Annotated in this window: 448 protein-coding genes, 3 tRNA genes, 2 pseudogenes and 1 riboswitch (2 of these 454 running past the window's edge); of the genes and pseudogenes, 241 read left to right on the top strand and 212 right to left on the bottom strand. The window is 70.9% G+C overall.

What is annotated here, in order from left to right; genetic code table 11:
• The 3 genes from FHR82_RS19425 to FHR82_RS19435 form a co-directional block, all read left to right on the top strand.
• Positions 1-125, top strand: partial view of a sugar ABC transporter substrate-binding protein gene (locus FHR82_RS19425; RefSeq protein ID WP_184811876.1) — the final stretch only. 913 nt of this gene lie to the left of the window's left edge; the window shows 125 of its 1,038 coding nt (coding positions 914-1,038); its start codon lies beyond the left edge, outside the window; its stop codon occupies positions 123-125.
• A complete protein-coding gene (locus FHR82_RS19430) occupies positions 122-1,630 on the top strand; it encodes a sugar ABC transporter ATP-binding protein (protein ID WP_184811877.1) in 1,509 nt (502 codons plus the stop codon). Before FHR82_RS19425 ends, FHR82_RS19430 begins: the two co-directional genes overlap by 4 nt.
• A 61-nt stretch (positions 1,631-1,691) precedes the next feature.
• Positions 1,692-2,645, top strand: coding sequence for an ABC transporter permease (locus tag FHR82_RS19435; protein WP_221464084.1), 954 nt, complete (start codon positions 1,692-1,694; stop codon positions 2,643-2,645).
• Here the strand turns inward: FHR82_RS19435 and FHR82_RS19440 are convergent.
• Positions 2,642-3,334, bottom strand: a complete 693-nt coding sequence (locus tag FHR82_RS19440) for a FadR/GntR family transcriptional regulator (protein WP_184811879.1) — start codon at positions 3,332-3,334, stop codon at positions 2,642-2,644. The genes FHR82_RS19435 and FHR82_RS19440 overlap by 4 nt on opposite strands.
• Positions 3,335-3,422: 88 nt before the next feature.
• Here FHR82_RS19440 and FHR82_RS19445 point away from each other — a divergent pair, with 88 nt between their 5' ends.
• From FHR82_RS19445 to FHR82_RS19475, 7 genes are all read left to right on the top strand, one after another.
• A complete protein-coding gene (locus FHR82_RS19445; protein ID WP_184811880.1) occupies positions 3,423-3,731 on the top strand; it encodes an L-rhamnose mutarotase in 309 nt (102 codons plus the stop codon).
• Entirely contained in the window at positions 3,728-4,657 is a 930-nt protein-coding gene (locus tag FHR82_RS19450; RefSeq protein ID WP_184811881.1) for an aldo/keto reductase, read from the top strand. The genes FHR82_RS19445 and FHR82_RS19450 overlap by 4 nt, the downstream gene beginning before the upstream one ends.
• The gene (locus FHR82_RS19455) at positions 4,657-5,496 is read left to right on the top strand and encodes an amidohydrolase family protein (protein WP_311771219.1); all 840 of its coding nucleotides are present in this window, start codon (positions 4,657-4,659) and stop codon (positions 5,494-5,496) included. The genes FHR82_RS19450 and FHR82_RS19455 overlap by 1 nt, the downstream gene beginning before the upstream one ends.
• Before the next feature lie 75 nt (positions 5,497-5,571).
• Positions 5,572-6,954 (top strand): NAD(P)/FAD-dependent oxidoreductase, encoded by a 1,383-nt coding sequence (locus tag FHR82_RS19460; protein ID WP_184811883.1) that lies wholly within the window; start codon positions 5,572-5,574, stop codon positions 6,952-6,954.
• Positions 6,914-8,023 (top strand): serine hydrolase domain-containing protein, encoded by a 1,110-nt coding sequence (locus tag FHR82_RS19465; protein ID WP_184811884.1) that lies wholly within the window; start codon positions 6,914-6,916, stop codon positions 8,021-8,023. The genes FHR82_RS19460 and FHR82_RS19465 overlap by 41 nt, the downstream gene beginning before the upstream one ends.
• Positions 8,024-8,038: 15 nt before the next feature.
• A complete protein-coding gene (locus FHR82_RS19470) occupies positions 8,039-8,335 on the top strand; it encodes an ArsR/SmtB family transcription factor (protein ID WP_184812460.1) in 297 nt (98 codons plus the stop codon).
• 11 nt (positions 8,336-8,346) lie between these two features.
• Positions 8,347-8,826 (top strand): YbaK/EbsC family protein, encoded by a 480-nt coding sequence (locus tag FHR82_RS19475; RefSeq protein ID WP_184811885.1) that lies wholly within the window; start codon positions 8,347-8,349, stop codon positions 8,824-8,826.
• A 3-nt stretch (positions 8,827-8,829) separates the two neighbouring features.
• Here FHR82_RS19475 and FHR82_RS19480 read toward each other — a convergent pair whose 3' ends face one another.
• The 4 genes from FHR82_RS19480 to FHR82_RS47515 all read right to left on the bottom strand — a co-directional run bounded on the left by FHR82_RS19480 (position 8,830) and on the right by FHR82_RS47515 (position 12,254).
• Complete coding sequence (locus FHR82_RS19480; protein WP_184811886.1) at positions 8,830-9,810, bottom strand: NAD(P)-dependent alcohol dehydrogenase; 981 nt, start codon at positions 9,808-9,810, stop codon at positions 8,830-8,832.
• Complete coding sequence (locus FHR82_RS19485; RefSeq protein ID WP_184811887.1) at positions 9,807-10,418, bottom strand: DUF2306 domain-containing protein; 612 nt, start codon at positions 10,416-10,418, stop codon at positions 9,807-9,809. Before FHR82_RS19485 ends, FHR82_RS19480 begins: the two co-directional genes overlap by 4 nt.
• A gap of 70 nt (positions 10,419-10,488) precedes the next feature.
• Positions 10,489-11,145 (bottom strand): response regulator, encoded by a 657-nt coding sequence (locus tag FHR82_RS19490; RefSeq protein ID WP_184811888.1) that lies wholly within the window; start codon positions 11,143-11,145, stop codon positions 10,489-10,491.
• The gene (locus tag FHR82_RS47515) at positions 11,142-12,254 is read right to left on the bottom strand and encodes a sensor histidine kinase (protein WP_184811889.1); all 1,113 of its coding nucleotides are present in this window, start codon (positions 12,252-12,254) and stop codon (positions 11,142-11,144) included. The genes FHR82_RS19490 and FHR82_RS47515 overlap by 4 nt, the downstream gene beginning before the upstream one ends.
• Positions 12,255-12,348: 94 nt before the next feature.
• Between FHR82_RS47515 and FHR82_RS19500 the strand changes: the two genes are divergently transcribed.
• Positions 12,349-12,684 (top strand): PadR family transcriptional regulator, encoded by a 336-nt coding sequence (locus FHR82_RS19500; protein ID WP_184811890.1) that lies wholly within the window; start codon positions 12,349-12,351, stop codon positions 12,682-12,684.
• Complete coding sequence (locus tag FHR82_RS19505; RefSeq protein WP_184811891.1) at positions 12,681-13,604, top strand: hypothetical protein; 924 nt, start codon at positions 12,681-12,683, stop codon at positions 13,602-13,604. Before FHR82_RS19500 ends, FHR82_RS19505 begins: the two co-directional genes overlap by 4 nt.
• Here FHR82_RS19505 and FHR82_RS19510 read toward each other — a convergent pair.
• The gene (locus tag FHR82_RS19510; protein WP_184811892.1) at positions 13,597-15,174 is read right to left on the bottom strand and encodes a monocarboxylic acid transporter; all 1,578 of its coding nucleotides are present in this window, start codon (positions 15,172-15,174) and stop codon (positions 13,597-13,599) included. The two genes, FHR82_RS19505 and FHR82_RS19510, sit on opposite strands and share 8 nt — an antisense overlap.
• A complete protein-coding gene (locus tag FHR82_RS19515; protein ID WP_184811893.1) occupies positions 15,171-15,590 on the bottom strand; it encodes a DUF485 domain-containing protein in 420 nt (139 codons plus the stop codon). Before FHR82_RS19515 ends, FHR82_RS19510 begins: the two co-directional genes overlap by 4 nt.
• Positions 15,591-15,832: 242 nt before the next feature.
• Here FHR82_RS19515 and FHR82_RS19520 point away from each other — a divergent pair, with 242 nt between their 5' ends.
• From FHR82_RS19520 to FHR82_RS19535, 4 genes are read left to right on the top strand one after another with little or no spacing between them, the layout of a single operon-like run.
• On the top strand, positions 15,833-18,166 hold the full coding sequence (locus FHR82_RS19520) for a sensor histidine kinase (protein ID WP_184811894.1): 2,334 nt from the start codon (positions 15,833-15,835) through the stop codon (positions 18,164-18,166).
• The gene (locus FHR82_RS19525; RefSeq protein WP_184811895.1) at positions 18,163-18,591 is read left to right on the top strand and encodes a roadblock/LC7 domain-containing protein; all 429 of its coding nucleotides are present in this window, start codon (positions 18,163-18,165) and stop codon (positions 18,589-18,591) included. Before FHR82_RS19520 ends, FHR82_RS19525 begins: the two co-directional genes overlap by 4 nt.
• A 21-nt stretch (positions 18,592-18,612) precedes the next feature.
• Entirely contained in the window at positions 18,613-19,116 is a 504-nt protein-coding gene (locus FHR82_RS19530) for a DUF742 domain-containing protein (RefSeq protein ID WP_184811896.1), read from the top strand.
• A 20-nt stretch (positions 19,117-19,136) separates the two neighbouring features.
• Positions 19,137-19,550 (top strand): YunG family protein, encoded by a 414-nt coding sequence (locus tag FHR82_RS19535; protein WP_225944083.1) that lies wholly within the window; start codon positions 19,137-19,139, stop codon positions 19,548-19,550.
• On the opposite strand, the gene FHR82_RS19540 is transcribed toward FHR82_RS19535, so the two are convergent.
• The 10 genes from FHR82_RS19540 to FHR82_RS19585 all read right to left on the bottom strand — a co-directional run bounded on the left by FHR82_RS19540 (position 19,504) and on the right by FHR82_RS19585 (position 30,763).
• Positions 19,504-20,748 (bottom strand): lanthionine synthetase LanC family protein, encoded by a 1,245-nt coding sequence (locus tag FHR82_RS19540; protein WP_221464006.1) that lies wholly within the window; start codon positions 20,746-20,748, stop codon positions 19,504-19,506. The two genes, FHR82_RS19535 and FHR82_RS19540, sit on opposite strands and share 47 nt — an antisense overlap.
• Entirely contained in the window at positions 20,748-21,683 is a 936-nt protein-coding gene (locus tag FHR82_RS19545; protein WP_184811898.1) for a nucleoside hydrolase, read from the bottom strand. Before FHR82_RS19545 ends, FHR82_RS19540 begins: the two co-directional genes overlap by 1 nt.
• A gap of 4 nt (positions 21,684-21,687) precedes the next feature.
• Positions 21,688-23,094, bottom strand: a complete 1,407-nt coding sequence (locus tag FHR82_RS19550) for an L-fucose/L-arabinose isomerase family protein (RefSeq protein WP_184811899.1) — start codon at positions 23,092-23,094, stop codon at positions 21,688-21,690.
• Positions 23,095-23,106: 12 nt separating this feature from the next.
• Positions 23,107-24,471, bottom strand: a complete 1,365-nt coding sequence (locus FHR82_RS19555) for a BNR repeat-containing protein (protein ID WP_184811900.1) — start codon at positions 24,469-24,471, stop codon at positions 23,107-23,109.
• 1 nt (position 24,472) lies between these two features.
• On the bottom strand, positions 24,473-25,639 hold the full coding sequence (rhaI, locus tag FHR82_RS19560) for an L-rhamnose isomerase (RefSeq protein ID WP_184811901.1): 1,167 nt from the start codon (positions 25,637-25,639) through the stop codon (positions 24,473-24,475).
• An 8-nt stretch (positions 25,640-25,647) separates the two neighbouring features.
• On the bottom strand, positions 25,648-25,968 hold the full coding sequence (locus FHR82_RS19565) for an L-rhamnose mutarotase (RefSeq protein ID WP_184811902.1): 321 nt from the start codon (positions 25,966-25,968) through the stop codon (positions 25,648-25,650).
• A 112-nt stretch (positions 25,969-26,080) separates the two neighbouring features.
• Entirely contained in the window at positions 26,081-27,154 is a 1,074-nt protein-coding gene (gene rhaS, locus FHR82_RS19570; protein WP_184811903.1) for a rhamnose ABC transporter substrate-binding protein, read from the bottom strand.
• Entirely contained in the window at positions 27,063-28,064 is a 1,002-nt protein-coding gene (locus FHR82_RS19575) for an ABC transporter permease (protein ID WP_311771171.1), read from the bottom strand. Before FHR82_RS19575 ends, rhaS begins: the two co-directional genes overlap by 92 nt.
• 22 nt (positions 28,065-28,086) lie before the next feature.
• A complete protein-coding gene (locus tag FHR82_RS19580) occupies positions 28,087-29,097 on the bottom strand; it encodes an ABC transporter permease (protein ID WP_311771172.1) in 1,011 nt (336 codons plus the stop codon).
• A gap of 154 nt (positions 29,098-29,251) precedes the next feature.
• Positions 29,252-30,763, bottom strand: coding sequence for a sugar ABC transporter ATP-binding protein (locus FHR82_RS19585; protein ID WP_184811905.1), 1,512 nt, complete (start codon positions 30,761-30,763; stop codon positions 29,252-29,254).
• A 118-nt stretch (positions 30,764-30,881) separates the two neighbouring features.
• Here FHR82_RS19585 and FHR82_RS19590 point away from each other — a divergent pair, with 118 nt between their 5' ends.
• Positions 30,882-32,003 carry a cytochrome P450 gene (locus tag FHR82_RS19590; RefSeq protein ID WP_184811906.1) on the top strand — a complete coding sequence of 374 codons (1,122 nt, stop codon included), beginning with the start codon at positions 30,882-30,884 and terminating at the stop codon, positions 32,001-32,003.
• A gap of 1 nt (position 32,004) precedes the next feature.
• On the opposite strand, the gene FHR82_RS19595 is transcribed toward FHR82_RS19590, so the two are convergent.
• The 3 genes from FHR82_RS19595 to FHR82_RS19605 form a co-directional block, all read right to left on the bottom strand.
• Complete coding sequence (locus FHR82_RS19595; protein WP_184811907.1) at positions 32,005-32,481, bottom strand: SgcJ/EcaC family oxidoreductase; 477 nt, start codon at positions 32,479-32,481, stop codon at positions 32,005-32,007.
• 67 nt (positions 32,482-32,548) lie between these two features.
• Positions 32,549-33,031, bottom strand: a complete 483-nt coding sequence (locus FHR82_RS19600) for an anthrone oxygenase family protein (protein ID WP_184811908.1) — start codon at positions 33,029-33,031, stop codon at positions 32,549-32,551.
• 266 nt (positions 33,032-33,297) lie between these two features.
• Positions 33,298-34,008, bottom strand: coding sequence for a FadR/GntR family transcriptional regulator (locus FHR82_RS19605; protein ID WP_184811909.1), 711 nt, complete (start codon positions 34,006-34,008; stop codon positions 33,298-33,300).
• A gap of 159 nt (positions 34,009-34,167) precedes the next feature.
• Here FHR82_RS19605 and FHR82_RS19610 point away from each other — a divergent pair, with 159 nt between their 5' ends.
• The 4 genes from FHR82_RS19610 (at position 34,168) to FHR82_RS19625 (ending at position 39,512) form a co-directional block, all read left to right on the top strand.
• Positions 34,168-35,628 carry an SLC13 family permease gene (locus FHR82_RS19610; protein WP_184811910.1) on the top strand — a complete coding sequence of 487 codons (1,461 nt, stop codon included), beginning with the start codon at positions 34,168-34,170 and terminating at the stop codon, positions 35,626-35,628.
• Positions 35,629-35,635: 7 nt separating this feature from the next.
• Positions 35,636-37,063 (top strand): acyl-CoA synthetase, encoded by a 1,428-nt coding sequence (locus FHR82_RS19615; RefSeq protein ID WP_184811911.1) that lies wholly within the window; start codon positions 35,636-35,638, stop codon positions 37,061-37,063.
• 521 nt (positions 37,064-37,584) lie between these two features.
• A complete protein-coding gene (locus tag FHR82_RS19620; RefSeq protein ID WP_311771173.1) occupies positions 37,585-38,901 on the top strand; it encodes a carboxyl transferase domain-containing protein in 1,317 nt (438 codons plus the stop codon).
• Between the two features lie 44 nt (positions 38,902-38,945).
• Entirely contained in the window at positions 38,946-39,512 is a 567-nt protein-coding gene (locus FHR82_RS19625) for a DoxX family protein (RefSeq protein ID WP_192772880.1), read from the top strand.
• Between the two features lie 42 nt (positions 39,513-39,554).
• Here the strand turns inward: FHR82_RS19625 and FHR82_RS19630 are convergent, their stop codons facing one another.
• The gene (locus tag FHR82_RS19630; protein WP_184811914.1) at positions 39,555-40,088 is read right to left on the bottom strand and encodes a GNAT family N-acetyltransferase; all 534 of its coding nucleotides are present in this window, start codon (positions 40,086-40,088) and stop codon (positions 39,555-39,557) included.
• Positions 40,089-40,119: 31 nt separating this feature from the next.
• Between FHR82_RS19630 and FHR82_RS19635 the strand changes: the two genes are divergently transcribed.
• The gene (locus FHR82_RS19635) at positions 40,120-41,217 is read left to right on the top strand and encodes an MBL fold metallo-hydrolase (protein ID WP_311771174.1); all 1,098 of its coding nucleotides are present in this window, start codon (positions 40,120-40,122) and stop codon (positions 41,215-41,217) included.
• Here the strand turns inward: FHR82_RS19635 and FHR82_RS19640 are convergent.
• The 3 genes from FHR82_RS19640 to FHR82_RS19650 are packed head-to-tail and all read right to left on the bottom strand — an operon-like array spanning position 41,157 to position 42,759.
• Entirely contained in the window at positions 41,157-41,741 is a 585-nt protein-coding gene (locus tag FHR82_RS19640; protein ID WP_184811915.1) for a hypothetical protein, read from the bottom strand. The two genes, FHR82_RS19635 and FHR82_RS19640, sit on opposite strands and share 61 nt — an antisense overlap.
• Positions 41,738-41,893 (bottom strand): DUF397 domain-containing protein, encoded by a 156-nt coding sequence (locus FHR82_RS19645; RefSeq protein ID WP_184811916.1) that lies wholly within the window; start codon positions 41,891-41,893, stop codon positions 41,738-41,740. The genes FHR82_RS19640 and FHR82_RS19645 overlap by 4 nt, the downstream gene beginning before the upstream one ends.
• Positions 41,890-42,759, bottom strand: a complete 870-nt coding sequence (locus FHR82_RS19650) for a helix-turn-helix domain-containing protein (protein ID WP_184811917.1) — start codon at positions 42,757-42,759, stop codon at positions 41,890-41,892. The genes FHR82_RS19645 and FHR82_RS19650 overlap by 4 nt, the downstream gene beginning before the upstream one ends.
• A gap of 156 nt (positions 42,760-42,915) precedes the next feature.
• Here FHR82_RS19650 and FHR82_RS19655 point away from each other — a divergent pair, with 156 nt between their 5' ends.
• Positions 42,916-43,173: a hypothetical protein gene (locus tag FHR82_RS19655; protein ID WP_221464007.1), complete on the top strand. Its 258-nt coding sequence runs from the start codon at positions 42,916-42,918 to the stop codon at positions 43,171-43,173.
• A 256-nt stretch (positions 43,174-43,429) separates the two neighbouring features.
• On the opposite strand, the gene FHR82_RS19660 is transcribed toward FHR82_RS19655, so the two are convergent.
• The 5 genes from FHR82_RS19660 to FHR82_RS19680 all read right to left on the bottom strand — a co-directional run bounded on the left by FHR82_RS19660 (position 43,430) and on the right by FHR82_RS19680 (position 47,746).
• Positions 43,430-44,143 (bottom strand): ABC transporter permease, encoded by a 714-nt coding sequence (locus FHR82_RS19660; RefSeq protein ID WP_184811919.1) that lies wholly within the window; start codon positions 44,141-44,143, stop codon positions 43,430-43,432.
• The gene (locus FHR82_RS19665) at positions 44,140-45,051 is read right to left on the bottom strand and encodes an ABC transporter ATP-binding protein (protein ID WP_184811920.1); all 912 of its coding nucleotides are present in this window, start codon (positions 45,049-45,051) and stop codon (positions 44,140-44,142) included. The genes FHR82_RS19660 and FHR82_RS19665 overlap by 4 nt, the downstream gene beginning before the upstream one ends.
• Positions 45,048-45,908, bottom strand: a complete 861-nt coding sequence (locus FHR82_RS19670) for an ABC transporter permease (protein WP_184811921.1) — start codon at positions 45,906-45,908, stop codon at positions 45,048-45,050. The genes FHR82_RS19665 and FHR82_RS19670 overlap by 4 nt, the downstream gene beginning before the upstream one ends.
• Positions 45,901-46,821, bottom strand: a complete 921-nt coding sequence (locus FHR82_RS19675; protein WP_184811922.1) for an ABC transporter ATP-binding protein — start codon at positions 46,819-46,821, stop codon at positions 45,901-45,903. Before FHR82_RS19675 ends, FHR82_RS19670 begins: the two co-directional genes overlap by 8 nt.
• Positions 46,822-46,888: 67 nt before the next feature.
• The gene (locus tag FHR82_RS19680) at positions 46,889-47,746 is read right to left on the bottom strand and encodes an LLM class F420-dependent oxidoreductase (protein ID WP_184811923.1); all 858 of its coding nucleotides are present in this window, start codon (positions 47,744-47,746) and stop codon (positions 46,889-46,891) included.
• A 63-nt stretch (positions 47,747-47,809) separates the two neighbouring features.
• On the opposite strand from FHR82_RS19680, the gene FHR82_RS19685 reads away from it, so the two are divergent.
• On the top strand, positions 47,810-48,328 hold the full coding sequence (locus FHR82_RS19685) for a PadR family transcriptional regulator (protein ID WP_184811924.1): 519 nt from the start codon (positions 47,810-47,812) through the stop codon (positions 48,326-48,328).
• A gap of 44 nt (positions 48,329-48,372) precedes the next feature.
• Positions 48,373-48,759 (top strand): hypothetical protein, encoded by a 387-nt coding sequence (locus FHR82_RS19690; protein ID WP_184811925.1) that lies wholly within the window; start codon positions 48,373-48,375, stop codon positions 48,757-48,759.
• 107 nt (positions 48,760-48,866) lie between these two features.
• Here FHR82_RS19690 and FHR82_RS19695 read toward each other — a convergent pair whose 3' ends face one another.
• The 3 genes from FHR82_RS19695 to FHR82_RS19705 are packed head-to-tail and all read right to left on the bottom strand — an operon-like array spanning position 48,867 to position 50,992.
• Positions 48,867-49,520, bottom strand: coding sequence for a DUF4241 domain-containing protein (locus tag FHR82_RS19695; RefSeq protein WP_184811926.1), 654 nt, complete (start codon positions 49,518-49,520; stop codon positions 48,867-48,869).
• A 27-nt stretch (positions 49,521-49,547) separates the two neighbouring features.
• Positions 49,548-50,216 (bottom strand): SDR family NAD(P)-dependent oxidoreductase, encoded by a 669-nt coding sequence (locus FHR82_RS19700; RefSeq protein WP_184811927.1) that lies wholly within the window; start codon positions 50,214-50,216, stop codon positions 49,548-49,550.
• A gap of 2 nt (positions 50,217-50,218) precedes the next feature.
• Positions 50,219-50,992 (bottom strand): tyrosine-protein phosphatase, encoded by a 774-nt coding sequence (locus tag FHR82_RS19705; RefSeq protein ID WP_184811928.1) that lies wholly within the window; start codon positions 50,990-50,992, stop codon positions 50,219-50,221.
• A 61-nt stretch (positions 50,993-51,053) separates the two neighbouring features.
• Between FHR82_RS19705 and FHR82_RS19710 the strand changes: the two genes are divergently transcribed.
• The 6 genes from FHR82_RS19710 (at position 51,054) to FHR82_RS19735 (ending at position 57,123) form a co-directional block, all read left to right on the top strand.
• Positions 51,054-52,232, top strand: coding sequence for a CynX/NimT family MFS transporter (locus FHR82_RS19710; protein WP_221464008.1), 1,179 nt, complete (start codon positions 51,054-51,056; stop codon positions 52,230-52,232).
• A gap of 10 nt (positions 52,233-52,242) precedes the next feature.
• Positions 52,243-52,965: an NAD-dependent epimerase/dehydratase family protein gene (locus tag FHR82_RS19715; RefSeq protein WP_184811929.1), complete on the top strand. Its 723-nt coding sequence runs from the start codon at positions 52,243-52,245 to the stop codon at positions 52,963-52,965.
• A complete protein-coding gene (locus tag FHR82_RS19720) occupies positions 52,962-53,696 on the top strand; it encodes a sugar phosphate isomerase/epimerase family protein (protein ID WP_184811930.1) in 735 nt (244 codons plus the stop codon). Before FHR82_RS19715 ends, FHR82_RS19720 begins: the two co-directional genes overlap by 4 nt.
• Positions 53,686-54,972, top strand: coding sequence for a type I glutamate--ammonia ligase (locus FHR82_RS19725; RefSeq protein WP_184811931.1), 1,287 nt, complete (start codon positions 53,686-53,688; stop codon positions 54,970-54,972). The genes FHR82_RS19720 and FHR82_RS19725 overlap by 11 nt, the downstream gene beginning before the upstream one ends.
• 21 nt (positions 54,973-54,993) lie before the next feature.
• Entirely contained in the window at positions 54,994-56,079 is a 1,086-nt protein-coding gene (locus FHR82_RS19730) for an amidohydrolase family protein (RefSeq protein ID WP_184811932.1), read from the top strand.
• 81 nt (positions 56,080-56,160) lie between these two features.
• Positions 56,161-57,123, top strand: a complete 963-nt coding sequence (locus FHR82_RS19735; protein ID WP_184811933.1) for a hypothetical protein — start codon at positions 56,161-56,163, stop codon at positions 57,121-57,123.
• On the opposite strand, the gene FHR82_RS19740 is transcribed toward FHR82_RS19735, so the two are convergent.
• The 9 genes from FHR82_RS19740 to FHR82_RS19780 all read right to left on the bottom strand — a co-directional run bounded on the left by FHR82_RS19740 (position 57,096) and on the right by FHR82_RS19780 (position 67,130).
• Complete coding sequence (locus tag FHR82_RS19740; protein WP_184811934.1) at positions 57,096-57,956, bottom strand: alpha/beta hydrolase; 861 nt, start codon at positions 57,954-57,956, stop codon at positions 57,096-57,098. The two genes, FHR82_RS19735 and FHR82_RS19740, sit on opposite strands and share 28 nt — an antisense overlap.
• A 62-nt stretch (positions 57,957-58,018) precedes the next feature.
• Entirely contained in the window at positions 58,019-58,600 is a 582-nt protein-coding gene (locus FHR82_RS19745; RefSeq protein ID WP_184811935.1) for a TetR/AcrR family transcriptional regulator, read from the bottom strand.
• 99 nt (positions 58,601-58,699) lie between these two features.
• A complete protein-coding gene (locus FHR82_RS19750; RefSeq protein WP_184811936.1) occupies positions 58,700-60,937 on the bottom strand; it encodes a rhamnogalacturonan lyase family protein in 2,238 nt (745 codons plus the stop codon).
• 347 nt (positions 60,938-61,284) lie between these two features.
• Entirely contained in the window at positions 61,285-62,406 is a 1,122-nt protein-coding gene (locus FHR82_RS19755) for a 5-methyltetrahydropteroyltriglutamate--homocysteine S-methyltransferase (protein ID WP_184811937.1), read from the bottom strand.
• Between the two features lie 12 nt (positions 62,407-62,418).
• Positions 62,419-63,867, bottom strand: a complete 1,449-nt coding sequence (locus tag FHR82_RS19760; RefSeq protein WP_184811938.1) for a benzaldehyde dehydrogenase — start codon at positions 63,865-63,867, stop codon at positions 62,419-62,421.
• The gene (locus FHR82_RS19765) at positions 63,864-64,637 is read right to left on the bottom strand and encodes an ABC transporter ATP-binding protein (RefSeq protein ID WP_184811939.1); all 774 of its coding nucleotides are present in this window, start codon (positions 64,635-64,637) and stop codon (positions 63,864-63,866) included. Before FHR82_RS19765 ends, FHR82_RS19760 begins: the two co-directional genes overlap by 4 nt.
• The gene (locus tag FHR82_RS19770; protein WP_311771175.1) at positions 64,637-65,404 is read right to left on the bottom strand and encodes an ABC transporter permease; all 768 of its coding nucleotides are present in this window, start codon (positions 65,402-65,404) and stop codon (positions 64,637-64,639) included. Before FHR82_RS19770 ends, FHR82_RS19765 begins: the two co-directional genes overlap by 1 nt.
• Positions 65,401-66,171, bottom strand: a complete 771-nt coding sequence (locus FHR82_RS19775) for an ABC transporter permease (protein WP_184811940.1) — start codon at positions 66,169-66,171, stop codon at positions 65,401-65,403. The genes FHR82_RS19770 and FHR82_RS19775 overlap by 4 nt, the downstream gene beginning before the upstream one ends.
• Positions 66,168-67,130 carry an ABC transporter substrate-binding protein gene (locus FHR82_RS19780; protein WP_184811941.1) on the bottom strand — a complete coding sequence of 321 codons (963 nt, stop codon included), beginning with the start codon at positions 67,128-67,130 and terminating at the stop codon, positions 66,168-66,170. Before FHR82_RS19780 ends, FHR82_RS19775 begins: the two co-directional genes overlap by 4 nt.
• 163 nt (positions 67,131-67,293) lie before the next feature.
• Here FHR82_RS19780 and FHR82_RS19785 point away from each other — a divergent pair, with 163 nt between their 5' ends.
• Complete coding sequence (locus tag FHR82_RS19785; RefSeq protein ID WP_311771176.1) at positions 67,294-68,046, top strand: IclR family transcriptional regulator domain-containing protein; 753 nt, start codon at positions 67,294-67,296, stop codon at positions 68,044-68,046.
• A gap of 40 nt (positions 68,047-68,086) precedes the next feature.
• Entirely contained in the window at positions 68,087-68,611 is a 525-nt protein-coding gene (locus FHR82_RS19790) for a hypothetical protein (RefSeq protein ID WP_184811943.1), read from the top strand.
• Positions 68,612-69,010: 399 nt separating this feature from the next.
• Here FHR82_RS19790 and FHR82_RS19795 read toward each other — a convergent pair whose 3' ends face one another.
• The 3 genes from FHR82_RS19795 to FHR82_RS19805 all read right to left on the bottom strand — a co-directional run bounded on the left by FHR82_RS19795 (position 69,011) and on the right by FHR82_RS19805 (position 74,443).
• A complete protein-coding gene (locus tag FHR82_RS19795) occupies positions 69,011-69,313 on the bottom strand; it encodes a hypothetical protein (RefSeq protein WP_184811944.1) in 303 nt (100 codons plus the stop codon).
• A 74-nt stretch (positions 69,314-69,387) separates the two neighbouring features.
• Positions 69,388-73,731: an AAA domain-containing protein gene (locus tag FHR82_RS19800; protein WP_184811945.1), complete on the bottom strand. Its 4,344-nt coding sequence runs from the start codon at positions 73,729-73,731 to the stop codon at positions 69,388-69,390.
• A gap of 28 nt (positions 73,732-73,759) precedes the next feature.
• The gene (locus FHR82_RS19805; RefSeq protein ID WP_184811946.1) at positions 73,760-74,443 is read right to left on the bottom strand and encodes a hypothetical protein; all 684 of its coding nucleotides are present in this window, start codon (positions 74,441-74,443) and stop codon (positions 73,760-73,762) included.
• Between the two features lie 377 nt (positions 74,444-74,820).
• Between FHR82_RS19805 and FHR82_RS19810 the strand changes: the two genes are divergently transcribed.
• The 3 genes from FHR82_RS19810 (at position 74,821) to FHR82_RS19820 (ending at position 76,687) form a co-directional block, all read left to right on the top strand.
• Positions 74,821-75,726 carry a Sco1979 family transcriptional regulator gene (locus FHR82_RS19810; RefSeq protein WP_184811947.1) on the top strand — a complete coding sequence of 302 codons (906 nt, stop codon included), beginning with the start codon at positions 74,821-74,823 and terminating at the stop codon, positions 75,724-75,726.
• A gap of 407 nt (positions 75,727-76,133) precedes the next feature.
• Positions 76,134-76,352: a DUF397 domain-containing protein gene (locus FHR82_RS19815; RefSeq protein WP_184811948.1), complete on the top strand. Its 219-nt coding sequence runs from the start codon at positions 76,134-76,136 to the stop codon at positions 76,350-76,352.
• Positions 76,352-76,687, top strand: a complete 336-nt coding sequence (locus FHR82_RS19820) for a hypothetical protein (protein WP_184811949.1) — start codon at positions 76,352-76,354, stop codon at positions 76,685-76,687. Before FHR82_RS19815 ends, FHR82_RS19820 begins: the two co-directional genes overlap by 1 nt.
• A 97-nt stretch (positions 76,688-76,784) precedes the next feature.
• Here the strand turns inward: FHR82_RS19820 and FHR82_RS19825 are convergent, their stop codons facing one another.
• The 3 genes from FHR82_RS19825 to FHR82_RS19835 are packed head-to-tail and all read right to left on the bottom strand — an operon-like array spanning position 76,785 to position 78,453.
• The gene (locus FHR82_RS19825) at positions 76,785-77,459 is read right to left on the bottom strand and encodes an SDR family NAD(P)-dependent oxidoreductase (protein WP_184811950.1); all 675 of its coding nucleotides are present in this window, start codon (positions 77,457-77,459) and stop codon (positions 76,785-76,787) included.
• Positions 77,460-77,497: 38 nt separating this feature from the next.
• Positions 77,498-77,932, bottom strand: a complete 435-nt coding sequence (locus tag FHR82_RS19830; RefSeq protein ID WP_184811951.1) for a rhodanese-like domain-containing protein — start codon at positions 77,930-77,932, stop codon at positions 77,498-77,500.
• On the bottom strand, positions 77,929-78,453 hold the full coding sequence (locus FHR82_RS19835) for a cysteine dioxygenase (protein ID WP_184811952.1): 525 nt from the start codon (positions 78,451-78,453) through the stop codon (positions 77,929-77,931). Before FHR82_RS19835 ends, FHR82_RS19830 begins: the two co-directional genes overlap by 4 nt.
• Before the next feature lie 216 nt (positions 78,454-78,669).
• Between FHR82_RS19835 and FHR82_RS19840 the strand changes: the two genes are divergently transcribed.
• Both FHR82_RS19840 and FHR82_RS19845 read left to right on the top strand, forming a co-directional pair.
• Complete coding sequence (locus tag FHR82_RS19840) at positions 78,670-79,038, top strand: Na-translocating system protein MpsC family protein (protein ID WP_184811953.1); 369 nt, start codon at positions 78,670-78,672, stop codon at positions 79,036-79,038.
• A 35-nt stretch (positions 79,039-79,073) separates the two neighbouring features.
• Positions 79,074-82,169 carry an ATP-binding protein gene (locus FHR82_RS19845; RefSeq protein WP_184811954.1) on the top strand — a complete coding sequence of 1,032 codons (3,096 nt, stop codon included), beginning with the start codon at positions 79,074-79,076 and terminating at the stop codon, positions 82,167-82,169.
• Positions 82,170-82,171: 2 nt separating this feature from the next.
• Here the strand turns inward: FHR82_RS19845 and FHR82_RS19850 are convergent, their stop codons facing one another.
• Entirely contained in the window at positions 82,172-82,882 is a 711-nt protein-coding gene (locus tag FHR82_RS19850; protein ID WP_184811955.1) for a hypothetical protein, read from the bottom strand.
• A 28-nt stretch (positions 82,883-82,910) separates the two neighbouring features.
• Positions 82,911-83,120, bottom strand: a complete 210-nt coding sequence (locus FHR82_RS19855; RefSeq protein ID WP_184811956.1) for a hypothetical protein — start codon at positions 83,118-83,120, stop codon at positions 82,911-82,913.
• 512 nt (positions 83,121-83,632) lie between these two features.
• On the opposite strand from FHR82_RS19855, the gene FHR82_RS19860 reads away from it, so the two are divergent.
• From FHR82_RS19860 to FHR82_RS19870, 4 genes are all read left to right on the top strand, one after another.
• Positions 83,633-83,706: transfer RNA gene (locus FHR82_RS19860), tRNA-OTHER, on the top strand.
• A 1-nt stretch (position 83,707) separates the two neighbouring features.
• Positions 83,708-83,778: transfer RNA gene (locus FHR82_RS19865), tRNA-OTHER, on the top strand.
• 1 nt (position 83,779) lies between these two features.
• Complete coding sequence (locus tag FHR82_RS46260; RefSeq protein ID WP_225944084.1) at positions 83,780-84,166, top strand: hypothetical protein; 387 nt, start codon at positions 83,780-83,782, stop codon at positions 84,164-84,166.
• 71 nt (positions 84,167-84,237) lie between these two features.
• On the top strand, positions 84,238-85,959 hold the full coding sequence (locus FHR82_RS19870; RefSeq protein ID WP_225944085.1) for a hypothetical protein: 1,722 nt from the start codon (positions 84,238-84,240) through the stop codon (positions 85,957-85,959).
• Between the two features lie 3 nt (positions 85,960-85,962).
• Here FHR82_RS19870 and FHR82_RS19875 read toward each other — a convergent pair whose 3' ends face one another.
• The 4 genes from FHR82_RS19875 to FHR82_RS19890 form a co-directional block, all read right to left on the bottom strand.
• The gene (locus FHR82_RS19875; protein WP_184811957.1) at positions 85,963-86,811 is read right to left on the bottom strand and encodes an ABC transporter permease; all 849 of its coding nucleotides are present in this window, start codon (positions 86,809-86,811) and stop codon (positions 85,963-85,965) included.
• Complete coding sequence (locus tag FHR82_RS19880) at positions 86,808-87,788, bottom strand: ATP-binding cassette domain-containing protein (protein WP_184811958.1); 981 nt, start codon at positions 87,786-87,788, stop codon at positions 86,808-86,810. Before FHR82_RS19880 ends, FHR82_RS19875 begins: the two co-directional genes overlap by 4 nt.
• An 11-nt stretch (positions 87,789-87,799) precedes the next feature.
• Entirely contained in the window at positions 87,800-88,339 is a 540-nt protein-coding gene (locus FHR82_RS19885) for an NADPH-dependent FMN reductase (protein WP_184811959.1), read from the bottom strand.
• Between the two features lie 198 nt (positions 88,340-88,537).
• Positions 88,538-89,518, bottom strand: a complete 981-nt coding sequence (locus FHR82_RS19890; protein WP_184811960.1) for a 2-dehydropantoate 2-reductase — start codon at positions 89,516-89,518, stop codon at positions 88,538-88,540.
• A 76-nt stretch (positions 89,519-89,594) separates the two neighbouring features.
• Between FHR82_RS19890 and FHR82_RS19895 the strand changes: the two genes are divergently transcribed.
• The 7 genes from FHR82_RS19895 to FHR82_RS19925 all read left to right on the top strand — a co-directional run bounded on the left by FHR82_RS19895 (position 89,595) and on the right by FHR82_RS19925 (position 98,470).
• Positions 89,595-89,858, top strand: a complete 264-nt coding sequence (locus tag FHR82_RS19895) for a DUF6457 domain-containing protein (protein ID WP_184811961.1) — start codon at positions 89,595-89,597, stop codon at positions 89,856-89,858.
• 123 nt (positions 89,859-89,981) lie between these two features.
• Positions 89,982-91,697 carry a thiamine pyrophosphate-binding protein gene (locus tag FHR82_RS19900; protein ID WP_184811962.1) on the top strand — a complete coding sequence of 572 codons (1,716 nt, stop codon included), beginning with the start codon at positions 89,982-89,984 and terminating at the stop codon, positions 91,695-91,697.
• Between the two features lie 12 nt (positions 91,698-91,709).
• A complete protein-coding gene (gene frc, locus FHR82_RS19905) occupies positions 91,710-92,939 on the top strand; it encodes a formyl-CoA transferase (RefSeq protein WP_184811963.1) in 1,230 nt (409 codons plus the stop codon).
• Between the two features lie 41 nt (positions 92,940-92,980).
• Complete coding sequence (locus FHR82_RS19910) at positions 92,981-95,131, top strand: acetate--CoA ligase family protein (protein WP_184812466.1); 2,151 nt, start codon at positions 92,981-92,983, stop codon at positions 95,129-95,131.
• Positions 95,132-95,417: 286 nt separating this feature from the next.
• Positions 95,418-96,824: an Nramp family divalent metal transporter gene (locus FHR82_RS19915; protein ID WP_225944086.1), complete on the top strand. Its 1,407-nt coding sequence runs from the start codon at positions 95,418-95,420 to the stop codon at positions 96,822-96,824.
• Positions 96,825-96,836: 12 nt separating this feature from the next.
• Positions 96,837-97,385: a hypothetical protein gene (locus FHR82_RS19920; protein ID WP_184811965.1), complete on the top strand. Its 549-nt coding sequence runs from the start codon at positions 96,837-96,839 to the stop codon at positions 97,383-97,385.
• An 83-nt stretch (positions 97,386-97,468) separates the two neighbouring features.
• Positions 97,469-98,470: a TerC family protein gene (locus FHR82_RS19925; RefSeq protein WP_184811966.1), complete on the top strand. Its 1,002-nt coding sequence runs from the start codon at positions 97,469-97,471 to the stop codon at positions 98,468-98,470.
• 432 nt (positions 98,471-98,902) lie between these two features.
• On the opposite strand, the gene FHR82_RS19930 is transcribed toward FHR82_RS19925, so the two are convergent.
• The 5 genes from FHR82_RS19930 to FHR82_RS19950 form a co-directional block, all read right to left on the bottom strand.
• Entirely contained in the window at positions 98,903-99,073 is a 171-nt protein-coding gene (locus tag FHR82_RS19930) for a hypothetical protein (protein ID WP_184811967.1), read from the bottom strand.
• A 114-nt stretch (positions 99,074-99,187) separates the two neighbouring features.
• A complete protein-coding gene (locus FHR82_RS19935) occupies positions 99,188-99,349 on the bottom strand; it encodes a hypothetical protein (protein WP_184811968.1) in 162 nt (53 codons plus the stop codon).
• Between the two features lie 101 nt (positions 99,350-99,450).
• Positions 99,451-100,203 carry a GntR family transcriptional regulator gene (locus FHR82_RS19940; protein WP_184811969.1) on the bottom strand — a complete coding sequence of 251 codons (753 nt, stop codon included), beginning with the start codon at positions 100,201-100,203 and terminating at the stop codon, positions 99,451-99,453.
• 178 nt (positions 100,204-100,381) lie between these two features.
• Entirely contained in the window at positions 100,382-101,128 is a 747-nt protein-coding gene (locus tag FHR82_RS19945) for an IclR family transcriptional regulator (protein WP_184811970.1), read from the bottom strand.
• A 43-nt stretch (positions 101,129-101,171) separates the two neighbouring features.
• A complete protein-coding gene (locus FHR82_RS19950) occupies positions 101,172-102,746 on the bottom strand; it encodes a thiamine pyrophosphate-binding protein (RefSeq protein WP_184811971.1) in 1,575 nt (524 codons plus the stop codon).
• A 267-nt stretch (positions 102,747-103,013) separates the two neighbouring features.
• On the opposite strand from FHR82_RS19950, the gene FHR82_RS19955 reads away from it, so the two are divergent.
• Positions 103,014-103,958, top strand: a complete 945-nt coding sequence (locus FHR82_RS19955) for an ABC transporter substrate-binding protein (protein ID WP_184811972.1) — start codon at positions 103,014-103,016, stop codon at positions 103,956-103,958.
• On the opposite strand, the gene FHR82_RS19960 is transcribed toward FHR82_RS19955, so the two are convergent.
• Positions 103,955-104,284, bottom strand: coding sequence for a DoxX family protein (locus FHR82_RS19960; protein WP_311771177.1), 330 nt, complete (start codon positions 104,282-104,284; stop codon positions 103,955-103,957). The two genes, FHR82_RS19955 and FHR82_RS19960, sit on opposite strands and share 4 nt — an antisense overlap.
• Before the next feature lie 62 nt (positions 104,285-104,346).
• Between FHR82_RS19960 and FHR82_RS19965 the strand changes: the two genes are divergently transcribed.
• Positions 104,347-105,222 (top strand): LysR family transcriptional regulator, encoded by an 876-nt coding sequence (locus tag FHR82_RS19965; RefSeq protein WP_184811974.1) that lies wholly within the window; start codon positions 104,347-104,349, stop codon positions 105,220-105,222.
• Positions 105,219-105,698: an HAD domain-containing protein gene (locus tag FHR82_RS19970; protein ID WP_311771178.1), complete on the top strand. Its 480-nt coding sequence runs from the start codon at positions 105,219-105,221 to the stop codon at positions 105,696-105,698. The genes FHR82_RS19965 and FHR82_RS19970 overlap by 4 nt, the downstream gene beginning before the upstream one ends.
• 43 nt (positions 105,699-105,741) lie before the next feature.
• Here the strand turns inward: FHR82_RS19970 and FHR82_RS19975 are convergent, their stop codons facing one another.
• On the bottom strand, positions 105,742-107,052 hold the full coding sequence (locus tag FHR82_RS19975; protein WP_184811975.1) for an MFS transporter: 1,311 nt from the start codon (positions 107,050-107,052) through the stop codon (positions 105,742-105,744).
• Between the two features lie 98 nt (positions 107,053-107,150).
• Here FHR82_RS19975 and sucC point away from each other — a divergent pair, with 98 nt between their 5' ends.
• The 6 genes from sucC to FHR82_RS20005 all read left to right on the top strand — a co-directional run bounded on the left by sucC (position 107,151) and on the right by FHR82_RS20005 (position 113,678).
• Complete coding sequence (gene sucC / locus FHR82_RS19980) at positions 107,151-108,311, top strand: ADP-forming succinate--CoA ligase subunit beta (RefSeq protein WP_184811976.1); 1,161 nt, start codon at positions 107,151-107,153, stop codon at positions 108,309-108,311.
• Between the two features lie 2 nt (positions 108,312-108,313).
• Positions 108,314-109,207 carry a succinate--CoA ligase subunit alpha gene (gene sucD / locus FHR82_RS19985; protein ID WP_184811977.1) on the top strand — a complete coding sequence of 298 codons (894 nt, stop codon included), beginning with the start codon at positions 108,314-108,316 and terminating at the stop codon, positions 109,205-109,207.
• An 8-nt stretch (positions 109,208-109,215) separates the two neighbouring features.
• Entirely contained in the window at positions 109,216-109,989 is a 774-nt protein-coding gene (locus FHR82_RS19990) for a hydroxypyruvate isomerase family protein (RefSeq protein ID WP_311771179.1), read from the top strand.
• Positions 109,986-110,870, top strand: coding sequence for a 2-hydroxy-3-oxopropionate reductase (locus FHR82_RS19995; protein WP_184811978.1), 885 nt, complete (start codon positions 109,986-109,988; stop codon positions 110,868-110,870). The genes FHR82_RS19990 and FHR82_RS19995 overlap by 4 nt, the downstream gene beginning before the upstream one ends.
• Positions 110,871-110,878: 8 nt before the next feature.
• Entirely contained in the window at positions 110,879-112,585 is a 1,707-nt protein-coding gene (gene gcl / locus FHR82_RS20000; protein ID WP_260418071.1) for a glyoxylate carboligase, read from the top strand.
• 142 nt (positions 112,586-112,727) lie between these two features.
• A complete protein-coding gene (locus tag FHR82_RS20005) occupies positions 112,728-113,678 on the top strand; it encodes a chitinase (RefSeq protein WP_184811980.1) in 951 nt (316 codons plus the stop codon).
• 72 nt (positions 113,679-113,750) lie between these two features.
• Here the strand turns inward: FHR82_RS20005 and FHR82_RS20010 are convergent, their stop codons facing one another.
• Complete coding sequence (locus tag FHR82_RS20010) at positions 113,751-114,569, bottom strand: LysR family transcriptional regulator (RefSeq protein WP_184811981.1); 819 nt, start codon at positions 114,567-114,569, stop codon at positions 113,751-113,753.
• 69 nt (positions 114,570-114,638) lie between these two features.
• Here FHR82_RS20010 and FHR82_RS20015 point away from each other — a divergent pair, with 69 nt between their 5' ends.
• The gene (locus FHR82_RS20015) at positions 114,639-115,313 is read left to right on the top strand and encodes an SDR family oxidoreductase (RefSeq protein ID WP_184811982.1); all 675 of its coding nucleotides are present in this window, start codon (positions 114,639-114,641) and stop codon (positions 115,311-115,313) included.
• A gap of 1 nt (position 115,314) precedes the next feature.
• On the opposite strand, the gene FHR82_RS20020 is transcribed toward FHR82_RS20015, so the two are convergent.
• The 6 genes from FHR82_RS20020 to FHR82_RS20045 form a co-directional block, all read right to left on the bottom strand.
• A complete protein-coding gene (locus tag FHR82_RS20020; protein ID WP_184812518.1) occupies positions 115,315-115,641 on the bottom strand; it encodes a hypothetical protein in 327 nt (108 codons plus the stop codon).
• A gap of 124 nt (positions 115,642-115,765) precedes the next feature.
• Positions 115,766-117,352: a glycoside hydrolase family 13 protein gene (locus FHR82_RS20025; protein ID WP_184811983.1), complete on the bottom strand. Its 1,587-nt coding sequence runs from the start codon at positions 117,350-117,352 to the stop codon at positions 115,766-115,768.
• Positions 117,353-117,433: 81 nt separating this feature from the next.
• Positions 117,434-118,315, bottom strand: a complete 882-nt coding sequence (locus tag FHR82_RS20030) for a carbohydrate ABC transporter permease (RefSeq protein ID WP_311771180.1) — start codon at positions 118,313-118,315, stop codon at positions 117,434-117,436.
• A complete protein-coding gene (locus FHR82_RS20035; RefSeq protein ID WP_221464103.1) occupies positions 118,312-119,136 on the bottom strand; it encodes a carbohydrate ABC transporter permease in 825 nt (274 codons plus the stop codon). The genes FHR82_RS20030 and FHR82_RS20035 overlap by 4 nt, the downstream gene beginning before the upstream one ends.
• Before the next feature lie 119 nt (positions 119,137-119,255).
• On the bottom strand, positions 119,256-120,623 hold the full coding sequence (locus FHR82_RS20040; RefSeq protein ID WP_184811985.1) for an ABC transporter substrate-binding protein: 1,368 nt from the start codon (positions 120,621-120,623) through the stop codon (positions 119,256-119,258).
• Between the two features lie 938 nt (positions 120,624-121,561).
• Positions 121,562-122,581, bottom strand: coding sequence for a LacI family DNA-binding transcriptional regulator (locus tag FHR82_RS20045; RefSeq protein WP_184811986.1), 1,020 nt, complete (start codon positions 122,579-122,581; stop codon positions 121,562-121,564).
• 228 nt (positions 122,582-122,809) lie between these two features.
• On the opposite strand from FHR82_RS20045, the gene FHR82_RS20055 reads away from it, so the two are divergent.
• Positions 122,810-123,163, top strand: coding sequence for a hypothetical protein (locus tag FHR82_RS20055; protein WP_184811987.1), 354 nt, complete (start codon positions 122,810-122,812; stop codon positions 123,161-123,163).
• A gap of 60 nt (positions 123,164-123,223) precedes the next feature.
• On the top strand, positions 123,224-124,099 hold the full coding sequence (gene ku, locus FHR82_RS20060; RefSeq protein ID WP_184811988.1) for a non-homologous end joining protein Ku: 876 nt from the start codon (positions 123,224-123,226) through the stop codon (positions 124,097-124,099).
• Positions 124,100-124,293: 194 nt separating this feature from the next.
• On the opposite strand, the gene FHR82_RS20065 is transcribed toward ku, so the two are convergent.
• Complete coding sequence (locus tag FHR82_RS20065; RefSeq protein ID WP_184812470.1) at positions 124,294-125,034, bottom strand: RNA polymerase sigma factor SigF; 741 nt, start codon at positions 125,032-125,034, stop codon at positions 124,294-124,296.
• 71 nt (positions 125,035-125,105) lie between these two features.
• Positions 125,106-125,540, bottom strand: a complete 435-nt coding sequence (locus FHR82_RS20070; protein WP_184811989.1) for an ATP-binding protein — start codon at positions 125,538-125,540, stop codon at positions 125,106-125,108.
• A gap of 187 nt (positions 125,541-125,727) precedes the next feature.
• Here FHR82_RS20070 and FHR82_RS20075 point away from each other — a divergent pair, with 187 nt between their 5' ends.
• Positions 125,728-126,018 carry an iron-sulfur cluster biosynthesis family protein gene (locus tag FHR82_RS20075; protein ID WP_184811990.1) on the top strand — a complete coding sequence of 97 codons (291 nt, stop codon included), beginning with the start codon at positions 125,728-125,730 and terminating at the stop codon, positions 126,016-126,018.
• 23 nt (positions 126,019-126,041) lie between these two features.
• Here the strand turns inward: FHR82_RS20075 and FHR82_RS20080 are convergent, their stop codons facing one another.
• A complete protein-coding gene (locus tag FHR82_RS20080) occupies positions 126,042-126,371 on the bottom strand; it encodes a plasmid stabilization protein (protein ID WP_184811991.1) in 330 nt (109 codons plus the stop codon).
• An 80-nt stretch (positions 126,372-126,451) separates the two neighbouring features.
• Between FHR82_RS20080 and FHR82_RS20085 the strand changes: the two genes are divergently transcribed.
• Positions 126,452-127,207, top strand: coding sequence for an isocitrate lyase/PEP mutase family protein (locus FHR82_RS20085; protein ID WP_184811992.1), 756 nt, complete (start codon positions 126,452-126,454; stop codon positions 127,205-127,207).
• Between the two features lie 178 nt (positions 127,208-127,385).
• On the opposite strand, the gene FHR82_RS20090 is transcribed toward FHR82_RS20085, so the two are convergent.
• Positions 127,386-128,753: a dicarboxylate/amino acid:cation symporter gene (locus FHR82_RS20090; protein WP_184811993.1), complete on the bottom strand. Its 1,368-nt coding sequence runs from the start codon at positions 128,751-128,753 to the stop codon at positions 127,386-127,388.
• Between the two features lie 145 nt (positions 128,754-128,898).
• Between FHR82_RS20090 and FHR82_RS20095 the strand changes: the two genes are divergently transcribed.
• Positions 128,899-129,708 carry an SDR family oxidoreductase gene (locus FHR82_RS20095; protein WP_184811994.1) on the top strand — a complete coding sequence of 270 codons (810 nt, stop codon included), beginning with the start codon at positions 128,899-128,901 and terminating at the stop codon, positions 129,706-129,708.
• A gap of 434 nt (positions 129,709-130,142) precedes the next feature.
• On the opposite strand, the gene FHR82_RS20100 is transcribed toward FHR82_RS20095, so the two are convergent.
• Positions 130,143-130,874 carry a peptidylprolyl isomerase gene (locus FHR82_RS20100; RefSeq protein ID WP_376706425.1) on the bottom strand — a complete coding sequence of 244 codons (732 nt, stop codon included), beginning with the start codon at positions 130,872-130,874 and terminating at the stop codon, positions 130,143-130,145.
• Between the two features lie 145 nt (positions 130,875-131,019).
• Here FHR82_RS20100 and FHR82_RS20105 point away from each other — a divergent pair, with 145 nt between their 5' ends.
• Positions 131,020-131,472, top strand: coding sequence for a pyridoxamine 5'-phosphate oxidase family protein (locus FHR82_RS20105; RefSeq protein ID WP_184811995.1), 453 nt, complete (start codon positions 131,020-131,022; stop codon positions 131,470-131,472).
• 56 nt (positions 131,473-131,528) lie between these two features.
• Here the strand turns inward: FHR82_RS20105 and FHR82_RS20110 are convergent, their stop codons facing one another.
• Complete coding sequence (locus FHR82_RS20110; protein ID WP_376706426.1) at positions 131,529-131,735, bottom strand: antitoxin; 207 nt, start codon at positions 131,733-131,735, stop codon at positions 131,529-131,531.
• 124 nt (positions 131,736-131,859) lie between these two features.
• Here FHR82_RS20110 and FHR82_RS20115 point away from each other — a divergent pair, with 124 nt between their 5' ends.
• The 4 genes from FHR82_RS20115 (at position 131,860) to FHR82_RS20130 (ending at position 134,433) form a co-directional block, all read left to right on the top strand.
• The gene (locus FHR82_RS20115; protein WP_184811997.1) at positions 131,860-132,180 is read left to right on the top strand and encodes an ArsR/SmtB family transcription factor; all 321 of its coding nucleotides are present in this window, start codon (positions 131,860-131,862) and stop codon (positions 132,178-132,180) included.
• Positions 132,170-132,646, top strand: coding sequence for an SRPBCC family protein (locus FHR82_RS20120; RefSeq protein ID WP_184811998.1), 477 nt, complete (start codon positions 132,170-132,172; stop codon positions 132,644-132,646). Before FHR82_RS20115 ends, FHR82_RS20120 begins: the two co-directional genes overlap by 11 nt.
• A 315-nt stretch (positions 132,647-132,961) precedes the next feature.
• Positions 132,962-133,354 carry a GntR family transcriptional regulator gene (locus FHR82_RS20125; protein ID WP_184811999.1) on the top strand — a complete coding sequence of 131 codons (393 nt, stop codon included), beginning with the start codon at positions 132,962-132,964 and terminating at the stop codon, positions 133,352-133,354.
• A complete protein-coding gene (locus FHR82_RS20130; RefSeq protein WP_184812000.1) occupies positions 133,351-134,433 on the top strand; it encodes a DUF1648 domain-containing protein in 1,083 nt (360 codons plus the stop codon). Before FHR82_RS20125 ends, FHR82_RS20130 begins: the two co-directional genes overlap by 4 nt.
• On the opposite strand, the gene FHR82_RS20135 is transcribed toward FHR82_RS20130, so the two are convergent.
• Positions 134,430-135,596: a sensor histidine kinase gene (locus FHR82_RS20135; RefSeq protein ID WP_184812001.1), complete on the bottom strand. Its 1,167-nt coding sequence runs from the start codon at positions 135,594-135,596 to the stop codon at positions 134,430-134,432. The genes FHR82_RS20130 and FHR82_RS20135 overlap by 4 nt on opposite strands.
• A 101-nt stretch (positions 135,597-135,697) precedes the next feature.
• Between FHR82_RS20135 and FHR82_RS20140 the strand changes: the two genes are divergently transcribed.
• From FHR82_RS20140 to FHR82_RS20185, 10 genes are all read left to right on the top strand, one after another.
• A complete protein-coding gene (locus FHR82_RS20140; RefSeq protein WP_184812472.1) occupies positions 135,698-136,435 on the top strand; it encodes an ABC transporter ATP-binding protein in 738 nt (245 codons plus the stop codon).
• Positions 136,436-136,452: 17 nt separating this feature from the next.
• Complete coding sequence (locus FHR82_RS20145) at positions 136,453-138,924, top strand: ABC transporter permease (protein WP_221464010.1); 2,472 nt, start codon at positions 136,453-136,455, stop codon at positions 138,922-138,924.
• A gap of 84 nt (positions 138,925-139,008) precedes the next feature.
• On the top strand, positions 139,009-139,221 hold the full coding sequence (locus FHR82_RS20150) for a hypothetical protein (protein WP_184812003.1): 213 nt from the start codon (positions 139,009-139,011) through the stop codon (positions 139,219-139,221).
• The gene (locus FHR82_RS20155; RefSeq protein WP_184812004.1) at positions 139,218-140,234 is read left to right on the top strand and encodes an AAA family ATPase; all 1,017 of its coding nucleotides are present in this window, start codon (positions 139,218-139,220) and stop codon (positions 140,232-140,234) included. Before FHR82_RS20150 ends, FHR82_RS20155 begins: the two co-directional genes overlap by 4 nt.
• The gene (locus tag FHR82_RS20160) at positions 140,231-141,127 is read left to right on the top strand and encodes a DUF58 domain-containing protein (protein ID WP_184812005.1); all 897 of its coding nucleotides are present in this window, start codon (positions 140,231-140,233) and stop codon (positions 141,125-141,127) included. Before FHR82_RS20155 ends, FHR82_RS20160 begins: the two co-directional genes overlap by 4 nt.
• Positions 141,124-142,083, top strand: coding sequence for a VWA domain-containing protein (locus FHR82_RS20165; RefSeq protein ID WP_184812006.1), 960 nt, complete (start codon positions 141,124-141,126; stop codon positions 142,081-142,083). Before FHR82_RS20160 ends, FHR82_RS20165 begins: the two co-directional genes overlap by 4 nt.
• Positions 142,084-142,092: 9 nt before the next feature.
• Positions 142,093-142,950, top strand: coding sequence for a S1C family serine protease (locus tag FHR82_RS20170; RefSeq protein WP_184812007.1), 858 nt, complete (start codon positions 142,093-142,095; stop codon positions 142,948-142,950).
• Positions 142,947-143,621, top strand: a complete 675-nt coding sequence (locus FHR82_RS20175) for a winged helix-turn-helix domain-containing protein (RefSeq protein WP_184812008.1) — start codon at positions 142,947-142,949, stop codon at positions 143,619-143,621. Before FHR82_RS20170 ends, FHR82_RS20175 begins: the two co-directional genes overlap by 4 nt.
• Positions 143,618-144,844: a sensor histidine kinase gene (locus tag FHR82_RS20180; RefSeq protein ID WP_221464011.1), complete on the top strand. Its 1,227-nt coding sequence runs from the start codon at positions 143,618-143,620 to the stop codon at positions 144,842-144,844. The genes FHR82_RS20175 and FHR82_RS20180 overlap by 4 nt, the downstream gene beginning before the upstream one ends.
• A gap of 76 nt (positions 144,845-144,920) precedes the next feature.
• Positions 144,921-146,099 carry an MFS transporter gene (locus tag FHR82_RS20185; protein WP_184812009.1) on the top strand — a complete coding sequence of 393 codons (1,179 nt, stop codon included), beginning with the start codon at positions 144,921-144,923 and terminating at the stop codon, positions 146,097-146,099.
• On the opposite strand, the gene FHR82_RS20190 is transcribed toward FHR82_RS20185, so the two are convergent.
• The 5 genes from FHR82_RS20190 to FHR82_RS20210 are packed head-to-tail and all read right to left on the bottom strand — an operon-like array spanning position 145,983 to position 149,132.
• The gene (locus FHR82_RS20190) at positions 145,983-147,227 is read right to left on the bottom strand and encodes an MFS transporter (RefSeq protein ID WP_184812010.1); all 1,245 of its coding nucleotides are present in this window, start codon (positions 147,225-147,227) and stop codon (positions 145,983-145,985) included. The two genes, FHR82_RS20185 and FHR82_RS20190, sit on opposite strands and share 117 nt — an antisense overlap.
• Positions 147,228-147,257: 30 nt before the next feature.
• Positions 147,258-147,494 carry an anti-sigma factor family protein gene (locus FHR82_RS20195; protein ID WP_184812011.1) on the bottom strand — a complete coding sequence of 79 codons (237 nt, stop codon included), beginning with the start codon at positions 147,492-147,494 and terminating at the stop codon, positions 147,258-147,260.
• Complete coding sequence (locus FHR82_RS20200; protein WP_184812012.1) at positions 147,491-148,126, bottom strand: RNA polymerase sigma factor; 636 nt, start codon at positions 148,124-148,126, stop codon at positions 147,491-147,493. The genes FHR82_RS20195 and FHR82_RS20200 overlap by 4 nt, the downstream gene beginning before the upstream one ends.
• Positions 148,119-148,370: a hypothetical protein gene (locus FHR82_RS20205; protein ID WP_184812013.1), complete on the bottom strand. Its 252-nt coding sequence runs from the start codon at positions 148,368-148,370 to the stop codon at positions 148,119-148,121. Before FHR82_RS20205 ends, FHR82_RS20200 begins: the two co-directional genes overlap by 8 nt.
• Positions 148,371-148,385: 15 nt before the next feature.
• Entirely contained in the window at positions 148,386-149,132 is a 747-nt protein-coding gene (locus FHR82_RS20210) for an SDR family NAD(P)-dependent oxidoreductase (protein WP_184812014.1), read from the bottom strand.
• Between the two features lie 17 nt (positions 149,133-149,149).
• Here FHR82_RS20210 and FHR82_RS20215 point away from each other — a divergent pair, with 17 nt between their 5' ends.
• Complete coding sequence (locus FHR82_RS20215) at positions 149,150-149,794, top strand: TetR/AcrR family transcriptional regulator (RefSeq protein WP_184812015.1); 645 nt, start codon at positions 149,150-149,152, stop codon at positions 149,792-149,794.
• 98 nt (positions 149,795-149,892) lie between these two features.
• Positions 149,893-150,438, top strand: coding sequence for a hypothetical protein (locus FHR82_RS20220; RefSeq protein WP_184812016.1), 546 nt, complete (start codon positions 149,893-149,895; stop codon positions 150,436-150,438).
• A 161-nt stretch (positions 150,439-150,599) separates the two neighbouring features.
• Here FHR82_RS20220 and FHR82_RS20225 read toward each other — a convergent pair whose 3' ends face one another.
• The 4 genes from FHR82_RS20225 to FHR82_RS20240 all read right to left on the bottom strand — a co-directional run bounded on the left by FHR82_RS20225 (position 150,600) and on the right by FHR82_RS20240 (position 153,608).
• Positions 150,600-151,028, bottom strand: a complete 429-nt coding sequence (locus tag FHR82_RS20225; RefSeq protein ID WP_184812017.1) for a DUF8820 family protein — start codon at positions 151,026-151,028, stop codon at positions 150,600-150,602.
• Between the two features lie 12 nt (positions 151,029-151,040).
• Complete coding sequence (locus FHR82_RS20230; RefSeq protein ID WP_184812018.1) at positions 151,041-151,976, bottom strand: DUF6745 domain-containing protein; 936 nt, start codon at positions 151,974-151,976, stop codon at positions 151,041-151,043.
• 133 nt (positions 151,977-152,109) lie between these two features.
• Entirely contained in the window at positions 152,110-153,078 is a 969-nt protein-coding gene (locus tag FHR82_RS47520) for an amidohydrolase family protein (protein WP_311771181.1), read from the bottom strand.
• The gene (locus FHR82_RS20240; RefSeq protein ID WP_184812019.1) at positions 153,075-153,608 is read right to left on the bottom strand and encodes a GNAT family N-acetyltransferase; all 534 of its coding nucleotides are present in this window, start codon (positions 153,606-153,608) and stop codon (positions 153,075-153,077) included. Before FHR82_RS20240 ends, FHR82_RS47520 begins: the two co-directional genes overlap by 4 nt.
• 73 nt (positions 153,609-153,681) lie before the next feature.
• On the opposite strand from FHR82_RS20240, the gene FHR82_RS20245 reads away from it, so the two are divergent.
• Positions 153,682-154,671, top strand: a complete 990-nt coding sequence (locus tag FHR82_RS20245) for an aldo/keto reductase (RefSeq protein ID WP_184812020.1) — start codon at positions 153,682-153,684, stop codon at positions 154,669-154,671.
• A gap of 174 nt (positions 154,672-154,845) precedes the next feature.
• Here the strand turns inward: FHR82_RS20245 and FHR82_RS20250 are convergent, their stop codons facing one another.
• Positions 154,846-155,727 carry a GlxA family transcriptional regulator gene (locus tag FHR82_RS20250; protein WP_311771182.1) on the bottom strand — a complete coding sequence of 294 codons (882 nt, stop codon included), beginning with the start codon at positions 155,725-155,727 and terminating at the stop codon, positions 154,846-154,848.
• Between the two features lie 47 nt (positions 155,728-155,774).
• Positions 155,775-156,356 carry a cysteine hydrolase family protein gene (locus tag FHR82_RS20255; protein WP_184812021.1) on the bottom strand — a complete coding sequence of 194 codons (582 nt, stop codon included), beginning with the start codon at positions 156,354-156,356 and terminating at the stop codon, positions 155,775-155,777.
• Between the two features lie 85 nt (positions 156,357-156,441).
• Here FHR82_RS20255 and FHR82_RS20260 point away from each other — a divergent pair, with 85 nt between their 5' ends.
• Complete coding sequence (locus FHR82_RS20260) at positions 156,442-157,401, top strand: D-2-hydroxyacid dehydrogenase family protein (RefSeq protein ID WP_184812022.1); 960 nt, start codon at positions 156,442-156,444, stop codon at positions 157,399-157,401.
• Here the strand turns inward: FHR82_RS20260 and FHR82_RS20265 are convergent.
• Positions 157,398-158,336, bottom strand: coding sequence for an esterase/lipase family protein (locus FHR82_RS20265; protein ID WP_184812023.1), 939 nt, complete (start codon positions 158,334-158,336; stop codon positions 157,398-157,400). The two genes, FHR82_RS20260 and FHR82_RS20265, sit on opposite strands and share 4 nt — an antisense overlap.
• A 154-nt stretch (positions 158,337-158,490) precedes the next feature.
• The gene (locus FHR82_RS20270) at positions 158,491-158,808 is read right to left on the bottom strand and encodes an antibiotic biosynthesis monooxygenase (RefSeq protein WP_184812024.1); all 318 of its coding nucleotides are present in this window, start codon (positions 158,806-158,808) and stop codon (positions 158,491-158,493) included.
• A 48-nt stretch (positions 158,809-158,856) separates the two neighbouring features.
• Between FHR82_RS20270 and FHR82_RS20275 the strand changes: the two genes are divergently transcribed.
• On the top strand, positions 158,857-159,291 hold the full coding sequence (locus tag FHR82_RS20275) for a MarR family winged helix-turn-helix transcriptional regulator (RefSeq protein WP_184812025.1): 435 nt from the start codon (positions 158,857-158,859) through the stop codon (positions 159,289-159,291).
• A 1-nt stretch (position 159,292) separates the two neighbouring features.
• Here FHR82_RS20275 and FHR82_RS20280 read toward each other — a convergent pair whose 3' ends face one another.
• The 4 genes from FHR82_RS20280 to FHR82_RS20295 all read right to left on the bottom strand — a co-directional run bounded on the left by FHR82_RS20280 (position 159,293) and on the right by FHR82_RS20295 (position 163,802).
• On the bottom strand, positions 159,293-159,964 hold the full coding sequence (locus FHR82_RS20280) for a TetR/AcrR family transcriptional regulator (protein WP_184812026.1): 672 nt from the start codon (positions 159,962-159,964) through the stop codon (positions 159,293-159,295).
• 44 nt (positions 159,965-160,008) lie between these two features.
• Positions 160,009-162,231: a xanthine dehydrogenase family protein molybdopterin-binding subunit gene (locus FHR82_RS20285; protein WP_184812027.1), complete on the bottom strand. Its 2,223-nt coding sequence runs from the start codon at positions 162,229-162,231 to the stop codon at positions 160,009-160,011.
• A gap of 105 nt (positions 162,232-162,336) precedes the next feature.
• The gene (locus tag FHR82_RS20290; protein ID WP_184812028.1) at positions 162,337-163,317 is read right to left on the bottom strand and encodes an FAD binding domain-containing protein; all 981 of its coding nucleotides are present in this window, start codon (positions 163,315-163,317) and stop codon (positions 162,337-162,339) included.
• Positions 163,314-163,802 (bottom strand): (2Fe-2S)-binding protein, encoded by a 489-nt coding sequence (locus FHR82_RS20295; protein ID WP_184812029.1) that lies wholly within the window; start codon positions 163,800-163,802, stop codon positions 163,314-163,316. Before FHR82_RS20295 ends, FHR82_RS20290 begins: the two co-directional genes overlap by 4 nt.
• Positions 163,803-163,921: 119 nt before the next feature.
• Here FHR82_RS20295 and FHR82_RS20300 point away from each other — a divergent pair, with 119 nt between their 5' ends.
• From FHR82_RS20300 to FHR82_RS20315, 4 genes are all read left to right on the top strand, one after another.
• The gene (locus FHR82_RS20300; protein ID WP_184812030.1) at positions 163,922-164,245 is read left to right on the top strand and encodes a putative quinol monooxygenase; all 324 of its coding nucleotides are present in this window, start codon (positions 163,922-163,924) and stop codon (positions 164,243-164,245) included.
• Positions 164,246-164,417: 172 nt separating this feature from the next.
• Positions 164,418-165,071 (top strand): LPXTG cell wall anchor domain-containing protein, encoded by a 654-nt coding sequence (locus FHR82_RS20305; protein WP_184812031.1) that lies wholly within the window; start codon positions 164,418-164,420, stop codon positions 165,069-165,071.
• Between the two features lie 118 nt (positions 165,072-165,189).
• The gene (locus FHR82_RS20310) at positions 165,190-166,269 is read left to right on the top strand and encodes a carboxylate-amine ligase (RefSeq protein WP_311771183.1); all 1,080 of its coding nucleotides are present in this window, start codon (positions 165,190-165,192) and stop codon (positions 166,267-166,269) included.
• 49 nt (positions 166,270-166,318) lie between these two features.
• The gene (locus tag FHR82_RS20315) at positions 166,319-167,428 is read left to right on the top strand and encodes an MFS transporter (RefSeq protein WP_184812032.1); all 1,110 of its coding nucleotides are present in this window, start codon (positions 166,319-166,321) and stop codon (positions 167,426-167,428) included.
• Here FHR82_RS20315 and FHR82_RS20320 read toward each other — a convergent pair.
• From FHR82_RS20320 to FHR82_RS20330, 3 genes are read right to left on the bottom strand one after another with little or no spacing between them, the layout of a single operon-like run.
• On the bottom strand, positions 167,413-169,563 hold the full coding sequence (locus tag FHR82_RS20320) for a hypothetical protein (protein ID WP_184812033.1): 2,151 nt from the start codon (positions 169,561-169,563) through the stop codon (positions 167,413-167,415). The genes FHR82_RS20315 and FHR82_RS20320 overlap by 16 nt on opposite strands.
• A gap of 23 nt (positions 169,564-169,586) precedes the next feature.
• Complete coding sequence (locus FHR82_RS20325) at positions 169,587-170,543, bottom strand: alpha/beta fold hydrolase (protein ID WP_311771184.1); 957 nt, start codon at positions 170,541-170,543, stop codon at positions 169,587-169,589.
• Between the two features lie 12 nt (positions 170,544-170,555).
• Positions 170,556-171,668: a sialidase family protein gene (locus FHR82_RS20330; RefSeq protein ID WP_184812034.1), complete on the bottom strand. Its 1,113-nt coding sequence runs from the start codon at positions 171,666-171,668 to the stop codon at positions 170,556-170,558.
• 158 nt (positions 171,669-171,826) lie between these two features.
• Between FHR82_RS20330 and FHR82_RS20335 the strand changes: the two genes are divergently transcribed.
• The 5 genes from FHR82_RS20335 (at position 171,827) to FHR82_RS20355 (ending at position 177,359) form a co-directional block, all read left to right on the top strand.
• The gene (locus FHR82_RS20335; protein ID WP_184812035.1) at positions 171,827-173,425 is read left to right on the top strand and encodes an ABC transporter substrate-binding protein; all 1,599 of its coding nucleotides are present in this window, start codon (positions 171,827-171,829) and stop codon (positions 173,423-173,425) included.
• Positions 173,426-173,497: 72 nt separating this feature from the next.
• The gene (locus FHR82_RS20340; protein WP_184812036.1) at positions 173,498-174,457 is read left to right on the top strand and encodes an ABC transporter permease; all 960 of its coding nucleotides are present in this window, start codon (positions 173,498-173,500) and stop codon (positions 174,455-174,457) included.
• Positions 174,454-175,329, top strand: a complete 876-nt coding sequence (gene opp4C / locus FHR82_RS20345) for an oligopeptide ABC transporter permease (protein ID WP_184812037.1) — start codon at positions 174,454-174,456, stop codon at positions 175,327-175,329. Before FHR82_RS20340 ends, opp4C begins: the two co-directional genes overlap by 4 nt.
• Entirely contained in the window at positions 175,326-176,303 is a 978-nt protein-coding gene (locus FHR82_RS20350) for an ABC transporter ATP-binding protein (RefSeq protein WP_184812038.1), read from the top strand. Before opp4C ends, FHR82_RS20350 begins: the two co-directional genes overlap by 4 nt.
• Positions 176,304-176,333: 30 nt before the next feature.
• Complete coding sequence (locus tag FHR82_RS20355; RefSeq protein WP_184812039.1) at positions 176,334-177,359, top strand: ABC transporter ATP-binding protein; 1,026 nt, start codon at positions 176,334-176,336, stop codon at positions 177,357-177,359.
• Here FHR82_RS20355 and FHR82_RS20360 read toward each other — a convergent pair.
• Positions 177,351-178,325: a helix-turn-helix transcriptional regulator gene (locus tag FHR82_RS20360; RefSeq protein WP_184812040.1), complete on the bottom strand. Its 975-nt coding sequence runs from the start codon at positions 178,323-178,325 to the stop codon at positions 177,351-177,353. The two genes, FHR82_RS20355 and FHR82_RS20360, sit on opposite strands and share 9 nt — an antisense overlap.
• A gap of 94 nt (positions 178,326-178,419) precedes the next feature.
• Between FHR82_RS20360 and FHR82_RS20365 the strand changes: the two genes are divergently transcribed.
• Both FHR82_RS20365 and FHR82_RS20370 read left to right on the top strand, forming a co-directional pair.
• Positions 178,420-178,815, top strand: coding sequence for a RidA family protein (locus tag FHR82_RS20365; RefSeq protein WP_184812477.1), 396 nt, complete (start codon positions 178,420-178,422; stop codon positions 178,813-178,815).
• A gap of 165 nt (positions 178,816-178,980) precedes the next feature.
• The gene (locus FHR82_RS20370; RefSeq protein WP_184812041.1) at positions 178,981-181,257 is read left to right on the top strand and encodes an RCC1 domain-containing protein; all 2,277 of its coding nucleotides are present in this window, start codon (positions 178,981-178,983) and stop codon (positions 181,255-181,257) included.
• On the opposite strand, the gene FHR82_RS20375 is transcribed toward FHR82_RS20370, so the two are convergent.
• The 7 genes from FHR82_RS20375 to FHR82_RS20405 form a co-directional block, all read right to left on the bottom strand.
• On the bottom strand, positions 181,250-181,642 hold the full coding sequence (locus tag FHR82_RS20375) for a VOC family protein (protein ID WP_184812042.1): 393 nt from the start codon (positions 181,640-181,642) through the stop codon (positions 181,250-181,252). The two genes, FHR82_RS20370 and FHR82_RS20375, sit on opposite strands and share 8 nt — an antisense overlap.
• Before the next feature lie 50 nt (positions 181,643-181,692).
• On the bottom strand, positions 181,693-182,847 hold the full coding sequence (locus tag FHR82_RS20380) for a VWA domain-containing protein (RefSeq protein WP_184812043.1): 1,155 nt from the start codon (positions 182,845-182,847) through the stop codon (positions 181,693-181,695).
• A complete protein-coding gene (locus FHR82_RS20385) occupies positions 182,844-185,063 on the bottom strand; it encodes a DUF5682 family protein (RefSeq protein ID WP_184812044.1) in 2,220 nt (739 codons plus the stop codon). The genes FHR82_RS20380 and FHR82_RS20385 overlap by 4 nt, the downstream gene beginning before the upstream one ends.
• Before the next feature lie 54 nt (positions 185,064-185,117).
• Positions 185,118-186,197: an ATP-binding protein gene (locus FHR82_RS20390; protein ID WP_184812045.1), complete on the bottom strand. Its 1,080-nt coding sequence runs from the start codon at positions 186,195-186,197 to the stop codon at positions 185,118-185,120.
• Positions 186,194-187,612 (bottom strand): DUF5691 domain-containing protein, encoded by a 1,419-nt coding sequence (locus tag FHR82_RS20395; RefSeq protein WP_184812046.1) that lies wholly within the window; start codon positions 187,610-187,612, stop codon positions 186,194-186,196. Before FHR82_RS20395 ends, FHR82_RS20390 begins: the two co-directional genes overlap by 4 nt.
• Before the next feature lie 115 nt (positions 187,613-187,727).
• The gene (locus FHR82_RS20400) at positions 187,728-189,038 is read right to left on the bottom strand and encodes an SWIM zinc finger family protein (protein ID WP_184812047.1); all 1,311 of its coding nucleotides are present in this window, start codon (positions 189,036-189,038) and stop codon (positions 187,728-187,730) included.
• Positions 189,039-189,086: 48 nt separating this feature from the next.
• Positions 189,087-189,692: a TetR/AcrR family transcriptional regulator gene (locus tag FHR82_RS20405; protein WP_184812048.1), complete on the bottom strand. Its 606-nt coding sequence runs from the start codon at positions 189,690-189,692 to the stop codon at positions 189,087-189,089.
• 67 nt (positions 189,693-189,759) lie between these two features.
• Between FHR82_RS20405 and FHR82_RS20410 the strand changes: the two genes are divergently transcribed.
• Both FHR82_RS20410 and FHR82_RS20415 read left to right on the top strand, forming a co-directional pair.
• Complete coding sequence (locus tag FHR82_RS20410; RefSeq protein ID WP_184812049.1) at positions 189,760-190,791, top strand: aldo/keto reductase; 1,032 nt, start codon at positions 189,760-189,762, stop codon at positions 190,789-190,791.
• Positions 190,792-190,796: 5 nt separating this feature from the next.
• A complete protein-coding gene (locus FHR82_RS20415) occupies positions 190,797-191,483 on the top strand; it encodes a haloacid dehalogenase type II (protein ID WP_184812050.1) in 687 nt (228 codons plus the stop codon).
• A 7-nt stretch (positions 191,484-191,490) separates the two neighbouring features.
• Here the strand turns inward: FHR82_RS20415 and FHR82_RS20420 are convergent, their stop codons facing one another.
• Together FHR82_RS20420 and FHR82_RS20425 are read right to left on the bottom strand one after the other, a co-directional pair.
• Positions 191,491-191,943: a hypothetical protein gene (locus tag FHR82_RS20420; RefSeq protein WP_184812051.1), complete on the bottom strand. Its 453-nt coding sequence runs from the start codon at positions 191,941-191,943 to the stop codon at positions 191,491-191,493.
• Positions 191,944-192,017: 74 nt separating this feature from the next.
• Positions 192,018-192,590 (bottom strand): snapalysin family zinc-dependent metalloprotease, encoded by a 573-nt coding sequence (locus FHR82_RS20425; RefSeq protein ID WP_184812052.1) that lies wholly within the window; start codon positions 192,588-192,590, stop codon positions 192,018-192,020.
• Between the two features lie 279 nt (positions 192,591-192,869).
• Here FHR82_RS20425 and FHR82_RS20430 point away from each other — a divergent pair, with 279 nt between their 5' ends.
• The gene (locus FHR82_RS20430; protein WP_184812053.1) at positions 192,870-193,424 is read left to right on the top strand and encodes an EF-hand domain-containing protein; all 555 of its coding nucleotides are present in this window, start codon (positions 192,870-192,872) and stop codon (positions 193,422-193,424) included.
• A 206-nt stretch (positions 193,425-193,630) separates the two neighbouring features.
• Here FHR82_RS20430 and FHR82_RS20435 read toward each other — a convergent pair whose 3' ends face one another.
• Entirely contained in the window at positions 193,631-197,023 is a 3,393-nt protein-coding gene (locus tag FHR82_RS20435; RefSeq protein ID WP_221464013.1) for a phosphodiester glycosidase family protein, read from the bottom strand.
• 204 nt (positions 197,024-197,227) lie between these two features.
• On the opposite strand from FHR82_RS20435, the gene FHR82_RS20440 reads away from it, so the two are divergent.
• Complete coding sequence (locus FHR82_RS20440) at positions 197,228-197,899, top strand: GntR family transcriptional regulator (protein ID WP_311771185.1); 672 nt, start codon at positions 197,228-197,230, stop codon at positions 197,897-197,899.
• Here FHR82_RS20440 and FHR82_RS45245 read toward each other — a convergent pair.
• From FHR82_RS45245 to FHR82_RS20455, 4 genes and pseudogenes are all read right to left on the bottom strand, one after another.
• Positions 197,844-198,809 (bottom strand): 5-oxoprolinase subunit C family protein, encoded by a 966-nt coding sequence (locus tag FHR82_RS45245; RefSeq protein WP_376706431.1) that lies wholly within the window; start codon positions 198,807-198,809, stop codon positions 197,844-197,846. The two genes, FHR82_RS20440 and FHR82_RS45245, sit on opposite strands and share 56 nt — an antisense overlap.
• A pseudogene (gene pxpB, locus FHR82_RS46270) lies at positions 198,792-199,385 on the bottom strand (5-oxoprolinase subunit PxpB); the annotation flags it as partial. The pseudogene pxpB and the gene FHR82_RS45245, both read right to left, overlap by 18 nt.
• Positions 199,382-200,140 (bottom strand): LamB/YcsF family protein, encoded by a 759-nt coding sequence (locus FHR82_RS20450; protein WP_184812056.1) that lies wholly within the window; start codon positions 200,138-200,140, stop codon positions 199,382-199,384. The gene FHR82_RS20450 and the pseudogene pxpB, both read right to left, overlap by 4 nt.
• Positions 200,137-201,456, bottom strand: coding sequence for an MFS transporter (locus tag FHR82_RS20455; RefSeq protein ID WP_184812057.1), 1,320 nt, complete (start codon positions 201,454-201,456; stop codon positions 200,137-200,139). The genes FHR82_RS20450 and FHR82_RS20455 overlap by 4 nt, the downstream gene beginning before the upstream one ends.
• Positions 201,457-201,561: 105 nt before the next feature.
• On the opposite strand from FHR82_RS20455, the gene FHR82_RS20460 reads away from it, so the two are divergent.
• Positions 201,562-201,954, top strand: coding sequence for a helix-turn-helix domain-containing protein (locus FHR82_RS20460; protein ID WP_184812058.1), 393 nt, complete (start codon positions 201,562-201,564; stop codon positions 201,952-201,954).
• 144 nt (positions 201,955-202,098) lie between these two features.
• On the opposite strand, the gene FHR82_RS20465 is transcribed toward FHR82_RS20460, so the two are convergent.
• Positions 202,099-203,520, bottom strand: a complete 1,422-nt coding sequence (locus FHR82_RS20465; RefSeq protein ID WP_184812059.1) for a pyridoxal phosphate-dependent decarboxylase family protein — start codon at positions 203,518-203,520, stop codon at positions 202,099-202,101.
• Between the two features lie 20 nt (positions 203,521-203,540).
• Here FHR82_RS20465 and FHR82_RS20470 point away from each other — a divergent pair, with 20 nt between their 5' ends.
• The 3 genes from FHR82_RS20470 (at position 203,541) to FHR82_RS20480 (ending at position 207,532) form a co-directional block, all read left to right on the top strand.
• Positions 203,541-204,125, top strand: coding sequence for a DUF4291 domain-containing protein (locus FHR82_RS20470; protein WP_225944088.1), 585 nt, complete (start codon positions 203,541-203,543; stop codon positions 204,123-204,125).
• 99 nt (positions 204,126-204,224) lie between these two features.
• On the top strand, positions 204,225-205,799 hold the full coding sequence (locus FHR82_RS20475) for a chitinase (RefSeq protein WP_184812061.1): 1,575 nt from the start codon (positions 204,225-204,227) through the stop codon (positions 205,797-205,799).
• Positions 205,796-207,532 carry a chitinase gene (locus FHR82_RS20480; RefSeq protein WP_184812062.1) on the top strand — a complete coding sequence of 579 codons (1,737 nt, stop codon included), beginning with the start codon at positions 205,796-205,798 and terminating at the stop codon, positions 207,530-207,532. The genes FHR82_RS20475 and FHR82_RS20480 overlap by 4 nt, the downstream gene beginning before the upstream one ends.
• Here the strand turns inward: FHR82_RS20480 and FHR82_RS20485 are convergent.
• Positions 207,516-208,289 carry an SDR family NAD(P)-dependent oxidoreductase gene (locus tag FHR82_RS20485; protein ID WP_184812063.1) on the bottom strand — a complete coding sequence of 258 codons (774 nt, stop codon included), beginning with the start codon at positions 208,287-208,289 and terminating at the stop codon, positions 207,516-207,518. The genes FHR82_RS20480 and FHR82_RS20485 overlap by 17 nt on opposite strands.
• 47 nt (positions 208,290-208,336) lie before the next feature.
• Here FHR82_RS20485 and FHR82_RS47525 point away from each other — a divergent pair, with 47 nt between their 5' ends.
• Positions 208,337-208,720, top strand: a complete 384-nt coding sequence (locus FHR82_RS47525; RefSeq protein WP_184812064.1) for a winged helix-turn-helix transcriptional regulator — start codon at positions 208,337-208,339, stop codon at positions 208,718-208,720.
• Here the strand turns inward: FHR82_RS47525 and FHR82_RS20495 are convergent.
• Together FHR82_RS20495 and FHR82_RS20500 are read right to left on the bottom strand one after the other, a co-directional pair.
• On the bottom strand, positions 208,690-209,667 hold the full coding sequence (locus FHR82_RS20495; protein WP_184812065.1) for an aldo/keto reductase: 978 nt from the start codon (positions 209,665-209,667) through the stop codon (positions 208,690-208,692). The two genes, FHR82_RS47525 and FHR82_RS20495, sit on opposite strands and share 31 nt — an antisense overlap.
• 9 nt (positions 209,668-209,676) lie before the next feature.
• Positions 209,677-210,222 (bottom strand): TetR/AcrR family transcriptional regulator, encoded by a 546-nt coding sequence (locus FHR82_RS20500; protein WP_184812066.1) that lies wholly within the window; start codon positions 210,220-210,222, stop codon positions 209,677-209,679.
• Positions 210,223-210,311: 89 nt separating this feature from the next.
• On the opposite strand from FHR82_RS20500, the gene FHR82_RS20505 reads away from it, so the two are divergent.
• Complete coding sequence (locus tag FHR82_RS20505; RefSeq protein ID WP_184812067.1) at positions 210,312-210,776, top strand: nuclear transport factor 2 family protein; 465 nt, start codon at positions 210,312-210,314, stop codon at positions 210,774-210,776.
• A 103-nt stretch (positions 210,777-210,879) separates the two neighbouring features.
• On the opposite strand, the gene FHR82_RS20510 is transcribed toward FHR82_RS20505, so the two are convergent.
• Genes FHR82_RS20510 through FHR82_RS20520 form a run of 3 tightly spaced genes read right to left on the bottom strand, consistent with a single transcriptional unit; the run spans position 210,880 to position 214,822 of the window.
• A complete protein-coding gene (locus FHR82_RS20510) occupies positions 210,880-212,970 on the bottom strand; it encodes an iron ABC transporter permease (protein WP_311771186.1) in 2,091 nt (696 codons plus the stop codon).
• 9 nt (positions 212,971-212,979) lie between these two features.
• On the bottom strand, positions 212,980-213,957 hold the full coding sequence (locus FHR82_RS20515) for an ABC transporter substrate-binding protein (RefSeq protein ID WP_184812068.1): 978 nt from the start codon (positions 213,955-213,957) through the stop codon (positions 212,980-212,982).
• A gap of 25 nt (positions 213,958-213,982) precedes the next feature.
• Complete coding sequence (locus FHR82_RS20520; RefSeq protein WP_376706427.1) at positions 213,983-214,822, bottom strand: ABC transporter ATP-binding protein; 840 nt, start codon at positions 214,820-214,822, stop codon at positions 213,983-213,985.
• A 98-nt stretch (positions 214,823-214,920) separates the two neighbouring features.
• On the opposite strand from FHR82_RS20520, the gene FHR82_RS20525 reads away from it, so the two are divergent.
• From FHR82_RS20525 to FHR82_RS20540, 4 genes are all read left to right on the top strand, one after another.
• Positions 214,921-215,298, top strand: a complete 378-nt coding sequence (locus tag FHR82_RS20525) for a VOC family protein (protein ID WP_184812070.1) — start codon at positions 214,921-214,923, stop codon at positions 215,296-215,298.
• 206 nt (positions 215,299-215,504) lie between these two features.
• A complete protein-coding gene (locus tag FHR82_RS20530; protein ID WP_184812071.1) occupies positions 215,505-215,864 on the top strand; it encodes a hypothetical protein in 360 nt (119 codons plus the stop codon).
• 243 nt (positions 215,865-216,107) lie between these two features.
• Complete coding sequence (locus FHR82_RS20535) at positions 216,108-216,662, top strand: hypothetical protein (RefSeq protein ID WP_184812072.1); 555 nt, start codon at positions 216,108-216,110, stop codon at positions 216,660-216,662.
• A 38-nt stretch (positions 216,663-216,700) separates the two neighbouring features.
• On the top strand, positions 216,701-217,444 hold the full coding sequence (locus tag FHR82_RS20540) for an SCO6745 family protein (RefSeq protein ID WP_184812073.1): 744 nt from the start codon (positions 216,701-216,703) through the stop codon (positions 217,442-217,444).
• Positions 217,445-217,479: 35 nt separating this feature from the next.
• On the opposite strand, the gene FHR82_RS20545 is transcribed toward FHR82_RS20540, so the two are convergent.
• The 4 genes from FHR82_RS20545 to FHR82_RS20560 all read right to left on the bottom strand — a co-directional run bounded on the left by FHR82_RS20545 (position 217,480) and on the right by FHR82_RS20560 (position 223,414).
• Positions 217,480-218,616 (bottom strand): FAD-dependent monooxygenase, encoded by a 1,137-nt coding sequence (locus tag FHR82_RS20545; protein WP_184812074.1) that lies wholly within the window; start codon positions 218,614-218,616, stop codon positions 217,480-217,482.
• A 26-nt stretch (positions 218,617-218,642) separates the two neighbouring features.
• Positions 218,643-221,513, bottom strand: coding sequence for an ATP-binding protein (locus tag FHR82_RS20550; protein WP_184812075.1), 2,871 nt, complete (start codon positions 221,511-221,513; stop codon positions 218,643-218,645).
• 27 nt (positions 221,514-221,540) lie between these two features.
• Positions 221,541-222,620 (bottom strand): cytochrome P450, encoded by a 1,080-nt coding sequence (locus FHR82_RS20555; protein ID WP_184812076.1) that lies wholly within the window; start codon positions 222,618-222,620, stop codon positions 221,541-221,543.
• Positions 222,621-223,168: 548 nt separating this feature from the next.
• Positions 223,169-223,414 carry a hypothetical protein gene (locus tag FHR82_RS20560; protein ID WP_184812077.1) on the bottom strand — a complete coding sequence of 82 codons (246 nt, stop codon included), beginning with the start codon at positions 223,412-223,414 and terminating at the stop codon, positions 223,169-223,171.
• 113 nt (positions 223,415-223,527) lie between these two features.
• Between FHR82_RS20560 and FHR82_RS20565 the strand changes: the two genes are divergently transcribed.
• Positions 223,528-224,598 carry a hypothetical protein gene (locus FHR82_RS20565; protein ID WP_184812078.1) on the top strand — a complete coding sequence of 357 codons (1,071 nt, stop codon included), beginning with the start codon at positions 223,528-223,530 and terminating at the stop codon, positions 224,596-224,598.
• Positions 224,599-224,701: 103 nt separating this feature from the next.
• Positions 224,702-224,779, top strand: a riboswitch (S-adenosyl-L-homocysteine riboswitch).
• A gap of 14 nt (positions 224,780-224,793) precedes the next feature.
• Positions 224,794-228,399 carry a methionine synthase gene (metH, locus tag FHR82_RS20570; RefSeq protein ID WP_184812079.1) on the top strand — a complete coding sequence of 1,202 codons (3,606 nt, stop codon included), beginning with the start codon at positions 224,794-224,796 and terminating at the stop codon, positions 228,397-228,399.
• Positions 228,400-228,733: 334 nt separating this feature from the next.
• Here metH and FHR82_RS20575 read toward each other — a convergent pair whose 3' ends face one another.
• The gene (locus tag FHR82_RS20575; protein ID WP_184812080.1) at positions 228,734-229,567 is read right to left on the bottom strand and encodes a helix-turn-helix transcriptional regulator; all 834 of its coding nucleotides are present in this window, start codon (positions 229,565-229,567) and stop codon (positions 228,734-228,736) included.
• Between the two features lie 100 nt (positions 229,568-229,667).
• Here FHR82_RS20575 and FHR82_RS20580 point away from each other — a divergent pair, with 100 nt between their 5' ends.
• Positions 229,668-231,077 carry an MFS transporter gene (locus FHR82_RS20580; RefSeq protein ID WP_184812081.1) on the top strand — a complete coding sequence of 470 codons (1,410 nt, stop codon included), beginning with the start codon at positions 229,668-229,670 and terminating at the stop codon, positions 231,075-231,077.
• A gap of 122 nt (positions 231,078-231,199) precedes the next feature.
• Positions 231,200-231,694, top strand: a complete 495-nt coding sequence (locus FHR82_RS20585; RefSeq protein WP_184812082.1) for a cupin domain-containing protein — start codon at positions 231,200-231,202, stop codon at positions 231,692-231,694.
• On the opposite strand, the gene FHR82_RS20590 is transcribed toward FHR82_RS20585, so the two are convergent.
• Positions 231,666-233,336: an SDR family oxidoreductase gene (locus FHR82_RS20590; RefSeq protein WP_184812083.1), complete on the bottom strand. Its 1,671-nt coding sequence runs from the start codon at positions 233,334-233,336 to the stop codon at positions 231,666-231,668. The two genes, FHR82_RS20585 and FHR82_RS20590, sit on opposite strands and share 29 nt — an antisense overlap.
• 63 nt (positions 233,337-233,399) lie before the next feature.
• Between FHR82_RS20590 and FHR82_RS20595 the strand changes: the two genes are divergently transcribed.
• Positions 233,400-233,472, top strand: a tRNA-Arg gene (locus FHR82_RS20595).
• A 606-nt stretch (positions 233,473-234,078) separates the two neighbouring features.
• Positions 234,079-234,390 (top strand): permease-like cell division protein FtsX, encoded by a 312-nt coding sequence (locus FHR82_RS47530; RefSeq protein ID WP_184812084.1) that lies wholly within the window; start codon positions 234,079-234,081, stop codon positions 234,388-234,390.
• 7 nt (positions 234,391-234,397) lie between these two features.
• On the opposite strand, the gene FHR82_RS20605 is transcribed toward FHR82_RS47530, so the two are convergent.
• The gene (locus FHR82_RS20605; protein ID WP_311771187.1) at positions 234,398-234,979 is read right to left on the bottom strand and encodes a phosphatase PAP2 family protein; all 582 of its coding nucleotides are present in this window, start codon (positions 234,977-234,979) and stop codon (positions 234,398-234,400) included.
• A gap of 62 nt (positions 234,980-235,041) precedes the next feature.
• Here FHR82_RS20605 and FHR82_RS20610 point away from each other — a divergent pair, with 62 nt between their 5' ends.
• Entirely contained in the window at positions 235,042-236,109 is a 1,068-nt protein-coding gene (locus FHR82_RS20610) for a DUF6042 family protein (protein ID WP_184812085.1), read from the top strand.
• Here the strand turns inward: FHR82_RS20610 and FHR82_RS20615 are convergent.
• The gene (locus FHR82_RS20615; RefSeq protein WP_221464014.1) at positions 236,081-237,142 is read right to left on the bottom strand and encodes a DUF3103 family protein; all 1,062 of its coding nucleotides are present in this window, start codon (positions 237,140-237,142) and stop codon (positions 236,081-236,083) included. The two genes, FHR82_RS20610 and FHR82_RS20615, sit on opposite strands and share 29 nt — an antisense overlap.
• 234 nt (positions 237,143-237,376) lie before the next feature.
• On the opposite strand from FHR82_RS20615, the gene FHR82_RS20620 reads away from it, so the two are divergent.
• A complete protein-coding gene (locus FHR82_RS20620; protein WP_221464015.1) occupies positions 237,377-238,519 on the top strand; it encodes a peptidoglycan DD-metalloendopeptidase family protein in 1,143 nt (380 codons plus the stop codon).
• A gap of 52 nt (positions 238,520-238,571) precedes the next feature.
• Here the strand turns inward: FHR82_RS20620 and FHR82_RS20625 are convergent, their stop codons facing one another.
• The 6 genes from FHR82_RS20625 to FHR82_RS20650 all read right to left on the bottom strand — a co-directional run bounded on the left by FHR82_RS20625 (position 238,572) and on the right by FHR82_RS20650 (position 246,953).
• Positions 238,572-240,863 carry an RCC1 domain-containing protein gene (locus FHR82_RS20625; protein WP_184812086.1) on the bottom strand — a complete coding sequence of 764 codons (2,292 nt, stop codon included), beginning with the start codon at positions 240,861-240,863 and terminating at the stop codon, positions 238,572-238,574.
• A gap of 139 nt (positions 240,864-241,002) precedes the next feature.
• Positions 241,003-241,977 carry an FG-GAP repeat domain-containing protein gene (locus FHR82_RS20630; protein ID WP_184812087.1) on the bottom strand — a complete coding sequence of 325 codons (975 nt, stop codon included), beginning with the start codon at positions 241,975-241,977 and terminating at the stop codon, positions 241,003-241,005.
• A gap of 128 nt (positions 241,978-242,105) precedes the next feature.
• Positions 242,106-243,248: a CHAT domain-containing protein gene (locus FHR82_RS20635; protein ID WP_184812088.1), complete on the bottom strand. Its 1,143-nt coding sequence runs from the start codon at positions 243,246-243,248 to the stop codon at positions 242,106-242,108.
• Positions 243,242-244,813 carry a tetratricopeptide repeat protein gene (locus FHR82_RS20640; protein WP_184812089.1) on the bottom strand — a complete coding sequence of 524 codons (1,572 nt, stop codon included), beginning with the start codon at positions 244,811-244,813 and terminating at the stop codon, positions 243,242-243,244. Before FHR82_RS20640 ends, FHR82_RS20635 begins: the two co-directional genes overlap by 7 nt.
• On the bottom strand, positions 244,810-245,736 hold the full coding sequence (locus FHR82_RS20645) for a hypothetical protein (RefSeq protein WP_184812090.1): 927 nt from the start codon (positions 245,734-245,736) through the stop codon (positions 244,810-244,812). Before FHR82_RS20645 ends, FHR82_RS20640 begins: the two co-directional genes overlap by 4 nt.
• The gene (locus FHR82_RS20650; RefSeq protein ID WP_184812091.1) at positions 245,733-246,953 is read right to left on the bottom strand and encodes a hypothetical protein; all 1,221 of its coding nucleotides are present in this window, start codon (positions 246,951-246,953) and stop codon (positions 245,733-245,735) included. The genes FHR82_RS20645 and FHR82_RS20650 overlap by 4 nt, the downstream gene beginning before the upstream one ends.
• 66 nt (positions 246,954-247,019) lie before the next feature.
• Here FHR82_RS20650 and FHR82_RS20655 point away from each other — a divergent pair, with 66 nt between their 5' ends.
• Entirely contained in the window at positions 247,020-247,754 is a 735-nt protein-coding gene (locus FHR82_RS20655; protein ID WP_184812092.1) for a hypothetical protein, read from the top strand.
• Positions 247,755-247,890: 136 nt separating this feature from the next.
• Here FHR82_RS20655 and FHR82_RS20660 read toward each other — a convergent pair whose 3' ends face one another.
• The gene (locus tag FHR82_RS20660; RefSeq protein WP_184812093.1) at positions 247,891-248,829 is read right to left on the bottom strand and encodes a pectate lyase family protein; all 939 of its coding nucleotides are present in this window, start codon (positions 248,827-248,829) and stop codon (positions 247,891-247,893) included.
• 402 nt (positions 248,830-249,231) lie between these two features.
• On the opposite strand from FHR82_RS20660, the gene FHR82_RS20665 reads away from it, so the two are divergent.
• Positions 249,232-249,978, top strand: a complete 747-nt coding sequence (locus tag FHR82_RS20665; RefSeq protein ID WP_311771188.1) for a glycoside hydrolase family 16 protein — start codon at positions 249,232-249,234, stop codon at positions 249,976-249,978.
• Positions 249,979-249,991: 13 nt separating this feature from the next.
• Here the strand turns inward: FHR82_RS20665 and FHR82_RS20670 are convergent, their stop codons facing one another.
• The 3 genes from FHR82_RS20670 to FHR82_RS47535 form a co-directional block, all read right to left on the bottom strand.
• Positions 249,992-250,840, bottom strand: coding sequence for an aldo/keto reductase (locus FHR82_RS20670; RefSeq protein WP_184812095.1), 849 nt, complete (start codon positions 250,838-250,840; stop codon positions 249,992-249,994).
• Positions 250,841-250,988: 148 nt separating this feature from the next.
• Complete coding sequence (locus FHR82_RS20675; RefSeq protein WP_184812483.1) at positions 250,989-251,783, bottom strand: NAD-dependent epimerase/dehydratase family protein; 795 nt, start codon at positions 251,781-251,783, stop codon at positions 250,989-250,991.
• Between the two features lie 7 nt (positions 251,784-251,790).
• Positions 251,791-252,837, bottom strand: coding sequence for an FCD domain-containing protein (locus FHR82_RS47535; protein ID WP_184812096.1), 1,047 nt, complete (start codon positions 252,835-252,837; stop codon positions 251,791-251,793).
• Between the two features lie 189 nt (positions 252,838-253,026).
• Between FHR82_RS47535 and FHR82_RS20685 the strand changes: the two genes are divergently transcribed.
• From FHR82_RS20685 to FHR82_RS20710, 6 genes are read left to right on the top strand one after another with little or no spacing between them, the layout of a single operon-like run.
• Entirely contained in the window at positions 253,027-254,259 is a 1,233-nt protein-coding gene (locus tag FHR82_RS20685) for an ABC transporter substrate-binding protein (protein ID WP_184812097.1), read from the top strand.
• A complete protein-coding gene (locus FHR82_RS20690; protein ID WP_221464016.1) occupies positions 254,256-255,131 on the top strand; it encodes a carbohydrate ABC transporter permease in 876 nt (291 codons plus the stop codon). Before FHR82_RS20685 ends, FHR82_RS20690 begins: the two co-directional genes overlap by 4 nt.
• Positions 255,128-256,069 (top strand): carbohydrate ABC transporter permease, encoded by a 942-nt coding sequence (locus FHR82_RS20695; protein ID WP_184812098.1) that lies wholly within the window; start codon positions 255,128-255,130, stop codon positions 256,067-256,069. The genes FHR82_RS20690 and FHR82_RS20695 overlap by 4 nt, the downstream gene beginning before the upstream one ends.
• A 3-nt stretch (positions 256,070-256,072) precedes the next feature.
• A complete protein-coding gene (locus tag FHR82_RS20700; RefSeq protein ID WP_184812099.1) occupies positions 256,073-257,986 on the top strand; it encodes a DUF8034 domain-containing protein in 1,914 nt (637 codons plus the stop codon).
• Positions 257,987-257,997: 11 nt separating this feature from the next.
• Positions 257,998-258,780: an RraA family protein gene (locus tag FHR82_RS20705; protein WP_184812100.1), complete on the top strand. Its 783-nt coding sequence runs from the start codon at positions 257,998-258,000 to the stop codon at positions 258,778-258,780.
• A gap of 15 nt (positions 258,781-258,795) precedes the next feature.
• Positions 258,796-260,661, top strand: coding sequence for a right-handed parallel beta-helix repeat-containing protein (locus FHR82_RS20710; RefSeq protein ID WP_184812101.1), 1,866 nt, complete (start codon positions 258,796-258,798; stop codon positions 260,659-260,661).
• Between the two features lie 38 nt (positions 260,662-260,699).
• Here the strand turns inward: FHR82_RS20710 and FHR82_RS20715 are convergent, their stop codons facing one another.
• Positions 260,700-261,578, bottom strand: coding sequence for a fumarylacetoacetate hydrolase family protein (locus FHR82_RS20715; protein ID WP_184812102.1), 879 nt, complete (start codon positions 261,576-261,578; stop codon positions 260,700-260,702).
• Here FHR82_RS20715 and FHR82_RS20720 point away from each other — a divergent pair.
• From FHR82_RS20720 to FHR82_RS20740, 5 genes are read left to right on the top strand one after another with little or no spacing between them, the layout of a single operon-like run.
• Complete coding sequence (locus tag FHR82_RS20720) at positions 261,571-262,416, top strand: enoyl-CoA hydratase/isomerase family protein (RefSeq protein WP_184812103.1); 846 nt, start codon at positions 261,571-261,573, stop codon at positions 262,414-262,416. The genes FHR82_RS20715 and FHR82_RS20720 overlap by 8 nt on opposite strands.
• A 2-nt stretch (positions 262,417-262,418) precedes the next feature.
• Entirely contained in the window at positions 262,419-263,615 is a 1,197-nt protein-coding gene (locus tag FHR82_RS20725; protein WP_184812104.1) for a CaiB/BaiF CoA transferase family protein, read from the top strand.
• Entirely contained in the window at positions 263,603-264,589 is a 987-nt protein-coding gene (locus FHR82_RS20730; protein ID WP_184812105.1) for a type 2 periplasmic-binding domain-containing protein, read from the top strand. Before FHR82_RS20725 ends, FHR82_RS20730 begins: the two co-directional genes overlap by 13 nt.
• The gene (locus FHR82_RS20735) at positions 264,586-265,302 is read left to right on the top strand and encodes an SDR family NAD(P)-dependent oxidoreductase (protein ID WP_221464017.1); all 717 of its coding nucleotides are present in this window, start codon (positions 264,586-264,588) and stop codon (positions 265,300-265,302) included. Before FHR82_RS20730 ends, FHR82_RS20735 begins: the two co-directional genes overlap by 4 nt.
• Positions 265,299-266,339, top strand: coding sequence for an aldose 1-epimerase family protein (locus tag FHR82_RS20740; RefSeq protein ID WP_184812107.1), 1,041 nt, complete (start codon positions 265,299-265,301; stop codon positions 266,337-266,339). The genes FHR82_RS20735 and FHR82_RS20740 overlap by 4 nt, the downstream gene beginning before the upstream one ends.
• A gap of 109 nt (positions 266,340-266,448) precedes the next feature.
• Here FHR82_RS20740 and FHR82_RS20745 read toward each other — a convergent pair whose 3' ends face one another.
• The 3 genes from FHR82_RS20745 to FHR82_RS20755 form a co-directional block, all read right to left on the bottom strand.
• On the bottom strand, positions 266,449-267,261 hold the full coding sequence (locus FHR82_RS20745) for a PhzF family protein (protein ID WP_184812108.1): 813 nt from the start codon (positions 267,259-267,261) through the stop codon (positions 266,449-266,451).
• A gap of 14 nt (positions 267,262-267,275) precedes the next feature.
• A complete protein-coding gene (locus tag FHR82_RS20750) occupies positions 267,276-268,730 on the bottom strand; it encodes an aldehyde dehydrogenase family protein (protein ID WP_225944092.1) in 1,455 nt (484 codons plus the stop codon).
• Between the two features lie 155 nt (positions 268,731-268,885).
• A complete protein-coding gene (locus tag FHR82_RS20755; RefSeq protein WP_184812110.1) occupies positions 268,886-269,626 on the bottom strand; it encodes a hypothetical protein in 741 nt (246 codons plus the stop codon).
• 118 nt (positions 269,627-269,744) lie between these two features.
• Here FHR82_RS20755 and FHR82_RS20760 point away from each other — a divergent pair, with 118 nt between their 5' ends.
• A complete protein-coding gene (locus FHR82_RS20760; protein ID WP_184812111.1) occupies positions 269,745-270,386 on the top strand; it encodes a TNT domain-containing protein in 642 nt (213 codons plus the stop codon).
• On the opposite strand, the gene FHR82_RS20765 is transcribed toward FHR82_RS20760, so the two are convergent.
• Together FHR82_RS20765 and FHR82_RS20770 are read right to left on the bottom strand one after the other, a co-directional pair.
• Positions 270,353-270,685: a YchJ family protein gene (locus tag FHR82_RS20765; protein ID WP_376706428.1), complete on the bottom strand. Its 333-nt coding sequence runs from the start codon at positions 270,683-270,685 to the stop codon at positions 270,353-270,355. The two genes, FHR82_RS20760 and FHR82_RS20765, sit on opposite strands and share 34 nt — an antisense overlap.
• 121 nt (positions 270,686-270,806) lie before the next feature.
• Complete coding sequence (locus FHR82_RS20770) at positions 270,807-271,847, bottom strand: flavin-containing monooxygenase (RefSeq protein WP_184812112.1); 1,041 nt, start codon at positions 271,845-271,847, stop codon at positions 270,807-270,809.
• A 272-nt stretch (positions 271,848-272,119) separates the two neighbouring features.
• Here FHR82_RS20770 and FHR82_RS20775 point away from each other — a divergent pair, with 272 nt between their 5' ends.
• The 3 genes from FHR82_RS20775 to FHR82_RS20785 are packed head-to-tail and all read left to right on the top strand — an operon-like array spanning position 272,120 to position 274,847.
• Positions 272,120-272,257, top strand: a complete 138-nt coding sequence (locus FHR82_RS20775) for a hypothetical protein (protein WP_184812113.1) — start codon at positions 272,120-272,122, stop codon at positions 272,255-272,257.
• Between the two features lie 35 nt (positions 272,258-272,292).
• Entirely contained in the window at positions 272,293-273,723 is a 1,431-nt protein-coding gene (gene gnd / locus FHR82_RS20780; RefSeq protein WP_184812114.1) for an NADP-dependent phosphogluconate dehydrogenase, read from the top strand.
• Entirely contained in the window at positions 273,720-274,847 is a 1,128-nt protein-coding gene (locus tag FHR82_RS20785) for an AAA family ATPase (protein WP_184812115.1), read from the top strand. The genes gnd and FHR82_RS20785 overlap by 4 nt, the downstream gene beginning before the upstream one ends.
• A 25-nt stretch (positions 274,848-274,872) precedes the next feature.
• Here FHR82_RS20785 and FHR82_RS20790 read toward each other — a convergent pair whose 3' ends face one another.
• Positions 274,873-275,400, bottom strand: coding sequence for a hypothetical protein (locus FHR82_RS20790; protein WP_184812116.1), 528 nt, complete (start codon positions 275,398-275,400; stop codon positions 274,873-274,875).
• A gap of 84 nt (positions 275,401-275,484) precedes the next feature.
• On the opposite strand from FHR82_RS20790, the gene FHR82_RS20795 reads away from it, so the two are divergent.
• Positions 275,485-275,793 carry a hypothetical protein gene (locus FHR82_RS20795; RefSeq protein WP_184812117.1) on the top strand — a complete coding sequence of 103 codons (309 nt, stop codon included), beginning with the start codon at positions 275,485-275,487 and terminating at the stop codon, positions 275,791-275,793.
• 100 nt (positions 275,794-275,893) lie between these two features.
• Positions 275,894-276,802 carry a cation diffusion facilitator family transporter gene (locus FHR82_RS20800; RefSeq protein WP_184812118.1) on the top strand — a complete coding sequence of 303 codons (909 nt, stop codon included), beginning with the start codon at positions 275,894-275,896 and terminating at the stop codon, positions 276,800-276,802.
• Between the two features lie 37 nt (positions 276,803-276,839).
• Here FHR82_RS20800 and FHR82_RS20805 read toward each other — a convergent pair whose 3' ends face one another.
• From FHR82_RS20805 to FHR82_RS20815, 3 genes are all read right to left on the bottom strand, one after another.
• Positions 276,840-277,502, bottom strand: coding sequence for a DUF305 domain-containing protein (locus FHR82_RS20805; protein ID WP_311771190.1), 663 nt, complete (start codon positions 277,500-277,502; stop codon positions 276,840-276,842).
• Positions 277,499-278,371 carry a thioredoxin-like domain-containing protein gene (locus FHR82_RS20810; protein ID WP_184812119.1) on the bottom strand — a complete coding sequence of 291 codons (873 nt, stop codon included), beginning with the start codon at positions 278,369-278,371 and terminating at the stop codon, positions 277,499-277,501. The genes FHR82_RS20805 and FHR82_RS20810 overlap by 4 nt, the downstream gene beginning before the upstream one ends.
• A 109-nt stretch (positions 278,372-278,480) precedes the next feature.
• Positions 278,481-279,212 carry a thioredoxin-like domain-containing protein gene (locus FHR82_RS20815; RefSeq protein WP_311771191.1) on the bottom strand — a complete coding sequence of 244 codons (732 nt, stop codon included), beginning with the start codon at positions 279,210-279,212 and terminating at the stop codon, positions 278,481-278,483.
• An 80-nt stretch (positions 279,213-279,292) separates the two neighbouring features.
• Here FHR82_RS20815 and argS point away from each other — a divergent pair, with 80 nt between their 5' ends.
• From argS to prmC, 9 genes are all read left to right on the top strand, one after another.
• Complete coding sequence (argS, locus tag FHR82_RS20820) at positions 279,293-280,960, top strand: arginine--tRNA ligase (protein WP_184812120.1); 1,668 nt, start codon at positions 279,293-279,295, stop codon at positions 280,958-280,960.
• 3 nt (positions 280,961-280,963) lie between these two features.
• Positions 280,964-282,400 carry a diaminopimelate decarboxylase gene (gene lysA / locus FHR82_RS20825; RefSeq protein WP_184812121.1) on the top strand — a complete coding sequence of 479 codons (1,437 nt, stop codon included), beginning with the start codon at positions 280,964-280,966 and terminating at the stop codon, positions 282,398-282,400.
• Complete coding sequence (locus FHR82_RS20830; RefSeq protein WP_184812122.1) at positions 282,397-283,686, top strand: homoserine dehydrogenase; 1,290 nt, start codon at positions 282,397-282,399, stop codon at positions 283,684-283,686. Before lysA ends, FHR82_RS20830 begins: the two co-directional genes overlap by 4 nt.
• Positions 283,683-284,768, top strand: coding sequence for a threonine synthase (gene thrC / locus FHR82_RS20835; protein WP_184812123.1), 1,086 nt, complete (start codon positions 283,683-283,685; stop codon positions 284,766-284,768). The genes FHR82_RS20830 and thrC overlap by 4 nt, the downstream gene beginning before the upstream one ends.
• Positions 284,769-284,894: 126 nt before the next feature.
• Positions 284,895-285,803, top strand: a complete 909-nt coding sequence (thrB, locus tag FHR82_RS20840; protein ID WP_184812124.1) for a homoserine kinase — start codon at positions 284,895-284,897, stop codon at positions 285,801-285,803.
• A 329-nt stretch (positions 285,804-286,132) separates the two neighbouring features.
• A complete protein-coding gene (gene rho, locus FHR82_RS20845; RefSeq protein ID WP_184812125.1) occupies positions 286,133-288,175 on the top strand; it encodes a transcription termination factor Rho in 2,043 nt (680 codons plus the stop codon).
• 135 nt (positions 288,176-288,310) lie between these two features.
• The gene (gene rpmE, locus FHR82_RS20850) at positions 288,311-288,532 is read left to right on the top strand and encodes a 50S ribosomal protein L31 (RefSeq protein ID WP_184812126.1); all 222 of its coding nucleotides are present in this window, start codon (positions 288,311-288,313) and stop codon (positions 288,530-288,532) included.
• Positions 288,533-288,612: 80 nt separating this feature from the next.
• Positions 288,613-289,689 (top strand): peptide chain release factor 1, encoded by a 1,077-nt coding sequence (prfA, locus tag FHR82_RS20855; protein ID WP_184812127.1) that lies wholly within the window; start codon positions 288,613-288,615, stop codon positions 289,687-289,689.
• A 13-nt stretch (positions 289,690-289,702) separates the two neighbouring features.
• A complete protein-coding gene (gene prmC, locus FHR82_RS20860) occupies positions 289,703-290,551 on the top strand; it encodes a peptide chain release factor N(5)-glutamine methyltransferase (protein WP_184812128.1) in 849 nt (282 codons plus the stop codon).
• On the opposite strand, the gene FHR82_RS20865 is transcribed toward prmC, so the two are convergent.
• Positions 290,538-291,185: an L-threonylcarbamoyladenylate synthase gene (locus FHR82_RS20865; protein ID WP_184812129.1), complete on the bottom strand. Its 648-nt coding sequence runs from the start codon at positions 291,183-291,185 to the stop codon at positions 290,538-290,540. The genes prmC and FHR82_RS20865 overlap by 14 nt on opposite strands.
• A 212-nt stretch (positions 291,186-291,397) precedes the next feature.
• Complete coding sequence (locus tag FHR82_RS20870; protein WP_184812130.1) at positions 291,398-292,219, bottom strand: tetratricopeptide repeat protein; 822 nt, start codon at positions 292,217-292,219, stop codon at positions 291,398-291,400.
• Between the two features lie 66 nt (positions 292,220-292,285).
• Here FHR82_RS20870 and FHR82_RS20875 point away from each other — a divergent pair, with 66 nt between their 5' ends.
• Positions 292,286-292,912 carry a serine/threonine kinase C-terminal domain-containing protein gene (locus FHR82_RS20875; protein ID WP_184812131.1) on the top strand — a complete coding sequence of 209 codons (627 nt, stop codon included), beginning with the start codon at positions 292,286-292,288 and terminating at the stop codon, positions 292,910-292,912.
• A 105-nt stretch (positions 292,913-293,017) separates the two neighbouring features.
• Here the strand turns inward: FHR82_RS20875 and ppk2 are convergent, their stop codons facing one another.
• Positions 293,018-293,791 carry a polyphosphate kinase 2 gene (gene ppk2 / locus FHR82_RS20880; RefSeq protein WP_311771192.1) on the bottom strand — a complete coding sequence of 258 codons (774 nt, stop codon included), beginning with the start codon at positions 293,789-293,791 and terminating at the stop codon, positions 293,018-293,020.
• 67 nt (positions 293,792-293,858) lie between these two features.
• Here ppk2 and glyA point away from each other — a divergent pair, with 67 nt between their 5' ends.
• The 10 genes from glyA to atpD all read left to right on the top strand — a co-directional run bounded on the left by glyA (position 293,859) and on the right by atpD (position 303,680).
• Complete coding sequence (glyA, locus tag FHR82_RS20885) at positions 293,859-295,139, top strand: serine hydroxymethyltransferase (RefSeq protein WP_184812133.1); 1,281 nt, start codon at positions 293,859-293,861, stop codon at positions 295,137-295,139.
• Between the two features lie 4 nt (positions 295,140-295,143).
• The gene (locus tag FHR82_RS20890) at positions 295,144-296,289 is read left to right on the top strand and encodes a glycosyltransferase family 4 protein (protein WP_184812134.1); all 1,146 of its coding nucleotides are present in this window, start codon (positions 295,144-295,146) and stop codon (positions 296,287-296,289) included.
• Positions 296,290-296,409: 120 nt separating this feature from the next.
• Positions 296,410-296,817, top strand: a complete 408-nt coding sequence (locus tag FHR82_RS20895) for a Cg1360 family ATP-synthase-associated protein (protein WP_311771193.1) — start codon at positions 296,410-296,412, stop codon at positions 296,815-296,817.
• Positions 296,818-297,026: 209 nt separating this feature from the next.
• Positions 297,027-297,809, top strand: a complete 783-nt coding sequence (gene atpB, locus FHR82_RS20900) for a F0F1 ATP synthase subunit A (protein ID WP_184812135.1) — start codon at positions 297,027-297,029, stop codon at positions 297,807-297,809.
• Positions 297,810-297,885: 76 nt separating this feature from the next.
• A complete protein-coding gene (locus FHR82_RS20905; RefSeq protein ID WP_184812136.1) occupies positions 297,886-298,146 on the top strand; it encodes an ATP synthase subunit C-like protein in 261 nt (86 codons plus the stop codon).
• A 30-nt stretch (positions 298,147-298,176) separates the two neighbouring features.
• On the top strand, positions 298,177-298,719 hold the full coding sequence (locus FHR82_RS20910; RefSeq protein ID WP_184812137.1) for a F0F1 ATP synthase subunit B: 543 nt from the start codon (positions 298,177-298,179) through the stop codon (positions 298,717-298,719).
• A gap of 21 nt (positions 298,720-298,740) precedes the next feature.
• Positions 298,741-299,583 (top strand): F0F1 ATP synthase subunit delta, encoded by an 843-nt coding sequence (locus tag FHR82_RS20915; RefSeq protein WP_184812138.1) that lies wholly within the window; start codon positions 298,741-298,743, stop codon positions 299,581-299,583.
• A gap of 64 nt (positions 299,584-299,647) precedes the next feature.
• Positions 299,648-301,288, top strand: a complete 1,641-nt coding sequence (gene atpA, locus FHR82_RS20920) for a F0F1 ATP synthase subunit alpha (protein ID WP_184812139.1) — start codon at positions 299,648-299,650, stop codon at positions 301,286-301,288.
• Between the two features lie 14 nt (positions 301,289-301,302).
• Positions 301,303-302,256 (top strand): F0F1 ATP synthase subunit gamma, encoded by a 954-nt coding sequence (locus tag FHR82_RS20925; protein ID WP_184812140.1) that lies wholly within the window; start codon positions 301,303-301,305, stop codon positions 302,254-302,256.
• The gene (gene atpD, locus FHR82_RS20930; RefSeq protein WP_184812141.1) at positions 302,256-303,680 is read left to right on the top strand and encodes a F0F1 ATP synthase subunit beta; all 1,425 of its coding nucleotides are present in this window, start codon (positions 302,256-302,258) and stop codon (positions 303,678-303,680) included. The genes FHR82_RS20925 and atpD overlap by 1 nt, the downstream gene beginning before the upstream one ends.
• Positions 303,681-303,742: 62 nt before the next feature.
• Here atpD and FHR82_RS20935 read toward each other — a convergent pair whose 3' ends face one another.
• Complete coding sequence (locus tag FHR82_RS20935) at positions 303,743-305,110, bottom strand: hypothetical protein (protein ID WP_184812142.1); 1,368 nt, start codon at positions 305,108-305,110, stop codon at positions 303,743-303,745.
• A complete protein-coding gene (locus FHR82_RS20940) occupies positions 305,107-305,622 on the bottom strand; it encodes a SigE family RNA polymerase sigma factor (protein WP_184812143.1) in 516 nt (171 codons plus the stop codon). Before FHR82_RS20940 ends, FHR82_RS20935 begins: the two co-directional genes overlap by 4 nt.
• A 124-nt stretch (positions 305,623-305,746) precedes the next feature.
• On the opposite strand from FHR82_RS20940, the gene FHR82_RS20945 reads away from it, so the two are divergent.
• Together FHR82_RS20945 and FHR82_RS20950 are read left to right on the top strand one after the other, a co-directional pair.
• Entirely contained in the window at positions 305,747-306,103 is a 357-nt protein-coding gene (locus tag FHR82_RS20945; RefSeq protein WP_184812489.1) for a F0F1 ATP synthase subunit epsilon, read from the top strand.
• A 24-nt stretch (positions 306,104-306,127) separates the two neighbouring features.
• Entirely contained in the window at positions 306,128-306,562 is a 435-nt protein-coding gene (locus tag FHR82_RS20950) for a DUF2550 domain-containing protein (RefSeq protein WP_184812144.1), read from the top strand.
• On the opposite strand, the gene FHR82_RS20955 is transcribed toward FHR82_RS20950, so the two are convergent.
• The 5 genes from FHR82_RS20955 to FHR82_RS20975 form a co-directional block, all read right to left on the bottom strand.
• Positions 306,559-307,374, bottom strand: coding sequence for a DUF1206 domain-containing protein (locus tag FHR82_RS20955; protein ID WP_184812145.1), 816 nt, complete (start codon positions 307,372-307,374; stop codon positions 306,559-306,561). The two genes, FHR82_RS20950 and FHR82_RS20955, sit on opposite strands and share 4 nt — an antisense overlap.
• A gap of 51 nt (positions 307,375-307,425) precedes the next feature.
• Positions 307,426-307,998, bottom strand: a complete 573-nt coding sequence (locus FHR82_RS20960; RefSeq protein WP_184812146.1) for a cob(I)yrinic acid a,c-diamide adenosyltransferase — start codon at positions 307,996-307,998, stop codon at positions 307,426-307,428.
• Between the two features lie 10 nt (positions 307,999-308,008).
• Positions 308,009-308,500 (bottom strand): LLM class oxidoreductase, encoded by a 492-nt coding sequence (locus FHR82_RS20965; RefSeq protein WP_184812147.1) that lies wholly within the window; start codon positions 308,498-308,500, stop codon positions 308,009-308,011.
• A gap of 72 nt (positions 308,501-308,572) precedes the next feature.
• Positions 308,573-309,520, bottom strand: coding sequence for a zinc-binding dehydrogenase (locus FHR82_RS20970; protein WP_184812148.1), 948 nt, complete (start codon positions 309,518-309,520; stop codon positions 308,573-308,575).
• A 58-nt stretch (positions 309,521-309,578) separates the two neighbouring features.
• Positions 309,579-310,235, bottom strand: coding sequence for a hypothetical protein (locus FHR82_RS20975; RefSeq protein WP_184812149.1), 657 nt, complete (start codon positions 310,233-310,235; stop codon positions 309,579-309,581).
• Positions 310,236-310,335: 100 nt separating this feature from the next.
• On the opposite strand from FHR82_RS20975, the gene murA reads away from it, so the two are divergent.
• Positions 310,336-311,610: a UDP-N-acetylglucosamine 1-carboxyvinyltransferase gene (gene murA / locus FHR82_RS20980; RefSeq protein ID WP_184812150.1), complete on the top strand. Its 1,275-nt coding sequence runs from the start codon at positions 310,336-310,338 to the stop codon at positions 311,608-311,610.
• 34 nt (positions 311,611-311,644) lie between these two features.
• Here murA and FHR82_RS20985 read toward each other — a convergent pair whose 3' ends face one another.
• Positions 311,645-312,292, bottom strand: coding sequence for a DedA family protein (locus FHR82_RS20985; RefSeq protein WP_184812151.1), 648 nt, complete (start codon positions 312,290-312,292; stop codon positions 311,645-311,647).
• 160 nt (positions 312,293-312,452) lie between these two features.
• Between FHR82_RS20985 and FHR82_RS20990 the strand changes: the two genes are divergently transcribed.
• The 3 genes from FHR82_RS20990 to ggt all read left to right on the top strand — a co-directional run bounded on the left by FHR82_RS20990 (position 312,453) and on the right by ggt (position 317,045).
• A complete protein-coding gene (locus FHR82_RS20990; RefSeq protein ID WP_184812152.1) occupies positions 312,453-313,613 on the top strand; it encodes a sensor histidine kinase in 1,161 nt (386 codons plus the stop codon).
• Between the two features lie 895 nt (positions 313,614-314,508).
• Positions 314,509-315,153, top strand: coding sequence for a response regulator transcription factor (locus tag FHR82_RS20995; RefSeq protein ID WP_184812153.1), 645 nt, complete (start codon positions 314,509-314,511; stop codon positions 315,151-315,153).
• Between the two features lie 71 nt (positions 315,154-315,224).
• A complete protein-coding gene (gene ggt, locus FHR82_RS21000) occupies positions 315,225-317,045 on the top strand; it encodes a gamma-glutamyltransferase (protein ID WP_184812154.1) in 1,821 nt (606 codons plus the stop codon).
• 86 nt (positions 317,046-317,131) lie between these two features.
• Here the strand turns inward: ggt and FHR82_RS21005 are convergent, their stop codons facing one another.
• Entirely contained in the window at positions 317,132-317,431 is a 300-nt protein-coding gene (locus tag FHR82_RS21005) for a hypothetical protein (RefSeq protein ID WP_184812155.1), read from the bottom strand.
• Between the two features lie 125 nt (positions 317,432-317,556).
• Here FHR82_RS21005 and FHR82_RS21010 point away from each other — a divergent pair, with 125 nt between their 5' ends.
• The 7 genes from FHR82_RS21010 to FHR82_RS21040 all read left to right on the top strand — a co-directional run bounded on the left by FHR82_RS21010 (position 317,557) and on the right by FHR82_RS21040 (position 324,503).
• Positions 317,557-319,587, top strand: a complete 2,031-nt coding sequence (locus FHR82_RS21010) for an ethylmalonyl-CoA mutase (protein WP_184812156.1) — start codon at positions 317,557-317,559, stop codon at positions 319,585-319,587.
• 36 nt (positions 319,588-319,623) lie between these two features.
• Entirely contained in the window at positions 319,624-320,487 is an 864-nt protein-coding gene (locus tag FHR82_RS21015) for a transporter substrate-binding domain-containing protein (protein ID WP_184812157.1), read from the top strand.
• A 148-nt stretch (positions 320,488-320,635) separates the two neighbouring features.
• The gene (gene ehuB, locus FHR82_RS21020) at positions 320,636-321,544 is read left to right on the top strand and encodes an ectoine/hydroxyectoine ABC transporter substrate-binding protein EhuB (protein WP_184812490.1); all 909 of its coding nucleotides are present in this window, start codon (positions 320,636-320,638) and stop codon (positions 321,542-321,544) included.
• 13 nt (positions 321,545-321,557) lie between these two features.
• Complete coding sequence (gene ehuC, locus FHR82_RS21025) at positions 321,558-322,301, top strand: ectoine/hydroxyectoine ABC transporter permease subunit EhuC (protein ID WP_184812158.1); 744 nt, start codon at positions 321,558-321,560, stop codon at positions 322,299-322,301.
• Complete coding sequence (gene ehuD, locus FHR82_RS21030; protein ID WP_184812159.1) at positions 322,298-322,957, top strand: ectoine/hydroxyectoine ABC transporter permease subunit EhuD; 660 nt, start codon at positions 322,298-322,300, stop codon at positions 322,955-322,957. Before ehuC ends, ehuD begins: the two co-directional genes overlap by 4 nt.
• 7 nt (positions 322,958-322,964) lie before the next feature.
• A complete protein-coding gene (ehuA, locus tag FHR82_RS21035; RefSeq protein ID WP_184812491.1) occupies positions 322,965-323,729 on the top strand; it encodes an ectoine/hydroxyectoine ABC transporter ATP-binding protein EhuA in 765 nt (254 codons plus the stop codon).
• Between the two features lie 9 nt (positions 323,730-323,738).
• Positions 323,739-324,503, top strand: a complete 765-nt coding sequence (locus tag FHR82_RS21040) for an enoyl-CoA hydratase-related protein (RefSeq protein WP_184812160.1) — start codon at positions 323,739-323,741, stop codon at positions 324,501-324,503.
• On the opposite strand, the gene FHR82_RS21045 is transcribed toward FHR82_RS21040, so the two are convergent.
• A complete protein-coding gene (locus FHR82_RS21045) occupies positions 324,418-325,617 on the bottom strand; it encodes an MFS transporter (RefSeq protein WP_376706433.1) in 1,200 nt (399 codons plus the stop codon). The genes FHR82_RS21040 and FHR82_RS21045 overlap by 86 nt on opposite strands.
• A 57-nt stretch (positions 325,618-325,674) precedes the next feature.
• Here FHR82_RS21045 and FHR82_RS21050 point away from each other — a divergent pair, with 57 nt between their 5' ends.
• Positions 325,675-326,430, top strand: a complete 756-nt coding sequence (locus FHR82_RS21050) for a DeoR/GlpR family DNA-binding transcription regulator (RefSeq protein ID WP_184812162.1) — start codon at positions 325,675-325,677, stop codon at positions 326,428-326,430.
• Between the two features lie 13 nt (positions 326,431-326,443).
• Here the strand turns inward: FHR82_RS21050 and FHR82_RS21055 are convergent, their stop codons facing one another.
• Positions 326,444-327,016 (bottom strand): hypothetical protein, encoded by a 573-nt coding sequence (locus tag FHR82_RS21055; protein WP_184812163.1) that lies wholly within the window; start codon positions 327,014-327,016, stop codon positions 326,444-326,446.
• Positions 327,017-327,149: 133 nt separating this feature from the next.
• On the opposite strand from FHR82_RS21055, the gene FHR82_RS21060 reads away from it, so the two are divergent.
• The 9 genes from FHR82_RS21060 to FHR82_RS21100 all read left to right on the top strand — a co-directional run bounded on the left by FHR82_RS21060 (position 327,150) and on the right by FHR82_RS21100 (position 334,591).
• Complete coding sequence (locus FHR82_RS21060; protein ID WP_311771194.1) at positions 327,150-328,358, top strand: sensor histidine kinase; 1,209 nt, start codon at positions 327,150-327,152, stop codon at positions 328,356-328,358.
• 73 nt (positions 328,359-328,431) lie between these two features.
• Complete coding sequence (locus tag FHR82_RS21065; RefSeq protein WP_311771195.1) at positions 328,432-329,100, top strand: response regulator; 669 nt, start codon at positions 328,432-328,434, stop codon at positions 329,098-329,100.
• Between the two features lie 9 nt (positions 329,101-329,109).
• The gene (nucS, locus tag FHR82_RS21070; RefSeq protein ID WP_184812164.1) at positions 329,110-329,769 is read left to right on the top strand and encodes an endonuclease NucS; all 660 of its coding nucleotides are present in this window, start codon (positions 329,110-329,112) and stop codon (positions 329,767-329,769) included.
• Between the two features lie 88 nt (positions 329,770-329,857).
• The gene (locus tag FHR82_RS21075) at positions 329,858-330,010 is read left to right on the top strand and encodes a tail fiber domain-containing protein (protein WP_184812165.1); all 153 of its coding nucleotides are present in this window, start codon (positions 329,858-329,860) and stop codon (positions 330,008-330,010) included.
• Positions 330,007-330,255, top strand: coding sequence for a tail fiber domain-containing protein (locus tag FHR82_RS21080; RefSeq protein WP_184812166.1), 249 nt, complete (start codon positions 330,007-330,009; stop codon positions 330,253-330,255). The genes FHR82_RS21075 and FHR82_RS21080 overlap by 4 nt, the downstream gene beginning before the upstream one ends.
• Positions 330,233-330,631 (top strand): hypothetical protein, encoded by a 399-nt coding sequence (locus FHR82_RS21085; protein ID WP_184812167.1) that lies wholly within the window; start codon positions 330,233-330,235, stop codon positions 330,629-330,631. Before FHR82_RS21080 ends, FHR82_RS21085 begins: the two co-directional genes overlap by 23 nt.
• 50 nt (positions 330,632-330,681) lie before the next feature.
• The gene (locus tag FHR82_RS21090; RefSeq protein ID WP_184812168.1) at positions 330,682-331,662 is read left to right on the top strand and encodes a DUF3558 family protein; all 981 of its coding nucleotides are present in this window, start codon (positions 330,682-330,684) and stop codon (positions 331,660-331,662) included.
• Positions 331,663-331,713: 51 nt separating this feature from the next.
• On the top strand, positions 331,714-332,700 hold the full coding sequence (locus FHR82_RS21095; RefSeq protein ID WP_184812169.1) for a hypothetical protein: 987 nt from the start codon (positions 331,714-331,716) through the stop codon (positions 332,698-332,700).
• Between the two features lie 115 nt (positions 332,701-332,815).
• The gene (locus tag FHR82_RS21100; protein WP_184812170.1) at positions 332,816-334,591 is read left to right on the top strand and encodes a 3-hydroxyacyl-CoA dehydrogenase family protein; all 1,776 of its coding nucleotides are present in this window, start codon (positions 332,816-332,818) and stop codon (positions 334,589-334,591) included.
• A gap of 236 nt (positions 334,592-334,827) precedes the next feature.
• Here the strand turns inward: FHR82_RS21100 and FHR82_RS21105 are convergent, their stop codons facing one another.
• Complete coding sequence (locus FHR82_RS21105; RefSeq protein WP_184812171.1) at positions 334,828-335,046, bottom strand: FmdB family zinc ribbon protein; 219 nt, start codon at positions 335,044-335,046, stop codon at positions 334,828-334,830.
• Between the two features lie 35 nt (positions 335,047-335,081).
• Between FHR82_RS21105 and FHR82_RS21110 the strand changes: the two genes are divergently transcribed.
• A complete protein-coding gene (locus FHR82_RS21110) occupies positions 335,082-335,381 on the top strand; it encodes an Rv1322 family protein (protein WP_184812172.1) in 300 nt (99 codons plus the stop codon).
• A gap of 81 nt (positions 335,382-335,462) precedes the next feature.
• Positions 335,463-335,729 carry a hypothetical protein gene (locus FHR82_RS21115; protein ID WP_184812173.1) on the top strand — a complete coding sequence of 89 codons (267 nt, stop codon included), beginning with the start codon at positions 335,463-335,465 and terminating at the stop codon, positions 335,727-335,729.
• 92 nt (positions 335,730-335,821) lie between these two features.
• On the opposite strand, the gene FHR82_RS21120 is transcribed toward FHR82_RS21115, so the two are convergent.
• The 5 genes from FHR82_RS21120 to FHR82_RS21140 form a co-directional block, all read right to left on the bottom strand.
• Positions 335,822-336,880: a histidinol-phosphate transaminase gene (locus FHR82_RS21120; RefSeq protein ID WP_184812174.1), complete on the bottom strand. Its 1,059-nt coding sequence runs from the start codon at positions 336,878-336,880 to the stop codon at positions 335,822-335,824.
• Positions 336,880-337,413 carry a GNAT family N-acetyltransferase gene (locus FHR82_RS21125; protein ID WP_184812175.1) on the bottom strand — a complete coding sequence of 178 codons (534 nt, stop codon included), beginning with the start codon at positions 337,411-337,413 and terminating at the stop codon, positions 336,880-336,882. The genes FHR82_RS21120 and FHR82_RS21125 overlap by 1 nt, the downstream gene beginning before the upstream one ends.
• A gap of 82 nt (positions 337,414-337,495) precedes the next feature.
• Positions 337,496-338,230, bottom strand: a complete 735-nt coding sequence (locus tag FHR82_RS21130) for an alpha/beta fold hydrolase (protein WP_184812176.1) — start codon at positions 338,228-338,230, stop codon at positions 337,496-337,498.
• Positions 338,231-338,247: 17 nt separating this feature from the next.
• Complete coding sequence (locus FHR82_RS21135; protein WP_184812177.1) at positions 338,248-339,369, bottom strand: adenylate/guanylate cyclase domain-containing protein; 1,122 nt, start codon at positions 339,367-339,369, stop codon at positions 338,248-338,250.
• A 28-nt stretch (positions 339,370-339,397) separates the two neighbouring features.
• Entirely contained in the window at positions 339,398-339,850 is a 453-nt protein-coding gene (locus FHR82_RS21140) for a universal stress protein (RefSeq protein WP_184812178.1), read from the bottom strand.
• Positions 339,851-340,059: 209 nt separating this feature from the next.
• Between FHR82_RS21140 and FHR82_RS21145 the strand changes: the two genes are divergently transcribed.
• On the top strand, positions 340,060-340,473 hold the full coding sequence (locus FHR82_RS21145; RefSeq protein WP_184812179.1) for a DUF1203 domain-containing protein: 414 nt from the start codon (positions 340,060-340,062) through the stop codon (positions 340,471-340,473).
• 173 nt (positions 340,474-340,646) lie between these two features.
• Here FHR82_RS21145 and FHR82_RS21150 read toward each other — a convergent pair whose 3' ends face one another.
• From FHR82_RS21150 to ccrA, 3 genes are read right to left on the bottom strand one after another with little or no spacing between them, the layout of a single operon-like run.
• Positions 340,647-341,081: a nucleoside deaminase gene (locus tag FHR82_RS21150; RefSeq protein ID WP_311771196.1), complete on the bottom strand. Its 435-nt coding sequence runs from the start codon at positions 341,079-341,081 to the stop codon at positions 340,647-340,649.
• Positions 341,078-342,175 (bottom strand): coiled-coil domain-containing protein, encoded by a 1,098-nt coding sequence (locus tag FHR82_RS21155; RefSeq protein ID WP_184812180.1) that lies wholly within the window; start codon positions 342,173-342,175, stop codon positions 341,078-341,080. Before FHR82_RS21155 ends, FHR82_RS21150 begins: the two co-directional genes overlap by 4 nt.
• A gap of 36 nt (positions 342,176-342,211) precedes the next feature.
• The gene (gene ccrA, locus FHR82_RS21160) at positions 342,212-343,543 is read right to left on the bottom strand and encodes a crotonyl-CoA carboxylase/reductase (RefSeq protein ID WP_184812181.1); all 1,332 of its coding nucleotides are present in this window, start codon (positions 343,541-343,543) and stop codon (positions 342,212-342,214) included.
• A 190-nt stretch (positions 343,544-343,733) separates the two neighbouring features.
• On the opposite strand from ccrA, the gene FHR82_RS21165 reads away from it, so the two are divergent.
• A complete protein-coding gene (locus tag FHR82_RS21165) occupies positions 343,734-344,108 on the top strand; it encodes an SPW repeat protein (RefSeq protein ID WP_184812182.1) in 375 nt (124 codons plus the stop codon).
• Positions 344,109-344,193: 85 nt separating this feature from the next.
• Complete coding sequence (locus tag FHR82_RS21170) at positions 344,194-344,772, top strand: TetR/AcrR family transcriptional regulator (RefSeq protein ID WP_184812183.1); 579 nt, start codon at positions 344,194-344,196, stop codon at positions 344,770-344,772.
• A gap of 7 nt (positions 344,773-344,779) precedes the next feature.
• Here the strand turns inward: FHR82_RS21170 and mce are convergent, their stop codons facing one another.
• A complete protein-coding gene (mce, locus tag FHR82_RS21175; RefSeq protein WP_184812184.1) occupies positions 344,780-345,232 on the bottom strand; it encodes a methylmalonyl-CoA epimerase in 453 nt (150 codons plus the stop codon).
• Positions 345,233-345,358: 126 nt separating this feature from the next.
• Between mce and FHR82_RS21180 the strand changes: the two genes are divergently transcribed.
• The 4 genes from FHR82_RS21180 (at position 345,359) to FHR82_RS21195 (ending at position 350,762) form a co-directional block, all read left to right on the top strand.
• Positions 345,359-346,537 (top strand): acetyl-CoA C-acetyltransferase, encoded by a 1,179-nt coding sequence (locus FHR82_RS21180; RefSeq protein ID WP_184812185.1) that lies wholly within the window; start codon positions 345,359-345,361, stop codon positions 346,535-346,537.
• 142 nt (positions 346,538-346,679) lie between these two features.
• On the top strand, positions 346,680-347,633 hold the full coding sequence (gene meaB, locus FHR82_RS21185) for a methylmalonyl Co-A mutase-associated GTPase MeaB (RefSeq protein ID WP_376706434.1): 954 nt from the start codon (positions 346,680-346,682) through the stop codon (positions 347,631-347,633).
• A gap of 179 nt (positions 347,634-347,812) precedes the next feature.
• A complete protein-coding gene (locus FHR82_RS21190; RefSeq protein ID WP_184812186.1) occupies positions 347,813-348,622 on the top strand; it encodes a hypothetical protein in 810 nt (269 codons plus the stop codon).
• Between the two features lie 91 nt (positions 348,623-348,713).
• A complete protein-coding gene (locus FHR82_RS21195; RefSeq protein ID WP_184812187.1) occupies positions 348,714-350,762 on the top strand; it encodes an acyltransferase family protein in 2,049 nt (682 codons plus the stop codon).
• 70 nt (positions 350,763-350,832) lie between these two features.
• Here the strand turns inward: FHR82_RS21195 and FHR82_RS21200 are convergent, their stop codons facing one another.
• The 7 genes from FHR82_RS21200 to FHR82_RS21230 all read right to left on the bottom strand — a co-directional run bounded on the left by FHR82_RS21200 (position 350,833) and on the right by FHR82_RS21230 (position 357,248).
• A complete protein-coding gene (locus FHR82_RS21200; protein WP_184812188.1) occupies positions 350,833-351,816 on the bottom strand; it encodes an ABC transporter substrate-binding protein in 984 nt (327 codons plus the stop codon).
• Positions 351,817-351,850: 34 nt separating this feature from the next.
• Complete coding sequence (locus tag FHR82_RS21205; protein ID WP_184812496.1) at positions 351,851-352,888, bottom strand: ABC transporter permease; 1,038 nt, start codon at positions 352,886-352,888, stop codon at positions 351,851-351,853.
• A 25-nt stretch (positions 352,889-352,913) separates the two neighbouring features.
• Positions 352,914-353,675, bottom strand: coding sequence for an ATP-binding cassette domain-containing protein (locus FHR82_RS21210; RefSeq protein WP_184812189.1), 762 nt, complete (start codon positions 353,673-353,675; stop codon positions 352,914-352,916).
• Complete coding sequence (locus FHR82_RS21215; RefSeq protein ID WP_184812190.1) at positions 353,672-354,679, bottom strand: class I mannose-6-phosphate isomerase; 1,008 nt, start codon at positions 354,677-354,679, stop codon at positions 353,672-353,674. Before FHR82_RS21215 ends, FHR82_RS21210 begins: the two co-directional genes overlap by 4 nt.
• Positions 354,676-355,644, bottom strand: a complete 969-nt coding sequence (locus FHR82_RS21220; protein ID WP_184812191.1) for a LacI family DNA-binding transcriptional regulator — start codon at positions 355,642-355,644, stop codon at positions 354,676-354,678. The genes FHR82_RS21215 and FHR82_RS21220 overlap by 4 nt, the downstream gene beginning before the upstream one ends.
• Positions 355,645-356,373: 729 nt before the next feature.
• Complete coding sequence (locus FHR82_RS21225) at positions 356,374-356,697, bottom strand: hypothetical protein (protein ID WP_225945197.1); 324 nt, start codon at positions 356,695-356,697, stop codon at positions 356,374-356,376.
• Positions 356,598-357,248, bottom strand: a complete 651-nt coding sequence (locus tag FHR82_RS21230) for a COG4315 family predicted lipoprotein (RefSeq protein WP_184812192.1) — start codon at positions 357,246-357,248, stop codon at positions 356,598-356,600. The genes FHR82_RS21225 and FHR82_RS21230 overlap by 100 nt, the downstream gene beginning before the upstream one ends.
• A 130-nt stretch (positions 357,249-357,378) precedes the next feature.
• On the opposite strand from FHR82_RS21230, the gene FHR82_RS21235 reads away from it, so the two are divergent.
• Together FHR82_RS21235 and FHR82_RS21240 are read left to right on the top strand one after the other, a co-directional pair.
• Positions 357,379-358,296, top strand: coding sequence for an ABC transporter ATP-binding protein (locus FHR82_RS21235; RefSeq protein WP_184812193.1), 918 nt, complete (start codon positions 357,379-357,381; stop codon positions 358,294-358,296).
• The gene (locus tag FHR82_RS21240) at positions 358,293-359,339 is read left to right on the top strand and encodes an ABC transporter permease (protein ID WP_184812194.1); all 1,047 of its coding nucleotides are present in this window, start codon (positions 358,293-358,295) and stop codon (positions 359,337-359,339) included. The genes FHR82_RS21235 and FHR82_RS21240 overlap by 4 nt, the downstream gene beginning before the upstream one ends.
• Here the strand turns inward: FHR82_RS21240 and FHR82_RS21245 are convergent.
• Complete coding sequence (locus FHR82_RS21245) at positions 359,336-359,839, bottom strand: MarR family winged helix-turn-helix transcriptional regulator (RefSeq protein ID WP_184812195.1); 504 nt, start codon at positions 359,837-359,839, stop codon at positions 359,336-359,338. The genes FHR82_RS21240 and FHR82_RS21245 overlap by 4 nt on opposite strands.
• 70 nt (positions 359,840-359,909) lie before the next feature.
• Between FHR82_RS21245 and FHR82_RS46295 the strand changes: the two are divergent.
• Both FHR82_RS46295 and FHR82_RS21255 read left to right on the top strand, forming a co-directional pair.
• A pseudogene (locus FHR82_RS46295) lies at positions 359,910-360,197 on the top strand (MTH1187 family thiamine-binding protein); the annotation flags it as partial.
• 190 nt (positions 360,198-360,387) lie between these two features.
• Positions 360,388-361,323: a tetratricopeptide repeat protein gene (locus FHR82_RS21255; RefSeq protein WP_184812197.1), complete on the top strand. Its 936-nt coding sequence runs from the start codon at positions 360,388-360,390 to the stop codon at positions 361,321-361,323.
• Positions 361,324-362,045: 722 nt separating this feature from the next.
• Here the strand turns inward: FHR82_RS21255 and FHR82_RS21260 are convergent.
• From FHR82_RS21260 to FHR82_RS21305, 10 genes are all read right to left on the bottom strand, one after another.
• On the bottom strand, positions 362,046-363,536 hold the full coding sequence (locus FHR82_RS21260) for a neutral zinc metallopeptidase (RefSeq protein WP_184812198.1): 1,491 nt from the start codon (positions 363,534-363,536) through the stop codon (positions 362,046-362,048).
• Between the two features lie 100 nt (positions 363,537-363,636).
• Positions 363,637-365,025 carry a neutral zinc metallopeptidase gene (locus FHR82_RS21265; protein WP_311771197.1) on the bottom strand — a complete coding sequence of 463 codons (1,389 nt, stop codon included), beginning with the start codon at positions 365,023-365,025 and terminating at the stop codon, positions 363,637-363,639.
• 19 nt (positions 365,026-365,044) lie between these two features.
• Positions 365,045-366,223, bottom strand: a complete 1,179-nt coding sequence (locus tag FHR82_RS21270; RefSeq protein ID WP_184812199.1) for an MFS transporter — start codon at positions 366,221-366,223, stop codon at positions 365,045-365,047.
• A gap of 8 nt (positions 366,224-366,231) precedes the next feature.
• Entirely contained in the window at positions 366,232-367,359 is a 1,128-nt protein-coding gene (locus FHR82_RS21275; protein WP_184812200.1) for an MFS transporter, read from the bottom strand.
• Positions 367,360-367,391: 32 nt separating this feature from the next.
• On the bottom strand, positions 367,392-369,587 hold the full coding sequence (gene glgB / locus FHR82_RS21280; RefSeq protein ID WP_184812201.1) for a 1,4-alpha-glucan branching protein GlgB: 2,196 nt from the start codon (positions 369,585-369,587) through the stop codon (positions 367,392-367,394).
• Between the two features lie 64 nt (positions 369,588-369,651).
• Entirely contained in the window at positions 369,652-370,083 is a 432-nt protein-coding gene (locus FHR82_RS21285; protein WP_184812202.1) for a CBS domain-containing protein, read from the bottom strand.
• A 166-nt stretch (positions 370,084-370,249) separates the two neighbouring features.
• The gene (locus tag FHR82_RS21290) at positions 370,250-371,599 is read right to left on the bottom strand and encodes a maltokinase N-terminal cap-like domain-containing protein (RefSeq protein WP_311771198.1); all 1,350 of its coding nucleotides are present in this window, start codon (positions 371,597-371,599) and stop codon (positions 370,250-370,252) included.
• Entirely contained in the window at positions 371,596-373,431 is a 1,836-nt protein-coding gene (gene treS, locus FHR82_RS21295) for a maltose alpha-D-glucosyltransferase (protein ID WP_184812203.1), read from the bottom strand. The genes FHR82_RS21290 and treS overlap by 4 nt, the downstream gene beginning before the upstream one ends.
• Before the next feature lie 180 nt (positions 373,432-373,611).
• Positions 373,612-374,562, bottom strand: a complete 951-nt coding sequence (locus FHR82_RS21300; RefSeq protein WP_184812204.1) for a zinc metalloprotease — start codon at positions 374,560-374,562, stop codon at positions 373,612-373,614.
• 112 nt (positions 374,563-374,674) lie between these two features.
• Positions 374,675-376,642, bottom strand: a complete 1,968-nt coding sequence (locus FHR82_RS21305) for an alpha-1,4-glucan--maltose-1-phosphate maltosyltransferase (protein WP_184812205.1) — start codon at positions 376,640-376,642, stop codon at positions 374,675-374,677.
• A 123-nt stretch (positions 376,643-376,765) separates the two neighbouring features.
• Between FHR82_RS21305 and glgP the strand changes: the two genes are divergently transcribed.
• Positions 376,766-379,270: an alpha-glucan family phosphorylase gene (gene glgP / locus FHR82_RS21310; RefSeq protein WP_184812206.1), complete on the top strand. Its 2,505-nt coding sequence runs from the start codon at positions 376,766-376,768 to the stop codon at positions 379,268-379,270.
• Positions 379,271-379,680: 410 nt separating this feature from the next.
• On the opposite strand, the gene FHR82_RS21315 is transcribed toward glgP, so the two are convergent.
• The gene (locus FHR82_RS21315) at positions 379,681-380,781 is read right to left on the bottom strand and encodes a tetratricopeptide repeat protein (protein WP_184812207.1); all 1,101 of its coding nucleotides are present in this window, start codon (positions 380,779-380,781) and stop codon (positions 379,681-379,683) included.
• A 122-nt stretch (positions 380,782-380,903) separates the two neighbouring features.
• On the opposite strand from FHR82_RS21315, the gene FHR82_RS21320 reads away from it, so the two are divergent.
• Together FHR82_RS21320 and FHR82_RS21325 are read left to right on the top strand one after the other, a co-directional pair.
• Complete coding sequence (locus FHR82_RS21320; RefSeq protein WP_184812208.1) at positions 380,904-381,446, top strand: dihydrofolate reductase family protein; 543 nt, start codon at positions 380,904-380,906, stop codon at positions 381,444-381,446.
• Between the two features lie 30 nt (positions 381,447-381,476).
• Positions 381,477-381,776 carry a hypothetical protein gene (locus FHR82_RS21325; RefSeq protein WP_184812209.1) on the top strand — a complete coding sequence of 100 codons (300 nt, stop codon included), beginning with the start codon at positions 381,477-381,479 and terminating at the stop codon, positions 381,774-381,776.
• Here FHR82_RS21325 and FHR82_RS21330 read toward each other — a convergent pair.
• The 6 genes from FHR82_RS21330 to FHR82_RS21355 all read right to left on the bottom strand — a co-directional run bounded on the left by FHR82_RS21330 (position 381,769) and on the right by FHR82_RS21355 (position 387,341).
• The gene (locus tag FHR82_RS21330; RefSeq protein ID WP_311771199.1) at positions 381,769-382,143 is read right to left on the bottom strand and encodes a rhodanese-like domain-containing protein; all 375 of its coding nucleotides are present in this window, start codon (positions 382,141-382,143) and stop codon (positions 381,769-381,771) included. The genes FHR82_RS21325 and FHR82_RS21330 overlap by 8 nt on opposite strands.
• A gap of 113 nt (positions 382,144-382,256) precedes the next feature.
• Positions 382,257-382,802, bottom strand: a complete 546-nt coding sequence (locus tag FHR82_RS21335; protein ID WP_184812211.1) for a cysteine dioxygenase — start codon at positions 382,800-382,802, stop codon at positions 382,257-382,259.
• Positions 382,803-382,965: 163 nt separating this feature from the next.
• Positions 382,966-385,080, bottom strand: coding sequence for a glycogen debranching protein GlgX (gene glgX, locus FHR82_RS21340; RefSeq protein WP_184812212.1), 2,115 nt, complete (start codon positions 385,078-385,080; stop codon positions 382,966-382,968).
• A gap of 32 nt (positions 385,081-385,112) precedes the next feature.
• Positions 385,113-385,727: a hypothetical protein gene (locus tag FHR82_RS21345; RefSeq protein ID WP_184812213.1), complete on the bottom strand. Its 615-nt coding sequence runs from the start codon at positions 385,725-385,727 to the stop codon at positions 385,113-385,115.
• Between the two features lie 40 nt (positions 385,728-385,767).
• Positions 385,768-387,000 carry a hypothetical protein gene (locus tag FHR82_RS21350; RefSeq protein WP_184812214.1) on the bottom strand — a complete coding sequence of 411 codons (1,233 nt, stop codon included), beginning with the start codon at positions 386,998-387,000 and terminating at the stop codon, positions 385,768-385,770.
• The gene (locus FHR82_RS21355) at positions 386,997-387,341 is read right to left on the bottom strand and encodes a WXG100 family type VII secretion target (protein ID WP_184812215.1); all 345 of its coding nucleotides are present in this window, start codon (positions 387,339-387,341) and stop codon (positions 386,997-386,999) included. Before FHR82_RS21355 ends, FHR82_RS21350 begins: the two co-directional genes overlap by 4 nt.
• A 139-nt stretch (positions 387,342-387,480) precedes the next feature.
• Here FHR82_RS21355 and FHR82_RS21360 point away from each other — a divergent pair, with 139 nt between their 5' ends.
• From FHR82_RS21360 to FHR82_RS21380, 5 genes are read left to right on the top strand one after another with little or no spacing between them, the layout of a single operon-like run.
• Positions 387,481-388,248: an ABC transporter ATP-binding protein gene (locus tag FHR82_RS21360; RefSeq protein WP_184812499.1), complete on the top strand. Its 768-nt coding sequence runs from the start codon at positions 387,481-387,483 to the stop codon at positions 388,246-388,248.
• A 48-nt stretch (positions 388,249-388,296) separates the two neighbouring features.
• On the top strand, positions 388,297-389,076 hold the full coding sequence (locus tag FHR82_RS21365) for an enoyl-CoA hydratase/isomerase family protein (protein ID WP_184812216.1): 780 nt from the start codon (positions 388,297-388,299) through the stop codon (positions 389,074-389,076).
• On the top strand, positions 389,066-390,028 hold the full coding sequence (locus FHR82_RS21370; protein ID WP_184812217.1) for a class I SAM-dependent methyltransferase: 963 nt from the start codon (positions 389,066-389,068) through the stop codon (positions 390,026-390,028). The genes FHR82_RS21365 and FHR82_RS21370 overlap by 11 nt, the downstream gene beginning before the upstream one ends.
• A gap of 27 nt (positions 390,029-390,055) precedes the next feature.
• Positions 390,056-391,204 (top strand): THUMP-like domain-containing protein, encoded by a 1,149-nt coding sequence (locus tag FHR82_RS21375; protein ID WP_184812218.1) that lies wholly within the window; start codon positions 390,056-390,058, stop codon positions 391,202-391,204.
• Complete coding sequence (locus FHR82_RS21380) at positions 391,189-391,698, top strand: AAA family ATPase (protein ID WP_184812219.1); 510 nt, start codon at positions 391,189-391,191, stop codon at positions 391,696-391,698. Before FHR82_RS21375 ends, FHR82_RS21380 begins: the two co-directional genes overlap by 16 nt.
• Here the strand turns inward: FHR82_RS21380 and FHR82_RS21385 are convergent.
• Both FHR82_RS21385 and FHR82_RS21390 read right to left on the bottom strand, forming a co-directional pair.
• On the bottom strand, positions 391,693-394,092 hold the full coding sequence (locus tag FHR82_RS21385; RefSeq protein WP_184812220.1) for a hypothetical protein: 2,400 nt from the start codon (positions 394,090-394,092) through the stop codon (positions 391,693-391,695). The genes FHR82_RS21380 and FHR82_RS21385 overlap by 6 nt on opposite strands.
• A gap of 93 nt (positions 394,093-394,185) precedes the next feature.
• Entirely contained in the window at positions 394,186-395,124 is a 939-nt protein-coding gene (locus FHR82_RS21390; protein ID WP_184812221.1) for a nucleoside hydrolase, read from the bottom strand.
• A gap of 118 nt (positions 395,125-395,242) precedes the next feature.
• Here FHR82_RS21390 and FHR82_RS21395 point away from each other — a divergent pair, with 118 nt between their 5' ends.
• Genes FHR82_RS21395 through FHR82_RS21405 form a run of 3 tightly spaced genes read left to right on the top strand, consistent with a single transcriptional unit; the run spans position 395,243 to position 397,119 of the window.
• Positions 395,243-396,001 carry an acyltransferase gene (locus tag FHR82_RS21395; protein ID WP_184812222.1) on the top strand — a complete coding sequence of 253 codons (759 nt, stop codon included), beginning with the start codon at positions 395,243-395,245 and terminating at the stop codon, positions 395,999-396,001.
• On the top strand, positions 396,001-396,384 hold the full coding sequence (locus FHR82_RS21400) for a hypothetical protein (RefSeq protein ID WP_184812223.1): 384 nt from the start codon (positions 396,001-396,003) through the stop codon (positions 396,382-396,384). Before FHR82_RS21395 ends, FHR82_RS21400 begins: the two co-directional genes overlap by 1 nt.
• 54 nt (positions 396,385-396,438) lie before the next feature.
• On the top strand, positions 396,439-397,119 hold the full coding sequence (locus FHR82_RS21405) for a hypothetical protein (protein ID WP_184812224.1): 681 nt from the start codon (positions 396,439-396,441) through the stop codon (positions 397,117-397,119).
• Positions 397,120-397,171: 52 nt separating this feature from the next.
• Here the strand turns inward: FHR82_RS21405 and FHR82_RS21410 are convergent, their stop codons facing one another.
• The 4 genes from FHR82_RS21410 to FHR82_RS21425 form a co-directional block, all read right to left on the bottom strand.
• Positions 397,172-398,419 (bottom strand): glycosyltransferase family 4 protein, encoded by a 1,248-nt coding sequence (locus tag FHR82_RS21410; protein ID WP_184812225.1) that lies wholly within the window; start codon positions 398,417-398,419, stop codon positions 397,172-397,174.
• Positions 398,419-399,909 (bottom strand): 1,4-alpha-glucan branching protein domain-containing protein, encoded by a 1,491-nt coding sequence (locus tag FHR82_RS21415; RefSeq protein WP_184812226.1) that lies wholly within the window; start codon positions 399,907-399,909, stop codon positions 398,419-398,421. Before FHR82_RS21415 ends, FHR82_RS21410 begins: the two co-directional genes overlap by 1 nt.
• Positions 399,910-400,029: 120 nt before the next feature.
• Entirely contained in the window at positions 400,030-400,788 is a 759-nt protein-coding gene (locus FHR82_RS21420) for a class I SAM-dependent methyltransferase (RefSeq protein ID WP_184812227.1), read from the bottom strand.
• A gap of 29 nt (positions 400,789-400,817) precedes the next feature.
• Entirely contained in the window at positions 400,818-401,660 is an 843-nt protein-coding gene (locus tag FHR82_RS21425; protein ID WP_184812228.1) for a DegV family protein, read from the bottom strand.
• A 174-nt stretch (positions 401,661-401,834) separates the two neighbouring features.
• Between FHR82_RS21425 and FHR82_RS21430 the strand changes: the two genes are divergently transcribed.
• The 15 genes from FHR82_RS21430 to FHR82_RS21500 all read left to right on the top strand — a co-directional run bounded on the left by FHR82_RS21430 (position 401,835) and on the right by FHR82_RS21500 (position 418,425).
• Positions 401,835-402,614, top strand: coding sequence for an electron transfer flavoprotein subunit beta/FixA family protein (locus FHR82_RS21430; protein ID WP_184812229.1), 780 nt, complete (start codon positions 401,835-401,837; stop codon positions 402,612-402,614).
• Between the two features lie 13 nt (positions 402,615-402,627).
• Positions 402,628-403,584 carry an electron transfer flavoprotein subunit alpha/FixB family protein gene (locus FHR82_RS21435; protein WP_184812230.1) on the top strand — a complete coding sequence of 319 codons (957 nt, stop codon included), beginning with the start codon at positions 402,628-402,630 and terminating at the stop codon, positions 403,582-403,584.
• 310 nt (positions 403,585-403,894) lie between these two features.
• Positions 403,895-404,665, top strand: coding sequence for a GNAT family N-acetyltransferase (locus FHR82_RS21440; protein ID WP_184812231.1), 771 nt, complete (start codon positions 403,895-403,897; stop codon positions 404,663-404,665).
• Positions 404,662-405,519 carry a lysophospholipid acyltransferase family protein gene (locus FHR82_RS21445; protein ID WP_184812232.1) on the top strand — a complete coding sequence of 286 codons (858 nt, stop codon included), beginning with the start codon at positions 404,662-404,664 and terminating at the stop codon, positions 405,517-405,519. The genes FHR82_RS21440 and FHR82_RS21445 overlap by 4 nt, the downstream gene beginning before the upstream one ends.
• 4 nt (positions 405,520-405,523) lie before the next feature.
• Complete coding sequence (locus tag FHR82_RS21450; protein WP_311771200.1) at positions 405,524-406,903, top strand: MFS transporter; 1,380 nt, start codon at positions 405,524-405,526, stop codon at positions 406,901-406,903.
• 40 nt (positions 406,904-406,943) lie between these two features.
• Positions 406,944-408,179: a cysteine desulfurase family protein gene (locus FHR82_RS21455; protein WP_184812233.1), complete on the top strand. Its 1,236-nt coding sequence runs from the start codon at positions 406,944-406,946 to the stop codon at positions 408,177-408,179.
• Complete coding sequence (gene mnmA, locus FHR82_RS21460) at positions 408,176-409,264, top strand: tRNA 2-thiouridine(34) synthase MnmA (protein WP_184812234.1); 1,089 nt, start codon at positions 408,176-408,178, stop codon at positions 409,262-409,264. Before FHR82_RS21455 ends, mnmA begins: the two co-directional genes overlap by 4 nt.
• A gap of 134 nt (positions 409,265-409,398) precedes the next feature.
• Positions 409,399-411,036, top strand: a complete 1,638-nt coding sequence (locus tag FHR82_RS21465) for a S8 family peptidase (RefSeq protein ID WP_184812235.1) — start codon at positions 409,399-409,401, stop codon at positions 411,034-411,036.
• Between the two features lie 62 nt (positions 411,037-411,098).
• A complete protein-coding gene (locus FHR82_RS21470) occupies positions 411,099-413,726 on the top strand; it encodes a CHAT domain-containing protein (RefSeq protein ID WP_184812236.1) in 2,628 nt (875 codons plus the stop codon).
• Positions 413,727-413,792: 66 nt separating this feature from the next.
• Positions 413,793-414,398, top strand: coding sequence for a DUF4178 domain-containing protein (locus tag FHR82_RS21475; protein ID WP_184812237.1), 606 nt, complete (start codon positions 413,793-413,795; stop codon positions 414,396-414,398).
• Entirely contained in the window at positions 414,395-414,880 is a 486-nt protein-coding gene (locus FHR82_RS21480; RefSeq protein ID WP_184812238.1) for a DUF2617 family protein, read from the top strand. The genes FHR82_RS21475 and FHR82_RS21480 overlap by 4 nt, the downstream gene beginning before the upstream one ends.
• A complete protein-coding gene (locus FHR82_RS21485) occupies positions 414,877-415,293 on the top strand; it encodes a DUF4247 domain-containing protein (protein ID WP_221464023.1) in 417 nt (138 codons plus the stop codon). Before FHR82_RS21480 ends, FHR82_RS21485 begins: the two co-directional genes overlap by 4 nt.
• A 73-nt stretch (positions 415,294-415,366) precedes the next feature.
• Positions 415,367-416,440 carry a hypothetical protein gene (locus FHR82_RS21490; RefSeq protein ID WP_184812239.1) on the top strand — a complete coding sequence of 358 codons (1,074 nt, stop codon included), beginning with the start codon at positions 415,367-415,369 and terminating at the stop codon, positions 416,438-416,440.
• A gap of 8 nt (positions 416,441-416,448) precedes the next feature.
• Positions 416,449-416,874, top strand: coding sequence for a DUF350 domain-containing protein (locus tag FHR82_RS21495; protein WP_184812240.1), 426 nt, complete (start codon positions 416,449-416,451; stop codon positions 416,872-416,874).
• Positions 416,875-418,425 (top strand): polyamine aminopropyltransferase, encoded by a 1,551-nt coding sequence (locus FHR82_RS21500; protein WP_184812241.1) that lies wholly within the window; start codon positions 416,875-416,877, stop codon positions 418,423-418,425.
• 1 nt (position 418,426) lies between these two features.
• Here the strand turns inward: FHR82_RS21500 and FHR82_RS21505 are convergent, their stop codons facing one another.
• The 3 genes from FHR82_RS21505 to FHR82_RS21515 are packed head-to-tail and all read right to left on the bottom strand — an operon-like array spanning position 418,427 to position 420,404.
• Complete coding sequence (locus FHR82_RS21505; RefSeq protein ID WP_184812242.1) at positions 418,427-419,410, bottom strand: S-adenosylmethionine:tRNA ribosyltransferase-isomerase; 984 nt, start codon at positions 419,408-419,410, stop codon at positions 418,427-418,429.
• Positions 419,407-419,754 carry a VOC family protein gene (locus FHR82_RS21510; RefSeq protein ID WP_184812243.1) on the bottom strand — a complete coding sequence of 116 codons (348 nt, stop codon included), beginning with the start codon at positions 419,752-419,754 and terminating at the stop codon, positions 419,407-419,409. The genes FHR82_RS21505 and FHR82_RS21510 overlap by 4 nt, the downstream gene beginning before the upstream one ends.
• Positions 419,751-420,404 (bottom strand): SDR family NAD(P)-dependent oxidoreductase, encoded by a 654-nt coding sequence (locus FHR82_RS21515; protein ID WP_184812244.1) that lies wholly within the window; start codon positions 420,402-420,404, stop codon positions 419,751-419,753. Before FHR82_RS21515 ends, FHR82_RS21510 begins: the two co-directional genes overlap by 4 nt.
• A gap of 107 nt (positions 420,405-420,511) precedes the next feature.
• On the opposite strand from FHR82_RS21515, the gene FHR82_RS21520 reads away from it, so the two are divergent.
• From FHR82_RS21520 to FHR82_RS21530, 3 genes are all read left to right on the top strand, one after another.
• On the top strand, positions 420,512-421,636 hold the full coding sequence (locus FHR82_RS21520; protein ID WP_184812245.1) for a GAF domain-containing sensor histidine kinase: 1,125 nt from the start codon (positions 420,512-420,514) through the stop codon (positions 421,634-421,636).
• A complete protein-coding gene (locus tag FHR82_RS21525; RefSeq protein WP_184812246.1) occupies positions 421,633-422,250 on the top strand; it encodes a response regulator in 618 nt (205 codons plus the stop codon). Before FHR82_RS21520 ends, FHR82_RS21525 begins: the two co-directional genes overlap by 4 nt.
• Before the next feature lie 110 nt (positions 422,251-422,360).
• Positions 422,361-423,230 (top strand): glycerophosphodiester phosphodiesterase, encoded by an 870-nt coding sequence (locus FHR82_RS21530; RefSeq protein ID WP_184812247.1) that lies wholly within the window; start codon positions 422,361-422,363, stop codon positions 423,228-423,230.
• Here FHR82_RS21530 and FHR82_RS21535 read toward each other — a convergent pair.
• Positions 423,176-424,063 carry an EamA family transporter gene (locus FHR82_RS21535; RefSeq protein WP_184812248.1) on the bottom strand — a complete coding sequence of 296 codons (888 nt, stop codon included), beginning with the start codon at positions 424,061-424,063 and terminating at the stop codon, positions 423,176-423,178. The genes FHR82_RS21530 and FHR82_RS21535 overlap by 55 nt on opposite strands.
• A 73-nt stretch (positions 424,064-424,136) precedes the next feature.
• Between FHR82_RS21535 and FHR82_RS21540 the strand changes: the two genes are divergently transcribed.
• Together FHR82_RS21540 and FHR82_RS21545 are read left to right on the top strand one after the other, a co-directional pair.
• A complete protein-coding gene (locus FHR82_RS21540; protein WP_184812249.1) occupies positions 424,137-425,060 on the top strand; it encodes a LysR family transcriptional regulator in 924 nt (307 codons plus the stop codon).
• 58 nt (positions 425,061-425,118) lie between these two features.
• Positions 425,119-425,265 (top strand): hypothetical protein, encoded by a 147-nt coding sequence (locus FHR82_RS21545; protein WP_184812250.1) that lies wholly within the window; start codon positions 425,119-425,121, stop codon positions 425,263-425,265.
• A gap of 30 nt (positions 425,266-425,295) precedes the next feature.
• Here FHR82_RS21545 and FHR82_RS21550 read toward each other — a convergent pair whose 3' ends face one another.
• Together FHR82_RS21550 and FHR82_RS21555 are read right to left on the bottom strand one after the other, a co-directional pair.
• Entirely contained in the window at positions 425,296-425,883 is a 588-nt protein-coding gene (locus tag FHR82_RS21550; protein WP_184812251.1) for a hypothetical protein, read from the bottom strand.
• Positions 425,884-425,914: 31 nt separating this feature from the next.
• Positions 425,915-426,805, bottom strand: coding sequence for a serine/threonine dehydratase (locus tag FHR82_RS21555; protein ID WP_184812252.1), 891 nt, complete (start codon positions 426,803-426,805; stop codon positions 425,915-425,917).
• A gap of 33 nt (positions 426,806-426,838) precedes the next feature.
• On the opposite strand from FHR82_RS21555, the gene FHR82_RS21560 reads away from it, so the two are divergent.
• Together FHR82_RS21560 and FHR82_RS21565 are read left to right on the top strand one after the other, a co-directional pair.
• Positions 426,839-428,116 (top strand): hypothetical protein, encoded by a 1,278-nt coding sequence (locus FHR82_RS21560; RefSeq protein ID WP_184812253.1) that lies wholly within the window; start codon positions 426,839-426,841, stop codon positions 428,114-428,116.
• A 99-nt stretch (positions 428,117-428,215) separates the two neighbouring features.
• Positions 428,216-428,635, top strand: coding sequence for a hypothetical protein (locus FHR82_RS21565; RefSeq protein ID WP_184812254.1), 420 nt, complete (start codon positions 428,216-428,218; stop codon positions 428,633-428,635).
• Here FHR82_RS21565 and FHR82_RS21570 read toward each other — a convergent pair.
• The gene (locus tag FHR82_RS21570; protein WP_184812255.1) at positions 428,613-429,563 is read right to left on the bottom strand and encodes a chitinase; all 951 of its coding nucleotides are present in this window, start codon (positions 429,561-429,563) and stop codon (positions 428,613-428,615) included. The genes FHR82_RS21565 and FHR82_RS21570 overlap by 23 nt on opposite strands.
• 94 nt (positions 429,564-429,657) lie before the next feature.
• Between FHR82_RS21570 and FHR82_RS21575 the strand changes: the two genes are divergently transcribed.
• Positions 429,658-430,698 (top strand): methionine synthase, encoded by a 1,041-nt coding sequence (locus FHR82_RS21575; RefSeq protein ID WP_184812256.1) that lies wholly within the window; start codon positions 429,658-429,660, stop codon positions 430,696-430,698.
• Here the strand turns inward: FHR82_RS21575 and FHR82_RS21580 are convergent, their stop codons facing one another.
• Together FHR82_RS21580 and FHR82_RS21585 are read right to left on the bottom strand one after the other, a co-directional pair.
• Positions 430,699-431,361 (bottom strand): hypothetical protein, encoded by a 663-nt coding sequence (locus tag FHR82_RS21580; RefSeq protein WP_184812257.1) that lies wholly within the window; start codon positions 431,359-431,361, stop codon positions 430,699-430,701.
• A gap of 116 nt (positions 431,362-431,477) precedes the next feature.
• Positions 431,478-432,875 (bottom strand): MFS transporter, encoded by a 1,398-nt coding sequence (locus FHR82_RS21585; RefSeq protein WP_311771201.1) that lies wholly within the window; start codon positions 432,873-432,875, stop codon positions 431,478-431,480.
• A 107-nt stretch (positions 432,876-432,982) separates the two neighbouring features.
• Between FHR82_RS21585 and FHR82_RS21590 the strand changes: the two genes are divergently transcribed.
• The 5 genes from FHR82_RS21590 to FHR82_RS21610 all read left to right on the top strand — a co-directional run bounded on the left by FHR82_RS21590 (position 432,983) and on the right by FHR82_RS21610 (position 437,967).
• Positions 432,983-433,522: a TetR/AcrR family transcriptional regulator gene (locus FHR82_RS21590; RefSeq protein ID WP_184812258.1), complete on the top strand. Its 540-nt coding sequence runs from the start codon at positions 432,983-432,985 to the stop codon at positions 433,520-433,522.
• Complete coding sequence (locus tag FHR82_RS21595; RefSeq protein WP_184812259.1) at positions 433,519-434,175, top strand: hypothetical protein; 657 nt, start codon at positions 433,519-433,521, stop codon at positions 434,173-434,175. Before FHR82_RS21590 ends, FHR82_RS21595 begins: the two co-directional genes overlap by 4 nt.
• 9 nt (positions 434,176-434,184) lie before the next feature.
• On the top strand, positions 434,185-436,308 hold the full coding sequence (ligA, locus tag FHR82_RS21600; protein ID WP_184812260.1) for an NAD-dependent DNA ligase LigA: 2,124 nt from the start codon (positions 434,185-434,187) through the stop codon (positions 436,306-436,308).
• The gene (locus FHR82_RS21605) at positions 436,301-436,792 is read left to right on the top strand and encodes a GNAT family N-acetyltransferase (protein WP_184812261.1); all 492 of its coding nucleotides are present in this window, start codon (positions 436,301-436,303) and stop codon (positions 436,790-436,792) included. Before ligA ends, FHR82_RS21605 begins: the two co-directional genes overlap by 8 nt.
• Positions 436,793-436,899: 107 nt before the next feature.
• Entirely contained in the window at positions 436,900-437,967 is a 1,068-nt protein-coding gene (locus FHR82_RS21610) for a hypothetical protein (protein ID WP_184812262.1), read from the top strand.
• Positions 437,968-438,030: 63 nt separating this feature from the next.
• On the opposite strand, the gene FHR82_RS21615 is transcribed toward FHR82_RS21610, so the two are convergent.
• Entirely contained in the window at positions 438,031-438,591 is a 561-nt protein-coding gene (locus FHR82_RS21615; protein ID WP_184812263.1) for a class I SAM-dependent methyltransferase, read from the bottom strand.
• Positions 438,592-438,801: 210 nt separating this feature from the next.
• Between FHR82_RS21615 and FHR82_RS21620 the strand changes: the two genes are divergently transcribed.
• On the top strand, positions 438,802-439,395 hold the full coding sequence (locus tag FHR82_RS21620) for an AraC family transcriptional regulator (RefSeq protein WP_311771202.1): 594 nt from the start codon (positions 438,802-438,804) through the stop codon (positions 439,393-439,395).
• A 38-nt stretch (positions 439,396-439,433) separates the two neighbouring features.
• Positions 439,434-439,580, top strand: coding sequence for a hypothetical protein (locus FHR82_RS21625; RefSeq protein WP_184812264.1), 147 nt, complete (start codon positions 439,434-439,436; stop codon positions 439,578-439,580).
• Between the two features lie 7 nt (positions 439,581-439,587).
• On the opposite strand, the gene FHR82_RS21630 is transcribed toward FHR82_RS21625, so the two are convergent.
• Entirely contained in the window at positions 439,588-440,241 is a 654-nt protein-coding gene (locus FHR82_RS21630; RefSeq protein ID WP_184812265.1) for an ACT domain-containing protein, read from the bottom strand.
• Between the two features lie 228 nt (positions 440,242-440,469).
• Here FHR82_RS21630 and gatC point away from each other — a divergent pair, with 228 nt between their 5' ends.
• Genes gatC through FHR82_RS21650 form a run of 4 tightly spaced genes read left to right on the top strand, consistent with a single transcriptional unit; the run spans position 440,470 to position 446,795 of the window.
• On the top strand, positions 440,470-440,769 hold the full coding sequence (gatC, locus tag FHR82_RS21635; protein WP_184812266.1) for an Asp-tRNA(Asn)/Glu-tRNA(Gln) amidotransferase subunit GatC: 300 nt from the start codon (positions 440,470-440,472) through the stop codon (positions 440,767-440,769).
• The gene (gatA, locus tag FHR82_RS21640) at positions 440,766-442,277 is read left to right on the top strand and encodes an Asp-tRNA(Asn)/Glu-tRNA(Gln) amidotransferase subunit GatA (RefSeq protein WP_184812267.1); all 1,512 of its coding nucleotides are present in this window, start codon (positions 440,766-440,768) and stop codon (positions 442,275-442,277) included. Before gatC ends, gatA begins: the two co-directional genes overlap by 4 nt.
• Positions 442,277-443,776, top strand: coding sequence for an Asp-tRNA(Asn)/Glu-tRNA(Gln) amidotransferase subunit GatB (gatB, locus tag FHR82_RS21645; protein WP_184812268.1), 1,500 nt, complete (start codon positions 442,277-442,279; stop codon positions 443,774-443,776). Before gatA ends, gatB begins: the two co-directional genes overlap by 1 nt.
• Before the next feature lie 16 nt (positions 443,777-443,792).
• Positions 443,793-446,795 (top strand): AfsR/SARP family transcriptional regulator, encoded by a 3,003-nt coding sequence (locus FHR82_RS21650; protein WP_184812269.1) that lies wholly within the window; start codon positions 443,793-443,795, stop codon positions 446,793-446,795.
• Between the two features lie 4 nt (positions 446,796-446,799).
• On the opposite strand, the gene FHR82_RS21655 is transcribed toward FHR82_RS21650, so the two are convergent.
• Positions 446,800-447,318, bottom strand: coding sequence for a hypothetical protein (locus FHR82_RS21655; protein ID WP_184812270.1), 519 nt, complete (start codon positions 447,316-447,318; stop codon positions 446,800-446,802).
• Positions 447,319-447,583: 265 nt separating this feature from the next.
• On the opposite strand from FHR82_RS21655, the gene FHR82_RS21660 reads away from it, so the two are divergent.
• Complete coding sequence (locus FHR82_RS21660) at positions 447,584-447,874, top strand: hypothetical protein (protein WP_184812271.1); 291 nt, start codon at positions 447,584-447,586, stop codon at positions 447,872-447,874.
• Here FHR82_RS21660 and FHR82_RS21665 read toward each other — a convergent pair.
• Positions 447,831-449,012, bottom strand: a complete 1,182-nt coding sequence (locus FHR82_RS21665) for a PQQ-dependent sugar dehydrogenase (RefSeq protein ID WP_184812272.1) — start codon at positions 449,010-449,012, stop codon at positions 447,831-447,833. The genes FHR82_RS21660 and FHR82_RS21665 overlap by 44 nt on opposite strands.
• A gap of 53 nt (positions 449,013-449,065) precedes the next feature.
• Between FHR82_RS21665 and FHR82_RS21670 the strand changes: the two genes are divergently transcribed.
• The 3 genes in view from FHR82_RS21670 to hemW are tightly spaced (at most 50 nt apart) and all read left to right on the top strand, a layout consistent with a single transcriptional unit that may run on beyond the window.
• Positions 449,066-449,971, top strand: coding sequence for a 2-hydroxyacid dehydrogenase (locus FHR82_RS21670; protein WP_184812273.1), 906 nt, complete (start codon positions 449,066-449,068; stop codon positions 449,969-449,971).
• A 50-nt stretch (positions 449,972-450,021) separates the two neighbouring features.
• A complete protein-coding gene (locus FHR82_RS21675; protein WP_184812274.1) occupies positions 450,022-450,705 on the top strand; it encodes a DoxX family protein in 684 nt (227 codons plus the stop codon).
• Between the two features lie 12 nt (positions 450,706-450,717).
• Positions 450,718-451,499, top strand: partial view of a radical SAM family heme chaperone HemW gene (hemW, locus tag FHR82_RS21680; protein ID WP_184812275.1) — the 5' portion only. It continues 451 nt past the right edge of the window; 782 of the gene's 1,233 nt are visible here — the first part of the coding sequence; it begins with the start codon at positions 450,718-450,720; its stop codon lies off the right edge, out of view.

Consider the following 451,499-nt stretch of genomic DNA (forward strand, 5'->3'; position numbering starts at 1 on the left):
GCCCGACCGACCACGGCAGCACGGTCGTCGAGACCATGCCGGGCATCCTGGAGGACCAGCTGCCCGCGCCGGTCGTCACCAAGGAGAACGTGGACGACGAAGCCCTGTGGGGTAACAGCTTGTGAGCGGTGGCGTCGAGACAGTCGTCGAGGCACTGGGTGTCGGCAAGCGCTACGGGCCCACCGTGGCGCTCGCCGATGTCAGTCTCACCGTCGAGGCAGGCGAGTCGCACGCGCTCGTCGGCCGCAACGGGGCGGGCAAGTCGACGCTGGTGTCCCTCCTCACCGGACTGTCCAAACCGGACACGGGGACGGTCACGTTCGGTGGGGAACCGGCGCCGCCGATCGGCGACCGGGAGGCGTGGCGCACCAAGGTCGCGTGCGTCTACCAGCACTCGACGGTCATCCCGCACCTGACGGTCGCGGAGAACCTGTTCATCAACCGGCAGCCGACCCGGCGCGGCGTGATCTCGTGGTCGCGCCTGCGGAAGGACTCCCGCGAGCTGCTGGACTCGTGGCACGTCGACGTGGACGTGGACCTGCCTGCCGGTGAGCTGTCGGTCGAGGACCGGCAGCTCGTGGAGATCGCGCGCGCCCTGTCCTACGGCGCGCGGTTCATCGTGCTCGACGAGCCGACCGCGCAGCTCGACTCCGACGCGATCGGGCGGCTGTTCGTGCGGATGCGGGAGCTGCAGGACGCGGGTGTCACCTTCCTGTTCATCTCGCACCACCTGCAGGAGGTGCACGAGGTCTGCCAGGCGGTGACGGTGCTGCGCGACGCGCGGCACGTGGTCACCGCGCCGGTCGCGGACCTCACCCGCGCCCAGCTGATCGACGCGATGACCGGCGAGACCGGTGGTCTGACGGTGACCGACGCGGCCGAGCGGGACGCGGTCGCGGCCGACGCCGAGGACGTGCTGACGGTCGCAGGCCTGTCCGGTGACGCGTTCACCGACATATCGTTCGGGCTGCGGCGCGGTGAGGTGCTCGGCATCGCCGGGTCGAACGCGAGCGGCAAGCACCAGATCGCGGAGACGATCTACGGGCTGCGCGCACCGGTCCGCGGGGTGGTGACGATGAACGGCCGCCCGCTGCCGCACGGCGACGTGAAGGCCGCGCTGCGGGCCGGGATCGGTTGCGTGCCACGGGATCGGCACCACCAGGGGCTGGTGCTGGGCATGTCCATCGCCGACAACGCCGCCATGTCCGTCCTGGACCGGATGGGCCCTGGCGGCCTCGCCGCACCCGGCGCGCGGACCGCGGTGGCGACGAAGGCGATCGCCGACTACGACATCGTGGCGGCAGGCCCGCTGCAGCAGGCGGACGCGCTGTCCGGCGGCAACCAGCAGAAGATCGTGCTGGCGCGGGCGCTCGGGAGCGACCCGGACGTGCTGGTGCTGATCAACCCGACGGCGGGTGTCGACGTGAAGTCCAAGGAAGCGCTGCTCGGCCAGGTCGAGCGGGTGCGCGCGGAAGGCAAGGCGGTCCTGATCGTCAGCGACGAGCTGGACGACCTGCGGCCGTGTGACCGGGTACTGGTGCTGCGCGCCGGCGACCTGGTCGCGGAGCACGAGGCCGGCTGGTCGGTGGGCGATCTGGTGGCCGACATCGAAGGGGTCACGCATGACTGAGGTGCAAAGCCGGGAAAGGCGCGTGCACGGCACCGATCGCCCTGAGCGCGCCTTCCGCGGCATGGGACGGCTGCCGCGGTTGCGGGAGCTGGCACTCGTGCCCGCGCTCGTGGTGCTGCTGATCATCGGCGCGATCGTCAACGACAGCTTCCTCACCACCGGCAACCTGATCAGCATCCTCGGCGCGTCCGCCGCGCTCGCGCTGGTCGTGCTGGGTGAGTCGCTCGTGCTGATCTCCGGCAAGTTCGACCTGTCGCTCGAGTCCACCGTGGGCATCGCACCCGCGATCGGCGCGCTGCTGGTGATCCCGTCCGGCTTCGGCACCGAATGGCACGCCGCGGCCGGGATCGCCACGATCCTGCTCGTCGGCGCGGTGATCGGCGCGTTCAACGGCTTCCTCATCGTGAAACTCAAGCTGAACGCCTTCATCGTCACCCTGGCCATGCTGATCGTCCTGCGCGGACTGCTCGTCGGCGCCACCGAGGGCAAGACGCTGTTCGACATGCCGGAGGCGTTCTTCACGCTCGCCACCGCCACGTTCATCGGCCTGCCGATCTCGGTGTGGCTCGCGTTGGTCCTGTTCGCGGTCACGGGGTTCGTGCTGCGCTACCACCGGGTCGGCCGCTCGCTGTACGCGATCGGCGGCAACCGGGAGGCCGCGCGCGCCGCGGGCATCAACGTGGACCGCATCTCGGGGCTGGTGTTCGTGGTCGCCGGGGTGCTCGCCGCGATCGGCGGGCTCGTGCTCACCGGCTACGTCGGCGCGATCAACGCCAACCAGGGCGACGGCATGATCTTCACGGTCTTCGCGGCGGCGGTCATCGGCGGCATCTCACTCGACGGCGGCCGCGGCACGATGTTCGGCGCGCTCACCGGTGTGCTGCTGCTCGCGGTCGTGGAGAACCTGCTGACACTTGCCCAGGTCCCGTCGTTCTGGATCCAGGCCGTGTACGGCGCGATCATCCTGGTCTCGCTCATGCTGGCCCGGTTCACCGGCGGGAAGCCGCAGACCTAGGAGTTCTCGCCGTGCTCCCCGAGGGCGTTGCGCAGCCACTGCTCGACGCCGGAGATGTGGACGGTCGCCCACGAGCGGGCCAGCTCCGGCTCGCGGGCGGCGATGGCGTCGTAGATCGCGCGGTGCTGCTCGCGGGTCTTCGCGACCGCGCCTTCCTGGGTGAGGCCGCGCCAGATCCGCGCGCGGGTCGTCGGGCCCGACAGCGAGTCGATCAGCGAGCACAGCACGGGGTTGCCGGTGCCGAGCGCGATGCGGCGGTGGAACTCCAGGTCGTTCGCGACGAGCGACTCGACGGTCGGCGACTCCTCGAGCCCTTCGAGGAGCTTCGCCAGTTCGGCGATGTCCTCCTCGGTCATGTTGGTGGCGGCCATCGCGGTCGCCGCCGGTTCGAGGATGCGCCGCACGGCGAGGAAGTCGAGCACGGTGTCGTCGCGGTGGAAGTCCACGACGAACGTCATCGCGTCGAGCAGCAGCTTCGGTTCGAGGCTGGTGACGTACGTGCCGTCGCCCTGCCGGACGTCGAGCACGCGGATCAGGCACAGTGCCTTCACGGCCTCCCGCAGCGAGCTGCGCGACAGGCCCAGGTGCTGGGCCAGGTCGGCTTCCTTGGGGAGCCGGTCGCCGGGCGCGAGCTCACCCGAGATGATCATGCCCTTGATCTTGTCGATCGCTTCGTCGGTAACGGGCATACGAACCTCTCTTGCGGAGCTTGCGGAGCGAACGTCGGACACTGCAAACCTCGGATGTTTCCTCTAGAGTGCCACGAAAGGTGAACGGATGCGGGTAGCACTGCACACCCGGCTCAAGCCGGGCAGGGAGGCGGAGTACGAGAAGGTGCACGCCGTCATCCCGCGTGACCTGGAAGTCGCGCTGCGCGACGCGGGCGTGTCGTCCTGGGCCATCTACCGCGACGGCCTCGACCTGTTCCACGTGCTCGAGGTGGCGGACTACCAGGCCATGCGGCACGCGCTGCGCGACCACCCGGCGAACGTGCCGTGGCAGCGGCGGATGGCAGAGCTGCTGGAGGTCGAGGACGACTACTCGGGCACCGACACCGGCCTGAAACTCGTGTGGGAGCTGTCGTGACCGTGCCTGTCGGGCTGGGCTGCGCCCAGCTGGGCAACCTGTACCGCCCGATGACCGACGAGACCGCTGCCGCGATCGTCGACGCGGCGTGGGACGCGGGCATCCGGTACTACGACACCGCGCCGCACTACGGGCTCGGGCTGTCGGAGCGGCGGCTGGGTTCCTCCCTGCGCGGGCGGCCACGGGACGAGTACGTGCTGTCCACGAAGGTCGGCAGGCTCCTGGAGGTGAACCCGGCGTACGCGGGGGAACGGGACACCGACGGCTTCGACGTGCCCGCCACGCTGGTGCGGCGCCGCGACTACTCCCGCGACGGGGTGCTGCGGTCGCTGGAGTCCAGCATGGCGCGCCTCGGTGTCGACCGGATCGACATCGCGTTCGTGCACGACGCCGAGGACCACGTCGAGGAGGCCCTGGCAGGCGCGATCCCGGCGTTGATCGAGCTGCGGGACCAGGGGGTGCTGCGCGGCGTCGGGCTCGGCATGAACTTCGACCGCGTGCTGGCCGAGTTCGTCCGCCGCTCCGATGTGGACACCATCATGGTCGCGGGCCGGTACACGCTGCTGGAACAGCCCGCACTGGACGAGCTGCTGCCACTGTGCGAGGAACGTGGCGTGCGGGTGATGGCGGCAGGCGTGTTCAACAGCGGCATCCTGGCGTCCCCGACCCCGGGGACGACGTACAACTACAAGGAGGCCCCGGCTCCGCTGGTGGAGCGGGCGCGGCGGATCGCGGACGTGTGCGCGCGGTACGGCGTTGAGCTGCCCGCGGCGGCGATCGCCATGCCCGCGCGGCACCCCGCGGTCGAGGCGGTCGTGCTGGGCGCCAGCTCGGTCCGCCAGGTCGAGTCGAACGTGGCTCGCGCGGCGGCGGAGATCCCACCGGGCCTGTGGCAGGCCCTGACCGAGGAAGGACTGCTGCGGTGATCATCGACGCCCACCACCACCTGTGGGAGGACCTGACCCGCCGCGACTACGGCTGGCTGGCCGGCCTCGGCGCGATCCGCCGTCCGTACACAGTGGACGATCTCGCCGAGGTCACCCCGGCAGACCGCACGATCCTGGTGCAGACGGTCCCCACGGTCGAGGAGACCGAGGAGTTCCTGGCCACGGCCGCGGCCACACCGTTGATCGCGGGGGTGGTCGGCTGGCTCGACCTGACGACCCCGGACGTCGCGGACCGCATCGCCGCCCTGCGCGAAGCCCCGGGCGGCGACACGCTGGTCGGCATCCGCCACCCGGCGCAGGGCGAGGCGGACCCGGACTGGCTGAGGCGGCCCGACGTGGTGCGCGGCGTCCGGGCGGTGGCCGAGGCAGGCCTGACCTTCGACGTCCTCGTCCTGCCGCCACAACACCAGGCCGCGATCGCACTGGCGGACGCGGTCCCGGGCGCGCGGCTGGTACTGGACCACGCGGGCAAACCCGCCATCGCCGCCGGTGGTTATGCACCGTGGGCGGGGTTCCTCACGGAGCTGGCCGCCAGGCCGAACGTGTTCTGCAAACTGTCGGGCCTGGTCACGGAAGCCGACTGGACCAAGTGGACAGTCGAGGACCTGCGCCCGTACGCGGCGCACGTCCTGACCTCCTTCGGCCCGGACCGGGTCATGTTCGGCTCCGACTGGCCGGTCTGCGAACTGGCCGCCACCTACGCCCAGGTCTACGGGTCGGCCCGCACCGTCACGAGCGACCTGTCGCCGTCGGAACAGGACGAGGTCTTCGGCGGAACGGCAACGCGCGCGTACCCGATTTCCGGCCACGTGGCGTGACGCGCGGCACGCGCCAGGACCGTCACGTTCGGGCGGGCTGAGCCGTCCACCAGGTGACCCCGAAAGAAGGGCACCATGCGCAAGATCCTGATAGTCGGCGGCGGCTACGCCGGCTTCTACACCGCCTGGAAACTGGAGAAGAAGCTCCGTCGTGGCGAGGCCGAGGTCACGGTCGTCGACCCCAAGCCGTACCTGACCTACCAGCCGTTCCTGCCGGAGGTCGTGGCCGGTTCGGTCGAGGCCCGGCACGCGGCCGTGTCGTTGCGGCGGCACCTGCGGCGCACCCGCGTCATCGCCGCGACCGTGACCGCCATCGACCACCGGCACCGCGTGGTCATCGCGAAGCCCGCCGACGGTGCCGCCGTCGAGCTGGGCTACGACCTCATCGTCGTCACCGCCGGTGCGGTCACGCGGAAGTTCCCCGTCCCCGGCATCGGTGCGACGGCGATCGGCCTCAAGCACGTCGAGGAGGCCGTCGCGATCCGGGACCGGCTGCTGACCGCGTTCGACCGGGCCGCCGCGCTCCCGCCGGGGCCCCGGCGGCAGAAGCTGCTCACGGTCACGTTCGTTGGCGGCGGGTTCTCCGGCGTCGAGGGTTTCGGCGAGCTGTTGTCGCTCGCGACCGGGCTGCTCAAGCGCTACCCGGAGATCGCGGGCGACGAGCTGCGGTTCCACCTCGTCGAGGCGAGCGGCCGCATCCTGCCCGAGGTCACCGAGCGCCCCGGGCGCTGGGTGGTGCGTGAGCTGGAGCGGCGCGGCGGCCACGTCCACCTGGCCACGCAGGTCACCTCGGCCGTCGACGGGCGCGTCGTGCTCTCGACCGGCGAGGAGTTCGACTCGGACCTGATCGTCTGGACCGCGGGCAACGGCGCCAACCCGGTCGTCGGCAACCACACCGACCTCCCCGTCGACGAGCGCGGCTTCGTCGTCGTGCGGCCCGACCTGCGGGTCGGCACCGACGACGCGCCCGTGCCCGACGCGTGGGCCGCGGGTGACGCCGCCGCCGTGCCGGACCTCGCCGTGCCCGGCCACCGCACCGTGCCGAACGCGCAGCACGCGTACCGCCAGGGCAAGCACCTCGCCCGCAACATCATCGCCACGCTGCGCGGCAGGACGCCGAAGGAGTACGTCCACCACAGCCTCGGCACCATCGCGACGCTCGGTCTGGGCCGCGGCATCTTCCAGTACCGCCGCCTCGTGATCACCGGGCTGCTCGCGTGGCTCATGCACCGCGGCTACCACGTGCTGGCCGTGCCCAGCTGGGAACGCAAGGCCCGGGTACTCGCGATCTGGCTGACCCAGGGGCTGTTCGGGCGGGACATCCTGTCGCTCGCCTCGGTGCAGCACCCGCGCGACGCGTTCGTCGCGGGTGGCGAGCCACCGATGAGTTCCGCGCTCCCGGCAGGTCTACCCGACCATGACCGAACTGCGGGAACTGCTGGCCCGGTACGTCGGTGACGGCTCGCTGCCGGGCGCGGTGGCCGTCGTGGCGCGGGGCGCCGAGGTCGAGGTCGCGGTAGCCGGGTCCGTCGCCCTCGACGGCACCGCGCCGATGACCAGGGAGTCGATCTTCCGCATCGCGTCGGTCACCAAGCCGATCACGGCGGCCGGGCTGCTCGTGCTCGTCGACGACGGGGTGGTCGGGCTCGACGACCCGATCAGCCGGTGGCTGCCGGAGCTGGCCGAGCCGGTGGTGGTCCGCACCCCGGCGAGCCCGGTCGACGACGTGGTGCCGGTCAACCGCCCGATCACCGTCTTCGACGTGCTGACCGGGCAGGCAGGCTGGGGTTTCGCGTCCGACTTCGGCTCGCCCGCGGTGCGGGCGCTGTTCCCGGTGCAGCAGGACGGCCGCGAGGTGCGGCGTTTCCCGCCCGCCGACGAGTGGGTGGCGGCGCTGGCGACGGTGCCGCTGCTGTACCAGCCGGGTGAGTCGTGGCTGTACGACACGTGTTCGGCGATCCAGGGCGTGCTCGTCGCCCGCGCCGCGGGCACCTCGCTGCCGGACTTCCTCACCGAGCGCGTCTTCACCCCGCTGGGCATGACCGACAGCGGCTTCTCGGTACCCGCCGCGAAACGCGACCGCTTCACCGGCTTCTACAAGAAGACCCCGGCCGGGCTGACCCTGGCGGACGCCCAGGACGGCCAGTGGGCCACCGAACCCGCGTTCCCGCTGGGGTCCGGTGGTCTCGTGGGCACCGTCGACGACTGGCTCGCGTTCGGCCGCATGCTGCTCGCCGGCGGCGCACCGGTCCTGTCCCGCGCCGCGGTGCGGCTGATGACCACCGACCACACCACCCCCGCCCACCGCGAGATCGGCGCCCTGTTCCTCGAGGGTGACGGCTGGGGCATGGGCGGCTCGGTCAACGGCACCCGGTACGGCTGGGTCGGCGGCACCGGCACGTCCGCACACGTCGACTTCGCCACCGGCACGGCCGCGATCCTGTTCACGCAGGTGGGTGAGGACTCCCCGGTGGCACCCGAGTGGATGAGGGAGTTCTGGCACTTGACAAGGGACTTAGCTAATTAGCAAAATGCCTGAGTGATGCGGGTGGACGTGCTCAAGGCGCTGGCCAGCGAACGACGGCTCCAGATCCTGGAATGGCTGAAGGAGCCGGCACGGCACTTCCCTCCGCAGGTGGACGGCGATCTCGAGCGGGACGGCGTGTGTGCGCTGTTCATCGCGGAGAAGCTGGGGATGAGCCAGCCCAGTGCGGGCGAGCACCTCAAGGTGCTCGCCGCGGCGGGACTCGTCGAGGGCACGCGCATCAAGCAGTGGGTGTTCTACCGCAGGAACGAGCGGCGCATCGCCGAGGCCGTCCAAGACCTCGCCGACCTGTAGGAGACGAACGCATGGCCGACGCGTACGAACGGCTCGTGGCGCTGCTCGACACCAAGAACGCGACCTACCGCCTCATCGACCACGCACCGGAAGGCCGCACGGAGTTGGTCAGCGCCATGCGCGGCCACCCGGTGGCGCAGGCGGCGAAGTGCGTGATCATCATGGTCAAGCTGGGCAAGAAGGTCACCCGGCACGTGCTGGCCGTGGTGCCCGGCGACCGGCGGGTCGACCTCGCCGGGCTCAAGGCCCTGCTCGGCGGGACCTACGCGGGCTTCGCGTCCCTGGAGGTGGCCGAGCGCCTCGCCGGTTCGGTCAGCGGCACGATCCTGCCGTTCGCCTGGCACCCCGACCTCGAGCTGATCGTCGACCCGGAGCTCACCGCGCACCAGGAGCTGTACTTCAACGCGGCCCGGCTCGACCGTTCCGTCGCGCTCGCCACCAGCGACTACCTCGCGCTGGCCGAGCCCAGGGTCGAACGGATCGCCGGGTGACGCTCACCTCGTGAGGACGACCTTCGCGCGGGCGTGTTCCTCCTCCAGGTACCGGATCGCGGCCGCCGCCTCGGGCAGCGGGTAGGTCCGGTCGATCACCGGGGTGACCGAACCCGCCTCGATCAGCTCGCGGAGCGTGTCGAGGTTGCGTGTGCTGGGCTTCTCGCCCAGCACCACCAGCCGCTGCCGCACGAACGGGCGCAGCAGCTGCCCCCGCATGATCAGCCCGACCGGCCCGAGGACGCTGCCGCCCCGGTACACGCCGCCGCCGGACAGGACCACCACGCCGCGCGGGCCCGCCGCGCGCCGCAGCTCGGTCAGCGACCGGTTGCCGACGAGGTCGAGCACCACGTCGTACCGCCGCGTGGTGAAGTCGTCGCGGGTGTAGTCGACCACCTCGTCCGCGCCCAGCTCCCGTACCAGGCCGGCGTTGCGGGTGCGGCACACGCCGGTCACGTGCGCGCCGAACGACTTCGCGAGCTGCACGGCGAACGTGCCGACGCCGCCGGACGCGCCGTTGACCAGAACCCGTTGCCCTGCCTGAACTCCTGCCGCGTCCCGCAGGCCCATGAGCGCGGTGTTCGCGGCCAGCGGCACCGCGGCCGCCTGCTCGAACGTCAGGTTCGCCGGCTTGCGCGCCAGCTGTCCACCCGGGACGGACGCGTACTCGGCGAACGCGCCCTCCTCGGCCCCGAGGTCGCCGTACACCTCGTCGCCCGGCCGGAACTCGGTGACGTTCCCGCCGACGGCGGCCACCACGCCGGCGAGGTCGCGACCGCGGACCGTCCTCTTCGGCCGTCTCGGCGCGCCCGTCATCAGCCGCGCGAAGTACGGGTCGCCGCGCATCATGTGCCAGTCCCACGCGTTCAGCGCCGCGGCGCGCACCTCGACGAGCACCTCGTCGTCACCCGCCACCGGGGTGGGGACGTCCCGGAACTCCAGTGCCTCCGGGCCGCCGTAGCTGTCCTGCGCGATCGCCTTCATCGGTAGTCCTTCCTGCGAATGAGCCATTCCGCGACGACGAGGTTGAGCACCCAGCCGGCACCCAGGAGCAGCGCCCTGGTCGTCACGTCCGGGTCACCCTCGGCCGCCGTCCAGAACCCGAAGAGCACGGCCTGCGTGCCGCCGCCCTGGCCGATCGCGTAGCCGCGGATCATCCAGCCGCGGTGGGTGCCGAAGTCGCGCCTGCGCACGGCCGCGACACCGAGTACCAGCGCGGCGGCCATCGCGGAGCCGAACACGAGCCGCAGCACCATGAGCAGGTCGCCGTCGTGCGCGGGGAGCGGGTAGACCACCGCCATCCACATGCCGGACAGCGCCGCGACCAGTCCACACGGGACGATCAGCCGCCCCAGCACGCGGTGGCGTGGGCCCCGGGGGAACTGGAACGCGCCGAGCACGCAGAACAGGCTCGCGCCGACGATGTGCAGCACCACCGGCACCGGGTCGGCGAAGAACCGGGCGTTCTCCGGCGTGACCGCCGCGCCCGTGCTCAGCTGGGTGACCCGGAACGCGCCGGCCAGGACCGGGACCGCGCTGAGTGCCAGCAACGCGGCCGGTACCCGCCACCGCGTCCGGGTGAGTGTCGTCATGCCACGATCGTCGCGCGTGGCGGGCCCGGACTCATCGGGCGTTGGTTCCGTTGTGGCGTCGTACTTTCGGCTACCTGCGGACGCGGCCCGTCTCGTACGCCCACATCGCGATCTCGACGCGGTTGCGGGCGCCGAGCTTGGTCATGAGGCTCGTGAGGTGCGACTTGACCGTGGACAGGGTGATGTAGAACTCGTCGGCGATCTCGTTGTTGGTGCGGCCGCGCGCGACGGCGGCGAGGATCTGCTCCTCGCGGTCGGTGAGCGGGTCGATCGGCTGGGCCGGTTTCGCCGACGGCCCGGTCTCGGCGAAGGCCGCGAGCAGCCGCGCGGTGACACTGGGCGCGATGAGCGCGTCGCCGTTCGCGGCGGCGTGGACCGCCTGCGACAGCATCTCGGCGCCCGCGTTCTTCAGCAGGAAACCGCGCGCGCCCGCCCGCAGCGCGGCGTAGACGTACTCGTCGAGGTCGAACGTGGTGATCACGACGACGGCCATGGGGTCGGTGACGTCCGGGCCCGCGAGGCGCCGGGTGGCCTCGATGCCGTCCAGCTCCGGCATCCGGATGTCGAACAGGCACACGTCCGGCCGCAGCCGCCGCGCCATCTCCACCGCTCGTGCCCCGTCGCCCGCCTCGCCGACGACCTCGATGTCCGGCTGCGCGTCGAGGATCATGCCGAGCCCGGTGCGGACGATCTCCTGGTCGTCGGCGACCACGACCCTGATGCTCACGGCGCCACTCTAGGCAGGACGGCCGTCACCGCCCAGCCCCGGTCCGGCGCCGGGCCCGCCTCGCAGGTGCCGCCGAGGAGTTCGGCCCGTTCTGCCATGCCGACGAGTCCGAACCCGGTGGACCCGTCCGGCCGCCCTGGTGGGTCGCCGTCGTCGCGGACGGACAGGCGCACGGCGTGGTCGTCCGCCTCGACCCGCACCTCGATGCGGGTCGCGTGCCGGGCGTGGCGCTGCGCGTTGGTGACCGCTTCCTGCGCGAGGCGGTAGATCGCGGCGCTCACCGGGGACGGGAGGCTGTCGACGTCACCGGTGAGCGTCACGTCGACCGGTGGCTTGAGGCGGGTGAGGTCGGTGACGCGGGGGCCGGGGGAGAGGTCGGCGGGTTCCTGGGTGCGCAGGAGGCGGACCATGCCACGCATCTCGTCGAGCGCGCGGGCCGCCTCGGCGTCGATGACCCGCAGCGCGTCGACCGCCGCGGCCGGGTTCGTCGCCGCGGTCGCGATGCCCGCCTGCGCGCGGATCGCCATCGCCGACACGTGGTGGGCGACGGTGTCGTGCAGGTCGCGGGCGAGCCGGGCACGTTCGAGGAGCTTCACCTGGTCCAGCTCGCGGCCGCGGGCGCGGGACCGGTAGCGCAGCGCCGCGCCGAGCGCCATCGCCGCGGTCACGATGAAGACGCCCGCGAACGCGTCCCCGAGCGGGAGGAACCCGAGCGCCGCGTCGAGGCCGAGCTTGGCGAAGATGATCGCCGCCCCGGTCGCGGCCTCGCGCCCGGATCCCCAGCGGAACAGGGAGAACGGCAGCAACACCAGGTAGACCAGCACGTTCTGGTTCGGGAACGGCCCACCGACGAGCAGCGGCGACACCCCGCACACCCCGAACGCGATCGTGACGACCAGCAACGGCCGGGAACGCCGCCACGGCAGGGTGAACACGAGCCCGGCACAGATGACGACGGACAGCACCCGCCACTCGAGTCCCGGCCGGAGCACCCCTTCGAGCACCGCGACGGTCGCCAGCACAGCCACCAGCGCCCAGTCCCACCGGACACGCGGCGGTGGGGGAGCGGGCCGCGGCTCCCGCCACACCGAGCGAAGGAGCTCGTGCACCGGCTCATCGTACGAGCAGAACGCCGCTGAGGAGATCGACCGAAAGTACGACGCCGGCTTGCATATATGTCGATCATCGGTATATACCGTTCGTGTGACGGACACTCTACGAGAACCGACCTTCCTGATACTCACGGCGCTCGCCGCCCGGCCGCAGCACGGTTACGGGATCCTGCGCGACGTCGAGGAGATCTCCAGCGGCCGCGTCAGGCTGCGGGCGGGCACCCTCTACACGGCACTGGACCGGATGTCGTCCGACGGGTGGGTGGCGATCGACCGGGAAGAGGTCGTGGACGGCAGGCTCCGTCGCTACTACCGCCTGACCGACCTGGGGGCGGCCAGGCTCGCGACCGAAGTGGAACGAATGCGGGCGAACACCCGCGCGGCGGAACAACGTCTGCGCGCGCGGCCTATCGGAGGGACAGCGTGAGCGAACTCGAGCGGCGGTACCGGCGGCTTCTCGCCCTCTACCCCCGTGACCACCGGGAACAGCACGGCGAGGAGATGATCGACGTGCTGGTGGCCGCCGGCGGGGACCGGACCCGCCCCGGCTGGAAGGACGTCGCCGACCTGGTGTGGGGCGCGTTCCGGCTGCACCTGCGCCGCATGGTGGCCGGCGGCGTCGAGCCGCGTGACGTGCTGGCGATCGTGAGCCTGCTCGGCCCGATCGCGGTCCTGGCCGGTGCCACGGAAAGCCTGCACGAGCTGGCGTGGTGGGTGCAGGCAGGCGCGTTGGGCGGCATGCCCGTGTGGCAGCAGACCCCGGACGCGCCGATGTGGGTCGTCTGGCTGGCGGTGGCCGTGCTCGTCGTGTGCCGGCAGCGGGTCGCCGCCGCGGTCGGCGCGTGGGCAGGCACGATCGGCCTCGTCCTGGTCGCCACGGTGTCCGAACGGTCGTGGTCGTGGGCCTACGCGGACTCCGGGTGGGTGCTGCTGGGCGCACTGACGGCCGTCGCGCTGACCCTGTCGCCGGGGCCCGTGCGCGGACGTGAACTGGCGGGACGGGCGCCGGTCCTGGTGCTGGGCGCGGCGGTCGTGGTGGCCGTGGCGATCGGGGTCCTCGGCTACCGCGAGACCGTCGCCGAGGCGGCGTGCTTGGTCGTGCTGGTCGTCGGCGCGGTGGTGGCGGCCGGGGCCGGGTCGCGGGCCGGTCGCCGGGCCGCGCTGGTGCTGCTGGTGCCGGTCATGACGACGATGATCGAGGCGCTGTTGGCGACGATCGACGCGTTCCGGCCCAATGACACGGTGACGGCGTTGCTCTTCTACGGCCCGCCGCTGGTGGTCCTGCTCGCCCTGGGCGGCTTGCTGCCGCGCGGCGTCGCGCGCCGCCCGGACGAGCCTCTCACCTGACCGTGCCCGCGCCGATGCCGGTGACCGAGCGGACCTCGAGTTCGTCGGAGCGCTCGGCATCGGCGCGGTCGCGGCTCAGCACCGTCCCGAGGTAGCCCAGCAGGAACGACAGCGGGATCGACACGAGACCCGGGTTGCTCAGCGGGAACAGGTGGAAGTCCACGCCCTTGATGATCGAGTTCGGGCCGCCGGAGAACACCGGCGAGAACACGATCAGCAGCAGGCACGACCCCAGTCCGCCGTAGATCGAGAACAGCGAGCCGGTCGTGTTGAACCGCCGCCAGAACAACGTGTACAGGATCGTCGGCAGGTTCGCGGACGCGGCGATCGCGAACGCCAGCGCCACCAGCGCCGCCACGTTCTGCCCGATCGCGAGGTAGCCGCCCACGATCGACAGGCAGCCGATGACGACCGCGGTGATCCGCGCGACCCGCACCTCGGCGCCCGGCTCCGGGCGACCGTGCTTGATCACGTTGGCGTACACGTCGTGCGCGAACGACGCGGACGCGGTCAGCGTCAGCCCGGCCACGACCGCGAGGATCGTGGTGAACGCGACCGCGGCGACGACCGCGAGCAGCACCGGCCCGCCGACCTCGAACGCCAGCAGCGGCACCGCCGCGTTCTCCTTGCCCGGCGCGGCGAGGATCTCCCGCGACCCGACGATCGCGCTCGCGCCGTAGCCGATGACCAGCGTGCACAGGTAGAACAGCACCATCGCCCACGTCGCCGACAGCACGGACCTGCGGGCCTGGTAGGCGTTCGGCACGGTGTAGAACCGCATCAGCACGTGCGGCAGCGCACCCGCGCCGAGCACCAGCGCGATCGACAGGGACACGAAGTCGAGCTTGCTCGTCCCCGACTCCCCGTACAGCGCACCGGGTCGCGTCACGGCGTCGCCGAGCGCGTTGTTGGCCGCGGCCCGGTCGAGCAGGTTCGTGAGGCTGTACCCGAACTTGCCGAGCAGGAACACGGACAGCATCAGCACGCAGAACAGCAGCAGGCCGGCCTTGATGATCTGCACCCACGTGGTGCCCTTCATGCCGCCGACCAGCACGTAGAAGATCATGATCGCGCCGACACCGGTGATGACCAGCGCCTGGCCGCCGCTGGAGTGCACGTCCAGCAGCAGCGCCACCAGCACGCCCGCACCCGCCATCTGCGCGAGCAGGTAGAACGCGGAGATCACGAGCGTCGCGTTGGCGGCGGCCGCCCGCACGGGCCGCTGCCGCATGCGGAAGCTGACCACGTCGCCCATGGTGAACCGGCCGACGTTGCGGAACCGCTCCGCGATCAACAGCAGCGGGATCAGCCACGCGACGAGAAATCCGATCGAATACAGGAATCCGTCATAACCATGCACCGCGATGGCGCCCGCGATGCCGAGAAATGACGCGGCGGAAAGGTAGTCGCCGGACAGCGCGATCCCGTTCTGGAGGCCGGTGAACCCGCCGCCCGCGGCGTAGTAGTCGGCCGTCGAGGTGTTCCTGCTGCTGACGCGGTACACCACGAACAGGGTCACCGCGACGATGATCAGGAATATCGTGATGTTGAGCGTTGACTCGCCGGTCATGATCGGTTTTCCCCCGCCGCGGCACGCAGTTCCGCGATCTTCGGATCGATGTTCTTCCTGGTGAAACGCGCGTACCAGAGCATGATCGCGACGGTGGTGACGAACTGGGAAAGTCCCAGCAGCAGTCCGATCGTGACAGACCCGGTGACCCGGTGCGCCATGAAACCGGGCGCGTACGCGGCCAGCAGCACGTAGGTCAGGTACCACGCCAGGAACAACCCGCTCACCGGGAACACGAACCGGGTGAGCCGGCGGCGGACGAGGACGAAGTCCGGGTGCTCGCGAATGGCGGCGAAGTCCGGCGGTCCGGGTGGTGCCGCGGGGTGCGCGGTGGCCGGGAAATCGTTGTCCACCGGTTCGAACGCGACATAATCTCCCGGTTCCGGCGCACGCGTGAACGACGATGCGTGGGTCATGGGATTCCCTTTCGCGGCATGGCGAGGCGCCCGGGGAGGCGGCGATCGAAAGCGTAACCACCGGGTCAAGGCCCTGTGGTTTGAAAGTTTCCGAAAATTTCGCTGGACCGAAAATGGTCGCCTGGCAGCGCTTACACAACAGAGTGTGCTCGGTTGGTGGCGTAATCGGTGCTTGAACAATGCGTCACGGTTTCCCTAAGTTGACCCGGATACCCGAATTTCCCTGGGGGAGAGGTGCACCCGTGAGCTCGCCCCACGCGACGCCTCCTGCGCCGAGCGGCACCACGTGGTGGACCGCCGCTGTGCAGTGGCGGAACTGGCCGTTGCTGGTCAAGCTCGGCGTGGTGCTCGTCGTGCCGGTCGTCGGCGCCCTCGTGCTCGGTGTCCTGCGGGTACGCGCCGACGTGGAGCTGGCCGACTCCTACTCGAGCATCGAACGCGTCGCCGAGGTGCGCGAACAGGTGGTGCGCGTGCTGTCGGCCCTCCAGCACGAACGGAACGAGGCCGTCGGCGCGGGCACCGATCTGCAGAAGGCGATGGCCGCGACCGACACGGCGATCGCCGACATCACCGGGATCATCGGCGACACCTCCGGAGACCAGGCCAGGATCGCGGGCAACTCGGACTACAACGAGCTGTTCCGCGGGATGGGCGCACTGCTGGCGGCACGCGGGCAGCGCGCGGCGGGCGGCGACGGCCTGGTCATCCTCAGCGGCTACAACGCGGTCACCGGCGCCGTGCTCGAGTTCGACCGCTCGCTCGTCGGCAGCTTCCCCGACCGGAACCTGACCAACACGTCGCTCGCGCTCGGCGAGCTGCAGGCCGTGCGCGAGCAGGTCGCGCTGCAGCAGGCGATCGGCAGCCTCGCGTTGCGCGACAGCGGGTTCTCGGACGCCGGGCGGCAGCTGATGATCGAGGCGGGGGTGCGGCTCGAGGACCAGCTCGGCGACTTCCGTTCCGTGGCGCCGCCCGCGCTGCGCGAGCGCTACGACACGACCGTGACCGGCCAGGACGCGACCGCGCGGCAGCAGATGGTGGATGCCGCCCGCTCGATGGGCCCGGCGCAGGCCCGGTTCACGGCCGACCAGTGGAACTCCGTCTCCGACACCACGACCAGCCAGCTGAGCGAGGTCACGCAGCTGGCCGCGGCCGACCTGCGGGCGGGCTCGAACGACCTGTCCGAGACCGTCAGCGACCGCGCGGGGCTGGAGTCGGTGCTGCTGCTGTTGATGGTGCTGCTCGCCGCGGGCATCGGCGGCGGTCTCGGCCGCTACCTGCTGCGTTCGCTCGGGCTGCTGCGCCGCGCCGCACTCGACGTCGCGCACGACCGGCTGCCCGCCGCGGTGGCGAGCATCCGCGCCGGGGAGACGGCGAAGGTCGCGATCGACCCGGTGCCGGTGCGCACCACCGAGGAGTTCGGCCAGCTCGCGCGTGCGTTCGACGCGGTGCAGGAACAGGCGATCCGGTCGGCGGCCGAGGAAGCGGGCCTGCGCAGCAACCTCGCCAACATCTTCACCAACCTGTCCCGCCGCAGCCAGGGCCTGGTCGAGCGGCAGCTGCGGCTGATGGAACAGCTGGAGCAGAAGACCGACGACCCGGACCAGCTGGCGAACCTGTTCAAGATCGACCACCTGGCGACCCGGATGCGCCGCAACAACGAGAACCTGATGGTGCTGTCGGGCACCGGCCTGCTGCGGCGGTTCACCGAGCCGGTGCCACTGCCGGACGTGCTGCGCGCGGCGATCTCCGAGGTGGAGCACTACGAGCGGGCGATCGTGCGGTCCGCGCCGGACCTGCGCGTCACCGGCTACGCGGCCGGTGACCTGATCCGGTCGGTGTCCGAGCTGATCGAGAACGCGACCGCGTTCTCCCCGCCGGACTCGGTGGTCGCGGTGGAGAGCAGGCGGCGCGGCGACGGCTCGGTGATGATCGACGTGCTCGACGACGGCGTCGGCATGGGCGAGGCGGAACTGCGCGAGGCCAACCACCGCGTGGCGGGCGGGGGCGGGGTGGACGTGCCGGTCTCGCGGCAGATGGGCCTGTTCGTGGTCGGCAGTCTGACCGCGCGGCACGACATCCGGGTGCGGCTGTCCGTGCGGGCCGAAGGTGGTCTGTGCGCGTCGGTGCTGGTCCCGGCGGGGCTGGTCGGTGCGGGCGACCCGCCCGGCGAGCCGGCGCTGGTGTCGGTCGGGGCGGCGAGCGCGGTCGTGTCGACCGGAGACGTGGCGGGCAGGCTCGAGTCGGCGGGGATCTCGGTGACGCTGCCGGACCTGCCGTCGGCGAGCACGCCGGCGTCGATCCTGTTCACCGCGAGCGACCCGCGGCCGGAGCCAGGGTTCACCTGGCTGGACAGCGAAGGCCGGGTGCGGGCGGCCGCGTCGCCCGCGGTCGCGCCGGTCACCGAGGCCGGGCCGAACGGCTTGCCGAAACGGGTGCCGAAGGGGCAGCTGCTCGTGCCGCCCGCACGGCAGCAGCCACCACAGCCGACCGGGAGCGCGAAGCGCGACGCCGCACGGGCACGCGGGTTCCTGAACGGTTTCCAGTCGGGTGTCCGCAGAGGGGAGACGGAGTCATGACCGCCACGCACGAGTCGGCCGACCGGCAGCAGGTGGGGCAGTTCGGGTGGCTGGTCAACAACTTCGTCGACAACACCCCCGGGGTGGCGCACGCCGTGGTGGTGTCGGTCGACGGGCTGCTGCTGACCGCGTCCGTGCGCCTGCCCGGCGAACGCGCGGACCAGCTGGCGGCGATCACGGCAGGCATCGTGAGCCTCAACCTGGGCGCCGCCAAGCTGCTCGGCGCGCAGTCGGTGGTGCGCGCGGTCGTGGAGATGGACGGTGGCGCCCTGCTGCTGACCTCGATCCGCGACGGCTCGTGCCTCGCGGTGCTCGCGGCACGGGACTGCGACATCGCACAGGTCGCCTACGAGATGACGGTGCTCGTGGACCAGGTCGGCCAGATCCTCACCCCGCAGTTGCGGGCCGCTTTGGCCGCGGGCTGAGTCCCGCGCGAGGAGCTGTCAATGAGCGGTGCTGACAGACCCGAGTCGACCTTCGCCGACGTGCTCAACGGCCTCACCATGGGCCGTCACCGCAAGCGCGCCAACGAGACCCGCCCGGCCCCGGAACCGGTGGCCGCGCAACCCGACGCACCCGCCGACGAGCCGGACCCGGTCGAGGAGAACGCCGCGAGCGTCCGGGCCTACGCGTGGACCGCGGGCCGCACGAGGTCGAGCGGCAGGCTGGAGATCGAGACGCTCATCGTGACCGCCCCGCGCGCGGAGGAACTGTTCACCAGCATGCGCGTCGAACACCAGTCGGTGGCCCGGCTGTGCAGGCAGACGAGGTCGGTCGCGGAGATCGGCGCCCTGCTCCACCTGCCGATCGGCGTGGTCCGGGTCCTCCTCGACGACATGGCCGGACTGGGCCTGGTCACCGTCCACCACAACGAGTCCACGCCCGACGCGCGCCCCGACATCGACCTGATGCGACGCGTGTTGCGCGGGCTGGCCAACCTGCGCACCTGAGCCCCGGCACAATGATCGGCATGTGGACCCTCGTCGACGTGGAGCAGGCCGTGCGGGCGAGCTGGGGCGCCGACACGTGCGACCCCGCCGACCGGGCCGACTGGCATCCCGGCAACCCCGCGCGGGGCCAGTGCGGGGTGACCGCGCTGGTGCTGCACGACATGTTCGGCGGCGAGCTGGTGCTCGGCGAGGTCCGGGTCGCGGGGGAGCGGACCGGAAGCCACTACTGGAACCGGTTCGGCACCGGGCTCGAGGTCGACCTCACCCGCGGCCAGTTCCGCCAGGACGAGGACGTCGTCGGCGCCCAGGTGGTCCAGCGGCCATCCGGGCCGCCGAAGCGCTGTCGCGAGGAGTACGACCTGCTGCGGGCCCGCGTGTCCGCCCACCTCACGGCAGCGCCCACCACGAGTCCAGCCGCGGCACCGGCTCCGTAGACCCCCGCAGCGCACGCTCCACCCGGAACAGGAACGCCGCGATCCCGGCCGCCCCCTGCATCCAGCCGATGCCCGGCGGCAGCAGCGGCTCGTCGTTCCGGTGCTCCACGAACCGCCAGTACGCGTGCGGCCCGTCTGTGCCGGCCCGCGCCACCAGCGCGTCCGCCAGCCGTACCGCGAACTCCAGGTCCGATGGGTCACCGCCGCGGCACCACGAGTCGAGGAAGATGTCCCCGACACCCGCGGTCCCGCAGCACCGCCCGTCGTTGTCCCAGAACCCGGGCCGCAGCCGCGCCGGCAGACCCGAGTTCCGCACACCCTCCAGCGCACGCCGGTGCCACTCCAGCGGCGCCTCGCCCGCGACCGACGCCACCCCGGCCCGGTCCAGCGCCAGGTACAGCAGCGACGTGCCCGACCCGCCGTGGCACCAGCCGTGCGCGACCGCCTGCTCGTCGGCCGGGATCCGTTGCGGCACCACGTATCCGTCACCGAGTGACAGCAGGTGCGCCGCGCCGCGCGTGGCCGCCCGCACCAGGTCGGGCCGGGAGAACCGCAGACCGGCCACCGCGAGCGCCGACGCGATCCCCGCGACGCCGTGCGAGAAGTTCGGCATCCGCACCACCTCGTCGGTGCGGAAGCGCGAGGGCACGAACGCCCAGTCGAGTCCGGTCGGCACCTCTTCCGCCTCGGCGAGCAGCAGGTCCGCCGCCGCCGTACCCAGTTCCCGCGCGTCGGTCCACACGGCGGCCAGCAGGATCCCCGCCGTGCCCAGCACGACATCGGTCACCCGCGTGCCCGGCACGAACCGCGGCGGCTCGAACGCCGTCTGCGGCCACCCGTCCGGCTCCGCGATGGCGAGCAGCCGGGCCACCGCCGGTGCCGGGTCCGCGCCCAACGCGGTCAGCACGCCGATCGCACTGGCCAGGCCGTCGAAGAAGTTGTAGTCGGTGGCGGCCGGTATCCCGGCGCTCACCTGCGCCGCGATGCCCGCCGCCAGCTGTTCCTCCTCGCCGGTCCACGGCCGCGACAGCCGGATCTCGGCCAGCACGTACGCCAGCCCGCCGACACCGGAGTGCATGCCGTCGCGGTAGTCCGGGTTCACCGCCACGCCCGGCGACTCGGGGATCGACAGCTCGCCATCCCACCGCACCTGCGACAGCACCCACCGCCACGCGGCGTCCGCGACCTGCTGGTACATCAGGAAAGCCGTGCGGTCAGCAGGTCGAGCACCCCCGGCGCGTCCACGCCGACGCACACGTTCACGGACGGTCGGCCCTGCCACGCCGCGGGTGCCGCGTCGTCGGTGCCGCCGATGCTGGGCCACGTCTTGCCGCGGCTGATGCCCTGCGTCTCCACGCGGACCGGCCACCGCTCGGTGCGGAAGAGCGAAGGGTCGAGCAGGTACGCGACCGCGCTCGGGTCGTGCAGGTAGATGCCCGCCAGCCCGCTGACCTTCTCCAGGAACGCGCGGTACAGCGGGATCGCCCGCCCGAGCAGCCGCGCGGTCGGCGTGTCGGCGGCGGTCACCGCGTCGATGCCCGCGCCGGGCAGCACCACCTGGTGCGTCACGTCCAGGCCGACCATCGTCACCGGCCACCGCGCGCCGAACACGACGTCCGCCGCCTCCGGGTCGTTCATCATGTTGGCCTCGGCGGCCGGGGTCGCGTTGCCGGGGCCGAGGGCGTTGCCGCCCATGACAACGACGTGCTCGACTTCCGTGTCGAGATCGGGCCGCAGCCGCAGCGCCAGCGCGAGGTTGGTCAGCGGCCCGATCGCGAGGATCGTCGCGCCCGGCGCCGCCCGGCACAGGAACTCCGCCGCGCTCACGTCCAGCGCCGAACGTGACGGCGTCGCCGGCTCACCGCCGTCGCCCAGCCCGTCCTCGCCGTGGATGTGCGGGATCGCGCCCAGGTAGTCCATCGCGAGCGGTGCGGCGGCACCTCGCGCGACCGGGATGTCGCCGCGGCCCGCGATGTCCAGCAGCGCCAGCGCGTTGCGGGTCGCCGTCTCGACCGTCACGTTGCCGAACACGGTCGTCAGCCCGGTCACGTCGAACTCGGGGGAGGCCAGTGCGGCGAACAACGCGATCGCGTCGTCGATGCCGGGGTCGGTGTCGATGATGAGGCGCGTCACGGCCTCACGTTACCGTGATCAGCTCCACGCCGAGGAGGCTCGCGACGGCCTTCAGCTCCGCCACCCGGTGCCCGGTGCCGAGCGCCCAGTGGTGGCCGACACCGCTCGCGGACCAGTCGTCGGTCCACTCGCCGGGGTCGCGCCCGAAGTCGACGCGGCTCGTCGTGTTGCCGATCCTCATGTGCGGCCCGTCGGCGACCACGCCCTCGGCCGCGACCAGCGTGTACCGGCCGTCGCGGGTCTGGCCGACCCCCAGCAGCGTCACCGGCCCGGTGGCCACGTCGAACTCGACCGACACACCCCAGCCGCGCTTGCCGTGGAACACGCCGAGCCCGCGCAGCAGCGGCTTCTTCGCCGAGATCGCCAGGTGGGCTGGTCCGTCGTGGCCCATCTCCACGTGCCCTCGGGTGAAGTCGAGCGCCTGGAACTCGGTGAACGACCCGCCCGCGCCGAGCACGTCCATGATCAGCATGGCGAGGCTCGTGCGCAGCTCGTACTCACCGGCCGCGGGCACGCCACGCGCGGTCAGCATGCTCGCGCCGAGGATCATGCCCGCGCCGAGCCGTTCGTGCTGCTCGCCGTTCAGGCCGCGGTGGTAGTAGGCGATGCTGTCGAGGTCGAAGTCGGCCACGAGCCGGTCCAGGCCGACGGACACCTTGGCGCCCCAGGCGAAGTCCTCCTGGTCGACCGACTCGGTCACCTCGAAGATCTCACTCGCCTCGGCGACCCGATCGTCCACTTCGGACTCGGTGACACCTTCGACGCGCACCCGGAGGTCGTCGAACTCCAGCACCTCGACGTGCCCGCCGAAGTGCGCGTTGACCATCGCGAGGTCGGTCGACACGTCGTACATGCCGGGGTAGAGGTGGCCCATGAGCCCGTGCCTGCCGTGCCGCAGCGCCTTCCGCACGCCGGCGGCGCGGATCCACGCGCCGATCCTCGCCCAGGCCCGCTCGTCGCGCAGGTAGCCGGACACGCTGCGGAAGTCGATGCCCGCGCGGGTGAACGCGTTGGCCATCTCCGGCAGCGGGCAGGCGCCGCAGTAGGCGAGCCACTGCCCGGTGTCGAAGGTGGCGTGGTCCATGGACTCGGTTGGCTGCAGGTTGATCAGCAGCACCGGCGCGCCACTGCGCTGCGCCACCGGCATCAGCATGGTCGCGGTCAGGTAGGTGGTGAGGAACCCGACGATCAGGTCGCAGCCCGACTCCCGCAGCTTCTCGGCCGCCTTGGCGCCTTCCCGCTCGTCGGAGATGAACCCGACGTCGACGATCTCGGCGTCGTAGCCCTTGATGCGCTCACTGACGTACCGCGACGACTCCCGCAGCGTCGGCAGGAGATCAGGGAACTGCGGCCAGTACGCGCCGAGCCCGCCCGCGATGAGGCCGATCCTCGGCCGCCTCTTCTCGGTCATTCCTGTCCCTCCTCAGCCGATCCGGAAGTCCGCGACACGGATCGGCGACGGCGTGGTGCCGGTCGAACGTTGCTGGTACAGCACGGAAAGCACACCGCCGGCGAGGTCGACGTTCACCTCGCCGAACACGTTCATGCCCGGCCGGTCGAACAGCACGGTCCAGTCCGTCCAGCCACTCGCCCTGGACGCGGCCACGATCCGACCGTACGGCATCACCAGGTACAGGTTGTCGTCTCCGTCGAACACGATCCGGGTACGACCCGTGGCGTTCGGCGGGATCGGCACCTCGTGCTTGGTCCACGTGCCGTTCGCGTTCTTGGTCAGGTGGAACGTGCGGGCCCACCGCGTCCGGTCGGCGGCGTAGCTGGTGACGCACTGGGTGAACCGGCCGGGCACGTAGCTGATGACCACGTGCGGGGTGCCGGCCGAGTCGACGGCCTGGCTCTCCTGGTTCATCAGGCCGTGGTTGGGGTCGAGGGGGTCGACGACGAGGCTCTGGTCGACGGCCACCGGGGTGGTGACGCTCGTGCCGTTGTCGCGGCGCCAGGTCCGGCCCTGGTCGTCGCTGTAGACGTACCCCGTGTCGTGGTTGGTGAGGCCGCCGGGGTTGCACAGCACGCCCGCGTTGCCCTCGCGCCAGGTGAACGCCGCGTGCAGGCGCCCGCCGGGGCCGTACGTGAGGCCGTGCAGGTACATGTTGCGGGTGGTGCTGACGACGCCGTTCGGGCCGGTCCACGACCCGGTCGCCGAGGTCCACCTGCCGAGCTTGCGCCAGGTCCCGTCGTACTCGGCCAGCTCGAGGGTGCCGTTGCCGGAGCCGCCGGTGCGGAAGCTCAGCTGGAGCTTGCGGTCGGGCGTGACCACGAACCGGGGGTAGCTGATGCCACCGAGGTCGACGCCGTCGAGGGTGCGCTGGACCGGGCCGAAGTCGTTGATCGACCACTGTGGACGGTCGATGAGCCCCGCGGCCGACTTCACGTAGAACACCGGCGTGTTGTGGGTGTCCATCGCGACGTGCAGGCGGCCGTCGCGGGGCGAGACGCCCAGCGAGATCACGTTGTGCGAGTCGTTCGCCGACAGCTTGTGGGGGAGCACGACCTTCTGCCACGTCGTGCTTCCGGTGCGGCGGCGGGCCACGACCGCGCTCCGGTCGGCGGTGTACCAGGCCGCGTACTGGAAGGCGCCGTGCGTGAGGATCGGGTCCTGTGCGAACGACTCGTTGTTGACCAGGCCGTCGTAGGACACGAAGTACAGCGCGGCCGGGTCGAGCTGGGTGTCCCGCAGGAAGCGCACCGCGGGATCCGCGACCGGTTCAGCAGCTACCACAGTGGACCCGGCCATCAGCAGGGTCGCGAGCAGGACACCCAGTCGCTTCATCTCATGCTCCCCATCCCGCCGCGGCGCCGCCCTTGCGCGCGTCGCGGATCGTCTCGAAGTGCCCGGACCGCCGGTACGCGGCGATCGGGTCCGGGTCGATGCCCATGTCCTCGCGCAGCTCGGCGAGCAGCGGCCGCACGTCGGTGGCGAACGCGTCGGTCAGCGCGGCGTTCGCCGTCAGCACGTCCCCGGTCTGCTGCGCCGCGCGGAGCGCGTCCTGGTCGACGAGCAGCGCCTTGGCCGTCGCCTCCTGGACGTTCAGGACCGACCGGATCAGCGCCGGGATCTTCGGTTCGATGTTGTGGCACTGGTCGAGCATGAACGCGACACCCGCGCTCGCGTCGAGCCCGCCGCCCAGCACGATCTCCACCATGATCCGGAACAGCTGGTACGGGTCCGCCGCGCCGACCATCAGGTCGTCGTCGGCGTAGAACCGCGAGTTGAAGTGGAACCCGCCGAGCTTGTCGCGGTGCAACAGGAAGGAGACGATGAACTCGATGTTCGTGCCCGGCGCGTGGTGCCCGGTGTCGACGAGCACCTTCGCGCGTTCGCCGAGGTCGACGCAGTGCGCGTAGCTGGTGCCCCAGTCCGGCACGTCCATCGTGTAGAACGCGGGCTCGAACAGCTTGTACTCCAGCAACATCCGCTGGTCGCCGGTGAGCCGGTCGTTCACAGTGGACAGTGCGTCGGACAGGCGCTCCTGCCGGGCGCGGATCGAGTCCTGGCCGGGGTAGTTGGTCCCGTCGGCGAACCACAGCGACAGGTCCCGCGACCCGGTCACGTTCATGATCTCGACGCACTCGAGGAGGTGGTCGAGCGCCTTGCGCCGCACCGCCTCGTCCGGGTTGCAGACGCTGCCGAGCCGGTAGTCGTCCTCCTGGAACACGTTCGGGTTGATCGCCCCCAGCCCGACGCCTCGCTCCTTCGCGTGCTTGGCGAGGTCGCCGTAGTCGTCGACCCGGTCCCAGGGGATGTGCAACGCGACGGTCGGCGCGACGCCGGTGAACCGGTGCACGGTGGCCGCGTCGTCGACCTTCTCGTACGCGTCGCGCGGCACCCCCTCCTGCGCGAACACCTTGAAGCGGGTACCGGAGTTGCCGTACGCCCACGAGGGCGTCTCGATGTGCTGGGCACGGAGCGCCGCCTTGACGGCTGACTGGTCGATCATCGGTTCTCCTAGTCGAGGTGGAAGACCTCGGTGAGCGGCGTGATGCCTTCGTCGGGCGCAGAGTCGTCGAGCCCTTCGAAGAACGGCGCCATCTCGGTCTGCCACCGGGTGTTCACATCGCGCGCCGCCATCCCGGCGAGCGCCGCGTCGAGGTCGTCGGTCTCGAAGTACCCGACGAGCAACCCGTCCGGCCGGAGGAACAACGAGTAGTTCCGCCAGCCGGTCTCCCGCAGCGCCGCCAGCATGTCCGGCCACACCTCGGCATGCCGTCTGCGGTACTCATCGGCCCGGTCGGCCTTCACCTTGAGCAGAAAGCACACACGCCGCATCAGCTCACCCCGCCCCTGGCCGCGATGAAGGACCCCTTCGTCACGCCCAGCGTGACGAAGGACCCCTTCATCGCAACGGCACCGTTCGACGTGCCCAGGGCACCTGCCGCCATCAGAAGTCGAAGTCGTCGATGTTGTCGGCGTTGAAGTTGGTCGGCGGGCCGAGGATGATCTCACCGTCCTTGCCGATCTCGTACTCGCCGAGCTTGCCTGCCTCGAACTTCTCGCCTTCCTTGCCGCTGATCTTCCCCGACGCGAGCGACGCGGCCGCGTACCCGGCCAGGTAGCCCAGCTCGATCGGGTTCCACAGCGCGAACTCGGTCACGGTGCCGTCCTTGACGAACTGCCGCATCTGGTTCGGGGTGCCGAGGCCGGTCAGCTTGACCTTGCCCTTGTACGGCGAGGAGGAGATGTACCGCGCGGCCGCGGAGATGCCCACGGTGGTCGGCGAGATGATGCCCTTCAGGTCCGGGATGGACTGGAGCAGACCCTGCGCCTCCTGGAACGACTTCTGGTCGTCGTCGTCCCCGTAGGCGATCTTGACCAGCTCGATCTTCGAGTACTCCGGCTTGGTCAGCTCGTCCTTCATGAACTTGATCCAGGTGTTCTGGTTCGTCGCGTTCGGGGTGGCCGACAGGATCGCGATCTTGCCTTCGCCGCCGATCTGGTCGGACATCAGCTTCACCTGCGACCGGCCGATCTCCTCGGAGTCGGCCTGGTTGACGAAGATCTGCCGCGCGTCGGGGGCGGCGTCCGAGTCGTAGGTGACGACCGCGATGCCCTTGCTCATCGCGTCCTTCAGCGCGGGCGCGACCGCGTTCGGGTCGTTCGCCGCGATGACGATCGCGTCCTGGCGCTGCTGGATCAGCGTGTTGATGTAGGACACCTGCGAGGACGCGGACGCGTCGGACGGGCCGACCTCCTTGCCCTCGCCCTTCAACTCCTCGACCGCGTCGATGCCGCCCTCGTCGACGAGCACCTCGTACGGGTTGTCGATCTCCTTGGGCAGGAAGGCGATCTGCAGGCCTTCCTTGATCTCGGCGTTCGGGTCCGCCTCGCGTGCGGTACCGCCGCCGCCGTCCCCCTGGGCCTCCTCAGACCCCTTGGTGGTCCCGCCGCAGCTCGCCACCAGGGTCAGCGCCAGTCCGGCGCTCAGCGTCTGCAACAGACGGTTCGAGCGGAGCATCTTTGGTCCTCCTCGGTTTGAACACGACCGGGACGAGCACGGAGAGGATCAGTAGCAGTCCCGTGATGACGTTCTGGATCTCGTTGCTGACATCGTCGAGGAACAACACGTTGCGCAGGCCCGCCATGGCCAGGAGCGCGGTCGCGACCCCGAGCACGGTGCCGCGGCCACCGAAGATCGACACCCCGCCGAGCAGTACCGCGGCGACCGCGACCAGCTCCATGCCGTTGGCGTTGTCGGCGCGGGCGCTGTTGTAGCGGAGCGTGTAGATCAGCGACGCGACCGCCGCCAGCCCGCCGGACAGCAGGAAGAGCGAGAACTTGATACGGTCGACGCGGATGCCGGAGAACCGCGTGGTCTGCGCACCGAGACCGATCGCGTACAGCGACCGCCCGGTGGTGGTCTTGTGCACGAGCACCGCGACCGCCGCGCCGACGAACAACACCAGCACGGTCGCGTACGGCACGAAGGTGCCCGCGATCGAGTCCGTCGCGAGTGGACGGTAGTTCTCCGGGAACCCGGTCACCGCGCGGTCACCGAGCAGCACGTACGCCAGGCCGCGGTACAGGCCGAGCGTGCCGATCGTGACCGCGAGCGAGGGCAGCCCGAACCGCACCACCAGCACCGCGTTGACCGACCCGAGCGCCACCCCGGCGAGGATCACGAGCGGCACGATCGTCTCGAACCCGATCCCCGCGTCCCACAGCGTGCCGGTCAGCGCGGAGCAGAACCCGAGCGTGGACGCGACGGACAGGTCGATCTCGCCGGTCAGCACGATCGGCAGCAGCGCGAACGCGAGCAGCGCGACCTCGCTGTAGTCCAGCAGCAGGAAGGCGATGTTGCTCTGCTCGCCGAACCCGTCGCTCGCCGACCCGACCGCGAACACCCCGACACAGAGGACGAGGAGCACGGTCTCCCACCGTAGGAACCTGTCAAGCACGGCGCACCGCCCTCTCGGCCCGTAGTCGTTCCGCGAGTCGCACCATGAACGCCCGGTCGAGCGAGATGGCCACCAGCAGCGCCGCACCGTCGACCGCCCGCTGCCAGAACGCCGGCACGCCGAGGATCGGCAGCGCGCTGGTGATCGTGGTCAGCAGCAGCGCGCCGAGCACCGCGCCGAGCACGGTCCCGCTGCCGCCGAAGATCGCGACGCCGCCGACCACGACCGCCGCGACCACGGCCAGCTCCCGGCCGGTGCCGACGGAGGCGTTGATGGTGCCGAAGTACGCGGCGTGCATGACCCCGCCGAGCCCGACCAGCCCGCCGGAGATGACGAACGCGGAGAACACCCGCCGCCCGGTCGGGATGCCGGCGAGGCGCGCGGCGTCCGGGTTGGACCCGATGGCGTACAGCTCGCGGCCCGCGCGGAAGTTGTGCAGTGCGTACGCGGTGAGGCCGAGGACGACCAGCGTGATCAGCGTGAGGTTCGGGATGCCGAGCAGTGAGCCGCTGCCGAGGTCCAGGAAGCCCTGCGGCATCTGGTAGGCGTTGATCTGGGTGGTGTCCGTGGCCGACGCCCACGCGTAGTCGATGCCGCGGAACACGTACAGCGTGCCGAGCGTGACCACGAGCGCGGGCACCTTGGCGATCGCGACGAGTGCGCCGTTGATCGCCCCGCACACCGCGCCGAGCCCGATCCCGGCCAGCACGACCACGATGACCGGCAGGTCCTTGTCCACGAGGAACAGCTGCCCGGACAGGTAGGCCGTGAGGCCCATGACGGAGCCGACGGACAGGTCGATGTTGCGCGTGATGACGAGCAGCGCCTGCCCGATCGCCAGCAGCCCGATGATCGACGCGTTGAGGAACAGGTCGTGGATGCCCTGCCCGGACAGGAAACTGGGCCGCGCGATGGTGGCGGCGACGACCACGGCGACGAGCGCGACGACGATGCCCAGCTCACGCCCGGCAAAGGCGGACTCCCGCGACGACGGCTTGATCACGCCCCACCTCCGGCGACGCCGTGCCGTGAAAGGCGCGCTGACGGCACAGCGGGTGCCGGGAAAGGCGCTTTCACGGCACTCGACGACTGCAACGCGCCATTCACGGCACTGGACCTGCCGTCAACGCGCCTTTCACGGCAACGCCGCCGTCCGGTCATGAGGCGCCTCCCGTCGCGGCCTGCAGCACCGACTCCTCCGTGGCGTCTTCTTTGGACAGCTCCTCGGTCAGCCTGCCCTCGTGCATCACCAGCACCCGGTCGGCCATGCCCAGTACCTCCGGCAGCTCGGAGGAGATCATCAGCACCGCGATCCCGGACGCCGCCAGCTCCGCCAGCAGCGCGTGCACCTCGACCTTCGCGCCGATGTCGATCCCGCGCGTCGGCTCGTCCACGATGAGCACGCCCGGCTCGGTCGCGAGCCACTTGCCCAGCACGACCTTCTGCTGGTTCCCGCCGGACAGCGTGGCGACGGGGTCGGTCAGCCGCCGTCGCTTCACCCCGAGCCGGTCGGCCCACTTCGCGGCGAGTGACCGCTCCTTCGCCCGGCTGACCAGGCCCCACCGGGACACCGCGCCCAGCCGGGGCAGCGTCGCGTTCCGCTCGATCGACAGGTCCAGGATCAGCCCCTGCTCACGCCGGTCCTCCGGCACCATCGCGACCCCGGCGCGGATCGCGGCCCTCGGGTCACCGAGCGGCAGGCGTTCGCCGTCCACGAGGACCTGCCCGGCGTCGAGCGGGTCGACCCCGAAGATCGCGCGGGCGACCTCGGAGCGACCCGACCCGACCAGCCCGGCGAGCCCCACGATCTCGCCGCGCCGCACCGAGAACGAGACGTCCGCGAACACCCCGGCCCGCGTCAGCCCGGCCACGACCAGTGCCTCGGCACCCGCTTCCCCGGTCTGTTCCGGGTAGAGCTGCTCGACCGACCGGCCGACCATGCTGCGCACCAGCGTGTCCCGGTCGATGTCGGCCATGGGGGAGCTGGTCACGAGCGCCCCGTCCCGCAGGACGGTCACCCGATGGCAGATCTCGTACATCTCCTCGAGGCGGTGGGAGATGAACAGCAGCGCCGCGCCGTTCTCGGCCAGCCGCTTCGCCACCCGGAACAGCCGCTCGGTCTCCACAGTGGACAGCGCGGCCGTCGGCTCGTCCATCACGATGATCCGCGCCTCCGCCGACAGCGCCTTGCCGATCTCGATGATCTGCTGGTCCGCGATCGACAGCCCGCGCGTGACCCGCCACGGGTCGATCGGCACGCCGAGCGACTCGAACAGCTCGGCGGCCTTCGCGTTCATGCTCGCCCGGTCGATCCGCCGGAACGACCGCACCGGCTGGCGGCCCATGAACACGTTCTCCGCGACCGTGAGGTCCGGGAACTGGGTCGGTTCCTGGTGGATCACCGCGATGCCGTGCCGCTGCGCGTCGCGCGGGCCGGAGAACCCCACGGGTGCGTCGTCGACCAGCACCACGCCGGAGTCGGGCCGGTGCTCACCGCCGATCACCCGCACCACCGTGGACTTGCCGGCTCCGTTCTCGCCCGCGAGTCCGTGGACCTCCCCAGGGTGCAGTGCCAGGGAAACTCCCCGCAACGCGTGCACCGCGGCGAATGACTTGTGGACATCGCGCAGCTCAAGCAGCGGGGGCACCTTCGCCGTCAACGCGCTCACCGCCTGCACGGGTCATGAAACGTTTCAGGCAACGTAGCCGAGTGCCGGTGAACGGGTCAAGACCCCGGAATCGCCACGTTCCAGACCGTGCCCCACAGGTGTGCTTAGACTCGGCCGGGTGACCACCCTCGACGAGCTGACCGCCGACCCGCACCCGGTGCTCGCGCGGCTGCGCGCCGCGACGCCGGTGGCGTGGGTGCCGGTGCTCGACGGCTGGCTCGTGACCGGGTACGGCCTGGCGCAGCAGGTGATGCGCGACGCCGCGACGTTCACTGTGGACGACCCGCGGTTCTCGACCGCGACGGTCGTCGGCCCGAGCATGCTCTCCCTCGACGGCGCCGTGCACGCCCGCCACCGCGACCCGTTCGTGCCGCCGTTCCGCCCGGCGCCGGTGCGGGATCGTTACGCGGCGTTCGTCGCCAAGTCGACGGCGGGCCTGATCGACGCGCTCCTGCCTCGTGGCGCGGCCGAGCTGCGCGCGGACTTCGCGGGTCCGCTCGCGCTGTCGGTCGTCGCGGACGCCCTCGGCCTGACCGGCGTCGACGCTTCCGCGGTCCGCACGTGGTACGCGGCGCTGGTGGCCTCGGTGTCGGCCGTGACCGCGGGATCGCCGCCGACGCCGGAAGGCGCTGCCGCGTTCCGCGAGCTGGGGGAGCACGTGCACCGCACGATCGCCGACCCGTCGTCGGACTCGCTGCTGACGGGCATCGACCTGGAGCAGGACGAGATCGTGGCGAACGCGGCCGTGCTGATGTTCGGCGGCATCGACACGACCGAGAGCATGATCGCGAACCTGGTGCTGCACCTGCTGTCGCACCCGGACGCGCTCGCCGCCGTGCGCGCCGACCGCACCCTGCTGCCCAACGCGATCGAGGAGTCGCTGCGGTTCGAGCCCGCCGCGTCGGTGGTGGACCGCTACGCGACCCGCGACGTGACCATCGCCGGCGCCGACATCGCGCGCGGCGACCTGGTCCGCGTGTCGATCGCGGGCGCCAACCGCGACCCGGCGGTGTTCGCGGCACCGGACACGTTCGACGTCCACCGCCCCAACGCCCGGGTGAACCTGGCCTTCGCGCTGGGCCCGCACTTCTGCCTCGGCGCCCGGCTCGCCCGCGTGGAGGCGGAGATCGCGATGACGGCGCTGCTGGACCGCATGCCGCGGCTGCGGCTGGCGGAGCCGGTCACCCCGTCCGGTCTGGTGTTCCGCAAACCGCCGACGTTGCCGGTCCGCTGGGACTGAGTCACCAGGGCAGGGCCACGACCCTGGTGTTCTGGAACGACTCCTGCAGCCACCGGCCGTGGCGCTTCACCATCACGTTGGTGTTCCTGGACAGCGAGTCCGGCCTGCACTCCGTCGACGGCGGCACGAGCTGGCACCCGGTGCGCACGATGACCGCGAGGTTCGGCCCGGCGAAGCGGACGTGCTCGTCGATGGTGTGCAGCCGGGTGTGGTCGATGTAGGTGTCGAAGTAGTACTGCATGCCCTCGGCGATCCCCTCCCGGGTCCGCAGGTGGTCGCCGTTGAAGGTGACCACGTCCGCGTCGGCGGTGAACGTCGCGGCGAACGCGGCACCGTCCTCCCGGTACCACGCGTCGGCCTGCTGGTCGCGGATCCGCGCGAACGCGTCGTGGGCGTTCTCGGACCGGGCCTGCGTGGGCAGGGACGCGGTCGTGGTGGCGGCGACGGCGGCGGCGAGAGCGATCAGGATCGTGCGCATGACGGCACGGTATGGCGACGGCTACCGCGTGGTCGTCGTCCTGGGGTTGCGTTCCGGGGCGGGCTCCCTACCACTCCGGGAGGTACATGCCGATGCCGCACAGCACCAGCGCGACCATGCTCGACACCGTGCGCACGGTGTTCCACCGCCGCCAGCGCGGGGAGAAGTCGGCCCACCGCTGCGCGAAGTCAGGCGTCGTGCTGTCCTCCAGCGCGTTGTTCATCGGCACGTTGATCCTGCCGGTGATGACCAGGCACCCGAGGAGGTAGACGACCGCGGCGGCGAAGAACAGCAGCGCGGGCGTCGTCTCGTCCAGGCCGAGCAACAGGAATCCCGTCGCGGCGGACGTGACCACCGGCCCGATGAACGTCGCGAGGAACCGCGGGTTGATGATCGCGACGTTCATGCTCCGCATCGCCGCGACGGCTCGCTCGGGGTCGATCCGGTCCAGCCCGGGCACGATCGAGTTGGAGTACGTGAAGAAGACGCCGTACACCGCGCCGAGCAGGACGAGGTTCACGGACGCGACGACGAGGGTCAGGACCACCATGGCCCGTCACGCTAGCGGTCCGGAACGTCCCGGGACACGGCTTTTGGACGCCAGGGCTGGTTCCGTGGACGACCGGTGCCCATGCGGCCGGCATGGCGGCGCGGAACAGCACCTGCTGGTCGCCGTCGACCCAGGTGATGCCCTGCGTGATCGCCCGGATCCGCCGGCGGCAGGCACCGCGTTCGAACCGGAGGCCCTACGTCTCCGCCGGCCGTCCACAGTGGAGAAACATGCGGGTTGGTGAGCCGGTGCACGCCGGTCAAGGCTCAGGCGTCGTCCTCGCTCGGGTTCCAGTTGAGGAGCCGGACCTTGCTGACGGTCTGGACGTGCCGTCGCATGGCCGCGGCCGCCGCCTTCTGGTCGCTCTGCCGGATGGCCTCGGCGATCTTGTGGTGCTGGGTGAGGGAACGCGGCGGCCTGCCCGGCTGCCGCAGCGACTCGACCCGGCTCTCGGCGATCTGCGTGGCGATCGACCGCATGAACTCGGCGAGCAGCCCGCTGCGTGCCGCCGCGGTGACGGCCTCGTGGAACCGCCGGTCGCCTTCCACGCCGTCCTCGCCGCGCTTGATCTCGGCGCTCATGTAGGCGAGCGCGTCGTCGATCGCGTCGAGGTCGGCCTTGGTCCGGCGCTGGGCGGCCAGTTCGGCGAGCTTGGTCTCGAGTGCCTCACGGGCCTCGAGCACCTCGGGCAGCCTGCGCCGCCGCTCGACCAGCTCCTCGACGGGCTCGGCCTCGAGCTTGCCGGACGTCAGGTACGCGCCGCCGCCGTGCCGGATGTCGAGCAGCCCCTGGGCCTCCAGGACCACGAGCGCCTGCTTGACGGACGCGCGGCTCACCCCGAGCCGCTCGGCGAGGTCCCGTTCGGAGGGCAGCCGGTCACCCGCGCCGAGTCCCTGCTCGGCGACGTGCGCGCGGATGCGCTCGAGCACCTGCTCGTAGAGCTTGGACCGGGTCATCCGGCCGAGGGCGTCGGTCACGTGACAACGGTACCGGCCGCAAAGTGGCTGAGCCACTAGCCCACTTTCCTCTTGACATCCCGCCGGACCGCGCCGCAAAGTGGCTCATCCACTAGTCCACTCATCCACTGAGCCACTAGTCCACTAGTCCACTCCGCTCCGACGTCAAGGAGGACGCTCGTGTCCGCGGAACTGATCTCGATCATCGCCCTGGTGGCGATCTTCGTACTGGCCACGACGTTGTCGGTGAACATGGGCGCGCTGGCGTTCGCGGGTGCGTTCCTCGTCGGCACGCTGGCGGGCGGCCTGGACGCGGACGGCATCTTCGCCGGCTTCCCGGGCGACATCTTCGTGGTGCTGGTAGGCGTGACCTACCTGTTCGCGATAGCCAGGGCCAACGGCACGACGGACTGGCTGGTCGCGGCGGCGGTCAGACTGGTCGGCGGCCGCATCGCACTGATCCCGTGGGTGATGTTCGTGGTGACGGGCACGCTGACGGCCATCGGCGCGGTGAGCCCGGCGGCGTGCGCCATCGTCGCCCCGATAGCCCTGGGCTTCGCCGCGAAGTACAACATCAGCCCACTGCTGATGGGCGCCATGGTCGTACACGGCGCCCAGGGTGGCGGCTTCTCCCCGATCAGCGTCTACGGCACGATCGTCAACGGCATCGTCGAACGCAACGACCTGCCCGGCAGCCCGGTGGTCCTGTTCCTGGCCAGCCTGGCGATGAACACGGCCGTGGCGGCCATCCTGTTCGTCCTGCTGGGCGGCACAAAGCTGAGCAGAACCCGAGAACTGGCGGTCTCCGGCCCACCCGCCACCGAACCCGGCGCCCCGGACTCGCCTGCCGCCGCCTCTGGTTCGCCCGTCGCCCCGGCCGCCGTCGACTCGGCGAGTGCGCAGGCCGCCGATTCCGGCTCGTCCGCTCCGGCAGCCGGCTCCGGCTCGTCCGCTCCGGTCGCCGCGGCCTCGTCCACCGCCGGTGCTTCCTCCTCCGCGCCGGTCGCGACGACCACCATGACCCTCGACCCCGAGGCCGTCCGCCTCGACGTGCCCAAGGCCGCCACCCTGCTCGGCCTCGTCGTGCTCGTGGTGTCCACCCTCGTCTTCGACCTCGACGCCGGGCTGAGCGCGATCACGGTCGCCGTCGTGCTGTCCGTGCTCTGGCCTGCCAGCAGCCGCAAGGCGGTCGGCGAGATCACGTGGCCGACCGTGCTGCTGATCTGCGGCGTGCTCACGTACGTGGCGGTGCTCCAGGAGATCGGCACCATCACCTACGTCGGCAACGTCGTCGGCGACGTCGGCATCCCACTCCTCGCGGCCCTCCTGCTCTGCTACATCGGCGGCATCGTGTCCGCGTTCGCGTCGTCGGTCGGGCTCATGGGTGCGCTGATCCCACTGGCCGTGCCGTTCCTGTCGCAGGGCACCATCGGTGCCGTGGGCATGATCGCGGCACTGGCGGTGGCGGCGACGATGGTGGACGTGAGTCCGTTCTCGACCAACGGCGCGTTGGTACTGGCCAACGCCAAGGACGTGGACCGCGACCGGTTCTTCAAGCAGTTGCTCACGTACGGCGCGATAGTGGTGGCGGTGGCGCCACTCGTGGCGTGGCTCGTGTTCGTCGTTCCCGGGTGGGGCTAGGAGAGACATGTTTCCGGACTTGGTGACCAGCAACGACCGCGTGGCGTTGCGATTCGGCGTGGATGCGCTTACCTACCGTGAGCTGGCGCAGCTGGCGGCCGAGCTGGCGGACGACCTCCGCGGCAGGACCCGGGTCGCGGTGTGGGCGACGAACACGATGGACACGTGCGTCGCGGTCGTCGGCGCGCTGGTGGCGGGTGTCCCGGTGGTGCCGATCAACCCGAAGGTCGGCGAACGCGAGCTGACCCACATCGTCACCGACAGCACCCCGGACCTGCTCCTGGCCGCGGCGGGCGCCGACCTCCCCGACGGCCTGAAAGCGTTGCCACAGCTGACGATCCCGACCCGGCCCGGCGACCGGACCGTGGCACCGGCAGCGGACCTGTCCCCGGAAACCCCGGCGTTCGTCGTCTACACGTCCGGCACCACCGGTCCGCCGAAGGGCGTCGTCCTGCCTCGCCGGGCGGTGACGTCGAACCTGGACGCACTGGCCGAGGTCTGGGAGTGGACCGGCGACGACGTGCTGGTGCACGGGTTGCCGCTCTTCCACGTGCACGGCCTGATCGTCGGCGTCGTCGGCCCGCTGCGCCGCGGCGGCACCCTGCACCACCTGGGCCGCTTCGACTCCAGGAAAGCGGGAGAGGAGCTGGCGGGCGAGGCGACGATGATGTTCGGCGTCCCGACGATGTACCACCGCCTGGCGCAGGACTGCGCGACCGACCCGGCGCTGGCGAAGGCGATCGGTGGCGCCCGCCTGCTGGTGTCGGGCTCGGCGGCCCTCCCGGCCACCGACCACGAACGCCTCGCGGCGACGACCGGCCAGCGCGTCGTCGAGCGCTACGGCATGACCGAGACACTCATGAACTGCAGCGTCCGCGCGTCGGGCGACCGCAGGCCGGGCGCGGTGGGCCTGCCGCTGCCGGGAGTGGAGTTACGCCTGGTGGACGACCAGGGCGACGAGCTGTCCGCACGGGACGGCGAGACGGTCGGCGAGATCGAGGTCAAGGGCGACAACCTGTTCCTCGGCTACCTGAACCGCCCGGAAGCCACGGCCGCGGTACTGCACGACGGCTGGTTCCGCACCGGCGACATGGCGGTCCGCGACGCGGACGGCTACGTGCGGATCGTCGGCCGCCGCGCGACGGACCTCATCAAGAGCGGCGGTTACAAGATCGGCGCGGGCGAGATCGAGAACGCGCTGCTGGACCACCCCGCGGTGGCCGAGGTGGCGGTGACCGGCGAACCGGACGACGACCTGGGTGAACGGATCGTCGCGTGGGTGGTGCCGAACGGCGCGCCCCCGGACCCGGCGGAACTGGCCGACCACGTGGCCCGCCTGCTGGCCCCGCACAAACGCCCGAGGGTGGTCCGCTACCGGGAAAGCCTGCCGCGCAACGACATGGGCAAGATCGTGAAACGAGCCCTGAATGACTGACGGCCCTGGCCTCCGGCCCCCGATCACCAGCCTACGGCAGGCCACCGACATTTCCCGGGCGCTCGACACCGGCCTGTGGACAGGCACCTCAAGATCAACAGGTGGCCGTCGGCCCCCCAACATCCAGCCTAGCGAGCGGCACCGACAGAAACGGGGCTCACCACCGCCCCAATGGACCACTCGTACGAACCCGGAGCACAGACTCCGGAGCGGGCGGCCTGCGGGGAGCGGTTCCGTTCGGCCGGAGGTTCATGGTGATTGACGGGTGCGTGGGTCTCGTCCGTGTGCGGCAGGGGCCGAGGCCGTGCCGTGGTTGCTGTGAAAGGCGCGTTGGCGGCTTCGTTCGTGCCGTGAAAAGGCGCGTTGAGGGCGTCCAGCGCCGGTAACGCGCCTTTTCACGGCACCCGTCGTGCCGGTGACGCGCCTTTCACAGCATCAGGGTCAGACGGATGCGGGGCTGGAGTCCCGGTCGTGCGGGTTGCCGGTCGCGGTTGTTGGCCGGTTGTTCGGTTGGAGGGCTTGTGGTTGACGGTGCGCGGGACGTCCTCGCCAAGGTGGTCGTGGACTTCGTCGAGTTCGGGGGCGATCTTGGTGGCGCGGTGGGGGACGGGCCGCTCGGCTGGGACGGGTACGGCGCCTCCCGCGTGCGAGCCGCCGAACGCACCGGGAGTGACGAGTCCGTCGTCTGTGGCCGGGGGACGGTCGGTGGGCGACCGGTCGTGTGCGTGGCGTTCGAGTTCGGGTTTCTCGGGGGATCGGTGGGTACCGGGGCCGGTGCCAGGGTCGTCGACGCCTTCGCCCGTGCGCGGCGTGCGCGGCTGCCCGTTGTCTCCCTCATCGCCACCGGTGGGACGCGGATGCAGGAAGGGGTGCCCGCCCTCCGGCAGCTCCAGCTCATCGCCCGCGAAGCCGTCCTCCTGCGCGAAAGCGGGCTGCCGCACCTCGCCGTCCTCCGCGATCCCACCACCGGCGGCGTCTGGGCCTCGCTCGGTGCCATGGCCGACGTGGTCGTCGCCGTTCGCGGGGCCCAGGTCGGGTTCGCCGGGCGGCGGGTTCGGGCGCCCGCGGTCGCCCATGACTCCGCCTACACGGCGGAAAGTCAGTACCGCCACGGGTTTGTCGACGAGCTGGTCGACGAGGGTGCGTTGAGTGGACTGGTGGATGAGTGGATGAGCCACTTGGCCACTTCGGATCTTGAGCCCGCGGAGGTGCCCCGGGCACTGGGGGACCTCGAGCCCGCCCCCGACGGGTGGGCCGCCGTTCTGCTCGCTCGCCGGGAGGGGCGGCCCCGTGCTCTCCGCTATCTCGACGACCACTTCGACTCCCGGCGGCCGTTGCGGGGCGGACGCGAACGGGACGGGATGTCGTGCGGGTTCGGGATCAGGAACGGGCGGGCCATCGCGTACGCCGCCCAGGACGGGACCGCCACCACGCCCGCCGGGTTCCGGGCCGCCACGCGGCTGGTGCGGACCGCCGACCGGCTGCGGATTCCCGTGCTGACCCTTGTGGACACACCAGGCGCCGCCGCGGGCCCCGATGCCGAGCGGGACGGGATCGGCCCCGCCATCGCCGAGCTCTTCGGCGCGATCGCCGCCGCTCGGGTACCGGTCACCACCCTCGTGATCGGCGAAGGCGGGTCGGGTGGCGCGCTCGCGCTCTGTTCCCTCGATCGGGTCTGGATCGCTCCCGACGCGTACTTCTCCGTGATCGCGCCCGAGTTGGCCGCCGGGATTCTCAAGCGAGCACCCGAGGACGTGCCGGGGCTCGCGGGCCAGCTCCGCCTGCGGCCCGCCGAACTGCTGGAACTCGGTGTGGTCCACGGGATCGCCCAGGGTTGACGTCACCCCGGGGGAGTACCCGGGGGTGTCGCGCTACCTCCGCGGTGGCTGTTCAGGAGCCGCTCGCCGGGGGACGCGGACAACCAGGCGAACCAGACAACATTTGTGGCGTAACCGAGATTAGGGGGAAGCCACAAATGACCACCACGCAACACGTTCTCGTCGAACCCAAAGAACGTTCCGGCACGCGGGCCGAGGAATTCCTCAACCGGGTTGCCCGGCGATACGGGGCCACCGCGTTACGCGTCACCCTCGCGATCACGTTTCTCTGGTTCGGTGCGCTGAAGGTCACCAACGACACGCCCGTCGGGGATTTCGTCGCGCGCACCGTCGACTGGATTCCCGGTGTTTCCGGCGGCTGGTTCGTGCCGTTCCTCGGGCTGGTCGAGATAGCGCTCGGGGTTGCGCTGCTGTTCGGGCGGGGGCTACGGGTCGTCCTTCCGCTGCTCTTCGCGCACCTTGCCGGGACGTTCCTCGCGCTGGTCACGCAGCCGGATGTCACCTTTCAGGGTGGCAACCCGCTGATGCTGACCACCGAGGGTGAGTTCGTCATCAAGAACCTGATCCTGCTCAGCGCCGTGCTCGTGCTCTACGGGCGGCGGCGTGCCTGACCCGCTGTCGACGGACTGAGCCGGGCGCCGAGCGCGCCCGGCTCAGTCCGTCGAGAGGACCGCCATCGTGCACGCGTTGTGCCACTCGCCGTCCCACCACAGTGCGTCGCGGTGCTCGCCCTCCACCCGGAAGCCGCACTTCTCGTACACGCGGCGGGCGCGTGGGTTGTGCCCGAACACCTCCAGGTGTACGCGGTGCAGGCCCGCGTCCTCGAACGCGTACCGCACCGCCAGGCGCGTCGCCTCCGTGCCGTAGCCCTTCCCGAACGCGTGGGCCGCCAGGACGATCCGGAAGTTCACCGAGCGGTTGTCCTCGTCCAGGTCGTTCAGCACCACCTCGCCGATGAAAGCGCTGTCATCCAGGATCGCCCAGTCGGCGCGGTCGTCCGCCTGCCGCACCGTCGCGAGCCACGTCCGGACCTGCGCCTGCGTGAACGTCTCGTGCGTCCCGGTCAACCGCCGCGACTCCTCGTCCTGCAACATCGCCCACTCGCCGTCGAAGTGCTCCGGCCCCAGCGGGACCAGCCGCACCCGCTCGCCGACGAGCGTCCGCTGTTCCTGAAATGCCTCGATCACACTCTCAGCAAAACACGGGCACTATGAGGATGTGATCAGAGACCTCGTGCGCCGATCGGCGCTGTTGGTGCCGGTCGGCGCGCTCGTGGGCGCCGGCTGGCAGGTGCCGACCGCGATCGGCGGCCGTCCCGCCGGTGAGCGGCTCGCCCGCATGCGGCGCTCGCCGCACTTCCACGACGGCAAGTTCCACAACGACGTCGCCACCATCGTCGCCGGGCAGCCGGGCTCCGGGGCCGTGCGCGACCTCGTCCTCGGCAAGGAGGTGCGCAAGCCGAGGCAGCCGGTGCCGCTCGAGACCGCGCCCGACTTCGCAGGCTTCGACGGCCTGCGCACGTCCTGGCTCGGCCACGCCACCGTGCTGGTCGAGATCGAAGGTAAGCGCATACTCTTCGACCCCGTCTGGAGCGACCGGGTCTCGCCGTCGACGCTGCTGGGGCCCAAGCGCCTGCACCCGGTGCCGTGGGCGCTCGGCGACCTGCCGGACCTGGACGCCGTCGTGATCTCCCACGACCACTACGACCACCTCGACATGATGACGATCCGGCGCCTCGCGGCCCGGCAGCCGTCGCTGCGGTTCATCGTCCCGCTCGGCGTCGGCGCGCACCTCGAACGCTGGCGCGTGTCGCAGGCGAACATCGTCGAGCTGGACTGGGACGAGCGGACCTCCGTCGACCACGTCGAGGTCGTCGCCACCGCGGCGCAGCACTTCTCCGGGCGCCTGCGCCCCGGCGGCAACGGCACGCTGTGGGCGTCCTGGGTGCTCAAGGGCCGCGACCGCCGCGTGTTCTACACCGGCGACTCCGGCTACTTCGACGGCTATCGCCGGATCGGGGACGAATACGGTCCGTTCGATGTCACGTTCATCCAGGTCGGCGCCTACTCCCCGTACTGGCCGGACATCCACATGACACCGGAAGAGGGAGTCGAGACCCACCGGGCCGTGCGCGGGGAGTTGCTCGTGCCGGTGCACTGGGCCACGTTCAACCTCGCCATGCACTCGTGGTCCGAGCCCGTCGAGCGGCTCCTGACCGCGGCGGACGGCCTGCGCGTCGCGGTGCCGAAGCCGGGTCAGGCGCTGGACGTCGACGACGTGCCGTCGCCGGACGGCTGGTGGCGTGCCGTGGCGTGACGCCGCGCGAACAGGATCGTCCCGACGACGAGCAGCGGTGACACGAGCGCCACACCGCTGCTCGCCACGACGAGCACGGTGAGCCCGCCCTCGCGCACGGCCTCGTCGTCGAGCACCCGGACGGGGACCGTGTCGCCGGGCTCGACGTCGAAGGCGAGGTCCACCTCACCCGTCCGGCCGTCCCACCTCGACTCGCACTCGCCGTCGTCCTCGCAGCTCACGACCTGGGCCGCGGTGGGCGTGCCGCGGACGTAGGTCCACGACTCCTCGAGGTAGGCGAACCCGAACACGGCGGCCGTCAGCAACGCGCCGACCCCTGCGTACGCGGCCGAGACCAGGACGAGGCCAGGCTGGTGCTCGACGATGGCGCTCGCCACCGCCACGACGACGAGCACCACCCCGGCCGCCACGGTCGCGAGGATGAACACCCGCCAGCCGGTGACCGCCCACCCGGCCACCGCGACGACGAGCAGCAGTCCGAAGAGGACGGTCAACCAGCCGCGCGCACCGCGAGGTTCACTCACAGCCGACCCTCTTTGATCGCCTGCGCCAGACGGCGGACGTCCCCGCGCAGGGTCGCGGACGTGCTCTTGGAGTCCCGCAACTCGGTGAGCGTGTTCCGCACCTCGACACAACTACCACTGTTGTCGCTGCGGCTCGACTTTCGCCACATCATTGTTTCTCCATTCGTTTGCGCACTTCGGAGATGAACTTCGCGGACGGCTCCGGCGCCAGCGACACGTCCAATACTTGGTCCAGCGCTCGCCGATAGGCGGCGACATCTTGCTCCTCGTGGAGCATGAGATCCGATCGGCGCGTGGCGACGAACACGATGGAGGCGGACATGACCGCCGCCCGCCGGGCGGAGGCGGGCCGGGCAGCGTCGATGAGGACGAAACGGCCGTCCAGCCCTGGGTGCCAGCCGCGGTGGTCGGGCACGATGCGCAGCTCGATGTTCGGGCGGGCGGCCATCTCCAGGAGGTGGTCGAGCTGCCCGAGCATCGTGGCCCGGCCGCCGATGTCCTGGTTCAGCGCGGCATGTCCGAGGAGCACGAGAAGATCGGCGGGCTTCCGCCTGGTGATGGCGTCGGCCCGGCCGAGGCGGGACGCGACTCGCAGGGCGATCTCGTCTTCGGGGACGCCCGCCGCCGTCATGATCCCCCGGATGTAGTCACTCGTCTGGAGGATGCCCGGAATCAGGAGCGGGGCCACCTCCACGATTCGGGACGCTCGGTGTTCCCAGTCGACCAGGGCAGCCAGTTGCTGTCGTTGTTCGGGGAGGCTGATCGCCACCCATTGGGACTCGTTGGTGCCGTAGGCGAGGGTCATGATCTCGTCGTAGCGCTCGCCGTCGACCTCCAGCTTGGTGAGGATCTGGGCGACCTGTTCGGGCTTGGGGGCCCGGTCGCCGGTCTCCCAGCGGGACACCACCCCGATATCCCTCTTGATCATCGCCGCCAGTTCGCGCAGGAGCAGCTCCCTGTCCTCGCGTGCCTGCCGGAGTGCCGCACCGAGGGCTTGGGCCTTCGGAGTCCGGGCCATCGTGAATCTCCGTGGTTGTCGGCCGGTAACAGCATAGCGTCACCGGGCACCGGCAAAAGTCACCCGTTGCGCGTACGCAACCAGGTAGGACCTTTGCCGACTTGTCCATAGCCTGCCAATGCGACAAGGCAAAACTACCAGCGGAAGGACAAGACAATGGCGGGCGACATGGCCATGAGTACGTGGCTGGACCTTAGCGGAGGCACCCCGCTGAGCTACAGCGTGAGCGGCAGCGACCTCGCGCACGTGATGATCGGCAGCCGGCACACCACGTGCGAACTCGTCTTCGACGCCACCGGAATGCGGGCGATGGCCGAACTGTCCGCCGCGGCCATGGGCGAGATGGACGCCCGCTACGCACAGGAGATGGCAGCCGAACCCGGCCGCCACCACCTACACGCCCCGGTGTCCTGAAAGACGCTTTCAGGACACCGAACGCCCTGAAAGCGCCTTTCAGGACACTACCAGAACCCGAAGGCGCGAAAGCCCGGAGGAAGGTCGACGGGATGGCAGGCAGACCGACCCTTGCCAACGAACAACGTTGCCAAGCTGGAAGCCATCCCGGAGACCTGCCCCTCCGGCGAGGAGGCCGTCCGGCGAGGACAAACCCCGTCGAAACGAGCAACCCCGTCGGACAAAGCGAGGAGAACCCCCGTCAAGCAAACGAGAACTAGTTCGCGTCACCAGTCAGTGCGAAGGAACGCAGCCGCTGAGTGGCGCCGACGGTCCCGACCACGATGAAGATCACCGCCATGACCAGCGCGGTCGTCACCGACACCGAGGCGTCGATGAGCTGGGTGTTCCCGATGGAGTCGGCGATCGCCGTCGCGTGCTGGCGGACGCTGAAGATCCGGGTGCCGCTGACGTAGCTGACCAGGATGTTCTCCCACAGCACGATGTACACGAGACCGACCGCGACCGGTCGCTTCGTCATCACCGACAGTGCGAGGAACAGCGCGCTGTAGGCGAGCCCGCCGATCGCGGCGCCGATCACCAGGCCGACCGCCAGCGTGCCGGAGCCGGCGATCAGCGCGGCCGCGGCCAGCGGCACACCGGTGGCCACCGCCGTCACCAGCCACGCGACGGCCAGCTTGGACAGCACGATCTCGCTGCGCGGCAACGGTTTGGTGAGCAGGTGGGTGATCGTGCCGTCGTCGATCTCCAACCCGAGTGCGCTGGAGCCGATGATCAGCGCGGTCAGCGGCAGGATGACGCTGATGCCCAGCGACGAGAACACCACCGGTCCCCACTGGGCGTCGCTGGCGCCGGACGTCACGCCGATGAGCGTGAGGCCGATGAGGATGATCGGCATCGGGAGGAGCATCAGCACGCGTTTGCGGCCAAGCATGGCCCGCGCGGTGAGGCTCATGATCGTCAGGTTCATGTCGCCACCAGGTAGGAGAAGACTTTTTCGAGTGACTCGTCCGAGGGGATGAGCTGCGTGATGCGGATCTTGTGCTCGCGGGCGAGCTTGGCGAGCGCACGCGTGAACGTGCCGTAGTCGTTGGCCTGCACCAGCACCCCGACCGGCTCCAGGCTCACCCCGGACACCGACGCATGTCCCATGAGAACCGTCGCGAGTAGACGGTTGTCGGACGACGTGACCGTGAACTGGTGCGGGCGGTTGGTCATCAGGCGGCGGATGTGCCGGTAGTCGCCGGACGCGGCGAGCCTGCCCGCGACGATGACCTGCACGGTGCCCGACAGCTGCTCGACCTCTTCGAGGATGTGCGAGCTGAACAGGATGGTGCGGCCCTCGCCCGCCATGCCGTTCAGCAGCTCCATCATGTGGAGGCGCTGGCGCGGGTCCATGCCGTTGAACGGCTCGTCCAGCAGCAGGACCGTCGGGTCGTGCACCAGCGCGGCCGCGACCCGGCTGCGCTGCCGCATGCCCTTGGAGTACGTGGAGATCCGCCGGTCCTGCGCGTCCTCCAGCTCGACGATCGCGAGCGCCTTGCGCGCCGCCTCCGCCGGGTCCGGCAGCTTGTGCAGCTTCGCGCTCGAGAGCACGAACTCCCACGCCGTCAGGTTTCCCGGCACGCTCTCGCGTTCGGTGACGAGGCCGAGCGAGCGGTACATCTCGGGGTTGCGCCACGCGGACTGGCCGCCGACCGAGACCTCACCCTGCGACGGGGCCATCAGCCCGGCCATCAGGTGCAGGACCGTGGTCTTGCCGGCACCGTTCGGGCCGAGCAGCCCGGTCAGGCCGGGGCCGATGGTGAGGGTGACGTCGTTGACCGCGACGACGTTGCCGTACCAGCGGGAGACGCCGTTGAGTTCGATGTCGGTCACGACTTCACCTTCTTGTAGCGCAGCACCAGCAGGTACGTGCCGAGTGCGATCAGGGCGACGGTGACCAGGCCGTACACGGCACCGAAGTCGCCGGTCCGGACGATGCCGATGCCAGGGCCGAACAACCACTGGTCAACACCGTTGAGCAGGCTCGACGGATCCATCAGCCCACCGAGGTCGGCCAGTGCGCCGTTGCCGAACGCCTGCAGCGCACCGGAGATCGGCGTGGTCAGCAGGAACAGGGCGATGATCATGCCGGACGCGAACACGCGGCGGCCGGACAGCGACGCCAGCGGCAGGCCGAGCGCGGACAGCAGCGCGGCGTGGATCGCGGCGGCGACGAGGCCCTGGGCGAATCCGCCCACCTCGTCGAGGACACCGCCGATGCCGGAGTCGGTGTTGAACGCCATGCCCAGGAACATGATCAGCATCGGGATGGCGAACAGCAGGAACGTCGCCGTGGCCAGCGAGGCGAGCTTCGTCAGCGCGTAGTCGCTCTTGCGCAGCGGCCGGGACAGGTAGAGCTGCAACAGGTTGCTGCGCAGGTCGACCGACACCAGCTCCGGCGCGACGACCGCGACGAACACCGTGGCCGCGTAGGTGAACGTGGACGCGATGCCGACGTAGTCGATCACCTGGGTCGGCAGCTGGGTGTTGATCACGACCAGGATCAGCGACGCCATGCTGGCGAACGCCAGCACACCCATCGGCAGGACCTTCGCCCACGCGCTGCGGCCGAGGCCGTAGGCGGAGCGGATGCCGTGGACGTACAGCGAGCGCGCCGCGTAGCCGCGGCCCAGCCGCGGGCCTTCGTAGCGCTGGTAGCCGATGTCGTGGATGACGCCGGTGTCAGGCATTGGCCACCTCCCGGAACAGGTCGGCCACCTGGTGGCGCTGACGTTCGATGCGGTGCAGGGGCAGGTCGAGGTCGGCGACCGCGTCGCGGATCTTGTCGTAGACGTCGCCGTCAGTGGAGCTGTCCTCGATCCGGACGTACAGCACGCGGTTGTCGGTGCGGACCTCCAGGCCCTGGCTCACCAGCGCCGCGGCCAGTGCTTCCGCGTCCTCGTCGACCTCGACCATCAGCAGGTCACGAGCTTGGGTCATCGAGTCGAGGGTGGCCGACCGCAGCAGGCGCCCCGCGTCGATGGCGACGAGCGAGGTGCAGATCCGCTCGATCTCGCCGAGCAGGTGCGAGCAGACGACCACGGAGATGCCGAAGTCGGTGCCGATGCGGTGGACCAGGTCCAGCATCGCGCGGCGGCCGGCGGGGTCGAGGCCGTTGGTCGGTTCGTCGAGCAGCAGCAGCTCCGGGTCGTGCACGAGGGCCTGCGCGAGCTTGACGCGCTGCTTCATGCCGGTGGAGTAGCCGCCGATGCGGCGGTAGCGCTCCTCGTACAGGCCGACGTGGCGCAGCGTTTCGGAGGCTCTTTCGCGGGCCATCGCCTTGGGCAGGCCGCTGACCCGCGCCATGTGCGTGACGAACTCGGCGGCGATCATGTCGGGTGGCAGGCAGTCGTGTTCGGGCATGTAGCCGACACGGGCGCGGACCCGGTCACCGTCGGCGACCGGGTCCAGGCCGAGCACGCGGATCCGGCCGCCGGTCGGTTCGAGTAGCCCCAGGGCGAGCTTGATGAGGGTGCTCTTGCCGGCGCCGTTCACCCCGACCAGGCCCACCACCCCGGGCTCGATCGCGACGGTGAGATCCGCGAGCGCGGTCACCTTGTTGTCGTAGCGCTTCTGCAGCGCGGTGGTCTCGATGAGTGGCACGCACTCAAGGTATTGGCTGGGTGCCGCTCAGGGCATCCGGTTCATACCCTGAGGCGACCCTGAGGTTTCAGAGGTCCGCGACCTTGGGCACCAGCGGCGCCACGACCTCCTCGACGTACTTGGCCGGGGCGTCGCCGGGCGGCATGACGATCATGGTCTCGATGCCGAGCTTGGCGTACGCGGCCACGTCGTCGACGAAGGAGTCCGTGATCGGGCCGTTGTGGTTGGCCGTCTTCTGGATGGTGTCGTAGTCGCGGCCGACCTCGTCGCAGTGGCGCCGCAGGACGTCGAGCTTGCGGGCGACCTCCTCCGGGGACGGCGTGAAGAGGTTGCACGCGTCCGCGTACTTCGCCACGAAACGCAGCGTCTTCTTCTCGCCGCCACCGCCGATCAGGATCGGCGGCCCGGAGATCGGCGCCGGGTGGCACAGGGTCTCCGCCAGCTGGTAGTGCTTGCCCTCGTAGGGGCCGTCGTCGTCCTGGTCCCACATCTGGCGGCAGATCCGCAGCGTCTCCTCCAGGCGCTCGAACCGCTCCGCCGTCGGCGGGAACGGGACGCCGAGGCCGCGGTGCTCACGCTCGTACCACGCGGCACCGATGCCCAGCTCGGCCCGGCCGCCGGACAGGACGTCCACTGTGGACACGATCTTCGCGAGCAGGCCGGGATGCCGGTAGGACACACCGGTGACCAGCAACCCGAGGCGCACGGTCGAGGTGTGTGCCGCCAGGAACCCGAGGGTCGTGTAGCCCTCCAGCATGGGGTCGGTGGCCGGGAGGATCTGTTCCATCTGGAAGTAGTGGTCCATCACCGACAGGTGCGTGACCCCCGCCTCCTCGACGGCGTTGGCGAGGCGGACCAGCTCCGGCGCGATGCCGGCGGTGCCGTCGGGAACGGTGAACGCGATCTGGTGCACTCCGAGCTTCACGACGCCACGCTATGACCTGGAGCGCGCTCCAGCGCAAGTCGGGCGGGCAGACAGAATGGCCGCATGCCAGCCGCCTTGAACGCCACCGCCGCCGCGTTGCTCGGTCTGCTCCACGACGGCCCGATGACGGGCTGGGAGCTGATGGCCAGGGCCGCCGAGCGGATCGGCAATTTCTGGACGCTCACGCAGAGCCAGGTCTACCGCGAGCTCACCAGGATGACCGAGCAGGAGCTGGTGACCGTGGGGGAGCCGGGACCCCGGGACCGCAAGCCGTACACGATCACGACAGCGGGCCGGGCCGCGTTCGCGGAGTGGGTGGCCGCCGACCCGGCAGGGGACCAGGTCCGGGCGCCGTTGCTGCTGACCATCAACTTCGCCGACCACCTGCCGCCCGAGCGGCTGGCCGAGATCATCGCGGCCCAGCGGTCGTGGCACGCGGAGCGGCTGGCCGAGTACCGCAGGCACGAGGCAAAGATCGAGGACCCGCGCAGGCTCGCCACCCTGCGCTTCGGCATCCGGCACGAGCAGGCCGCGCTGGACTGGTTCGACGAGCTGCCCGCCCTCCTTGACATTCCACTGTGACAGGTCGACACTGGGACCTCCCACAGTGGAAGGTCGACGTACGAATGCACTCCCTTCTGATCGCCCTGCACGCCGGGACGGGAGTGGCCGCCCTGCTGGCCGGTGCCGTCGCCCTGTTCCGCCGGGGCAGGCTCTTCGACGTCTACCTCGGCTCGCTGACCGCCACCACGGTGTTCCTCGCGCTCGCGGTGGCTGTCGAGTGGGCCGTGCTGGACGTGGGCAGCCGGGTGCTGTTCACCGCGTTCACGGTGCTGGCGGCGGTGCTGGTGGCAAGGGGTGTGCTGGCCCGGCGGCTGCTGCCCGGCGGACGGTCGCCCGTGTACCTGGAGCACGTCGGTTTCACGCTGGTCGCCCTGTTCGACGCGTTCGTGGTGATCGCCGTGCTGAACGCGGGCGCGCCGGTCTGGCTGGTCGTGGTGAGCGGGGTCTGATCGCGGTCGTCGGCCACTTCGCGCTCCGCGCGACGAAGCGGGCTCTCGCGGACGAGCAGCCCGGCACCGGTCTAGTGCTACCGGGCCTACTTGGTGGCCCTGTAGTACTAGACGTCGTCCACCGCGACCGGATCATGGGCGGACGCGTCGAGGTGGACGGCGAGCAGCACACCGTCCTCGGCATGGGTGGTCACGACCAGGTGGTCACCCTGGCCGGTCCACGAGCGGGCAAGGATCACGTTCTCCTCCTCGGTGGCCAGCGGCAACCGGATGTCCGCGCTGTCTTCGCGGACGTGGTCCGGGGCCTCGAGCAGGTCCAGCCACGACGGCGTGTGCGGCGGGTCCCCGTCGAGGATCAGCTCTTCCCTCTCGTCGTGCGGCGGCATGCACCGGTCGACGGCCTCGTGATCGACGAACCCGATGGCCGTGGAGTCGGTGATCACCAACGCCGGCTCCACCTGGTCGCCAGGACTGGCGACGGTGCGGACCTGGGAGACCGGTAGGTCGTCGCGCAGGACCACCGACAGGTAGGCGGCGCCTTGTGTGTCGTCCTCGGCGTCGACGACGTGCGTGAGCCGCACCGGGTAGGCACCGGGCGGAACGTCGACGACCACACCCGCACCGAGCATGATGATGGGGTCACATGCCTCCAGGCGGCCCGACGGCACTCGCAGCACACCGAGGTCATGCACGGTCTGCACGTGTCGTGCCCCGTCGGGCTTCCCGTCCTGGAGCGCGAGGAAAGGCCGTGCGTCGTTCATGGCCTGGACCATAGTGGCGCCAGCACCCTAGGCGCGGTCCACCGGGAGGTGGGCGCCGCTGATCGTGCTCGACTCCTCGCTCGACAGGAACAGGATCGTCTTCGCGATGTCGGCCGGGTCCACCCAGTTCGACCGGCTGCCGGGCATCGACTCGCGGTTGGCCGGGGTGTCGATCACCCCCGGCAGGACGGCGTTCACGCGGATGCCGTCGTCGCGGTACTCGGTGTCCAGGGCGTCCACCAGGGCGAGCACGGCCGCCTTCGACGTCACGTAGCCCGCCGCGCCCGCGAACGGGTTCACCGCCGCCCGCGACGACACGCACACGATCGAGCCGCCGCCCGCCGCGATGAGGTGCGGGATCGCCGCCGCGCACACGAGGTAGGTCGGGCGCAGGTTCGTCCGGAACTGCGCCTCGAAGTCCTCGACCGGGGTCTCGTGCACGCGGCCGCCCATGGCGAAGCCGCCCGCCAGGTGGACCACCGCGCGCAGCGGGCCCTCCGCCGCGGCCACGGCCACCGCCGCCGCGACCTGCGCCGGGTCCGTCAGGTCCGCCTGGACCCCGACGACGTCCGGGACGCCCGAGGGTGGCCGCGACCGGTACGGCACCACCACCCGCCAGCCCGCTGCCGCGAACGCCGTGGTCACCGCCGTGCCCAGGCCGCCGGTACCGCCAGTGACCAGCACCGATCCGGTCATGCTCACTCCTCGACCAGTTTGTTCCGCAACCGCTCCGCGTCCACCCTGTCGAACCCGTGCTGGCCGAGCCACCCGAGGGGGCCGCCGTACTCCGAGTCCAGGCGGTCGAGGAACCGGCGCATGATGTCCGGGCGCGGGTCGTGCTCGTGGGCGGGCACGTTGTCGATGTCCGCGGCGTAGGTGGGGGAGGACCGCAGCCGGTCGAGGATCCGCACGATGCGCTCGCCGGTCGCCTCGTAGTCCGCCACGATCTCCGCGCGCGGCACCCCGGCCACCGACAGCGCCATCGCGACCACGACACCGGTCCGGTCCTTGCCCGCCGCGCAGTGCACCAGCGCCGCGCCGGGTGCGCTCGCGATCGCCCGCAGCGCGCCGACGACGCTGTCCGGCCGGTCCTCCAGGTAACCGAAGTAGAACGCGTCGGCCACGTTCTCCGGGTCGCGCTGGAGCGCGCGTTCCCGGTTCAGCGCGAGCGCGTCCTTCGCCACGTCGGTCATCTCACCGAACTCCGGCAGGAGCGACAGGTGCACGTGCGCCACCGAGGCAAGCGCCTTCAGCGGGCCGGGCCCCTCCGACGTCACCTCCCCGGTGCTGCGCAGGTCCACCACCGTGGTGACGCCGACCTCGTCGACGAGACGGGTCACGTCCGACGGAGAGAGGTCCTGCAGGTTGTCCGACCGGACGAGTTGCCCGGTGCGGATGCGGTTTCCGTCCCCGGCGGGCAGCCCACCGAGGTCACGGACGTTGACGGCGTTCTCGAGTTCGATCCATGCCACCCCGCCATCTCATCATTGCCGGTGCACTCTGCCGTGTGAGAGGTTGGCCACCGTGACGGTCGTGAGGACTGCTAACGAGAGCACTGCTCGCCGGGTCCTGATGATCGCCGGATTCCTGCTGCTCGCTGCCAACCTGCGGGCGGCGCTGACCTCGGTCGGGCCGCTGCTGGAGACCATCCGCGCGGACATCGGGCTCACCGCGGGCGAGGCCGGGTTCATCGGCACGCTGCCACTGCTCACGTTCGCGGCCGTGTCGCCGCAGGTGCCCCGGCTCGCGCGGCGCGTGGGCACCGACCGGCTGCTGTGGCTGGCGCTCGCCCTGCTCGCGACGGGCATCGTGCTGCGCTCGCTGCCGGTCACCGGGCTGCTCTGGGTGGGCACCGTCCTGCTCGGCGCCGCGATCGCGGCGGGCAACGTGCTGATGCCGAGCCTGATCAAACGGGACTTCCCGGACCGCGTCAGTGCCGCCACCGGCGTGTACACGGCGGTCATCGGGATCATCGCGTCGACGGCGGCCGGGGTCGCGGTCCCACTGGCGGGGGCGCTGCCCGGCGGGTGGCGCTCGGCGCTCGGGGTCTGGGCCGGGTTCGTGCTCATCGCGCTCGCCGTGTGGTCACCGCGGTTGTCGCGGCGTACCCGGCAGTCGGTGCCGGAGGTGAGCCGAGGCAGGACCCCGTGGCGGTCGCTGCTCGCGTGGGAGTGCGCGATCTTCATGGCGCTGTCCGCGACCGGTTTCTACACCGTCCTGTCCTGGTATCCGTCCATTTTGGTCAGTTACGGCACCACGGAGACGGCCGCGGGCTGGCTGTTGTTCGCCTACCAGCTCATCGGTGTGCTCATGAGCCTCGTGGTGCCGCTGCTGTTGACCCGGCTGGCCGACCAGCGCGCGGTCGCGGCCTGCTCCTCGCTGCTCGCGATGACCGGCTACCTCGGTCTGCTGCTCGTGCCGGACCTCGCGGTGCTGTGGGTGCTGATCACCGGTGTCGGCGCGGGTGCGTTGTTCTTCCTCGCGCTCGCGTTCTTCAGCCTGCGGGCGGCGGACCCGCGTTCGTCCGCGGCGCTGTCCGGTATGGGACAGTCGATCGGCTACCTCCTCGCGGCGGTGGGGCCGACGCTGTTCGGTGCCCTGCACGACGTGACCGGTGGCTGGCGGGTGCCGCTTGGGGTGCTCGTCGGCGTCGCGGCCGCGCACACCCTGATCGGGCTGCGTGCGGGCCGGGACGCGCACGTGACGGTGTGAGAGGAGCACGATGCGCCTGCTGGTGATCGGCGGCTGCGGTCTCGTCGGGTCGATGGTGGTGCCGGTGCTGGCCCGCGCGCACGAGGTCCGCGTGCTGGACCTGAAGGGCCCCCGCGACGCCGTGCCCGGGGTGGAGTACCACACGGGCAGCCTGCACGACGTGGACCTGGTCGCGTCGCTCGCGTCCGAAGTGGACTCACTGGTGTTCATGGCCATGGGGCCGATGGCGGGCTGGGGGGAACCGGAGAACGCGCGGCAGCACTTCGACGTCGCCGTGGCCGGGCTGTACCTGGCGCTCACCGGCGCGGCCAGGGCCGGGGTGCGGCACCTGGTCTACACCAGCAGCATGTCGGTGTACCCGTACGAGGACCTGACCGGCATGATCACGTTCCCCGACGAGTCCGTGCCGCCGGCCGCCACCGACTTCTACGGCCTCGCGAAGCGCCTCGGCGAGGAGGTGTGCCGCACGGCGACCGACCGGTGGGACATGGACGCGGTGTGCCTGCGCCTGTGCTTCCCCGCCGCGGACGACGAGTGGCCGCGCGGCGACACCCCGATGCGGCGGGCGATCAGCACGTCCGCACGGGACGTGGCCGCCGCGATCGAGGCCGCGCTGCACCGGCGCGGTCACGGCTTCGACGCGTACGCGATCAGCGGCGACGCCACCGGCAGGACGATGAGCATCGAGAAGGCGCGCCGCGAACTCGGCTGGACACCGAAGGACGTCACGTGATCCCCGGGCTCGTGTCGGTGACGTTCCGGCAGCTGTCGCCCGCCGAGATCGTGGCGCTCGTGGTCGGCGCCGGGCTCGAGGCCATCGAGTGGGGCGGCGACGTCCACGTCCCGCTCGGCGAGTTCCGCACCGCGCGGGAGGTGGGCACGCGCTGCGCGGACAACGGGATCGCGATCGAGGCGTACGGCTCGTACTACCGCGCGGACGGGGACTTCGGCCCGGTCCTCGCGACCGCGCTCGCCCTTGGCGCGCCGCGGATCCGCGTGTGGGCGGGGTCGAAAGGCTCGGCGGAGGAACCCGATCGCGCGGCCGTGGTCGAGGACCTGCGCGTGGCCGCCACGCTCGCGGGTGGTGAGGGCGTGGAGATCGCGGCCGAGTACCACGCGAACACCCTCACCGACACCCTCGAATCCGCGCTGGAGCTGTTCTCGGACGTGCCTGCCCTGAAGCCGTACTGGCAGCCACCCGTCGGTTCCACGACCGGCGACGCCCTGGCGGCCATCCCCGCGCTGGCACCGGTCGCGGCGCACGTGTTCAGCTGGGCCGACGACGGGACACGGCTCCCGCTCGCCGCACGCGAGGACCTGTGGCGCCCGGCGTTCGCCGCGTTGCCAGCCGACTGCCACGTACTGCTGGAGTTCGTGCGTGACGACTCGCCGGAGGCGTTCCGGCAGGACGCCGCCACCTTGCGCGCCTGGCTCGCCACGCCAGGATGGGGGCATGACTCCTGAGGAGCTGCGGGCCGCCGGGGTGACGCTCGTCGAGCTGTCGTTCGTGGACAACGCCGGGATCACGCGGGTGAAGGCCGTGCCGCTCGACCGGTTGCCGACCGCGGTGGGCGCGTCGCCGTGCTTCGAGGCGTTCGGTTCGGACGACGTGATGGTCGCCGGCCGGTACCTCGGCGGCCCCGACGGCGACCTGCGGCTCACGCCCGACATGAGCAGGCTCGTCGCGCTGTCCGCCCAGCCCGGCTGGGGCTGGGTGCCCGCGGACAAGTACGACCAGGACGGCACCCGGTTCGTGGCGTGCCAGCGCGCGTTCGCCGCGCGGCAGACCGAGGCTCTGGCCGCACACGGGTTGCGCGCGCTCGCCGCGTACGAGCACGAGTGGATCCTCGGCCGCGGCGACGCCGACGGGTTCGCCCCCGCGTTCGACGGTCCCGCGTACGGGCAGATCCGCCTCGAGCAGGTGGCGGGGTACGCCTCTGAGCTGGTCGCGGACCTGACCGCGCAGGGGCTCGTGGTGGAGCAGTTCCACCCCGAGTACGCGGTCGCGCAGCTGGAGGTGTCGGTCGCGCCGAACGACCCCGTCGCCGCCGCGGACGACGCCGTGCTGGTGCGGCACACGATCCGGTCCCGCAGCCTCGCGCACGGGTGGCGCGCGTCGTTCTCGCCGTCCGTCGACCCCGACGGCGCCGGGTCGGGTGCCCACCTGCACCTGTCCGTGCACGACGCGGGCGGGTCGCTCATGGCGGGCGGGGACGGGCCGTGCGGTCTGCGCACCGAAGGGGAGGCGTTCCTGGCGGGGGTGTTGCGGGAGCTGCCCGCGCTGGTCGCGATCGGATGCGGGCACCCGGTGTCGTTCCTGCGGTTGCAGCCGTCGCGGTGGGCCGGGATCTGGCAGGCGTGGGGCCACGAGACGCGCGAGACGGCGCTGCGGCTGGTGACCGGGCCGTCGGCGAACGCCGAGCTGAAGTGCTTCGACGCGACCGCGAACCCGTACCTGCTGATCGGGTCGGTGCTGGCGGCCGGGCTCGCCGGTGTGACAGCGCGACTGCGGCTGCCAGAACCGGTCACGGGCGACCCGGCGACCGGCGACGGGTCGGTGCCGAGGTTGCCGTCGTCGGCGTCGGAGGCGGCCACCGCGCTCGAGTCGTCGGCCGTGCTCGCGGCCGCGCTGGGACCGGCACTGCACGACGCGATCGTCACCGTTCGGCGCGCGGAGGCGGAGCGCTGTTCGGGCCTCGAGGCGCGGGCGCTAACCTCAGCCGTTCTCTGGCGCTGGTAAGCGGTTCCGCGGAGGTGTTCCTTGGGCGTCGCTGATGTCGTGCCCCTCGTCGACCAGCACTGCCACGGTGTGGCGACCGGGGAGGTCGACCCCCGGGAATGGTTGTCCGAGGCCAAGAACGCGCGGCGGCACCCGTTCCGGTCGTTGCTCGGCCTCTCGGTGCGGCGCTGGTGCGCGCCGGTGCTCGGGATGCCGGCGCTCGCGCCCGCGGAGGAGTACCTGTGGCGGCGGGCCGAGCTGGGCTGGCACGAGGTGTCCAAGCGGCTGCTCACCGCGGCCGGGGTGCGGCACTGGTTCGTCGACACCGGGTACGTGCCGGGACCGGTGACCTCGCCGGCTGGACTCGCCGAGCTGGGTGGCGGCACCGGGCACGAGGTGGTGCGGATCGAGGCGGTCGCCGAGGCGGTGCAGAAGTCCGCACCGACCCCGGAGGCCTTGCTGGACAAGATCACCGCGGCACTGCACGTGGCGCCCGCGATCGCGTTCAAGTCGATCGTCGCCTACCGGTACGGGCTCGCGCTGCCCGCCGAGCAACCCGACCGCGCCGAGGCGTTGCGTGCCGCCGCGCCCTGGTTGCGTGCCAAGGACACCATCCTCACCGACCCGGTGCTGCTCGCGTGGCTGGTGCACGAGGCGGCGCGGGTCGGCGCCGAGCGGGGCCTGCCGCTGCAGTTCCACACCGGGTTCGGCGACGCCGACCTGCGGCTGTCGTCCACGGACCCGGTGCTGCTGACCGACTTCCTGCGGGTCGCGCGGTGCCAGGTCGTGCTGCTGCACTGCTATCCCTTCCACCGCAACGCCGCCTACCTGTCGCACGTGTTCGACAACGTGCACGTCGACCTCGGGCTCACCATCCCGTTCGTCGGCGTGCGGTCGGCCGCGGTGCTCGCGGAGGTGCTGGAGCTCGCGCCGTTCGACTCGGTCCTGTACTCCTCGGACGGCAACGTGCTGCCGGAGCTGCACTACCTGGGCGCGGCCCTGTGGCGCCGCGCGGTGAACACCCTCACCGACTCGTGGCTCGCCGAGGAGGCCCTGACCACCGCCGACGCGGAACGACTGGCGTACGGCATCCTCGGCGGCAACGCAGCGCGACTGCACCGTCTCTGATCCCGCACTCCCGCAACCTGCCCCGTGTCCGTACGTCCTCCTCTGCACCGGACCACCTGGTCCGCCATGGGGAGGGACACTATGGAAACTCGGTACAGACGCAGATCGATACTGCTGGCGGGGGTCGCGGCGGCTGGGCTGCTCGCGGCACCGGCCTCCGCGCAGGCCGCACCGGGGTGCGGCCCGGTCGCACTCCCGGCGCCCGCCGGGGTGCTCACGTCGGTCGTGGGCGGCGACCCGACCGGCACCTACCTCGTCGGGAGCGTGAGCGACGGGTCGGGTACCGCGGGGGCGTTGTGGCGCCACGGCCGGTTCTCCGAGATCGACGCGAGTTCGGTCACGGGCGTGCAGGTGGACTACCACGACGTCAACCGGCACGGCGTGGTCGTCGGCGAGCGCATGACGGACTACAGCTCGTTCCACACCGACGCGTTCACCTACCGCGCGGGGGAGTTCACGTTCCTGCCGCCGCTGCGGGCGGGTGACTACACCGAGGCGCTCGGCATCAACGGCCGCGGCGACGTCGTCGGCAACAGCGCGGGCGCACCTGTCGTGTGGCCCGCGGGCGGCGGCGTGCGTGCGCTGCCCGGGGACGGCCGGGCCATGGGCATCGACGAGGACGGCACCGTCGTCGGGTACCTGGCGCCCTACCCGCCGGGCACCCCGTACGTGTGGCCTGCCAACGGAAAGCCGCACGCGTTGCCGGTGCCCGACGGGAGCATCGGCGGTGACGCGGTCGCCATCCAGCGCGGCATGGTCGCAGGCAACGTGTACGACCCCGTGACCGGTTCGACGGTGCCGACGCTGTGGAACCTGCGCACCGGCAGCGTCACGTTGCACTCGGACGCGCCGGGCGGCGCGCTGTCGGTGAACCACCGGGGCACCATCGGCACGATCGGCACGATCGTGCACCGCGACGGCCGCGTGTCGGCCGTCGGCTACCTCGACCGCGTGTCGGTGGTGACCGCTTCGGGCACCGCGGCGGGCACGCGCACCGACAGCCCGTTCGGTCCTGGTCAGGCGGTGCGCTGGTTCGGCTGCTGACGTTCCCGTGAGCTGACGAAGTCCACGGCCCGGGTGATCGTGTCCTGGTCGCGGAGCACGCGCCAGTGGCCGAGGTCCTTGACGGTCACCAGTTCCGACTCCGGCCAGACCTTCGCCACGGCGACGCTGTCGTCGTAGCGGGTCTCGCGGTCGGCCGGGTCGTGGACGGTCAGCAGCGGTGGCGGCGCGATGCGGGTGACCTGCGTGGGCATGTCGAAGTCGTCCCACGGGGTGCCCACTCGCGCCGCCACGCGGTCCATCAGGCGGGTGCGGATGCGTTCCCCGAAGCCGAGGGTGGCCGCGAAGACCGCGGTGTACGGCGTCGGCTGCGTCATCGGTGCGAGGAACACCAGCCGGGACGGGTGTACGCCGCCGCGCAGTGCGAAGAACACCGCCGCGCAGCCGAGCGAGTGCGCGATCACCGCGTGCGGCCTGCCGTGTTCCTTCACCACGGCGGTGAACGCGCTCGCCATCTCCGGGATCGTGAAGTGGTGCGGGCCCAGGAAGCCGGGATCCGAGGCGCCGTGCGACAGCGCGTCGAACGTGACGACCCGGTGCCCGGCCGCCAGGAGCGGCGCCACGAACGGGTGCAGCTGCGCGGAGATCCCGCCCCGGCCGTGGACCAGGTACACCACCGGGCCAGAGCCCCACGCCGTGCCGACGACCTTGCGGTCCTTCACCCGGACCGTGAACTCCTCGCCGCGGGGGAGCACCCCTGGTCTCGACTTGCCACGGTACGGCGGGATCCGCAGCCACAGGCTCTCGGCCCAGCGGGCACCCAGGTCGGGGGCGACACGTTCCAGGGTGCCGAACGCGGTCCGGACAGCCGTCATTTTAAGACGAACGATCGTGCTTTTTTGCGATGACACGTGTGCGACCTTTCGTGATGGTGGAGTCAGGCCCTGGCCCGGTCCAGGAGAGCCTCGAACGCGGTGCGGGCCCGGGAGACCGCGTTCGGGTCGTCGAGCAGCCTGCCCGACAGGTGGCGCGACAGCATCACGCCGTCGACCTCGAACGCGAACTGCTCCGGGTCCGCGTCGGCCAGGAAGTGGCCCTCGGACAGGCCGGTGCGGAAGACCTCCGCGAGCGAGTCCAGCCAGTCCTGCTGGTAGCGGACGAGCCGGTCGCGGACCGGCCCGGGCTGGTCGTCCAGCTCGGACGACGCGGCGACGAACAGGCAGCCGCCCGGCTGGGAATCCCAGGTCAGCCAGTTCTCGAACAGTGCGCGCACGCGTGGCTCGCCGCGCGGCTCGGTCAGCGCGGGCGCGACCACCTCGGCCACGAACCGGGCCCGCGTGTGCTCCAGGATCGAGACCTGCAGCGACTCCTTGGACCGGAAGTGCGCGTACAGGCCGCTCTTCGACAGCTCGGCGCGGGACGCGAGCGTGCCGATGGTGATGCCGCCCAGCCCGACGGACCGGGCCAGGCGGCTCGCCGTGTCCAGGATCGCCTCGCGGGTGGCCTCACCCTTGCTCATGCCCGCGACAATAGCACGATCGGTCGGTCAGTCGCTCCGGACTCTCGGTCGGTGCGGGTGGGCCTGCCAGGTGTTGACCGGCCCACCCGCGGATCGGGTTCAGCGGACGTGGATGTTCGGCTGGGACGGGGTGCTCATGCCGTTGCCGAGGAAGAAGCTCGGGTGCGGCGGCTGGTTGTAGGCGGTGTTCTGCCATGCGATGGCCACGCGGTACTGGGCGTCGTGCATGAGGGTGTGGATCCGCCGGTCGGTCTGTGTCGTCGTGGCGTAGATGCGCAGCGCGGCGTTGTCGTCGCGCGGCAGGACGACCTCCTCGCGCCAGTCGCCGAACAGGTCGCCGGAGAGCGAGGGGGTTGCCTTGGTGCCGTTGACGGAGTGCGCTCCGGAGCCGGTGAGCAGTCGGGTGTCACCGCTGGTGCCGTACTTGTCGACGTGGTTGCCGTCCAGCAGTTCCCGCACCGGGTCGGCGTCCCACCAGGCGAGGAAGTTCGCGCTGCCCGGTGTCCGCCCGACGTTGCCGCCGGAGCCGTTGAACAGGTTGGCCAGCCCGGTTCCCCTGCCCCAGAACTCGGCGCCCGCGTTCCCGGCGTACACGTCGCCTGCCGCGCCGCGAGCGGGGCCCTCGCAGCTACAGGTGTTGTTCTTCTGCATGATGACCGCGCCGCTGTTGGCGTCGCGCAGGGTCGCGGCGGCGCCGGAGCTCTGCTCGTGGATCTGCCAGATCTCCTGGCCGGCACGGCTGGGGATGAAGTCGCCGACGTGCAGGGCGTCGCCGTGGGCGTAGAAGCCGGTGGTGTACCGCCCGGTGCCGCCCGCGTTGATGGTCATGCCGCCGTAGATGATCTCGTCGGTGCCGTTGCCGTCGACGTCGGCGATGGACAGCGAGTGGGCGCCGCGGCCGCCCCACTGGCTGCCGGCGGAGCTGGAGTCGAACTTCCAGCGCCGGGTGAGCTGCCCGTCGCGGAAGTCCCACGCCGCGATCGCGCTCTTCGCGTAGTAGCCGCGGCCCATGATGATGCTGGGCCGCTGTCCGTCCAGGTACGCGGTGCCGGCCAGGAACCGGTCTCCCCGGTTGCCGTAGCAGTCGCCCCAGTCGCAGATGTTGCCGCGGGCTGGGTCGAAGGGCACCGTGGACATGGCGGCGCCGGTGAGCCCGTTGAACACGGTCAGGAACTCGGGTCCGGTGATGATGTAGCCGTCGGAGTTGCGGTGGTCGGCGCCTGCGTTGCCGATCACCTGACCCGTGCCGGACACCGTGCCGTCGGCGGTCTTGACCGCCAGCTCGGCCCGGCCGTCGCCGTCGTAGTCGTACACCTGGAACTGGGTGTAGTGCGCGCCGGCGCGGATGTTGCGGCCCAGGTTGACGCGCCACAGCCGCTGTCCGTTCAGCTTGTAGGCGTCGATGTAGACGTTGCTGGTGTTACCGGACTGGGAGTTGTCCTTCTGGTCACTGGGATCCCACTTGAGGAAGATCTCGTACTGGCCGTCGCCGTCCGCGTCACCGACGCTCGCGTCACCGGCGGTGTAGTTGCTCCCCGGCCGGGAGATCGGCACGTCGAGGTAGTTGCCGCCGACGAAGCGCAGTGAGGGCTCGGACGGTGCTTGCTCCACCCCGCCCACGACCGCGCGGACCGTGTACGAGGCGTCCCCCGGTGCCCCGGAGTCCAGGTGATTGGTGGAGTTGGTGATCGGGGAGGCGTTCAGCTTCGTCCCGCCCCGGTAGACGTTGAACCCGGTCGAGGCCGACTCGGTCCCGAGCAGCCGCCACGAGACCAGGTTGCCGGACCCGGAGCGCACGCTGACCAGGCCCCGGTCGAGGTCCTCCAGCTGCTTGCCGGTGGGCGGCGGGGTGTCCGTGACGTCGAAGTCGAGGTAGTCGACGTTCGCCAGGCCGTTCGCGGTGGTCGGGCTCAACTGGATCGTGTTCGTGCCGGTGTTCACCGGGACGGTGAGCGTCTTCGTGGCCCACGTGGTCCAGGCGCCGGTTGGGTCGAACGCGGTGCCAGGGTGGGCGACCGCACCGTTGACCAGCACGTCCGCGGGGCGGTTGGCAGTGGTGCCGTTGGCGTACCGGACGGCGATGGTCACCGAGCCCGTCTCGGACGCCGAGACGGTGAACCGCGCTGCCGCGCCGATCGCGTTGTCCGCGTTGCAGAACCCGCTGCCGGAATAACCGGTGTGGTTGGACTCGATGACACCGGCGCAGGTGGCCGGTGCGTTTTCCGTCTCGTACCTGGTCGCGGCCGCCGAAGCCGTGGTGATGACGACTCCGCTCCCGGCGACGGTCAGGGCGACGCCGACAGCGAGCTGCGCTGCGCGCCGTCTGTTTGTGAACATGACGAACCTCCAACGTGTACTACGGATGAGATCGAGCGGCTACAAGACCGTGCTCCTCCTTCGCGTATTTTGGGAGCGCTCCCAATCAGGCCCAGGCGTATCCCGCAGCAGCGTGGCTGCGGGATGACACCACATATGAAACGATTCAATTTACCCGAACACCGCAGGAAAGCGCTATCCAGGTAGTGGTGGCCGCGGCCGCGGGATCATTCCGGGGCTTTGGTCATCGTCCGATCCGTTGGCTCCTTTGAGGTTCGAGCGCCAACGGGTGCTGAGGTAGACCGTACGAACGTCGCCGTCCCGATGTCAACAGGCACGGCGAAAGTTTCGGATCGATCCAGGTCGTCTCAGTCGCCCCAGACTTCCGCCGCGGTCTCGACGATGAGCGCCAGCTTCGCGACCTGCTCGTCGTAGGTCAGCGCGTTGCCGTCGACGGTCGAGGAGAACCCGCACTGCGGCGAGAGGCACAGCTGGTCGAGCGGCACGTACTTCGACGCCTCCTCGATCCGCCGCTTCAGGTCGTCCTTCGACTCGAGCGCGCCGCGCTTGGTGGTCACGAGCCCCAGCACCACGTTCTTGCCCGGCGGCACGAACCGCAGCGGCGCGAAGCTCCCGGACCGCTCGTCGTCGTACTCCAGGAAGAACCCGTCCACGGCCAGCTCGGAGAACAGCGCCTCGGCCACGAAGTCGTAGCCGCCGGACGCCGCCCACGACGAGCGGAAGTTGCCCCGGCACATGTGGGTGGTGATCCGCAGGTCCGACGGCCGGTCCGCGATCGCCGCGTTGATCTGCCTGATGTAGCGCAGGTGCTGGTGCTCGGCGTCGTCGCCGCGGGCGGTCAGCTCGGCCCGCTGGTTCGGGTCGTTGAGGTAGGCCAGCGAGGTGTCGTCGAGCTGCAGGTACCGGCAGCCCAGCTCGTACACGCCCGCGACCTGCGCCTTGTACGCGGCGGAGAGGTCCGTCCAGAACTGCTCCTCGTCCGGGTACACCGCCGGGTCGAGCGCGGCGGGGCCGCCGCGGTAGTGGACCATGCTCGGCGACGGGATGGTGAGCTTCGGTGTCACCACGCCACCCGCGACGTCCGCGAGGAACGCGAAGTCGTCCGCGAAGATGGTCTCCCGCAACCGGACCGGACCGTCCACGTGCAGCGCGGCGGTGGTGAACTCGATGACGCCGCCCGGGTTCTCGAACCGCACCTTGATCGCGTCGTCCGGCGCGGAGGAGATGCCGCCGAGCCGGTAGATGAAGTCCATGTGCCACGACGTGCGGCGGAACTCGCCGTCGGTGGCCGAGTTCAGGCCCACCTCGGCCTGCATGGCGACCACCTGGCGGATCGCCTCGTCCTCGGCCGTGCGCAGCTCCTCGGCCGACAGCCGCCCGTTGGCGTGGTCGTCGCGGGCGGTCAGCAGCGCGGCCGGGCGCAGCAGGCTGCCGACGTGGTCGGCTCGGAACGGAGGCAGTTTCGCCATGGTGGTTCCTCCTCAGAACGGGTAGGCGGGGATCTGACCGCGCACGGTGATCCACCGCGACTCGGTGAACGCGTCCAGGTTCGCGAGACCGCCGAACCGGGCGCCGGTGCCCGACGCGGCGACGCCACCGAACGGCGCGACCGCCTCGTCGTTCACCGTCTGGTCGTTGATGTGCACGATGCCGGTGGGGATGCGCTCGGCGAGCGCGAGACCGCGCATGGCGTCGCCGGTGAGGATCGACAGCGCGAGGCCGTACTCGCTGTCTGCCGCGAGTGCCACGGCCTCGTCCTCGTCGGCGAACCGGACGACCGGCGCGACCGGCCCGAACACCTCGTTGGCGTAGGCGGGCATGTCGGTGCGCACGCCGTCGAGCACGGTCGGGCGGTAGAACAGGCCTTCGTGCGTGCCGCCGGACGCCAGCCGCGCTCCCGCGTCCACAGTGGACGTGACGAGCCCGTGGACCTTGCCGAGCTGGCCCTCGTCGATCAACGGCCCCAGCGCGACCTTCCCGGACGCCGGGTCGCCGACCGGCAGCGCGGTCGCGTGCGCCGCCAACGCCTCCACATAGGACTCCGCGATCCGCTCGTGCACGAGGTGGCGACCGGTGGTCATGCAGATCTGGCCCTGGTGCAGGAACGAGCCCCACGAACCGGCCGACACCGCGCGTTCGACGTCCGCGTCGTCGAGCACGATCAGCGCCGAGTTGCCGCCCAGCTCCAGGTGTGCCCGTTTCAGGTGCTTCGCGGCCAGCTCACCGACCTTGCGGCCGACCGCAGTGGAGCCGGTGAACGAGATGACCGGCACACGCGGGTTCTCGACCAGCGCGGTGCCGGCGTCCGCGCCACCGGGCAGCACGTGCAGCACGCCGTCGGGCAGCCCGGCCTCGGCGAACACCCGCGCGATCGCGAACCCGCCGCTGACCGGGGTGCGCAGGTCCGGCTTGAGCACCACCGCGTTGCCCAGCGCGAGCGCCGGCGCGACCGACCGGATCGACAGGATCAGCGGCACGTTGAACGGCGAGATCACACCGACCACGCCGACCGGCACGCGGCGCAGCATCGACAGCCGCGGCTCGGCGGTGGGCAGCAGCTCGCCGGGCGGCATCGACGCGAGGGCCGCGGCCTCGTAGCACTCCTGCGCGGCCACCCCGACCGCGAACGCGGCCATGTCCGGCACGGCGCCGGTCTCGCGGACCACCCAGTCCCGCAGCTCCGCGAACCTCGCCTCGATGGCCGCGCCCGCCTTGCGCAGGACGGCGGCCCGGTCGGAGTAGGTCGCGGCCGCCCAGTCCTTCTGCGCGGCGGCGGCCCGCGCGCACGCGGCGTCCACATCGGACGCGTCGGCGACACCGGTGCGGCCCAGCTCCTCGCCGGTGGCGGGCTCGACGATCGCGGTGTCGCCACCGCTGGCGGCCACCCACCCGCCGCTGTAGAGGGAACCGGGCTCGAACAGCGCTGTCATGTCCGCTCCTGCTTGGCTTTCTGGATCTGGGCGTACACCTGACCGCGCAGCTCGGTGAACCGGGGATCGCTCCGGGTGGCGAGCTGGTCGCGTGCCGCGGGCAGGTCGATCGCGAGGTCCTCCGCGACCGTGGTCGGCGACGAGGACAGCATCACGACGCGCTGTCCCAGGTAGACCGACTCGTCGATGTCGTGGGTGACGAACAGCAGCGTCACGCCGAGCCGCTGCCACACCGACCGGATCAGGTCCTCGAGGTCCGCGCGGGTCTGCGCGTCGACGGCCGCGAACGGCTCGTCCATCAGCAGCACCCGTGGCTGGTAGGCGATCGCGCGGGCGATGGCGACGCGCTGCTGCATGCCGCCGGACAGCTGCCACGGGTACGCGGCGTGCGCGTCGGCCAGCCCCACCGCGTCGAGCGCCTCGGTCACCAGCTCCCGCCGCTTCGCCTTGCCCATGCCGGCGGCGCGCAGCGGCAGGTCCACGTTGTCCCGCACCCGCAACCAGGGGAACAGGCTGCGGCCGTACTCCTGGAACACCACCGCGAGCCCGTCCGGCGGCCCGTCGACCTTCCTGCCCTCCACGACGATCTCGCCGGAGGTCGGTGGGAGCAGCCCGGCGATGCAGCGCAGCAGCGTGGTCTTGCCGCAGCCGGACGGCCCGACCACGCACACGAACTCGCCGTCCGCCACGTCGAACGACACGTCGCCGATCGCCTCGACCCGGCGCCCCTTGGCGTCGTAGGTCTTCGACAGGCCCTTGACGGTGAGCATCAACGCTCCTTCTGTACGGCACGGATGCCGTGGTACCAGCCGAGCACGCGCCGCTCGACGAGCCGGAACAGCAGCGCCAGGAGCACACCCAGCAGCCCGAGCAGGAGCACGCCGCTCCACATCTGCGGGATCCGGAAGCCGTCCTTGAACTGGATGACCGTGAACCCGATGCCGCTCGACGCCGCGAACATCTCGCTGATGACCATCAGGATGATCCCGATCGACAGCGCCTGCCGGGCGCCCGCGACGATCTGCGGGCTCGCCGACCGGACCATCAGGTGCCACACCCGCAGGCGCCCGCGGATCCGGTAGCTGCGGCACGTGTCGGTGAGCACCTCGTCGACCGCGCGCACACCCTCGACCGTGTTCAGCAGGATCGGCCACAGGCATCCGCTGACGATCACCAGCACCTTCATCAGGTCGCCGATACCGGCCATCAGCATCAGGATCGGCACCAGCACCGGCGGCGGCACCGCGCGCAGGAACTCCAGGAGCGGCTCGACGACCGCGCGCAGCGTGCGGTTCGCGCCGATGAGCATGCCCAACGCGATGCCCACGCACAGTGCCGCGGCGTAGCCGATCGCGAGGCGGGCGAGGCTCGGCAGGACGTCGTCGACCATGCGCGGCCCGAACCACGTCTCCGGGAACGTCTCGAGGATCCGGCGCAGCGGCGGGAAGTAGAAGTCGGTGCTGCCCGCGCTCGCGAACCACCACACCGCCAGCAGCACGACCGGCATGGTGACGGCGAGCAGGATGCGCTTGATCACGCGGGCACCTGCACTTCCAGGCGCACCGACGGGTGCCAGGCCAGTGCCCTGCGTTCCGCCGCCCGCGTCAGCACGTTCGCGGCGACGCCGAACAGGCCGGTCACCACGATCAGCGCGTACATCATCGGCACCGCGCCGGACGTGCGTGCGCCTGCGATCTCCTGCCCGAGCCCCGGCGAGCCGATGACCAGCTCACCGGTGATGGTCAGGATCAGCGCGACGGTCGCCGCGAGCCGGATGCCGGTCACGACGTAGGGGAGCGCGGTCGGCCAGATCAGCCAGCGGATCCGCGCCCACCGGTTCAGGTGGTACGACCGCGCCGTGTCGGCGGCGACCGGGTCGATGTCCGCGACCCCGGCGAGCGTCTGGATCAGCACCTGCCAGAACGCCGCGTACACCACGAGGATCAGCGTCGCCTCGATCGTCGACCCGTACAGCACCACCACGAGCGGGATCAGCGCGACCGACGGGATCGGCCGCAGGAACTCGATGGTGGACGCGGTCGCCGCGCGCAGCACCGGCACCGAGCCGATGAACACGCCGAGCACGACGCCCAGCGCGATCGCGATCACGAGGCCCAGCAACCAGGTGCGGAGCGTGTCGAGGACCGCGACCCAGAATTCGTCGCGCCGCAGTTGCTCCCCGAGCGTGGCGAGGATGTCGCTCGTCGGTGGCGCGTACCGGGCGGACACGAGCCCGGCCCGGGGCGCGATCTCCAGCAGGACACCGAAACCGACCAGCCCCGCGAGGCCGAGGAGCACTTTCACGGGAGCAGCGCGTTCAGGTCGGGGGTCTCCTTGAGCAGGCCGTCCTCGACGGCGAGGTCGGCCATCGTCTCCAGCGAGTCCCGGTTGATGTCGCTCGGCCACTTCGGCAGCGTGAGCTTCTCGATCACCTCGGGCGCGATCTCGGTGTAGGTGCCGATGATCTGCCGCGCCTCGTCCGGGTGACTGTCCGCATAGGACAGTGACTCCTGCATGGCCTCGGTGAACCGCCGGACGAGATCCGGGTTCTCCGCCTGCAGCTGCCGCGAGGTGAAGTAGACGGCGACGGTCAGGTCGTCGGCCGCGTCGACGTAGCTGGAGGCGATCTTGCGCCCGCCCTCGGCGAGCACCGCCTGCTGGAACGGCTCGACCACGAACACCGCGTCCACCTGGCCGTTCGCCAGCGCGGCGGGCTGCTCGGGGAACGGCAGCGCCACGAACTTCACCTTCGACGGGTCACCGCCCGCCTCGCGCACCGACGCGCGCACGGAGGTGTCGACGATGTTCTGCAGCGTGTTCGCCGCGACCGTCCTGCCCTCCAGGTCCTTCGCGGACCTGATGGGGCTGTCCGCCTTCACCATCAGCCCGGCGAAGTCCTCGCCGTCCACACCCGTGGAGTTGTTGCCGTTGCTGACGACCTTCACCGGCAGCCCCTCGGACTGCGCGAGCAGCAGCGACACGACGTTGCTGAACCCGAACTGGTACTGCTCGCTGACGACCGCCGGCACGATCGCCGCGCCGCCCTCCGCCTGCGTCAGCTCGAGGTCGATGTCGAGCTCGGCGAAGAACCCCTTCTCCACGCCGAGGTAGATCGGCGCCACGTCGAGGATCGGGATGACACCCACCGTGACCTTGTCCGGTTCCCCCGGCGCCGCCGACCCGCCGTCAGCGCCGTCGCCGGCACCGCAGGCCGTGGCGAGGAGGGAGGTCGCGAGCAGGATCGCGGCGAGATGACGTCGCATGGGCGCAACTCCGTTGTTCGAGGACCGCACGCTCGTTCTCCAGGTGAACCTAGAGCGCGGTCATTGTGAGGTCAACAGTTGACCTGCGTACTATCGTGCGTCAGAAGAACGGGCGTTCGCTGTGCGTACAGGAGTGGCTGTGGCCGGTCGGGGTGCTGACTTCGTGCAGTCACTGGAGCGCGGGCTCGCCGTGATCCGTGCCTTCGACCACGAACACCCGGAGCTGACGCTGTCCGAGGTGGCCGTACGCACCGGCGTGACCCGTGCGGTCGCCCGCCGTTTCCTCCTCACGCTGGCGACACTGGGTTACGTCCGCAGCGACGGCCGCTTCTTCTCGCTCACCGCGCGTGTTCTGGAGCTGGGATACGCGTACCTGTCGTCGCTGTCGCTGCCGGAGGTCGCGGAGTCGCACCTGGAGGCACTCGTCGCGGAGGTGAACGAGTCGTCGTCGGTCTCCGTTCTGGACGGACACGACGTCGTCTACGTGGCACGCGTCCCGGTCAGCCGGATCATGACGGTGTCGATCAGCGTGGGCACGCGCTTCCCGGCGTACGTGACGTCGATGGGTCGCGTCCTGCTCGCGGGGATGCCGCCGGGGGAGCTGGAGGAGTACCTGACGGCGGTGCGGATGGAACCGCTCACCGCGCGGACCCTCACGTCGGCCGACGCACTGCGCGCGGAGATCGCGAAGGTGCGCGCACAGGGCTGGTCACTGGTGAACCAGGAACTGGAGGAAGGCCTGCGCGCACTGGCCGCCCCGGTCCGCGACCGCACCGGCAGGGTCGTGGCGGCGGTGAACGTCTCGGCCCACGCGAGCCGCACGTCCCTCGAAGCCATGCGCCGGGACCTGTTGCCGTCGTTGCTGAAAACGGCGGCTCTGATCGAAAGCGACATCCCGGGCTCCCGCCGCCCGTAGCATCGGCTCGACTTGATCGTCTTTCTGGAACGAGCCACCCATGCTGACCGACTTCCTGCGTGACCACTACTTCACGACCGCCTGGTTCGGGCTGATGGCGTTCGTGTGGTTCGGGTGGTCGCAGGAGGACCCGCCGAAGCGGTGGCGGCCATGGCTGGGCGCGGGTTCCGTGCTCGGCCTCGGGTTCGCCGCCGGGTTCGGCGTGCTGACCGCGACCAACTGGGACCAGCCGACCGCGCTCGACGGCCGCTACGGGTGGTTCGGGGTCCTGGTCGCGGCCGAGGTCGCCGCCGCGGGGGTGGGATGCCTGGTGCTCGCGCGGCGGGGTGCGTCCCGGTGGATGGCCTGGTGGGTGGCGGTGGTCGTGGCGGCGCACTTCCTGCCGCTGGCGCTGCTCCTGTCGGACCTCGGGATCGCGGTCGCCGGTGTTGTCCAGCTGGCCGCCCTCGGTGCCGTGGTGCCGCGGCTGCGCACCGCCGACACGACGACCAGCCGCCTCGTGGGCCCGGTCATGGGCGTGGTCCTGCTGGTGAGCGCGTCGATCGGTGCGCTCACCGCCGTCTAGTGCTGTGTCCACTTACGTTGGCCGGGGTGGGTTCGTGGTTTGTCGCCGGACGTTCTCGCCGGGCGGGTTTGCCTCCGGCGGCTCCTCGCCGGAGGGGCAGGTCTCTGGGATGGCAGGCAGCCTCGGGTGTGTGTGTGGGTGTGTGTGTGTGTGGCTTGCGCCCCCCCGGCGCCTGTGCGCCCTCGCGACGTCCCGTTGTGCTGTGAAAGGCGCTTTCACGGCATTGGCCACGCTGCGAAGGGCGCTTTCAGGGCACTCAACGCCCTCAACGCGCTTTCACAGCGTCGGCGATGTCCTGAACGCGCCTTTCACGGCATACCAGCCCCACCCCGGGTACGGCGATCACCGTCGGCTGGCCGAACCCGCCGCAGGACCCGGCAAACGTTGGTGGACACAGCACTAGCTCGCCTTGCTGACGGTCCACTCCGCGGAGTGGGGCAGCAGGCCGGGGACGTCCTCGGTGAGGCGCGCGAAGTCGATCACCTGGCCGATGAGGCTCGCCGGGTCGTTCTCGATGGCCGCCCACGCCCTGGCGCGTTCCTGTTCGCTCGCGAAGCGGCCGTGGTCGAAGGCACGCCGTGCCGCGTTGCGCAGTGCGTCCAGGTCGTGGACGACGACCGAGATCTCGGCCGCTATGTGGAACCGCCGGTCCCGCTGGCCTGCCATGGCCAGCACCTGGGAACGGCTCAACTCGTGGGTCATGGCTCCATGGTGCGCCCGGAATAGCGGACTGACCAGGTGAAACAGCCCATTCCGGGTAAAGACCGGGGTACCCCTTAGGGGCGCGGGCGGATGTCCAGCGCACGCAACCGGGACAGCAGCGCGGCCATCGTGCGGGGCTCGTCGGCGTAGAAGGCGGACTCGCGGATCCAGTGCAGGTGCCAGCCGCACCGTTCCAGGTCGCGCTGGGTGGCCAGGTCGCGTTCGTAGGCAGGCGCGCCCTGCCACGTGTCGCCCTCGCACAGCACGGCCAGCCTGGACTGCGCGCCGACCACCAGCAGGGACAGCCGCAGCCGCTCCACCGAGTGCGCCGGGACCACGCCGTAGCCGAGCGTGACCAGCCGGTGCGCCACCCGCTGCTCGAACAGCGAGTCGAACGGCTCCACCCGCACGTCGGTGGGCACCGGCGCCGCGAGCGTGCCCTCGTCGTCCTGGGCCGCCATCACGCCGTAGCAGTGGTCGAGCAGCTGGAACCGCATGTCCTCCGGGTTCCCCAGCGCCGACAGCGGCACCGAGTGGAACACCTGCATCTGGTCCCGCGCCCGCGACGCCGCCACGTTGTACCGCTGTACGTACATCTCGCGGGTCAGCGGCATGAGCCGGTCGCCTGCGCCCGCCACCATCGACAGGAACATCACGTCCCGCTCGGCGCCCTGGAAGTCCGCCGAGTCGCCGCACTGCAGCTTCCGCGCGGCCCAGTCCTCCGGCGGGATCCGGTCGAGCAGCCTGCGTTCGATCGCTTTCGCCTGTGCCGCACCGAGGAGCGAGATCACGCCGAACGTCTTGCCGTCGTACCGCGGGTCGGCGAGGCACTTCTCCAGCTGCTCCACCACGGCCTCGACCTCGACCGCGTTGACCTTGTTCGTCGTGCCCTCCACGGTGCCGCCCACGTTGACCGCGCGGATCGGCGGCAGCCGGTCGGCGCCGTACTGCCGCACCGGCACCAGCCTGATCCCGTCCGGTTCGTACGCCACCCGGTTGGAGAACCCGATGATCTCCGGCACGCAGCGCCGGTGCTCGGTCAGCGTCAGCAGCCCGCGGTAGCGCATCTTGGCCTCGTCGAACAGGCTGCGCTGCGGGTCCTGCCACGCCGACCGGTACGGGTCGTCCGCGAGGTACTGGCCCGCGAGGTCCCGCAGCTGCTGCTGGTCGACACCCACGGCCGTCGGCGACACCTGCTTGTCGTCGCCGATCACGACCATGCGTGGCGCCAGGTACTGCAGGAACGTCGCCTCCAGGCCGGCCTGCGACGCCTCGTCCACGATCACCACGTCGAACATGTCGCGGCGGATCTGCAGCTGCTCCGCGATCCGGTACACCGGCATGATCCACACCGGCACCGCGGGGCGGCACCGGTCCATCGCCTGCCGCACCTCGGCCCGGCGCTGCGCGGCGTACTTGCCGGTGCCCTTGCCGAGCCTGCGCACCAGGTACGCGTAGTGCTCCAGGTTCGCCCGCGCCTGCCCGGTGAGCCGGTCCGGCGACACCGCGTGCCGCCAGGCCCGGGTCGCGGCGAGGGTCTCGACCTCGCGGCGGATCCGTTCCTCGGTCAGCGCGATCTCCGCCTGCACGGCGTTGACGTCCGTCGCGCCGCGCGCCGCCACCCACGCACCGGCCGCGGCCCACACCCACGCGTCACCGAACGACGCGAGCTTCTCGCCCCACGCCGGCGGGTTCGCGGCGACCGCGGCCCGCAGGCGCGGCGGCACCCGGGAGCCCAGCTCGTCGCGGCGGGCCAGCATCGACCGGACGGTGACCAGCCGGGCCAGGCGCTGGTAGGCCGTGGCGTACGCGGCCGGGTCGCGGTCCCGCACGGCCGCCAGCAACGCGGGCACGCACGGCGCCGCGTCCGCCCGTCCGGCCACTGTGGACACCGCGGCGGCCAGGCGGCGCAACGGGAGCGTGGCCGTGGTGTGCGCGTCGACGGCGGCCGCCACGTCGACCAGGTCGGCGTAGCGGCGGACCGCGTCCAGGTCCGTCCAGTCGGGACGCGGCAACCCGGCCTCGGCGAACCGGTGCTGCTCGGCGTCGAGGGCCTCGCCCAGCCGCAGCACGCGGTGCAGCTGGTCCAGCTCGGTGCGATGCCACTCCACCCGTTCCGGCGCCGGGTCGTCCGGCAGCAACGGCACGCCGCCGGGCCAGGCGCGGTCCAGCGCCGTCAGCAGCTTCCGCAGCTGGGCCCAGCGGATGAACGCCAGCACCTTCGGCAGCGTGGTGGGCGGCAGGCCGTCGACCCGCACCACGTCGAAGAACGGTTGTGCCTGCTTGACCACCTTCGGCGTGAGCGCGCCGTACTTCGGCGAACCGTCGGGTCCCGTCCTGATCGTGCCGGTCTCGACGTGGGCGCGGACGCGTTCCGCGTGGGCGAGGAGCAGGTCGAGGTTGCCGTCCGCCGCCACCTCGGTGAGCGGCCCCAGGTCGCTGACGAGCTGCGCGGCGGGCAGGGTGAGCTGCCCGATCTGCTGCGCCCGCGAGTGCCACAGGCGCGCGCGGCCGGTCTGGATGTCGGCGAGCGCCTCGCGCATCCACGTCTCCCGGCGCCGCGCGAGGTCGTCTGCCTCGTCGGCCAGCTCCGACAGCCGCCTGCGCAGCTGCGCGCGGGCACCCGGCTCGATGCCGCGCACCGCGTCGAACGCGGGGTGCTGCTTGAGGTCCGCGTGCGCCGCCTCGATCTCCGCGGCGGCCCGTTCGGTGTCGGCGAACTCCGCGAACACCTGCGGCGCCGGTGCCGTGCCCAGCTCGACGAGTCGTTGCGCCGCTTCGGTTTCGTCCGCCAGCAGCGCGGTGTCGGTCAGCAGCCGGTGCCACTCGACGACGTCCTCGGTCGGCAGCGGCGGCGCGCTCTCCGGGGAGACGTCGGCGTGGTCGCGCAGCCAGCCGAACCTCGGTTCCTGGCGCAGCAGCTGGAGCGCGATCGCGGCGAGCGTGCCGCGGTAGCCGCCGTGGTCGTGCTCGCGCACCTCGTCGCGCCGGGCCGCGACGAGCTGGCCGTGCAGCTCCGCGCGGCGCAGCCCGAGCCGTTCGACGTGCGCGAGGCAGCGGCGGACCGTGTCGGCGGCCGCGTCGTCGTCGTGGTCGGTCGCGGCGGCGGCGATCCGCTCGACCGCGACCTTCAGGTCCGACATGTCCTCCCGCGACGACCCGACGACCGCCACCGACAGCGGCTTGATCTCGGTCGGCAGCTTGTCGCGGACCTCCCGCAGCGCGCGGTCGGTGTGCGCGGTGACGAGAACCCTTTTGCCCTGTGCCAGCAGGTGCGACAGCAACGCGGCCGCGGTGTGCGTCTTGCCGGTGCCCGGCGGGCCCTGCACGAGGGTCTGTGCCTGCGCGTCGACCTGCCGGACGATGCGGAGCTGGGTGTCGTTGACCGGCAGGGGGAGGAACGTGTCACCGTCCACTTCGACCAGTGCGCCGTCCGGCGCGTCGCCGGTGTGGACGCGGGGCCGGTGATCCGGGTCGACGAGCGGCGCCAGCCCGTCCGGGACCACGCCGTCCTCGCCGAGCCGCGCGACGATCGTGGAGAAGATCTCGACGAGCCCCTGCTGCGACCGCCTGCGCAGGATGACCGCCGGCGCGTACGCGGCGACCGCGTTCTGCCTCGGCTCGGGGGCCGCGTCGTCGTCGCGGTACTCGCCGTCCGGGTCGAGCGCGTGCACCAGCCGCCGCACCAGCGCCGCGGTCTCCTTGCGGTGCAACGGATGCGCCTCGAGGTCGCGGGCGAGCACCCGGATGTCGCCGACGTGCCGGGGGTTCGGCACGAGTCCCGGGTCGAGCATGTCCAGCTCGACGTCCGCGGCCGCGACCGACTCGACGCGGTGCACGGTCAACCGGCCGGAGTCGTCGTCGAACCGGATGCCGGCCGGCGCGGTGAGCAGGTGCCTGCGCGCACCGGGCCCGGCCCACGCGAGACACCCGACCCCGAGGACCAGCTCCAGCTCCTCGGGATTGCCGAGCGCGGCGACGTACGCGGCGAAGAGCTGCGCGTAGCAGGCACGAACGGGCCGGTCGGCACGCTCGCGCGCGGCCCAGCTCTGCCAGTCGACCAGCCACGAGACGTACCGTTCCGTCAGCTCCGGCGGTGCGTCGTCGGCGAGCTGGGGCGTGGTCGACGGCTCGCGCCAGTCGGCGGTGAGGTGGTCGCCGAGGCCGTCCGGCACGGGTGGTTCGTGCCGGACGACCCGCTCGACGGTGAGGATGTCGGCGTCCGGGTCCGGGTCGCCGCGGTGCGCGGAGCTGACCGCGGGGTGGTCGGGCAGGTCGGCCAGCCACAGCACCGACCGGTACCCGTCGACGGTGCGCGGCGGCTGGTTGCGGAGCTGCTGTGTGCGGCCGAGGAACTCGAACAGGCGAACAGCACGGCCGACCAACGGATCGGCGTCCCCTCCGGTCGCCTGGTTCACACCTGTCAACGGTACCGGAAGATCCAGGTCAGTCCTGGTCCACCACCGGCGGGGGCACGTCGAACACGTCGACCCGGATCTCGCTGGTGCCGTCGTGCTCGAACGTGTGCAGCCGGACCCAGCTGCCCTCGGCACTGGCCTCCAGCGCCGCCTCGACCGCGTTCGTCACCGCGTCACCCTTCGCGAACTTGCTGATCCAGGTGAACGACAGCGGTGCCGAGCCGGGCAGCACCCACGTGCGCGCCTCGGCGCCCGGCGCGACGACCGCCTCTTCGGTCAGGAGTTCGAGCTCCCAGTCGATCCGGCCGCGCGCGTCGGCTTCGTTGCTCAGCCGGATGCCGAGGTCGACCAGGAACGCGGCCCGGACGAACTCCTCGAGGTCGTCCCCGTCGAGGTACATCAGCCGCACCCGCTCGACCGGCCCGAACTGCCCGAAAGCGCCAAGAGGTGGAGGGGGAGCGCAGCGGCGCGCGAGGAAGTCCCGCACGCCGATCCGGACGGCCTCGGGGAAGTCGGCGAGCCTGCTCGCCAGATCGGTCTCGTCGCGGGTGATGAGGTAGACGTTCAGCCCGTCGAGCAGGCTGTCCGTGCGGTGGAGGTCGTCGGCGCCGAGGCTCGTGACGGCGTCGAGGGACTGTGGTTCGTCGGTGTCGATGGCGAAAACCCGGCTCTTGCCGGGTGTTCTGTGCGCGAGGAACTCGCGGACGGTCATGGGGATCTCCGCTGCGTGACAAGGGAAGGCTGGTTGTCGCTCACAGCTCCGGTACCGCCGGACCCGCACCGCGGCCCCCAGCATGGCACGGCTACGCGTGGCAGCTCAACGGTTCGCCGCCGTTGTAGGCGATCATGTCGCCGATCGCGCCCAGCGGTGCCACCACCTCCTCCAGCACGGTGATCGCACCCGAGATCGAGCCCTGCATGGAAGGGCGTGCCCCCGGCCGTGGTGGTGATGTCGTGCGCGGTGCTGGTCCCGGGGTACACCATAAGACGCAGTGCTGGTCCGATCCGGCGGTCAGTCTCCTCAAGGCCGCGTTGAGCGCGTACTCTGGGTGTTCTGGCGGTAACCGTCGATGTGAGGCAGGAGGGCTGATGGCGCCGGAAGACCCTCGAGGCGAGGAGTCTCCCAGGTTCGGCAGCGGCGAGCAGCCGTCTGGCGCCCCGACGGCGCGCCGGATCGTGCTCGGCGCACAGCTTCGCCGTCTTCGGGAGGCCGCTGACATCAGCCGTGCCGACGCCGGCTACGCCATCCGCGGTTCCGACTCGAAGATCAGCCGCATGGAACTGGGCCGCGTGGGCTTCAAGGAACGCGACGTGGCCGACCTGTTGTCGATGTACGGCGTCCACGACGCGGACGAGCGCAACGTCTTCCTCGACATGGTCAGCAAGTCCAACGAGCGCGGCTGGTGGCACCGGTACTCCGGCACCATGCCGAACTGGTTCCAGGACTTCGTCGGTCTCGAGGAGTCGGCGTCCCTGATCCAGAGCTACGAGCTCCAGTTCGTGCCGGGTCTCATGCAGACCGAGGACTACATCCGGGCCGTCGTCAGCCACGGCAGACCGGAACTGCTCGACCAGGACGGCGAACGCCGGGTCGCGCTCCGCATGCAGCGCCAGAAGGTGCTGACCAGACAGGGCGCGCCGCGCGTGTGGGCGGTGGTGGACGAGTCCGTCCTGCACCGGCCCATCGGTGGGCCGAAGGTGCTGCGGGAGCAGATCGAGTACCTGCTGGAACTGACCAAACAGCCCAACGTGACGTTGCAGATCCTGCCGTACCACATGAGCGGGTACGCGGCCGAAGGCGCGTTCTCGATACTGCGGTTCGCCGAGCCCACGTTGCCGGACATCGTGTACATCGAGCATCTGAGCGGTGCGCTCTACCTGGACCGGGTCGAGGAGCTCGAGGTCTACGGCCGGGTGATCGACCGGTTGGCCGTGGACGCCGAGACGCCTGACCGCAGCCGGCAGCTGCTGTCGAAGTACCGGCAGGAGATCTGAGGCCGGCTCCGCGCGGCGGCCCCGATCCCGTTTGACGTTGTGCCGTCCACTCGGACCTGCCCACTGGCACTTCATTGTTCGTGCCCATAGGGTTCGTGCATTCGGGTGACCCTTTGCTGTTGTTGTGAATCGTTATGTTCTGGCGCTTCACATACCGGCGTGACTGCATGTGTCGCCCAGCATCACCCGGTCGTGACCCAAGTTGCAGGGATGTGTTGCCGACAGTGATATTCGCTGGGCCCTGGTCACTTCTGGGTGCACCCTCAGTAGTGACGGAGACTCCTGCAGTGCGCGCCCGAGCGAATGCACGTGCATTTACCGCTGCACTTGCCCGTGTTATCGTGCAATCGGTCAATGCACGTGCAGATGCACCCACTGTTTGCGATGTCGGAAGGTGGGGTCTCCTCATGGACACAATCCACAACGGCGTTTCGGCGGACGAACTCCCCGGCGCGGACTGGCGCAAGAGCAGCTATAGCGGCGCTGTCGGTAACTGTGTGGAACTGAGCTGGTTCGACGAGCGGGCGGGCGTGCGCAACTCCCGTGACCCGCATGGGCCTGTGCTGGTGGTGCCGACGTCAAGGCTGCTGGCCTTCGTCGAAGGTGCCAGGGAACGGAGTGCTTGATGTCTTCCACTGGTGTCGACGCCGTCAGCGTCGACTTCCAGTTGCGTGCGCTGGTCGGCAAGGGTTTCCGCTTTGTCGACCCGCGTGACGAACACGGTGACGTTCTCGCTGTCGTGGGGGTCCGCGCCCACCACAACGTCCTCGACGTCGTCGAACTGCACGGCGAGGATGACGTCATCGCCACGCGGATGCCGCCCGACCAGGACGTCCTGGCTCCGCGGCGCGTCTACTGGCGGGAGCAGGGGCCCGCGTCAGTGGTCATGGCGAAGTTGTTGTCCCTGCCCGACGAGTACCTCCCCGGCTCGCTGCACCTCCCGGCCAGGGTGAGCGCCTAGCTCGACCACGCCTCGCGGCGCGCTCGGCGTGCCGCCGCTGGTGTCCACCGGGTACGGATCGCGGACCTTCCCGTCGCTGTGGGGAATCTGGCGGTGGCTAGTAGGTCGCCCGCCCGCCGCTGATGTCGTAGACCGCGCCCGTGGAGAAGCTGCAGCGGTCCGACGCCAGCCACGCCACCAGTTCGGCCACCTCGTGCGCGGTTCCCATGCGGCGCATGGGAATCAGGCTCACCAGGCGCTCCAGCACCGCGGGAGCGGTCGCCGCGTTCATGGGCGTCTCGATCACCGCCGGGGCCACCGCGTTGACCAGCACGCCGCTGTCCGCGAGTTCTTTGCCGAGGGACTTGGTGAGGCCCAGGACCGCCGCCTTGCTGGCCGAATAGGCCGCCAGGTTCGGGTTTCCCTCCTTGCCCGCGATGCTGGCGACGTTGACCACGCGGCCCCAGCCGCGGGCGACCATGCCGGGGACGAACGCCCGGCACATCTGGAAGACGCCGGTCACGTTCACGGCGAACGTCGCCGCCCACTCGTCGTCCGCCACCTCGGTGAACGGCTTGTTCGGGCCGATGATGCCCGCGCTGTTGACGAGGACGTCAACGGCGAGGTCGGCGGCGGCCTCCTCGACCGCCGCCGATGACGTGACGTCCAGGCGCAGGTCCGCGCCGGGGGCGAGGTCGGCGGTGACCACCGAGAGCCCGTCCTCGGCGAGCCGCTCGGCGCATGCCTGCCCGATGCCGCTCGCGCCCCCGGTGACCAGCGCCGTCCGTCCCATGCGAACCTCCCGCGTCAACCCCAGAAATAGAACATGTTCTAGTACGTTACCCCGGTCAGCCGGGTCACCGTCGGGAGTCCGGCCGACCGCCACGCCGCGAAGCCGCCTGCCACGTCCCGCACGGCACTCAGCCCGAGCTGGCGCATGACCTGGTGCGCGGCGAGGCTCGACGTGTAGCCCTCGTTGCACATCAGGACGACCTCCTGGTCGCGGTCGCCGTACCGCAACTGCGTGAGCCGGTGGTCACTGGTCACGTCCAGCCGCCACTCCAGGACGTGCCGCGACACCGCGATGGCGCCGGGCACCTCCCCGTTGCGCCACCGGTACTCGACCGGCCGCAGGTCGACGAGCAGCGCGCCGCGGCGCATGGCCTCGGCCGCTTCCAGGGGGGAGTAGCGGACGATGCGCGACCTGGCGTCGTCGAGCAGCGCCTCGATCGCACTCACCGCGTCGGTCGCTGGAGCTGCGCTCATGACGCCACCTCCCGCAACACCGCTGCTTGGGACTCGAGTGCGGTGGTGTCCGGCTCCGGGGTGTCGCACAACACTTCGCGCAGGTGGTGCATGCCGGTCGGCAGCCAGCAGTAGAAGTTCATCGCACGCAGCGGTGGGGAGTAGGCGTGGATGGACACCGTCGGCTCGGTGCTGACGTTCACGAGGTTGTGCAGGTAGTCGACGCCGAAACCGACGGCGTCACCAGCCTCGTGCCGCCTGGTGCGCAGGCCCGGCCGGGCCACGGCGCCGAAGTCCTCGAACAGCGACCCGCGTGCGACGGTGAACGCGCCGGCACTGCCGCCGTGATCGTGCAGCAGTGTGTCCTGGCCGATGTCCCAGCAGATGAGCCACACCTCGACGTCGTCGGTGCGGCGCAGGCGAACGTAGAACCGTTCGGTGAGGTCGAATCGGACCTGATCGGCCCATTCGAGCGGACTCGCCGCGATCTCGGTCACGAGGTTCCGCAACGCGGGCACGGCGAGTTGACGCGATTTACTCACGAGACAAGCCCTTTCGCTTGGTTGCCCGTGATCTCCTCGCGCGCTGACCGGTCTCGACGACCGGCCCTCGCCCGTGGCCACCACGAGCCGTGTCTCGTTCGAGTCGCACCGCCGCTCCTCGCGCTCCGGCGAGTCACTGCGGCACGGCCCGATCAGCCACTATGGTTTTCAGGTGGGGTGAGCTGACGTGCTCAGGTCGAGAGGGTAGTGCCCGCGATGCGGATAACCAAGGCGCAGCGGAACGCCGTCGCCGAGAAGATCACCAGCCTCGAGCGCGCGTTCTACGGCCGCGGTCCGCGCAACGTGCAGGTTTCGGTGTCCGACGACGAGCCCGTGAGCCTGATCGTCCTGTCGATCGACACGCTCACCGTGGCCGACGCGGTACTGAGCGCACGCGGCTACCGCGACTCGGTGATCAAGCACCACGAGGCGCTGCACGACGCGACCAGGCAGGACTTCCTCGAGGCGGTCGAGGGCATCGTGGGGGAGACCGTGACCGCGTACCTCGCGCAGGTCCACCCGTCGACCGGGCACGCGGTCCGGGTGTTCGTCTTCTCGGCGGAGATCCCCGCGGAACCGGAATAGGCGTTTTGTCGGACCCTCGTCCTACTATCGGCGGCATGGCACCTGGACTCATCGGGCGGGACCATCCCGCCGGCGTGCTGCGCGCCGAGATCAGCCGTGCCACCGACAGCCACGGCGGGCTCGTGCTGGTCACCGGCGAGGCCGGGATCGGCAAGACCACGCTGGTCACCGACGCCGCCGAGGTCGCGCGGCAGCGGGGCGCGCTCGTGCTGTCCGGCTCCTGCTGGGACTCCTCGGCCGCGCCCGGCTTCTGGCCGTGGGTGCAGGTGATCCGCGGGCTGCGGCGGCAGGCGGAGCCCGGCGAGTGGGTGGCCGCGGAGGAGGCGGCGGGCGGGCAGCTCGCGATCCTGCTCGGCGAGGCGGGCACCGACGACCCGGCCGACGGGTTCGGCATGTACGACGCGGTCACGTCCGCGCTGGTGGCGGTGTCGCAGCGGCGGCCGGTGGTGGTCGTGGTCGACGACCTGCACTGGGCCGACCCGTCCTCGGTGCGGCTGCTGGAGTTCGTCGCGCAGCACACGTGGTTCGAGCGGCTGCTGCTGGTCGCCACGTACCGCGACGTCGAGGTCGACGCGGGGGACCACCCGCTCGCGTCGCTGATGACGGCACTGCTCGCCAAGGCCACCACGGTCACGCTCACCGGGCTCGGGCGCGACGAGGTCGGTGCGCTCATGGCCCGCACCGTCGGCGCGGAACCCGACCCGGACCTGGTCACCGAGGTGCACCTGCGCACCGGTGGCAACCCGTTCTTCGTCGAGGAGACCGCCCGGCTGTGGCACAGCGGCGGCTCGGCCGAGTCGGTGGCGCCCGGCGTGCGGGACGCGGTGCGGCGCAGGCTGTCGCTGCTGCCGGAACCCGTGTCCCGGCTGCTGACCGGCGCCGCGGTGCTGGGCCGCGAGTTCCACCGGCAGGTGCTGGCGGCGTCGGTGAGCGCGCCGGTCGCGCAGGTGGACCGGCAGCTGGCGCAGGCAGTGGCGGCGCGGCTCGTGACCACGCTCGGCGACGGCCGGTTCGCGTTCGCCCACGACCTGGTGCGCGAGACCCTGTACGCGGGCATCGACGAGGCAGGCGGGGACGATCCGCGCGGCGAGCGGCACGCGGCCGTGGTGCGGGCACTCGACCGGTCACCCCAGTTGGCGGCGCGGATCTTCCCCGCCGACCTGGCCCGCCACGCCTACCTCGGCCGCGCGGCGCTCGACACCGACCAGGTGGTCGAACTCCTGGTGGCGGCGGCGAAGGAGGCGCGGCGGCGGTTCGCGACGGAGGAGTCGGCAGGCCACTACCGGCGGGCGGTCGAGATCCTCGACCCCGGCGACCCCCGGCGCGCACGGGTCGGGCTCGACCTCGGTGTGCAGCTGCACCACTTCGGCGAGCGCTCCGAGGCGTGGCAGGTGTTCGAGGAGGTCGCGGGCATCGCGCTGTCGCTCGACGACGTCGACCTGCTCACCCGCTCCGCGCTGACGATCTACGGCCTGTCCACCCCGGACGGGCGCGCGAAGCTGAAGACCGACCTCATGCGCAGGGCCTACGAGCGGCTGGTCCCCGGCGTCGCCCCGCCCGCCGGCTCGCTCGACCACCTCGCGCAGGAGGTGATCATGCGGATGATCGCGATCGCGCGGGACGGCGGGGACGACGACGCGCTCGGCTTCAGCCTGTGGACCCAGCACGACACGCTGTGGGGCCTCGGGCACGCGGCCAAGCGGCTGGCGCTCACCGACGAGCTGGCCGGGATCGCGCGCCGCACCGGCGACTACGAGATGGAGCAGTACGCGGTCTCGCTCGGCTGGGTCGCGAAGCTCGAGCTGAACGACCCCGGCTACCTCGAGCGGTTCACCCAGTTCCTGGCGCTCGCGGAGGAGAAGCGCGAGATGTCGACGATGATGATCGGCACCTACGTGGACCGCAACATCATCGCCACCTTCCAGGGCCGGTTCGACGAGGCGGAGGCCTGCCTCGGGTACGCGCGGGACCTGCCGGTGGCGGTGGAGCACTTCGAGTACCTGGACCACCACCTGCGGTGGGTCATGGCGCAGCTGCGCGGCCGGTTCGACGAGCTGGCCGACCTCCGGACGGCGGCGATCGCGGCGAAGTACCCGGTACCCGCGCTGCTGGAGGGGATCACGGCCGCCACGAGCGGCGACACGGCGACGGCGCAACGCTGCCTCGCCGAGCTGGAAGCGTTGCGGGAACCGGTGTCCAGCGCGTACGAACCGCTGCTGGTGCGCCTGCGCGCGCTGGTGGCGGTGACGACCGGGGACGTCGCGCGGTGCGCGGCGCTGTACGAGCACCTGGCGCCGCACGCAGGCACGTGGCTCGTGTCGATGTACGGGTGCGACATCAGCGGGCCGGTGTCGCTGTGGCTGGGGCACCTGGCGCTCGCGCGCGGGGAGACGCCGGCGGCGGTGTCGCACTTCGAGGCCGCGCGGGACCAGGCGGACCTGCTGGGGTCCCGGCCGTGGTCGGTGGAGGCCAAGGCAGGCCTGGCGGCCGCGCTCGACTCGCACGAGCTGCGTGCCGCGGTGGCGCGGGAGGCGGCCGCACTCGGCATGCGACACCTGACGTCCGAGCAGGTGGACTCGTTGCCGCACAACGAGTTCCGGCTCGCCGGTGACACGTGGTCGCTGTCGATGGCGGGCCGGACCGTGCACCTGCCGGACAGCAAGGGCCTGCGGGACCTGCACGTGCTGCTGCGCGCCCCGGGCAAGGACATCCCCGCGACCAGGCTGGTGAACCCGGCGGGCGGCGCGGAGGTGGTGGCGTCGGCGAGCCTGGCGGGGGACGCGGTCCTGGACGACGAAGCCAAGTCCGCCTACCGGGCCCGTCTGTCCACCTTGGACGAACAGATCGCGACGGCCGTGGACCGCGGCGACGACCGGCGCGCTGCCAGGTACGACGAGGAGCGTGCCGCACTGCTGACCGAACTCCGCACGGCCACCGGCCTTGGCGGCCGCACCCGCCGCCTCGGCGACGAGGCCGAACGCGCCAGGAAGACCGTGACTGCGCGCATCCGCGACACGTTGCGCAAACTCGACACCCGCCACCCCGAACTGGCAGCACACCTCCGCGCCTCGGTCACGACCGGCAGCACGTGCGGCTACACCCCGGACCGGGAGATGGCCTGGCACCTGTGAGGTCAGCCGCCCTCGCCGCCGCCACTCGCGAGGTGGCGGTGGTGTGCGAGGGCTTCCTTGTAGGCGGCGATGGCTTCCTGGAGCTGCCCGCGCGCGGCGAGGTCGTCACCGACGCTCTCGAGGAACCGCGGCAGGTCGTCCCCGGCGGCGGGTGACGTCCCGGCGACCGTCAGGTGCACCCGATGACGGCCCTGCGCCCTGGCGTACGCGGTGAGCCAGAGCTGCGCCTCGGCGGGGTTGGTGACACCGCAGGCCTTGACGAAGTCGCTCACCTGTTCCGCGCGTGCCGGGAAGTTGCCCGGCCTGAGCATCCAGTGCCCGGTGCTCTTGGGCAGCCGGTTGCCGGAGGCCTTGGCGATGTCCTCGAAAGACCGCTGTGCCTTGGCCTTCAACGCCCGCAGCTGTGCCACGAACTCGTCGGGGGTGTGCGCTTTGAGCGCCTTGCCGAGCGGCCCGTCCTCGTCGGGTTCTCCGCGCGGGGCGCTCTCGCTCGCGGCATCGAGGTACCGCCAGGTGCGTTCCCACCTGTCGATCACGGCCTTCGGTTCGCCGACGGCGTCCAACACGGCGCGGACGTCCCTGAGGTCCGGCCACGGCGCGTCCCGCCGATCCAGGAACTCGAGCTGCCCTGGCCGCACCCCCATCTCCCCGGGGCTCGGCAGCCCGGACCGGGTCCAGAGCGCCCGAAGCTCGTCCAGCGCCTGGCTCCGCATGGCTGCGACCTCGCCACCGGCCTCGCCGTCAACCACGCCGCCTGCCCCTGGTCAGGAGCACGTCCGCGCAACCGATCGAGGTGAGCAGCCACACCACCTCGGCGGGGGCGAGTCCGTGCCACACCAGCACCAGGACGAACACCAGGAGCACGGTCGCGGACCGCGGCACGGGGACGAGCAGGGGGAGGCAGCGGAGCGGCGCCACGACAGCCGCTCCGGTGGTGGGTTCCGGAGGCACCGGTGCCTACTTTCAGCGTGGGGGACAACGTCTCGTACAGCCGAGCGCGACATCGCGGAGGGGACCGATCACCGGAGCAGTTCGCGCTACTCCGGGCCCTCACGGGAGGTCGTGTAAGCCATGATGCCCACGGGGTCGGTGGCGGAACCAGACGTACGCCGTCCGAGTCTCGTCCAACTGAACGTGACGACGGTCACATGACGAAGCGGATGGATGGCCCGAATCCTCGAGGTCGATGTCGAGAGGTCCACCGGCAATCATGCCTTGTCGGCCGCGTGACGGGAGCTGACCTGCGACGACGGTACCCGCGCCGCCGCGTCCAACGCGAGTCGGACGACGAGCCGGGTTCTGGGGACTTTCGCGCCGTCTCCCCGTACCTTCCGTGGTGCCGGAGGCTCTCGCTGTACAGCCGAGCGACGAACGGCATCGCGGCCATCCCCGTTCGCGCGGGGGTGGCCGCACCCGCAAATCCGGTGCCGCCACCGCACGGGATGGCTAGCATCGCTCGTGAGCATGGAGAAGATCAGTGGTTGATCGCCCGGCTTTCTCCGGGAGGGCGCGGGTTCGAATCCCGCCTCCATGTCCAACCTGGAGTAGTTCAGCGGCAGAACGCCCGGCTGGGACCGGGAGGGCGCGAGTTCGACTCTCGCCTCCAGGTCATGACAGCCGGGTATGCCTTCGGGCAGTTGCAACGCGCGCTGCGCCACGCCGGGGCGGACTCCGCGCGGGCGGCGGGCTGGCGGGCCGTGCTCGACGGGATGGCTGACGGCACGCTCATCGTCGGTTCCCGCACACCCGTTGCCGACACGCCGGCGTGGGTGACGCTCGAGGTCCTGCACGGCGGGTTCGCCACCGGGCGGTACCTCGCCGAGGCGCCGCTGCGGCAGGACGAGGCCGAGGTGCTCGACGCCGCGCACCTGCCGGGGACCACCGACCGGGAGCGGCTCAACCTGTACTACCTCACCGACGCAGGCCAGGCCGTCCTGCGCGACGCGCTCGCCACCGGCACGTACCGGGTCGACTCCCCGAGCACGCCGCGCTCCTGACGGTCACCTGGCTGCTCGCCAACGACCACCACGCGGCGGCTCTCGACCTCGTCGCCGAGCTGCGGCCGCTCATGCACCGGCTGCGGCTGACCCCGTACCTCCGGCAGTCACCGTCGCCGGCCGGGTCGGTCGTGAAGCTCGCGTCCGTTGGCCAGGTCAGGGCGGTGCTGAAAGCAGTCACCACACCCGCGGCCATCGCGACGATGCGTACCAGGCTCGCCGAACAGCCGCTGTACGACCGGATCGTCGCGCTCTGGTGCGACACCGTCGAAGGCGACCTGCCCGCGCTCGACGGCGGCGAGGTGACCGGCGGCTGGCCGTGCCGGGTGTGGCCCGCCGACTGGGCCGAGCGGCGGACGCGGCTGCTCGCCGAGTCCGCCGAGGTGACACGGCACCCGCGCAGCAACTTCACCCGCCTGCGTGCCGCGCTGGTGGCGTGTGAGACCGACGGCCGGGCACTGTCCGCGCGGGACGTCGGCTGGGTGCGGCGTGCGCTCGCCAACACCGTCGGCAAGCACGGCGCACCCGGTTCCGCACAGCGGACGGCGCTGCGCGAGCACGAGCTTTCCGTTGTGGCGCAACCGACCCGGGCCGCGATGGCCGCGGTCGTGGCGGCCCGGCTCGACGCGTTCCCCGACGACGGCGGGGTGCCGTCGGTCGACGAGGTCGCCGTCGAGGTCGACGGCCGCACCGTGCCCGACAGCATCACCGCGAAGGTGGAGCGGGCGCTGGAGGCACCGGTCGAGGAGCTGGTCGCGCGGAACGTGATCACCTCCGGCGAGGTGCTCGCCACGGTGCTCCCGCAGATCACCGCGTCGCTGCTCGCGGCGAACATCGAGGACCCCGCACTGTCCGCGCTGTACGGCCAGACGTACGCGGCGTTCCGGCGCAGGCGCACCCTGCTGCTGCTGAACCTGGAGACGCAGGTCCGGTTCGGTGAGCTGCCCTGGGTGGCCGCGGTGGAGCCACTGCGTGCGCACCGGCGCGATGCCGCCGACGCCGCGCGGCAGACCCTCGCACAGACCACGATGCTCGCGTGCACCGCGTTCCCGCACACGATCCTGCCGAACCCGCTCGTGAGCGAGTTCAGTGCGCTCGCCACGCAGGCGGACCTGCCGCTGCCGCTGGTGGAGGAGGTCGCGGCCGACATCTTCACGGGCACGTTCACCACGAAGTTCCGCGACGACGCCGCGGTCGCGAGCCGGGTCATGGCGGGCACGCTGTACGCGCGGTACTACGACCTGCCCGAGACGTGGTCCGGCCGCACGACCACGAGGTGGGGCCGGAAGGTCGCGGACGACTTCGCCGAGGCGTGCGTCGCGCGGGCGGCCGAGGCGCGGACCGGCGGCGCACACGGCGTGGCCGCGAACGGGACCGTGCTGGAGCAGAGCCAGATCCTCACCACCCACAACCTGGCCGTGCTGGTCGACGCGCTCGGGCTGACCGACCGGCTGGCCGCCGTCGCGCCCCGCCTGGCGGGGGAGGCGCTGAGCTGGGCCGTGCGCCGGATGGCCGTGCCCGCCGTGCACGGGCACGCGGCGCTGGTGGCGGTCAAGAACGCCGCCTACGCGTGGCGGCAGGGGATCTTCTTCCTCAGCTTCTGCGACCCCGAGACCCAGCAGGCCACGATCGACTGGCTGCGCCCGCAGCTCACCGGCACCCCGGTCCTGCCCGCGGTGAACGGTCTCGCCGCGATCGTGGCGGGCGACCGGTTCGACGCGAGGGGAACAGTGCCGAGTGGACGCCGGTGGCTCGGCTGGAGCACCGGCGCCCACTGGGCACTGAACCGCTGAGGGTCACTTCCTGTTGTAGAGCCGCATCGTCAGCGTGCCGAACACCGCGACCAGCACGGCGGAGGACACCAGCACCCAGGTGATCTCACCGGCGTCCGGGTTGCCCTGCATGAGCCCCCTGGTCGCCGCGACCAGGTGCGTGATCGGGTTGACCTCGACGAACGCCCGCAGCCAGCCCGGCATCGTCTCCGGCTCGACGAACACGTTGGACAGGAACGTCAGGGGGAACAGCACCATCATGCTGACGCCCATCACCGACTTCTCCGACCGCAGGAGCAGGCCGAACATCGTCCAGATCCACGAGAACGCGAACGAGAACACGATCAGCAGCACCATGGCGATCAGCACGCCGCCGACGCCGCCCTCGGGCCGGAAGCCCAGGATCAGGCCGACGACCAGGATCACCGCGCCCGCCGTGACGTACCGCAGCACGTCGCCGAACAGCGCGCCGACCAGTGCGGCCGGACGCCAGATCGGCAGCGTGCGGAACCGGTCGAACACGCCCTTCTCGATGTCGGTGTTCACGCCGACGCCGGTGTACATCGTGATCATCACGACGCTCGTAACCATGATGCCCGGCAACAGGAACTGCAGGTACTCCGTCACGGACCCGGCGAGCGCGCCGCCGAACAGGTACGTGAACATCAGCGTCATCATGATCGGGAACGCGGTCACGTCGGCCAGCTGCTCCGGCACGTGCTTGATCTTCAGCAGTGCCCGCCAGCCGAACGTGACCGATGCCGACCAGGCGCTCGGCCTCGGCGGCGCCTGCCCGGCGGCGAGGACCGCGTTCAGGCTCTCGACCGCCGGGGTGTACGTGGCGGCCTTCTCCTCCGTGGCTGCGGCGGTCATGCCGCGACCTCCTTCTCGGTTGCCGGGTGGTCGGTCAGCGCGAGGAACACCTCGTCGAGGGTCGGCTGACCGAGTGCGAAGTTGTCGACGGTGATGCCGACGGCGGCCAGCTCCGCCAGCGCGCGGGACGCCTGTTCGGCCGCCTCCCTGTCACTGTCCTCTCCGGACAGTTGCGCGGTCAGCGCCACCGGGTCCGCATCGGGTTTCACCCCGGGGCCGAGGATCTTCGTCAGCACCTCCAGCGCGGCCGGGCGCTGCGACGCGTCCCGGAGCCGGACGTGGACCGCGCCCGCGCCGACCGACGCCTTCAGCTCACCCGGCGTGCCCTCGGCGATCACCTTGCCGCGGTCGATCACCGCGATCCGCGACGCCAGCTGGTCGGCCTCGTCCAGGTACTGCGTCGTGAGCAGGACCGTCGTCCCCTGCGCCACGATGATCCGCACGATGTCCCACACCTGGTTGCGGCTGCGCGGGTCCAGGCCGGTGGTCGGCTCGTCGAGGAACAGCACGTCCGGCGTCTTCAGGATGCTCGCGGCGATGTCGATCCGCCGCCGCATGCCGCCGGAGTAGTTCTTCACCTGCCGGTCCGCGGCGTCGGTCAGCCCGAACGCCGCCAGCAGCTGCGCGGACCGCTCGCGGGCCGCCGGCTTGCGGTGCCCGAGCAGCCTGCCGATCAGCACCAGGTTCTCGGTGCCGGTCAGGTCCTCGTCGACCGACGCGTACTGGCCGGTCAGGCTCACCCGCTGCCGCACCGCGTCCGCTTCGCGCAGCACGTCGTGCCCGAACACGCGGGCCTCGCCGCCGTCCGGCCGCAGCAGCGTGGCGAGCATCCGCACGGCTGTGGTCTTCCCCGCCCCGTTCGGCCCGAGCACCCCGTACACGGTGCCCGCGGGCACCGCCAGGTCGATCCCGTCGACCGCCCGGTTGTCGCCGAACACCTTCACGAGGCCGGCAGTCTCGATCGCCAGCTCACTCATCGCTATCCCCTCTATGTGACATACGGCCTGGTCGCGCGTGCCGCGCGCAGTGCCTCGCCCCACCAGACGACCTGGTCGAGCATCGTGGTGGCGGCCGGCTCCTGAGCCGGCCCTGGTTCGTTCTCCATCAGGTCCAGTGCGACCTCGCCGCGCACGGCGTGGGTGTGCAGGTCGGTGAACACCACCCGCAGCGCGGCGACCGCGTGGAACCCACGCGATCGGCAGCCGTAGGAGACGAACCCGACGGGCTTGGCGTGCCACTCGTCGTAGGCGAAGTCGATCGCCTGCTTGAGCGACGCCGGCACACCCCGGTTGTACTCGGGCGTGACCACGACGAACCCGTCCGCCCGGCCGATCGCCGAGGTGAACCGGTTCATCTCCGCGGTCACCTCCGCCGGGTAGCGCGCGGGGAAGTCGAAGTCCACGAGATCGACCAGGTCGACCTCGATGTCGTCCCGCCGCTTCGCGATGTCCGCGAACCACGCCGCGACCGAGTCGCCGACCCGCCCCTCCCGGGTACTGCCGACGATCACCGCGATCCGCTGCCGCATCGGCCCCTCCTTCACCTGACACCCGCTAGGCGCGAGATCGGGTGCGAGATCAGATCTAGCGGGACGCGGCACCCGACTCCGCGCGGGCGCGCAGGCGCGGGGAAGCGGCGAAGCCCAAGCCCCAACGCTGGCGCAACCACACAAAGGGCGAGGCGCGCACCTGGCTGGTGCGCGCCTCGCGTGGGTGGGGGAGCGGGGTCAGGAGATGGCCGTCGTGACCTGTTCGTTCAGCAGGTCGGCCAGTGCGGAGACCACGCGCAGGGTCGGGGCTTCCGCGCCCGTCAGGTCGGCCAGTTCGACGACCGCCTTCAGGATCACGTCCAGTTCCATGGGCTTGCCCTTCTCCAGGTCCTGGAGCGTGGACGTCTTGTGGTCACCCGTCCGTTCGGCGCCCGCCATGCGGCGCTCGATCGAGATCTCCGGGTACGAGCCGAGCCTGGCCGCGACGTCGAGGGTCTCCCGCATCATCCGGACCACGACCTCGCGGGTGTCGAGGTGTTGACAGATCCCCTTCATCGTCGCTCTGGTCAGGGCGCTGATCGGGTTGAACGCGATGTTGCCCATCAGCTTGAGCCAGATGTCCTTGCGCAGGTCGGGCTCCACGGGACACTTGAGCCCACCGGCGATCATCGCCTGGGAGAACTCCGTGCAGCGGGTGGAGATCTCGCCGTTCGGTTCGCCGATGGAGAAGCGGGTGCCCTCCAGGTGTTTGATCACCCCCGGCGACGCGATCTCGGTCGCCGCGTAGACGACGCAGCCGATCGCGCGTTCCACCGGTAGCGCGGCGCTCACCGAGCCGCCGGGGTCGACGCTGTCGATGCGGCGGTCGCGGAACTTGGTGTCGATCCCGTGGAAATACCACCACGGGATGCCGTTCTGCGCCGCGATGATGGTGGTCTCATCGTGGAGCAGCGGCTTGATCATCGGTCCGGCGTCCGCGTACCGGTTCGCCTTCAGGCCGAGGAAGATGTGGTCCACCGGACCGACCTCGACCGGGTCGTCGGTGGCGTTCGGACGGGCTTCGAAATCACCTCGGGGGCTCACGACGCGAACGCCCGATTCTCGGATCTTCTGCAGGTGGGGACCTCTGGCGATGAGGTGGACCTCGACGCCCGCCCGGTGCAAAGCGGCACCGACGTACGCGCCGATGGCGCCTGCCCCAAGAACAGCAACTTTCACCGCAAGCTCCGTTCTTGTATTCAAAGGGTCTACTGCATACAGTATGAGATGTTAGGCGAAACGAGAAGTGGTGAGCATGGACGACATCGCGGATTGGACCTCGCAAGCCTGCGTCGAACTCGGCATTCCGGTCGACGTCGTCGCAGGTCAGGCCGATACCGCGGAGATACTCGCCCTCGCGAGGGACGTACAGCGCGCGGTGGCGAAACCCGCCGCGATCGTGGCCGTCTACCTGCTCGGCGTCGCGGTCGGTCGCGGCGCGGATCGCGGGGAGGTCGCCGCGCGGCTTGCGGACCTGGCAAAACAGTGGTCAGGCACCACCTGCGACTGGCGCGACTGAAATATCTGGGGAGCGATCCCCCAGGCCCCCGGGGGCAAACCCTGGACCTGGACGTTCGCCCTTACTAGAGTCATACGGTATGCAGTATGCGCCAAGCCCACCTTTAAGGAGATGACGACACAGATGGCTTCACAGGCTCAGACGACGCCGGGTGGTTCCTCGGAGGGCAACCCCGAGATGATCTCCGGCGGACATCTGGTGGCGAAGGCGCTCAAGGCCGAAGGCGTGGACGTGATCTTCACGCTCTGCGGCGGCCACATCATCGACATCTACGACGGTTGTGTCGACGAGGGCATCGACGTCATCGACGTACGCCACGAGCAGGTGGCCGCCCACGCGGCCGACGGTTACGCGCGCATCACCGGCAAGCCGGGCTGCGCCGTCGTCACCGCGGGCCCCGGCACCACCGACGCCGTGACCGGCGTGGCGAACGCGCTGCGGGCCGAGAGCCCCATGCTGCTGATCGGCGGGCAGGGCGCGCTCTCCCAGCACAAGATGGGTTCGCTGCAGGACCTCCCGCACGTCGACATGATGAACCCGATCACCAAGTTCGCCGCGACCGTGCCCAGCACCGAGCGCGCGGCCGACCTGGTGTCGATGGCGTTCCGGGAGTGCTTCCACGGCGCGCCGGGCCCGTCGTTCCTCGAGATTCCCCGCGACGTGCTCGACGCGTCGGTCCCGCTGGAGAAGGCGCGGATTCCCAAGGCCGGGGCCTACCGGGCCTCGACCAAGTCGTCCGGTGACCCCGAGGCCATCGAAAAGCTGGCGGACCTCGTGGTCGGCGCGGAGAAGCCGTGCGTGCTGCTCGGCAGCCAGGTGTGGACGACGCGGGGCACCGACGCGGCGACCGAGTTCGTCCGCGCGCTGAACGTCCCCGCCTTCATGAACGGCTCCGGCCGCGGCACGCTGCCCCCCGGCGACCCGCACCACCTGCAGCTGGCGCGCCGCTACGCGTTCCAGAACGCCGACCTGATCATCATCGTCGGCACGCCCTTCGACTTCCGCATGGGCTACGGCAAGCGGCTGTCGCAGTCGGCGACCGTCGTGCAGGTCGACCTCGACTACCGCACGGTCGGCAAGAACCGCGACATCGACCTCGGCATCGTCGGTGACGCGGGTGCGGTGCTCGCCGCGGTCACCCAGGCCGCGTCCGGCCGGGTCGACAACGGCGCGGTGGCGCGCAAGGCGTGGCTCGAGGAGCTGCGCGCGGTCGAGACCCAGGCCTACGAGAAGCGCCTCCCGCGCCAGCTCTCGGACGCCTCGCCGATCGACCCGTACCGCCTGGTGCACGAGATCAACGAGTTCCTCACCGAGGACTCGATCTACATCGGCGACGGCGGCGACATCGTCACCTTCTCCGGCCAGGTCGTGCAGCCCAAGTCGCCGGGCCACTGGATGGACCCCGGTCCACTCGGGACGCTCGGCGTCGGCGTGCCGTTCGTGCTGGCGGCCAAGTACGCTCGCCCGGACAAGGAGGTCGTCGCCCTGTTCGGTGACGGCGCCTTCTCGCTGACCGGCTTCGACTTCGAGACGCTGGTGCGGTTCAACCTGCCGTTCGTCGGCATCGTCGGCAACAACTCGTCGATGAACCAGATCCGCTACGGACAGATCCAGAAGTACGGCGCGGACCGCGGCCGGGTCGGCAACACGCTCGGCGACGTGCGCTACGACGAGTTCGCCCGGATGCTCGGCGGGTACGGCGAGGAGGTCCGCGACCCGAAGGACATCCGCCCGGCGCTGGAGCGCGCCAGGGAGAGCGGGCTGCCGTCGCTGATCAACGTCTGGGTCGACCCCGAGGTCTACGCGCCGGGGACGATGAACCAGACCATGTACAAGTAAAGGGGCTTGCACATGCGCAAGGCACTCGAAGGTGTCCGGGTCCTCGACATGACCCACGTCCAGAGTGGACCGTCGGCCACGCAGATCCTGGCGTGGCTCGGCGCGGACGTGGTGAAGCTCGAGGCGATCACCGGCGACATCACGCGCAAGCAGCTGCGCGACCTGCCGGACGTGGACAGTCTCTACTTCACGATGCTGAACTCCAACAAGCGCAGCATCACGCTGAACATGAAGTCCGACAAGGGCAAGCAGCTCTTCACCGAGCTCGTCAAGAAGTTCGACATCCTCGCGGAGAACTTCGGGCCCGGCGCGGTCGACCGGATGGGGTTCTCCTGGGAGAAGCTCCAGGAGATCAACCCGAAGCTGATCTACGCGTCGATCAAGGGCTTCGGCGACGGCCCGTACAAGTTCTACAAGGCCTACGAGGTGGTCGCGCAGGCCATGGGCGGCTCGATGTCCACGACAGGCTTCGAGGACGGGCCGCCGCTCGCCACCGGCGCGCAGATCGGTGACTCCGGTACCGGCATGCACGCGGTGGCCGGCATCCTGGCCGCGCTCTACCAGCGTGAGCACACCGGTGAGGGCCAGCGGGTCACGGTCGCCATGCAGCACGCGGTGCTCAACCTGTGCCGGGTCAAGCTGCGCGACCAGCAGCGCCTGGCCCACGGCCCGCTCAACGAGTACCCGAACAAGGAGTTCGGGGACGAGGTGCCCCGCTCCGCCAACGCCTCCGGCGGCGGGCAGCCGGGCTGGGCGATCAAGTGCGCGCCCGGCGGGCCGAACGACTACATCTACGTGATCGTCCAGCCGGTGGGCTGGGCACCGATCACGCAGCTGATCGGCCGCCCCGAGCTGGCGAACGACCCGGACTGGGCGACGCCGGAGGTGCGGCTCTCCAAGCTGGACAAGATGTTCCAGCTGATCGAGGACTGGTCGGCCGACCACGACAAGTGGGAGGTGCTCGCGAAGCTCAACGAGCACAACATCCCGTGCGGGCCGATCCTCTCGACCAAGGAGATCATCGAGGACGAGTCGTTGGCGGACAACGAGATCGTCGTCAAGGTCGACCACCCCGAGCGCGGCGAGTTCACGACGGTCGGCATGCCGATCAAGCTGTCGGCCTCGCCTGCCGAGGTGAAGCGTTCCCCGCTCTTGGGGGAGCACAACCAGGAGATCTACGGAAGCGAACTTGGTCTGTCCGAGAGCGACATGGCCGAGCTCAAGGCGAGTGGAGTGATCTGAGCACCATGGCTGCAGTGTCCGAAGTAGACAAGAAGGGCGCGATGCTCGACCCTGCAAGCAGGTCTTCGGTCGTCCGCGAGGTCCTTGACGAGGTCAAGGCCGCAGGACGGGACTCGCTGACCGCCCCGGAAGGGAAACGGGTCTGCGACGCTTACGGCATCCCAACCCCACGAGAGGGTCTCGCCACGTCGGCGGATGAGGCGGCCGCACTCGCCGCGGAGATCGGCAAACCGGTGGTGGCGAAGATCGTCTCCCCGGACATCCTGCACAAGACCGAGGCGGGCGGCGTCATCGTCGGCGTCGACGGTCCGGACGCGGTACGCGCCGCGTACGACAAGATCCTGGCGAACGCCAAGGCCTACAAGGCCGACGCGGACATCACCGGGGTGCAGATCCAGGAGATGGTCGGCGGTGCGGGCAGCACCGAGGTCATCGTCGGCGCCACGACCGACGGCACGTTCGGCAAGGTCGTCGCGTTCGGCCTCGGCGGCGTGCTCGTCGAGGTGCTCAAGGACGTCACGTTCCGGCTCGCGCCGGTCGACGACGCCGAGGCGAAGTCGATGGTCACCGGCATCAAGGCCGCCGAGGTGCTCCAGGGCGCCCGCGGCTCGGTGCCCGCCGACCTCGACGCGCTGGCCGACGTGATCGCCAAGGTGTCGCAGCTGGTCACCGACTTCCCGGAGATCAGCGAGTTCGACCTCAACCCGGTGTTCGCCTCGGCGGACGGCGCGGTCGCGGCCGACGTGCGGATCCTGCTGGAGACCGAGGAGCGCGCCAAGCCCGTTCAGCACACGCAGGAGGACATCCTGCGGGCGATGAACACGATGATGAACCCGCGATCCGTCGCGGTCATCGGTGCCTCCGACCAGGCAGGCAAGATCGGCAACTCGGTCATGAAGAACCTGATCAACGGCGGCTTCGCGGGCGAGATCCACCCGATCAACCCCAAGGCCGACGAGATCATGGGCCGCAAGGCGTTCAAGTCGGTCGGCGACGTGCCGGGCGACGTGGACGTCGCGGTCTTCGCGGTGCCCGCGAAGTTCGTGCCCGCCGCGCTCACCGAGTGCGGTGAGAAGGGCGTCACCGCGGTCGTCATGATCCCGTCCGGGTTCGCCGAGACCGGCAACCAGGAGCTGCAGGACGAGATCGTCGAGATCGCGACCCGCTACAAGGTCCGCATGCTGGGCCCGAACATCTACGGCTACTACTACACGCCGCAGAACCTGTGCGCGACGTTCTGCACGCCGTACGACGTGAAGGGCGGCGTCGCGCTGACGTCCCAGTCCGGCGGCATCGGCATGGCGATCCTCGGCTTCGCCCGCACCACCAAGATGGGCGTGTCCGCGATCGTCGGCTTGGGCAACAAGTCCGATGTGGACGAGGACGACCTGCTGACGTTCTTCGAGCACGACGACAACACGCAGTGTGTCGCCATGCACCTCGAGGACCTCAAGGACGGCAGGGCGTTCGTCGAGACCGCCAAGCGGATGACCAAGAAGAAGCCGGTCGTCGTGCTGAAGGCGGGCCGCACCGACATGGGTGCCCGCGCGGCCAGCTCGCACACGGGCGCGCTCGCCGGTGACGACAAGGTGTACGACGACATCCTGCGGCAGGCCGGGGTGGTGCGCGCCCCGGGCCTCAACGAGATGCTCGAGTACGCGCGCGGTCTCCCGCTGCTGCCGACGCCCAAGGGCGAGAACGTGGTCATCATCACCGGCGCGGGTGGCTCCGGCGTGCTGCTCTCCGACGCGTGTGTCGCGGAGGGACTGTCCCTGATGGACATCCCGCCGGACCTCGACGAGGGTTTCCGCAAGTTCATCCCGCCGTTCGGCGCCGCGGGCAACCCGATCGACATCACCGGTGGCGAGCCGCCGTCGACCTACGAGGCCACGATCCGCCTCGGCCTGGAGGATGACCGCATCCACGCGCTGATCCTGGGCTACTGGCACACGATCGTGACGCCGCCGATGGTCTTCGCCGAGTTGACCGCGAAGGTGGTGGAGGAGTATCGCGCCAAGGGCATCGACAAGCCCGTGGTGGCCTCCCTCGCCGGGGACACCGAGGTCGAGCAGGCGTGCGACTACCTGTTCGACCACCGGGTCATCGCGTACCCGTACACCACGGAACGTCCCGTGGCCGTGCTGGGCGCGAAGTACCGGTGGGCACGGGCCGCGGGTCTGATAGTCGGATAACAGGAACTTGACCGCTACGGGAACGGCGGTCATAGGGGCCGGCCGAGGCTGACCGACCCGCAATTGGGTGATCGAGCAGGGGTCAACAGGCAGGCGACAGGAAGCGGGTCTTCCGCAGGCGCGAGCGTCCGCGGAAACCCGCTTTCACGAAGTGATTTCTGGAGGTCCAATGGTGGATTCTCACAACCCCCCGAGTGTGGGGCTGTCCTCGGGCAGTGGCACTCGCGGGGCGACTTACGAGGGAGTGGGTGAAGAACGCGTCTGGCGAGCCGGGGGGCTCGAGCCGATGCCCATCCGCCCGCTCCCCGAGGCGCCACCGTCCATCCACCTACTCGGGCCGACCGTCTTCCTGGTCGCGCTCGGCGTCGGTATGGGCGAGTCCTACATGTGGCCGCGACTGGTCCTGGTCTTCGGACCCGAGATCAGGTGGCTGTTCCTGATCGGTGTCACCCTGCAGGCAGTGGTGATGCTCGAGATGGCGCGTTACGCGATGGCCACCGGCGAGAGCATCTTCTCCGGTGCGGCGCGCGTGTTCAAACCACTGATGTGGTTCTTCTTCGTGACAGCGATCATGGTCTACATCTGGCCTGGTCACCTGTCGGCGGGCGCGTCCGCGTTCGAGGAGATAACGGGCATACCGTGGGTCGTGACCGCCTGCGTTGCCCTGATCCTGGTCGGGATCCTGTTCAGCCTGGCCAGTGTCATCTACGACCTGCTCGAGAACGTGCTCGCCATCCTCATCGGCGTGCTCGTCGTCGGCACCGCGATCATCGCGTCCATCGTCGGCAGCTGGGCCGACCTCGGCAGCACGCTCGGCGGCATGTTCGCCTTCGGGTACATGCCGTCCGAGATGTTCAGCTCGACGTGGTTCCCGATCGTGGTCGGGTCGATCGCCTTCGCGGGTCCATCGGGTATGCAGCAGATGTGGTACACGCTGCACCTGCGGGACAGCGGCGCTGGCATGGGCGCGCACGTGCCCAAGATCCGCGGCCTGCGCAGCGCGAAGGAAGAAGAGCAGATGCCGTCGCGCGGCTTCATGTTCGACACGGGCGACCCCAAGGAAATGGCGAAGTGGCGGGGTTGGCGCAAGTGGGTGACGTTCGACGCGTTCCTGCTGTTCTGGGGCATCACGATGCTGGTGACGATCTCGTTCACCGTGCTCGCCCAGTCGGCGTCGCGCGAGAACCCGAACGTCAAGACCCTCATCGAGGGCGGTGACCGCGACGCGGCGCTGCGGGCCATGTCGGACGCGTTCGCGGCCGCGGGCGGCCCGGTGCTCGGCGGCGTCTTCTTCGGTTTCATCGCACTGATCGGGTTGAACGCGACCCTCGGTCTGTTCGACTCGTTCTCGCGTGGTCAGGCGGACATGACCTACAACCACATCCCGGGCGCCAAGCGGTTCCGCCTGTCGCACCTGTACGCGGGGTTCCTGTGGGGCGTCATCACCTTCGGCATCATGATCCTGTTGTTCGGACCCGCTGATGGACCCAGCGGGATCCTCGACATATTGGCGTTCTTGTCCTCGTTCGCCATGGGTGCCTACTGTGTGACGTTGCTGCTGGTGAACAACAGGATGTTGCCCAAGCCCATCCGTCCGAAGTGGTGGTCGAACGCCATCATCGGGTTCGGTGCGGTGTTCTACCTGGGCATGCTGTTCTACAGCCTGTTCAGGTTCGGTGTGGTACTGGATTAAGGACTGAGTGCGATGCACCTGTTTCGTCTGGCCCGGCTGACTCTGCCCGGGCTCGCAGTAGGGTTCATCGCCGGCGTGCTCGCCGGCGGGCTGGCCGCGTTCGTCGGCCAGCCCGCCGGGTGGGCGCTGGTCTCCGCGCTGACCCTGGGTGTTCCGCTCGGGCTGCTCGGCGCGGGGTACACGATGCTCCTGATCAACGGCAAGATTCGGCTCGGCGGGTTCGCACCCGCCGCGGCGTACTGGCTGATCGGGTTCCCGCTCGCGCGGATGCTGCACGAGGTGCTCACCCGGCTGGTCCTCACCGGTCAGCCTGGCCTGCCGCCCGACCCGCTCGGTTTCCTGGCCTACCAGGGAATCGTGAGTGCCGGGTTCGCGATCGGCTTCCTGTGGCTGCACGAGCGGGTCGCGCCGAGGTACTGGCAGCGGCTGGCCGCGCACGATCCGGACGCACGCGATGTGTACCTGCGGTACGCCGAGCACGCGCGCGCGATGTTCGAGGCCGCGGAGCGGCGCAAGGCCGCGCGCGGCCGTAAGCCGAGCGCACGCACCTCGGTGCGCTGACCCACCGGTAAATTCCGGGAAACCTGCCGATGCGCCAGCCAGGTGCACCGGTGGGTTCTTCCTGCGCGCCGAAAGGTTGCTAGATGAACGTCCCGGCCTGGTTGTGGGTGGTGACCGTCGTCGGTCTCATCACCGTCATCTTCTTCGACTTCTACCTGATCTCACGCAACCCCCGCGACCCGTCGATGCGCGAGTGCACAGGGTGGATCGGGGTCTACGTCGGCCTCGCCGTGCTCTTCGGCCTTGGCGTGCTCCTGACCTCGGGCCCGCAGTACGGCGGCGAGTTCTTCGCGGGCTGGATCACCGAGTACTCGCTCTCGGTCGACAACCTCTTCGTCTTCGTGATCATCATGTCGTCCTTCGCCGTGCCAAGGGAGTACCGGCAGAAGGTCCTGTCCATCGGCATCGTGATCGCGCTCGTCATGCGCGGCATCTTCATCCTGGTCGGCTACGAGGCCATCACCAGGTTCGACTGGCTCTTCTACGTCTTCGGCGCGTTCCTGGTCTACACGGCCTGGAAGCTGATGGCGCACAAGGACGAGGAGGAGGACGAGTTCAAAGAGAACGCGATGCTCCGCTTCGTCAAGAAGATCGTGCCCGCGACCGACACCTACTCCGGCGCGCGGATGACGGTCAAGGTCTCCGGTCGTCGCATGGTCACCCCGATGCTGATCGTGATGGTCGCGATCGGGACCACGGACCTCCTGTTCGCCCTGGACTCGATCCCCGCCATCTTCGGGCTGACGAAGGAGCCGTACCTCGTCTTCACGGCCAACGCCTTCGCGCTCATGGGCCTGCGCCAGCTGTTCTTCCTCATCGGCGGGTTGCTGGACAAGCTCGTGTACCTGTCGATCGGGTTGTCGGTGGTGCTCGGGTTCATCGGCCTGAAGCTGATTTCCGAGGCCCTGCACCACGATGGCGTCTCCTGGGCGCCGGAGATCCCCATCCTCGTGTCGCTGGGCATCATCGTCGGGACGCTCGCCGTCACCACGGTGGCCAGCTTGTGGAAGGTACGCCGGGACCGGGACAAGGAACTGGACTCGTTGGCTGACGAGGCACCGGTTTCCGATCCGGATCCTGCTTGAGCTGGTGGACCGGGCCCCACGGACCGGGGCCCGGTCCACCGTTTCGACGGGCTGAGCCGTGTCACGGCTCAGCCCGTCGGTGTGTTCACGGCAGCGAGGGGCGGACCCGGGTGCTCCACGCGCCTTCACGGCAACCACTCAGGAGGCGGCCTGCCTGCGCGGCGAGGGCTCCGGATGGCGGGCTGGGCTGCACGGACCGCGGCCCAGCCCACCAGGGGCCGACGAAACCACCGGCCACCAACAGGATCTCATCCGCGCCCAGCATCGCACCGCAAGCTGTGGTCCACCTCGTAAAAATCTCGCGTAGCGGGATGTGTGGTGAGGCGGTAAGTTGCCTGATCGTAAACAGCGAAAAGCTCGGGCCGTACGGACCACGACCCGAGCTTTCGGTGGGGCTGGGCCGCACGGACCGCGGCCCAGCCCTTACCGCTGTCAGACGGTGACTCGAGTGGCCACCGGCTGGTCGCGCAGGTACTCCTCCGCCTTGTGGGCGGTGTCCTGGCGCTGCTTCTCCATGGCGATCGCGAGGCCCAGGCCGAGGCGACGGCCATCGGCCGACCAGCCACGCGGAGACGTCGTGAGCGACTTAAGCCACTTACGCATTCTTCTCACCTCCTGGTGTGGCGACCGAGGCGTACGGACCACGTCTCGATGCCACTTCTCTCAACCACAGTCACCGGGTTCCCCATACCGTCCGGGGTTACACCGAGGTCGGTGTCACACCCGGGCCGACTGGTCGGCGACCGGCTGGTCACGCAGGAAGTTCTCCACCTCGCGGGCGGCCTCCTGGCGCTGCTTCTCCATGGCGACGGCGAGGCCGAGGCCGAGGGCACGGCCGTCGGCGTTGAAGCCGCGCAGTGTCCGGAACCAGTTACGCATCTACTTCACCTCCTTGCGGGCAGCATTCGTAAACCCGGGGTCGCGGCAGTGCGGCCAGGGTCGGGTCGGCAGACAGTCGTCTGCCAGGGATCAGAGAGGGGTCAGCCCTTGGCGGGTGATGACCTGCGACGGCGGCGTGTGGGCAGCTCGATCAGCTGCTGCTCCTGCTCACCGTCCGCGTCGCGCTGTTCGAGGTAGGACTTCCGTGTCCGCTCGGTGTGTTCCTGCATGATCCGGGCGGCGGCTTCGGCGTCCCTGTTCTCGATCGCGTCGATCAGCTTCGCGTGCTCCTGCCAGGACTGCTTGCCGCGCTGGCGGGCGATCGGCGTGTAGTACCACCGCACCCTGCGGTCCACCTGGGTCGCGAAGTCCAGCAGTACCTTGTTGCCAGAAAGCTCGGTCACGCAACGGTGTACCGCCGCGTTCAGCGCCACCGCGGTGTCCACGTCGTCCGCCGCCAGTGCCTCGAAACCCTGTTTGTTGAGGTCCCGCAGGCGCGCGATGCCCTCCTCGTCGGCCTGGGTCGCCGCCAAGCGTGCCGACTCGCTCTCGAGGAGCGATCGCACGGCGAGCAACTGGTCCGCCTCGTCGGGGGTCGGCTGGTGCACGAACGCGCCGTAGCCGGGCCGCAGGTCCACCCAGCCCTCGTTGTTCAGCCACTGCAGTGCCTCACGCACGGGCTGACGGGAGACCCCGAGCATCTGCGCCAGTTCACTCTCGACGAGGTGCTGGCCGGGGGCCAGTCGCCGGGAGATGATCAGCTCCTGCATCGCCTGGTAGACGTGTTCACGCAGGGGCACCGGCCGATCGATCCGGCGAGCCGCCAGTTCCTTTGGCAACTCGGTCGGCTGCATGGTGATCTCCAACGGGGAGTGAGTATGTTCAGCACGTAGTCGATTCATGTTTCTAGTCGACTGCCTACAGCATACAGTCCCTGGTCGGCCGTTCACGGCACTCGTGAGCGCGTTCACAGTGTGTGATCAGCACCTCTGGGCCGATAGATACCTTGTATCAAATCGCATCGACCGAGCGTCACCCGCGGGCGGCCATCTCCCTCGACAGCGACAACGCGGCGGTCTTCACCGCGGGCGCGAGTCGTGCCAGGTCGAGGCGGTGTGCGCGGCCCGCGATGGAGACGGCGGCGATCACGCGGCGGTGGTGGTCGTGCACGGGCGCCGCCACCGCGACCACACCGGGCTCCGACTCCTCTCTATTGAGGCCGTAGCCGCGCTCCAGCGTGCGGTCGAGGTCCTGGCGCAGCAGACCGGGCATCGTGATGGTCCTGGGCGTCAGCCGGGCGAGTCCGCCGTCGACCACGTCCCGCAGGTACGACGGCGGGCCGAGGGCCAGGAAGACCTTGCCGCTCGCGGTGCAGTGCGCTGGCAGCCTGCCACCCACCCGCGAGACGATCGGTGTCGAGCGGCGGCCGGTGACCTTCTCCAGGAACAGCGTGTCGGGCGGGTCGAACACCGTCAGGTGCACGTTCTCGTGCGTGGCCTCGTACAGGTCCTCCAGGTACGGCAGCGCCGCCTCCCGCAGCCCGCGCTGCCTCGGCACGCCCTGCCCGAGCACGAACAGCTTCATGCCCAGCCGGTAGCCGCCCTCGGTGCGCTCCAGCCAGCCACCCGCGACCAGCTCGGCGACGAGGCGGTGCGCGGTCGGCTTCGGCAGCCCGGTCCGCGCGGACAGCCGCGCCAGTGTCAGGTCGGTGTCGGCGGTGCCGAACGCGTCGAGCAGCGACAGCCCCCGAGCGAGGACCGACTTCGGCGGCGGTTCCATGCGGTCGATCCTGGTGCCTCCCGCCGGAGCGGGGCAAGGACGGTCACAGCAGCGGTACGTCCACGAGCAGCGGCTCCACGAGCGAGCCGGCCGAGGCGACCACCTCGCGCAGCTCGGCGTCGTTCTCCACGCGGCGGGTGGCGATGCCGAAGAACAGCGCCGCCTTCGACCAGTCCATGCGCCCGAGGTCGAGGCCGGGGTGCGGGCCGGGGCCGTAGGACTCGGCGAGCGTGTCCTTGAGTGTCCGGTACTCGCCGTTGTTCATCACGCAGAACAGGACCGGCACGTGATAGCGCGCCGCGCTCCACAGGCCCTGCAGCCCGAACAGCGCGCAGCCGTCGCCGAGGACCGCCACCACGGGCCGGTCCGGCCGGGCCATGCGGGTGCCGATGGCCGCGCCGACGCCCCAGCCGAGGCCGCCGCCGACGGTGTGCACGAACGAGTTGGGGCGGGACAGCCGCAGCAGCGGGCGCAGCTCGATGCCGAACGTGATGGCCTCGTCGACCACGACCGCGTCGGCGGGCAGTCCGTCGGCGACCGCCTTGGCCGCCACCGGCGACGGCAGCGGCGCCCGGGTCGTGGCCCGCACCGGGTCGTCGACGGCCGGGTTCGTGGCGCCCACGGGGTGCGCACGGCGCCCGACCTGGGACACCAGCTCGGTCAGCGACGCGCGGATGCCGCCGGTCAGCCCCAGCTCGACGGCGAAGTTGCGGCCCAGCTCGGCCGGGTCGTCGTCGAGCTGCACGACACGCGTGTTGCCGGGGATGGCGGGGCCGGGCGTGTAGTGGTGCGGCGAGAACGCGTGGCAGCCGACGACGAGCACGACGTCGTGGCCGGTCAGCGCCTCCCGCACGGCCACGTTGCGTGGGGCGAGCATCCCGGCGTGCAACGGATGGGTGAACGGGAAGTTCACCCGATCGTGCATCGGTTGGTGGAAGACGGTCGCGCCGAGGCGTTCGGCGAGGTTGACCAGCTGGGTGACCGCATCGTCGCGGCCGACGCCGTCACCGGCGACGATCGCGGGGTTCCTGGCACCGGCGAGGATCCACGCGGCCTGGTCGAGCCCGGTGGCCGGGCCGAGCGGCGCGAGCGGGGAGCGGGCGGGCACCGGCACGTCGACGTCCTCGGCGAGCAGGTCCATCGGGATCGACACGAACACCGGGCCCGCGGGCGGTTGTGCCGCCAGCGCGAACGCGCGCCGCAGCACGACCGGCAGGTCGTGTGCGTGCCGCACCTCGGTCGCGCTCTTGGCCGCGGCGGCCGCGAGCCCGACCAGGTCGCCCGCGAGCATCGGGTCCTCGATGAGGTGGCGGCGGTCCTGCTGGCCCGCGGTGACGACCAGGGGAGTGCGGGAGCGCTTCGCGTTGAGCATCCCGATCAGCCCGTTGGCGAGGCCGGCGGCGACGTGCAGGCTGACGAACGCGGTGCGGCGGGTGGCGCGCGCGTACCCGTCGGCCATCGCGACCGCGGAGTGTTCCTGGACGGCGAGCACGTACTCGAAGTCGGCCGCCTTCGCGAGCGCGTCGATCAGCGGCAGCTCGGTCGTGCCGGGATTGCCGAAGATCTTCTCGACGCCCTCGGAGCGCAGCACCTCGAGCATCGCGTCCATCGGGTTCATGACCCACTCCCGCCAATGTCGCCGGACCGGTCAGTATTACCCGCATGATCCGCTGTCAACCGGACAGCGTGGTCTCCGCGAAAGGCATCGTCGGGTACCCGCCAGCGGACCTCGTACCGACCCACTCTCGAATGCTGTTGGCAGCGCGGATCCTGGGACAAGGCGGGCGTTTCACTGAGCGGAACGGTGCCCGTTGACGACGTGTCCCGGTGCGCAATAGCGTTCGTGCACAGAACCGCTGTTCGCAGTACGAACATGGGAGTCCGGATGCGCCGACGCCTCGCTGTGCTTGCCGCACTGGCCCTGTTCGCCTCGGGTTGCGGCTCGGCGGAGCCGTCGTCGTCCGGCGGCCAGGACGAGGTGAAGGTCGGGTTGATCTCGATCCTCGACGTGGCGCCGATCTACCTGGGGAAGGAGAAGGGCTTCTTCGCCGAGCGGAACATCGAGCTGACACTGCAGCCCGCCGAGGGCGGCACCGAGACGGTGCCGTCGGTGCTGAGCGGCAACCAGCAGTTCGGGTTCAGCAACGTCGTGACCCTGTTGCTGGCGCAGGCGCAGGGGTTGCCGGTGAAGGTGGTCAGCAACGGCACCAACTCCACCGGGGTCGACGGTGCGGACTTCGGCGCGCTGATGGTCGGTGCGGGCAGTGCCGTCCAGTCGGTGAAGGACCTGGCGGGCAAGAAGGTCGCGGTCAACACGTTCCAGAACGTCGTCGAGCTGGCCGTGCGCGCGTCGGCGCTGAAGGCGGGCATCGACCCGGAGTCGATCGAGTTCGTCAAGCTGCCGTTCCCGGACATGCCCGCCGCGCTGTCGGAGGGACGTGCGGACGCCGTGTTCGTGGTGGAGCCGTTCCAGCAGATCGTGCTGTCCCAGGGCGGCCGAGCCCTGGCGTCGAGCTATGTCGACACCGCACCGGACCTGAGCGTGGCCATGTACTTCACGTCGAAGCAGCTGCTCGGTGAGAACCCGGACCTGGTGAAGCGCTTCACGGAGGCGATGAACGAGTCCCTCGCGTACGCGGACGCCCACCCGGACGAGGTCCGCCAGATCCTGCCGACGTACACGAAGATCGGGCCGGAGATCATCCCCGAGCTGGTGCTGCCGAAGTGGCCCGCGGACATCAACACGGAGTCGGTGGCAGCGATCGCGGAGCTGGCGGAGCAGGAGAAGGTGCTGCCGAAGAAGCCCGACATCGCGGACCTCATGCCCTAGACCACCAGCACCGCGACCGCCAGCGCGAGGAAGACGCCCGGGTAGGCGATGTTGTGGAAGACCCGTCTCCACACGTGGACGCCGACCGCACCGAGGAAGAACAGGACGAGCCCGACCGCGGCGGCGGTGCCGATGAGCGGTATCCCGGCAAGCCCGAGCAGGAGCCCCGCGGCACCGGCGGCTTTCAGCAGTCCCAGCGGGGTGAGCCAGGCCGGCGGGAGGTCGAGCGCGGCCGCGTTGCCCAGCACGAACCCGGCACGCAGGAAGTCGGCCACGGCGGCCCACAGGTTGACCGCGGCGGTGACGAGGACGAGAGCGACGTACACGCTGTCCACCCTCCGCCCCGCGCCGGTCGTGCGTCCAATACCTGCGTCTATAACCTGACGGCATGGATGTCGACACTCGGCTGCTGCGCTACTTCGCCGCCGTGGCCGAGGAGGGGAACCTGACCCGCGCCGCGGAGCGGTTGTTCGTGTCGCAGCCCGCGCTGACCAAGCAGGTCAAGCAGCTGGAGGACCGGCTGGGGGTGCGGCTGTTCGCACGGTCGCGAGCGGGCATGGCACTGACCGAAGCCGGCCGTGCGCTGGCGTCGCGGGTCCCGGTGCTGCTGGGGGAGTGGGACCGCGCGCTGCGTGAGACACGACGTGCGGCGACCCAGGTCCTGCGCGTCGGTTTCCTCGCCAGCGCGGCGAACGAGGCCACCCCGGCGATCATCGCCGCGTTCGGGGAGCGGCGGCCGGGCTGGCGGGTGGACATGCGGCAGGCCGCGTGGTCGAACCCGACCGCGGGCCTGGCTTCGTCCGACGTCGACGCGGCGCTGGTACGCCTTCCCTTTCCCGGGCAGGAGAAGTGGCGCGTGTCGGTGCTGCTGACCGAACCCCGTTGCGTGGCGCTGCCGAGCGACCACCGACTGTCCACACAGGACGTGATCGCCTTCGAGGACCTGTGGGACGAACCGTTCGTCGCGGCCCCGGTGGAAACCGGATCGTGGCGCGACTACTGGCTGGCCGTCGACCACCGCCCGGACGAACCCCGGATAGGCGCCGTGACGGAACACCCGGACGACTGGCTGAGCGCGATCGCCAACGGATACGGCGTGGCGCTGGCCCCGGAGTCCGCCGCGCGGTACTACGCCCGGCCCGGCGTCACCTACCGCCCGGTGACCGGCGTGCCCCCGACGCAGGTCGGCATCGCGTGGTCCCCGGCGGACGACGACAACCCGGTGGTGCGGGACTTCGTGGAGTGCTGCCTGGAGCACCGGTGACGCGCCCGCTGCTGTTCATCGACGTCGACGGGACACTGCTCCCGTTCGGCGGCGCGGTCCACACCTTCTGCGACGACCCGAACCCCTTGCTGGCCCGGCTGGACCCCGCGCACGGCCCGCGGCTGGCGGCGCTGCCGTGCGAGCTGGTCTGGGCCACGACCTGGATGGCCGATGCGAACGACGTGCTGGCGCCGCGGCTCGGGCTGCCCCTGCTGCCGGTCGTCGACTGGCCGGAACCGTCCGATATGGACGAACAGGACGAGCGGGCCGGGCTGCACTGGAAGACCAGAGCCCTCGTCGACTGGGCCGCGGGCCGACCGTTCGCGTGGGTCGACGACGAGATCACCCGCGTCGACCGCGCCTGGGCGGAAGAGCACCACCCGGGCGCCGCTCTTCTCCACCGTGTGGATCCCCGCGAGGGGCTCATCGACGCCGGCTACGCCACCCTCGGCGAGTGGGCGCGGCGGCACCGGTGACAGGCTCGCCCGGAGGAGCGCCGGGCGAGCCCGAGTCCATCGGTCACGACTCCGTCGTCGCCACTCGCTGCGGGGGCAGGCCGGGCAGGAAGCGGCCCGGCTGGCGGAGCTTCACGCACAGCGCGGCCGACGCGACGGCCAGCGCGCAGGCCAGCAAGAGCACCGGCGTGTAGCCCCACGACGGCAGCACCGCCGCCGCCACGCCGACACCCAGCACCCCGCCGAACGCCTTCGCGCTGTACACCGCCGCGTGCGTGCGGCGGGCGCCCGCGCTCTGGTCGCCGAAGAACTCCCGCACCAGTGACGCGAACAGCGGGTAGAACGCACCACCGCCGACACCAGCCAGCAGCGCCGCGAACACCAGCATCGCCACGGCCCCGGTGCTCGCCGCCGACGCCAGGAACAGCTGCCCCAGCCCGAGAACCGCGAGCACCCACGCCAGCGTGCGGGTCCGGCCGAGGCGGTCCGACACCCGGATCGCCGCCGCGCGGCCCGCGCCGTTCGCGCCGAGCAGTACACCTGTGCCCACCGCGACCACGACGAGCGGCGCGTTGATGGTGCCGCCCAGTGTGGCCAGGAACGTGATGTCGAACAGCGACACGGCGCTCGCGATGAACAGGATGAGGTACATCAGCGGCGCGACGCCGGTCCGCATCGCCTCGCGGGGCGAGTACTGCCGCACCGCCGACGACCGCTGCTCCAGCATCCACTCGCGCGGGTCGACCGAAGCAGGCCACCAGTTCGCGGGCGGGTCCACCATGAGTGACCCGGCCGCCAGCACCACCGCGAACACCACGACGGCCGTCACCGTCAGGGCGGGGCCGACCGGGGCGAACAGGAACGCGATCGCGAACGGCACCGAGCCGTACGCGAAGGCGCCGGTCGCGAGGCTGACCTTCGCCGCCTGGCGCTCCGGGTACCACTTGGCGACCGTCGCGGAACAGGTGGCGTAGACCAGGCCGGCGCCCGTACCGCTCAGCACGGAGTACCCGATGACGGCGGCGAACTGGGAGCCGAACGCGAGCGAGAGCGGGCCGAGGGGGAGGAGCACCGCCCCGGCGATCATCGCGGTGCGTGGCCCGATCCGGCCGCGTTCACGCAGGAACGCGACGGGGAAGCCGGCGCCGGCCTGGAAGACCGTCCACAGCGCGAGGAGCCAGAACACGTCGAGCGCGGACCAGCCGCGGTCGACGAGCGACGGCACCAGCGAGCCGAACCCGTACTGCAGGATGCCGATCGCGGCCATCGCGGCCCAGGACGCGCGCAGCATCCAGGCGCGGTCGCGGCCGACCAGCTCACCAGGGGAAGGTCCGACCTGGAAGCGACGGCCTAGGAAGTCAACAGAGGCACTCATCACGGACCCCTCTCTGGACAACGGGTTCCATACTGCATACAGTCTACAACACATGGTGGTGTCGGTCACAGCCCTGAAAGACGGAAGGTTGGGCGCGAGTGGACCTGTACGAATACCAAGCGAAAGACCTCTTCGCGGCGCACGGAGTGCCGGTGGGCCCCGGTCAGCGAGTGGTCACCGACGCGGGCGCGGCATCGACCGCCGCCGCCGAGTTCGGGGTGCCGGTCGTCATCAAGGCGCAGGTGAAGACGGGTGGCCGTGGCAAAGCCGGCGGCGTCAAGCTCGCCACCGACGCCGGTGACGCGCTCGGGAAGGCCGAGAGCATCCTCGGCCTGGACATCAAGGGCCACACGGTGCGGCGCGTGCTGGTCACCCCCGCGTCGACGATAGCCGAGGAGTACTACTTCTCGTTCCTCCTCGACCGCGCGAACCGGACGTTCCTCGCGATGGCGTCGGCCGAGGGCGGCATGGAGATCGAGCAGCTGGCCGTGGAACGACCAGAGGCCCTCGCGAGGATCCCGATCGACGCCAACGAGGGCGTGGACCTGGCCAAGGCCAAGGAGATCGCGGCGATCTTCCCGACGGACGTGCAGGACGCCGCCGCCGAGGTGATCGTCAAGCTGTGGGAGACCTTCGTGTCCGAGGACGCGACGCTGGTGGAGGTCAACCCGCTCGTGCGTGACGGCGACGGGAACATCGTCGCGCTGGACGGCAAGGTGACGCTCGACGAGAACGCGGCGTTCCGCCACCCCGGCCACGCCGACCTCGTCGACGCCGAGGCCGAGGACCCCCTCGAGGCGGCCGCGAAGGCCAAGGACCTCAACTACGTCAAGCTCGACGGCCAGGTTGGCATCATCGGCAACGGTGCTGGGCTCGTCATGTCTACATTGGACGTGGTGGCGTACGCGGGTGCGGAGCACGATATCCGGCCTGCCAACTTCCTCGACATCGGCGGTGGCGCGTCGGCGCAGGTGATGGCCGACGGGCTGGAGATCATCCTGTCCGACCCGGACGTGAAGTCGGTGTTCGTCAACGTGTTCGGCGGCATCACCGCGTGCGACGCGGTCGCCAACGGGATCGTGCAGGCGTTCGGGCTGCTGGGCAACGTGACCAAGCCGGTCGTGGTCCGGCTCGACGGCAACAACGCCGCCGAGGGCCGCCGGATCCTCGACGACGCCGCACTTCCCGGCCTGCAGCGCCTCGACACCATGGACAGCGCGGCCCGCAGCGCCGCCGAGCTTGCCTTCAAGGGGGCCTGAGCATGTCGATCTTCCTCAACGAGGACAGCAGGATCATCGTCCAGGGCATGACCGGCGCCGAAGGCCGCAAGCACACCGCGCGCATGCTCGCCGCGGGCACCAACGTGGTCGGCGGTGTCACTCCGGGCAAGGGCGGGCAGAAGGCCGAGATCGGCGAGGCGAACCTCCCGGTCTTCAACTCGGTGGCCGAGGCCATGAGTGAGACGGGTGCCGACACCACGGTCGTGTTCGTGCCGCCGAAGTTCGCGAAGGGCGCGGTGAACGAGGCGGTCGACGCGGGCATCGGGCTCGCGGTCGTGATCACCGAGGGCATCCCGGTGCACGACACCGCCGCGTTCTGGGCGCACGCCCGCGCCACCGGGAACAGAACACGGATCATCGGCCCGAACTGCCCCGGCGTGATCAGCCCCGGCAAGTCGAACGCGGGCATCATCCCCGCCGACATCACCTCGTCCGGCCGGATCGGGCTCGTGTCCAAGTCGGGAACCCTGACCTACCAGCTGATGTACGAGCTGCGCGACATCGGGTTCTCGACCGCCGTGGGCATCGGCGGCGACCCGATCATCGGCACCACCCACATCGACGCGCTGGCCGCGTTCGAGGCGGACCCGGAGACCGAGCTGATCGTGATGATCGGCGAGATCGGCGGCGACGCCGAGGAGCGGGCGGCCGCGTTCATCAAGGACAACGTCACGAAGCCGGTCGTGGGTTACGTCGCCGGGTTCACCGCGCCGGAGGGCAAGACGATGGGGCACGCGGGTGCGATCGTGTCCGGTTCGTCGGGCACGGCGGCCGCGAAGAAGGAAGCACTGGAGGCGGCCGGCGTACGTGTGGGCAAGACTCCTTCCGAGACCGCAGAGCTGGCCAGGGCGAGCCTGGTCCAGACCGTCGCCTAGGAGTACCAGTGCGCTTCGACGTCAACCTGTCCATCCTGTTCACCGAGCTGCCCATGCTCGAGCGGCCCGCCGCGGCCGCCGCGAAGGGGTTCGACGCGGTCGAGATGTGGTGGCCGTTCGACGGCCCGGTGCCCGCGGACGCGGAGCTGGACGCGCTCGAACGAGCCATCAACGACGCGGGTGTTTCCCTGGTGGGCCTCAACTTCGACGCCGGGCACATGCCATCGGGTGACCGGGGCCTGTTGTCGTCGAAGGCCACGAGCCTGCGGTTCCGCGACAACATCGACGTGACGGTCGGGTTCGCGGAACGGCTGGGCTGCAAGGTGCTCAACGCCTTGTACGGCAACACGACCGACGACTCCGACGTGGAGCTGGCGCTGGAGAACCTCGCGCTGGCGGCGAAGTCGGCGTCGCGGACCGGTGCCACGGTCGTCGTGGAGGCGCTCAACTCGTTCGAGAACACCCGGTACCCGATCACCTCGACCACCGCGGCACTGCAGGTGATCGACCAGGTGCCGGGTACCGCGTTCCTCGCGGACTTCTACCACCTGGCGCGGATGGGCGAGGACATCCCCGCGCTGATCACGAACCACGCGGACCGGTTCGGGCACGTGCAGATCGCGGACGTGCCCGGCCGCGGCCAACCGGGGACGGGAGAGCTGGACTACCCGGCGATCCTGCGGCAGCTGGCGGCGAGCCCCTACCAGGGACCCGTTGGCCTGGAGTACAAGCCGGTTGGGCCAAGCGATGAGAGTTTCGGCTGGTTGGAGGCTATGCGGTGACGAAAGTCGGAATAGTCGGGCTCGGCATCATGGGCGGCCCGATGGCGTCGAACCTGCTCAAGGCGGGGTTCGACGTCATCGGGTTCGACGTGGTGCCCGCCTCGTTGGAACGGCTGGCGGGGGAGGGCGGCACCAAGGCGGTGAGTGCCGCGCAAGCCGCCGCCGAGTCCGATGTGGTCATCACGATGCTGCCGAACCACCCGCAGGTGGAGGCGGTGGCGCTCGGCGAGGGCGGCGTGCTCGACAGCGCCAAGCCGGGCACGCTGTACATCGACATGTCGTCGATCCGCCCGGAGACCGCGCGCAGGCTCGCCGAGGTCGGGGCCGAGCGCGGTGTCCGGGTGCTGGACGCGCCGGTGTCGGGCGGTGAGAAGGGTGCGATCGACGGCGTGCTGTCCATCATGGTCGGCGGTGCGGCCGAGGACTTCGCCGCCGCGCAGCCGATCTTCGACGTGCTCGGCAGGACGATCGTCCACGTCGGACCGGCCGGAGCGGGCCAGACGGTCAAGGCCGCCAACCAGCTCGTGGTCGGCGGCACGTACGCGCTGGTGGCCGAGGCCATCGTGCTGCTGGAGGCGTCCGGCATCGACGCCGGCGTCGGGCTCGACGTGCTCGCCGGCGGGCTCGCGGGCAGCCGGATCCTGGAGCTGAAGCGGAAGTCCATGGTGGCGCGCCAGTTCGCACCCGGCTTCCGGATCGACCTGCACCACAAGGACATGGGGATCATCCTGGACGCCTCCCGCGACGCCGGCGTGGCGCTCCCGGTCGGCAACCTCGTCGCGGCGCTGATCGCGTCGGCCAGGGCTCAGGGGTACGGGCAGTTGGACCACTCCGCGCTGCTCAGGGTGGCGGAAAACCTCTCCGGTAAGGGAGACGCGTAGTGAGCACCATGCCTTGTATGGAGGCCGCGGTCGCGGTCATGGAGTCCGAGGGTGTCGACACCGTGTTCGGCATCCCGGGCGCCGCGATCCTCCCGCTGTACGCGGCGTTGCAGCACAGCGGTATCAAGCACATCACCGTGCGGCACGAAGAAGGCGGCACACACGCGGCGGACGGCTGGTCCCGAGTCACCGGCAAGGTCGGAGTGTGCATCGGCACCTCCGGTCCTGCCGGCACCAACATGATCACCGGTCTGTACACCGCGCTCGCCGACTCCATCCCGATGATCTGCATCACCGGTCAGGCGGAGCGGGCCAAGCTGCACCAGGAGGCGTTCCAGGCGGTCGACATCGTCGAGATCGCCAAGCCGGTGACCAAGTGGGCGGTGCAGCTCAAGGAGCCGGGCCAGGCGCCGTGGGTGTTCCGGGAGGCGTTCCGGATCGCCCAGTCGGGGCGGCCGGGCCCGGTCCTGATCGACCTGCCCATCGATGTCCAAAGAGGACTGTGCAACTACGACCCGGCGCTGGACGCGCCCCTGCCGATCGACGTGCCGGAGCCGCATCCGGCGCGGATCCGGGCCGCGGTCGAGCTGCTGGCCGGCGCGGAACGGCCCCTGATCCTGGCCGGTGGCGGCGTCATCATCGCGAACGCGGCGGACGAACTGCGTGAGCTGGCCGAGGCGCTGAACGTGCCGGTGCAGGTCACGCTGATGGGCAAGGGCGCCTTCCCCGAGAACCACGAGCTGTTCGCGGGCATGGCGGGCATCCAGACGCAGCAGCGGTGGGGCAACCAGGCGTTTCTGGAGAGCGACGTGGTGCTCGCGGTCGGCGCGCGGTTCGGCGACCGGCACACCGGCAAGCTCGACACCTACCTCGGCGACCGGAAGTTCATCCACGTCGACATCGAGCCGACGCAGCTCGGCAAGGTGTTCGAGCCGACGCTCGGCATCGTGGGACATGCGCGTCCCACCCTGTCCGCGCTCACGGACTGCGCGCGGGCGGTCGGCGTGGCGCCGCACGGTGAGGTGTGGCCGTCGCGGGTCGCGACGTTGCGGTCGACCCTGTTGCGCCGCGACGACTTCGACGACGTGCCGATCAAGCCGCCCCGGGTGTACCGGGAGATCAACGAGCACTACGGCGAGGACACCACGTTCGTCACCGCGATCGGGCTGTACCAGATCTGGTCCGGGCAGTTCCAGCACACGTACCTGCCTCGGCGCTACCTCGTGTGCGGGCAGGCCGGTCCGCTGGGCTGGGAGGTGCCCGCCGCGATGGGCGTGAAGTGCGCGTTCCCGGACCGGCGGGTGGTGGCGGTGGCCGGTGACTACTCCTTCCAGTTCCTGATGGAGGAGATCGCGGTCGCCGCGCAGTACCAGATCCCGTTCGTCATCGTGATGGTCAACAACGAGTACCTGGGGCTGATCCGCCAGGCCGAGTTGCCGTACGAGATGAACTACGCGGTGGACCTGCACTACGGCGAGGGCGGCATCGACCACGTGAAGCTCATGGACGCCTTCGGGTGCCCGGCGCGGCGCGTGGAGCAACCGGGTGACATCCGGGCCGCGCTGGAGTGGGCGGACGCCGAGTCGGAGCGGCTGTCGCTGCCGGTGCTCGTGGAGGTCATGGTCGAACGCGAGGCCAACGCGGCCATGGGTCCGTCGCTGGACAAGGTCAAGGAGTTCGAGCCGGTCCCCGAACTGGCCCCCGCGGCCGACTGACTGCCTGAAAGACGCTTTCGGGACGCTCAGCGTCCCGAAAGCGTCCTTCGGGCCATGTGGGCCTACTTTCGTCGGTACCGGTTCCAGGTGGTCTAGACCACACTTGTCCCCGTCCTGTTCACGGATAGGTCGGGGAGTGTCAATGAAGTCCTTGCTGGCCGGGGCCCTAGCGGTCGCCGCGAGCCTGTCGTTCCTGCCAGCGGCCTCGGCCGCACCGGTCGCGGTCGCACCCGCGGCGCCGTACCTGTTCCTGGGTTGGGGTGAACCCCCTTCGCCTTCAGCGGTGATGGAGGCGACGGGCGTCAGGTCGTTCACCATGGCCTTCGTGCTGTCGGACGGCGGCTGTTCGCCGGCGTGGGACGGGTCGCGCCCGCTGACGGGCGGCGCCGACCAGGCGGCCATCGACGAGATCCGCGCGGCGGGCGGTGACATCGTCCCGTCGTTCGGCGGCTGGAGCGGCAACAAGCTCGGCCCGAACTGCGAGTCGCCGGAGGCCCTCGCGGGCGCGTACCAGGAGGTGATCGACGCCTACGGCCTGCCGGCGATCGACATCGACATCGAGAACACGGACGAGTTCGAGAACGAGGCGGTCCAGGACCGCATCCTCGGCGCGCTGAAGATCGTGAAGGCCAACAACCCCGGCATCCAGACCATCGTCACGTTCGGCACCACCACGACGGGCCCGAACTACTACGGCAACCGGCTCATCGACCAGGCGAAGGCGCTCGACGCCGGGATCGACGTCTTCACGATCATGCCGTTCGACTTCGGCTCGTCGGACATCGAGACCGACACGATCGCCGCGGCCACCGGCCTGAAGGACAAGCTGGTGTCGACCTTCGGCTGGTCGGACGCCGAGGCGTACCGCCACGTCGGCATCTCCGGCATGAACGGCCTGTCCGACCAGCAGGAGATGACCTCGGTCGACACGTGGACCGCGATCCGCGACTGGGCGTCGTCGAACGGGTTGGGCCGCCTGGCGTTCTGGGCGGTGAACCGGGACCGGCCATGCGCCGGCGGCGGTGTGCAGTCCAACTGCAGCGGCATCGACCAGCCGGAGTGGGAGTTCACCCGTATCACGGCGGGCTTCTGATCGTTGGTTCTTGAGCGGGGCGGCCGGGTGTGCGGGCCGCCCCGTTCTCGTGCCGGCGCCGTGCCCACCTGGTCACCGTGGCGCGCACTGCACCGCCGCCTGGATGAACGCCGCCAGCGGGCGGGAGCGGGAGTCCTCCGCCCACGCGATCGCCAACGTCGACGTCGGGGCGTCGGTGACCGGGACCTGGGCCAGTTCGGGACCCAGGTGGTGACGGGTGGACGCGGGGAGCAGGGCGATCGTCCGGCCCAGGGCGATCAGCTGCTGCAACTGGCCGCTGTCCCGCACCAGCGGGCCGCCATTGGGCGGGTTGCCCGGCCAGTGCGGCAGCTGCTCACCGGCCAGGTCCGCCATCGTGAGGGACTCGCGGTCGGCGAGGCGGTGGGTGCGGGGGAGGACCGCGGCGTCGGGTTCGGTCAGCAGTTCCTCGTACGCGAAGCCTTCCGTGTCGTCGTGCGGGAAGCGCAGCAGTGCCGCGTCGGCCTCGCCCTCGCGGAGGAGCTTCCCCTGTTCGCCGATGCCGCAGATGTGCACGTCCACCTCGACCGCCGAGGGGGACGCCGCGTACTCGGTGAGGATCTTCTCCAGCAGGCCGCCGTCGCTGTGGGGCTTCATCGTCAGCACGAGCCGCGTGCCCGCCCGCTGTGTCCTGCGCTCCGCCGCGGTCAACGCCGTCAGGGCGCGGCGCCCCTCGTGCAGCAACACCTCGCCCGCCGTGGTGAGTGACACCTGACGGCTGGTCCGCTCGAACAGCGTGACCCCCATCCGCCGCTCCAGCTGCTGGATCGTCCGCGACAGTGGTGGCTGCGCGATCCCGAGGCGCGTCGCCGCCCGTCCGAAGTTCAGCTCCTCGGCGACCGCGACGAAGTAGCGAAGCTCCCGCGAATCCATACCTCCAGAGTATCGATTCCCACCCAACGGGTGTTGGACCCCGCGCTGACCAGTGGGAACGCTGGACGTATGACCACAGCACTGGTGACCGGGGCCAACAAAGGGATCGGCCTCGAGATCGTGAAGCGACTCGTCGACCAGGGGATGACCGTGTACCTCGGTGCGCGGGACCCGGAGAAGGGGGAGAAGGCCGCCGCCGACGTCGGGGCGCGGTTCGTCCAGCTGGACGTGACCGATCCGGCCTCGGTCCAGCGGGCCGCCGAGGCCATCGACAGCCTCGACGTGCTCGTCAACAACGCGGGCATCATCGGCGGCCGGATGAACGCGCCGGGTGCGGCCGACGTCGCGGACATCCGGGAGGTGTTCGAGACCAACGTGTTCGGTGTCATCACGGTCACCGAGGCGTTCCTGCCGAGGCTCCGCCGCTCCGCGCACGGCCGGATCGTCAACGTGTCCAGCTCCGTCGGCTCGCTGGCCGGGATGCTGACCGACGACACCCCCGACTCGCTCGGCTACCGGCCCTCCAAGACCGCCCTCAACGCGGTCACCGTCCTGTACGCGAAGGCAGAACCGGGCCTGCGGATCAACGCGGCCTGCCCCGGCTACTGCGCGACCGACCTCAACGACAACCGCGGGTACCGCACCCCCGCCCAGGGCGCCAACGCCGCGGTGACGTTGGCGACCGTGGCCGACGACGGCCCGACCGGCGGCTTCTACGACGAGGACGGCGTCGTCGCCTGGTGACTCACGGCCAGCCGCAGCCCTCCCACCGCGAGTCCCAGCCCGAGTTGCCAGAGCCGGTGACCTGCAGCCCGCCGCAGTTGTAGGTCCCGGCGGCACCCACGTCGGTGGCGGTCACGTTCGGGATCGCCACCGACCCGGCGGTCTGCGCCTGCGCCACGAACGTGCCCGCACCGTCGCGGAACGCGGCCACGTCGTCCTGGCCGTCACCCGCGACCGCGCCGTGGTCGGTCACCGACACCGAACCTGACGGTCGTTCGGCAGGCGCGCCGACCTGTTCGAAGTCGGCCAGGTCGATCGTGTACTGACCAGCGTCGTCCCCACTGTCCACCTGCAACCGGGCCCGGTCGCCGGTGCGGCCTCCGACTCCGCGCCGACCACCAGGGCCCCGGTGGCGGAGACTGCTACTGCCATCCCCGCCACCCAGCGGTTGCTCACCATTGAGCTGTTGCTTCCTATGTGCGCAGCCACACCGCCGTGTCCGACGGCAGGTTCGAACCGTCGAGCGGCCCGCTCGCGAGCAGGACCTCGACGTGCGGCGGCAGTGGCACCGCCGAGTCGGAAAGGTTGACGGCGCAGGCGAACCGGTCGTCACGGGAGAACACGAGCAACCCGCCGGGCTGGTCGTCGAGCCACGCCATCGGCCCGTCGCCGAGCCCCGCCTCGGTGTGCCGGATCCGCAGCGCCGACCGGTACAGCTCGAGCATCGACGACGGGTCGCCGGTCTGTGCCTCCACAGTGGACCCGGCCCAGTCGTCGGGCTGCGGGAGCCACGGCGCGGTGCCGGTCGTGTTGAAGCCGTACGGCGACGTGGTGCCCGACCACGGCACCGGCACGCGGCAGCCGTCGCGGCCGATGTCGGCGCCCTTGGTGCGCCGGAACACCGGGTCCTGGCGCACCTCGTCGGCCAGGTCCTCCACTTCGGACAGACCGAGCTCCTCGCCCTGGTAGATGTACACCCCGCCGGGCAGGGCCAGTGTCAGCAGGGCGGCGGCCCGTGCCCGGCGGGTACCGAGCGCCTGGTCGGTCGGCGCCCGGTGCTGGCGGTCGGCGAACGAGAACGACGTGTCCGCGCGGCCGTAACGGGTGACGTGCCTGGTCACGTCGTGGTTCGACAGCACCCACGTCGCGGGCGCGTTGACCGGTTCGTGCGCGGCGAGCGTCGCGTCGACGACCTCACGCAGCTTCTTCGCGTCCCACGGGCAGGACAGGAAGTCGAAGTTGAACGCCGAGTGCAGCTCGTCCGGTCGCAGGTACATCGCGAACCGCTGCGGGTCCGGCAGCCACATCTCGCCGACGAACACGCGCTTGTCGTCGTAGGAGTCGGCGATCTTGCGCCACTCCTTGTAGATCTCGTGCACGCCGTCGAGGTCCGAGTACGGCAGGCGACCGTCCGGGTCGTCGACGTCCGGCAGCCCGTCCTGCTTGACCAGCCCGTCGGCCACGTCGATGCGGAACCCGTCGACGCCGCGGTTGAACCAGAACCGCAGGATGTCGGCGAACTCGGTGTGCACCTGCGGGTTCGTCCAGTTCAGGTCCGGCTGCCGCGAGCTGTACAGGTGCAGGAACCACTGCCCGTCCGGCACCTGCGTCCACGCCGACCCGCCGAAGCGGGACTGCCAGTTGTTGGGTGGGCCGCCGTCGACCCCGTCACGGAACCAGAACCGCTCGCGTTCCGGCGATCCCGGCCCGGCCGCGACCGCGGCCCTGAACCACGGGTGCTCGTCGGAGCAGTGGTTCGGGACGATGTCGATGATGATCCGGATGCCCAGGTCGTGGGCCTCCTCGATCAGCTTCTCCGCCTCGGCGAGCGACCCGAAGGACGGCTCGATGTCGCGGTAGTCCGACACGTCGTAGCCGCCGTCGTCCATCGGCGACGGGTACCACGGGTTGAACCAGATCGCGTTGATGCCCAGGTCGGCCAGGTACTGCAGTTTCGACCGCACACCGGCCAGGTCACCCGTGCCGTCACCGTCGCCGTCCGCGAAGCTGCGCACGTAGACCTGGTAGATAGCGGCACCCCGCCACCAGTTGTCGCTCATGCCGCCCCCTCGCAGGCTCCGTGGCGCCGCTCGCCGTCGCCCTGTGTCCGATGGTTCACTCCGCAAGCTCCGTTCACGCACTCACCCCTTGAGACTGCCGGCCGTGAGACCGGCCAGGATCTGCCGTTGGAAGATCAGGAACGCGACGACCATCGGGATGCTCGCGAGGACGAGGCCCGCCAGCATCAGGTTGATCGGCGTGTCCGGCTCGAACCGTTGCAGCGCGACGGACAGCGTCTGGATCTCCGGGTCCTGCAGGACCAGGAGCGGCCAGATGAAGTCCTTCCACGCGGCCACGATCGAGAAAATGGACACCACGGCGATGATCGGCCGCGACAACGGCAGCACGATCCGCCACATGGTGGTGACGCTGCCCGCGCCGTCGATCCGCGCCGCGTCGAGCAGTTCGGTCGGGATCTGGTCGAAGAAGCGCTTGAGCAGGTAGATGTTGAACGCGTTCGCCGCGGCGGGGAGCCAGATCGCCGCTGGCGAGTTGACCAGGTTCACCTCGACGATCGGCACCTCGGTGATCGCCAGGTAGGTCGGCACGAGCAGCGCGGAGGCGGGCAGCATCAACGTCGCCAGCATCAGCGCGAGGATCCACCTGCCCAGTGCGGGCCGCAGCTTCGACAACGCGTACGCGGCGGGTACCTGCACCGCGAGCTGAATCAACCACGCACCCGCCGCGATGATCACGGTGTTCGTGAAGTACTTGGCGAGGTCCATGAACTCCCACGCCTCGGTGTACGCGCCCGCGCCGAACGACTCGGGCAGCAGCGTCGGCGGGTTGCGCGCCAGCTCCGGCGCGGTCTTCATGGCGCCGAGCACCATCCACAGCAGCGGCACGACGAACGCGACCGTGAACAACGTGATCACGAGCGCGAACACGAGCCAGTAGAGGAGCTTGCCCCGGCGTTTCTTCATCGCCCACGGGGAGATCAGCGTTCGCTCCACTGTGGTCACCCCCTCGTCCTGGTCAGTCGCAGGTACAGCGCGGAGAACGCGCCGAGCGCGATGAACAGCAGCAGGCTCAGCGCACTGGCGGTGCCGAAGTCGTTGTAGGTGAAGGCGTAGCGGTACAGCAGGAGCAGCACGGTGACCGTGGAGTCCTCCGGTCCGCCGCCGGTCATCACGTACGGCTCGGTGAACACCTGCATGGTCGCCACGATCTGCATCAGCATCATGATCAGCAGCACGAACCGGGTCTGCGGGATCGTGACGTACCGCAGGCGCTGCCACAGGTTCGCGCCGTCCAGCTCCGCGGCCTCGTACAGCTCACCGGGGATGGTCTGCAGCGCGGCGAGGTAGATCAGGGTCGCCGACCCCATGGCCGCCCAGGTCGCGACGAGCACCAGCGACAGCATCGACGTGTCGGCCGAGTCGATCCACGACAGCGGTGGCAGCCCGACCAGGCGCAGCATGCTGTTGAACAGGCCGGGACCCGGGTCGTAGAACCACTTCCAGAGGATCGCGACGACCACCGGCGGCAGCATCACGGGGATGTAGACCACGAGCCGGAAGTAGGCCTTCATGTGCCGCAGCTCGTTCAGCACGATCGCGACGGCGAACGGCACCGCGAACCCGATGACCAGCGCCAACCCGGTGAACAGCAACGTGTTCCGCCACGCGATGCCGAACAGCGGGTCGGCGAACAGGGTCTGGAAGTTCTGCCAGCCCACCCACTCGGCCGGTGTCACGAAGTTGACCTGCTGGAAGCTCAGCAGGACCCCGCGGACGATCGGGTACCACGAGAAGAGCGCGAAGCAGACCAGTGCCGCGCACAGGAACCCGTACGCGGTGAGGTTGTCGGTGACCGCGCGCCGGAGATTCTTCCTTGCCCGGCGCGGCGCCCGCGCCGGACGCCTCTCGACGTCCGGCGCGAGCACGGCGGTGCTGGACACGGTTACTTGACCTGCGCCAGTGCGGAGTTGACCTTGCCTTCCGCGTCCGACAACAACGTGTCGATGTCGGCGTCCTTGTTGGTGAGCACACCCTGCATCACGTTGTCGAGCGCCGCGTACACCTGCTGCGCGTTCGGCGGCTCGATCTTCTTGTCGAGGTCGGCGAGCCCGTCGACGTAGGGCTGGTAGTTCTCGACCGGCATGGTGGCGTACTTGGCACGCAGGTCGACCTGCTGGTTGCGCAGGTCACCGGTCCACACGTCGGACGAGCCCGCGGGCGGCGAGGTGGGCAGCCCGATCGGCTGGTCCTGGTCGGCGTACCGCTTGAGGTCCGACTCCATGCGGTCCGGGTTCAGGTACTTCCACGAGATCCACTCGAGACCGGCTCTGATCTTCTCGGGCGTGGCCTTCGGGTTGATCATGTAACCCTCGCCGCCGACAAGGGTTCCGTTGCCACCCGGCAGCGGCGCGAGCCCGTAGTTGGCGTAGTCACCCTTGAACTGGTTGACCAGCACGGGCACGTTGTCCGGCGCGGCGATGTACATGCCGAGCTGGCCCGCGCCCATCATCCGCTGGACGTCCTCGATCACCAGCAGCTGCTTGCTGCCCATGGTGTTGTCGGTCCAGCGCATGTCGTGCAGCGCCTGCGCGACTTCCTTGCCCTTGGCGTTGTTGAAGTCCGCGACCCACTTGTCGCCGTCCTGCTTGGCGATGTCACCGCCCGCGGAGTACATCCAGGTGGTGAAGTGCCAGCCACCCTGGTTGTTCTTGCTGTACTCGGCGAAGCCCACGGTGTTGTTGCCCAGCGCCGTGATCTTCTTCGCGGCATCGCGGACCTCCGCCCACGTGCTCGGCGGTGCGTCGGGGTCGAGGCCGGCGTCGGTGAAGAGCTTGCGGTTGTACAGCAGGCCCATCGAGTAGTTCGCGGTCGGCAGCCCGTAGACCTTGCCGTCCTTGGTGAAGATCTCCTTCAGCTCGGGCTGCAGCTCGTCGTAGTGCGGCACGTCCTTGACGTAGGCGGAGATGTCGGCCGCCTGCCGACGCGCGATCAGGTTGGCCGGGTCGGTCAGGTAGACGTAGAAGACGTCCTCCAGCTGGCCACCCGCGAGCTTCGAGTTGAAGGTCTTGGGGTCCATGAACCCCTCGCGGGGCTGGATGTCGATGTCCGGGTGCGTCTTCTCGAACTCGGCCACGTCCTCGTCGAAGATCTTCCGCTCGAACGGCTGCGTCTTCGGTGGCTGGCCGTTCACCGTGATGGTGACCTTGCCGTTCGCGCTGCCCTCGCCGGCGTCCTCGCCGCAGGCGACCAGGCTGACGCCCAGGCCCGCCGCGAGCACGAGGCCGAACGACCTGCGCGTGAGTGTGTTCATGGTTGTCGTAACCCTCCGTCGACGAGCCGCAGTCGGGGGACCGGCCCGTGTCTCGGGTAGCTGATGGTGGGGAAATTTGGTGAGCAACACCATAGGTCTCACGAACGAGATGTTGCAATAGTTCGACAGAGATTTGAAAAAATCTGACTCCCGCCAGAGCTGGCTCGGTGCGCGCTGGTCTCGGATGGGTGACGGCGGGGTTGCGTTCGAGCCGCTGAACCGGTCCATGCCCGGCTTCGGGACTTCACCCAGCTCGACGGGACTTGTCACTGCCACAGCCCGGACGCTTTCCAGCTCGCCCGGCGGCTAGCCGCGGTCTCGAACCGGAGGTGTCGAGTCAGTGGGGTCTTGGGTCAGCGCGATCACATCAGCGCAGGCCGAGGTCCGCACGACCGTGTGGGAGAGCCGAATCTGAGACCCCAACGGAGGGCGTCTCCCGACCCCAGCGGTTGCCGGGTCCTGTCAAGCCGACGGGTGATCGCCGTACCCGGGGTGGGGTGGTATGCCGTGAAAGGCGCGTTCGGGTCATCGCCGACGCTGTGAAAGGCGCGCGGTGAGGGCGCCCAGTGACCTGAAAGCGCCTTTCACAGCGTGGTCAACGCCGTGAAAGCGCCTTTCACGGCACAACGGGATGGCAGGCAGACCACCGAAAAGAGTCCCTGCCAAAGAACCCTGTTGCCAACCCGCGAGGCCATCCCGGAGAGACCTGCCCCTCCGGCGAGGAGCCGCCGGAGGCAAACCCGCCCGGCGAGGGACAAACCACGAACCCACCCCAGCCAACGCAAGTGGACACAGCAACTAGCCAGCGCCACCGACAACAAGCCCCAGCGCGCCCGGAGTTGTCCACAGTCCAACGAGTTGTCCACAGCCCGCCGCGACGAGCCGGGTTCTGTCGGTGCCTTCCGGTAGCGTGGTTCGAGGGGGCCGGAGGCCAAGCCTCACCCCAGCGCCGCCCGGGCGCGGGCCGGGGCCGCCGATGCGCGGACCACCAGTTCGGGCTCGAACAGCAGCTCCTCCATCGACACCTCGTTGCCCGCGATCAACGCCGCCAGCAGCTCGACCGCTGCCCGGCCCATGGCCTCGATCGGCTGGCGGACGGTGGTCAGCGGCGGGTCTGTGCACGTCATCAGCGCCGAGTCGTCGTAGCCGATCACCGACACGTCCTCCGGCGTGCTCAACCCCAGCCGCCGGACCGCGCGGATCACCCCCAGCGCGAGGGGGTCGCTCGCGCAGATCAGGCCCGTGATGCCGTTCTGCACCAACCGCGTCCCGACCGCCTGCCCGCCCTCGACCGAGAACATGGTGTGGCCGATCGTGTGCTCGTCGACCGTCAGCCCCACCCGGTCGGCGCACGCGCGGAACGCCGCCAGCTTCCGGCGCGACGGGATGTGGTCGCGCGGCCCCAGCACGATGCCGATCCGCTGGTGGCCGAGCGCGACCAGGTGCCCGAACGCCTGCTCGACCGCCACCGCGTCGTCGCACGACACGACCGGGTAATCAAGATCGATCGACGCGTTCACCAGGACCACCGGCAGCTTGCGCCGCACCAGCTCGTAGTGGTGCTCGTGGTTCGCGTCCTCCTCCGCGTGGCTGCCGCCCGCGAACACCACGCCGGACACCTGCTGCGCCAGCAACAGCTCGACGTAGTCCGGCTCGGACACGCCTCCGGTACAGGTGCACAGAACCGGCGTGAACCCCTGCTGTGCCAGCGCGCTGCCCACCACGTCCGCGAGCGCCGGGAAGATCGGGTTCTGCAACTCGGGCAGCACCAGCCCGACGAGCCGGGCCCGCTCACCGCGCAGCTGCGTCGGTCGCTCGTACCCGAGCACGTCCAGCGCGGTGAGCACCGCCTGCCGCGTCGACTCGGAGACGCCGGGCTTCCCGTTGAGCACCCGGCTCACGGTCGCCTCGCTGACACCGACCTTCTTGGCTACTTCGGAGAGACGTCGTTGCGCCATACTTGCAAGTCTACGACAGCGCTTGCAAAGGCTTGCGCTGGTTTGCGGAATGTCCGGTTCGGCTTGCGGCACAGCCTGTCGCCTCGCCGGGCGTCGACGACCTGCGGTGGACCGCCCCGGTGCGGCCGGGTGACACGCTGCGGGCGCGGGTGACCGTCGCCGAGGCCAGGGTGCTCGCCATGTCCGCCGTCAACTTCCCGCGGTGCCGGAGTGTCCTGTCCTGACCGCGTGGACGGGGATGGCACGATGCCGGGCGAGGAGGTGGTCGGAGTGGCCGAGCCCGTGTTGCCCGCCACGGTCGTGACCGCCCACCTCGCCACCTGCGCACGGGCCATCGCGGACGCCGAGCCGGCCGTCGCCGACCTGCCGGAGACCGCCGACCACCTCGTCGGTGCGCAGCGGGACATCTCCTCCGCGCTGACCCGGCTCGCGACCCGTCTCGCACGCGGTCCGCTGAGCGAGGACCGGGCCGCGCTCGTCGAGGTCCTGCGTGCCGCCGCGGCCGCTTCCGAGCACGCCGCAGACGCACTCGACGCAGGTGGACAACTGTTCGAATCAGTTGCGAATGAAACGCACTTTTAGCTGGTCAGAGCCACTTTTGCGGACTAGAATGGAGAGAGTCCGCGATTGGGAGGTTCGTCTATGCGAAGCGTCTGGAACGGCACGATCAGGTTGGGTCTCGCGAACATCCCGGTGAAGGCGTACGGGGCGACCGAGGAGCGGGGGACCGGCCTGCACCACGTGCACGTGACCGACGGCGGGCGGGTGCGGCACCGCAGGGTGTGCGAGGTCGACGGCGAAGAGGTGGACCTGTCGGAGCTGGCGCGGGGCTACGTGCTGCCGGGTGGCGAGACGGTGGTGCTGACCGACGACGACCTGTCCGGGCTGCCGTTGTCGACGTCGCGTGCCATGGACGTCCAGGCGTTCGCGCAGGTGGAGGAGATCGACCCGATCTACTTCGCGCGGACCTACCACCTGGAGCCCGACCCGGCCGGGGTGAAGGCGTACGTGCTGCTGGCCGAGGCGCTGCGCCGGTCCGGCCGGGTGGCGGTGGTCAAGATCGCGCTGCGGCAGCGGGAGAGCCTCGGTGTCGTGCGCGTTCGCGACCAGGTGCTGGTGCTCGAGACGATGCTGTGGCCGGAGGAGGTCCGCACGCCGGACTTCCCGTTCCTGTACCAGGACGTCGAAGTGAGCGAACGCGAGATCCGCGACGCGACGGAGCTGGTCGAGGGCCTGTCGGAGAAGTTCACGCCCGCCCACTACTCGGACGGCTACCGCGTCGCGTTGCGCGCGCTGGTGCAGTCCAAGATCGACGGCAACGAGATGGTCCAGCCGGCGGCCGAGACGCAGCGCGAGGGCGCGGCCGACCTGCTGAGCGCGCTGCGGACGACGCTGGCGGACAAGCGCATGCCGCGCCAGCGCGTCGAGGAGGCGCGGGCGGCGGAGGCGGCGGCCGAGAAGGCGAAGGAGACCGCCAGGAAGGCGGCCAGGAAGAGCCGCGAGACGACGAAGAGCTGACGTCAGGAGCGAGGGGCCCGTCCGGAGTTCGTCCGGGCGGGCCCTTCGCGCTTGGTGGGAGTGCCCGGCCCCGGCTCGGCAACCCTGTGGACAACCGGCCCCAGGCCGACCGGAATCGTCGGTGCTCAGCGGTAGTGTGAGAACCGGGGGTCCCCCTGACCGTACGAATGGACCGTTCGTACGGTCGAGAGGGACTACTTGCCGTCCGGATCCGCCAGCAGGCCCTGGCGCAGGTTCTCCAGGGTGCGCGTGAGCAGCCGGGACACGTGCATCTGCGAGATGCCGATGCGGTCGGCGATCTGGGTCTGCGTCATGTGCCGGAAGAAGCGCAGCGTCAGGATCTGCCGCTCCCGCTCCGGCAGCGACTCGATCAGCGGCCGCAGCGACTCGTAGTTCTCGACCCCCGCCAGCGCCTCGTCCTGCTGTCCGAGCGTGTCGCCCAGCGGGTCCGAGTCGGCGTCCGGCGACAGCGCCTCGTCCAGTGACATCGAGTGGTACGCGTTGCCGGCCTCGAGGCCCTCGTACACCTGCTCAGGCGTCAGGTCCAGGTGCCTGCCCAGCTCACTGGGGGTCGGCGCGCGACCCAGCCGCTGGGACAGCTCCGCGCTCGCCGCGTTGATGGCGAGGTTCAGCTCCTTCAACCGCCGCGGCACGTGCATCGACCAGCTCGCGTCGCGGAAGTGGCGGCGGACCTCGCCCATCACCGTCGGGACGGCGAACGACAGGAAATCCGTACCGCGATCGGGCTGGAAGCGGTCGACCGCGTTGATCAGACCCAGGGTCGCCACCTGCACGAGGTCCTCGCGGGGGACACCGCGGTTGGAGAACCGCGCGGCGATGTGCTCCGCGAGTGGCAGGTGACCGGTGACCAGTTTGTTCCGAAGCTCCGCGCGCCTGGGGTCGTCCTCCGGCAGCTCCGCCATCTCGGCGAACATCGGTGTCAGGTGTTCGTAGCCGGTGGCCGAACTGTCCTGGTCTCTGGCGGCGCGCGAACTCTGCGTCCCGGTCACCCGGGAAGCCCTTCCGTCCTGCGCTTGGCCAGCTCGATGTGGACCAGATGCGTGTCAGCCTGCGAGTTGGGGTCGTCAGGACCGTCGACCCACGTCGCGGTGTGGTCGGTGAGCGTCGTCAGCACCCGCCAGCCGAACGAGTCGCTGGACGGCTTCGCGTCGCTTGTGGACGGAACGGTCACGACGAACCTGATCTCGTCGACGCTCACCCTGAAAGCGCACGTCAGAGCCGCGTCGGGCGCGCCCTGCGTGATCAGCGTCGAACATGCCTCGTCCACCGCGAGACGCAGGTCTGCGATGGAGTCAAGGTCGAAGTCCGCACGCATCGCGATGCTCGCGGCCAGCGACCGGATGATCGGAAGGTTGGTGAGCACGGCGCCGATTCGCAGCTCGATCTCTTCTGGACTGCCGTCCTCGGTTCCCTCGAACATGTACCCGGAGTACCCACAATCTTGAGCAGAAACACAGGAGTTCGGGCCGCTTCATGACCGCGCGACAACACCGTATCGGGTCTTTCGGCCCTGCTCAACACACGCCTCCCACTACCCCGTTTGGCGCATGCGTGTTCCTCCGCATAACGTGGGAAGGGCAAGCCGTCGAAACGAGGGAGCCAAATACATGTTGGCGGTAACGGAAGCGGCTGCCGAGGCGATCAGTGCGCTGACCGCTCAGGGTGGCAAACAGGAAGGCGGACTCAGGTTCGCCATGCAGGCGAGTTCCGACTCGCAGGCCGCGCTCGCGCTCACCGTGGCGCCCGCGCCCGCCGATGGCGATCAGGTCGTCACGGCGAACGAGGGTGCGCACGTGTTCCTCGAGCCGGAAGCGGCCGACTATCTCACGGACAAGGTCCTCGACGTCCAGCCGGACGCCGACGGGCAGCTGAGTTTCGCTGTCCTCGAGCAGGCCTGACGTTCCACAAAGGACCGGGTGGCTCACCGGCCCAAGGCGTTCTGCAGTTCCTTCTTGGTCATGGAAGAACGACCCTTGATGTTCTTCTTCTTGGCCTCGTTGTAGAGCTGGTCCTTGGTCGGCCCACCCGGTCCTTTGCGGTTGCCGGACCGCTCGCCACCGCGCTTCTGCGGCGACTTGTCCTTCAGCGACGTCCTGCTCGCCGTCCGCGACTCACCGGACTGCGCGCGGTTCTTGTTCACCGTCCGCGCCGCGATCTCCTTGGCCCGGCCCTCACTGCGGCCCTGGTCCTTCTGGCCTTCCTTGATGTGCTCGTACTGACGTTCGCGCTTGTTGCTCCACGACTGCGGCATCGTCGACTCCTTTCAAGGCTGCTCACCTCGGTGTACCCACTTCGGCGGACGCCGAATCGTCCCGGCCCTACGGTGGGCCCATGACCCGCGCAGACGAGTTCCGTGCCCTCCACGACGACTTCCTCCTCCTGCCGAACGCGTGGGACGTCGCGTCCGCCGCCGCACTGGCCGGCGCGGGGTTCGCCGCGGTGGGCACCACGAGCCTCGGGGTGGCCGCCGGTGCCGGGCTGACCGACGGCGTGGCCCTGTCGCGGACCGAGACCGTGGCGCTCGCCACTCGTCTCGCCGGGCTCCCGGTGCCGGTGACGGTCGATGTCGAGGGCGGGTTCAGCGACGACCCCGGCGCCGTGCGTGACCTGGGACACGAGCTGGCCGCCATGGGCATCGCGGGTGTCAACCTCGAGGACGGCCGGGAGAACCGCGGGCTCGCCGACCCGGCGCACCACGCGCGGCTCGTCGCCGCGATGGGGGAGAGCGGGCTGTTCGTCAACGCCCGCACCGACACCCACTGGCTCGACATCGAGCGGGACAGCACGCTCGACCGGGTGCGCGCGTACGTCGACGCGGGCGCGGACGGGGTGTTCGTGCCGGGCGTGGTCGCCGACGCGGAGGTCGAGGCGCTCGTCGCCGCCGCGGGTGTGCCGGTGAACCTGTTGTTCCAGCCGGGCAGGCTGTCGATCGAGACCGTGCGCGCGCTCGGGGTGCGGCGGGTCAGCACCGGGTCGCTGCTGTTCCGCGCCGCGCTGGGTGCGGCGCTCGAGACCGCAGGAGCGGTACGCGACGGCGTACCGCTCCTGCGTGAGGTCCCCACTGTGCGACAGATCCAGGGACTGTAGAGGCGAAGACGGATTCGCGGAGCTTGCGGAGCGAACGTCGGACACAGTCGAACCCGCGTACAAGGCTTTGCGGGCCCTCTGCCTGTCCTCTCGGTCACTTCGCCAGGAACCGTGTGCTGCCAACAACATTGACAGCACACGGTCACCTGGGCAACGCCTCCCACAGCATGGGAATCCGTTAGGCGCCGACGGGCTCCTTGTCCTTCCTGGACTCCTCGGCCGGCGCGTCTGCGCTGTCCTCCGGGTCCTCGTCGATCAGCGGCAGATCGGTCGGCGCGTGCAGCGCGGTCTCGTCGAGGGTGCCGGTGCTCCGCGCCACCAGGATCGGCACGGTGATCTGGCCCGCGACGTTCGTGGCGGTGCGCATCATGTCGAGGACCGGGTTGATGGCGAACACGGTGGCGACACCGGTCGCGATCACCTCGGCGGGCAGGTTCACGGCCGCGAGCGTGAGGGTCAGCATGGTGAACCAGCCGGTGGTGCCCGCGGTGGCGAGCGACCCGAACACCGCGACCAGCACGATCAGCACGTAGTCGCCGAACGACAGCGCGATGCCGTTGAGGTTCGCGATGAAGATGGTGGTGGCGGCGGGGAACACGGCCGCGCAGCCGTCCATCTTCGTCGTCGTGCCGAGCGGTACCGCGAAGCTCGCGTACCCGCGCGGCACACCGAGGTTCACCGCGGCCTGCCGGGACAGGGGCAGGGTCGCGCCCGAGGACTGCGACACGAACGCGAACTGCAGCGCGGGCCACGACTTGCGGAAGAACGTCAGCGGGTTGATCTTGCCGACGAACCGCAGCAGGACCGGGTAGACCACGAAGAGCACGAGCGCGCTGCCGAGGTACACGGCGACGATCAGCGAGACCAGCGGTGCCCAGAACTCGTTGCCGTAGCTGGCGAACGCGTTGCCGAGCAGGCCGAGCACGCCGACCGGCGCGAGCCAGATGATCCAGCCCAGCACCTTCTGGATGATGTCGAACGCGGACTGGTTGAAGTTCACGAACACCGAAGCGCGGTCGCCGAGAGCGTACGCGGCGCCGCCGACGAGCAGCGCGATGAAGACGACCTGCAGGATGTTGCCCTCGCTGAACGCGCTGAACACGTTGGTGGGCACGATGCTCTGGATGAACGCCCACCAGTCACCCGGGTTGCGTTCCGCGATGTTCGCCACGGCGTCCTCGGACGGGGTGACCTGCACACCGCTGCCGATGTTGCCGATCGACGCGACGGCGATGCCGATGAGGACCGCGATCAGCGACGTGATCGCGAACCACAAGAGCGTGCGGCCGCCCAGCTGAGCCGCGGTGCGGGGGCCGCCGAGCCTGCGCAGGCTCGTGATGCCCACCACGATCGCGGTGAAGACCAGCGGGATCACCGTGAACTGGACGAGGCTGACGAAGATCTCGCCGATCCGCGACAGCGTGGTGGCGAGCCACGACACCTCGGCCTGCTTGGCGATGAAGCCGAGCAGGGCGCCGAGCACGAGCCCGGCGAGGACGGCCAAACCGAAGACCGTGTGCCGACGGCTTCGAGTGGATGTCGACATCTGTCACTCCCGATGACGTCAAGTAGTGGCCGGACCGGGCCACCAAGACGCATCCAACCCCACATTTCGTGAATTCCTTCCCGCTCCCACGATGTGGACCAGACCTTTTGACCTTGACTTAGCTGGAGGTCATAGCGTCCTGACCATGACGATCCTGGTGACCGGCGCGACCGGCAACGTCGGCAAGCACGTGGTGGCGGAACTGGTGGCGGCTGGCGAGCCCGTGCGGGCGGTGACTCGCACACCATCCCGGCTTCCCGCAGGGGTGCCCGTGGCAGAGGGCGGCATCACAGACGTGCCCGACATGCTGGACGGTGTCGACCGCGTGTTCCTGCTGTGGCCGTTCACCGACGCCGAGTCCGCACCGCCGGTGATCTCGGCGCTGGCGTCCCGCGTGTCGCACGTCGTGTTCCTGTCGGCACGCGGCGCGTCGGATGACTCGCCGCTGTTCCACGCACGCATCGAACGGCTGATTCGTGACAGCGGCGTCGACTGGACGTTCCTCCGGGCCGGCGGCTTCGCGACCAACACGCTGGAGTGGGCTGACCAGGTGCGCGCCGGGGTGGTGCGCTGGGTGTACGGCGGGGCGGGCCGGTCACTGATCCACGAACGGGACATCGCGGACGTGGCGGTCGCGGCGCTGACGTCGCCTGGTCACGTGGACGCCGCCTACGAGTTGACCGGCCCGGAGACGTTGACGCAGGCGGAGCAGGTGCGCGTGTTGGGGGCCGCGGTGGGGCGGGACGTGCGGTGGGAGGAGATGCCGCTGGCGGAGGCCAAGGCGGCGATGGCGGCGCGGGGGTGGGACGAGTACTTCCTCGAGCACGGGCTCCGGTACTGGGCGTCGCTGGTCGACCAGCCGGAGACGGTGACCGGGGTGGTGGAGGAGGTCACGGGGAAGCCTGCGCGCACGTTCGCCCAGTGGGCGACGGACCACGCCGCGGACTTCCGCTGACGGAGTCCCTGGCCGCGGCGGGTTGTGGTCGGGGTGTCGCGGGCCGTGGCTGGGGTGGTTTCGTGGGTAGTTCCGCTTCGGCGGCTTCGGTTGGCGGCCAGCGGTTCCCGGCTGGGGTGGCCTCCGGCCCCCGGATTCCAGCGTAGTCCGGGGGACCGACAGAACCCGCGTCGCCGCCGGGGTTGTGGACAACCGGCTATCCGTCGAGAACGGCACGGGAAGCTCGACCGTTCGCGTGGGTAGTGGGGCGGCCTCCGGCCCCCCGGAATCCAGCGTAGAACGGGGCACCGACAGCGAGACCCGCCGCGTGCGGAGTTGTCCACATCGCACCACGTTGTCCACAACCCCGCCCGCGCGGCCGATTTCTGTCGGTGCCCCGTGAAAGGCTGGTTACCGGGGGCCGGAGGCCGACCCCCGGTAGCTCCGGCCGTGACTCAGCAGCGGACCTTGACCTTCTTCAGGTCCGTCTTCAGCGCCGGCGCGCCATCCACCGGAGCCGGGTCCTCCGGGGTCGGCACCACGCCCGCGGCCGCGACCTTGTCCAGTGTCTCCAGGCCGTCCGCGCCGATCGTGCCGAAGATCGTGTAGTTCGGGCGCAGGTAGGCGTTGCCGTACACGAGGAAGAACTGGCTGCCGTTCGTGTCCGGGCCCGCGTTCGCCATCGCCAGGGTGCCGCGCGGGTAGATCTTCCGTTCGCCCGTCGGGTCGTTCGGGGCCGGGGCCAGGTCGACCGGGAGTTCGTCCTTGTACCGGTAGCCAGGCCCGCCCTCGCCGGTGCCGCTCGGGTCGCCGCACTGCAGGACCTCGAGCGTCGGGTAGGTCGTCAGCCGGTGGCACGTCGTCCGGTCGTAGAAGCGCCACTTCGCCAGGTGCACGAAACTCTGCACCGTGCACGGCGCCGCCGCACGGTTCAGCGTCAGCGGCAGCTTGCCCTGGTTCGTGTGCACATCAACCTTGACCTTGCCGCGGTCCGGCGTGTGTGCGGGATCGCGCGGCAGCGGCACCGGCCGGGCAGACGGCTCGTCGGGGGTCACCGTGTACTGGCACGGGCCGTGGGTGGACCCGTCTCCGGTCGCGGTGGTCGCGGCGCCGGTCGGGGCCGTCACCACCAGGCTCGCGGCGGCGATCAGCAGGGCGCCTGCCGCGATCGTGAACTTCCTGACCACTGGTCCTCCTCTTCGCAGGGGCGAGGAAGTCTAGGCCGCCGCGCACATCGGGCACCAGGGTTCGCGTGCGCGCCGCTCGTTGGCAGGCGCGGCTCGTGGTCGGCGAGCGCACCCGTGGGGCCTGAAAGTGGTTATGCTGCAACGGATGACCACCGGAGCAGACATCGTGCGCGCTGTCCTCGACGGCAACTCGTTCATGACCATGGCCACCGCGGACGCCGACGGGGTGCCGTGGGCGACGCCCGTGTGGTTCGCGACCGAGGACTACCGGTCGCTGTACTGGGTTTCCGCGCCCGACACCAGGCACTCGCACAACATCGCCGTGCGACCCGAGGTCTCGGTGGTCGTGTACGACTCGACGCAGCGGCCGGGCGACGTGATGGCGGTGTATATGACGGGCACCGCGGGCCTGGCTCTCGATGTCGGGGAGGGGATCGGCATCTTCTCCCGCGTCTCCGTGCGGGAGGGGATCGGCGCCTGGGGGATCGAGCGGGTGACCGGTGACGCCCGGCTGCGGCTGTACCGCGCATCCGTTGCGGAGCACTACATCCTCGACCCCGACGCGACCATCGACACGCGGTTGGCGGTCACGCTCTAGCGTTCGACGCGAAACTGGGGCCGACCATCGCGGTCGGCCCCAGTCGGCGGCGTGGGTCAGTGCGTGCCCCGGTGCGGTGGCTTGCCCGTGTAGCCGTGGACCTTGCGCACCGCGTTGTCGATCTGGTGGTGGTACTTGCCCTTGGTCCTCTTGTCGACGAACTGAGCTGCCTTCGCCGCCATCCTGTTCACCTTGTCCGGATTGCGGCGGACATAGGTGCGCGCCGCGGCGGCGGTCCCGGCCAGTGCGGTCAATCTCCTCATGAGTGGCATGGCACGTCCTTTCCGTCGTCACGTACCCGGTCAACGGAGTACCCACCCCGCGTAGTTCCCCAAACATGTCGGAAGTTGTTGACATGTCGGAGATTTCCGACATATCTTGGGTGTCGTGCTTGACGATCGACTGTTCACCGCCATGGCCAACCCGGTGCGGCGGCGGTTGCTGGAACTGTTGCGCGACGGCTCGCTGACCGCCGGTGCGCTGGCCGCCCAGTTCGACCTGTCTCGCCCCGCGGTTTCCGAACATCTGCAGGTGCTGCGGCGCGCGGAGCTCGTGCGCGAGGAGGTGCGCGGCCGGGAGCGCCACTACCACCTCACGGCCGAACCGCTCGCCGCGGTGAGCGACTGGCTGCACCCGTTCGAGCGCTTCTGGCGTGACCGCATGCGCACGCTGTCCAAGATCATGGAGGAAGAACCCGATGACGGATGAAAGCTCGCTCCGCAAGCTCCGCTCGGAAGAAGGCTCGCTCCGCAAGCTCCGCTCGGAAACAATTCACGTCGACCAGTTCCTGGCCCAGCCGCCCGCGAAGGTGTGGCGGATGCTGACCGAGCCCGACCGGCTGGCCCGCTGGTGGGCGGCGGGCGACATCCGGCCGGAGGTGGGTCACCGCTTCACCCTCGACATGGGTTCGTGGGGCATGCGGCCGTGCACGGTGACCGAGGTGGAGCCCGAACGCCTGCTGAGCTACACGTTCGGCGAGGGCGACGTGGACTGGACGATCTCGTGGCGCCTCGTCGCGGAGGGCGCGGGGACGCGGCTTTTCCTGGAGCACGGCGGGTTCGACCTCGACGACCCCCGGCACCAGCACGCGTTCACGAACATGGGGCGCGGGTGGGCCGGGTCTGTGTTGCCGAAGCTGGCGCGGGAGCTGGAGGAGGAAGTCGCCGCGTCCTGACCTGAGTTTCTGGCGTGGTTTGTCCTCGCCGGACGGGCCTCCTCGCCGCCGGAGGGGCAGGTCTCTGGGATGGCAGGCAGCCTCGAGCGCGCGTGGGGGCTCACGCCCCCACGCGCGCGCCTTTCAGGGCATCATCGGTGGCCGAAGGACCCGGCAAACGCCGACATCGGCAGCCTCAGTCCGCGTCGTCGCGTGAAGACGCGTTCCCGCTTTTCCGAAGGTCACCACGACCTCATCCCCTGCGGAGCCACCCCGGTCATCTGATCTCCTATCTCCATTTGTTCTATTAGTTGTATATCAGATAGAGTGGCTAGCGTGAACCTCACGTTGGACCTCCAGTCCGAGGTGCCGATCTACCAGCAGATCCGCGACAGCGTCGTGGACCAGATCGCCCGCGGGCACGCGAAGCGCGGTGACCCGCTGCCGTCCACGCGGCAGCTGGCGGCCGACTTCGGCATCAACTTCCACACCGTCACCAAGGCCTACGACCTGCTCAAGCGGGAAGGGATCATCCGCATCAACCGCAAGAGCGGGGCGGTGGTCCACAAGCACCCCGGCATCGAGCCCGCCGACGAGATGTTCGTCCACGCGTGGCGGGACCGGCTGCGGGTGCTGCTCGCCGAGGCGACGGTCCAGGGCGTCAACCGCCAGGACGTGCTCGTGCACTGCGCGGAACTGCTCGACCTGTTCGAGGGGGATGAGGAATGACCGCAGTACTGCTCGTCGCCGCCGTCACCGCGTTCGCCGTGTTGTTGCCCGGGCTTGCCCGGCCCACGCTGCCGTTCGGGGTCCGGATCACGCACGACCGCGTCGCCGACCCGGCCGTCATCCACCAGAAGGCGATCTACCTTCGGCTGCTGCTCGTGGCGGGACTGCTCGCCGCGGCAGGGGTGGTGCTCATCGGCGGGGGGCTGGTGTGGCCGTCGGTGCTCGCCGCCGTCGACTTCGCGATCTACCTGCGTGCCCACCACGCCGTGCGCAGGGCCAAGCGGAAATGGGGGCCTGGCAAGCGGGAAGGCGTCACCGTCGACACCTCGTTCCGCACCGACCCCGTCCGCCTGCCCTGGCCACACCTCGTGCCCGCGGCGGTGGTCGTCGCCGCGACCGTCGTCGCCGGGCTCGTTCGGTACGGCAGCCTGCCCGCCGACCTGGTGCGGTTCACCGGGTTCGGCGTCGACCCGGACGGGACCGAGCCGGTCACGCTGGCGCGCGCGTTCGAACCCGTCCTGATCCAGCTCGGCGTCGTCGTGCTCGTGCCGGTCGTCGCCCTCGTTGTCCTGCGGGCCCGTCCCGACCTCGACGCGGCCCGTCCGCGCGGCTCGGCCCGCCGCTACCGCGTGTACCTGCGTGGCGTGGCGACCATGACGTTCTGGGTCGCCGGCGCGCTCACCCTCGGTCTCGCCGTGTCGGCGGCGCAGGTCTGGCACCTGCTACCGGCGAACACCGGCTGGCGCGTCGCGACCTACGTGCCGCTCGCCGCGATGGTCGTGGTGCTCGTCGTGTGGGACCGGCGTGTCGGGTCCGCGGGGCACCGGCTGCCGCCGGAGCCCGGCGAGGAGGACGAGGAATCCCCTGTGGTGCAACGGGATGACGACGACCACTGGTACCTCGGCGGCCTCGTGTACGTGAACCGCCAGGACCCGGCCGCGTTCGTGCACGCGCGCATCGGGCACAGCTGGACGATGAACCTCGCCAACCCCGTCACCTGGCTCGTGCTCGGGGCGGTGCTGCTGCTCCTGGCAGGGGCGCTCACCGGAGTCGTGCCGGAGCGGGAAAGCCTCTTCTAGGAACCGCGCGGGAGCGTCACCCGCAGGGTGGTCGGCCCGCCGGCGGGACTGTCGAGCGCCATCGTCCCGTCGAACGCGGTCACCCGCCGCCGGATGCCGACGAGGCCGGTGCCGTCCTCCTCGTCGGCGCCGCCGTGCCCGTCGTCCCACACCTCCAGCACGAGCTCGGCCGGGCCCGACAGCCGCACCTCGCAGCGGGTGGCGCCGCTGTGCTTGGCGACGTTCGTCAGGGCCTCCGCGACCACGAAGTACGCCGCCGACTCGACCGCGGCCGGGGCACGCGGCAAGTCGTCCACCGACAGCGAGCACGGCACCCCGCAGTTCGCGATCAGGCCGGCGACGGCCCCGTCGAGCCCGCGTTCGCTCAGCACCGGCGGGTAGATGCTGCGGACCACCCCGCGCAACCCGGCCAGCGCGTCACTCGTCGCGTCCTGCGCCTTCAGCACCAGCGGCAACGCGCTCGCCGGGTCGCGCCGCAGCGCCCGCTCCACGATCCCCAGGTGCATGGCGACCGCCACCAGCTTGTTCTGCGTCCCGTCGTGCAGGTCCCGCTCGATGCGCCGAAGCTCCGCACCGTGCGCCTCCAGCGCCGCGGCACGCGACTGGGTCAGCTCGGCGACCCGCATCGCGAGCCGGGCACCCGGCGGCGGCGACAACAAGGCCCGCGACCACCGCGACTGCAGCCGCGCGAGCCCCGGCGTGACCCACAGCGACAGCAGCGCGTACCCGAGCGCGACCAACGGCATGAACGCCGCGCCGGTCCACGACGTCACCGGGTACGGCGATGTCACCGGCTCGTCCTCCGGCACCACCCACCAGTAGAGCGGCACGACTACGGCGTTGAGGGCCGACAAGGGCAGCGCGACGCCGAGCAGACCGGTGACCGAACCGGTGAGACCGTGCACGAGGAGCCACGCGAGGTCGCTCCGCGCGTCCCACAGCCGCTCCGGCGGCGCGGGCTCCGGGATCGGCGCGCCCGTGAACTCCGCGACCCGCACCCGTTCGCGGTGCGCCCACTCGTACAGCCAGCGCAGCGCCGTGTGCCGGACCACCGCCAGCAGCACGAGCATCACCGGCAGCAGGAACAGCGACACCAAGCCTGTGACGGCGCCCACGAGCAGGTACCGCGCCGCCACCAGGACCGCCGCGACCCGTTTCCGCATGTCACAAGCATGGGGTATAGCCAGCTGTACCGTGAATCCGGTACCTGGCTTCATCGTGCGCGGGCCCCGGAATTCATAGGTTCTACCGCGTGTCCGAAACCATGATCTCCGAGGCGACCGCGGTACGGCTCGCCGATGTGTCCAAAGTGTACGGTCGGGGGGGCGCGGCGGTGACCGCGCTCGACCAGGTCAGCATCACGCTGGCCCGCGGGAGCTTCACCGCGGTGATGGGCCCGTCCGGGTCCGGCAAGAGCACCTTCCTCCACTGCGCCGCCGGACTCGACCGGCCGACGTCGGGCAACGTGTGGCTGGGAAGCACCGACCTGTCGAGTCTCAAGGAGACCGCGCTCACCGCGCTGCGCCGCGAACGCGTCGGGTTCGTCTTCCAGGCCTACAACCTGCTGCCCGCGTTGACGGTCGAGCAGAACATCACGCTCCCGCTGCGCCTGTCCGGCCGCGCGGTCGAGCGGGACTGGCTGCGCGAGGTCGTCGCGAACGTGGGGCTCGGTGACCGGCTCACGCACCTGCCGTCCGAGCTGTCCGGCGGTCAGCAGCAGCGGGTGGCGATCGCCCGCGCGCTGGTCACCCGGCCGGACGTGATGTTCGCCGACGAGCCGACCGGCGCGCTCGACACCCGCACCGGCAAGCAGGTGCTCGGCCTGCTGCGGACGGTCGTGACCCGGTTCGGGCAGACCGTGCTGATGGTGACCCACGACCCGGTGGCCGCGTCCTACGCGGACCGCGTGGTGTTCCTCGCCGACGGCCGCCTCGCCGACGAGCTGTACCAGCCGTCGCCCGAGGTCGTCGCCGAGCGCATGACGCGACTGGGGGAGTGGTGATGGACCACTCTGTGGCGATGGGCTCCGCCGTAGCCACCATCCGGCACCGGAAAGGCCCGTTCATCGGGGTGTTAATCGCGGTGCTGGCCGCCTCGGCGCTGCTGACCGGGCTCGGGGTGCTGTTCGAGTCTGGGCTGCGGTCGGGAGTGCCGCCGCAGCGGTACGCGGGTGCGCCCGTCGTCGTCGGTGCGCCGCAGGCGATCCCCGTCGTCGAGGACATCGACCAGCCCTACAGCGAACGCGTCCCGCTGCCGGTGGAGACGCTCGAGAAGGTCGCCGCGGTGCCCGGGGTGGCGAAGGCGGTCGGCGACCTCACCGTGCCGGTCACCATCGGCGGCGTGCCCGCGGGGGCGCACGGCTGGAGTTCGGCCGAGCTGGCGCCGTTCTCGTTGCGGGACGGGGACAAGCCGCGCACGGACGGTGTCGTGCTGGACAGCGCGCTGGCCGCGCGGACAGGCTCGGGTGTCGGCGACGAGGTCGAGATCGCGCTCGGCGCCGTGCCGAGGACGTTCACCGTCACCGGCGTCACCGAGCAGGCCTTCGGCCGCGAGGCCGCGTTGTTCTTCACCGACGCGCAGGCCGGCGAGCTGTTCGGGCGGCCAGAGCAGGTCGACGCCGTCGGCGTGCTCACCGAGCCGGGTGTCGACGCGGACGAGCTGGCCGAGCGGATCGGCGTCGCCGTGCCGGGGGTCGACACGTTCACCGGCGACGAGCGCGGGGACGTCGAGTTCCTGGACGTCGGGCAGGTCCGGACGCAGCTGATGGTGCTGTCGCTGTCGTTCGCGGGCACCGCGATGATGATCGCGATGATGGTGGTGGCGAGCACGCTCGCGCTGTCCGTCCAGCAGCGGCGCAGGGAGTTCGCCCTGCTGCGGGCGGTCGCGGCCACGCCGCGCCAGGTGCACCGCATGGTCGGCGCCGAGATCCTGCTGGTCGCGGGCATCGCGGCGGTGCTCGGCGCGCTGCCCGGCTACGCGCTGGCCTACGGGCTGCGGTCCGCGTTCGCGAGCGCGGGCATGCTGCCCGCCGACTTCGGGCTGGCGATCGGCCCGGCGCCCGCCGCCGCCGCGATCGCGTTGTGCCTGGGCACCGCGCGGGTCGCGGGCTGGGTCGCGGCCCGGCGCGTGGCGAGGATCCAGCCCGTCGAGGCGCTGCGGGAGTCGGCGGTCGACGCGAAACCGGTCGGGCGGGCCAGGGTGCTGTCGGGGGTGGTGGCGCTCGCGTTGGGGACGGGCGCGGCCGCACTGCCGGTGTTCCTGCCAGGGGAGACCGCGGTGGCGGGCGCGGCGAGTTCCGCGCTGCTGATGGTGCTGGGGATCGCGCTCCTGGGGCCGAAGCTCGTGGCGGTGGCGATCCGGCTGGTCGGCGGGCCGCTGCGGGCCGCGTCACCGGTCGGCGGGTACCTCGCGGTGGCGAACGTGACCGCCAGCGCGCGGCGGCTCGCCGTCGCGGTGACACCGCTCGTGCTGGCGGTGACGCTGGCGTCGGTGCAGATCTTCGCGGGGTCCACTGTGGATGCCGAGGCGACGGACCAGGCGGACCGGGGTGTGGTGGCGGACTTCGTGGTGACCGCGCCGTCCGGGCTCGCGCCGTCGGTGACCGACGAGGTGCGTGCCGCGGGCGGGGTCGAGGTGGTGACGCCGGTGGTGCGCAGCCAGGTGTTCGTGAAACACCTGACGGCGGGTCAGTGGGCGACCACGCCGTACGCGGCGCAGGGCGTCGACCCGGCCGGTCTCGCGCGGACCCTCGACCTCGTGCCGCGCGAAGGTGACATGAACGCGTTGCGGGACAACACGGTCGCACTGTCCACGATGGCCGCCGAGACCGTCGGGGTCGGCGTCGGTGACGAGATCGAGGTGTACCTCGGCGACGGTGTGGTCACGCACCCGAAGGTCGTCGCGACCTACCAGCGCGGCCTCGGCTTCGGTGACCTGACGCTGCCGCACGACGTGCTGATCGCGCACACCACGAGCAGGCTCGACCAGTCGATCCTCGTTTCCGCTACCGATTCCGCCGCGGCCGGGCGGTCGCTGGCCGAGATCCCGGGGGTCGTTGTGGCCGACCGGCAGGCACTCGCCGCGGCGGGGCAGGCCGAACGGGACGCGAACTCGTGGGTGAACCTGATCGCGTTGTTCGTGATCCTCGGCTACGTCGCGATCGCCGTGGTGAACACGCTGGTGATGGCGACCGCCGCGCGGTCGCGGGAGTTCGCGCTGCTGCGGCTCGTCGGCACCGGCAAGCGGCAGGTGCGGCGCATGACGCTGATCGAGTCGCTGGTCGTCATCGCGGTCGCGGTGGTGGTCGGGTCGCTGGCCGCGGTCCCGCCGCTGGTGGGGCTCGCCATCGGGATGACCGGGTCGCCGATCCCCGCGATAACACCGCTCGCCTACCTGGGCATCGTCGGTGTCACCGCGTTGCTGGGGCTGTTCGCGATCGGCGTGCCGACGAGGCTCGCGTTGCGTGCCCGGCCGATCACGGCGATCGCCTGATTTCACACGTTCTTTGCTTATCACCCCTTTCGGTCCGGCTTGTTGGGATTGATCCCGTAGCCCGACGCGAAAGGGGTCCATCAGATGAGGGTCAGGACACTGGCAGGGGTCGCGGTCGCCGGAGTGGCGGCCGCGGCCGCCGTCGTCGGCGGGGTCGCGGTCGCGACCGCCGACGACAACGAGCCGATCGTGCGGATCGTGCAGGAGGCGCAGCCCGGGGAAACCGCGCAGCAGCAGCCGGACGAGGACTGTCCGGAGAAGAACGGTGAGGCCGCCCCGCAGGAGTCCGGGCTGTGACGGCCGCCCCGGCGCAACTCCTCGAGCAGACGCTGTTCGAGGTCAAGCGGACGATCGTCGGGCAGGACCGGCTCGTCGAGCGGCTCGTGGTCGCGCTGCTCGCGGACGGCCACTGCCTGCTCGAGGGCGTGCCCGGGGTGGCGAAGACGCTGGCCGCCCGCACACTGGCGACGGTGGCGGGCGGCAGCTTCTCCCGCATCCAGTTCACGCCCGACCTCGTGCCGTCCGACATCGTCGGCACGCGGATCTACCGGCCGTCGCGGGAGAACTTCGATGTGGAGCTCGGCCCGGTGATGGCGAACGTCGTGGTCGCCGACGAGATCAACCGGGCACCTGCGCGGGTGCAGTCGGCACTGCTGGAGGCCATGGCGGAGCGGCAGGTGTCCATCGGGGACCGCAGCCACCCGGTGCCGTCGCCGTTCCTGGTGCTGGCGACGCAGAACCCGATCGAGTCCGAGGGCGTGTACGCGCTGCCGGAAGCGCAGCGCGACCGGTTCCTGATGAAGATCGTCGTGGACTACCCGTCGGACAACGAGGAACTCGCGATCCTGTACCGGATGGGGGTGCGGCAGCCGGAGGCCCGGCCCGTGCTGAACCCCTCGGTGCTGCTCGCCTTGCAGGACAAGGCACGCGAGGTCCACGTGCACCACGCGCTGGCGGAGTACGTGGTGGCGCTGGTGTTCGCGACCCGTGACCCGGTGCGTTTCGGGTTGCCGGACATCGCCGATGCCCTCCAGTTCGGTGCCTCCCCGCGTGCGACGCTCGGACTGGTCGCCGCGGCGCGGGCACTCGCCCTGTTGCGCGGGCGGGAGTACGTGCTGCCCGGCGACATCCAGGAGCTGGTCGTCGACGTGCTCGCGCACCGGCTGGTGCTGTCGTTCGACGCGCTTGCCGAGAACGTCTCGGCGGAAGCCTTGGTGCAGCGGGTGTTGGCCGCGGTTCCGGTGCCGGTGATCGCGCCTCTGCAAGCGTCTGAGCGGAGCTTGCGGAGCGAACATCAGGGTGTCGCATGAAGGACCTGGTGCAGGAGCAGCGGTTGCGGCGACTCGAGCTGACCGTGACGCGTCGGCTCGACGGTTTGCTGCGCGGCCAGTACGCGGGGCTGCTGCCGGGCGCCGGGACCGAGATCGCGGGCAGCCGCGAGTACCGGCCCGGCGAGGACGAGGTGCGGCGCATGGACTGGGCGGTGACCGCCCGGACCGACACACCCCATGTGCGGGAGACCATCGCCGAGCGGGAGCTGACCGTGTGGGTGCTGGTCGATGCCACGCCCAGCATGGACTTCGGCACCGCGGACGTGGAGAAACGCGAGCTGGCGGTGGCCGCGGTGGCGGCGGTCGGGTTCCTGACCGCCGGTGCGGGCAACCGGCTGGGCGCGGAGATGATGCTCCCGTCCGGGATCCGGCGCTACCCGGCCAGGACCGGGCGCGCGCATCTGCACGGCCTGCTGCGGACGTTGCTCGCGGTCCCGCGCGGTGCGCCGGGAACGACGGTGTCGCTTTCGGACTCACTGAACGGGCTGCACCGCGCGTTGCGGCGGCGCGGGCTGGTCGTGGTGGTGTCGGACTTCCTCGACGACCCGAAGGCGTGGGAACCGGCGCTGCGGTTGCTCGCGTTGCGGCAGCAGGTGATCGCGATCGAGGTGACCGATCCCCGGGAGCTGTCGCTGCCGAACGTGGGTGTGCTGACCGTCATCGACCCGGAGACCGGGCGGCGCCGGGACGTGCCCACCGCCAGCAGGAAGGTGCGGGCCAGGTTCGCGGCGGCGGCCGCCGCCCAGCGCGACGCCGTGCGTACCGCGATCCGGCGCGCGGGTGCCGCCCACCTGCCGTTGCGCACCGACCGCGACTGGGTCGCCGACATCGTCCGCCACGTCCACATGCAGCGGAGGTTGGCCCGGCTATGACTTTCCTCGCCTCCGGGCGGCTCTGGCTGTTGGCCGGGGTGGTCGCCCTCGTGGTCCTCTACGCCGTCCTGCAGGTGCGGCGGAGCAGGTTCGCGGTGCGGTTCACCAACCTGCCGCTGCTGGAGAAGGTCGCGCCCACCCGGCCCGGCTGGCGCCGTCACCTGCCCGCGTCCCTGTTCGTGATCATGCTGGGGTTGCTGGTGGTCGGCTTCGCGCAACCGGCGGCGGCCGTGCAGGTCCCGCGCGAGCGGGCGACGGTGATCATCGCGGTGGACGTGTCGCCCTCCATGGGGGCGGACGACGTGCCGCCCGACCGGCTCGCCGCGGCGCGGACCGCCGCGCACGACTTCGTGGACCTCCTGCCCGGGCAGTTCAACGTCGGGCTCGTCGCGTTCGCCGGGACCGCACAGGTCGTGGTCGCGCCGGTGACCGACCGGGACGCGCTGCGGTCGGGCATCGACCGGCTCACCACCGGCACGGTCGCCCAGCCGGGGACCGCGATCGGTGACGCGATCGCCGCGTCGTTGCAGGCCGTGCGCACCGTGGACCCGACCGCCGCCGCGGAACCGCCGCCCGCCCGGGTGGTCGTGCTGTCCGACGGCGCCAACACCCAGGGCACCGACCCGGGTGTCGCTGCGGCGGAGGCGGCCGCCGCCGAGGTGCCCGTCGACACGATCTCCGTCGGCACCGAGGGCGGCGCCATCTCCCAGAACGGCAGGGACATGGCGGTCCCCGTCGACGGCGCGACGCTGCGGGACGTGGCGGAGCGGACCGGTGGTTCGTACCACGAGGCCGCGACGACGAACGAGCTGCGGGACGTGTACGCCGACATCGGCAGCTCCGTCGGCTTCCGCACCGAACAGCAGGACGTGTCGTACCGCTTCATCGGGCTGGGCCTCCTGTTCGGCCTCGCCACCGCGGGCACCTCCCTGCTCTGGTTCTCGAGACTCCCGTAGGAGAGCGCGATGCAGTCACCTGGACTGGGACCCCGGCGGGGACCGGACTTCCGGATCCCCGAGACCCCACAGCCCCCACCGGCGGTGCCGCCACCGCCGCCGCCGGTGGGCCCGCCACCCAACCCGCTGGTCAAACCCGCCAGCAGAGTGCCTCGGTTGCTGGTCGCCGGGCTGCTCGTCGTCGGAGTGTCAGCCGGCGCCGGAGCGGTCGCGGGCCGGTACGCCGACAGCCCGGCCGGGGCGACCACCCCCTCAGCGCCCCGGCCGGGCCCGCCCGTCACCGCCGGCGACCTCGTCTCGGTCGCCGACCAGGTGCGCCACGGCGTGGTGTCCGTGCAGGCGGGCCGGGCGTCGGGGACCGGGTTCCTCATCGACGACCGGTTCCACATCCTCACCAACCACCACATCCTCGAAGCCGGTTCGCCGAACGTGTCCGTGACCGGGCCCGACGGGCGCAGGCTGCCTGCCGACGTGGTGGGCGTCGACCCCGAGCACGACCTCGCGGTGCTGCGCGTCGAGCCCGGCTCGGCGCTGCGGGCACTGGCCATCGGCAGCTCGTCGCGGGTGCGGGTGGGGGAGCAGGTGCTCGCGGTCGGGTCGCCGCTGGGGCTGTCCGGGACGGTCACGTCGGGCATAGTCAGTGCTGTGGACCGTCCGGTTCGGATCGGCGGCGGCAGGCAGTCGGCGCTGCAGACCGACGCGTCGATCAACCCCGGCAACTCCGGCGGTCCGCTGGTCAACGCGCGCGGGGAGGTCATCGGTGTGAACACGGCCATCGCCACGTACGAGGGCGGCGGGTCCATCGGCATCGGGTTCGCCATCCCGATCGACCGGGCCGCCGCCGTGGCGCAGGAGATCATCCGATGAGGCTCCTGCTCGTCGAGGACGAGGCCGAGCTGGCCGAGGCGGTCCAGCTCGGCCTCGTGCGTGCCGGGTACGCCGTCGACGTGACCGGCACGGCGGCCGGCGCCTACGAGAAGCTGACGGTCAACGACTACGACCTGCTGCTGCTCGACCTGATGCTGCCCGACGGCGACGGGTTCACCATCTGCCGCGCCATCCGTTCCGGCGAGATGCCGGTCGTCGCGGGCACGGACCTGCGGGTGCTCATGCTGACCGCGCGCGGCGGGCTGACCGACCGGGTCCGCGGCCTCGACGACGGTGCCGACGACTACGTGGTCAAGCCGTTCGCGCTCGACGAGCTGCTGGCCAGGGTCCGCGCACTGCTGCGCAGGGAGGTCCGCGGCACCAGCGCCGTGCTGACCGTCGGTGAGCTGTCGCTGGACACCGCGCGGCACGAGGCGTGGCGTGGGGAGCGGCGGCTTCCGTTGTCACCCAAGGAGTTCGGGGTGCTGGAGTACCTGATGACCCGGCCGGGGCACGTCGTCAGCGCCGAAGAGCTGCTGGAGCACGTGTGGGACGAGAACGTCGACCCGTTCACCCAGACCGTGCGGGTCACGATCGGCACGCTGCGGCGCAAGCTCGGCGGTGACCGTCTCATCGAGACGGTCGTGGGGAAGGGATACCGCCTGACGTGAAGCTCCCCGGGTTTGTCCACTCCGTGCGGTTCCGGCTGACCGTCATGTACTCGGTGCTGCTGTTCGTGCTGGCCGCCGCCGCGCTCGGGGTGACGTACTGGGCGGTCTACGCCGCGACCGACCCGCGCCCGGTCACCCAGGAGTACGAGGCCGAGCTGGTGAAGCGGAAGGCCGACGGCCGGGAGATCCCGGTCGGCACGATGACCGTGGCCGCGGTCGAGGACATCGAGTCGGCGGCCAACCTGGGCACGCAGGAGAACCTGCGCACCTACTCGGCGATCGTGCTCGGCGGGCTGTTCGTCGCGAGCCTCGGCATCGGCTGGGTGCTGTCCGGTCGCGCGCTGCGGCCCGCGCTGCAGATCGCCCACACCGCCAAGGACATCCAGGCGACCGACCTGTCCCGCCGCATCAACCTGGAAGGGCAGCGCGGCGAGCTGCGCGACCTCGCCGACACCATCGACTCCATGCTCGACCGGCTCGACGACGCGTTCCAGGCGCAGCGGCGGCTGATCGACGACGCCTCCCACGAGCTGCGGTCGCCGCTCGCGATCATCCGCGCCCACCTCGACGCGGCCCTGACCAGCGAGGACGCGTCCCAGGCCGAACGCGAACGGGCCGTCGAGGTGATCGACCGGGCCACCAACCGCATGTCACGCCTCGTCGACGACCTGCTCGCTACCGCCCGCCGGTCGTCCGGCGCGCTCGCCGACACCGACGTCGACCTGTCGGCCGTGGCCCGCGAGGCAGGCGAGGAGTTCGCGGTGCTGGCGGACGAACGCGGCGTGCGGGTCTCCTACGACCTGACCGACGGCCTCACGGTGATCGGCGACCACGACGCGCTGCGCCGGGCGGTCGCCAACCTGCTGTCGAACGCCGTGCGGCTGACCACCTCGGTGATCGTCGTCGCGACCGGCCGCGACGACGACTGGCTGTGGGTGACGGTCGCGGACGACGGGCCGGGCATCGCGCCGGAGGACCAGCCCCACGTGTTCGACCGCTTCTGGCGGCGTGCGCACTCGTCGCCGCTGGAGGACCGGCACACCGGGCTCGGGCTCGCGATCGTGCGGCAGATCGTGGAGTCGCACGACGGCCGGGTCGCCCTGTTCTCCGAGGTCGGGGAGGGGAGCACGGTCGTGCTGTGGTTCCCGGCACGCGACCGGCCCTACGGTGCGCCGCCACCGGACCTGCCGGCCGGTCGGCCGGGTGCCCCGCGGGACACGTGACCAGTAACACGGCGATCACGTCTGGTTTCGACCCCGCTCCCGGAGTTTGACTTCAGGGAGACGACGAGGAGCGGGAATGTCGAACGACGTGGAGCAGAGCAGCCCGGCGCTCACCGGATCGCTGCGGCTCCTCCAGGTCGGCGCGTTCACCTCGCAGTTCGACCGGCTCATGATCGCGCCGATGCTGGTGGTGATCGCGGCCGAGATGGACCAGTCGGTCGAGGCGGTCAGCGTGGCCGCCGCCATCTACCTCCTCTGCTACGGCCTCGCGCAGATCGGGTGGGCCATGGTGTCCGACCGGCTGGGCCGGGTCCGGACCATGCGCCTCGCCCTGCTGCTCGCCATGATCGGCGGGCTCGCGTCCGCGGCCGTGCCCGACATCCTGTGGCTGGTGGTCGCGCGCGGCCTCACGGGCGCGTGTTTCGCCGCCGCCATCCCCGGCGGGCTCGTCTACGTCGGCGACACCGTGCCCGTGAAGGTGCGGCAGGCACCGCTCACCGACCTCATGACCGCGTCCGCGATCGGCATGACCATGGCGACCGTCGGCGCCGGGATCATCGCGGACTTCGCCAGCTGGCGGGTGGCGTTCGCGCTGACCGCCGTGGTGGCCGGGTTGCTGTCCTTCTTCATGCGCCGCATGACCGAGCCCGAGCTGGGTCCGCCGCCGCGGGTGTGGGGGTCGCTCAAGGGCGTGCTCACCAACCGCGCCGCGCTGCTCGTGCTGGCGCTGGTGCTCGCCGAGGGCCTGGTGCTGCTCGGCCCGCTGACGTTCCTGCCGGTCGTCGTGCACTCGTCCGGGTTGTCGGTCACGCTGTCCGGTCTGCTCACGGCCGCCTACGGGGCCTCGGTGCTGGTCTTCGCGCGGGTCGTGAAGGCGCGCACCGCGAAGGTGGCGCCCGCCATGCTGATCCTGACCGGCGGCACGATGGCCGTGCTCGCGTACGTGCTGCTGGTCATCACGCACGTGCCCGCCGCCGTGGTCGTCGGGACCGTGTTCCTCGGCGGCGGGTGGGCCTTCATGCACTCCACGCTGCAGACCTGGGCGACCGACATGGCACCCGGCTACCGCGCGACGGCCATCTCGCTGTTCGCGACGCTGCTGTTCACGGGCAGCGCGATCGGCGCCGCGGTGTTCGGCTCACTGGTCGACAGCGGCCGGTTCACGATGATGTTCGCGATCACGCTCGCCGTCAGCGTCCCCCTCGTCGTCACCGCCACCCTCGGCCGCAGGCGCTACGCGACGAAGGGCCACTAGCAGCAGCGCCACCGCGGCCGCGACCCCCACGAGCAGCCACGCCGCCCGGTGCACCCCGCTCGCGTCGCTGACCACACCGAACAGCAGCGAGAACGGCAGGAACACCAGCCACGACAGCGAGCTGACACCCGACGTCACCCCGGCCCGGACCGTCGACGGGATCGCGTCGTTGACCAGCCTGCTCGCGTGGATGCCCACCGCGACCAGCACCAACGCGGCGACGACCTGCGCGGCCGTCACCACCACGAAGTCGTGGCTGACACCCAGCACCACGAGCGCGCCGGTGAGCACCACACCGGCACCCGCGAGCCGCGACGGCCGGGCCAGCTGCCCGACGAGCAGCCCGCCGATGCCGAGCGTCGACATCAGCCCCGCCCAGTACGGGCCGTACAGCACGGCGGGCACACCCAGCGCCACCAGCCACAACGGCCCGAACTCGAACACGACCTGCGTCAGCACCGCGGCGAGCACGGCCAGCGCGATCACCGGCACGAGCCGCCGGTGGGCGGCGCGGAACGTCGTCGCCAGGTGCGCGCGCAGCGGCGTCCGCACCTCGGCGCGGTGCAGCGTCGGCTCCCGGAACCGCAGGTAGCAGGCGATCGACACGAGCGAGAACGGGATCGTCACGAAGTACGTGGCACGCGCGTCGAGCAGCCCCGCGAGCACACCGCCCGCGAGTGAGCTGCCGACCAGCGCCACGCTCTCGACGAACCGGACCCGCCCGAGCCGCCGCTCGAAGTCGCCGGAGCCACCGGTCTCCTCGAGCACCGTGTCGTACACGATCGCGTCGAGGGTGCCCGAGTACATCGCGAAGTACAGCCCGAGCGCCAGCACGCCCGCGATGTACGTGGGCACGTTCGTGCTCAGGCCGCCGACCAGCGAGCACACCGCGAGCGCCACACTCGCCACGACGAGCACACCGCGTCTGCTCCACCGGTCGGCGAGCACCCCGGACGGCACCTCGAACAGCGGCACGACCGCCGCGTACGCGGCCGCCATGACCCCGACCGACGCCGCGTCGAAGCCGATCTCGGTCATGAACAGCTTCTCGACGGGGTACCAGAGCACGAAGCCCTGCAGCGCGACACCGGCGTGCAACGGCAGCAGCCTGCGGGTGAGTGGACTCATGACACTGCAGTGTCACGAGCCGCCCAGGCGTTACACGTGCTTGCGGCGGAACGCGGCCAGCAGTGACTCCCGTGCCTGTTCCGGCAGGTCGGCGACCTGTTCGGCGGGCAGGCGCCCGAGTGAGTCGACCGTGGTGCGGAACTGCGCCACATAGGTGGTGCAGCCGTCGCACTCGGCCAGGTGGTCGGTGACCCGCCGCTCGTCCTCGGGTGACAGCGCGCCGTCCAGGTACGCGGTGACCAGCTCCACCAGCTCGTCGCAATTCACCGGTTCACCTCCGCGTGGTAGCCGGCCAGCTCGTTCCGGACGAACGCCCGTGCCCGGTGCAGGAGCACCCGCTGGTTCGCCGCCGTGATGTCCAGTATCGAACACACCTCGGCACTGTCGTGCCCTTCGACGTCCCGCAGCACCAGCACGACCCGCTGCCGCTCGGGCAACCGCGCGATCGCGCCCGCGAGGCACGCCCGTACCTCGGCCGCGAGCGCGTGCTGCTCCGGCCACGGCGCCGGTTCGGCTCGCCAGTGCCCGGGGAACGGCTCACCCGCTCCCTGGAACAGGGCAGGGTCGACCGTCGGCCCGGCGTCGGGCACCACGCTGCTCCACGGCACGACGCGGCTTTCCCTCGTGGCACGCCGTTTCGCGATGTTCACGAGCACCCGGTACACCCACGTCCGCAGCGACGACCGGCCCGCGAAGCCGTCGATCCCCTCGATGACCGCGAGCCACGCGTCCTGCACGACCTCCGCCGCCGAGTCCGGTGTGGACACGAACGCGCGCGCCACCCGCACCATGCCGGGCGACCAGGCGTCCAGCACGCGCGCGAAGCAGGCGTCGTCCCCGGCCCGCAGACCCGCGACGAGCACTGTGTCCTCGGGCAGGTCCTGGGGTAAGTCAGCCACGGCTGAGCACCACCACCTTCCCGCGCGCGGACTCGTCCTCCACGAGGTCGATCACGGCATCGCACAGCGCGCCGAGCGTCACCGGGGGAGTCTCGTCACCCGGCGCGAGCGACGCCAGAGCCCGGTCGATGACGACACCGGGTAAGTCGCCGAGGCACGCCGTGGCGCGCATCGACCCGGCCTTGGCCCGGCCGGTGCCCTCCCCGGCACCGGTCACCAGCGCGATCCGGTTCTGGATGTCCATGGCCGACACTGTGCACTAGGGCACCGACAATTCCTGGCCGGTCAGCTCGGCGCACCGGGCGAGGAAGGAATCCTGCAGGTCGGCGTCGTGCGCGGCCGGATGCGTGCGGGACGGCTCTTCGTGGTGGTAGTAGCCGCCGGTGCCGGGGATGTCGCCCAGCGCGAGCCGGACCTGGGTGACGTGCGCCCGCGACAGGTCGTCGGGCGCGCCGCGGCCGCCCATCCGCGTCGCCACCCAGCCGGGGTCGACGGCGTTGGACGGCACGTCCGGCCACCGCCGGGCCACCCCGAACGCGAGCACGACGTCCCAGAACTTCGACTCGGCGTAGGCCTGCGAACCGTTCCACCGGCGCCGCTCCCACCGCAGGTCGCCGAGGTCGGGCGTGACGCCGAGGTGCATGCCGGAACTGAGGTACACCAGCCGTTTCGGCGGCGGCATGAGCGCGGTCAGCAGGTAAGGCGCGGCCACGTTCACCGCGAAGACGCGCTCGAGCCCGTCCGGCGTGACGACCCGCCGCCGCTCCTGGTAGCCGAGCGCGACGTTGTGGATGACGGCGTCGAAGGGCCCGAACCGCGCCGCCTGCCCGGCGACCGACCGGACCTCGGCCAGACTGGCGAAGTCCCCGACCACCACGTCGGAGATCCCGGGGTCGCGGTCCTTCGTGCGGGCGTGCAGGACGACGTCGTGGCCCTCCTCGATCAACAGCTGCCCGGCCATCAGCCCGAGGCCCTGGGAGGAACCCGTGATCAGAATGCGTGCCATCTGACTATCTTGGTCCCATGACGGACTCATCGACGCGGGACCGGCTGCTGGCCGCGGCCGGCGAACTGCTGACGGAGTCACCGGACGTGTCGACCCGCGCCATCTGCGACCGCGCGGGCGTGCAGGCACCCACGCTGTACCACTACTTCGGCAACAAGCAGGGCCTGCTGGCCGCGGTGGTGGACACCGTGTTCACGTTCCACATGGGCACGATGGCCGCCAGCGGCGACCCGGTCGCCGCGCTGCGGGAGAGCTGGGACCACCACGTCCGCTTCGGCCTCGCCAACCCGAACCACTACGCGCTGACGAGCACCCTCATGCCGGCGGCGGAGAAGCTGCTCACGGTCCTGCTGAACGACATCGCACGACAGGGCAGGCTCAGCACGGCCCCTGAGGTGGCGGCGAAGCAACTGGTGGCGGCGAACGTCGGCGCGACACTGAGCCTCCTCGACGGCGATCGGGAGCTGGGGTGGTCCGACCAGCTGCGCGACACGGTGATCGGCGCGGTGGTCACCGGGGCGATCCAGCCGCTGGCCGGCGGGGGCCTGTCCGCGCTGGCGGTGGGTTTCCTCGCCGCGCTGGACACCGAACCGGCCGACTTCACGACCGGTGAGCGCACGTTGCTGCGCGAATGGCTCCACCGAGCAGCGGTGCGCAGGTAGCAGACCCCGAACCTCAGGACCGGCGTCGCGGTGTCCACCGTGGAGCATGGGAGCTGCCGGCAGGACCGGTCCCGGCGCCAGCCTGTTGTGCTTCCCGCATGGACGAGGTGGCGCGGCTCGTGCGGGCGCTGGTGGACGACGACGAGACCGTGCGCCTGCGGGGAATCGCCGGTCTGGCACGGTTTCCGCACCACCCCGGCGCGGTCGACGAGCTGATGGAGTCGCTGAAGAACGACCTCCTCGGAGAGTTGGCGATCACCGCGGCGGTGGCGCTCGCCGACATGGCTCGCGTCAACCCCGCGGTGACCGGCGCGGTCGCCCGGCGGTTCCGGGAGACCGTCGGCAGCGTCGCGCTCTGCGGCAGCTACGACCCCACCCTGCGCCTGACCTACTTCTTCGCGGTCTCCGGTGACCGAGCCTGGTTCCGCGAGCTGCGTCCCGCCGACCTGCGCGCGCGGACCGACGAGTTCCGCACGCGAACGGCCCGGTACCTGGCCGCGGGACGGGATGGTGACGTCCGTGCCGCGGCCAGGTCGATGGTGTGGTTCGAGTCGCTCGAGTCCGCGCGGGTGTTCCGGGCGGCCCGCAGACAGCTCCCGGGGTGGCGCCCCTGGTTCCGGCAGCTGATCCGCGCCACCCGCTAGTGTCCCGCGCCGGAAATGCGGTGATTGAGTCGGTGGATCCAGGTTTCTGCTGGCAAGGCGCCGGTTCGTCCTCGTACTGTGATCGTACTTGGGCGGACCGGCAACGCCGCCAGCAGGAAGCTGGGCCGCCGAATTAGTCGCCTGATTTCCGGCGCGGGACACTAGTCGGCCACCAGCATGCGTCGGTGCCTGCCCGACTCCTGCTGCCTGCGCACCAGCCACCGCCCCGGCGCGACGCCGCTGCCACCGTGTTCCGGGTGGATCAGGTACACCGGCGCCGTGTTCTCGAACAGCGCGACGCCCAGCCTGAGCGGGTCCCGGAACTCGCCCGTCCACTGGCAGACACCGCGATCGGCGACCAGCGTGTGCGGGTTGCCGCCCGCCACGCCACGCACCAGCTCCACGCCCTGGCGCGGCACGGGCTGCCAGGAGGTCCACGAGTGGGTCGTCACCACCGGCACCATCGCCATGGGCACCACGATCAGGTCGCCCTGTGCCTGCGGGCCGTCGAGGACCGGCACCGCCACCTGGAGCTCGAGGTGGTCGAGGACGGAAAGTTCAGCACTGTCAAGGATTTCTGCGAGGTTCATGGTCATCACCTGTCAGGTTCGTCGGAGAAGTTGCTGGTACTGGCGGCCGGTGAGCCCGTAGGTCCACCCGGCGGCGTCGATCGGGTCGTCGAACCACGGGGGCACGCGCAGTCCGTACCGGCGGCGGGTGCCGTCGCGCTCGACCGAGCCGTTCACCGCGAGCAGGAGCCGGGTCGGCCTGCCCCACCGCGCGTACGGCAGGTCGTAGAGCCGCAGCTCGGCGCCCGGGTTGCCGGGGTCGTCCGCACGGCCGACGGGCCGCAGCTCCGCCTGGTCGATGAACGCGTCCCACCCGATCCGCTCGATCGCGCACCGGCGCACCTCGACGTTGGTCTCGGCGGCGATGCGGTCCACCGTCGGGTCGTCGATCACCCACGACGGCACGCGCGTGCCGTGCCAGGCGTGGACGGTGAACCCGTCCGGGTACGCCACCGCGGGCCCGTCGGCGCAGTGCAGCCGCAGGTCACGGTCGTCACCGGGTTCGGTGTGCTGCACGAGCGGCCGTTCGGACAGCACGCACACCTGTTCTCGCGGCCACCACCAGCCACAGGAACGGGTGATCGTCGCCCACGGGTTCGGTTCGTGGACGTGCACCACCCAGTGGATGTCGTGCTGGCCGTGCCAGTGCAGGCCGAGCGACGTGCCGACGGCGGCCCGGATCATCGCCACCACCGGTCCGACTCCGGTCATGAGCTGTTTCCTCGGCAACCGGTTGCGCAGTTCGGAGATCTTCGTGGCGAGCCGCGACTCGAACAGCACGGGCCCGTCGGAGAACAACGGCGGTGACGGTGGCACCACGGTCGCGGCGGCCGAGGGGGAACCCACCCAGACGAACTCGGGTGGCGGGGTGTTCAGCTCGGTGTAGAGCTGGGAGATGGCCGCTTCTGCGGCGGGACGGTCAGCGGGATCGGTGCACAGCGCGTGGTTCAGCCACGCGGCGGCGCTCATGCGCTGTGGGCGTACACGCCCTTTCCGTGAGACATGTGGACCATGGTCGCACAGCCTGTCAACGGACGCGGCGCCCGCGCAGGATCACGGCGGCGGGCGCGGCGAGCTGGTCGAGGTCGGTGCGCGGGTCCTCCTAGTAGACGACCGCGTCCGCGGGTGCGCCCGGCACCAGCCCGGGCAGGCCCAGGTACTCGCGGGCCGACCAGGACGCGGCGGCGAGCGCGTCGTGCGGTCGCAGTCCCGCGGCGGCCAGTGCGCGCACCTCGTCGAGAATTCGCCCGTGTGGCACGGAATCGGTGCCCGCGAGTATCGGCACCCCGGCCTCCGCCGCAGCGGCGACGAGCCCCGGGTGCGCGCTCGCACCCTCGACGTACCACCGTTTGCGCGGGCTGTCTTCGCGCTCGCGCACCGCCGCGAGCGAGTTCCGCAGCGTCGCGAGCGTGGGTGTGAGCACGGTGCCGCGTGCCGCCATGTCGTTCAGCAGTGCGGGATCCAGGCACATGCCGTGCTCGACCGAGTCGACCCCGGCGGCGACCGCGACCGCGCCGCCGTCGGCCTGCTGGCTGTGCACGGCGACCCGGCCACCCACCTCGTGCACGGCCGCGACGACCGCGGTCAGCACGTCGAGGGGGACCACGTCGTCGCCAACGCGCCAGTCGCCGATGATCTTGGCCCACCCGGTGCGCCGTGCTTGCGCGGCGGCGACGGCGGGCAGGTCGGCGTGGGAGGGACGACGGCCCCACCCTTCGAAGAACTGGTCCTGCTGCGCGAGCCACGGCCCGGCGTGCCAGGCCCTCGGCACGTCCGGGTCGGTGCCGAACCACGCGGGCGGGTCGGCGGCCAGGCCGGGGGAGCGGATCGCGGTGACGCCCGCGTCGACGTGCTGGTGCAGGTGCTCGCGCAGCAGGTCGTGGTCGAGCGGGTCGCCGGGTTGCTCCGCGCCGGGATGGGTGTGCGCGTCGACGAGTCCGGGCAGGAGCCAGCCCTGCGCCACCACTTCCGCGCCGGGCACGGGGTCGGTGGTCCACCGGTCGCCGTCGGCGAAGAGGTCGACGGGTTCGCCGTGTGGGAGCGCGAAACCCCGCACCCGGATCGCGCTCACTCCGTCAGGTCGCTCGGCCGGATGCGGAACACCTGCAGGCGCAGGTTGTAGTACTTGTCGGTCTCGCCGACCCACGTCATCCCGAGCCGCTTCGCGGTCGCGACCGCGCGGTTGTTGGTCGGCCGGGCGACGGCGAACAGCTCGTCGATCTCCTGCGTGAACGCCCAGCTCGCGAGCGCGTGGCCGCCTTCCGCCGCGTAGCCGTGGCCCCAGGCGTCCGGACGCAGCTGCCAGCTCAGCTCCAGGTCCTCTTTGTACGGTGGCAGCAGCCGGATGCCGAGACCCCCGATGACCTCGCCGTCGTCGCGGCGTTCGATCGCCCAGCGGCCGCGCGGGGACGGCATGTTCTGTTGCGCCTCGATCCACGCCTGCAGCACCGCCCGCATCGCCGCCTCGTCGGCGACCTGGCCCATCGCGGGGGTCAGCCAGCGGGTGACCTTCTCCACGCCGTAGATCGCGAGCGCCGAGGCGGCGTCGTCGAGCCGCCACTCCCGCACCACGAGCCGCTCGGTGGTCAGCTCTTCGCTCATGGTCCCGACATTACCCACGGCGCGGTGGTAGCAGTGATAACATAATTACGTTAGCACTGGAAGGAGACGTGGAATGACCACGCTTGGTACCACCGGCCCAGCCGTGTCCCGCATCGGCCTGGGACTGATGGGCATGTCCGACCTGTACGGCCCGGCCGACGAGAAGGAGTCGATCGCGACGATCCACGCCGCGGCGGAGGCCGGCGTCACACTGCTCGACACCGGCGACTTCTACGGGATGGGTCACAACGAGCTGCTGCTCCGTGAGGCCCTGCGGACCATCGACCGTGACCGCGTGGTGATCAGCGTGAAGTTCGGCGGCCTGCGCGACCCCGACGGCGGCTGGCACGGCCAGGACAACCGCCCGGCGGCGGTGAAGAACTTCGTCGCGTACAGCCTGCGCAGGCTCGGTACCGACCACATCGACGTCTACCGCCCGGCCCGGCTGGACCCGGCCGTGCCGATCGAGGACACGATGGGTGCGCTGGCCGAGCTGGTGGAGGCCGGTCACATCCGGCACATCGGCCTGTCGGAGATGGGCGCGTCGACGTTGCGCCGCGCGTCGGCGGTGCACCCGGTCGTGGACCTGCAGATCGAGTACTCGTTGCTGTCGCGGGGGATCGAGGCGGAGATCCTCCCTGCCGCTCGTGAGCTGGGGATGGGGATCACGGCGTACGGCGTGCTGTCGCGGGGGTTGCTGAGCGGACACTGGACGCCTGAGCGTTCGTTGCCCGCCGGGGACTTCCGCGGGTTCAGCCCTCGGTTCCAGGGGCCGAACCTGTCGCAGAACCTCGCGCTGGTGGAGGCGCTGCGGGAGGTCGCGGAGGCGCGCGGGGTGACGGTCGCGCAGGTGGCGATCGCGTGGGTCGCGTCCCGAGGGGCGGACATCGTGCCGCTGGTGGGCGCGCGGACGCGGGAGCGGTTGGCGGAGTCGCTGGGCGCGCTGGAGCTGGAACTGTCCACTGCGGATCTGGCGGCGATCGAGAAGGCGGTGCCCTCGGGTGCCGCGTCCGGTGCCCGGTACGCGGAACCCCTGATGGCCCACCTGGACAGCGAACACTGACGGGACCGGCATCTTCGGTGCTGTGAAAGGCGCGAATTCCTCGCGCGCGCGTTACCCAACCCCCACCCGTTCCCGGGGGCGTCCCGCCTTGCCATTCTATCGGGTGGGGGTGACGGTTCGGGCGTTGTTGATCTTGCCTGTGGATAACTCGGAGTTTGCGGGTTTGTGCTCAAGTCAGCGGGCTCGCAGGCGGCGCAGCATGCGGGCGTCCTCGAAGCCGACCGCTCTCGCCGCTGACTCCACCGTCGCGCCGTGGCCTATTAGGTGTTCGGCTCGTTCGAGGCGTAGCAGGTGCTGGTAGCGGAGCGGGGTCAGGCCCGTCGCGCGGCCGAAGAGGCGGGTGACCGTTCTTTCGCTGACGTCCGCCGCCGCGGCCAGTGCCGCCAGCCGTAGCTGCCCCGTGAACCTCGCGTCGATGAGGTCCTGCACCCGGTGGACGGTGTCGTCCACATGGGAGCGGTGGCGCAGCATCGCGCTCGTCTGTTGTTCGTCGCCGTTGCGGCGGGCGTACACCACCATCGAGCGGGCCACCTTCGCCGCGGTCGCCGGGCCGTGGCGGGTCGCCACCAGGTGCAGCGCGAGGTCGATGCCGCTCGCGATGCCCGCTGACGTCGCGATCCGGCCGTCCACCACGTACAGCACGTCGCGGACGACCGTCGCTTTCGGGTGGCGGGTGGCCAGTTCGTCCTGCAGGTCGTGGTGTGTGGTGCACCGTCTGCCGTCCAGCAGGCCCGCTCGGCCCAGGGCGTCGGCGCCCGCGCACACGCTCACCACCATGCCGCCCGCCTCGTGGTGGCCTGCGATCCGGTCGAGGGTCGTGCGGTTCAGCGCGAAGGTCGACGCGAGTGACGGGGAGCGCCAGCCCGGGACCACCACCAGGTCTTCCGGTGACAGTGCGGGCCACGTCGTTCCCGCCCGGACCGGCAGGCCCTGCGCGCTCGCCACCTCGGCCTCCTCGGCCACCCAGTGCAGGTCGTAGTCGAGGAGGTCGTTGTGGAACACCTGCGCCGGGCCCGCCAGGTCCAGCAGGTGCACGCCCGGCGCGAGGACGAACACGACTCTGAGCGGAGCTTGCGGAGCTTGCGGAGCGAACATCACCTTCGTCACGATCCGGTCAGCGTACCCGCCAGCTCGGCCACCGTCGCCACCTTCGCGAAGCCGCGGGTCGCCAGGATGAACGCCGCGTGCTCGACGATCTCCTCCGCCTGCTTCGTCCTCGGGTCCGCCAGGTCATCCGGTGCCTCCGGCGGCGGGGTCGCGAACGACGCGACCGCGTCCACCACGTAGGTCATCTCGTAGCCGAGGTCGAAACCGACGCGGGTGGTCGTCTCCACGCACTGTTCGGCGCGGATCCCGCACACCCGCAGCTCCCGCACGCCGCGCTGGGTCAGCAGCTGCGCGAGGTTCGTCGTGGTGAACGCGTTGACGGACGTCTTGACCAGCAGCGGCTCGTCGTCGCGGTAGTCCAGTTCCGGCAGCAGGCGGACGTGCCCGTGCACCGGGTCGAACACGCCGCCGGTGCCCGGCTCGGCGTGCAGCACCCACACGACCAGGTCACCGTCCGCGCGGGCGGCGTGGACCAGGGCGTTCACGTCGTCGGTGATGTCCGGGTTGTTCGTCGTCCGCCATGCCGCCCGCTGCCGGAAGGACTCCTGGACATCGATCACGATCAGTGCTCTGCTCATGTGCCAAGGCTCGCCCGGCGACCGCATGCCCGGAAGGCACCATCCCGCCAGGATGCGGAACGATCTGGTCAGCGATACTCGCCTGATGACTCTCCGCTGCGCGGTGCTGGACGACTACCAGGACGTGGTGCTGTCGATGGCCGACTGGGGCCGGCTCGACGGCCGCGTCGACGTGACGGTGTTCCGCGAGCACCTCGACAGCGAGGACGCGGTGGCCGCCGCGCTCGCCGACTTCGACATCGTCGTGATCATGCGGGAGCGCACGCCGTTCCCCGCGTCGCTGATCGAGCGGTTGCCGAAGCTGCGGCTGCTCGTGACCTCGGGCATGCGCAACGCGTCGGTCGACCTCGCCGCCGCCGCGCGGGCCGGGGTCGTCGTGTGCGGCACGGGCAGTAGCAAGGCGTCGACCGTCGAGCTGACATGGGCGCTGATCCTCGGTCTCGTGCGCAACGTCGCCGTCGAGAACGCCGCCTTCCACGCCGGTGGGCCGTGGCAGAGCACGATCGGGACGAACCTCGCGGGCGCCACGCTCGGGCTGGTCGGGCTCGGCCAGATCGGGTCGCGGGTCGCGGCGGTGGCGCGGGCGTTCGGCATGGAGGTGCTGGCGTGGAGCCAGAACCTCACCGAGGAGCGGGCGTCGGCGGGCGGTGCCACGCTCGCCGGGTCGCTGCCGGAGCTGATGGCCGCGAGCGACATCGTGTCGGTGCACGTCGTGCTGAGCGACCGCACCCGCGGCTTGATCGACGCCGCCGCGCTCGCCCACTTGCGGCCCGGTGCCTGTCTCGTCAACACCTCGCGGGCGGACATCGTGGACCAGGCCGCGTTGCTGGACGCCCTGCGGCACCACCGGATCGCCGGCGCGGCGGTGGACGTGTTCGCCACCGAGCCGCTGCCCGCCGACGACCCGCTGCGCGGCCTGCCGAACCTGCTCGCCACGCCGCACCTCGGGTACGTGACCCGCGAGAACTACGCGCAGTACTTCCGGGAGACGGTCGAGGACATCGAGGCGTTCCTCGCGGGCGAGCCGATCCGGGTGATCTCCTAGACGACGGGTGCGTTCGGCAGGCACGGTGGCGGTGGCGCGGCCGGGTCGAGAGCCCGGCGCACGTGCCCGACGGCCCGCCACGAGTACGTCATGGACAGGTGGTCGGACAGGTCGATCGGGCAGCCGTCCTGCAGGGTGATGTTGGTGACGGTGGCGCCGGGCCCCGCCGTGAGGAACGTCGACCGGTACGGCGTCGTCACCTCGTCGTAGCGCGTCGCGATGACCACATAGGACACGCCGGGCACGGTGTCACCGCCCGCGTTGAGGGTGGTCAGGAAGGCGGAGCCGGCCACCTGCTGTGCGGCGGCCGCACCCAGGACCGGCGGCGTGAAACCCAGTAGCCCCAACGTGTCCACGAACGTGCCGATGCCTGAGAGCGTGGTGCCGTGATGTGTCGCGCCGAGTGTCACGAGCGTCGCGACCTTGCCCGCGCCGCCGTCGAAGCGCAGGTACTGGCGCGGCATCATGCCGCCCTGCGAGTGGCCAACGATGTCGACCTTGGCGGTGCCGGTCGCCGCGCGCACGCGGTCGACGAACGTGGCGAGTTCCTTGGCGGAGGCGCGGATGTCGCCGTTGCCCTTGATGAACTCGGGCTGGCTCAGCAGGTTGTCGTCGGTGTCACCGTAGTTCAGGGCGAAAACGCAGTAGCCGTCCCGTTTGAGCGCGGGGGAGAGCTGCGCGAAGTTGTTGTAGCGGTTCTCCCAGGTGCCGTGGACGAGCACGACCGGACGCGGGTGCTTCGCGCTGGGGCGACAGGACCAGTCGTTGGCGCCGGGCGGGTCCAGGTCGGGGTGGGTGATCGAGTGCCCGAACGCGACGACGAAGCTGTGTAGTTCGGGCCCGGGGTCGGCGGTGGCAGGGCTGCCGGCGCCGAGCGTCGAGGCCGCGACGGCGATCGACACGGCCACTGTGGACAGTACGCGACGGTGCGTCATGGTCCGATGATGAGCGCTGCCACCGGCCCCGGGAAGAGGAACACGCGAAGGTTGTCACGGTCGCACAAATCGGGGGACGGGAATCGTCTGCCCGTGATGGCGGTGGCCGAAGGTGATCCCGGCCGGGTGTCCGAAGAGCATCTCCGGGGTGTGGTCAGCGGTGGCGGTGGAGTAGTTCGAAGTGTGGTGAGCGGGCGTCGTGGCGGGCCAGCAGCGCTCGGGCGGCGGGTGGGACCACCGAGTTCGCCGCGTCCGGGCCTGCGAACTCCTCCACTGCCTGCCAGTTGTCGAAGGTCATCAGGGTCAGGAAGTGGCCCTGCGCTTCCCGGGTGACCCTGCGCAGCACTGCCAGGTCGTGGAGGCCGGGGATCTCGCGGGCCATGATCGCCGGGGCGATGGTGCCGTTCAGCAGTTCCTCGTAGGCCGTCGCGTTCTCGGGTGTGGTCCAGCCGTTCCACGCTCGGATGATCATTGTGCTCCTCATAGCAGCGTGCTGTTGATTTAACAGTATGCTGTCATTATGCACGAGGTGGAGGCGTACCGGCTGTTGATCGCGGACGTGTACGAGCTGGCGGGTGTTTCGCGGCGGACCAGTGAGGATCTGGCCAGGTCAGCGGGCCAGACGGCGGCTCGGTGGCACGTGCTCAGCGTCGTGTCGGACGGGCCTCGGACTGTGCCCGCCGCGGCGCGCAGGCTGGGGCTGGCGCCGCAGAGTGTGCAGCGGGTGGTGGCCGACCTCGTGGCCAGTGGTCATCTCGAGGCGGTGGACAACCCGGACCACGCGCGGTCGCCGTTGATGCGGCTGACCGACCTGGGCCGGTCAGCGGTCGACGAGTTGTTCGCGCGGTCGGCGGACAACCGGGCTGACGTGCTGGCGCGGGCGGGGGTGACGGCCGACGAGCTTGCGGTGGCGCGAGGGGTCCTCCGCAAGCTCGTCGGCGCGTTGCGCGACTGAGTCAGCGGGCCCGCTTGGCCAGCAACCCCAGGGCGAGGGTCTCGGTCAGGCGGGTGATGGCGGAGACGAACTCGATGGCCGTGTGGGACATGGCGGGGTGTTCCACGTAGAGCTTGGCGACGTGGGGTGGCGGGTGGCCCAGCTGCCACAGTCCCGCCGCGAGCGTGGTGATGCCGACCAGCAGCTCATTGCCGTCGTCCTCGGTCAAGGTGGGCAGGAGCTCGCGGACGGCGTCGGTGAGGATTTTGACGGCGGTGATGGCCGAGAGTTTGAACGTGATCACCGCGGTGAGGGACACGTTGCGTTCGAGGTTCAGCGGTGCGTGCGTGAACAGGTCGCACAGCAGGGGGCGCATGTCGAGGCTCGTCGCGAACGCTTTCGCGATGCCGGGAACGTCACCGAGGGACAGTTCCCCGAGGGCGGCCGACAGGGACTTGGCCCACTCCTGCCACGCCTCGGTGGCGATGTGGAGGTAGATCTCCTCGCGGGTGCCGAAGTAACGCAGCAGCGCGGTCTTGTGCATGCCGACGTCGGCGGCGATGTCGGCGAGGCTGATGTTGCGCACGCCGTCACGCAGGGCGAGCCGCCGCGCCGCCTCGAGGATGGCGGCTTCGCGTTGCCGTTTCTGCTCGGGGCGGCGCGCCCGCTGGAAGTCATCGTCGCCGCGCGCCATGCACATACCGTAACCACGGCACAGTTGGATCAGTCGCAGTGTCCTCACAGCAGCTTGTCGAGGGTGATGGGCAGGTCACGGACGCGCAGGCCGGTGGCGTGGTGGACGGCGTTGGCGATGGCTCCGGCCACACCCACGATGCCGACCTCGCCCGCGCCGAGCACGCCCAGCGGCATGGTCGGGTCGGGATCGCCGAGGCATTCGATGTCGATGCGCGGGACGTCGGCGTGCACGGGCACGTGGTACTCGGCGAGATTGGCGTTGACGATCCGCCCGGTGTGGCCGTCGACGAGCGTTTCCTCCCCGAGCGCCGCACCGATGCCCATGACGATGCCACCGCGCAACTGGCTGGCGGCGGTCTTCGCGTTGACGACGGTGCCGATGTCGAACACGCCGAGCCAGCGGGTGACCCGGACCTCGCCGGTGTCACTGTCCACTCGCACCTCGCAGAACTGCGCGCCGCACGCGGCTTTCACGTACTTGCGGCGTTCGCGGAGCAGTGTGGACATGAACCGCACCTGCCCTGCCAGCCGCCCGATGCCGCGGTCGGCGCCGACCGCCACCTCGTGGTGCGTCCGGCCGGCCCGGCTGAGGATCGTGGCCGGCGCCTCGTCGGGGGACGTGTTGTTGCGGCGCGCGAGTGCGGCGAGGTCCTTCTTGAGCTTGGCGGCGGCGTCGAGGATGGCGCGGGACACGCTCGCGGTCTGCGCCGACCCGCCCGCCCCAGGCCCGATGGGTAAGTCGCTGTCGCCGTACTCGATCCGGACGGAGTCGAGCGGCACCCGCAACGCGTGCGCGGTGACCTGGGTAAAGGCGGTGGCCGCACCCATGCCCATCTCGTGGAAACCGCACCGCACCAGCACGTCGCCGTCGGCGGAGAGCCGCATCGTGACGTTGGCTGGGAACACCCACGCCGGGTGGAAGGCGGTGGCGACACCCGTGCCGACGAGCCAGCGACCGTCCCGCATGGACCGGGGCTCGGGGGTGCGGTCGGCCCAGCGGAACCGTTCGGCGCCACGCGCGTAGGCCTCCCGCAGCCCACGCCGGGCGAAGAGCTTGCCGTCCATGGGGTTGCGGTCGGGTTCGTTGCGCATCCGCAGTTCGATGGGGTCCAGGTCGAGGCGGTGGGCGAGCTCGTCCATGGCGGCTTCGAGCGCGAACGAGCCGATCGACTCGCCGGGCGCGCGCATGACGCCGTTGGCGATCGAGTCGAGCGTGAGCTGGTGTTGCTGGACGAGGATGTTCTCGGCGTCGTACAGGTGCCGTGACTGGGACACCACTTGCTCCGCGTAGCCGCCGACCCTGCCCATCTGGGTGACGCTGGTGTGGATCAACGCGGTCAGCTGTCCGTCGGCGTCGGCCCCGAGCGCGACCCGTTGTGTCGACGGGGTGCGTCCGCCGGTCGTCCGGTACACGCCTTCCCGGCTGAGCGCGAGTTTCACCGGCCGGCCGGTGACCTTCGCGGCGACGACCGCGAGGATGGTGCCCGCCCAGACGTTGGTCTTCCCGCCGAACGCCCCGCCGACGAAGGTGGAGATCACCCGGACGTCGTTCAGCGGGAGCTTGAAACGCAGGGCCAGGTGGCGCCGGGTCCAGTCGATGTGCTGGGTTCCGTCGTGGACGGTGAGGGCTTTGCCGTTCCAGACCGCGGTGGTGGTGTGGGGTTCGATGGCGTTGTGGTGCTGCATGGGGGTGGAGAAGCGCAGGTCCACCGAGACGTCGGCGGATTTCAGCGCGGCGACGGCGTCGCCCTTCTTTCCGCCGCCGTCGGAGAGCGCGCTGTTCTTCTGGGGGACGGCGTTGGGCTCTTCTTGTTCGAAGTCGACCGTTGCGGGGAGTTCTTCGTAGGTGACGCGGATTCGTTGGGCGGCTTCGCGGGCGATGTCGAGGGAGTCGGCCACCACTACCGCGACGGGCTGGCCGTTCCAGTGGACTTCGTCGGTGTTGAGGTAGTTGACGGAGGTGCCAGCCGCGAGGGTGGGCAGGTTGAGGAGGGTGGGTTTGGGCGGGGGTTGGAGGCGGGGGGCGTTGTGGTGGGTGATGACGGCGTGGACGCCGGGGAGACTGTCGGCGGCGGTGGTGTCGATGTGGGTGATGCGTGCTCGGGGGACGGTGGCGTGGACCAGAGCGGCGTGGGCGAGGTCGGGGTAGAGGTGATCGCCGGAGTACTGGGCGGCACCGGTGGTTTTGACGTGGCCGTCGACTCGGTCGATGGGCTCACCGAGGACGCGTTGGGGTGTGCGGGTTGGGATTGAGGTTTGCGTCATGGTGAGGCTCCCGGGGTTTGGTGGAGAGGCTGGGTGACGGGACCGCGGGCTGTGAGGGTGGGGTCGCCGGTCGTTGGAAGGGAGGTACGTGGGACGGGCTCGCGATTACGTCAAGCTCGTCAGGGTGGCTGTGATCGTGCGGACTGCCAGTGGGGCTTTGAAGGCGTTGTCGGGAAGCAGGGTTGCTGTCGACAGTTCTGCTTCTGCCGCTTCGCGGAAGGTGGATTCCGTCGCCGGGGCGCCCTTCAGTACGGACTCCGCTGTCCGGGCTCGCCAGGGGTGGGTGCCGACGCCGCCCAGCGCCAGGCGGGCGTTGGTTATCCGGCCGTTTTCCGTCTCCAGTGCCGCCGCCACCGAGACCAGGGCGAAAGCGTACGACGATCTGTCTCGGACCTTGCGGTACCGGGAGTTCCTTGCCGGCGGCAGGACTGGGAGTTCTATCGCTGTGATCAGTTCGTTCTCGCCCAGCGTTGTTTCGCTGTACGGGGTTTCGCCCGGGGGTTTGTGGAAGTCCTCGATGGGGATTCGGCGGTTGCCTTCTGCGCTTTCCGTCTCCACCACGGCGTCCAGGGCGGCCAGTGCCACGGCCATGTCCGACGGGTGTGTGGCGATGCAGTTCCGGCTCGTGCCCAGTACGGCGTGGTTTCGGGTGTAGCCGCCGTTCAGGGCCGCGCAGCCTTCGCCAGGGGAGCGTTTGTTGCACGGGGCCGCTGTGTCGTAGAAGTAGTGGCACCTTGTGCGCTGCAGCAGGTTGCCGCCCACGGTGGCCATGTTTCTCAACTGGCCTGAGGCGCCTGCCAGGATTGCCTGGGTGAGCACCGGGTAGCGGGTTCTGATCAGCGGGTGTGCCGCTGCGTGGCTGTTCCTTGTCAGTGCGCCTATTCGCACCGCGCCCGTGGAGATTTCTTCCACGTCGGCGAGGGGAAGCCGGGTGATGTCTATCAGTGTGTCCGGGTGTTCGATGTCGGCGCGAATCAGGTCTACCAGGTTTGTGCCGCCGCCCAGGTACTTGGCGTTCGGGGTCGTTGCCTTGGTCTTCACCGCATCGGTGACCGTGTTCGCTGTGACGTAGGTGAAGCGTCTCATCGTGCTGTCTCCTCGATCGCCGACACGATCCCGTTGTACGCGCCGCAGCGGCACAGGTTGCCGCTCATGCGTTCCTGGATCTCGGCCCTCGTCAGCTGTGGGGTCGTTGCCACGTCTTCTGTTGCCGCGCTTGGCATTCCGGACCTGTGTTCGGCCAGCATGCCGAGTGCCGAGCAGATCTGGCCCGGCGTGCAGTAGCCGCACTGGAAGCCGTCGTGTTTGACGAACGCCTGTTGTAACGGGTCGGCCACGCCCTCGATCGTGGTGATCTCCCGGTGTTCGTACTGGACGGCCAGCGCCAGGCAGGACAGGACTCGTTCGCCGTCGGCCAGGACCGTGCACGCGCCGCACGCGCCCTGGTCGCAGCCCTTCTTCGTGCCGGTCAGGCCCAGGTGGTCGCGCAGGACATCCAGCAGGCTCACCCTCGGTTCCACGGTTACCGGTCTGGTGGTGCCGTTGACGCGCAGGGACAGGTCGTGGGTCATGAAACCGAGACTAGAGCAACGGTGTTGACTTAACAAGGCAACGGTGTTGTGTTAACTCGAACGGGTGGGCGGCGCGTTATGTTCGGACCGGCAGCTTTCATGATCGGAAAGGTGGAGCCGTGATCTTCATCTGTGTGAAATGGACTATTCGGCCGGAGAAGGCGGACAGCTGGCTGTCGCTCGTGGACGAGTTCACCCGTGCGACGCGGGCCGAGCCCGGCAACATCTTCTTCGAGTGGTCGCGCAGTGTGGACGAGCCGAACCAGTTCGTGCTGGTCGAGGCGTTCCAGGACGACGCGGGCGAGGCCCACGTGAACTCCGACCACTTCAAGAAGGCGATGAGCTGGATGCCTCAGGTGGTGGCCACGACACCGCGGATCATCAACGTGAAGACCGACGGTGAGGGCTGGTCCCTGATGGCCGAGGTGCAGCCGGTCGGCTGAATTCCGATCGGGCGAACGGAGTACTGGTCACCGAGCACTTTCTGTATAGGGCCCCGGTGAAACGCCACTCGGACGAGTGGATACCCTACGCATCTATTTGCGGCTGGCGACTCTCGGTAGTTCGGGAGTAACCGGCTTTCCCGTTCGCCCGACGTAGCAGCCGGAGGCATCCTTGGCACTCAACTTGACCCCGCGCCGCCGGTTCGGCGTGGCTCTCGGTGTCGTTCTCGCGACCGTCTCGACCGGTCTGATCGGTTTCGCAGGCACCGCCGGTGCGCACACGAACCGGTCCTCCGCCGAGTGCGTGGACGACACCACCACCCTGACGGTCGACCTGACGGCCTACAACAAGCAGAAGGCCAACACCGTCAAGATCACCGACAACGGCACCGTCCTGCACGAGGGCGAGTTCCGTGAGGACTACCAGGAGACGTTCGACGTCCCCGGCGATGTCCAGCACACGTTCACGATCGACGTCGTGGCGTGGGACGACCCGGTGGACGAGGACAACAACAAGAACTGGTCCTTCAGCGACCAGCACGTGGTCGAGGCCTGCGTCAAGGTGACGGAGCCGCCGACCGAGACCACCGAGACGACGCCGCCGTCGGAGACCACCACGACGACGACCGAGGCCCCGCCCGCGCCGACCAGCTCCGAGGCCCCGCCGGTGCCGACCACCCCGCCGACCACCACGACCACCGAGGTCCAGGAGGAGGCGCTGGCCGAGACCGGTGCGAGCATCGCGCTGCCGCTGGGCATCGCGGGTGTGCTGATCGTCGGTGGCGTTGGTGCGCTGTTCGTCGTTCGTCGCCGCAGCAAGGCCTGAGCAACACCATGTGAGCCACACATGAGCCATTGAGTTTTGAGCCGCGTGCAGGGCGGGTCCGCTTCGGCGGGCCCGCCCTGCACGTTTCTCCGATCACTCGTTCGGGTACCTCACGGCTGTGACAGCTGAACAGCTCACCATGGGTGTGGAGGAGGAGTTCCTGCTCGTCCGCGAGGACGGCAGGCTCTCCGGGTCCGGTCCGGAGGTCGTGGACGCCACCGCCGAGGGGCACGGCGAGGTCGAACAGGAGCTGAAGCGCTGCCAGGTAGAGGGCGTGTCGGACATCTGCCGCACGCCGGACCAGGTCCTCGAGCAACTGAACGGGCTGCGTGGTGAGCTGGCGGCCTCGGCGGCGAAACGCGGTCTTCGCCTGCTGCCGAGCGGCTGCCCGGTGCTGCCGGAGACCGAGGAACAGGAGATCACGCCGAGCCCGCGCTACCTGCGGATGGCCGAGTGGTTCGGCGCCACGGCGCGCTCGCTCGCGACCTGTGGCTGCCACGTCCACGTCGGCATCCCGGACCGGGAGACCGGTGTCGCCGTGAGCAACCGGGTGCGGCCCTGGCTGCCGGTACTGCTCGCGCTCACCGTCAACTCGCCGTTCAACGGCACCGACACCGGCTACGCCAGCTGGCGCTACCAGGAATGGTCGCGCTGGCCCTCGGCGGGCCCGCCGCCCGTCTTCTCCAGCCTCGACGAGTACGAGGCGACCGTGGACACCATGCTCCGCGCAGGCGCACTCATGGACCGCGCGATGATCTACTGGGACGTCCGGCTGTCCGAACGGCACCCCACGCTCGAGTTCCGGATCGCCGACGTCGCCGCGGTTCCCGAGGACGCGGCGCTGCTCGCCGCCCTGATCCGCGGTCTCGTCGCGCGTGCGCTCGACGATGCGGGCCCGGCGCCCGAGCTGCCGCAGGCGGTCCTGCGCGCGAACCTCTGGCGCGCGTCGCGGGAGGGCGTGACCGGGTCGACGCTGCACCCGGTCACCGGTGAGCTGGTGCCGGTCCAGTCGCAAGTGGACGACCTGGTCGAGCACCTGAGCCCGTTGCTCGGCGGTGACATCGAGTTCGTCAAGGCCGGGATCGGACGGTTGCGGGAACGCGGCACCGGCGCCGCCAGGCAGCGGGCGGCGTTCGCGCGGCGGGGTGAGCTGGCAGACGTCGTGGACGCCTTGGTCGTCACCTCCGCGACCATGTGATCACCGGGGCACGTATCGTCGGCTCCTGCGGCACGTGAGGGGAGCCCGGGTGGTCGTTCGGCTGGCGATCGTGTTCGGGATGCTGGGCCTGTTCCAGGCCACCCTCGGCCCGCTGATCCCGTTGCTGCGAGACCGCGACGACCTGTCCCCGGCGACCGCCGGCCTGCTCGTCACCGGTTTCTTCGGCGGCTGCCTCGTCAGCACCGCGGTGGGTGGCGCACTCACCGACCGATGGGCCAGGGGACCGCTCTACGTCGTCTCGTCCGTGCTGTTGCTCGTGGGGCTGGGGTTGCTCGCACTGCCCACCGCGTGGCCCTGGCCGCCGCTGGCGGTGGCCGTGGGAGGGCTCGGGTTCGGCGGGCTCGTGCTCATCGTGAACACCGTGATGGCCACCCGGGGGCTCACCTACGTCAACCTCGTCAACGGCACGTACGGTCTCGGCGCCGCGGCGGGGCCCGCGCTGATCAGCCTGACGCACGGCGGTGTCCTGTTCGCCGTGCTCGCGGCCGGGATCCTCGTGTCGCTGCCCTGGACCGTGCCCGAGACCGCGCCGGTGGCCGAGGCCGGGATGACCACTGAACGGGAGCGCCTGCGCCTGAGCCTGCCGCTGGTCCTGTTCTGCGCCATGCTGTTCTGCTACGCGGGTGTCGAGACCGGACTGTCCAGCTGGGAGGCGACGCACCTGCGGGCGCACGGCTACAGCGCGAACACGGCGGCCGCGCTCACGTCCCTGTTCTGGCTGGGCCTCGCGGGTGGCCGGCTGCTCGTGCCGCTGGTCACCAGGAACTGGTCGCCGCCCCGGCTCATCGTGACCGCACTGCTCGCCTGCGGTGCGGGCCTGTCGGTGATCGCGTTCGCGTTCAGCGCGCCGGCCGGGTTCCTGCTGCTCGGCGTGTGCGTGGGGCCGATCTTCCCCGCCACGCTCGCGTGGATCGCGCGCACGCTGCCGCACCCGAGGCGGGTCAACGCGGCCGTGCTGACCGTCGCGATGCTCGGCAACGCGGCCGTACCGGCGCTCATCGGGTACGGCCTGCAGGCCACGTCCGTGCTCGCGCTGCCGCTGTTCGTCGCCGTGGCCCTCGCCGGATGTCTCGGGATCGCGGTCGCGTTGCGCGCGAAGGCCAGGGAGCGTCAGGGCGTCAGTCAGGGCACCGTGTAGGCCACGTCGTCGATCAGCCAGTCGTCACCGGTGGTCGCGGTGCCGGTCGACCCGATCTCGACGGCGTCGATGCTCGTCGCGGCCTGCGACTTCGACCTGGTGGCGAGGAGTGTGCCGTCCAGGTACACCTGCACCCGCGTCATCGTGGCCACCAGGCGCACGGTGTGCCAGGTGCCGGTGTTGATCGCGGTCGGGTTCAGCGCGGTGCCCCACGGCGGGTTCAGGCTGTAGTTCGCCCAGTGGAGCCTGCCCGCGCCGGTCAGCCAGAACCCGTACGGGGTGGCGGCCGCGGTGCCGTTCCTGCCCTTCAACGAGAACAGCAGGCCCTTGTTCGTCGTGCCGAGGCCGCGGAAGCGGAACTCGGCCGTCACGGCGGTGGCCGTGGCGTGCGCCCACGTCGCGCGTCCGATCTGGGTCGTCGTGTCGTCCTTGATGCGCAGGAACCGGGACGAGATCTTCTCCGCCGACGGCACGGTCGTCTGGTTCACGACGGTCGCGAGGGTGCTGGTGGTGACCCAGCCGTTGCCGCGGGGCGCCTGGCCAGGGTAGTCGTGCTCGAAGCTCACGGCCGCCGTGTACAGCTCGATCTCGTGCAGGAACGCGGCGGCCGGATCGGTGACCGCGTTCGGGTCGGTGAGCCGGACGTACTGCGCGGTGACGGGTGCGCTGAACGGCCGCACGATGCCGTCGCGGGCGCCGCGTGCCGGGGTGATCCACGTGGTCCCGTCGACCGACGTCTCGATCCGCACGTCCGCCGCGCCCTGCAGCCACACGTGCAGGCCAAGTCCCGTGACCGGCACCGCGCGCGGCAGCCGCAGCGTGACCGACCGGTTGCCGGTCACCAGACTCGAGTCCGCGCGGGAGTCGCCGTCGAACGCGTACGCGGCGAGCGACCGGCGGCACGCGGACGCGTCGCCGTAGCAGGACAGCGGGGAGTTCACCACCGTCAGCTCGCCGCGCTGGAACATGGTCGCGAGGTCGGCCTTGCCCCACTGGTCGGTGTCGGCCTCCACCACCGAGCGCCACAGCGCGGGCACGCCGTCGACCTGGTAGCCGCGGACCGAGGTGTCGGCGGGACAGCCCCAGTCCGGCGCGCAGTTGTCACCGGTCACCAGCACCCGGTTGCCCGCGAGGGGCGCGATCCCGACCGTCCCGCTGGAACCGAGGTGGCGCAGCGGCCGGGCCGTCCCGCCGTCCGGCGTGTACCAGCCGTCCACGTCGGCGCCTGCCGTCGGGTAGTTCTGGTACACGGTCGTGGGCGAGGTCCACGACGCGCCCTTGCCGTCGAAGGAGAAGCGCAGCACGTTGTCCGGCCGGCCGGAGGCCAGCACGAGCGCGCCGTTGCCGAGCAGGGTCATCGAGGGGGCGCCGCCGGTGTCGGCGGCCACGCGAACCGGTGCGCCCCATCCGGTGCCGGTCTGGGTGGGTGCCTTCACCGTGTACAGGGCGACGTTCGCGGGGACCGCGCCGCGCAGGTTCTCGTTCCTGCCCAGCGCGGCGATCAGCCCGCCGTCGGCGGTGGCGGACAGGCTCGCCGCCGACCAGCCGTCGCCGGTGGCGAGCCGTGCCGTCTCGGACCACGTCACGCCGCCGTCGGTGCTCGCGACGACGGCCGCGTACGACCCGCCGTGCACCGGCGCCAGCACCGTCTTCCCGTCGCCGAGCAGCACCACGCCGCGGCCGAACCGCGCGGACCCGACCGGCTGCGCGAACGTGACGGTCGCCGTGCCCGCTTCGGCCCAGCCGCCCGCGGTGAGCTGCTTGCGGGCGAACCGGGCACAGCCGTCGCCGCACGCCGTGCCGTCGGTGTCGATCGCGACGACGTCACCCGCCGCGTTCGCGAGCCGGAACGGTGTGCCCGCGGTCCCGGTGAGCGACGACCACGTGGTGCCGCCGTCCGAAGACTGCAGGGTCTGCCGCGTCCCGTCCGCCGAGGACAGGACCAGGCGTCCGGACCGCGTGCCGTCGGCGGCCGTGACACCCGCGTCGAACAGCGCGGGCGCACCCGTGGCCGCGGTGAGGAACCGTTGCCCGCCCGGCACGTGGGCGTGGTCGACGCCGGGTTCGGCGCTCGCCTGGCCCGTGACGGCCACGGCGAGTGCCGCGAGGGCGGCCACGGTCAGAGGACGGTTCATTCGGCGGCTCCTCGCTTCGTACGTCAGAGCGTCGAAAGCAGAGCGTAGATCGCGTCGTCGGTGCCGGGAAGTCGGTTGTGCCCGAAGTCCGGGTACAGGCGGTACGACTTCTCGCACTCCAGGGCGTTGTACACGGCGAACTGGGTCGACGGCGGGCACGTGCGGTCGGCCAGCGAGATGGTCATGACCGTCTTCGCCTTGACGCGTGGTGCCAGGTTCCGCACGTCCACGTACCCCATCCGCCGGAAGACCTCCTCCGCGTTGCGGTGCATGGGGTCGCGCCTGCGGAAGTACTCGCCGATCTCGGCGTAGGGCGCCTGGTCCAGGTCCAGTTCCCACGCCCGGCGGTAGTCGGACAGGAACGGGTGGATCGGCGCCGCCAGCTTGAGCCGCGGCTCGAGCGCCGCGCACGCGAGCGTGAGCCCGCCGCCCTGGCTGCCGCCCATCGCGCCGACGCGGTCCGGGTCCACGCCGTCGAGCCCGGACACGATCCGCGCCAGCCGCACGGTGTCCAGGAACAGGTGCCGGTACAGCAGGTTGTCCGGCCGGTCGTCGACGCCGCGCATCAGGTACGTCGCCATGGACCAGCCCGCGACCGGGGTCTCCTCGCGGGACAGGCCACCCTGGCCACGCACGTCAAGGGCCGCGACCGTGTGGCCGAGCGCGACGTAGGGCAGCTTCTCCACCCAGTCGCCGGAGTCGCCGTAGTAACCGTGGAACGCCAGCACCGCGGGCCCTGCCGGGGTGACCGGCCGCAGCAGCTTGGCGTGCACCCGCGCGCCGCCCGTCCCGGTGAACCACAGGTGGGAGCAGCGGGCGTACGGCGTCTGGAACTCGGCGGGAGTGATCTCCACGTCGGCTGGGGTGTCCGCGAGCTCGGCGAGCCCCCGTGCCCAGTACTCGTCGAAGTCGTCCGGTCGTGGTGAGCTGCCGCGGTAGGTGAGCAGCTCGTCGAACGACATGTCGAAGGTCGAGGGCACGGGGGCGCTCCTTCACGGCCGGAGGTAGTCCTGCAGCCGACTGTAGGTGCCGCCGATGATCTTGTTAACCGCGTCGTAGTAGATGGTCAAAAACCTGTCCGGTCCTACCTGGACACTGCTCGGGTAGCTCTCGTCGGTCGCGCCCCGGCTGTAGATCACCTTCGGTGCGAGACGGGTGCCGTCGGCGAGGATCACGCGGCCGACCGTCGGCCTGCCCGGGCCGAACGCGCCGGACCGGTCGCCCCACGTCTGCAGCAGCCGTCCGCCACGCAGCGGCAGCAGGTCCGACGCCTGCTCCCAGTAGTCGCTCTCGGTCAGCGGCGCCCACGTGCGGCCACCGTCGCGGGAGGACGTCCAGAAGCCGATGTTCCTGCTGCGGATCGCCATCACGACGGTGCCGTCACCGCGCAGCGCGATCGCGGGCTCCTGCAGATCGTTGCCGTCCGGGTGCACCGCCACCGGGACCTCCAGTGCGGCCGGCCAGGTGCGGCCGCCGTCGCGGGACCGCATGACCGTGATCGACGACCTCGCGTCGGCCGGGGTGTTGCCGTACAGGGCGAGCAGCAGCGTGCGGTCCGGCAGCTCGACGACCTTCGCGGACGTCGCGACCCACGGCGTCGCGTAGCTCACCGGCGGGATGGCCCACTCGCCGTTGCCGTACACGCCCGACCGCACGCGCACGGGTGCCGACCACGTGCGCCCCTTGTCCCGGGAGCGGGCGGTCCAGACGCCGCCGGGGGTGGGCAGGGGGGAGGTGGACCAGTCGGTCTGGAACCAGCTCATCAGCAGGGTGCCGTCGGCCAGCTCGATCAGCGACGGGTCGCGGTCGTCGAGCGGGGTGTCGATCGCGACCGACGGCGTCCGCCACGTGTGGCCGCCGTCGTGGCTGCGGGTGAGCGCGATCCGGCCCGAGGGACCGGTGTGGCTCGTGGCGTCGTAGTAGACGGCGACGAGGGTGCCGTCGTGCAACCGTTCGACGGTGGGGAACCAGGTGCTCCGGTCGCCGGACCCGGCCGCGACGACCACGTCGGGCGACTCCGGATGCCCGAGGTCGGCTGAGGCGAGGCCGGGGGTCACGACCAGCAGTATGAAGGACAGGAACACGCACACCGTGCGCACACGCATGGAGACCTCCTCCAGCAGGGGATTCCGACGTCACCAGGAATGCCGTTTCATGTCAACTGCTCGGTCCGCACATGAAACGGCGTTCCGAGAGTCTTTACGTGGCGCGTTCCGCTGGCTAGGTTGTGCCTACTCGACACCAGGTTCGAAAGAGGCGTGGTATGAGCGGACTCAGGTGGATCACGACCGCGGTTCTGGCGGCGGGCCTCGTCGTCTCGGGATGTGCGGGCCCGCAGCCGGCACCGGGCGCGGCGGGAGAAGGTGGCTCGGTCAGCATCGTGCTGTACCAGAAGCCGAAGCTGTTCAGCCCGCTCGAACCGGCCCATGGTCCGGACCAGCAGGTGATGTCACTGATCTACCAGAGCCTGATGACCTCGAACCCCGACCTCGAGCTGGTGCCGCAGCTGGCCGAGAAGGTCGACGTGAACGACGACGCCACCGAGTTCACGTTCCACCTGCGGAAGGGTCTCAAGTGGAGTGACGGGGAACCGTTCACCTCCGCCGACGTCCTGTTCACCCACCAGGCGCTCGCCAACCCGAAGAGCGGCTCGGCCGCGTCGGGCAACTACCAGAGCGTGGTGGGCGCCAAGGCGGTCGCGGACGGCACCGCCGACACCGTCTCCGGGCTGACCGCGCCGGACGACGACACGTTCGTCATCAGGACCGACGGCCCGAACTACGGTGTGCTCGCACAGGTCGGCGTGGCGATGATCCTCCCGGAGCACGTCCTGGGCGACAAGCCGGCCGGCCAGCTCGCGAAGGACCCGTTCTTCTCGGCGCCGACCGTGGGGCTCGGGCCGTTCCAGTTCGTCAAGTACGAGGTCGACCAGTACGTCGAGCTGAAGAAGAACCCGAACTTCCCCAAGCCCGCGAGCGTCGACAAGGTGTTCCTCAAGCCGGTCACCGCCGACGTGGCGACCGCGCAGCTGGGCACCGGCGAGATGGACATCGCGCCCGTCGCGCCGAGCGACCGGGAGACCCTGGACAGCTTCGGGACACTGAACTTCCAGACGTCCAAGGAAGGCGGCTTCGTCCGCGTCGGCCTGAACCTGACGCAGCAGCGGTTCCAGGACGCGCGGGTCCGCCAGGGCCTGCTCACCGGCATCGACCGCAAGTCGATCATCGACAGCGCGCTGCCGGAGGTCGGGGTCGCGCGGAACTCCTCGTTCGACCCGTCGGTCAGCGGTGACGGTATCAACGACTATGCCTACGACCCGGCCAAGGCCAAGCAGCTGCTGACCGAGGGCGGCTGGGACTTCGGCCAGACCGTGAAGCTCGCGTGGATCCCGGGCAGCAACCCCGACCGGGACGCCGCCGCGGTCGCGATCCAGAGCCAGCTCAAGGAGATCGGCGTCAACGTCGAGCTGCAGCAGGTCGACGCGGGCTGGACCACCGAGGCGCTCGCGGGGCCGAGCTTCGACATGTACATGTTCGGCGGCGGCAACTACGCGCTCGACTCGTGGAACGTGTACACGATCGTCTCGTGCGGCACCTTCTTCCCCAACGGCGGCAACAACGTCCGCTTCTGCGACCCCGAGCTGGACGCGAAGATCAAGGAAGCCAACTCGACCGCGGACGAGGCGCAGCGCGAGAAGCTGTACGGCGAGGCCGCGAAGATCGACAACGAGCAGGTGCCGTACCTGTGGCTGTACAGCCCCGGCGGCCTGTGGGCGGTCAGTGACAAGGTGCAGGGCTTCACGCCGCTCAGCCCGACCGGCGGCGGGTTCTGGCAGCCGGAGAACTGGCGGCTCGCGAGTTGATGCCCCGAAGGTGCCCTTCGAGACGCTCACCGTCCCGAAGGGCACCTTCACGGCATGTGGAGGAGGTGAGTGGTGGGCGCGTACCTGGTACGCCGCGTTCTGGTCAGTGTGCTCGTGCTGGTCCTGGTGTCGATCGGCATCTTCTGGCTGTTCCGGCTCGCGCCGGGCGACCCGGTCGAGATGATGCTGCCGCCGCAGAACCGGGGGCCCGGTTCCGAGGCGTTCATCGCCGCCAAGCGTGCCGAGCTGGGGCTCGACGAACCGGTGTGGGTCCAGTACTTCACGTGGCTGGGCAACGCGGTCACCGGTGACCTCGGGTACTCGCTCGACACCGGCCGGTCCGTCAGCGACCTGCTCGGTGAACGGGTCGGGCCCACCGTGTACCTCATGGGGCTTTCCCTGCTGCTCGCGCTCGTCATCGCCGTCCCGCTGGGGCTGCTCGCGGCCGTGCGCAAGGGCCGGTTCGCCGACTACGCCGCGAGTGTGGTCAGCCTCGGCGCCGTGTGCACGCCGCCGTTCTTCCTCGGCATCCTCGGCATCTACGTGTTCTCGCTCAAGCTCGGGCTGCTGCCGTCGGCGGGGATGTCGACGCCGGGGCAGTACAGCGTCGGCGACTCGCTGTCGCACCTGCTGATGCCGCTGGTGATCCTCGCGTTCTCCCAGTCCGGGCAGTTCACCAGGTACGTCCGGTCCAGCGTGATCGCCGAGCTGCACGCCGACTACGTGCGCACGGCCGAGGCGAAGGGCGTCAGCGCGACCGGGGTGGTGACGCGGCACGTGCTGCGCAACGCGCTGATCCCGGTGATCACGATCGTCGCGCTGTCGCTGCCGAACGTCCTCGCCGGTGCGGTCGTGATCGAGACGGTGTTCGCGTGGCCCGGCATGGGCCAGCTCGCGATCGCCTCCTTCCAGGGCCGCGACTACCCGGTGATCATCGGGTTCGCGTTGTTCTTCTCGATCATGGTGTTGCTGTCGAACCTGATCGCCGACCTGCTGTACACACTGGTGGACCCCCGGGTGAGCCTGCGATGACAACTCCAGCGACCGCTCCTGCTCTGCGTTCGCCCGGCCGGATGGCGGTGCGCCGGTTCCTGCGGCACAAGCTCGCGATCGCGGGCGTCGTGGTGCTGCTGCTGGTGGTGCTGGCGACCGTGTGCGCGCCTCTGCTGACCGGGCACGACCCGCTCAAGGTCGACCTGTCGCAGGTGCGGCAGCCACCCAGTGGTGAGCACCTGCTCGGCACCGACGGCTCCGGCCGGGACGTGTTCGCGCGCCTGCTGTACGCGGGCCGGGTGTCGCTGCTCGTCGGTGTGTTCTCCGCGTTGCTGGCGGTCGTCATCGGCTCGGTTCTCGGTGCGGTGGCGGGCATCCTCGGTGGCTGGGTGGATGCGCTGATCATGCGGGCCGCGGACGTGTTCCTGTCGTTCCCCGTGCTCGTGGTGATGATCGTGATCGCGGGCATCCTCGGCCCGAGCATCACCACGATGGTGATCGCGATCGGCCTGTTCACGTGGCCGCGGGCCGGCCGGGTGGTGCGCGGGGTGACGCTGTCGCTGCGGGAACGCGAGTACGTGCAGGCCGCGCAGGCGTTCGGCGCCAGGACCGGGTGGTTGGTCGTGCACCACGTCCTGCCGGCGGTGCTCGGCTCGGTCGTGGTGGTCGCGACGATCGCCGTCGCCGACGGCATCCTCATCGAGGCGTCGCTGTCGTTCCTCGGGCTCGGTGTGCAGCCGCCGCAACCCAGCTGGGGCAACATGCTGACCGACGCGCAACGGCTGACGGTGATCAGCCAGATGCCGTGGCTGTGGATTCCACCCGGTGTCGCGGTCGCGGTCACCGTGCTGTCGGTCAACTTCGTCGGCGACGGGCTGCGGGACGCGCTCGACCCCAGGGAGTCCTCATGAGTCCACTGTTGACGGTCGAGGACCTGGCGGTCGAGTTCCGCACCGAGGACGGTGTCGCCCGCGCGCTCGACGGGGTGAGCTTCACGGTCGAGGCGGGTGAGACCGTCGCGATCGTCGGTGAGTCCGGGTCGGGGAAGAGCGTCACGGCCCTGACCGTGCTGGGGTTGCTGCGTCGGCCGCCCGCGCGGATCGTGCGCGGCTCGGTGCGTTTCCGCGACCGCGAACTGCTCCGCCTGTCCCGTGACGAGCTGCGGAAGATCCGCGGCAAGGACGCGGCGATGGTGTTCCAGGACCCGATGACCGCGCTGAACCCCGTGCAGCGGGTGGGAAAGCAGATCGCCGAGGCCATCCGGCTGCACTCGGCGGTGTCCAGGCAGCAGGCGATGGCGCGGGCGGTCGACCTGCTGGGGCTGGTCGGCATGGCCCAGCCGGGGACCCGGGCACGCCAGTACCCGCACGAGTTCTCCGGCGGCATGCGGCAGCGGGCGATGATCGCGATGGCGATCGCCAACGACCCGGCGCTGCTGATCGCCGACGAGCCGACCACCGCGCTGGACGTGACGATCCAGGCGCAGGTGCTGTCGCTGCTGCGGACCGCGAAGCAGGAGACCGGTGCCGCGACCGTGCTCATCACGCACGACCTCGGGGTGGTCGCGGAGATGGCGGAGCGGGTGCTGGTGATGTACGCGGGACGGATCGTGGAGCAGGCGGACGTGCGGTCGCTGTTCGCGTCGCCGCGCCACCCGTACACGGCCGGGTTGCTGGCGAGCATTCCCCGGCTGGACGTGGAAAGCCAGACTCTGACCCCGATCCCGGGCAGTCCGCCGAGTCTGCTGGCGCCGCCGCCGGGGTGCCCGTTCGCGCCACGGTGTGCGTTGCGGCAGGGCCGCGCGGAGTGCGTTTCGGAGCGGCCCGCGTTGCGGGAGGTCGACGGGCACGCCACGGCCTGTCACTTCGCGGAGCTTGCGGAGTGAACATTCAACGCCGCGCTGAGGAGCTGGCGCATGTCTGAGCTGCTGCGGGTCGAGGGGCTGACGAAGCACTTCCCGATCAGGGGCGGGGTGCTGCGCCGGGCCCGAGGACAGGTGCGGGCGGTCGACGGAGTGTCGTTCACCGTGGCGGCGGGGGAGACGCTCGGCCTGGTCGGCGAGTCGGGCTGCGGCAAGACCACGACCAGCCGCATGGTGGTGCGGCTGGTGGAGCCGACCGAGGGCCGGGTCTTCCTGCGCGGCAAGGAGATCACCGGGCTGTCGGGTGACGCGTTGCGGGACGTGCGGCGGGAGCTGCAGATCGTCTTCCAGGACCCGTACTCGTCGCTCAGCCCGCGGATGACCGTGCACGACCTGGTCGCGGAACCGTTGCGGATACAGGGGTTGTACCGCGACGGCGGCCGGGAGCGGGTGACGTCGCTGCTGGAGACGGTCGGGTTGCAACCGGAGCACGCGAACCGGTACGCGCACGAGTTCTCCGGCGGGCAGCGGCAGCGGATCGGCATCGCACGGGCGCTCGCGCTGGGGCCGTCGATCCTGGTGCTGGACGAGCCGGTGTCGGCGCTGGACGTCTCGGTGCGGGCGCAGGTCGTGAACGAGCTGTCGGCGTTGCAGGACTCGCTGGGGCTCGCGTACGTGTTCGTGTCGCACGACCTGTCGGTGGTGCGGCACGTGTGCGACCGCGTCGCCGTGATGTACCTGGGGAAGATCGTCGAGCTGGCGTCCACGCGGTCGCTGTACGCGCGGCCCGCGCACCCGTACACGCAGGCGTTGTTGTCGGCGATCCCGATCCCGGACCCGACGCAGGTGCGAGAGCGGATCGTGCTGACCGGGGACGTGCCCAGCGCGTCCGACCCGCCGAGCGGGTGCCGGTTCCGGACGCGGTGCTGGAAGGCGCAGGAGGTGTGCGCGGTCGAGGAGCCGCCGCTGCTGCCACAGGGGCCGGCCGATCATGTGGCTGCGTGCCACTTCCCGACCGAGGCGGACGTCCTGGCTGGCGAGCACTTCGCCCCGGAGGCGGCGGACGACGTTTCAGGGTGACACGTCGTAGCGGGTGGCCATCGTGGCGGCGCGGTTGTGCAGGGAGGTGCGCAACCACTGCGGGGCGAGGGCTTCCGCGTTCGTGGTGAGCTGCCACAACGCCCATTCGGCGTGTCTCGCGTCCTGGAAGGTCACCTCCAGCCGCAGCCAGCCGTCCGCGTCGGTTTCCTCGGTGCGGACGGCCAGCGCGGTGCCCACCAGGTCCGCGCGTCGCGCCGGGTCCACCCGTACCAGCACGGCGACCTGGTCGCCGCCGGTCCGGAACCGCGTGCTGCGTTCCTGCCAGGCCCGGTCCAGGTCGACCCGGTCCGGTCGCTGCGCTGGTTCGGCGAGTTCCTCGGCGGCCAGCACCCTGGCCAGCCGGTAGGTGCGGTCCGCGCCGGACCTCGTGGCCAGCAGGTAGCTCTGACCGCGTGCGGTGACCAGGCCGATCGGGTCCACGGTGCGCCACTTCGGGGTCTGGTCGCGGGCCGCGTAGTTGATGCGCAGCTTGTGTCCGGCGAACACCGCGCGCCGGATCTCGGCCACCACGGCGTCGGGCACCTCCTCGGCGACCACGCGGCGCGCGAGGAGGTCGGTCTCCGGGTCGATGAGCAACCGCCGCGCCGCGCCTGCCGCGATGGCCCGGTTGCCTTCCGGCAGTGCGTCGACCACCTTGAGCATGGCCGAAGCGAGCGCGGAGCCGAGGCCGAACACCTGCGCGCCGCGCCGTGAGCCTGCGACCAGCAGGGCGAGCGCCTCGTCGTGGTTCAGTCCGGTGAGCTCGGTCTGGAAACCGGGCAGCAGCGCGAAACCGCCGTGCCTGCCGCGCTCGGCGTAGACCGGGACGCCTGCCGAGGACAGCGCCTCGATGTCGCGCAGCACGGTGCGGGTGGACACCTCCAGCTCGCGGGCCAGCGTGGCCGCGGACAGCCGGCCGTGCCGGCGCAGCAGCAGCACCAGCGAGACCAACCGGTCGGCGCGCACGCCGAAAACCCTACCGAATACATGACACAGGATGTCGTGATTGGTTGGGAGGCTTTTCGCCATGACGTCAACGACGAACGGAGCTCAGGTGGCATTGGCACGAACGGCGGTCAACCCGGTGGCGTGGTCGGTGGAGATGGGGTTCAACCAGGGGGAGATCGTCTCCGGGAACACCCGCACCCTGTACTGCTCGGGGCAGACCGCGATGAGCGGCGACGGCAAGCCCCAGCACGACGGGGACATGGCGGCCCAGTTGGCGCTGAGCCTCGACAACGTGGAGGCCGTGCTCGGCGAGGCAGGCATGTCGCTCGCGAACCTCGTCCGGCTCAACGTCTACACCACCGACGTCGACCTGCTCTTCCAGCACTACGGCGTGCTGGCGTCCCGGCTGGGCGCCGCAAGGGTGGCCCCGACCACCACGATGCTCGGGGTGACCCGACTGGCGATCCCGGGCCAGATGGTCGAGCTCGAGGGGACCGCCGTCGCGTGACCTGACCCCGGGACCGGGCTCGGCACGGCGGATCGAGACCCCGGCAGCTACGCGCCTCCGCTGCTCGTGCCGGTCGAACCGGCACGAGCAGCTGGCGATGTCCGGTGTGCGGAACCAGTAAGCTCGAAGCCAGGTCGGGGCCTGTTCACTCCTGGGGGAGTCACGTTGTTCCGTGCTGTGCTGACCGCCGCGTTCCTCGCTGGTGCGCTGATCGCCGTTCCCGTCACGCCGTCGGCCGCCGCGCCCGCCGCTGAGGTGACCGGCTCGACCTTCACACCGCGGTCGCCGGTGCGGGTGCTCGACACCCGCACGGCCGGTCCGGTCGGCGCGGGTGGGACGGTCGCCATCGATCTCGCGTCCCACGTGCCCGCGACCGCGACGGCCGTGGTGCTGAACGTGACCGGTGTGGCGCCGACCGCGTCGACGTTCGTGACCGTCTACCCGGGTGGCGCGGCGCGCCCGACCGCGTCGAGCCTCAACCTGGACGTCGGGGAGGTCCGTGCCAACCAGGTCACGGTCGCGCTCGGTGCCGACCGGACCGTGCGGCTGTACAACAACAGCGGCCGGATCAACCTGGTCGCCGACCTCGCGGGCCACTACGGCACCGAGTCGGGTGCGCTCTTCACCGGCCTGCCGCCGAACCGGGTCCTCGACACCCGCGACGACCACCCGCTCTCCTCGGGCGGGGTCCGGGTGCTCGACCTGTCGCGCGTGGTGCCGGAGTCGGCCACCGCGGTGACGTTCAACCTGACCGCGACCCTGCCGACCGCGTCGACGTTCGTGACCGCGTGGCCGACCGGCGCACGACGGCCGACCGCGTCGAACCTGAACGTCGAGATCGGTGAGACCCGGCCGAACCTGGTGACCGCGGCGATCGGTGCGGACCGCACGGTGTCGCTGTACAACAACTACGGCAACGTGCACCTGCTCGCCGACCTCACCGGCTTCCACACCCCCGACTACGGCGCCCGGTTCGTGCCGCGCGCACCGCAACGGGTGCTCGACACGCGTGCGGGCATCGGCCTCACCGGCCCGCTCGCCTCGGGTGGCCTCCCGCACCCGCTCGCCCTCGGCGAGGCGGTGCCGGTCAACGCGACCGGCGTGGTGCTGAACCTGACCGGCGTCGGCGCGTCGACCTCCACCTACGTCACGGCCTGGGGCGAGGGGACGGTCCAGCCGTACCAGTCGTCCACGCTGAACGTCGTGCCGGGCAAGGCGGTGCCGAACGCGGCCACTGTCGTGTTCGGCCAGTACCGCGGGCTGTACCTCTACAACCACCGGGGCACCGTCCACCTCATCGCTGACCTGTCCGGGATGTTCGTCGTGTCTCCCGAGGACTGCGCGCCGGGGTGTGTGCGTGCGTGGGGCAGCAACGACACCAGGAAGCTCGGGACCGGCCAGACCGTCGGCAGCTCGCCGGCGCCGACGCCGGTGGCAGGGCTCTCCGGGGTGCGGCAGGTCGTGGGCGGCGGCTCGGGAGGCGCGTCCTACGCGGTGCTCGACGACGGCACGGTCCGCGCATGGGGTGGCAACGAGGCCGGGCAGTTGGGCAACGGCTGGTCCGCACGCAACGGCGTGTCGGCGGTGCCGGTTCCCGTCGTGGGACTGACCGACGTCACGGCGGTGTCGACCAACGGCCACACCACGTACGCCCTGCGCGCGGACGGCACAGTGTGGGGCTGGGGCCAGGGCCCGTTCGGCACCGGCGACCACGAGGTGTCGAACGTGCCGATGCCGCTGCCACACCTGACCGGCGTGACCGGCATCGCGGTCGGACATGCGAGCACGTACGCGCTGCGCCCCGACGGCACGGTGTGGGCGTGGGGAGTGAACCACCACGGCGCGCTGGGCACCGGCAGTGCGGACGACAACGGCGTGCTCGCGCCGGTGCGGGTGCAGGCGTTGTCGGACGTGGCCTCGATCGGGGCGGGTTCGTACAACGGCTACGCGGTCACCTCGGATGGCACGGCGTGGGCGTGGGGCTTGAACGTGCATGGTCAGCTCGGCAACGGCGATCCGTGCGACCCCTTCACGAACTGCGAGTCCCGCGTGCCCGTGCGGGTGACCGGTCTCAGCGACGCCGCACAGGTGGTGGCCGGGGGCGACTACACCGCGTACGCACTGCGGTCCGACGGGTCCGTCGCCGCGTGGGGTTACGCCTACAACGGCGCGCTGGGCAACGGCGTCGCCTGCGAGGGGACCTGCGTGTCCAGGATCCCGGTCGACGTGGCAGGCCTGACCGGGGTCGTCTCGATCGCCTCGTTCGGGTGGGGCGCGTACGCCCTGCGCGGCGACGGCACCGTCTGGGCCTGGGGTGACAACACCTACGAATCCATTGGGAACCACTCGGCTCCGTTCGCCCTGGCCCCGGTCCAGGTCCAGGGCGTCGACGACGTCACCGTGATCGGCAGCGGCGTGTCCGCCGGGTACGCGGTCAGCTGAGCGGGGCGAACAGGTCCACCACGTTGTCGTCCGGGTCGGTGATCGAGGCGTAGCGCTGGCCCCAGAAGGCGTCCCACGGGTCCTTGTGGCTGCGGTAGCCCGCCGCGACGAGGTCGGCGTGGACCTTGTCGACCTCGGCCGGGCTGTCGCACAGGAAGCAGATGCCCACCGAGTTGCCGCCCTGCGGCTTGGTCCACTCCGGGGCGAACGAGCGGACCGTCGCCACGGTGTCCCAGCCGAAGCGCAGACCGTTCGGCAGGGTCGCCTCCACGTGCGGTTCGCCGTCGCTGCCGGCCGGGATCGGCAGGCCGAGGCGGCGGTAGAAGGCGAGCGACGCCGCCATGTCCTCGACCACCAGGCCGATCATGTCGAGTTTCGGAGTCATGGGCCCACGCTAACGGCCGCGTGCCGGGCTGCCTTGAACGAATCGGACGGTTACTCGTCGGCCGGTGCCGCCACCGGGATGTCGTTGGTCGCCGCCCACGTCGCGATGTCCTGGTGCTGGATCGCGGCCGACATCAGGTCCGGGAACTTGTCGGGGGTGCACGCGAACGCGGGGATGCCCATCGCCGCGAAGGCGGCCGCCACGTCGTGGTCGTACGCCGGAGCGCCCTCGTCGCTCAGCGCCAGCAGGCACACCACCTGCACGCCGTCCGCGACGAGTGCCCGCGCGCGGTGCAGCATCTCCTCTTCGTTGCCGCCCTCGTACAGGTCGCTGATCAGCACCAGCACCGTGTCCCGGGGCGCCTCGATCCGGCTCTGGCAGTACGCGAGCGCCGCGTTGATGTCGGTCCCGCCGCCGAGCTGCACGCCGAACAGCAGCTCCACCGGGTCGGTCAGCTGCTCGGTCAGGTCCGCGACGGCCGTGTCGAACGCGATGATCTGCGTGCGCAGCGACCGGATCGACGCCAGCACCGCGCCGAACACGCTGGCGTACACGACGGAACTGGCCATCGAGCCGCTCTGGTCGAGGCACAGCACGATCTGCTTGCTCACGTTGGGCAGCCTGCGGCCGTAGCCCACCAGCCGTTCCGGCACCACCGTGCGCTGTTCCGGCTGGTAGTGCTTCAGGTTCGCGAGGATGGTCCGGTTCCAGTCGATGTCCGCCTGCCGCGGCCGGTGCGTGCGGTTCGCGCGGTGCAGGGCGCCGCTCACCGCCTGCCGCGTCGGTTGCGCGAGCCGCTTCTCCAGGTCGTCGACGACCTTGCGCACCACCGCGCGTGCCGTGTCCCGCGACCGCTCGGGAATAGCGCGGTTGAGCGACAACAGCGTGCCGACCAGGTGCACGTCCGGCTGCACCGACTCCAGCAGCTCCGGCTCGAGGAGCAGCTCCCGCAGCCCGAGGCGGTCCATCGCGTCGCGTTGCATGACCTGCACGACCGAGCTGGGGAAGTAGCCGCGGATGTCACCCAGCCACCGCGCCACCCGGGGCGACGAGCTGCCCAGGCCGCCGCGCCGGTCCTCCTGCTTGTCGTACAGGGCCTCCAGCGTCGCGTCGCGTTTGGCGTCCACACCGGATAGCGACGTGCCGGTGCCGTCGGCGTCCTCGCCGCCGAGGATCATCCGCCACCGGCGCAACCGCTCACTCATCGCAACAGCTCCAGAATCCGTGGCACCACAAGGGAAGCGCGCTCGTGGTCGAGATCGCCGTCGTCCCCGCGCCCGCCCGCCGCGCCCTCGCCGCGGTCGATGCGGCGCACCCGCAACCCGATGTCGCGCCGCTCGGTCGCGCTGAACTCCGCGAACGTCCTGCGCAGCAACGGGAGCAGGTGGTCGAACAGCTCCCCGTTCACCCCGGTCGCCCACTCGTCGACGATCTCCAGCAGCTCCGGTTCGTGCACCAGCAGCGCCGCCTCGCCCGACAGGAACCCCTCCAGCCAGCCCGCGGCCTGCGTCGCGTCCGCCGCGAGCGACAGCTGCCGCGACAGCCGCGCGGCCGCGTCGGTCACGTCCACCAGGCCGGCGTCCAGCAGCAGCCGCACCGCACGGCCCGCGATCAGGCCCGGCACGCTCTGCCGGTCCGCGACCGACCGGAGCGCGCCGTACCAGACGACGCGCAGTTCCTCCTGGTCCAGCAGGCCGATGCCGCGCTGCACGGCATCGACGAGTTCGCGGACCTCGGCCGCGGCCTCCTCGTCCAGTGCGGTGCACGCGGCGGGCAGCCCGATCGCGATGCGCGTGACGATGCCGGTCAGCACCCGCTGCACGACCTCGGTGTCCGCGCGGCGCACGTTGCCGTACCGGCGCACCCGCGCCATCGGCTCGACCGCCGCCATCAACCGGGTCGTGTCGTGTTGCCTGGCGGCACGTTCGTCGAGCGCGGCGAGCACCCCGCCCAGCGCGGCGGGCAGGTCGGCGGTCAGCGTCGTCTCGACCAGCACGGACAGCTCGGCGATGTCGGCCTCGAGCGTCCGCGCCGCGACCACGGCCGTGGCCGCCGACTCGATGGTCGTGCCGTAGCCGCTCGCCTCGATCAGCGCGACCTCCAGCTCGGGCGTCCACTCGAGGGTCCACGACTCGCGGAACGTGCCCTTGCCGCGGGAGGTGTCGGCCCGCTCACCCCACCGCACGTCGAGCAGCAGCAGGCGGTGCAGGAGCTTGCTGCGAGCGAGGTTCGTCTCGGTGCGCAGGTCCAGGTCGAGCTGCTGCTCGGCGGCGCTCTGCTTGAGGCGCAAGCGTTTGCGCGTCTTGGCGAGGTCCATGGCGAGGGGCACCATGGGGGTCTCGCGCGGGACGCGGCCGAGGATGTCGCCGACGAGCAACTTGCGCGCGACCAGTCGCATGGGGACGTTCGAGCCGCCGCACAGCGCGGCCTGGCAGGACTCCAGGACCTCCGGCAGCCCGGGGTGCGGGCGGTCGCGGATCGCCGACAACGTGTACGCGAGGCGGACGGCCTCGATGACCGCGGCCGACGACACGTCGTGCTGTTCGCGGCGCAGCAGGCGCGCCACCCGCACCAGCCAGCGGCTGACAACCTCGTCGGGGGCGGTGAACAGGTGGTGGTACCAGCCGGGCGACTCGATGCCGGCGCCGTAGCCGCTCATCCTGGCCAGCCGCGTCGACGTCCACGGCACCCACGTTGCCGCGACCTTGGCGGTGCGCAGGCCTTTCAGCAACTGCGTGTCCGCGGTCTGCGTCGGGAACTCCGACGGCACCAGCACCGGCGCGTGCCACGCCCCGCACACGACCGCGATCCGCTCCGCCTCGCTGCGGAGCGCGACCCGCAGCACGCGGCGCATGGCGGCCTCGCGGCGGCGGGTGCGCAGGTCGGGGACGTGCCCTTCGCGCAGTGTGCGCATGGCGTCGAGGACGGCGTGGAACACGTCCATGCCGTGGTAGCGCAGCTCGACCGCGTCCTCCCACCAGCGTTCCGCGTCGTCGAAACCGGCCGCGGTGGCGAGGGTCTTGATCGGGTCCATCGGCGGCTGGGCGTCCGGGTCGTCGGTGCCGTCGTCGCTGTCCCCGAGGACCAGCGCCACGTTCGCGGGCAGGTCGAGGAAGCGGACCTCCCGGTCGTGCTCCAGCGCCCACCGCAGCGCGACCCACTCCGGGGAGAACACCGCCATCGGGTAGAACGACGCGGTCGCGGGCGCGTCGACCGCGTACACCAGACCGGCGACGGGCGGGCGCATCCCGGCCGCCATGGCGAGCGGTGCGACCGCGTCCAGCTCCGGCGGACCCTCGATCAGCACGATCTCCGGGTCCAGCTCGGCGAGCACGGTCGCCACGGCACGTGCGGAACCCGGCCCGTGGTGGCGGATCCCCAGGATGTGGACCCGCTCGTCGTGGGAAGTGCCCTGTGTCAACGGTTCGCTCCGCAAGCTCCGCTCGGTGTCAATGGTTCGCTCCGCAAGCTCCGCTCACACCAGCTCGCGGCACGCCCGGTACAGGTCGCCCCACGGCTTGCGCTCCCTCACCACCGCTTCGAGGTACTCCTGCCAGATGATCCGGTCCTGCACCGGGTCCTTCACGACCGCGCCGTGCAGCCCGGCCGCCACGTCGCCCGCACGGACCACACCGTCGCCGAAGTGCGCGGCGAGCGCGATCCCGTTGGTGACCACGGAGATCGCCTCGGCCGTCGACAGCGTGCCGGACGGCGACTTGACCTTCGTGCGCCCGTCGTCGGTGACGCCGTCCCGCAGTTCGCGGAACACCTGCACGACGCGGCGGATCTCGTCGACGTTCTCCAGGTCGCCGGGCAGCTTCAGCGACTGGCCGAGCTGCGCGACCCGCAGCCGCACGATCTCCACCTCGGACTCGGCGTCGTCGGGCAGCGGCAGGATCACCACGTTGAACCGGCGCTTGAGCGCGGCGGACAGGTCGTTGACGCCGCGGTCGCGGTCGTTGGCGGTGGCGATGATGTTGAAGCCCGCGCGGGCCTGCACCTCGCTGTCCAGCTCGGGGATCGGCAGCGTCTTCTCGGACAGGACGGTGATCAGCGCGTCCTGCACGTCCGACGGGATGCGGGTCAGCTCCTCGATCCGCGCGATGCCACCGGTTTCCATCGACCGCAGCACCGGGCTCGCGACCAGCGCCTGCGGTGACGGGCCCTCCGCGAGCAGGCGCGCGTAGTTCCAGCCGTAGCGGATGGACTCCTCCGACGTGCCCGAGGTGCCCTGCACCAGCTGGGTCGAGTCGCCGGAGATGGCCGCGGCCAGGTGCTCGGACAACCACGTCTTCGCGGTGCCTGGGACACCGAGGAGCAGCAGCGCGCGGTCGGTCGCGAGGGTGGCGATCGCGACCTCGATGAGCCGCCGCGACCCCAGGTACTTCGGCGAGATCGGGGTGCCGTCGGGTGCCTCACCGCCGAGGACGTAGGTGGCGACCGCCCACGGCGACAGCTTCCAGTTCGGCGGGCGGGGCCGGTCGTCGGTCCTCGCGAGCACCGCCAGTTCCTCGGCGTGCTCCTGCTCGGCATGTGCCCGAAGCATCTCGGTCATCGAAACTCCTGGTCGATCGTGGCTCGCACGGTCAGTGCGTGGGCGAGGCCGCGCAGGACGCGGCGGGCGGGTTTGCGTTCGGCGTCGAGGGTCAGCAGCCAGCCCTCGACGGCGGCGAGCGCGGCGGGGTGCAGGTGCTCTGCCAGCGCGGAAGCCGCCAGCTGCAGGACGTTCTCGGTCTTCTGCGCGCGCATCCGGTTGATCAGCGCGGCCGAGAACTCGGCAGGCCACGGCCCGCGCGCGGCGGCGAGGAGACCACCGAAGCGGGCGTCGAGCTTCTTCTGGCCGGCGAGGATCTCCGTGGCGACCTCGGGGGTGAGCGCGCCGATCAGCTCCGGCCCCGGCTGGTGGCGGGCGAGCGCGGCCAGCCACTCCTGGTTCCGTTGCCGCAGCGCGGCTTTCGTCCAGCCGGTGAGGACCTCCTGGTCCGCGTCACCGATCAGGTCGGGATCCCAAGTGGACAGCGGGGTGGCGGCGAGGATCTGGATGAGCCAGGACGCGGCGCGGCCGTAGCCGGGTTCGCGGTGGTCGGTGACCCCGTCGCGGCGGGCGGCCGCGTCGGGTTCGTCGGGCAGCTCGACGGTAAGGCCCTTCCCGACGGTGATCAGCGCGGTGGCGCGTGCGGCCATGCGCGCGGCGCGGGCGGAGCCAGGCAGCCGGTCGAGCATCGCGGCGGCCGCGGCCCGCACGGAGGCGGCGCGGTCGTCGAGTGCCCGCTCCAGCAGCGGTTCGTCGCGCTCGGAGAGTCCGATGTGGAACGTGTCGAGGAGCCCGGCGCGGGTCGCGGCCTGCTCGTCGTCCCACGTGTCCTCGACGAGCGTGCGGGCGAAGTCGGGCTCGGTGGCACGCAGGTCGGCCAGCAGCGCGAGCCGGTCGGCGCGGGTGGCGGTGGCGAAGCGCTCGACGACGTCCTCCGGCGGGACGGTCGCCGCCCACCGCCACGCCGGGTTGAACCGGGCGAGCCACGCGCCGCGCGGGCCGAGCACGTCCCGGATGACGGCACGGGTCGCGGTGTTGGCGGTGCCGAACCGCAACAGGTCGACGACCATCGGGTGCGGCGGCCGCTGCCCGGCGGCGCGTGCGGCGGCGAGCCAGTGGAGCACGATGAGGTCGGTGCCGCCCTCGATCCGGATCGTGCGGTTGAGCAGCAGTTCCAGCAGTTGCGCCGCGGCGGGGGAGCACTCCGGCCGGTCGTCGGGCCCGGCAGGCGGGGCGGGGGTGCCGCGCCAGACCGGCGGGACCCAGCCCGCGCGCCGGTACCCCGAGGCGAGCGCGGCGGCGGCCAGGAGCTGCGCCTCCGCGCCCTCGGCCGCGACGCCGTCCGCGCCCGGGATGCCGAGCCGGTCGACGGTGAACCCGCGGCGCGCGGTGCCGACGAGCGCGGCACCGAGGAGTTCGTCCCAGTCCGTACTCATGGGTCGCTGCGCTCCTCCGCTACCGCACCGTCTTCCCTCGTCACGTGCTCGGCGCTGGCGCGCCTGCGCGCGCTCCTCAGTCCAGACGGCGCCCGCTCCGTCGCTCCGCTCCCGGTCACACGCTCACCAGCCGATCGTCGATCTCGGCGCTCAGCGGGTGGAAGCGCTCGCCGCCCCACTCGCCGAACACGGGGATCGGGTGGCCGCCGGACAGCGCGAGGAGCTGCCAGACGTCGGTGTCGGGGGCGAGCGTGAGTGCCGCGCCGTTCCGGTCGACCAGCAGCGGGGTGTCGCCGGGCACGACGGTCATGCCGGTGAGCGCCATGGGGACGCGGCGCAGCCATGGGTTCCCGGCCTGCCAGCGGGCCGCGCGGTCGAGCGCGGCGCCGACGTCGGTGGCGCCGGGCAGCCCTTCGCCCTGGGCGACCTTGTGCTCGTCACCGGCGAACAGGGCGCGCCGGGGCGCCCCGCCCGGGTACAGCGCGACCTCACCGTCCACAACGGACCCGAGGACGTGCGAGACGGTCAGCGCCATGCCCGCCGCGGCGAAGTCGAGCAGTACGACCGTTTCCTTCGTGTGCTCGCCGTACAGCCAGGTCCGTTGCGACAGCAGCCGTTCGTCCTCCTCCTGGCTGAGCCCGACGACGTGCCAGCGGTCCGCGAGCCGTTCCCCGGAGCGGACCTCCTCGGTGCGGCGCGACCAGCCGAGCAGTGCGCGGAGGTCGCCCATGGCGGCCGGGTCGAGCTCGGCGCGGCGGCGCCACGCATTGACGGCCAGGTACCAGCGGCCCAGCTCACCGAGGAGGTGCGGTGCCCAGTCGTGGCGCGCGTGGACGGCGCTGCCCATCGCGCGGACCCGCTCCCCGAGGCCGGGCACCTGGGCGTCGACGAGCCGGGCGCCGGCGGCGTCCCAGAAACCCGGCGGCTGGCGCCGGACGCTCGCGAGGCCCTGGCGGGCGATGTCGTGCAGCCAGCGCTCGAAGTCGTCGATGCCCGCCGACATCAGCGACTCGCGCTCGGCCAGCCGTTTGGCCTGGGCCTCGGGGTCGGGTGTCCTGCCCGTGGCGGCGCTCTTCGTGCGCGCGGCCCGGTCGGCGGCCCAGTCGGCGGCGAAGGGCTCCGTCGTGTCGAGGTCGGCCACGACACCGTCGTTGGCCGACCAGAGCAGGAGCAGCGCCAGCCCGTGCTTGCAGGGGAACTTGCGGGACGGGCACGTGCACCGGAACGCGGGCTCGTTCAGGTCGACGGTCACCTGGTAGGGGGCGCGGGCGCTGCCCTGGCACTTGCCCCACACGAGCGACTCGTTGCTGCCGAGGTCCGACCACGTGCGCGGGTTGGCGAGACCGCGGGCCGACTTGGCGGAACCTGAGTCGGGCGCGAGCGCGAGTACCTGCGCCACCGTCCACCGCGATCCCAAGTCGGCCATCCTCTCCGTCGCCGACGCCAGGGTAGCCGGGGACACCGACAATCCGTGTCACGTGCTCGCGGTGGCGCCCGCGCTGGTGAAGACCCCGGCCACGGCGGCTGTGACGGCGGCCGCCGCGGCCCGGTCGGCGGTGGTCTCGTCGAGGTCACCGGTGCCCGTGAGGAGCCGGTAGTACAGCGGCGCCGACACCGCGCGGATGACCTCCTCGGCGTCCGTGCCCCTCGGGACTTCGCCCCGGGTGACGGCCTGCGTCACGCACGGCGCCCACTCGGCGACCCGCGTCGCGTAGAACCCGCGCAGGGCCGCCGCGGTGGCGTCGTCGCAGGTGGCGGCCGCGATGACGGCCTTGAAGAGCGGGCCCTGCCTCGGGTCGGTCAGCGTCGTCAGCACCAGCCGGGCGTTGGCGCGCAGGTCCCCGGAGAGCGTGCCGGTCTCGGTGCGGGGCACCGATTCCGCCGCCATCTCCGCGAGCAGGTCGGTCACCACGGCCGTCACCGTGCCCCAGCGCCGGTACACGGTCGTCTTGCCCACGTCCGCGCGGCGGGCCAGGTCGCTCAGCTCGAGGTGGGCGAAACCCTGCTCGGCCAGCACGTCCCCGGCCGCGCGCAGTACCGCCGCACGCACGCGTGCCGTCCGCCCACCTGGTCGTTCCATGGGCTAATGGTACCTCAGTTCCGTTAGTGCTACCTTAAAGGAACCGTAGTTCCATTAGGGAGTGATCATGGAGTACAGACGACTGGGCGCGTCCGGCATGAAGGTCCCCGCGCTCGCGTTCGGCGCAGGCACGTTCGGCGGCCGGGGCGAGCTGTTCGGCAACTGGGGCACCACGGACGTCACCGAGGCGCGGCGGCTGGTCGACATCTGCCTCGACGCGGGCGTGACGCTGTTCGACACGGCGGACGTCTACTCGGACGGCGCGTCGGAGGAGGTGCTCGGCGCGGCGCTGAAGGGCAGGCGCGACCGGGCGCTGATCTCGACGAAGACCAGCCTGCCACTGGCCGGCGACGACGGCGGTTCCTCCCGCTCCCGCCTGCTGACCGCGGCCGACGCGGCGCTGCGCAGGCTGGACACCGACCACATCGACCTGTTCCAGCTGCACGCCTTCGACGCGGGCACCCCCGTCGAGGAGGTGCTGTCCACATTGGACGACCTGGTGCGCGCGGGGAAGGTGCGGTACGTGGGGGTGTCGAACTTCTCCGGGTGGCAGCTGATGAAGTCCCTCGCCGCGGCCGACCGGCACGGACTGCCGAGGTACGTCGCGCACCAGGTGTACTACTCGCTCGTGGGCCGGGACTACGAGTGGGAGCTGCTGCCGCTCGGCCTGGACCAGGGCGTGGGTGCCGTGGTGTGGAGCCCGCTGGGCTGGGGCCGCCTGACCGGCCGCGTCCGCCGCGACCAGCCGTTGCCGTCGGGCAGCCGCCTGCACCGCACGGCGGCGTTCGGCCCACCGGTGGCCGACGAGTACCTGTACCGCGTGGTGGACACGCTGACCGACATCGCGGCGGAAACCGGGCGCGCGGTGCCGCAGATCGCGCTGAACTGGTTGCTGCGCAGGCCTTCCGTGTCGTCGGTGCTGATCGGCGCCCGCGACGAGGCGCAGCTGCGCCAGAACCTGGGCGCGATCGGCTGGGAACTGACTCCCGCGCAGGTGTCCCGGCTGGACGAGGCGAGCGCGACGACGGCGCCGTACCCGTACTTCCCGTACCAGCGCCAGGAAGGCTTCGCGCGACTGAACCCGAGTGTGGTTGCCTGAGGGGCATGGACATCCGCGTGGTGGCGTGCGACATCTTCGGTACGACCGTCGACTGGTACACCGGGGTGGCGGCACAGGTGGCGGCGCTGCTGCCGGAGGTTGACCCTGGCGAGTTCGCGGCACGGTGGCGGGGCGAGTACGCCCCGTCGATGGACCGCGTCCGCACCGGCGAGCGCGAGTGGGCCTACCTGGACACGCTGCACCGCGAGTCCCTGGACGGCCTGCTGGCCGGTCGCCCTGTCGACGAGCCGACCCGCGACCGCCTGGTCAGGGCGTGGCACACGCTGCCGGCGTGGCCGGACTCGGTCCCGGGCCTGACCCGCATCAGCGCCGCGCACACCACCGCTGCGCTGTCGAACGGCGGATTCGCGCTGCTCACGAACCTGGTCAAGAAGGCGGGCCTGCCGTTCGACTGCGTGCTGTCAGCGGAACTGGCGCAGGCGTACAAACCGGACGCGGCGGTCTACCACCGGGCCGCGGCGCTGCTCGACGTCGAGCCGTCGCAGATCCTGATGGTGGCCGCCCACAAGTGGGACCTGGACGGCGCCCGTGCGGCCGGTCTGCGCACCGCGTTCGTGCACCGCCCTCGCGAGAAAGGCCCACGTCAGGAAGCGGACCGGCCGGAGGACGTCACGGCGGACCTGCACGCGACCGACTTCGAGGACCTGGCCGGCCAGCTCGGGAGCCGCTGACCGATCCCTAACAGAGCGAGCGGCGCCAGATGAGGGCCTCTGCCGGGGTGGCGGCCATGTCCTCGTACTCGACCTCGGGGTCCTCGGCGTCCGTGCCCGCGAAGCGGTAGGGGAGGACGACGGTGATGGCCATGCTGTCGGCGTGCTCGAGGTGGACCATGATCGCGTCGGTCTTCTCGCTGGTCACGTCGCTGACCAGGGCCGCGGCGCGCAGGTCGTTGGACTCGGCGGACATGCCGCTGACCAGGCTCGTCAGCACCTCGGACGGGTTCGGGTCCGCCGCCTCGGCGGTGTCCGCGGCGAACACCTGCTCCTCGCCCTCGCGGGTGATGGCCGCGCCGTACGGGTAGAACTCGCCGTGCCGCCGCAGCATCTCGTCCGCGAACGGCAGAACCGTGTTGAGCAGGCGGTCCAGGTCGGACTGCACGTGCTCCGAGGTGGTGTCACGCCAGGTCGTCACGTCTCCAGTGTGCCTGTTCGTGAGCCGGGGGCGGTGACCTGGTGTGGTCACCGCCCCCGGGGGAGTCCGTTCGCTCAGAACGCGCCGGCCGGAACCTTTTCCTGGATGAGCTCCATCTCGCCGCGGGCCTTCCTGCCGTTCGCCCACAGCTGGTTCACCCGGGACGACTCGGTGGCGTTCGGGTAGGCGTTCGTGCACGACGGGCCGGGGCCGCCGCCGGACATCAGCTCGGAGCAGGGGCCCGAGTAGTTGTCCGGCAGGCCGAGCGCGTGGCCGGTCTCGTGCGCGGTGACCCGAACCTGGTAGTACTGGCCCATCTGCGTGTAGTCGAAGAAGATGTAGCCGTTGCCGTGACCGTCGGTGTAGGCGTACGAGCCGGACGGGTCGTTGCCCTCGTAGTAGTCGAGCGTGGCGGCCGAGGAGTTCTCGACCAGCCGCACGTTGGACACCGACGCGTTCCAGATCGCCGCGCCCTCCCGGATCTGCGACGCGTACGTCGGTGCACCGGAGACGTCGTAGTAGACCGTGACGGCCGCGGGGGTCACGTCCTGGGGCGTGACCGGTGCGGCCGCGGCCTGACCCGCGGTCAGTGGAGCGGCGACCAACGCGGCCCCGACAGCCGCGGTGAGGAAGGACTTCCTGATCATGAAAGCACCTCGCCAGTGAGTGTTCTCTGCAGGGTCGGCCCACGAAATGGGCCTCGCGAGGACGTTAGAAAGCGCATTCATGATCACGGCACCGACTTTCGTAGGTAGCCGGAGTTGGGAAATTGCCAGGCATTTCGGCGTGTTGACGGGGTTCACCCGAGGTGGTGGGATGGATTACCCGAATGCCGGGAAACGCCGACGGAAAGTAGTCGCCGGCACGGCATCCGCCACTCGCTCGGTCAATTGTCCCGACTGTCCGTTGTGGGCAAAGCTTTTTCCATGGCGAGTGAGTTGCAGCGGCGCAAGACCGCGGTGGTGTTCGGTGCGATGGACGTCGATTTCGACGGGTTCCTGACCGAATCGGACTTTTCGGCACTGGCCGCGCGGTGGACCGAGAACCGCGGGTTGCCACCCGCCTCGGCGCAGGCGCGGCGGCTGACGGCGATCATGACGGGCTGGTGGCAGATGCTCCTCGCCGAGTCCGACGCCGACGGCGACGGCCGGGTCACGCTGGACGAGGTGCTGCTGGTCGTCGACGGCCTCGCGGCCGACACCTCGCCGGTGGTCGCGACCGCGGACGCGATGTTCGAGGCGGTCGACGCGGACGGTGACGGGCGGATCTCGGCAGGCGAGTACCGCGAGCTGATCGAGGCGTGGACCGGGCAGCCGACCGACACCGACGAGGTGTTCGGGCTGCTCGACGGCAACGGTGACGGGTACCTGTCGCGGCACGAGTTCACCGAACTGTGGACGGAGTTCTGGGCCGGGGACAACCCGAACGCGCCCGGCACCTGGGTGTTCGGGCGGTTCGAGTTGCCCCTGCGGTCCGTCTAGGTCTCCGTGTGCGCCGGCGGCCCGGGCTGTGCTTGCCTGCCGTGAAAGGCGCTTTCAGGGCACTGGGCGCCCTCACCGCGCCATTCACAACGCCTGCCATGTCCCGAACGCGCCTTTCACGGCATACCAGCCCACCCCGGTACGGCGATCACCGCCGGCTTGGTCGGACCCGCCGCAGGACCCGGCAAACGTTGGTGGACACAGCACTAGCCGGTGGCCGTGCGCGTGGCGATCAGGTCGAGCGTCTGGCGCTGGGTTGCGCCGTTGACGGTCACCGCGAGCGTGATCGTCGACGGCCGCAGCGCGGTCAGCTCACCGGTCGCCGGGTCGAAGTTCGCCGTGTGGTAGCGCTTCGCGTCCCGCTGGGGTCCGATGTGGACGTTCGGCGACGCGGACCACCTGGCGGACACCGGGTAGGCGACCGGGACGGTCCGGTCCGCCTGCGTGATGCTCGCGGTGACCACGGTGGACCGCCCGACGGGCAGCGAGTCCGGCGCGTCGACGGTCAGCGTGTCGACGTGCGGGCGGACCTCGGCGGCCAGCCAGTCGCCTGGCGCACCGCGGTCGTCGACGCCCCACAGGGACCACCCCGTGAACCCGCCTTCGGACGGCAAGGTCGAGGGGTTCTTGCCGGAGTTGCCGTTGACGAAGTACGGCACGCCGTCGACGTGGCTCGCGTGGAACGTCCCGACGTGGGCGCCGATGAATGCGGTGCCCTTGCCGGTCCGGTCCTGGAAGGCCGACAGCCAGGACTCGATGGTCGCGGCCTCCTTGCGGTCCGACAGCTCGCTCGCGCGGGCGGGCGTCGGGTCGCGCGGCGGCACGTGCTCGACGAGGACCACCGACTTCACGCGCCGGTCCGTGGCGGCCTTCTGCAGCTCGGTGCGCAGGCGGCCGAGCTGGGTCCAGTCGCTCGCCCGGAGGTTGATGCCGGACGTGTCCATGGTGATGAACCGGGTGCCCTTGTGGTCGATCACCTGCTGGGTGTCGCCGAACACCGCGCGGAAGTTGTCGAGGGAGTTGTTGCCGCGCTCGTGGTTGCCCGGCACGTAGTGGAACGGGAGCGTGCCGCCCAGCTCCTCGTCGAGGATCTTCCTGGCGAGCGCGAAGTCCGCCGCCGACGCCTCGTCGACGAGGTCGCCGTTGATGATCAGGAAGTCCGGCTTCGCGGCCTTGATCTCCCGCAGCGTGCGGCGCGCGTTGCGGACGATGTCGCTGTCCGGGTCGCGGGCCACGAACTGCGCGTCGGACATGACGGCGAACCGCCAGTCACCGCCCGCCGTCGAGTGGATCACCGGGTCCTCGACGACCGGCTGCGGTGGCACGTCCAGCGTCGGCGGTACGAGCGCGGTGATCCCGTCGATCACGAGGTCGCCGTGGTAGCTGTTGCTCGCGACGGTCTCCGCCGCGTAGAAACGCCGCAGCGTCAACGGGTACGTGGTGCCCGCGGGCACCTGGAACTCGAGCTGCCGCCAGCCGGTGTGGGTGAGGTAGCCGGCGCGGAAGGCGGGTAGCAGCGTGCCGTTGCCGTCCCAGACCTGCATGCTCGCCCACTCGCCCTTGCCGGTCGAGTTCACCCACAGCCGGATCGCCTTGGGCTGGCCGGGGAGCACGAGACCCGGCGGCGCGACGGCGCCACCGGTGCGGGTGCCGGTGCTCTGGGTGAAGTCGTAGGTGAGGCGCAGGCCCTGGCCGTCGTGGCCGGTCGCGGGGGCGACGGCACCGGTGGCGCGCTCGCCGAGGAACTTCCAGCCCGCGGTGTCGGTGAAGTCGGCGACGGACACCTCGGTGAGGCCGACGGTCACCGGCAGGACCGACTTCTTGCCGCGCACGTCGACGGTGACCAGCGCGGAACCGGTCGGCTGCTCGGCCTGCACGGTGTACTGGCCGTCGGCGTTCGGCGTGATGTCGAGGAGGTTCCGGTCGTAGGTGAGCGTGACGTCCCGGGGCTCGACGGGCGCGCTGGTGCCGTCGTCGTCGAAGCCGAGGACGCCGAACGTGGTCGTCTCGTCCGGGTTGGACAGTGCGATCTGTTCCTTGGTGGGCGCGGTGCGCGCGACCTCGCCGATGACGGTGAGGGTGGTCTCGCCGCGTGCGCCGCGGTCCTGTGCGACCACGGTGGCCGCACCGGGCCTGCGGCCGGTGAACACGCCGTCCCGGACGGTGCCGTTGTCGGTGCGCCAGCGCGGGTCGCCCGCGGCGGGGCCGTAGGTCTCGTCGTACCCGGCGGCGGTCAGCGTGCGGGACAGGCCGGACAGGACGCGCTCGGGGTGGCTCGGCGCGACGGTGGAGGCGCCGGACGCGCGGGTCGGGTCGAGCTTGGTCTCGACCCAGAACGCCTTGAGCCGCCCGCTTCCCTCGGGCGCGAACAGGCCGAGCCCGTTGGGCACGTTGCGTTCGGCGCCGTCGGACGGCCGGTTCTCCAGCTGCGCGGTGGTGGCACCCGGCTCACGCACGACGATCGTGGTGGAGCCGCCGCCGTCGAGGTTGACCGCGCTCCACGCGCCGAGCTCGACCATCATGCCGGCCAGCTCGTCGAGCCCGAGCCCGTCGGCGAACGCGGGCTGGCGGCCGTCGGCGGACAGGAGGAACATCTTCCGCCCGTCCCGGGAGAACCCGAGCGCGGTCCGCGGTGCGGCGGGGGTGTTGTTGCCCTGGCTGGCTTTCTGGGCGACACCGTCGACCACGAGCAGCTGGCGGCCGTTGATGGCGGCGTGGATCTTCTGGTCGTCCGCGGTGCGCGCCCGGTAGTCGATGCTGACCGGGTCACCTGGCTCGAGTTGTGTCAACGTGGCGGCCGCGGCGTCCCGCCCGACGAGGATCATGGTGCCGGCGGGGATCGCGCCCTCACCGGCTGCGTCCCGGACGGCGACGACGGTGTTGTCCCTGACCTCGACCTCGGCGACCGCGGTGGCGCCCTGGGTGGCACGGCAGCGGCAGTAGGTGCCCCAGAGCGGGGTGAACGCCTCGATGCCGCCGGCCCTGAGGGTCGGCTTGTTGACCCCGTCGAGGCCGAGGTCGCCGTCGGGCGTGGTGATGGTGCCCTCGAAGAACACCTCGCCGATGTCCCCGACACCACGCTCGGTGAAGATCGCCGAGGACTGCCGCCAGGTGGGTTCGGAGTCCGGCGACTGGATCAGCTCACCGTCCTTGATCCCCACCCCCAGTGCGGCGTTCGAGTTGTTGATGTCGAAGAAGTCCCCGTTCACGGCGGCGACCGCCCCGGCCCGGTTGGCGGTGGCGCTCAGCGGTTCGCCCTTGGCGACCTGCCCGGGGAAGAGGTAGTCGACGGTCGTGCCCTTGGTGAGGTCGACGGTGAGGCTGTCGCCCTGCAGCCAGGTGGGCGCGCCGGTGTAGGCGTCGGGCCCGTAACGGTCGAAGGAGCGGAGCGTCACGCCCGGCGCGACGGGCCGCGTCCGGGAGGCGGTCTCGATCCGGTCCTCCGGCGCGGCCTTGGCCTGACGCGCGGAGGCGAGGAAGTCGTCGCCGGGGAAGGCGGCGGCATCACTGGTGGCGGCGTCCGTATCAGCGGCGGCGGGCGCCGCGAGCGCCACGGCCGAAGCGGCGGCGGCAAGGAGGGAGAGCAATCTCTTCGACACGAACAGAGTCTGCCGCCGAGGTCGAAGATTTACCAGACCTGAAGATGACCGGAAAGAAAATTCCGGATGGCCGAGGCGGAGGCCGGTGGAGCGGACCGGGCACGCTCCGTGGGCCGCGTTCCGGTCCGCGGTCGAGGCCGAAGGATTGTAGGGCGATCGGATACACTCGCAGACGTTGCTGGTCAGGGACTTTGGGAGCGCGTCGTGGATGCCGAGCTGGACACCGATCGTCTGCTGATCGACCGGCCCAGCACCGTGGAGCTGCTCGCCGACGCGTTGCGCGAGCGGATCATCAAAGGTGTCTACCGGCCCGGTGAACGGCTCGTCGAGAAGGCGATCGGGGACTCGTTCAAGGTGTCCCGCAACTCGCTGCGGGAAGCGTTCCGGCTCCTGTCCCACGAGCGGCTCCTCGTCCACGAGCTGAACCGCGGCGTCTTCGTCCGCATGCTGTCCGTCGCCGACGTGAGCGACGTGTACCGGGTGCGCAAGCTCGTCGAGTGCACCGCCGTCCGCTCGCTCAAAGGGCGGCCGCCGCAGGTCGATGACATGGTCGCGGCCGTGCGGGCCGGGGACGCCGCGATGAAGGAGCAGGACTGGCGTGCGCTCGGCACCGCGAACATGCTGTTCCACCAGGCGGTCGCGTCGCTCTCCGACAGTCCGCGGATCGACGAGCTGATGCGCAACACCCTCGCCGAGCTGCGGCTCGTCTTCCACACCATGGCCGACCCGCGCCGCTTCCACGAGCCCTATCTCGAGCGCAACAAGGAGATCCTCACCGCCATCGAGGCCGGGGACGGGGCCCGCGCCGAGCGGCTCCTCCTCAAGTACCTGGACGACTCCGAGCACCAGATCGTCGAGGCGTACCGCAGCGCCTGAACCGCACCGCCTGGCCCGGCCGCGCTTGCGCCAGCACCGGCAGGTCCGCCTCGACCACGACCCCGATCACCGGGTAACCGCCCGTCACCGGGTGGTCGGCGAGGAACACGATCGGTTTGCCACCGGAGGGAACCTGCACCGAACCGGTCACCATGCCCTCGCTCGGCAGCTCACCGTCCCGTGCCCGCGCCAGCGCCGGGCCGTCGAGCCGCACCCCGACACGGTTGCTGTCCGCCGTCACCGTGTAGGACGCGGTGATCAGCGTCGTCAGCGCGTCCTCGGTGAACCAGTCGTCCCGGGGGCCCGGTACCACCCGCACCACCAGCTCGTCCGCCGACGGTGCCGGGACCGGCGCCACCTCCACCGAGGGCGGCGGCCCGCTGTGGGCGCCACCGATCGGGAGCACCGCCCCCGCCGCCAGTGGCGGCGGCCCCAGCCCGGACAGCACATCCGTCGAGCGGGAACCCAGCGTCGCCTCGACCGCGATGCCGCCCCGCACCGCCACATACGCGCGCAGCCCCACCGAAGCCGGGCCCACCACGAGCTGCTGACCGGCACGTACCGTGAACGGCGCGTTCATGCCCTCGCCCCGGCCGTCGCGCGACACGGCGCACAGCGCGCCCGTCACCGCCACCCGCGCCGTCTCCCGGAACGCGAGCGTCGCACCGAAGGACAGCTCCACCACCGCCGCTTCCCGCGCGTTGCCCACCAGCCGGTTCGCGAGCGCCGCCGACGCCGCGTCCGCCGCACCCGAGGTGCCGACGCCGAGCGAGGCCCAGCCGGGCCGGCCGGTGTCCTGAACGGTGCCCGACGGTCCACAGCGGATCACCTCGATCCCGTGCTCGACAACCGGAACCGGAGCCGACCGGTCCGGAACCTCGGGCAGCGACGCCACCGCCTCGAACCGCACCCGCGTCCCCGGCCGCAACATCGCGGGCGGCTCCCGCGTCGTGTCCCACAGCGGCGCGGTCGTGTGGCCCAGCAGGTGCCACCCGCCCGGTGACGGCCGCGGGTACACCCCCGTGAACTCTCCCGCGACCGCCACCGCCCCCGCGGGCACGCGGGTGCGCGGCGACTCCCGCCTCGGCAACCGCAACCGGTCGTCGAGCCCCGTCAGGTACCCGAAACCGGGCGCGAAACCCGTGAACGCCACCGTGTACTCGGGTCCCGTGTGGACGGACACGACCTCGTCCGCCGACATCCCGGTCGCCGTCGCCACGTCGGCGAGGTCCTCGCCGTCGTAGCGCACGGGGATCGTCACCGGCTCCCCGGACTCGGCCGCCGAGGCGACCGGTGTCACGTCCGACAGCCGCGACACCACCGCGTCGAAGTCCACATCGGACTCGTAGCGCACCAGCAGCGTCCGCGCCGCCGGCACCAGGTCCACCACCCCGGGCAGGGGCCGGGCGGTGAGCGCGGCGTACCAGCCGAGCACCTCGTCGGTCTCGATCAGCAACGCCGACTCACCGCACCGGCGGACCTTCACCGGAAGCTCTCCACCGTGACCCCCGCCGCGGTCATGCCGTCCCGCACCGCGCGCACCAGCTCCAGCGCACCCGGTGTGTCACTGTGGACACACACCGACCGCGCGGGCATCGCCAGCACGGACCCGTCGACCGCCACCACCGTGCCGTCGGTCGCGAACCGCACCGCGCGCCGCGCGACCACGTCCGGATCGTGCAGCACCGCACCGGGTTCGCGCCGCGACACCAGGCGGCCCTCCGGCGTGTACGCCCGGTCGGCGAACGCCTCCGCCACCGTCTCGAGCCCGGCCGCCTCGGCGAGCGCGAGCCACCGCGACCCCGGCATGCCGAGCACGGCGAGCGACGCGTCGAACGTCGTCACCGCCTCGACCACGGCCGCCGCCTGCTCCTCGTGCGTCGCGATCGCGTTGTACAGCGCGCCGTGCGGCTTCACGTACGCCAACCGTCCACCCGCGACCTCGGCCATGCCCCGCAGCGCGGCCATCTGGTACAGCAGGTCGTCGACCAGCTCGGCGGGCGGCATGTCGATGAAGCGCCTGCCGAACCCGGCCAGGTCGCGGTAGCCGACCTGCGCGCCGATCGACACGCCGTGCGCCACCGCGGTCACGCACGCGCGCCGGATCGTGCCGGGATCGCCCGCGTGGAAACCGCACGCGATGTTCGCGCTCGACACCACGGCGAGCAGCGCGTCGTCGTCGGCGATCCGCCACGCGCCGAACCCCTCGGCGATGTCGACGTTCAGGTCGATGACTGTCACGACAGGACTTTCTCCTCGGCGGCGGGCGCGACCTCGTCCTCCTCGGCCGGGTCGCGGGCGAGCCACAAGCCAACCACGGTCAGCACGGCGGTGAGCCCCAGGTACACGCCCAGGATCCACCACGACTCGAACCAGTTCAGCAGGGCCGCGAGGATCAGCGGGGCGGGCGCGCCGCCGATGACCCCCGCGAGGGTGTAGGCGAGCGAGCTGCCCGTGTACCGCAGCCGCGGCGAGAACTGCTCGGTGATCAGCGCGGCCTGCGGCCCGTACAGGGCGGCGTGGATGACCAGCGCGACCACGATGCCGAGTGCGAGCAGGACGAACGAGCCGCCGCTGACCATCGGGAAGAACACGAACGGCCAGATGGCCGCGGCGATCGTGCCGTACAGGTACAGCTTCCGCCGGTTCACGCGGTCGGACAGGGCGCCGAACGCGGGCATCAGCCCGAGCTGCACCGCCGAGCCGATCATGACCGCGGCCGAGCCCTGCGCCCGCGACATGTCCAGCTCGTTCACCATGTAGGTCAGGACGAACACGGTGAACAGCGAGTACATGACGTCCGGGCACACGCGCACGAGAATCCCCGCGACCAGCGCCCGCCGCTCGGTCCGCGCGACCTCCGACACCGGCGCGCTCGGCTGTTCCTCCCGCTGGGCGATCGCCTTGAACACCGGCGTCTCCTCCAGCCGCAGCCGGATCCACAGGCCGAACCCGACGAGCACCGCCGACAGCAGGAACGCGACCCGCCAGCCCCACGACTCGAACGCGGCCTCGGTCAGCAGCGCGCCGAGCAGCGCGATCACGCCGTTGGCGAGCAGGGTGCCCGCCGGTGGGCCGATCTGCGCCGCCGACGCCCACAGCCCGCGCCGTTTCGGATCGCCGTACTCGCTGGACAGCAGCACCGCGCCGCCCCACTCGCCGCCGACCGCGACGCCCTGTGCGAACCGCAGCACCACCAGCAGGATCGCCGCCGTGCCGCCGATCGTCGCGTACGTGGGCAGCAGGCCGATGAGGAACGTCGCGACCCCCGCCAGCATCAGCGTGTGGACCAGGACCTTCTTGCGGCCGATGACGTCGCCGAGCCTGCCGAACACGATGCCGCCGAGCGGGCGGGCGAGGTAGCCGATGGCGTAGGTCGAGAAGGCCGCCATGGTGCCCGCGAGGTCGTCGCCGGAAGGGAAGAACAGGTCACCGAACAGGGTCGCGGCGGCGACCGAGTAGGCGGCGAAGTCGTAGTACTCCAACGCTGTTCCGGACAGGCTCGCGGTGTAGGCCCGGCGCAGTGCTTTCTTGTCGACTCCCTGGTGTGTGGTCATCGTGCACATCCGTTCGGCAGGGATCCAGGTCACACTGAGGGTAGAAAATTGTCCCACGATCCTGCAATACTACGTTTTCAATCTGGAACGGAAGGGGCGACGCGCATGACGACCGTGACCTCCAACCGAGCGGTCCGCAACGCGTTCCAGCTGCTCGAGCTACTGTCCGGCGCCCCGGACGGCATACGGCTCGCACGGCTGGTGGAGATCAGCGGGCAGCCGAAGACCACCGTGCACCGCCTGCTCCACACGCTGGCGGACCTGGACATCGTGTGCCACGACGACGACCGCTACCACCTGAACGCGAGCTGGCAACGGTTCGGCGGCGATCAGTTCAGCGCTCCGATCGTGGGTGGTGACGGCAGGCAGCTGGCGGGCCTCACGCTCCGCACCCCGGCTCCGGTGTCGTGCGAGGCGACCGCGGACCGTCTGCGTCGGCTGGTGTCCGATCTGGCGGTGGCCGTGTCGCGGCGGATCGGTGTGCGGGACTCGGTCTAGTGCCATGGGGTCACCGCCCGCGGCGATGCGCGTGCCCTTCGCGTGGCGGGTGCTGTGAATGGCGCGTTGACGGCGCTCAACGCCGTGAAAGCGCCATTCACGGCAGAAGACCCGGGCCGGTTGAACCGCCGCCAATACCCCCGGTCAGCGTGGTGGGCGCAGTGCCAGCTGGGCGCCCAGTTCGCGGACGACCTTCACCAGTAGGTCGATGTCGGCCTCCGTGGTGCGCCAGTTGACGATCGCCGGGCGTAGGGCGATCATTCCTCTGTAGACGGTGGTGCCCACGTACACTCGGCCGTCGTCCAGGATGGCTTTGCCCAGTGCGGTGTTGAGCGCGTCGAGGTCGTGGTTCGGGGCGGTGTAGCGGAAGCACACCACGCACAGCTGTGCGGGCGCGAGCAGTTCGAGGTCAGGGGACTGGTCGACGAGGAACTCCAGCCGCTCCGCCAGGTCGAGGTGGCGCTCCACCATCGCCCGGTGTCCCGTCCGGCCGTACGCCCGCAGCGACGCCCAGATCGGCAGTGCCCTTGCCCGCCGGGACGACTCCGGGCCGAGGCAGTTGTAGTCGATCGACGTGTCGTCCATCGGCGCCAGGTACGGGGCGTTCCACGACCCGAACGTCGTGCCCAGTCGTTCCGGCTCCCGGACGAACGCGAACCCGCTCTCGTACGGCACGTTCAGCCACTTGTGCCCGTCCGCGGCGACCGAGTCCGCGCGCGCCACGCCGTCGACCAGGTGTGCGGTCCTCGGGGACAGCGCGGCGAACAGCCCGAAGGCGCCGTCGACGTGCAGCCACGCGCCGTGCGCCTCCGCCAGGTCCGCCATGTCGGACAGCGGGTCGAAGTCACCCGCGTTCACCTCGCCCGCACACCCGACGAGCACGGCGGGGCCGGACGACAACGCCGCCCGCATGCCGTCGAGGTCCGCCCGGCCCGCGTCGTCGCTGGCGAGGACCTGGACCGTGTCGCGGCCGTAACCCAGTATCTGCAACGCTTTCCGCACGCTGGCGTGCACGTAGCCGCTCGCGATCACCGGCATGCGCGGCAGCCCGGCGATGCCGTCCGCGGCCACGTCGACCCCGTGCTGCTCGCCCCACCACTGGCGCGCGCACGCCAGCCCGGTCAGGTTCGCGAACGTGGCACTCGGTGTGAGCACCCCACCCCAGTCCGGCGGCAGCCCGAAGAGGTCCCTGAGCCAGCGCAGCGTGACGGTCTCCGCCGTGGTGGCGAACGCGGACGCGGTCCACATCCCGCCGACCTGGTCGAGCAGTGACGTGACCCAGTCGCCCGCCATCGCGGCCGGGGTGGACCCGCCGACGACGAAGTGGAAGAACCGGGGGCCAGACGAGTGCGTGGCCGCCGCGGTACCGATCCGCAACAGCTCCGCGACCGAGTCGGGGGCGCCGTGGCCGTCCTCGGGCAACGGCCCGTCGAGCCCGTCGAGCAGCGGGAGGCTTGCGACGTCCCGGACCAGCCGCGCATCGAGCCCGGCCAGGTAGTCCGGCGCCGCCGCGGCCACGGAGGACAGGACGTCCTCGGCTTTATCTCGGTCGAACAATGGGTCCATGTATGCCATTGTGGCGGCACATGCGAAAGATCAGAGCCCTTTACACGCCGGAGACGATCACCGTCTACCAGGCCTATCCACCCGGCATCGCCCGCCCCGCGCTCGCCGCGGGCCGGTTCGTGCCGCCGTTCAAGCGCGACCGGATGACCTGGATCAAGCCGTCGTTCCTGTGGATGATGTACCGCTGCGGGTGGGCCACCAAGCCGGACCAGGAAACCGTCCTCGCCGTGGAGATCACGCGCGCCGGCTTCGAGGAAGCGCTGAGCGGCGCGTGCCTCTCCCACCACGACCCCGGCCGGTACGCCTCGCGCGAGGAGTGGTCGCGGCAGCTGAAGGAGAGCCCGGTCCGGGTCCAGTGGGACCCCGAACGGTCGCTCCGCCTCGCCGCCCTGCCGTACCGGTCGCTGCAGGTGGGGCTGTCGGGCCCGGCCGTGCACCGGTACGTGGACGAATGGCTGGTCCGGTTGACCGACGTGACGCCGCTGGCGCGGGAGATCCACGAGCTGGTCCTCGCTGGTGACGACGACACCGCGCGGGCGCTGCTCCCGGTCGAGGAGGAGTACCCGCTCCCCGAGGACATCGCCGCGCACGTCAACGCCTCCTGACTACACGCGGTGACAGGTCTGGACAAATTGGGCAGCATTGGTCTAGACAATTAGTACCTCGCGGCCACCCCCTGCTCGCCGCGTGTTTCGGAGGTTGTCATGCGACGCCGCCTGTCCACGGTCCTCGCCGCGCTCGTCCTCGGGCTGGCCGGAACCATCACCACCGCGACCCCCGCGCTCGCCGCCGGGGAGACCGCGACCTTCACCAAGACCTCCGACTGGGGCTCCGGTTGGGAAGGCAAGTACACGATCACCAACGCCGGCACGGCGTCGATCTCGAGCTGGCGCGTCGAGTTCGACCTCCCGCCGGGCACCACGCTCGGCAGCTACTGGGACGCGCTGCTCACCTCGAGCGGCAACCACCACACGTTCACCAACCGCGAGTACAACGGTTCGCTCGCGCCCGGCGCGTCGGTGAGCTTCGGGTTCCTCGGGAACGGCTCCGGCGCGCCGCAGAACTGCCGGATCAACGGTGCGAGCTGCACCGGCGGCACCGACCCGCAACCGGGAGTGCCCGGGGTGCCGGGCAACGTGCGCGTCACCGGCACCACCGCGTCGGCCATCACGCTCGGCTGGAACGCCGCCTCCGGCGCGACGGGCTACCGCGTGTACGAGGGCACGGCGCTGCGCACCACGGTCACCGGCACGTCGACCACGTTCAGCGGCCTCCCCGCCTGCACCTCGCGGACATACACGGTCGCCGCGTACAACTCCGTCGGTGAGTCCGCGCGCAGCGCGCCGGTCACCGGCACCACGACCGGCTGCCAGCAGACCGACCTGCCGCGCCACTTCCTCACCGGCTACTGGCACAACTTCGTCAACCCGGCGACCGAGCTGCGGCTGTCGGCCGTGCCGAACGAGTACGACCTGGTCGCGGTGGCCTTCGCGGAGGCCACGTCCACCCCGGGTGCGGTCACGTTCGGTGTCGACCCCGGGCTCTCGACCGCGCTGGGCGGCTACACGAACGCCCAGTTCAAGGCGGACGTGACCACGCTGAAGTCGCGTGGCAAGAAGGTGATCCTGTCGGTCGGCGGTGAGGCGGGCCGGGTGTCGGTCGGCGACTCGGCGTCGGCGGCGAACTTCGCCAACAGCGTCCGGTCGATCATGACCGAGTACGGCTTCGACGGCGTCGACATCGACCTGGAGAACGGCCTCAACCCGACGTACATGGCGCAGGCGCTGCGGAGCCTGCGCGGCGCGGTCGGTTCGAGCCTGATCATCACGATGGCGCCGCAGACGATCGACATGCAGTCCACCGGCGGCTCGTACTTCGCGCTCGCACTGTCCATCAAGGACATCCTGACGGTCGTGCACACGCAGTTCTACAACTCGGGCTCGATGCTCGGCTGCGACCAGTCGGCCGCGTACTCGCAGGGCAACGTCAACTTCATCACCGCCCTCACGTGCATCCAGCTGGAGAACGGGCTGCGGCCCGACCAGGTCGCCGTCGGCCTGCCCGCGGGACCCGGCGCGGCCGGTGGCGGGATCGTCGCGCCGTCGGTGGTGAACAACGCGCTCGACTGCCTCGCGCGCGGCACGAACTGCGGCTCGTTCCGGCCACCGCGCACGTACCCGGAGATCCGCGGCGCGATGACGTGGTCGATCAACTGGGACGTCGCCAACGGCAACGGTTTCGCGCGCACGGTCGCGCCGCACCTGGACACGCTGCCATGAGGCGCGCGGTGGCGGCCGCTGCCGCACTCCTGATGGCGGTCGTGTTCGCGCAGCCGGTGTCGGCCGCGAACCTGTTGACCAACGCGGGTTTCGAGTCCGGCTCGCTGTCCGGCTGGTCGTGCTCGGGTGGCTCGGTGGTGTCCTCGCCGGTCCACTCGGGGAGCTACGCGCTCTCCGCATCGGACCTCGGGAAGTGCACACAGACGGTGACGGTCCGGCCGAGCACGACGTACACGGTGTCGGCCTGGGTGCGCGGCAACCCGGTGTACCTCGGCGTGACCGGCGGACCGTCCACCTGGGCCGCACCGTCGGCGTACCAGCAGCTGTCGCTGACGTTCACCAGCGGCGCGAGCCAGACGTCGGCCGAGCTGTACCTGCACGGCTGGTACGGCGCGGGCACCTACTACGCGGACGACGTGGTGTTCGACGGCCCGGGCGGCGGCAACCCGGGAACCCCTGCCACACCGGGGACGCCGTCGGCCACCGCGACCGCGTCGTCGATCACCCTGTCGTGGCCCGCGGTCGGCGGCGCGACCGGTTACCGCGTGTACGAGGGATCTTCCTTGCGCACCACGGTGTCCGGCACGTCGGCCACCGTGGGCGGCCTCGGCGCCTGCGCGACGCACACGTACACCGTCGCCGCCTACAACGCGGCGGGGGAGTCGGCCCGCAGCGCACCGGTGTCGGCGACGACCACCGGCTGCCAGCAGGCGGACCTGCCGCGCCACGCGCTGATCGGGTACCTGCACGCGAGCTTCGCCAACGGCTCCGGGTACGTGCGGATGGCGGACGTGCCCGCGGCGTGGGACGTCATCAACCTGGCGTTCGGCGAGCCGACGACGGTGACGAGCGGTGACATCCGGTTCGCGCTCTGCCCGGTGGCGGAGTGCCCGAACGTGGAGTCGGAGGCGGACTTCACCGCCGGGATCCGCGCGAAGCAGGCACAGGGCAAGAAGGTGCTGCTGTCGATCGGCGGCCAGAACGGCCAGGTACAGCTGACGACCACGGCGGCCCGCGACAAGTTCGTGCAGTCGGTGGCGGCGATCATCGACAAGTACGGCCTTGACGGTCTGGACGTCGACTTCGAGGGCCACTCGCTGTACCTCAACGCCGGTGACACCGACTTCCGCAACCCGACGACGCCGGTGGTCGTGAACCTGATCGCCGCGCTGAAGTCGCTGAAGGCCCGCTACGGCAGCGACTTCGTGCTGACGATGGCGCCGGAGACCTTCTTCGTCCAGGTCGGCCACCAGTTCTACGGCGGTGCCGGTGGCGGCGACAATCGGACGGGCTCGTACCTCCCGGTGATCCACGCGATGCGGGACGCGCTGACCGTGCTGCACGTGCAGGACTACAACTCGGGCCCGGTGATGGGGCTGGACGGCCAGTACCACAACATGGGCGGCGCGGACTTCCACATCGCGATGACCGACATGGTCAAGGCCGGTTTCCCGGTGGCGCGTACCGGCCACACGTTCCCGGGGCTGCGGGAGGACCAGATCGCGTTCGGCCTCCCGGCAGCGGTCAGCGCGGGCAACGGCTACACGCCACCCTCGGCGGTGCACGACGCGCTGAACTGCCTGGCACGCAACCAGAGCTGCGGTGGCTACACGCTGCGCGGCGGCGCGTCACCGGCCATCCGCGGCCTGATGACGTGGTCGATCAACTGGGACAGGTACTACGGATGGGAGTTCCAGAACAGCCACGAGCCGTTCCTCAACGGGCTGCCGTGACCAGGCCTTGCGTGTAGGTCGTCAACCGTCGGGCGTCGGCTTCCTTGCCGGACAGGTCAACGGGTTCGCCGCGGTCGCTGGTGGTCAGCCGGTCGGCGGGTGGGTGCTCGATCCACTCGACGACCGGCGCCACCGACCGCGCCACCGGTCGCGCGGCGAACAGTGCCAGCGTCTTCAACACCCCGCGCACCAGGGGGTTCGGGTGCCCGTCGAGCCCGCTGCGCGTGAACCCGGGGTGGTACAGCACGTACCGCGCGTCCCCGGCGTGTGCCACGCCCAGCAGGTCGTTCGCGCGCCCCGCCTGCAGCTGCGCGCGGATCGCGCCGTACCGCGCCCGCAACTGCGGGTCGTCCCAGTGGATCCCACCCTTCGTCGTGCCGACGCCTGACACGTTCACGATCACCGAGGCGGCCGACATCAACGGTGCCAGCCGGGCCGCGAGCAGGTACCGGCTCAGGTAGTACAGCGCGAACGTGTACTTCAGCCCGTCGGCCGTCTCCGTCCGCTTCGGCTGGACGCGGTTCGCGAACAGACCCAGTGCGTCGACCCGGTCGTGCCGTGACGCGATGTCCGACGAGACCCGCTCGACCTCCGCGATCGACGACAGGTCCGCCCGCAGGAACCGCACCGACGACGGCAGGTCCCGCCGCGACCGGCCGATCACCGTCACGTCGTCACCGCGGGCCGCGCGCGCCAGCGCGGTCGCACGGCCCATCCCGGTGGTTCCGCCGGCCACGATCACGATCTTCGAAGTCATGGCACCATCGTGGGAGCCAGGCCGCGCCAGCGAAAGAAGGCAGTTCCATGTCCGCAACGCACACCAGTGTGCTCGCCACCGAACTGCCGCGACCGGTCCCGCAGACCGAACTCGACGCCTGCCCGGTCAGCGCCCTCTTCCGCCGTCTTGGCGACCGCTGGAGCATGCTCGTGATCATCCTGCTCGGTGGCCGCACCCACCGCTACAACGAACTGCACCGCGCCATCGAGGGCATCAGCCAGCGCATGCTCACCCGCACCCTGCGCACCCTCGAAGCTGACGGGCTGGTGACGCGCACCGTGCACCCCACCGTCCCGCCGAGCGTCGAGTACGGCCTCACCGACCGGGGCCGGTCACTCCTCGTGCCGATCTCCGCCCTCGCCGACTGGGCGGTCGAGAATCAGAACCCTTCGGGGCGGTGCGGCACGTAGTCGGCCTCCAGCCGCGCCAGCTCGTCGTCCGACAGGCGCAGGTCCACCGCCGCCACCGCGTCGTCCAGGTGGTGCGGCTTGGTCGCACCCACGATCGGCGCCGTCACCGCGGGCTGGTGCAGCAGCCACGCCAGCGCCACCTGCGCGCGGGACACGCCGCGTTCCTCCGCGATCTTCGCCACCGCCGCGGCCACGCGCCGGTCCGCGTCCTCCGCCTGCCGGTACAGCGTGCCGCCGAAGTCGTCGTTCTCCGAGCGCGTGGTCGTGGCGTCCCAGTCGCGGGTCAGCCGCCCGCGCGCGAGCGGGCTCCACGGCAACACGCCGACGCCCTGGTCGGCGCAGTACGGGAGCATTTCGCGCTCTTCCTCCCGCATGACCAGGTTGTACTGGTCCTGCATCGACACGAACCGGGTCCAGCCGTTGAGGTCGGCCGCGTGCTGCAGCTGCGCGAACTGCCACGTCCACATCGACGACGCGCCGAGGTAGCGGGCCTTGCCCGACCGCACCACGTCGTCGAGCGCCTCCATGGTCTCCTCGACGGGGACGTCCGGGTCGAAACGGTGGATCTGGTACAGGTCCACGTAGTCCGTGTCGAGACGGCGCAGGCTGGCGTCGATCTGCGTGAGGATCGCCGCCCGCGACAGGCCGGCACCGTTGGGGCCGGGCCCCATGCGCCCGTTGACCTTCGTCGCGATGACGACCTCGTCGCGCCGCGCGAAGTCGTTGAGCAGCGTGCCGGTGATCTCCTCACTGCCGCCGTCGCTGTACACGTTCGCCGTGTCGAAGGTCGTGATGCCCGCCTCGATGGCGGTGCGGAAGAACGGCCGGGACTCCTCGAGGCCGAGCGTCCACCCGTGGTTGCCGCGGTGGGGCGGCCCGAAGCTCATGCACCCGAGGACCACTGTGGACACTTCAAGCCCGGACCTGCCGAGTCGCCTGTACTCCATGCCCCGACGTTAGCCGAGGAGCTTCCCGGCAGCGGCGCGCGCCTGGTGCGCGGCCGCCGGGTCGCCGGTGATCGCCGCGGTCACGATCGCGCCCTCGGCCAGGATCAGCAGCTGCTCGGCCAGGTCGTCGTCGTACCCGGCCGCGGCCGACAGGTCGCGCAGCAGGCGGCGGAAGCCCTCCTTGTGCGTGCGCACCTCCTCGGCGACGGCGGGGGAGGTGGCGCCCAGCTCGCCGAAGCAGTTGATCCACGCGCAGCCGCGGTAGTCCGGGTCGACGAACCAGGTGCGCAGCCAGTCGAACACGGCGAGCAGGCGCTCACGCGGGTCCTCGACACGCGCGACGTGGTCGGTCAGCCCTCCGCGCCAGCGGACGTCCCTGCGCTGAAGGAACGCGGTGACCAGTCGTTCCTTGTTGGGGAACAGCTGGTACAGCCGCTTGAGCGACACGCGGGAGGTGTCGCGGATGTCGTCCATGCCGACCGCGTGCACACCGCGGCGGTAGAACAGGTCCTCGGCCGCGTCGAGCGCGCGGTCCTCGGCTGTCTGCACGTCCATTCACACGTCCCTTGGCAGTGATCGGTTGACACTGAGAACTGACGTTCTCTACCTTACGCGAGAACAAACGTTCTCAGTGGAGGTGTGTGATGTCCGAGGAGAGCCGCCCGCCGTTCCCGCCCTTCACCCGCGAGACCGCGCTGAAGAAGGTCCAGGCCGCCGAGGACGCGTGGAACACGCGCGACCCGCACCGCGTGGCGCTCGCGTACACGCCGGACACGGTGTGGCGCAACCGGGACACGTTCGTCACCGGCCGCGCCGAGGTCGAGGCGTTCCTGGCGGGGAAGTGGGAGCGGGAGCTGGACTACGCGCTCCGCAAGAACCTCTGGGCGTTCGACCGCAACCGCATCGGCGTCAGGTTCCAGTACGAGTGCCGCGACGCGGAGGGGCAGTGGTTCCGCGGCTATGGCAACGAACTGTGGGAGTTCGCGGACAACGGCCTGATGGCCAGGCGCGAGGCGAGCATCAACGACGTGGCGATCGACGAGTCGGAGCGCCGGATCTTCGGCCCACGCCCGGAGTCGGAACACGGCGTGGAGTTCCCGCCGCGGTAGCGGTCACCGAGGCCACGGCTTTCCCCGTAGCCCAGGAAGTCCCGCTCGGACAGCAGGAGAACCGAGGTGGATTCAGGGAAGTCGCGTGTCGTCCGGCGCCGGGTCACGCACTGCGCACCCGGCTCCGGTACAGGAGCCACACGAAGTACGGCGCGCCGATGATCGCCGTCATCAACCCGGCCGGGAGCTGGCTCGGCGCGATCACCGTGCGGCCGATCGTGTCCGCGACGCACACCAGGATGCCGCCCAGCAGGGCCGCCACCGGCAGCGCTCGCGCGTGCCGCCGGCCCACGATCGCGCGGGCCGCGTGCGGGGCCACCAGGCCGACGAACGAGATCACGCCGATCCCGGCCACCGCCGCGCCGGTCAGCAGCACCGCGCACGTCAGCAGCAGCAAGCGCGACCGCGGCACGTTGACGCCCAGCACGCGCGGCGTCTCGTTGTCCACCGACAGCAGGTCCAGCTCGCCCCGTGCGCGGATGAGCAGTGGCACGACGACGAGCACCGCCAGCATCATCGGCACCAGGTGCTCGAACGACCGCCCGTAGGTCGACCCGCCGAGCCACGTCAGCGCCTTCGTCTCGTTCCACGGGTCCGACAGCGTGATCAGCAGCGTCACCAGCGCCTGCGTACCCGCCTGCACACCGAACCCGATCAGCACCAGCCGTTCGCTCGCGAAACCGCCCCGGGCCGCCAGCGTGAACACCAGCATCATGGCCAGCGCCGCACCGATCCCCGCCGCGCCTGCCTGCGCCCAGAAACCCACCCCGGACACCAGCGTGATCATGGTGACCGCGCCGAGCCCGGCACCGCCCGACACACCGATGATCCCCGGCTCCGCCAACGGGTTTCGCGCCACCGCCTGGATCACCGCGCCCGCGAGCGCGAGCGACGCTCCGGCCAGCAGTGCGGCCACCACCCTCGGCGCCCGGTTCTCCATGACGTTCGTGACGATCGGGCCGGCCTGGCCGGTCACCCAGTTCAGCACGTCGCCCATCAGCAGCTTCGTGTCGCCAAGCAGGACCGAACCCGCGACCGCGCCGACGGCCACGACCACGAGCACGCCGAGGATCAGCCGGAACCGGCCCGTGCCGACGCCACCCCGCGCGCCAGCGGCCGGTGGCTCCGACGTCGCGCCGGTCACGCGGATGTTGCGGGCCAGCACCATGAGGAAGATCGCGCCGAGGATCGTCGTCACCACGCCCGTCGAGACCTCGAGCGCGCCCTGCGAGCCGATCACGGCACGCAGCAGCACATCCGCGCCCAGCAGCAGGGCCACACCCATCACGGCCGACACCGGGATCAGCGCCGCGTGCCGGTGCAGGCCCGGCACGGCGTTCGTCAGCAACCGCACCAGCGCGGGCGCGGCGAGGCCGACGAAACCGATCGGGCCCGCGAGGGTCACCGCGGACGCCGCCAGCAGCACGGCGAGGATGATCGCCGCGAACCGGATGCGTCCGACGTGCACACCGAGGGACCGCGCGTGGTCGTCGCCCAGGTACACCAGGTCCAGCCGCCGCGACAGGGCGATCAGCAGCACGAGCGCGACCGCCACCACCGGGCCCAGCGTCCGCACACCGGAAAGGCCGTTCTGGCCGAGTGAGCCCGCGCCCCACGCGAACAGGCCGCGGGTCTCCTCCGAGAACAGCAGGAGCAGCACGTGTGTCATCGCGATCATCGCCAGCGCGATCGCCGTGCCCGCGAGCACGAGCCGCACGATGCCCGTGCCGCCGGTGCCGGACAGGGTCAGCACCAGCATCGCCGCGCCGAGCCCGCCAACGAACGCGACACCGGCCGCGCCGAGCAGCGGCAGCGAGATGCCGAACGCGGCGACCGCGACGATCGCGAGGTGGGCGCCCGCGTCGACCGCGAGCGTGTCCGGCGACGCGATGATGTTGCGCGCCACCGACTGCAGTACCGCACCGGCCACCCCGAGCGCGACGCCCACGACGAGTGCCGCGAGCAGCCGGGGGAGCCGGGACTCGATGACGACCGCCGCGGTGTCGTCACTCCCGCCGCCGAACACCAGCCGCAGCACGTCCATCGCGTCGAGGTTCGCCGTGCCCTGCGTGAGGTGCACCGCGGCGCCGAACGCGATCAGGGCCAGGAGGCCGGTGACCAGCAGTGTGAGGCGGCCGCCCCGCCGGACGGGAAGCTCCGGCGGGGCGGGCCGCGCGATCGTCGCGGTGTCCACTGTGGAGTATCAGGCCTTCAGCGCGTCGATGGCGGCGTCGACGTACTGCTCCATCGAGCGCGGGCCGCCGAACATCCACAGCGAGTCGGGGAGGCGCTCCACCTTGCCGTTCTTGACGAACGGCAGGTTCTTCCAGATCGCGTTGTTCGCCAGCGCGTCCGCGAACGCGTCGCCCTCCGACTCGTTCGCCATGTACCAGAAGTGCACGTCGCCGAGCTTGGTCAGACCCTCGACGTCGGCCTGCGCGAGCCCGTACACCGGGTCGCCCTCCATCTGCCACGGGGACTCCAGGCCGATCCGCGCGAACACGTCCGCCACCAGCGAGCCCTTGACGAACGGCCGGATGCTGACCGTGCCGGAGTCGACCCAGGCGTCGGCGAACGCGACCTTCTCGCCCGTCGCGCCGAGCTTGTCCACCTCGGCCTTGCCCTCGGCGAGCTTGGTGTCGAACTCGGACTTGAGCTGCGCGGCCTTGTCCTCCGTGCCGGTCGCCTTCGCGATCAGGTCGATGTTGGCGAACATCGACCCGATGCTGTCCTTGGCGTCGCCGCCGTTGATGACGATCACCGGGATCTTCGCCTCGACCTGCTCGAGCGCGCCCTCGGTGAGGCTGTCGGTGACGACCACGAGGTCGAGGTCGAGCGAGCCGAGCGTGTCGATGCTGGGCTCACCCCGGGTGCCGATGTCCTTCGGGGTGTCGTCGAGCGGCGCCGCGCTGGACCACTGGCCGTAGCCCTTGATGTCGGACACCGCGGTCGGCATGACCCCGAGCGACACGAGGTACTCGGCCGCGTTCCACTCGGTGACCGCCACCCGCTTGGCCGGTGCGTCGAGCTTCACCTCCTTGCCGCGCGAGTCGGTGACCGTGACCGGTTCGCCGCCGCTCGCGGCAGGCTCGTTGCCGCCTGCCTCCTCGGTGGTGCCGCAGCCCGCCGCGAACAACGCGGTGGCCACGCACAGGCCGATGATCACACGGGTGGTACGCATTTCTCTCCTGATGTGCTGGTGCGGGTCAAGCGGAGGCGGCGCGCAGGCGGACGTCGTTGAAGCGGCCGACGGCGCGGGTGTGGATCCGCCCGTCGACCGGGTCGGTGACGACGTCCACCCGGATGCCGTACGCGCGGGTGAGGTTCGTGGTGGTGAGCACGTCTTCCGGGGAGCCCTCCGCGGTGACGCGGCCGTCCTCGAGCAACAGCAGGCGGTCCGCGATGGCGGCGGCCTGGTCGAGGTCGTGCAGCACCACGCCGACCCCGACCCCGTGCTCGTCGGCGAGGTCGCGGATCACGTCGAGGATCTCGACCTGGTAGCGGAGGTCGAGGAAGGTGGTCGGCTCGTCGAGGAGCAGCAGCGAGGTGTCCTGCGCGAGGCAGCTCGCGAGCCACACCCGCTGCGCCTGCCCGCCGGACAGCGCCTGCACCGGGCGCTCGGCGATCGGCGTCAGCCCGGTCAGGGCCATGGCCCGCTCGATCGCGGCCGGGCCCTCGGGGTCCCGGCCGCCCCAGCGGGAGCGGTGCGGGTGGCGGCCGAACTCGATCAGCTCACGCACGCACAGCCCGCCCGGCGCCGTCCTTTGCTGTGACAGCAAGGTGATCCGGCGTGCGAGGTCCCTTCCGGACAGTGTGCGCAGGTCGGCGCCGTCGGCGAACGTGACCTCGCCCGCGACCGGCGGGTGCAGGCGGGCGAGCGCGCGGAGCAGCGTCGACTTCCCGCTGCCGTTGGGTCCGATCAGGGCCGTGACGGTGCCCGCGTCGAGCGCGATCGACGCGGCGTGCACGACGACGTCACGTCCGTAGGCGACGTCGATCTCACGGGCGGACACGCCGTTGGCGGCGGGCGGTGGGGTGGCGGGCACCTCCACACAGTAAAGACAGGCTTGCCTAACCTACAAGCCTGGGTGTGCGGTGGCACATTTCGGCGGACGGAGCGTGGTCGCGTCGCTACGATCGCCGCATGAGCTGCCGGTTGTCGGAGTTGGTCGTGGACTGTGCGGACCCCGGGGCGCTGGCCCGTTTCTGGTGCGCGGTGCTGGACTACGTGGAGCTCAGTCGCGAGGAGCCCGACAACGGCATCGAGATCGGCCCGCCGTCGGGTTTCGGCGGCCCGGCGCCGACGCTGGTGTTCAGCCGCACCGCGGAGCCCAAGGCCGGCAAGCTCCGGCTGCACTTCGATGTCAACCCCGTCGACCGCGACGCGGACGCCGAACTGGAGCGGTTGCTGGCGCTGGGTGCCCGGCCCGCGGACGTGGGGCAGACGGGTGACGAGTCGTGGCACACCCTGCAGGACCCGGAGGGCAACGAGTTCTGCCTGCTTCGTCGACGGCTGGCCTGATATCGATAATCGAGCACAATTGCGGTAGTCCACATAGGTGACAGCGTTGTGTCGGTCGATCACATTCTTGTACAAGGTGTATCGGTGTGGGCTGGATAAGTAACCCTGAAGTTTTAAATGCCGTTCATCGTTCGTAACACACCGTTGAACGCTTACTCGGGGGTAGGCGCACCTGAACAACCCGTGTGCGCCATGATTGCCGCGTCATGGGGGCGCTCTTCGGTTCGCACACGCGACTTCCCGCGTGTCCGCGCCGCGTGCTCGAGCCCGCACGAACGAGAGAGCTAAGAAACGTGAGCACTAGGGGGCCTGCTGCGGCGACGCGGCCGGGCAAGATCAAATACCTGCGGTATTACCTGATCCGCGACCGGGTCCTCCGGTTCGCGGAACACGCCATCGGCGGGTGGGCGCCGACATTACGGGCGGCATTCCTGATGATGTCGGTCTTTGTCGGCGTTGTCGTGCTCGTCGGAATCACGCTCGGCTTCGAGGGGGCGTTGGTGGGGGCGCTGGTGAGCGGCATCGCGCTGTACCGCGTTGGCCGCTCGGCGGCCTCGGTGCGGTGACCGGGGCCGGCCTCCGGCCCCCGGTCACCAGCGTACGGGGCAGGGCCGACAGTTCCGGTCCGCGATGGCGGCCGCTGTGGACAACCGGGTGAGCTGGGGACAACCGGAGGTTCGCGGACCGGCGCTGTCGGTGCGGCTCGTTACGCTGGATTCCGGGGGCTGACGGCCGCGATCGACCTTGGGCGGCCGGCTCGCGGCGTGGCTGAGGGGAACCGGACCGGGACCGCGGTGGTCCAACACCGCATGTCCCTCCGGCTCGTCCTCATCGCGGTGCTGCTCGTGGTCGCGGGCTGCGGCCAGGGTGCCGTCACGCCCGGCAAAGCCACGCCAGAAACCGCCGCGTCCGACGACACCGCCATGCCGTCCGACTTCGCAGGCGAGATCAGCTACGGCAACGGCTCGGTCGCGCCGCCCTACCACTACGAGTGGCGCGTCGAGTTCGACACGGGCACCGCGCACCTGACGTGGACGCCCGGCTACGAGGACGCCGAGACGTGGACCGAGGCCGTCGACCTCGACGCGGCCGCGCGGGAACGGCTGTACGACCGGCTCCGCGACGCCGGGCTGTTCGAGTTCACGAACGAGCCCGACGACGGACTCGTCGGCGGTTCCACCGGGCAGGCCACGTTGCGCCGAGGGTCGGACGTGTTCTACGACTCCGGCACGCTCGGCACCAGCGAGGCCGGACAGGACCTGCTCGACGAGGTCGTCGCCGCGACCGAGGACCTGTTCCCGGACGAGGTGTGGGCGGCGATGGACCAGCGGCAGCGCGACTGGGGTGCGCGGCAGCCGAAGTAGTCTCGAGGTCGTCCGTGCCGGTGAGAGCGAGGGAGCCCATGGCCGAGTTGACCGCGGAAGAGACCGTCCAGGCCGCGGACAAGGTCCTGCACGACGTCGGCTCGGCGTGGATGCTGCACCCCGAGACGCAGGCGCGCGGCGCGGCGCACGGCTACCCCAAACCCATGGCGTTCTACTTCGCCGGGCGGGGAGGCGTGCTCGGTGACGTCGACGCGGACGTGGTCACCGCCGCGATGGGCTGGTTCCACCCGGGGCTCGTGCGGCTCATGTGGGGCCGGGGCGTCGCGGTCGCGAGCGCGCGGGAGGGCGCCCGCCGCTACGCGCAGGCGTGTGCCGACTGGGCCGCCGACCACCTGGCCGGGTTCGCCGGCACCGACCGGCTCGCCGAGCTGGCCGCGAAGGTCGTGTTCGGCGCGGAGGAGTCCGGGCTGCCGCTGTTCGCGGGCTGGCGCGCCGAGCCGCTCGCCGACGGCGGGCCCGCCCGCCTGCTGCAGCTGGTCCACGTGCTCAGGGAGTGGCGCGGCTCCGTGCACCTGGTCGCCACCACGGCCGCCGGGCTGCGCCCGCTCGAGGCCATCCTCACCAACGAGGGCCCGGCGCAGGCCCGGTTCTTCGGCTGGCGCGACGAGCTGCCGGACTGCGACCACCTGAAGGATCGGCACGTGCTGGCGCAGGAGACCACCGACCGGCTGATCGCCGACACCTACGACCGTGCGCTGACCCCGGCCGAGCGCGCCGAGTTCGCCGGTCTGGTGCGCGGACTCGGCGACGCGGTGCTCTGACCGGTGCCGTTCCGGCCCGACGGCCGGCGACCGGTTCAGGTGGAGTAGTCCGGCAGCTCGATGTCGGTGGCGAACCGGTCGGTCATCTTCATCATCGCGCCGAACAGGACCGCACGCTTGAACACCCAGTTCCGCATCCGGATGCCGCGTTTCGTACGCGGCGCGAGGAACGGGCCCGCACTGCCCTTCTTGGCGACCTTCGCGTAGCCGCGCATCAGCTCGGTGTACCGGCGGAACGCGGCGTCGTGGCCCGCGCGCCGCAGCTCGCCGGCGAGCACGTACGCGCCGACGACCGCGAGGCCGCTGCCGAAACCGCCGAGCGTGTTGCCGTACGCGGCGTCGCCGAGCAGCACGACCCGGCCCTTCGCGTAGTCGTCCACGTCGACGCGGCTGAGCGAGTCGAGGAAGAAGTCGGTCGCGGCGGGCACCGCGGCCAGTACCTCCGGCACCCGCCAGCCACCGCCCCGGTACGCGTCGATGACCAGCTTCTTCTGCTGTTCGGCGTCGTACCGGTCATAGGTCAGCTCCCCGGACGCGAACACGAAGAACGACTGCGCCTTCGGCCCGCCGAGCGCGACCATGCGACCCGGCTCGTTGTACATCAGGCCCGCGCCCGTGCCCGCGAGGTCCGCGAGGGTCGCGAGCGCGTAGTGGTGGCCGAGGTGGTGGACGTAGTCGCGTTCCGGCCCGAACGCGAGGCGGCGGACGTTCGAGTGGATGCCGTCGGCGCCGACGACCAGGTCGAACGTGCGCGGCGCGGACCGCTCGAACGTGACGTGCACGCCGCTGCCCGTGTCGGTGAGCGAGGTGATCGAGTCGCCGAAGACGTACTCGCAGGCGTTCCTGGTGCGCTCGTACAGGATCGCCGCGAGGTCACCCCTGCGGATCTCGACGTCCCCGCCCGTGAACTCGCCGGGAATCGTGACGAGCGGCGTGCCGGTGGCGTCGACGACGGTCTGGTCCGCGCCGCCGGTCTGGCGGGCGAGCACGTCGTCGAGGATGCCCATCCGCTCGAGGACGGTCCGGTGGACGGCGCCCTTGAAGTCGACCGCCTGCCCGCCGGTGCGCAGGCAGGGCGCCTTCTCGACGACGGTGACGGCGTGGCCGTCGCCGGCGAGCCGGAGAGCGAGTGACGGGCCTGCGATGCCGGCGCCGGAGATGAGGATGTTCATGCCGCGAAGGTTCGCGGCACCCGCTGTCAGCCCGCCGACAACCGGCTGACAGTGCTGTCAGCGGCCGTCCTGGACTGCCGCGCGCCCTCGGCGTAGGCCGTGGCGAACTCCTCGGCACCCAGCTCGGCCGTGGCGCGGGCGGCCGTTCGTGCCGCGGACCGGTCGCCGGTGATCGCCGTGCCGCGCAGTGCCACCGCCGTGCCCAGCAGCAGTGCCGCGTCGCGTGCGGGTGCCGTGCTCGCCAGGCCTTCGACGGCCGCCGCGAGTTCGGCCGCGAACGGTGCCGTGCCGGCGACCGCGACGGCCTCCCGGTGCCTGCCCAGCGCGGTGAGGAGCCGGGCCCGCGGGCCGTCCGGCGTCACCGCCACGCCGCTCAGTGGCCCGCGGTCGCCGGTCACCGCCGCCAGGCCGAGCAGCACGAGCGGTGGGTCCGGCTGCCCGGCCCGTGCGCTCAGCTCACGTGCGTGCCGCAGGTCGGCCTCGGCCCTGGCGGCGTCGCCCTGCCGCGCCAGGCAGTCGGCGCGGCGGCACAGCACGTCCACGCACTCCTCCAGTGCGCCGAACCGCTCGTACAGCGAGAGGGACTCCGCCCACAGCGCCTGTGCGCGGTCCCACTCACCCCGCCAGCTCGCGGCCTCGCCCAGCCAGTCCAGTGCCTGCGCCGTGCCCCACCGCTCGCCGAGCCCTCGGAACGTCGCGAGCACCGCGCGCAGGGCCGTTTCGCCCTCGGTGGGGCGGCCGTCGAGGAGGCTCATGATCGCGAGGCTGAGGTCGCCGAGCGCGGCGTTCCACGGGTCGGTCCCGAGCAGCGGCGCCGCCTCGTCGACCGGTCCCCACGGGCCGGTGGTCATGCCCCACAGGGCGGCGACGAACGGGTACCGCAGCTCGGTGAGTCCCCGCATGACGTCCCGCGCCCGGTCCCAGTGCGACTGCTCCGGCCGGGGCACGGCGAGCAGCACACACGCGACGTACTGCTCACCGGTGGCACCCTTGTCCAGCAGTGCGGTGGCCGCCGCACCGGCCTGGCTGCGCCGCCCGGACAGCCACCAGTACGCGGTCAGCGCCGCCACCAGCCGATGCCCGGTCGCCGGGTCGCCGTCGACCGACCAGCGCAGCGCGGCCATCAGGTTGTCGTGGTCGGCCGACAGTTCCGCCAGCCGCTCCAGCTGTTCCGAGCGCCGCAGGTGCGGGTCGGCGCGCTCGGCCAGCGCCAGGTAGTAGCGCGCGTGCGCGGGCCGGATGTCCTCGGTGGACTGTGCCGCGCAGAACAGCCGGACCGTCTCGAGCATGCGGTAGCGGCGGCCGTCGGTCTCGACGAGCGACCGGTCGACGAGGTCCGCGAGCACGTCGTCGGTGGTGTCGCAGACGGTCTCGACGGCCGCGAGCGCCGCACCACCGGTGAACACGGAGAACCGCGCCGCCGCCAGCTGCTCCCCGGCCGTGAGCAGGTCCCAGCTCCACTCCACGACCGCCCGCAGCGTCCGGTGCCGCCGCGCCGCCGTCCGGTCGCCGCGGGACAGCAACCGGAACGGGCCGTGCGCGGCGAGCCGCCCGGCCAGCTCCTCGACCGTGAACTGCCGCAGGCGCGCGGCCGCCAGCTCGACCGCGAGCGGCAGCCCGTCGAGCGCGGCGCAGATCGCCGTGACGGCGTCCCGGTTCTCGTCGGTGACCGCGAACCCTGGCCGGACGGCGGCGGCGCGGTCGGCGAACAGGCGCACGGCGTCCGTGCCGAGCGGGGCCAGCGGCAGCAGCGTCTCGCCGGTGAGGCCGAGCGGTTCGCGGCTGGTGGCGAGGACCGCGAGACCGGGGCAGTCGGCGAGCAGCGTGCGGACCAGCACGGCGACGTCGACGACGACCTGCTCGCAGTTGTCCAGCACCAGCAGCAGCGGCCGGTCCAGCGCGGCGACCAGCCCGCGGACGGGGTCGCTCGCGGCGGCGGGCTCGCGCAACCCGAGCGCGCGGAGCAGCGCGTGCGGCACCAGCTCGCCGTCGGTCACAGGGGACAGGTCGACGAAACAGGCGTCCCTGCCGCGGGCGGCCTCGATCACGAGGCACGTCTTGCCGGTGCCGCCCGGGCCGAGGACGGTGACGAGCCGCGTGCCGTGCAGGTCGGCGAGCCGCGCCAGTTCGGCCCCTCGGCCGACGAAGCTCGTGAGCTGCCCGGGCAGCCCGGCACGCGGTGGCCCTTCGGCACGCAGGATCGCGAGGTGGGCGGCGGCCAGCTCGGGGGAGGGGTCGGCGCCCAGCTCGTCGGCGAGGAGGCGGCGGGTGTCCTCGAACTCGGCGAGCGCCTCGGCCTGGCGGCCGGTCGCGTGCAGGGCGTGCATGAGCTGGCCACGCAGCCGTTCCCGGAGCGGGTGGGCGGCGACGAGCGCGCGCAGGTCGGCCACGGACGTTGCGGCCGGGTCGGCGTCGACGAGGTCCTCGATGGCGCAGAGCCGCAGGTCGTCGAGCCGTGCGGCCTGGGCGGCGCCGTGCGGCAGGTCGACGAGGGCCGGGCCACGCCAGAGCGCGGTGGCCTCCCGCAGGAGCGCGGCGGCCTTGTCACGCGCACCGGCGGCGAGGAGGCGGCGCCCGTCGGCGGCGAGCTGTTCGAACCGCAACGCGTCCACGCCGCCAGGGTCGATCGCGAGCCGGTAGCCGGTGCTGTCGAAGTGGATGTCGACGTGGACGCTGACGGACTTCCGCAGCCGGGACACGTGCGCCTGCACCGCGGCGGCCGCTCCGGCGGGCGGGTCGTCCCCGTACTGCGCGGCGATGATCGCGTCCGCGGTGACGACCCGGTTCGCGTTGAGCGCGAGCAACACCAGCAACGCACGCGGCCGCGGCCCCGCGACGACGACGGGCGCACCGTCGTCGCCGGTCACTTCGAGACCGCCGAGCACCCCGATCCGCATGCGGTGATTGTGTCCCGCCGGGGTCGGTCACTGGGCGCGGCCCGCGTCCCAGACGGCGTCCAGCGGGCCGGGCAGGCGGATCTTCCAGCCGTGCGGGGCGGGGTGCCAGCCCGGCGCGGGCCGCACGTCGGGCATCCGGTCCAGCAGCACGTCCAGCGCGACCCGTGCCACGGTGGTCACCAGCGAGTGCGCGGGGCAGTGGCGCGACCCGGCGCCGAACCCCAGGTTCGTCCGCAGCTTCCTGTGCACGTCGAACCGGTCGGCGTCGGCGAACACCGACGGGTCGCGGTTGGCCGACGCGAGGACCACCGCGAGCCGTGCGCTGCCGGGAATCTTCCTGCCCCCCAGCGAAACCGGCCGCGTCGTGCGCCTGGTCACCGCGCCGACCGGCCCCGCCCACCGCAGGCCCTCGTACACCGCGGGGCCGAGGAGCTTCCGGTCCCGGCGCACCGCGAACAGCTGCGCCGGGTTCGCCCACAGCGCGGCGAGTGTCCACGCCGCCAGCCAGCCCGGTTCGACCACGCTCATCGCGACGTGCTTGAGCAGCGCCAGCACATCCGCGTCGGCCCGCACCAGTCGCGCCACGACGGAACCGTCCGGACGGGTGCGCAGCCGGTCCAGCACGACCGACACCTCAGCGTCCTCGGCAAGCACCGCGATGGCGGCGTTGTCGACGGACGGGTCGCGGCCCGCGTTGTTGATGACCCGTGCGAGCGTGTTCCCCCAGCGCAGCATCGTGTCCGCGCCGCCGACGCCGATGCCGAGCAGTGTCGCGTCAGCGACCGCCGCGACCGGTCCGAAGTACTCGGCAGTCAGGTCCGCGCGGCCCGCCGTGAACACGTCGTCCGCCGCCTTGCGGGCCACCGGCCGGACGATCGTCTCGATCTCCTCCGCGTCGAGGCCCGGCTCGTACGCGTGCCGGAACGCGTCGTGGAGGTCGGCGTGCTCGCAGACGAACCGCGCCGGGTCGGACAGGACCGCCAGCACCTCGTGCCACCCGGTCACGAGCCACTGCCCGGCCTCGGGCACCCAGGTCACCGGCTCCTGTTCGCGGAGCCGCGCGTAGATCGGGTAGGGGTCGGCGTCGAGCTCGGCGAGCGTGGTCATCGCACCCTTTCCGGTATTCGCGCGAAACCATTGGGAAAATCATGACACGGGCCGGAACGCAATGAACTCGTCGCGCCGTGCCGGGGGCGCGTTACTCGGCTGTTGGGGTGACGGTGATTGCGCCGTTGGTGGCATGAGCGGTCGATGTCCACGGCTTTCGCGGAACACGTTGCTTGCATCGTTCCAAGAGGACCGATGAGTGCACTGACCTGGCGTTATGTGGGATACGACAAATGCCCGAGCCTATGACGCAATGTGTGTGTCATTTGCCGAACCCATTCGGCGCGGTAAATGGCGCACACGCTGGTTGCGGGGCGTGAGGGCACGCCGGCGTGGTTACTGCATGCCGGTATTACCGGTGCGCTGGAGCGGTGTTCCGGCAATAGTGCACGGCGTCCACCCCATCGAGTGGTTTCCCATTCACGACCGGCGGGTCGCGCTGCCGGGGCACGAGAAGCCACCGGCGCGCCGCTTGTCATCGAGCCGGGGCAGGTGCGCTCACGGTGTGCCGCGAGCGACGGCGTTTGCCGGTCCTCGACGGTGGGAAACTAGGCGGCGCCGCGTTCCACGCCACCGGGCGGCGTGATGTTCAGGACCACCGACAGCGGGATCAGCGTCACCGTCTGCCGCAGCCTGCTCTCGGACATCCGGATGCCCAGCCACAGCTCACCTGTGACGGGGTCGGCCTCGAGGGGCCCGACGGCCTCGCCGACGCGGAACCGCTCGCCGCGCTCGTCGCGCAGCAGGAACGTGACCATCGATCCGCGGGCAGGACCCGCCTCCGTGTTCGACACAGCTACTCACCTCAGACCGGCAGGGGACACCGAAAAGGGAGTTCCCCGGAGAACGCGAACTATGCACGCGATGTCCCGCCGCACGGCTAACCGCTTACGGCACACTGACCGGTGTGCGCCTGATCGCGGTCGTCCTCGCGTTGCTGCTGGTGGCGAGCTGCGGCTCGGCCCCGCCCCCGGCGCGGATGCGGTTCACGCAGGTGGAGCTGCCGCCGGGCGCCGCGCCGGTCCGCATCGCGGCCGCCGGGGACGAGCTGGTCGTCGCGGTGAGCACGGACGGGAAACCGGGGATCGTGCGCCACCGGGACGGCAGGAACACCGAGGTCCCGCTGACCCCGGCGACCGGCTACGGCGCCGAGGCGCTCTGGTACTCCCTGGCGGCGAACGACGGGGAGATCCTCGCCATCGGCGGCAAACGCGGCGGCGCGCACGGCAATGTCCGCTGGAGCGTCTGGCGCACCACCGGCACGGGTGTGGCAGAGCAGCCCCAGGCGTTCTCCACCTTCGGCGGGCTCGGCGCGGGCGACCTCGTCGACGCGGTGCTCCCCAGGACGGGCCCGCTGCTCGTCGGGACGTGGCAGAGCCACAGCGCCGGATCAGACCCTTCTGTATGGACGACGGACGGCTCCATATGGACTCGGCTGAGTTCGACAGGAACCCCGCTGGAGAGCACTAGAGCCGCGCTGAAGTTCCCCATGGCCGCGACCGCGCACGGAGCCGACGTGGTGATCGCCGGATGGCAGTTCGTGAAGGGTGTGCAGCAGCCGGTCGTGTGGACGCTCCGTGACGGTTCGGCGACGCTGACGCCGCTGCCCGACGCGGGCAAGCTCGGCAACGCCATGACCGTGACCTGCGCAGACACCTGTTCGGTTGCCGGCCGGGTGGACGGCAGGCTGGCCGTCTGGCAGGGGAGTGGTAACACGTGGCGACGGGTTCCCGACGTACCCGAGGTACCCGTAGGGGACAAGGACCGGCCACCGCCGCCCCTCGGTGACACCCTCGTGTACTCCGAACGGGGCAACGTACGCATTGCTACCCTCAGTGGCGGCACTCGCGACGCGGTCGGCCCCACAGGCGTGGTCACCGGCGTCGCACGGGTCGGCGACAGCTTCTATGTGCTGGCGGGACCCAGCAATGACAGTCAGGACAACAACCAAACCCTGTGGCGCGCAGGTCCGGGCTGACCGCCCGGTCGCGCGCCGGCTCGGGTGGTGCGGCAGAACGAGTCAGTCATCCCGCGATGCGGCCGTCATCGCGGCGGCGTGCCTGACTCGGTAAAGTCCCCCTTGGGCCGAGAGGCGCTGCAACGGACTGGGGTCCGCCACGCTCGGCCCGGACGACCATTCCGAAGGGCGCCTCCCACTTCACTGGGAGGTCGCATGAGCAAGGAACCGGCCCTTCGCGCGCTGTTCGACGAGCGCATCGCCGTGTTGGACGGCGCATGGGGCACCATGCTGCAGAACGCCTCCCTCAAACCGGAGGACTATCGCGGTGATCGGTTCGGTGACCACACGCACGACGTCACCGGCGACCCGGACCTGCTGAACCTCACGCGCCCGGACGTCATCCTCGACGTGCACCGCCAGTACCTCGCGGCGGGCGCGGACATCACGACCACCAACACGTTCACCGCGACGTCCATCGGGCAGGCCGACTACGGCCTGCAGGAGTACGTGCGCGAGATGAACGTCGAGGGCGCGCGGCTCGCGCGGCAGGCGGCGGACGAGTTCGGCGGCCGGTTCGTGGCCGGGTCGATCGGCCCGCTCAACGTGACCCTGTCGCTGTCGCCGAAGGTCGAGGACCCGGCGTACCGCGCGGTCACCTTCGACGAGGTCAAGGCCTCCTACGCCGAGCAGATCTCGGCGCTCGCCGAGGGCGGCGTCGACATCCTGCTGATCGAGACCATCTTCGACACCCTGAACTGCAAGGCCGCCGTGGCCGCCGCCCACGAGGTCGCGCCAGAACTGCCGCTGTGGATCTCGGTCACGATCGTCGACCTGTCCGGCCGCACCCTGTCCGGGCAGACGGTCGAGGCGTTCTGGCGCTCCGTGGCCCACGCCAAGCCGCTGGTGGTCGGCGTCAACTGCTCGCTCGGCGCCGACGAGATGCGCCCGCACGTCGCGGACCTCGCCCGGTTGGCCGACACCTACGTCGCCTGCCACCCGAACGCGGGCCTGCCCAACGCCTTCGGCGGCTACGACCAGACACCCGACGAGATCGGCGCCCTGCTCGGCGACTTCGCGGCCGCGGGCATGGTCAACGTCATCGGCGGCTGCTGCGGCACCACCCCGCCGCACATCGCGAAGATCGCGGAGGCCGCGCGCGGCAAGGCGCGGCGGCCGATGCCGGCCGTCGAGCCGCGCACCCGGTTCTCCGGCCTCGAGCCGTTCGAGATCGGCGCGGACACCGGCTTCGTCATGATCGGTGAGCGCACCAACGTCACCGGCTCCGCCAAGTTCCGCCGCCTCATCGAGGGCGACGACCACCAGGCGGCCGTCGACGTCGCGCTCGACCAGGTGCGCGGCGGCGCGAACCTGCTGGACGTCAACATGGACGCCGACCTGCTCGACAGCGAGCAGGCGATGACCACGTTCCTGAACCTGATCGCGACCGAGCCCGAGGTCGCGCGCATCCCCGTCATGATCGACAGTTCCAAGTGGACTGTGCTCGAGGCGGGCCTGAAGTGCCTGCAGGGCAAGGGCGTCGTCAACTCGATCTCCCTGAAGGAGGGCGAGGAGCCCTTCCTGGAGCAGGCGCGCAAGATCCAGAGCTACGGCGCCGGTGTCGTGGTCATGGCCTTCGACGAGCAGGGCCAGGCCGACACCGCCGACCGCAAGGTCGAGATCTGCGGGCGCGCCTACGACCTGCTGACGCAGAAGATCGGGTTCGCCGCCGACGACATCATCTTCGACCCGAACGTGCTCGCGGTCGCCACCGGCATGGCAGAGCACAACGGCTACGCGAAGGCGTTCCTCGACGCGCTGCCCAGGATCAAGGAACGCTGTCCCGGCGTCCACATCTCCGGCGGCATCTCGAACCTGTCGTTCTCCTTCCGCGGCAACAACGTCGTGCGCGAGGCCATCCACTCGGCGTTCCTGTTCCACGCCGTGCAACTCGGCCTGGACATGGGCATCGTCAACGCGGGCCAGCTCGCGGTGTACGAGGACATCCCGAAGGACCTCCTCGAGCTGGTCGAGGACGTGCTGTTCGACCGTCGCGAGGACGCGACCGACCGGCTCGTCTCCTTCGCCGAGAACGTGAAGGGCTCCGGCACCAAGCGGGTCGTCGACCTGTCGTGGCGCGAGGGGACCGTCCAGGAGCGGCTGTCGCACGCGCTGGTGCACGGCATCGTCGACTTCATCGAGGACGACACCGAGGAGGCCCGGCAGCAGTACCCCCGGCCCCTCCAGGTGATCGAGGGCCCGCTGATGGACGGCATGAAGATCGTCGGCGACCTGTTCGGGGCCGGCAAGATGTTCCTGCCGCAGGTCGTGAAGAGCGCCCGCGTGATGAAGCGTTCCGTCGCCTACCTCGAGCCGTACATGGAGGCGGAGAAGGAGAAGCTCCGTCTCGAAGGCAAGATCGACACCGGTCGCGGCCAGGGCAAGGTCGTGCTGGCCACGGTCAAGGGCGACGTGCACGACATCGGCAAGAACATCGTCGGCGTCGTTCTCGGCTGCAACAACTACGAGGTGATCGACCTCGGCGTGATGGTGCCCGCCGCGACCATCCTGGACACCGCGATCGCCGAGAGCGCCGACGTCATCGGGCTTTCCGGCCTGATCACCCCGTCGCTGGACGAGATGGTGGCGGTGGCCGCGGAGATGGAGCGGCGCGGGCTGAAGCTGCCGCTGCTGATCGGCGGCGCGACCACGTCCCGGCAGCACACGGCGGTGCGGATCGCGCCGGCGTACGAGAACTCCACGGTGCACGTGCTCGACGCGTCCCGGGTGGTCGGCGTGGTGTCGGACCTGCTGGACGCGGACCGCGCGGAGGCGCTGGACAAGCGCAACCGCGAGGAGCAGGAGACGCTCCGCGTGCAGCACGAGAACAAGCGCCGTCAGCCGCTGCTGTCGCTGGAGGCCGCCCGCGCGAACCGGGAGGCCGTGTCGTTCGACGACATCCCGACGCCGGACTTCACCGGCCTGCGGGTGATGGCGCCGACGATCGCCGAGCTGCGCGAGATGATCGACTGGCAGTTCCTGTTCCTGGCGTGGGAGCTGAAGGGCAAGTACCCGGCGATCCTGGACCAGCCGGTCGCGCGTGAGCTGTTCGACGACGCGAACACGATGATGGACCAGATCATCGCCGACGGTTCCCTGACCGCGCGCGGTGTCTTCGGCTTCTGGCCAGCGCACTCCGACGGCGACGACATCGTGCTGGCGACGGGGGACCGGTTCCCGATGCTGCGCCAGCAGACGCAGAAGCCGGAGGGCCGCCCCAACCGCTCGCTGGCGGACTACGTGGCGCCCGCCGGCGACCACCTGGGTGGCTTCGCGGTGGCGATCCACGGCGCCGAGGAACTGGCCGCGCGGTACGAGGCCCAGAACGACGACTACAAGTCGATCATGGTGAAGGCGCTGGCGGACCGCCTCGCGGAGGCGTTCGCGGAGTGGATCCACCTGGAGGCGCGCCGCCGCTGGTTCGAGCCGGACGCGGAGCCGGAGCTGGCGGACCTGCACGCGGAGCGGTTCCGCGGCATCCGTCCCGCGCTGGGCTACCCGGCGAGCCCGGACCACAGCGAGAAGGAACTCCTGTTCCACCTGCTGGACGCGGGCGCCCTGGACATCGGCCTGACCGAGAGCTACGCGATGACCCCCGCGGCGGCTGTCTCTGGCCTGATCTTCCAGCACCAGGACGCGCGCTACTTCACCGTCGGCCGCCTCGGCAAGGACCAGGTGGTGGACTACGCCACCCGCCGGGACATGACGGTGGAAGAGGTGGAGCGCTGGCTCCGCCCGAACCTGGCCTACGACCCCGAGTGACCCGTCAGCGGCGCCGCCAGGATCGCTCACGGCGACCTGGCGGCGCCGCGTCGCGTGCGCATCACCTTGTCCGCCAAGGAGATCCACGACGGCCCACCCGCACGGTGCGCGGATGGGCCGAAGGGAAGCGGGCGCCGGCCGGAGGCTGGGGGGAACATCCGGCCGGCGTTATCCGGTCACCTCTGCGACTGACCGAACCACATCGGCAATGCCCTGGGGGTGTCGACACCACCGGAAAGGCTCTGGTCATTGTCGCCGCAATCGGTGACCAACCTGTACAACGGTGGACTTCCGCCTTACGTTCCCGTGCCGACGTGCCTTCCGTCACAGGGAGTCACAGCCGAAGGAGCAGGTTCGCGGTGTGCTCGTCGGCGGGTGTGTAGGTCGTCATGCGCAGCTCGGACCGCTGGCCCAGCCACAGATAGGTGTAGTCGAAGGTCAGTACGCCCAGCTCGTGGTGGCGAAATCGTTTTGTCAGGTTTCGCATCGGCTGGACGTCGTATCGCACCCACAGGGCCTCGAACTCCGGTGACTCGGTCCGCAGCCGCTTCACCAGCGACCGCCACGCCGGCTCCGCGAGGTGCTTGGCCATCGCTCCCCGTAACTGCCCGACCATCTGCGGCCGCCGGTCCGCGAGGTCCGGCATCCGCGCCTGCCACCCCGGGTTCGTGAACGCCTGCAGCACCGCGTTCTGCTCGTGCCCCGGCAGTGCCGACACCCCCATGAGCTCGTCGTAGGGCCGGTTGTAGGCGAGGATGTCGAACCGCGCGTTCGTCACCAGCGCCGGGAACGGGTCCAGCTTGCCGAGCATCGCGCGCACACCCGCCGGGATGGCCCGGCATTCCTTCTCCCTCGCCGGTTCTGCCGCGCCGGCGAGCGTGAACAGGTGCGCCCGCTCGTGCGGGTCGAGCCGCAGCGTGCCCGCGATCGCCAGCAGCACCTGTTCGGAGACGTTGATGTCGCGCGCCTGCTCGAGCCACGTGTACCAGGTGACGCCGACACCGGCGAGCTGCGCGACCTCCTCGCGCCGCAGCCCCGGCGTGCGCCTGCGACCTGACGTTGTCAGCCCCACCTGGTCCGGTGAGATCCGCTCCCGCCTGTTGCGCAGGAAGGCCGCCAGCTCACGGCGCCGCGCCTCGGCCGTGTCCGTCACGAGCGGTGTTGCCATGTCTCCACCGTGACACGCCACGCAGCCAGGTGCCAGGTAGTGCGGGTACCTGGATGGCCACACTCTGGTACCAGTGTGGCAGTGAGCGTTCTCTGGTGACGTGACCACGCTCATCGCGCCCCCGCGGCTGTCCGCGGCAGGCCTCGCGACGCTCTTGCTGAGCACCGTGCTGGCTCCCATCGACCTGTTCATCGTCAACGTCGCACTGCCCACGATCCAGTCCGACCTGCACGCGTCCACGTCGGCTCTCGAGTGGGTGCTCGCGGGCTACGGCGTCGCGTTCGCGTTGCTGCTGGTCATCGGCGGCAGGCTCGGTGACGCGCTCGGCAGACGCCGCGTCCTCACCTGGGGTCTCGCCGCGTTCACCGTCACGTCGCTGATCTGCGGCCTCGCGCCCACCACCACGGTGCTCGTCCTCGCCAGGGCCGCGCAGGGGGCCGCGGCGGCGCTGATGGTGCCGCAGGTGTTCTCGATCATGCAGGCCACCACGAGCGGTGAGCAGCGCGCCAGGACGCTCGGCTACTTCGCCGCCGCGGCGGGGGTCGCGATGGTGCTGGGCCAGGTACTCGGCGGTGTGCTGGTGGCAGCAGACGTCGCGGGTGCGGGCTGGCGGCCGATCTTCTTGGTCAACGTCCCGATCGGGATCGCCGTGATACTCCTCGTGTCCAGGACCCTGCCGGAAAGCCGGGCCGTTGACCCGATCGGTGTCGACCGGTGGGGGACCGTGCTGCTCGGCGGCGCGCTGCTCGCGTTGCTGGTGCCGCTGCTGGAAGGCAGAACGCTGGGCTGGCCCGCGTGGTGCTGGGCGCTGCTGGTGCTGTCGCCGGTACTCGCGGCGTCGTACTTCGCGGTGGCGCGGCGGCTGGAGCGGACCGGTGGTGTCCCGCTCCTGCCACCCACCTTGCTGCGGATGCAGACCATGCGCCACGGCGTGCTGATCGCGGTCCCGGTGTTCGCCGGGTTCGGCGGGTTCATGTTCGTGTTCGCGCTGGTCTTCCAGACCGGCCTGCACTACAGCCCGCTCACCGCGGGTCTCGCGCTGACGCCGGCCGCGATCGGCTTCCTGGTGATGTCACTGCAGACCAGCTGCCTGGTGGCCCGGCACGGCAGGCGGGTGCTGGTGACGGGCGCGATCGTCCAGGTCACCGGACTGCTGGCCCTGACCGCGACAACGCTGAACGCGTGGCCGGACATCTCGGTACTGGACCTGGCACCCGGCGCCCTGCTGTACGGCATGGGACAGGGCGCGATCGCCCCGGTGCTGTTCCGGGTGATCCTGTCCGGCGTACCGACGGAGGCCGCCGGCGCGGGCAGCGGAGTGCTCACCACGACACAGCAGACGTCGCTGGCGCTGGGGGTCGCGACACTGGGATCGCTGTTCGTGGCCCTGGCCGGAACACTGGGCATGCGCGACGCACTGGTGCTCACCACACTGCTGATGGCCGGGTTGTCGGCGGTGGTCGGCGTACTGACGGCCAGGCTGCCCGACCCCCGCCACACGCCCAGGTGACCAGGCCCGCCACGTGGCGGGTCCTGTCAGACTGTCGCCCGTGGAGTTCTTCTGTCACCACCGCGACCGGCCGGGTTTGCTGGGCGGCCCGCCGCTGACCACCTGAGCCGGTAGAGGAAGAGATGCGGCCGACAGCCAAGCAGCTGCAGCAGCTGTGGCAGATGACGAAACTGCCACAGGAGGACGTCCTGTTCACCCCGACCTACGAGTCGGCAGGCAAAGGCCACGACGGAAAGCCGCTCTGCAACGCGATGATCGCCATGTTCACCGACGAACCCGGTTCGTTCTCGGACATGCACCGCCTGCCCACCGACGAGCTGTGGCACTTCTACCTCGGCGACCCCGTCGAGCTGCTCCTGCTCCACCCCGACGGCCACGACGAGCTGATCACACTGGGCACCGACGTCCTGGCGGGACAACGAGTGCAGGTGACGGTCCCGGCCGGCACGTGGATGGGCGCGCGACTACGTCCGGGCGGCGAGTACGGCGTCTACGGCAACACCATGGCCCCGGGCTTCGTCCCGAGTGATTTCGACCCAGGCGACCGGACGGAACTGACCAGCCGCTGGCCACACAGAGCCGACCTGATCACCGCCCTGACGAGGCACGCCGGTTGAGCGCGGCAAGAACCGCTCGCGTCATGGCGGGCGAGACCCGGTTGGCGACAGCACCCAGCTTGGCCTCAGGTGTCACGGGCACGACAGTCCGGTTCTCCCGCACCGCGGCCACGACGGCCGCGGCCACCTTCTCGGGCCCGAACCCACGCCGCCGGTAGAACTCGGTGGCCCGAGCCTGCTGAGCCCGCTCGTCCTCGCCGTCCAACCCGGCGAACCGAGTGACAGAGGTGATGTTGGTGTGCACGAACCCGGGGCAGATCGCACTGACCGCGATCCCGTCGGCGGCCAGCTCACCGGAGAGGCACTGGGCCAACATCAGCACCGCGGCCTTGGTGGTCCCGTAGGCAGGCAGCGAAGGAAGCGGGAGAAACCCGGCAGCGGAGGCGGTGACGACGACGTTCCCACCTTCGCCCCGGGCGACGAGCGGCGGCAGGAAGGCGCGCAGGGTGTGGATGACACCCCACAGGTTGACGTCGAGCACACGCTGCCAGTCCTCGACACTGGTGTCGAGAAAGCGACCCGCGACGGCGACCCCGGCGTTGGCCATGACGATGTCCGGTACTCCGTGCTCGGCGAGCACGTGATCCGCGAGCCGCTGGGTGGCGGACCCGTCGGAAACGTCGAGCTGAAAAGCACTCCCACCGATCTCCTTGGCGGTGCGGGCGGCGGCATCGAAGTCGATGTCGACGCACAGCACCTCAGCACCCGCCCCGGCGAGCGCGAGAGCGGTGGCCCGCCCGATCCCACTACCGCCCCCGGTGACAAGAGCAAGCCGACCGGCGAGGGAAGGACGTTCGTCCCCCATGAAGGCCCGCTGAAGCTCACGAGGAGCGGCGGCCCCGTCAAGGTGCTCGATGAACTCGACAATCATCCGCGCGACGACCCGCGGCTTCTCGCGAACAGCCCAGTGCCCGGCAGCGAGGGGCCGCCGCCAGAGCCGCTCGACCCACGGATCGGCGGCCTCGAGAATGCCGGGCGTGACGAAGGGATCCTGGGTGAGCGCGAGCTGCTGAACGGGCACCGACGTTCGCCGAGCCCCAGGCCCGGAGAGCCGCCCAGCCATGTTGGCGCGGTAGAGCTCGACCCCGTTGCGGGCGTCCTTGTAGGTGGCGTGGAACTTCCGCCGGAGCGGGGGAAGGCGCCACACCAGTTCGGGCGCCAGAGGCACCTGAAACGCGCCGATGTACCAGGAGTGCAGGAGCTGCCGGAGCACCCGGGTCTTGGGCGCCCGCCGCATCCAGTCCCCGACGTGGTCGAGGTCGGGCCCGGAGATCGAGGTGTAGGAGAGAAAGAGGTCATGCAGAGCGGCATCCGAGACGGCGCCCCAGGCCTGAATGGACCCCCAGTCATGAGCGACGAGGTGGACAGGCTTGTCGGTAGCGCTGCGCACCACGGCAACGAGGTCCTCGACCAGCCGCGGAATGGCATACCCGTCCCGCGACCCAGGCACGGCGGACTCCCCAGCCCCGCGAACGTCATACCGGATCACCCGGAAGCGGCCGACCAGCTCCTGAACAACCCCATCCCAAACGGACGCATTGTCCGGATACCCGTGCACAAGCACCACAGGAACCCCATCAACAGGCCCATCCTCATAAACAGCAAGCCGAACCCCACCCGACTCCACCCACCGTCGACCCATGAGGCCACGGTAGCCGCAACCCCCGAAACCGCATGCGCTAAGCTTCCCGAAGTCGCAAGACGAGCCCACGTAGCTCAGGGGATAGAGCACTGCCCTCCGGAGGCAGGTGTCGCAGGTTCAAATCCTGCCGTGGGCGCCCATCTCCCATCCGGGATCTCGGCCTCTGACCAGGCCAAACTCTCTCCCAAGTGATCATGGCCTGTCCGGTCGTGTCCGGCTCTCCACGGACATTCATGGACAGCTGTGTTTCCCGGCGTCCTGTGCGTGCTGCCCTGCCTTGTGAGTAGTCCAGTGATGTCACGGCCGTGAATGTCACGGTGCCGACGTCCTCGACGTCGAAGGTGTAGGCGAACGGGAACGTGACGGACAGTCGACGACTACAGACGCGCCGGTACGGATTCGCCGACGAGAGCCGAGGTGGCGCCGACGGTACGGGTGAGGTGCGCGCAGCGCCGTGTCAGGCTTCTCGTAACGGCGAAGTTCACGACCGCGGGGCTGATGCGGCGTCCGTCCCAGGGGATGCATTTCTCGCTTCGAATGCGGCTCTGTAGGAGAGGTCAGCATGAGCGTCAGGAATTCCCGGCGGCGGGTTCGGGTGGTCGGCGCCGTCGGGTTGGCGGTATTGGTAGTGGTCGCCGCGACTCTGGTGATCGTGTTGTCCGGTGGCGGGTCTGACGGCGGTCCGCCGCCTACGTCTGCGGCGGAGCGGTGTCGGGCCGCGGGTGGGTATCCGGAGGTCCAGGTGGATTTCGTCAACGCCACAGCGGACGACGCGATGCGCCTGGCGGCGCGGACACTGCGCGACGATCCACGGGTCGCGGAGATCGGCGAGCGGTCTCGGGAGCAGACCTACGACCGGTTCAAGAAGCTCTACGCCGACAAGCCCGAGATGCTCGAGGCAGCGCGGCTGGAAGCCATGCCGGCGTCGCTGATGATCCGGCCGGCCGACGACGTCTCCCCGGAGCGGCTCGCGGACGACCTTCGTGCCGAACTGACCACCGCGGACAGGGTCGACGCCCTTCCCTGCGTCAGGGCGGCGCCACCGAGCCAGTAGGGCTTTGTCAGGTGCGGGCGTCGCTCGGCGTTCGGGGTGTGGCGCTGTGGATGGTGAGGACGGTGGCCGCCGCGAAGAGGGTGCCGCCGATGACGTCTGTCAGGTAGTGGTAGCCCAGGCCGATCATGCCGATCGTGACGCCCGCCAGTAGTGCCGCGCCCGCCACGGCGGTGACCGTTCTTGCCGTGCCGTTGAACAGAACCAGCATCACCACGAGTGTCGCGACCATGCTCACCGTGTGGCCGCTGGGGTAGACGAGTGTGTCGTCCTTCCACCGGTCGAACAGGGGCTTCAGCAGCCACGTGTTCGCCGCCACCGCGATGGCCGGAGCCAGTGCCGCGAACAGTGCGTCCCTCGGTCTCGACGTGTGCAGGCACCAGGCGACCAGCAGTGCCAGCACCGGCAGCAGCACGTACGGCTCTGTCGGTAGGACCAGGGCACGCAACAGTCCGGGTGGCCATCCGGTGATCGCCGAGTCGGCCGTCTCGTCGATGTCGCTGGGACCTCGGTCCCCCGCGAAGGCGAGTCCCAACGCGACGGTGAGGAGGGCGCAGGTGACGGCGAGGATCGTCGGTTGGCGGGAGCGCACAAGGTGACCGTAACGCGGGCTCGTCCGGGGATCATGTCGGTGCGCATTGCTAGTTTGGTGCCGTGACCGTGGTGGGGGCGTGTGAGGACGAGGACTACTGGCCGGAGTTCGGCACGCTCCTCGTGAGCGATGACGGTGCTCACGAGGGGAGCGGGCCGTTCAGCCGGCAGGATACGAGGGTGCAGCCGTGCGGCACGATCGTCCGCACCGGGCACGGCTGGCTCGAGGGAGCGGCCGGTGACGGACCGCATGTCGTGCGCATGGAGGTGCACGACGCGGCGCCCGGCGACGATTCCTCCGAGTGGGAGGACGTCGTCGAGATCCCTTACCGGAGCCTGTCGGGAAAGGTCGGTCTCGGGTATGTGACCGGCGGGTTCTGCGGGGACGTGTGCACGCTTCCCGCCGCGGGTGCCTACCGCGTTCGGGCGGCCCGGCGGCAGCTGGCCGAGGACGACGCGGATGACCTGTGGCTGCTGCGTTTCTGGCCCGCGGAGCCGAGTCCGCCGCGGTGGTTCCGGCGCCGTGCCGCCGCGGTGCCGCCACCCGATCCGGGGTGGCGCACGTTGTTCGGCTACGGCGTCACCGATCTGCTGTGGGGGCTGTGGGCGGCCCGGGACGACACCGGGGGCACGACGACAGCGGCGTTGCTGCGGTGGGGCGAACAGCACGGGCGCTCAACGACCTGGCTGGACGAACCGTTGCCCGCGCCCGGTCCGCACGAGCTGGACCCGGCTGACGTCGCCCGGCAGGTCGGGTGTCCCGTGCCTGCCACGTTGGGCGGCATGCTGGACCTGTTCGTCGCCGCCGGGGTGCTGGCCGACGACGGCGGTTACCGCGAACCGAGTGTGACGCCCAATCCCGAGGACGTGCTCGAACTGCCGGTGGAGCGCAGGTCGCGGCTGATCGAACAACGCGACCTCGACCGCTTCCGCTCCTTCGCCGCCGACCTGGTGTCCGTGGTGATGTGGGGCGGGACGGAGCAGACGCTCGCCGGTCTCGCCGAGCGCACTCTCGTCGCGCGGGAGGACGTTCGTGCCACGCTCGAGTGGGCCGCGCGTGGCGACCTGCTGCACATCGCGGGCCCACTCGACGGGCAGTTCGTCACAGAGGTTGGACCCAGTACGGGTTGACGGTCATGGTGCCGTTGGCGGCCGCGCCGGTGAATGTGCCGGAGGTGGCGGTCGACAGGGTGTACCAGGAGTCGACGTAGTCCGGGTCGTCGGTCCACCAGTCGTCCGGGATGGCGTTCAGGATCGCGTTCACCAGCGGGATGTACGCGCCGCCGTCGATGATCGTCAGCAGTGCCTGGCTCAGTGCCAGTGCCAGTTCGCGGTAGTTGGTGCCGCCGTCCTCCTCCATCAGCACCAGGTCGGCGAGGTTGTACTTGTACGCCGAGAAGTGGACCAGCAGCTGGCCCGGGTAGTACGTGGTGCCGTCGTGGTCCAGGTACGGCATCTCGGCCGTGTCGACCTTGACCTTGCCGTCCTGGCCGAAGCCGGCCGCGATGGCGAAGATCTCGGCGCCGCCCTTGTGCCACGGCTCCTTGTCGTCGTTCAGCCGAATGGACGTGACCTGCGTGGCCCAGTAGCCCGCCGCGGCGCGGACGGTCGCGGCCTGGCCGTGCGCGGACAGGGTCGCGTCGACCACCTTCATGCCCATCGCTACTGCCTTCGCGGTGTCCACTTCGACCAGGTACACCGGGCGCGTGGGCACGGTGTCCGGGTCCAGCGGGACCGGGCGGGCGGCCCGGTCGTAGGCGGTCACGCTGGTCACCGTGTCGTCGCTGGGGGAGGACGCCACCAGCGGCGCGACGCCGCGGCGCAGTGCCGGGACCATGCCGGGGTCCGCCAGCCGGACGGTCAGCAGGGACGTGCCGTCCGGTGGCAGGCCCTTCGCGGACAGGACGGCGCGGTTCGCGGCGCGGACGGCCCGGCCGAGTGCGCTGTTCTCCGGCGCTCTGGCCAGGTTCACCGCGCGGTCGGCGGTCGCGGGCAGCAGGTTCCCCGCCTCGGGGGCGAACTCGCCGGCCAGTTGCCGGGCCAGGTGGTCGGTGACCTCAGCGACCGAGTCGGGCGCGGGCTCGGCGTTGGCCATCGGGGCCGCGAGCACGCCGACGGCGACCACGGCCGCGCCGAGCGAGGTGAGTAGACGTGACGACAGCACGGGTCGTGCCTCCTTCAGCCCTCGTGCAGGGTGGGGGAGGGCCGACAGAAAGTAGACGAACCTTCACGTTCCGCTGTCAACCCGGCAGGGCCGGATGCGGCCACTGGACGGCGAGAATGCGGCCGGATGGACAGCGACACGTCGCTCGCGATCGGACGGTTGGCGGGTGACGGCGCGGTCTGTGATCTCAAGACTCGAAGGTGGCATCCCTTCAACCCTGCGGAGGAATCCACCATGATCAGGAAACTGCTCACCGGCGCCGCACTGGCGTGTGCGGTGGCGACGACGGCCGTGTCACCCGCGGCCGCCGCGCCACCGGAGAACCTGGCGGCCGCCGTGACGGACTCGGTGCTGGCGCGGTCCGGCGCGTCGGCCACCGCGCCGATCGTCACCCCGACCCGGGAGGCGGCGGGCTGGGCGTTCGGCACCGTCGTGCTCCCCACCGGCACCGACAAGGACGACCACCCCGATGGCTGGTTGTTCGTCGCCGAACGCACCGGCTCGGAGTGGCGGGTGGCGCTCGATGGCGAGGCCGCGTTCGCCGAGCTGGCCGGGCGCGCACCAGTGGTCAGGTCCGGCGAGCGGGACCGGCTCGCCGCACTGGACGGACGGCTGGAAGTCAAGGCGGGCAACGACTTCCGCACCGGCATGGCCCTGCCGTACGCGGTCGGGCAGAGCTGGTACATGTACGGCGGGCCGCACGGCTGGTCCGGCACGCCGACGCCGTGGAGCTCACTCGACCTCGCCGGTGGTGACCAGCGGGTGCTGGCCGCGCGGGCGGGCACCGCGTACACGATGTGCACCGGCTGGCTGCGGGTCATCCACGACCGCGGCTACTCGACCGACTACTACCACCTGTGGAACAACATCTATGTGGACGGCGCGTCCGTCAGCCAGGGCACGTTCCTCGGCAACACCGGCACGGACGTCACGTGCGGCGGCTCCGCGTCCGGCAGGCACGTGCACTTCGCGTTGCGGCAGAACAGCGCGTACGTCGGCATCGCCGACCACGGCATCGGCAAGTGGGTGCCGCAGAACGGTGGCGCCGCCTACCAGGGCTCGGCGCTGCACGGCAGCACCCGCGTCGGCGCGGGCGGCGCGCTGTACAACTACGGCGCCCTCGGCTTCACCCAGGGTGTGATCGACTCGAACGGCGGCGGTGCCGTGAACAAGCGGTCCGGACCGGGCACCGGCTACGGCGTGGTCGGGTCCGTGGCGGACGGCGCGACCGTCAGCGTTTCCTGTTCCGCCAACGGAACGACGCACACGGGCCGGTGGGGGACCACCAGCCTGTGGAACCGGTTGACCGACGGCACGTGGGTCACCGACGCGTTCATGTGGACGGGCGTGAACGGCGCCGTCAACGGCACCTGCTGAGACGGGAACGGCCGGGCGGACAAGGTCCGCCCGGCCGTGATCCCTTGTGACGTCAGGGGTTCGCGACGACCGCGTAGCCCGTCTGGTAGCTGCTGCCCAGTGCGCTCACGCCGCCCAGACCCGGCACCGCGACCGGGGTGGCGGTGTAGTCGTAGACCGACTCGTTGCCGAGCGACTTGTACATGTTGTCGCCCCACGCCCAGACCGTGCCGTCGGAGCGCAGTGCGTAGCCGCCGTACTCGAAGTTCGCGATCGCGGTCACGTCCGTCAGGCCGGTCACCGCGACCGGGGTCCGTGCCACGTAGCCGACCTCGTGGTCCACGCCATCGCCGAGGTTGCCGCGGTGGCCGACGCCCCAGGCCGCGACGGTGCCGTCGGTGCGGAGCGCGTAGACGGAGGTGTACTTCGCCGCCACGGCGGTGACGCCGGTGAGGCCGGACACCTGGACGGGCACCCGGGACTCGCAGCGCACGGTCTCGTCGGGGTCGCAGACCTGGCCGTTGCCCAGCTGCCCGTCGCGGTTGTAGCCCCAGGCCCACAACGTGCCGTCGGACTTCACGGCGTAGCCGCTGTTGCTGCCCGCACCGGCCGACACCACACCGGACAGCGACGGGATGCGCGTCGGCGTGGCCACGTACTCGGCGGAGGAGCCGATGCCCAGCTCGCCGGAGGCGTTCCAGCCCCACGCCCACATCGTGCCGTCGGACTTCACGGCGTAGGTGGCCTGGCCACTGGACGCGATCGCGACCACGCCCGTCAGGTTCGGCACCCGCACGGGCACGGCCGACTGGTCGTACGTGCTGGTGCCGAGGTAGCCGCCGCCCCAGCCCCACACGGTGCCGTCGGACTTCAGCGCGAAGGCGTTGTAGCCCCCGGACGCGATCGCGGTGACGCCGGTCAGGCCCACGACGGGGACGGGCACCGAGGAACCGCTGCCGTTGCCGTTGGCTGTCCAGCCGTTGCCGAGCTGGCCAGAGCCGTTGTCGCCCCACGCGCGGACCGTGCCGTCCTCGAGCAGTGCGTACGCGCCGCCGCTCCAGCCGCCGCCGACGACCTGGCGCACCCCGGACAGGCCGATCACCGGCGTCGGGGTGGACGAGCCGAGGATGGTCTGGCTGGTGCCGAGCTTCCGGTAGGCGTTGTCGCCCCACGCGCGGACGCAGCCGGGAGCGCAGTCCGTCGGCGGCACCACGAACACACCGGACAGGTCGGCGATGAGGTGCGTGCTGCCGCGGTGGTTGTACAGCTCGATGCCGCGGTCGCGCTCGAAGGCGACGGTCGCCGCGTTCGGGATCGCCTTGGCGGGCACCAGGTTCAGCGTCGACGACCCGTACGGCTGGATCATCCACTCGCCCCACGCGGTCACGTAGGTGGAGACGGTGGCGCCGACACCGGTCAGGTTCATCGCCACGCCGGTCGCGTTGAGGGGCACGTCCTGGCTGAGGCCGACGCTGAGTGTCGCCTCGGGACCGAGCGGGCCTGCCGGGCCGCCGGTGCCGATGCCCACGCGGGTGTCGAGCACGCGGGTGGGTGGGAGCGGCAGGAACTCGGCGCCGTAGTCGGGGGTGTAGAAGCCGGTGAGGTCGGCGAGCAGTTCGATGGTGCCGCTGTTGTTGTACAGCGAGACGCGGCGGTCGGCGCCGAGTGCGACGGTGACCTGGTTCGGCCGGGTCTCACCCGCGACGACGTTGAGGTTCGACGCGGTCGGACGGGTGGTGCCGGTGGGGAACGCGGTCACGAACGTCGACGTAGTCGGCTCGGTGGCGGTCAGGTTGAACGTCACGGCGGTGGCCGACGCGGGCACGGAGTTCCGCAGGTCCAGCGTCCAGGTGCCGCCGGGGCCGAGCGGGGTCTGCCAGCGGGTGTCGAGCACCCGGTTCGGCGCGAGCACCGTGAACTTCGAGCCCGCCCCGGTCGCGTAGTGGCCGGCGAGGTCGGCGACCAGGTCGACGTTGCCGCTGTTGTTGTACAGCTCCACGGTCTTGCCGGCGCCGAGTGCGACGGTGACCTGGTTGGCGCGGATCTCACCGGCGGTCAGGTTGAGGCTGGACGCGGTTGGCCTGCTGGTGCCGCCGGGGTAGGCGGTGACGAACGTCGAGGCGGTGGGCGACACACCGGTCACGTTCAGCACCACGGCCGTCGCGGTCGCGGGCACGCGGCTCGCGAGGTCGATGGTGACGGTCCGGCCCGCACCGACCGGACTGGTCGAGCGGGTGTCGAGCACCCGCAGCGGCGACCGCTGGGTGAAGGTCGACCCGGCGGCGTCGTCAGCGGGCGCGGCCGACGTCGTGGTGATGGCCGGCCCGACGATGAGCACGCCGGCGGCGATTGCCGTGGTCAGCACGGCACGCAGAGAACGGGACAACGAAGCTCCCCCAGGAGTGAACGGGCCCCGACCCGGGCGGAAGCGTACGGCATGGCACGCCGTTCCGGGAGTCCATTGTGCGCGGTATGTGCACGCGCGCCTCCGCCCGGACCACGCGTCACTGCGTGCGCAGCACCCAGATTTCGCCGCTGTTCACGGCCACCAGGTCGGCGTCGGCGTCACCGTCCACATCGGCCGCGAGCGTCGCCTTCGTGCCGGAGAAGGCACCGGAGTACCAGACTTCCGGTGTGTCGTAGCCGGTGCCGTTCGACCGCATGACCCGCACGTCGGTGTCGTCGACCGCGATCAGGTCGGCGTCCCCGTCGGCGTCGATGTCGGCGGTGAGGGTCTTCTCGGTGCCGTGGAAGGGGATCGTGGACCACTGCTGGGCGGGGTTCTCGAACCAGCGGGGCCCGGCGGGGATGACCCGGACACCGGTGGTGTCGACGAGGATCAGGTCGGCGGCGCCGTCGCCGGTCGTGTCGGCGGCCAGTGTGGCCTGCTGCCCGCGGGCCTCCGGTCCCCATGCGACCAACGGCAGGGAGGCGGTGACGTTCGACCGCGCGGCCAGGGTGGGGATGCCGCCGCCGAACAGGCCGACCACGTCCATGTCCCCGTCGGCGTCGAGGTCGGCACCGAGGTTCCCGTAGTCGCCCGCGATCGTGTTGTTCAGCCAGTTGGCGTAATACTGGAACCCGTCCACCCCATACTGGTTGGTCCGCGCCAGCCCGACCCAGATCCCGCGCGGCTGCACGCGCCGGACGAGCACGACGTCGTCGCGGCCGTCCCCGTCCATGTCCCCGACGAGGCGGGTGGTCCCGACCACGGACGGATCCACGGAGTTGACGTTGCCCCAGTGTTCCTGCGGCGAGAACGACGATCCGGTCGACCGGACCACCCGGTTGCCGAACTGGTAGTTGTTGAAGCTGACGAGGTCGTCGTCCCCGTCGCCGTCGACATCCCCGGACTCGATCGAGATGTGCGCCTCGAAGAACCCGGTGAACCACAGTTCCGGTGTGCCGGTTGCCTGCGCCGGCGCGGTGAGCGTCATGGACAGCAAACCGGTGAGCCCGGCGATCGCGAGCAGTCGCATCGTGTGCCTTTCGTACGCTGGACGCGGGCCTCTGCCCCCGGCGGCCCGCCGTACAGAGCGTCGCGGATCAGGCCGGATCCGTTAACGAAACGACCGGGTGACCGGACGAACGGACCACCCACCCGGTCTCACGGCGCGTAGGCGGTGGAGAACGCTCCCCACAGGATCGGCGAAGCCTCGGCCTCACCGTCCCGGTCCCACAGATCCGCCTGCCCGCGCTGCCACAACCCGACCCCGGCAACGGGATCCGCCGAAGTGTGCGCCCCATCCACAGCCACCACAGCGGAACCAAACCCGGGCAGCACGGCATCGGTGGGCAACGTCCACCGAGTGGACGTCACGTACTCGGCCCCGCCGTGCACCATCGCCGCCACCAACCCGGACGGTTCCGCGAACCGGGCGTCCCCGCCGCTCTCGCAGGCGATCAACGCCACCCGGTTCGGAATCCGCCACGGCCGAGCCGACCCGTGCCCCAGCGCGATGTCCGCGGCGGTCAGCGGCCGATGCGCACCCACGAGCTCAGCCCGCCCGGAAGTCCCGGCCCCGCAACACAGGTGCAGCCGCGCGTCCAGCCCGTGCGCCGCCGTCGTCACGTGCCCCACGTACAGGAACCGGCCCGCCAGGACCAGTAGGGACTCGAGCACGTCCCGCGTGATGTCCTCCCGCCGGAACCCGCCAGGCACCGACCGCGCACCCAGGTCCAGCAACGCGGGCGACACCGGCCCCAGCACCGACCCCAGCTCCGAGTCGTCCGCGAACCCGGGCACCCGAGGGTCCAGCACCCCCACGACGGAACCCGAAGGGTCCCATGTGGACACCGTCCGCCCTGCCGCGTTCCGCACCGACGCTGGCGCCAGCACCGACACGTCCGCGACGTGCACCAGCCGCTCACCGGCCGACAGCCGCAGCGCCTCCCACGGCACCTGCGCGATCGACGGCGCGGGCTGGATCCGCAGGTGCACCCGCACCCCCTGCGACAGGTACGCGTTCAGCTCCGCCGCCAGCGCGGCCGGGAACAACCCCCGCGCGAGCCCTTCCGCCAGCGCCTGCTCCCGCTTCCGGTCCAGCAGCGGCCCGGCCAGCGCCCGCCCCAGCGCGTCCCGCACCGACTCGCCCGGCAGGGGTGTCGGCAACGCGGCCGCCAGCTCCGCCAGCGGCAGTCCAGCCGGGTCGGCCACCGCCACCCGTGGCTCGCCGAGCGCGTGTTCCCACCGCCACGTCACGTACAGGTGCCCGGCGTCGACGAACTTGATCTGGACCGTGGTCACCACGTCGGCACCACCTCGGCCGACCGCAGCGGCAGGTGGTACTCGGCCTCGGCCGTGTCGAGCAACGCGTCGAGCGCGGTCTGCTCGTCGCCGGGCAGCAGGCGGGGACGGGGCGGCAGTGCCAGCCGTGTGCTCAGGTCGGGAGCGGTGAACGCGGGCAGCGCCGGTTCGTCCCGCACCTCCTGCGACGGGTACGCGGTCAGCTCCGCCTCCAGCGACACGCTCGCCGAGATGTACTCCACCAGCTGGAACACGAGATCACCCGCACCGATCTCGGCCGCGAGCCGCAGTGCCAGCGACAGCGCGGGCATCGCCACGTGCCGCACCCACCGCTCGCGCATCGCACCGGGTTCGTAGCGGTGGCGGAAGCCGTCGGTCCCGAGTGCCGCGATCACCGCGAGCGGCAGCGCCATCTGGTACAGCGTCGCGGGTTCGTCGGACAGCGGCGCCGCGTCGGCCACGAGCTGTGCGCGGAGCACGTCGATCCGCGCGGTCTGGTGCCACGCCCCGGCACCGGCGGCCAGCGCACGTGCCCGCAGGAACACGTCCTCGGTCGCACCCAGGTCGCCGGTGACGACGTAGGTCACCTGTGCCCGCACCAGGTGGCTCTCGATCAGCGCGGGCACCACACCCGCCCGCTCGAGCGCCGCGATCGTCTCGTCCACCATGGTCGTCGCCTCGGTGAAGCGGTGCTGCCGCAGGGCGATCATGGCGCGGCTCATCCGGCACTCGGCCACGTCGGTGGGCCTGCCCGCCCGTTCGTACTCGGCCTCCGCGCGCCGCAGCCGCTCCTCGGCGTCGTCCAGCAGCCCCGCCCTGGCCGCCAGCCTGCCCAGGTTCAGCTCGAGGTACGCCCGGTCGGCCGCGCTGCCCCACAGTTCGCGCAGATCACGGGCCACGTGCAGGTGTTCGGTGGCACTGTGCTCGTCACCGGTGTGCGCGGCGATGGCCGCGAGGCTCGCGTACGCGTGCCCGGCGAGCCGGGGGTCGGCGGTCATCGCGATGTCGAGTGCCAGCCGGATCTCGGTCTCCGCCTCGGTGTACCGCTCCAGCGCCATCAGCGCGGCGCCGCGCGTGTTGTGCAGCACGAAGGGGAGCAGCGCCGCGTTGGCGGGTGCGGCGACCCCCGCCGCGGCCACCTCGTCGAGGTCGCGCAGCGCCTCCTCCGCGCGGCCGAGCGCCTGCAGTGTCTGTGCCCGGTTCACCAGCGTGCTCGACCGGACATCCGTGCTGCCGTACAGGTTCCCGGTCAGCCGGATGGCATCCACGCACGCGGCGAGGCTCTCCTCGCTGTACCGCAGGGCGCCGTCGAGGTCCCCGCGTGCCTCGGCCATCGACGCGCGGTTGCCCAACGCCCGCGCCCGCACGTCCAGTGCCTCACCGTCGTCGCCGCAGTCCCGCGTCGCGTGGAGGACCTCCTCGGTGATCGCCACCGCCTGGTCGAGGTCGCCTGCCTCGAACGCGCGGCCCGCGGCGTTGAGCCGGAGACCGACCGGGCGCCACCGCGGCCCGTAGCGCGTCGCGCCGCGCAGCCCGACGAGGTCGGGATCGTCCTCGATCTCGGTCAACGGCCCGCCGCCCGCTCGGTGAGGGTGGCGTCCGGCGCGGTGCGCCGGGCCTTCGCCATGGCGACGATCGCCGCGCGGCGGGCGGGGGCGTCCGGATCCTCGGGTGCGTCCGGGACGGCGAAGCCGGGGGAGTACACGGTCAGCACCCGTTGCGCGGCAGGCAGGAAGAGCACGGTCGCGGGCACCGGCACCGCTCCGTCGCCCCGCTCGTCGAGAGCGACGTCGAGCGGGCCGAACCGGGCCCGGAGGGGGACCCCGGTCCCCGGCGCCGACACCTCGAGCACCGACTCGCCGCCACGCCGCACCACGGCCCACGTCGCGTCGGCCGCCGCGTCCACCGCGCCCTGCGGCACCAGCGCCCAGTCGATGGGGCTCGAACCCCGCAGTACCACCACGTCCTCGCCGACCGTGCCACCGGCCGCCAACGCGAACCCGGACCGCGCCGGCACCGGGCTCACCGGCTCGGGCAGTGCGGTCGGCAGTGCGATCCCGTGGTCGTCGGCCAGGTCCGCGAGCCGGGCGGCCAGCTCGGTCGCACGGGCGCCCAGGTCGGGGTCGTCGGCGAGCGCGGCCAGCGGGTGCACGGCGTCGGCCGCGGCCGCGACGGCCCGTTCGACGGCGTCCGCGTCGTCGAGCAGGTGGTCGACCGCGGCCGTGGCGACGGCCAGTTCGGCCGCGAGCAGTGCCGGGTCGAGCGGCGGCACCCCGGCGACCGCCGACGCGGGCCACCACGCCCGCGCCCAGCCCAGGTAGGCGACCGTGCGCAGGGCCGTCGCGTCGTCGTCCAGCTCCCACAACCAGTCGGCGGCGGCCTGGTCGTCGTGGACCTCGACGACGGGCGGCTCGTCGGTCAGCACGTCCCAGCACAGCGTCGCGCCGCGTGCCTCCAGCAGCGCGGTCTGTTCGGGGTGGGGCCTGGTCATCGCGCCGCCCGTTCGAGCGTGGACCGCAGCCGGTCCCGCTGGTCCATGATCACCGACCGGAGCACGCCGTCGAGCACCGACCACAGCTCGACGGCCGCGAGTGTCTCGTGCCGCAGCTCCCTGCCGTGCAGCCGCACCCACAGCCTGCGCAGGTACGCGCCGCGCACGCCGTGCACGTCGGCCAGCAGGTCCTCCGGCACGGCCGACGGCATCCGCAGCACCCGGCGGACGTAGGCCTCCTTGGCCCACCGCGCCCGCAGCCGCGCACCGAACCCCGTGACCTCCTCGTCCACGAGTCCCGCGCTGGCCGCACGGCCGAGCACCATGACGACCCTGCTCACCTCCTCCGCCAGCTGCCACGGCTGGGCGGTGCGGTGGATCTCGTTGCGCACCAACGCGTCCGGGTCGTCGGTCACCACCTGGCGGATCGCCGCGAACAGGCGCTCGAACACCGACCGGTCGAGTGGCTTGGGCAGCTGCTGCTTCGACGCGCTGTCGCCGAGCGCGGGCGGCGACAGCCGGGGCCGGTCGGTCAGCCCGTAGCCGCGCGCGACCCCGGGCTGGGCCAGCTCACCCGCGCCCCGCGTGCCCGCACCCTGCGCGACGAGCGTCGCGAACAGGTCGGGGTCCGGGTCGGCGAGGAACCCGGCGACGTCGACGGGTTCGGCACCCGGGTCGCGCGCGCCTGCCCACGCGACGGTCAGCAGGCGGGTCAGCTCGGCCCGCCGGGCGGGATCGGTGACGAACCGGCGCAGCTCGGCGACGGTGAGCCGGGTGGCGGGGGAGTGGATCTCGGCGATCGACTCGGCGGCGACGGCCGTGGCGTCCGGCAGGTGCGCTGGGTCGCCGTGCTGGTGGGCCAGCTCGAAGCAGTGCTGGAAGTACAGGTCCTGCGGGTGGCCGTCGGCGATGCCCGCCTGCCGCCGGGTCTTCTTCAGCAGCACGAACCAGGCCGCGGTCGCGGCGAGCACCGGGCCCGCGGCGGCGATCGTGTCGCGCAGCTCGTCGACGTGCTCGGCCGCCACCGCACCGCTCGCCAGGTGCGGGTTCCGCACCGGGCGCAGCACGAGCGGGTCGAGCAGCAGCTTGACCGTGCGGGTCAGCGGCCTGCCGGACGCGTTGGACAGCGGCGCCACCGCGTCCCCCAGCGCGGCCCACGCCTGCGCGACCACCATGCCACGCGGCAGCGTGACGTGCGGATCGCTGCTGACGGTCACGCCACGAGCATAGATGCGGATCAAACCTGTGATCGGTAGGCCACGGCACCCGGCGACGCTCGTCCCATGCGCACGATCCTCTGGTTCGCGATGGCCGCCTGCATGGTCACGTTCCTCGTGAGTGGCCTCCAGGACCCCCCGTGGATCGGGCCGACCATCGCCGCGTCCGTCGTGATCTCGTTCGTCGTCATCCTGCTCCCGTTCACCGGCAGGAGCGGCAGGGCGTTCCGGGGCGCGCCGATCGGCATCGGCACGGTCGTGTCGGTGCGGCGGACCGGCCTGACCGTCGGCAACCGGCCGGAGCTGGAGCTCACGCTCGACGTGCACACCCCAGACGGGCACGCGTTCCGCGGCGTGGCGCGGTACCTCGTCGACCTCACCGAGCCGGGGGTGGTCGGCCCCGGTGCGACGGTGCCGGTGCGGTACCGGCCGGACCTGTCCGACGGCAGGGTCGCGCTCGCGACCGACGCGTCCCCAGCGGAGCTGCAGCGCGTGTACAACCTGGTGCAGGTCGCGCTGGGGCACCTCGACGCGGAGGGGTTGCGGATCGCCGAGTACGGGCTCGACGCGCGGGCCGTCGTGCTCGCGCTGCGGCCGACGGGGGAGATCCGCGGCGACCGCGCGGTGCTCGAGCTGACCCTGCGCGTGACCCGCCCGGACGGGTCGGGCTTCGACGTCACCACGTCGAAGGCGGTGCCGCCGGTGCTGCTACCCAGGGTGCGGCCCGGGGCGTTGATCACGGTGAAATACCTGCCGGGCGACGAGACGACCGTCGCGCTGGCGTTGCCACTGCACCAGTGACGTCCACACAGGACGGATGTGCGACGTGACACGCGGGCGGTGCCGCGCCGGGCTCGTGATCGCGCTGGCAGGCGTGTTCTCCGCGCCCGGCTGAAGGGCGTGTCCGGGACCTCCGGACACGCCCTTCCCCGACAGGTCAGTGCACGCCGGCGCCGGAGGTGACGATCGACTTCACGTTCGCCGCCGTGTCCGTGCCGTAGGAGTACGGGATGCCCGCGACGCTGCCGCCGGTCTGGCCCGCACCGGAGTTGACCTTGTAGTTGTCCCGCGCGACGAGCGAGCCCTCGTCGGAGCTGCCCTCACCGAGGTGGTACGGGTCCTCGACGTTCTCGAAGTAGTTCTTCTCCACCAGGACGCCCGCGTTCTCCGTGGACGCGACGCCGTAGCTGCCGATGTCGCGGTAGTAGTTGTTGTACACGTGCACCGGGTTGCCGAACCGGACGCGCGGGTTGCGCTGGTTCACCCCGTCGAAGTAGTTGTGGTGGTAGGTCACCCGGAGCTTGCCGCTGTCCTCGCCCGAGTTGCTGTCGCTGTGGCCGAGGAGCGCGTTCTTGTCCTGGTTGTGGAATCGGTTCCAGGACACGGTGATGTTGTCCGACGCGCGCTTGATGTCGAGGTTGCCGTCGTTCGCGTCGGACAGGTTGTTGTGGTCGATGAACACCCTGGTCGAGTACTCGACGTTGATGTTGTCGTCGCCGGAGCCGGTGATCGTCAGGTTCTGGATGATCACGTTGCTGACCTTGCTGATGTTCAGTCCGCCGCCGCTGAGTCTGCCGGACGTGCCGAGGCCGACGATCGTCTTGTTGGACGCGACCTTGTTCATGCCCGACAGCGAGATCGTGCCGCTCACCTGCACGACGGTGGGCGAGCTGCTCTGCACGGCCGACAGGAACGCGCTGGTCGACGACACGGTGACGGTCGACCCGCCCGCTCCGCCGGTGGTGCCGGCGCCGAACCCGACCGGACCAGGGTAGGCGCGGACGTCCGCGCCCGCGGTCCCACCGGTCATGGCGACCGTGATCGCCCCGGCGGCCAGGACGCCTGCCGCGGCGACGCTCGCGATGGTTTTGCGCATGGTTCTCCTCCTCGTTGAGTTACCTGCCGATCGAGAAACCCGGGTGGCCGACGGCCGGACGCGGTCGCCGGTGGACACTGGCGCCTGAGAACTGGGAGCGCTCCCAAGAAGGTGTACCCAGTGTTAGCACCAGTGCGCGACACGTGTCAACCAGGAATGCGCTTGCCTAGCGGAGAAACGGATCTTGCGGCGGTGTTTCGATCATTCTCCGGTGGGTCTTGGGAGCGTTCACACTGTCACAGACTGTTGACGGATGGTGGCTGGCGGTTCTAGCCTGACTGAGGAAAACGCTTTCCCGCCGAAGGGGTGGCAACGATGCCTCGACCCGTCGAGTCCCCGCGTGTCCGCAATGCCTATGGCAGAAGAACTTTCCTCACGTTTGCCGGTGCGGCGGGTGCCGTGGTGGCCGGTGCGCCCGGTGCGGGCGCGGCCGCGTGGGAGACCGTCCTGTCCGGCTCGTTCGCCAACCGCGCCGCGCTGGAGGCGAACTGGTATTACCGGTACCCGTGGGGGTCGGACCACAACGGCAGCGCCCGGATGTACGCCAGTTCGAGCGACATCAACCACGTCTACCTGGAGAGCTCGGGCGTCCTGACGATCAAGGCGACCCGCATCACGTGGGACGAGGGCACCAGCTCGGCCGACCCGCACCTGCCGATCCGGTACCACTCGGGTGCGCTGCACGCGCGTCAGCAGGTGCTGGTGACCGACCAGTTCCCGACCTGGGAGGTGAAGGGCGAGTTCCAGGCCCCCGCGACCCGGGGTGCGTGGCCCGCCTTCTGGCTGACCGGCGCGAACAGCTGGCCGCCGGAGAGCGACATCCTGGAGTTCAAGGGCGACAACAGGAACTGGTTCAACACCTACCGCAACGCGAGCGGCGGCTGGTCGAACACGATCGTCGGCGTGTCGAACCCGGGTGCGTGGCACGGCTACCGCGCCTGGATCACCAAGGCCAACACGACCGACGTGGACATCCACTACTACCTCGACGGCAACTGGGTCGGTCAGCACCGGGGCGCGAACTTCGTCGGCAAGCCGATGTGGCTGATCCTGAACCTGCAGATGGAAGGCTCGTCGGGCTCCCCGGGCCCGACGGCCGACACGTACTACCGGGCCCGGAACGTCTACATGGGACGAACCAGGGTGTGACCGGCCCCGGAGCTCACAGCTCCGCCCACAGCGCGCCGGGGATGTCCTCGGCGAGGTAGGCGGCGTTCTGCCGGACCTCGGCCGGGGTGCGGGCGCCGATGACGATCGACGTGACCGCCTTGTGCCGCAACGGGAACTGTGCCGCGGCGGCGGGCAGGGCCACCCCGTGCCGCGCGCACAGCGCGGCCAGGTCGTCGACTCGCTGACGCACGTCAGGTGGCACCGGCCCGTAGTCGAAGCGCGCGTCCGGGCCGGGCGCGGCGAGCACCCCGCTGTTGAACACCCCGCCCACGACGACGTCCACCCCGCGGGCCGCGCACGCGGGCAGCAGTTCCGCTTCCGCCGTGCGGTCGAGCAGCGAGTACCGGCCCGCCACCAGCACGCGGTCGATGTCGGTCTCGGTGACGAACCGGGTCAGCATCTCCGCCTGGTTCATGCCCGCGCCGATCGACCGCACCACCCCCTGCTCCCGCAGCTTCTCCAGCGCCGGGTACGCGGCGCCGACCGCGTCCTCCCAGTAGTCGTCCGGGTCGTGGATGAACAGCGTGTCGAACCGGTCGAGCCCGGTCCGCTCCAGGCTCTCGGCGAGCGACGCGTACACGCCCGCCGCCGAGTAGTCCCGCACCCGCTCGCCGCCACGCAGGAGCCTGCCGACCTTGGTGGACACCGTGAACTCGTCCCTGGGCAGCTCACGCAGGAACGAACCCAGCCTGCGTTCGGCGACGCCGGCGCCGTAGTGCGGGGCCGTGTCGAAGTACCGGGTGCCCGCCGCCCACGCCGCCTCCAGGGTGGCGCGGGCGGTCGCGTCGTCCAGCTCCTCGTACAGGCCGCCGATCGCCGACGTGCCCAGCCCGGCCGTCACGCCTGCCCGATCACGGGGTGCTGCCCGCCGGGCCGAACGTGTTCATCGGTGAGTGCCGGGCACTCCGCGCCCTCAGCTCCCAGTCGTGGGGATCCCATCGCTCTCCTCGGTCTCGAATGCCAGCGAATGCCCTCGGCCCGCGGTGCTCTCAGGCCTGCTCGCCGCCGCCGTCCAGGTCGGGGGAGCAGAAGGCGCCGCCCAGGTAGCCGAGGAAACGCTCGTCGGTCCTCGGCACCTCGTCCGCGTGGATCTCGGCGTCGTCCTGTGACCGGTAGCCGATCGACTCCGCCTCGGTCAGGCTCCACCAGCGGCGCGTGTTGTCCGACACGCCCCACACGACCTTGAACCCGGGTTCCGGAGTGGACAGTGCCGCCTCCACCAGCGACGCCGCGTCGCGCGGGGACAGCCACGTCTCCAGCATCCGGGTGTCGAGGGGCTTCTCGAAGCAGCCGCCGATGCGCAGGCACACGACATCCAGCCCGTACCGGTCGTGGTACAGGCTCCCCAGCGCCTCACCGGCTACTTTGGACACGCCGTAGTAGGTGTCCGGCCGGGGGAACAGGTAGTCGGGCGCCTCGTGCCCGGCCCTCGGGTGGAAGCCGACCGTGTGGTTGGTGCTCGCGAACACCACGCGCGGTACGCCTGCCCGGTGTGCCGCCTCGAAGACCTTGTAGGTGCCGTCGATGTTGACCGACAGGATGTCCGGCCAGCCGTGTTCGGTGGCCAGGCCGCCCAGGTGCAGGACCGCGTCCACGCCCCGGCACGCTTCGACCATCGCGGGCAGGTCAGTGATCGACGCCCGCACCAGTTCCGCGCCGTCGCCGGTGTCCGGTAGCTCGGCCACGTCCAGCAGCCGTAGGACCCGGTCCGGGCGGGCCAGGCGCGGTCGCAGCAGCGTGCCGACGCCGCCCGCGGCGCCGGTGATCAGTAGACGCACGAAGATCCCTTCCTCAGCAGGTACTGCTTGCCTTGCCCATCGCGTGTGCCGCGAAGAGTCGTGCCGCCTCGTCCGGGTCGCCCGCGGCGAGGGCCGCGACCAGGTCCGCGTGGCGTTCGGCCATCGCCGTCCAGTCGCCGCCGTACAGCGGGTTGCTCACCACGTGCAGGCCCCACAGGTTCGGCTCGATGGTGCGCCACAGGCGGGTCAGGAACGAGTTCCCGCTCGCCACGCACACATCCCGGTGGAACGTGATGTCCGCTTCCCGGAACGCGCCGATGTCGCTCGCCGCGGCGGCCGTGCGCATGCGGTCCACCGACTCCTCCAGCACCCGCAGCGTGCGGGGCTGGATGCGGACCGTCGCCTGCCTGGCCGCGAACTCCTCCAGCACCACCCGCACGTCCCGCACCTCGCGGGCCTGTTCCGCCGAGATCTCGGCCACGTAGTTGCCCCGGTGTGGCAGCGAGCTGACCAGGCCCTCGTGCGCGAGTCGCTTGATCGCTTCCCGCGCGGGGGCCTGGCTCGTGCCCAGTCTGCGCGCTATGTCCGACTCCACCAGCCGCTGGCCGGGGACCAGTTCGCCGGTCACGATCCGTTGCCGCAGGACCTGGTACACCTGGTCGGACAGCAGGCCGTGCCCCACGCGGTCCGGCGTGGACAGTTCCGTGCGCGGGGGCTCCGGCGTGCGGTGTTCGCGCCAGATGCGGGACACCGTCGACTGCGAGAGGCCCACAGTGCGGGCGAGCGACCTGGTGGTCGGCACCCGTCCACCTCTGCGGGCCTCCGCGATCGCCGACAGCACCAGGCGCTCGGCCTCCTCGCGGTCGGCGCTGCGTGGTCTGCCGGGCCGTGGTGCGTCGGACAGGCCGTCCGTGCCGCGCTGCAGGAACCGGGACCGCCACTTCGTGACCGTCGCCGCGCTCACGCCGAGGCGGGCGGCGGCATCACTGGCGGTGAGCCCGTCCGCGCACGCGAGCACGATCCTGGCGCGCGCGGCGAGTGGGCCCGGTTGGTCCGCCCACGCGAGCAGCGTGGACCGCTCCACCTCGCTGAGATCCACTCCGCACCACCTCGGTCACTTATGACTCAGACATCGGACTTCTGCACAGTTCTGCGCGTTGACAAGCCAAATTACCACCACGTACAAATCAATCGGTAGTCGTTCGCTGAACCAAATTCCGCGGTTTCTCAACGAGGAGGAGCGATGCGTCCAGCACGTACCCGTGGGGGCCGGCACGTCGTTCCAGTCGTGCTCGGCGCTCTCTTGTCCATCTCCCTCACCGCCTGCGGCGGCGGTTTCGCCGACGAAGGCGGCGAGGGTGGCGACACCGGCTCGATCCGGCTGCTCGTCAACATCACCCCCAACCTCACCCAGGACTTCTGGGAGGACCTCGTCGCGCCGTTCGAGCAGGCCAACCCCGGCGTCGACGTCGTCATCGAGGCCCCGTCCGGCAAGGGCGTGTCCGACACCCTCCAGCAGCAGCTCGCCGCCGGTGACCCGCCGGACGTGGTCGAGACGCTCATGGCCGACCCCGCGCTCGCGCCGCAGCTCGTGGACCTGTCCGGAGAGGACTGGGTCAAGGACACGCCGCTGGTCGAGCAGGCCGCGCTCGACGGCAAGGTCTACACCGTCGGTGTCGGCGAGCAGGCCCAGTCGCTCGTGTTCTACAACAAGGACGCCTTCGCCGAGGCAGGCGTCACCGAGCTGCCGTCCACACTGGACGGCATGACCGAGGCCATGGGCAAGCTCAAGGCGGCGGGCTACCTGCCGCTGCAGACCGCGGGTGACTTCGTCACCGGCCTGCAGCTGTTGCAGCTCACCGACCCGGCACTCGCCGCCGACCACGAGAACTGGCACCAGGACGTGCGGGACGGCAAGACGACCGTCGGCGAGTCGATGTTGCCGTACCTGACGCTCTACCGGTCCTGGATCGACCAGGGCTTCATCGAGAAGAACGCGCTGGGCCTGAAGTACCCCGACGCCGAGACCGCGTTCCTCACCGGCAAGTCGGCGATGTTCATCATGGGCAGCTGGTTCACCGCGACGGAAGCCAAGGCGGACAAGGACTTCGAGGTCGGCGTGTTCCCGGCGCCGGTCGCGGCCGGGCAGGACTCGCCGGGGGCGCAGGGTGCCACCATGGCCGCGCCGTACATGGTCATGAAGGCGACCGAGCACCGGAACCTCGCGACGAGGCTCGTCGAGTGGCTCGTCACCGACGAGAAGGCGGTCGCCGCGCAGCTGGCGCAGGACGGCAACTTCCGCACCGGTGTCGAGCGCGAGTTCACCCCGCTCGAGCAGGACGTCCAGAAGATCCTCGACGAGGCACCCGGCAAGGTCGCCCAGGGCGAGGGCTACGGCGACTCGACGTTGCCGCGCGGGTTCGGCGCCGCCTGGAACACCGAGGTGCAGGGCCTCTACATCGGACACACGCCGGAGGCGGTCGCACAGGCCGTCGACAGCTGGGTCTCGTCGCACTCATGAACCGCCGCGGCGGGCTGGCGACGGCGGCGATGGTGCTGCCCGCGACCGTGCTCTACACCGTCATGCTGATCGTCCCGGTGGGGCTCGCGATCTACCTGAGCCTCACCGACTGGGACGGCTACAGCGCGGACCCGGCGTTCGTGGGTGGCGAGAACTACGGCGAGGTCTTCGCGGACCCGCAGTTCCAGCAGGCCGCGTTCGTCACGCTGCTCGCCGCGCTGGCAGGCACGGTCGCGATGAACCTGCTGGGCCTCGGGTTCGCGGTGCTGGTCAGCCGCACGTCGCGGGTCAACTCCGCGTTGCGCATGGTCCTGTTCTACCCGCACGTGCTGTCGGCGCTCGTGGTCGGCTTCCTGTGGGGCGCGATCCTCGGCACCAACGGCGCCATCAACAGCTTCCTCACCAGCAGGGGCGCGGAGGTGCTGCCGTTCCTGTCCGACCCGGACTGGGCGACGGTCACGCTGATCGCGGTGCTGGTGTGGGCCGGGTTCGGCGTCAACACCGTGCTGTACGTGGCGGGTCTGCAGACCGTGCCGCAGAGCCTCCTGGAGGCGGCCCGCATCGACGGCGCCTCGAAGTGGCAGACCTTCCGGCACGTGACGCTCCCGGCGATCGCGCCGGTGGTGACGGTGAACCTGGTGCTGTCGCTGATCACGCTGCTGAAGACCTACGACCTGGTCGTGTCGCTCACCGCGGGCGGCCCGGCGGGCCAGACGCAGACGCTGGCCTACCTGATCCTGTGGAACTCCTTCCACGACGGCCGTCTCGGGTTCGGCTCCGCGCAGTCGGTGGTGCTGATGGTCGTCACCGCCGCGCTCGCGCTGATCGTGACGAAGCTGCGGCGCAAGGCCGACCAGGGAGCGGCGGCATGAGGGAGCTCGCGACCGAATCATCCGTGCTGACGGTGGACACCGCACCTCCCGCGCCGGTCCTGGCGCCGCCACCGGCCGACACTCCCGCCACGGCCCGGCCGCGTCCGGGCAGCCCGCCGAGACGGGTCCTGCGCTGGGCACTGATCGCGGTCGTGGCGATCGTGATGCTGACGCCGCTGTACCTGTTGGTGCTCAACGCGTTCAAGGACCAGCAGGACATTCTCGCGTCGCCGTTCGGGTTCTCGGGCGGGCTCACGGTCGACCACCTGGTGCAGGCGTGGTCCAACCCGCGGTTCAACATCGCCAAGGGTTACGCGATCACGATCCTGTTCGTGGTGCTGGTGAACGTGTTCTCCGTGTTCCTGGCCGGACCGGTGGCGTACGTGATCGCACGCAGCACCAGGCGCCGGTTCCGCGTGCTGATGCTGTTCTTCCTCGCGGGCACGTTCATCCCCAGCCAGGTGCTGGTCATCCCGGTCGTGTACGTGCTGAAGACGCTCGGTCTCATGGGGACGATCCCCGGCTACGTCATGTTCGAGACCACGCTGACGCTGCCGTTCTCGATCTTCCTGTACGCGGGCTACATCCGGACCGTGCCGACGGACATCGACCAGGCGGCCGCGATCGACGGGTGCGGGCGGTACCGCACGTTCTGGCAGATCGTGTTCCCGCTGATGCGCCCGGTCGTCGCGACCATGGTCATCCTCAACACGTTCTCGGTGTGGAACGACTTCGTGAACCCGCAGACGATCCTCGGTCCCTCCAGCGGGCTGTACACGGTCACCACCGGCATCTACGCGGCGGTGGGGCAGTACCAGACCGACTACACGGTGGTGTTCCCGACGCTGCTGCTCGCCATCGCACCGCTGCTCGTGTTCTTCGTGATCATGCAGCGGCACATCATCTCCGGTCTGACGGCTGGTTCGACGAAAGGTTGATCCGTGACTGCCACCCCCACGGTGGCCGCGACCGTTCCCCTCGGCGCGCCACCGAGCTGGGCCCTGCTCGAAAGACGGCTGTTCGACGCCCTCGACACCGCGTGGCGCACCTTCGCGGCGCGCTACTGCGAACCAGACGGCCGCCTGATCTTCCTCGGCGAGGGGGAGAGCCGCGACGGTGCCGACGACTTCTACGAGGCGTTCTTCAACTGGCCAACGCTCTACCAGCTGGGCGGCGCCGACGACCTCCTGGCCGCCGCGAAGCACCACTGGGAGGGCGTGACCACGCAGCTCACCGAGGCGGGCTACCTGGTCGACGAGTTCGAACGCGGCTACGACTGGTTCCACCAGGGCGAGTCACTGCTGCTGTTCTACGGCATCTGCGCGGCCGACCCGACGGACGTGGCCTTCCGGGACCGGGCCCGCCGGTTCGCCGAGCTGTACCTGCCGGGCTCGCCGACGGGCAACTACGACCCGGCCACCCGGACCATCCGCGCACCCCACAACGGCGCGGGCGGCCCGCGGTACGGCATCAACGACGAGTGGCTGTCCTACCACGCGGACCTGAAGTCCATGCGCCCCTTCGGGTTGCCGCTCCCGGACGTGCCCGGCGTCACGGAGTGGGCCGATCTCGAGGACCCCGGGAAGGCCAGCGCGATGGGTGCTGCCATGGAAGCGCGGATCGGGCGCGGCGACACGGCCGTGAACCTGGCCGCGACGAGCCTCGCCGTGAACGCCTGGCTGTACGACCACGAGGACCGCTACCGCGACTGGGCCCTCGAGTACGTCGACGCGTGGCGGGAACGCGCCGCCGCGAACGACGGTGTGCTGCCCGACAACATCGGCCCGCGCGGCGTGGTCGGCGAGCTGCACGACGGACGCTGGTACGGCGGCAACTACGGCTGGGCCTGGCCGCACGGCGTCTACTCCGTCGGCGCCGCCGCGGTGATCGCCGCGCTCAACACCGTGCTGCTGACCGGCGACGCGGACCGGCTCGACATCGGCCGCGGGCCGCTGGATGCCGTGGAACAGCACGGCATCCGCGGCACGGTCGACGGCACCGACATGAGCATCCGCGACCGCTGGGAAGCCGAGCTGGACACCACCGTCGAGACGCTGCTGGTCCCGAACCGGCACAGCGACCGCGGCTGGTTCGACTTCCAGCCACCACAGCTCGGCCTGTCGGCGTGGCTGTGGCAGGCGGCGGGGCAACAGGCCGACCGCGACCGGCTGGCCCGCCTCCGCGAGGCCAGCGGCTACGACTGGGCGACCGTCCGTTCCTTCCGGAACAAGGAAGAGGCCGGGCACGAAGCCCCGTGGCTGGAGTTCCTGCGCGGCGCCAACCCCGGCTTCCCGGAAGAGGCGCTGCTGGCCTCACTGGGCCAGGTCGCCCGCAGGCTTGCGCTGATCGAGGCCGACCACGCCGACCCGGCGACCGTCCACGTGCACCACTGGCAGCGCCACAACCCGGTCCTCACGGAAACGCTGCTGCAGCTGACCACCGGCACCCCGCAGGTCCTCTACAACGGCGGCCTCCTGCCCACCCGGCTGGCGTACTTCGACGCCGACCGCCGCCGCCCCGGCCTGCCGCCGGACGTCGCCGCACTGGTCACCGCCGCCACCGACGACCATGTCCGCGTCGAACTGGTCCACACCGGACCGGCTGACACGCGTCAGGTCGTCGTGCAGGCGGGCGGCTTCGGCGAGCACCGCATCGACCGCGTGACCCACGACCGCGCGGCACCCGGCTATCCCGGCGACCCGCGCGCCTACACCGCGCCGCCCACGACCACCGACGAACAGACCGTCGAGGTCGGCGGGCCCCGCGTCGAGGTGGAGATCCCACCAGGCCACGGGATCCGGCTGGACCTGCACCTGACCCCGCGTGCCTACCGGCCCGCACACCAGAGTCTGTAAAGGAGCCACGAGTGGAGAACAACGGCGAGACACCGGCGCCGGTGTGGGACCTGCCGGTCCGCGGCATCGACCCGGGCCCGGCCGACCCCCAACTGGTGCGCGGACTCGCCACCGTCAGCTCGGCCACCGCCTGCGCGAAACTGCACCAGCAGGGCATCCGGCGCACCTTCGTCGAAGGCCCGAAACCGTTGGTGGGCGGGCAGAAGGTCGCCGGGCGCGCGGTGACACTGCAGTTCATGCCGCAGCGCGAGGACATCGCGTCCGGGGTCGCGCAGGAGTACGTCGAACGCAGCACCGCGCTGTGGGCCGTGCTGGAGGAGATCCAGCCCGGTGACGTGCTGGTCGTGCAGGCGTACGGCAGCGCGTTCACCGGCTGCTTCGGCGACATGCTCGTCCGCTACTTCAAACGCAAGGGCGGCGCGGGCATCGTGGTCGACGGCCGCATCCGGGACTCGCCGCGCGTGAGCCAGCTCGGCGTGCCGATCTGGTGCACCGGCACCACCCCGCACTACGCGTCCCAGGCCGAGCTGTTCCCGTGGGCCTACCACGTGCCGGTCGCGGTCGGCGGCGTGCTGGCCCTGCCCGGTGACCTCGTCGTCGCGGACGACGACGGTGCCGTGGTCGTGCCGCGCCGCAAGGCACCCGACGTGATCGAGTCCGCCCGAGACCACGAGGAGTGGGAGAAGTTCAGCCGCTCCCGGCTGGAAGAGGGCGCCCGGCTTTCCGAGTACTACCCACTCACCCCGGACACCCGCGCCGAGTTCGAGACCTGGCGCGACAACCAGGCACTGTGACGCAAAGGAGCACACATGCGCACGAAACTCTTACAGGCGGTGATCGGAGCCGCGCTCGTCGCGGGCTTCGTCACCGCGGCCACCGGCGCGCAAGCGCAGGACCGCGGTGACTGCAAGCCACGTGAGCTGTACGTGTCCCCGCAGGGCGACGACAAAGCCGACGGGTCGAAGGAGCACCCGTGGCAGACCGTCGACCGTGCCCGCGACGTGATCAGCGACAAGGGCTGGAACGGCCGCGGCATGCGCTGCGACATCCACGTCAACCTGGCGCAGGGCGACTACACCGTGTCGGCCGCGATCGAGTTCGACGAGACCGACTCCGGCTCGAACGGCCACCAGGTCGTCTACCGCAGCGCGGACGGCCCCGGCAAGGCGAAGCTGCTCGGCGGCACCCCGATCACCGGGTGGCAGCCGTACCAGGGCGAGGTCTACAAGGCGTCGTTCGACAAGAGCAAGCCGTTCTACACGCTGTTCGAGAAGGGCGAGCGGGCCACCGTCGCACGCCACCCGAACCGCGCGACGCCCGAGACGTGGGCGCCCTACCTCACCTCCACGCTGTACGAGCCCGAGAAGGAGGGCGTGCGGTCGTGGCTGTACTACAACCCCGGTGAGTGGAACCCGGAGTGGGATCTCTCGCAGGCCTCGGTGACGATCTGGTCCGGCGGCAGCTGGAGCTGGTTCACCGACACCATCCCGATCGAGAGCGTCAACTTCCCGAAGAACCAGGCGACGTTCGAGTTCTGGTCGCGGTACGCGCTGATCAACAGCCGCGGTGGTTCCCGGTACTTCCTGCAGAACGCGCCGGAGTTCCTCGACCAGCCGGGTGAGTACTACGTCGACTACAAGAACGGCGAGGTCTACTACTGGCCCAAGCACGGCGCGCCGGACGACGACTCGGTGTACCGGCCGGACACGACCACGGTCCTCAAGGTCGCGGGCAGCGAGGCGGACAAGCGCGCGCACGACATCGTGTTCGACGGGCTCGGCGTCCAGTACTCGGACTACTTCCGCTGGTACCGCAACGGCTGGATCAGTGACGGTGACTCCGGCGTCGAGCACGAGTACGCCGAGTACGACCGGCAGATCGAGATGCCGAGGCACCGGGCGGGTGCGGTCCACCTGACCAACACCTCGCACGTCACGTTGCAGAACATGCACATCAGCGACACCGGCTGGACCGCGGTGTACGCGTTGTTCGCCAACGACCACCTGACGGTCAGGGGCAGCCTGCTGGAGAACCTCGGCGCCGACGGCATCAAGGTCGAGGGCGGCTACCCGGGCGAGGGTGACATCACGGGCCACCACCTGTTCACCAACAACTACATCCGCTACTTCGGCGAGCTGGTGCCGGGCGACGCGTCCGGGGTCGAGCTGATGAACACCGGCCACAACGAGGTCAGCCACAGCTACATCGACCACAGCGCGCGGTACGCGATCAGCCTCGAGGTCCGGCCAGAAGTGCGGGCCGAGGACAACTACGCGAAGGAGAACACCTTCTCCTACCTCAACCTGCAGCGGGCCGGGCTCGACAGCGGTGACATGGGTGCGTTCTACACCTACGGCGTCGACAACTTCGAGCCGCACACCGTGGACAACTACGTCTCGCAGGTCGTCATCGGCGACGTGCTCCCGGACGCGTCGATGCCGGACAGCGGCACCCGAGGCGTGCACATGGACGCCGGTGGTTGCGGGTTCCGGTTCTCCGACATCGAGGTCGGCACGGTCACCGACGACAAGTACCAGAGCTACCAGTGCAACGAGGTGACCAACGCGAACTGGGCGACCGGTTTCGACTCCTCGCGCATGGAGTACGACAAGATCGGCGTCACCGACGACTTCCCGTTCGAGAAGCCGCCGGCCACGGTCCCGCCGACGAGGTGAACCGGCGTGGGGGCCGGGGCGGCCCGGCCCCCACGTACCTAACGACTGTCAGCCAGCCAGCTCATGCCCTCCTTGCCGGACACCACAGTGCTCGTCAGGGTGCCGACCTCGCCGACGGTGATCGCGACCCGGTCGCCCGCGGCGAGGGTGAACGGCAGGTCCGGCACCAGCGCGGTACCGGTCGCCAGGACCACCCCGTCGGGGAACACGTCGGCGCGGAACAGGTAACCGGTCAGCTCGTCGAACTTGCGCCGCAGCAAGGACGTGCTGGTCTCGCCGGACCACACGACCTCGCCGTCGCGGTGGATCACCAGCTCGATGGCGAGGGCGTACGGGTCCGCGACCTCCCACACCGGCCGGATGCCGGGGCCGACGGCACAGCCACCCAGATAGATCTTCGCCTGCGGGAGGTAGAGCGGGTTGACGCCCTCGATGCTCCGCGAGCTCATGTCGTTGACGACCGTGTACCCGACGATCTCGGCGTGGGCGTTGACGACCAGGCCCAGCTCCGGTTCCGGCACGTCGATCTCCGAGTCGGTCCGCACCGAAACGGACTCGCCGTCGCCGGTGACCCGCCAGGCCGAGGACTTGAAGAACAACTCGGGCCGCTCCGCGTCGTACACCAGGTCGTACACGTCGGCGGACCGCTCGCTCTCGGTGATCCGGGCCTCGCGCGAGCGCTGGTAGGTGACGCCGGCGGCCCACACCTCCATCCGCTGGTCCACCGGCGGCAGCAGCCGCACGTCGGCGGCGTCGTGGACGGCGCCGGTCGTGGCGAGCGCGGCACGCAGCTCGGTGAGCGGCAGGCCCAGCAGCTCGCCGAGGCCGGCGACCGGCAGCTCGGTGACGGTGTCCGCGGCGCGGACCCCGACGGACGGGCGATCGGCGCCCGGGGAAAGGAAACGAACGATGAGCACGGCTGACCTCGCTCCTGGTGGGGATGTCCTCAACCAGAAACCTAGGCACGACAACGTCGACCGCGCAAGTGTGTCCGAAGTGGACTGTGTGGTCGACGGGCCGGTCGCGGTGCTGACGCTGAACCGGCCGGCCAAGCGCAACGCGATCACCCCGGAGATGGCCGAGGACCTGCGTGCGCACGCCGCGGCGCTGGACGCGGACCGGGACGTGCGCGTGGTCGTGCTGACCGGGGCCGGGGACCGCGCGTTCTGCGCGGGCAGCGACGTCGGTGAGCTGGACCGGTACGCGACGCCGTGGGACTTCCGCAACCGCGCCGACTACGGCGACACGATCCGGTCGATCCGCAAGCCCGTGCTCGCGGCGGTCAACGGGTTCGCGTACGGCGGCGGGCTGGAGCTGGCCATGGCGTGCGACATCCGGCTGGCGGCGTCGTCGGCCTCCTTCGCGGCCCCGGAGATCAAGCTCGGGTGGATCGGCGGCAGCGGCCAGTCCGCGCTGCTCGCGCACGGCGTCGGGCCGTCCAACGCGGCGTTGATGCTGCTCACCGGGGACCCGATCGACGCGGCGCAAGCGCTTGCGTGGGGGTTGGTGTCGGCGGTCGTGCCGCCGGACGAGCTGCTGGCGAAGGCGGTGTCACTGGCGGAGACCATCGCGTCGCGGGCGCCGATCGCCGCGCAGACCGCGAAGGCCAACCTGCGGGCCGCGTACTCGATGCCGGTCGAGCAGGCCATCCGCTACGAGCGGGACCTGCAGGCCTTCTGCCTGTCCACAGCGGACGCGGCGGAGGGCCGTGCCGCGTTCGCGCAGCGGCGCCCGCCGCGGTTCACGGGGGAGTGATCATGGGAGTGCTTTCCGGATATCGAGTTGTCGACGTGTCGATCGCGATGGCCGGGCCGCTGGCCGCGATGCGGCTCGGCGACCTGGGCGCGGACGTCGTGAAGGTCGAGCCGCCGAGCGGTGAGTGGCAGCGGCACGCACCCGCGGGCGGCGCGACGGGGTCGGTGGTGAACCCGTCGTTCCTGTCGCTCAACCGCAACAAGCGCAGCCTGGCGGTCGACCTGAAGTCACCTGACGGTCGTGAGGTCGTCCACGACCTGATCCGCACCGGTGACGTGTTCCTGCAGAACTACCGGCCCGGCGTGGCGGCACGGCTCGGGCTGGACTACGAGTCGGTGCGCGCGGTCAACCAGAGGATCGTGTACGTGTCGATCTCCGGCTACGGCGAGGACGGCCCGTACGCGCAGCGCCCCGGCCAGGACCTGTTGCTGCAGGCCATGAGCGGGGCCATGTACAGCGTGGGGCGGGAGGCCGACCCGCCGCTGCCCGCCGGGACGTACGCGGTCGACGCGATCACCGCGTACAGCGCGTTCGAGGGCGCGCTGGCCGCGCTGCTGCACCGGGAACGCACCGGTGAGGGCCAGAAGGTCACCGTGAACATGCTCGACGCCGCGATCGCCGTGCAGATGCAGGAGCTGTCGGTGTTCACCGTCGGCGGCGTGCCGCAGCGGCGGGGGAGCGAGGCACACGGCCACACCTACATCCGCGCGCCGTACGGCGTGTTCGAGACCGCCGACGGGCACCTCGCGCTCGCGATGCCGCCGCTGCCGGCACTGGCGACCGCACTCGACCTGCCTGCCCTGTCCGGCATGGACACCGACGTGGACGGGCACACCCGCCGCGACGAGATCACCGCGCTGGTGCGGGCCCGGCTGCCGGAGCGGACGACCGAGGAGTGGCTGGCACGACTGCACGACGCCGATATCTGGGCCGGGCCGGTGTACTCGTACGCGGACCTGCTCGACGACCCGCAGGTGCGGCACAACCGATCGTTCGTCAGGTACGAGCACCACACCGAGGGCCCGGTGACGACACCCGGGTTCCCGTACGGTTTCAGCGCCACGCCACCCGAGGTGCGCCGCGGTGCGCCGACCACCGGCGAGCACTCGCGGGAGATCCTCGCCGACCTGGGCTACCCGGCCGACCGGATCGCCGCGCTCGTCGACGGGAAGGCGGTGGTCGCGCCGTGCAGGGCCTGACGTGGGACCACCCGCGCGGGTACGGGCCGCTCGACGAGCTGGCCCGCCGCGAGGGCGGGGTGGCGTGGGCGCGGCAGCCCCTGGAGGGCTTCGAGTCGACGCCGATCGCCGAGCTGGCGGCGGAGTACGACCTGCTCGTCATCGACCACCCCGGTCTTGGCGACGCGGCCGGTTCGCTGGTGCCGATGGAGGACCTGCTCGGCTCCGCCGAGCTGGCGGCGTGGCGGGCCGGGACGATCGGCGCCAGCTACGACTCGTACGTCCTGGGTGGACGGACGTGGGCGCTGCCGATCGACGCGGCGGCGCAGGTGTCGGCGGCGACGTTCGCCGACCAGCCGAGGACGTGGGACGAGGTGCTCGCGTTCGACGGCCCGGTGACGCCGTGCCTCGGCGGGCCGCACGCGCTGCTGATGTTCTTCTCGCTGTGCCTGGCGTTCGGCGCGGAGCCGTTCACCGACGCCGAGGTGGGTGAACGGGCCGTCGAGGTGATGACCGAGCTGCTCGCGCGCGCGGACACGGATCTGTGGCAGCGCAACCCGATCGGGATCCTGACCGCGATGTCGTCGGGCGGGCCCCGGTACTGCCCACTGGTGTACGGCTATGTGGGCTACCCAACACTGTCCTATTCGGACGCGCCGGCCGGACCCGCCGGAATCGGCAGCGTCCTCGGCGGTACCGGGATCGCGGTGTCCCGCAAGGCGGACCCGGATGCGGCGCGCGCGGTGGTGCGCAGGCTCATCGCACCGGACGTGCAGTGCGACCTGTTCCCGGCACACGGTGGCCAGCCCGCTGACCGCCGCACGTCGATGTCCACGTTCGACACGCTGGAGCGGGCGTGGGTGCGGCCGAGGGACCCCGGCTACATCCGGTTCCAGACCGAGGGGTCGCGGCTGCTGCGCGACGGCGTGGCCGCCCGCGATCCCCGAACACACGTCAGGTTGTTCAGCCGCTACCAGGAATGGAGGCACGCGTGACCACAGCACTGGTCACCGGGGCAGGTGGCGCGCTGGGCCGAGCCACGGTGCTTCGCCTCGCTTCACGCGGCGATGTCGTCGCGGCTCTGGACATCGACGCCGCCGCGCTGGACGAGACCGTCCGGCTGGCGAGCGGGGAGGTGCGGCCGCTGGTCGTCGACCTCCGCGACGCCGACGCGCTGCGCACCGCGATCGCCGGCCTCGGCACGGTCGACGTGCTGGTCAACAACGCCGCGATCTACCCGGCCCGCCCGTTCCTCGACGTGGCGCTGGCCGAGTACGACGCCGTGCACGCCGTGAACCAGCGCGCCTACTGGGTGGCGGCGCAGGCGGTGGTGCCGGGCATGATCGCGGCGGGTGGCGGCGCCATCGTGAACGTCGCGTCGATCACCACGCACGGCGGCTGGCCGGACCTCGCCGCGTACGTCGCGACGAAGGGCGCCGCGGCCGCGCTCACGAGGGCGCTCGCCCGCGAGCTGGGCCCGCACGAGATCCGGGTGAACTGCGTGTCCCCTGGCGCGTTCCCGACCGCGGCGGAGGAGATCCACGACGATCCCGAGGCGTACCAGGCGTTCGTGCTGGAACGCCAGGCGCTGAAGCGGCGCGGCAGACCGGACGAGCTGGCGGCGGTGGTGGCGTTCCTGACGGGACGGGAGTCGTCGTTCGTGACAGGGCAGACGATCGAGGTCAACGGTGGCTGGGTGATGACATGACAGACCTGTATGGACAGACCTACGGTGCGCGGGAGCTGGCGGCGCGGGGTGGCGCGGGCGGGGTGCGCCTGGTGACGCTGTCGGACGGCGTGGAACGCGGGGTGCGCGCGCTGGAGTTCAGCACGGGCACCGGCCTGCGGTTCGAGGTGCTGGTCGACCGCGCGATGGACATCGGTGCCGCGGAACACCGCGGCCGCGCGTTCGGCTGGCGCTCACCGACCGGCTTCCGCCATCCGGGCCTGCACGAACACGCGGACGAGGACGGCCTGTCGTGGCTGCGGTCGTTCTCGGGCCTCGTGGTGACGGGTGGCCTGGACCACACGCTGTTCGGCGACTCGGTGGACGCGTCCGGTTATCGCTACCCGCCGCGTGCTTCCGTCCAGCACGGCCTGCACGGCCGGGTGTCGAACATCCCCGCACGCCTGTCAGGTTACGGCTCCACCTGGGACGGTGACCGCTGCGTGCTGTGGGCCGAGGGCGAGATCCGTCAGGCGGCGGTGTTCGCGGAGAACCTGACACTCGTCCGGCGCATCGAGGCGGACCTGGGCGGCAACGAGATCAGGCTCATCGACACGGTGCACAACCCGGCGTTCGAGCCGATGCCGCACATGTTCCTGTACCACATCAACCTGGGCTGGCCGCTGCTCGACGAGGGTGCGCGCTTCGACGCCCCGGTCGAGGAAACCCTGTGGCGGTCGGACAGCGTTGACGAGCAGGGCGTCGACAACGTGGTGCTGCCGGCCCCGATCCCGGGTTTCGTGGAACAGGTCTACGCACACAGGTTGACAGCGGGCAGGGCCGCGGTGGTCAACGAGCGCCTGGGCATGGCGGTGAGCGTGCACTGGTCCCTCGAGGAGTTCCCGCACTTCTTCGAGTGGCTCAACCTGCGCGCGGGCAACTACGCGATCGGCCTGGAACCGTCGACCCACCACGTGACAGGCGACAGGGCCGCCCGCGACAACGGCACGATGACGTGGCTGGAGCCGGGGGAGACCCGCACGTACCGGACCGCGTTCCGCGTCGAGGACCTGCCCTGAACTACGCGGACGCACACCAGCCCGGCCCGCACCCGACGCGACCGAACAACGCCCCCGCCACCCCGGAGACCTGCCCGTCCGGCGGGGGGACCCAAACCCAGGTCGAGCGTCAGGACGGGATCAGGGTCGCCGTGCCGGAGACCGTGATCCGGGCGTCGTCCGGCGACGTGCGAACGGTCAGTTCGCTGCGGCGCCCCATGTCCTCGCCCTGGATGATCGTGAACTCCGCAGGAGCGCGGTCCAGCGCACGCAGGTAGCCGCCGAACGCCGCCGCGGCCGCGCCCGTCGCCGGGTCCTCCACGACGCCACCCGGCGGGAACGGGTCCCTGGCGTGGAACTCCCGCTCACCGGCACGCCAGAACAGGTGCACCGTCGTCCACCCGGCCTGTGCCATCAACGTCTGCAGTGCCGGGAAGTCGTAGTCCAGCTCCGCCAGCCGGTCGCGGCTCCGCGCCGCCAGCACCAGGTGGTCGTTCCCCGCGAACGCGACGTGCGCTGGCCACGACGGGTCGACGTCAGCAGGCGACCAGCGCAACGCGGACAACGCGCCCGCGAGTTCGGTGGGCGAGGCGGGCCGGGACCTGGTCGGGACGCTCGTCAGGCTCGCCGTCCGGCCTTCCGTCCGAACCGGAATCTCGCCCGCCTGCGTGTCGAAGACCAACTCGCCCTGGCCGTCGCGGTCGGCCAGGGCCACCGCCGTCGCGATCGTGGCGTGGCCGCAGAACGGGACCTCCGCCAGCGGGCTGAAGTAGCGGACCGCGTAGCGCGGGCCGGTTCCGGTGACGAACGCTGTTTCCGAATAGCCCACCTCCGCGGCGATGCGTTGCATCTCGGCGTCGGGCAGCCCGGCGGCGTCGAGTACGACTCCCGCCGGGTTGCCCGTCGTCGGATCCGTGGTGAAGGCGGCATAGCGAAGGACCATGCCGCCATTGTGCGTCAGTACGGGAACTGGGCGCGGCCCCGGTGGATCGAGATCCACTTCAGCGTCGTGAACTCGTCCAGGCTCCAGTCACCGTTCATGCGGCCGAGACCGGACTGCTTCTCGCCGCCGAAGGGGACGATCGGCTCGTCGGCGATGGTCGAGTCGTTGATGTGGACCATGCCGGTGTGGATGCGTTTCGCCAGCTCCACGCCCTTGTCGAGGTTGCGGGTGTGGATGGCGCCCGACAGGCCGAAGCGGGTGTCGTTCGCGATGTCCACCGCCTCGTCCTCGGTGTCGAACGGCACCAGGCACACCACCGGACCGAACAGCTCCTCCTGCATCACCGACATCTCCGGGGTGACGTCGGTCAGCACCGTCGGGTGGAACAGGGTGCCGTTGGCCGGATCGAGGACTCCGCCGCGCAGCAGCGGCCGCGCACCGTCGGCGATGCCCCGTTCCACCTGCTCGGCCAGCCGGTCGGCCTGCCGCTGGTTGATGAGCGGACCGAGGATGGTGTCCGGGTCGCGGGGGTCGCCGACCGGGAGCGACTGGGCCTTCGCGACGTAGCGGGACGCGAACTCGTCGAACACGTCGCGGTGCACGAGGACCCGGTTGGCCGACATGCACACCTGGCCCTGGTGCGTGAAGCGGCTGAACACGGCCGCGTTCACCGCCACCTCGAGGTCCGCGTCCGGCAGGACGATCAGCGCGCTGTTGCCGCCCAGTTCCAGGATCGGCTTCTTGAAGTTGCGGACCGCCACCTCCGCGACGTGCCTGCCCACCGCGGCCGAGCCGGTGAACGAGATGACGCGTGGCACCGGGTGCTCGACGAACGCGTCACCGATCGCGGGGATCTCGGTGATCACGACGTTCAGCAGGCCGGCGGGCAGGCCCGCGGCCTCGAAGACCTCGGCGATGAGCGTGCCGCCGACGATCGGGGTGTCCTCGTGCGGTTTGAGCACGACACCGTTGCCCGCCCCGAGCGCGGGCGCGACGGATTTCATGCCGAGGAAGAACGGGAAGTTGAAGGGGCTGATGACCCCGACGACACCGACCGGTTCCCGGTAGACCCGGTTCTCCTTGTCGTCAGTGGGGGACGGCAGGATCCGTCCGTCCATGCGCAGCGGAAATGTCGCGGCCTCCTTGAGCATGTCGATGACGAGGCCGATCTCGAAGTGTGCCTTCAGTCGTGTGCCACCCAGTTCGTCGATGATGATGTCGACGATCTGGTCGGTGTGGTCCTCCACGTAGCGGACCGCCCGCTCGAACACAGCCCGCTTGGCATAGGGGTTGACCCTGTCCCACTCGGACTTGGCGCGCTCCGCGGCCCGGTAGGCCTCGTCGACGTCCTCGACGCTCGCGCAGTTGAACTCCGCGATCGTCGAGCCGTCGAACGGGTTGCGGTCCACCAGAACCTTGTCCATCGAACCGGTGCGCCATTCCCCGGCGATGAATTGGTCGCTTCGCATACGCATCATGCTCCCGTCACGTTTTGCCCCAGGCCTACAAATGGTGTGGGTTCGTAACCTATTGGTGGCGGGATCGAGTCACAAAAGAGGGGTGGGCGGTAACTGTCAGTAGATCAGGTCAATTGCCGCGCCCATTACCACATTATTGCCACTCATTAGACGCGATTCGGATCGGAACCTGCCGAATGCAACCAGCGGTCCGCCGCTTTCGCGGCGCGCTTGAGCGCCGAGCGTTCACCGAGGTAGTCGCCTGCCATCCCGACGACGGGCAGCATGCCCAGCGCGCGGTGGTAGAACCGGCCGTGCGGGCGCTTCCCCAGCTCGTCCTGCACTGCGAGCAGGAGCCTACCCTGCCGCCACAGCCACTTCGCGGCGGACTTCAGCCCGATCTTGCGGCCCGCTGGCGGCTCGGGTGCGAGTTCGGGGTCGTCCGCGCCCGAACCGGCGGCGACGGCCGGATCCAGATCGCGTTCGAACAGCACCGCGGCCAGCAGCCGCACGCGGGTCTCCCGGTCCTCGACGCCGTGCTCACCGGCGATGGCGCACAGCAGCAGGCCCTGCCCGGCCGCGCCGAGCACGTCCTGCAGCGGCAGCCGGTCGCCGAGCGCGCCCGCGAGCCCGGTGACGGACGCGGCGAGCGCGGTCAGCTTGCCGACCCGGCTCACCCACCAGTGCGCCCGTTCCTCGACGGTCATGCGCGCCCACGACGCGGAGCCGGGCCACCGCACCTCCGACAGCCGGTGCCGCACCTTGCGCAGCAGGTTCTGGTCGACCTCGGTGTCGTCGGGGGCCACGTCCGCGTCGATGTCCCGCAGCCGTGGCAGCACGGGCTCGCAGCCACGGACGAACGTCCGCAGCACGGACGCGATGCGCTCATCGGTGATGGGGTCGGCCACGAGGACTGTGTACCCCGGTTCGCCTGCGTGACACCATTCGCCGCACCGGTCCAATTCCGTCCTCGATCGGGTGGCTCCTGTTCCGCCACGGCCTGGTCACCTGGCAGCGTCGGGGGACATGAGACGGATCGCCGCGCTGGTCGCGGGCTTGCTGTTGGTGACCTTCGTCCTCGCGCCGCCCGCACAGGCGGCCCCTTCCTCGCTCACGGACTGCTCGGTCGAGCTGTACGCCGGGGACGCCCGCCTCGGCCCGGCGGAACTGCCGAGGCTCGGAGACGTCGGCGTGCAGCTGCTCGGGTACAGCCGCACCGGATACCGCCCCGCCGACGTGTTCCTGGACCGCTTCTACGACGAGGCCGCGGGCAGCTGGCGCTACCCACCCGACGACGGCTACGCGAGCGGACTCGACGGTGAGCCGGTGAAGTGGGAGCAGACCCTGCCCGCCGGCAGGCTGATCGACCGCTACGGCAGCGAGTACGGCGGGTTCCTCGCCCCGGCCGGGCTGCCGTACACCACGCGGTCGATCCCGCCGTCCAACCTCGTCGGCGACCCGGCCGCGGGCTGCAACTACTACCGCTACCAGGTGCTCCGGCCGTTCGACGTGTTGGCCGGGCCGATCGCGCCGTGGTTCTTCCAGACCGGCGGCGGGCTGCAGTTCCAGCTGTCGGGCGCGCTCGTGCCCGGCGCGCCGGAGCGGCTGAACGTGCTGTGGCTGCTGGACAACGGCTATCTGGGCCGGGTGGTGTCGCCGTCCACGTAGACCCAGCGGCCGCCGGTTCTCGTGAACCGGCTCACCTCGTGGAGGACCCCGGCGTGCGTGGAATGCCGGTAGTGCGCGCGGAACTCGACGGTGCCCTCGGCGTGCAGCAGTCCGCCACCGGTGGTGCCGAGGATCTCCAGCCGCGTCCACTGCTGGGCCGGGTCGATGGTGAGGGTGCGCGGCCGCGTGTCCGGGTGCCAGCTGTCCAGCAGGTACGCGGCGTTGCCGGTGGCGAAGGCGCTGTAGCGGGACCGCATCAGTGCCTCCGCGGTCGGTGCGGTCGCGGCGTCGGAGTGCACGCGGCCGCAGCATTCGTCGTAGGGGAGGGGTGTCCCGCACGGGCACCGGTTCGTCGGTTTGGGCACCCGTCCATTCTCGTACGTCCCACTATCGGGTGAGGCACACCGGGTTACGCGTGTTTCACGCCGCGGCCGGGATACCGAGCAGCTGCCGGATCTCCCGGACCGCGGTGCGCCCGGCCCGGTTGGCGCCAACGGTGCTGGCCGACGGGCCGTAGCCCACCAGGTGCAGGCGCGGCTCCGCGGCCACCCGTGTGCCGTCCATGACGATGCCGCCGCCCGGACCGCGCAGGCCAAGCGGCGCGAGGTGTTCGAGGGCGGCGCGCCAGCCCGTGCACCAGAGGATCACGTCGACGTCGAGGGTCGAACCGTCCTCCCACGCCACCCCGCCCGGCACCAGGCGGTCGAACACGGGACGGCGTTTCAGCAGGCCTTTCGCCTGTGCCGCCACGATCTCCGGGGTCAGCGACAGCTCGGTCGCGGCGACCACGCTCTCCGGCGGCAGCCCGGCCCGGACGCGCTCGTCGACGTGGGCGATGATCTTCCGGCCGTACTCGTGGGTGAACGGCCCGGTGCGGAACTCCGGCTGCCTGCGGGTGACCCAGAACGTCTCGGCGACCTCCGCGAGCTCCAGCTGCAGCTGCACCGAGGACGTGCCACCGCCGACGACCAGCACCCGCTTGCCCGCGAACTCGGCCGGACCGCGGTAGTCGGCGGTGTGGAGCTGGCGGCCGTCGAACCTGCCGGGGTAGTGCGGCCAGAACGGGCGGGTCCAGGTGCCGGTCGCGTTGATCACCGCACGGGCCGCCCAGTCACCGGCCGACGTCTCGACACCGAGCCGTTCACCGAGGTCGCGGACCGAGGACACGGCGACGGGGCGCCGCACGTCGAGGCCGAACTCCCGTTCGTAGGCGGCGAAGTACGCGGGCACGGCGGTCGCGGCCCGCTCCCGGGGGTCGGGCGGGGTGAACGACATGCCGGGGAGGTCGAAGATGCCGTGCACGGTCGCCATCCGCAGCGACGGCCACCGGTGCTGCCACGCGCCACCGGGTGCGGGGTTCGCGTCCAGCACGACGAAGTCCGCCCCGGCGCGGCGCAGGAAGTACGCGCTGGACAGCCCGGCCTGCCCGGCTCCGATCACGACGACGTCGACATCCCACATGCCACGCACAACATCGGCGGAGGCCGGGACATTTCGCGGCGGGGGCAGGATCACCCCCGGCGCCGGGGGTGCGGTCACGCATCGCGTCCGCGCACGTCCGGTCGACCTCCGGTCACGCGTGCGGCGCGCCCTCCGCGCACTGTCTCCGCGCGACCACACGGTTGCGCAGAGTGGACCGCACGTATCCCACAGCTCGCAACCGCACACGGTGCATTGTGGTCGAGTAGGGTGCGCATTTGCGGGCGGTACAACGGAAACGACGGGATCACCCCATGGTCGCACTGGCCATCACGATCGGTGCCGCGGTACTGATCGTGCTCGTGGTCGCGGCCGTCCGTGCGCTCCGGCGGGCCGCCCGCAAGATCGACGACATCCTCCGCGAGGAACTGGATCCCCCTGACGAGGGCTGATGCGTCACGGAGCGTCCTCAGGCAGAGTGTGCACCATGGCAACTCAGGCACAGATCGGTGTCACCGGGCTTGCGGTCATGGGCCGCAACCTGGCCCGCAACCTCGCGCGGAACGGCTTCTCCGTCGCGCTGCACAACCGCACGCCGGCCCGCACCCGCTCGCTCGTTGAGGAGCACGGTGACGAGGGTGTTTTCGTCCCCACCGAGTCGGTCGCGGACTTCGTCGCGGCACTCGAGCGGCCGCGGCGCATCGTGATCATGGTCAAGGCCGGCGGCCCGACCGACGCGGTGATCGAGGAGCTCATCCCGCTCCTCGACGAGGGCGACATCGTCATCGACTGCGGCAACGCGCACTTCGCCGACACCAGGCGGCGCGAGGCGCAGCTGCGCGAGCACGGCCTGCACTTCGTGGGTGCCGGCGTCTCCGGTGGTGAGGAGGGCGCGCTGCTCGGCCCGAGCATCATGCCCGGCGGCTCCAAGGAGTCGTACCAGACGCTCGGCCCGATGTTCGAGAAGATCGCCGCGCAGGTCGACGGCGTCCCGTGCTGCGTGCACGTCGGCCCGGACGGCGCCGGTCACTTCGTCAAGATGGTGCACAACGGCATCGAGTACGCCGACATGCAGCTGATCGCGGAGGCGTACCACCTGCTGCGGGACGGGCTCGGCGTGTCGCCCAAGGAGCTGGCGGAGATCTTCGCCGAGTGGAACTCCGGTGACCTCGAGTCGTTCCTGATCGAGATCACCGCGGAGGTCCTCGGGCACGTCGACGCCGCGACCGGCAACGCGTTCGTGGACGTCATCGTCGACCAGGCCGAGCAGAAGGGCACCGGTCGCTGGACCGTGCAGACCGCGCTCGACCTCGGTGTGCCGGTGACCGGCATCGCGGAGGCCACGTTCGCGCGGGCCCTGTCCGCCCACCCCGAGCAGCGCGTCGCGGCCCAGAAGGCGCTGCCCGGCCCCGGTTCGGTGCCCCGTGCCGACCGCGACACGTTCGTCGACGACGTCCGCAAGGCGCTGTACGCGTCGAAGGTGGTCGCGTACGCGCAGGGCTACGACCAGATGGCCGCCGCGAGCGAGGAGTACGGCTGGGACATCGACCTCGGCGCGATGGCCACCATCTGGCGCGGCGGCTGCATCATCCGCGCCCGCTTCCTCGACCGCATCAAGGAGGCGTACGAGCACGAGCGCCCCGAGTCGCTGCTGGTGGCGCCGTACTTCCGGGACGCGGTCGCGGAGGGCCAGGAGGCGTGGCGGCGGGTCGTCGTGCACGCCGCGCAGGCAGGCATCCCGACGCCCGCGTTCTCCTCGTCGCTCGCGTACTACGACGGGCTGCGCACCGACCGGCTGCCCGCGTCGCTGATCCAGGGCCTGCGGGACTTCTTCGGCGCGCACACCTACAAGCGCGTGGACAAGGAAGGCACGTTCCACACGCTGTGGTCGGACGACAGGCGTGAAGTAGAGGCGTGATCCAGACCCTCGCCGTCGAGAGCTACCGCTCGCTGCGGCAGCTCGTGCTCCCCCTGTCACCGCTGACCGTGGTGACAGGGGCGAACGGCGCGGGGAAGTCGAGCCTCTACCGGGCGTTGCGGCTGCTCGCGGACGCCGCCCTGGGTGGTGCGGTGGCGGCGCTGGCCCGCGAGGGCGGTCTCGCCTCGACGCTGTGGGCGGGCCCGGAAGGCAAGGTGCGCAAGGGCCGCGCTGTGCAGGGGACCGTGCGCACCAAGCCGGTCGCGCTGCGGCTGGGGTTCGGCGGCGACGAGTTCGGCTACGCACTCGACCTCGGCATGCCGGTCCCGGCGGAGACCATGTTCGGCCTCGACCCCGAGTTCAAGCGCGAGGCGCTGTGGGCGGGGCCGGTGCTGCGCCCGGCGACGCTGCTCGCGGACCGCACCCGCAACGTGGTGCGGGCCCGTGACGCAAGCGGTGCGTGGGGCGCGCCGGGCAGGATCGGCCTCACCGACTCGATGCTGAGCGAGCTGGCCGAGCCGGAGGTGCTGCTGCTGCGCGACCGGATGCGGTCCTGGCGGTTCTACGACCAGTTCCGCACCGACCGCGACGCGCCTGCCCGCCAGTCCCGCATCGGCACCAGGACGCCGGTTCTCGGTCATGACGGCGCCGACCTGCCCGCCGCACTGCGGACGATCGTCGAGCAGGGCGCGGCGGGGGAGCTGGCGGACGCGGTCACGGACGCCTTCCCCGGCTCGCGGGTGGAGGTGACGAGCGTCGAGGGCCGCTTCGGCCTGCGGTTCCACCAGCACGGGCTGCTCCGCCCGCTCGACGCGGCCGAGCTGTCCGACGGCACGCTCCGGTACCTGCTGTGGGTGGCGGCCCTGCTCACCCAGCGGCCGCCGGAACTGCTGGTCCTGAACGAGCCGGAGACCAGCCTGCACCCGGACCTGCTGCCGTCACTGGCGAGCCTGATCACCACGGCGGCGACCCGCAGCCAGGTCGTGGTGGTCACCCACGCGGCACGCCTGGTCGACGCACTGCCGAAGGCGACCGTGCTGACCCTCGCCAAGACCGACAGCACCACCACGCTCGACGGCCAGGGCCTGCTCGACCAGCCGTCCTGGCACTGGCCGGAGCGCTGAACGCGCCGCTGCCCGGCGCGGCACCCTAGCCCTGCGGCGGCTGCGGCGGGTACTGGAAGTGGCCGCCCGGCTGGTACCCGGGCGGGCCCGCGACCGGTGGCGGTGGCCTGCGGCCGCGGCGCCACAACAGCACCATCAGCCCGGCGAACACGACCGCGACGACCACCACGACCACGATCAGGGTCAGCGGGCTGCTGTCGTCCTCGCTCGCCATGCCCTCCGGGCGTTCCCCGAACCGTGCGAGCAGGTTGTCGTAGGGCGCGGCGAGCTGGACGGAGCCGTTGATCGAGATCTCCAGCCGGTCGATCTCGCCGGGGTACTTCGTCCACACGACCTCGGCGATCCGCTCGGCGTCCTCCGGGGTGGGCTCGTCGGCCGTCGACACGTCGATGCTCAGCACGGAGTAGCCGTTGGTGGTGTCGTGGTTGATGCTGGTGGCGTCGTAGCCCTTCGTCTCCAGGTCCTCGCGCAGCTGACCGAGGTCGGCCAGCGCCGCGCACCCGGTCAGGGCCAGCAAGCACACGAACAGTCCGGCGAGCGCGGCTCTGGCCATGGTTCCTCCCCCAGCCGACCGTGAGAACCGCAGTATCACCCGATCCGGCCTCGGACATGGGCGAGTTGCTCTACTTTCACGCTCGTGATGGAGAACTGGCACGTGCTGCTGGAGGAGACGGTCGGCTTCGGACGGGAGTCCTACCGCTGGGTGCTCACCAAGGTCGCCCGGTGCGAGGACCGCGACGACGCGCGCAAGCGGGCCTACGCGCTGGCGAAGGAGTACGAGCCGGAGCACCCCATGTCACCGCGCGGCAGGCGGATCTTCCAGGTCGGCAACGACACGTGGGTGGTCCAGGTCCCCGGCGCGACGGCGGACTTCCACTTCCGCGTGTCCGCGGCCCTGATGCTCGTGGAGCTCGACAAGAAGGGCGAGATCGGCTCGGCAGGCTAGTGCGGGCCGTCACGACCAGGAGGACCCGTCCGGCCAGGCCGCCTTCCGGTCGACAGCGGCTCCAGTTGAACTCATGCACGTATGACTATATGTTTTGGTCATGGGCCACGGACACGGGCACGGGATGCCCGCGAGCGCGTCCGGCAGGCACGTCGGCCGACTGGCCGCCGCGTTCACCGTCACGGCGGTGTTCATGGTGGTCGAGGTCGGGGCCGGCGTGGCCACCGGTTCTCTCGCGCTGCTCTCCGACGGCGCGCACATGGTCACCGACGTGCTCGGCCTCGGCCTGGCGCTGACGGCGATCATGGTCGCGCGGCGCGCCCGGCGGTCGTCCGGGCAGACGTTCGGGCTGTACCGGGCCGAGGTGCTGGCCGCGCTCGCCAACGCGGTGCTGTTGTTCGGGGTGGCCGGGTACGTGCTCTACGAGGCGGCCACCCGCTTCTCCTCGCCGCCGGACGTGCCCGGGTTGCCGGTCGTCGTGGTCTCCCTGCTGGGACTGGCCGCGAACGTGGTCGCGTTCCTGTTGTTGCGGCGGGGGGCGTCGGAGAGCCTCAACCTGCGGGGGGCCTATCTCGAGGTCATCGCGGACCTCGTGGGATCGCTCGGGGTGCTCGTCTCCGGGCTGGTGACGTTGTTGTTCGGGTGGCGGTACGCGGACCCCGTGCTCGGTGTCGCCATCGGGCTGTTCGTGCTGCCCAGGACGTGGACGCTCGCCCGGCGGTCCTTGCGGATCCTGTTCCAGCACGCGCCGGAGCGGGTCGACGTGGAGGCCCTGACCGGCGCGCTGGCCGAGCTGCCCGGGGTGGGGGAGGTGCACGACGTGCACGTGTGGACGCTGACCTCGGGGATGGAGGTCGCTTCCGCCCATCTCAGCGTGGGGCCCGGGTGTGACCAGTCGGCGGTTCTCGCTGCCGCTCAGGAGCTGCTGGCCAGGGAGTACCAGTTGGAGCACGCCACGGTGCAGGTGGAGAACGGCGTCACGGCCTCGTGCCGTGAGCTGCGGTGGTGAGTGACCCCTTCGGGTCACCGGCCTCGGTTCGGGCCCGCTACGGCGACGGGAGCGGCTGTGCTCCCCGCTCCGCCAGGTAGCTCTTCATGAGGTTGGCCTCGTTCTCCTGGCTCTGCACGATCTTGTCCGCCAGGTTCCGCACGTAGCCCTTGGCGCCGTGCTCGGCCGCGTACTCGGCCATCTCCAGCCCGCCCTCGTGGTGCCGGAGCATGAGCTGGAGGAAGAACACGTCCAGCTCCTTGCCCGTCAGCTTCCGGAGCTTGTCCAGTTCCTCACTGGTCGCCATCCCCGGCATGCGCTGCACGGAGCCGGTGGTCTTGCCGCCCTCGCCGTTGCTGTGGGTGTGGGTGCCGCCCTCGCTCATCCACTGCATGTGCGGGGCCCCCGCGTCCGGCAGCTGCGGCTGGCCCCACACCGTCAACCAGCCCGCCATCTCGCTCGACTGGGCCAGCTGGGTGGACTCCACGTCGAACGCGAAGCCCTGCAGGATCGGGTCGGACGTGTTGTCGCGCTCGATGCCCGCCATCGTCACCGCCTGCAGGTGGTGGACCCGCATGTCCTGGGCGAACCCGACGTCGATCGACGCGGCGTTCGGGGGTGTGTCGTCGGTGGTGCGGGCGGTACTGATCAGCATGCCGCCCGCCGCGCCCACCAACAGCACCGCCACCAGGGCGGCTACCAGGACCAGCGTGCGGTTCACTGGCTGGGCGGTGGTGTGCCCGCACCCGTGGCAGGCGGGTTCTCCGCACCGGAAGCCGGCGGGGTCTGCGCGCCGCCCTGCTCCTCGGCGGACGCGTCCGTCGCGCCCTTGCCGTCCATGGTGACCGTGTTCGGGTCGTCCTTGGCAGGCGGCTCGGCCACGTACGGCGGCGGGTTGGTCACGTCGAACCCGGTGCCCTGGGCGTCACAACGGCCGCCCGGCTCGGGGTTCTGGTAGTTGTTCTGCCGCAGGCTCTTGATGAACTGGTCGACCCGCTCGTCGTTCGCGCTCGTCAGCTTCAGCTGGTGGCCCCAGGACTGCAGCGAGATCGGCTTGTCCAGGCCGGGGTAGGGCGACATCAGCATGTACGGCTGGCCCTCGACCTTGGCCTTCAGCGTGTCCAGGTCCTTGCCCTTGACCTGGTCGGGGTTGTAGGCGATCCACACCGAGCCGTGCTCCAGCGCGTGGACCATGTTCTCGGTGCGCACCGGGTTCGGGTAGACCGTGCCGTTGCACTCGGCCCACGCGTTGTCGTGCGGGCCGCCGAACGCCGGGCTCTGGTCGTACGCCACGCGCTGCTCGCCGCTGACGTGCTGACCGGCCTCGTAGTCCTCGCGGACGACACCCGCGATGTTCTCCGACGGGTCCTTGTTCTCCTCGGAGACGACCCACTTCTCCTTGGCGTCGATCTCCATGAAGGCGTAGGTGAACACACCACCCGCCAGCGCGATAATGGCGATCATCCCGATGATCATGCCCCAGGGCTTGGGCTTGCGTGCGCTACCGACGACGGAACGCCGGGCCTTGTTGGCGCTGTTGCTCTTGCCCCTGGGCTTGTTCGCGCCCTTGCTCTTCGTTCCGCTGGCCATGCCGGTGCCGGTCCTCGTCTCAACTACAGGATCACTACAGGGAGTCTCCGACCGCCCAGTGTAAGGACACCGTGTCAGATGGGCGTCAACGGAGGGTGGTCACCAGTTGTCAGTTATCGCCGACGGGTGCCGCGCCGGGGCCTGGCGGGCCCTCCTCGAACGCAGGCGGGTTCGTCGTGTCGAACCCGGGACCGGCCGAGTCGCACGAGGCGCCGGGCTCGGGCGAGGTGTACTCGTTCTCCCGCAGCGCGGTGATGAACTGGCCGATCCGCTCGTCGTCGACGTCGTCGAGCTTGAGCTGGTGACCCCACGCCTGCAGCGAGATCGGCCGGTCGAGGCCGGGGTAGGGCGACATCAGGAGGTACGGCTGGTTCTCGACCAGGCCGGTCAGCGTGTCGAGGTCGTCGCCGGTCACGTCGTCGGCGTTGTACGCGATCCAGACGGCGCCGTGCTCGAGCGCGTGGACCATGTGCTCGTTGCGGACCGGTGTGTCGTAGACCACACCGTTGCAGGTCGCCCACACCGGATCGTGCCTGCCGCCGTCCGGCGGGGCCTTCTCGTACGCGACGCGCTGGCCCGGCAGGGCGTGCACGGCGTCGTACTCGGTGATGACGATGCCCTCGATGTCCTTGGACGGGTCCTCGTTGCCTGCGCCCGGCACCCACTCGGACCCGGCTGACCCACCGTCCGGGGCCTGCGGTGACGCCTCGGACCCGACCGACGTACCGTCCTGCGCGGCGTCCGAGGCGCCACTGCCGGAGCGTTCGACCGAGCAACCGGCGAGGGAGACGAGCGCGACCGCCATGGCGGCCACACCGCCGACCCGGAATTCGTTGGCCACCCATGACCTCCAGAAGTCAGCATCGTCGTATGGCCGAGGCGACTCTATCGGGTGGACACCCGATACCTAGACTTCCCGGGGTGACTCCCGCAGCACTTGCCGACCTGGTCCGCTCCGTCGCCACCGACGTGCTGACCAGCCGAGACCTGGACACCTCCGCGCTGCCGCCCGCCGTGACGATCGAGCGACCCCGGAACCCGGAGCACGGCGACTACGCGACGAACCTCGCGCTGCAGGTCGCGAAGAAGGTCGGCGTGCCGCCGCGAGACCTGGCGAACTGGCTGGCAGCGGGCCTCGCGGGCCAGGACGGCATCGCGGGCGCCGAGGTCGCGGGCCCCGGCTTCCTCAACCTCAGGATCGCCGCGGACGCGCAGGGCGACATCGTCCGGCAGGTCCTGACCCAGGGCGAGACCTACGGTCACGGCGACCTGCTGGCCGGCCGCAGGATCAACCTGGAGTTCGTCTCGGCGAACCCGACCGGCCCGCTGCACCTGGGTGGCACCCGCTGGGCCGCCGCCGGCGACGCGCTGGGCCGCGTGCTGTCCGCGCAGGGCGGCGAGGTCACGCGCGAGTACTACTTCAACGACGCCGGTGCGCAGATCGACCGGTTCGTCCGGTCGCTGATCGCGTCGGCGAAGGGCGAGCCGCCGCCCGAGGACGGCTACGCGGGCACGTACCTGTCGGACGTGGCCGCCGAGGTGCTGCGGCGTGAGCCGAGCGCGTTGTCCATCGCCGACGAGAAGGAGCGCGCCGAGGTCTTCCGCAAGATCGGCGTCAACCTCATGTTCGACGAGATCAAGGCCGACCTGCACAACTTCCGCACCGTCTTCGACGTGTACTTCCACGAGGACTCGTTGCACAAGGCCGGCGTGGTGGAGGAGCTGGTCGGGCAGCTCAAGGAGAAGGACCACCTGTACTTCGAGGACGGCGCGTGGTGGCTGCGCACCAAGGAGTACGGCGACGACAAGGACCGCGTGGTCATCAAGAAGGACGGGCAGCCCGCCTACATCGCGGGTGACATCGCCTACTTCGCGGACAAGCGCAAGCGCGGGTTCGACCTGTGCATCTACATGCTCGGCGCGGACCACCACGGCTACATCGGCCGGCTCAAGGCCGCCGCGGCCGCGCTGGACGACGACCCGGGCACCGTCGAGGTCCTGATCGGCCAGATGGTGAACCTGGTCAGCGACGGCAAGCCGGTCCGGATGAGCAAGCGCGCCGGCACGATCGTCACGATGAACGACCTGGTCGACGCCATCGGTGTGGACGCGGCCCGCTACGCGCTGATCCGCTCCTCGGTGAACGCCACGATCGACATCGACCTGGACCTGTGGTCACGGCGGACGAGCGACAACCCGGTGTTCTACGTGCAGTACGCCCACGCCCGGCTGTCGTCCATCCTCCGCAACGCCGCTGACCTGGGCCTCACCGTGCCGGACGACGTCGAAGGCGTGGACCTCGGCCTGCTCTCCCACCAGCGCGAGGGCGAGCTGATCCGCACGATCGGCCAGTACCCGGAGATCCTGCGCACGGCGGCCGACCTGCGGGAACCGCACCGCGTCGCCCGGTACCTGGAGGAGCTGGCCGGGGCGTACCACAAGTTCAACGAGAGCTGCCGGATCCTCCCGAAGGGCGACGAGGAGGCCACCCCGCTGACCACCGCCCGGCTCGCGCTGGCCGCCGCCACCCGGCGCCTGCTGGCCAACGGTCTCGGTCTGCTGGCCGTCGACGCACCGGAACGGATGTAAACGATGAGGGCGCACCCGGCAGGACCCCGCCACGCGGAAGTAATGCTGCCCAGCAACACCGCAGGCCCCCGGCCGTCCGATCCGGCGGGCCTGGACCGCCTCGCGCCGGAGATCTGGCCGCGCAACGCCTCCCGGGGCGAGGACGGCGTGGTCCGGCTCGCCGGCGTCGACGTCCGCGAGCTGGCCGCCGAGTTCGGCACGCCGCTGTTCGTGATGGACGAGGACGACTTCCGGTCCCGCTGCCGCGACCACGCCCGCGCGTTCGGCGACCCCGCGCTCGTGCACTACGCGTCCAAGGCGTTCCTGTCCGTGCGGATCGCGCGGTGGGTGGCCGAGGAGGGCCTCTCGCTCGACGTGTGCAGCGGCGGCGAGCTGGCGATCGCGCTGCGCGCCGACTTCCCGCCAGAGCGGATCGCGTTGCACGGCAACAACAAGTCGGAAGCGGAGCTGACGGACGCGGTCGAGGCCGGGGTCGGCGCGGTCGTGCTCGACTCGTTCTTCGAGATCGCCAGGCTCGACCGGATCGCGCGGGAGCGCGGGGTCGTCCAGAACGTGCTGGTGCGCGTGACGGTCGGCGTCGAGGCCCACACCCACGAGTACATCGCGACCGCGCACGAGGACCAGAAGTTCGGCTTCTCCCTCACCGGAGGTGCCGCGGCCGAGGCGGTGCGGCGGGTGCTGGGCTCGCCCGGCCTGAGGCTCACCGGCCTGCACAGCCACATCGGCTCGCAGATCTTCGACGCCAACGCGTTCGAGCTGTCCGCGCACCGCGTGATCGGCCTGCTCGCCGAGCTGCACAAGGAACACGGCTCCGACGCCATGTCCTCGGTGACCACAGTGGACCTCGGCGGCGGCCTCGGCATCGCGTACACGGCCGACGACGACCCGCCGCCGCCCGCCTGGCTGGCCGAACAGCTGCGCACCATCGTGTCCAAGGAGGCCGAGCACGCCGGGCTGGAGATGCCGAGGATCGCGGTCGAGCCCGGCCGCGCGATCGTCGGCCCCGGCACGGTCACCGTGTACGAGGTGGGCACCACCAAGGACGTCGAGCTGGGCCACGGGTCGTCGCGCCGGTACGTGAGCGTCGACGGCGGCATGAGCGACAACATCCGCACCGCCCTGTACGACGCGCTGTACGACTGCAGGCTGGTGTCGCGGTCCAGCGGCGAGGGGGAGCGGGGCACGGAGGCCACGCTGTCCCGCGTGGTCGGCAAGCACTGCGAGTCCGGTGACGTCGTCGTGCGGGACTGCTGGCTGCCGGAGAACCTCACGCCGGGCGACCTGCTCGCGGTCGCCGCCACCGGCGCGTACTGCTACACGATGGCCAGCTCCTACAACCGGCTCCAGCGCCCGGCCGTGGTCGCGGTCAAGGACGGGCAGGCGCGCCTGCTGCTGCGCAGGGAGACCCTCGACGACCTGTTGCGGTTGGAGGTGTCGTGAACGAACGCCGAAAGCCCATCCGGGTGGCGATGCTCGGCTGCGGCACCGTCGGTACGCAGGTCATGCGGATCCTGCACGAGCAGGCGGACGACCTCGCCGCCCGCATCGGTGCCCCGGTCGAGCTGGCCGGGGTCGCGGTGCGCCGCCCCAACCGCCACCCGGACGTTCCCGCGCACCTGATCACCACCGACGCCGAAGCCCTGGTCCGGTCCGATGTGGACGTCGTGGTCGAGGTTGTCGGCGGCATCGAGCCGGTGCGCGGGCTGCTGCTTTCCGCGCTCGGCAACGGAAAGTCGGTCGTCTCCGCGAACAAGGCGCTGCTCGCCGAGCACGCCGCCGACCTGTTCGCCGCCGCCGAGTCCTCCGGTGCGGACCTCTACTTCGAGGCCGCCGTGGCCGGTGCGATCCCGCTGGTGCGCCCACTGCGCGAGTCGCTCGCCGGTGACCGCATCAACCGCGTGATGGGGATCGTCAACGGCACCACCAACTTCATCCTGTCCGCCATGGACGCGACCGGCGCGAGCTACGCGGAGACCCTCGACGAGGCGTCCCGGCTCGGCTATGCGGAAGCGGACCCGACGGCCGACGTGGACGGCTACGACGCCGCGTCCAAGGCGGCCATCCTCGCCTCGATCGCCTTCCACACCAGGGTGACCGCCGCCGACGTGTACCGCGAGGGCATCGCCGCGGTCACGCCCGCCGACATCGCCGCGGCGAAAACCCTTGGCAGGACGATAAAGCTGCTCGCCATCTGCGAGCGGGTGAACGGCAGCGTCGCGGTGCGCGTGCACCCGGCGATGATCCCGCGCACGCACCCGCTCGCGAGCGTCGGCGGCGCGTTCAACGCCGTGTTCGTCGAGGCCGACGCCGCCGGGTCGCTCATGTTCTACGGCCAGGGCGCCGGTGGCGCGCCGACCGCGAGCGCGGTGCTCGGCGACCTGGTCGCCGTGGCGCGCAACAAGGTCAGCGGGGGCCGCGGCCCCGGGGAGTCCTCCTACGCCGCGCTGCCCGTCGTGCCGATCGCGCAGGTGAACACGCGCTACCACGTCAGCCTCGACGTGGCCGACCGTGCCGGGGTGCTGTCGACGGTCGCCTCGGTGTTCGCCGAGCACGACGTGAGCATCGCGGCCGTGCGCCAGCAGGGCCGCGGCACCGACGCGAGCCTGGTGATCGTCACGCACTACGCGCCGGACGAGGCGCTGCGGTCCACAGTGGACAAGGTGGCCGGCCTGCCCTCGGTGCGCGCGGTCGCCAGTGTGATGCGGGTCGAAGGAGAAGAGCCATGACCACCACCCAGGCGTCCGTCGGTGTGCGGCCCGGCTGGCCCGGCGTCATCGCGGCCTACGCGGACCGGATCGAGCTGCCGGAGGGTGCGACGCCGGTGACGCTGCAGGAGGGTGGCACGCCGCTCGTCGAGGCGCCGCACCTGTCGGAGCTGACCGGCAGCCGGATCTACCTGAAGGTCGAGGGCGCGAACCCGACCGGCTCGTTCAAGGACCGCGGCATGACCGTCGCGATGACCTACGCGCTCGCCTCCGGTGTGGCGGGCGTGATCTGCGCGTCCACCGGCAACACGTCGGCCTCCGCCGCCGCGTACGCCGCCCGCGCCGGGCTGTCCTGCGCCGTTCTCGTGCCCAGCGGCAGGATCGCGAAGGGCAAGCTCGCGCAGGCCGTCGTGTACGGCGCGCGGATCCTGCAGATCGACGGCAACTTCGACGACTGCCTCGAACTGGCCCGCAAGACCGCGGTCGAGTACCCGATCGAGCTGGTCAACTCGGTCAACCCGGTGCGGCTCGTCGGCCAGCAGTCCGCCGCCTGGGAGATCTGCGACACGCTCGGCCGCGCCCCCGACATCCACTGCCTGCCGGTCGGCAACGCGGGCAACATCACCGCGTACTGGAGCGGCTACCGCGCGTACGCCAGGGACGGTGTCGTCAGCTCGGTGCCCAGGATGTTCGGTTTCCAGGCCGCCGGTGCCGCGCCGCTGGTGCACGGCAAGCCGGTCAAGGACCCGGACACCATCGCCACCGCGATCCGCGTCGGCAACCCCGCGTCGTGGACCGGTGCGATCGCCGCGCGCGACGAGTCCGACGGGCTCATCGACGCCGTCACCGACGACCAGATCCTGGCCGCGTACCACCTGCTCGCCCGCAGGGAAGGCGTGTTCGTGGAGCCGGCGTCCGCCGCGAGCGTCGCCGGTCTGCTGGCCGCCGCCGAGGACGGGCGCCTGCCCAAGGGCTCGCTCGTGGCCTGCACCGTCACCGGCCACGGCCTGAAGGACCCCGACACCGTGCTGGCCGAGATGGCCCCCGTCAAGCCGATCCCGGTCGAGCCGCACGCGGTCGCCGCCGCACTCGAACTGGCATGAGCCGCGTGGGCGCAGCGACCCATGATACCGAGAGCGGAGCGAAGGAGCGGCCGCCGGCTGGACTGAGGAGCGCGCGCAGGCGCGCCAGCGCCGAGCACGTGACGAGGGAAGCCGGTGGTTGAGCGGATGAGCGCAGCGAACCATGTCTCGGTCCGGGTGCCCGCGTCCACCGCGAACCTCGGCCCCGGTTTCGACGCGCTCGGCATGGCGCTGGGCCTGTACGACACGGTCGAGGCGACCGCGGGCGGCGACGACGTGCGCGTCGAGGTGACCGGTGAGGGCGCCGGTGCGGTACCCACCGACGAGCAGCACCTCGTCGCGCGTGCGCTGCGTGCCGGAGTGGACGCGCTCGGTGTCGCGCTACCGGGTGTGACCCTGCGGTGTCACAACGCGATCCCCCACGCCCGCGGCCTCGGGTCGTCGGCCGCCGCGATCGTCGCCGGTGTCGCCGCCGCGTACGGCCTGGCAGGCAAGGAACTCGACGAGCACGCGCTGCAGATCGCCGCCGAGTTCGAGGGACACGCCGACAACGCGGCCGCGTCCCTCTACGGCGGACTGGTCCTGGCCTGGGCCGAGGCGCCGCCGGAAGGTCCGCGCTACCGGGCCGTCCGGCTCGAACCGCACCCGGCACTCGCTCCGGTCGTGCTCATCCCGGACACGGAGTCGGCGACTTCTGTCACGCGTGGATTGCTTCCCGGCAACGTTCCGCACAACGACGCCGCGTTCGCCGCCGGCCGCTGCGCGCTCGCGGTGCACGCACTGACCACCCGGCCCGACCTGCTGCTGCCGGCCACAGAGGACCGTCTGCACCAGGACTACCGCGAGCCCGCGTGGCCGGACACCATGCGAATGGTCCGTGAACTCCGTGGCAACGGTGTCGCCGCAACGGTTTCCGGTGCGGGCCCGACCGTGCTGGCGCTGCCGTCCGGCGGCGCGCTCCCGTCCGGGGTCGACACCGCGGGGTTCCGCGTGTGCGCGCTCCCAGTGGACCGAACGGGTGTCGTGGTCGAGGCGATCGGAACAAACAGCAGGTAACCGGCGTTGTAAGGATGTGCCACGCCGGGTAGCCCCGGTTGTTGCACGCCGGAGGGTGTGCGTCTACCCTCAGGGGCGTTCAGTCACCGCGCGTACGGGCGCCCGGTGTCGTTCCCGGGGATTTTCTTTCCCCGGGTCGCATCTTCCGTTCAGTCGGCGACTCGGCCCATTCCGGTCGGAGTCGACGTTGGCGGGCACCGAAACCAGTGGTGACCGAAAAGCTCCGCGTTGGCGAGGCCGCGGAGTACGCCGTCTCGGTTCGACGAACGGCGGTCCGCTGGTTCACGGGTCCACCTCAGGAGGCGGGGACCTGGTCAGGAAGGACATGAGTGAGCAACACTGATCTGCTGGGCAGCGAAGCTGCCAACGGCACGGTCGACACCGCTGCCGGTGTCGCCGAGAACACGCAGCGCACCAGCGCAAACGGGGGAACGAAGCGTCGTGCCGGTCTCACCGGCATGGTCCTCGCGGAGCTGCGGGAGCTCGCGGGCACGCTCGGCATCACGAGCACGGCCGGAATGCGCAAGGGCGACCTCATCGCGGCCATCAAGGAGCGCCAGTCGGGCGGCTCGTCGAAGTCCGCCGCGAACACGGCTTCCGACACGCTGCCGCTCGGCATCGAGGACAAGGCGCCCGCGGCGAAGCCCGCGAAGGCGGAGCCCGAGGTGAAGACCGAGTCCGAGCCGAAGGCCGAGCAGGCCGACGCCGAAGAGGGCGGTCGCCGAGAGGGCAACCGCCGTCGCCGCAGCTCAGGCCGTGCGGCCGGGGCTCCGGAGCAGGCCGAGAAGCGCGACGACAACCGAGCTGACAACCGCGCTGACACCCGTGGTGACAACCGCGGCGACCAGCGTGGCTCCGCCGACGAGAAGCCCGCGGACAAGCAGCAGGGTGACAAGCGCGAGGACCGCGGCGGCCGCAACAACGACCGCAACGAACGCGGTGACCGCAACGAACGCGGTGACCGGGGCGGCCGGAACAGCGACCGTGGCGAGCGCGGTGACCGCAATGACCGTGGTGACCGGGGTGACCGGGGTGGCCGCAACCAGGACAACCGCGGCGACCAGCGCAACACCGGCCGCAACGACCGCGACAACGGTCCGGACGACGACGATGACGAGGACGGCGGTCGCAGGCGCGGTCGCAGGTTCCGCGACCGTCGCCGCCGGGGCGGCAGCAGCGGCGAGGGCGGCCGTGGCCGTGGCGAAAGCCCGGACACCGAGGTGCGCGAGGACGACGTCCTGCTGCCGGTCGCCGGTGTGCTCGACGTGCTGGAGAACTACGCGTTCGTCCGCACCTCCGGCTACCTGGCCGGCCCGAACGACGTGTACGTGTCGCTGTCGCTGGTCCGCAAGTACGGCCTGCGCCGAGGTGACGCGATCACCGGCATGGTGCGCCAGCCGCGTGACGGCGAGCAGCAGCGGCAGAAGTTCAACCCGCTGGTGCGCGTCGAGACGATCAACGGGCTGGACCCGGACCAGGCCAAGCAGCGCCCCGAGTTCACGAAGCTGACGCCGCTGTACCCGAACGACCGGCTGCGCCTCGAGACCGAGTCGCACATCCTCACCACTCGTGTCATCGACCTGGTGATGCCGGTCGGCAAGGGGCAGCGCGCGCTGATCGTGTCGCCGCCGAAGGCGGGCAAGACCTCGGTGCTCCAGGCGATCGCCAACGCGATCACCACGAACAACCCCGAGTGCTACCTGATGGTCGTGCTCGTGGACGAGCGGCCGGAAGAGGTCACCGACATGCAGCGGTCGGTGAAGGGTGAGGTCATCGCCTCCACCTTCGACCGCCCGCCGGGCGACCACACCACGGTCGCCGAGCTGTCGATCGAGCGGGCGAAGCGCCTGGTCGAGATGGGTCACGACGTGGTCGTGCTGCTCGACTCGATCACCCGCCTCGGCCGTGCCTACAACCTGGCGGCCCCGGCGTCCGGCCGGATCCTGTCCGGTGGTGTCGACTCGACGGCGCTGTACCCGCCGAAGCGGTTCCTGGGTGCGGCACGCAACATCGAGGACGGCGGCTCGCTGACCATCTTCGCGACCTCACTGGTCGAGACGGGGTCCGCGGGTGACACGGTGATCTTCGAGGAGTTCAAGGGCACGGGTAACGCCGAGCTCATCCTCGACCGCAAGATCGCCGACAAGCGCACGTTCCCGGCGGTCAACGTCGACGCGTCCGGCACCCGCAAGGAGGAGCTGCTGCTCCCGCCGGACGAGCTGGCGGTCACCGTCAAGCTGCGTCGCGTGCTCCACGCGCTGGACAACCAGCAGGCCATCGACCTGCTGCTGACCCAGCTCCGCAAGACCCGCACCAACATCGAGTTCCTGATGCAGGTGGCGAAGAACACACCGTCCGTCAACGACGACTAGCAGCCGGAATATGTCCTGGTAGGGGCGTGTTGAACCCCCTGCCAGGACATCTGGCAAACTGTTAGGTCGAGTCCGGCTCCGGTTCACCCCCAGCTCATTCGGGGACCCGGCGGCCAACGAGAAAGGGCAAGATCTGTGAAGACCGGTATTCACCCCGAGTACGTCACGACCGAGGTCACCTGTGGCTGTGGGAACACGTTCACCACGCACAGCACCAAGAAGTCGGGCAGCATCCACGTCGAAGTCTGCTCGAACTGCCACCCGTTCTACACGGGCAAGCAGAAGATCCTCGACACCGGCGGCCGGGTCGCGCGCTTCGAGGCCCGCTACGGCAAGCGGGACAAGAAGACCAAGTAGCTTCGGATACGGCGTCCACCCGCGTGGTGGGCGCCGTTTTCATGTCCGCTTCAACTTGGCTTCACCGGAAGGAAAGACCCGTGGACGCGTCATCGCTCGGTGAGCTGCTCGGCGAGTACGACGAGCTGGAGTCCTCGCTCGCCGACCCGGCCGTGCACGGTGACCAGGCCCGTGCCCGGAAGCTGGGCCGCCGCTACGCCGAGCTGACACCGATCGTCCGCACCCTCCGCGAGCTGGAGCGGGCCCGCGACGACCTGGCGACGGCCAAGGAGCTGTCGGAGGACCCGGCGTTCGCCGAGGAGGCCGTGTCGCTCGCGGAGAAGGTGCCCGCGCTGGAGGCCAAGCTCACCGAGCTGCTGCTGCCGCGCGACCCGCACGACGGCGACGACCTGATCATGGAGATCAAGTCCGGGGAGGGCGGCGACGAGTCGGCCCTGTTCGCGGGCGACCTGCTGCGCATGTACCTGCGGTACGCGGAGAAGCACGGCTGGTCCTCCGAGGTCCTGGACGGCACCGAGACCGAGCTGGGCGGGTACAAGGACGCGACGGTCACCATCCGCTCGAAGACGCCGACCGCCGACGGAGTGTGGTCGCGCCTGAAGTTCGAGGGCGGCGTGCACCGCGTGCAGCGCGTCCCCGCCACCGAGTCGCAGGGCCGCATCCACACGTCCGCCGCCGGTGTGCTCGTCTACCCGGACGTGCAGGACGCCGTCGAGGACGTGGAGATCCCGGAGAAGGACCTGCGCATCGACGTGTTCCGCTCGTCCGGCAAGGGCGGCCAGAGCGTCAACACCACCGACTCGGCCGTGCGCATCACGCACCTGCCGACCGGCATCGTCGTGTCCTGCCAGAACGAGCGCAGTCAGTTGCAGAACAAGACGCGCGCCATGCAGGTGCTGAAGGCCCGGCTCGCCGCGGCAGCCGAGGAGGAGGCCGCGAAGCAGGCGTCGGCCGTGCGCGCGAGCCAGGTGCGCACCGTCGACCGCTCCGAGCGCGTCCGCACCTACAACTTCCCGGAGAACCGTATCTCCGACCACCGTGTGAACTACAAGGCCTACAACCTGGACCAGGTGCTCAACGGCGACCTGGACGGCGTGCTCGACGCGCTCGCCACCGCAGACCGCGACGAACGACTCGCCGCGCAACAGTCGGCGTGACAGGCTGACCGCCATGTCGAGACAGCCGCTGCGGCTCGCGATCATGGAGGCGGAACGCATCCTGGCGGAAGCCGGGGTGGCGTCCCCCCGCACGGACGCGGAGCTGATCGCGGCGCACGTGCTGGGCGCCGAGCGCGGCAAGCTGATGCTGACCCCGCTCGTCGACCGCCAGGTCATCGAGGCGATCGGTCAGCTCGTGCACCAGCGCGCGAAGCGGATCCCGCTGCAGCACCTGCTGGGCTGGGCCGTGATGGGTGCGGTGACGCTCCAGGTCGGCCCCGGTGTGTTCGTGCCGCGCCCGGAGACCGAGCTGCTGCTCGAGTGGGGCCTCGAGTTCCTCGCAGGCCGGGAGCACCCGGTCGTGGTGGACCTGTGCACGGGCACGGGTGCGCTGGCCCTGGCGGTGGCGGCCGAACGGCCCGACGCCGAGGTCCACGCGGTCGAGATCGACCCGACGGCGCTCGCGTGGGCCCGCCGCAACATGGAGTCGAGCCGCGTCCGGCTGCACTCCGGTGACGTGACGGCGCCGGACCTGTTCGCCGAGCTGGACGCGCGGGTCGACCTGGTGCTGTGCAACCCGCCATATGTACCCGTCGGTACGGCAGTGCCGCCGGAGGTGGGGGAGCACGACCCGTTCAAGGCGGTGTTCTCCGGCAGCGACGGCCTCACCGTCATCCGGCACGTGGTGAACCTGTCCGCCAGGCTGTTGAAGCCGGGGGGAGCGGTCGTGATCGAGCACGACGACACCCACGCCGAGTCCGTCCCGGAGCTGCTGGCGACGCGGAAGGTCCTGACCGACGTCGAGGACCACGACGACCTCGCCGGGCGGCCGCGGTTCGCGACCGCGATCAGGACATCCTGACTTCGGACCCCAGCGCCTCGGAGATCGCGGCCACCGAAACGGCGCCTTCGCGCAGCACCACCGGTTCGTCGCCGGACAGGTCGACGATCGTGGACGGCACGGGCTCACCGGACGGACCGCCGTCGAGGTAGACCGCGACCGACTCACCCAGCTGCGACTTGGCCTCGTCCGCGGTGGCGGCCGGTGGCTGCCCGGACACGTTCGCGCTGGACACGGCCATAGGCCCGACCTCACGCAGCAGCTCGATCGCCACCGGGTGCAGCGGCATCCGGATCATCACCGTGCCGCTGGTGTTGCCGAGGTCCCACGACAGCGACGGCGCGTGCGGCAGCACGATCGACACGTCACCCGGCCAGAACGCCTCGATGAGCTGGCGGGCGGACCTCGGCACGGACAGCACGAGCCCGTCGATGGTCGACCACGACCCGACGAGCACGCCGACCGGCATGTCGGGCCCGCGGTTCTTCGCGGTCAGCAGCGCACGCACGGCGGTGGACGAGAACGCGTCCGCGCCGATGCCGTACACCGTGTCGGTGGGGATCACCACGAGACGCCCGGCACGGACGGCGCTGGCCGCGGCCGCGAGCCCGTCGGAGCGATCCGGTTCCCGCGCGCAGTCGTACACGACACTCACAGCGCTGACCTTAACCAGTGCTGTGTCCGCATTCGTTGTCCGGGTTGGGTTGGGCTTCCGCCGTGTCTGGTGGTGCTGTGAAAGACGCTTTCGCGCGGTGGGCACCGGTGATGCCGTGAACGCGCCACGGCGTAGCCGGCCCGCCCGGCACGCTGGCACCGTCGGCTCGGCCGAACCCACCGGAAGACCTGGCAAAGTTGGCGGTCACAGCACTAGACGCCGGTTTTCACGATGTGCGGGGCCATCTCGTCGGCCCGCCGCCGCCACGTCTGCCGCCGGAAGCGGTGCACGACGGTGTACAGCAGCGCCGCGCCCATGAGCACGCCGACGATCACCAGCACCACGTTGTCCAGCAACCCACCGGCGACCACGGTGATCAGCCCGAGCGCGACGATCAGCACGGCGAGACTCACCGCGATGCCCTCCGGCGACCACGTCCACCGCTTGCCCGCGGCCACCTCGGCGAGCAGCTGCTCCGCGCCGCGCTCCAGCTCCGTGTCGCCGGTCCGCAGCGCGCGGATCCGCCGGCCCGCGTCCTCACAGATCCGCAACTGCGCCTCGCTGGTGATCACGAGCACGTCGTCCCCGGTCCGCGACCGGCACTGGTCGGCGGCCGAGTACCAGGCGCTGGCCAGGTAGTACCGCAGCGTCCTGTCGTACGGCCGGTCCGCGACGAGCAGCTCCAGGTCGCCGACCGCGCCCGCCGCCTGCCCCTGCCCGACCTTCACCTGCGCGAGCCCGAGCTGCGCCATCAGCGCGCCCACCCCGCCGGACGCCAGCGCCGCACGGTAGTTCTCCTCGGCGCCGCGCCACCCGCCACGCGCGAGGAACACATCACCCATCCCCACGCGATCGAGCGGATCGGCACGCAGCCGCGCGGCGGCCTCGAACTCGGCGAGGGCGTCGTCGAGCCGCCCGGCCATCAGTGCGGACCGGCCACGATCCGCGTGCAGCCGGGCCTCCGGCTGGTCGACAGGTTGGTCGTCCGGCACCAGCTGCCATTTGACGATCACGTCCTGCCACGCTCGAAGCATTGGATCACCTCGGCGGGCACGTTACTCTCGGTAGACCCGTGTCGGGGGGTTGCAGAGGTGAAACTGGTGGCGAGCGTCAGGTCGCTCAGCTCACGTTGGGTCGCGTGGGCGTTCGCCGCTGCCTACCTCGTGGTGAGCGCCGCGGTCGGCGCCGTGCTCCTGACGATGCCGAAGACCGATGCCGCCGGCGCGGAGAACCCGACCACGTACATCTCGTCGGACGGTTCGTCGTCGCCTCCCGTGTCGTCGTCGACCGCACCCGCCGGGTTCCAGCGGGTGCGCGGGCCCGCCGGGCTGTCGACGGTCATCCCGGACGGGTGGCAGGCGGTGTCGGCCGGTGGACCCGGCGCGCTGCGGGCGGTCGATCCCTCTGATCCGGCGCGGATCGTCGGGTTCGGTGGGGCCCGGGCTTCCTCGTCCGACATCGTGCGGGTGCACGTCGCGTACGAGTCCGGGTTCGCGTCGCGGACTGTCGCCTATCGACGGTTGGACCTCAACAGCGCCACCTACGGCGGGCACCCGGCTGTCGAGTGGGAGTTCCAGCACCGGGACGGGCGTGGGTTGCAGCGGGTGCATTCCTTGTACTGGCTCGTGGACGGCGTGGAGTACTTCGTGTTCGCCTCGGCGCCGGACGAGGAATGGGCTCGGATGCAGCCTGTCTACGAGGCCATGATCGCCAACTCACGGCCTTGAGGCTGTGGATGGTTCGCGCCGGTTTGTCGGTGGTGCTCGCTACGCTGGATTTCGGGGGCCGGAGCCCGTGGCCTGTGGACAATTTCCGGCTCGCTCTTGGCTTTGTCAGAACTTTGCCGGGACGTAGCGCATCGACTTCTTCGGCGGGCGTTTGTAGTCCGGGTCCTCCGGGCCGCGTGGCGGGAGTTCCAGCACCGGCGGGTCCACGTCCTCATAAGGAACCTGGCTCAGCAGGTGGGAAATGCAGTTCAACCGCGCGCGCTTCTTCGAGTCGGCCTCCACGACCCACCACGGCGATTCCTCGACATCCGTGTGGGCGAACATGACGTCCTTCGCCTTCGAATAGTCGAACCAGCGGCGTCGTGCCTCGAGGTCCATCGGGGAGATCTTCCAGCGTTTGGTCCGGTCGCGCATGCGTTCCTGGAAACGCTTCTCCTGTTCCTCGTCCGACACCGAGAACCAGTACTTGACCAGGATCAGGCCGGACCTGATGAGCATGCGCTCGAACTCAGGGGCCGCGCGCAGGAATTCCTGGTACTCGTCCTCCGTGCAGAACCCCATCACGTGTTCGACGCCCGCGCGGTTGTACCAGGAACGGTCGAACAACACGATTTCGCCCGCCGCCGGGAGGTGGGCCGCGTAGCGCTGGAAGTACCACTGGGTCTTCTCGCGCTCGGTCGGGGTGCCCAGTGCGGCGATCCGGCAGACGCGGGGGTTCAGGGGTTCGGTGATGCGCTTGATCGCGCCGCCCTTGCCCGCGGCGTCGCGGCCCTCGAACAACACCGCGACACGCAGGCCCTTCGCCTTGACCCAGTCCTGCAGCTTCACGAGCTCCAGGTGCAGGCGGGCCAGCTCCGCCCCGTAGTTCAGCTTGGTCACCCACGGACCGTAACCCGGTCGCGGTAGCCTGGCCCGGCAAAACCGCCACGAGAGAGAAGCAGCAGGGGTGAACACGCCGTTCTGGGGCCCGGACTTCGATTCGCTGGCCGCTACGGATCCCGAGATCGCCGATGTGGTGCTCGGTGAGCTGGACCGCCTGCGCGGCGGGCTGCAGCTGATCGCCAGCGAGAACTTCACCAGCCCGGCGGTGCTCGCCGCGCTGGGGTCGACGCTCTCCAACAAGTACGCGGAGGGCTACCCGGGCCGGCGGTACTACGGCGGGTGCGCGCAGGTCGACGTCGCGGAGGAGATCGGGATCGCCAGGGCGAAGGAGCTCTTCGGTGCCGAGCACGCCAACCTGCAGCCGCACTCCGGCGCGAGTGCGAACCTCGCCGCCTACGCCGCGTTCTGCCAGCCGGGGGACGTCGTCCTCGCCATGGACCTCAAGCAGGGTGGGCACCTCACCCACGGCTCCAAGGTCAACTTCTCCGGGCGGTGGTTCGAGCCCGTCTCCTACGGGGTGCGGCAGGACACCGAGCTGATCGACTACGACCAGGTGCGCGACCTCGCGCTCGCGCACCGGCCGCGCATGATCGTCGCGGGCGCGACCGCCTACCCCCGGCTGATCGACTTCTCCGCGTTCCGCGCGATCGCCGACGAGGTGGACGCGATCCTGATGGTCGACGCGGCGCACTTCATCGGGCTGGTCGCGGGCAAGGTCATCCCCTCGCCGGTGCCGTTCGCGGACGTCGTCACGTTCACCACGCACAAGGTGCTGCGCGGGCCGCGCGGCGGGATGATCGTCAGCAGGGCCGAGCACGCCAAGGCCATCGACAAGGCGGTGTTCCCGTTCAGCCAGGGCGGTCCGCTGATGCACGCGGTCGCCGCGAAGGCCGTCGCGCTCAAGGAAGCCGCCTCCAGCGAGTACCAGGGGTACGCCACCCAGGTCGTCGCCAACGCGGCCGCGCTCGCCAAGGGCCTGGAGGTCGAGGGCATGCGGGTGGTCTCCGGTGGCACGGACACCCACCTCGCGCTGCTGGACGTGCGTCCGCTCGACGTGACCGGCGCGGAGGCCGAGCGGCGGTGCGGTGCGGCCGACATCACGCTGAACAAGAACGCGATCCCGTTCGACCCCGCGCCGCCCGCCACCGCGTCCGGCATCCGGATCGGCTCGCCGAGCGTCACGACGCAGGGCATGACCGAGCCGGAGATGGCCGAGATCGCGCGGCTGATCGGGCGCGCGGTCCGCGCGGAGCCCGGTACCGGTTCCGGGGACGCCGACCACGCGGCCGTCGCCGAGGCCGTCCGGACCATCGCGGCGGCGCACCCCGCCTACCCCCGGGACTGAGCGCGTGGACCTGGCACAGAACTTCCAGCCGGCGGGTCTCCCGATCCGGGAGTACCTGCTGGTCGGGCTCACGACCGCGGTGCTGACGTTCCTGTTCACCGGCCTCGTGCGGCGCCTCGCGCTGCGATGGGGCGCGGTCGCCTACCCGAGGCAACGGGACGTGCACACGGTGCCGATCCCGCGTCTCGGCGGGCTCGCGATGTACCTCGGCGTGTGCGGCGGCATGCTGCTCGCCCACCAGCTGCCGGTGCTGCGCCGCGCGTTCGACTACTCGCTCGACCCGACGGCGATCCTGCTCGGCGGCGGCCTGATCATGGTCATCGGCATGCTCGACGACCGGTTCGAGCTGGACTCGCTCACCAAACTGGCCGGTCAGACGACGTGCGCAGGCATCCTGGTGCTGCTCGGCCTGCAGTGGATCATCTTCTGGGTGCCGTGGGGCGGCAACGGATCCGGCGGTTCACTGCTGATCCTGGACCAGAACCAGGGCGCGATCCTGACCGTGCTGCTCGTGGTCACGATGGTCAACGCGATCAACTTCGTCGACGGGCTCGACGGGCTCGCTGCCGGTGTGGGACTTATCTCGTCGGTCGCGACCTGCGCGTTCTCGCTGCACCTGCTCGACCAGTCCGGCGGCGACGTCACCTACTACCCGCCCGCGCTGATCGCCGCGACGCTCGCGGGCGCGTGCCTTGGCTTCCTGCCGCACAACTTCCAGCCCGCGAAGATCTTCATGGGCGACTCCGGCTCGATGCTGATCGGCCTGATGATGGCGGCGGCCAGCACCTCGGCGTCGGGCAAGGTGCAGAGCCTCGACGGCACCGAGACGATCGCGCTGCTCTCGCCGCTGCTGGTGGTCGCGGCCGTGCTGTTCGTGCCGGTGCTCGACCTGCTGATGGCGATCGTGCGGCGCACCCGCAAGGGTCTCTCGCCGTTCCACGCCGACAAGATGCACCTCCACCACCGGCTGCTGGAGATCGGCCACTCCCAGCGCAGGGCCGTGTTGCTGATCTACCTGTGGGCCGCGGTGCTGGCGTTCGGGACCGTCGCGCTGAGCCTGTTCGACGTGTTCGCCGTGGTCTGGGGGATCGGTATCGGCCTCCTGATCGCACTGGTCGTTTCCATCGTCCCTAGACTCAGGGCGAGATGAGGGCTGAGCGGAGCTTGCGGAGCGAACATTAATACCGAGAAGACAGACCAAGACCAGGCCGAGCCGACCGCCGCTGACCTGGGCATCGAGACCGACCAGCCGAAGACGCACGGGGAGGCCGTGACGAGGCTGGCGGACGCGATGCTCCGGTACGCCATCTGGCCCGCGGTCGCGACCGTCGTCGTCGGCATCGTGGTGGCGAGCGTGCTGCACGGCGTGCAGGGCGGGGTCTCCGCGCTGATCGGCGGCCTCGTGGCGTTCGGGTCGTCGATGGCCACGTGGTGGCTGATGCGCAAGACGGCCGCGCTGAACCCGATGATGGTGATGACCGGCGCGCTCGGCGGGTTCATCGGCAAGATGATCATCCTGCTGCTGGTGCTGATGGTGTTGCGCGAGATCACCTGGCTGCAGACGGAGTCGCTGGCGTACACGATGCTGGCCGTGGTGATCGTCTGGGCCGCGATGGACACCGTCGCGTTCCGCCGCACGAAGCTGCCCACCTTGATCATCAGCAGCGACGACCAGTAGATCCCCTACCAAGTAGTACGCGCGTTCTTCTATCGCCTGAGTGGCTGATATGGTGCGCTTGTACCTCGGTTCACAAGCCCTGGGGCACCCCTCGCGAGCAGGGGTGCCGCTGTCAGGTGCGCGGGCTGGCTGAGGTACGTTACGTCCTGATCGTGACGATTCCCCCGGCGGTATGAATCTGCCGGCCGGGAGAACCGGAAGGAGCCCAGTTGCGGGCGCTGTGGCTAGCAGAGGGTGGCGAGTTCGTTCCGCCGGGCGCGGGTGACTTCAACCTCCCTCCCATATTCCTGGGCATCACCAAGCCGATGCTGCTCGTGGTGCTGTCCGTGGTCATCATCGCGTTGTTCTTCGTGATGGCGTCGCGCCGCCTTTCCGTGGTGCCGAGCCGCTTCACTTTCGTCGCCGAGTCGGTCTACGACTTCGGCCGCAACAACATCGCGCGGGAACTGATCGGTTCCAAGGAGTTCCGGCCGTACGTGCCGTTGATCGTGACGATGTTCTCCTTCGTTCTGGTGAACAACATCTTCGGCCTGATCCCGGTCATCCAGTTCCCGACGTTCTCGCACATCGGGTTCCCCCTGGCGCTCTCGCTCCTGGTCGTGTACCCGCTGTGGCACTACATCGGCATCCGTAGGCACGGGTTCGCCGGCCACATCAAGAACCAGCTCGTCCCGCCGGGTGTGCCCAAGCCGGTGCTCGTGCTGCTGGTGCCGGTCGAGGCGTTCGTGAAGTTCTTCATGAACCCCCTCACGCACGCGATCCGGGTGTTCGCCGCGATGTTCGCAGGCCACCTGATCCTGATCGTGTTCACCCTCGCGGGTCAGTACCTGCTGCTCGAGGCGAGCGGTCCTTTGAAGCCGGTCTCGCTGGTCTCGTGGGCTTTCGCCATCGCGATGACGTTCGTCGAGGCCCTGATCCAGGTTCTGCAGGCGTACATCTTCGCGCTGCTGGCGGCGAACTACATCAGCGCCGCTCTGTCCACGGACCACTGAGTTTCACAACCCGACAAAAGGCATACACCCGATCCGCGAAACCTTCGCGGACCGAGTTTGGAAGGAAGCAAATCAAGTGAGCGCCATTCACCTCGCCCAGGAGTCCTTCAACCTGAACCCGGGCCTCTCGCTCATCGGTTACGGCCTCGGTGCGATCGGCCCGGGCGTCGGCGTGGGTCTCATCTTCGCCGCGGTCATCAACGGCACCGCGCGCCAGCCGGAGGCCCAGAGCAAGCTCATGAGCATCGCGTGGCAGACCTTCGTTCTGGTCGAGGTCCTCGCGCTGATCGGCCTGGTGCTGTTCTTCATCGCGTCCACCGGTGGAGCGCCTGAGTAAGACCCCCCTTCTGACGCTCCGGGAGCCACCATGGTGAATACCGCGATTGTTCTGGCCGCGGAAGAGCCGAGTCCGATCATTCCGCACGTTTCCGAGATGATTCTCGGTCTCGTCGCCTTCCTGCTTCTGCTGTGGGTGCTGCAGAAATTCGCGTTCCCGCGCTTCGAGGCGCTCTACAAGGAGCGCACCGAGAAGATCGAAGGCGGCATCAAGAAGGCCGAGGAGGCACAGGCCAAGGCCGAGGAGGCGCTGGAGACCTACCAGGCGCAGCTCGCCGAGGCCCGTGCCGAGTCCGCCCGCATCCGGGACGACGCCCGGCTGGAGGCGGAGCAGATCAAGGAAGAGCTCCGCGCCCAGGCGCAGGACGAGGCCGCACGTATCGTGGCTGCTGGGCGTTCTCAGCTGGAGGCCCAGCGGGCTCAGATCGTCGCGGAGCTCCGTGCCGACCTCGGCCGCCACGCGGTCGAGCTGGCCAGCAGGGTCGTCGGCGAGTCCCTCGAGGACGAGGCGCGTCGCCGGGGCACCGTGGACCGGTTCCTCGACGACCTCGACTCGGTCTCGGCGCGGAACTAGGCCCTCTAGGACGGGATGACGATGACGCTGTTCCACGCCGCGAGCCGTGACGCGCTCGCCACCGCAGAGCAGAAGCTGCTCGAGGTGCTGAGCGCCAAACCGGCCGCGCGCGCCAAGAGCGTGTCCGCCGAGCAGCTCGGTGACGAGCTGCTCTCCGTCGTGCGGCTGCTCGACGGAGAGATCGGCCTGCGCCGGGTGCTCGGCGACTCGTCGGCGGAGCCGGAACGCCGTGCGAGCCTGCTGACCGAGCTGCTGTCGGGCAAGGTCAGCAAGCAGGCGCTGACGGTGCTGACGGCGGCCGTCGGCGAGCGGTGGTCGACACCGCGTGAGCTGACCGACGGTCTCGACGTGCTCGGCCGGACCGCGCTGCTCGTGCACGCGGAGCAGGGCGGCCGCCTGGACGCGGTGGAGGACGAGCTGTTCCGGTTCGGCCGGATCGTCGCCGCCGACAGCGAGCTGGAGCGGGCGTTGTCCGACCGGACCGCGCCCGCCGCGAGCAAGGCGACGCTGGTCCGTGAGCTGCTGGGTGAGAAGGCCGACAGCGTCACCCTCCGTCTTGTCGACCAGCTGGTGACGGTGCCGCGCGGGCGGACGGTCGTCGGCGGCCTCGGTGAGCTGGCCGCGGAGGCGGCCAAGCGGCGTGAGCGGTCCGTGGCCACTGTGGTCGCGCCGGTCCCGCTGACCGAACAGCAGGAGGAGCGGCTCGCCGCGACCCTGCAGCGCATCTACTCGCGGCCCATCGCCCTGCACGTCGAGGTCGACCCGGAGATCCAGGGCGGCCTGGTGATCAAGGTGGGCGACGAGGTCATCGACGGCAGCGCCATCGGGCGCATCGACGAGCTGCGCAGGCGCCTCGCGGGCTGAAGCGGCACTGGGGCAACCCACGGAACTTCTTGAGATAGACACAGACGGTAGGAGCGGGAACGACATGGCGGAGCTGACGATCTCGTCGGACGAGATTCGCAGTGCGATCGACAACTACGTGTCCAGTTACTCGCCTGACGTCAACCGGGAGGAGGTCGGCCTCGTCGTCGACACCGGTGACGGCGTGGCGCACGTCGAGGGCCTGCCCTCGACCATGGCAAACGAGCTCCTCGAGTTCCCTGGCGGGATTCTCGGGGTCGCGCAGAACCTGGAGCCGCGCCAGATCGGTGTGGTCATCCTCGGCAACTACGAGCAGATCGAAGAGGGCCAGGAGGTCAAGCGGACCGGCCGGATCCTCTCGGTCCCCGTGGGTGACGCCTTCCTCGGCCGCGTCGTCGACCCGCTCGGCAAGCCCCTCGACGGCCTCGGCGACATCGCCGCCGACGAGACCCGCGCACTGGAGCTCCAGGCCGCGAGTGTGGTCCAGCGGCAGCCGGTGAGCGAGCCGCTGCAGACCGGCATCACCGCGATCGACGCGATGACCCCGATCGGCCGCGGTCAGCGCCAGCTGATCATCGGCGACCGCAAGACCGGCAAGACCGCGGTCTGCGTCGACACGATCCTCAACCAGCGCACGAACTGGGAGTCCGGCGACCCGCAGAAGCAGGTCCGCTGCATCTACGTCGCGGTCGGCCAGAAGGGCACCACGATCGCCTCGGTGCGCAAGGCGCTCGAGGACAACGGCGCGCTGGAGTACACCACGATCGTCGCCGCCCCGGCGTCGGACTCCGCGGGTTACAAGTGGCTGGCGCCCTACACCGGCTCCGCGCTGGGTCAGCACTGGATGTACCAGGGCAAGCACGTCCTGATCGTGTTCGACGACCTGACCAAGCAGGCCGACGCATACCGCGCGCTGTCGCTGCTGCTGCGCCGCCCGCCGGGCCGCGAGGCGTTCCCCGGCGACGTCTTCTACTTGCACTCCCGTCTGCTGGAGCGCTGCGCGAAGCTGAACGACGAGCTGGGCGCGGGCTCGATGACCGGCCTGCCGGTCATCGAGACCAAGGCGAACGACATCTCCGCCTACATCCCGACGAACGTCATCTCCATCACCGACGGGCAGTGCTTCTTCCAGTCGGACCTGTTCAACTCGGGTCAGCGCCCCGCGGTCGACGTGACCACGTCGGTGTCGCGAGTCGGTGGTGCCGCGCAGATCAAGGCCATGAAGTCGGTCTCCGGCTCCATGCGCATCGACCTGTCGCAGTACGAGGAGCTCAAGGCGTTCGCCGCCTTCGCCTCGGACCTCGACGCCGCGTCGCGTGCCCAGCTGGACCGCGGTGCCCGCCTGTACGAGCTGCTCAAGCAGCCGCAGTACTCGCCGGTGCCGGTCGAGCAGCAGGTGGTCACGGTGTACCTCGGCACCAACGGGCACTACGACGAGGTGCCGGTCGAGGACGTCGCGCGGTTCAACAAGGAACTGCAGGAGAACCTGCGCCACAAGCACGAGGGCATCCTCGCCGAGATCCGCGACACCGGTAAGTGGAACGACGATCTCGCCGAGCGGGCGGTCAACGCGACCAACGAGTTCAAGAAGGGCTTCACGACCTCCGAGGGCAAGCCCCTCCAGGAGGTCGCGGCCGAGGCCATGTCCGAGGACGAGGTCGGGCAGGAGACCGTCAAGGTCAACCGCCCGGCCCCGAAGAGCTGATCGGACGGGAGTAGATGGCCGCACAACTTCGCGAACTACGGTCCAAGATCCGGTCGACCAAGTCCATCGGCAAGATCACCAAGGCGATGGAGCTCATCGCCACGTCGCGCATCAGCAAGGCGCAGGCCCGGGTGGACGCGTCCCGGCCCTACGCGGAGGAGATCACCAAGGTCCTCTCCGCGCTGGCCAGCGCGGCCACCACGCTCGACGACCCGCTGCTCACCGAGCGCCCCAACCCCAAGCGGGTCGGCGTGCTGGTCGTGACCAGCGACAAGGGTCTCTGCGGTGCCTACAACGCCAACGTGCTGCGTGCCGCCGAGGAGCTCCAGTCGCTGCTGCGTGAGCAGGGCAAGACGCCGGTGCTGTACGTGATGGGCGCCAAGGGTGTCAGCTACTACCGGTTCCGGGACCGCAAGGTCGCCGAGAGCTGGACCGGCTTCACCCAGGTGCCGCGTTACGAGAACGCGCAGGAGGCCGGCAAGACGCTGGTCGCCGCCTTCAACGCGGGTGCCGACGACGATGGTGACGAGGCGGGTGCCGACGGCATCCTCGGCGTCGACGAGCTGCACATCGTGTACACGGAGTTCCGCTCGATGCTGTCCCAGGTGCCGGTGGCCAAGCGGATCGCGCCGCTCGAGGTGGAGTACACCGAGGAGGGCGCCGAGCAGGCGCCCAAGAGCGACGTGATCGCGTCGGCCTACTCGTTCGAGCCCAGTGCCGAGGCGCTGCTCACCGCGCTGCTGCCGAAGTACATCAACACCCGGATCTACGCGGCGCTGCTCGAGTCGGCGGCGTCGCAGCTGGCCGCGCAGCGCAACGCCATGAAGTCGGCGTCGGACAACGCGAACGACCTGGTGAAGACCTACACCCGGCTCGCCAACCAGGCACGCCAGGGCCAGATCACCCAGGAGATCAGCGAAATCGTCGGCGGTGCGAACGCACTCGCCTCGGTAGGAAGTGAAGACTGATGACGACAACCGAGAACGCCGCCAAGGGCCGCATCGTGCGGGTGACCGGTCCTGTGGTCGACGTCGAGTTCCCCCGCGGCCAGGTGCCCCAGCTGTTCAACGCGCTGAAGACCGAGATCACGTTCTCCGAGCTGAAGAAGACGGTGACCCTCGAGGTCGCCCAGCACCTCGGCGACAACCTCGTGCGCACCATCTCCCTGCAGCCGCAGGACGGTCTCGTCCGTGGCGCCGCGGTGTACGACACCGGCGCCGCGATCTCCGTGCCGGTCGGTGACGGGGTCAAGGGCCACGTCTACAACGCGCTCGGTGAGTGCCTCGACGAGCCCGGCTACGGCGCGGACTTCGAGAAGTGGGAGATCCACCGCAAGCCGCCGCCCTTCGACCAGCTCGAAGGCAAGACCGAGATGCTGGAGACCGGCCTCAAGGTCATCGACCTGCTGACCCCGTACGTGACCGGCGGCAAGATCGGTCTGTTCGGTGGTGCCGGCGTCGGCAAGACGGTGCTCATCAAGGAGATGATCACCCGTGTTGCCCGCAACTTCGGTGGCACCTCGGTGTTCGCCGGTGTCGGCGAGCGCACCCGTGAGGGCACGGACCTCTTCCTGGAGATGAGCGAGGACGGCGTCATCAACGACACCGCGCTCGTGTTCGGTCAGATGGATGAGCCGCCGGGCACGCGTATGCGGGTCGCCCTGTCGGCGCTGACCATGGCGGAGTACTTCCGCGACGTCCAGAACCAGGACGTGCTGCTGTTCATCGACAACATCTTCCGCTTCACCCAGGCGGGTTCCGAGGTGTCGACCCTGCTGGGCCGCATGCCTTCCGCCGTGGGTTACCAGCCGACGCTGGCGGACGAGATGGGTGAGCTGCAGGAGCGGATCACCTCGACCAAGGGTCGTTCGATCACCTCGATGCAGGCGATCTACGTGCCTGCGGACGACTACACCGACCCGGCCCCGGCGACGACGTTCGCCCACCTGGACGCCACCACCGAGCTTTCCCGGTCGGTGTTCCAGAAGGGCATCTTCCCGGCGGTGGACCCGCTGGCGTCGACGTCGACGATCCTCGACCCGGCCATCGTGGGCGACAAGCACTACGCCGTGGCCTCCGAGGTCATCCGGATCCTGCAGAAGTACAAGGAGCTGCAGGACATCATCGCGATCCTCGGTATGGACGAACTGTCCGAAGAGGACAAGCTGACGGTGAACAGGGCGCGGCGCATCGAGCGTTACCTGTCGCAGAACATGCTGGTGGCCGAGGCCTTCACGCAGATCCCGGGTTCGACGGTGCCGCGCGAGGAGACCGTCGAGGCCTTCGACAAGATCACCAAGGGCGACTTCGACCACTACCCGGAGCAGGCGTTCCTGGGCATCGGTGGCCTGGAGGACCTGGAGAAGAAGTACAAGGAGATCACCAAGAAGTAGGTGCTCCTGAACGGCGAACGCCGCGCTCCCTTCCGGGGGCGCGGCGTTCGCCGTTGTGTGACTCAGTTCAGCGCGACGGTCTCACCGTCCACTGTGACCTCGGTGGTGTTGTCCGGCAGCAGTGCGGCGTCGCGGCCCGCGTCCTGCCATTCGCCGTCCGGTGCCGTCCGGTAGCTCAGCGCCTTGCCCTTGTCCGCGACGATCCACCCGCCGCCGTCCGGGATGCGGAACCGCACCGGCAGCACGGTTGTGGAGTCCACGGGCCCGCCGTCGACGATGTCCACTTCGGTCGAGTAGTGGTCCGAGGAGACCATGACGGTCAGCCGTGGCGTGTCCCAATCGACCTGGGTCTCCTTCAGGATGACCAGCCGCCCGTCAGACAGCCCGGCGGTGACGTCCCAGTCGCTCTGGAACTGCCAGACCTCCACTGGGACGTGCAGGCCCCAGATCGAGTCCCGCTCGACATCGTTCATGGGTGGTGGGTTGCCGAACTCCCACGTCGAGTTGCCCCACTCGAGCAGTTTGGGGTACACCCGGCGGTAGTCCGGGTCGGTCAGCCGGTTCGCCAGGAACTCGCTGGCCGTCCCTCGGACGTAGACGCTCGGGGGGGCGGGCCAGGGGTCGTCCGGGCCGATGATCTGCGTGTCCGATGGCATGACCGTCGGTGGGTCGTCCCCCTGGAACGCCGCTGTGGTCGACGGGTCGTGGTCCTCCGGGATGTGCACGAGCACAACACCGTCGCGGGGCTGGGCCCGCTCCCATGTCCGGGTGGAGGTCTCTCCCTCCTTGCCGACGGCGAACGAGTAGTGCAGAGGCTTGCCGTAGTCGACGATCAGCAGCGTCCGGTTCTCGGGGCCGAACTTGTAGTAGTCGGCCCACGTCGGCTCCTGGAGCCCGATGTACGCCGTGTCGACGAGCTTGAGCTTCCCGTCGGCGGGGTCGATCGTGACCAGTCCCTCGGCGACCTGCGGACCGCGGTCCTTCGGCTGGGCTTGGGTGTGTTCATGGACGTAGACCTGCTGCACGACGATCGCGGCCCGTCCTGCCGGGGTGTTGCCCGCCCAGAGGATGCGTGGGTCGCCGCGGCGATCGTCGTAGTAGCCGAAGGAAGCCTCCTCGGCGTAGCCGAGGTCGCGCCGCCACACGTCGAGGGCCTGGTCCAGGAACGCCTGGTCGCCTGCCAGGTCGCCGCGGGTGGGCTGGGTCAGCCGTGCGTCCGCGGCCTGCACCTGCTGCGGCACGTCCCGCAGTGCGACCACCGTGGCGCTGGTGGCCACCGCGGCGACCGCCAGCACGCTCGCCGCGACGACCATCCTGCGCCGTCCCCGGCGACGGCGGCCGCCGCGCAGCACGGTGTCGGCGAATCCGGGGGGTGGCTCGAGCCCGTCCGTGGCGTTGTGGAGCTGCTCGTTCAGTTCTTGGGTGTTCACGTCGTCGTCCTCTCGTGGACGGGGGCGGGGAGGTCGTCGTCGAGCAGTTCGCGCAGGCGGGCGAGGCCGCGGGAGGTCTGGCTCTTGACGGTCCCGGTACTGCAGCGGAGGGCTTTCGCGATCTCCGCCTCGGCCATGTCGTCGAAGAAGCGCAGCACCAGCACGGCCCGCATGCGGGGCGGGAGCGTGCGCAGTGCGCGGACGACCCGGTCCTCCTCGACGACCTGTTGTTCGGGGCCCGGCCGTGCCGGTGGTGCCTCATCGATGAGCGGCACCTCGCTCACCCGCCGCGACCGGTTGCGCCAGCGGTTCGCGGCCGCGTTCGCCAGCGCGGCCCGCAGGTACGGCTCCGGTCTCCCCTTGATGCGCCGCCAGCGCGGGTAGGCCCGCTCCAGTACGTCCTGCAGCAGGTCCTGCGCCGCACCCCGGTCGCCGCCGCACAACAGGTACGCGGTGCGGAGCAGGGCGGCGGCGCGGTGGGTCACGAAGTCCGTGAAGTCGGCTTCGTCCATGTGCACCCCCAGTCGATCGGTGACTCGTCTCACCCGTTCAGACACCGGCCTGGCTGGGGAGGTTGAGAGCGGACCAATTAGACTCCGGATGAAGACCCATACAAGGAGGTACCGCGTGGCCGAGATGTCCGTCCAGCTGGTCGCCGTGGAACGACGCCTGTGGTCGGGTACCGGCACGTTCGTCTCGGCGCAGACCACCGAGGGCGAGATCGGCATCCTGCCCGGTCACGAGCCCGTGCTCGGTCAGCTGATCGAGGGTGGCGTGGTCAAGGTGCGCACGACTGACGGCCAGACCGTCACCGCTGCCGTCCAGGGGGGCTTCCTCTCCGTGACGGGCGAGGCGGTACGGATCCTCGCGGAGTCCGCCGACATGGCCGACGAGATCGACGTGGAGGCGGCGCAGGCCGACCTCAACTCGGACGACGAGGAGATCCGCGCGAGAGCGCAAGGCCGACTTCGCGCCGCGGGCCAGCAGGACTGACGGCCGGGCGAGCGGAGGCGGGCCGTGGACATCACTGTGGTGGTCGGAGCGGTCCTCCTGCTGGTCGCGGTTGTCCTGGTCTGGTTCACCGTTCGTCGTCTGCGTGCGCTGCGGTCCGGCGGTGTGCACGCCGCGCTGCGCACCAGGCTCGACGACCCAGGCAAGGGCTGGCACCTCGGGGTGGGCCGCTACCAGGGTGACGAGTTCGTGTGGTTTCGCGTGCTCAGCCTGCGCCCCGGCCCCGACCGGGTGATCAGCCGCAGCGCGCTTGAGATCGCGGACCGGCGGGACCCGACGGGGCCCGAGCTGTACAGCATGCCGCCCTCCTCGCACGTGCTGCGGTTCCGCGAGGCGGGCGACGGCGCCGAGGTCGAGATCGCCATGGGGCCGGACGCGTTGACGGGCTTCCTGTCGTGGCTGGAGTCCGCCCCACCAGGCCGGCTGCCCTGGGCCTCCTAGTTCTTGTGCGCGCGAGCGGCGGCGAAGCAGTACACGCCGAACGCCGCGAGGCCCACGCCGACGACCACGAGTGCCACGGTCCCGAACGGCTGCGCGGCGAGTGTCTTCAGAGCGCGGTCGAGGCCGCCTGCCTCCTGTGAGTTGCCCTGGAACGCGGCGAACGCCAGCAGCACGCCGATGATGCCCACCACGACGCCCTTGGCGATGTAGCCGAAGACCCCCAGCCGGGTGACCCACTGCTGCGTGCCGCTCGGCAGGTCGTGCATGTCGAGGTCGTCGAGGAACTTCTTCTTGACGCCCTTCCTGACCTGCGAGACCGCGACGCCGACGACGACCGCGGCCGCGATCCCGACGAGGATCTGCCCGGCGGGCAGGGACAGCAGCTTCGCCGTGAACTCCTGCTGTTGCTGGTTGCCGGACCCGCCGCCACCGCTGCCGGTGACGAGCCGCAGCGCGTAGATGCCGAGCGCCACACCGATCACGGCCTTGACGACGGCCGCGATGCGCCGCCGCGTCCGCCTGTTCTTCTTGGTCACCCAGTGGTAGCCGATCGCGGCCTGCATGAGCTGCCAGCCGCCGTAGGCGAGCAGGCCGAGGGCCAGCACCCACAGCACGACGGCACCGAACGAGCCGCTGCCGATCTCCTGGACCGCGCCCTTCTGGTCGGCCTGTTCCCCGGAGTCCCCGAACGCCACGCGCACCGCGAGGTACGCCACGATCACGTGCACGAGCCCGTAACAGACCATGCCGGCCCGCCCGAGACCCTGTGCCAGCTTGCTGTTCTTCGCTCTGTGCGCGGATGAGGCAACCATGACCCGGTAATTACCCAGGTCAGGCGCCCGCGAACGGTCCGTTCGCAGTAATCACCGACCGCCGCCCGGCTGCCACAGCACGTCACCGCCCGGGTTCGCGACCCGCGACAGCACGAACAACAGGTCGGACAGCCGGTTGAGGTACTTCGCGGCGAGGACGTTGGTGCGCTCGCCGTCCGCCTCCACCAGCCGCCAGGCGCTGCGCTCGGCCCGCCTGGTCACCGTGCGGGCGACGTGCAGCAGGGCGGCGCCCGCGGTCCCGCCGGGCAGGATGAACGAGGACAGCTTCTCCAGGCGCCCGTTGAAGTCGTCGCACCAGCCCTCGAGCCGTTCGACGTAGCTGTCGGTGATCCGCAGCGGCGGGTACTTGGGCTCCGGCACCACCGGCGCGCACAGATCGGCCCCGACGTCGAAGAGGTCGTTCTGCACGGCTTGCAGCACCGTCAGCAGCTCGTCGTCCAGTCCGCCCATCGCGACCGCGACCCCGATGGCCGCGTTGGCCTCGTCGACGTCGGCGTAGGCCGCCAGCCGGGGGTCGGTCTTGGGCACACGCTGACCGTCACCGAGCGCGGTGGTCCCGTTGTCGCCGACCTTGGTGTAGACGCGAGTGATGTGCACGGCCATGCCCGGCACACTACCGGCGCGCCGCGGCGTCGGAGAGCAGGTCGGCCTGCACCCGCCAGTCCCCACCGAACGGCAGCCCCACGACCCGGGCGGCCCCGGCGTCGAACAACGCGCCGAGGTGCTCGGCGGCCTGCGCAGGGCTGCCCGTGAGCATCCTGGCACGGGCGTACTCCTCGGACATGCCGTAGCCCGTGAGCATCCGAGCCTGCGCGTCCAGGTCGGCCCCGGCCCCGAGCCCCATGGCCACCTGCGCGGTGACCTCCACCGGGCGTCCGGCCCGCTCGGTGAACTCCCGGATCCCGGCGGCGAGGTCGGACGGCGGCAGGAAGGCCGGGTACCACCCGAACCCGTGCTCGGCCGCGCGCCGCATGGCCGGCAACCCGCCACCGATCAGGATGGGCGGCACGGTGGCCCCTGGCGCAAGCGTCACGTCAGTGCCGTCCACGTTGGCGGCCTGCCCCGAGACAAGTCCGGGAAGGAGGTCGAGAGCGGCGTGGTGCACGTCGGTCCGATGCGTCGCCGAAGCCCTTGGCGTGCGTCCCTTCCGCCGTGGGACTACCAGGGCGCTGCCCGGTCAGCGGACCGCCAGCAATGTCTTCCCGATCGTGGCGCGGGACTGGATCGCTCGGTGGGCGTCCGCTGCCTTCGCGAGCGGGAAGCGCTGCCCGATGATCGGGCGGAGCCGTCCCGCCGCCGCTTCGGCGAGGGCGCTTTCCGTGTGGGCGCGCAGCTCGTCCTGGGTCGCCGTCGGGCGGACCAGTGTCACGTCGCGGGCGGTGGCGTCCTCCTCGCCGATCGCCGTCCACGTGCCGCTCGCCAGGCCGAAGCTCACCATCCGGCCGCCTCGGCCGAGTAGTTCGAACGCCGCGCGTCCGATGTCGCCACCCACGCCGTCGAACACCACGTCGACCGCGTCTCCCACCTGGCCGGGCCAGTCCGCCTCCGTGTAGTCGACGGTGATGTCCGCGCCCAGCTCTTTCGCGACCGCCAGCTTCCGGGCGCCGCCCGCCGCTGCCACCACCGTCGCGCCCGCCGCTTTCGCCAGCTGCACGATCAGGGTGCCGACCCCGCCGGCGGCGGCCTCGACCAGCACCCGCTCACCTGCCCGGATGCCGGCTGCCCGCGTCATCATCGTCGCGGTTCTGCCGTCGGCCAGGAGGGCCACCGCCACGTCCAGTGGGACGTCGGCCGGGACCTGGAACAACGACGCCGCATCGGCCGCCGCACGTTCGGCGTAGCCGCCGTGGCCGCCGGTGCTGGTGATCACCCGAGCGCCGACGAGGTCGTCCGGGACCCCAGGACCCACCGCCGCGACGATCCCGCCCACCCCGTTGCCGGGCACCATCGGAAGGTCGGCCGCGAACGGGCCGCTGCCGGTGGCGCGGAACTGGGTCTCGACGAACGTGGTGTTGGCGTACTCGACGTCCACGACCACGCGCCCGGCGTCCGCCACCGGGTCCGGCGCCTCGCCGATCGCCAGTACCTCGGGTTCGCCGAACTCCCGCAACCACACCGCACGCATCTGTCCTCCATCGGTAGGACCTCAGCGTGCAACCTCCAGCAATGTGGAGGTCAACCGATCAGTCGTCGCGGTCCGATCCGTGGAACGGGAAGCCGCTCGACTGTTCCTGGCCCGACTCCCTGGCGGCCATCACTTCCTTCAGGCGGTCGCCAAGCAACCCGAGGGCGGTGGCCATCAGCGTGATCAACGCCAACACGACGATCATCAGCCAGAACCCGATTTCGGTGTGGGTCACCTCGGTCACGGCGGTCCGCAGGCGGTCGCCGTCCTGGCTTTCGGCGGCGCCGGTCTGCCGGGCCCAGTCGGCCAGCGAGTCCTGCAGGTTCGACTGGGCGACACTCATCGTCACGACGGTCACGACCAGCGTGCCTGCCGCCAGCGCCGCGCCGCCGAGCAGGCGTGCCTTCAGGTGCGGGATCAGCGCGGTCAGCACACCGGCGGCCGCGAGGACGGCCAGCCCGATCGCGAGCAGTTGGACGCCCGGGTCCGGCGGGTCGGTGAGGGCGACCGGGCTCTCCGGGTCGTCGGCCAGGTCCTGCAGCTCCGCGGGCACCTCGGGATCGGTGCCGCTGACGAGGTGGCTGCCGGTGTAGGTCGTGCCTGCCTCGCCGTAGCCGGGGACGTCGCAGGACGCCGAGACGAACGGCAGCAGGAAGAACAGCAGCAGCACCAGCACGAACCCGGCCGGGCTCGCGAAGCGCGAGAGGAACCGCACAGAAGACCCCTTGCTAGACGACCGGGTGGCGAGGGTAGCGGACCGTGCGGACCCCGGGTGGCGCGCGACCCCGCGCGCGGCTGGGGCATGATGGGCGCTCGTGACAGAGCACTTCCAGGTACATGGCGGCGCACGCTTGGCCGGTGAGGTCGACGTGGTCGGCGCCAAGAACAGCGTGTTGAAGCTGATGGCGGCCGCATTGCTGGCCGAGGGCACGACCACGCTCACGAACTGCCCGCAGATCCTGGACGTGCCGTTGATGGCGGAGGTCCTGCGCAGTCTCGGCTGCGAGGTCACCATCGAGGCCGACACCGTCGCCATCACCACTCCCGCCGACCTCAACCACCGCGCCGACTCACCCGCGATGGGCAAGCTCCGCGCTTCGGTGTGTGTGCTCGGTCCGCTGGTCGGCCGCTGCAAGCGTGCGGTGGTCGCCCTGCCGGGCGGCGACGCGATCGGCGTGCGCCCGCTCGACATGCACCAGAACGGCCTCCGCCAGCTCGGCGCGCACAGCGAGATCGAGCACGGCTGCGTCGTCGCCGAGGCCGAGGGCCTGCACGGCGCCCAGATCTGGCTCGACTTCCCGAGCGTCGGCGCGACCGAGAACATCCTCATGGCCGCCGTGCTCGCCAACGGCACCACGGTGATCGACAACGCCGCCCGCGAGCCGGAGATCGTCGACCTGTGCCTGATGCTCCAGCAGATGGGCGGCAAGATCGAGGGCATCGGCACGTCCACCCTCACCGTCCATGGCGTGGACGCGCTCCAGCCCACCGAACACCGCGTCATCGGTGACCGCATCGTCGGCGCCACCTGGGCCTTCGCCGCCGCGATGACCCGAGGTGACGTCACCGTCCGCGGCGTCGACCCCCACCACCTCGACCTGGTGCTCGAGAAGCTCCGCACCGCGGGCGCCGAGGTGACGATCACCGGTGACAACACGTTCCGCGTGGTCCAGGACGAGCGCCCCACGGCGGTCGACTTCGTCACGCTCCCGTACCCCGGCTTCGCCACTGATCTCCAGCCGTTCGCCATCGCGCTGACCTCGATCGCCGACGGCACCTCGATGATCACCGAGAACCTGTTCGAGGCCAGGTTCCGCTTCATCGAGGAGATGGTCCGCCTGGGCGCCGACGCCCGCACCGACGGCCACCACGCCGTCGTCCGCGGCGTCGAGCTCTTGTCGAGCGCCCCGGTCTGGGCGTCCGACATCCGTGCGGGCGTCGGCCTGGTGCTGGCCGGTCTGTGTGCGGACGGCGTCACCGAGGTGTGGGACGTCTTCCACATCGATCGCGGCTACCCGGGTCTGGTGGAGAACCTGGTCAAGCTCGGCGCTGACGTCCGCCGCGTGGCAGGCGACCCGGAACGCAACTGAGCGGGCTTCCCGTTCGCGGCCTGTCCCGGTCTGTTCAGTCCACCTTGCTCTTGTCCCGTTTCTTCTCACGGACCCGGACCACCACGAACGCCACGATCGCCAGCGCGACCACGGCGATGACCACCTTCTGGAAGATGCCCGCGTACTCGTCGACCACCTGCCAGTTGGCGCCGAGCAGGTAGCCGGCCACCACGAAGCCCGAGTTCCAGATCAGGCTGCCCAAGGTGGTCAGGGACAGGAACTGCCACACCGGCATCCGTTCGACGCCGGCGGGTAACGAGATGAGGCTGCGGAACAGCGGGATCATCCGGCCGAAGAACACGGCCTTCGTGCCGTGTCTCCGGAACCAGTGTTCGGTGCGGTCGAAGTCCGACGCCTTCATCAGCGGGGCGCGGATGATCAGGGAACGGACGCGGTCACGGCCCAGCCACGCGCCGAGCCAGTAGGTGAGCATCGCGCCCGCCACGGAGCCGAGTGTGGTCCAGAACAGCGCCATGAACAGGCTCATGGTGCCCTGGCTCGCGGCGAAGCCGGCCAGTGGCAGCACGAGCTCGCTCGGCATCGGCGGGAAGATGTTGTCGATACCGACGAGTAGCGCCGCGCCCGGCCCGCCCAGCTTGTCCATGAGGTCCACCGCCAGGCCGGCGAGACCTCCTGGCTGGTCGGCGGCTGCCACGATCATCAACTTGCTCCTTCGGTTCGGTTGTGGATGATCGCAACGCTATGTGTCCGGATGTTGGTGCGCCATGAGGTGATCCGCCCGATTTGTCTGAGGTTTTCCGCAGTCGAATCTTGTGGACAACCACAGTTCGCAACCGCCGCACCCTCGCTAACCTGGCCACATGCCATCTCTCGCCTCCCATCTGCACCGTGCCCGCCGGGTCACGGTGGGTCTCACGCTGGGTGGTCTCCTCGCGCTCGCGGAGATGGTGCAGGTGGTACTGCTCACCCCCATACACGTGATACCCGCTGCGCGGGCACCTATCGAGGCGTTCGGCGGCAAGCTCGTCGACCTCAACCGCCGCAGGCTGGTCGCCTACCTGAACCTCGACGACCTCTTGTTCGTCCGGCCGACATGGCAGCGCACCGAGTCCTACCTGGCGCGCCGGTTCATCGTGGGACTGCTCGGCGCGATGGTTCTCACGCTGATCGTCATCGGCCTCGGGTCCGCCGTGATCATGGGATGGCAGGTCGTCGACGGGCGCCCGGTGGGCGGTGGCAAGGAGGGCAACACCTGGTACGAGATCGGCGCCATCGCGGTGCTGGGGCTGGTCCTGCTGTTCGGGGCGGTGTGGACCCTGATCGGCGTGACGATCATCGAGCGGGCACTGGCCGTCCGCTACCTCGGGCCGACCGAGGAGGAGCTGCTGCGCAGGCGGGTGTCCCAGCTCGCCACCACACGCGCGGGCGTCGTGGAGGCGATCAACGACGAACGCCGCAGGATCGAACGCGACCTGCACGACGGCGTGCAGCAGCGACTGGTGGCGCTGGGCTTACTGCTCGGCAGAGCACGCCGCGCGACCGATCCCGGGCGGACGGAGGACCTGCTGCGGCAGGCGCACGAGGAGTCACAGCAGGCGTTACGCGACCTGCGTGAGGTCACGTGGCGGGTGTACCCGACAGCGCTGGACGAGGGCGGGTTGCGCACGGCCCTGGAGGGGGTCGCCGAGCGGTCCGGCGTGCCGGTGTCGTTGCGGTACGAGTTGGCGGGGCGGCTGGATCTGGCTACCGAGACCGCCGCCTATTTCGTGGCTTCGGAGGCGGTCACCAACGCTCTGAAGCATGGCGGGCCGTCTCGGATCGAGATCGACGTGGCCGTCGAGGGGGAGGGGATCGTGGTGGCCGTGCGGGATGACGGGTGCGGGGCCGCGGATTCGGCTGGGTCCGGGCTGTCGGGGTTGGCGAGCCGGGTCGCGGCGGCGGACGGGGTGTTTGTTGTGGACAGTCCTGAGGGCGGGCCGACGGTGGTTCGGGCTTGGTTGCCGGTGTTGGTGGGTGTTTGAGGGGTTGTCGGCGGGGGCCTGGGCTGGGCGCGGGTGGGCCGGGCCGGGTGGGCCGGGTGGGCCGGGTGGGGCCGGGCCGGGTGGGGTGCACCGGGTGGGCGGGGTGGGGCCGGGGGTGTGGGGAGGGGTTGGCATGTGGGGTTGGTTGGCATGGTTTGGTTTTAGCGGCCTGGGGTTGTCCTTCTCGCTTCTCGCTTCTCGCTTCTCGCTTCTCGCTTCTCGCTTCGGGCCTTCCGGGCTCTGGCATCTCGCTTCCTGCGTTCGCTTTCCCGCGTCCGGCTTCCCGCTTCCGGGCTTGCGGTGTTCGGGTCCGGGCTGTCGGGTGCAGGGTTCGCGGGCTTCTGGGTTTCTGGCTCCGGAGTTCCCCGTTCAGCCTTCGAACCTTCGGGCTCCGGGCTTCGGGCTCCGGCATCTCGGCGTCCGGCATCTCGCTTCCCGCCTTCGGCTTCCCCCTCTGGGCTTTCGGTGTTTGGGATCCCGGCCGTCGATTCGGGGGTTTGGGGGCTGGGTTCTGGCTCCGGGGCTCCCGGTTCTGGCTCCGGCATCTCGGCCTCCGGCTTCTCGCTTCGCGTTCGGGTGCCCGCGGTCGGCTTCCGCGTTCGGGCTTTCGGGTTCCCGGCCGTCGGGTTCGGGGCTTGCGGGGTTCTGGGTTCTGGCTTTGGAGTTCCCGTTCTGGCTTTGGCTCCGGCTTCTCGCCGCGGGTCTGGTCGTCGTTCGTCCGCGTTCCACGGGGCGGGTTTTCACCTTCTCCGCTCCGTTTTGGCGAACCGCTCGCGTCTCTCGGCCAGTCACCGGTGGTGGTCAGCCTTGCCGCGAGGCGATTCCGCATGGGGCGGTTGGTCCGCGGTCGTGGTTCGTTGTCTGTCCCGTGGGCAGTGAGTGTTAGGGGAGTGTCTTGAGGGTTGTCCTGGCTGAGGACTCCACGTTGCTCCGTGAAGGGCTCGTGCGGCTGCTCGCCGAGGAAGGGCACGACGTCGTCGCCGCTGTGGGGGACGGGGACGCTCTCATCGCGGTCACCGAGCGGGAGTTGCCGGACGTGGTGGTCACCGACGTGCGGATGCCGCCTACCAACACCGATGAGGGACTTCGGGCGGCGTTGGAGATCCAGGAGCGGTGGCCTGAGGTTGGGGTTCTCGTCCTGTCGCAGTACGTGGAGACGCGGTATGCCGGGCAGTTGCTCGGGCGGGACCAGAGCAAGGTCGGGTACCTGCTCAAGGACCGGGTCACCCAGGTCGGTGAGTTCCTCGACGCGCTCACCCGGGTTGCCGAGGGTGGGGCTGCCTTCGACCCCGAGGTGGTGCGGCGGCTCGTGGCGCGGCCGTCCAAGGCTGATCCGTTGACGACGCTCAGTGAGCGGGAGCTGGAAGTCCTCAAGATGATGGCGGAGGGACACACGAACAACGCGATCGCTAAGCGGCTGCACGTGTCGCGGTCGGGGGTGGAGAAGTTCGCGAACTCGATCTTCTACAAGCTGCACATCGGGACCGACTCCGAGTACAACCGGCGGGTGCTCGCGATTCTCAGCTACCTGGCCTCCTGACGTTGTGCTCCTCCCCGCCTGCGAGTAAGAAACATGAGGCACCTCGAACGGCGACTTCGGAAGGGGTCCGCATGCGAACCCGCCGCTTGGCCCCGGCACTTGGCCTTCTCCTCACCGTTGGGCTCGTCACCGCGCCGGACGCCGGTGCCGCGCCCACGAAAGTGCCCGTCGCGATCGGGTACGGCGGGGCCGTCGTCTCCGACACGATCGAGTCCACTCAGGCCGGGATCGACATCTTGAAGAAGGGCGGGACCGCTGCCGACGCCGCGGTGGCCGTCGCCGCCACGCTCGGGGTCACCGACCCGTACGTCGCCGGGCTCGGGGGTGGTGGGTACTTCGTCCACTACGACGCCCGGAGCAGGAAGGTCTCCACGATCGACGGGCGGGAGACCACGCCGCAGGCCGGTAGCCCGACCATGTTCGTCGACCCGGCCACCGGGCAGCCCCACGCGTTCCCGACCGCCGTGACCAGTGGGCTCGGGGTCGGTGTGCCCGGCATGCTCGCCACCTGGGAGCGGGCGCTCGACCGGTGGGGTCGCTTCTCCCTGCGCGACAACCTGAAGCCCGCCATCAACGTGGCCGAGCGCGGGTTCACCGTCGACGCCACCTTCCGGGAGCAGACCAGGCAGAACGCGACCCGGTTCGCCCAGTTCGGGGCCACCGCCGAGCTGTTCCTGCCCGGCGGCCGGCTTCCGGTCGTGGGCTCCACGCTGCGCAACCCCGACCTGGCCGACACCTACCGGGAGATCGCGCGGCACGGCACCGACGCGTTCTACGGCGGTGACATCGGCGACGACGTCGTGGCCGCCGTCCAGGAACCACCCGTCGCGCCCGGCGCGACCATCGACCCGCTGCCCGGGCTGATGACCATCGACGACCTCGCCGGCTACCGGACCATCGACCGGCGGCCCACGCACGTCTCCTACCGCGGGTACGACGTGTACGGCATGGCGCCCTCCTCCAGCGGCGGTATCACCGTCGGCGAGTCGCTGAACATCCTCGAGCGGTACCGCCTGTCCGGTATGGACCGGGTGCAGGCCCTCCACCACTACCTGGAGGCCAGCCGCCTCGCGTTCGCCGACCGCGGCCGCTACATCGGCGACTCGGACTATGTGGACGTTCCGCAGCGTGAGCTGCTGTCCGACCGGTTCGCCAAGCAGCGGGCCTGCGAGATCGACCCGGACGCCGCCGCGCCCGGTGCGGTGCCGCCCGGGGACGTGACCGCGGGTGGGCAGTGCGCGCCGGACACCGCCGCCACGCCCGGTGGCAGCCAGGGCTTCCACACCAACCACTTCGTCGTCAGCGACCGGTGGGGCAACGTCGTCTCCTACACCAACACGATCGAGCAGCTCGGCGGCAGCGGGATCGTCGTTCCCGGCCGCGGGTTCCTGCTCAACAACGAGCTGACCGACTTCAACTTCGCGCCAACCCAGGGCGACGCGCCCGACCCGAACCTCGCCGAGCCCGGCAAGCGGCCGCGGTCGAGCATGTCGCCGACGATCGTCCTCAAGCACGGCAAGCCGTTCCTCGCGGTCGGGTCGCCCGGTGGGGCCACGATCATCACGACCGTCCTGCAGATCCTCGTGAACCGGATCGACCTCGGGATGTCGCTGCCCGACGCGATCGCAGCGCCGAGGGCGTCGCAGCGCAACGCCGCCACCACGCAGGTCGAGCCCGCCTTCCTCGCGCTGCCGGAGGCCGACGGGCTGGCGGCGCTCGGGCACAGCTTCGCGATCCGGGACACCAGCCCACTCGACCCGACGATCAAGATCAGCCCGGACATCGGCGTCGCGTCGGGGCTGGAGTTCACCAAGCACGGCAAGGTGATCGCCGCCGGTGAACCCGTACGACGCGGTGGCAGCGCTGCCGCGGTGGTCCACCCCGCGCGGTGACGCACTGACGACCCACCGAACCGGGCCCAGCCGACCAGTCCCACCGGTTGGCTGGGCCCGGTCGGGTCAGCGGGGTCTTGAGCGGTTCAGTCCGCGAGCAACGTCCGGATCGCGACCTCGCGGTCGGCGGGGAACACCAGGATCCGCATGCCGTCACCCTCCGGGTCGGGAACCGTGGTGGCACGCACGCCCACCTCCTGCAGGCGCTCCTCCACCGCCCGGGCGGCCGTCGGCGACGGCACCTTCGCCACCTCACGCAGCAGGCCGTAGTCCTTGCGGTGCGCCTCGTCGGTGTCCAGACTCGAGGCCCACTTCAGCACAACGGCGAACAACGCCATGACGGCGAGTCCGATGATGGGCACGAGCACCACGGACAGTCCGGTCACCCTCCGATTGTCGCCCCGTGACCCGCCGCGCACCAGCCGCTCCTGCGGCATTCACCACACACGTGCTGCCGAGCAGGTTACCGGCCAGTACATTCGAATGGTCCGCGTCAACGGAGGTGGTTCCGATGCCGTACCCAGCCGACGCCGAACGGGACCGGCCGTGGGTGATGCGGACCTACGCCGGCCACTCCTCGGCGGCCGCGTCCAACCGGCTCTACCGGCGCAACCTGGAGAAGGGGCAGACCGGTCTGTCGGTCGCCTTCGACCTGCCGACGCAGACCGGCTACGACCCCGACCACGTGCTCGCGCGCGGCGAGGTCGGCAAGGTCGGAGTGCCGATCAGCCACATCGGCGACATGCGGCAGCTGTTCGACGGCATCCCGCTCGCCGGGGCCAACACCTCGATGACGATCAACGCGACCGCCATGTGGCTGTTCGCGCTCTACGTGTCCCTCGCGCAGGAGCAGGCCGAGGAGCAGGGCGCCGACTGGCACGAGGTCGTCGCGAAGCTGGCGGGCACCACCCAGAACGACATCATCAAGGAGTACCTGTCCCGCGGCACGTACGTCTTCCCGCCAGGGCCGAGCCTGCGCCTGATCACCGACATGGTGGCGTGGACGGTCGCCAACGTGCCGAAGTGGAACCCCACCAACATCTGCAGCTACCACCTGCAGGAGGCGGGCGCGACCCCGGTCCAGGAGGTCGCCTACGCCATGTGCACGGCCATCGCCGTGCTCGACGCCGTCCGCGACTCCGGTCAGGTGCCGAGGGACAAGATGGGGGACGTCGTCGCCCGCATCTCCTTCTTCGTCAACGCGGGTGTGCGGTTCGTCGAGGAGATGTGCAAGATGCGCGCGCTCGCCCAGCTGTGGGACGAGATCACGCGTGACCGCTACGGCGTGGAGGACCCGAAGCACCGCCGGTTCCGCTACGGCGTGCAGGTCAACTCGCTCGGCCTGACCGAGGCACAGCCCGAGAACAACGTGCAGCGCATCGTGCTGGAGATGCTCGCGGTCTCCTTGTCCCGCAACGCACGCGCCCGCGCCATCCAGCTGCCCGCGTGGAACGAGGCGCTCGGCCTGCCGACGCCGTGGGACCAGCAGTGGGCGCTGCGCATGCAGCAGGTGCTCGCCTACGAGACGGATCTCCTGGAGTACGAGGACATCTTCGACGGTTCCCCCGTGATCCAGTCCAAAGTGGAGGAGATCGTCGCGGGCGCCAAGGCCGAGATCGAACGTGTGCAGGACATGGGCGGCGCGGTCGCGGCCGTCGAGAGCGGGTACATGAAGACCCAGCTCGTCGGCTCCCTCGCCGAGCGCCGCCGCCGGATCGAGGCCGGTGAGGAGATCGTCGTCGGCGTCAACCGGTTCGAGAACTCCGAACCGAGCCCGCTCGAGGGCGAGGGCGCCATCGAGACCGTCAAGCCCGAGGTCGAGCAGGAGGCGGTCGAGGCCCTCAAGCAGTGGCGCGAGAGCCGTAACCAGTCCGAAGTGGACAAGGCACTCGAGCTGCTGGCGGCCGCCGCCCGCACCGACGACAACCTCATGGAGGCAACGCTCACGTGTGCCAGGGCCGGTGTGACGACGGGGGAGTGGGCGGGCGCGCTGCGCGAGGTGTTCGGCGAGTACCGCGCGCCGACCGGGGTGTCCGGCGCGTCGTCCGGTGGTGAGGGCGTGAGCGAGCTGGCCGCGGTGCGGGAGCGCGTGCGGCGGACCGGCGAGGAGCTCGGCGGCAGGCTGCGGATGCTGGTCGGCAAGCCGGGCCTCGACGGGCACTCCAACGGCGCGGAGCAGATCGCGGTCCGCGCTCGCGACGTCGGGTTCGAGGTCGTCTACCAGGGTATTCGCCTGACCCCGGCGGAGATCGTGGCGGCCGCGGTGCAGGAGGGCGTGCACGTGGTCGGCCTGTCGATCCTGTCCGGCTCACACCTCGCGGTGGTACCGGACGTCGTCGACGGCCTGCGGGAGGCGGGCGCGGCGGACATCCCGGTCGTGGTGGGCGGCATCGTGCCACCCGCGGACGCGCGGCAGCTGCGGGAACGCGGCATCGCCAGGGTGTTCACGCCCAAGGACTACGAGCTGACCGAGATCATGAACGAGATCGTCAACGTGATCAGGACGGCGAACGGGCTGGACCAGGCGGACCTCGCGCGATGAGGTCCACGTGCGGGTGTGTCGCCTAGGCTGCGACACGTGCGTGTCTCGCGGCGTGGCCTGTTCCGGACAGTTTCGCTGTTCGGTGCCGCCGCACTGACGGGGTGCACCACCAGGCTCGGCGGCACGCCGGTCGCGGCCACCACCCCGCGGTCGGAGCCGCCGTCGGAGGGACCGCGACCGGATGCCGTGACGCTCGGCGTCGCCGCGTACCGGCCCTACGCCTTCGAGGACGACTCCGGGGAGCTGACCGGCGAGGTCGTCGAGGTCGTGCGGGCCATCTGCGACAAGCTCGGCACCGCGCTGCGGGTCCAGGTGACGCCGTACGAGGCGCTCCTGCCGGGCGTCGAGGCCGGTCATCTCGACGTGGTCGGCGGGCTCTCCATCCGGGCGGGCAACTGCACGACGCTGGACTTCACGGTGCCCGACCACGTGTCACTGACCGCGCTCGCGGTGCCGCAGGGCAACCCGAAAGGGATCACCACGTTCACCGAGGTGGTGTCGACTGGGGCACGGCTCGCGATCGTCGCCAACTCGCTCGAGGTGACCACGGCGGACGCGGCCGGCGTCACGGGCGCCCAGACGTACCCGAGCGGCGACGAGATCCTGCGGGCGGTGACCGAGGGCAAGGCCGACTGTGCCGCGTACGACGACATCACGCTGCGCGACCTGCTGACCAGCACCGATGGGCTGGAGCTGCGGCCGCCGTTCGAACCGGCAGGCGGGTCGCCGCGCTACGGGTTCGGGTTCCGCAAGGGCGACGAGCTGCGTGACGACTTCGACGAGGCGCTCGCCGAACTGCACGACAGCGGTGAGTGGCTGCGGATCGCCGCGCCGTTCGGATTCACTGAGAGTAATATCCCGGACACGGACCGCGTCAGCGACAAGGCCTGCGAACGCTAGCCCGCGGCCATGTTTCGGTTGCCTAACAGACTTCGTTGATCTTATGGGGAACTTTGACCAGTCACGACGTCGCCCCCTACGTTGAATTGCCATCGAGACGCGAGTACGCCGAAGAGACGCATGTGAGGACGGAACGATGGCGCGAACGATGGGTACCGGTAACTGGACCCGACGGAACTTCTTCAGGTTCGGCGCGGTTGCCGGCACGGCCGCCATCGGCGGCCCGGCACTGTTGACGGCCTGCTCAGAGGTACCGCAGGGGGGTTCCGGTGAGGGCGGGACGCTCCAGAGAATCAAGGAAGCCGGGACGATCAAGATCGGCATCGCCGGCGAGGTCCCCTACGGCTATACCGAGGGTGGCAAGGTCACCGGCGAGGCGCCCGAAGTCGCGAAAGCGGTCTTCAAGGCGATGGGCGTCGACAACGTCGAACCCACACAGGTCGAGTTCGGGCAGCTGATCCCGGCGCTGAACGCGGGCGAGTTCGACATGGTGGCGGCCGGCATGGCCGTGCGGCCCGACCGGTGCAAGAACGCGGCGTTCTCCAGTGTGGACTACGTGACGCCGACCGCCCTGATGGTGCCCAAGGGCAACCCACAGGGCGTCAAGAACTTCGAGGACGTGAAGGCCAAGGGCCTGGCGATCGCCGTGCTGTCCGGCACGATCGAGCAGGAGGTCGCCAAGGCGGCGGGCATCGCGGCGGACAAGATCCAGCCCTACGACGGGCAGCCGGAGCTTTTCCAGGCGCTGCAGGACAACCGCGCCTACTGCGGTGCGCTGACCGACATCTCGCTCAAGGAGCTGCTGAAGCAGAACCCCGGCGCGGCGTTCGAGGTGACCGAGGGCTTCACGCTGGAGCTGAACGGCGAGGAGCAGATCCAGGCGGGCGGTTTCGTGTTCCGCAAGGGTGAGGACGACCTGGTCGACGCGTTCAACACCGAGCTGGACAAGCTGCACGAGTCCGGTGACTGGCTGGCCATCGTCGAGCCGTTCGGGTTCACCGACGCCAACCTGCCTCCCGACGACGTGACCACCGAGCAGCTCTGCCAGGAATCCTGAGCAGCGAGAAGTCGTGTTCGACAACCTGTCCCTGTTCGTCAGCACGATCTCCCGGGGATTGCTGCTGACCGTGGAGGCGACCGTCGGCGGCATCCTCATCGCGACCGTCCTGTCCTTCGTGTTCGGGCTGGCGATGCTGTCGAGGTCGCGGACGGTGCGCCTGGTCGCGCGGATCTACGTGGAGATCTGGCGCGGCACGTCAGAAGTGGTCCAGCTGCTGTGGATCTACTTCGTGCTGCCGGTGCTGATCGGCTACCGCATCGTGCCGCTGGTCGCGGGCATCGTCGTGCTGGGCCTGAACTTCGGCGCGTACGGTGCGGAGATCGTGCGCGGTGCCGTGCAGTCGGTGCCCAAGGCGCAGTACGAGGGCGCGATCGCGCTCAACCTCACGCCCGCGCAACGGATGCGGCGGGTGATCCTGCCGCAGGCGCTCGTGGAGATGGTGCCGCCGTTCAACAACCTGTTCATCCAGCTGCTCAAGGGCAGCGCACTGCTGACGATGATCACCGTGCACGAGATGACCTACCAGGCGCGTGAGGTCCTGATCGACCGGAACATCGACCAGGCCTGGCTGATCTGGACGCTGGTGCTGCTGTTCTACCTCGTGCTCGCGATCCTGATCACCATCGGCATGCGCCTGCTCGAACGGTGGGCGGCGCGGCTCGTCGGCAGGAAACCGGACGAGCGGAGCATCTTCAGCAGGCGGAAGAAGCCGGTGCTCGCCGAGACCGTGTCCGCGGGTGGTGGTCCGCTGTGATCTGGGACTGGGACTACTTCTGGGAGGCACTGCCGATCGTCGTCGGCGACGGTCTGTGGATCACGTTCCAGGTGACGTTGCTCGGCTCGATCGTCGCCTACCTGCTCGGCATGGTGCTCGCGCTGCTGCGGCGGTCGCGGATCCGGGTCGTGAGCACGGTGACGTGGGCGTTCATCGAGTTCATCCGCAGCACGCCGCTGCTGGTGCAGCTCTTCTTCCTGTTCTTCGTGTTCCCGGACTTCGGCCTCAAGTTCGGGCCCGTGACGACCGGCGTGATCGCGCTCGGCCTGCACTACTCGACCTACGCCGCCGAGGTCTACCGCGCGGGTATCGAGGCGGTGCCGGTCGGGCAGTGGGAGGCGGCCACCGCGCTCAGCCTGCCGAGGGCGCGCACGTGGCGGGCGGTGATCCTGCCGCAGGCGATCCCGAGAGTGCTGCCCGCACTCGGCAACTACACCATCTCCATGGTGAAGGAGACCCCGCTGCTGCTGACGATCGGTGTCACGGACATCGCGGGCGCCGCCTTCCAGGAGGCCTCGTCGACGTACCGGTACGTCGAGCCGATCACGATCGCGGGCCTGCTGTTCCTCGTGCTGAGCTACTCGGCATCCCTACTCGTTCGATGGTTGGAGCGTCGTGTCGGAACCCTCCACTGAGGACTACATGATCCGGTTCGAGGACGTGGCGAAGCGGTTCGGCGACCACGTCGTGCTCGACGGGCTGAACTTCACGGTCGCGCCGGGCGAGTTCGTCACCCTGATCGGGCCGAGCGGCTCGGGCAAGACGACGATCCTGCGCCTGCTCATGACCCTGGAACAGGTCACGAGCGGCACGATCCACGTCGACGGCGAGTGCCTGACCCACGTGCGGCGTGGCGACCGGCTGGTGCCCGCCGACGAGAAGCACCAGCAGCAGGTGCGCAAGCGCATCGGCATGGTGTTCCAGCAGTTCAACCTGTTCCCGAACATGAAGGTGCTGCAGAACCTGACCGAGGCGCCGATCAGGTCGCTCGGCCTGTCGCGGGCCGAGGCGGAGGCGCGGGCACACGAGCTGCTGGACCTGGTGGGCCTGTCGGACAAGGTGCACGCCCACCCGACGCAGCTGTCCGGCGGGCAGCAGCAGCGGGTGGCGATCGCACGGGCGCTGGCGATGCGGCCGGATGTGCTGTTGCTGGACGAGGTCACGTCGGCGCTGGACCCGGAGCTGGTGGCGGGTGTGCTGCGCCTGCTGAAGGACATCGCCGAGACGACGGAGATCACGTTCCTGTGCGTGACCCACGAGATGGGGTTCGCGCGGGACGTGTCCGACCGGGTGCTGATGTTCGACCACGGGCACATCGTCGAGGACGCGTCGCCGGACAAGCTGTTCAGCGAGCCCGACCACGAGCGGACCCGCGAGTTCCTGAGCGCGGTGCTGGAACGGGGTTAGGCTCGGCGCATGGAGCACATCACGGTCAAGGAGGACGGTGACACGGTCCGGATCACCATGAACCGGGCCGCGCGGCGGAACTCCCTGTCCTACGAGCACCTGTCCGAGCTGCTCAGCGCCTTCGAGGACGCGGGTGACTCGTCCGCGAGCGGGATCGTGCTCGCGGGCGAGGGGCCCGTGTTCTCGGCGGGGCACGACTTCGGGGACGTCGCGTCCCGGGACCTCATGGGCGTGCGGGACCTGCTGCAGCTGTGCACCGCGCTGATGAAGACCATCGAGTCGGTGCCGCAGGTGGTGGTCGCGCGCGTGCACGGGCTCGCCACCGCGGCGGGGTGCCAGCTCGTGGCGTCCTGCGACCTCGCCGTGGCCGCCGAATCGGCCGGGTTCGCGCTGCCCGGCGGCAAGGGCGGCTGGTTCTGCCACACCCCGGCGGTGCCGGTGGCCAGGAACATCGGCCGGAAGCGGCTGATGGAGATGGTCCTCACCGGCGACGTGATCGACGCGCCCACCGCCCTCGAATGGGGCCTGGTCAACCGGGTCGTGCCGGACGAGGAGCTCGACGCCGCCGTGGACGACCTGCTCGCCAAGGCCACCCGGGGGAGCCGGGCCAGCAAGGCGATCGGCAAGCAGACCGTCTACGCCCAGCTCGACCGGCCGGAAGCCGACGCGTACGCGATCGCCGTCGAGGTCATGGCCGCCGCGTCCCAGCTTCCTGGTGCTCGGGAGGGGATGGCCGCGTTCCTGGAGAAGCGGAAGCCGGAGTGGCCGGACTGAGCAGGCCGGCGGTCGCCACGGCGACCACGCAGAACACCGCGATCAGCAGGAACGTGTAGTTGAGCGGCATCAGGTGGGTCATCGGCCCGACGACGGCCGGGCCAGCGAGGATGCCCAGGTAGCCGAGCCCGGCGACGCGGGACACGTTCGCGCCCGCGTTGTCGCGGTCGGCGTGGCCAGCCGCACTGAAAAGTTGCGGCACGGCGCCCGACAGCCCGATGCCGAACAGCGTCCACCCCACGAGCGCGACCGGGATCGACGTGGTCAGCGACGCGGTGAGGATGCCAGCGGTCGCGATCACCGAGCCGTACCGGACGATCGCCACCGGGCCGAACCGCTGCGCCACCGGGTCGGTGAGCAGGCGGCCGATCGTCATGGCGGCCGCGAAGCAGCCGTACGCGAACGCCGCCGTCGCTTCCGGCGCGCCGAGGACCGTGCTGAGGTGCAGCACGCTCCAGTCGTTGGCCACGCCCTCGGCCAGCATCAGCAGGAAAGCGATCACCGCGAGCCACCAGATCCGTGACGGGGTCCGCTTGCGCTGCTTCTGGCGCTCCTCGGCGGGCTTGGGGACCTTGCGCAGAAGTGCGGGCGTGGCGGCCGCCGCGATGAGGAGCGTGCTGCCCGTCGCGACGGCGAACGTGGTCACGGGGGACCAGCCCCAGGTCAGCGTGCGGGCGCCGACGAGCGCGGCGAGGAAACCGCCGACCGACCACACCGCGTGGAAGGCGGACATGATCGTGCGCCCGTAGGCGTGTTCCACCTCGACCGCGTGCGCGTTCATGCTGACGTCGAGACAGCCGTTGCCCAGGCCCAGCGCGAGCAGCGCCGCGCCGAGCGCGAACCCGTTGGTGGCGAGGCCGGGAAGTATGAGCGCGGTCGTGCACAGCACCGCCGACAGCGGGACCACGCGGTGCGGGCCGAACCGGTCGGTGAGCGGCCCCGCGACCTGCATGCCCGCGAACGCGCCGCCGCCGAGGAGTAGCAGGAGCAGGCCGAACGTGGCGTGGTCGAGGCCGGCCCGCTGCTCGATGACGGGAATGTGGACCACCCACATGCCGAGCACGAAGCCGTTGAGGCCGAAGAAGGCAAAGGTCGCTATCCGGGCGCGGCGCATCACCATTCGAACATAACCGATGTTCGTTCGGTGACGCTACGCACTAGTCTTGTGTTCGTGAGCACTGAACGGTTGCGGCGCATCGCCGAGGTGACCCGGGACGCCGGGGAGATGAGCGTGGCCGGGCTGGCCGCGCTGACGGGCGCGTCCGAGATGACCATCCGGCGTGACCTGGAGGTACTCGCCGCGCAGGGCGTGCTGGAGCGCTACCGGGGCGGCGCGCGCAGCCTGTTGTTGCGCGGGGAGGAGCCGCCCTACGCGCTGCGCGCCACCGAGGGTGTCGAGGCCAAGCAGCGGATCGCGGCCGAGGTCGCGGCGCTGCTGGCCGACGGCGAGTCGGTGGTGCTGGACAGCGGGACCACGTGCGTCGCGGTGGCGCACGCCGTGCGGGACCGGCGCATGACGGTCGTGCCGCTGTCGCTGCACGCGGCGAACGTGCTGGTGGGTGCGCCCGCGCTGACGCTGCTGTTCCCCGGCGGTGCGCCGCGGCCGGGGGAGCTGGCGCTGACCGGTCCGCTGACCGAGGCCTCGCTCGCGTCGCTGCGGTTCGACACCGCCGTCATCGGGTGCTGCGGCCTGACCGCCGCGCACGGCGTGACCGGCCACGACCTGGCCGACGCCGCCGTGAAGCGGGCCGCGATGCGCTCGGCGAGCCGGGTGGTCGCGGTGGCCGACGCGTCGAAGTTCGACCACACCGCGCTCGCCGTGGTGACGCCGGTGTCCGAGCTGGACATGGTGGTCACGGACACGAACGCACCCGCCGCCGAGGTCGCGGCCCTCGAAGCGGCGGGCGTGGTGGTCCGGCAGGTGTGAGCGGGCCCGCGGATCACGCGTCCTGGCGCCTGCCGGACCCCGCCGCCAGCACGCTCCACAGTGGACCAGCGACCAGCCAGATCCCCGTGACCACACCCAGCCGCATCATCCAGCCACCGACACCCCACAGGGCCTCGGTCTGCTCCGGCGACGCGACCACGAACGACAGCAGCGCCATCACGGCGCACGCGATCGCCGCCCCCACAAGGCATTTGCCCCACTCGCGCCACTCGTGGCGCACCTTCTCCGGCCCGCGCTTCGGCGGCTTCACCGGCGGCGGCCCGCCCGCGAACCGGTGCGCGACGTGCTGGTCGGCCCACCTGATGACGCTGTGTCCGAACGCGACGCTGAACCCGAGGTAGGCCGCGCCGAGCCCGTGCACCAGGGTGGCCTCGCCGCCGCCGCGCAGGTCCACGACCGTGAACGCCAGCAGCGCGACGTCCAGCAGCGGCGTGCCGACCAGCAGCACCACGCTCGTCCGCCGCCACCGCAGCAGGTAGCGGGCGGCGAGCCCGGCGGCCAGTACCACCCAGAACCCGATCTCGCAGACGATGATCGCGACGGCGAGCGGGCTGATGTCCTCCATGGCCTCCACCGTGCCGGGCCTGCCGCGGGATGTCGTCGGCAAGCCCGGGCAGGCGGGGTCATCACTTCGGCGGACCCCCGGCGCCATCCTTGTGCGGACGCCCGCGCGTGCGCGCGTGTGCTGTGATGGGAGCGTGAACGCGAGGCTCGAACGGCTGCGGGCGTGGGTGGAGCCCCGTGTGACGGTGCTGCAGGCCGTGCTGCTGTTCGGGGTCGGCATGGTGATCCTCACGTCCGGGATGCCGGTGATCGCGAGCGTCGGCCCGCACGACGCCGGGGCGGACCACCCCGTGCGGGTGCTGACGCTGGCCGTGATGTGCGCGGCCGAGCTGTCGCGCAGGCGCGCGCCGGGCACCGGGCTCCTGATCGGCCTCGCGGTGACCGCCCCGGAGCTGCTCTACGGCGTGTCGCTGCCGACCGTGATCGTGCTGACGGACCTGCTGTTCGCGGCGACGCTCTACGGGTCGCGGCGCACCAACCGGATCGTCGTGTGGGGCAGCGGCGCCGTCGTGCTCGTGCTGACGGTCGTGGCGATCATGTCCGCCCACGACATGCGGGAGGTCGTGGTGAGCCTGCTGCAGGTGTTCGGCATCCCGCTGATCCCGGTGTGGTGGGCCATGAACGTGCGGTGGCACCGGGAGGCGGCGACCGCCGAGCGGGCGCGGGCCGACCAGGTGGCGCGGATCGCCGAACTGGACCGGAAGGCGGCCGTGCGGGAGGAACGCGCACGGATGGCGCGGGACCTGCACGACGTGATCGCCGGGCACCTGTCCGCGATCGCGATCCAGTCCGAGGCCGTGCTGGCCGTGCTGCCCAAGGTGGACGGTGACCCCACCGCCATGCGGACCGTGCTCCGCTCGGTGCGGGAGAACAGCGTCCAGTCGCTGACCGAGATGCGGGCGATGATCCACCTGCTGCGCTCCGAGGAGTCCACTGTGGAGCACACGGCACCCGCCCGGCTGCGGGACATCGCGCAGCTGCTGGAGTCCGCGCGGGCGGCGGGGCTCTCGGTGTCTGCCTCGATGGCCGTAGCGGCCGAACTCGGCGAGGAGCTGCCGGTGGCGGTGGACCTGTCGGCGTACCGGATCGTGCAGGAGGCGCTGACCAACGTGGTCAAGCACGCGCCGGGCGCGCGTGCGTCGGTCACGGTCGGCAGGCAGGACTCGGTGCTCGTGGTGGAGGTCGTCAACGACCGGACCGTGTCCACTGTGGAGGATGGGACCGGCAGGGGGCTGCTGAACATGCGCGAGCGCGCGCAGGCGGTCGGTGGTGTGCTGGAGGCCGGGCCGCACGAGCGGCAGTGGCGGGTGCGGGCCGAGCTGCCCGCGGAGGAGGCTCGGTGAGCGGAGCCTGCGGAGCGAACCATGAGGGCTGGGCGTCCCGCGAGCGGCCGCTCGGAGCCTGCGAGGAGCGGTTGTGAGCGCAACGGACCATCGAGCGCAGGCGATCCGGGTGCTCATCGCCGACGACCACGCGGCGATCCGGGCGGGGCTCGCCATGATCCTGGGCGGCGCGCAGGACATCGAGGTGGTCGCCGAGGCCGACGACGGCGCGGCCGCGGTGCGCAAGGCGGCGGCGCTGCGGCCGGACGTCGTGCTCATGGACGTGCGGATGCCCGGCACCGACGGTCTGACGGCGACCCGGCAGGTCATCGAGGCTGGGACCGCGCAGGTGATCGTGCTGACCACGTTCGACATGGACGAGTACGTGTACGGCGCGATCCGGGCGGGCGCGGCGGGTTTCCTGCTGAAGTCGGTGGACGCGCCCCGGCTGATCGAGTCGGTGCGGTTGGTGGCCGCCGGTGACGGCGTCATAGAACCGAGTGTCACCCGGAGGTTGATGGCCACCTTCGCGACGTCACAGCCCGCTGTGGTGCGCCCGACCGCTCTCGACGCCCTGACCCAGCGCGAGCACGACGTGCTGGTGTGCCTCGGCGAAGGCCTGTCGAACCAGCAGATCGCCCGGCGCCTCGGCGTGGGCGCGGCGACGGTCAAAACACACGTGTCGCGGGTGCTCACCAAGCTTGACCTGCGATCCCGCGTCCAGGCGGCGGTGCTCGCGAAGGACGCGGGGCTGGTCGGCTAGCCTGCTTCGGTGCGTCTTGTGATCGCTCGCTGCCAGGTCGACTACGCGGGCAGGTTGACCGCCCATCTGCCCATGGCCACCAGGTTGTTGTTGGTGAAGGCCGACGGCTCGGTGTCCGTGCACTCGGACGACCGCGCGTACAAGCCGCTGAACTGGATGAGCCCACCGTGCTGGCTCACCGAGGACGGCGGCACCTGGACGGTGGCCAACAAGGCGGGGGAGAAGCTCGTCATCACGCTGGAAGAGGTGCTGCACGACAGCGCCCACGAGCTGGGCGCCGAACCGGGCCTGGTGAAGGACGGCGTGGAGGCCCACCTCCAGGAGCTGCTGGCCGAACACATCACCACATTGGGTGACGGGTACTCGTTGATCCGCCGCGAGTACATGACCGCCATCGGCCCGGTCGACATCCTCTGCCGCAGCGACGCGGGCGCCACCGTGGCCGTGGAGATCAAGCGCCGAGGCGAGATCGACGGCGTCGAGCAGCTGACCCGGTACCTGGAACTGCTGAACCGGGACCCGCTGCTGGCACCGGTGCACGGCGTGTTCGCGGCCCAGCTGATCAAGCCCCAGGCCCGCACACTGGCCGAGGACCGCGGCATCCGCTGCGTCACCCTGGACTACGACGCCCTGCGCGGCATCGAGTCGGACGAGTTCCGCCTGTTCTGACCTGCGCACACGGCACGCACATCGCCGTTTACACGCCCCTGCCCCCTGTGGTTGCCTCGCGGGCGTCAACCACCCAGGGGAGGCTCCCATGCGCAAGTTGATCCGCCGCGTCGCCGTGCTCTTCGGGGCCGCCGCGCCGGCCGCCGTGGTCGCGGTGTACTCCGCCGCCGAGGCGGCCGCGACCACGTGCCAGCACTGCTCGTCCGACGAGCGGCTCAAGACCAACATCCGGCCCATATGACCGACCGGACCGTCCTCGCCCGGGTCCGTGAGCTGCGTGGCGTGACCTGGGACTGGAAGGCCGACGGCGCCCGCGGCATCGGGGTCATCGCACAGGACGTCGAGAAGGTCTTTCCCGACGCGGTGGTCACCGGCGAGGATGGGTACCTGCGGGTGGACTACCACGGCCTGGTCGGCGTGCTGGTCGAGGCCGTGAAGGAGCTGGCCGAGCGGGTGGAGGAGCTTGAACGACGAGATCGACCGTGAGCTGATCGGGATCTTCGAGTTCCGCAAGGGCGCCGCCGAGCGCCTCGCGAAGCTCGGGCCTTCGGCGTTCGACCGCGTCGTCCACCTCTACCACAGCACCGAGCTGCCCCCGCGGCTCAGCGAGCTCGGCAGCGAACTGGGGCGGCAGTGCGTCGACCTGTGGGCGGAGGCGATCTTCGCGGTCGCGCGGGCCAACCCCGGCAGGTACCTGGACTGGCTCGACGGCCGGGCACCGTCCACCCTGGACCTCGTGATCCTGGGCCACGTGGACGACCCGCGAGCCTCCACAGTGCTCAGAGGCGCACTCGGCCACCCGGAGTGGCCGCACCGGCACCAGGCGGAAGAATCCCTGGCCAGACGAGGTGAAAAGCCCTGATTCGGGTGTTCCTCGCACGCGCCGCGCGAGCGATGGCTACGGTGCACATCGTGAGGGTCCCACTTGTCGTACTGACCGCGGTCGCCGCCGTCGTGCTCGCCGGTTGTGGTGAGCCGGTGGACACCGCCAAGCAGACCTTTCCGCGCAGCACCGTGCCGGCGGGTCAGATAGAAACCGGGACCACCACCGGCAAGCCGAAGACCAACGACGAGGCGTTCTCCAACGACGTGCTGCGCAAGGTCGACCCGTGCGCCCTGCTCAGCGAGGACATCCTGGCCTCGCTCGGCACGCCTGCCGACAACCGGATGCAGGACTTCGGCAGCTGCTCCAACTACATGGAGGACAAGGACGGCAAGGATCTCAACATCACGATCTACGTGGGTGAGACCATCAACGGCGCCACCGGTGCCGACGAGAACATCGGCGGCCTGCCCTCGTTCGAGAGCGAGCTCGACGACAAGACCGCCTGCTTCGTCAGCGCCATCACCTCCACCAACCCCAACTTCGGCATCCGCGTGCAGGTCGGCGGTGAAGGCAAGGACCTGTGCGCCGCGGGCCGCACCGTTCTCACCGGCATCATCGCGATGGTCCGCGAGGACCCGCCCGAGCGCGAGGAGAAGCGCGGCTCGGTCGCGAGCACCGACCCGTGCACCCTGCTGGACCCAGAGCAGATCAAGACCGCGGTCGGCGCGGACACCGAGGTGTCGCCGTACTCGCTGCACTGGTGCAACTGGGTCGGCGACAACATCAACGTCGGGATCTGGATCCGCACCGGCTACGACCCGAAGGACGACACCGTCGACCCCGGCGCCGCGGTCGACATCGGCAGCGGGATCACCGCCTACCAGTCCCCGACCGAGGGGTCCGCGTCCTGCAGGCTCGAGTGGCGGCACCGCTCCTCCGGCACGGACGGCGCGGACGAGATCGTCGAGGTCGACTTCGACAACTCCGATGCGCCCGCCGGGGACAACGGCTGCCCCAGTGCGATCACGATCGCGAAACTCGTGATTCCCGAACTGCCGAAACCCTGAGCGTGTTTCAATTCCCTTGGTACGGGGGAAGCTGAGCACTAGGCAGGCGATGTGGGGTTCTCGGTCCTTCCTCGGGTCACGGCGGTCGTCGCGGTCGCGTTCCTCTCCGCGTGCACGGCGAAGGTCGGCGGGCTGCCGGTCGCCGCGACCACGCTGCCGGACGAGCTGACATCGGAGGTCGTGTTCGACGACCTCACGACCGTCGCACCGTGTTCGCTGACCGACCTCGAGGTGTTCGAGGAGTTCGGCGTCGCCAAGTTCGCGGCGCCCGATTCGCTCGACTACTGCTCGGTCCGCGTCAACGACATCGACAAGGACGCCGACGTGATCATCTCGGTCGGCGCGTTCGGTGTGCGGTCCGCACAGCCAGAGCTGGCGGCCAACCGGGTCAAGGACGTCGACGGCGGCCTGTGGGTCGGGCAGCAGGACGACACCCCGACGTTCTGTTCGCAGCTGCTCGTCTTCCCCGACGATGTGACGATGCAGGTGTCCGGCAGCGTGTACGACGGATCCACCGACACCTGCCCGATGGTCGAGGCCGCCATGGACCACGCCATCGAGGTCATCGCGGACGAGGCCGTGGAGCACCGCGACCCCGAGCGCGACTCGCTGCTGACGATCGACCCGTGCACCCTCGTCGAGGACGACGACGTCGCCGCGATCCCGGGGCTGGCGGGCGTCAGCCGGGGCGACGAGTACCCGGGCAAGCACACCTGTTTCTGGGAGCAGTCGCCCGGTTCGCCGGTGAACGTGCGGCTGCAGTTCGGCGCCGGGCCAGAGCCCGGGGTGTACAGCCAGGGCGGTGCCGAGGGGCTGGTCGCCGGGCGGCAGTCGGCGACCAACCGGTACCCGGAGGTCGGCGAGAACTCCTACTGCTCGGTCGAGACCGCGCACATCCAGTTCGACGAGATCGCGGGTGAGGACGCCTACGAGGTGGCCAGCGTGTACGCCCGCGCGCCCGGCGGACAGGTCGACGCGGCGTGCGCCGCGGCCACCGCCGTCGCCGAGCTGGTGTGGCCGGAGCTGCCCGAAGCCTGACCAGATCCCGTGACCGATACAGCCCGGTGACCTGGGCCACGGCTGTGCCGCACCTTTGTTACTGGCAGGTAGTGTCCGAGTTTGCCCGTCTGGTCACGGACTGCGGAGGTGCACGGTGGCACGGGAGATCCAGTGCGTCGGAGTCGTCGGTCTCGGGACCATGGGCGCGGGCATCGCCGAGGTGGTGGCCAGGACGGGCCGCCTGGTGGTCGGTGTCGAGGTGGACGACGCGGCCATCGCCAGGGCACGTGAGCACCTCGAGTACTCCACCGAGCGGGCCAGGGCGGGCGGCAAGCTCGACGCGGCGGAACGCGACGCGCTGCTGGCGAGGATCACCTACACGACGAGCCTGAAGGACCTGGGCGACGTGGACCTGGTGGTCGAGGCGATCCCGGAGAGCCTGGAGCTGAAGGCGCAGGTGTTCACCGAGCTGGAGCAGGTCTGCCGGCCGGACGTGATCCTCGCGTCGAACACGTCGTCGTTGTCGGTCACCGAGATCGGTGTCCACACAGGACGGCCGGGCAAGGTCGTCGGGCTGCACTTCTTCAACCCGGCGCCCGTGCTGAAGCTCGTCGAGATCGTGCGCACGGTGGTCACCGAGCCGGACGTGATCGCCGACGTGGAGGCGTTCGCGCGTGATCTGGGCAAGGAGCCGGTGGTCATCGGCGACCGGGCGGGGTTCATCGCGAACGCGCTGCTGTTCGGGTACCTCAACCACGCGGTGTCGATGTACGAGTCGCGCTACGCCACGCGCGAGGACCTGGACGCGGCGATGCGGTTCGGCTGCGGATATCCCATGGGACCGTTGGCGCTGCTGGACCTCATCGGCCTGGACACGGCGTACGAGATCCTCGAGACGATGTACCGCCAGTCCCGCAACCGCCTGCACGCCCCGGCGCCGATCATGAAGCAGATGATCACGGCGGGGCTGCTGGGCAGGAAGTCGGGCCGCGGCTTCTACACCTACGACGCCATCGACTCGCCGACCGTGGTGTCCGATGTGGACACCCCGGCGACCGCCGAGGACGCGGCGGCGACCCGCGACGTGCGGCGCGTCGGGGTGGTCGGCACCGGCACGATGGCCACGGGCATCGCGGAAGTGTTCGCCAAGAAGGGGTTCGACCTCGTGCTGCGGGCCCGCACGGCGGAGAAGGCCGAGCTCGCGGTGGCCGCGGTGGGCCGGTCGCTGGACCGGCAGGTGAAGAAGGGGCGGCTGTCGGCAGAGGGCCGTGCCGAGGTGCTGGCGCGCATCACCGGGGTGACGTCGTTCGACGATCTGGCGGACTGCGACCTGGTGGTCGAGGCGGTGGCGGAGGAGCTGGCCGTCAAGCAGACGGTGTTCGAGGCGCTGGACAAGGCGGTGAAGCCGGGTGCGATCCTCGCGACCACGACGTCGTCGCTGCCGGTGATCGAATGCGCGGCGGCGACGTCCCGTCCGGCCGATGTCGTTGGCTTGCACTTCTTCAACCCGGCCCCGGTGATGAAGCTGGTCGAGGTGGTCGCGACGATCTCGACGGCCGACGACGTGGTGGCGACCGCTGACCTCGTGTGCCGCACGGTCGGCAAGCACCCGGTGCACTGCGCCGACCGGGCGGGGTTCATCGTCAACGCGCTGCTGTTCCCGTACCTGAACGACGCGGTGAAGATGCTGGAGGCCCACTACGCGGAAGCCGACGCCATCGACACGGCGATGAAGGTCGGCTGCGGGTTGCCGATGGGGCCGTTCGAGCTGCTCGACGTGGTGGGGCTGGACGTGTCGCTGGCGATCGAGCGCACGCTGTACTACGAGTTCCGGGATGCCGGGTTCGCGCCGGCGCCGCTGCTGGAACACCTGGTGACGGCCGGCCGCCTCGGCCGCAAAACCGGCAAGGGCTTCCGCGACTACGGCTGAGGTTCGGCTATGCCGTGATGGTGCGGGCAGAGACGGTCACCGTCCCCACGCGCACCCTCGCGACCTGGCCGACCCGCCGGCCGAACGCGAAACCGGCCGGAACGCAACCCCCACCCTGTCCCGGGGGCGTCCCGCCTTGCCAGTCTACCAGACGAGGGCGGCGTTGTCAGGCGCGTGAGCCCAACTGTGGATAACCAGGTGGGCTGTGGATAACTTGGCGGCGGGGACCGGCGTGTTCAGCCGCAGCCGCACGCACCGCCACAGCAGCCGCCGCCCGCCGGGGCCGACGCGCCGTCGGAGCCCGCGGCGCCGGTGTTCATGGCGACCATCGACAGCAGCTTGACCGTGTTGTCGTGGCCGTCGGGGCAGGACGCCGGGGCGGATGACTCGTTCATGGAGCGGCGCACCTCGAAGGTGGTCGCGCAGTCGCGGCAGCGGTACTCGTATGTCGGCACGCCCCCATTCTGCCCTGCCGCTACCGTCAGGTCTCGTGCCTCGTCGTAACCGTGACCGCCGCCCGTCGCGCGCCGAGCCGCCACGTCCGCTGGGCAGCGCGGGCTGGCAGCGCGCCGAGTCGGCGCCGGACGGTGACTGGCTCGTGCGGAACGTGAGTGCGAGCCAGGCGACGAAGACCTACCGCTGCCCCGGCTGCGACCACGAGATCCAGCCCGGCGTCGCGCACGTGGTGGTGTGGCCTGCCGACGACCTGGGGTCCGTCTCGGACCGCAGGCACTGGCACCTCGGCTGCTGGCAGGCGCGCGGCCGGCGGCGGCCGACACGAAAACGTTAGAAAAATCCCTCGTCCGGTGTCGAACCGGCGGCGTCAGCTTCGACGTGTCTGTGTAAGGCAGCTCACGGACAGGAGAAACCGATGTCGCACCCACTCGGCGCCCTCGCGGACAACATGGCCGCCTACGCCATCTACGCCACCGCCCAGACCGAGATGCGCCGCGCCTACACCCTGATCGACGCGGGCGACCTCGACGCCGCCGCCAACGAGATCGAGTCCGCCGCGCACGCCGCCGAGGTGCTGGCGAAGGCGTCGACGGAACTGGACCGCATCGCCCACTGGCGCCGCGTCGCCGACGCCCGGCAACGTTTCGTCGACCAGCTGAAGGCCGAGAAGGCCGCCGCCTGATGCCCGGCCCGTGCGAGTCACGCGCTCGGACATCCCGAGTCCTTCCGGACTCGGTGTGTGCGAACGCGTGACTCGCCGTGCGCGCGTCGGGGTCAGTGCGGGAAGGACTTGGCCGCGGCCAGGAACGCGTCGTTCTCCGCGGGGAGACCGATCGTGGCCCGCGCGCCCTCACCCGCGAACGCGCGGATGACGACCTTCTGGTCCAGGCAGTGGTCGTTGAACTCGGCCGTGCGCTCGCCGAGCGGCAGCCACACGAAGTTCGCCTGTGACGCGGGCACGTCGTAGCCCATGTCCAGCAGCGCCTCGTGCACGCGGGTGCGTTCCACGGTCACGTCCGCGCACCGCGACATCAGCTCCGGCGCCGCCGCCATGGCCGCGATGCCCGCCGCCTGCGCGATCCGGTTGACCGAGAACGGGATCCCCACCTTGCGGACCCCGGCCGCCACGTCCAGCGACGCGGCGAGGAAACCGAGCCGGATGCCCGCGAGCGCATACGCCTTGGAGAACGTCCGCAGCACGGCCACGTTCTGGCGGTCGAGGAACGTGAACCCGTCCGGCACGTCGGCGTCGGTGACGAACTCGCGGTACGCCTCGTCCAGCACCACCAGCACGTTCTCCGGGACGCGGTCCAGGAAGTCGGTCAGCTCGGCGGTGCGCAGCGCGGTGCCGGTGGGGTTGTTCGGGTTCGACACGAACATCAGGCGCGTGCGGTCGGTGACCGCGGCCAGCATGCCGTCGAGGTCGAGCCCCTGGGCCGGCGTCAGCGGCACCTTCACCCCGGCGGCCATCGCGATCTGCGTCACGATCGGATACGCCTCGAACGACCGCCACCCGAACACGACCTCGTCACCCGGCTCGCACGTCGCCTGCACCAGCTGCTGGCACAGGCTCACCGAGCCGCAGCCGACCGCGAGCCGCGGCCGGTCGAGACCGAAGTGCTCCGCGGTCTTGTCGAGCAGGTCGTCCGCGCCCATCGCCGGGTAACGGTTGACGTCGGCGGCCGCCTCGGCGATGGCGGTCAGCATGGACGCGGGCGGCGGGCCGGACAGCTCGTTGCTGGAGAGGATGACGGCCCCGGGCACCTTCCGGCCTGCGATGTAGTCGGGCAGGGAGGCGAGGTCGGCTCTGACGGTTACGGGCATGGCCCGCATCATTCATCCGGGTGCCGGAAGAAGCAACACAATGTGCCCTGGAACCAAGCCCTGCGCACCTCGGTGAACCCGAGCTTGATCGCAACCCGTTGCGCGGGCACGTTCAGCGTCGGCGTGATGATCATCATCGGCAGGTCGGGGAAGGTGCGCCGCCCCCAGCCCAGCGCGGCGGCGACCATCTCGGGTGCGAAACCGCGGCCCCAGTGGCGGGAGAAGAGCCGGTAGAAGACGTTGAGGTAGGGGCCGTCGTCGGAGTACGAGAGCTGCAGCCCGCCGAACCCGATCAGCTCACCGGTGCGGGCCAGCTCGATCGCCCAGTACCCGAAGCCGAACTCGGCCCAGTGGTCGAGCCAGGAGGTGAACATCTGCCGCGACTCGTCCGGCGAACTGACCCCCTCCGGCCGGAACCGGACCATGTCGGGATCGGCGTGGATGGTGATCATCGCGTCGACGTCGTCCGGCGTCAGCCTGCGCAGCACCAGCCGCGCGGTGGTGAACCGCTCCGGTCGGTCGTCCTCCGGGACGTGTGTCACCCCACCGATGCTAACCATGCTCACGGTGCCCCTGAGGCGGCCGATGCCCCGAAAGACGCTTTCAGGGCATTCGACGTCCTGACTACTCCAGCCAGCGGGCCACCGCGCCCGTGAACTGCTCCGGGACCTCCAGCGGCGGCAGGTGCCCGGCGCCTGCCAGCACCACGACCTCCGCCTTCGGCATCAGGGCCGCCAGTGCGTCCGCTTCCTCGGCCGGGATCAGCGTGTCCTGCTCGCCGCGCACGATCAGCGTTGGCACGTCGCTGTTTCGCAGTATTTCCGACGAGTCCGGGCGGGCGGCCATCGCGCGCTGGGCCCACGCGATCGCGGCACCGTCCTGTTCGGACACCAGGGTGCGCACCGCCGCCACCACCTCCGGGCGGCGGTCCGTCGTTTCGCTGCCCAGCAGCGTGGGGAGGACCGCGTCCGGGACGAAGCCCGGGCCCTCCTCCTCGATGCGGGACGCCATCGCGTGGCGGTTGGCGCGGCCTGCGTCGGCGTCCGCGGTCGCCCGGGTCGACACCAGCAGCAGGCCGGCCACCAGCTCCGGCGCTTCGCGGAGCACGGCCATCGCCACGTAGCCGCCCATCGAGCAGCCACCCAGGACCACCCGGCGGCCGCCGAGCCGATCGATGACATCCGTCGCCACCGTGGCCAGGTCCGGTTCGTCGTCGCCCAGCGAGGCGTCGCCGAAACCCCGCTGGTCCGGGGTGATCAGCTCGATGTGCTCGGCGATCCCGGGTCTCACCTCGTCCCACATCCGGTGGTCCAGCGGGAACGCGTGGAGCAGCACGAGCGGCGTCTCGGGGAAGCGCATGACTCCATCCAAACAGCTCAGCGCCTGCGCCGCCGCCCTTTCCTGCGCGGTGTGGCCGCCTCGTCGTCGGGTGCCAGTGGGAGGTGGGGTGGTTCTTCGTCGTCGTCCAGCAGGCCCAGCACCTCCGCCGCTATGCGTTGTGCGGACTCGGCCAGGGACGTGCCATCCTCGCCCGCGCGGCGCAGGGCCGACGAGCGGAGGCGGGTGTAGCCGCGGACGGACACCGGGCGGCGGGAGCGGAGCGCGTACTCCGGGTTCTCGTTCAGCGCCTCGGCCAGCTCCAGGTCCACCAGGACCGTGCTCGGCCTGGCGACCGAGGTCAGTCGGCTCGCGATGTTGACCACCGAGCCGTACACGTCGCCGAAGCGGCTGAGCACCCGGCCGTAGGCGAGGCCCGCCCGCAGCGACGGCACCCCGTCCTCCTTGTCGGCGCGGTCGAGGAGGCTCAGCGCGATCTCGGCGCCGTCGGCGGGTGAGTCGGCGACGAACAGCACCTCGTCGCCGAGCATCTTCACGATGCGGCCGTGGTTCTCGGCGACGATGTCGGCGGCGAGCGCCTCGAAGCGGTCCACGACCGCGACCAGCTCGGCCTCGTTGGAGCGGCGGGTGAGGGTGGTGAAGCCGACCATGTCGGCGAACCCGACGACCTGGCGGTGCTCGTCGAGGTTCTCGCCGGGCGACCCGAGCATGCGGACCGAGTTGGCGGCGAGGTGCCTGCGCCACACGTAGTCCTGCAGCGCCTCGAGCTCGGGCGTGAGGTGTTCGACGAGCCGGGCGAGCTGGCGGTCGTCGGCGCCGATCTCCGGGTTCGCGGCGAGGACGTCGCGCAGCATGTGGACCTGGGACTCGGCGAGGCGCGACATGTGCTGGCCGATCATGCGCGCGGTCGCCGTCGCGATCGACGGGTCGACGATGCCGCCGCGGATCAGCTCGCTCGTGATGCGCAGCGCGCGGACGTCGCCGTCGGTGAAGACCGCGGCGTCGTCGTCCTGCGTGGCGAAGCCGAGGGCACGCCAGAGCGCCCTGGAGCGTTCCGGTGGCACACCGGTGATCTCGGCGACCTCAGTACGGGTGTACTGGCGGCTGCCGCCCAGGAGGATGCGCTCGAGGCGCTGCTGGAGCGCCTCGTCGTCGGTCACGACGTCTCGCTCCGCGGGCTCCGCCGAGTCACGTCGTGTGGACGATGAGCACGTCCACGCCGGACTTGCGTGCCACCTCCGACGGGACCGAGCCCAGGAGCCGCCCCGCCAGGGAGTTGAGGCCGCGGTTGCCGACCACCAGCAGGTCCGCCGCGCGCTCCTTGACGACCTTGGTGAGCATCGGGACCGGTTCCCCGTCGACCACCACGGTGTCGATCTTCACCGCGCCCTGCTTCTTCGCCCGCTCGGAGGCCGCACGTACCGACTCCTCGGCAGGCGACGAGCCGACGACCTGGTAGGCGACATCCGAACCCAGTTCGTCCTGGGCGCGGGTGACGTCCTCCTGGCGCGCGGGGTGGTAGGCGCAGGCGATGACGAGGGTGGCGTCCGCGTCGGCCGCGATGCGTGCGGCCCGGTCCACCGCGAGGTAGGACGAGTCGGAGCCGTCCGTGCCGACGACCACGGTCTGGTAAGCCGTCATGTGTCCTCCCTGCTGAGCGGAGCTTGTGGAGCGAACATCTGTGCTGAGCGGAGCTTGTGGAGCGAACATCTGTGCTGAGCGGAGCTTGTGGAGCGAACATCTCTGTACCTACTCGTGCGTAAACCTACCGTGGTGGGTGGTTTCTTCGCACGGGGTGTGAGGGCTGATTTCCGCCGGATCGGCTCCCGTGCGTGCTCCAGGCTTGGGTCATGTACGTGATTCGGCCGTTGACGGTTCGTGGTGACGGGGTGGCGGTGGTGGCGTCCGGCGGGGAGCCGCTGCGGTGTTGTCTGCGGGACGCGTCGGCGGGGGAGGAGTTGGTCTTGTTCAACTACTCGCCGCCGCTGCCCGCGCCGTCGCCCTATGAGGAGCGTGGGGCGGTGTTCGCGCACGCTTCCTCTTGTGCGGGGCCGGTTTCCGCCGGATATCCGGCGGAGTGGGTGGGGCGGCCGCAGGTGTTGCGGGCCTATGACGCGCGGGGCTGGATCCATCCGGCCACCCGGGTGCACGACGGGTCGGATCCGGAGGGGGCGCTCGCGGCGGTGTTCGCCGATCCGGAGGTGGTGGAGGTGCACAGCCGGAACGTGGCTTACGGGTGCTTCATGTTCGCGATCACGCGGTGACGGGGTTGGCCTCCGGCCCCCGGTTCCAGCGTCTCATGGGGGACTGACGGTGACGGTGGGTTGTCCACAGATGGGGTGTGGCGGCCAATCTTGTCGGTGATCGTCGTTACGCTGGATTTCGGGGGGCCGACGGCCGCGGTTGATCCTGGGCGGGGTTGTTGTGTGGCTTGGCTTTACTCGCCTATGTCCTCGTACCAGAGGGCCGGGTTGGCTTCGATGAAGTCCGTCATCAGGCCTACGCAGGTCTGGTCGTCGACGATCTCGATCGTGGTGCCGTGCTCGGCCAGCCAGTCGTGGCCGCCGTGGAAGGTGGTCGCCTCGCCGATGATGACCCGCGGGATGTTGAACTGGCGCACCAGGCCGCTGCAGTACCAGCACGGGGACAGGGTGGTCACCATGATGGTGTCCCGGTAGTGCCTTCTGCGGCCCGCGTTGCGGAAGGCGGCCGTCTCCGCGTGCATGGAGGGGTCGTCGTCCTGGACTCGGCGGTTGTGGCCGCTGCCCAGCAGCTCGCCGTCCGTGGTGAAGAGGGCGGCGCCGATCGGGATGCCGCCCTCTGCCAAGCCTTGTCTGGCCTCCGCTATCGCGACGGCCAGCAGCTGGGTCACCTCGCGATGCGCTTCGTCTTCGCGGCCGAGACCTCCGGCGGAATGGGGGGTGCGTCCGTGGCGCCGGACGTCTCCCACTTCTCCTTCGGCGGGCCGGGCATCGGGTTCCGGTCGCGGGGCGCCGGGGTCGGCTTGGCGCCCGCGTCCGCCGCGTCGGCCAGTTCGTCGGGCAGGGGCTCGAAGGCCGGGACCGCGTTCTCCAGGTAAGCGTGGGCGTCCACGACCAGCTCGCGGGCCGACGACAGTTGTTCTGCGACCTTCGCGCGGAGTTTGCGCAGGGCGGCCACGCGCTGGGCGGCGTGGTTGATCCTGCGGTTCGACTCCTCCGTCGCCTCGCGGACGCGGCGGTTGGCCTCGTCTGTCGCCTCCTGCAGGCGGGCGGTCGCCTCGGTCATGGCCTCGTGGCGGCGGCGGTTGGCTTCCTCGGTGGCCTCGCGGACGCGGCGTTCGGCCTCCGACTTCGACGTCGCCTCCTGCTCGGCCAGCGCGCGCATCGACTCGGTGCGGCGGGAGGCCATCGCGATCTCGAAGTCCTCCTCCACCTGCGTGCGGCGGGCCTGGGCGGCGATGTCGGTGGCCTCGGCCTCGGACTTGGCCTGGGAGACGATCTCGTCGGCGGACTTGCGGGCCTTCTCCAGGACACCGCGGTGCTCGTTCTCCATCGCGATGCGGCGCTCGTCCAGCTCCTTGAGCTGGACCTCGTACTTGCCGCGCAGCTCGTCGGCCTCGGCGTTGGCCTTCGCGCGGACGTGGTCGGCCTCGGCGTTGGCCTTGGCGCGGATCTCCTCGCATTCCTCCTGCGTGAGGCGGAGCATGCGCTGCAGGCGCTCAGAAAGGCCCTCGAGGGTCGTCGGCGGTTGAGCGAGGCGCTCGACCTGTTTGTTCAGGTCGTCGATCGTGGTTCGGGCCACCTCGAGCTGGGACGTGAGCTCAGCCGCCTGCGCCGCCGCCGCGTTGCGATCGGCAGCGAGGATCTTCAGCTGGCTGTCCAACTGCTCGAGGTGTTCCTCGACCTGCATTCGACTGTAGCCGCGCTTGGTGATGTCGAAGCCGGCTCCCAGCGGTACAAGATCACGTTCTTCGCCCAGCGCCATGGCACCACGCTACCTTGCTCGGCGGAGTAGGACGGGTCAGACGCCGCGGAACCGGTTGATGGCCGAAAGATGTTGCTCGCGCAACTCCGGATTCCGTACTCCCAGGCCCTCTTCCGGTGCGAGGCACAGCACGCCGACCTTGCCCTGGTGCGTGTTCCTGTGCACGTCGTACGCCGCCTGGCCGGTCTCCTCCATCGGGTACACACCGGACAGTGTGGGGTGGATCTTTCCCTTGGCGACCAACCTGTTCGCCTCCCACGCCTCGCGGTAGTTCGCGAAGTGCGAGCCGATGATGTTCTTCAGGTTCATCCAGAGGTACCGGTTGTCGTACTGGTGCATGAATCCGCTCGTCGACGCACAGGTCACGATCGTCCCGCCCTTGCGGGCCACGTACACGCTCGCGCCGAACGTCTCCTTGCCGGGGTGCTCGAACACGATGTCCGGGTCGTCACCGCCGGTGAGCTCACGGATCCTTGCGCCGAAACGCTTCCACTCCTTCGGGTCCTGGTTGTTCTCGTCCTTCCAGAACCGGTAACCCTCCGCGTTGCGGTCGATGATCAGCTCGGCGCCCATCTTCCGGCAGATGTCCGCCTTCTCCTGGCTCGACACAACGCACACCGGCGTCGCGCCGCCGTTCAGCGCGAACTGCGTCGCGTACGAGCCGAGGCCGCCGGAGGCGCCCCAGATCAGCACGGTGTCGCCCTGCTTCATGCCCGCACCGTTGCGGGAGACCAGCTGCCGGTACGCGGTCGAGTTCACCAGGCCGGGGCAGGCGGCCTCCTCCCACGACAGGTGCGCGGGCTTGGGCATCAGCTGGTTCGACTTGACCAGCGCCAGCTCGGCGAGCCCGCCGAAGTTCGTCTCGAAGCCCCAGATCCGCTGCTCGGGGTCGAGCATCGTGTCGTTGTGGCCGTCCGGGTGCTCCAGCTCGACGTTGAGGCAGTGCGCGACGACCTCGTCGCCGGGCTGCCACGCGTTCACGCCGGGGCCGGTGCGCAGCACGACGCCCGCGAGGTCGGAGCCGACCACGTGGTAGGGCTGGTCGTGGCGCTTGGCCAGGGGAGAGGTCTTGCCGTAGCGGCGGAGGAAGCCGAAGGTGTCCATCGGCTCGAAGATCGAGGTCCACACCGTGTTGTAGTTGATGGCGCTCGCCATGACGGCGACCAGCGCCTCGCCGGGGCCCAGCTCCGGGGTGGGCACCTCGTCGACGTGCAGCGACTCGCGCGGGTCCTTGTCGGCGTGCGCGCGGTCGGCGAACATCTCGACCTCGTCGGCGCGCACGGTCACGCCGCGATACGACTCAGGTACCGGCAGCGTGCCGAGAGAGGCCAGATCGCCTGCGAGGATGGCGTCGAGAATCTTCTGCATGCCCGCCGACGCTACCGGCCAGTAACGTTTCAGAAGAAGCCTGGCGAGAGCTGGGTCACTCGGTGGTGTGGTCCCGGCACACCTCGATATGGAGCTGTGACACACGAGACGCCGGGGCTTGTTTGACCGGGCGGCCAACCAAGGAGCACTATCGGATGCAGAGGCTCTCACTGACACGGAGGTGGTCTCGATGGCAGAAACCGCGGTCCGGCCGTGGACCCGCCCGCATGACTGGGCGGAGGTGGTCCTGGGTGTCGTGGCGCTGCTGTCCTTCCTGTGGACGGACACCAACAACGCCGCGATGTGGACGATGATCGTGCTCGGCGCGCTCGTCGCACTCGACGGGCTCGCGTCCCTGGCGATGCCGGGGATGGTCTACGGCGAGGGGATTCAGGTGCTCCTCGGCGTGCTCATGTTCATCTCCCCCTGGGTGATGGGTTACACCGAGTTCGGTGCGATCTCCTGGACGTCCTGGATCATCGGTGCGCTGACGGTCATCGCAGGCGCCGCCGCACTGCCGGTCGCCCAGCAGGCGCACCGGTCCGGTGTCGCCGGGCAGCACTGAGGTCAGCACGCACGCGCGGTCCGCACGTGGCCCCCGGGGTTACGTCGTGGGCCGCGCGCCGTCTTGTTCGTTCCGGAGGCACCCGATGATGCGCAGAGGCAAGAAGGATGACGCGTCCGCTCGCGAGCGCATCCTGGCCGCGGCCGAGGAACTGTTCGCGGAGGCCGGCTTCGACGCGACGCCGACGTCGAGGATCGCGGTGCTCGCGCGGGTACCCAAGGGTCTCGTGCACTACTACTTCTCCAAGAAGCAGGACCTGCTGACCGCGCTGGTGGCCCGGCTACCGGACCAGCACATCGAGCCGGGTGCGGTGGTGGTGCCGGGTGACGTGGCGGCGTCGCTGCGGCGGCTGGTCGCGGAGCTCGACGCGCGGAACCGGGCGTCGACGTTGCTGTCGCACCTGCTGTGGCGGGAGGCGGACACGCACCCGTCGGTGCGGGACGCGCTGCAGGCGCGGTTCTCGACCGTCGTCGAGCAGGTCCGCGCGGTGATCCAGGCGGCGAGCGCGGGGCCGCTGCCGGACACGCGGGTCGAGACGGCGTCGAGCCTGCTCGCGCTGGCGGTGAGCTACCGCCACTCGGTGGCCCGGCACGACGACCGGGCCGACGAGGCCACCATCGACCGTGAAGTCGAATTCATCGCGAGCGCTCTTACCAGCCGCTAGGCATCCTCTAAACCTGGGGGGCCGGACCAGCGGGTTGCACCAGTTCGATCAGGACGCCGCCGGTGTCCTTCGGGTGCACGAAGTTGGCCTTGCTGTTCGCGGTGCCGGTGACGGCCTTGTCGTACAGGACCCGCATGCCCTTGGCACGCAGGATCTCCTCCGCGGCCTCGATGTCCGTCACGCGGTAGGCGACCTGCTGGACCCCGGGGCCCTTGCGGTCGATGAACTTGCCGATCGTCGAGTCGGGGGACAGCGGGGCGAGCAGCTGCACCGCCGAACCCGTGCCGTCGTCGCCAGGGGCGCGCATCATCGCCTCGCGCGTGCCCTGGCCCTCGTTCACCTCGACGTGGTCCAGCTCCAGGCCGAGGGTGTCGCGGTAGAAGGCGATCGCCTCGTCCAGGTCGGGCACCGCTACGCCCACGTGGTCAATGGCCGTGACAAGGCCCGCCAATCCGTCCATCCGCCGACCATACGGCGCCTGATCGATCCCGTGACCTGGGGTTGTGCGAGTCCTCACACAGCAGAGGCCCCCTTTTGCTACCAACGGGTAAGGTCGAGAGCCGACCCGATTTCTTGGAGGCACGCTGTGGCTGGATCCGTCATCGTCGCCGGGGCCCGCACCCCCATCGGCAGGCTGCTCGGCTCCCTCAAGGACTTCACCGGAGCGCAGCTCGGCGGCGTCGCCATCAAGGCCGCGCTGGAACGGGCCGGGGTCGCGCCGAAGCAGGTCGAGTACACGATCATGGGCCAGGTGCTGACCGCGGGCGCGGGCCAGATCCCCGCCCGCCAGGCCGCCGTCGCGGCGGGCATCCCGATGGACGTGCCCGCGCTGACCATCAACAAGGTCTGCCTGTCCGGCCTCGACGCGATCGCGCTCGCCGACCAGCTGATCCGGGCGGGCGAGTTCGAGATCGTCGTCGCGGGCGGCCAGGAGTCGATGACGCAGGCGCCGCACCTGCTGCCGAAGTCGCGCTCGGGCTTCAAGTACGGCGACGTCACCATGCTCGACCACATGGCGCACGACGGCCTGTTCTGCGCGTTCGACCAGGTCGCGATGGGCGCCTCGACCGAGAAGTACAACTCCCGCTACGGCGTGACCCGCGAGGCGCAGGACGCGTTCTCCGCCCGCTCCCACCAGCGCGCGGCCGCCGCGATCGCCGAGGGTCGGTTCGCCGACGAGATCGCGCCGGTGACGATCCCGCAGCGCAAGGGCGACCCGGTCGTGTTCGACACCGACGAGGGCGTGCGCGCCGACACCACCGCTGACGGTCTCGGCAAGCTGCGTGCCGCGTTCGCGAGCGACGGCACGATCACCGCGGGGTCCGCGTCGCAGATCTCCGACGGCGCGGCCGCGGTCGTGGTCATGAGCAAGGCGAAGGCCGAGCAGCTGGGCCTGTCGTGGCTGGCCGAGATCGGCGCGCACGGCGTGGTCGCCGGCCCCGACGCGAGCCTGCACGAGCAGCCGTCCAACGCGATCAAGGCCGCGCTCGACAAGGCGAAGCTGTCCGCGTCCGACCTGGACCTGGTGGAGATCAACGAGGCGTTCGCCGCGGTCGGCCTGGTGTCCACCGAGAAGCTCGGCATCAGCGAGGACATCGTCAACGTCGACGGCGGCGCGATCGCGCTCGGCCACCCGATCGGTGCGTCCGGCGCGCGGCTGGTCGTGCACCTGGCGTACGAGCTGAAGCGGCGCGGCGGTGGCCTCGGCGCGGCCGCTCTGTGCGGCGGCGGCGGCCAGGGCGACGCACTGTTGTTGCGTGTCTGAGCGGAGCTTGCGGAGCGAAAGTTATCTTCGGGCGGAGCTTGCGGAGCGAAAGTTATCTTCGGGCGGAGCTTGCGGAGCGAAAGTTATCTTCGGGCGGAGCTTGCGGAGCGAAAAGTTATCTCTGAGCGGAGTTTGCGGAGCGATCATCGATACAGGCGTCTTCGATCTCGTTGAACAGGCGCGCGACGGCCGGCCGAGGGCGGTCGCGCGCCTGATCTCGCTCGTCGAGGACGACAGCCCGCACCTGCGGTCGGTCGCGGCCGCCCTGTCGCCGCTGACCGGCCGGGCCAGGGTGCTGGGGCTGACCGGACCGCCCGGGGTCGGGAAGTCGACGTCCACGTCGATGCTCGTGTCGGCGTTCCGGGCCCGTGGCCTGCGGGTCGGCGTGCTGGCGATCGACCCGTCGTCGCCGTTCTCCGGGGGCGCGCTGCTGGGCGACCGTATCCGGATGCACAGCCACACCGTCGACCCCGGCGTGTACATCCGCTCCATGGCGACCCGCGGCGCGCTCGGCGGCCTGGCGACGGCCACCCCGCAGGCGGTGCGCGTGCTGGACGCGGCGGGCTTCGACGTGGTGCTGATCGAGACCGTCGGGGTCGGACAGTCCGAAGTAGACATCGTGGCGCTCGCGGACACGACGGTGGTGCTGCTCGCACCCGGCATGGGCGACGGGATCCAGGCCGCGAAGGCGGGCATCCTCGAGGTCGCGGACGTGTTCGTGGTCAACAAGGCCGACCGCGACGGCGCCGACGCCACCGTGCGGGACCTCAAGCACGCGATGTCGCTCGGCAGGCGGGAGCTTGGCCCGTCGTGGCGGCAGCCGATCGTGCGCACGGTCGCGTCGGCCGGTGAGGGCGTCGAGGAGCTGGTCGACGCGCTGGACGCCCACCGCGACTGGCTCGTTTCCCACGGTGAGCTGGAGGTCCGCCGGGTCCGCAGGGCGGAGCGGGAGATCGAGGCCATCGCGGTGACCGCGCTGCGGGCCCGCCTGGGCAGCGTCCACGGCGGCGAGGCGCTGTCGCGGCTCGCGAAGCAGGTCGCGGCGGGGGAGACCGACCCGTACGCGGCGGCCGACCAGCTCACCGAAACGCTCTGACTCTGTCGGTGTGCCCGGCTACCATCCCGCGCGTGACGATGCCGCCAGGGGGACCACACCACCAGCCGCCGTACGGGCCACCGCCCCCCGGCTATCCGGCGCCACCCGGCTATGGCCGGCCGCCGGGCCCGCCCATGACGCCCATGTCCCCGCCTATGTCGTCGCCTATGTCGTCGCCTATGTCGTCGTCGAACTACGGCCCGCCCGTGCCGGGGTACGCCCAGCCACCCGCCGGATACGGGCCACCGCCGCCCGGTGCCTACGGTCCGCCGCCCGTGGCGCCCGGCCCGTACGGGCCACCCCAGCCGCCTGGTGCGTTCGCCCAGCCCGGGCCGCCCGGGTTCGGGCCTGCCGGCGGGCCGGGTGGGCCGCCGGTCGTCGTCGATGTCGGGAAGACCAACGGGCGCAAGGCGATCGCCGGGTCGGTGGTGGCCGGGGCGCTCGGGCTCACGGCGGTGATCTCCGGGATCGCCGGTGCGGTCGACGGTGGCGCCGGTGTCGGCGCGGTCGTGATCATCATCGGGTTGCTGCTGCTCGCGCTCCCCGTCGCGATGATCGTGCGCAAGGACAAGATCTTCCGGCCGCACCGCCTGGTCTTCGAGGCGGTCGGGCTGCGGTGGGACGACCCGAAGGGCGCGCCGTGGGCGGTGCCGTGGTCCGAGCTGGCGGCCGTCGCCGTCTCCAAGCACAGCCCGCAGCAGGTGGGGCCGGAGTCCATCCAGGACAAGCTGGTCGGCGCGGCCTCGGACAAGATGCTGGGGGAGCGGGCGCACGTGCGGCTCGACCTCTACCCCGCCGACCCGTCGTTCTCGATGCGGCACCCCGAGATGGCGCACCTGTGGGAACGGCAGGGCGTCAAGAACGGCTACCGGCTCCCGCTGGGCAGCAACGTGAAGTTCATTCCGGTCATCGCGGGCGCCATGGGGCGTTTCGCACCAGGCTTATACCGTGGTGTGAACGCCACCGAGGGCTTTATGGGCCTGAGTTGATCGTGACTCGCATCACTTCGTAGGCTCTCGATTCTTCGAAGTTCACCTTTGGCTGCGAGCATGTGCCCCGCCCCTCACCCGGAAGGATCACATGGTCACGGGACTCGCAGGTCAGGACGCGAAAACACCGGTCTCCCAGCCGGTGGGCAGAGCCGCGTCCAGCCGCAAGTTCCGCCCTGAACTGCAGGGACTCCGGGCACTCGCCGTTCTCCTGGTCGTCGTCTACCACGTGTGGCTCGACCGGGTTTCCGGCGGCGTCGACGTGTTCATCATGATCTCCGGGTTCCTGCTCACCGGGCAGTTGACGCGCGCCGTCTCGAAGGGACGGGTCGACTTCACGGCGCACTGGGGCCGGACGATCAAGCGGCTCTTCCCGGCCGCGCTGACGGTGCTCGTCGCCGTGATGGCGGTCAGCCTGATCGTGCTGCCCGAGCCGCGCTGGTTCCAGACGATCCGCGAGGTCGTCGCCGCCGCGCTGTACTTCGAGAACTGGCAGCTGGCCGCCGACTCGGTCGACTACTTCGCCCAGAACAACGGCAAGAGCCCCGTCCAGCACTTCTGGTCGCTGTCCATCCAGGGCCAGCTGTTCATCGCGTGGCCGCTGTTGATCGTGCTCGTCGGGGTGCTCGCCAAGCGCTTCGGTGGCGGGCTGCGCACGTGGGTCGCGGCGACGCTCGGTGTCATCGGCACGGCGTCGCTCACCTATTCGATCTACCTCACCACGGTGAACCAGCCGCTGGCGTACTTCCACTCGTTCACCCGCATCTGGGAGTTCGTGCTCGGCGGCCTGCTCGCCCTGTTCGTGGACTCGATCGCGCTACCACGCGTGGTGCGGGTGGTGCTGGGCTGGCTCGGGATCGCCGCGCTCGTCAGCTGCGGCCTGGTCCTGCAGGTCGGCACCGTGTTCCCGGGCTACGTCGCGCTGTGGCCGACGCTCGCCGCCGCCATGGTGCTGCTCGCGGGCGCCACCGACAGCCGAGCCGGTGCGGACCGGTTCCTGAGCTCCCGCCCGCTGCGGTACCTCGGCGACATCAGCTACTCGCTGTACCTGTGGCACTGGCCGGTGCTGATCTTCTACCTCTCCTACCGCGACATGCCGAGGGTCGGCATCAAGGGCGGCGCGCTGATCATCGGGGTGTCGTTCCTGCTGGCCGTGCTCACGCACCGGTTCGTCGAGGAGCCCGCGCGGAAGTCCCCCTACGGCGAGAAGGGCGGCTGGGGCGCGTACAAGTTCGGCATCGTGCTGCTGGTGCCGGTGCTCGCGCTCGCGGGCACGTGGCAGTTCGTCACCGCGAAGCGCGCCGAGTTCGCGTTCGCCGTCGACGACCCGGACCACCCCGGCGCCGCCGCGCGCTACCCGGGCTTCCGGTACCAGGGCGCCGAGGCGGTCGAAGCGGTGCCGCCGCCGGTCGCGATCCCCGACGACTGGGGCTCGTCCGACGGCATGGACTGCGACCCCGACCCCGGCTACGGCGGTTCCATCTGCACGAGCAGGGCCACCGGCGCCCCGGCCAAGCGCGTGGTGGCGATCGGCGACTCGCACATGCAGCAGTTCCTGCCCGCGATGCGGCCGATCGCCGAGAAGCGGAACTGGGAGCTGACCTTCTTCCTCAAGGGCGCGTGCCCGTTCTCGACCGACGTGTACATCCCGGAGCCGCAGGACTGCACCGCCTGGAACGAGCAGGCCCACGACAAGATCCTCGACATGAAGCCGGACGCGGTCTTCACGCAGGCGACCAGGGACGCGCGGGTCGGGCTGACCGAGGAGACGCCGACGGGGTACGTGTCGGAGTGGCAGGCGCTGGCCGAGGCGCGGATCCCGGTGGTGGCGGTGCGGGACACGCCGAGGCACGGGTTCGACCCGCCCGCCTGCGCGCAGACACACGGGCCGGACGCGCCGGAGTGCGCGTCGCCGCGGCTGGAGATGTTCTCCCCGACGCCGCCGTGGGCCACGGTGGCGGGCATCCCGGCGAACGTGCGTTTCGTGGACTTCACGGACTACCTGTGCACCCCGACGACCTGCCCGCCGATCATCGGCAACGTCTGGGTCTACCGCGACTTCAACCACCCGACGGCGACGTACATGCGCTCGCTGTCGCCGATCGTCGAGGATCAGGTGCTCGCCGCGCTGAAGTGGTGACGAAGGCCCCCTTCGTCGCGGTGGGTGTGATGAAGGGCCCCTTCATCACGCGTGGGCGCGGCCGATGGCGTCAGCAGGACGTCTTGTAGAAGTACTTCTCGTTCTGGTCCATGTTGTCCTTCGTGATGGCGACCAGCGGTGCCTCGATGTCGCGCTCGACCGTCTCGCCCTTGAGGGCGGCCACGGCCTGCCGCACGCCTTCCTTGCCGATCGTGGCCGGGTCCTGGGCAATGAGTGCCTGGAACTCGCCGGCGCGCAGACCGTCCACTTCGGACGGACTGGCGTCGAACCCGACGAGGGTCACCGCGCCGGTCCTGCCCGCGTTGCGCAGGCCGGTCGCCGCGCCCTCGCCGGTGTTGAGGTTCGTGGCGAAGATGCCGATCAGGTCGGGGGTGGCCGCGAGCGCGGCGGTCACCTTCGACGCGGCCTGGTCCGGTTCGTTCTGCGTGAACTGGGCCTCGCCCGCGGGCTTGAGGTTCGGGTGCTTGGCCAGCTCGTCGAGGAAGCCCTGCGCGCGGGCGTTCGTCGTGGACGTGCCCGCGATCGTGTCGAGGACGAGCACGGAGCCCTCCTTGTCCCCGGCCAGCTCCGCAAGCGTTTGCGCCGCGAGCCTGCCGCCCTCCTCGTTGTTCGACGTGATCGTCGAGACCGCCAGCGAGCGGTCCTGCAGCGCGGTGTCGACCTCGACGATCGTCACACCGAGGTCCTTGACCTGGCGGATCGGCTCGGTCATCGCGACGTCGTCGGTCGGTGCGATCAGCAGCGCGGCCGGCTTGTCCGCGCCGAGACCGGTGACGATCGGCTCCTGCAGGGTCGCGTCGAACTTCTGCGGCGCGTTGGTGTCCACCGTGTACCCCAGCGACTTCGCCTCGGCCTCGGCACCGCACTGCATGGAGATGTAGAACGGCTCGTTCTGCACGCCCGGCACGAGCGCGAGCCGCTTGTTGTCCGGGTCGGGCTGCCCGCCGTCGGACCCGTCCTCACCGACCTGCCCGGTCCCGCACGCACTGAGCACCAGCACGGCAGCAATCGCGACGAACTTCGTTGTCCTCACGTACCCGCACCTTTCCCTTGCTTATCACCGAGTCCTACAACCGGTCGCGCGCCCTCCTGCGCTGCTGGTCGAACCAGACCGCGGCCACCAGCACCGCCCCTACGGCGATCATCTGCCAGTAGTCCTGGACGTGGACGATGTTGAAGCCCTTCTTCAGCACGGCCGGGATGAACACCCCGATGACCGTGCCGAGCATGGTGCCGACGCCCCCGAACAGGCTCGTGCCGCCCATCACGACCGCGGCGATCGCGTTGAGGTTGTCGGTCGAGTGCGCCGCGATGCCCGTGGTGCTGTAGTAGGCGAGCGACATGAACCCCGCGGCGCCCGCGAGGAGTCCGGCCAGCAGGTACACCTTCAGCAGGTGCGCGGTGACGCCGATACCGGCCCGTCGCGCCGCCTCCTGGCTGGAGCCGACGGCGAACGTGTAGCGGCCGAACCTGGTCGTGTGCAACAACCACGCGGCGATCAGCGTGATCACCGCGGCCGTGATCACCAGGTTCGGGATGCCGCCGAACGACGTGCCCGACCCGAGTGCCCGCTTGAGCGTCGTGGGGATCGTCCGGATGTCCGAACCATCGCCCAGCAAGCTCGCCGCGCCCAGCGCCGCGCCGAACGAGCCGAGCGTGACGATCAGCGGCGGCACCTTCGCGTGCGCGATGAGAAACCCGTTGACGAAGCCCCACACCAGCCCGCCCAGCACGGCCGCGACCAGTCCGGCGATGATCACGCCCCAGCCCGCGTCGATCGCGCTCCCGTTCTCCGACAACGCGTTCATGGTCTTGGCCGACACCATGCCCGCGAAGATCAGCACCGAGCCGACGGACAGGTCGATGCCGCCGGTGATGATCACGAACGTCATGCCGACCGCGAGCACCAGCAGCACGGCGGTCTCGATCGCGAGGCGCTGGAAGTTGAACACGGTGGGGAACGCGTTCGGTGCCAGCGCGCTGAACACGATGATCAGCGCGACCAGCACGAGCGCGATCCAGAACGTGTTGGCGGTGACCAGCCGGGCGCCGAGGCTCCTGCGCTTGAGTTGCCCGCCGTTCTCGACGGATGTCGCGGCGGTCATCGATGGTTCGCTCCGCATGCTCCGCTCACGCCTCCTCCTGGTGCAGTGCACCGGTCATGGCGCCGACGAGGTCCTCGAGCGTCGCGTCCTTCGCGGTGAACCGCGCCACCCGCCTGCCGAGCCGCAGCACCTCGACCCGGTCGGACACCGACAGCACCTCAGGCATGTTGTGGCTGATCAGCACGACGGCCACGCCTTCGTCGCGGACGCGGCGGATCACGTCGAGCACGCGTTCCCGTTGCACCACACCGAGCGCGGCGGTCGGCTCGTCCATGAACACGACCTTGCTCGCCCACACCACCGACCGCGCGACCGCGACGCTCTGCCGCTGCCCGCCGGACAGCGACCCGATCGGCACGTCGATGCTCTGCAGCGCCACGCCGAGCCGCCCGAACTCCTCCGCCGCCCTGCGGCGCATGGCCTTCTTGTCCAGCATCCCGAGCGCGCCGAGCACACCCGGCCGCCGGATCTCCCTGCCCAGGAACAGGTTCGCGGCCGGGTCCAGCTCGGGTGCGACCGCGAGGTCCTGGTAGACGGTCTCGATGCCGCGCCGGCGTGCGTCGGTGGGGGAGTCGAACCGGGTCTCCGCGCCCTCGAACCGGATCGTGCCCGACGTGGGTTGTTCGGCGCCCGCCATGCACTTGACCAGCGTGGACTTCCCCGCGCCGTTGTCGCCGATCAGCGCCACCACCTCGCCGGGGTGCACGGAGAACGACGCTCCGCGCAGCGCCTCGACCGACCCGTACGTCTTGGTCAGGTCGACGGCCTCGAGGGCAGGCGCGGTCATGGCGTGGGCGGCAGGCAGCGGACGGCGATGACGTCACCGTCCAGTGTGGACTCGCCGACGGCGTGGGGGAGGACGAACGTCGCACCCTTTCTCAGTGGCACCTCGCCCGCCTTCTCGGTGCGCAGGACGCCGGTGCCGTCGAGCACGACCAGCACGCCGAACGACGCGTCCAGTGCCGCGCCGGCACGCAGCCGTTCCGCGCGGAAGAACTCGGGCTGCCCGAACAGTTCCGTGACGGCGGCGGGCCTCTCGTCGCGGTGGACCAGCTCGTCGAGCCGGTCCGCCCAGCCCTGCCGGTCCACGCAGCCGAGCGCCGTGTCGAAGCCGATGCCGAGGTGGCCGCCTGCCTCGTCGTCGAGGAAGTTCCGCCATTCGAGGGTGACCGAGAGGTCCGTGGGCTGCTGCAGCTCCACGATGAACACGCCGGCGCCGATCGCGTGCGGGACCCCGGCGGGCACGAACACCGTGTCACCGGCGCGGACCGTGACCGGGTTGAGCGCGCCGAGCATGGCGTCCGCGTCCTGGCGGGCGACCCAGTCGGCGACCGTGTCCGCGCTCTGTTCCCGCGCGAATCCGATGTGGACGGTCGAGGTCTCCGCCGCGCCGACGATGATCCACGCCTCGGTCTTGCCGTAGCGGGAGCCGTAGTGCGCCTTGGCGAACTCGTTGGACGGGTGGCAGTGCACCGGCAGTCGCTGGCCCGCGTCGAGGAGCTTCACGAGCAGCGCGGAGTCCGCGCCGAACGCCGCGACGTGCGCGTCGCCGAGCCAGTTCGCGGGGTGGGCGGCGACGGCATCACGGAGGAGGTCGCCTTCTGGCAGCGTGGTGAGGCCGTGGCCGGGGTCGCCGTGGAACGTGGTGCACGAGGCCACCCAGTCCTCGGGGCCGAACTCCTTCGGCGGCTCGTCGCCCCGCAACGCCGCGATCGCCGCGCCGCCGCGGTAGAACCGGTCGGGCTGGTTGGCGGGCAGCTGGACGGGGCGCAGGCCCTCGGCGTCACTCACGGACGTACCTCTCCTGATCCACGGGGGGTGAGCCGGACCGGCAGCACGATCCGGCGGGGCGGCTCGCGGTCGCCGTCCAGGCGGGCGAAGAGCAGCTCCGCGGCCGCCTTGCCGAGCTCGGCCGGGTCGAGCGAGACCACGCTGACGGGTGGGTCGAGCAGGTCGGCCAGCTCGAAGTCGTCGAACCCGACGAGCGCGGGCTTGCGCGCGGAACCCGCCAGCACGCGCAGGGTCTGCACGGTGATCCGGTTGTTGCCGGTGATCACGGCGGTCGCGTCGGTCCGGTCGAGCGCGGCGGCGACGGTCTCTGCGGTGTGCGGGCCCATGGCGACCATGCGCTGGTCGAACGGGATCCCGGCGCGGGCACAGCCTTCGCGGAAACCGGCGAGCCGCTCGGTGGCGGTGAAGATCGTCGGCGCGTCGCCGAGGAACGCGATGCGGCTGTGCCCGTGTGCGGCGAGGTGGGTGACCGCGGCGGCGGCCCCGGTGACGTTGTCGACCAGCACGGTATCCGCGATGACGTCGCCGGGCGGCCGGTCGACGAACACGACGGGCGTACCGGACGCGATCTCGGGGACGAGGTAGCCGTGGCGGGTCCCGGCGGGGATGACGATGAGGCCGTCGACGCGGCGCGCGCAGAACTCGAGGGACAGCTCGCGTTCGCGGTCGGGGTCCTCGTCGGACGAACCGGTCAGCACCTGGCGGCCGTGGCGGCGGGCCACCTCTTCCGCGGCGCGGGTGATGCCGGAGTAGAAGGGGTTGGCGACGTCCTCGAGGACCAGGCCGATGGTGCCGGTCGAGGACCCCCGGCGCAGGTTCAGCGCCCCGATGTTGCGGCGGAACCCGAGCCGCTCGATGGCGGCGAGCACCCGTTCCGCAGTCTCGGCGTGCACTCCGGGCTCGGCGTTCACGACCCGCGAGACGGTCTTGATGCTGACCCCGGCCAACCGCGCGACGTCACTCATCGTCGCACGCCGCGGCAGCCTGCCATGCGCATTGGACAACGTTGTCATGGTGCCATCCATTCGACTACGCCACGACGGACCTGTCAACCCGACAAGGTTGTCAAGGAGTCCTGACCAGGAGCGGGCTTGGGGTCTCTGAGACAAAGCCCGGAGGCAGTCAGCAGAGGCCCAGGGGAACGTGCTGCTAATGCTGTGCGGGGTGGGTTCGTGGTGTGTTCTTGCCGGACGGGTGTCTCCGCCGGATGGGTTTGCCTCCGGCGGCTCCTCGCCGGAGGGGCAGGTCTCTGGGATGGCAGGCAGCCTCGGGTGTGGTGTGGGCTTGCGCCCCCCGGCGCCTGCGCACCCCTTACGGCGTCCGTTGTGCTGTGAAAGGCGCTTTCACAGCACCGGGCGCTTCACAGCACCGGTCATGTCCCGAACGCGCCTTTCACGGCATACCAAGCCCACCCCGGCACGGGCGATCACCGTCGGCATGGCCGGACCCGCCGGAGGACCCGGCAAACGTTGGTGGACACAGCGCTGGGCAACCACCCACGACGCGCCATACGAGACGTCGGGTCTGGACCAACACTTTGAAATGCGGGGAGGTGGGCTGGGAGGGGGCCTGGTGCGCGTTGTTGCCGGGGGTGGCGTGAACGCGCACCAGGCTTTCCTCCCCCGGCCGGAGGTCACCGCCCGCCCGGGGCGGCGGGAGCGTCGGGCGGTGGTCCGGTCGGGTCCCTTCCCCGGTCAGTAGCCTGTGCTGCCGTCGGGTGCTTCTGTTGTCGGCGCGGTCGACTTGCAGCCCGCCGGCTCGATCACGAACCAGACGCCGCGCGCGCCGTGGCCCGTGGTCTGCCCGGGGGACGTGTCCCCGGTGAACGTGTGGACCGGCCAGCCGCCGACGGTCACCTGCCGGGTGCCGTCGGCTCGTTCCACCTCACCGACCAGTGCGGGGTCCACCCCGGCCGTGTTCACCTCGCCGGTCGCCAGGAGTGGAGGCCAGGTCGCCGTGCACTCGCCGTCGCAGGTGGACCGCGACGGGTTGGTGCGGTCCGGGGTGAAGAGGTACAGCGTGCGCCCCTCCCGGTCGGTGAGCGCCGGACCGAAGCCGGGGATGTCCTCCGCCCGAACTCCACCGGGGCCGGGACGCCCGCCTTCTCCCCCTCGGGCGTCACCGCGAACCACGTGCCCAGCACGCCTTGACCTTCGGCCTGGCCCGGCGTCGTGTCCTGCGCGAACGTGTACAGCGGCCAGCCGCCGACGGTGACCTGCGTGCCGCCTTCCGGCCGTATCAGGGTGCCCACGAGCCGCTGCTCGGCGCCGGTCACCCTGATGCCGCCGGTCGCCATCAGCGGCGGCCACTTCTGTGCGCACTCGTCGAGGCACGTCGTTGCGGACGGTGCCGTGCTGTCCTGTGTGAACAGGTACAGCGTGCGGCCGTCCTCAGTGGTCAGCACGTCGCCGAGACCGGGCACCTCCGCCACGGTCAGCGACACCGGACGTGCCGGCACCGCGGGTGCGGCGGCGGCCTCGAGCCGCGCGGATGTCGCCGGTGCCGCGCCGCACCCGGCGAGCAGCGTGAGCCCGGCGACCACCGGCAGCACGACGTGTGTCCGCGCCACGGCAACTCCTGTCCGGATCCAGGGGCGGTCGCCGTGCCGCCCGTGCCATGGACACGGACGCGGTCCCAAGTCGGTTCACTACCTTCCGTCCGGGGATCGTCCCCGCCGGTGACCGGCTAGGTTCCGCAACGTGACCGATACCGAGAACCCGGCGGCGATCGTCGTCGAGGACGTGCGGAAGGCCTATGGGGATCTCAACGCCGTCGACGGCGTGTCGCTGACCGTCGCGGAGGGGGAGTTCTTCGGCATCCTGGGGCCGAACGGGGCAGGCAAGACCACCACGCTCGAGATCATCGAAGGGCTGCGCGAGCCCGACTCCGGCTCGGTGCGGCTGCTCGGCGAGTCGCCGTGGCCGCGCAATGTGGCGCTGCTGCCGAGGATCGGCGTGCAGCTGCAGGCGACCGCGTTCTTCGAGAAGCTCACGGCACGCGAGCAGCTGCGGACGTTCGCCGCCCTGTACCGGGTGAGCGCGGACCGCGCCGACGAGATGCTCGAGCTGGTCGGGCTCACCGACAAGGCCGACACCCGCGAGGACAAGCTCTCCGGTGGGCAGCGGCAGCGGCTGTCGATCGCGTGCGCACTGATCCACGACCCGGACGTCGTGTTCCTCGACGAGCCGACCGCCGCGCTCGACCCGCAGGCGCGCCGCAACCTGTGGGACGTGCTGCGTGCCATCCAGGAGCGCGGCAAGACGATCCTCTACACGACCCACTACCTCGACGAGGCCGAGATCCTCTGCGACCGGGTCGCGATCATGGACAGGGGGCGGATCCTCGCGATGGACGCGCCCGCCACACTCGTCCGCGGCCTCGACGCGCCGACCCGCGTCATCCTCGAACGCGGCTCACTGTCCACAGTGGACGCCGAGGAGCTGCCGGGCGCGGACGACGTCACCGACGACGAGCTGTCGCTCACCATCTCGACCCGCAAGCCCGCCGACGTCCTGTCCGCACTCGCCGAACGCCGCGCGCTCGCGGGTCTGCAGGTGCGGACGGCCACGCTCGAGGACGTCTTCCTCGACCTGACCGGACGGGAGTACCGGGCATGACCGCGTTCAAGAGCCTCGCCAGTGCGATGGTGAAGATCTTCTACCGGGACAAGGCCACCCTGTTCTTCACGTTCGTCTTCCCGCTGATGTTCCTCGTCGTGTTCGGGCTGCTGTTCCGCGACGCGGGCACGTCGAAGACCGAGATCGGCGTCGTCGGCGACGGCCCGGTGATCGTCGGCCTCGAGCAGACCGGCGCGCTGGACCTCAAGCGCTTCGACTCCGTCGACGAGGCGGTCCAGCAGGTGCGTGACGGCGACCTGCCCGCGATGGTCGCGCAGGACGGCGACGACGTCACCTACCGGTTCGCGCAGAGCGACCAGACGCAGGCCGGTGTGCTCAGCGGGATCGTGACCGGCGTGGTCAGCCACGTGAACCAGGCGGCGACCGGCGAAGAGCCGCGCTACGTCCTGAACGCGGCGAACGTCGAGGACTCCTCGCTCAAGCCGATCCAGTACATCACCCCGGGCATCATGTCGTGGGGTGTCGCGGTCACGGCCGTGTTCGGCGCCGCGCTGACGCTGGTTTCCTGGCGCAAGAAGCAGGTGCTGCGCCGCATCCGGCTGGCTCCGGTGCCTGCGACGACCGTGCTGAGCGCGCGGGTCGTGGTCACCGTCGGCGTCGCGATCGTGCAGGCGCTGGTGTTCATCGGGGTCGGGGTGCTGCCGCTGTTCGGGTTGCGGCTGACCGGCACGTGGTGGCTCGCGATCCCGGTGTTCCTGCTCGGCATCCTCGCGTTCTTCGCGATCGGCATGCTGGTCGGCGCGTTCTGCAAGACCGAGGAGGCGGCGACCGGCGCGGCGAACATCGTGGTGCTGCCGATGGCGTTCCTGTCCGGCACGTTCTTCCCGATCGACCAGGCGCCGTCGTGGATGCAGTCGGTGTCGAACGTGTTCCCGCTGCGGCACATGAACGACGGGATCATGGACTTCCTGGTCCGAGGGCAGGGGCCGAGCGCGCTGGTGGTCCCGTGCCTGGTGCTGACGGGCTTCGTGCTGGTGGTCGGCACGATCGCCGCGAAGGTCTTCCAGTGGGAGGACGATTAGTCCTCGAAGTCGCCCACTGCCTTGCGGACCTTGGCCAGCAGGTCGGTGAGCTGCGCGGTCTGGCGTTCGGTCAGGCCGCGCAGGCCGAAGTCGATGTCGGTGACGGCCTTCGTCGCGGCCTCGCGGCGTTCGCGGCCCGCGTCGGTGATCTCGGCGAGCGTGGTGCGGCGGTCGGTCGCGTGCGGGATGCGCTTGACCAGGCCGTCGGCCTCGAGGCGGTCGACGATGTTCGTCACGCTCGTCGGGTGCAGCTGCAGCCGCTCGCCCATCACGCGCATGGGCAGGCTGCCGCGCTTGGAGAACGTGAGCAGGACGAGCGCCTCGTAGCGGGCGAAGGTCAGTCCGTGCGGGCGTAGCGCGGAGTCCACTGCGGACTGCAGGACCTGCTGGACACGCATGATGCTGGTGACCGCCGCCATCGTCCCGGACGGTCCGACCTGGTCGGCCCAGAGGTCCGCGGCACGGGCGATCGGGTCGAACGGCAGCGCGCGCTGGCTCATGGCGGTTGAAGTTACCAGCCGGTACCCGCCAGGGTGCTTCCGCACAGCAGGGACATCGAGAGGAGTCGGCGTGTTACTGGCGTTCAGCGTTGCCCCCGCGGGCGGTGAGTCGGACAGCGTGAGCGCGGCCGTCGCGGAAGCGGTCCGCGTGGTCCGCGAGTCCGGGCTGCCGTGCGAGACGAACTCGATGTTCACCAACATCGAGGGGGAGTGGGACGAGGTCATGGCCGTGGTCAAGCAGGCCGTGGACGTGGTGGCGGCGAAGGCGCCGAGGGTGTCGCTGGTGCTCAAGGCCGACATCCGGCCAGGGCACACCGGCCAGCTGCGGGCCAAGGTGGAGCGGATCGAGGAGCATCTGACCGAGCGGAGCTTGCGGAGCGAGCATGAGACCGAGCGGAGCTTGCGGAGCGAGCATGAGACCGAGCGGAGCTTGCGGAGCGAGCATGAGACCGAGCGGAGCTCGCGGAGCGAACCTTGATGCGGACTGGTTTCACGCGACGTGCCAGGATGGATGTGTGACAAGGCCAGATCCACGTCAAACCGCAGCTATGTCAGCCGCTCTGTCCGGGGCGGTGGACCTGTCCGCGCTGAAGGCACGCGCCGAGGCCACCACCAGGGCGCCCGCGCCTGCCGCGCCCGGCTCGGCTGGTGCCCCGGCCCCGTCCGGCGGACCGTTCGTGATCGACGTCACCGAGGAGACGTTCCAGGCCGAGGTGGTCGAGCGATCACTGCAGGTGCCGGTGATCGTCGACCTGTGGGCCGAGTGGTGCGGACCGTGCAAGCAGCTGTCGCCGCTGCTGGAGCGCCTGGCCCAGGCCGCCAACGGCGCATGGGTCCTCGCGAAGGTCGACGTCGACGCCAACCCGCGCATCGCGCAGATCTTCGGCGTCCAGTCCATTCCGACGGTGGTCGCCATCGCCGGTGGGCAGCCGGTCGAGGCGTTCGCCGGGGCGCAGCCGGAGCCGCAGATCAAGCAGTGGCTCGCCAGCCTCCTGGACGCGTTGCGAGACCAGCTACCGGGGATTCGCGCGGCCGAGGCCGGTGGCGGCGCCGCCGAACCCGAGCCGGAGCCCGAGGACGTTCGGTTCGTGACCGCGGAGTCGGCCTTCGAGAACGGCGACTTCGACGGCGCCATCTCCGCCTACCAGAAGATCCTGGACGAGGAGCCCGCCAACGAGCAGGCCAGGGCGGCGCTGGCCCAGGTCCGGTTCATGGCCCGCGCCGAGGCCGCCGATCCTTCCGTGGTGGTGCGGGCCGACACCTCGCCGGAGGACATCGACGCCCAGCTGGCCGCCGCGGATGTGGAGCTGGCCGGGCAGTTGATCGAGAAGGCGTTCGGGCGGTTGCTCGGCGTGATCCGGCGGACTTCCGGTGCGGACCGGGATCGGGCCAGGACGCACCTCGTGGAGTTGTTCGGGCTGTTCTCCCCGGATGACCCGATGGTCGCCAAGGCACGGCGAGACCTGGCTGCGGCGTTGTACTGACCGGCCGCCTGTGCGGCCTGCGTTGTCCTGAAAGACGCTGTCGAGACAGCCGCGATGCCACGAAAGGCCCCTTCGGGACACTCAACGTCCCGAAGGGGCCTTTTCGCTGCGCCCGGCGTGATGAAGGACCCCTTCGTAACACCCGCTGCGATGAAGGGCCCCTTCGTTGCGCTCACCGTGATGAAGGACCCCTTCGTCACGCGCGGTGTGATGAAGGACCCCTTCGTTGCGCTCACCGTGATGAAGGACCCCTTCGTCACGCGCGGTGTGATGAAGGACCCCTTCATCACACCGGGCCACGTCCTGAAAGCGCCTTTCACGGCACGAAGGCCAACCGAGCGAAGGGCGGGAAGCCCGCCACGAAGGGGCTCCCTGCCATCCCGTCGACCTGGCGAAGCCCGATCACACCGGATCAAGGGGGCACCAACAACCCAAACCGGCGGCCAAACGCTGGGACCGCCCCCTTGAGCCGGTGTGATAGCCCGTAGGGAGGTCGACGGGATGGCAGGCAGACCCGCACCCAACCGCAGCCAAACAACGAAACCCCAAGCCATCCCAGAGACCTGCCCCTCCGGCGAGGAGCCCCCGGAGGGCACACCCGCCCACCGAGAAGCCCCCGGAGAGCAGCACGCCCGTCCCGCGACGACATCCCCAAAGCACCCGCCGAACAGATCCAGGTTGAGTGCCCCGAAACGTCTTGGGGCACGTCAGCCGTCGTCAGATCAGGCGAACTGTTCCGTGCACTCGCCGGAGCCGTCGATGTAGCCGATGCGGAAGGCCGCGACCCGCGCGAAACCCGACTGGACCTGCTTGCCGTTGACGTCGGCCGCGATCAGGCTGTTGTCCTGCAGCAGTTCGGCCACCGCCTCGTCCAGGTCGCCCACCGCCAGGTGCAGCTTGTCGTCGGGCGTGTTCGGGTCCTTGTCGATCGTCGTGGCGGTCCACGCGCCGGTCAGGCACGCGGTGCGCAGGCCCGCGCTGTCGCCCTCGAGGTCCGCGCCGATCTGCTTCTGGATCGCCAGGGTGTACCTCGACGCGATTTCCGCGAAGGCCGCGAAGTCGCCGATGCCGGCGCCGTCCTCGTTGGGCTGGCTGCCCTCCGTCGGGGGCTCCGCGATCTGCTTCAGCTTCTCGAGGTCGATGCCCACGATGTTCTCGTCAGCGCAGTACGTCGCCGGGGACGTGCCTTCGCCCTTGTCGCACTCGGCGCCGTTCTCGGTGATCTTCGGCTGTTCCGCGCCGTTGTCCTTGAACGCCTCGTCGAGGCTGTCCTGCAGCAGGCCCAGCGTCTTCTCGTTGAGTTCCGCCTCGCCGCCGGCCTCTTCGTCCTTGGCGCTGCGTTCCTTCTCCTCGATGCGCTCGTTGATCTCCTTGACGTTCATGTCGGCGCAGCGGTTCGGGTCCCTGGTGGTGAAGCCCTCCTGGAACGCGTAGACCCGGTCGAACGCGAGGCCGTGTGCGCCTTCGGTCATGTGGTCGTAGCCCGCCGGGTCGCGGATGAAGAACAGCGTCGCGAGGATCTGGTTCAGGCCCTCACCGGTGTTGAGCTCGAAGTGCTTGGCCTTCCCCTCGGCCACGTACCGCATGAAGTTGCCCATGTAGCAGTCCGCCTGCTGTTCCCGGACGATCGTCGGGGTGGACTGGTCCATGTTGCTCTTCTCGCCGAGGCGGAACTGCACGGCGTGCCCCATCTCGTGGGCCAGCACGCCGACCACCGAGATCGGGTCGAAGTTCTTCGCCAGCATCGGCAGCAGCACGCCGCGGTCCCACGCGATCAGGTCCTCGCCGCCGCCACCGCAGTAGAAGGCGTTCTGGAACTTCTCCGTGCTCGCACCGCACAGCGTCATCGGCTCGCCCTCGGAGTCGTACGACACCAGGCGCTCGATGTGGGCGAACTTGTCGCCGTCGAAGTTGGCGGGCAGCTCGGCGTCCCAGTAGTCGTACAGGTCCGCGACCGCGTTGGTCGCGAGCCGGTCCATCTCGCCGCCGTCGGTGTTCTCCACCTCGAGCTTGGCGTCCTCGACGTCCTGCCGAGGACCGGTCGGCCCGTCGGTCACCTCGAGCCCTCCGGCGTCGGTGGTGTCGATGCCGCCCTCGACGGTCGGCGTGCCCGCGACCGTCTGACCGCATCCCCCGATCTGCGCCACCATCACGGCGACCGCGGAGAGGGCGAGTCCCACTCGCACCCACGACCGCGAACCCTGCACTCGCACAGCTGCTCCCCGTTCACTAACCGTCCTGGCTGACCGGAACCCTACTGGGCCGATCGGGGGCATGTACGGGGAACCGGCCACTGGACAAAACGGGCAGGCGTCACACCTTGCAGGCGGTGACTCCCTGCAACGCACCGGTGCGGAACAGCGACACCCGGTCGAAACCCGTCGGCACCGCGTCACCCGCGATGTCGCGGCCCGGGTAGTCGAAGCGCAGCAGCACCTGGATCGCCTCGTCCAGGTCGCCGGGCGACAGCGCGAAGCCGTCCTGGGGGGTGATCAGCGAGCCGGTGTACGCGCCGGTCAGGCACAGCACCGCCCGCTGCGCCTCCGCACCCTCGAGCGGCTTCCCCAGCGCGGCGAGCGTCGCCATGCTGAACCGGGACGCGAGGATCGTGCCGGTCGCGAAGTCGCCGATCTCGGTGTGCAGCTCGGGTAACTCGTCGCCGGTCGCCACGTCGATCTCGCGGGAGTCCGGGCAGTACGCGATGGGGCCCTGGTCGTCGTCGACGCACTCCGGCGCCTCGTCCGACGTCTTCACCGACGGCGTCGCCCACTCCTTGCCCAGCCCGGTGACCGTGGCCTTGTAGAAGGCGTCCAGGTTGGGCGTGATGGTCGTCAGCAGCGAGTCGAACTCCAGGTTGCCGCCGCGTTCCTGGTCGTCGGCCGACAGGAAGCCGCGCTGCGTGAACGTCCGGTTGTCGACGCTCATGTCCTTGCACAGGTCGACGCCCTTGTCGTAGCCGTCCTGGAAGGCGGACACCCGGTCGAACGCGTCGCCGTGCGCGTCCTGGTCGGACTGCTCGGTGCCGACCGGGTCGCGGAACATCACGAGCGCTTCCATGGCGGTGTCCAGGCGGTCCTTGGAGATCTTGAGGTGCCCGGCGTTGCCGTCGGCGACCCAGCGCACGAACGCGCCCGCGTAGCAGTCGGCCTGCGCCTCGATGAGGATCGTCGGGTACTTCTCGGGGTTGCCGCGCTGCTCCTCGAGCGTCAGCCCGGTCCGCCGCTGCACGGCGTGGCCCATCTCGTGCGCCAGCACGAACATCACGGCGGCCTCGCCGAACTTCTCCTTCAGCACGGGCAGCAGTGCGGCCCGGTCCCACGCGATGACGTCCTCGGTCGGGCAGTAGAAGGCGTTGCCCTCGACGTCGGAGGCGCGCCGCGCGCACGGCGGCGCCTTCGCGTCGTCGTCCGCGGTGTCGACCGAGTAGTAGCCGCCCTCGAGGTCCTCCCACTGGTCGTCGAACGCGCTGGGGAACGTCTCCTCCCAGTACTGCTTGACGTCCGTGATGACGGTCGCGGCCAGCCGGTCGATCGAGCCGCCATCGGTGTTCTTCACGAAGGAGGGGTCGACGCCGCCCTGGCCGTCGGGGTCCTTCGTCACGACCGTGTCGCCGTTGGTCGGGGTGCCGGCCACCGTGGTGGTGCACGCCGTCACCACGAGCAGCATCGGCACGATCAGGGCGAGAACGGGTCGCAGGCGCACGCGTCCAGTGTGCCGCGCGTCAGGTGTCCCTGTCGTGAGGACGGCGCATTCCGGCCAACGCGACCAGCACCACCAGCACCTGGGCGGCCGCGGCCGCGTACAGGGCACCTGCCGGTTCGCCGTCGTCGACCAGCCTCCCCGCGACGGTCGTGCCGATGCCGAAGCCCGCCCACATCACGCTGAACACCCACGCGAACGCCTCGATCCGCTGGCCGTCGGGTGTCGCGTCGCCGACCAGCACCTGCTGCAGGGTTTCGACGGGCCCGTTGACCAGGCCGTACACCACGTACGCGACCACGACCAGCACGATCAGCACCGCCCCGGCGAGGCCCGCGCCCACGAGGACCACCGCGCCACCCGCGTGCAGCACCACCAGCTGCGTCCTGGGCAGACCCGGCCAGGTGCGGGCGCCGTAGCCGATGCCGCTGACCACCGCGCCGAGCGCCATCGCGCTGGTGAACACCCCGGCGGTGCCCTGTCCGGACGCGGCGGCCACGGCCGCCACCTCGAGGCAGCCGAACGCGAACGTGTCGAGCACGATCATGCCGAGCAGCAGCCGCACCCGCCCGTGCCGGAGCGGCCCGAAGAACCCGCGTGCCGGCGGGTGGCCGCCCCGCCTGCCGCGCAGCGCCGGGGCGATCGCCACCAGCAGGTCGCCGAGGAGCTTGATCCCGCCGGTCACACCGACCACGGCCGGTGCCGGCATGAGGAGCAGCAGGCCGCCCGCGATCATCGGCCCGGCGAGGAACGTCGAGGTGTTGAGGGCGGCGTCGAACGCGTAGGCCGTCGGCAGCTGCTCCTCCGGCACGATCGTCGGCCACAGCCCGCGCACCACCGGTCCCGCGGGCGGCACGGAGATCCCGAGCGCGGCGGCGGCCAGGCACAGCACGAGGAGCGGCGCGCCTGCCACCAGCCCGGCGAACAGCCCGGCCCACGCGACCGTGTGCCCGGCGAGCAGGACGAGCAGGACCCGCCGGGGTTCGTGCTTGTCGGCGAGCCGCCCGCGCACGGGCCCGGCGACCGCGGTGGCCAGCGCGAACACCATGAGGATCACGCCCGCGGCGGCGTAGCCGTAGCGCTGGGTCGTGGCGACCAGCAGCGCCAGGTTCAGCATGGACGTCGAGACACGGGACAGCAGCACGGACGCCGTCAGCCTGCCGACCCCCGGGATCGTGAGGAGCTCGCGATATCGGCGCACACGTCAGGCTACTGAGCCACGACCTTCGCGTGGCGCAGTCGTGCGGCGGTGAGGGTCACCGCGATCAGTTGGGCGCCGGTCGCGATCACCAGGGCGGGGGTGGTCTCGCCGGACGACGACACCTGGCCCGCGACCGTCGTGCCGACGCCGAAACCCAGCCACATCACGCTGAACACCCACGAGAACACCTCGACCCGTTGGTGCGCCTGGCTTCCCTCGCCGATGAGGACCTGCTTCACCGTCTCCACCGGACCGTTCACCAACCCGTACGCGGCGAACACCGCACCGGCGAGCACCATCCCGCTCGACCCGGCGCCCGCCGCCAGCACCACCACACCCGCGCCGGTCAGCACCACCAGCTGCGACCCCGCGATGCCGGGCCACGTCCGCGCCCCGTACGCGAGCCCGCTGACCACCGACCCGAGGGCGAGGAGTCCCGTCAGCACCCCCGCCGACCCGCGCCCGGACGCCGCGGCGACGGCCGCGACCTCCAGGCAGCCGTAGGTGAACGTGTCGAGCGCCATCAGCGTCAGCAGCAGCCGTATCCGCCCGTGCACCAGCGGTCCCAGCAGGTGCGTCGGCCGTTGGTGCACCGGCATGTCCCGCACCTCGGGTGCCGTCGCCACCAGCGCGTCGCCGGTCACCTTCACCACACCGGTCACCGCAACGGCGACCTGGGCGGGCAGCACCAGCAGCAGCACCCCGGCCAGCACCGGGCCCGCGACGAACGTGGCGTTGTTGAGCGCGCCGTCGAACGCGTACGCCGTGGCCAGGCGCTCCTTCGGGATCAGCACCGGCCACAGGCCCCGCACCACCGGGCCGGTGGGCGGCACGCTCGCGCCGAGCAGCAGGCACGCCACGACGAGTACCGCCATGGGAGCCGCCAGTGCGACACAGAGCAGCACGAACGCCACCACGTGCACGGCCAGCAACGACAGCAGCACGACCCTCGGCCGGAACCGGTCGGCGAGACGGCCGCGGACCGGGCCCGCCGCCGCGTTCGTGATCGCGTACACCAGCACCAGGAGGCCCGCCGCGGCGTAGCCGTGCACCTGTGTGACCGCGACCAGCAGCGACAGGCTCAGCATCGAGACCGACAGGCGCGCGAGGTTGTTGGCGGCCGTCAGCCTGCTCACCCCCGGGGTGGTGAGCAGTTCGCGGTAGCGGCTCAGACCTCCGGGGCCAGCCAGAGCACGCCCTGCGGCGGCAGTTGCAGCAACGCCGACGCGGGCTGCCCGTGCCACGGCTGCGCTTCCGCCGCCTCGCCGCCCATGTTGCCCCAGCCGGAGCCGCCGTAGCCCTGGGCGTCGGTGTTCAGCACCTCACGCCACCGGCCGGTCATCGGCAGGCCGATGCGGTAGTCCCGCTGCGGGTGCCCGGCGAAGTTCGCGACGCACGCGAGCACCGCCTGCTCGGAGTTCGGGTCGATGCGCAGGAAGCTCGCCACGTTGTTGGCGGAGTCGTTCGCGTCGATCCACTGGAAGCCCTCCGGGCGGTGGTCCGCCGTGTACAGGGCCGGGTGCTGCTTGTACGTGTGGTTCAGGTCGGCGACCAGCTTGCGCACGCCGTCGTGCAGCGGCTCGTCCAGCAGGTGCCAGTCCAGCGACCGGCTCTCGGACCACTCGGCGGGCTGGCCGAACTCGCCGCCCATGAACAGCAGCTGCTTGCCGGGGTGCGCCCACATGAACGCGAGCAGCGCCCGCAGGCCCGCCGCCTTGTTCCAGTCGTCACCGGGCATGCGGGTCCACAGCGACCCCTTGCCGTGCACCACCTCGTCGTGCGACAGCGGCAGCACGAAGTTCTCGCTCCACGCGTACATGAGCGAGAACGTCAGCTCGTTGTGGTGGTAGGAGCGGTGCACGGGGTCGTGGCCGACATAGCTGAGCGTGTCGTGCATCCAGCCCATGTTCCACTTGAAACCGAAGCCGAGGCCGCCGAGGTGCGTCGGCCGCGTGACACCCGGCCACGCCGTCGACTCCTCGGCGATCATGACCGCGCCGGGGTGGTGCTTGTACACGGTCGCGTTCAGCTCCTGCAGGAACCGCACGGCGTCGAGGTTCTCGCGACCGCCGTGGACGTTCGGCAGCCACTCGCCAACCTTCCGCGAGTAGTCGAGGTACAGCATCGAGGCGACCGCGTCCACGCGCAGCCCGTCGATGTGGAACTCCTCGAGCCAGTACAGCGCGTTCGCGACGAGGAAGTTGCGGACCTCGGAGCGGCCGAAGTCGAACACGAACGTGCCCCAGTCCGGCTGCTCGCCCCGGCGCGGGTCGGCGTGCTCGTACAGGGGGGTGCCGTCGAACCGGGCCAGCGCCCACGCGTCCCGGGGGAAGTGCGCGGGCACCCAGTCCATGATCACGCCGATGCCGCGCTGGTGGAGCGCGTCCACCAGGTGCCGGAACTCGTCCGGCGACCCGAACCGCGAGGTCGGCGCGTAGTACGACGTGACCTGGTAACCCCACGAGCCGCCGAACGGGTGCTCAGCGACCGGCAGCAGCTCGACGTGCGTGAAACCGTTGTCCGCCACGTAGTCCACGAGCTCGGTCGCCAGCTCGCGGTAGCCGAGGCCGGGCCGCCACGAGCCGAGGTGCACCTCGTACGCGCTCATCGGCGCCGACACCCACTCGGTCGCGTCGCGGCGCGCCAGCCAGTCGTCGTCGGACCACAGGTGCGCCGACAGCGTCACGCGGGACGCGGTCGCGGGCGGCACCTCCGTCGAGAACGCCATCGGGTCGGCCTTCTCGTGCCAGTTGCCGTCCGGGCCGAGGATGCGGAACTTGTAGCAGGTGCCGGGTGGCAGGCCGGGGACGAACAGCTCCCAGACGCCGGACGAGCCGAGCGAGCGCATCGGGTTCGCGCGGCCGTCCCAGCCGTCGAAGTCACCGCAGACCCGCACCCCGCGCGCGTTCGGCGCCCACACCGCGAACGACGTGCCCTGGACGATGCCCTCGGCGGTCTCGTAGGAGCGGACGTGCGCGCCGAGGACCTCCCACAGCTTCTCGTGCCTGCCCTCACCGAACAGGTGCAGGTCCAGCTCGCCCAGCGTCGGCAGCCAGCGGTACGGGTCGTCGACGAGCACCGGGTGGTCGGTGGAGCCGTAGTCGACCTCCAGCTTGTACGCGCCCGGGTTGTCCGCGAGCACACCGGCGAAGAACCCGTCGGCCACTTCGTCCAGCGGCGTGCGCTCGCCGTCCGCCACCACCGCCACCGCCTTCGCGCCGGGACGGTAGGCACGCGCGACCGTGGCACCCGTCGTGCCCGTGTGGTCGGAATGCAGGCCCAGCACCGAGTGCGGGTCGTGGTGCGCGCCGGCGAGCAGCCGGCGCAGGTCGTCGGCGGGAGGTGTGCCCGGGTTCGCGTTCATCGCCCCTCATTCTGCCGTTGCCCGGGCCAGGCTGCTCAACAGGTCGCGCGCGGTACCGGCCGGGTCAACCCCGCGCGATGTAGGACTCCAGCTGGTCCCGGTCCGACTCGAGCTGCTGGATGCGGCTTTTCACCACGTCACCGATGCTGACGATGCCGATCAGCCTGCCGTCCTCGAGGACCGGCATGTGCCGGATCCGGCGCTCGGTCATGATGGCGGCGAGGCTGTCGACGCCCTCGTTCGGGCCGCACGTGACCACCTGGGTGGTCATGATCTCCTCGACCGGGGCGGTGAGGAGCTCCGCGCCCCGGTCGTGCAACTGCCGCACGACATCCCGTTCTGACACGATCCCGATGACGCCGCCGGTCTCGTCCGCGACGACCATTGCACCGATGTTGTGCCGGGCGAGGTCTTCCAACAGCCCGCTGACCGACACCCTGGGTGGCACCGTGGCCACCTCGGAACCCTTGCTACGCAACAAGTCCGCGACCCGCATGTGGACACCCCGCATCTCCGGCGTGTTGGCCGTCGGCGTTGACGGCCCTTTGATTCAGGCTAACGACGGGGCCCTGCGGACGCTAGACGGCGCCGGTGCCTGATGCCCTGAAAGACGCTTTTGAGGCGTGAGTGCCTCGAAAGCGTCTTTCAGGGCGTTCTGGCGGTCAGGTGCGGCGCTGGATCGCCGCCAGTGGGATCGCCGCCCAGTCGGGGCGGTTGTGGTGTTCGTAGCGGACCTCGTAGACCGCCTTGTCCAGTTCCAGGGCCCGCAGCAACACGGCGTGTTCGCGGGGGTCGTCGCCCACCTCGGCGTAGCCCTCGCAGAAGGCCGTCCGGTTGCGGTCGGACCACTCCGTCGCCCTGGTCAGGCGCTGGCGGTCGTCCTGGGGGTCGTCGTTGCCGGGGAGCAGGTGGAAGGCCGCGTAGTCGAACGAGCGCAGCATGCCCGCCACGTCGCGCAGCGGGGAGCGGGGGACCGCTCGCTGCTGGGGCGTGGCGCCTGGTTCGCCCTCGAAGTCGATCAGGACCCAGCCTGCTGTGGTGCGCAGGACCTGTCCCAGGTGCAGGTCGCCGTGGATCTGGTGGATGCGCACCGGGGTGGTCAGGGTGCGGACCGCGTCGAAGGCCGTCCGCAACGTCTGTTCTTCCGAGGCCAGTGACGGCACCTCGGACAGCACCACGTCGAGCCTCGCGTGCATGGCGTCCGCTTCCGCGGCCAGTTCCTCCTGGCCGACCTCGCGCACGCCCGTCGCTTCCGCCAGTGCGTTGTGGACTTCCGCCACCGCCGTGCCCAGCCTGCCGGACTCGCCGGCGAAGTCGCCGCCCACCTCGTCCGCGTGCAGGTCGCCTTCCGCCAGCAGGTCGCGGACGCTGGCCGTCGCCGTGGCCCAGCCCTCCACCGCGTCCGGCAGGAAGCGTTGCATGAAGCCCAGTACCACCGGCTCTTGTGGACGGTGGTCGGTCAGCACGCCGAGCGGGGCCGCGATGTGCGGGTTGCCCGCCAGGGCCCGGTGCAGGTCCACGTCCCGGTTGCGGCCCTGTTCCGGCTGCCGGTACAGCTTCAGGATCGCGTTCCCGTAGATCAGTGACGTGTTGCTCTGCTCGACGCCGATCTGCCTCGGACGGGTCCCGGCCGCCACCGACGGGTCGGCATCGAACCGCAGACCCGCCACGTCTTCCTGTCCCAGCAACAGGTCCAGCAGCGCACCCATCAGCTCCGGGTCCTGCGGGGCGTCGTACACGGCCCGCCCGTCCAGCTCGCCGATCACCGCGTGCGCCAGCACGTCCGGCACGTTCTCGCGCACGCCGAACAGCAGCTGGTACGGGGCGCCGTCGTCCACCGACACCATCGCGTGGACCAGCGCCGGGTCACCCTCGATGAGGATGGACGACCTGAGCGTTCGCGCCGAGGTGACCGCGTGGCCCTTCGTGCGGAAGAAGCGCTGGCCGACCAGCCACCGTAACAACTCCTCGCCGAGGTCCTCTGCCAGTTCGGTGGGTCGGAGCACCGTCACGGTGTCTCACCTTCGTCGGTGTCGGAGGTGATCTGGAACCAGTAGAAGCCGTGCCCTGGCAACGTCAGCAGGTACGGCAGGTCGCCGATCGGCGGGAAACGCACCCCGCCGGTCAGCTCCACCGGCACCCGGCCCGCGTGCTCGGACAGGTTCAGCTCCACCGGCTGCGGGAAGCGGGACAGGTTGTTGACGCAGATGACCAGGTCCTCGTGGTGGTGGCCCGCCTCCGCGGGCAGGTGCCGCAGGTAGGCGAGCACGCTCGGGTTCGACGAACCCAGCTCCATGAACTCGCCCAGCCCGAACGCCGGGTGCTCGCGGCGCACCTGCAGCATCCGCCGCGTCCAGTGCAGCAGGGACGAGGTGTTGTTGAGCTGCGCCTCGACGTTCACCGCCTGGAAGCCGTACACCGGGTCCGCGATCACCGGCAGGTACATCCGGCCGGGGTCGGCCCGCGAGAAGCCCGCGTTGCGGTCCGGGGACCACTGCATCGGCGTGCGGACCGCGTCGCGGTCGCCGAGCCAGATGTTGTCGCCCATGCCGATCTCGTCGCCGTAGTACAGCACCGGCGAACCCGGCAGCGACAGCAGCATGGCCGTGAACAGCTCCATCTGGTTGTCGTCGTTGTCAAGCAGGGGCGCGAGGCGCCGCCGGATGCCGATGTTGGCCTTCATCCGGGGGTCCTTGGCGTACTCGGAGTACATGTAGTCGCGCTCTTCGTCCGTGACCATCTCGAGCGTCAGCTCGTCGTGGTTGCGCAGGAAGATGCCCCACTGCGCGCCGGACGGGATGGGTGGGGTCTGCGCGAGGATCTCCGAGATCGGGAACCGCGACTCCCGCCGGACCGCCATGAAGATGCGCGGCATCAGCGGGAAGTGGAACGCCATGTGGCACTCGTCGCCGCCGGTGTCCGGGTCGCCGAAGTACGCGACGACGTCCGCGGGCCACTGGTTGGCCTCCGCGAGCAGCACCCGGCCGGGGTACTCGTCGTCGACGACCTTGCGGCAGCGCTTCAGGAACTCGTGCGTACGCGGCAGGTTCTCGCAGTTGGTGCCCTCCTCCTCGAAGAGGTAGGGGACCGCGTCGAGCCGGAAGCCGTCGATGCCGATGTCCAGCCAGAACCGCAGGACGTCGATCATGGCGTCCGCGACCTCGGGGTTCTCGTAGTTGAGGTCGGGCTGGTGGGAGAAGAAGCGGTGCCAGTAGAACTGCCCGCGCAGGGGGTCGTAGGTCCAGTTCGACGACTCGGTGTCGACGAAGATGATCCGGGCGTCCGGGTACTCCTCGTCGTTGTCGGACCAGACGTAGTAGTCGCCGTACGGCCCGTCCGGGTTCTGCCGCGACTCCTGGAACCACGGGTGCTGGTCGGAGGTGTGGTTCAGCACCAGGTCCGTGATCACCCGCAGGCCCCTGCGGTGCGCCTGGTCGAGCAGGTACACGAAGTCCTCGACGGTGCCGAACTCCGGCAGCACCGCGCGGAAGTCGGAGATGTCGTAGCCGCCGTCGCGCAGCGGAGAGGCGTAGAACGGCGGCAGCCAGAGGCAGTCGACGCCCAGCCACTGCAGGTAGTCCAGCTTGTCGGCGAGACCGCGCAGGTCGCCGGTGCCGTCGTTGGTGAAGTCGTTGAACGCGCGAACCAGTACCTCGTAGAAGACCGCGGTCTTGTACCAGTCCGGTTGTTTCGGCGCGGATCTCGCGTGCCGGAAGTCGTCGGCGTTCGGCTCGACGAGATGGCCGTCGGCGGTGACGGCCTCCCCGGTGTGTGGCACTCCTTCGAGCCCCAGGCCGGCGTCCGGACGAGTGGTGTCCGGAGCGGCGTCCGGCGTATCGGTCATCCCCGCACCTTTACATGGTCAGCATTCCCCGCAACAGCCTTTGTAGGGGGTTGCGGATCATGGTGCCAGGTCGCCCGCTGCCCCTCTCTCCATGGTCACGCCTGTGACCGCATCGTGCATGACGCGGGCGCCGTCCCCGCTGCGTCTCACAGTGGGACGGCGCCCGCGCTGGTCGTCACGTCATGCGCGGTATGCCGCCCACTGGTTCTTCATGCGGGTCTTCTGGCCCTGGGTGAACTGGTTGTAGCAGCTGTCGTAGGAGTAGTCCATGTAGTTGTGGATCGGGTCGACGCCCGCCGCGGGGCAGGTGTCCTTGCCCGCCGGGCAGCCCGAGGTCGACGTGCGCTGCGCCGGGGTGTCGGAGACCTGGTCGTTGCTGGCGCTGCAGCCGCCCTGGAAGGTGTGGTACAGCCCCAGCCAGTGGCCGGTCTCGTGCGACGCGGTCTTGCCGAGGTTGAAGTTGGCGATGTTGCCGCCCGGCACGGAGCCGTACTGGATCACGACGCCGTCCAGCTCCGGGTCCGCGGCGTACCAGGACGGGAAGGTCGCGAAGCCGAGGTAGCTCGTGTTCGTGGACCAGATGTTCAGCACGCCCGCGTCGCCCTCGCGGGTGGCGCTCTTCATGGCGGCCTCGACCGACGGGCTGTCGACGTTGTTGAACCAGTTGGTGTTGGTCCACCGGCGGGTCGCCTGGAGGGTGAACTGGAACTCGGTGTTCGCCGCGGCCGATGACTCGCCGCCCGCGAAGTTCTGGTTCATCTCGGTGATCTGCTGGTTGATCTGCGTGTTGGTGACGTTGCCAGCGCCGCCGGAGGCGGTGACGACGTGGAACACGACCGGGACCGTGGTGACGGCCTGGATCTCGATACCGCGCCTGCTTGCCAGGCGGGCCGTCATCTCCTTCTCGGCGGCGGCGACCTCCGCGTGGGACATCTCGTTGCGCTCGTGCTTGTGCTCGCCGGGGCGAACGCGCGCGGCCGAGCCCTCGTCGGTCGCGCATTCGACGCCGCTGACGTCGGAGTGGGCAGTGGTCGCGGCCGCTCCGGCGTCAGCGGCCGCGGGCAGCACGGCGAACGCGGACGCGGACATGGCGAACGCCGCCAGCAGGACGGCGGTTCTTCTCGGGGACATACGGGTACCTCTCAGCAGGGGGCGTGACCCCTGTGCACGTCACGCCATGCTTCGGACCGTACGTCCTACCCCACTTCCGTCAAAGGTGTTGCCATTTACCGGTTTCCGGGTTTCAGCGCGTCACGGACAAGATGTGCGAAACCGCCTGAACCGGGTCGAGACGGACGTAGTTCGCCTGGCTCCACTCGAACGTCGAGCCGGTGACCTCGTCGTGGACGACGATGGTGTCCGACCAGTCGCGGCCGATGGCGGGCAGGTCGAGGTAGACCATGCCCTCCTGCGGGTGCTCGGGGTCCAGGTTCACGACCACGATCACGGTGTCACCGGTCGCCGGGTCGCGCTTCGAGTACGCGAGCAGGGCGTCGTTCTGCGTGTCGTGGAAGTGCAGCGTCCGCAGCTGCTGCAGCGCGGGGTGCGCGGCGCGGATCGCGTTGAGCCGCGTCAGCCACGGCTCCAGCGACCGGCCCTCGGCCAGCGCCTGGTCGAAGTCACGCGGCCGCAGCTCGTACTTCTCCGAGTTCAGGTACTCCTCGGACCCCTCGCGCACGGCCTCGTGCTCGAACAGCTCGAAGCCGGAGTACACGCCCCAGCTCGGCGAGTACGTTGCCGCGAGCACCGCGCGGATCGAGAACATCGCCGTGCCGCCGTACTGCAGCGACGCGTGCAGGATGTCCGGCGTGTTCACGAACAGGTTCGGCCTGCCCTCGTCCGCCCGCGCCACGATCTCCTGACCGAACTCGATCAGCTCGGACTTGAAGGTGCGCCACGTGAAGTAGGTGTAGGACTGGGTGAACCCGAGCCGCGCGAGACCGTACAGCCGGGCGCGCCGCGTGAACGCCTCCGACAGGAACAGCACGTCCGGTTCGAGCGCCTTGACCTGGTGGATCAGCCAGTGCCAGAAGTTCGGCGGCTTGGTGTGCGGGTTGTCCACCCGGAAGATCCGCACTCCGTGGTTGACCCAGTGCATGACCACGCGGAGCACCTCCGCGTAGATGCCCTCGGGGTCGTTGTCGAAGTTCAGCGGGTAGATGTCCTGGTACTTCTTCGGCGGGTTCTCCGCGTACGCGATCGACCCGTCCGGCCGCGTGGTGAACCACTCCGGGTGCGAGGTGACCCACGGGTGGTCCGGCGCGCACTGCAGCGCCAGGTCGAGCGCGACCTCCATGCCCAGCTCGTTGCACCGCGCCACGAACCGGTCGAAGTCCTCGATCGTGCCCAGCTCGGGGTGGATCGCGTCGTGGCCGCCCTCGGCGGAGCCGATGGCCCACGTCGACCCGACGTCCTCCGGCACGGAGATGACGCTGTTGTTAGGGCCCTTGCGGTTGACGGCCCCGATGGGGTGGATCGGCGGCAGGTACACGACGTCGAAACCCATGCGGGCCACGCGGTCCAGCTGCTTGATCGCGGTGTCGAACGTGCCGTGCACCGGCTTGCCGGACTCGTCGAGCCCGCCGGTGGAGCGCGGGAAGAACTCGTACCAGGAGCCGTACAGCGCCTTCGGGCGGTCGACCCACACCTGGTACTTGCGGCCGCGGGTGACGAGGTCACGCAGCGGGTGGGCGTGCATGTACCGCTGGATCGGCTCGGCCAGCGCCTCCGCGATGCGGCCGGGCAGCGGGCGGTCGGTGTCGCGCAGCGCGGCCGCGGCGGACACGAGCATCGCGCGCTCGCCGTTGTGCGGGAAGCGGCGGGCGGCGCGGTCGAGCAGCAGCGCGCCGTTCTCGAGGTCGTTGGCCAGCTCCTCCGCGGTCTGCGCGGCGCCGACCTTCACCTCGACGGCGTGGCGCCACGTCGCCCACGGATCGCTCCACGCGTCGATGCGGTAGGTCCACATGCCGGTCGCGTCGGGACAGATGTGCGCGACCCAGGTGTCGTCGTTGGGGTCGTCCACCGCCATGCGGGTGAGGCGTTCACCCTTGTCGTGTGGCCCTCGCCACACCACGGTGGCGGCCACGGCGTCGTGGCCTTCCCGCCACACGGTGGCGTGCACGGGGATGTGCTCGCCGACCACCGCCTTCGATGGATAGCGGCCACAGCTGATAACCGGGGAAACGTCGTCGATGCCTAGGCGGCCACTCACCGGGCAAGCCCCTCCCGCACGGTCCTTCGGTTGATATTGAGAAGTGTGCCCGGTCCCACGTTCGACCACACCCCCGCCCCGCACCTGATTTTCCGTCGGGGGTGCCCGCTAGGGTCGGTCGGCGTGAAAGCTGTACGCCGCTTTACCGTGCGCGCCGGTCTGCCCGAGTCGCTCGCCGAGCTGGAAACGCTCGCGACCAACCTCCGGTGGACCTGGCACCCGCACACGCAGGATCTGTTCGCCACCATCGACCAGGGCATATGGGACCGTCTCGGCGACCCGCTGCGCCTGCTCGCCGAGGTGCCCGCGAGCCGTCTCGAGCAACTGGCGGACGACGAGTCGTTCCGCCACCGCCTCGGCGAGGCGTCCGGCGACCTGCGCCGCTACCTCTCCGAGCCGAGGTGGTACCAACAGCGCCGTTCGGAGCTGTCGGGCAGGGGCCGGATGGCGGAGTCGATCGCGTACTTCTCGATGGAGTTCGGGGTCACCGAGGCGCTGCCGAACTACTCCGGCGGTCTCGGGGTGCTCGCGGGTGACCACCTGAAGGCGGCGTCCGACCTTGGCGTTCCCCTGATCGGTGTCGGGCTCCTGTATCGGTCGGGGTACTTCCGGCAGTCGCTGTCACTCGACGGGTGGCAAATCGAGCACTATCCGGTACTCGATCCGAACGGGCTGCCGCTGTCGCCGCTCGTGGAGCCGTCCGGCGCGCCGATCCTCGTGCACGTCGCGATGCCGGGTGGCCGGGTGCTGCGGGCCAGGATCTGGAAGGCGCAGGTCGGCCGCGTGCCGTTGTTGCTGCTCGACTCCGACGTGGACGGCAACGACGACGACCTGCGCGGTGTCACCGACCGCCTGTACGGCGGCGACCAGAACCACCGCATCCGCCAGGAGATCCTGGCCGGCGTCGGTGGCGTGCGCGCCGTGCGCACCTACTGCGAGCTGACCGGGCACCCGCAGCCCGAGGTGTTCCACATGAACGAGGGCCACGCCGGCTTCCTCGGCCTGGAGCGCCTGCGTGAGCTGATGTCGGCGCACCAGCTGTCGTTCGACGAGGCGCTGTCCGCGGTCCGCTCCGGCACGGTCTTCACCACGCACACCCCGGTCCCGGCCGGCATCGACCGGTTCCCGGTGGACCTGGTGCAGCACTACTTCGGCGACGGCGCGCTGCTGCCGGACGTCGACCTGCGCCGCGTCCTCGCGCTCGGCGCGGAGGACAACCCCGGCATGTTCAACATGGCGCACATGGGCCTGCGGCTCGGGCAGCGCGCCAACGGCGTGTCGAAGCTGCACGGGCAGGTCAGCCGCGAGATGTTCGGCGGGCTGTGGCCGGGCTTCGACACCGAGGAGGTGCCGATCACGTCGGTCACCAACGGCGTGCACGGGCCGACGTGGACCGCGCGGGAGATGGCCAGGGTCGGCACGGACCTCGACGACCACGGCCTGTGGCAGCTGCGCTGCGACCTGCGCAAGCTGCTGGTCACCGAGGTTCGGCGGCGGGTGCGGGAGGCGTGGCTGCAGCGCGGCGCGTCGCCGCTGGAGCTGGCGTGGACCGACACGGTGTTCGACCCGGACGTGCTGACCGTCGGGTTCGCGCGGCGCGTGCCGACGTACAAGCGCCTCACGCTGATGCTGCGCGACCACGACCGCCTGCGTGCGCTGTTGCTCGACCCGGACCGGCCCGCGCAGCTGGTGGTGGCCGGCAAGTCGCACCCGGCCGACGACGGCGGCAAGGCGCTGATCCAGCAGATCGTCCGGTTCGCTGACGAGCACGACGTGCGGCACCGGATCGTGTTCCTGCCCGACTACGACATGTCGATGGCGCGGTACCTGTACTGGGGCTGCGACGTGTGGCTGAACAACCCGACCCGCCCGCTCGAGGCGTGCGGCACCTCCGGCATGAAGTCGGCGCTGAACGGCGGGCTGAACCTGTCGATCCGCGACGGCTGGTGGGACGAGTTCTACGACGGCTCCAACGGCTGGGCGATCCCGACCGCCGACGGCGTGTCCGACCCGCTGCGCCGCGACGACCTGGAGGCGGCGGCGCTGTACGAGCTGCTGGGCTCGCAGGTGGCGCCGCTGTTCTACGACCGGACCGACGGCGTGCCGAAGCAGTGGCTCGCGATGGTGCGGCACACGCTGTCGTCGCTCGGCCCGCAGGTCCAGGCGTCGCGGATGGTCGAGGAGTACGTCGAGCGGCAGTACACCCCTGCGGCGACCGCCGTGGAGCTGGCCGACGCGGAGGGTTTCCGCGCGGCACGGGAGCTGGCGGCCTACCGCGAGCGGCTGTCGGGTTCGTGGCCGCACGTGCGGGTCACGTCGTGCGACCTGTCGCTGAACGGTTCGGACACGCCGGTGCTCGGTGAGCGGGTGGCGGTGCGGGCGTCGGTCGACCTGGCCGGGTTGTCCACTTCGGACGTCCAGGTGCAGGCGGTGATCGGCCGCGTCTCCGACAGCGACGAGCTGTTCGACGTGGTGACCGTACCGATGACCCCGGACGGCGACGGCCGGTACGCGGCGGAGGTGTCACTGCCACACGCGGGCGCACTGGGCGTCACGGCCCGCGTCCTGCCGAACCACGAACTGCTGGCAAGCCCCGTCGAGCTGGGCCGGGTAGTCCTGGCGAACTGACCCGGCCCGGTTGCGCGCAGCGCCCGCACTCATGCGCGGGATGCCCCGAAAGACGCTGTCGAGACAGCCGCGATGCCACGAAAGGCCCCTTCGGGACACTCAACGTCCCGAAGGGGCCTTTTCGCTGCGCCCGGTGCGATGAAGGGCCCCTTCGTAACGTCCGGCGTGATGAAGGACCCCTTCGTTGCGCTCACCGTGATGAAGGGCCCCTTCGTTGCGTCCGGTGATGAAGGGCCCCTTCGTTGCGCTCACCGTGATGAAGGACCCCTTCGTTACGCCCGGTGTGATGAAGGGCCCCTTCATGGCAGGCAGACCCGCCCAAACGTAACCAAACAACCCCGCCACCCCGGAGACCTGCCCGTCCGGCGAGGACGAACCACACCACCGAAGCGAACACAACGAGGAGAGCGTCAGCCGGCCACCTCGAGGCGAGTCCGGGTGGTGGCCACCCGAGGCCACCACCCCGCCAGTTTCTCCGCCTCGGTCAGCACCTGCCTGGCCATGCGGTTGTCGCCGGCCGCCATGTGAGCCCGAGCCAGCGTGGCGAGGTCGTCAGCACGGCCGAGGGCGTCGTCGGCGGTGCTCGCGGACAGCTGCGCCAGCGTGATCGCGTCCTTCGCGTCCCCGCGCAACAGCGCGACCATCGCCCGGGCGCCGTTGAGCCGGTGGCTGGGATAACCGAGCGCGGCCGCGTTCTCGATGGCCCGGCTCGCCGTGGTCAGGCCGGTCTCGCTGTCCAGCTGCCCGGACTCGACCGTCGCGCACGTGAGGCCCGCCAGCACGGCGTACGCACCCGGATCGGGGTCGGTGGTCAGCCGCACCGCGAGCACCACGGCCTCGGCGTACCGGCCCTGCGCGGCCAGCACCCGGATCCGCGCGGCCAGCGCGGACCGCAGCCCTGGGTGCCGCACCCGCAGCTGCGCCGCCGCCGTCTCCGCGGCCGCGATGTCACCGGCCTGCGCCGCGCGCACGGCCCGGTCCACCAGCGGCGCCGCCTTCCCGGCACCCGAGTACGGCAGCCGGAACAACAGCCAGCCGGTGGACGTGGTGGTGGCGGTCCGCTTCGGGACGAGCGACACCGCGAGCGACGCGACGGCCGCCGCCGCGAAACCTGTGGTGAACGGCCCGTCCGCGAGCGCGACCGCGCAGACCGCGGGCACCGCCTCGGCCGCCAGCCCGCACAGTGCGACCGCCCGGATCCGGCCCGCCGTCGTGGCCCGCACCGACACCGACAGGATGATCGGCACCGCACGCAGCGTCACGATCCGGTGCGGGGTCGGCCAGTCCGCGACCCGGGGCCCGGTGCCGATCACGAGCCGGCGCAGCGTCACCCCGGGCACCAGCACGCTCGCCAGCAGCCCGGCCTGGCTCGCGACGACCGCGACGAGCCCGCCGGTCAGCGCGCCGACCAGCCCGGTGACCACGTCGGGGCGCGTCAGCACGACGACGGCGGCGACGGTCGCCACCGTCGCGAGGCCGCCGGGCCGGAGCAGAACGTGAGCAACCCGCACGTCCACAGACGCTACGCGGCGGACGCACCACGCCCACTGTCTTCATGGACAGCCGAAAGGGCAGCCGCGATGAGTTCCGCCACTCCGGGTGGTCTACCTGGCAGGACTCGAAGGAGGAAACGATGGCCAAGGTTCTCGTCTACGCCAGCATGTCGCTCGACGGTTACATCGCGGGCCCGGACGTGTCCCACGATCACCCGATGGGTGTCGGCGGCGAGCAGCTGCACACCTGGATGTTCACCGACACGACCCCGGCCGACCACGCGGTCGCCGAGCGTATCCGCGCCGAGGCGGGTGCGGTGGTCGTGGGCAGGCGGACGTTCGACATCGGGCTCGACCACTGGCACGACACCCCGTACCCGGCGCCGGCCTTCGTGCTCACGCACCGGCCGCTCCCGGACCTGCCCCAGCGCAGCGGCACGTTCTCGTTCGTGACCGACCTGGCGGAGGCCGTCGAACGCGCGAAGGTGGCGGCGGGGGACCGGACGGTGCTGCTCATGGGTGCCGACGTGAAGCGGCAGGCGCTGGCGGCAGGCCTGGTGGACGAGGTGATGATCAGCCTGGTGCCGGTCCTGCTCGGCGGCGGCGCGAAGCTGTTCGACGGCCTGCCCGCGATGACGTTCACCGGCACGGTGACCCACCCCCGTTTCTCCGTGAAGCACTGACAGAAAGCGGTCGCCGCGACGCTGACACCGGTGCTCCAGCAGTTCGGCGAGAACGGGCGGCGGGCGGTCCTCGACTACCAGCGAACCGACGCGGAGGCCGCGAACGAGCTCAGGAAGGGACAACGCGTCCCGGTTCGCGGCCTCGGTCGCCGACACGAAGACCGTGACTACGTGATGCACGGCCACACGGAGCCCGCCGACGACGTGGCGGTCCGGATCGGGATCGAGCTGCGGGAGCCGTACGACCCTGGCGAACTGCGGCCCGAGCACATCGAGCAGGCCATCGAACGGCACCGCGCCGAGCTGGAGCAGACCGGGATGATCAGGTGACCGCCTGCGTGCCGCCCGCCCGGACGGGCAGGCCGGCGTCGCGGTAGCCGCGGAAGCCGTCCACCAGGTCGGTGGCCTTCGCGAGACCGAGCGCCTGCAGGTCGCGGGCGGCGAGGCTCGACGCGTAGCCCTCGTTGCAGAAGACCACGACCGTGGTGTCCTCGGTGAAGCCGTCGATGCGGTGCTCGCCCGCCGGGTCGAGGCGCCACTCGAGCACGATGCGCTCGATCGGGACCGCGCCCGGGATCTCGCCGTCGGCGACCCGGTTGTGCAGCGGGCGGATGTCCACCAGCAGGTGGTCGTCCGGCAGCCGGGCGACGTCGCCGGGCGCGACCCGGTTCAGCCCGGCGCGAGCCTTCGTCAGCACCTCGTCGACAGCACTGCGCGTCCGATGGTTCGTTCCGCCAGCTCCACCCTGTGCCTGATGGTTCGTTCCGCCAGCTCCACCCTGTGCCTGATGGTTCGTTCCGCCAGCTCCACTCACGGTTCCACCGGCTCCTTCCGCAGTTCCTCCAGTGACCGCCGCGGCGGCAGCGGAGGGATGACCGCCGGGATGTCCCACAGCGAGGCGTACTCCCTGGTCGGGACGAGCGGCGGCGAGTACGCGTGCACGGTAGCCGCCTTCTCCTTCGTGGTGTTCCACACCTGGTGCGCGCGGCCCGCGCCGAACCCGATCGCGTCGCCGGTGCTGTGCGACCGGGTGCCGATCCCGGCGCCCGGGTAGCGGTAGGTCTCCGACAGCGTGCCGAGCACGACCGAGAACGAGCCGGACGCACCCCCGTGGTCGTGCGGGGCGGTGTGCTGGCCCGGCAGCCACGACAGCAGCCAGACCTCGACCTCCTCGGTCAGCTCCAGGCGGGACCACCAGCGCTGCGGGCTCGAGAACCGCACCCGCGCGAGCAACTCGTCGCGGAAGGTGGTCCCGATGGTGGACACGAGGTCGCGCAGCTCGGTCGGGGTCCACAGCGGACCTCGGGGGCGGACCAGGTGTGAGATGGACAGGTCATCCGACAGTGCGGTCGACACGAGGGTGCTCCGGAAGGGTCGTGTGATCGGGACGCGGGGATCACACGGCGCTACAGCCGCACGAGGCGACCAGCAGGAGGTCGACCGTGCGGTCGCGCCAGAACACGAGCGACCGGAACATGCGACCGATCGTGACACGCTTGCCACATAGTGGCCAGCTATCTCACGCAGTGGTACGTGGGGTGCGGTAGACCAGCAGACTTCGAGCGGGGACTGCTACGCGTTTGCCCGCCTCGAGCGGGCTCGCGTCGGCGGGCTCGCCCCGCGGGGTGCCGCTGTCCAGCACGGGGATGAAAGCGTCGCCGAACGCGGGGCCCGGCAGTGTCACCTCGGCCGGTTCGTCGCCCGCGTGCACCAGCACGAGCCAGCTGTCGTCGGCGATCAGCTCGCCGGTGCGGTCGCGGGACAGGCTCGTCGACCCGTCGATCCACATGCCGAGCGTGCGGCGCGCGTCGTCGAACCAGTCGTGGTCGCTCATCGGCTCGCCGTCCGGGGAGAACCACACGAGGTCCGGGCGGCCGGAGTGCGTGGGGCGGCCGTCGAAGAACTGCGGCTGGCGCAGCGCGGGCGAGGTGGCGCGCAGCGCGATCAGCTTGCGGGTGAACGCGAGCAGGTCGTCGCCGCGCTCGTCCGGCTCCCACGACACCCACGAGACCTCGTTGTCGAGGCAGTACGGGTTGTTGTTGCCGCCCTGCGTGCGCCACCGCTCGTCGCCCGCGGTGAACATGGGCGTGCCGGTCGACAGGATGAGCGTGGCGAGCAGGTTGCGTGCCTGCCGGTCCCGCAGGGCCAGCACCGCGGGATCGCTCGTCTCGCCCTCGGCGCCGCAGTTCCACGACCGGTTGAAATCGGCGCCGTCGCGGCCGCCCTCGCCGTTCTCCTCGTTGTGCTTCTCGTTGTAGGACACCAGGTCCCGCAGTGTGAACCCGTCGTGCGCGGTGACGAAGTTGATCGACGCCCACGGCCGCCGCGTGTTGGCCGCGTACAGGTCCTCCGACCCGGACAGCCGGTAGGCGAGGTCGCGCACGTTCACCCCGCCGCGCCAGAAGTCCCGGACCCCGTCCCGGAAGCGGTCGTTCCACTCCGTCCACTGTGGTGCGAACCCGCCGACCCGGTAGCCGTCGGCGGTCGCGTCCCACGGCTCGGCGATCAGCTTGCGGCGCGCGAGTGACGGGTCGACGGTGATCGCGGTCATCAGCGCCGAGTCCGGGTCGAACCAGCCGCCGCGCGGGCGGCCGAGTGCGCTCGCGAGGTCGAAGCGGAACCCGTCGACGCCCAGCTCGTTCGCGAAGTACCGCAGGGAGTCGGTGACGAGCCGCACCACCTCGCGGGAGCCGGGGTTGAGCGTGTTGCCGCAGCCCGTGAGGTCCACTGTGGACCCGTGCCGGTCGTGCAGGTAGTAGGCGGGCGCGTCGAACCCGCGCAGCGACAGCGTCGGCCCGTCCACGCCGCCCTCGCAGGTGTGGTTGAACACCACGTCGAGGATCACCTCGATGCCCGCCGCGTGCAGCGCGGCGACCATCGTGCGGAACTCGGTGACCTCGTTGCCCGGCTCGCTCGCGTACGCCTCGTGCGGTGCGTGGAAACCGAGCGTGGAGTAACCCCAGTAGTTGGGCATGCCGCGGCGCCGCAGCGACGGCTCGTCGGCGATCGTGTGCACCGGCAGCAGCTCGACCGCGGTGACACCGAGCCGGACCAGGTAGTCGATCACGGCCGGGTGCGCGAGCCCGAGGTACGTGCCGCGCTGGTGCTCGGGGACCTCGGGGTGGAGCTTGGTGAACCCGCGGACGTGCAGCTCGTAGATCACCGTCTCCTCGAACGGCGTCTCCGGTTTCACACCGGTGTCCACGCCGCCGGGCGGGGTGACGACCGACAGCGGCACGTGCCCGAGCGAGTCCCTGGTGGACGCCTTGCCGGTCATCGGGTCGCCCTCGTAACCAAGGACCGCGCGCGGGTCGCCGACCGTGCCGGTGATCTGCCGCGCGTACGGGTCGACCAGCAGTTTCGCCGGGTTGCAGCGCAGGCCGCGACCGGGCTCGTACGGGCCGTGCACGCGGTAGCCGTAGCGCTGGCCGGGGGTGACGCCGGGGAGGATGGCGTGCCAGATGCCGAAGGTGCGCTCGGTCAGCTCGATGCGCCGCTCGGCGCCGTCCTCACCGATCAGGCACAGCTCGACGGCCTCGGCCACCGCCGACGCGACCGCGAACCGGACTCCGCCGGCCTCCGGATGCGCGCCCAGCGGGAACGGTGATCCGGGCAGCACGTGGTCGGCGGGCATTCCTCCATCTTGCCTGCTGACCGGCCCGATGATCAGAGCTGATAGGTGTGATTCTCGTACGAGTCGTCGTCGTGGCCGGTGCGGACCGTGACGTCCTCGCGGTGATCACCCCTGGCCGACGCCACGACCTGCCCGAACAGGAGCTGGTGGGTTGCCCACCCGTGCGCGGACGTGCAGGCGAGGGTGAGCAGCAGCAGGTGTTCGCCCTCCGCGATGAACGCCTGGAGCTGCAGTGCGAGCGGCCGCCGCGCCCGCACCTGCTCGACGCCCGGCACCCGCTGCGCGACGACCGCGGGCCCGAGCGCGGTGCCGATGACCAGCGTCTCCCGCACGTCCGGTCCGCCGACGTCCTCGAGCGCGTCCCGCAGCGCCGCGGCCGTGCCGTCGTCCCAGCCGGACGGCCGGTCGAGCACGACACCGGTGAGCACGGCGGGCGCCGCGCCGGGCGGCGCGACGATCGCCATCAGCTCCGCGCCCTCCCGCACGGCCGTCTCGACCGCCTCGGTCGCCAGCGCCTCCAGGTCCGCGCGCCCGGTCGACAGGCCCCGCAGCTCGCCGACGATCTCCGCGTACTCCTGGATGGCGAGCTGGGGGTGGTCGAGCGGCAGCCGCCACACGGTGTCGGGCAGGTCGATGATCAGGTTCACGGCTCGCTCCGCAAGCTCTGCTCGATGTCCTTCGACCCGCTCACTTCAGGGCTTCCTTGCCGAAGTCCTCGATCGCCTTCTCCAGCTGCTTCGGTGTCGGGTTGATGCCCTGCTGCAGGAACTTCAGCTCGGCCTTCTGCTGCGGGGTCAGGTCGACGCCGGCCTTCTCCGCGATCGCCGAGCCCTTGTCGACGAGGTCCGCGTACGCCTGGTGCTGCTTGGCCTCCAGCCCGAGCCGCTGCAGCTCCGCCTTGCGGTCGGCGAGGTTCGCGGGCAGCTCGACGCCCTCCCGCTTGGCGACCTCGCGGCCGGCGGCGGTCAGGTCGCGGGACACCTTGCCGTCGAGCCCGTGCTGCCGCATCATGCCGACGTTGTCGATCAGCCCGGGCAGCGCGCCACCGCGGGCCGCGGCCTCGATGTCCTTGCGCGCGGCCCGGATCGCGGCCTTCGAACCACGCTTGGCGATGACCCGGCCACCGCTGCGGACCGCCGCCGCGGCCGTGCCGCCGCCGGGGATGACGCTGGTGCCGAGCCCGATGGCGACCGCGCCCCAGCCGGGGGCGTTGCGGGAACCGGACAGCTGCTGGCCCAGCGCGGCCAGCGAGCCGACCGCGCCGGAGCCGGTGGACGCGGCCCCGAGCACCGCGGCGGCGGGCAGCCCGACACCGGTGGCGGCGAGCCCGGCCGCCGCGGTCGCGGTGGCGAGCGACACACCGTCGGCCGCGACCGCGAGACCGTCGAGCCCCTGCACGTACCAGGTGTCGTTCTCCGGTTTGAACGGGTCGCCGTCCTTGCCTTGGCGGATCGCGTCCGCGGTGGCGTTCGCCTCGCGCAGGTGCCTGGTCTCCAGGCGTTTCGCGTCGTCGATGATCCTGGCCAGCTGCGTGCTGACGGCGGTCGACTCCGGGGTGCACGTGTCGAATGTGGACAGCTTCGCCTTGAGCTTCTTGGCGGCCGCCTCGAGCACGTCCGCGCGGGCCTGGTTGGTGGTCAGCCTGCCGAACCAGGACGACAGGGCGGTGGTGACGGCGTTGATGGCCTCACCACCCTTGCCGAGGCCCTGCGGCAGGTCGTCGCCGTGGTCGCTGAACTCCTCGGCCGCGCTGCCGCCCCACTCGGAGTCGTCGGTGATCTTCGTCGCCTCCGTCAGCCGGGGGAGCGTGGTGCTGATCGTCTCGGCGGCGGTGGCGAGCTGGAGCATCAGCGTCTTGACCGCGTCCGCCTCGCCGGGCGTGGGGTCGAACCCGAGGGCGGGGAAGGAGCGTGTCGTCACGGCTGGGGCCTCGCGTTCTTCAGCGCTTCGAAGACCTGGTCGCGGACCGTGCCCGTGGCCAGCGCCCGCATGCGGTCCTCGCCGCCCTGCTCGACCAGCTCGTAGTTGGCGACCGCGCCGCGCACGTTGTCCGCGATCGTGGCGATCTTGTCCCGCATGTCGCCCAGGTTGTCGCGCCACTCGCCGGCCACCTCGGCGACGGCCGAGGCGATGTCGCCGGGGCCCAGGTCGCCGCCGGTGAGGTCGAGTGCGCCGATGATCTCGCCGACCTGGTCGGCGACGGCGTTGAGCTCGCCGACCCGGATCGCGAGGCTCGTGGTGTTCACGGTGTAGCCGGTCATGGGCGTCAGTCAACGTGCCCGTCACCCGCCGCGACCACCGCCGTTGCGCACGGAGGCAAACCGAGGGCACGCGCGTGCAAACCCTCCTGTTGAATAGGGCACCGTGACGGGAGTGGACCTCGAAGACCTGGTCGTGCACATGGCCGACGTCGGTGTGCGGCGCGCCAAGAACAACCTGCTCTCGGAGGTGAACTGGAGCGTCGAACTCGACGAGCGCTGGGTGATCCTCGGCCCGAACGGCGCCGGGAAGACGACGCTGCTCAAGCTGGCCGCCGCCGAGCTGCACCCCACCACGGGTGAGGTGCACGTGCTCGGCGAGAAGCTCGGCCGGGTCGACGTGTTCGAGCTGCGGCCGCGCATCGGCTTCTGCTCGGCCGCGCTGATCGCGCGCATCCCACCGGAGGAGACGGTCCTCGACGTGGTGGTGAGCGCGGGCTACGCGGTGCTCGGCCGCTGGCGCGAGGCCTACGACCAGCTCGACACCGGCCGCGCGCTCGACCTGTGCAAGGCCCTCGGCATCGGGCACCTCGCCGACCGGCTGTTCGGCACCCTGTCCGAGGGCGAGCGCAAGCGGACGGTGATCGCCCGTGCGCTGATGACCGACCCGGAGATGCTGCTGCTCGACGAGCCGGCCGCGGGCCTCGACCTCGGCGGCCGCGAGGACCTCGTGGCGCGGCTGTCGGACCTGGCCCGCGACCCGGACGCGCCGGCGACGGTCCTCGTCACGCACCACGTCGAGGAGGTCCCGCCCGGGTTCACCCACCTGCTGCTGATCGCCGACGGCGGCATCGTCGCGCAGGGGCTCCTCGAAGACGTCCTGACCAGCGAGAACCTGTCGAAGACGTTCGGCCAGGACCTGGAGCTGGACAAGCTCGGCGACCGGTACTTCGCGCGCCGTCGCGCGTGAGGCTAGGTTGGGTCCACCTTGGTTACTTCTGGGTAGGGAGGCAGTCGCGTGGGTGAGTTCGTCAGGCTCGAGGTCGACAGCGGCGTCGGCACCATCCGGTTGGACCGGCCGCCGATGAACGCGCTCAACCGGCAGGTGCAGGAGGAGATCCGCGCCGCCGCGCAGGAGGCGGCCGGCCGCGACGACGTCCGCGCGGTGATCGTCTACGGCGGTGAGAAGGTGTTCGCGGCCGGCGCGGACATCAAGGAGATGGCCGACATGTCCTACGCCGACATGTCCGCCCGCGCCGGTCAGCTGTCCTCGTCGTTCTCCGCGGTCGCCGGCATCCCGAAGCCGACGGTCGCCGCGATCACCGGCTACGCGCTCGGTGGCGGGCTGGAGCTGGCGCTGTGCTGCGACCGCAGGATCGCGGGCGACAACGCGAAGGTCGGCCAGCCGGAGATCCTGCTCGGCATCATCCCGGGCGCCGGTGGCACCCAGCGCCTGCCGCGCCTCGTCGGCCCGAGCAAGGCCAAGGACATCATCTACACGGGACGGTTCGTCGACGCGCAGGAAGCGCTGCACATCGGCCTGGTCGACGAGGTCGTCGCGCCGGACGACGTGTACGAGACCGCGAAGCGCTGGGCGTCGCAGTTCTCCGGTGCCGCCGCGCAGGCGCTCGCCGCCGCGAAGACCGCCGTCGACGGCGGTCTCGACGGTGACCTGAACAGCGGGCTGCGGCTGGAGAGCAACGTGTTCGCGGCGCTGTTCGCGACGGAGGACCAGAAGACGGGCATGCGGTCGTTCATCGAGAACGGTCCGGGAAAGGCGACATTCAGTGGCAAGTAACCCCACCGACCCGGCCCCGCACCCGCACGCCACCGAGGCGGAGGTCGAGGCGGCGCGCACGGACCCCAAGCTCGCGAACGTGCTGTACCACGACTGGGAAGCGGACACGTACGACGAGAAGTGGTCGATCTCCTACGACGAGCGCTGCATCGACTACGCCACCGGCCGCTTCCGCGCGGTCGCCGGTGACGAGGACTGGCCGTACGAGCACGCGATGGAACTGGGCAGTGGCACCGGTTTCTTCCTGCTGAACCTCATGCAGGGCGGCGTGATCAAGAAGGGCTCGGTCACCGACCTGTCGCCCGGCATGGTCCAGGTCGCGCTGCGCAACGCGTCGAACCTCGGGTTGGACGTCGACGGCCGCGTCGCCGACGCGGAGACGATCCCGTACGAGGACAACAGCTTCGACCTCGTCATCGGGCACGCGGTGCTGCACCACATCCCGGACGTGCCGACCGCGTTCCGCGAGGTGCTGCGCGTGCTCAAGCCGGGCGGCCGGTTCGTGTTCGCGGGTGAGCCGACCAAGATCGGCGACACCTACGCCCGCAAGCTCGGCCAGCTCACCTGGTGGCTGACGACGAACGTGACGAAGCTGGGGCCGCTGTCCGGCTGGCGCCGCCCGCAGTCCGAACTGGACGAGTCGTCCCGCGCCGCCGCGCTGGAGGCGGTCGTCGACCTGCACACGTTCGACCCGACCGACCTGGAGAGGGTCGCACGCGAGGCGGGCGCGGCCAACGTGCACGCGCACACCGAGGAGCTGGCGGCCGCGCTGTTCGGCTGGCCGGTGCGCACGTTCGAGGCGGCGGTGCCGCAGGAGAAGCTGACGCTGGGCTGGCGGCTGTTCGCGTACAAGTCGTGGCTGCGGCTGTCGTGGCTGGACGAGAACGTGCTGCGCAAGATCGCCCCGCGCGACCTCTTCTACAACGTGCTGGTCACAGGGACGAAGCCGTAACATGTGTCGCTCCGCGAGCTCCGCGACGTGACTTACGAGTTCACCCCGGCCGACGTGCGCTTCCTGCGCTCGTCGGCCGGGGTTTCCGCTGTCGCGGCGGTTTCCGAGCTGCCGCTGACGTCGGCCAGTCTTCTCGCGGATGTCGCCACTGCTCGCCGACTGGTCGGGGAGCACGCGGGGCCCGTGCTGGAGACCGTGCTGCTGCGCCGGCGTGCCGCGGCCAAGGTGGACTCGCCGGCTGACTGGCTGTTCACCGACACCGCGTTGCAGCAGGCGACCGCGATGCCGGTCGCGCGCCACCGCGCCGCCCGGTTCGCGGGTCACGCCGTTCATGACGTGACGTGCTCGGTCGGCGTGGACCTGGCGGCACTCGCGGAGGTCGCGGACCGGTGCGCCGGCTCGGACCTCGACGAGGTGCGTCTCGCGATGGCGGCGCACAACGTGTCCGCGCCGCTGGTCCGGGCCGACGCGCTCCGGCCGGTCACGCGGGACATCGCGGTCTTCGTCGACCCGGCACGCCGGGACTCGGCAGGCCGCCGCCGCTGGCACGCCTCGGACTTCGTGCCGCCGCTCGACGCACTCGCCGACGCGTACCGCGGCCGGGACCTGGCCGTGAAGTGCGCGCCGGGCATGGACTTCGCCGAGCTGCCGTGGACCGGCGAGGTGGAACTGGTGTCGCTGGACGGGCAGGTGCGGGAGGCGTGCCTGTGGACGGGTGCCTTCGCGGGCCCGGCCCGCAGGGCAACGGTCCTGCGCACGGGCAGTACGGCGTGGACGGTCACGTCCGACGACCCCGGCGACTGCCCGGTCGGCGAAGCGGGGGAGTGGCTCGTCGACCCGGACGGTGCGGTCGTGCGCGCGGGCCTGGTCCGCCAGTACGCGGCCCGGCTCGGTTTCTGGCAGCTGGACGAACGCATCGCCTACCTGACCGGCGACGCGAAACCACCCGGCGTCCGGGCGTTCCGGGTGCTCGAACAGGGCCACTACTCGGAGAAGTCGCTGCGCCAGGCGCTGCGCCGCCGCGCGGTCGGCCGCGTCGAGATCCTGGTCCGCGGCCTGGACGTCGACCCGAACACGTTGCGTCCCAGGCTGAAGCTGTCCGGCACGGAAGCGGCGACCGTCGTGCTGACCAGGGTGGGCCGGACCCCGAAGGCGTACGTGTGTACCGAGTCGTGACCGGCGGCCCTGGTGCGGGCAAGACGACGCTGCTGAACGCGTTGGCGGCACGGGGTTTCCCGGTGCAGCCGGAAGCGGGCCGCGCGATCATCCAGGCGCAGCAGGCGATCGGCGGCACCGCGCTCCACACGGGCGACACGGCGCTGTTCGCCGAGCTCATGCTGATGTGGGACATCCGCAACCACCAGGAGGCCCCGGCCGGCACGGTGTTCTTCGACCGCGGGGTCACCGACCTGGTCGGCTACCACCTGCTGCTGGGCCGCGAGGTGCCGCCGCACGTGGCCCGTGCGGCGGAGGTGTTCCGCTACGACACCGTGTTCGTCGCCCCGCCGTGGCCGGAGATCTACACGACCGACGCCGAACGCGGCCAGGACTTCGCGGAGGCCGTCCGCACCCACGACGCGATCGTGGCCGGCTACCGCCGCCACGGCTACGACCCGGTCCCGCTGCCACTGGCGAGCGTCGAGGACCGGGTCGCGTTCGTGCTGTCATGACGCCCGTTCGATCAGCATCGTGGCCGTCTTCCTCGCGAGCTCGCAGAGGTCGAGCGTGCTCGTCGTCCCGTAGCCGCCCGTGTACTGGATGCTGGCGCCGATGTTCTGCGCGTCCCACGCGTCGGGCGACGTCTCCGGCAGGAACACCAGCGACAGCCCGCACTGGCCCTCGTACCGGTTGAACCACACGCCCGTCAGCCCGCCCACGTTCGCGGGCTCGTCGCCGGTCTGCTCGGCGTCCCGGTCGAAGTGCACGTCGAACGCGTAGCTCTCGTCGCCCTGCGTCATCGTGAACCGGCACTGGGCCGACTGGTACCGGCCGACCGGGCCGAGCCGCCAGCCCGGCAGCGTGGCCGCCACCTCGTCGGCGACGCACGGGTCCTTGCCGACGAGGGTCGGCTCCGGCGCGGGTGCCGACCGGGCGGGCAGCTCGGTGAGCCCCGGCGCCACGTGCGCGGTGTACTCACCCGCCACCTCACATGCGTCCGGCCACGGCGCCTGGTCCTCCGCGCCCGGGACGTACCTCCTCACCGACACCTCGGCGCCGAACCCCGTGTTGCCGTACGGCACGTTGTACGTGCAGCCGTTCGCCGCCGGATCGGGCTCGCCGTGGAAGACCTCCTGCCCGTCGAACTCCGCACTGACCAGGTCGGCACGTTCCTCCTCGGTCAGGTACTCGTTGAGCCGGATCCCGAACCCGATCCGGCTCCCGTCGGCGCCGACGGCCATGAGCCGGCACTCGGCGAGCCCGAGAGCCTGGTGCGGTTCGACCGCCACCCTGCCGAAGGTGCTCGCGACCTCGCGGTCGTGCAGCTCGCACGGGTCGGCGGTTCGGATGCGGTCCATCAGGTCCGCCGTGGACGGCAAGGTGACCGCCTCGTGCACCGCCTTCGGCACCGCGGCGTTCTCGGTGTCCCTGTCCTGCTTGCCGTTCTTCTCGGGCCGCGTGCGCAGCTTCTCCATCGCGCCCCTGGCCTGCGTGCGGGCGGCGTCCGCGAGGGCCGAGACGGTGACCCCCGTGCCGTCGGACTGGTCGGCGTCCGAACCGAACTTGAGGAAGAACGCGAGGTTGTCGTCCCGCAGGCGCAGCACGTAGTCGGTGCGGGTGTGGTCGCCGTAGGCCGAGATGGCCTGCTCGAACTCGGCCGACTCGCCGAGGCCGGCCACCGTGCCCCGCTCCCGCACGTCACCGCTCGCGACCCACAGCCCCCGCTCCTCCTGCTCGGCGTGGAAGTCACGCGCGGCACCGGCGTCCTCGGCCACGGCGACCACCATGTAGAGGTTCGTCACCCGGCCCACCAGGAACTCGCTGTCGCTGTGGGCGCCGCAGCGCAGCGAGTCGTAGTCGGGATGGGTGTCCCGGCTCGGCTCGGTGACGATCTCCGGCACGGTCGACCACCGCTTCAGCACGTACACGTCGATCAGGTCGCAGGGCTCCTCGACGTTCGCGGCGCTGTACCGCGGCCCGCGCTCCGCTTCGGCCGCGCCTGCCTTTCCTGGCTCGTCGTCCCCGGAAAGGACGACCGCGGTCACCACCCCGGCGACCAGCACGGCGGCCAGGGCGAGCGCCCCGCCGATGACCCACCCACGCCGGCGCCCCGGCGTGGGTGGCGGCAGCTCCGCGACGGGCGGAGCAGCGGGAAACGGTGCAGCGGGAAACGGTGCCGCCGGTGGCAGTTCTCCCCGCGGTGGCGGCGCGTCGCCTGCCTGCTCGCGCACCACGACCGGGATGGCCGGGTCGCCGAACTCACCCACCGCCCACCTGACCCGGTCGGCGTGCACCGCCGCGGCCGGGACGACCGTGCAGACCGGCAGGTCGGTCAGCACCGTCCCCGGCACCGGGGAACCGCTCACCACCTGCCCCGGCACGAGCTGCACCCCGAGCTCCACCGCACCCGGCGCCGCGCGGGCGAGGTCGAGACGCGCCACCGCGGGCCACGGCACCGCGGCCCGTCCCAGTTTCAGCCCGGTGGCGTCGACCTGGAACAGCGTCCACCGCGCCGCGTGCGTGTTCACCACCGCACCCAGCGCCCCGACCACCACCAGCACGATCACCGTGCGCGGCAGTGACGGCGCGTCGACGGCCGACGCGATCGCGACGGCACCGGCGAGGCCCGCGAGCAGTGCCGCGACCTTCCCCGCCAGCCACGCCGTGGAGTACGGCCGGTCGATGCGGTACCGCACCGTCCGCCGCAGCCGTCGCGCCACCAGCGACGCCGCCACCAGCACCGCGAGCCCACCGACCGCCGCCAGCAGCGCACCGGGCCCGAACTCGTCGAACAGGGCGGTACCCGCGATCAGCGCCGTGATCGCGCCGGCGGCCGCCACCACCTCCGCCAACCGCACCTGCCGCGGCCTGCGTTCCCGTCCTGCGGGCGCGGGAGCCGAAAACACCCCTGTTCCCCTTCCGTCGACCAACGTCAGGGGTCATCACAGGCCACTCGCGGCACCACCGGCCAGGCCACCGCCCGGCCATTTTGTGGCCGGTCAGCCGGCCAGGTGGGACAGCAGGAAGGACCGCACCTGGTCCAGGTCCGCGGACAGCGCCACGTCGACCTCGCGGCCCTCCCCGGGGTTCCGCGTGGCCCGCTGGTCCGCGATCACGTTCCCGCGCCCCGGTCCGTACCCGCAGTCCACCTCGACCGGCATCGCGGTCGTGTGCAACAGGCCCGGCTTGATCGCCTCCGCCACCGCGACCGCGTCGTGGACGACCATGCCGTCGCGGCCCAGCGACCGGCTGTAGTGCTCGCGGTAGGTGGCCGTCAGCGACACCAGCGTGGCGCCGCGCGGCCCCGCCGCGGCCAGCGAGTCCAGCCACGGCCCGTCCACCGCGCACCGCGTCGTCAGGTCCATCGGCACCAGCGTGACCGGCACCGGCTCCTCGACCAGCACCCGCCGCGCCGCCTCCGGGTCGCTCCAGATGTTGAACTCGGCCGCCGCCGTCACGTTGCCGCCACCCAGCGCGCCCCCCATCACCACCAGCCGCGCGATCTTGCTCCGCACCCCGGGGTGTGCGGCCAGCAGCAGCGCGATGTTCGTCAGCGGGCCGATCGGCACGATCGTCACCGGCGCCGGTGCCGACTCCAGCAGCGACACGAGCAGCGACACCGCGTCGACCCCGGCCACCCCGGTGGCGCGCTCCGGCAGCGTCTCCGCCTGGCCGGACAGCCCGTCGGCGCCGTGGACGTGGCGCGCGCGGTGCGGGTGCGGGTGCACGAGCGGCTGCTCCGCGCCCGCCGCCACCGGCACGTCGTCCCGGCCGTACAGCGCGAGCACGCGCAGCGCGTTCCGCGTGGTCAGCGCGAGGCCGACGTTGCCGAACACCGTCGTCACGCCGATCAGGTCCACCTCGGGTGCCGCACACGCCAGAGCCAGCGCGAACGCGTCGTCGACGCCGGGGTCCGTGTCGATGATGAGGGGAGTCATGTGTCAGACGGTATCGGCCTGCTCGCTCGCAGCGACCACAGCGGGCCGCCTCCTGCCACGGTGACCACGGCTCGGTCATGTGGGGGAGGCAGGCGGCCGTCGGATACGGTCACCTGCCATGACATCCATGTGGGGATCGCCTGTGGTCGAGCGGGTCCGTGGCTGGCAGCGAGCTCGCAGGGACCCGAACCAGGCGCGGTTCCTGACCGTCGACTCGCTGCGCTGGGTGGTCCGCAACCGGGCGTGGACGCCGTGGTACCTGGTGCGCTACTGGCGGCTGCTGAAGTTCCGCGTCGCCAACCCGCACATCGTGTTGCGCGGCATGGTGTTCCTCGGCAAGGACCTCGACGTCCACTGCCGACCCGGCTACGGCCGCATGGAGATCGGCCGCTGGGTGCACATCGGCGACGGCAACGCGATCCGCTGTCACGAGGGGTCGTTGCGCATCGGCGACAAGTCCGTGTTCGGCAGGCAGAACGTGATCAACTGCTACCTGGACATCGAGCTGGGCGAGGCCGCGCTGGTCGCCGACTGGGTGTACATCTGCGACTTCGACCACGTGACGTCGGACATCAACCTGCCGATCAAGGACCAGGGCATCGTGAAGGCGCCGGTGCGCATCGGCCCGGACACGTGGACGTGCACGAAGGTCACGATCACCAAGGGCACCCGCATCGGGCGGGGGGCCGTGCTTGGCGCGCACGCGGTCGTGAAGGGCGACATCCCGGACTACGCGGTGGCGGCGGGCATCCCGGCGAAGGTGGTCCGCGACCGCCGCGCCACCTACGAGGCGGAGGCGCAGCGCCGCGCCGCGGTGGCCGACATGTCCCGCAAGGCGGCGGCCGCGCTGAAGAAGACCCTCGAGACCTACAGCTGATGCCGCGCAAGATCGGTCTCACGCTGGCCGGTGTCGTGCTCGGCGTGCTCCTGGCCGTCGGCTGGTGGTGGCTCGACGACGCGCGGGTGCTCGTGCGCCTCGAGCTCTACCAGGCACCGTCCGGCCAGGAGTACGAGGGCGAGCGGGGCCACAAGGTGGTGCTGGCCCGCATCGACAACCACCTCGGCGGCGTCCAGGGCTACGAGGTGTGGCTGGGAGACGGCGTGGACAGCGACACCCCGTACGGGCACGTCGTGGACATACCGAGCGGCTGGGTGACCGAGGGCCTGCGGGTCGAGTGGCGCGCGGACGGCGTGGCGCTGGTCTTCACCGACGGCGGTGAGATCTTCGTGCCCGCCGAGCACTTCACCGGCGGCCGGTGACGCTTTCCTCGCGGTGAAAGCGGGTCGAAAGAGGGCTCGCCAGGATCGCGGTCCATGACATACCCACCGCAGCAGGGGCAGCCGTACGGCGGCTACCCGGGGCAGGCAGGCCCCTATGGCCAGCCGCCGAAGAACAGGGCACCGGTCATCGCGACCATGATCTTCCTCGTCGCGGTACTGGCCGGGGTCGGCGTCCTGGGGTTCGTGGCGCCCGGCTTCTTCCTCGGTGACGACGACAAGAGCAGCGGGGGCGGCTCCGCGAGCGACGACAGCGGGGGCAGCGGCCCCGGTGGTGGCCCCGGCGGTCTCCCCGGCGGCGACTCTGGTGGTGGAGTTTCAGACGGGCCCGATACGCCCGGTGAGTCCGACGACTCCGGTGGTGACGGCCCCGGCGCGGACTCCGACGGTCCGGCCGACGGCCCCGGATCGGGTTCCTCGTCAGGAGACGGGGACTCCGAAGCCGCGGCGTTCGCCGAGGAGTTCGTGAGCGCGGTCAACGCCAAGGACGCCGCCACAGCGAACGGCATGTACTGCCCGGGCGCGGCCAAGGGCATCGTGGACTACGCGGTCGCCAAGGACCCGAAGCTGGCGATCGACTCCACCGAAACCAGCAGCGTCTTCTACACGGTGATGCTGACCGGCACGCTGGAAGGCAGGCCACTGCGGCGCGGCAAGATCACAGTGGAGCTCAAGGGCAGCAACGCGCCCTGTGTCTTCACGTTCAGCGCGGGCTGAAGGGTCGGATCCCAGGCAGCAGTGCCGGGCCGGTCGCGCGTCGCCGTGTGGGTCAGGACGCGAACGCGTTGCCCGACGCGATCTTCGGGCGGCCGAGTGGCTGGTGGTCGCGGACGGTGGCCGACGCGTAGACGGCGGCCGTCTCCTCCGCGATGCGCTGCCACGAGAACTCGGTCGCCAGGCGGGCCTTCGCGGCCCTGGCCCGCCGGGCGGCCGCGGCCGGGTCGACGAGCACCGCGCGCACCGCACCCGCGATCGCGTCGACGTCGCCGGGCGTCACCGACAGCCCGGTTTCCCCGTCCACCACCAGTTCCGCCAGTCCGCCCGCGGTCGACGCCACCAGGGGGGCGCCCGCCGCGGCGGCTTCCAGCGCCACGATGCCGAACGGTTCGTACCGCGACGGCAGCACCACCACGTCCGCCGCCACGAGCAGCGCCTTCAACGCGCGGTCCGGCAGGTGCCCCGCGAAGTCCACCGACCGGCGCACCCGCAGCTTCCGCGACTGCTCGACCAGCGCAGCCGCCTGCCTGCCCTGGCCGGCGACCACGAGCCGCGTGCCCGGGAAGGCGCGCCGCACGCGCGGCAGCGCGGCCAACAGGTCGTGGACACCCTTCTCCCACTCCAGCCGTCCGAAGTACACGATCACCGGCGCGCCGTCCGGCGCGTACCTGGCCCGCGTCTTCCGCACCGACGCCGCGGTCGGCCGCCAGCCCTGCGGGTGGATGCCGTTGTGGATCACCGCCATGTCGGTCACCTCGAACAGGTGCGACACCTCGGCCCGCATCGCGGACGAACAGGTGATCAACGCGTCGGCGCGGTTGGCCAGCCACCACTCGACCGAGTGAATCTGCTGGTTCAGCGACTGCGACAGCCATCCGCTGTGCCTGCCCGCCTCGGTGGCGTGGATGGTCGCCACCAGCGGCACGGCGAAGTAGTCGGCGAGCGCGATGGCCGGGTGCGTCACCAGCCAGTCGTGGGCGTGCACGACGTCCGGTCGCCATCCGTCCAGCTGGGACAGTCCGGCCCGCACGAGCCCGTGGCCCATGGCGAGCGTCCACGCCACGAGGTCCTTCTCGAACGTCAGGTGCGTCGGGTCCTCCGCGACCCGCACCACCCGCACGCCCTCAGCGACGACGTCGGTGGTCGGGTGGGTCAGCGCGTCCGTGCCCGCCTCGTGCCTGCACAGCACGACGACCTCGTGGCCCAGCGCCGTCAGCTCGGTCGCGAGCGCGTGCACGTGCCTGCCCAGCCCGCCGACGACCACCGGCGGGTACTCCCACGACAACATCAGCACGCGCATCAGACCAACAACCCCCGTGCGTCCAACCGCCCGAACACGCCGTCCTCCGCCCGCAGTGCCTCGGCCCGCGAGAACCGCGACCGGTGGTCCGCCCGCAGCAGCGCCGCCAGCTCCGCGAACCGGTCGCCGTGGACCTTCGCGCGCCGCCGCGCGTAGTCCGCGGCCGAGTCCTTCGTGACCATGAACGCCCAGTCGCTCGACAGCGTAAGCAGCGCCTCGCGCACCAGCTGGTCCCGCACCGGGTCCCGGTACGGCACCGGCGGCACGGCGAGGAGTTCGTCCTGCAGTGCCGCGCCCGCGTTCACCAGGTCCGACACCTGCTCGCCGTCCCAGACGCGCCAGTCCTTGCCGGAACCCCACGACGACGCGGGCAGGTCCACCGGGTCGCCGACGTGCCCGGCCTCGATCGCACCGCGCAGCGTCGTCACCCGCACCCCGGCCTCGGGCAGCGCACGCAGCACCGCCTCCAGCCACGCCGGGCCTTCGTGCCACCAGTGCCCGAACAGCTCGGTGTCGTACGCCGCCACCACGAGCCCCGGCCGCCCGTGCCGCTCGCGCAGCGACCGCAACCGCGCGACGACCGTGTCGGTGAAGTCGCGTGCGTGCCGCCGCACCGCGATGGCCGCGAGCGCCGGGTCGTACGGCTTCTTCTCGTGCGGTGGCACGTGTTTGCCCGTCACCCGGGACGGCTTCAGCCCACTCGGGTGGTCGAACGTGTGGAAGTCGCGGTAGGCCGCGTCGCCGGGGTAGCCCGCCTTCGGGGACCACACGCGGTAGGTCACCTCGAGGTCGCGCCCGAAGCACAGCACGTCCGACGACCCGACCGGCCGCGCCGCGTGCGTGTCGCCGTGCAGCGCCGGTCCGTCCACGAGGAACCGCCGCACACCCTCGGCCTGGTAGTCCGCTTCCATGCCCGGCGCGTACCCGCATTCGGGCGCCCAGATCCCGTCCGGCGCGCGGCCAAGCCGCAGTGCCGTGTCGTCGAGGCCGGTGCGCAGCGCGAACCGCCGCACCTCGGGCCGCAGCAGGGGCTGGAAGGGGTGGGTCGCCGGCCCGCCCAACAGCTCGATCACGCCGGAGTCCGTCATGGACCGCAGCACCGGCGAGAACCCGTGGCGCCAGCGGGTGTCGAACCGCTCCAGCGCGTGCCCGGCGGCGCGGAACTCGGCGGCCGCGAGGTCACGCAGCACCGGCTCCTCCCACTGCCCTGCCGCGAACTGCGCGCGCAGCTGCCAGTTGCCGAGCCAGTCGTGGCAGGCGCGCAGGGCGTACGGGTCGTCGAGCTGCGCGGCCAGCACCGGGGTCACGCCGAGCGTGAGGACGTCGCGGCGGCCCTCCTCGGCGAAGCGGTGCAGCAGCTCGATCACCGGCAGGTAGGAGTGCGCCCACGCCTGGTAGAGCCATTCCTCGCCGACCGGCCACGTGCCGTGGTGGGGGAGCCAGGGCAGGTGGCTGTGCAGCACCAGGCAGAACGAGCCCTCATCACTCATGGACGCTCCTCGCAGGCTCCGAGCGTCCACGGTGTCGACGATTCGCTCGCAAGCTCGCTCATGGACGCTCCTCGCAGGCTCCGAGCGTCCACGGTGTCGACGATTCGCTCGCAAGCTCGCTCATGGACGGACCGCCACAGCCACGATGTCGAGGCTCGAGTCGAGGTCGTCGGTGGTGATCGCGAAGTCCGCCGCGGTGACCGACGCGACCGCGTCGCGCAGCGCGTCGGGCCAGGGGTCGCCGGAGACCGCCACCGCGACCTGCGCGTCGATGAGCGAGCCGCCGAACTCGGCGTCCAGCACACCCAGGCGCGGCCCGTGGCGCAGCCCGGCGAGGTACTCCACGTCGAATCCCGCGCCCGTGAGCAGTGTGTCCATTTCGGACGGCGCGAGTTCCCTGGTGTGGAAGGGATTGAGCGGGGTGTCCCGGCCGGGGGAGAAGGTGATCCGGTTCGGGGTGGTGATCAGCAGGCGGCTGCCGGGCCGCAGCACGCGCAGGCACTCGCGCAGGAAACCTTCCTGGTCCCACAGGTGCTCGATCACCTGGAAGTTCGCCACGACGTCCACAGTGGACGTCCGGACGGGCAGTGCGGCGAGGTTCGCGCGTGCGGTGTGGACCCTCGGGTAGGCCTTGGCCACGTGGCTGAGCGTCAGTGCGTCGTAGTCGAGCCCGAGCACCCCGGCCGCGCCGAGCGCGAGGAGGTCCGCGCCGTAACCTTCGCCACACCCGGCCTCGAGCACGAACGCGTCCACACAGTACGGCCGCAATGCCAGGTAGGCGGCCTCATGCCGCCGGAACCAGTAGTTCTCCTCGACTATCCCGGGCACGGTCCGCTCACCGGTCAACGGAAGCTGTGGCACTGCGGACTCGTACTCCATCGCGGCAGGCTACTACGGGGTAGGAAAGGTCACGTCGGTGAAACCGTGATGCCGACGGCACCCGGACCGAGGTGGACCCCGATGGTGGAGCTGACCTCGGTGAACGTGATCTCACGGGCCTCCGGCAGCCGTGCCTTGACCCGCGAGGCGAGCTTGCCGGCCCTGGCTTCCGCGCCGAAGTGCTCGATCGCGATGTCCACGGTCCTGCCGTTCGCCCTCTGGACGGCGGTGTCGACGAGCTTGCGCAGTGCCCGTTCGGTGCCGAGTGCCCTGGCGAGCGGCGCGACCTGGCCGTTGATCATCGTGAGCAGCGGCTTGAGCGACAGCGCACTGCCGAGCATCGCGGTGGCGGCGCCGATCCGGCCGCCCTTGCGGAGGTACTCGAGGGTGTCCACGTAGATCAGCTCGGCGCTGCCCTCCAGGCGCTTGGCGAGCGCGTCCATCACGCGCCGCGCTCCGCCGCCCGCCCCGGCGACCCGGGCGGCGGCGAGCACGGCGTAGCCGAGGCTCATGCCGGTGGTGCCGGAGTCGACGACGTGCACCGGCACGCGGCTCTGCGCGGCGGCCTTGCGGGCGATCTCGTAGGTCTCGGACTGCCTGCTCGAGATGTGCACCGAGATGACCTCGTCGGCGCCTCGCGCTGCCAGGTCCTCGTAGGCCCACCGGAAGCCCGCGGGGTCGGGGGCGGACGTGGCCACGTCCATGTTCCCCTCCAGCGCCCTGACCAGGACCTCCGTCGGGACGTTGTGCTCGGCCCGCACGTGGTCCCCGATCCTGATCTGCGTCGGCACGACCGTGATTCCCCACTGCGCGGCCAGCGACGCCGGGATGCTCGAGGTGGAGTCCGTCACAAGTCCCACTCGTCCAGGCATGTGCATATGTTAACTAAGGCTGCCCTGTGGGCACCGTCACGCAGACTTGGGGCGCACTCGGTTTGCCCCTGAGCTACTGCTTAGTAACATGTGGCTAGCCGGACAGGCGCAGGCAGACCTCGTATTGTTTGCCTCGCGCTAGCCGCTCGTAACCCAGGAGGTCGGAGCAGACCCATGCCAAACATCGTCGTGCTGGTGAAACAAGTCCCGGACACCTACTCGGAGCGCAAACTCTCCGACTCCGACTTCACGTTGGACCGGGAGTCGGCCGACGCGGTGCTCGACGAGATCAACGAGCGCGCCATCGAGGAGGCGCTCGTGATCAAGGAAGCCCATGGCGGCGAGGTCACCGTCCTCTCCGTCGGCCCCGAGCGGGCGACCGAGGCGATCCGCAAGGGTCTGTCGATGGGCGCCGACAAGGCGGTGCACGTGGTCGACGACTCGCTGCACGGGTCGGACCTGCTGCAGACCGCGAAGGTCCTGGCCGCCGCGGTGGGCAAGGTCGAGGGCGCCGAGCTCGTCATCGCCGGTAACGAGGCCTCCGACGGCCAGGGCGGTGCGGTGCCCGCGGTGCTGGCCGAGCTGCTGGGCTACCCGCAGCTCACGCACGCCCGCAAGGTGGAGATCGACGGCTCCTCGGTGAAGGTGACCCGGGAGACCGACGAGGGCCTGACGCACCTCGAGGCGTCGCTGCCCGCCGTGATCAGCGTGGGCGAGAAGATCAACGAGCCGCGCTACCCGTCCTTCAAGGGCATCATGGCGGCCAAGAAGAAGCCGGTCGAGACGCTCTCCGTCGCCGACCTGGGTGTCGACGAGGTCGGCCTGGACGCCGCGTGGTCGACGGTCACCGAAGCGGCCCCGAAGCCCCCGCGCGAGGCGGGCCAGCGCGTCGAGGACGAGGGTGACGGCGGCGTGAAGGTCGCCGAGTACCTGGTCTCGCAGAAGCTGATCTGAGGAGGATTCACCAATGGCTGAGGTTCTGGTCCTCGTCGATCATCTGGACGGCGAGGTAAAGAAGGTCACGTTCGAGTTGCTCACCGCCGCGCGGGAGATCGGGTCGCCGTCCGCGGTCGTCGTGGGCGCCCCCGGCACCGCGTCGAAGCTGACCGAGCAGCTGGGCGCGTACGGCGCGGAGAAGGTCTACGTCGCGGAGTCCGACGACGCCGCCTCCTATCTCGTGACGCCGCAGGTGGACGTGCTTGAGTCGCTCGTCTCCTCGGTGTCGCCCGCCGCCGTCCTGGTGTCGGCGTCCGCGGACGGCAAGGAGATCTCGGGCCGCCTGGCGGCGCGGGTCTCCGGCGGTCTGCTGATCGACGCCATCGGCGTCGACGGTGACCTGACGGTCACCAAGTCCGTCTTCGGTGGCGCGTTCGTGGTCAAGACGAAGGCGACGAAGGGCGTGCCGGTCATCTCGGTGCGGCCCGGCGGCCTGGAGGCAGTCGCGGCGCAGGGCGCGGCCGCGGAGACCGCCGTCGAGGTGCCCGCGGTGGACGCCGCCACGGCCACGAAGATCACCGGCCGCGAGCCGATCGTCGGTGGCGACCGGCCGGAGCTGACCGAGGCCTCGGTGGTCGTGTCCGGTGGGCGAGGGGTCGGTTCCGCCGAGAGCTTCTCCGTGGTGGAGCAGCTGGCTGACGCCCTCGGCGCGGCCGTCGGCGCCTCGCGCGCCGCGGTCGACTCGGGGTACTACCCGGCACAGTTCCAGGTGGGGCAGACCGGCAAGACCGTGTCGCCGCAGCTGTACATCGCGCTGGGCATCTCCGGGGCCATCCAGCACCGGGCCGGCATGCAGACCTCGAAGACGATCGTCGCGGTGAACAAGGACGCCGAGGCGCCGATCTTCGAGATCGCCGACTACGGCATCGTCGGGGACCTGTTCAAGGTCGCTCCGCAGCTGACCGAAGAGATTCAGAAGCGCAAGTAGCTGTGGTTCGAAGAGGCCGTCGCGGTTGGTCGCGGCGGCCTTTTCGTATGGGTGGACCGTTGGTTCGGTCGCTCGCCGGTTTCTGCCGGTGGTCCTCGTGACGCAGGACTTCGGAGGGCCGACGGCCGCGGTTGATCTTGGGGCGGGGTTGTCGTGGTGGGTGGGCTTTGCCCGGGCTGTGCGCGATTGCGCCGCCACCCGCCGAGAGCAGCGGTTCTCAGGGAGTTCTCAGGAAAGTTCACCCCGCCGCCACGCATGTGTCATCGGAACGGTCACGTGCTGGTTGCCCGGCGGCGCGTACACCTGAGGCATGACGCAGGCACAGCTTCTCGTCAGCACCAACGATGAGGGCGCCACCGCGCCCCGCTACTCGCTGCTCGTTGCCAGAGAAGGTGCGGAAGTCGTTGCCGCGCAACGGCTTCGCTACCGGGTGTTCGCCGAGGAGATGGGGGCGACCCTCCGCACCCCGGCCCCCGGGCTGGATGTCGACGCCTTCGACGAGCACTGTGACCACCTCGTGGTGCGGGAGGACGGCACCGGCGAGATCGTCGGCTGTTACCGGATGCTCCCGCCGGAGCGGGCGTCCGAAGCCGGGATGCTCTACTCCGAGACCGAGTTCGACCTCCGGAACCTCACCCCGTTGCGGGCCGCGCTCGTCGAGACCGGGCGGTCGTGCGTGCATCCCGACCACCGGACCGGTGCGGTCGTCAGCCTGGTCTGGGCCGGGATCGCGCGCTACATGTTCCTCTCCGGCCACAACTGGCTCGCCGGGTGCGCCTCCGTGCCGCTGCGGGACGGCGGCACCCTCGCCGCCGGGGTGTGGGACACCGTGCGGCGCAAGCACCTCGCACCGCGTGAGTACCAGGTGCGGCCGCTGCGGCCGTGGGACCCGGCAGGCATCGAGGTGCCCCAGCGGACCGTCATTCCTCCGCTGCTCAAGGGATACCTCCGGCTCGGCGCCTGGGTGTGCGGGCAGCCCGCCGTCGACGCCGACTTCGGGGTCGCCGACCTGTTCGTCCTCTTGGGACTGGACCGGATCGACCGGCGGTACCTCGACTACTTCCTCGGTGCGCGGCGATGAGGCACGCCTGGATGCCCGCCTCGCCGTGCGGGCCCGGATGTCTCGGCGGGCAGGAACCCACTGTCGGCACAGCGATCCGCGCGCTGCGCCTCGCGGCCGTGGTCACCGTCGTCCTGCTCAGCCTGGTCAGCCTCCTGTTCCTGCCCCTGATCGGGCGCACGGGGCGGAACCGGCTCACCAGAGCCATTTTCCGCGGCGTCCTCCTCGCCATGGGAGTCAGGCTCGTCGTGCACGGTGAGATTCCCGGGCCGGGTCGTGGGGCGCTCGTCGTCAACAACCACACCTCCTGGCTCGACATCGTCGCCGTCAACGCCGTGCGGCCCATGCGTGCCGTGGCCAAGAAGGACATCGCGGGCTGGCCGGTACTGGGGTGGCTCGTCACCGCCGCCGGGTCCGTGTACGTCGACCGGGAGAACATCCGGACGCTCCCCGGCACCGTCACCACCCTCGCCGACAACCTCCGCGACGGCGCGATGGTCAACGTCACCCCCGAGGGCACCACCTGGTGCGGGCTCACCCACGGGCGGTTCCGGCCCGCGCTGTTCCAGGCCGCGATCGACGGTGGCGTGCCGGTGCTGCCCGTGGCGCTCACGTTCCGGCTGCGGAACGGTGCCGCCACCACCGCGCCCGCGTTCATCGGTGCCGAGACGATCATCGACTCCGTGCGCCGCACCGCCGCGGTGCGGGGGCTCGTGCTCGAGGTGCACGTCCTCGACGAGATCGCGCCAGGGCGGGCGGCCGACCGGGGCGAGCTGGCGCGGCTTGCCGAGCGGGCCGTCGACGACGTCCTGATGCCCGCCCCGCTGCCCGCCGAAAACCACTGGACCTCCAGCGTGGTCGAGGTTGCACCATGATCCGGTGAGCCTGGACGCGGTCGAGCCGCACCACGAGGAGAAAGCGCCGTCCGTCTGGTCGGCGAGCTACCGCGCCACCACCATCGGGATGCTGACGCTGGTCACGATCGCCGCGTTCGAGCACCTCGGGGTCAGCACCGCGATGCCGATGATGGTGGCCGACCTGCGCGGCGAGGCGCTCTACTCCTGGCCGTTCACCGCGTTCCTCGCCGCCAGCGTCATGGCGACCGTCCTGTCCGGACGCTTCTGTGACCGCTTCGGCCCAGGACCCGCGCTGCTGGCCGGGCCAGGGTTGTTCCTCGCCGGGCTGATCACCTCCGGGGCCGCCACCGGCATGCCGGTGCTGCTCGCCGGGCGGGTCCTGCAGGGGCTCGGGCTCGGCACGCAGATCGTCGCGATCTACGTGCTCGTCGCGCTCGTGTTCCCGCAGCGCAGCAGGCCCGCCGTGTTCGGGCTGCTCGCGGCGGCGTGGGTGGTGCCGTCGCTCGTCGGGCCCACCGCGGCGGGGCTGATCACCGAGCACGTCGGCTGGCGGTGGGTGTTCCTCGGGATCGCGCCGTTCGCGCTGCTCGGCGTCCTGCTGCTGACACCCGTCATCCGCCAGCTGCCCGAGATCGACCGGGACGCGCCCGAGTCGACCGCGCGCCGAGGAGTCGCGGCCGCCGCCGTGGCCACCGCCTTCGGGATCGCCGCGCTGACGTGGGCCGCGCAGCACCCCTCGCTCACGACCCTGTGGCTCGGGCTCGCCGGGCTGGCCGCCCTCGTGCCGGCCATGCGGGTGCTGCTGCCGCGCGGCACGTTCGCCGCCCGGCCGGGGTTGCCCGCGACCGTGCTGGTCAGGGGCATCTTCGCGGGGGCGTTCTTCGGCGTCGAGGCGTTCGTGCCGCTCACGCTGGCCTCGGTGCACGGGTTCTCGCCCGCCATGTCCGGGGTGCCGCTGACCGTCGGCGCCTGCGGGTGGGCGGCCGCGTCGCACTGGCAGGGCCGCAACCCCGACCTCGACCGGCCGAAGCTCATCCGGGCCGGGCTGCTCGCGCTGGCGGCCACCCTCGCCGCGATGGCCCTGGTCGGTGCGGACTGGGGGCTCGCGTGGCTCGTCGTGCCGTTGTGGCTGGTCGCAGGCGCCGCCATGGGCCTCGCTTACCCGTCGATCAGCGTGCTCGGACTGGACTACGCAGCACCCCGCGACCGAGGGTTCGTCTCCTCCGCCCTCCAGGTCAACGACATGACCTTCGCGGCGATCACGGTGGGGCTGGGGGGCGTGATGCTCGCCACGTTGGCGTCGACCACGGCGCCGTCCGCGGCGATCGTGCCGCTCAACCTGCTGCTCGCGGGCCTGGCGTTGTTGGGCGCCCTCGTCTTCAGGCCTGCTAGGCAAGCCTGATGACCGATTTTCACCGAACGCGGACTACCCTTGTCTTTTGATGACCTATCTCGACCACGCGGCCACCACGCCGATGCTGCCCGAGGCGGCAGCGGCGATGACCGCCCTACTCACCGACGCGCGTGCCGCCAGGGGCAACGCGTCGTCGCTGCACACCTCCGGGCGGCGCGCCCGGCGCCTGATCGAGGAGGCCCGCGAGGACATCGCGGCCGCGCTCGGCGCCAGACCGTCCGAGGTGATCTTCACCGCCGGTGGGACCGAGAGCGACAACCTGGCGATCAAGGGCATTTTCTGGGCCCGGCGCGCCGCCGACCCCCGCCGCAAGCGCTTGCTGGTGTCGTCGGTCGAGCACCACGCGGTCCTGGACGCGGCCGAGTGGCTGGTCGAGCACGAGGGCGCCGACCTGACGCTGCTCGAGGTCGACGCGTTCGGCCGCGTGCACGACGACACGCTGCGGGCCGCGATCGCGGAGGACCCGGCGAGCGTCGCGCTGGTCAGCGTCATGTGGGCCAACAACGAGGTCGGCACGGTCAACCCGGTGAAGGAGCTGGCCAAGACCTGCGCCGAGCAGGGCATCCCGTTCCACACCGACGCCGTGCAGGCCGTCGGCGCCATCCCGGTCGACTTCACCGGGTCCGGCGCGTCCGCGCTCACACTCACCGGCCACAAGCTCGGCGGCCCGTTCGGCGCGGGCGTCCTGCTGCTCGGCCGCGACGTGGCGTGCACGCCCGTGTCGCACGGCGGGGGACAGGAGCGCGAGGTCCGGTCCGGCACGCTGGACGTGCCCGCGATCGTGGCGCTCGCCGCCGCCGTCCGCCACGCCGTCGACCACCGCCCCGAGGAGGCCGAGCGGCTCGCCGGACTGCGTGACGAGCTGGTCGCCGCCGTGCGGGCGGTCGTGCCGGACGTGGTCCTGAACGGCGATCCCGGTCAGTCCGATGTGTACGACGCACCGTCGCGGCTGCCCGGCAACGCGCACTTCACGTTCCCCGGCTGCGCCGGTGACAGCCTGCTGATGCTGCTGGACGCCAGGGGCATCGAGTGCTCAACCGGCTCCGCGTGCACGGCCGGGGTCGCGCAGCCGAGCCACGTCCTGCTGGCCATGGACGTCGAGCCCGACCAGGCCCGCAGCTCGCTGCGGTTCTCGCTCGGGCACACGTCGACGCGCGCGGACGTGACCGCGCTCGCCGACGCCATCGGCCCCGTCGTCGAACGCGCGCGCAGTGCCGGTCTGGTGAACATGCGCCGCGCCGCAACTCGTGTGGAGATCTTGTGAGAGTTCTGGCCGCCATGTCCGGTGGCGTCGATTCCGCGGTGGCCGCGGCCCGTGCGGTCGACGCCGGGCACGACGTCACCGGCGTACACCTCGCGCTGTCGGCCAAGCCCGGCACGTTGCGCACGGGCGCACGCGGCTGCTGCACGGTCGAGGACGCGCACGACGCCCGCCGCGTGGCCGACATCCTCGGCATCCCCTTCTACGTGTGGGACTTCGCGGAGCGGTTCACCGAGGACGTCGTCGACGACTTCGTCGCCGAGTACGCCGCGGGCCGCACGCCCAACCCGTGCCTGAAGTGCAACGAGCGCATCAAGTTCGCCGCGTTGCTCGACAAGGCGATCGCGCTCGGTTTCGACGCGGTCGCCACCGGTCACTACGCCCGGCTGTCGCTTGTGGACGGTCAGCCGGAGCTGCGGCGCAGCGCCGACGACGGCAAGGACCAGTCCTACGTGCTGGCGACGCTGCGGCCGGACCAGTTGCGGCACGCCATGTTCCCGCTCGGCGGCTCGGTGAAGCCCGCCGTGCGCGAGGAGGCCGCCGAGCGCGGGCTCATGATCGCCGAGAAGCCGGACAGTCACGACATCTGTTTCATTCCGGACGGCGACACGCGCGCGTTCCTGACCAAGCACCTCGGCGAGCGGCCGGGTTCGCTGGTCGACGACGAGACCGGCGCGGTGCTGGGCGCGCACGCGGGGGTGCACGGGTTCACCGTCGGCCAGCGGCACGGCCTCGGCCTGCGGGTGCCCGCCGCCGACGGCCGCCCGCGCTACGTGCTGTCGCTCGAACCGGTCAGCGGCAACGTGCGGGTCGGCACGGCGGAGAAGCTCGGCGTGCGGGAGATCGTCGCCACGGCGCCGACCTGGCCGTCCGGCGCGGAGATCGCCGCGGGCACGCGGTGCGTCGCGCAGGTCAGGGCACACGGCGGCACGGCACCCGCCGAAGCGTCCGTTGTGGACGGAAAGCTGGTCGTGCGGATCGACGGCGAACTGCGGGGCGTGGCGCCAGGACAGGCCGTTGTGCTCTATCGCGAGGACGCCGGTGGTGATGTGGTGCTCGGCAGCGCGACCATCACGGCGACCTCCTGAGCCCAGCCCGCGGAGCGAACAACGGCTCTGCCGGGTGATCCGGCCGATCCATTCGGCGCACACCGTTACGCCGGGGGGAGGTACGTCGACGTATGGGATGCGTGACGCCATCCCGTACGTCGAGAGGTTGACTCATGACCAGCGCGTTCCCGAACGGCGACCGTCCACGCGGCGAACCGCCCCGCAGGAACCCTCTGATCCCCGACGCGATCGCCATCCCGCCAGAGGTTCTCGCACGGCACCGCGCCCGTGTCCTCGACCCGGCCACCGCCGTCCGTCCCAAGAGTGGCGAACGTCCCTACTCCACCGTCTACCGCAGTGAGACGATGCTCGTCCCGGCAGGCGACGTCCACGGCCTCCTGCCGGACCCGGACCAGTCGAACGACGTCAACCGCCACCTCGCCGAGATCGGTCTCGAGCTGCGGCCCCCGCGCGAAGAGAACTGGCAGGGCAACGTCGGCAGGCTGCCTGCCGACCTCGGGGTGGCGGTGCCGCTCGTGCGCAAGGACGGCGCGGTGGCCGACCGCGCACCCGACCCGTGGGCCGCGCTGGTCTGGCTGCGGGACAAGCTGTCCGACCGGGTCGGGCACTACCAGCTCGACCACCTGCTGATGCCGGCGACCGCCGTGGTCGAGGGCGCGCCGGTGTCCAACGGCGGGGCGGTCGGCGGTGTCCCGGTGTCCAACGGCGGCAGCGTGGGCGGCACGATCGCGCTGTACACGGGCAGCCGCAACCCGGTCGCCATGCTGATGCCGCAGCCGGTGCGGCCCCCGGCGGCGACGCTCACCGGCGGCCGCCGCCCGGTGGTCGCGGTGCTCGACACCGGCATCGGCTACCACCCGTGGTGGAACGGGCAGGACCCGTCCGACCCGATCATCGAGGTGTCGCAGGACTTCCAGGACCTGCTCGCCCAGCAGGAGCTCGCCGACCCGAGCATGGTGCAGCCGTACCCGCTGGACGACCCCAGGGAGGTCCAGAACGTGGTGCAGCCGCTGCTCGGGCTGCTCGACTCGCACGCGGGCCACGGCACCTTCGTGTCCGGCCTCGTGCACCAGCTGTGCCCCGCCGCGAAGATCCTGTCGATGCGGGTGCTGCACAGCGACGGCTTCTCCACCGAGGGCGCGCTGCTGCTCGCCCTGAACTGGCTCGCGGAGCGCGTCGAGTCCGGTGACCCCGCGCAGGCGGTCGACGTCGTGTCCCTGTCGCTCGGGTTCTACCCGGAGACGACCGACCCGGCGCAGGTCGGCCAGGTCCGCACCGTCATCGAGCGGCTCACCAGCCGCGGCGTGCTGGTGGTGGCCGCGGCCGGCAACGACGCGACGACCAGGCCGTTCATGCCCGCCGCGTTCGGTCAGGGCACGGGCGGCACGGCCGGGGATCCGCTGCTCAGCGCGATCGGCGCCCGCAACGCGGCCGGTCTCACCACGGCCGCGTTCAGCAACTGGGGCGAGTGGGTCAGCCGCTGGGCACCCGGCAACGCGCTGGTCAGCACCGTGCCGGCGGACTGGGAGGGCGCGGCGGGCCCCGGCCTCGCCTACCCCGACCCGCTCGGGCTCGGGCCGTGGCTGCGCACCGCGCCCGACCCCGACGACCTGCGGTCCGGGTTCGCGGTGTGGGCGGGCACCTCGTTCGCGACACCCGTGGTCGCCGGTCTGCTGGCGCAGGCCCTCGCACACGACGAGCAGTGCGCGAACGCGGGCGACGCGGCGAGCCGTGCGCAGCTGGCGCTCGCCGCCACGGACGCGGAACTGGCCCGCCGTCACTGGCAGTGACGTGCGGCTGACGAGGCGTCGTGCCAGGCCTGTCATCCCGTCACCCGTCATAGTGTGGCTGGATGGCGGGCTTGGCTAGCGACCCCGGGCGAGCTCGTCGCCACGACGTGCTCGCCCGTGTGGTCGCGCTGCACCAGCGCGCCCGCGAGGCGGGGTGGGCGTACCGGTTCGACCGGGCGGTCGCCCTCCTGCGGGACGCGCTGCGGCTGCTCGAAGCCGCCGCGCCCGGCTCCGTGCCTGCCGCTGAGCTGCGGGTGCGTGCCCTGGTCAGCCTCGGGTACGCGCAGGCCGAGTCCGGTTCGCACGCAGGGGGACTGGCCCGGCTCGACGAGGCGGCCGGGCACCTCGCCGCGCTGCCCGACGGCTCGCGCCGCGCCGAGCTGGACGGCCTCGTGCTGTGCAACCGCGGCCTGCTCATGCACCGGGCCGGCAAGATCGTCGACGGCATCGACCTGTTCGACGCGGCGATCGAGCGACTGACCGAGGCCACCGGTGACCCGGTCGTGCTCGCCAGCGCCTACCTCAACCGCGGCCACGCCTACATCGACCTCGCGCACGCGACCCGGGCCGCGCGGGACTTCACGACCTGCATCGAGGTGTGCGCCGAGCACGACATCGGCTGGCTCGCCGCCAAGGCCCGGCACAACCTCGGCTACGTCGCCTACATGACCGGCGACCTGCCGACCGCGCTGCGGCACTTCGCCGAGGCCGAGACCAGCTACCGCGCAGGCACCCCGGGGCTCCTGCCCGCGCTGAAGCTGGACCAGGCGCGGGCGCTGCTGTCCGCGGGCCTCGCCACCGACGCCGCCGCGCACCTCGACGACGTGATCCCCCGGCTGCGTGCGCAGCGGGCCGGGCAGGACCTCGCCGAGGCCGAGGTGACCGGTGCCGCCGCCGCGCTGCTCGACGGGCGGATCCGCGACGCGCGGCGCCTCGCCCGGTCCGCGGAGCGGCGCTTCACCAAGCGGGGCAACGAAAGGTGGGCGGCGGTCGCCGCGCTCGCCGCGTTGCGCGCGGACACCGCGACCGCGCTGGCGGCCGGCCGCGTCCCGGTGCGCCTGCCGGTGCGTGCCGTGAAGCTGTCGGACACCCTGCGCGCGCTGCTGCTGGAGGACGAGACCGGTCTCGCGCTGATGCTCGCGGTCCGCCTCGAGCTGCGCCGAGGCGACCCGGCGGCCGCGGAGCTGCTGCTCGACCAGCTGCCGCGCCAGCGCACCACCACCCCGCTCGACCACCGCATGCTGCTGCGGCTGTGCCGCGCCGAGCTGGCCGTGGCCCGCGGCGACCGGCGGCGCGCACTGTCGGAGGCCCGTGCCGGACTGGCCGAGCTGGGCCTGGCCCGCGACCGGATGGGCGGGCTGGAGCTGGTGTGCGGCACCGCGATCCACGGCCAGCAGCTCGGCGACCTCGCGGTGCGCCTGGTGCTGGCCGGGCGGCGCCGTGCCGCGCCCGACGGGACGCCCCGCACGCTCCGCGACGCGCGGCAGCTGTTCGGGTGGCTGGAGCGGACGCGCGCGCAGGTCTACCGGTACGAGCCGCTGCCCGCGATCGACGACCCGGTGCTCGCCGAGCAGGTGTCGGAGGTGCGGTCGCTGCGGCGGGCCGCGCAGCAGGCGCGCCTGGCCGGCCGGTCGCCGCGCCGCGAGGAGAAGCAGATCGCCGCGCTGGAACGGGACGTGGTGCGGCACGGCTGGTACGCGACGCCGTGGGGCCGCCCGCGCCCGGTGGCCTCGCTCGCGGCGGTGCGGGACGCGCTGGGTGACAAGGCGCTGGTGAGCTTCGCGGTGTCCGGCGACGAGCTGGTGGCGGTGGTCGTCGCGGGCGGGCGGACCCGGCTCGTGCGGCTCGCGTCGGCGGCGGAGACGTTCGAGTGGGCCACCCGCCTGCACGCCGACCTCGACACGTACGCGCCCAACGGGTTGCCGCCGCAGCTGGCCGCGGTCGTCGAGGCGTCCGCGCGGCGCAGCGCGGACCTGGTCGACACGCGGCTGGTCGCGCCGCTCGCGCGGTACGTCGGCGACCGCGAGCTGGTGATCGTGCCGACCGGTGCGCTGTACGCGGTGCCGTGGGGGACCCTGCCGTCCCTGCGCGGGCGGTCGGTGGTGGTGGCGCCGTCGGCGACCGCGTGGCTCGCCGCGGTGACCGCGCCCGTGTCGCACGGCAGGGTCGTGCTGGCGCGCGGGCCCCGGCTGCGGGACGCGGTCGCCGAGCAGAGCCGCCTGGCACAGACCTACCCGGCCGCCGTGCGGCTCGGCGACGACACCGCGACCGCGGCCGGTGTCCTGTCCGCCATGGACGGCGCGTCGGTCGCGCACCTCGCGGCGCACGGCGAGCACGAACCGGCCAACGCCATGTTCTCCCGCCTGGAACTGGCCGACGGGCCGCTGTTCGCGCATGAGCTGGCGCGGCTGTCGGACCCGCCGAGCCACGTCGTGCTGGCCGCGTGCGAGCTGGCGCTGTCCCACATCCGGCCCGGTGACGAAGCCCTCGGGTTCGCCGGTGGCCTGCTGGCCAGCGGGGTGCGCACGGTGGTGGCGGCCACCTGCCGGATCGGCGACTCGGCCGCCGCCGCGACGATGGTCACCTACCACGCACGCGTGGCAGCGGGGGAGTCACCGGCAGTAGCGCTCGCCGCGGCGGTGGCAGAGGATCCGCTGCGCCGCCCGTTCATGTGCCTCGGTGCCGGCTGAAAACTGCGTGCGCAACTTTGCTGATCCGGACGAGTGGGTCCGTTTGCTCCTACTATGCTCGCGGCCATGACCGAGCTGTTGCTGGTGCTGATCCTGGTCGCCGTCGTGGCTGTCGGGGTGGTGCTCTACCTGCGCTCCCGGCAGAACCGGCCCAAGGTGGACGAGCGGCCGGGCAAGCCGGCCGACCCGCTCGCCGACCACCAGGGCGTCACCGACATCCGCACGGTCCGCGCGGGCGACATGATCGACTACGGCGACCAGCTGTACTTCGTGCGTGGCTCGCTGCGGCTCACCGAGGGCGGCTACACCTGGTCGGAGCACTTCCTCGACGACGCGCGCGGGGCCCGCGTGTGGGTGTCGGTCGAGGAGGACCCGGACCTGGAAGTGGTGCTGTGGCGGGAGACCGAGGAGGTCACCGCGCCCGGCGGCAAGACCATGGAGGTCGGCGGGGTCACCTACCGCAAGGAGGAGGACGGCACCGCCGCCTACACGTCCGAGGGCACCACGACCGTCGCGGAGCGCGGCTCAGTCGAGTACGTCGACTACGAGGGCCCCGAGGGCAAGGCGCTGTCCTTCGAGCGGTTCGACGGTGGCAAGTGGGAGGCCGGGCTCGGCGAGTCCATCGCACTGCCCGCACTCCGCGTGTACCCGGCCGGCAGTGATCGCACGTGAGGAAGACCATCGACACCCGGTTCGCCGACTCGCGCGCCGCGGACCTCAGCCTCGCCTACGGGCTGCGCCCGTTACCGGCCCTGGGCACTCACTCGGTGACGCTGGGCGGACTGACCGTGGAACTCCGCGTGCTCGGCGCGTCACACCAGGTGGTGCTCGGCGACTGGTCGGAGACCGTGGCGTGCCTGCCGGACCGGCCCGGCGCGCTGCCCGCCCGTGAGGAGCAGGTCGTCGGCGACTACGTGGTGCGCTTCGAGGCGCGCTGCGAGCACCCGGCCGACTTCTCCGCCGCGGTGTCGCGGGTGATCGCCTCGTGTGAGGCGGACCCGCACGCGCTCGTGGCGGAGTTCCCCGGTTCGCCGCTGGCGGTGACCGCGCTGGCGGCCGGTGCCTCCGGTGACGGCGTCGCCTGGGAGACGTGGCACGCCTATCCGCAGGCAGGCGAGCTGGTGTACACGAAGAGCGTGGTGAGCCCCCGATGACGTTCCGTACCAAGATGATCGTCGCCGGCGCCATCGGCGGGATCGGCCTGATCGTGCTGATGTTCGCGATCTTCGGTGGCGGTGGCATCCGGTCCTACCTGGACGACAACTTCCGCCGCCAGTCCGCGAACGGGAACTCGATCGTCTACACGTCGACGGCCAAGCCGAAGGCGGTGTACGAGCAGATCCGCTCGGCCCGGTCGCCGGCGGACACGCGCCTCGACCCGTCCGGCTACTTCCTGCGGTACTCCGACGACATCGTCGCGATCACCGCCAGCGGCACGGGTTCCCGGATCTACGTCGACGACGAGCGCCGCGGCTACGCGACCTGGCTGCCGTTCGTCGGCGGGGTGTGGGGCACCGGCGGCTCCGGGGAGAACTTCCGCGGCGGCGGACCGGGAGGCGGCAAGTGAGCGGAGCTTGCGGAGCGAACCAGGTGGCGCGGGGCGACCGCGAGCGGCTCCCCGGAGCCTGCGAGGGGGAGTCGTGAAGGCGCTGGTCCCGGTCGGGCTGTCGGCACTGCTGTTGCTGGCGGCCCCCTCGGCGGCGGCCGCGGACGTGGTCTTCGACCCGGCCGACGCCGACGACCTGGCCGCCACCCTCGCGGAGGCGACGGCCGCCCAGAACGTCTGCTACGGGTGGGACGTCCAGGTGGACGACGCCATCGCGGGCCAGAGCGAGAGCGTGGGGTCCGACCGCGGTGCGGGCACCCCGGTGGACACGTCGTCGTGCTCGAAGTACGTGCGCCTGGACGTGTTCATCACGTACACGAGCGAGTCGTCGGAGTCCGAGGACTCGGCGTCCTGGGACGTGACCAGCTCCAGCGGCGGTCCGACCCGGTCCGACATGGAGGATCTCGGCCTCGACTGGGACGGCCTCACCGGCGAGAACCCGGACGTCGTGATCGGCAACGCGGTCTCCGCCCTGCCACTGCTCGCCGCCGACAACGGCATGGGCGAGGGCATCGAGGCGGCCCCGGCGACCGGTGCGGCCCCCGCCGACGCGTCGCTGACCGACAGCCCCGGCTCGGACTTCTGGCGCAACAACGGCACCGGGCTGCTGTGGGGCATCGGCCTGCTGCTCGCCGGCGGGCTGTTCGCGTGGTGGGTCTTCCGCTCCCGGCCGCCGAAGCCCAGGGCCTACGTCGTCCCGGACACCGTGCCGGACGACCTCGCCCCGCCCCCGTACGAACCCCCGACCGCACCGATCGCCGTGCAGCCGGACCCACCCACGGAGCCGGTCCCGGTCGCGCGCCAGGACCCGGCCGACACGGCACCGGAGCTGGAACCCGAAGCGACGGAGACGCCGGAGACGGCCGAGAAGCTCGACGAGCCACCGGAGCTGGACCCACCGGTGCCCGCCGAGCCGGACCCGTCGGCCGAAGGTGCTGCCCCGGCCGAGCCAGAAGCCCCCACCGAGCCGGAAGCGTCGGCCGAGACTGCTCCCAGCGGGCCCGCGAAGCCCGCTGCCGAAGCGGATCCGGCCGCCGAGTCCACCCCGGACCGTCCCGCTCCGTCCGACGAGGACGCCGCGCCATCTGACCAGAAGAACAAGGAGTAAGCCCCGACATGGTTTCCGACGTCTTTGGTGAAGTCGGCATCGCCGCCACCTACGGTCTGGTCGGTCTGGTGCTGATGGCCCTCGGCTTCGTGCTGGTCGACGTGCTGACCCCCGGCAACCTGCGTGAGCAGGTCTGGGTGCAGCGCAACCGCAACGCCGCCATCCTGCTCGCCAGCAACCTGCTCGGCGTGGGCATCATCGTGGCCACCGCGATCGCCGCCAGCCAGGGCAACTGGGCGGAGGGCCTGCTGTCGACCGCCGCGTACGGCATCCTCGGCCTGGTGCTGATGGGGGTCTCGTTCGTCGTGCTCGACGCGGTCACGCCGGGGAGCCTCGGCGAGGTGCTGATGCAGCAGGAGGCGAACCCGGCGGTGTACGTGAACGCGGCGTCGCACATCTCGGTGTCGGCGATCGTCGCCGTCGCCATCTTCTAGGTGGTCACGACCACCGAGACCAGGACCCGCGCCGCACGCGCGGGGCTGTTGTTCGCCACGTTCGTCTGCGCGGCGTGCGGGCTCGTCTACGAGCTGGCACTGGTCGCGCAGGGTTCCTACCTGCTCGGCGACTCGATCACGCAGGCGTCCGTGGTCCTCGCGACCATGGTGTTCGCCATGGGCATCGGCTCGCTCGCCGCGAAACCGCTGCAGAGCAGGCCGTTGCTGAGCTTCGCGGTCATCGAGGCACTGCTCGCCCTGTTCGGCGGCCTGTCGGTCCTCGGGCTGCACGCCGCGTTCACCTGGCTCGACCTGTACTGGCCCGCGCTGATCGGCATCGCGCTCGTGGTCGGTGCGCTGATCGGCGCCGAGATCCCGCTGCTGATGACACTGCTGCAGCGGATCCGCAAGCAGGACGCCGGTTCCGCGACCGCCGACCTGTTCGCCGCCGACTACATCGGTGCGCTGATCGGCGGGCTCGCGTTCCCGTTCCTGCTGCTGCCGTTCCTCGGGCAGACCAGGGGCGCGCTGCTCGTCGGCATGGTCAACGTGGTCGCGGGCGCCGCGGTCGCGTTGTTCGTCTTCTCGGTGAGTGCGCGGCGCAGGCTCGCGCTCGCCCTCGGCACGGTCGGTGTGCTGGCGGTGCTGGGGTTCGCGTTCGCCCAGAGCGACGCGTTCCTCCGCTACGCCCGCGACGAGCTGTACGAGGACCCGGTCGTCTACTCGGAAACCACGCAGTACCAGGACATCGTGCTCACCGAGTCGTCGCCGGTGGTCGACGGGCCGAAGGACACCCGGCTGTTCCTGAACGGGGACCTGCAGTTCAGCTCGCTCGACGAGTACCGCTACCACGAGTCGCTCGTGCACCCGGTGCTCGCGGGCAAGCGCGACCGCGTGCTGGTCCTCGGCGGCGGCGACGGGCTCGCCATGCGTGAGGTGCTGAAGTACCCGGACGTCCGCGAGGCCGTCGAGGTCGAGCTGGACCCGTCGGTGCTGCGGCTGGCGCGGGAGAACCCGACGATCGCCGCGCTCAACGAGCACTCGCTCGACGACCCGCGCGTGCGCGTGGTCACCGCCGACGCGTTCACCTGGCTGCGCGACGCCCGCGAGCGGTTCGACGCGGTGATCATCGACATGCCCGACCCGGACTCGACGGCCACCGCGAAGCTGTACTCGGAGGAGTTCTACTCGCTGGCCCTGCAACGCCTCGCACCCGGCGGCCGGATGGTCGTGCAGGCCGGTTCGCCGTACTTCGCGCCGCGCACGTTCGACTGCATCAACTCGACCGTGCGGGCCGGCGGCCTGGCCACCACCCCGTACCACGTGAACGTCCCCACCTTCGGCGACTGGGGGTTCGTCCTGGCTCAGCCGGACTCCGCACCGCCGCTGCGCCTCGACCCGCCGGAACCGCTGCGCTTCCTCGACGAGCCGAACCTGGCCGCGGCCGCGATCTTCCCGGTCGACCGCCGCCCGACCGGCGGCGAGTCACCATCCACATTGGATGACCCGAAGGTGCTGCGCCTGGCGACCTCGGAGTGGCAGCAGTACTAGCTCACGGCAGCAGCAGGTTGACGTCGCCGAACTCGTGCCACAGGTAGCCTTCCGCGATCGCCTCGCGGTACGTCGCGGCCAGGACGTCCTGCTCGACGATCGTCGCGAGCAGGTCCAGGTGGGACGCCTTCGGTTCGTGGAAGCCGGTCAGCAGTCCGTCGACCCGCCGCACGCCGCGGGACGGGGTGACGATCACGTCGGTCCAGCCCGCGTCGCCGTCGGACTCGATGGCGCGGACCGCGGTCGTGCCGACGGCGATGACGCGGCGCCCCTCCGCCCGCGCCCGTTCGACCAGCGCCCGGCTGGCCGTCGGCACCGCGAACCGCTCCGGGTACGGCCGTTCGTGTGCCTCCGGCGAGGCGACACCGGTGTGCAGCAGCACCGGCGCGAACTGCACCCCGTGCGCCACCAGCCGCGTCACGATCCGGTCGGTGAACGGCCGGGACGCGCTCGGCATCTCCGCACTGCCCGGCGTGACCCCGAAGACCGTCTGGTAGGCGGAAAGCGGCCACCGGCCCGGCACGTACGAGTACCGGATCGGCGACCCGTGCGCGGCCAGATACGTTGGCACGCCTGACGGGGTGTCCACGTCGGCCGTCCACAACCGGCCGTCCGAGAACCGCGCCAGCAACGTCACCGCACCCCCACCTGCCAACGGGTAACGCCCCGCCTGGCCGCGGTACGGTGCCGTCGTCTTCCCCTTCGACCGGCGCAGCTCCACGAGCCACGTCCCGTCCGGCCGCTCGGTCGAGAAGTGCACGACGAGCGGCTGCCCGGCCACCGCCACCGCCGCGGGCACGGTCGCGGACGTGTTGACCACCAGGACATCGCCGGGCCGCAGCAGCGACGGCAGGTCGGTGAACCGGTGGTGCCCGATCCGCCCGCCCTCGGTGACGAGCAGCCGCACGCCGTCCCGCCCGAGCCCCCTGGCCTCGGGCGGAACGTGCGCCTCATGGGAGGCGGGCAGCGTGAACTCGAGGCTCATCGCTCCCTCCAGACCATCACGGTCGCGCCCGCCGGTCCGCGCACCTCGAACCCGCGGTGCCCGCGCGGGTAGGTGTGCGGCGGCACGAGCACGTCGCCGGGCGGCATCCGCGCGTGGACCGCGTCGACGTCGCCGACCTCGAACGCGACCGGCACCGGTCCCGGCGCCACCGGCGACACCAGCTCCACGAACGCCGGCCCGGCCGCCAGCACGGTGCCGACCTCACGGGCCCCCTCGCCGTCGCGGGACCAGCCGTCCACCACCGGCAGCCCGAGCCGGTCGCGGTAGAACTCGAGCGCGGGCGCCAGGTCCGGCACGGTGTAGGGCAGCCAGAGGGCGGTCACAGCCGGACCCGTCCCGACGGCGGCCGTTCGGTCACCAGCTTCACGAACGCGGGCACCACCGTCTCCGGCAGCGGCCGGTCGCTGATGTCCTCGCCGGGGAACGCCTCCTGGTGCATGCGGGTCCGCAGGTCGCCGGGGTCCACCCGCCACACCCGCAGCCCCGGCTCCTCCGCCGCGAGCACGTTGCTCGCCTGCTCCAGCGCGGCCTTCGCCGATCCGTACCCGCCCCAGCCCTCGTACCCCTCGACCGCGGCGTCCGAGGTCACGTTCACCACCGCGCCCTCGCGGGCCCGCAGCGTCGGCAGCACCAGCTGTGTCAACGCGAGCGGTGCGAACACGTTCACCTCGTACACGTCCCGCAGCACGTCGACCGGGTACGCGGCGAGCCGCGGCTGCGGGCTCGGGCCGAGGATGCCCGCGTTGTTGACCAGCAGGTCCACCTCGCCGGCGGCCTCGACGAGCGCGGCCCGGTGCACGGGGTCGCGGATGTCGCCCGCCAGGGCGGTCACGTCGCCGCCGATCCACCCCGCGGCGTCCGCGAGGTCGGCGGGGGAGCGGGCGTCGACCACCAGGCTCCAGCCCTGCTCGGCCAGTCCGGTGGCGAGCGCCAGCCCGAGTCCTCTCGATGCTCCCGTGATGATGGCTCTCATGCCTTCGACGCTAGGTTCGCGCAGGCCGGCGGCCATCGGGCGCGCGACCATCGCGACCTCGTCCTTTGGACCTAGGTACACCTCCAGCGCGGTGTGCGGTGGGTACCGTGGACGACGTGGAGGTCCGGGACGAGCTGCGGGACGTCAGCGCCGCGGTGCTGGCCGTGGCGGCACACCTGTCTGTCCGCGACGTCCTCACCACGATCCTGACCTCCGCGCGCAAACTGGTCGGCGCCCGGTACGCGGCGCTGGGCATCCCCGACGAGGACGGCGGGTTCGCCGAGTTCCTCGCCGACGGCGTCTCCGACGAGGAGTGGGCGGCGATCGGCCCGCTCCCGCGCCAGCACGGGATCCTCGGCGCGATGCTGTGCGACCCGAACCCGGTGCGGCTCGCGAACATCCGTGAGCACCCGCACTTCGGCTGGTGGCCGAGGGCGCACCCGAAGCTGACCGACTTCCTCGGCATGCCGATCGCCGACGGCGACGAGATCATCGGCGAGCTGTTCCTCGCGAACAGCTGCAACCCCGGCGGTTTCACGGCCGCCGACGAGGAGCTGATGCGGCTGCTGGCCGCGCACGCCGCGATCGCACTGGTCAACGCCCGCCTCTACGAGCACAGCCGCGAACTGTCCATCGTGGAGGAACGCGACCGCATCGCCCGCGAGCTGCACGACGCGGTGTCGCAGAAGCTGTTCAGCCTGCGGCTGACCGCCGACGCCGCGTCCGCGCTGCTGGCGCGCGACCCGGCGCGTGCCGCCGCCGAGCTGGCCACGGTGCGCAGGCTGGCGGCGGAGGCGAGTGCCGAGCTGCGGGCGATCGTCGTCGGTCAGCGGCCCGCGGACCTGGACGGCGACGGACTGGACATCGCGTTGCGCAAACAGGTCGAGCTGCTGGACCGTGTGCACGAGCCGGTGATCCGGTACGCGGGCGGCGGGTACGTGCCCGAGCTGACGGAGGACCGCAAGGACGCCGTCTACCGCATCGCGCAGGAGGCCATCCACAACGCGCTGCGGCACGCGGGCGCGTCGCGGATCGACGTGGTGCTGACCGAGCACGAGGGCGCCACGCTGCTGCGGGTGACCGACGACGGTGCGGGCTTCGACCCGGTCGACGGTGGCCGCGGCCTCGGCCTGGCATCGATGCGGGACCGGGCGAGCGACGTGGGCGCCACCCTGGCGGTGGTCTCGGAACCCGGCGGCGGCACCTCGGTCCGGCTGGTGGTGCCCGCATGATCAGGGTGCTCGTGGTCGACGACCACCCGGTGGTGCGGCAGGGTCTGCGCACGTTCCTCGACCTGCAGGACGACATCACGGTCGTCGGCGAGTCGGCCGACGGTGCGTCCTGTGTGGACGACGCGGACCGCCTGCGCCCCGACGTGATCCTGCTCGACCTGCGGATGCCCGGCGCCGACGGCGTGACCGCGTTGCGCGGCCTGCGCGACAACCCGGCCCGCGTGCTGGTCGTCACGAGCTACACCGAGCCGGGTGCCGTCCTCCCCGCCGTCCGCGCGGGTGCCGCGGGGTACGTGTACAAGGACGTCGACCCGCCCGCGCTCGCCGCCGCCATCCGGTCCGTGCACGCGGGCCACGTGCTGCTGCACCCGGACGTGGCGCGGTTGCTGACCGAGGGCGACACGCACCCCGGCCCGGCGGAGCTGACCGCGCGCGAACGCGACGTGCTGGCCGAGGTCGCCCGCGGCCGGTCCAACCGGGAGATCGCCCGCGCGCTGTCGCTGTCGGAGAAGACGGTGAAGACGCACGTCAGCTCGATCCTCGGCAAGCTCGGCGTGCAGGACCGCACCCAGGCGGCCCTGCACGCCGTCCGCACCGGCCTCGTCGACTCGTAGGCCAGGCCGGGTTACCACCCGAAGTACTCGAGGGAACCGGGGCACGTACTCCTGGCGTTCGTTTGTGAGGTTCTTGCGTACTGCGGCTGTTGTCGGCAAAGATCAGACATATGGCACGTACGCCCGGAATCCTCGCCCTGACCGCGGTACTGGTAGCCGTCGGCAGCGGCCTCGCTCCACAGGCCGCTGCCGACGTGCGACCGGACCTGACCAACGTCGCCCACCGCGGCGCGTCCGCGCACGCACCCGAGAACACCCTCGCCGCCATGCGGCTCGGGGTGACCATGGACGCCCACATGGTCGAGATCGACGTGCAGCGCACCGCCGACGGCCACATCGTCCTCATGCACGACACCAACCTGGTCCGCACGACCGACGCGGAAGAGGTCTTCCCCGACCACGGCTCCTACGACGTCAGTGCCTTCACCCTCGCCGAGATCCGGCGGCTCGACGCTGGTGAGTGGTTCGGCCAGGAGTTCGACGGCGAGAAGGTCCCCACGCTCAGGGAAGCCCTGGCGGTCCTGCGCGGCGGTGACGTCGGGCTCCTGCTGGAGATCAAGGAGCCCGCCCGCTACCCCGGCATCGAGAAGCAGGTCGCGAAGCAGCTGGACCGCTGGTGGCTCAAGCCGGCGCCGCCCGGCCTTGCCCACCGCCTGGTGGTCCAGAGCTTCGACTGGGCGTCCATGAAGCGCTCGCAGGACCTCCTGCCGCGCATCCCGCACGGCCTCCTCGGCCGCGTCCCCGAGGCCGAGATCGCGGCCTACGCCGAGTGGGCCGACCAGATCAACCCGGGCTTCACCACCGTCGACGCCGCCTACGTCCAGGCCGTGCACGACGCGGGCCTGGAGATCTACGTCTACACGGTCAACGCGGCCGCCGACATGGAGGCCCAGATCGCGAAGGGCGTCGACGGCATCATCACCAACTACCCGGACGTGCTGGCGGGACTGATCGCGGGCGAGGGCCGCGCGGCGGCATAACCCAGCCCGGTCAGCACCCCGGCGATGACGAGCACCCCGGCGACCACCTGCACCGGGGTGATCGTCTCGCCCGTGAAGACGGCGGCCGCGGCCATCCCGAACACCGGCACCAGCAACGAGAACGGCGCGGTCGACGACGCCGAGTACGTCCGGATCAGGAACCCCCACGCGCCGAAACCGGCGACGGTCGCGAGCAGGCCAACGTAGAGCACGGCACCGACGGCCGGCCACGGCACCGACCGCAACGCACCCCAGTCGCCTTCGAACACCGCCGACAGCCCGAACAGCGGCAGTACGGCCAGCGCGCTCACCCACACCATGAACCGCAACATGTCGGGCGGCCGCGCGTGCCGCACGATGACGTTGCTCAGGCCCCACAGCGCGGCCGCCCCGAGCAACAACAGGAACGCACCGACCGGACTCGTGGCCCCGAGGTCGACGGCGATCAACGCGATCCCGCCGAGCGCGATGGCCATGCCGAGCAGTTGTCGGCGGGTGAGGTGTTCCTTCAGCAGCAGCACCGCGAACAGCAGCGTGAACGGGGCCTGCGCCTGCAGCACCAGCGACGAGAGGCCGGGCGGCATGCCTGCCGCCATGCCCGTGAACAGCAGCCCGAACTTGAGGACCGCGAGCGTCAGCGCCACCAGCGCGACCCACCGCCACGGCACGCCGGGGGAGCGCAGGAAGAAGATCGCGGGCACGGCCGCGACGAGGAACCGCAGCGCGGAGAACAGCAGCGGCGGGAAGTGCGCGAGGCCGACCTCGATGACGACGAAGTTCACGCCCCACACGGCGGCGAGCCCGAGCGCGAGCAACAGGTGGCGGGGAGACACGCCGTCCACTCTCGGCCGGTCAAAAGTGAAGCACAAGTGATGTGTTCTTGACGTCAAGAGTTAGGGTTGCTTCATGTTCGACCTCCCCAGGCTGCGTGTCCTGCACGCGGTCGCCGGGCACGGCACCCTCGCGGCCGCCGCGCAGGCACTGCACCTGACCCCGTCCGCCGTGTCCCAGCAGATGGCGAAGCTCGAACGCGAGGCAGGCTGCGTGCTCGCCGAACGCCAGGGCCGCGGCCTGCGCCTCACCGAGGAGGGCCGGGCCCTGGCAGCTCACGCGGCCCGCATCCTCGCGACGGTCGAGGAGGCGGCCGCCGAGCTCGCGGCCCGGCAGGGCAGGGTCCTCGGCACGCTCACGGTCGGCGCCTTCCCGACCGCGGCCCGCGGGCTGCTGCCCTCGGTGCTGACGGCGTGCGCCGCCGACCACCCGGACCTGCGGATCCGGCTGCTGGAGGTCGAGCCGTACCAGGCGATGGGCCGCCTCACCGCGGGCGACCTGGACCTCGCGGTCTCGCAGGACTGGGCGAACGTGCCGGTCGCGATGCCGGATCGCCTGCGCGGCAAGGACATCGGCCACGACCCGGCCGACGTGGCGGTCCCGGCCACCCACCCGCTCGCGGCCCGCACCTCGGTCGCCCTGTCGGAACTGGCGGCCGAACCGTGGATCTCGTCCACAGCGGGCACGATCTGCCACGACTGGCTGACGAACACCTTCCGCCGCGACGGTCACGAGCCGCTGATCGTCCACCAGGCCGCGGAGTTCCCGACGCAGCTGGCACTGGTGGCCGCGGGCCTGGGCGTGGCGCTGATCCCGCGCCTGGCCACCGAGCACGTGCCGGCGGGTGTCCGCCTGATCCCGGTCACCCCGGCACTGGACCGCCGCGTGTTCGCCGTGTGGCGCAGGGAGTCCGAGAGCCGCCCGGCCGTCCGCGCGGTCGCCGACGCGCTGGTGGTGTCCTTCACCGCACTGCACAGATCACGGCCAGAAACCCGCTGACGCTGTCGGACCGCGTCCGAGCTGCCCGTGCTCTTCAGCCACTTTCGCGGAGGGCGAGGTGGACGCGAGCTCGATCATGGCGGAGCTGGCCCAGCAGAGCCCTCAGCTGGACACGCGGGCACCGTTGGTCGACCAGCTCGCTGCCGCCAAGGCCGCGCAGCCCGCCCAGCGGAAGGTGACCTACGACCGTCTCGCCGAACTGTAGGCATCCGGTGGCCGGCGGACTCCTGAGGCGTCAGCCGCGGTCGTGCCGGAAAGCCGGTATCCCGGGAGCGACGGACCCGACGGCCGTCACCAGCGTGCGCTCGTCCAGGTGCCAGTCCTTCATCGGCAGCAGCACGGTCACGGCAGCGTCGAGGTCCCTCGGCGACGCCTGCACCGTGCCGATCGGCATGTCCGGCGTCCGCAACGCGACCCCGACGGCACGACGCCTCTTGCGCTCCTCGCCGACCCGCCACTCACGCAGCACGACGCCTGCGACTTGGTGCCACGGCACGAACGTGGGCGCCTTCCGTGACTGCGCGCCGAGGTAGATCCCGTACGGGTCCACCGCGAACGCCGCCCACGCGCTGCGCGACATCCGCGTGAGCCGCGGCAACACCCAGCGCCACAGCACGAACCCGAGCCCGATGATCCACAGGGCGGCGAGCACACCCAGCAGGGCGCCGCCGTCCTCGGCCATCCTGCCGCCGACGATCCCGGCGACCATCGCGGCCATCAGCCCGACGCAGACGACGATCCACAACACCGGCCGGGTCGGCCGGAACCGCGCCACCACAACGGTTCCGGGCACGGTCGTGTCCGGCAGCCTTGCTTGAGACATGGAGCTCCCCCTCGAAATGACCAAGGGGATCCTAGTCGGCCGGGGTCCAGTCCGTGTTCGCTCCGCACAGGACGAGGCAGGACAGCTCGCCCGGCACCGCCCCCGCCAGCCACGCGGCGAACGGCACGGCACCCGCGGGTTCGACGGCCAGCCGGAACTCCTCCCACAGCCGGTCCCGCGCCGCGAGGATCTGCCGGTCCGACACCAGCACCGACGTCACCGACCGCAGGATCGCGAACGGCACCGCGCCCACCCGCGTGGCGCCGAGTGCCGACTTGGCGATGCCGCCGACCGGCGAGTCCACCGGCCGCCCGGCTGCGAGCGCGTCGTGCAGTGCCTGGCAGCCATTGGGTTCCACCGCGACCACGTGCCGCCCGCCGGCGCCGAGCACGGTGCCCGCCGCGAGCCCGCCGCCGCCGACCGCGACCACCAGTGTGTCCACGTCGGGGGTGTCCGCCACCGCTTCCGCGGCGCACGTGCCCTGCCCGGCGATCACCAGCGGGTGGTCGTAGGCGGGCACGTACAGCGCGTCCGGCACCGCCATCGCCGCCGACGCCGCCTCCGCGTACGTGGCCCCGTGCCGGATCAGCTTCGCGCCCGTCGCCTCGATGCGGCGGGCCTTCGCGAGCGGCACCGACTCCGGGGTGTACACGGTGGCCGGCAGGTCGAGCAGGGCCGCCGCGGTCGCGACCGCCAGCCCGTGGTTGCCGCCGGAGGCTGTGACCACCCGCTCGGGCCGCGCGTCGGCGCCGAGCAACGCGTTCAGCGCGCCCCGCACCTTGAACGACCCGGTGAGCTGCAGGTGCTCCAGCTTCAGCACCACCGGCCGCCCGTCGACCTCCGCGCGCAGGACCGGGGTCCGCCGGATGTACGGGGCGATGCGGCTCGCGGCAGCGGCCACGTCGGGCATGTCTGACAGCATGAACCCCACCGTAATCGAGTGAGAGGTGGCGGCGTGCTGACGGTCGTGGCGTTCGGGTTCGCCTGGTGGCTGGGCCTGTACCTGCTCGCACGCGACCCCCGCAAGGCGACCCTGCACCGCGCCGGCCTCGGCCTTCTCGCCTACGCGCTCGCGCTCGCCGCGGACCAGCCGTTCCTCGACGAGCGCGTCCACACCGTCCTGCTGTGCCTCCCGGCCGTGCTGTGGACGGGGGTGCTGGTGTCGTTGCTGCCCGACCCGGCCGAGACCGAACGCCAGTGGCTCCGCGTCGTGCTGCCCGCGGCACTGGCGGTCGCGGCGGCGAGCGCGTTCTTCCAGCCGCTCGCTGGGCTGGTGGTCGTGCCGCTGTTCTGGGCGCTCGCGCTGCTGCTGCGCCGCCGCGCCCGCCTCGGCACCGGCCTCGGCGTGCTCGTCGCGGCCTTGCTGCTGTTCGGCCTCGGCTCGGGACTCGTCCTGCTCGGCTTCCTCGACGACCTGCCGAGGACCCTCCTCCTCGCCGGGATCGGCCTCGACCTGCTGTTGCTCGGCGGCTGCGTCGCCGTGCTCGACGCGTTCGACGAGGGCGAGGCGATCCGCCGCGACATGGTGTGGTCGCTGGTCGTCGCGGGCGGCGTCGCGATCCTGTTCGGCAGCCAGGTCGCGCTCGCGTCGCTGCTGGTCGACCGCTCGCTGGAGCTGCTGCTGTACGGCGTGGTCGCCGCCGCGATCACCGTGCAGGTGCTGGCCAGGCCGATCAACGCGCTCGCGGACCGGTTCGCCTTCCGCGACGCACCGGACCTGCGCCAGGAACGCACCGAGCTCCGCGAGGTCGCCGCCGCACTGCCGCGCCGCGCGCCGGCCCCGCTGTTCGGCATCGACGACGCCGAGTTCGCCCGCCTCACCCGCCGCGCGCTGTCGCACTACGGCGACCTCGGCAAGCTCGCGTCCAGCCCGCTCGCCGCCCTGCCGGTGATCACCGACCGGCTCGCCGCACGTGGCATCCCGGACGCCCCGCTCGCCCGCGCGACCGAGCTGAAGGCGGTGCTGCTGGAGACGATCACCCGCCTCAAGCCCGCCGACGGCGACTTCGGCACGTCCGACGAGTGGCGGCACTACAACGCCCTCTACTTCTACTACGTGGTCGGCGTCCGCCCGTACAGCGTGCGCACGAAGGTCACCGAGCTGGACCCGGTGGCCCGCCGCGCGCTCGCCTGGTTCGTCGACCAGGTGCCGGAACGGACCCTCCACAACTGGCAGGCGGCCGCCGCGAAGATCGTCGCGGCCGAGCTGCGCGCACCGGTTTCACCGTCCTGACCTGCATCTGGCAGGGGTTGGCAGCTCTTGGCGTGGCACTGGCAGTGCGCGCCGGGCGACCTTCGTGACGTCAACAGAACGACGTACCCGGAGGACACCATGACCGCCACCATCACCACCCCGGCCACGACCACCGCCACCCCGAAGCTGCTCCGCGAAGCCGTCCTGCTCGACGGCTTCGCCACCCTCCCGAGCGGCGTCCTGCTCGCCGCGCTGGCAGGTGTGCTCACCGAGCCGTTCGGCATCCCGGCCGGCGTGCTGCTCGGCGCCGGGCTGTTCTTCGTCGCGTGGGGCGCCGCCGTGCTGTTCCTCGGCTTCCGCCCGGTGGTCAACCGGCGCGCGACGATCGCGGTCGGCATCGTCAACATGGTGTGCGCGGTGGACGGCCTGATCGTCCAGCTGGCGGGGATCGGCGAGCTGACCACCCTCGGCTCGGTCGTGCTGGTCGCGCTGTCGGTGGTCGTGCTCGCCCTCGGTGCCCTCCAGGTGTTCGCCGCTACCCGCCGAACCCACGCATGATCGTCGTGAACTCGTAGTCGGACTGGTCGATGCTCGAGCAGGTGGGGGAGACCCCACCGCCCGGGCACGACCCGTTGTCGCGTCCGGCCGACCAGAACGCGAGCAGCCCGATCTGGTTGGCGTTCGCCCAGTCCACGAGCTGTCGCGCGGCGGACTGGTCGAAGATCTTCCCGTTGAAGTTCCGCCCGATCATCGGCGTCACGCCCAGGTGCCGCTTGAGGTCCGCGTCCGACATGGACGGCCAGATCGTCCGCATCTGCCCGAGCGTGGACTCGGCGGCGGCGATCACCGCGTCACCCCAGTCCGGCCTGCTGGTGCCGAACTCCATGGTCATCGGGTTCACCAGCACGTCCACCCCGTGCGCCGCCGCCGACCGCAGCACCTGCACGGAGTACGGGTCCATCCCGTAATCGTCGCCCAGCACGCGCATGGTGTAGCTGATCGACGTGCCGCGCTCGTCCTGGATCTGCTTGAGCGCCTGGTTGACCGTGTCCTGCGGGATGGTGGCCTCGACGTCCACGTCCAGGTGGGTCGCGCCGGTCGCGTCGAGGATCTTCCGGTACGCGCCCGCGAGGGCGTCGGCGCTGCCGCACGTGTACTCCAGGTACGGGCCCGCGGCGCCACCGGTCGCGACGATCACGTCGCCGCCCATGGCCTTCAGCGCCTGGATGTCCCCGATGATCCGCGGGTCGTCGAGCGGGATCGTGCCGCCCCACGACGGGTTGCAGCCGGTCGAGTCGGCGAGCACGAAGGCGAGCGTGAACACCTTCTGCCCGGTCGCGTTCGCCACGTCCACCAGGGACGGGCTGGGCATCGTGATGTCGATGTAGGGCGCCGCCGTCGGCGCGGCCACCTCGGCCTGCGCCGGTGCGGCTCCGAAGATTCCCGAGGCGAGCACCGCCACGGCAGTGATGATCGTTGTGCGCATGTCCCCGACACACACCTCTCACGTCGCTGGAAGTAGGCGTGCGCTCACGGTAAGTGGTTCAGACCACTAGGTCAATAGGTCTAGACCATGGGGGATGAGTCAGACTGTGCCGGTGACGTTTCCCGAAGGCACCGCAACCGCGGTCGGTTCCATGCCCGGCACGGACCCGGTCGAGGCGGCGGCTGTCGTCGTCGGCGAGCTGCCCGGTCTGCCCAACCTGCCTGAGCTGCCGAAACGCGGCCTCGGCGCGGACCTGATCGGCCGGACCGCCGCGCTGCTGGTCGACCTCGCGGTCGAGGTGGTGCCCTCGGCGTACCGGGTCGCGGCCCGCCCCGGCGGCGACCACCGCACGGCCGTCGACCACCTGCGCCGCGACCTCGACGCGTTCGAGGAGGCGGCCGAGCCCGCGAAGCCCAAGCTGGTGAAGGTGCAGCTCGCGGGCCCGTGGACGCTGACGTCGGAGATCGAGCTGCCGCGCGGGCACCGCGTCCTGACCGACCAGGGCGCGCTGCGCGACTTTTGCGAGTCCCTCGCCGAGGGCGTCGGCAGGCACGTCGCGGAGGTCCGCAAACGCACGGGCGCGGACGTGGTCGTGCAGTTCGACGAGCCGTCGCTCCCGGCGGTGCTGGCGGGCGCGCTGCCGTCCCCGTCCGGCCTGAGCATGGTGCCCGCGGTGGCCGAGCCGGAGGCCCGCGAGGTCCTGCGCACCCTGTTCGACGCGGCACGGAAGGCGACGGGCCAGCCGGTGGCCGTCCACTGCTGCGCCCCGCGCCCGCCGGTGGCCCTGTTCCGTGCGGCGGGCGCCGACGCGATCTCCCTGGACGCCACGCTGCTGGACGGCATGCCCGCGGTCTTCGCCGACCAGCTGGGCGAGGCATGGGACGACGGCTGTGTGTTCTTCCTCGGCCTGGTCCCGAGCACCGACCCGGACCGCCCGCCGACCCTGCACGACGTGGCCCGCCCGGCCCTGGAACTGGTGGACCGCCTGGGTTTCCCGCGCACGCTGCTGGCGGAACGCGCGGTCCCGACCCCGACGTGCGGCCTGGCCGGCGCGACCACCGCCTGGGCCCGCCGGGCTCTGGAACTCACCCGGGACCTGGGCAAGGGTTTCGTGGAACCGCCGGAGTCCTGGTAGTCACCGCCGCAGGGTGGGAATCGGGAACCTCCCGGTGCCGAGGAGCCACACCACCACCGCGCCGAGCAGAGACCCGATGATGATCTGTACGCCCATCGGGTTTCCGCGCGTGACCTCGTAGATCCCGAAACCGACACTCGTCGCGCCCGCGACCGGCACCCACACCCGGATGAACGTCCACTTGCCGGGCGCCGGGGTAGGGGCCGAGAGCGCGGGCCGGTTCGCGGCAAACCATTCGATGGTCTGCCGCAGCGGGGCGCCCGCGGGCAGCGGCAGCCGGATGGGTGTGGCGCGCAGAGTCCCGGCCACGTGGTCGATCCGCAGTGATCCGTCGAACTCGTTGGCCAGCCCCGTCAACTGGTCCGCCATGATCGTCCGCCGTCCGTACAGCGGCTGACCGACCACGATCCGGTCGGGGTGCACGCTCACCTTCAGCCGCATCCGCACCTTGCCGATGAGCCCCGGTGTGGTGGCTTCGGCCAGCGCGGGCGCGGGTGGTGGCAGCGGCGGGTCCGCGGGCCCCATCACCATTTCCGGCGCGGCCCGCCGCAGCACGAGAAACATGATCGAGACCATGAACACGAGGTAGACCAGCACGTGCTCGACGATCCGGGTCATGAGCACGGAGATCGACGCCAGTGAGCACACGTGACATGCCGCCATCTTCCTCGGAGTGACGCCACCGGGCACGCGTTTCCCGCGCAGTTGCGGAAAAGTTGCGCCCGGCGACCGCACGCCACTCACACCACCACGCCGAACCCCTCCGCTGCGCCGAACCCTCAGCGACGCTTGAACGTCAATGCCACCCCGAACGTCAACAACGCGACAAACGCCGAAGTAGTGAACGCCGCCGTCATCCCCGTGACCAAAGCATCCGTCCCCGCATGCCCCCGCGACGCCGACCCAGCCACCGTCACCAGCACCGCCAGCCCCAGCGTCGCCCCGATCTGCTGCATCGTCTGCAGCGCGCCGCCGGCCGCCCCCGCGTCCGCGGGTGGCACCGTGCCCATGATCAGCACGTTCAGCGGCGCGAACGCGAGCCCGCCACCCACCCCCATCAGCACCATCGGCCCGAGCACCCCCGGCACGTAACCGGAACCGGCCGACAGTTGCGCGACCCACCACAGGCCGCCCGACATGAGCAGGGTGCCGGTCACCGCGATCGGTTTCGGGCCGAGCAGTGGCAGCAGCCAGGGCACGGCCCGCGACAGCACGAAGATCCCCACGGCCATCGGCAGGAACGCGAAGCCGGTCGCGAGCGCCCCGTACCCGCTCACCTCCTGCAGGAACTGCGTCAGGAAGAAGAACGCGGACATCATCGACAGCGGCCCGAGGAAGAAGTTCGCGTACCCGGCCGCGCGGTCGCGGTCGGCGAACAGCCGCAGCGGCAGCATCGGGTGCCCGACCCGCGTCTGCGACCACACGAACGTCACCACCAGCACGGCACCGGCCACCAGCGGCCACACCGCGGACGCGGCGCCCCACCCGGCTTCGGCGGCCCGGATGAACCCGTACACCAGCGATGCCACCCCGAGTGTGGCGAGCACGGCGCCGGTGACGTCCAGCTTCGCCGGATGCCGCTCGGGCTCGGCGATGTGCCGTGCCCCGAAGACCAGCACGACCACCCCGAACGGCACGTTGATGAACATGACCGACCGCCACGTCAGCCACTCGGTCAGCAGCCCGCCGAGGATCAGGCCCACGGCGAACCCGGACGACGCCATCGCCGAGAACAACGACAGCGCCCGCACCCGGGCCCGCGGTTCGGTGAACGTGCTGGTGATCAACGCGATCGTGCTCGGCCCGGCGGCCGCGGCGCCGAGGCCCTGCACGATCCGGGAGGCGATCAGCAGCCCGGCCGAGTCGGCGAGCCCGCCCGCGAGCGACGCGGCGGTGAACACCGCGACCCCGGCGAGGAACACGCGCCGCCGCCCGAACAGGTCGCCGAGCCGCCCGCCGAGCAGCAGCAACCCGCCGAACACCAGGGTGTACGCGTTCATCACCCACGACAGCCCGGCAGGCGTGAAGCCGAGGTCGGTGCGGATGCGGGGCAGCGCCACGTTCATCACCGTCACGTCGAGCATGAGCATGAGCTGGCACGTGAGGATCAGCGCCAGCGCGACACCCGGCCTGGCTGCGACGGGCCTGGCCATGGTCTGAGCGGTCAAGGAACACACCTCTAAGTGGAGACATTCTCCGTTTGGACCGCGTTAGCATATGGAGAACGTCTCCGGCTGCGCAAGCCTATCCGGAGAATGTCTCCGGATGGAAGGAGCGTGCGCCGATGCGCGCTGACGCCCGCCGCAACTACGAGCGGATCGTGGCCACCGCGCGGGACGTGTTCTTCGAGCACGGCATCGAGGCGCCGCTGGACGACGTCGTCAAGCGCGCCGGTGTCGGCGCCGGCACGCTCTACCGGCACTTCCCGAACCGGGAGGTGCTCATCGAGGCGGTCTACCGCACCGAGATCGAGGAGATCGCGGAGCAGGCGTACGCGCTCGCCAGGGACCAGTCCGCCGAGGACGCCATCCGCGAGTGGTTCCGCGAGCTGATCCGCTTCCACATCGACCGGTCCGGTCTGGCGGCGGCGCTGAAGGCGGCGATCGACGAAGGCTCGGAGACCTTCCAGTACTGCAAGCAGAAACTGCGGGACGCGGCATGGGCGTTGCTCGAACCGGCGCAGGCCGTCGGCGCGGTGCGGTCCGATCTGGAGGCCGTCGACCTGATGCGGCTCTCGCACGGCATCGGGACCGCGGCCAAGTACGCGGACGAGGCGAGCCGGGACCGGATGCTGTCGGTCCTGATGGAGGGGTTGAAGCCGTGAAGTTCTTCCGCCGCAAGGAAACGCCGCCCGTCGAGCGTCCCGGTCCCGAGGTGCTGGCGGAACGGTTCTGGTGCGGCTGGTACGAGGCGCTGCCCGAGGTGGCCGCCGCCCTCGGCGACCGCGAGCCGCAGCGGGTCGAGAACCAGCTCTGCGCGCTCGTCGCCGACCTGCACCCGGACCTGCACTTCTCCCTCGAACGCGGTCAGCGGTCGATTTACGCGTTCGTGCTGAGCGGGCAGGAGGACCCGAGGCTGCGCCCCTACACCGACGCGTGGCGCGCGGCCGCCCCCGCCGCCGACGCGATCTGGGAGTACCACGACTCCGTCCCGCCCGTCCCGGACCCGACACAGGTCACCGTCAACCTCGGCGCCCACCGCATCCCGCTCGCCGACATCCGCGTCGTCGCGCAGGTCGACGACGGCGTCGTCGACGTGGCCGTCTACCACCCGGAGATGGCCGCGCTCGAACCAGCGGCCCGCGACGCCATGACCTACCTCCCGCTCGACGCGGCACTGGGGGAGCGGCTCGCCGCGACCCGGCTGCGGCGCGTCGAGACCGCGACGACCGAGCCCGAGGACACGATCGGGTTACTGGAATTCCGAACCCTCGTGCAGGGCCTCGACGGCCCCGAAAATGTCGGTGGTGCCGACTAGTCTGCCCCTGTGACCAGTGCAGACGAGAGTGTGAAGGCCGAAGGCGTCGAGGACGTGCCGACCGAGGTGCGGGAGCGTCACGGGGCGCTTTCCGAGGAGATCAACGGGCACCGCTTCCGCTACTACGTGCTCGACTCGCCGACCGTGTCCGACGGCGAGTTCGACGCGCTGTGGCACGAGCTGCTCGCCATCGAGGAGGCCCATCCGGGCCTGGTCACGCCGGACTCGCCGAGTCAGCAGGTCGGCGGCACGTTCTCCACCGAGTTCAAGGCCGTCGACCACCTCGAGCGGATGCTCAGCCTCGACAACACCTTCGACGCCGACGAGCTGGGTGCCTGGGTGGACCGCGTCGAGAAGGAGCTGGGCCCGACCTCGTACCTGTGCGAGCTGAAGATCGACGGGCTCGCCATGAACCTCCTGTACGAGGACGGGCGTCTCGTCCGCGGCCTCACCAGGGGTGACGGCCGCACGGGCGAGGACGTCACGCTCAACGTGCGAACCCTGGAGGACGTGCCGACCCAGCTGACCGGCACCGACGAGTTCCCGGTGCCCAAGCTCGTCGAGGTCCGCGGCGAGGTCTACTTCCGCGTCGAGGACTTCACGGAGCTGAACGCCAAGCTCGTCGAGGCGGGCAAGCCCGCGTTCGCGAACCCGCGCAACACGGCCGCCGGTTCGTTGCGGCAGAAGGATCCCAAGGTCACCGCGAGCCGCAAGCTGAAGCTGATCTGCCACGGTCTCGGCAAGCGCGAGGGCTTCGAGCCGGAGCGCCAGTCCACGGCGTACGACGCGCTGAAAGCGTGGGGCCTTCCCGTCTCGTCGCACACCAAGGTGATCTCCGACCGGGCGGAGCTGTTCTCCCACATCGAGTACTGGGGCGCGCACCGCCACGACGTCGAGCACGAGATCGACGGCATCGTGATCAAGGTCGACGAGGTCGCCAAGCAGCGCAGGCTCGGCACCACGTCACGGGCGCCGCGCTGGGCGATCGCCTACAAGTACCCGCCGGAGGAGGCCACGACCACGCTGCTGGACATCAGGGTCAACGTGGGCCGCACCGGCCGGGTGACGCCGTACGCGGTGATGGAGCCGGTGAAGGTCGCCGGTTCCACGGTCGAGATGGCCACGCTGCACAACGCCAGCGAGGTCAAGCGCAAGGGCGTCCTGATCGGCGACCGCGTGGTGATCCGCAAGGCGGGTGACGTGATCCCCGAGGTGCTCGGCCCGGTCGCCGACGCGCGCACCGGCGCGGAACGCGAGTTCGAGATGCCGGCGCGGTGCCCGTCCTGCGGCACGACGCTGGCGTACGAGAAGGAGGGCGACGCCGACATCCGCTGCCCCAACGCCCGCTACTGCCCGGGGCAGCGCAAGGAACGCCTCAGCTACGTCGCGGGCCGCTCGGCGCTGGACATCGAGGTCCTCGGCTACGAGGCTGCCGCGGCGCTCGTCGACTCGGGTGTGCTGGCAGACGAGGGCGACCTGTTCGACCTCGACGAGGAGAAGCTCCTCCAGGTCGAGCTGTTCCGCACCAAGGCGGGTGCGCTGTCGGCCAACGGCCAGAAGCTGTTGCAGAACCTGGACACCGTCAAGGAACGTCCACTGTGGCGGGTCCTGGTGGCGCTGTCGATCCGGCACGTCGGCCCGACCGCCGCGCGCGCACTGGCGCTGGAGTTCGGTTCCCTGCCACGTATCATGGACGCCTCGGAGGAGGAGCTCGCCGAGGCGGAGGGCGTCGGCCCGACGATCGTGACCGCGTTGCGGGAGTGGTTCGCCACCGACTGGCGCCGCGAGCTGGTCGAGAAGTGGCAGCGCGCAGGCGTGCGGATGGAGGAGGAGCGCGACGAGTCGATCGTGCGCAACCTCGAGGGCATGTCGATCGTGGTGACGGGCAGCCTGCGGACCTACTCCCGCGACGAGGCCAAGGAGTCGATCATGGCCCGCGGCGGCAAGGCGTCCGGCTCGGTGTCGAAGAAGACGGCGTTCGTGGTGGTCGGCGACGCACCAGGCACCAAGTACGACAAGGCAGTGCAGCTCAAGGTCCCGGTACTGGACGAGGACGGTTTCCGCGTGCTGCTCGAACAAGGCCCGGACGCGGCGCGCGAGGTCGCGCAGGTGGGAGAGGAGACAGATGAGTGAGGTGACGGTCCGCGCGGCCCGCGAGGACGAGCTGGGGGCGGTCGGCGAGCTGACGATCAACGCTTATCACGCGGACGGCTTCGAGACCTCCGGCCCGTACGCGCTGAAGCTCGCCGACGCCCGCCCGCGCGCGGAGGATGCGGAGCTGCTGGTGGCGGTGGACGACACGGGTGCGGTACTCGGCACGGTCACCGTCGCGCCGCCCGGTTCGCCGTGGGCGCAGGTATCGGCGCCGGACGAGCTGGAGTTCCGGATGCTGGCGGTGTCCCCGGCGGCCCGTGGGCGGGGAGTGGGAGAGGCCCTGACCCGGCGCGTGATCGAGCGGGCGGGGGAGCTGGGGCTGCGAGCCGTGACCCTGAGCAGTTCACAGGACATGTACGTCGCACACCGCTTGTACGAGCGATTGGGGTTCCGGCGCACCCCGGAGGCCGACTGGGCGCCGGTGCCAGGCGTCGACCTGATCACCTATCGCCTGGACCTGTAGGCCCAGGCCGACGATCGCCTTGCCGCCCGACGTTCAGGCGCAGGCTGTTGGGGTTCCGGTTCGAATGCGGGCAGGAGCGCTGCCGTGTGCGGCTACGGTCATCGGCCATGAGACCGGCGCTGTGCAGATCACTGGCGCTGTGGGGCGTGGTGCTGGCCGGCACCGGCGACAACGGCGAGTTCCGCTTCGAACTGGAGGGGCGCGACGCCCAGGACGGCTTCGGCACGGCGCGCGAGTTCTCGCTGACCGCCCTCGCGCCGCCACACGACAACGAACTGTCCGGGCCCGCCACCGACCTCGCGTTCCTGGTCCAGCGGTCCGAGGTCGGGTTGGGCGCGATCACGACATGGCGGCCACGGCTGATCATCGGGGCCGACGGCGGAGTGGCGAACGTGGCCTGGTCGGCCAAGACCGAAACGGGCTCCGGCTCGGTCACGTTCGACGACGGCCACGGCGGCGTCGTGTGGCAGCAGCCCGGCTCCGGCAGCGCCGGGTTCGACGTGCGGTTGCTCGAAGGGTTCTCCGGCGGAGCGTCCGTGCTCGCCGAGGACGAGCGGCCAGGCCCGGACACGAGAATCAGGACCCGTTACCGCTCGCAGCGCGTGCCGTACGTGACGAGTGTGCCGCCACCGCCGTCGCGGGGAACGGACTGCGTGGTCGAGCGGACGTCAGGCGAACGGGAAACCCGGAGCCCCTGCCCGCTCACCGACGGCGGACTGGAGTCGGTGGACCTCGGGTTCTCGTCGGCGGTCGTCGACCTCGGCAGTCCGCGCGGCCTCTCGCTGCTCGCCGTGCGCGGCTGCGCGGAAGGCGCGACCTGCACGGTCGAGCACTCCGTCGACCACCGCACATGGCAGCCGCTCGCCACGGCCAACGAGCCCTTCGCGGCGGCGACCGTGGACGCGGGCACACCCATCCGCTACCTGCGGATCAGCTCGTCGGCGCCGACACTCCAGCTCGCCGAGGTCTCGGGCTGGGAGGGCGGGCCGGAGGCGACCGCGTCGCTCGCCGTGGTGCCGCCGGAACGACTCGACGCGCCACGAACCGCCGCGGCCACCAGCGCGAACGGCCCGCCGTGGCTGTGGCTCGGGCTCGGCGCGCTCACCCTGCTGACGGTGGCCGCGCTGCTCGGTTTCCGCATCGGCCGCGGCAAGCGGGCGCCGGGCACGGCGTGATCCGATCAGCAGAACCAGCTCCGGCTCGCCCGGACTTCGTCGCCGCCGCGAAGAGCGACCGGTTCACCGCGTAGCGCTGAACCGGAAGGACCGGCCACCCTCCTGTGTGGTCGCGTCGTGGAAACCGTTGCGCCGCAAGCGGTCCGGCATCGTCCCCGGATTCACCGGCACCATCGTGTCGCCGATGTGGATCAGCCGGAACCGCAGGCTCAGCACGCTGTCCGACCCCGCGAACACCCCACCCGGCCGCAGCACCCGCGCCGCTTCCGCGAACAGGCGGTCCTGGTGCTCCGGCGACGGGACGTGGTGCAGCATCGTGAAGCACACGACCGCGTCGAAGGTCTCGTCGGCGAACGGGAGCGCGGCGCCGTCTCCCTCGTGGACGTCCACGTCCGGGAACTGTGCGCGCAGGTCGCTTGCCAGCGCCGGATCGACCTCCACCGCGGTCAGGTCGCCGCCGTGTCCGGCCAGCCAGCGAGTGGTGATCCCGTAGCCAGGCCCCAGTTCGAGGACCTTGCCTGCCAACGGCACCTCACGGGTCGCCCACGGCAACACCTGTGAGTGCATCCTCGTGGCCCAGCCATCCGAGCGGCAGATCCGGCGGTGTACTGCGTTCATCGGCATGCGCCCGACGCTAGGGCTCGCCCGGCCCGGCCGAAACCACGTAGCCTGTCAAGCCATGTCGCGTTTCGGCCACCCACGCGATTTCGTCGCCCTGCCGTTGGGGGTCGCGCTGCCCCGCGGCCACCGGTTCCCCACGCACGTCCACCCCTCGCACCAGCTCGTGTGGGCTCGCCGCGGCGTGGTGACCGTCGGCGCGCGGACACGACGTGGGTGCTGCCGCCGAGCCGCGCGCTGTTCGTCCCGGCGGGCGTCGCGCACACGACCGCCGCCGCGTCGACCGCCGAGATGCACAGCCTGTACCTGCTCCCCGGCTGCTGCCCGGCGTTGTGGGCGGAACCGACGGTCCTCGCCGCGGCACCCATGTTCGCCGCGCTCGTCGGTCACCTGTCCGACCCGGACCTCTCCGGCGACGCCAGGCGCCGGGCGGAAGCGGTGCTGTTCGACGTCCTGGTCCCGGCACCGGTCGCGTCGGTGGAACTGACCTGGCCCCGCGACGACCGCGCCCGCCACGTCGCCGACGCGCTCGCGGCCGACCCCGCCGACGACCGCGACGCCGCCACGTGGGCCCGCGAGGTCGGCGCGAGCGAACGCACGCTGTCGCGCCTGTTCGTCGCGGAAACCGGCGTGGGCCTCGGCCGCTGGCGCACCCGGCTGCGCGTCCGCACCGCACTGGAACTCCTGGCCGACGGCATGCCGGTGGCGGTGGTGAGCAGGCAGGTCGGCTACCGGACCACGAGCGCGTTCATCGCCGCCTTCCGCCGGGAGGTCGGCGTGACGCCGTCGCACTGCTTCTTGACCGCCTAGTACAGACCGACGGGTTACGCCACACGATCCTCACCCGCGTGGACGACACCACGTGGATGGACCTGTGGCACTGGGACTCGGAGGAGTCGCTGAAGGCCACGCAGCAGGCTCAGCTCCCGGCGGCCAAGGCCGCCTTCGCGATGGTGGAGGTCGTCGACGGCACGATGGGCCGCATCGTCGCCTGACGCGGGGTCAGCCCGACAGGACCACCGCGATGATGCCCGCCAGGTGGGCGAGGCGGGCCACCTCCGCGGCACGGAACTGGGGGCCACCCGGCCGTCCGACCAGCAGGACCCGCTCCGGCTTGCCCAGCGGGGTCGCGGCCAGTTCCGTGCCGAGTTCCTTCCACGTCTCCGGCACCCACGGCTCCTCGCCGTCGAGCACGGTCGCCCGGCCGAGGGGGAGGAACGGCAGGTCCAGCGTCTTGAGCTGAGGTGCGGCCGTGGACGCGGTCAGCGTCCGCGCGCTGCCGGCCTCCGGCCCGACGACCATGGCCCACCCGGCCCGGATGATCCTCGGCACACCCTCGGTGAAGATGGCGAGGCCCTCGTCCGGCTGGGCCGCCACCTCCTCGACCAGCTCGAGCTCACGGTGCGTGTCCAGCACGCCGGCGTACGGTCGCACTGCGTCGACCTCGACGTTGTTGACCGATTCAGCCGCTGTGATCAGCACGTCCGGCAGGCGCCCCTTCGGCAACTCGACGACCAGGTCGTCGATGGCCGAGCCGTTGTTCCGCTCCACGACGTCCACAGACAGGATGTCGGCCCCGATGGCCCCGAGAGCGGACGCGACCGCCCCGAGCGCTCCCGGAGTGTCCGGGAGCTGAACCCGGATCAGGAAGGACAAGGCGAACGCCTCCCGCTACATAGGTGTCGATCTCGTGCCGGCCGACGATTGTCGCAGACGCCGAGATACCACTTGGCCCGCCGTCCACACCCCGGGACGGCAAAGCCTGTGACCAGCTTGCCACTTCGGAACCCGTTCGTGCGCTGACCAGGCGCGCAAATAGACTCTCCTGAGACTTGTGCCTCACAAGCATGACTACACAAGGTTGCGAATCAGGAGCCGTTTCCCGTGCCCAACATCTCTCGCGACGAGGTGGCTCACCTCGCTCGCCTGGCCAGGCTAGCCGTCACCGAGGACGAACTCGACACGTTCGCAGGCCAGCTGGACGTGATCCTCCAGTCGGTGGCGCGTGTCGGCGAGGTGGCGGCCGAGGACATCCCGCCGACCTCGCACGCCGTGCCGCTCACCAACGTGTTCCGCGAGGACCTCGTGCGTCCCGGGCTCACACAGCAGCAGGCCCTGGCCGGTGCGCCGGCCGCAGAAGACGGACGTTTCCGCGTGCCGAGGATCCTGGGGGAAGAGGCATGAGTGACCTCACAAGGCTCACCGCCGCCGAGCTGGCCGACAAGATCCAGAAGAAGGACGTCTCCGCCGTCGAGGTCGCGCAGGCGCACCTGGACCGGATCGCCGCGGTCGACAAGACCGTCAACGCCTTCCTGTACGTCGACACCGAGCGTGCGCTGTCCGCGGCCCGCGCGGTCGACGAGGACGTGGCCGCCGGCCGCGAGCCCGCGTCGCCGCTCGCCGGCGTGCCGCTCGCGCTGAAGGACGTCTTCGTGATGGAGGGCGCGCCAACGACCTGCGGGTCGAAGATCCTCGAGGGCTGGTCGCCGCCGTACGACGCGACGGTCACCCGCAAGCTCCTCGAGGCGGGCGTCGTCATCCTCGGCAAGACCAACATGGACGAGTTCGCGATGGGCTCCTCCACCGAGAACTCCGCGTTCGGCCCGAGCCGCAACCCGTGGGACCTCGACCGCATCCCCGGCGGCTCCGGCGGCGGCTCGTCCGCCTCCCTCGCCGCGTTCGAGGCGCCGCTCGCCATCGGCACCGACACGGGCGGCTCGATCCGCCAGCCCGGCTCGGTCACCGGCACGGTCGGCGTCAAGCCCACCTACGGCGGCGTCTCCCGGTACGGCCTGGTCGCGTTCTCCTCGTCGCTCGACCAGGGCGGTCCGTGCGCACGCACCGTGCTCGACGCGGCGCTGCTGCACGAGGTGATCGGCGGCCACGACCCGCTCGACTCCACGTCCATCGACGCGCCGGTGCCGCCGGTGGTCGCCGCCGCCCGCGACGGCGCGCGCGGTGACCTGTCCGGCATGCGGATCGGCATCGTGACGGAGTTCCAGGGCGACGGCTACCAGGCCGGTGTCACCGCCGCGTTCGTGCAGGCCGTCGAGACGCTCAAGGGTCTCGGCGCCGAGGTCGTCGAGGTGTCCTGCCCGCACTTCGACTACGCGCTGCCCGCGTACTACCTGATCGCGCCGTCGGAGGCGTCGTCGAACCTCGCCCGGTTCGACGCCATGCGCTACGGCCTGCGGACCGGCGACGACAGCGCGAACAGCGCGGAGCAGGTCATGGCGCTCACCCGCGAGGCCGGGTTCGGCGCGGAGGTCAAGCGCCGCATCATGATCGGCACCTACGCGCTGTCGTCGGGCTACTACGACGCCTACTACGGCCAGGCGCAGAAGGTCCGCACGCTGATCACGCAGGACTTCGAGAAGGCGTTCGAGTCCGTCGACGTGCTGATCTCGCCGACCACGCCGACCACGGCGTTCCGCATCGGCGAGCGCGCGGACGACCCGATGGCCATGTACCTCGCGGACCTGTGCACCATCCCGGCGAACCTGGCGGGCACCCCGGCCATGAGCGTCCCGGCCGGACTGTCCGATGAGGACGGCCTGCCGGTCGGCCTGCAGGTGATGGCGCCCGCGCTGGCCGAACCCCGCATGTACAAGGTCGCGGCCGCCTTCGAGGCCGCCCGCGACGCCGCGTCCGGCGGCGCGCTGATCCACCGCGTCCCCGAGCTGGAGGCCTGATGACCGCCGCGACCGTCCTCGACTACGACGAGGTCATCGAGCGCTTCGACCCGGTGCTCGGCCTCGAGGTGCACGTCGAGCTGAACACGCACACGAAGATGTTCTGCGGCTGCCCGACCACGTTCGGCGCGGAGCCCAACACGCAGGTCTGCCCGACCTGTCTCGGTCTGCCGGGCTCGCTGCCGGTGGTGAACCGGGTGGCCGTCGAGTCGGCCATGCGGATCGGGCTCGCGCTGAACTGCGAGATCGCGCCGTGGTGCCGATTCGCGCGGAAGAACTACTTCTACCCGGACATGCCGAAGAACTTCCAGACCTCGCAGTACGACGAGCCGATCGCGTTCAACGGCTCGCTGGACGTGACGCTCGAGGACGGCACGGTGGTGACCGTCGCGATCGAACGCGCGCACATGGAGGAGGACACCGGCAAGTCGCTGCACGTCGGGGGCGCCACCGGGCGGATCCACGGCGCGGACCACTCGCTGCTGGACTACAACCGCGCCGGCGTGCCGCTGATCGAGATCGTGACGAAGCCGATCGAGGGCATGGGTGAGCGGGCGCCGGAGGTGGCGCGCGCCTACGTGTCGACGCTGCGCGACCTGCTGCGGGCGCTCGACGTCTCGGACGTCCGGATGGACCAGGGCTCGCTGCGCTGCGACGCGAACGTGTCGCTGATGTCCAAGGGCGCCACGGAGTTCGGCACCCGCACCGAGACCAAGAACGTCAACTCGCTGCGCAGTGTCGAGCGCGCGGTGCGCTACGAGATGACCCGGCAGGCGGCGATCCTGGTCGAGGGCGGGTCGATCCTGCAGGAGACCCGGCACTTCCAGGAGGCCACCGGCACCACGTCCGCCGGCCGCCGCAAGGAGACCTCGGAGGACTACCGGTACTTCCCGGAGCCCGACCTGGTGCCGATCGCGCCGCCGGCCGAGTGGGTGGAGCAGCTGCGGGCGACGCTGCCGGAGATGCCGTCGGAGCGCCGCAAGCGCATCCAGGCCGACTGGCAGCTGACCGACCTCGAGCTGCGCGACCTGGTCAACGCGGGTGCGGTGGACCTGGTGGCGGCGACCGTCGACGCGGGCGCGTCCCCGGCGGAGGCCCGTGCGTGGTGGGTGAGCTACCTGTCGCAGGAGGCGAACTCGCGCGGCCTCGAGCTGGCCGCGCTGCCGATCACCCCGCCGCAGGTGGCACGCGTGTCGGCGCTGGTGGCCGAGGGCAAGCTGACGAACAAGCTGGCCCGCGAGGTCATCGACGGTGTCCTGGCGGGCGAGGGCGAGCCGGACGAGGTGGTCGAGAAGCGTGGCCTCGCGGTCGTGTCCGACGACAGCGCCCTGTACGCCGCGATCGACGAGGCACTGGCGGCGCAGCCGGACGTGGCGGACAAGATCCGCGGCGGCAAGGTGGCCGCCGCGGGCGCCATCGTGGGTGCGGTCATGAAGACCACGAAGGGCCAGGCCGACGCGAAGCGGGTGCGCGAACTGATCCTGGAGCGCTGCACGTAACGGCAGCAGGTCTGCCATGGCGGTCAAGTTCTGCGTCCTCGGTCCTCTGCAGATCACCGGCCACGACGGCCGGTGGCTGCGCCTGCGCGGGGACCGGCAGCGGTCGCTGCTCGCCATGCTGCTGTTCCACGCCAACGAGCGGGTGCCGACGGACCGGCTCGTCGACGCGCTGTGGCCGGACGTCCCGCCGAAGTCCTACGCGTCGAACCTGCACACGTACGTGTCCCGGCTCCGGGACCGGCTCGGTCACACGCTCATCGACCACGCCGGTCCCGGCTACCGGCTGCACGTCGCCGACGCGGACCTTGACCTGCTGACGTTCCGCGCGGCCAGCGAGTCCGGCCGGGCCGCGCTGCGGGACGGCGACGCCGAGACCGCCGCCCGGCAGCTGCGGCTCGCGCTCGACCAGTGGCGGGACCGCCCGCTCGCCGACCTCGCCCTGTCCGCGCTCGACACCGAGGTGGCGCGGCTGGAGATCGAGCGGCTCACCGTCTTCGAGGACTGGGTCGAGGCGGAGCTGGCGGCGGGCCGCCACGCCGAGCTGCTGGGCGAGCTGCAGGCCGCGGTGGCGGCGAACCCGTTGCGGGAACGGCTGGTCGGGCAGCTCATGCGGGCGCTGCGCAGTGCCGGTCGCCAGGTCGACGCGCTCGCCGCGTACCGCACCGCCCGCGCCACGCTCGTCGAGGAGGCCGGTCTCGAACCCGGCGCCGGGCTGCGGGCCGTGCACACGGAGATCCTGCGGGGTGACGGTGACGACGGCGGCGCACCCGCCGACGAGTGGCCGATCCGCCAGCTCCCCGCCGACATCCGCGGGTTCACCGGCCGCGACCACGTCGTCGACGAGCTGTCCACGCTGCTCACCGGCACCGACGGGCTCCCGGTCGTGCTGACCGGCGAACCGGGTGTCGGCAAGAGCACGCTGGCCGTCCGCGTCGCGCGCCGCCTGCAGGCCGCGTTCCCCGACGGCCAGCTCTACGCCCACCTCGCCGGTGCCACCGCGCCCCGCCCGGTCGACGACGTCCTCACCGACCTGCTGCGCAGCCTCGGCGTCACCGGGCCCGGCATCCCCGACGACGTGCACGCGAAGGCCGCCGTGCTGCGCAGCCGCCTCGCCGACCGCCGCGTGCTGCTCGTGCTCGACGACGCGGCCGATCCCGGCCAGGTCCGCCCGCTGCTGCCCGGTACCCCGAGCACGACGGTGCTCGTGACCAGCAGGCGCAGGCTCAGTGGACTCCTCAACGCGCGCCGCGTCACGGTCGGTTCGCTCACCGACGACGAGGCGCTCGACCTGCTCGCCACGCTCGCGGGCCCGCGCGTGACCGCCGACCAGGACGGCGCGCGCCGCATCGCCGCCGCGTGCGGCAACCTGCCGCTGGCACTGCGCATCGCGGGCACCCGCCTCGCACTGCGGCCGCAGCTGCGGCTCACCACGCTCGCCGACCGCCTCGAGGACGAACGCCGCCGCCTCGACGAGCTGTCGGTCAGCGACCTGCAGGTCCGTGCCGGTCTCGAGCTGAGCTACGCGGCACTGACCGAACCCGCTCGCGGCACGTTCCGGCTGATCGGCGCGGCCGCGGTCACCAACATCCCCGCGTGGGCGATCACCGTGCTGCAGGACGGGGCCGCGGGGGAGGACGCCGTCGACGAGCTGGTCGAGTCGAGTCTGCTGCAGCCCGCGGACGACGACGCGTGCGGCGAGCCCCGCTACGAGTTCCACGACCTCGTGCTGACCTTCGCCAGGGAACGGCTGCTCGCCGAGGACGGCGAGGGTGCGTGCGACCGCGCGGCGGCCAAGCTGCTGGACGCGATCCTCGCGGTCGCCGACCTGCTTGGCCGCGACCTGCCGAAGGTGTTCCCGGCGCTGGACCCGGCCATGGACATCGACGAGCCCGTACCGGCGCCACAGCTGCCGGCGGACAGCCTGGCCCGCTACGCCGCCGATCCGGACGGCTGGTTCGCGATCGAACGCCCGTCGCTGGTGGCGGGCATCGGCCTGCTCACGACCATCGGGATGTACCGGCGGGCGGCGCGGATCTTCGAGCGGCTCGCGCGGTACCTGTGGCCGCAGGGTTCGTACGCGGACCTGCGGACGTGCGCGTCGGCCATCGCGGAGGCCGGGCGCGCGGCCGGGGACGAGCAGGTCGAGGTGTGGGCGGAGGCCGTGCACGCCAGGGTGCTGCACGTGCGGGGCCGGTACGCCGACGCGGTGGAGAAGTACCGGTGGTGCGCCGAGCGGCTCGACGGCGACCGGTCCGCGCTCGCGTGGGTGCTGACGAACCTCGCCGACTGCCTCACCGGGCTCGGCGTGCCGGAGGAGGCCCTCGCGCTGACCGACCGCGCGGCCGCACTGTCCACAGTGGATGCGGTAGCGGCGGCGAGGTCGGCGGCGCTGAACCGGTTGGGCCGTCCCGCCGAGTCGGTGCACGTGGACACGGCCGCGCTCGCGGCCGCCCGCCAGTCGGCCGATCCGCGTGCGGAGGCGGGCGCGCTGCAGAGCCTGTCGTGGAGCCTCGCGCTGACGGGGGAACTGGACCGGGCGGCGACCGCGGCACAGGACGCGGTGGCGCTGCTGCGGGACACCACGGCCCGGCGGGCGCTGGCGCGGGCGCTGCGGACGTTGGGCGCGATCCACGCTGGACGCGGGGAACGGGCCAGCGCGCTGGCCGCGTTCACGGAGTGCCGCGCGATCGCGGAGGAGATCAACGAGGTGCCGAGGGTCCTGTCGAGCAGGCGGGCGATCGCGGCGAGCTGGGTCGGCGACGGCCGCGCCGCCGAGGCGGTGGCGGAACTGCGGGCCTGTGTCGCCGAGTACCGGGAGATGGGCTCGACGTCCTCGACCGCGATCACGCTGCGGCTGCTGGCCGCGGCGCACGACGCGGCGGGTTCCCCCGGCGCCGCGGCGGAGGCGCGTGCGGAGGCCGACCGGACGGCCGACCCCCGCGACAGCAACGCGCGTGCGCTCACGGCGTTGCTCATGAGCCTCACCAGGGTGCCGGGCCCCTCGCTCGCGGCACCCTGAGCGGTCATGCCTTGGTGGCCTTGGCGTACCGGCCGATGGCGGGCAGCCACGTGAACACGATCGCGAGGATGCCGCCCAGGATCGCGAGCATCGCGAGACCGGCCATCGCCGTGGTCGTCTCGTCCCCGAGGATCACCAGGCTGAAGATCATGGTGAACGCGGCCGAGATGGTGACGAGGATGCGGGCGGCCTTGCCCGCCTTGAGCATGAGCAGGCCGAAGACGAGCAGCGCGGCCCCCGCGCCGGCGGCCAGGTAGCCGCGGGTGGTGAAGGTGCTCACGAAGTCGTCGGTCGACGTGTAGCCCGCGAGGTTCGAGAACAGCTCCAGGTCGGAGTCGGACACCTCGGGCAGCCCTGCCTGCACGAGCAGGTCCTTGACCAGTTCCTTGCCCCCGGTGGCGATCAGGATGCCGTTGACGATCGCCGCGAGCGCGGTGACCACGGTGATGCCGATCGCCGCGACGAGCACCCCTGGCCGGCCGGTGACGGCGGGCGCGGTCGGCGTAGCCGGAATTGCGGACACGATTCTCCTTGCTGAGTAACGGAAAAGAGGCAAGGTGAGCACGGACACGACACCCCTCGGATCGCGGTGCTCACCCAGGCGCAGCAGGCTAGGAGACCGCGCCACACGGAGCGCACACAGAACGGGTGGGGCTGTCCCCACCGGTGATCCACCGGTCCGCCCCATCCGTCGGCGATCATGCTCCGGCAGAGTCGCCGCATGGGGGAAACCAGGGCAAGACAACGGAAACCCGTCATTCGCCGCGCTGGACGGCAGGCTCGACGGCGTGAGCGCGGTCGTCTACCTGGGGTACGCGATCACCGCCTGGAATCGCTCCCAGAAGCTGTTCACCGACGAGTTCCTGGCGCGGCTGGCGCACCCGACGGGGGCGCTCGCGGAGGTGCTGGCGGCCAACGACGACCCGTCCCGGTGGTGGCCGTCCGTGCCGGTGCGCCTGTACGCCGGGCACGGCCGACCGGGACTGGTGAGACCGACGGTCCGTTCGAGGTGTGCTCGACGGACCGTCACCGGCGTCAGTCGGGGCCGTTGCCGCCGCCGCTGGTGGGCGGCACGATGACGACCGCGCGGTCGTCGCTCGACACCGGGGTGCCGCCTTCCTTGTTGACCGTGCCCACGACCGCGACCTGCTCGTTCACCGCGTCCATGCCGCCGAGCCTGCCGAAGCCCTCGTCCTTCTCGAGCGAGATCTGCGGCTTGCCGGAGAACGACCCGTCCTGCGCGATCGGCAGCATCTGCGCGTTGCCCGCGGTCGACATGACGGTCACCACCCCGGAGGCCGTCGCCGCGCACCCGGCGACGCCCGGCCGGTCCGGCCACGTCCACGCGGGCGTGGTCAGCGGCTTGCCGGGCTCCAGCCGGTACAGGACGTCCTGCGTCGCGGTCCGGTCGGTCACCCAGGTGCTCGAACCGTCGAACGGCGCGCACACGCCGCCCGGCGCGTGGAGTCCGCTCGCCATCACGAGCGACCCGGGTGTCGGGTTGCCCTGGGCAGGCTGGCCTGCCGCGTCGAACCGCAGCACCTTGCCGGCCAGCGACTTCAGGTCGCCGGCCAGGTTCACGTTGCCCGCGTCGCCGGTGGCCAGCAGCAGCGCGCCGCGCCGGTCCAGTGCGAGGGCGCCCCGGTTGTTCGTGGCGCCGCGGGGGATGCCGGTGATGATCGGCTTCGGCACGTCACCCGGCGCGATCCGCACCACGCGGTTGTCGGTCGCGGTCGTGACGTACGCGAAGATCAGCTGGTCCTCGGCGTAGGTGGGGGAGAGGGCGAGCCCGGTGAGGCCGCCGTCGGTGCTCCCGTCGACCGGCACGGTCGCCACCAGCTGCGGGTCCGAGCCCATCTTGACCCGCAGGATCCGGCCGGTGCGCCGCTCGCCGACCAGCGCGGTCGGGTCGCGGCCGTCGCCGGGCAGCGCGGCGACCGCGGTGATGGTGTCCATGCAGGTGCCGATGACCGCCGGGTCGTAGTCGGTGCACCCGTCCGGCGGCGGGATCTCGGTCGGCCGCTCGGCTCGGCCGCCACCCGGTTCACCGCCCTGGCCCTCGCCGGGGACCTGCGGTTCCGGTCCGCCCTGCGGGGTGAGCTGCTCCTGCGGCCGCCAGCTCTCCGGCGGCGGCTGGTCCGTGAACGTCGCGCAGCCCGCCGTCAGCAGGACGCCGCCCAGCACGCCCGCCACCAGCACACGCGACCTCAAGGACATGCGGCCCACGCTAGGGTCCCGCCCGTGAACCTCGGGTAAGTAGGGTGCCTGACGTGACGATCACCGTGCTGGTGCCCGACGAGGCCGGCGAGACCGCGCTGACCGGCGTGAACGGCCTCGACGTGGTCCGCTACGACACCGCGGGGGCGCTGCCGGGGCACGCCGAGGTGCTCGTGCCGGGGTTCCTCGCACCCGCCGACCCGGAGTCGCTGGTCGCGGCGCTGCCGAACCTGCGGCTCATCCAGCTGCTCACGGCGGGTGCGGAGAACTGGATCGGCCGCGTGCCCGCGCACGTCATGCTGTCGGTGGCCCGTGGTGCGCACGGCGGCAGCACCGCGGAGTGGGCGCTCGCCACGCTGCTCGCGGTGTACCGGGACCTGATCCCGTTCGAGCGGGAGCGGGTGGCCGGGACGTGGGGCCGCAGGCCGACCGAGACGTTGATCGACAAGAAGGTGCTGGTCATCGGGGCCGGTGACCTGGGAACACAGCTGAAGCGCAGGCTGTCCGCGTGCGATGCGACGACCACGCTCGTCGGCACGAGGGCCCGCGACGGCGTGCACGGCTTCGACGAGGTGCCCGACCTGCTGGGCGCACACGACGCGGTGGTCATGATGGTGCCGCTCACGCCGGCCACCGAGGGGATGGCCGACGCGGCGTTCCTGTCCAGGATGCGGGACGGTGCCGTGCTCGTGAACGCGGCCCGCGGCAAGGTCGTCGACACCGGCGCGCTGGTCGCCGAACTGGCGAGCGGCAGGCTGCGCGCCGCCCTGGACGTGACGGAACCGGAGCCGCCGCCCGCCGGCCACCCGCTGTGGACGGTGCCGAACCTGCTGCTCACCCCGCATGTCGCGGCGAGCGTCGAGGGGTACGAGCGCCGTGCGTACGCGGTGGTGGCGCAGGAGATCGCGCGGTACGCGGCGGGGGAGCGCCTGCACAATCTCGTACAGGGCGATTACTGATCGCGAGGTTGTGGCCCCACCCGATCGGCCTAGGCGTTACCCTCCGCTGGGTGAGTACTGAAGACGACCGTGGCTACTACACCACGGGTGACTCCTCGTCCACGACCCAGAGCTTCGGTCCGCCCGCGGGCACCAGCTCGTCCTCCCTGTTCGATGAGGACGACGCGTACACGAGCCCGCCGACCACCGACTTCTCCAGCTTCGACGACCAGGAGCCGGAGGGCACCACCAAGGGCAGAAAGCCGGAGTGGCACCGCGGCCTCGACTTCGGCCTGCTGGTGCTGCGCCTCGCGATCGGTGCGTTCTTCGTCGCCCACGGCACCGACAAGCTGTTCGGCTGGTTCAACGACGGCATGGGCATGGAGGCCACGAGGCAGCTGCTCACCGGGTTCGGTTTCACCGAGCCCGGCGCGCTGGCCTGGGTGGTCGCACTGAGCGAGACCGTCGGCGGTGTGCTCGTCATCCTCGGCCTGTTCTTCCCGGCAGGTACCGCGGCGCTCCTCGGCGTGATGGCCAACGTCATCGCGGTGAAGGGCGACTGGAACCTCTTCCTCGGCGACGTCGAGCTGGAGATGACCTACGCCGCGGCGGCGTTCGCCCTGCTGTTCACCGGGCCCGGCCGCTTCGCCCTGGACCGGCACACGCACTGGTGGCGCAAGGCCCCGGTGTACGGCTTCGTCTTCCTCATCCTGGCCGCGGGCCTGACCGTGGTCACGCTCGTCGTGTTCCGCTGAGATACTGGCCGGGTGCCATCAGCACTCCCGGACGGTGACGTAGCTCCCCCGGACGGCGCGCTACCCGGGTCGGCCCTGACCGGCCTGGGAAAGCGCCCGTTCGGGGTCTACGTGCACGTCCCGTTCTGCGCCACCCGCTGCGGCTACTGCGACTTCAACACGTACACCGCCGCGGAGCTGGCCAGTTCCCCCGCATCGCCGCAGTCGTGGCTGGACGGCCTCCGCACGGAACTGGCCCTGGCGGCCCGCGTGCTGGGCACACCGCCGAAGGCCGACACGGTCTTCGTGGGCGGCGGCACCCCGTCCCTCCTGGGTGCCGCGGGCCTGACGGACGTGCTGGACGCGGTCCGCGACACCGTGGGCCTGGCCCCCGACGCGGAAGTGACGACGGAGTCCAACCCGGAGTCCACCGGCCCGGCGTTCTTCGCACAGATCCGGGCCGCGGGCTACACCAGGATCTCGCTGGGCATGCAGTCCGCGGCTCCGCACGTGCTGGCCGTCCTCGACCGGACCCACACCCCGGGCAGAGCGGCGGAAGCGGCCCGCGAAGCCCGCCGGGCGGGCTTCGACCACGTCAACCTGGACCTGATCTACGGCACCCCGGGCGAGACGGCGTCGGACCTGGCGGCATCGCTGGACGCGGTGCTGGAAGCCGGGGTGGACCACGTCTCGGCGTACGCACTGATCATCGAAGAAGGCACCGCCCTGGCCCGCAGGATCAAGCGCGGCGACCTCCCCGCCCCGGACGACGACGTCCTGGCCGACCGCTACGAGCAGACGGACAAGGCCCTGGC

Source organism: Actinophytocola algeriensis (assembly GCF_014203735.1).
GTDB classification, from domain to species: Bacteria; Actinomycetota; Actinomycetes; order Mycobacteriales; family Pseudonocardiaceae; genus Actinophytocola; species Actinophytocola algeriensis.

Bases quoted from the DNA above. Each gene is read 5' to 3' on its own strand.
- FHR82_RS21395 (WP_184812222.1), top strand. From the start codon at position 395,243: ATGACATCCATGTGGGGATCGCCTGTGGTCGAGCGGGTCCGTGGCTGG.
- FHR82_RS20405 (WP_184812048.1), bottom strand. From the start codon at position 189,692: ATGGAACGACCAGGTGGGCGGACGGCACGCGTGCGTGCGGCGGTACTG.
- FHR82_RS20940 (WP_184812143.1), bottom strand. From the start codon at position 305,622: ATGGACGAAGCCGACTTCACGGACTTCGTGACCCACCGCGCCGCCGCC.
- FHR82_RS20470 (WP_225944088.1), top strand. From the start codon at position 203,541: ATGCGAAAGATCAGAGCCCTTTACACGCCGGAGACGATCACCGTCTAC.
- ggt (WP_184812154.1), top strand. From the start codon at position 315,225: ATGCGAACCCGCCGCTTGGCCCCGGCACTTGGCCTTCTCCTCACCGTT.
- FHR82_RS19540 (WP_221464006.1), bottom strand. From the start codon at position 20,748: ATGTACCAGCAGGTCGCGGACGCCGCGTGGCGGTGGGTGCTGTCGCAG.
- FHR82_RS20970 (WP_184812148.1), bottom strand. From the start codon at position 309,520: ATGCGTGCGGTGTGGTTGCGGGAGTTCGGCGAACCCGAGGTACTGGCG.
- FHR82_RS21055 (WP_184812163.1), bottom strand. From the start codon at position 327,016: ATGGAGGACATCAGCCCGCTCGCCGTCGCGATCATCGTCTGCGAGATC.
- FHR82_RS20745 (WP_184812108.1), bottom strand. From the start codon at position 267,261: ATGGTCCTTCGCTATGCCGCCTTCACCACGGATCCGACGACGGGCAAC.
- FHR82_RS19510 (WP_184811892.1), bottom strand. From the start codon at position 15,174: ATGACCGGCGAGTCAACGCTCAACATCACGATATTCCTGATCATCGTC.
- FHR82_RS20075 (WP_184811990.1), top strand. From the start codon at position 125,728: ATGTTGGCGGTAACGGAAGCGGCTGCCGAGGCGATCAGTGCGCTGACC.
- FHR82_RS21425 (WP_184812228.1), bottom strand. From the start codon at position 401,660: ATGCCTGGACGAGTGGGACTTGTGACGGACTCCACCTCGAGCATCCCG.
- prmC (WP_184812128.1), top strand. From the start codon at position 289,703: ATGTCGAGACAGCCGCTGCGGCTCGCGATCATGGAGGCGGAACGCATC.
- FHR82_RS20710 (WP_184812101.1), top strand. From the start codon at position 258,796: ATGCGCACGAAACTCTTACAGGCGGTGATCGGAGCCGCGCTCGTCGCG.
- FHR82_RS20080 (WP_184811991.1), bottom strand. From the start codon at position 126,371: ATGCCGCAGTCGTGGAGCAACAAGCGCGAACGTCAGTACGAGCACATC.
- FHR82_RS21550 (WP_184812251.1), bottom strand. From the start codon at position 425,883: ATGTCTCAAGCAAGGCTGCCGGACACGACCGTGCCCGGAACCGTTGTG.
- FHR82_RS20400 (WP_184812047.1), bottom strand. From the start codon at position 189,038: ATGGCCGACTTGGGATCGCGGTGGACGGTGGCGCAGGTACTCGCGCTC.
- FHR82_RS19550 (WP_184811899.1), bottom strand. From the start codon at position 23,094: ATGACCGAGAAGAGGCGGCCGAGGATCGGCCTCATCGCGGGCGGGCTC.
- FHR82_RS20495 (WP_184812065.1), bottom strand. From the start codon at position 209,667: ATGGAGTACAGGCGACTCGGCAGGTCCGGGCTTGAAGTGTCCACAGTG.
- FHR82_RS20375 (WP_184812042.1), bottom strand. From the start codon at position 181,642: ATGACTCCGAAACTCGACATGATCGGCCTGGTGGTCGAGGACATGGCG.
- FHR82_RS19525 (WP_184811895.1), top strand. From the start codon at position 18,163: ATGACCGCCACGCACGAGTCGGCCGACCGGCAGCAGGTGGGGCAGTTC.
- FHR82_RS21525 (WP_184812246.1), top strand. From the start codon at position 421,633: ATGATCAGGGTGCTCGTGGTCGACGACCACCCGGTGGTGCGGCAGGGT.
- FHR82_RS19615 (WP_184811911.1), top strand. From the start codon at position 35,636: ATGTTTCCGGACTTGGTGACCAGCAACGACCGCGTGGCGTTGCGATTC.
- FHR82_RS20255 (WP_184812021.1), bottom strand. From the start codon at position 156,356: ATGAGCAGAGCACTGATCGTGATCGATGTCCAGGAGTCCTTCCGGCAG.
- FHR82_RS20655 (WP_184812092.1), top strand. From the start codon at position 247,020: ATGCGCACGATCCTCTGGTTCGCGATGGCCGCCTGCATGGTCACGTTC.
- FHR82_RS20015 (WP_184811982.1), top strand. From the start codon at position 114,639: ATGACCACAGCACTGGTGACCGGGGCCAACAAAGGGATCGGCCTCGAG.
- FHR82_RS21155 (WP_184812180.1), bottom strand. From the start codon at position 342,175: ATGGCGCTGGGCGAAGAACGTGATCTTGTACCGCTGGGAGCCGGCTTC.
- FHR82_RS20280 (WP_184812026.1), bottom strand. From the start codon at position 159,964: ATGGCGCGCGGCGACGATGACTTCCAGCGGGCGCGCCGCCCCGAGCAG.
- FHR82_RS20010 (WP_184811981.1), bottom strand. From the start codon at position 114,569: ATGGATTCGCGGGAGCTTCGCTACTTCGTCGCGGTCGCCGAGGAGCTG.
- FHR82_RS20130 (WP_184812000.1), top strand. From the start codon at position 133,351: ATGACCGCAGTACTGCTCGTCGCCGCCGTCACCGCGTTCGCCGTGTTG.
- FHR82_RS20925 (WP_184812140.1), top strand. From the start codon at position 301,303: ATGGCCGCACAACTTCGCGAACTACGGTCCAAGATCCGGTCGACCAAG.
- ccrA (WP_184812181.1), bottom strand. From the start codon at position 343,543: ATGCAGAAGATTCTCGACGCCATCCTCGCAGGCGATCTGGCCTCTCTC.
- ehuA (WP_184812491.1), top strand. From the start codon at position 322,965: ATGATCCGGTTCGAGGACGTGGCGAAGCGGTTCGGCGACCACGTCGTG.
- FHR82_RS20945 (WP_184812489.1), top strand. From the start codon at position 305,747: ATGTCCGTCCAGCTGGTCGCCGTGGAACGACGCCTGTGGTCGGGTACC.
- FHR82_RS19750 (WP_184811936.1), bottom strand. From the start codon at position 60,937: ATGTTCACAAACAGACGGCGCGCAGCGCAGCTCGCTGTCGGCGTCGCC.
- FHR82_RS20105 (WP_184811995.1), top strand. From the start codon at position 131,020: ATGACCACCGGAGCAGACATCGTGCGCGCTGTCCTCGACGGCAACTCG.
- treS (WP_184812203.1), bottom strand. From the start codon at position 373,431: ATGACCGATACGCCGGACGCCGCTCCGGACACCACTCGTCCGGACGCC.
- FHR82_RS21610 (WP_184812262.1), top strand. From the start codon at position 436,900: ATGAGACCGGCGCTGTGCAGATCACTGGCGCTGTGGGGCGTGGTGCTG.
- FHR82_RS19850 (WP_184811955.1), bottom strand. From the start codon at position 82,882: ATGCGGAGCCAGGCGCTGGACGAGCTTCGGGCGCTCTGGACCCGGTCC.
- FHR82_RS20410 (WP_184812049.1), top strand. From the start codon at position 189,760: ATGGAGTACAGACGACTGGGCGCGTCCGGCATGAAGGTCCCCGCGCTC.
- FHR82_RS20630 (WP_184812087.1), bottom strand. From the start codon at position 241,977: ATGCGACTGCTCGCGATCGCCGGGCTCACCGGTTTGCTGTCCATGACG.
- FHR82_RS20005 (WP_184811980.1), top strand. From the start codon at position 112,728: ATGAAGTCCTTGCTGGCCGGGGCCCTAGCGGTCGCCGCGAGCCTGTCG.
- FHR82_RS21390 (WP_184812221.1), bottom strand. From the start codon at position 395,124: ATGACTCCCCTCATCATCGACACGGACCCCGGCGTCGACGACGCGTTC.
- metH (WP_184812079.1), top strand. From the start codon at position 224,794: ATGAGCAAGGAACCGGCCCTTCGCGCGCTGTTCGACGAGCGCATCGCC.
- FHR82_RS20290 (WP_184812028.1), bottom strand. From the start codon at position 163,317: ATGAGACGCTTCACCTACGTCACAGCGAACACGGTCACCGATGCGGTG.
- FHR82_RS20515 (WP_184812068.1), bottom strand. From the start codon at position 213,957: ATGCGTACCACCCGTGTGATCATCGGCCTGTGCGTGGCCACCGCGTTG.
- FHR82_RS20120 (WP_184811998.1), top strand. From the start codon at position 132,170: ATGACGGATGAAAGCTCGCTCCGCAAGCTCCGCTCGGAAGAAGGCTCG.
- FHR82_RS21355 (WP_184812215.1), bottom strand. From the start codon at position 387,341: ATGACCGGCTACACCGTGAACACCACGAGCCTCGCGATCCGGGTCGGC.
- FHR82_RS20535 (WP_184812072.1), top strand. From the start codon at position 216,108: ATGTCCCTCCGGCTCGTCCTCATCGCGGTGCTGCTCGTGGTCGCGGGC.
- FHR82_RS19790 (WP_184811943.1), top strand. From the start codon at position 68,087: ATGCTGACCGACTTCCTGCGTGACCACTACTTCACGACCGCCTGGTTC.
- FHR82_RS20040 (WP_184811985.1), bottom strand. From the start codon at position 120,623: ATGAACACACTCACGCGCAGGTCGTTCGGCCTCGTGCTCGCGGCGGGC.
- FHR82_RS19745 (WP_184811935.1), bottom strand. From the start codon at position 58,600: ATGAGCAAGGGTGAGGCCACCCGCGAGGCGATCCTGGACACGGCGAGC.
- FHR82_RS20165 (WP_184812006.1), top strand. From the start codon at position 141,124: ATGACTTTCCTCGCCTCCGGGCGGCTCTGGCTGTTGGCCGGGGTGGTC.
- FHR82_RS20540 (WP_184812073.1), top strand. From the start codon at position 216,701: ATGGCCGAGTTGACCGCGGAAGAGACCGTCCAGGCCGCGGACAAGGTC.
- FHR82_RS20480 (WP_184812062.1), top strand. From the start codon at position 205,796: ATGAGGCGCGCGGTGGCGGCCGCTGCCGCACTCCTGATGGCGGTCGTG.
- FHR82_RS20230 (WP_184812018.1), bottom strand. From the start codon at position 151,976: ATGAGCGCCGCCGCGTGGCTGAACCACGCGCTGTGCACCGATCCCGCT.
- FHR82_RS46260 (WP_225944084.1), top strand. From the start codon at position 83,780: ATGACAGCCGGGTATGCCTTCGGGCAGTTGCAACGCGCGCTGCGCCAC.
- FHR82_RS21045 (WP_376706433.1), bottom strand. From the start codon at position 325,617: ATGCGCCGCGCCCGGATAGCGACCTTTGCCTTCTTCGGCCTCAACGGC.
- FHR82_RS21165 (WP_184812182.1), top strand. From the start codon at position 343,734: ATGGCAGAAACCGCGGTCCGGCCGTGGACCCGCCCGCATGACTGGGCG.
- FHR82_RS19470 (WP_184812460.1), top strand. From the start codon at position 8,039: ATGCGGGTGGACGTGCTCAAGGCGCTGGCCAGCGAACGACGGCTCCAG.
- FHR82_RS20065 (WP_184812470.1), bottom strand. From the start codon at position 125,034: ATGTTCGCCGAGATGGCGGAGCTGCCGGAGGACGACCCCAGGCGCGCG.
- FHR82_RS19460 (WP_184811883.1), top strand. From the start codon at position 5,572: ATGCGCAAGATCCTGATAGTCGGCGGCGGCTACGCCGGCTTCTACACC.
- FHR82_RS21080 (WP_184812166.1), top strand. From the start codon at position 330,007: ATGACCGACCGGACCGTCCTCGCCCGGGTCCGTGAGCTGCGTGGCGTG.
- FHR82_RS19465 (WP_184811884.1), top strand. From the start codon at position 6,914: ATGACCGAACTGCGGGAACTGCTGGCCCGGTACGTCGGTGACGGCTCG.
- FHR82_RS20270 (WP_184812024.1), bottom strand. From the start codon at position 158,808: ATGATCATCCGAGCGTGGAACGGCTGGACCACACCCGAGAACGCGACG.
- FHR82_RS19795 (WP_184811944.1), bottom strand. From the start codon at position 69,313: ATGACCCACGAGTTGAGCCGTTCCCAGGTGCTGGCCATGGCAGGCCAG.
- FHR82_RS19595 (WP_184811907.1), bottom strand. From the start codon at position 32,481: ATGCGCACGATCCTGATCGCTCTCGCCGCCGCCGTCGCCGCCACCACG.
- FHR82_RS20095 (WP_184811994.1), top strand. From the start codon at position 128,899: ATGACGATCCTGGTGACCGGCGCGACCGGCAACGTCGGCAAGCACGTG.
- FHR82_RS19435 (WP_221464084.1), top strand. From the start codon at position 1,692: ATGGGACGGCTGCCGCGGTTGCGGGAGCTGGCACTCGTGCCCGCGCTC.
- FHR82_RS21170 (WP_184812183.1), top strand. From the start codon at position 344,194: ATGATGCGCAGAGGCAAGAAGGATGACGCGTCCGCTCGCGAGCGCATC.
- FHR82_RS20960 (WP_184812146.1), bottom strand. From the start codon at position 307,998: ATGGCCGTGCACATCACTCGCGTCTACACCAAGGTCGGCGACAACGGG.
- FHR82_RS20790 (WP_184812116.1), bottom strand. From the start codon at position 275,400: ATGGCCAGAGCCGCGCTCGCCGGACTGTTCGTGTGCTTGCTGGCCCTG.
- frc (WP_184811963.1), top strand. From the start codon at position 91,710: ATGCGCAAGGCACTCGAAGGTGTCCGGGTCCTCGACATGACCCACGTC.
- FHR82_RS19565 (WP_184811902.1), bottom strand. From the start codon at position 25,968: ATGCGGCGTGTGTGCTTTCTGCTCAAGGTGAAGGCCGACCGGGCCGAT.
- FHR82_RS21240 (WP_184812194.1), top strand. From the start codon at position 358,293: ATGACCGCGTTCAAGAGCCTCGCCAGTGCGATGGTGAAGATCTTCTAC.
- FHR82_RS20525 (WP_184812070.1), top strand. From the start codon at position 214,921: ATGAGCTGCCGGTTGTCGGAGTTGGTCGTGGACTGTGCGGACCCCGGG.
- FHR82_RS19645 (WP_184811916.1), bottom strand. From the start codon at position 41,893: ATGATGTGGCGAAAGTCGAGCCGCAGCGACAACAGTGGTAGTTGTGTC.
- FHR82_RS20025 (WP_184811983.1), bottom strand. From the start codon at position 117,352: ATGAGCGACAACTGGTGGCGGGGTGCCGCTATCTACCAGGTCTACGTG.
- FHR82_RS21220 (WP_184812191.1), bottom strand. From the start codon at position 355,644: ATGAGTGACGTCGCGCGGTTGGCCGGGGTCAGCATCAAGACCGTCTCG.
- FHR82_RS21580 (WP_184812257.1), bottom strand. From the start codon at position 431,361: ATGGCGGCATGTCACGTGTGCTCACTGGCGTCGATCTCCGTGCTCATG.
- FHR82_RS20870 (WP_184812130.1), bottom strand. From the start codon at position 292,219: ATGCTTCGAGCGTGGCAGGACGTGATCGTCAAATGGCAGCTGGTGCCG.
- FHR82_RS20475 (WP_184812061.1), top strand. From the start codon at position 204,225: ATGCGACGCCGCCTGTCCACGGTCCTCGCCGCGCTCGTCCTCGGGCTG.
- FHR82_RS20955 (WP_184812145.1), bottom strand. From the start codon at position 307,374: ATGGTTGCCTCATCCGCGCACAGAGCGAAGAACAGCAAGCTGGCACAG.
- FHR82_RS19870 (WP_225944085.1), top strand. From the start codon at position 84,238: ATGCACCGGCTGCGGCTGACCCCGTACCTCCGGCAGTCACCGTCGCCG.
- FHR82_RS20695 (WP_184812098.1), top strand. From the start codon at position 255,128: ATGAGGGAGCTCGCGACCGAATCATCCGTGCTGACGGTGGACACCGCA.
- FHR82_RS20915 (WP_184812138.1), top strand. From the start codon at position 298,741: ATGACGCTGTTCCACGCCGCGAGCCGTGACGCGCTCGCCACCGCAGAG.
- atpA (WP_184812139.1), top strand. From the start codon at position 299,648: ATGGCGGAGCTGACGATCTCGTCGGACGAGATTCGCAGTGCGATCGAC.
- FHR82_RS21245 (WP_184812195.1), bottom strand. From the start codon at position 359,839: ATGAGCCAGCGCGCGCTGCCGTTCGACCCGATCGCCCGTGCCGCGGAC.
- FHR82_RS21665 (WP_184812272.1), bottom strand. From the start codon at position 449,012: ATGTCCTTGAGGTCGCGTGTGCTGGTGGCGGGCGTGCTGGGCGGCGTC.
- FHR82_RS19895 (WP_184811961.1), top strand. From the start codon at position 89,595: ATGGACGACATCGCGGATTGGACCTCGCAAGCCTGCGTCGAACTCGGC.
- FHR82_RS21430 (WP_184812229.1), top strand. From the start codon at position 401,835: ATGCCAAACATCGTCGTGCTGGTGAAACAAGTCCCGGACACCTACTCG.
- FHR82_RS19700 (WP_184811927.1), bottom strand. From the start codon at position 50,216: ATGACCGGATCGGTGCTGGTCACTGGCGGTACCGGCGGCCTGGGCACG.
- FHR82_RS20545 (WP_184812074.1), bottom strand. From the start codon at position 218,616: ATGAACATCCTCATCTCCGGCGCCGGCATCGCAGGCCCGTCACTCGCT.
- FHR82_RS19875 (WP_184811957.1), bottom strand. From the start codon at position 86,811: ATGACCGCCGCAGCCACGGAGGAGAAGGCCGCCACGTACACCCCGGCG.
- FHR82_RS20350 (WP_184812038.1), top strand. From the start codon at position 175,326: ATGAGTCCACTGTTGACGGTCGAGGACCTGGCGGTCGAGTTCCGCACC.
- FHR82_RS20245 (WP_184812020.1), top strand. From the start codon at position 153,682: ATGACCACGCTTGGTACCACCGGCCCAGCCGTGTCCCGCATCGGCCTG.
- FHR82_RS19480 (WP_184811886.1), bottom strand. From the start codon at position 9,810: ATGAAGGCGATCGCGCAGGACAGCTACGGCGGCCCGGAGGCACTGGAG.
- FHR82_RS19755 (WP_184811937.1), bottom strand. From the start codon at position 62,406: ATGGCGAAACTGCCTCCGTTCCGAGCCGACCACGTCGGCAGCCTGCTG.
- FHR82_RS20415 (WP_184812050.1), top strand. From the start codon at position 190,797: ATGGACATCCGCGTGGTGGCGTGCGACATCTTCGGTACGACCGTCGAC.
- FHR82_RS21285 (WP_184812202.1), bottom strand. From the start codon at position 370,083: ATGCGGGTCGCGGACTTGTTGCGTAGCAAGGGTTCCGAGGTGGCCACG.
- FHR82_RS19820 (WP_184811949.1), top strand. From the start codon at position 76,352: ATGTCTTCCACTGGTGTCGACGCCGTCAGCGTCGACTTCCAGTTGCGT.
- gnd (WP_184812114.1), top strand. From the start codon at position 272,293: ATGGCAACTCAGGCACAGATCGGTGTCACCGGGCTTGCGGTCATGGGC.
- FHR82_RS19695 (WP_184811926.1), bottom strand. From the start codon at position 49,520: ATGAACGACGCACGGCCTTTCCTCGCGCTCCAGGACGGGAAGCCCGAC.
- FHR82_RS19715 (WP_184811929.1), top strand. From the start codon at position 52,243: ATGCGCCTGCTGGTGATCGGCGGCTGCGGTCTCGTCGGGTCGATGGTG.
- FHR82_RS20505 (WP_184812067.1), top strand. From the start codon at position 210,312: ATGTCCGAGGAGAGCCGCCCGCCGTTCCCGCCCTTCACCCGCGAGACC.
- FHR82_RS19840 (WP_184811953.1), top strand. From the start codon at position 78,670: ATGCGGATAACCAAGGCGCAGCGGAACGCCGTCGCCGAGAAGATCACC.
- FHR82_RS20265 (WP_184812023.1), bottom strand. From the start codon at position 158,336: ATGACGCACCGTCGCGTACTGTCCACAGTGGCCGTGTCGATCGCCGTC.
- FHR82_RS19735 (WP_184811933.1), top strand. From the start codon at position 56,161: ATGGAAACTCGGTACAGACGCAGATCGATACTGCTGGCGGGGGTCGCG.
- FHR82_RS21515 (WP_184812244.1), bottom strand. From the start codon at position 420,404: ATGAGAGCCATCATCACGGGAGCATCGAGAGGACTCGGGCTGGCGCTC.
- FHR82_RS19440 (WP_184811879.1), bottom strand. From the start codon at position 3,334: ATGCCCGTTACCGACGAAGCGATCGACAAGATCAAGGGCATGATCATC.
- FHR82_RS19780 (WP_184811941.1), bottom strand. From the start codon at position 67,130: ATGCGACGTCATCTCGCCGCGATCCTGCTCGCGACCTCCCTCCTCGCC.
- FHR82_RS20085 (WP_184811992.1), top strand. From the start codon at position 126,452: ATGACCCGCGCAGACGAGTTCCGTGCCCTCCACGACGACTTCCTCCTC.
- FHR82_RS21300 (WP_184812204.1), bottom strand. From the start codon at position 374,562: ATGTCCCCGAGAAGAACCGCCGTCCTGCTGGCGGCGTTCGCCATGTCC.
- thrB (WP_184812124.1), top strand. From the start codon at position 284,895: ATGAGCGCAGCGAACCATGTCTCGGTCCGGGTGCCCGCGTCCACCGCG.
- FHR82_RS19535 (WP_225944083.1), top strand. From the start codon at position 19,137: ATGTGGACCCTCGTCGACGTGGAGCAGGCCGTGCGGGCGAGCTGGGGC.
- FHR82_RS19740 (WP_184811934.1), bottom strand. From the start codon at position 57,956: ATGACGGCTGTCCGGACCGCGTTCGGCACCCTGGAACGTGTCGCCCCC.
- FHR82_RS20430 (WP_184812053.1), top strand. From the start codon at position 192,870: ATGGCGAGTGAGTTGCAGCGGCGCAAGACCGCGGTGGTGTTCGGTGCG.
- FHR82_RS20240 (WP_184812019.1), bottom strand. From the start codon at position 153,608: ATGAGCGAAGAGCTGACCACCGAGCGGCTCGTGGTGCGGGAGTGGCGG.
- FHR82_RS21400 (WP_184812223.1), top strand. From the start codon at position 396,001: ATGCCGCGCAAGATCGGTCTCACGCTGGCCGGTGTCGTGCTCGGCGTG.
- FHR82_RS20170 (WP_184812007.1), top strand. From the start codon at position 142,093: ATGCAGTCACCTGGACTGGGACCCCGGCGGGGACCGGACTTCCGGATC.
- FHR82_RS20760 (WP_184812111.1), top strand. From the start codon at position 269,745: ATGAGACGGATCGCCGCGCTGGTCGCGGGCTTGCTGTTGGTGACCTTC.
- FHR82_RS20810 (WP_184812119.1), bottom strand. From the start codon at position 278,371: ATGGCCAGCGGAACGAAGAGCAAGGGCGCGAACAAGCCCAGGGGCAAG.
- FHR82_RS19515 (WP_184811893.1), bottom strand. From the start codon at position 15,590: ATGACCCACGCATCGTCGTTCACGCGTGCGCCGGAACCGGGAGATTAT.
- FHR82_RS20150 (WP_184812003.1), top strand. From the start codon at position 139,009: ATGAGGGTCAGGACACTGGCAGGGGTCGCGGTCGCCGGAGTGGCGGCC.
- FHR82_RS20775 (WP_184812113.1), top strand. From the start codon at position 272,120: ATGGTCGCACTGGCCATCACGATCGGTGCCGCGGTACTGATCGTGCTC.
- FHR82_RS19885 (WP_184811959.1), bottom strand. From the start codon at position 88,339: ATGCGGCAGCGGATCGCGGTGATCGTCGGCAGTACCCGGGAGGGGCGG.
- FHR82_RS19655 (WP_221464007.1), top strand. From the start codon at position 42,916: ATGGCGGGCGACATGGCCATGAGTACGTGGCTGGACCTTAGCGGAGGC.
- FHR82_RS21465 (WP_184812235.1), top strand. From the start codon at position 409,399: ATGACCAGCGCGTTCCCGAACGGCGACCGTCCACGCGGCGAACCGCCC.
- mce (WP_184812184.1), bottom strand. From the start codon at position 345,232: ATGGACGGATTGGCGGGCCTTGTCACGGCCATTGACCACGTGGGCGTA.
- FHR82_RS20390 (WP_184812045.1), bottom strand. From the start codon at position 186,197: ATGACCGAGATGCTTCGGGCACATGCCGAGCAGGAGCACGCCGAGGAA.
- FHR82_RS21130 (WP_184812176.1), bottom strand. From the start codon at position 338,230: ATGCGCTTCCCCGAGACGCCGCTCGTGCTGCTCCACGCGTTCCCGCTG.
- FHR82_RS21495 (WP_184812240.1), top strand. From the start codon at position 416,449: ATGGTTTCCGACGTCTTTGGTGAAGTCGGCATCGCCGCCACCTACGGT.
- FHR82_RS21410 (WP_184812225.1), bottom strand. From the start codon at position 398,419: ATGCGCGTGCTGATGTTGTCGTGGGAGTACCCGCCGGTGGTCGTCGGC.
- FHR82_RS20550 (WP_184812075.1), bottom strand. From the start codon at position 221,513: ATGCGGATCGGGGTGCTCGGCGGTCTCGAAGTGACCGGCGACGACGGT.
- FHR82_RS21415 (WP_184812226.1), bottom strand. From the start codon at position 399,909: ATGAGTGATGAGGGCTCGTTCTGCCTGGTGCTGCACAGCCACCTGCCC.
- gatA (WP_184812267.1), top strand. From the start codon at position 440,766: ATGAGTGACCTCACAAGGCTCACCGCCGCCGAGCTGGCCGACAAGATC.
- FHR82_RS20175 (WP_184812008.1), top strand. From the start codon at position 142,947: ATGAGGCTCCTGCTCGTCGAGGACGAGGCCGAGCTGGCCGAGGCGGTC.
- FHR82_RS20770 (WP_184812112.1), bottom strand. From the start codon at position 271,847: ATGTGGGATGTCGACGTCGTCGTGATCGGAGCCGGGCAGGCCGGGCTG.
- glgB (WP_184812201.1), bottom strand. From the start codon at position 369,587: ATGAACGCGAACCCGGGCACACCTCCCGCCGACGACCTGCGCCGGCTG.
- FHR82_RS20135 (WP_184812001.1), bottom strand. From the start codon at position 135,596: ATGCGGAAACGGGTCGCGGCGGTCCTGGTGGCGGCGCGGTACCTGCTC.
- FHR82_RS20690 (WP_221464016.1), top strand. From the start codon at position 254,256: ATGAACCGCCGCGGCGGGCTGGCGACGGCGGCGATGGTGCTGCCCGCG.
- FHR82_RS19475 (WP_184811885.1), top strand. From the start codon at position 8,347: ATGGCCGACGCGTACGAACGGCTCGTGGCGCTGCTCGACACCAAGAAC.
- FHR82_RS20210 (WP_184812014.1), bottom strand. From the start codon at position 149,132: ATGGCACGCATTCTGATCACGGGTTCCTCCCAGGGCCTCGGGCTGATG.
- FHR82_RS19600 (WP_184811908.1), bottom strand. From the start codon at position 33,031: ATGGTGGTCCTGACCCTCGTCGTCGCGTCCGTGAACCTCGTCCTGCTC.
- FHR82_RS21040 (WP_184812160.1), top strand. From the start codon at position 323,739: ATGGAGCACATCACGGTCAAGGAGGACGGTGACACGGTCCGGATCACC.
- FHR82_RS20985 (WP_184812151.1), bottom strand. From the start codon at position 312,292: ATGATCGTGGCAGCCGCCGACCAGCCAGGAGGTCTCGCCGGCCTGGCG.
- FHR82_RS21570 (WP_184812255.1), bottom strand. From the start codon at position 429,563: ATGCGCACAACGATCATCACTGCCGTGGCGGTGCTCGCCTCGGGAATC.
- gatB (WP_184812268.1), top strand. From the start codon at position 442,277: ATGACCGCCGCGACCGTCCTCGACTACGACGAGGTCATCGAGCGCTTC.
- FHR82_RS20275 (WP_184812025.1), top strand. From the start codon at position 158,857: ATGCACGAGGTGGAGGCGTACCGGCTGTTGATCGCGGACGTGTACGAG.
- FHR82_RS20720 (WP_184812103.1), top strand. From the start codon at position 261,571: ATGAGCACGGCTGACCTCGCTCCTGGTGGGGATGTCCTCAACCAGAAA.
- FHR82_RS19880 (WP_184811958.1), bottom strand. From the start codon at position 87,788: ATGAGTGAGCTGGCGATCGAGACTGCCGGCCTCGTGAAGGTGTTCGGC.
- FHR82_RS21140 (WP_184812178.1), bottom strand. From the start codon at position 339,850: ATGACGGCTTACCAGACCGTGGTCGTCGGCACGGACGGCTCCGACTCG.
- FHR82_RS20330 (WP_184812034.1), bottom strand. From the start codon at position 171,668: ATGCGTGTGCGCACGGTGTGCGTGTTCCTGTCCTTCATACTGCTGGTC.
- FHR82_RS20225 (WP_184812017.1), bottom strand. From the start codon at position 151,028: ATGAACCTCGCAGAAATCCTTGACAGTGCTGAACTTTCCGTCCTCGAC.
- FHR82_RS21485 (WP_221464023.1), top strand. From the start codon at position 414,877: ATGACGTTCCGTACCAAGATGATCGTCGCCGGCGCCATCGGCGGGATC.
- FHR82_RS19830 (WP_184811951.1), bottom strand. From the start codon at position 77,932: ATGAGCGCAGCTCCAGCGACCGACGCGGTGAGTGCGATCGAGGCGCTG.
- FHR82_RS20660 (WP_184812093.1), bottom strand. From the start codon at position 248,829: ATGCGCAAAACCATCGCGAGCGTCGCCGCGGCAGGCGTCCTGGCCGCC.
- FHR82_RS20725 (WP_184812104.1), top strand. From the start codon at position 262,419: ATGGGAGTGCTTTCCGGATATCGAGTTGTCGACGTGTCGATCGCGATG.
- FHR82_RS21205 (WP_184812496.1), bottom strand. From the start codon at position 352,888: ATGACCGCCGCGACATCCGTCGAGAACGGCGGGCAACTCAAGCGCAGG.
- FHR82_RS20070 (WP_184811989.1), bottom strand. From the start codon at position 125,540: ATGTTCGAGGGAACCGAGGACGGCAGTCCAGAAGAGATCGAGCTGCGA.
- lysA (WP_184812121.1), top strand. From the start codon at position 280,964: ATGAGGGCGCACCCGGCAGGACCCCGCCACGCGGAAGTAATGCTGCCC.
- FHR82_RS20160 (WP_184812005.1), top strand. From the start codon at position 140,231: ATGAAGGACCTGGTGCAGGAGCAGCGGTTGCGGCGACTCGAGCTGACC.
- FHR82_RS20425 (WP_184812052.1), bottom strand. From the start codon at position 192,590: ATGATCAGGAAGTCCTTCCTCACCGCGGCTGTCGGGGCCGCGTTGGTC.
- FHR82_RS47525 (WP_184812064.1), top strand. From the start codon at position 208,337: ATGTCCGCAACGCACACCAGTGTGCTCGCCACCGAACTGCCGCGACCG.
- FHR82_RS21120 (WP_184812174.1), bottom strand. From the start codon at position 336,880: ATGCGGGCCATGCCCGTAACCGTCAGAGCCGACCTCGCCTCCCTGCCC.
- FHR82_RS19805 (WP_184811946.1), bottom strand. From the start codon at position 74,443: ATGACCGTCCGCGAGTTCCTCGCGCACAGAACACCCGGCAAGAGCCGG.
- FHR82_RS21115 (WP_184812173.1), top strand. From the start codon at position 335,463: ATGTCGCACCCACTCGGCGCCCTCGCGGACAACATGGCCGCCTACGCC.
- FHR82_RS20460 (WP_184812058.1), top strand. From the start codon at position 201,562: ATGACGACCGTGACCTCCAACCGAGCGGTCCGCAACGCGTTCCAGCTG.
- FHR82_RS19940 (WP_184811969.1), bottom strand. From the start codon at position 100,203: ATGCAGCCGACCGAGTTGCCAAAGGAACTGGCGGCTCGCCGGATCGAT.
- FHR82_RS20190 (WP_184812010.1), bottom strand. From the start codon at position 147,227: ATGAGTCCACTCACCCGCAGGCTGCTGCCGTTGCACGCCGGTGTCGCG.
- FHR82_RS19965 (WP_184811974.1), top strand. From the start codon at position 104,347: ATGGATGTCGACACTCGGCTGCTGCGCTACTTCGCCGCCGTGGCCGAG.
- sucD (WP_184811977.1), top strand. From the start codon at position 108,314: ATGTCGATCTTCCTCAACGAGGACAGCAGGATCATCGTCCAGGGCATG.
- FHR82_RS21540 (WP_184812249.1), top strand. From the start codon at position 424,137: ATGTTCGACCTCCCCAGGCTGCGTGTCCTGCACGCGGTCGCCGGGCAC.
- FHR82_RS20295 (WP_184812029.1), bottom strand. From the start codon at position 163,802: ATGACCCACGACCTGTCCCTGCGCGTCAACGGCACCACCAGACCGGTA.
- FHR82_RS20800 (WP_184812118.1), top strand. From the start codon at position 275,894: ATGGGCCACGGACACGGGCACGGGATGCCCGCGAGCGCGTCCGGCAGG.
- FHR82_RS20910 (WP_184812137.1), top strand. From the start codon at position 298,177: ATGGTGAATACCGCGATTGTTCTGGCCGCGGAAGAGCCGAGTCCGATC.
- FHR82_RS19660 (WP_184811919.1), bottom strand. From the start codon at position 44,143: ATGAACCTGACGATCATGAGCCTCACCGCGCGGGCCATGCTTGGCCGC.
- FHR82_RS20380 (WP_184812043.1), bottom strand. From the start codon at position 182,847: ATGAGTGAGCGGTTGCGCCGGTGGCGGATGATCCTCGGCGGCGAGGAC.
- FHR82_RS20045 (WP_184811986.1), bottom strand. From the start codon at position 122,581: ATGGCGCAACGACGTCTCTCCGAAGTAGCCAAGAAGGTCGGTGTCAGC.
- FHR82_RS21075 (WP_184812165.1), top strand. From the start codon at position 329,858: ATGCGCAAGTTGATCCGCCGCGTCGCCGTGCTCTTCGGGGCCGCCGCG.
- opp4C (WP_184812037.1), top strand. From the start codon at position 174,454: ATGACAACTCCAGCGACCGCTCCTGCTCTGCGTTCGCCCGGCCGGATG.
- FHR82_RS19925 (WP_184811966.1), top strand. From the start codon at position 97,469: ATGAACGTCCCGGCCTGGTTGTGGGTGGTGACCGTCGTCGGTCTCATC.
- FHR82_RS21475 (WP_184812237.1), top strand. From the start codon at position 413,793: ATGACCGAGCTGTTGCTGGTGCTGATCCTGGTCGCCGTCGTGGCTGTC.
- FHR82_RS21210 (WP_184812189.1), bottom strand. From the start codon at position 353,675: ATGACCGCGCCTGCCCTCGAGGCCGTCGACCTGACCAAGACGTACGGG.
- thrC (WP_184812123.1), top strand. From the start codon at position 283,683: ATGACCACCACCCAGGCGTCCGTCGGTGTGCGGCCCGGCTGGCCCGGC.
- FHR82_RS21605 (WP_184812261.1), top strand. From the start codon at position 436,301: ATGAGTGAGGTGACGGTCCGCGCGGCCCGCGAGGACGAGCTGGGGGCG.
- FHR82_RS21555 (WP_184812252.1), bottom strand. From the start codon at position 426,805: ATGCTGTCAGACATGCCCGACGTGGCCGCTGCCGCGAGCCGCATCGCC.
- FHR82_RS19975 (WP_184811975.1), bottom strand. From the start codon at position 107,052: ATGAGTGCCTCTGTTGACTTCCTAGGCCGTCGCTTCCAGGTCGGACCT.
- FHR82_RS20355 (WP_184812039.1), top strand. From the start codon at position 176,334: ATGTCTGAGCTGCTGCGGGTCGAGGGGCTGACGAAGCACTTCCCGATC.
- FHR82_RS20485 (WP_184812063.1), bottom strand. From the start codon at position 208,289: ATGACTTCGAAGATCGTGATCGTGGCCGGCGGAACCACCGGGATGGGC.
- FHR82_RS19810 (WP_184811947.1), top strand. From the start codon at position 74,821: ATGGCGCCGGAAGACCCTCGAGGCGAGGAGTCTCCCAGGTTCGGCAGC.
- FHR82_RS21435 (WP_184812230.1), top strand. From the start codon at position 402,628: ATGGCTGAGGTTCTGGTCCTCGTCGATCATCTGGACGGCGAGGTAAAG.
- rhaI (WP_184811901.1), bottom strand. From the start codon at position 25,639: ATGATCGACCAGTCAGCCGTCAAGGCGGCGCTCCGTGCCCAGCACATC.
- FHR82_RS20320 (WP_184812033.1), bottom strand. From the start codon at position 169,563: ATGAACCGTCCTCTGACCGTGGCCGCCCTCGCGGCACTCGCCGTGGCC.
- FHR82_RS19930 (WP_184811967.1), bottom strand. From the start codon at position 99,073: ATGCGTAAGTGGCTTAAGTCGCTCACGACGTCTCCGCGTGGCTGGTCG.
- FHR82_RS21445 (WP_184812232.1), top strand. From the start codon at position 404,662: ATGAGGCACGCCTGGATGCCCGCCTCGCCGTGCGGGCCCGGATGTCTC.
- FHR82_RS19910 (WP_184812466.1), top strand. From the start codon at position 92,981: ATGCTCGACCCTGCAAGCAGGTCTTCGGTCGTCCGCGAGGTCCTTGAC.
- FHR82_RS19935 (WP_184811968.1), bottom strand. From the start codon at position 99,349: ATGCGTAACTGGTTCCGGACACTGCGCGGCTTCAACGCCGACGGCCGT.
- FHR82_RS20530 (WP_184812071.1), top strand. From the start codon at position 215,505: ATGGGGGCGCTCTTCGGTTCGCACACGCGACTTCCCGCGTGTCCGCGC.
- FHR82_RS19815 (WP_184811948.1), top strand. From the start codon at position 76,134: ATGGACACAATCCACAACGGCGTTTCGGCGGACGAACTCCCCGGCGCG.
- FHR82_RS20145 (WP_221464010.1), top strand. From the start codon at position 136,453: ATGGGCTCCGCCGTAGCCACCATCCGGCACCGGAAAGGCCCGTTCATC.
- FHR82_RS21255 (WP_184812197.1), top strand. From the start codon at position 360,388: ATGTCAGCCGCTCTGTCCGGGGCGGTGGACCTGTCCGCGCTGAAGGCA.
- FHR82_RS20750 (WP_225944092.1), bottom strand. From the start codon at position 268,730: ATGCGAAGCGACCAATTCATCGCCGGGGAATGGCGCACCGGTTCGATG.
- FHR82_RS19765 (WP_184811939.1), bottom strand. From the start codon at position 64,637: ATGCTCACCGTCAAGGGCCTGTCGAAGACCTACGACGCCAAGGGGCGC.
- FHR82_RS20090 (WP_184811993.1), bottom strand. From the start codon at position 128,753: ATGTCGACATCCACTCGAAGCCGTCGGCACACGGTCTTCGGTTTGGCC.
- FHR82_RS21440 (WP_184812231.1), top strand. From the start codon at position 403,895: ATGACGCAGGCACAGCTTCTCGTCAGCACCAACGATGAGGGCGCCACC.
- FHR82_RS19945 (WP_184811970.1), bottom strand. From the start codon at position 101,128: ATGGAACCGCCGCCGAAGTCGGTCCTCGCTCGGGGGCTGTCGCTGCTC.
- FHR82_RS21575 (WP_184812256.1), top strand. From the start codon at position 429,658: ATGAGTCAGACTGTGCCGGTGACGTTTCCCGAAGGCACCGCAACCGCG.
- FHR82_RS21360 (WP_184812499.1), top strand. From the start codon at position 387,481: ATGGCCGACGTCGGTGTGCGGCGCGCCAAGAACAACCTGCTCTCGGAG.
- FHR82_RS20335 (WP_184812035.1), top strand. From the start codon at position 171,827: ATGAGCGGACTCAGGTGGATCACGACCGCGGTTCTGGCGGCGGGCCTC.
- FHR82_RS20585 (WP_184812082.1), top strand. From the start codon at position 231,200: ATGCGGCCGACAGCCAAGCAGCTGCAGCAGCTGTGGCAGATGACGAAA.
- FHR82_RS19670 (WP_184811921.1), bottom strand. From the start codon at position 45,908: ATGCCTGACACCGGCGTCATCCACGACATCGGCTACCAGCGCTACGAA.
- FHR82_RS20990 (WP_184812152.1), top strand. From the start codon at position 312,453: ATGCCATCTCTCGCCTCCCATCTGCACCGTGCCCGCCGGGTCACGGTG.
- FHR82_RS20740 (WP_184812107.1), top strand. From the start codon at position 265,299: ATGACAGACCTGTATGGACAGACCTACGGTGCGCGGGAGCTGGCGGCG.
- FHR82_RS21320 (WP_184812208.1), top strand. From the start codon at position 380,904: ATGGCCAAGGTTCTCGTCTACGCCAGCATGTCGCTCGACGGTTACATC.
- FHR82_RS20645 (WP_184812090.1), bottom strand. From the start codon at position 245,736: ATGACCAGGCCCCACCCCGAACAGACCGCGCTGCTGGAGGCACGCGGC.
- FHR82_RS21470 (WP_184812236.1), top strand. From the start codon at position 411,099: ATGGCGGGCTTGGCTAGCGACCCCGGGCGAGCTCGTCGCCACGACGTG.
- FHR82_RS19900 (WP_184811962.1), top strand. From the start codon at position 89,982: ATGGCTTCACAGGCTCAGACGACGCCGGGTGGTTCCTCGGAGGGCAAC.
- FHR82_RS19690 (WP_184811925.1), top strand. From the start codon at position 48,373: ATGCACTCCCTTCTGATCGCCCTGCACGCCGGGACGGGAGTGGCCGCC.
- FHR82_RS20455 (WP_184812057.1), bottom strand. From the start codon at position 201,456: ATGACCACACACCAGGGAGTCGACAAGAAAGCACTGCGCCGGGCCTAC.
- FHR82_RS20500 (WP_184812066.1), bottom strand. From the start codon at position 210,222: ATGGACGTGCAGACAGCCGAGGACCGCGCGCTCGACGCGGCCGAGGAC.
- FHR82_RS19725 (WP_184811931.1), top strand. From the start codon at position 53,686: ATGACTCCTGAGGAGCTGCGGGCCGCCGGGGTGACGCTCGTCGAGCTG.
- FHR82_RS21505 (WP_184812242.1), bottom strand. From the start codon at position 419,410: ATGAGCCTCGAGTTCACGCTGCCCGCCTCCCATGAGGCGCACGTTCCG.
- FHR82_RS19845 (WP_184811954.1), top strand. From the start codon at position 79,074: ATGGCACCTGGACTCATCGGGCGGGACCATCCCGCCGGCGTGCTGCGC.
- FHR82_RS21010 (WP_184812156.1), top strand. From the start codon at position 317,557: ATGCCGTACCCAGCCGACGCCGAACGGGACCGGCCGTGGGTGATGCGG.
- FHR82_RS20205 (WP_184812013.1), bottom strand. From the start codon at position 148,370: ATGGACATCCAGAACCGGATCGCGCTGGTGACCGGTGCCGGGGAGGGC.
- rhaS (WP_184811903.1), bottom strand. From the start codon at position 27,154: ATGCTCCGCTCGAACCGTCTGTTGCAGACGCTGAGCGCCGGACTGGCG.
- FHR82_RS20215 (WP_184812015.1), top strand. From the start codon at position 149,150: ATGACGGACTCATCGACGCGGGACCGGCTGCTGGCCGCGGCCGGCGAA.
- FHR82_RS20395 (WP_184812046.1), bottom strand. From the start codon at position 187,612: ATGAGTACGGACTGGGACGAACTCCTCGGTGCCGCGCTCGTCGGCACC.
- FHR82_RS20620 (WP_221464015.1), top strand. From the start codon at position 237,377: ATGATCAGGAAACTGCTCACCGGCGCCGCACTGGCGTGTGCGGTGGCG.
- FHR82_RS20140 (WP_184812472.1), top strand. From the start codon at position 135,698: ATGATCTCCGAGGCGACCGCGGTACGGCTCGCCGATGTGTCCAAAGTG.
- FHR82_RS19650 (WP_184811917.1), bottom strand. From the start codon at position 42,759: ATGGCCCGGACTCCGAAGGCCCAAGCCCTCGGTGCGGCACTCCGGCAG.
- FHR82_RS19915 (WP_225944086.1), top strand. From the start codon at position 95,418: ATGCCCATCCGCCCGCTCCCCGAGGCGCCACCGTCCATCCACCTACTC.
- FHR82_RS19825 (WP_184811950.1), bottom strand. From the start codon at position 77,459: ATGGGACGGACGGCGCTGGTCACCGGGGGCGCGAGCGGCATCGGGCAG.
- FHR82_RS20185 (WP_184812009.1), top strand. From the start codon at position 144,921: ATGTCGAACGACGTGGAGCAGAGCAGCCCGGCGCTCACCGGATCGCTG.
- FHR82_RS20285 (WP_184812027.1), bottom strand. From the start codon at position 162,231: ATGACGCAAACCTCAATCCCAACCCGCACACCCCAACGCGTCCTCGGT.
- ku (WP_184811988.1), top strand. From the start codon at position 123,224: ATGCGAAGCGTCTGGAACGGCACGATCAGGTTGGGTCTCGCGAACATC.
- FHR82_RS19555 (WP_184811900.1), bottom strand. From the start codon at position 24,471: ATGAAGCGACTGGGTGTCCTGCTCGCGACCCTGCTGATGGCCGGGTCC.
- FHR82_RS21405 (WP_184812224.1), top strand. From the start codon at position 396,439: ATGACATACCCACCGCAGCAGGGGCAGCCGTACGGCGGCTACCCGGGG.
- FHR82_RS19955 (WP_184811972.1), top strand. From the start codon at position 103,014: ATGCGCCGACGCCTCGCTGTGCTTGCCGCACTGGCCCTGTTCGCCTCG.
- ehuB (WP_184812490.1), top strand. From the start codon at position 320,636: ATGGGTACCGGTAACTGGACCCGACGGAACTTCTTCAGGTTCGGCGCG.
- FHR82_RS20260 (WP_184812022.1), top strand. From the start codon at position 156,442: ATGACTCTCCGCTGCGCGGTGCTGGACGACTACCAGGACGTGGTGCTG.
- FHR82_RS19445 (WP_184811880.1), top strand. From the start codon at position 3,423: ATGCGGGTAGCACTGCACACCCGGCTCAAGCCGGGCAGGGAGGCGGAG.
- FHR82_RS21650 (WP_184812269.1), top strand. From the start codon at position 443,793: ATGGCGGTCAAGTTCTGCGTCCTCGGTCCTCTGCAGATCACCGGCCAC.
- FHR82_RS20465 (WP_184812059.1), bottom strand. From the start codon at position 203,520: ATGGACCCATTGTTCGACCGAGATAAAGCCGAGGACGTCCTGTCCTCC.
- glgX (WP_184812212.1), bottom strand. From the start codon at position 385,080: ATGCCCGCCGACCACGTGCTGCCCGGATCACCGTTCCCGCTGGGCGCG.
- FHR82_RS20110 (WP_376706426.1), bottom strand. From the start codon at position 131,735: ATGAGGAGATTGACCGCACTGGCCGGGACCGCCGCCGCGGCGCGCACC.
- FHR82_RS19485 (WP_184811887.1), bottom strand. From the start codon at position 10,418: ATGACGACACTCACCCGGACGCGGTGGCGGGTACCGGCCGCGTTGCTG.
- FHR82_RS19950 (WP_184811971.1), bottom strand. From the start codon at position 102,746: ATGAACCCGATGGACGCGATGCTCGAGGTGCTGCGCTCCGAGGGCGTC.
- FHR82_RS21455 (WP_184812233.1), top strand. From the start codon at position 406,944: ATGACCTATCTCGACCACGCGGCCACCACGCCGATGCTGCCCGAGGCG.
- FHR82_RS21615 (WP_184812263.1), bottom strand. From the start codon at position 438,591: ATGCCGATGAACGCAGTACACCGCCGGATCTGCCGCTCGGATGGCTGG.
- atpD (WP_184812141.1), top strand. From the start codon at position 302,256: ATGACGACAACCGAGAACGCCGCCAAGGGCCGCATCGTGCGGGTGACC.
- FHR82_RS20590 (WP_184812083.1), bottom strand. From the start codon at position 233,336: ATGGGTCGACGGTGGGTGGAGTCGGGTGGGGTTCGGCTTGCTGTTTAT.
- FHR82_RS21530 (WP_184812247.1), top strand. From the start codon at position 422,361: ATGGCACGTACGCCCGGAATCCTCGCCCTGACCGCGGTACTGGTAGCC.
- gcl (WP_260418071.1), top strand. From the start codon at position 110,879: ATGCCTTGTATGGAGGCCGCGGTCGCGGTCATGGAGTCCGAGGGTGTC.
- FHR82_RS19530 (WP_184811896.1), top strand. From the start codon at position 18,613: ATGAGCGGTGCTGACAGACCCGAGTCGACCTTCGCCGACGTGCTCAAC.
- FHR82_RS21195 (WP_184812187.1), top strand. From the start codon at position 348,714: ATGGTCACGGGACTCGCAGGTCAGGACGCGAAAACACCGGTCTCCCAG.
- FHR82_RS20555 (WP_184812076.1), bottom strand. From the start codon at position 222,620: ATGACCACGCTCGCCGAGCTCGACGCCGACCCCTACCCGATCTACGCG.
- FHR82_RS21420 (WP_184812227.1), bottom strand. From the start codon at position 400,788: ATGGAGTACGAGTCCGCAGTGCCACAGCTTCCGTTGACCGGTGAGCGG.
- FHR82_RS21565 (WP_184812254.1), top strand. From the start codon at position 428,216: ATGACCGCCACCATCACCACCCCGGCCACGACCACCGCCACCCCGAAG.
- FHR82_RS19760 (WP_184811938.1), bottom strand. From the start codon at position 63,867: ATGACAGCGCTGTTCGAGCCCGGTTCCCTCTACAGCGGCGGGTGGGTG.
- FHR82_RS21190 (WP_184812186.1), top strand. From the start codon at position 347,813: ATGTCGTCGTCGAACTACGGCCCGCCCGTGCCGGGGTACGCCCAGCCA.
- FHR82_RS19920 (WP_184811965.1), top strand. From the start codon at position 96,837: ATGCACCTGTTTCGTCTGGCCCGGCTGACTCTGCCCGGGCTCGCAGTA.
- FHR82_RS20575 (WP_184812080.1), bottom strand. From the start codon at position 229,567: ATGGCAACACCGCTCGTGACGGACACGGCCGAGGCGCGGCGCCGTGAG.
- FHR82_RS20220 (WP_184812016.1), top strand. From the start codon at position 149,893: ATGGACGAGGTGGCGCGGCTCGTGCGGGCGCTGGTGGACGACGACGAG.
- FHR82_RS21590 (WP_184812258.1), top strand. From the start codon at position 432,983: ATGCGCGCTGACGCCCGCCGCAACTACGAGCGGATCGTGGCCACCGCG.
- FHR82_RS19685 (WP_184811924.1), top strand. From the start codon at position 47,810: ATGCCAGCCGCCTTGAACGCCACCGCCGCCGCGTTGCTCGGTCTGCTC.
- FHR82_RS21145 (WP_184812179.1), top strand. From the start codon at position 340,060: ATGTACGTGATTCGGCCGTTGACGGTTCGTGGTGACGGGGTGGCGGTG.